Origin of the sequence: Sphingobacterium ginsenosidimutans (assembly GCF_039536865.1) — a bacterium.
Lineage (GTDB): Bacteria > Bacteroidota > Bacteroidia > Sphingobacteriales > Sphingobacteriaceae > Sphingobacterium > Sphingobacterium detergens.
Window position 1 is genome coordinate 1 of sequence record NZ_BAAAZK010000009.1, and the last position, 367,023, is coordinate 367,023.

309 protein-coding genes, 4 tRNA genes and 1 other RNA gene are annotated in these 367,023 nt (G+C 40.1%); 144 read left to right on the forward strand and 170 right to left on the reverse strand.

What is annotated here, in order from left to right:
• The first annotated feature begins 350 nt into the window (after nucleotides 1-350).
• On the forward strand, nucleotides 351-1,292 hold the full coding sequence (gene mnmL / locus ABFX33_RS23385; protein ID WP_346088621.1) for a tRNA modification radical SAM protein MnmL/YtqA: 942 nt from the start codon (nucleotides 351-353) through the stop codon (nucleotides 1,290-1,292).
• A 137-nt stretch (nucleotides 1,293-1,429) separates the two neighbouring features.
• Here the strand turns inward: mnmL and ABFX33_RS23390 are convergent, their stop codons facing one another.
• A complete protein-coding gene (locus tag ABFX33_RS23390; protein ID WP_257087379.1) occupies nucleotides 1,430-1,897 on the reverse strand; it encodes a nucleoside triphosphate pyrophosphohydrolase family protein in 468 nt (155 codons plus the stop codon).
• 105 nt (nucleotides 1,898-2,002) lie between these two features.
• Nucleotides 2,003-3,652 (reverse strand): pseudouridine synthase, encoded by a 1,650-nt coding sequence (locus tag ABFX33_RS23395; protein WP_346088623.1) that lies wholly within the window; start codon nucleotides 3,650-3,652, stop codon nucleotides 2,003-2,005.
• Nucleotides 3,653-3,894: 242 nt separating this feature from the next.
• Between ABFX33_RS23395 and ABFX33_RS23400 the strand changes: the two genes are divergently transcribed.
• A complete protein-coding gene (locus ABFX33_RS23400) occupies nucleotides 3,895-4,707 on the forward strand; it encodes a lytic transglycosylase domain-containing protein (RefSeq protein WP_346088625.1) in 813 nt (270 codons plus the stop codon).
• Nucleotides 4,708-4,807: 100 nt separating this feature from the next.
• Here the strand turns inward: ABFX33_RS23400 and lolA1 are convergent, their stop codons facing one another.
• Nucleotides 4,808-5,458, reverse strand: coding sequence for an outer membrane lipoprotein periplasmic chaperone LolA1 (gene lolA1, locus ABFX33_RS23405; protein WP_346088626.1), 651 nt, complete (start codon nucleotides 5,456-5,458; stop codon nucleotides 4,808-4,810).
• A gap of 1 nt (nucleotide 5,459) precedes the next feature.
• Complete coding sequence (locus ABFX33_RS23410) at nucleotides 5,460-8,198, reverse strand: FtsK/SpoIIIE family DNA translocase (protein ID WP_346088627.1); 2,739 nt, start codon at nucleotides 8,196-8,198, stop codon at nucleotides 5,460-5,462.
• 273 nt (nucleotides 8,199-8,471) lie between these two features.
• Here ABFX33_RS23410 and ABFX33_RS23415 point away from each other — a divergent pair, with 273 nt between their 5' ends.
• Entirely contained in the window at nucleotides 8,472-8,981 is a 510-nt protein-coding gene (locus ABFX33_RS23415; RefSeq protein ID WP_346088629.1) for a GNAT family N-acetyltransferase, read from the forward strand.
• Between the two features lie 131 nt (nucleotides 8,982-9,112).
• On the opposite strand, the gene tyrS is transcribed toward ABFX33_RS23415, so the two are convergent.
• Entirely contained in the window at nucleotides 9,113-10,393 is a 1,281-nt protein-coding gene (gene tyrS / locus ABFX33_RS23420; RefSeq protein ID WP_259184706.1) for a tyrosine--tRNA ligase, read from the reverse strand.
• Nucleotides 10,394-10,496: 103 nt separating this feature from the next.
• On the opposite strand from tyrS, the gene ABFX33_RS23425 reads away from it, so the two are divergent.
• Together ABFX33_RS23425 and ABFX33_RS23430 are read left to right on the forward strand one after the other, a co-directional pair.
• On the forward strand, nucleotides 10,497-11,180 hold the full coding sequence (locus ABFX33_RS23425; RefSeq protein ID WP_257087386.1) for an ACP phosphodiesterase: 684 nt from the start codon (nucleotides 10,497-10,499) through the stop codon (nucleotides 11,178-11,180).
• 79 nt (nucleotides 11,181-11,259) lie between these two features.
• Nucleotides 11,260-12,954, forward strand: a complete 1,695-nt coding sequence (locus ABFX33_RS23430) for an amino acid permease (RefSeq protein ID WP_346088632.1) — start codon at nucleotides 11,260-11,262, stop codon at nucleotides 12,952-12,954.
• A 63-nt stretch (nucleotides 12,955-13,017) separates the two neighbouring features.
• Here the strand turns inward: ABFX33_RS23430 and rlmF are convergent, their stop codons facing one another.
• Together rlmF and ABFX33_RS23440 are read right to left on the reverse strand one after the other, a co-directional pair.
• Nucleotides 13,018-13,929: a 23S rRNA (adenine(1618)-N(6))-methyltransferase RlmF gene (gene rlmF, locus ABFX33_RS23435; protein WP_120262195.1), complete on the reverse strand. Its 912-nt coding sequence runs from the start codon at nucleotides 13,927-13,929 to the stop codon at nucleotides 13,018-13,020.
• Nucleotides 13,930-14,004: 75 nt separating this feature from the next.
• Nucleotides 14,005-15,951: a KUP/HAK/KT family potassium transporter gene (locus tag ABFX33_RS23440; RefSeq protein WP_120262196.1), complete on the reverse strand. Its 1,947-nt coding sequence runs from the start codon at nucleotides 15,949-15,951 to the stop codon at nucleotides 14,005-14,007.
• Between the two features lie 259 nt (nucleotides 15,952-16,210).
• Between ABFX33_RS23440 and ABFX33_RS23445 the strand changes: the two genes are divergently transcribed.
• A complete protein-coding gene (locus ABFX33_RS23445) occupies nucleotides 16,211-16,642 on the forward strand; it encodes a T9SS type A sorting domain-containing protein (RefSeq protein WP_282252354.1) in 432 nt (143 codons plus the stop codon).
• Between the two features lie 94 nt (nucleotides 16,643-16,736).
• Here the strand turns inward: ABFX33_RS23445 and ispG are convergent, their stop codons facing one another.
• The gene (gene ispG / locus ABFX33_RS23450) at nucleotides 16,737-18,743 is read right to left on the reverse strand and encodes a (E)-4-hydroxy-3-methylbut-2-enyl-diphosphate synthase (protein WP_346088634.1); all 2,007 of its coding nucleotides are present in this window, start codon (nucleotides 18,741-18,743) and stop codon (nucleotides 16,737-16,739) included.
• Between the two features lie 45 nt (nucleotides 18,744-18,788).
• Complete coding sequence (locus tag ABFX33_RS23455) at nucleotides 18,789-19,736, reverse strand: LiaI-LiaF-like domain-containing protein (RefSeq protein ID WP_346088636.1); 948 nt, start codon at nucleotides 19,734-19,736, stop codon at nucleotides 18,789-18,791.
• Nucleotides 19,737-19,980: 244 nt separating this feature from the next.
• Between ABFX33_RS23455 and ABFX33_RS23460 the strand changes: the two genes are divergently transcribed.
• The 3 genes from ABFX33_RS23460 to ABFX33_RS23470 all read left to right on the forward strand — a co-directional run bounded on the left by ABFX33_RS23460 (nucleotide 19,981) and on the right by ABFX33_RS23470 (nucleotide 22,573).
• Nucleotides 19,981-20,715: an MlaE family ABC transporter permease gene (locus ABFX33_RS23460; RefSeq protein ID WP_120262200.1), complete on the forward strand. Its 735-nt coding sequence runs from the start codon at nucleotides 19,981-19,983 to the stop codon at nucleotides 20,713-20,715.
• Nucleotides 20,716-20,724: 9 nt separating this feature from the next.
• A complete protein-coding gene (locus tag ABFX33_RS23465) occupies nucleotides 20,725-21,480 on the forward strand; it encodes an ABC transporter ATP-binding protein (protein ID WP_120262201.1) in 756 nt (251 codons plus the stop codon).
• Between the two features lie 187 nt (nucleotides 21,481-21,667).
• Nucleotides 21,668-22,573 (forward strand): class I SAM-dependent methyltransferase, encoded by a 906-nt coding sequence (locus ABFX33_RS23470; protein ID WP_259184635.1) that lies wholly within the window; start codon nucleotides 21,668-21,670, stop codon nucleotides 22,571-22,573.
• A gap of 98 nt (nucleotides 22,574-22,671) precedes the next feature.
• Here ABFX33_RS23470 and ABFX33_RS23475 read toward each other — a convergent pair whose 3' ends face one another.
• The 3 genes from ABFX33_RS23475 to ABFX33_RS23485 form a co-directional block, all read right to left on the reverse strand.
• Nucleotides 22,672-24,450, reverse strand: a complete 1,779-nt coding sequence (locus ABFX33_RS23475; RefSeq protein WP_346088639.1) for a hypothetical protein — start codon at nucleotides 24,448-24,450, stop codon at nucleotides 22,672-22,674.
• 84 nt (nucleotides 24,451-24,534) lie between these two features.
• Nucleotides 24,535-25,377 carry a formyltetrahydrofolate deformylase gene (gene purU, locus ABFX33_RS23480; protein WP_346088640.1) on the reverse strand — a complete coding sequence of 281 codons (843 nt, stop codon included), beginning with the start codon at nucleotides 25,375-25,377 and terminating at the stop codon, nucleotides 24,535-24,537.
• Nucleotides 25,378-25,414: 37 nt separating this feature from the next.
• Entirely contained in the window at nucleotides 25,415-27,268 is a 1,854-nt protein-coding gene (locus ABFX33_RS23485) for a DNA topoisomerase IV subunit B (protein WP_346088642.1), read from the reverse strand.
• 166 nt (nucleotides 27,269-27,434) lie between these two features.
• Between ABFX33_RS23485 and ABFX33_RS23490 the strand changes: the two genes are divergently transcribed.
• On the forward strand, nucleotides 27,435-28,586 hold the full coding sequence (locus tag ABFX33_RS23490; RefSeq protein WP_346088643.1) for an SPFH domain-containing protein: 1,152 nt from the start codon (nucleotides 27,435-27,437) through the stop codon (nucleotides 28,584-28,586).
• 22 nt (nucleotides 28,587-28,608) lie between these two features.
• Nucleotides 28,609-29,718 carry a TFIIB-type zinc ribbon-containing protein gene (locus tag ABFX33_RS23495; protein ID WP_346088644.1) on the forward strand — a complete coding sequence of 370 codons (1,110 nt, stop codon included), beginning with the start codon at nucleotides 28,609-28,611 and terminating at the stop codon, nucleotides 29,716-29,718.
• Nucleotides 29,719-29,791: 73 nt separating this feature from the next.
• Here ABFX33_RS23495 and ABFX33_RS23500 read toward each other — a convergent pair whose 3' ends face one another.
• The 4 genes from ABFX33_RS23500 to ABFX33_RS23515 form a co-directional block, all read right to left on the reverse strand.
• Complete coding sequence (locus ABFX33_RS23500; RefSeq protein WP_257087399.1) at nucleotides 29,792-30,784, reverse strand: hypothetical protein; 993 nt, start codon at nucleotides 30,782-30,784, stop codon at nucleotides 29,792-29,794.
• A gap of 31 nt (nucleotides 30,785-30,815) precedes the next feature.
• A complete protein-coding gene (locus tag ABFX33_RS23505) occupies nucleotides 30,816-31,925 on the reverse strand; it encodes a hypothetical protein (RefSeq protein ID WP_282252369.1) in 1,110 nt (369 codons plus the stop codon).
• Between the two features lie 10 nt (nucleotides 31,926-31,935).
• Nucleotides 31,936-32,679, reverse strand: coding sequence for a hypothetical protein (locus ABFX33_RS23510; RefSeq protein WP_346088647.1), 744 nt, complete (start codon nucleotides 32,677-32,679; stop codon nucleotides 31,936-31,938).
• 500 nt (nucleotides 32,680-33,179) lie between these two features.
• Entirely contained in the window at nucleotides 33,180-33,677 is a 498-nt protein-coding gene (locus tag ABFX33_RS23515) for a cupin domain-containing protein (protein WP_120262211.1), read from the reverse strand.
• A gap of 199 nt (nucleotides 33,678-33,876) precedes the next feature.
• Between ABFX33_RS23515 and ABFX33_RS23520 the strand changes: the two genes are divergently transcribed.
• From ABFX33_RS23520 to atpG, 9 genes are all read left to right on the forward strand, one after another.
• A complete protein-coding gene (locus ABFX33_RS23520; RefSeq protein ID WP_346088649.1) occupies nucleotides 33,877-36,102 on the forward strand; it encodes a helix-turn-helix domain-containing protein in 2,226 nt (741 codons plus the stop codon).
• Nucleotides 36,103-36,151: 49 nt separating this feature from the next.
• Nucleotides 36,152-36,379: an AtpZ/AtpI family protein gene (locus ABFX33_RS23525; RefSeq protein ID WP_223581168.1), complete on the forward strand. Its 228-nt coding sequence runs from the start codon at nucleotides 36,152-36,154 to the stop codon at nucleotides 36,377-36,379.
• A complete protein-coding gene (locus tag ABFX33_RS23530) occupies nucleotides 36,372-36,770 on the forward strand; it encodes a hypothetical protein (RefSeq protein ID WP_120262213.1) in 399 nt (132 codons plus the stop codon). Before ABFX33_RS23525 ends, ABFX33_RS23530 begins: the two co-directional genes overlap by 8 nt.
• 94 nt (nucleotides 36,771-36,864) lie before the next feature.
• Nucleotides 36,865-37,953: a F0F1 ATP synthase subunit A gene (gene atpB / locus ABFX33_RS23535; protein ID WP_346088652.1), complete on the forward strand. Its 1,089-nt coding sequence runs from the start codon at nucleotides 36,865-36,867 to the stop codon at nucleotides 37,951-37,953.
• A gap of 36 nt (nucleotides 37,954-37,989) precedes the next feature.
• Nucleotides 37,990-38,178 carry an ATP synthase F0 subunit C gene (gene atpE / locus ABFX33_RS23540; RefSeq protein ID WP_028070619.1) on the forward strand — a complete coding sequence of 63 codons (189 nt, stop codon included), beginning with the start codon at nucleotides 37,990-37,992 and terminating at the stop codon, nucleotides 38,176-38,178.
• 110 nt (nucleotides 38,179-38,288) lie between these two features.
• A complete protein-coding gene (locus ABFX33_RS23545) occupies nucleotides 38,289-38,789 on the forward strand; it encodes a F0F1 ATP synthase subunit B (protein ID WP_120262215.1) in 501 nt (166 codons plus the stop codon).
• A 29-nt stretch (nucleotides 38,790-38,818) separates the two neighbouring features.
• Nucleotides 38,819-39,361 (forward strand): F0F1 ATP synthase subunit delta, encoded by a 543-nt coding sequence (locus tag ABFX33_RS23550; RefSeq protein ID WP_120262216.1) that lies wholly within the window; start codon nucleotides 38,819-38,821, stop codon nucleotides 39,359-39,361.
• Between the two features lie 54 nt (nucleotides 39,362-39,415).
• Nucleotides 39,416-40,990, forward strand: a complete 1,575-nt coding sequence (gene atpA / locus ABFX33_RS23555) for a F0F1 ATP synthase subunit alpha (RefSeq protein WP_346088654.1) — start codon at nucleotides 39,416-39,418, stop codon at nucleotides 40,988-40,990.
• A 78-nt stretch (nucleotides 40,991-41,068) separates the two neighbouring features.
• Nucleotides 41,069-41,971, forward strand: coding sequence for an ATP synthase F1 subunit gamma (gene atpG / locus ABFX33_RS23560; protein WP_257087408.1), 903 nt, complete (start codon nucleotides 41,069-41,071; stop codon nucleotides 41,969-41,971).
• Nucleotides 41,972-42,043: 72 nt separating this feature from the next.
• Here atpG and ABFX33_RS23565 read toward each other — a convergent pair whose 3' ends face one another.
• Entirely contained in the window at nucleotides 42,044-43,090 is a 1,047-nt protein-coding gene (locus tag ABFX33_RS23565; protein WP_346088656.1) for a 3-oxoacyl-ACP synthase III family protein, read from the reverse strand.
• Nucleotides 43,091-43,168: 78 nt separating this feature from the next.
• Between ABFX33_RS23565 and ABFX33_RS23570 the strand changes: the two genes are divergently transcribed.
• From ABFX33_RS23570 to ABFX33_RS23580, 3 genes are all read left to right on the forward strand, one after another.
• Nucleotides 43,169-43,450 (forward strand): ATP-dependent Clp protease adaptor ClpS, encoded by a 282-nt coding sequence (locus tag ABFX33_RS23570; RefSeq protein ID WP_077437687.1) that lies wholly within the window; start codon nucleotides 43,169-43,171, stop codon nucleotides 43,448-43,450.
• Between the two features lie 103 nt (nucleotides 43,451-43,553).
• On the forward strand, nucleotides 43,554-46,010 hold the full coding sequence (locus ABFX33_RS23575) for a TonB-dependent receptor (RefSeq protein WP_346088658.1): 2,457 nt from the start codon (nucleotides 43,554-43,556) through the stop codon (nucleotides 46,008-46,010).
• Between the two features lie 67 nt (nucleotides 46,011-46,077).
• Nucleotides 46,078-46,887 carry a 3-keto-disaccharide hydrolase gene (locus ABFX33_RS23580; protein ID WP_120262271.1) on the forward strand — a complete coding sequence of 270 codons (810 nt, stop codon included), beginning with the start codon at nucleotides 46,078-46,080 and terminating at the stop codon, nucleotides 46,885-46,887.
• Nucleotides 46,888-46,918: 31 nt separating this feature from the next.
• On the opposite strand, the gene ABFX33_RS23585 is transcribed toward ABFX33_RS23580, so the two are convergent.
• A complete protein-coding gene (locus tag ABFX33_RS23585; protein ID WP_346088965.1) occupies nucleotides 46,919-47,623 on the reverse strand; it encodes a YjjG family noncanonical pyrimidine nucleotidase in 705 nt (234 codons plus the stop codon).
• A gap of 118 nt (nucleotides 47,624-47,741) precedes the next feature.
• On the opposite strand from ABFX33_RS23585, the gene ABFX33_RS23590 reads away from it, so the two are divergent.
• The 13 genes from ABFX33_RS23590 (at nucleotide 47,742) to ABFX33_RS23650 (ending at nucleotide 62,228) form a co-directional block, all read left to right on the forward strand.
• Nucleotides 47,742-48,617, forward strand: coding sequence for a sensor histidine kinase (locus ABFX33_RS23590; RefSeq protein WP_120262223.1), 876 nt, complete (start codon nucleotides 47,742-47,744; stop codon nucleotides 48,615-48,617).
• Complete coding sequence (locus tag ABFX33_RS23595) at nucleotides 48,607-49,314, forward strand: response regulator transcription factor (RefSeq protein WP_120262224.1); 708 nt, start codon at nucleotides 48,607-48,609, stop codon at nucleotides 49,312-49,314. Before ABFX33_RS23590 ends, ABFX33_RS23595 begins: the two co-directional genes overlap by 11 nt.
• A 10-nt stretch (nucleotides 49,315-49,324) precedes the next feature.
• The gene (locus tag ABFX33_RS23600; RefSeq protein ID WP_223581157.1) at nucleotides 49,325-49,843 is read left to right on the forward strand and encodes a hypothetical protein; all 519 of its coding nucleotides are present in this window, start codon (nucleotides 49,325-49,327) and stop codon (nucleotides 49,841-49,843) included.
• Nucleotides 49,843-50,880: a uroporphyrinogen decarboxylase gene (gene hemE / locus ABFX33_RS23605; protein ID WP_257087414.1), complete on the forward strand. Its 1,038-nt coding sequence runs from the start codon at nucleotides 49,843-49,845 to the stop codon at nucleotides 50,878-50,880. The genes ABFX33_RS23600 and hemE overlap by 1 nt, the downstream gene beginning before the upstream one ends.
• A gap of 275 nt (nucleotides 50,881-51,155) precedes the next feature.
• Complete coding sequence (locus tag ABFX33_RS23610) at nucleotides 51,156-51,752, forward strand: RNA polymerase sigma-70 factor (protein WP_257087415.1); 597 nt, start codon at nucleotides 51,156-51,158, stop codon at nucleotides 51,750-51,752.
• A gap of 76 nt (nucleotides 51,753-51,828) precedes the next feature.
• Nucleotides 51,829-52,845: a FecR domain-containing protein gene (locus tag ABFX33_RS23615; protein WP_346088661.1), complete on the forward strand. Its 1,017-nt coding sequence runs from the start codon at nucleotides 51,829-51,831 to the stop codon at nucleotides 52,843-52,845.
• A gap of 48 nt (nucleotides 52,846-52,893) precedes the next feature.
• Entirely contained in the window at nucleotides 52,894-56,256 is a 3,363-nt protein-coding gene (locus ABFX33_RS23620) for a SusC/RagA family TonB-linked outer membrane protein (RefSeq protein ID WP_346088662.1), read from the forward strand.
• 41 nt (nucleotides 56,257-56,297) lie between these two features.
• Nucleotides 56,298-57,821, forward strand: a complete 1,524-nt coding sequence (locus ABFX33_RS23625; protein WP_346088664.1) for a RagB/SusD family nutrient uptake outer membrane protein — start codon at nucleotides 56,298-56,300, stop codon at nucleotides 57,819-57,821.
• A 5-nt stretch (nucleotides 57,822-57,826) separates the two neighbouring features.
• Nucleotides 57,827-58,102: a LysO family transporter gene (locus ABFX33_RS23630; protein ID WP_120262229.1), complete on the forward strand. Its 276-nt coding sequence runs from the start codon at nucleotides 57,827-57,829 to the stop codon at nucleotides 58,100-58,102.
• Entirely contained in the window at nucleotides 58,092-58,694 is a 603-nt protein-coding gene (locus ABFX33_RS23635; RefSeq protein WP_346088666.1) for a LysO family transporter, read from the forward strand. Before ABFX33_RS23630 ends, ABFX33_RS23635 begins: the two co-directional genes overlap by 11 nt.
• A complete protein-coding gene (locus ABFX33_RS23640) occupies nucleotides 58,691-60,601 on the forward strand; it encodes an MGH1-like glycoside hydrolase domain-containing protein (protein WP_346088668.1) in 1,911 nt (636 codons plus the stop codon). The genes ABFX33_RS23635 and ABFX33_RS23640 overlap by 4 nt, the downstream gene beginning before the upstream one ends.
• Before the next feature lie 203 nt (nucleotides 60,602-60,804).
• A complete protein-coding gene (locus ABFX33_RS23645) occupies nucleotides 60,805-61,365 on the forward strand; it encodes a CopD family protein (RefSeq protein WP_120262232.1) in 561 nt (186 codons plus the stop codon).
• Between the two features lie 56 nt (nucleotides 61,366-61,421).
• Nucleotides 61,422-62,228, forward strand: a complete 807-nt coding sequence (locus ABFX33_RS23650; protein WP_346088670.1) for a proline and serine-rich protein 1 family protein — start codon at nucleotides 61,422-61,424, stop codon at nucleotides 62,226-62,228.
• Between the two features lie 154 nt (nucleotides 62,229-62,382).
• On the opposite strand, the gene ABFX33_RS23655 is transcribed toward ABFX33_RS23650, so the two are convergent.
• The 5 genes from ABFX33_RS23655 to ABFX33_RS23670 all read right to left on the reverse strand — a co-directional run bounded on the left by ABFX33_RS23655 (nucleotide 62,383) and on the right by ABFX33_RS23670 (nucleotide 67,882).
• Entirely contained in the window at nucleotides 62,383-63,813 is a 1,431-nt protein-coding gene (locus ABFX33_RS23655; RefSeq protein ID WP_346088672.1) for an NAD-dependent succinate-semialdehyde dehydrogenase, read from the reverse strand.
• A 168-nt stretch (nucleotides 63,814-63,981) separates the two neighbouring features.
• Entirely contained in the window at nucleotides 63,982-64,416 is a 435-nt protein-coding gene (locus tag ABFX33_RS26780) for a thiol-disulfide oxidoreductase DCC family protein (protein WP_428835662.1), read from the reverse strand.
• A 215-nt stretch (nucleotides 64,417-64,631) separates the two neighbouring features.
• Nucleotides 64,632-65,846 (reverse strand): bifunctional 3,4-dihydroxy-2-butanone-4-phosphate synthase/GTP cyclohydrolase II, encoded by a 1,215-nt coding sequence (locus ABFX33_RS23660; RefSeq protein ID WP_346088674.1) that lies wholly within the window; start codon nucleotides 65,844-65,846, stop codon nucleotides 64,632-64,634.
• A 72-nt stretch (nucleotides 65,847-65,918) separates the two neighbouring features.
• Nucleotides 65,919-67,403 (reverse strand): LptF/LptG family permease, encoded by a 1,485-nt coding sequence (locus tag ABFX33_RS23665; protein WP_346088676.1) that lies wholly within the window; start codon nucleotides 67,401-67,403, stop codon nucleotides 65,919-65,921.
• A gap of 101 nt (nucleotides 67,404-67,504) precedes the next feature.
• Nucleotides 67,505-67,882, reverse strand: a complete 378-nt coding sequence (locus ABFX33_RS23670) for an START-like domain-containing protein (RefSeq protein WP_120262237.1) — start codon at nucleotides 67,880-67,882, stop codon at nucleotides 67,505-67,507.
• A 65-nt stretch (nucleotides 67,883-67,947) separates the two neighbouring features.
• Between ABFX33_RS23670 and ABFX33_RS23675 the strand changes: the two genes are divergently transcribed.
• The 3 genes from ABFX33_RS23675 to ABFX33_RS23685 all read left to right on the forward strand — a co-directional run bounded on the left by ABFX33_RS23675 (nucleotide 67,948) and on the right by ABFX33_RS23685 (nucleotide 70,648).
• Nucleotides 67,948-68,021: transfer RNA gene (locus ABFX33_RS23675), tRNA-Met, on the forward strand.
• A 292-nt stretch (nucleotides 68,022-68,313) separates the two neighbouring features.
• A tRNA-Met gene (locus ABFX33_RS23680) sits at nucleotides 68,314-68,387 on the forward strand.
• Between the two features lie 344 nt (nucleotides 68,388-68,731).
• Nucleotides 68,732-70,648: a peptide-N-glycosidase F-related protein gene (locus tag ABFX33_RS23685; RefSeq protein WP_346088678.1), complete on the forward strand. Its 1,917-nt coding sequence runs from the start codon at nucleotides 68,732-68,734 to the stop codon at nucleotides 70,646-70,648.
• A gap of 53 nt (nucleotides 70,649-70,701) precedes the next feature.
• Here the strand turns inward: ABFX33_RS23685 and ABFX33_RS23690 are convergent, their stop codons facing one another.
• The 3 genes from ABFX33_RS23690 to ABFX33_RS23700 form a co-directional block, all read right to left on the reverse strand.
• On the reverse strand, nucleotides 70,702-72,381 hold the full coding sequence (locus ABFX33_RS23690; RefSeq protein ID WP_346088679.1) for a hypothetical protein: 1,680 nt from the start codon (nucleotides 72,379-72,381) through the stop codon (nucleotides 70,702-70,704).
• Between the two features lies 1 nt (nucleotide 72,382).
• Nucleotides 72,383-73,159, reverse strand: coding sequence for an ABC transporter ATP-binding protein (locus ABFX33_RS23695; RefSeq protein WP_257087435.1), 777 nt, complete (start codon nucleotides 73,157-73,159; stop codon nucleotides 72,383-72,385).
• A 112-nt stretch (nucleotides 73,160-73,271) separates the two neighbouring features.
• Nucleotides 73,272-73,661, reverse strand: coding sequence for a hypothetical protein (locus tag ABFX33_RS23700; RefSeq protein WP_346088681.1), 390 nt, complete (start codon nucleotides 73,659-73,661; stop codon nucleotides 73,272-73,274).
• Between the two features lie 206 nt (nucleotides 73,662-73,867).
• Here ABFX33_RS23700 and ABFX33_RS23705 point away from each other — a divergent pair, with 206 nt between their 5' ends.
• Nucleotides 73,868-74,128, forward strand: a complete 261-nt coding sequence (locus tag ABFX33_RS23705) for a hypothetical protein (protein WP_120262242.1) — start codon at nucleotides 73,868-73,870, stop codon at nucleotides 74,126-74,128.
• On the opposite strand, the gene ABFX33_RS23710 is transcribed toward ABFX33_RS23705, so the two are convergent.
• The 6 genes from ABFX33_RS23710 to rplM all read right to left on the reverse strand — a co-directional run bounded on the left by ABFX33_RS23710 (nucleotide 74,125) and on the right by rplM (nucleotide 78,973).
• Nucleotides 74,125-74,949, reverse strand: a complete 825-nt coding sequence (locus ABFX33_RS23710) for a helix-turn-helix domain-containing protein (protein WP_257087437.1) — start codon at nucleotides 74,947-74,949, stop codon at nucleotides 74,125-74,127. The two genes, ABFX33_RS23705 and ABFX33_RS23710, sit on opposite strands and share 4 nt — an antisense overlap.
• 124 nt (nucleotides 74,950-75,073) lie before the next feature.
• The gene (locus tag ABFX33_RS23715; protein ID WP_346088967.1) at nucleotides 75,074-75,937 is read right to left on the reverse strand and encodes an SDR family oxidoreductase; all 864 of its coding nucleotides are present in this window, start codon (nucleotides 75,935-75,937) and stop codon (nucleotides 75,074-75,076) included.
• Nucleotides 75,938-76,281: 344 nt separating this feature from the next.
• Nucleotides 76,282-77,118 carry a translation elongation factor Ts gene (gene tsf / locus ABFX33_RS23720; RefSeq protein WP_120262244.1) on the reverse strand — a complete coding sequence of 279 codons (837 nt, stop codon included), beginning with the start codon at nucleotides 77,116-77,118 and terminating at the stop codon, nucleotides 76,282-76,284.
• A gap of 197 nt (nucleotides 77,119-77,315) precedes the next feature.
• On the reverse strand, nucleotides 77,316-78,113 hold the full coding sequence (rpsB, locus tag ABFX33_RS23725) for a 30S ribosomal protein S2 (RefSeq protein ID WP_104385702.1): 798 nt from the start codon (nucleotides 78,111-78,113) through the stop codon (nucleotides 77,316-77,318).
• 18 nt (nucleotides 78,114-78,131) lie between these two features.
• Entirely contained in the window at nucleotides 78,132-78,518 is a 387-nt protein-coding gene (gene rpsI, locus ABFX33_RS23730) for a 30S ribosomal protein S9 (RefSeq protein WP_077437656.1), read from the reverse strand.
• 11 nt (nucleotides 78,519-78,529) lie between these two features.
• Nucleotides 78,530-78,973 carry a 50S ribosomal protein L13 gene (rplM, locus tag ABFX33_RS23735; RefSeq protein ID WP_120262245.1) on the reverse strand — a complete coding sequence of 148 codons (444 nt, stop codon included), beginning with the start codon at nucleotides 78,971-78,973 and terminating at the stop codon, nucleotides 78,530-78,532.
• Nucleotides 78,974-79,208: 235 nt separating this feature from the next.
• Here rplM and ABFX33_RS23740 point away from each other — a divergent pair, with 235 nt between their 5' ends.
• The 5 genes from ABFX33_RS23740 to ABFX33_RS23760 all read left to right on the forward strand — a co-directional run bounded on the left by ABFX33_RS23740 (nucleotide 79,209) and on the right by ABFX33_RS23760 (nucleotide 85,086).
• On the forward strand, nucleotides 79,209-80,930 hold the full coding sequence (locus tag ABFX33_RS23740; protein WP_346088683.1) for a tetratricopeptide repeat protein: 1,722 nt from the start codon (nucleotides 79,209-79,211) through the stop codon (nucleotides 80,928-80,930).
• A complete protein-coding gene (gene lolB1, locus ABFX33_RS23745) occupies nucleotides 80,920-81,723 on the forward strand; it encodes a lipoprotein insertase outer membrane protein LolB1 (protein WP_346088684.1) in 804 nt (267 codons plus the stop codon). The genes ABFX33_RS23740 and lolB1 overlap by 11 nt, the downstream gene beginning before the upstream one ends.
• Nucleotides 81,724-81,831: 108 nt before the next feature.
• The gene (locus tag ABFX33_RS23750) at nucleotides 81,832-83,145 is read left to right on the forward strand and encodes a murein hydrolase activator EnvC family protein (protein ID WP_346088686.1); all 1,314 of its coding nucleotides are present in this window, start codon (nucleotides 81,832-81,834) and stop codon (nucleotides 83,143-83,145) included.
• A 93-nt stretch (nucleotides 83,146-83,238) separates the two neighbouring features.
• Entirely contained in the window at nucleotides 83,239-83,436 is a 198-nt protein-coding gene (gene tatA / locus ABFX33_RS23755; protein ID WP_208642640.1) for a twin-arginine translocase TatA/TatE family subunit, read from the forward strand.
• Between the two features lie 183 nt (nucleotides 83,437-83,619).
• Nucleotides 83,620-85,086: a LysM peptidoglycan-binding domain-containing protein gene (locus tag ABFX33_RS23760; RefSeq protein WP_346088687.1), complete on the forward strand. Its 1,467-nt coding sequence runs from the start codon at nucleotides 83,620-83,622 to the stop codon at nucleotides 85,084-85,086.
• Nucleotides 85,087-85,094: 8 nt separating this feature from the next.
• Here ABFX33_RS23760 and ABFX33_RS23765 read toward each other — a convergent pair whose 3' ends face one another.
• Nucleotides 85,095-85,607: a phosphoribosyltransferase family protein gene (locus ABFX33_RS23765; RefSeq protein ID WP_120262251.1), complete on the reverse strand. Its 513-nt coding sequence runs from the start codon at nucleotides 85,605-85,607 to the stop codon at nucleotides 85,095-85,097.
• A 105-nt stretch (nucleotides 85,608-85,712) separates the two neighbouring features.
• Entirely contained in the window at nucleotides 85,713-86,294 is a 582-nt protein-coding gene (locus tag ABFX33_RS23770; RefSeq protein WP_120262252.1) for a C40 family peptidase, read from the reverse strand.
• A 529-nt stretch (nucleotides 86,295-86,823) separates the two neighbouring features.
• Here ABFX33_RS23770 and thrA point away from each other — a divergent pair.
• The 5 genes from thrA (at nucleotide 86,824) to ABFX33_RS23795 (ending at nucleotide 94,406) form a co-directional block, all read left to right on the forward strand.
• A complete protein-coding gene (gene thrA / locus ABFX33_RS23775) occupies nucleotides 86,824-89,271 on the forward strand; it encodes a bifunctional aspartate kinase/homoserine dehydrogenase I (RefSeq protein ID WP_346088688.1) in 2,448 nt (815 codons plus the stop codon).
• 88 nt (nucleotides 89,272-89,359) lie between these two features.
• The gene (locus ABFX33_RS23780; protein ID WP_120262276.1) at nucleotides 89,360-90,298 is read left to right on the forward strand and encodes a homoserine kinase; all 939 of its coding nucleotides are present in this window, start codon (nucleotides 89,360-89,362) and stop codon (nucleotides 90,296-90,298) included.
• A gap of 127 nt (nucleotides 90,299-90,425) precedes the next feature.
• Nucleotides 90,426-91,733: a threonine synthase gene (gene thrC, locus ABFX33_RS23785; RefSeq protein ID WP_346088689.1), complete on the forward strand. Its 1,308-nt coding sequence runs from the start codon at nucleotides 90,426-90,428 to the stop codon at nucleotides 91,731-91,733.
• A gap of 228 nt (nucleotides 91,734-91,961) precedes the next feature.
• On the forward strand, nucleotides 91,962-93,149 hold the full coding sequence (locus ABFX33_RS23790; protein WP_223581092.1) for a class I SAM-dependent rRNA methyltransferase: 1,188 nt from the start codon (nucleotides 91,962-91,964) through the stop codon (nucleotides 93,147-93,149).
• Nucleotides 93,150-93,209: 60 nt separating this feature from the next.
• Nucleotides 93,210-94,406, forward strand: a complete 1,197-nt coding sequence (locus ABFX33_RS23795; protein ID WP_120262256.1) for an MFS transporter — start codon at nucleotides 93,210-93,212, stop codon at nucleotides 94,404-94,406.
• Between the two features lie 142 nt (nucleotides 94,407-94,548).
• Here the strand turns inward: ABFX33_RS23795 and ABFX33_RS23800 are convergent, their stop codons facing one another.
• The 7 genes from ABFX33_RS23800 to ABFX33_RS23830 all read right to left on the reverse strand — a co-directional run bounded on the left by ABFX33_RS23800 (nucleotide 94,549) and on the right by ABFX33_RS23830 (nucleotide 100,572).
• Nucleotides 94,549-95,310 carry an SGNH/GDSL hydrolase family protein gene (locus ABFX33_RS23800; protein WP_346088692.1) on the reverse strand — a complete coding sequence of 254 codons (762 nt, stop codon included), beginning with the start codon at nucleotides 95,308-95,310 and terminating at the stop codon, nucleotides 94,549-94,551.
• A gap of 34 nt (nucleotides 95,311-95,344) precedes the next feature.
• Complete coding sequence (locus tag ABFX33_RS23805) at nucleotides 95,345-96,532, reverse strand: aspartate aminotransferase family protein (protein ID WP_346088693.1); 1,188 nt, start codon at nucleotides 96,530-96,532, stop codon at nucleotides 95,345-95,347.
• A 61-nt stretch (nucleotides 96,533-96,593) separates the two neighbouring features.
• A complete protein-coding gene (locus tag ABFX33_RS23810) occupies nucleotides 96,594-97,013 on the reverse strand; it encodes a hypothetical protein (protein WP_223581086.1) in 420 nt (139 codons plus the stop codon).
• A complete protein-coding gene (locus ABFX33_RS23815; protein WP_257087453.1) occupies nucleotides 97,013-98,167 on the reverse strand; it encodes a hypothetical protein in 1,155 nt (384 codons plus the stop codon). The genes ABFX33_RS23810 and ABFX33_RS23815 overlap by 1 nt, the downstream gene beginning before the upstream one ends.
• Before the next feature lie 33 nt (nucleotides 98,168-98,200).
• Nucleotides 98,201-98,746 (reverse strand): RNA polymerase sigma factor, encoded by a 546-nt coding sequence (locus ABFX33_RS23820; RefSeq protein WP_077437639.1) that lies wholly within the window; start codon nucleotides 98,744-98,746, stop codon nucleotides 98,201-98,203.
• 21 nt (nucleotides 98,747-98,767) lie between these two features.
• Nucleotides 98,768-99,721, reverse strand: a complete 954-nt coding sequence (locus ABFX33_RS23825; RefSeq protein ID WP_077437638.1) for a transketolase family protein — start codon at nucleotides 99,719-99,721, stop codon at nucleotides 98,768-98,770.
• 2 nt (nucleotides 99,722-99,723) lie between these two features.
• On the reverse strand, nucleotides 99,724-100,572 hold the full coding sequence (locus tag ABFX33_RS23830; protein WP_077437637.1) for a transketolase: 849 nt from the start codon (nucleotides 100,570-100,572) through the stop codon (nucleotides 99,724-99,726).
• A gap of 223 nt (nucleotides 100,573-100,795) precedes the next feature.
• Between ABFX33_RS23830 and ABFX33_RS23835 the strand changes: the two genes are divergently transcribed.
• Complete coding sequence (locus tag ABFX33_RS23835) at nucleotides 100,796-103,219, forward strand: glycoside hydrolase family 3 N-terminal domain-containing protein (RefSeq protein ID WP_346088695.1); 2,424 nt, start codon at nucleotides 100,796-100,798, stop codon at nucleotides 103,217-103,219.
• A 132-nt stretch (nucleotides 103,220-103,351) separates the two neighbouring features.
• Here ABFX33_RS23835 and ABFX33_RS23840 read toward each other — a convergent pair whose 3' ends face one another.
• From ABFX33_RS23840 to ABFX33_RS23855, 4 genes are all read right to left on the reverse strand, one after another.
• A complete protein-coding gene (locus ABFX33_RS23840; protein ID WP_120262262.1) occupies nucleotides 103,352-103,906 on the reverse strand; it encodes a NifU family protein in 555 nt (184 codons plus the stop codon).
• A gap of 72 nt (nucleotides 103,907-103,978) precedes the next feature.
• A complete protein-coding gene (gene purB, locus ABFX33_RS23845) occupies nucleotides 103,979-105,328 on the reverse strand; it encodes an adenylosuccinate lyase (protein ID WP_346088696.1) in 1,350 nt (449 codons plus the stop codon).
• Nucleotides 105,329-105,456: 128 nt separating this feature from the next.
• Complete coding sequence (locus ABFX33_RS23850) at nucleotides 105,457-105,678, reverse strand: PG1828 family lipoprotein (RefSeq protein ID WP_120262264.1); 222 nt, start codon at nucleotides 105,676-105,678, stop codon at nucleotides 105,457-105,459.
• Between the two features lie 151 nt (nucleotides 105,679-105,829).
• Nucleotides 105,830-106,051 (reverse strand): PG1828 family lipoprotein, encoded by a 222-nt coding sequence (locus ABFX33_RS23855; protein ID WP_120262265.1) that lies wholly within the window; start codon nucleotides 106,049-106,051, stop codon nucleotides 105,830-105,832.
• Between the two features lie 343 nt (nucleotides 106,052-106,394).
• Here ABFX33_RS23855 and ABFX33_RS23860 point away from each other — a divergent pair, with 343 nt between their 5' ends.
• Nucleotides 106,395-107,744: an acyl-CoA dehydrogenase family protein gene (locus ABFX33_RS23860; protein ID WP_208642641.1), complete on the forward strand. Its 1,350-nt coding sequence runs from the start codon at nucleotides 106,395-106,397 to the stop codon at nucleotides 107,742-107,744.
• A gap of 93 nt (nucleotides 107,745-107,837) precedes the next feature.
• Here the strand turns inward: ABFX33_RS23860 and ABFX33_RS23865 are convergent, their stop codons facing one another.
• The 5 genes from ABFX33_RS23865 to rplS form a co-directional block, all read right to left on the reverse strand.
• On the reverse strand, nucleotides 107,838-108,620 hold the full coding sequence (locus ABFX33_RS23865; protein WP_346088698.1) for an META domain-containing protein: 783 nt from the start codon (nucleotides 108,618-108,620) through the stop codon (nucleotides 107,838-107,840).
• 121 nt (nucleotides 108,621-108,741) lie between these two features.
• Nucleotides 108,742-110,565 (reverse strand): membrane protein insertase YidC, encoded by a 1,824-nt coding sequence (yidC, locus tag ABFX33_RS23870; protein ID WP_120262267.1) that lies wholly within the window; start codon nucleotides 110,563-110,565, stop codon nucleotides 108,742-108,744.
• 39 nt (nucleotides 110,566-110,604) lie between these two features.
• Entirely contained in the window at nucleotides 110,605-112,215 is a 1,611-nt protein-coding gene (gene pyrG, locus ABFX33_RS23875) for a CTP synthase (protein WP_259184228.1), read from the reverse strand.
• Between the two features lie 124 nt (nucleotides 112,216-112,339).
• Nucleotides 112,340-113,425, reverse strand: coding sequence for a carbohydrate-binding family 9-like protein (locus ABFX33_RS23880; RefSeq protein ID WP_346088699.1), 1,086 nt, complete (start codon nucleotides 113,423-113,425; stop codon nucleotides 112,340-112,342).
• A gap of 341 nt (nucleotides 113,426-113,766) precedes the next feature.
• Nucleotides 113,767-114,114, reverse strand: coding sequence for a 50S ribosomal protein L19 (gene rplS, locus ABFX33_RS23885; RefSeq protein ID WP_077437627.1), 348 nt, complete (start codon nucleotides 114,112-114,114; stop codon nucleotides 113,767-113,769).
• Between the two features lie 342 nt (nucleotides 114,115-114,456).
• Here rplS and ABFX33_RS23890 point away from each other — a divergent pair.
• Nucleotides 114,457-114,530 (forward strand) — tRNA-Pro (locus ABFX33_RS23890).
• 259 nt (nucleotides 114,531-114,789) lie between these two features.
• On the opposite strand, the gene ABFX33_RS23895 is transcribed toward ABFX33_RS23890, so the two are convergent.
• Nucleotides 114,790-115,800: a GntR family transcriptional regulator gene (locus tag ABFX33_RS23895; protein WP_346088700.1), complete on the reverse strand. Its 1,011-nt coding sequence runs from the start codon at nucleotides 115,798-115,800 to the stop codon at nucleotides 114,790-114,792.
• A gap of 248 nt (nucleotides 115,801-116,048) precedes the next feature.
• On the opposite strand from ABFX33_RS23895, the gene ABFX33_RS23900 reads away from it, so the two are divergent.
• From ABFX33_RS23900 to ABFX33_RS23940, 9 genes are all read left to right on the forward strand, one after another.
• Nucleotides 116,049-119,186, forward strand: coding sequence for a SusC/RagA family TonB-linked outer membrane protein (locus ABFX33_RS23900; RefSeq protein ID WP_346088701.1), 3,138 nt, complete (start codon nucleotides 116,049-116,051; stop codon nucleotides 119,184-119,186).
• A gap of 17 nt (nucleotides 119,187-119,203) precedes the next feature.
• A complete protein-coding gene (locus ABFX33_RS23905; RefSeq protein WP_346088702.1) occupies nucleotides 119,204-120,769 on the forward strand; it encodes a RagB/SusD family nutrient uptake outer membrane protein in 1,566 nt (521 codons plus the stop codon).
• Nucleotides 120,770-120,800: 31 nt separating this feature from the next.
• The gene (locus tag ABFX33_RS23910) at nucleotides 120,801-121,685 is read left to right on the forward strand and encodes a DUF5017 domain-containing protein (RefSeq protein ID WP_257087510.1); all 885 of its coding nucleotides are present in this window, start codon (nucleotides 120,801-120,803) and stop codon (nucleotides 121,683-121,685) included.
• Nucleotides 121,682-124,333 carry a prenyltransferase/squalene oxidase repeat-containing protein gene (locus ABFX33_RS23915; protein WP_346088704.1) on the forward strand — a complete coding sequence of 884 codons (2,652 nt, stop codon included), beginning with the start codon at nucleotides 121,682-121,684 and terminating at the stop codon, nucleotides 124,331-124,333. Before ABFX33_RS23910 ends, ABFX33_RS23915 begins: the two co-directional genes overlap by 4 nt.
• Nucleotides 124,334-124,354: 21 nt before the next feature.
• Nucleotides 124,355-125,800, forward strand: a complete 1,446-nt coding sequence (locus ABFX33_RS23920) for a glycoside hydrolase family protein (protein ID WP_346088705.1) — start codon at nucleotides 124,355-124,357, stop codon at nucleotides 125,798-125,800.
• Between the two features lie 86 nt (nucleotides 125,801-125,886).
• Nucleotides 125,887-127,308, forward strand: a complete 1,422-nt coding sequence (locus tag ABFX33_RS23925) for an SGNH/GDSL hydrolase family protein (protein ID WP_346088707.1) — start codon at nucleotides 125,887-125,889, stop codon at nucleotides 127,306-127,308.
• A gap of 150 nt (nucleotides 127,309-127,458) precedes the next feature.
• A complete protein-coding gene (locus ABFX33_RS23930) occupies nucleotides 127,459-128,136 on the forward strand; it encodes a GDSL-type esterase/lipase family protein (RefSeq protein ID WP_257087521.1) in 678 nt (225 codons plus the stop codon).
• Nucleotides 128,137-128,200: 64 nt separating this feature from the next.
• Nucleotides 128,201-130,483 (forward strand): FAD-dependent oxidoreductase, encoded by a 2,283-nt coding sequence (locus ABFX33_RS23935; protein ID WP_346088709.1) that lies wholly within the window; start codon nucleotides 128,201-128,203, stop codon nucleotides 130,481-130,483.
• Nucleotides 130,484-130,526: 43 nt separating this feature from the next.
• Entirely contained in the window at nucleotides 130,527-132,203 is a 1,677-nt protein-coding gene (locus ABFX33_RS23940; protein ID WP_346088710.1) for a sodium:solute symporter family protein, read from the forward strand.
• A 349-nt stretch (nucleotides 132,204-132,552) separates the two neighbouring features.
• On the opposite strand, the gene ABFX33_RS23945 is transcribed toward ABFX33_RS23940, so the two are convergent.
• Together ABFX33_RS23945 and ABFX33_RS23950 are read right to left on the reverse strand one after the other, a co-directional pair.
• A complete protein-coding gene (locus ABFX33_RS23945) occupies nucleotides 132,553-133,314 on the reverse strand; it encodes a leucine-rich repeat domain-containing protein (protein WP_346088712.1) in 762 nt (253 codons plus the stop codon).
• 10 nt (nucleotides 133,315-133,324) lie between these two features.
• Nucleotides 133,325-133,906, reverse strand: coding sequence for a hypothetical protein (locus ABFX33_RS23950; protein ID WP_257087530.1), 582 nt, complete (start codon nucleotides 133,904-133,906; stop codon nucleotides 133,325-133,327).
• A gap of 310 nt (nucleotides 133,907-134,216) precedes the next feature.
• Between ABFX33_RS23950 and ABFX33_RS23955 the strand changes: the two genes are divergently transcribed.
• From ABFX33_RS23955 to ABFX33_RS23965, 3 genes are all read left to right on the forward strand, one after another.
• Entirely contained in the window at nucleotides 134,217-134,648 is a 432-nt protein-coding gene (locus ABFX33_RS23955) for an MmpS family transport accessory protein (protein WP_346088714.1), read from the forward strand.
• A gap of 430 nt (nucleotides 134,649-135,078) precedes the next feature.
• On the forward strand, nucleotides 135,079-136,245 hold the full coding sequence (locus tag ABFX33_RS23960) for a helix-turn-helix domain-containing protein (protein ID WP_346088716.1): 1,167 nt from the start codon (nucleotides 135,079-135,081) through the stop codon (nucleotides 136,243-136,245).
• Between the two features lie 211 nt (nucleotides 136,246-136,456).
• Nucleotides 136,457-137,437, forward strand: coding sequence for a 3-keto-disaccharide hydrolase (locus tag ABFX33_RS23965; protein ID WP_346088718.1), 981 nt, complete (start codon nucleotides 136,457-136,459; stop codon nucleotides 137,435-137,437).
• Between the two features lie 43 nt (nucleotides 137,438-137,480).
• On the opposite strand, the gene ABFX33_RS23970 is transcribed toward ABFX33_RS23965, so the two are convergent.
• The gene (locus ABFX33_RS23970; protein WP_257087535.1) at nucleotides 137,481-137,774 is read right to left on the reverse strand and encodes a Smr/MutS family protein; all 294 of its coding nucleotides are present in this window, start codon (nucleotides 137,772-137,774) and stop codon (nucleotides 137,481-137,483) included.
• A 47-nt stretch (nucleotides 137,775-137,821) separates the two neighbouring features.
• A complete protein-coding gene (locus ABFX33_RS23975; protein WP_346088719.1) occupies nucleotides 137,822-138,241 on the reverse strand; it encodes a hypothetical protein in 420 nt (139 codons plus the stop codon).
• 296 nt (nucleotides 138,242-138,537) lie between these two features.
• Here ABFX33_RS23975 and ABFX33_RS23980 point away from each other — a divergent pair, with 296 nt between their 5' ends.
• Nucleotides 138,538-139,284 carry a copper homeostasis protein CutC gene (locus ABFX33_RS23980; RefSeq protein ID WP_346088721.1) on the forward strand — a complete coding sequence of 249 codons (747 nt, stop codon included), beginning with the start codon at nucleotides 138,538-138,540 and terminating at the stop codon, nucleotides 139,282-139,284.
• A 34-nt stretch (nucleotides 139,285-139,318) separates the two neighbouring features.
• Here the strand turns inward: ABFX33_RS23980 and ABFX33_RS23985 are convergent, their stop codons facing one another.
• The gene (locus ABFX33_RS23985) at nucleotides 139,319-139,489 is read right to left on the reverse strand and encodes a spore protein (RefSeq protein WP_120262149.1); all 171 of its coding nucleotides are present in this window, start codon (nucleotides 139,487-139,489) and stop codon (nucleotides 139,319-139,321) included.
• A gap of 32 nt (nucleotides 139,490-139,521) precedes the next feature.
• Nucleotides 139,522-139,592 (reverse strand) — tRNA-Cys (locus tag ABFX33_RS23990).
• A gap of 381 nt (nucleotides 139,593-139,973) precedes the next feature.
• On the opposite strand from ABFX33_RS23990, the gene ABFX33_RS23995 reads away from it, so the two are divergent.
• The 4 genes from ABFX33_RS23995 (at nucleotide 139,974) to ABFX33_RS24010 (ending at nucleotide 143,955) form a co-directional block, all read left to right on the forward strand.
• Nucleotides 139,974-140,606, forward strand: coding sequence for a porin family protein (locus ABFX33_RS23995; RefSeq protein ID WP_120262148.1), 633 nt, complete (start codon nucleotides 139,974-139,976; stop codon nucleotides 140,604-140,606).
• A gap of 116 nt (nucleotides 140,607-140,722) precedes the next feature.
• Entirely contained in the window at nucleotides 140,723-141,856 is a 1,134-nt protein-coding gene (locus ABFX33_RS24000) for an AI-2E family transporter (protein ID WP_120262147.1), read from the forward strand.
• A 260-nt stretch (nucleotides 141,857-142,116) separates the two neighbouring features.
• Nucleotides 142,117-143,064 (forward strand): hypothetical protein, encoded by a 948-nt coding sequence (locus ABFX33_RS24005; protein WP_346088723.1) that lies wholly within the window; start codon nucleotides 142,117-142,119, stop codon nucleotides 143,062-143,064.
• A gap of 282 nt (nucleotides 143,065-143,346) precedes the next feature.
• Complete coding sequence (locus ABFX33_RS24010) at nucleotides 143,347-143,955, forward strand: porin family protein (RefSeq protein WP_346088725.1); 609 nt, start codon at nucleotides 143,347-143,349, stop codon at nucleotides 143,953-143,955.
• A gap of 72 nt (nucleotides 143,956-144,027) precedes the next feature.
• On the opposite strand, the gene rpsJ is transcribed toward ABFX33_RS24010, so the two are convergent.
• The 4 genes from rpsJ to rpsL all read right to left on the reverse strand — a co-directional run bounded on the left by rpsJ (nucleotide 144,028) and on the right by rpsL (nucleotide 147,619).
• The gene (gene rpsJ, locus ABFX33_RS24015; RefSeq protein ID WP_028070501.1) at nucleotides 144,028-144,333 is read right to left on the reverse strand and encodes a 30S ribosomal protein S10; all 306 of its coding nucleotides are present in this window, start codon (nucleotides 144,331-144,333) and stop codon (nucleotides 144,028-144,030) included.
• 128 nt (nucleotides 144,334-144,461) lie between these two features.
• Nucleotides 144,462-146,585, reverse strand: a complete 2,124-nt coding sequence (gene fusA / locus ABFX33_RS24020) for an elongation factor G (protein ID WP_346088727.1) — start codon at nucleotides 146,583-146,585, stop codon at nucleotides 144,462-144,464.
• 133 nt (nucleotides 146,586-146,718) lie between these two features.
• Nucleotides 146,719-147,186 carry a 30S ribosomal protein S7 gene (rpsG, locus tag ABFX33_RS24025; protein ID WP_046671863.1) on the reverse strand — a complete coding sequence of 156 codons (468 nt, stop codon included), beginning with the start codon at nucleotides 147,184-147,186 and terminating at the stop codon, nucleotides 146,719-146,721.
• Between the two features lie 19 nt (nucleotides 147,187-147,205).
• A complete protein-coding gene (gene rpsL / locus ABFX33_RS24030; protein ID WP_100340149.1) occupies nucleotides 147,206-147,619 on the reverse strand; it encodes a 30S ribosomal protein S12 in 414 nt (137 codons plus the stop codon).
• A gap of 824 nt (nucleotides 147,620-148,443) precedes the next feature.
• Here rpsL and ABFX33_RS24035 point away from each other — a divergent pair.
• The gene (locus ABFX33_RS24035) at nucleotides 148,444-148,857 is read left to right on the forward strand and encodes a hypothetical protein (protein ID WP_257087544.1); all 414 of its coding nucleotides are present in this window, start codon (nucleotides 148,444-148,446) and stop codon (nucleotides 148,855-148,857) included.
• A 75-nt stretch (nucleotides 148,858-148,932) separates the two neighbouring features.
• On the opposite strand, the gene rnr is transcribed toward ABFX33_RS24035, so the two are convergent.
• A complete protein-coding gene (gene rnr, locus ABFX33_RS24040) occupies nucleotides 148,933-151,065 on the reverse strand; it encodes a ribonuclease R (protein WP_346088729.1) in 2,133 nt (710 codons plus the stop codon).
• A gap of 45 nt (nucleotides 151,066-151,110) precedes the next feature.
• Here rnr and ABFX33_RS24045 point away from each other — a divergent pair, with 45 nt between their 5' ends.
• Nucleotides 151,111-151,284, forward strand: coding sequence for a hypothetical protein (locus tag ABFX33_RS24045; RefSeq protein WP_257087545.1), 174 nt, complete (start codon nucleotides 151,111-151,113; stop codon nucleotides 151,282-151,284).
• 42 nt (nucleotides 151,285-151,326) lie between these two features.
• Here ABFX33_RS24045 and ABFX33_RS24050 read toward each other — a convergent pair whose 3' ends face one another.
• Complete coding sequence (locus ABFX33_RS24050; protein WP_346088731.1) at nucleotides 151,327-151,755, reverse strand: Fur family transcriptional regulator; 429 nt, start codon at nucleotides 151,753-151,755, stop codon at nucleotides 151,327-151,329.
• A 131-nt stretch (nucleotides 151,756-151,886) separates the two neighbouring features.
• Entirely contained in the window at nucleotides 151,887-152,546 is a 660-nt protein-coding gene (fsa, locus tag ABFX33_RS24055) for a fructose-6-phosphate aldolase (RefSeq protein WP_120262140.1), read from the reverse strand.
• Between the two features lie 178 nt (nucleotides 152,547-152,724).
• Here fsa and ABFX33_RS24060 point away from each other — a divergent pair, with 178 nt between their 5' ends.
• A complete protein-coding gene (locus ABFX33_RS24060; RefSeq protein ID WP_346088732.1) occupies nucleotides 152,725-153,945 on the forward strand; it encodes an MFS transporter in 1,221 nt (406 codons plus the stop codon).
• Between the two features lie 83 nt (nucleotides 153,946-154,028).
• Here the strand turns inward: ABFX33_RS24060 and ABFX33_RS24065 are convergent, their stop codons facing one another.
• From ABFX33_RS24065 to ABFX33_RS24095, 7 genes are all read right to left on the reverse strand, one after another.
• Nucleotides 154,029-154,484 (reverse strand): aspartyl protease family protein, encoded by a 456-nt coding sequence (locus tag ABFX33_RS24065; RefSeq protein WP_244211865.1) that lies wholly within the window; start codon nucleotides 154,482-154,484, stop codon nucleotides 154,029-154,031.
• A 129-nt stretch (nucleotides 154,485-154,613) separates the two neighbouring features.
• Nucleotides 154,614-155,552 (reverse strand): malate dehydrogenase, encoded by a 939-nt coding sequence (locus ABFX33_RS24070; protein WP_120262138.1) that lies wholly within the window; start codon nucleotides 155,550-155,552, stop codon nucleotides 154,614-154,616.
• Between the two features lie 397 nt (nucleotides 155,553-155,949).
• Entirely contained in the window at nucleotides 155,950-158,274 is a 2,325-nt protein-coding gene (gene tamL / locus ABFX33_RS24075; RefSeq protein ID WP_346088733.1) for a translocation and assembly module lipoprotein TamL, read from the reverse strand.
• Nucleotides 158,246-163,531 (reverse strand): translocation/assembly module TamB domain-containing protein, encoded by a 5,286-nt coding sequence (locus tag ABFX33_RS24080; RefSeq protein ID WP_346088734.1) that lies wholly within the window; start codon nucleotides 163,529-163,531, stop codon nucleotides 158,246-158,248. The genes tamL and ABFX33_RS24080 overlap by 29 nt, the downstream gene beginning before the upstream one ends.
• Nucleotides 163,532-163,848: 317 nt before the next feature.
• Nucleotides 163,849-164,223: a MauE/DoxX family redox-associated membrane protein gene (locus ABFX33_RS24085; protein ID WP_120262135.1), complete on the reverse strand. Its 375-nt coding sequence runs from the start codon at nucleotides 164,221-164,223 to the stop codon at nucleotides 163,849-163,851.
• 22 nt (nucleotides 164,224-164,245) lie between these two features.
• Nucleotides 164,246-164,587, reverse strand: a complete 342-nt coding sequence (locus ABFX33_RS24090) for a DUF4342 domain-containing protein (RefSeq protein WP_223580976.1) — start codon at nucleotides 164,585-164,587, stop codon at nucleotides 164,246-164,248.
• Nucleotides 164,588-164,828: 241 nt separating this feature from the next.
• A complete protein-coding gene (locus tag ABFX33_RS24095; RefSeq protein ID WP_346088737.1) occupies nucleotides 164,829-167,465 on the reverse strand; it encodes a valine--tRNA ligase in 2,637 nt (878 codons plus the stop codon).
• 348 nt (nucleotides 167,466-167,813) lie between these two features.
• Between ABFX33_RS24095 and ABFX33_RS24100 the strand changes: the two genes are divergently transcribed.
• A complete protein-coding gene (locus ABFX33_RS24100; protein WP_346088739.1) occupies nucleotides 167,814-169,697 on the forward strand; it encodes an LTA synthase family protein in 1,884 nt (627 codons plus the stop codon).
• A gap of 4 nt (nucleotides 169,698-169,701) precedes the next feature.
• Nucleotides 169,702-171,627, forward strand: a complete 1,926-nt coding sequence (locus ABFX33_RS24105; protein WP_346088741.1) for an LTA synthase family protein — start codon at nucleotides 169,702-169,704, stop codon at nucleotides 171,625-171,627.
• 6 nt (nucleotides 171,628-171,633) lie between these two features.
• Here ABFX33_RS24105 and ABFX33_RS24110 read toward each other — a convergent pair whose 3' ends face one another.
• From ABFX33_RS24110 to ABFX33_RS24125, 4 genes are all read right to left on the reverse strand, one after another.
• Nucleotides 171,634-172,710 carry a hypothetical protein gene (locus tag ABFX33_RS24110; RefSeq protein WP_346088742.1) on the reverse strand — a complete coding sequence of 359 codons (1,077 nt, stop codon included), beginning with the start codon at nucleotides 172,708-172,710 and terminating at the stop codon, nucleotides 171,634-171,636.
• A 330-nt stretch (nucleotides 172,711-173,040) separates the two neighbouring features.
• A complete protein-coding gene (gene odhB, locus ABFX33_RS24115; protein ID WP_346088744.1) occupies nucleotides 173,041-174,285 on the reverse strand; it encodes a 2-oxoglutarate dehydrogenase complex dihydrolipoyllysine-residue succinyltransferase in 1,245 nt (414 codons plus the stop codon).
• 63 nt (nucleotides 174,286-174,348) lie between these two features.
• Nucleotides 174,349-177,090 (reverse strand): 2-oxoglutarate dehydrogenase E1 component, encoded by a 2,742-nt coding sequence (locus tag ABFX33_RS24120; RefSeq protein ID WP_346088745.1) that lies wholly within the window; start codon nucleotides 177,088-177,090, stop codon nucleotides 174,349-174,351.
• A 181-nt stretch (nucleotides 177,091-177,271) separates the two neighbouring features.
• Complete coding sequence (locus ABFX33_RS24125; protein WP_346088746.1) at nucleotides 177,272-178,528, reverse strand: deoxyribodipyrimidine photo-lyase; 1,257 nt, start codon at nucleotides 178,526-178,528, stop codon at nucleotides 177,272-177,274.
• Between the two features lie 484 nt (nucleotides 178,529-179,012).
• On the opposite strand from ABFX33_RS24125, the gene ABFX33_RS24130 reads away from it, so the two are divergent.
• From ABFX33_RS24130 to ABFX33_RS24140, 3 genes are all read left to right on the forward strand, one after another.
• A complete protein-coding gene (locus ABFX33_RS24130) occupies nucleotides 179,013-179,882 on the forward strand; it encodes a hypothetical protein (RefSeq protein WP_346088747.1) in 870 nt (289 codons plus the stop codon).
• Between the two features lie 207 nt (nucleotides 179,883-180,089).
• A complete protein-coding gene (locus ABFX33_RS24135) occupies nucleotides 180,090-181,928 on the forward strand; it encodes a UbiD family decarboxylase (protein ID WP_346088749.1) in 1,839 nt (612 codons plus the stop codon).
• Nucleotides 181,929-182,001: 73 nt separating this feature from the next.
• Nucleotides 182,002-182,337 (forward strand): HopJ type III effector protein, encoded by a 336-nt coding sequence (locus ABFX33_RS24140; protein WP_346088751.1) that lies wholly within the window; start codon nucleotides 182,002-182,004, stop codon nucleotides 182,335-182,337.
• Nucleotides 182,338-182,480: 143 nt separating this feature from the next.
• Here the strand turns inward: ABFX33_RS24140 and ABFX33_RS24145 are convergent, their stop codons facing one another.
• Nucleotides 182,481-182,942 (reverse strand): VOC family protein, encoded by a 462-nt coding sequence (locus ABFX33_RS24145; RefSeq protein ID WP_223580950.1) that lies wholly within the window; start codon nucleotides 182,940-182,942, stop codon nucleotides 182,481-182,483.
• A 224-nt stretch (nucleotides 182,943-183,166) separates the two neighbouring features.
• On the reverse strand, nucleotides 183,167-183,742 hold the full coding sequence (locus ABFX33_RS24150) for a Crp/Fnr family transcriptional regulator (RefSeq protein ID WP_120262120.1): 576 nt from the start codon (nucleotides 183,740-183,742) through the stop codon (nucleotides 183,167-183,169).
• Nucleotides 183,743-183,979: 237 nt separating this feature from the next.
• Here ABFX33_RS24150 and asnB point away from each other — a divergent pair, with 237 nt between their 5' ends.
• From asnB to ABFX33_RS24165, 3 genes are all read left to right on the forward strand, one after another.
• Nucleotides 183,980-185,668, forward strand: a complete 1,689-nt coding sequence (asnB, locus tag ABFX33_RS24155; protein WP_346088753.1) for an asparagine synthase B — start codon at nucleotides 183,980-183,982, stop codon at nucleotides 185,666-185,668.
• A gap of 150 nt (nucleotides 185,669-185,818) precedes the next feature.
• On the forward strand, nucleotides 185,819-187,384 hold the full coding sequence (locus tag ABFX33_RS24160) for a M20/M25/M40 family metallo-hydrolase (protein WP_346088755.1): 1,566 nt from the start codon (nucleotides 185,819-185,821) through the stop codon (nucleotides 187,382-187,384).
• On the forward strand, nucleotides 187,384-188,355 hold the full coding sequence (locus ABFX33_RS24165; RefSeq protein ID WP_346088756.1) for a polysaccharide deacetylase family protein: 972 nt from the start codon (nucleotides 187,384-187,386) through the stop codon (nucleotides 188,353-188,355). The genes ABFX33_RS24160 and ABFX33_RS24165 overlap by 1 nt, the downstream gene beginning before the upstream one ends.
• A 109-nt stretch (nucleotides 188,356-188,464) precedes the next feature.
• On the opposite strand, the gene ABFX33_RS24170 is transcribed toward ABFX33_RS24165, so the two are convergent.
• Together ABFX33_RS24170 and ABFX33_RS24175 are read right to left on the reverse strand one after the other, a co-directional pair.
• On the reverse strand, nucleotides 188,465-190,642 hold the full coding sequence (locus ABFX33_RS24170; RefSeq protein ID WP_346088758.1) for a S9 family peptidase: 2,178 nt from the start codon (nucleotides 190,640-190,642) through the stop codon (nucleotides 188,465-188,467).
• A gap of 158 nt (nucleotides 190,643-190,800) precedes the next feature.
• The gene (locus ABFX33_RS24175; RefSeq protein WP_257087578.1) at nucleotides 190,801-191,529 is read right to left on the reverse strand and encodes a 3-keto-disaccharide hydrolase; all 729 of its coding nucleotides are present in this window, start codon (nucleotides 191,527-191,529) and stop codon (nucleotides 190,801-190,803) included.
• Nucleotides 191,530-191,712: 183 nt separating this feature from the next.
• Here ABFX33_RS24175 and ABFX33_RS24180 point away from each other — a divergent pair, with 183 nt between their 5' ends.
• The 3 genes from ABFX33_RS24180 to ABFX33_RS24190 all read left to right on the forward strand — a co-directional run bounded on the left by ABFX33_RS24180 (nucleotide 191,713) and on the right by ABFX33_RS24190 (nucleotide 193,614).
• Nucleotides 191,713-192,081: a dihydroneopterin aldolase gene (locus ABFX33_RS24180; RefSeq protein WP_346088760.1), complete on the forward strand. Its 369-nt coding sequence runs from the start codon at nucleotides 191,713-191,715 to the stop codon at nucleotides 192,079-192,081.
• Nucleotides 192,082-192,161: 80 nt separating this feature from the next.
• On the forward strand, nucleotides 192,162-192,887 hold the full coding sequence (locus ABFX33_RS24185) for an AAA family ATPase (protein ID WP_346088761.1): 726 nt from the start codon (nucleotides 192,162-192,164) through the stop codon (nucleotides 192,885-192,887).
• A 283-nt stretch (nucleotides 192,888-193,170) separates the two neighbouring features.
• Nucleotides 193,171-193,614, forward strand: a complete 444-nt coding sequence (locus ABFX33_RS24190) for an Hsp20/alpha crystallin family protein (protein ID WP_120262112.1) — start codon at nucleotides 193,171-193,173, stop codon at nucleotides 193,612-193,614.
• Between the two features lie 122 nt (nucleotides 193,615-193,736).
• Here the strand turns inward: ABFX33_RS24190 and ABFX33_RS24195 are convergent, their stop codons facing one another.
• A complete protein-coding gene (locus tag ABFX33_RS24195; RefSeq protein WP_259183826.1) occupies nucleotides 193,737-194,174 on the reverse strand; it encodes an acyl-CoA thioesterase in 438 nt (145 codons plus the stop codon).
• A gap of 75 nt (nucleotides 194,175-194,249) precedes the next feature.
• Here ABFX33_RS24195 and ABFX33_RS24200 point away from each other — a divergent pair, with 75 nt between their 5' ends.
• The 4 genes from ABFX33_RS24200 to ABFX33_RS24215 all read left to right on the forward strand — a co-directional run bounded on the left by ABFX33_RS24200 (nucleotide 194,250) and on the right by ABFX33_RS24215 (nucleotide 198,031).
• The gene (locus ABFX33_RS24200) at nucleotides 194,250-194,798 is read left to right on the forward strand and encodes an RNA polymerase sigma factor (RefSeq protein ID WP_346088764.1); all 549 of its coding nucleotides are present in this window, start codon (nucleotides 194,250-194,252) and stop codon (nucleotides 194,796-194,798) included.
• Complete coding sequence (locus ABFX33_RS24205) at nucleotides 194,788-195,429, forward strand: hypothetical protein (RefSeq protein WP_346088765.1); 642 nt, start codon at nucleotides 194,788-194,790, stop codon at nucleotides 195,427-195,429. Before ABFX33_RS24200 ends, ABFX33_RS24205 begins: the two co-directional genes overlap by 11 nt.
• Before the next feature lie 80 nt (nucleotides 195,430-195,509).
• The gene (locus tag ABFX33_RS24210; protein ID WP_346088767.1) at nucleotides 195,510-197,165 is read left to right on the forward strand and encodes an ABC1 kinase family protein; all 1,656 of its coding nucleotides are present in this window, start codon (nucleotides 195,510-195,512) and stop codon (nucleotides 197,163-197,165) included.
• Between the two features lie 80 nt (nucleotides 197,166-197,245).
• Nucleotides 197,246-198,031 (forward strand): SDR family oxidoreductase, encoded by a 786-nt coding sequence (locus tag ABFX33_RS24215; protein WP_346088768.1) that lies wholly within the window; start codon nucleotides 197,246-197,248, stop codon nucleotides 198,029-198,031.
• A 129-nt stretch (nucleotides 198,032-198,160) separates the two neighbouring features.
• Here ABFX33_RS24215 and ABFX33_RS24220 read toward each other — a convergent pair whose 3' ends face one another.
• Together ABFX33_RS24220 and ABFX33_RS24225 are read right to left on the reverse strand one after the other, a co-directional pair.
• Complete coding sequence (locus ABFX33_RS24220; protein WP_120262106.1) at nucleotides 198,161-198,754, reverse strand: YceI family protein; 594 nt, start codon at nucleotides 198,752-198,754, stop codon at nucleotides 198,161-198,163.
• A 107-nt stretch (nucleotides 198,755-198,861) separates the two neighbouring features.
• Entirely contained in the window at nucleotides 198,862-199,449 is a 588-nt protein-coding gene (locus tag ABFX33_RS24225; protein WP_120262105.1) for a Crp/Fnr family transcriptional regulator, read from the reverse strand.
• Nucleotides 199,450-199,804: 355 nt separating this feature from the next.
• On the opposite strand from ABFX33_RS24225, the gene ABFX33_RS24230 reads away from it, so the two are divergent.
• Nucleotides 199,805-200,344 (forward strand): GNAT family N-acetyltransferase, encoded by a 540-nt coding sequence (locus tag ABFX33_RS24230; RefSeq protein ID WP_346088769.1) that lies wholly within the window; start codon nucleotides 199,805-199,807, stop codon nucleotides 200,342-200,344.
• Nucleotides 200,345-200,365: 21 nt separating this feature from the next.
• On the opposite strand, the gene ABFX33_RS24235 is transcribed toward ABFX33_RS24230, so the two are convergent.
• The 7 genes from ABFX33_RS24235 to ABFX33_RS24265 form a co-directional block, all read right to left on the reverse strand.
• A complete protein-coding gene (locus ABFX33_RS24235) occupies nucleotides 200,366-200,767 on the reverse strand; it encodes a DUF1634 domain-containing protein (protein WP_346088771.1) in 402 nt (133 codons plus the stop codon).
• A gap of 143 nt (nucleotides 200,768-200,910) precedes the next feature.
• Nucleotides 200,911-201,744 carry a sulfite exporter TauE/SafE family protein gene (locus ABFX33_RS24240; protein ID WP_120262102.1) on the reverse strand — a complete coding sequence of 278 codons (834 nt, stop codon included), beginning with the start codon at nucleotides 201,742-201,744 and terminating at the stop codon, nucleotides 200,911-200,913.
• Nucleotides 201,745-201,960: 216 nt separating this feature from the next.
• Entirely contained in the window at nucleotides 201,961-205,071 is a 3,111-nt protein-coding gene (locus ABFX33_RS24245; protein ID WP_346088772.1) for an efflux RND transporter permease subunit, read from the reverse strand.
• A gap of 22 nt (nucleotides 205,072-205,093) precedes the next feature.
• A complete protein-coding gene (locus ABFX33_RS24250; protein ID WP_346088774.1) occupies nucleotides 205,094-206,185 on the reverse strand; it encodes an efflux RND transporter periplasmic adaptor subunit in 1,092 nt (363 codons plus the stop codon).
• On the reverse strand, nucleotides 206,175-207,533 hold the full coding sequence (locus tag ABFX33_RS24255; protein WP_346088775.1) for a TolC family protein: 1,359 nt from the start codon (nucleotides 207,531-207,533) through the stop codon (nucleotides 206,175-206,177). Before ABFX33_RS24255 ends, ABFX33_RS24250 begins: the two co-directional genes overlap by 11 nt.
• A gap of 103 nt (nucleotides 207,534-207,636) precedes the next feature.
• Nucleotides 207,637-209,031, reverse strand: coding sequence for a HAMP domain-containing sensor histidine kinase (locus ABFX33_RS24260; RefSeq protein WP_346088777.1), 1,395 nt, complete (start codon nucleotides 209,029-209,031; stop codon nucleotides 207,637-207,639).
• Nucleotides 209,028-209,801, reverse strand: coding sequence for a response regulator transcription factor (locus ABFX33_RS24265; RefSeq protein WP_346088779.1), 774 nt, complete (start codon nucleotides 209,799-209,801; stop codon nucleotides 209,028-209,030). Before ABFX33_RS24265 ends, ABFX33_RS24260 begins: the two co-directional genes overlap by 4 nt.
• 122 nt (nucleotides 209,802-209,923) lie before the next feature.
• Here ABFX33_RS24265 and ABFX33_RS24270 point away from each other — a divergent pair, with 122 nt between their 5' ends.
• Nucleotides 209,924-212,437: a phosphocholine-specific phospholipase C gene (locus ABFX33_RS24270; protein WP_346088781.1), complete on the forward strand. Its 2,514-nt coding sequence runs from the start codon at nucleotides 209,924-209,926 to the stop codon at nucleotides 212,435-212,437.
• A gap of 291 nt (nucleotides 212,438-212,728) precedes the next feature.
• Here ABFX33_RS24270 and bioD read toward each other — a convergent pair whose 3' ends face one another.
• The 6 genes from bioD to bioB form a co-directional block, all read right to left on the reverse strand.
• Nucleotides 212,729-213,361 (reverse strand): dethiobiotin synthase, encoded by a 633-nt coding sequence (gene bioD / locus ABFX33_RS24275; protein WP_257087606.1) that lies wholly within the window; start codon nucleotides 213,359-213,361, stop codon nucleotides 212,729-212,731.
• Nucleotides 213,362-213,521: 160 nt separating this feature from the next.
• A complete protein-coding gene (gene bioC / locus ABFX33_RS24280) occupies nucleotides 213,522-214,286 on the reverse strand; it encodes a malonyl-ACP O-methyltransferase BioC (RefSeq protein WP_346088783.1) in 765 nt (254 codons plus the stop codon).
• 13 nt (nucleotides 214,287-214,299) lie between these two features.
• A complete protein-coding gene (locus ABFX33_RS24285; RefSeq protein ID WP_346088785.1) occupies nucleotides 214,300-215,007 on the reverse strand; it encodes a pimeloyl-ACP methyl esterase BioG family protein in 708 nt (235 codons plus the stop codon).
• A complete protein-coding gene (locus ABFX33_RS24290; RefSeq protein ID WP_346088787.1) occupies nucleotides 215,004-216,161 on the reverse strand; it encodes an 8-amino-7-oxononanoate synthase in 1,158 nt (385 codons plus the stop codon). The genes ABFX33_RS24285 and ABFX33_RS24290 overlap by 4 nt, the downstream gene beginning before the upstream one ends.
• On the reverse strand, nucleotides 216,161-217,447 hold the full coding sequence (bioA, locus tag ABFX33_RS24295) for an adenosylmethionine--8-amino-7-oxononanoate transaminase (RefSeq protein ID WP_346088789.1): 1,287 nt from the start codon (nucleotides 217,445-217,447) through the stop codon (nucleotides 216,161-216,163). The genes ABFX33_RS24290 and bioA overlap by 1 nt, the downstream gene beginning before the upstream one ends.
• A 45-nt stretch (nucleotides 217,448-217,492) precedes the next feature.
• Entirely contained in the window at nucleotides 217,493-218,569 is a 1,077-nt protein-coding gene (gene bioB, locus ABFX33_RS24300) for a biotin synthase BioB (protein ID WP_346088791.1), read from the reverse strand.
• A gap of 144 nt (nucleotides 218,570-218,713) precedes the next feature.
• Between bioB and ABFX33_RS24305 the strand changes: the two genes are divergently transcribed.
• Nucleotides 218,714-220,195 (forward strand): aminotransferase-like domain-containing protein, encoded by a 1,482-nt coding sequence (locus ABFX33_RS24305; RefSeq protein WP_346088792.1) that lies wholly within the window; start codon nucleotides 218,714-218,716, stop codon nucleotides 220,193-220,195.
• Nucleotides 220,196-220,300: 105 nt separating this feature from the next.
• Here the strand turns inward: ABFX33_RS24305 and ABFX33_RS24310 are convergent, their stop codons facing one another.
• The 5 genes from ABFX33_RS24310 to ABFX33_RS24330 all read right to left on the reverse strand — a co-directional run bounded on the left by ABFX33_RS24310 (nucleotide 220,301) and on the right by ABFX33_RS24330 (nucleotide 226,117).
• On the reverse strand, nucleotides 220,301-220,789 hold the full coding sequence (locus tag ABFX33_RS24310; RefSeq protein WP_346088794.1) for a MepB family protein: 489 nt from the start codon (nucleotides 220,787-220,789) through the stop codon (nucleotides 220,301-220,303).
• Nucleotides 220,790-220,889: 100 nt separating this feature from the next.
• Nucleotides 220,890-221,438: a dihydrofolate reductase family protein gene (locus ABFX33_RS24315; protein WP_257087618.1), complete on the reverse strand. Its 549-nt coding sequence runs from the start codon at nucleotides 221,436-221,438 to the stop codon at nucleotides 220,890-220,892.
• Between the two features lie 592 nt (nucleotides 221,439-222,030).
• Nucleotides 222,031-224,001 carry a transglutaminase domain-containing protein gene (locus tag ABFX33_RS24320; RefSeq protein ID WP_346088796.1) on the reverse strand — a complete coding sequence of 657 codons (1,971 nt, stop codon included), beginning with the start codon at nucleotides 223,999-224,001 and terminating at the stop codon, nucleotides 222,031-222,033.
• 282 nt (nucleotides 224,002-224,283) lie between these two features.
• Nucleotides 224,284-225,552, reverse strand: coding sequence for an energy transducer TonB family protein (locus tag ABFX33_RS24325; protein WP_346088798.1), 1,269 nt, complete (start codon nucleotides 225,550-225,552; stop codon nucleotides 224,284-224,286).
• Nucleotides 225,539-226,117, reverse strand: a complete 579-nt coding sequence (locus tag ABFX33_RS24330; protein WP_120262087.1) for an RNA polymerase sigma factor — start codon at nucleotides 226,115-226,117, stop codon at nucleotides 225,539-225,541. Before ABFX33_RS24330 ends, ABFX33_RS24325 begins: the two co-directional genes overlap by 14 nt.
• Before the next feature lie 81 nt (nucleotides 226,118-226,198).
• On the opposite strand from ABFX33_RS24330, the gene ABFX33_RS24335 reads away from it, so the two are divergent.
• Both ABFX33_RS24335 and ABFX33_RS24340 read left to right on the forward strand, forming a co-directional pair.
• Nucleotides 226,199-228,061, forward strand: coding sequence for a vWA domain-containing protein (locus ABFX33_RS24335; RefSeq protein ID WP_346088800.1), 1,863 nt, complete (start codon nucleotides 226,199-226,201; stop codon nucleotides 228,059-228,061).
• A 266-nt stretch (nucleotides 228,062-228,327) separates the two neighbouring features.
• A complete protein-coding gene (locus ABFX33_RS24340) occupies nucleotides 228,328-228,738 on the forward strand; it encodes a hypothetical protein (RefSeq protein WP_346088802.1) in 411 nt (136 codons plus the stop codon).
• A 127-nt stretch (nucleotides 228,739-228,865) separates the two neighbouring features.
• Here the strand turns inward: ABFX33_RS24340 and pstB are convergent, their stop codons facing one another.
• From pstB to ABFX33_RS24360, 4 genes are read right to left on the reverse strand one after another with little or no spacing between them, the layout of a single operon-like run.
• Entirely contained in the window at nucleotides 228,866-229,612 is a 747-nt protein-coding gene (gene pstB / locus ABFX33_RS24345) for a phosphate ABC transporter ATP-binding protein PstB (RefSeq protein WP_346088804.1), read from the reverse strand.
• Nucleotides 229,602-230,459: a phosphate ABC transporter permease PstA gene (pstA, locus tag ABFX33_RS24350; protein ID WP_120262083.1), complete on the reverse strand. Its 858-nt coding sequence runs from the start codon at nucleotides 230,457-230,459 to the stop codon at nucleotides 229,602-229,604. Before pstA ends, pstB begins: the two co-directional genes overlap by 11 nt.
• Nucleotides 230,449-231,339, reverse strand: coding sequence for a phosphate ABC transporter permease subunit PstC (gene pstC / locus ABFX33_RS24355; protein WP_346088806.1), 891 nt, complete (start codon nucleotides 231,337-231,339; stop codon nucleotides 230,449-230,451). The genes pstA and pstC overlap by 11 nt, the downstream gene beginning before the upstream one ends.
• Before the next feature lie 6 nt (nucleotides 231,340-231,345).
• The gene (locus tag ABFX33_RS24360; RefSeq protein ID WP_257087628.1) at nucleotides 231,346-232,206 is read right to left on the reverse strand and encodes a PstS family phosphate ABC transporter substrate-binding protein; all 861 of its coding nucleotides are present in this window, start codon (nucleotides 232,204-232,206) and stop codon (nucleotides 231,346-231,348) included.
• Between the two features lie 365 nt (nucleotides 232,207-232,571).
• Here ABFX33_RS24360 and ABFX33_RS24365 point away from each other — a divergent pair, with 365 nt between their 5' ends.
• Nucleotides 232,572-233,150, forward strand: coding sequence for a hypothetical protein (locus ABFX33_RS24365; protein WP_257087629.1), 579 nt, complete (start codon nucleotides 232,572-232,574; stop codon nucleotides 233,148-233,150).
• 42 nt (nucleotides 233,151-233,192) lie between these two features.
• Here ABFX33_RS24365 and ABFX33_RS24370 read toward each other — a convergent pair whose 3' ends face one another.
• Together ABFX33_RS24370 and ABFX33_RS24375 are read right to left on the reverse strand one after the other, a co-directional pair.
• Complete coding sequence (locus tag ABFX33_RS24370; protein ID WP_257087630.1) at nucleotides 233,193-233,855, reverse strand: DUF6266 family protein; 663 nt, start codon at nucleotides 233,853-233,855, stop codon at nucleotides 233,193-233,195.
• A gap of 330 nt (nucleotides 233,856-234,185) precedes the next feature.
• Complete coding sequence (locus ABFX33_RS24375; RefSeq protein WP_346088809.1) at nucleotides 234,186-234,680, reverse strand: hypothetical protein; 495 nt, start codon at nucleotides 234,678-234,680, stop codon at nucleotides 234,186-234,188.
• Nucleotides 234,681-234,852: 172 nt separating this feature from the next.
• Here ABFX33_RS24375 and ABFX33_RS24380 point away from each other — a divergent pair, with 172 nt between their 5' ends.
• Nucleotides 234,853-235,899: a fatty acid desaturase gene (locus ABFX33_RS24380; protein ID WP_346088811.1), complete on the forward strand. Its 1,047-nt coding sequence runs from the start codon at nucleotides 234,853-234,855 to the stop codon at nucleotides 235,897-235,899.
• Here ABFX33_RS24380 and ABFX33_RS24385 read toward each other — a convergent pair.
• The 3 genes from ABFX33_RS24385 to ABFX33_RS24395 all read right to left on the reverse strand — a co-directional run bounded on the left by ABFX33_RS24385 (nucleotide 235,871) and on the right by ABFX33_RS24395 (nucleotide 238,555).
• Complete coding sequence (locus ABFX33_RS24385) at nucleotides 235,871-236,374, reverse strand: helix-turn-helix domain-containing protein (protein WP_346088813.1); 504 nt, start codon at nucleotides 236,372-236,374, stop codon at nucleotides 235,871-235,873. The two genes, ABFX33_RS24380 and ABFX33_RS24385, sit on opposite strands and share 29 nt — an antisense overlap.
• A gap of 658 nt (nucleotides 236,375-237,032) precedes the next feature.
• A complete protein-coding gene (locus tag ABFX33_RS24390) occupies nucleotides 237,033-237,647 on the reverse strand; it encodes a YkgB family protein (RefSeq protein WP_257087636.1) in 615 nt (204 codons plus the stop codon).
• Nucleotides 237,648-237,715: 68 nt separating this feature from the next.
• A complete protein-coding gene (locus ABFX33_RS24395) occupies nucleotides 237,716-238,555 on the reverse strand; it encodes a helix-turn-helix domain-containing protein (protein WP_346088815.1) in 840 nt (279 codons plus the stop codon).
• Nucleotides 238,556-238,856: 301 nt separating this feature from the next.
• Between ABFX33_RS24395 and ABFX33_RS24400 the strand changes: the two genes are divergently transcribed.
• The 3 genes from ABFX33_RS24400 to ABFX33_RS24410 all read left to right on the forward strand — a co-directional run bounded on the left by ABFX33_RS24400 (nucleotide 238,857) and on the right by ABFX33_RS24410 (nucleotide 243,076).
• Nucleotides 238,857-239,597, forward strand: a complete 741-nt coding sequence (locus tag ABFX33_RS24400; RefSeq protein ID WP_346088817.1) for a hypothetical protein — start codon at nucleotides 238,857-238,859, stop codon at nucleotides 239,595-239,597.
• A gap of 1,554 nt (nucleotides 239,598-241,151) precedes the next feature.
• Nucleotides 241,152-241,964 carry an RNA polymerase sigma factor gene (locus ABFX33_RS24405; RefSeq protein WP_346088819.1) on the forward strand — a complete coding sequence of 271 codons (813 nt, stop codon included), beginning with the start codon at nucleotides 241,152-241,154 and terminating at the stop codon, nucleotides 241,962-241,964.
• A 17-nt stretch (nucleotides 241,965-241,981) separates the two neighbouring features.
• Nucleotides 241,982-243,076: a hypothetical protein gene (locus ABFX33_RS24410; protein WP_346088821.1), complete on the forward strand. Its 1,095-nt coding sequence runs from the start codon at nucleotides 241,982-241,984 to the stop codon at nucleotides 243,074-243,076.
• A 91-nt stretch (nucleotides 243,077-243,167) separates the two neighbouring features.
• Here ABFX33_RS24410 and ABFX33_RS24415 read toward each other — a convergent pair whose 3' ends face one another.
• A complete protein-coding gene (locus ABFX33_RS24415; RefSeq protein WP_147420488.1) occupies nucleotides 243,168-243,350 on the reverse strand; it encodes a hypothetical protein in 183 nt (60 codons plus the stop codon).
• 260 nt (nucleotides 243,351-243,610) lie between these two features.
• On the opposite strand from ABFX33_RS24415, the gene ABFX33_RS24420 reads away from it, so the two are divergent.
• The gene (locus ABFX33_RS24420; protein WP_257087644.1) at nucleotides 243,611-244,498 is read left to right on the forward strand and encodes a sugar phosphate isomerase/epimerase family protein; all 888 of its coding nucleotides are present in this window, start codon (nucleotides 243,611-243,613) and stop codon (nucleotides 244,496-244,498) included.
• Nucleotides 244,499-244,617: 119 nt separating this feature from the next.
• Nucleotides 244,618-245,436 carry a universal stress protein gene (locus tag ABFX33_RS24425; RefSeq protein ID WP_257087645.1) on the forward strand — a complete coding sequence of 273 codons (819 nt, stop codon included), beginning with the start codon at nucleotides 244,618-244,620 and terminating at the stop codon, nucleotides 245,434-245,436.
• A gap of 15 nt (nucleotides 245,437-245,451) precedes the next feature.
• Here the strand turns inward: ABFX33_RS24425 and ABFX33_RS24430 are convergent, their stop codons facing one another.
• The 3 genes from ABFX33_RS24430 to ABFX33_RS24440 form a co-directional block, all read right to left on the reverse strand.
• A complete protein-coding gene (locus ABFX33_RS24430; RefSeq protein WP_346088823.1) occupies nucleotides 245,452-246,933 on the reverse strand; it encodes an FAD-binding oxidoreductase in 1,482 nt (493 codons plus the stop codon).
• A gap of 118 nt (nucleotides 246,934-247,051) precedes the next feature.
• On the reverse strand, nucleotides 247,052-247,489 hold the full coding sequence (locus tag ABFX33_RS24435; RefSeq protein ID WP_257087647.1) for a hypothetical protein: 438 nt from the start codon (nucleotides 247,487-247,489) through the stop codon (nucleotides 247,052-247,054).
• 71 nt (nucleotides 247,490-247,560) lie between these two features.
• The gene (locus ABFX33_RS24440; RefSeq protein WP_257087648.1) at nucleotides 247,561-248,061 is read right to left on the reverse strand and encodes a GNAT family N-acetyltransferase; all 501 of its coding nucleotides are present in this window, start codon (nucleotides 248,059-248,061) and stop codon (nucleotides 247,561-247,563) included.
• Nucleotides 248,062-248,584: 523 nt separating this feature from the next.
• On the opposite strand from ABFX33_RS24440, the gene ABFX33_RS24445 reads away from it, so the two are divergent.
• Nucleotides 248,585-249,778, forward strand: coding sequence for a DUF5009 domain-containing protein (locus ABFX33_RS24445; RefSeq protein ID WP_346088825.1), 1,194 nt, complete (start codon nucleotides 248,585-248,587; stop codon nucleotides 249,776-249,778).
• 95 nt (nucleotides 249,779-249,873) lie between these two features.
• Nucleotides 249,874-250,920 (forward strand): glycoside hydrolase family 18 protein, encoded by a 1,047-nt coding sequence (locus ABFX33_RS24450; protein WP_346088826.1) that lies wholly within the window; start codon nucleotides 249,874-249,876, stop codon nucleotides 250,918-250,920.
• A 140-nt stretch (nucleotides 250,921-251,060) separates the two neighbouring features.
• Here ABFX33_RS24450 and ABFX33_RS24455 read toward each other — a convergent pair whose 3' ends face one another.
• The 4 genes from ABFX33_RS24455 to ABFX33_RS24470 form a co-directional block, all read right to left on the reverse strand.
• Nucleotides 251,061-252,212, reverse strand: coding sequence for a Gfo/Idh/MocA family protein (locus ABFX33_RS24455; RefSeq protein ID WP_346088827.1), 1,152 nt, complete (start codon nucleotides 252,210-252,212; stop codon nucleotides 251,061-251,063).
• A 20-nt stretch (nucleotides 252,213-252,232) separates the two neighbouring features.
• Entirely contained in the window at nucleotides 252,233-253,291 is a 1,059-nt protein-coding gene (locus ABFX33_RS24460) for a sugar phosphate isomerase/epimerase family protein (protein ID WP_346088829.1), read from the reverse strand.
• A 62-nt stretch (nucleotides 253,292-253,353) separates the two neighbouring features.
• A complete protein-coding gene (locus ABFX33_RS24465) occupies nucleotides 253,354-253,926 on the reverse strand; it encodes a gluconate 2-dehydrogenase subunit 3 family protein (protein ID WP_346088831.1) in 573 nt (190 codons plus the stop codon).
• Between the two features lie 4 nt (nucleotides 253,927-253,930).
• Nucleotides 253,931-255,610 carry a GMC oxidoreductase gene (locus tag ABFX33_RS24470; protein ID WP_346088833.1) on the reverse strand — a complete coding sequence of 560 codons (1,680 nt, stop codon included), beginning with the start codon at nucleotides 255,608-255,610 and terminating at the stop codon, nucleotides 253,931-253,933.
• A gap of 229 nt (nucleotides 255,611-255,839) precedes the next feature.
• Between ABFX33_RS24470 and ABFX33_RS24475 the strand changes: the two genes are divergently transcribed.
• Nucleotides 255,840-256,688: an AraC family transcriptional regulator gene (locus tag ABFX33_RS24475; RefSeq protein ID WP_346088835.1), complete on the forward strand. Its 849-nt coding sequence runs from the start codon at nucleotides 255,840-255,842 to the stop codon at nucleotides 256,686-256,688.
• A gap of 45 nt (nucleotides 256,689-256,733) precedes the next feature.
• Here the strand turns inward: ABFX33_RS24475 and ssrA are convergent.
• The 3 genes from ssrA to ABFX33_RS24490 all read right to left on the reverse strand — a co-directional run bounded on the left by ssrA (nucleotide 256,734) and on the right by ABFX33_RS24490 (nucleotide 260,120).
• Nucleotides 256,734-257,101: a transfer-messenger RNA gene (ssrA, locus tag ABFX33_RS24480) on the reverse strand.
• 199 nt (nucleotides 257,102-257,300) lie between these two features.
• Complete coding sequence (locus tag ABFX33_RS24485) at nucleotides 257,301-257,783, reverse strand: hypothetical protein (protein ID WP_257087657.1); 483 nt, start codon at nucleotides 257,781-257,783, stop codon at nucleotides 257,301-257,303.
• Nucleotides 257,784-258,089: 306 nt separating this feature from the next.
• Nucleotides 258,090-260,120 carry a M3 family metallopeptidase gene (locus ABFX33_RS24490; RefSeq protein WP_346088836.1) on the reverse strand — a complete coding sequence of 677 codons (2,031 nt, stop codon included), beginning with the start codon at nucleotides 260,118-260,120 and terminating at the stop codon, nucleotides 258,090-258,092.
• Nucleotides 260,121-260,215: 95 nt separating this feature from the next.
• On the opposite strand from ABFX33_RS24490, the gene ABFX33_RS24495 reads away from it, so the two are divergent.
• Nucleotides 260,216-260,743: a hypothetical protein gene (locus tag ABFX33_RS24495; protein WP_346088837.1), complete on the forward strand. Its 528-nt coding sequence runs from the start codon at nucleotides 260,216-260,218 to the stop codon at nucleotides 260,741-260,743.
• 118 nt (nucleotides 260,744-260,861) lie between these two features.
• On the opposite strand, the gene ABFX33_RS24500 is transcribed toward ABFX33_RS24495, so the two are convergent.
• Nucleotides 260,862-262,067 carry a pyridoxal phosphate-dependent aminotransferase gene (locus ABFX33_RS24500; protein WP_346088838.1) on the reverse strand — a complete coding sequence of 402 codons (1,206 nt, stop codon included), beginning with the start codon at nucleotides 262,065-262,067 and terminating at the stop codon, nucleotides 260,862-260,864.
• A 212-nt stretch (nucleotides 262,068-262,279) separates the two neighbouring features.
• Between ABFX33_RS24500 and ABFX33_RS24505 the strand changes: the two genes are divergently transcribed.
• The 4 genes from ABFX33_RS24505 to ABFX33_RS24520 all read left to right on the forward strand — a co-directional run bounded on the left by ABFX33_RS24505 (nucleotide 262,280) and on the right by ABFX33_RS24520 (nucleotide 266,837).
• A complete protein-coding gene (locus ABFX33_RS24505) occupies nucleotides 262,280-263,269 on the forward strand; it encodes a cation diffusion facilitator family transporter (protein ID WP_346088840.1) in 990 nt (329 codons plus the stop codon).
• A 148-nt stretch (nucleotides 263,270-263,417) separates the two neighbouring features.
• Nucleotides 263,418-265,208: a translation elongation factor 4 gene (gene lepA, locus ABFX33_RS24510; RefSeq protein WP_346088842.1), complete on the forward strand. Its 1,791-nt coding sequence runs from the start codon at nucleotides 263,418-263,420 to the stop codon at nucleotides 265,206-265,208.
• A gap of 69 nt (nucleotides 265,209-265,277) precedes the next feature.
• A complete protein-coding gene (locus tag ABFX33_RS24515) occupies nucleotides 265,278-266,165 on the forward strand; it encodes a bifunctional 5,10-methylenetetrahydrofolate dehydrogenase/5,10-methenyltetrahydrofolate cyclohydrolase (RefSeq protein ID WP_120262020.1) in 888 nt (295 codons plus the stop codon).
• 150 nt (nucleotides 266,166-266,315) lie between these two features.
• On the forward strand, nucleotides 266,316-266,837 hold the full coding sequence (locus ABFX33_RS24520) for a hypothetical protein (RefSeq protein WP_346088844.1): 522 nt from the start codon (nucleotides 266,316-266,318) through the stop codon (nucleotides 266,835-266,837).
• Nucleotides 266,838-267,169: 332 nt separating this feature from the next.
• On the opposite strand, the gene ABFX33_RS24525 is transcribed toward ABFX33_RS24520, so the two are convergent.
• Nucleotides 267,170-268,042, reverse strand: a complete 873-nt coding sequence (locus ABFX33_RS24525) for a serine hydrolase (RefSeq protein WP_257087665.1) — start codon at nucleotides 268,040-268,042, stop codon at nucleotides 267,170-267,172.
• A gap of 155 nt (nucleotides 268,043-268,197) precedes the next feature.
• Between ABFX33_RS24525 and ABFX33_RS24530 the strand changes: the two genes are divergently transcribed.
• On the forward strand, nucleotides 268,198-268,740 hold the full coding sequence (locus tag ABFX33_RS24530) for a DUF1543 domain-containing protein (protein WP_259183692.1): 543 nt from the start codon (nucleotides 268,198-268,200) through the stop codon (nucleotides 268,738-268,740).
• A 108-nt stretch (nucleotides 268,741-268,848) separates the two neighbouring features.
• Here the strand turns inward: ABFX33_RS24530 and ABFX33_RS24535 are convergent, their stop codons facing one another.
• The 6 genes from ABFX33_RS24535 to ABFX33_RS24560 form a co-directional block, all read right to left on the reverse strand.
• On the reverse strand, nucleotides 268,849-270,333 hold the full coding sequence (locus ABFX33_RS24535) for an amino acid permease (RefSeq protein WP_346088846.1): 1,485 nt from the start codon (nucleotides 270,331-270,333) through the stop codon (nucleotides 268,849-268,851).
• 145 nt (nucleotides 270,334-270,478) lie between these two features.
• Nucleotides 270,479-271,126, reverse strand: coding sequence for an NAD(P)-dependent oxidoreductase (locus ABFX33_RS24540; RefSeq protein WP_257087668.1), 648 nt, complete (start codon nucleotides 271,124-271,126; stop codon nucleotides 270,479-270,481).
• Between the two features lie 8 nt (nucleotides 271,127-271,134).
• A complete protein-coding gene (locus tag ABFX33_RS24545) occupies nucleotides 271,135-271,548 on the reverse strand; it encodes an Rrf2 family transcriptional regulator (protein ID WP_120262015.1) in 414 nt (137 codons plus the stop codon).
• Between the two features lie 118 nt (nucleotides 271,549-271,666).
• On the reverse strand, nucleotides 271,667-272,353 hold the full coding sequence (locus ABFX33_RS24550; protein WP_346088848.1) for a hypothetical protein: 687 nt from the start codon (nucleotides 272,351-272,353) through the stop codon (nucleotides 271,667-271,669).
• Nucleotides 272,354-272,506: 153 nt separating this feature from the next.
• Nucleotides 272,507-274,453: a M1 family metallopeptidase gene (locus ABFX33_RS24555; protein WP_346088850.1), complete on the reverse strand. Its 1,947-nt coding sequence runs from the start codon at nucleotides 274,451-274,453 to the stop codon at nucleotides 272,507-272,509.
• Between the two features lie 93 nt (nucleotides 274,454-274,546).
• Nucleotides 274,547-274,894, reverse strand: a complete 348-nt coding sequence (locus ABFX33_RS24560; protein WP_346088852.1) for an ArsC family reductase — start codon at nucleotides 274,892-274,894, stop codon at nucleotides 274,547-274,549.
• 331 nt (nucleotides 274,895-275,225) lie between these two features.
• Between ABFX33_RS24560 and fbaA the strand changes: the two genes are divergently transcribed.
• From fbaA to ABFX33_RS24580, 4 genes are all read left to right on the forward strand, one after another.
• Complete coding sequence (gene fbaA, locus ABFX33_RS24565) at nucleotides 275,226-276,305, forward strand: class II fructose-bisphosphate aldolase (protein ID WP_120262012.1); 1,080 nt, start codon at nucleotides 275,226-275,228, stop codon at nucleotides 276,303-276,305.
• 221 nt (nucleotides 276,306-276,526) lie between these two features.
• Nucleotides 276,527-277,201, forward strand: a complete 675-nt coding sequence (locus tag ABFX33_RS24570) for a head GIN domain-containing protein (protein ID WP_257087672.1) — start codon at nucleotides 276,527-276,529, stop codon at nucleotides 277,199-277,201.
• 233 nt (nucleotides 277,202-277,434) lie between these two features.
• On the forward strand, nucleotides 277,435-278,103 hold the full coding sequence (locus ABFX33_RS24575) for a sterol desaturase family protein (RefSeq protein WP_244211856.1): 669 nt from the start codon (nucleotides 277,435-277,437) through the stop codon (nucleotides 278,101-278,103).
• 363 nt (nucleotides 278,104-278,466) lie between these two features.
• A complete protein-coding gene (locus ABFX33_RS24580; protein ID WP_120262010.1) occupies nucleotides 278,467-279,057 on the forward strand; it encodes a 2,3-bisphosphoglycerate-dependent phosphoglycerate mutase in 591 nt (196 codons plus the stop codon).
• Nucleotides 279,058-279,151: 94 nt separating this feature from the next.
• Here the strand turns inward: ABFX33_RS24580 and feoB are convergent, their stop codons facing one another.
• From feoB to ABFX33_RS24595, 3 genes are all read right to left on the reverse strand, one after another.
• Nucleotides 279,152-281,326 carry a ferrous iron transport protein B gene (gene feoB, locus ABFX33_RS24585; RefSeq protein ID WP_346088856.1) on the reverse strand — a complete coding sequence of 725 codons (2,175 nt, stop codon included), beginning with the start codon at nucleotides 281,324-281,326 and terminating at the stop codon, nucleotides 279,152-279,154.
• A gap of 6 nt (nucleotides 281,327-281,332) precedes the next feature.
• Nucleotides 281,333-281,581 (reverse strand): FeoA family protein, encoded by a 249-nt coding sequence (locus ABFX33_RS24590; protein ID WP_120262009.1) that lies wholly within the window; start codon nucleotides 281,579-281,581, stop codon nucleotides 281,333-281,335.
• Between the two features lie 195 nt (nucleotides 281,582-281,776).
• Nucleotides 281,777-282,436, reverse strand: coding sequence for a metal-dependent transcriptional regulator (locus ABFX33_RS24595; protein ID WP_120262008.1), 660 nt, complete (start codon nucleotides 282,434-282,436; stop codon nucleotides 281,777-281,779).
• A gap of 120 nt (nucleotides 282,437-282,556) precedes the next feature.
• Between ABFX33_RS24595 and ABFX33_RS24600 the strand changes: the two genes are divergently transcribed.
• Both ABFX33_RS24600 and ABFX33_RS24605 read left to right on the forward strand, forming a co-directional pair.
• A complete protein-coding gene (locus ABFX33_RS24600) occupies nucleotides 282,557-284,869 on the forward strand; it encodes a TonB-dependent receptor (protein WP_346088859.1) in 2,313 nt (770 codons plus the stop codon).
• 118 nt (nucleotides 284,870-284,987) lie between these two features.
• Nucleotides 284,988-286,076 (forward strand): S41 family peptidase, encoded by a 1,089-nt coding sequence (locus ABFX33_RS24605; protein WP_346088861.1) that lies wholly within the window; start codon nucleotides 284,988-284,990, stop codon nucleotides 286,074-286,076.
• A gap of 153 nt (nucleotides 286,077-286,229) precedes the next feature.
• On the opposite strand, the gene ABFX33_RS24610 is transcribed toward ABFX33_RS24605, so the two are convergent.
• On the reverse strand, nucleotides 286,230-287,243 hold the full coding sequence (locus ABFX33_RS24610; protein WP_346088863.1) for an alpha/beta hydrolase: 1,014 nt from the start codon (nucleotides 287,241-287,243) through the stop codon (nucleotides 286,230-286,232).
• 100 nt (nucleotides 287,244-287,343) lie between these two features.
• On the opposite strand from ABFX33_RS24610, the gene ABFX33_RS24615 reads away from it, so the two are divergent.
• The gene (locus ABFX33_RS24615; protein ID WP_120262171.1) at nucleotides 287,344-287,709 is read left to right on the forward strand and encodes a winged helix-turn-helix transcriptional regulator; all 366 of its coding nucleotides are present in this window, start codon (nucleotides 287,344-287,346) and stop codon (nucleotides 287,707-287,709) included.
• A 79-nt stretch (nucleotides 287,710-287,788) separates the two neighbouring features.
• On the opposite strand, the gene ABFX33_RS24620 is transcribed toward ABFX33_RS24615, so the two are convergent.
• Entirely contained in the window at nucleotides 287,789-288,313 is a 525-nt protein-coding gene (locus ABFX33_RS24620) for a hypothetical protein (RefSeq protein ID WP_120262004.1), read from the reverse strand.
• 328 nt (nucleotides 288,314-288,641) lie between these two features.
• Between ABFX33_RS24620 and ABFX33_RS24625 the strand changes: the two genes are divergently transcribed.
• Nucleotides 288,642-288,842, forward strand: a complete 201-nt coding sequence (locus ABFX33_RS24625) for a hypothetical protein (protein ID WP_257087687.1) — start codon at nucleotides 288,642-288,644, stop codon at nucleotides 288,840-288,842.
• 106 nt (nucleotides 288,843-288,948) lie between these two features.
• On the opposite strand, the gene ABFX33_RS24630 is transcribed toward ABFX33_RS24625, so the two are convergent.
• Nucleotides 288,949-290,208 (reverse strand): hypothetical protein, encoded by a 1,260-nt coding sequence (locus ABFX33_RS24630; protein WP_346088865.1) that lies wholly within the window; start codon nucleotides 290,206-290,208, stop codon nucleotides 288,949-288,951.
• Nucleotides 290,209-290,302: 94 nt separating this feature from the next.
• On the opposite strand from ABFX33_RS24630, the gene ABFX33_RS24635 reads away from it, so the two are divergent.
• Both ABFX33_RS24635 and ABFX33_RS24640 read left to right on the forward strand, forming a co-directional pair.
• Entirely contained in the window at nucleotides 290,303-290,548 is a 246-nt protein-coding gene (locus ABFX33_RS24635; protein WP_346088867.1) for a hypothetical protein, read from the forward strand.
• A gap of 232 nt (nucleotides 290,549-290,780) precedes the next feature.
• Nucleotides 290,781-292,529: an alkaline phosphatase D family protein gene (locus ABFX33_RS24640; protein ID WP_346088869.1), complete on the forward strand. Its 1,749-nt coding sequence runs from the start codon at nucleotides 290,781-290,783 to the stop codon at nucleotides 292,527-292,529.
• 94 nt (nucleotides 292,530-292,623) lie between these two features.
• Here ABFX33_RS24640 and ABFX33_RS24645 read toward each other — a convergent pair whose 3' ends face one another.
• A complete protein-coding gene (locus tag ABFX33_RS24645) occupies nucleotides 292,624-293,796 on the reverse strand; it encodes a glycoside hydrolase family 27 protein (protein WP_346088870.1) in 1,173 nt (390 codons plus the stop codon).
• A gap of 378 nt (nucleotides 293,797-294,174) precedes the next feature.
• On the opposite strand from ABFX33_RS24645, the gene ABFX33_RS24650 reads away from it, so the two are divergent.
• The gene (locus ABFX33_RS24650) at nucleotides 294,175-294,528 is read left to right on the forward strand and encodes a DoxX family protein (RefSeq protein WP_346088872.1); all 354 of its coding nucleotides are present in this window, start codon (nucleotides 294,175-294,177) and stop codon (nucleotides 294,526-294,528) included.
• A gap of 12 nt (nucleotides 294,529-294,540) precedes the next feature.
• On the opposite strand, the gene ABFX33_RS24655 is transcribed toward ABFX33_RS24650, so the two are convergent.
• Nucleotides 294,541-295,419, reverse strand: coding sequence for an AraC family transcriptional regulator (locus ABFX33_RS24655; RefSeq protein WP_120261997.1), 879 nt, complete (start codon nucleotides 295,417-295,419; stop codon nucleotides 294,541-294,543).
• Between the two features lie 313 nt (nucleotides 295,420-295,732).
• Here ABFX33_RS24655 and ABFX33_RS24660 point away from each other — a divergent pair, with 313 nt between their 5' ends.
• Nucleotides 295,733-296,761: a hypothetical protein gene (locus tag ABFX33_RS24660; RefSeq protein ID WP_208642629.1), complete on the forward strand. Its 1,029-nt coding sequence runs from the start codon at nucleotides 295,733-295,735 to the stop codon at nucleotides 296,759-296,761.
• 19 nt (nucleotides 296,762-296,780) lie between these two features.
• Nucleotides 296,781-297,110: a hypothetical protein gene (locus ABFX33_RS24665; RefSeq protein ID WP_346088875.1), complete on the forward strand. Its 330-nt coding sequence runs from the start codon at nucleotides 296,781-296,783 to the stop codon at nucleotides 297,108-297,110.
• A 377-nt stretch (nucleotides 297,111-297,487) separates the two neighbouring features.
• On the opposite strand, the gene ABFX33_RS24670 is transcribed toward ABFX33_RS24665, so the two are convergent.
• On the reverse strand, nucleotides 297,488-298,729 hold the full coding sequence (locus ABFX33_RS24670) for a RagB/SusD family nutrient uptake outer membrane protein (RefSeq protein ID WP_346088877.1): 1,242 nt from the start codon (nucleotides 298,727-298,729) through the stop codon (nucleotides 297,488-297,490).
• A gap of 11 nt (nucleotides 298,730-298,740) precedes the next feature.
• Nucleotides 298,741-301,587 carry a TonB-dependent receptor domain-containing protein gene (locus ABFX33_RS24675; protein WP_346088878.1) on the reverse strand — a complete coding sequence of 949 codons (2,847 nt, stop codon included), beginning with the start codon at nucleotides 301,585-301,587 and terminating at the stop codon, nucleotides 298,741-298,743.
• Nucleotides 301,588-302,009: 422 nt separating this feature from the next.
• On the opposite strand from ABFX33_RS24675, the gene ABFX33_RS24680 reads away from it, so the two are divergent.
• The 8 genes from ABFX33_RS24680 to ABFX33_RS24715 all read left to right on the forward strand — a co-directional run bounded on the left by ABFX33_RS24680 (nucleotide 302,010) and on the right by ABFX33_RS24715 (nucleotide 313,835).
• Nucleotides 302,010-302,576: an RNA polymerase sigma factor gene (locus tag ABFX33_RS24680; RefSeq protein ID WP_346088879.1), complete on the forward strand. Its 567-nt coding sequence runs from the start codon at nucleotides 302,010-302,012 to the stop codon at nucleotides 302,574-302,576.
• Between the two features lie 69 nt (nucleotides 302,577-302,645).
• Entirely contained in the window at nucleotides 302,646-303,764 is a 1,119-nt protein-coding gene (locus ABFX33_RS24685) for a FecR family protein (protein WP_346088881.1), read from the forward strand.
• Between the two features lie 30 nt (nucleotides 303,765-303,794).
• Nucleotides 303,795-307,202 carry a SusC/RagA family TonB-linked outer membrane protein gene (locus ABFX33_RS24690; RefSeq protein ID WP_346088883.1) on the forward strand — a complete coding sequence of 1,136 codons (3,408 nt, stop codon included), beginning with the start codon at nucleotides 303,795-303,797 and terminating at the stop codon, nucleotides 307,200-307,202.
• Between the two features lie 3 nt (nucleotides 307,203-307,205).
• The gene (locus ABFX33_RS24695) at nucleotides 307,206-308,693 is read left to right on the forward strand and encodes a RagB/SusD family nutrient uptake outer membrane protein (protein WP_346088885.1); all 1,488 of its coding nucleotides are present in this window, start codon (nucleotides 307,206-307,208) and stop codon (nucleotides 308,691-308,693) included.
• 5 nt (nucleotides 308,694-308,698) lie between these two features.
• A complete protein-coding gene (locus ABFX33_RS24700; RefSeq protein ID WP_346088886.1) occupies nucleotides 308,699-309,469 on the forward strand; it encodes a DUF4843 domain-containing protein in 771 nt (256 codons plus the stop codon).
• A gap of 11 nt (nucleotides 309,470-309,480) precedes the next feature.
• A complete protein-coding gene (locus tag ABFX33_RS24705; RefSeq protein ID WP_346088888.1) occupies nucleotides 309,481-310,950 on the forward strand; it encodes a PKD-like family lipoprotein in 1,470 nt (489 codons plus the stop codon).
• A 63-nt stretch (nucleotides 310,951-311,013) separates the two neighbouring features.
• The gene (locus ABFX33_RS24710; protein WP_346088889.1) at nucleotides 311,014-312,486 is read left to right on the forward strand and encodes a redoxin domain-containing protein; all 1,473 of its coding nucleotides are present in this window, start codon (nucleotides 311,014-311,016) and stop codon (nucleotides 312,484-312,486) included.
• Between the two features lie 377 nt (nucleotides 312,487-312,863).
• Complete coding sequence (locus ABFX33_RS24715; RefSeq protein WP_346088891.1) at nucleotides 312,864-313,835, forward strand: EndoS/ChiA family endoglycosidase; 972 nt, start codon at nucleotides 312,864-312,866, stop codon at nucleotides 313,833-313,835.
• A 203-nt stretch (nucleotides 313,836-314,038) separates the two neighbouring features.
• Here the strand turns inward: ABFX33_RS24715 and ABFX33_RS24720 are convergent, their stop codons facing one another.
• On the reverse strand, nucleotides 314,039-314,938 hold the full coding sequence (locus tag ABFX33_RS24720; RefSeq protein WP_257087724.1) for a pirin family protein: 900 nt from the start codon (nucleotides 314,936-314,938) through the stop codon (nucleotides 314,039-314,041).
• Between the two features lie 45 nt (nucleotides 314,939-314,983).
• Here ABFX33_RS24720 and ABFX33_RS24725 point away from each other — a divergent pair, with 45 nt between their 5' ends.
• Nucleotides 314,984-315,583 (forward strand): LytS family sensor histidine kinase, encoded by a 600-nt coding sequence (locus ABFX33_RS24725; RefSeq protein WP_346088893.1) that lies wholly within the window; start codon nucleotides 314,984-314,986, stop codon nucleotides 315,581-315,583.
• Here ABFX33_RS24725 and ABFX33_RS24730 read toward each other — a convergent pair.
• A complete protein-coding gene (locus ABFX33_RS24730) occupies nucleotides 315,580-316,362 on the reverse strand; it encodes a Cof-type HAD-IIB family hydrolase (protein ID WP_346088895.1) in 783 nt (260 codons plus the stop codon). The two genes, ABFX33_RS24725 and ABFX33_RS24730, sit on opposite strands and share 4 nt — an antisense overlap.
• A 187-nt stretch (nucleotides 316,363-316,549) precedes the next feature.
• Here ABFX33_RS24730 and dnaE point away from each other — a divergent pair, with 187 nt between their 5' ends.
• Complete coding sequence (gene dnaE, locus ABFX33_RS24735) at nucleotides 316,550-320,968, forward strand: DNA polymerase III subunit alpha (protein ID WP_346088897.1); 4,419 nt, start codon at nucleotides 316,550-316,552, stop codon at nucleotides 320,966-320,968.
• 124 nt (nucleotides 320,969-321,092) lie between these two features.
• Nucleotides 321,093-321,413 (forward strand): thioredoxin, encoded by a 321-nt coding sequence (trxA, locus tag ABFX33_RS24740; protein ID WP_104385830.1) that lies wholly within the window; start codon nucleotides 321,093-321,095, stop codon nucleotides 321,411-321,413.
• 477 nt (nucleotides 321,414-321,890) lie between these two features.
• Here trxA and rplI read toward each other — a convergent pair whose 3' ends face one another.
• The 7 genes from rplI to ABFX33_RS24775 all read right to left on the reverse strand — a co-directional run bounded on the left by rplI (nucleotide 321,891) and on the right by ABFX33_RS24775 (nucleotide 328,083).
• Entirely contained in the window at nucleotides 321,891-322,334 is a 444-nt protein-coding gene (gene rplI / locus ABFX33_RS24745; protein ID WP_046671751.1) for a 50S ribosomal protein L9, read from the reverse strand.
• A 15-nt stretch (nucleotides 322,335-322,349) separates the two neighbouring features.
• The gene (rpsR, locus tag ABFX33_RS24750) at nucleotides 322,350-322,613 is read right to left on the reverse strand and encodes a 30S ribosomal protein S18 (RefSeq protein WP_028071347.1); all 264 of its coding nucleotides are present in this window, start codon (nucleotides 322,611-322,613) and stop codon (nucleotides 322,350-322,352) included.
• On the reverse strand, nucleotides 322,613-322,981 hold the full coding sequence (gene rpsF / locus ABFX33_RS24755; RefSeq protein WP_104385828.1) for a 30S ribosomal protein S6: 369 nt from the start codon (nucleotides 322,979-322,981) through the stop codon (nucleotides 322,613-322,615). The genes rpsR and rpsF overlap by 1 nt, the downstream gene beginning before the upstream one ends.
• Nucleotides 322,982-323,128: 147 nt before the next feature.
• Nucleotides 323,129-324,007 (reverse strand): 4-hydroxy-tetrahydrodipicolinate synthase, encoded by an 879-nt coding sequence (gene dapA, locus ABFX33_RS24760; protein WP_346088900.1) that lies wholly within the window; start codon nucleotides 324,005-324,007, stop codon nucleotides 323,129-323,131.
• A gap of 37 nt (nucleotides 324,008-324,044) precedes the next feature.
• On the reverse strand, nucleotides 324,045-326,069 hold the full coding sequence (gene ligA, locus ABFX33_RS24765) for an NAD-dependent DNA ligase LigA (RefSeq protein WP_346088901.1): 2,025 nt from the start codon (nucleotides 326,067-326,069) through the stop codon (nucleotides 324,045-324,047).
• A 119-nt stretch (nucleotides 326,070-326,188) separates the two neighbouring features.
• Nucleotides 326,189-327,220, reverse strand: a complete 1,032-nt coding sequence (locus tag ABFX33_RS24770) for a glycosyltransferase family 2 protein (RefSeq protein ID WP_257087726.1) — start codon at nucleotides 327,218-327,220, stop codon at nucleotides 326,189-326,191.
• Nucleotides 327,217-328,083, reverse strand: coding sequence for a lysophospholipid acyltransferase family protein (locus tag ABFX33_RS24775; protein WP_346088903.1), 867 nt, complete (start codon nucleotides 328,081-328,083; stop codon nucleotides 327,217-327,219). The genes ABFX33_RS24770 and ABFX33_RS24775 overlap by 4 nt, the downstream gene beginning before the upstream one ends.
• An 88-nt stretch (nucleotides 328,084-328,171) precedes the next feature.
• Here ABFX33_RS24775 and ABFX33_RS24780 point away from each other — a divergent pair, with 88 nt between their 5' ends.
• Together ABFX33_RS24780 and ABFX33_RS24785 are read left to right on the forward strand one after the other, a co-directional pair.
• The gene (locus ABFX33_RS24780; RefSeq protein WP_257087728.1) at nucleotides 328,172-328,783 is read left to right on the forward strand and encodes a WbqC family protein; all 612 of its coding nucleotides are present in this window, start codon (nucleotides 328,172-328,174) and stop codon (nucleotides 328,781-328,783) included.
• A 66-nt stretch (nucleotides 328,784-328,849) separates the two neighbouring features.
• Entirely contained in the window at nucleotides 328,850-329,536 is a 687-nt protein-coding gene (locus ABFX33_RS24785) for a hypothetical protein (protein ID WP_120261974.1), read from the forward strand.
• Between the two features lie 5 nt (nucleotides 329,537-329,541).
• Here the strand turns inward: ABFX33_RS24785 and ABFX33_RS24790 are convergent, their stop codons facing one another.
• On the reverse strand, nucleotides 329,542-330,543 hold the full coding sequence (locus ABFX33_RS24790) for a YihY/virulence factor BrkB family protein (RefSeq protein WP_120261973.1): 1,002 nt from the start codon (nucleotides 330,541-330,543) through the stop codon (nucleotides 329,542-329,544).
• A 35-nt stretch (nucleotides 330,544-330,578) separates the two neighbouring features.
• Nucleotides 330,579-332,345 carry an AMP-dependent synthetase/ligase gene (locus tag ABFX33_RS24795; RefSeq protein WP_346088905.1) on the reverse strand — a complete coding sequence of 589 codons (1,767 nt, stop codon included), beginning with the start codon at nucleotides 332,343-332,345 and terminating at the stop codon, nucleotides 330,579-330,581.
• A 169-nt stretch (nucleotides 332,346-332,514) separates the two neighbouring features.
• Here ABFX33_RS24795 and ABFX33_RS24800 point away from each other — a divergent pair, with 169 nt between their 5' ends.
• Nucleotides 332,515-333,015, forward strand: coding sequence for a hypothetical protein (locus tag ABFX33_RS24800; protein WP_120261971.1), 501 nt, complete (start codon nucleotides 332,515-332,517; stop codon nucleotides 333,013-333,015).
• A gap of 69 nt (nucleotides 333,016-333,084) precedes the next feature.
• Here the strand turns inward: ABFX33_RS24800 and ABFX33_RS24805 are convergent, their stop codons facing one another.
• Nucleotides 333,085-334,830, reverse strand: coding sequence for a M61 family metallopeptidase (locus ABFX33_RS24805; RefSeq protein ID WP_346088907.1), 1,746 nt, complete (start codon nucleotides 334,828-334,830; stop codon nucleotides 333,085-333,087).
• A gap of 259 nt (nucleotides 334,831-335,089) precedes the next feature.
• Here ABFX33_RS24805 and ABFX33_RS24810 point away from each other — a divergent pair, with 259 nt between their 5' ends.
• Together ABFX33_RS24810 and ABFX33_RS24815 are read left to right on the forward strand one after the other, a co-directional pair.
• Entirely contained in the window at nucleotides 335,090-335,956 is an 867-nt protein-coding gene (locus tag ABFX33_RS24810; RefSeq protein WP_346088908.1) for an N-acetylglucosamine kinase, read from the forward strand.
• An 11-nt stretch (nucleotides 335,957-335,967) separates the two neighbouring features.
• Nucleotides 335,968-336,492, forward strand: a complete 525-nt coding sequence (locus ABFX33_RS24815) for a glutathione peroxidase (protein WP_257087734.1) — start codon at nucleotides 335,968-335,970, stop codon at nucleotides 336,490-336,492.
• Between the two features lie 186 nt (nucleotides 336,493-336,678).
• Here the strand turns inward: ABFX33_RS24815 and ABFX33_RS24820 are convergent, their stop codons facing one another.
• Together ABFX33_RS24820 and ABFX33_RS24825 are read right to left on the reverse strand one after the other, a co-directional pair.
• Nucleotides 336,679-337,815, reverse strand: coding sequence for a serine hydrolase domain-containing protein (locus ABFX33_RS24820; protein ID WP_346088909.1), 1,137 nt, complete (start codon nucleotides 337,813-337,815; stop codon nucleotides 336,679-336,681).
• Between the two features lie 35 nt (nucleotides 337,816-337,850).
• On the reverse strand, nucleotides 337,851-338,732 hold the full coding sequence (locus ABFX33_RS24825) for a LysR family transcriptional regulator (protein ID WP_346088911.1): 882 nt from the start codon (nucleotides 338,730-338,732) through the stop codon (nucleotides 337,851-337,853).
• Between the two features lie 156 nt (nucleotides 338,733-338,888).
• Here ABFX33_RS24825 and ABFX33_RS24830 point away from each other — a divergent pair, with 156 nt between their 5' ends.
• Nucleotides 338,889-339,644, forward strand: coding sequence for a class I SAM-dependent methyltransferase (locus tag ABFX33_RS24830; protein ID WP_346088912.1), 756 nt, complete (start codon nucleotides 338,889-338,891; stop codon nucleotides 339,642-339,644).
• A gap of 354 nt (nucleotides 339,645-339,998) precedes the next feature.
• Here ABFX33_RS24830 and ABFX33_RS24835 read toward each other — a convergent pair whose 3' ends face one another.
• The 3 genes from ABFX33_RS24835 to ABFX33_RS24845 are packed head-to-tail and all read right to left on the reverse strand — an operon-like array spanning nucleotide 339,999 to nucleotide 342,480.
• On the reverse strand, nucleotides 339,999-340,454 hold the full coding sequence (locus ABFX33_RS24835) for an NUDIX domain-containing protein (protein WP_257087738.1): 456 nt from the start codon (nucleotides 340,452-340,454) through the stop codon (nucleotides 339,999-340,001).
• A gap of 36 nt (nucleotides 340,455-340,490) precedes the next feature.
• Nucleotides 340,491-341,237 (reverse strand): hypothetical protein, encoded by a 747-nt coding sequence (locus ABFX33_RS24840; protein ID WP_346088914.1) that lies wholly within the window; start codon nucleotides 341,235-341,237, stop codon nucleotides 340,491-340,493.
• Between the two features lie 52 nt (nucleotides 341,238-341,289).
• Nucleotides 341,290-342,480: a DEAD/DEAH box helicase gene (locus ABFX33_RS24845; protein ID WP_346088916.1), complete on the reverse strand. Its 1,191-nt coding sequence runs from the start codon at nucleotides 342,478-342,480 to the stop codon at nucleotides 341,290-341,292.
• Nucleotides 342,481-342,758: 278 nt separating this feature from the next.
• Between ABFX33_RS24845 and ABFX33_RS24850 the strand changes: the two genes are divergently transcribed.
• The gene (locus ABFX33_RS24850) at nucleotides 342,759-345,176 is read left to right on the forward strand and encodes an alpha-ketoacid dehydrogenase subunit alpha/beta (protein WP_346088918.1); all 2,418 of its coding nucleotides are present in this window, start codon (nucleotides 342,759-342,761) and stop codon (nucleotides 345,174-345,176) included.
• Between the two features lie 120 nt (nucleotides 345,177-345,296).
• Here ABFX33_RS24850 and ABFX33_RS24855 read toward each other — a convergent pair whose 3' ends face one another.
• The 5 genes from ABFX33_RS24855 to ABFX33_RS24875 all read right to left on the reverse strand — a co-directional run bounded on the left by ABFX33_RS24855 (nucleotide 345,297) and on the right by ABFX33_RS24875 (nucleotide 350,762).
• On the reverse strand, nucleotides 345,297-346,151 hold the full coding sequence (locus ABFX33_RS24855; protein WP_257087746.1) for an ROK family protein: 855 nt from the start codon (nucleotides 346,149-346,151) through the stop codon (nucleotides 345,297-345,299).
• Entirely contained in the window at nucleotides 346,138-347,244 is a 1,107-nt protein-coding gene (gene aroC, locus ABFX33_RS24860; protein WP_108636941.1) for a chorismate synthase, read from the reverse strand. Before aroC ends, ABFX33_RS24855 begins: the two co-directional genes overlap by 14 nt.
• Nucleotides 347,245-347,459: 215 nt before the next feature.
• A complete protein-coding gene (gene aroA, locus ABFX33_RS24865) occupies nucleotides 347,460-348,710 on the reverse strand; it encodes a 3-phosphoshikimate 1-carboxyvinyltransferase (RefSeq protein ID WP_346088919.1) in 1,251 nt (416 codons plus the stop codon).
• Complete coding sequence (locus ABFX33_RS24870; RefSeq protein WP_108636939.1) at nucleotides 348,710-349,822, reverse strand: chorismate mutase; 1,113 nt, start codon at nucleotides 349,820-349,822, stop codon at nucleotides 348,710-348,712. Before ABFX33_RS24870 ends, aroA begins: the two co-directional genes overlap by 1 nt.
• Nucleotides 349,823-349,937: 115 nt before the next feature.
• Nucleotides 349,938-350,762 (reverse strand): prephenate dehydratase, encoded by an 825-nt coding sequence (locus ABFX33_RS24875; protein ID WP_077437425.1) that lies wholly within the window; start codon nucleotides 350,760-350,762, stop codon nucleotides 349,938-349,940.
• Nucleotides 350,763-351,303: 541 nt separating this feature from the next.
• On the opposite strand from ABFX33_RS24875, the gene ABFX33_RS24880 reads away from it, so the two are divergent.
• From ABFX33_RS24880 to ABFX33_RS24895, 4 genes are read left to right on the forward strand one after another with little or no spacing between them, the layout of a single operon-like run.
• Nucleotides 351,304-351,780, forward strand: coding sequence for a thermonuclease family protein (locus ABFX33_RS24880; protein ID WP_346088922.1), 477 nt, complete (start codon nucleotides 351,304-351,306; stop codon nucleotides 351,778-351,780).
• Nucleotides 351,781-351,795: 15 nt separating this feature from the next.
• A complete protein-coding gene (locus ABFX33_RS24885; protein WP_346088924.1) occupies nucleotides 351,796-352,668 on the forward strand; it encodes an EamA family transporter in 873 nt (290 codons plus the stop codon).
• Nucleotides 352,665-353,282: an IMPACT family protein gene (locus tag ABFX33_RS24890; RefSeq protein WP_257097400.1), complete on the forward strand. Its 618-nt coding sequence runs from the start codon at nucleotides 352,665-352,667 to the stop codon at nucleotides 353,280-353,282. The genes ABFX33_RS24885 and ABFX33_RS24890 overlap by 4 nt, the downstream gene beginning before the upstream one ends.
• Nucleotides 353,279-354,133: a nucleoside phosphorylase gene (locus tag ABFX33_RS24895; RefSeq protein ID WP_346088925.1), complete on the forward strand. Its 855-nt coding sequence runs from the start codon at nucleotides 353,279-353,281 to the stop codon at nucleotides 354,131-354,133. The genes ABFX33_RS24890 and ABFX33_RS24895 overlap by 4 nt, the downstream gene beginning before the upstream one ends.
• A gap of 28 nt (nucleotides 354,134-354,161) precedes the next feature.
• Here the strand turns inward: ABFX33_RS24895 and rodA are convergent, their stop codons facing one another.
• The 10 genes from rodA to secDF all read right to left on the reverse strand — a co-directional run bounded on the left by rodA (nucleotide 354,162) and on the right by secDF (nucleotide 366,790).
• A complete protein-coding gene (rodA, locus tag ABFX33_RS24900) occupies nucleotides 354,162-355,427 on the reverse strand; it encodes a rod shape-determining protein RodA (protein ID WP_346088927.1) in 1,266 nt (421 codons plus the stop codon).
• The gene (gene mrdA / locus ABFX33_RS24905) at nucleotides 355,420-357,402 is read right to left on the reverse strand and encodes a penicillin-binding protein 2 (RefSeq protein WP_346088929.1); all 1,983 of its coding nucleotides are present in this window, start codon (nucleotides 357,400-357,402) and stop codon (nucleotides 355,420-355,422) included. The genes rodA and mrdA overlap by 8 nt, the downstream gene beginning before the upstream one ends.
• A 27-nt stretch (nucleotides 357,403-357,429) precedes the next feature.
• The gene (locus ABFX33_RS24910; RefSeq protein WP_346088931.1) at nucleotides 357,430-357,948 is read right to left on the reverse strand and encodes a rod shape-determining protein MreD; all 519 of its coding nucleotides are present in this window, start codon (nucleotides 357,946-357,948) and stop codon (nucleotides 357,430-357,432) included.
• A complete protein-coding gene (gene mreC, locus ABFX33_RS24915; RefSeq protein ID WP_120261953.1) occupies nucleotides 357,941-358,783 on the reverse strand; it encodes a rod shape-determining protein MreC in 843 nt (280 codons plus the stop codon). The genes ABFX33_RS24910 and mreC overlap by 8 nt, the downstream gene beginning before the upstream one ends.
• Nucleotides 358,784-358,875: 92 nt before the next feature.
• Nucleotides 358,876-359,898, reverse strand: coding sequence for a rod shape-determining protein (locus ABFX33_RS24920; protein ID WP_028071379.1), 1,023 nt, complete (start codon nucleotides 359,896-359,898; stop codon nucleotides 358,876-358,878).
• A 449-nt stretch (nucleotides 359,899-360,347) separates the two neighbouring features.
• Nucleotides 360,348-361,655: an NAD(P)/FAD-dependent oxidoreductase gene (locus ABFX33_RS24925; protein WP_346088933.1), complete on the reverse strand. Its 1,308-nt coding sequence runs from the start codon at nucleotides 361,653-361,655 to the stop codon at nucleotides 360,348-360,350.
• A 253-nt stretch (nucleotides 361,656-361,908) separates the two neighbouring features.
• A complete protein-coding gene (locus tag ABFX33_RS24930) occupies nucleotides 361,909-362,241 on the reverse strand; it encodes a (2Fe-2S)-binding protein (protein ID WP_257087761.1) in 333 nt (110 codons plus the stop codon).
• A 2-nt stretch (nucleotides 362,242-362,243) separates the two neighbouring features.
• On the reverse strand, nucleotides 362,244-363,248 hold the full coding sequence (locus ABFX33_RS24935) for an NAD(P)/FAD-dependent oxidoreductase (protein WP_346088935.1): 1,005 nt from the start codon (nucleotides 363,246-363,248) through the stop codon (nucleotides 362,244-362,246).
• A 5-nt stretch (nucleotides 363,249-363,253) separates the two neighbouring features.
• Nucleotides 363,254-363,688: a MarR family winged helix-turn-helix transcriptional regulator gene (locus tag ABFX33_RS24940; protein ID WP_346088937.1), complete on the reverse strand. Its 435-nt coding sequence runs from the start codon at nucleotides 363,686-363,688 to the stop codon at nucleotides 363,254-363,256.
• 114 nt (nucleotides 363,689-363,802) lie between these two features.
• Nucleotides 363,803-366,790 carry a protein translocase subunit SecDF gene (secDF, locus tag ABFX33_RS24945; RefSeq protein WP_346088939.1) on the reverse strand — a complete coding sequence of 996 codons (2,988 nt, stop codon included), beginning with the start codon at nucleotides 366,788-366,790 and terminating at the stop codon, nucleotides 363,803-363,805.
• Nucleotides 366,791-367,023: the final 233 nt, after the last annotated feature.

A 367,023-nucleotide genomic window follows, 5' to 3' on the forward strand; every position in this document is an offset into this window, starting at 1 on the left:
AGGCCACACAAAAGACTCCGCTCAGGAATAGCACTGTCAGGTGCAAGCCTGTATGGCACCGCTCTAAGGTGCTGCACTATGACTCTGTTTAGGTACTATCCAAAAAGATTATAGAAGAACGATGCCCCTGCTCCCCAATGTCACAGAAGAATAGGGCTCCGTAACCGTACTATCCGGTAGAAATCTGCATGGCCATGATCGAAGGTGCTGCGCTATATTTTTGGTAATATATTTCCCAGCGATTACTGGTCCCGCCAAGACAAAAATGACAGAAGAATGGACGATGTTATAACGCTTTGTTCCTGAGTAGTAATCTATTTATGGTTTTTATTGAGTAACTTTGCGGCGCAATGGGTACATTATTGGATAACGGAATTAAGCCGTATAATCATTACGGCGCTTATTTAAAGCAGAAATATAACGGACAGAAAGTATTTAAAGTGATTGTCGATGGCAATTTCACTTGTCCCAATAGAGATGGCAGCAAAGGCTATGGTGGGTGTACTTACTGTAATGTGGACTCTTTTACGCCCGATACTGCGCGAAAAATTCCTTCTATACGTGAGCAGGTGGAGTCAGGGATTGAACGCGCACGTAACAGCTATGGTGCAGAAAAATTTATTATTTATTTCCAACCCAATACCAATACATATGCGCCAACACATTTGCTGAAGATGATGTACGACGAAGCGTTAAGCATCGATCCTGAAAATACACTAGGTCTTTCTGTGGGTACACGTCCAGATTGTTTGGACTTTGAAAAAATTGCCCTGTTGGAATCTTATACCGATCGTTATGACGTGGATTTGGAAATGGGAATGGAGTCGATTTATAATGATACCTTGGAAAGGATCAATAGAGGTTGCTCACACGATGAATTCATTAAGGCGATGGATATGTTAAAGGATACACCTTTAGAGCTTTGTGTGCATACTATTTTTGGATTTCCATGGGAGACTGAAGAGATGATGTTAAAATATGCTGACGAGATTAATCGGTTCCCACAGATTAAGTTCGTTAAATTGCACCATTTGCATATTGTAGAAGGCTCTATTATGGGCGTAAAATATAAGCGTGAACCTTTTGACTTATTCTCTATGGAAGGCTATACGGACTTCCTGTCGAAATTTATACCCCGTCTACGCCCAGATTTGATTATCCAACGTATTTTTGGTATCGCAGACAAAGAACTATTGATAGCGCCAAATTGGGGATTGCCTAAGTCAGGGATTCAAACCTATATCGACAAAGGTCTGGAAGCACGGAAAGTCGTGCAAGGTAGTCTCTTTTAATTTTATTATAGACAACCGATTGCAAAAGAGATAATTCATTTCTACGATTCTATAAGACTACTGGAATTGATATAGTATAAATAAATACGGCTTCCCAAAGGAAGCCGTATTTATTTTATGTTGTACTGGAAGTCAAATTATCCTTCGACAATGGATTTCAGATCTGCTGGAGAATAATTGATAGATTTTAGTGTTTTATTGTCGGCCGTTCTAAAAACCAAAAATTTTCCATCAACTTCTTTATAGTAAGATTCCACTCCTTTAAGTTTGTAATGCTCTTGAGTAGCGACTGCCTCTGCTTCGTCATTGCAGGCCTTACTCATATTAGAGCGTTGCACTTCATCAAAAAGTGCTGAGAATTTATCTTTTAAACCAAATTCAAGAACCGCTCCAGCGAGGACGTATTGAATGTCACATAGGGCATCTGCAATTTCCACAAGATCTTTATCTTGGATAGCTTCTTCTAATTCTTTTAATTCCTCAGCTATCAACGAAACCCGTAATGCGCATCTTTGCTCAGAAGGAATTGTGGGTGTATCCAGGATCGGATGCTGGAATGTTTTATGGAATTCCGCTACAGATGAAAGTGTTTTTGGATCAGTCATATTCTTTTATTTTTTATACTCTTCTTATCTCAGGTGCAAATATAAAAAATAAAGGACGGTTAACTGAATGACCGTCCTTTATTTTATTTATCAAATGAGATTTGATTAGATCAAATGTTTCAATTGAACAATTTCTCTTTCTTCTAAATATCTCCAACGTCCACGTGGTAAATCCTTTTTCGTCAAGTTAGCATATACGACACGATCTAACTTTACAACGTCATAACCAAGAGATTCGAAAATACGACGTACGATACGATTTTTGCCAGAGTGGATCTGTATTCCGATCTCTCTTTTAGAACCGCCTTGTACATAGCTTAAATCATCCGGTTTGATTACGCCATCTTCTAGTTCAATACCAAAATTAATCTTGTTGAAATCTCCTTGCGTAAGACTTTTGTTAAGTTCTACATTATATATTTTACTGATGCTATTACGTGGGTGGGAAAGTTTTTCCGCAAGGTTGCCATCGTTTGTCATCAAAAGTAATCCGGTTGTGTTTCTATCAAGACGTCCTACGGGATAGATTCGTTCTTTGGTTGCTTTGGATACAAGTTCCATTACGGTATGACGTTCCTGAGGATCATCTGTCGTTGTAATGTAGTCTTTTGGCTTATTAAGTAAAACATAAACCATCTTCTCACGCTTTAAACGCTCGTTGTTGTAACGGATTTCGTCTGTAGCTGGATCAACTTTGGTACCTAATTCAGTAACAGCCTCACCATTTACCCATATTACACCTGCAGCAATTAATTCGTCTGCTTTACGTCTCGAGCAAATACCTGCATTGGCAATATAACGGTTTAAACGAATTAAGCCGTCATCTTCTGCTGAGGTTTCGGTTTTCTTCTTAGGACGTTTGCTGTATTGTTTATCGTCAAAACTCTTGTTTTCATCAAAGTTTCTGCTTCTATCTCCATCGAATTTTCTATTAGATGGTTTATCAAAGCTTCTACTGCGATTGTTTGAGGAACGGTCATCCTTATCGAAACGCTTGAATGAATCTCTTTTATCAAAAGAACCTTCTTTTCTGTCGAACGATCTTGATGAATCATTTCTGTCAGAGCGTTTGAAGCTATCTCTTTTATCAAAAGAACCTTCTTTTCTGTCGAACGATCTTGATGAATCATTTCTGTCAGGGCGTTTGAAGCTATCTCTTTTATCAAAAGAACCTTCTTTTCTGTCGAATGATCTTGATGAATCATTTCTGTCAGAGCGTTTGAAGCTATCTCTTTTATCAAAAGAACCTTCTTTTCTGTCGAATGATCTTGATGAATCATTTCTATCAGAACGTTTGAAGCTATCTCTTTTATCAAATGAACCTTCTCTTTTGTCGAAAGACCGAGAAGAATCGTTTCTGTCAGAACGTTTGAAATTATCTTTTTTATCAAAAGAACGCTCAGATTTATCAAATTTGTTGAATGAATCTCTTTTGTCAAAAGATCTCGAAGAATCATTTTTATCAAATGAACGGCCACCTCTGTTGAAAGGCTTGTCTGAATTATCTTTTGAACGGAAGGAGTTGCTTTCTCCTCTAAAGGATGGTTTGTCTGCGTATTTATTAGATCCAAATGATCTATTCTCGCGGTTGTCATCTTTTCTGAAAGAACCTCTTTCAGATTGATCCTTTGAACCAAAGGACGATTTTTTACCGAAACTATTATTCTTGTCGCCTCTAGATTTGAAGCTATCTGAGTTGCCCCGTGACTTTCTGGAGTTGTCATCACGACTGTTCCTTTTATTGCTGAATGGCATTGTGTTTTGCTAAAATGTGAACTGCAAAGTTAGGCATAATTTTGGGTTTTGCGAAAAAATCCTTATCTTTTTGTCTTTTCTTGGATTTGCACAATTTGAACGTTAAAAAATGCCCTTTAAAACAGCTGTAACGTAACTATTTGTTTTTTAAATAAATACTGTTTATCTTTGTCCCCTCGAATTTGAACCAAGCTATTTTTTGATCGATTTGACTCGTGGATAGGATAGCATTAAGGGAGTGAATGATAAGAAAAAAAGTATTATGTAGTAGTTTGATTTTGTTTGCTTTATTGCTTTCAAAATTATACTCAACCCCACACAACAACACTTCTGGCAGCGATAAGATCGTAGCAGCGAAGTTAGTCGAAATTCCAACTCATCATGGAGGCGACGAAGAGAAAAAAGAAAAAAGCAATTCTTTTGAATCTTACCTGAGTTCATTGACATTTGCTGAAGATTCATTGCCGATGGATCGTCCATTAGTGGAAAGCAAATTGCGCAAGTTCTTCAGTAGATTTTCATTTAAAAAAACAGGATCGTATGATATGCATAAAAAGGCAGAGACCTATTTGCCTATGATCGCCAAGATCCTGAAATCACATGGTATTCCCGAAGATTTTAAGTACATCCCATTGGTTGAAAGTGGCCTAAGCAAGGCTGTTGTTTCATCAAAAGGGGCGGGAGGTTATTGGCAATTTATGCCAGCAACAGCTCGTTTGTATGGCTTAAGGGTCAATGGCACTGTAGATGATCGAAAAGATCTCGTGAAATCCACTCATGCAGCAGCACGCTATTTAAAATATCTTTATGCTCAATTTGGTAATTGGACTTTAGTGGCGGCGGCATACAATGTCGGCGATGGCAGTTTAAAAGGTTCAATAAGAAGGCAGAAGAAGGATGATTATTTTGCTTTGAAGCTGAACAATGAGACTGGATCTTACGTGTATAAATTAGTTTCAATGAAGGAGATTATCGAACATCCACAGAAGCACGGTTATTCGCGTTATGCGGACAAAGACACTGAGGCGCTGGATAGAGAGCCGAATATGCTCTAGATAGAAAGCAACTACTAACAAAAAAAGGATTTCCCATTGAGAAATCCTTTTTTTGTTAGCCTTATTTGGCCTGGGAGTTGATCCATCCGAACGGTAGATCTTATCTTAAGTCGACAATGTCAAATCCGCTGTAGTTACTTTTATTAAAGGTAAAATAGCTGGATGCAATGGCCTTGTTTCCTTCCTGTGCATTCAAGGTGTAAGTATAGCGATTACCACTCTTATCAAAGATAGTCGTGTCGTAGATCAAATTATTCACTTTGTTGACCCGTAATTTGATTTTAGAATAGTTCTTTTTGCTGTCAACCGGTGTTAATTCCACAACACTCAAACTCATTCCTTTTACTTTTTCTGTACCCACTAGCGCATACTTAAATCCCGAGGTATAGAATGAGAAAATATTTGTCGGGTTGATCTCATTCGTTGAGTTACTCGCCTCGGATATCTCGACTTCTTTTTCTGCTTTCATAATATTCCATTGTGTTTTGGAATCTGAAATTAGAATTTGATTTTTGGTATTGACATGGTATTTATTATTTGCCTTGTCAAGATACAAGGTGCCCGCATCTGAATGTGAACTTCCATTTGCTTGTTTTATGTCCAAGGTAAAACCGGCTTGTATTGTCTTATATCCGTTATATTTTTGACTTACTTTGTTGAGTAACGCTTTTGCGGCGTCATTTTGCGCATAACTGTGTTGACTCATTGTGAGAAGCAACAAGCTTAGCACTAACCATAGTTGTTTTTTCATGTTAATTGTTTCTTAATGTCTCCAAATACTGTTCTAATGAATATTCATCTGGATAAAGAACTTCACGTGCTTTACTTCCTTCAAATGGGCCGACAATTCCGGCGGCTTCCAATTGATCGATGATTCGTCCAGCTCTATTATAACCCAGTTTCAATTTACGTTGGATTAAAGATGTAGAACCTTGTTGATGCATAACAATCAAACGAGCAGCGTCTTCAAACAATTGGTCGCGATCTTTTGGATCAAAATCTACGCTACCTGAACCTTCTCCGTTTTCATCTACGTATTCTGGGAGCATAAATGCCGATGGATAGCCACGTTGTGCTCCGATATAATCAGAGATCTGTTCAACTTCTGGTGTATCGACAAATGCACACTGAATACGTATCAAATCACTTCCGGTTGCCAGCAGCATATCCCCACGACCAATTAACTGATCTGCTCCGCCGGTATCTAAGATAGTTCGCGAGTCTACTTTTGATAACACACGGAAAGCAAGACGTGCTGGGAAGTTGGCTTTGATTGTACCTGTAATGATATTGACTGAAGGACGTTGGGTCGCAATGACCAAGTGAATTCCTACAGCACGGGCCAACTGGGCCAGTCGTGCAATAGGGGTTTCTACTTCTTTTCCGGCAGTCATCATCAAATCGGCAAACTCATCAACAATAAGAACGATATATGGTAAGAATCGATGACCCTCCTCAGGGTTTAATCTGCGATTGATAAATTTTGCATTATATTCCTTTAAATTACGAACCTGTGCATTTTTTAACAGGTCATAACGCTGATCCATCTCGATACAAAGTGAGTTTAAGGTATTGATAACCTTTTTTGTATCGGTAATGATCGCTTCCTCCTCATCGGGTAGTTTGGCCAAGAAATGACGTTCAACTTTTTTGAATAGGGAAAGTTCAACTTTTTTAGGATCGACAAGCACAAATTTGAGCTCAGCAGGATGCTTTTTATACAATAAAGACGTTAAAATCGCATTGATACCAACGGATTTACCCTGACCTGTGGCACCTGCAACCAGAAGGTGGGGCATCTTTGCTAAATCGGCAATATAGACCTCATTAGAAATTGTTTTTCCCAATGCAATTGGTAGATCCATATCTGTTTTTTGGAACTTTTCAGTAGCCAAAACAGATCGCATGGATACCATTTCTGGATTCGAATTTGGAACTTCAATACCGATTGTTCCTTTACCCGGCATTGGTGCAATAATCCGGATTCCAAGTGCCGCAAGGCTTAAGGCAATGTCATCTTCCAGATTTTTGATTTTTGAAATCCGTACACCGGGTTTCGGTATAATCTCATATAAGGTAACTGTAGGGCCGATTGTTGCTTTTATGCTTTCAATCTCAATGCTATAGTTTCTAAGTGTATCAACAATTTTGTTTTTGTTTGCTTCAAGTTCATGCTGATTGATGGTAATTTTACCACTTCCATAATCTCGTAATAGGTCAAGTGTGGGATGTTGATAGCCTGATAAGTCCAATTTGGGGTCATATTGACCAAATTGTGCAACCAGGTCGCTCGCTGTAATTTCTTTTTCTTCTTTGATGTCTTCGACAACCAAACCAGGTACTAGGGTAACGTCAGCAGGGAACTCTGGCTCGGGTTGAGGGGTAATGGTTATAGCTGGACTGTAGTTTTCCTGAATACTTGGGCTATTTAATTCTTCCGTATCTTCTTCCTCTGGCTGATCAATGGTAAAACTAATGGAAGGCGTACTCTCTGTACGTTCCAAAGGACTATCATCAAAGGTAAGCACAACTTTGTCCTTTGGATCTATTTGTACTTCTGGTATTGGATGATGTGTAAATGCAGGACGCTCAAGCTCTTCTTTTAGATCTTTCTCCCGGCTGGATTGAAATCTTTCATTTATTGAAGTTGGTCGTTGGAAAGATTCTCTGACGGATTGTATAGAATCATCCTCTACATGCACTTTGGTTCTTAGGTTATTAGCAGTATAGGAATCTTCGTCGTCTTCATCCTCTAGATCTTCGGATAAAGATTTAGATTTTCGATTGCTGAATAATACAAATTTAAAATCCAAGTTGTACAATAGTATCAAAGTTGTCAGATAAGCAAATGCTAAAATACAACCCACACCGACAATCCCAACTTGTGCTTCCAGTAGCTTATTGGTCCAAAAGCCAAACTTGCCTTCCAACATGTGGGGCGTATTCGCCATAAATCCATGTAAGAATCCCAATGTTACAGAGATAAAGACAATCGCTACAAAGGAATAAACTACAGTACGGTATAATGGAAGCAGGGATTTTTTGAATAATAGACGATAGCCTAAAATGAATAATACCGGAATAAAAAGGAAAGCGGCAACACCAAACCATTCATACATAAATTGGTTGGCCAGTAATGCGCCGAATTTCCCTAATTTATTATCAACGACCGGTAATTCGACAGCCTCATCATGAATTTCTTCGGAAGAACTAAAAAGGGTTCCCCAACCGCCATTTGTTTTGGCGATATAACTTTGGTCATCTTCCCATGTAAAAAGATAAGAGACAAAAGCAGTGGCAAAAGCCAACGAGAGTACAATCAATAAAATCCCTAGAATTTTGACAGTCTTCTGTTGTGCATCTGAATAATCCCTAGGGACACTGGTTGTTTGACTTTTTTCTTTTTTAAATGTTGCCGATTCTTTTGACGGGGCACGCTTGCCAGAAACTGAATTTCCTGCCTGCCTAAATGTATTTCCTTTATTTGACATTGAAAAGCTCACAATTATACTGCTTACAAACTTAGTTATTTTGATAGTATTTTGAAGATCATGAACACTATTATTTTAAGTTTGTAATTTTTTCATAAACGAATAATTTCAGATAGGCTATTAAATGAATAATAGCAATTATAACTAGCAAATACTATGCCCTGAGAATAGATTTTTGGAAAGATTGAGCTAAGCGGATTAGAATATGGTGGTTTTGTCTGTCTTTTACAGTTAAAGTAAATTATGTAGTTTTACTGATCAAATTAAGGCATTATGAATAAGTTTCAGATACGAAAAGCGGAACAGGCAGATAAAGGACGGATTTGGGAAATTATACAACAGGCAATCGCATTACGAAAGGAGCAAGGCAGTCGGCAGTGGCAAGATGGTTATCCAAATGAAGATGTAGTACAGTCAGATATAGACAAAGGCTATGGGCATGTCGTGGAGGTTGATGATAAAATCATCGGTTATGTTGCTATTATTTTTGATATCGAACCTGCTTATAATGATATTGATGGCAAATGGCTTAGTGATGGTGAATATGTGGGCATTCATCGTTTGGCCTCAGCTCAGGATCCACATGTAAAAGGCGTTGGCACAGCCATCATGCAAGGAGTGGAGGAAATAGCGGTAAATAATGGAATATATAGCATCAAAGTGGATACGAATTTTGATAATGGTGGGATGTTACATGTATTTGATAAGCTAGGGTATCAATATTGTGGGGAAGTACATTTTCGAGGCGCTGCCCGTCGCGCTTTTGAAAAACTATTAAAATAAGTGACTATAGCACCAGGATCGAGCGAACAGGAGTTAAAATGAGATTGGTATTGTTACTGACTTTAATGACTATCAATAAAAAATCCCTTTTTACATCGTAAAAAGGGATTTTTTGTTGCCTAAAATGACGTTTATGCAATAATCAAATAGTAGTTTTTCTTACCTCTTTGTGCAATAATATATTTATTGTTTACCAAATTATTTTCGGTGATCACTTGTTCAATATCTGTTGCTTTTTCACGGTTGATAGACACACCACCACCTTGGAGCATTTTACGTGCTTCGCCTTTTGAAGGGAAAACTTGCGTATTGACAGCCAACAGATCGAGGACATTGATTCCTGCTTTTATATCTTCTCTTGTTACCTGAAATTGTGGAATCCCTTCAAATACTTCAAGTACAGCTTCGTGATCTAAATCGTTTAGAAATTCCAATGAGCCGTTGCCAAAAAGAAACTCAGAGGTTTTAATAGCAGTCTCATAAGCTTCTTCAGAATGCGTGCGAATGGTGATGTCTTTTGCTAACGCTTTTTGGACAATGCGCAAATGTGGTGCAGCATCGTGCTCCGCAATGATCGTCTCTATTTCTGCCTGTGGTTTAAGTGTAAAGATCTTAATCCAGCTTTTGGCATCGTCATCCGAGGTGTTTAACCAAAATTGATAATATTTATAGGGCGAAGTTTTCTTTGGATCTAACCAGACCGCTCCAGATTCTGTTTTTCCGAATTTTTGGCCGTCTGCTTTTTTAATCAATTGTGTCGTAATGGCATAAGCTGTTCCCTGATCTTGACGACGGATCATTTCACTTCCTGTGACAATATTACCCCATTGATCAGATCCACCCATTTGTATTTTACAATTGTGGTGTTTCCACAGGTAGTAGAAGTCGTAACCTTGAATCAATTGATAGGTGAATTCTGTAAATGATAGACCATTGTCTCCTTCTAAACGTTTTTTTACAGAATCCTTTGCCATCATATAGTTAACGGTAATCATTTTACCGATATCACGGATAAAGTCCAAAAAACTGAAATCTTTGAACCAATCGTAATTATTAACCATTTGGGCATCATTTTCGCCTTCTCCAAATTCAAGAAATTTGCCTAACTGTTTTTTCAGACATGCAACATTATGTTGTAAGGTTGCTTCGTCAAGTAAGTTACGCTCTGCAGATTTGAAAGAAGGGTCTCCAATCATTCCTGTTGCACCACCTACCAATGCGACTGGTTTATGCCCAGCATTTTGGAAATGGATTAAGGTCATGATTTGAGTTAAGTGTCCTACGTGTAGAGAGTCTCCTGTGGGATCAAAGCCGATATAGCCAGCGACTTTTTCTTTATTCAGTAAGTCTTCAGTTCCAGGCATAATATCTTGCAGCATGCCTCTCCAACGTAATTCTTCTACAAAGCTCATTGTTAAATGGATTTAATTTTTTAATTTACAAGATGCAAAGATAGGAGATTAAGCGTATATTGAGCGAATAATTCCATATAAAAGCACACGCTAATAAGCTAATATGAATTTTTTATCACATTTTTATTTTGAGCGGTTTGCGATCAATCCCGAGCGAATTGTCGGTGGCTTGTTACCCGATCTGTTAAAGAATGCCGATAAAACTTTTGTGCTCAAACCCAGGCAATATGAAGATGAATTGCTGGATAACCCATTGTTGGAGCAACTTTATATCGGTTGGAACCGTCATATAGAGGTTGATCGTCTCTTTCATAATTCAACTTATTTTTTTCATCACACACATCAATTAAAGTTACAGATACAGTCAAGTCTACAGGGACTGCCCATTCGACCTTCCTTTATGGCGCATATTGCTTTAGAACTGCTGCTAGATCATATCCTGACACAGCAAAAAGCGGTATCTATCGATAAGTTCTATTCGGCAATGTCCCAGGTGAACGAAGATGCTGTACGAAAATTTCTGAAAATAAACCAATTAAACGATATTCCAAAATTTGAGAAATTCTACCATCAATTTATTGAATGGAAATATATCTATGATTATGCACATATTGAAAAAATTGCAGATGCCCTTTTTAATATCTGTAAGCGCTTATGGCAATTTGACGTTCAGGAGCATCAGCGTGAATTATTGACCGAACAATTAATTTCTTATTTACAGCATCATATGGCGGATTATCAAGAGATTTATCAATATATTCATTATGAGTTGGTCGACTTTAAATAATTTGTTCAAAAAATACCAATAGTATAAGACCTTGAAAATATTTATTTTCGCATAATTTTACGTATAAAACTAATATTACATGTCACATAGACTTTTTCGGAAGAAAAGTGTTGATCAGATCCTACTGGATACCCAAAAGGAGGGTGGAACTGGCCTCGCGAAGGTTTTGGGGGTAACCGATCTGGTTTCATTGGGTATAGCCGCTATTGTTGGCGCTGGAATCTTTAGCACCATTGGATTAGCGAGTTATGAAGGTGGGCCTGCCGTTTCTCTTCTATTTATTTTTACTGCTTTTGCCTGCGTGTTTACAGCACTGGCATATGCACAGTTTGCCAGTACCGTACCTGTCTCGGGATCAGCTTATACGTATGCCTATGTGGCTTTTGGTGAGCTGTTTGCCTGGATTATCGGCTGGGCGTTGGTATTGGAATATGCGGTTTCAAATACGGTAATAGCTATTTCCTGGTCGCAATATTTTGTTTCTATGTTGGAGGGGTTTGGGCTGCATATACCTGCTTGGCTTTCGATGGCACCTGGGTATGCTTATGACGCTGTGGATAAAATGAATCAACATGGGATGTCAAGTCTTACGGCCATTGATCAGCATGGGCTTGCTGCATTTAACAGTGCGCCACGTATCGGGGGAATGCCTATTATATTTGATTTACCCGCGGGGGTAATTACCTTTTTGGTCACTTGGCTCGTTTATATAGGTATTAAGGAATCCCAAAAAGCAAGTATGATTATGGTTATGATCAAGGTAGGGATAATCCTGGCGGTAATTTTTGGTGGAATCTTTTACGTGAAGCCAGAAAATTGGACTCCTTTTGCACCAAATGGCCTGCAGGGGGTACTTGGAAGTGTGGCGGCTGTATTCTTTGCTTTTATCGGATTTGATTCGATCTCAACAACTGCCGAGGAATGTAAAAACCCACAGCGTGATCTACCTAAAGCAATGATTTATTGTTTATTGATTTGCACAGTACTGTATGTGGCTATTACATTGGTGTTGACAGGGATGGTAAATTATACCGAACTTAATGTAAAAGATCCTTTGGCTTTTGTGTTTAAGTATGTTGGATTTGACCATATGGCTGGGGTGATATCGGTAACATCTGTTATCGCGATTACCAGTGCTCTGCTGGTGTATCAATTGGCTCAACCAAGGATTTGGATGACAATGAGCAGGGACGGATTATTATGGAAGAAATTTGCGACAATTCACCCGAAATATAAAACACCCTCTTTTGCGACAATTGTAACAGGTCTTGTTGTAGCAATTCCTTCTTTATTTTTCAAGATGGACTTCTTTGTTGATTTGACGAGTGTTGGTACGTTCTTCGCCTTTATTTTAGTCTGCGCGGGTGTACTATATATGGATTATTCGGGATTATCGGCCAAATCCAAATTTAAGGTTCCCTATATCAATGGTAAATACCTGGTTGGAGCAGGGCTCATCATCGCGATTGTCTTGATAGGAATCTATGGAAAAGATACATTGAATGAATGGAAGAAGCTTTCCATTTTGGAAATAATAGAACATAAAATGTTAGTGATCATTTTTTGGCTAACATGGTTGGGTTTGGGCATTTATAGCTTTAAAATGAATTTCTCGCTTTTACCTGTTATCGGCATATTGATTAATCTTTATCTGATGACCGAGCTTGGTGCAAGTAACTGGATTATTTTCGTGATTTGGTTGGTTCTTGGTTTAGGAGTGTATTTTATGTACGGCTATAAACATTCTAAATTAAATAAATCAGCAGCTGTTTAGAGATCTGGTATCTATGATATTTAAATAAAAAAGGAGCTATTTTTTCAATAGCTCCTTTTTTATTTAAAATCTCCACAACAGGATTCGGCTTACTTTGTTACCTTGTTCCATGCGGATAACTTCGGACTCTTTTACATTGATTTTCTTTAACTTATGCTGTAGAAAACGAACGTCTTCACGATGAGCAACCAATGAGGAGAACCATTTAACCTGATCTTTATAGAATTGGCTCTCAAATATCATGCGTGTCAAGAAGGCTTTCTCGCCGCCATCACACCAAAGTTCACTTCCTTGTCCCGAGAACGTCTGGACAACGGTATTCTCATCTAATTTCGCATTTTTTATACCTGTAGCTTTACGTACGGATTGTTGTAATGCTTCTGTCTGCGAACTAAAGAAAGGTGGATTGCAGATGATCATGTCGAATTTTTCATCTGGGAGGATGATATCTTTGAAAATCGCTTTTGGATTGTTCTGTAATCGTATTTGGATATTCTTTTTTAAGCTCACATTGGTACGCGTAATTTCAATTGCGTTTTTATATGCTTTTTTTATGATTTCTGAACCAACAAAACTCCATCCATATTCTTGGTGACCTATAATGGGATAGATACAACTGGCACCCACACCAATATCTAGCAGTCGGACCTTTCCTCCTTTTGGAATTTCACCGTTATTATCTCTGGCAAGAACATCCGCAACATAATGAATATAATCTGCTCTACCTGGAATAGGAGGACATAGATTTTCCTTTGGGATATCCCAATGTTGGATGTGGTAGTATTTTTTAAGAAGTGCTTGATTTAAAACCTTAACAGCATCGGGGTTGTTAAAATCAATTGTTTTGAGCTTATAAGCATTTACTGTAACAAAATCTTTTAAGGAAGGTTCGATTTTGCTAAGTTCGTCAAAATTGTAATTATCGAGATGTCTATTTCGAGGGTGTAATTTCTTTGTTGGATTAGCGTCTGCCATGATATAATATTTGCACAAAAGTAATGCAATTCTATTGAATAAAAAAGGCGATGCTTTTGCACCACCTTTTAAGACTTAATCTTTTCGTATGAGATGAACCTCCGATGTCTGTGGGAAATTCAGTGGGACCCGCTCAATCGTGACGAAACTGGAATCTAAACCAAATCCCTTTTCTTCGGATAAACTCATTTTTTTCAAGTACCCATAGATATCCATAATCACTTTTTCGATCCATGACATCTGGTTGGTTTTGGATAATACCTTTTCCAGTACCACAAATTTGAAATCTCCTGGAATATTATGTTTACGCAGTGTGTCGTATTGACTTGTGATATCAATTTCACCTTTTTTCACCATTTCTTCAACAACTTTTCTGAAGAGTAGGCTAATACGCTGTTCTTCTCTAAAGCCCAATTTGAAGTCAATTCGTATAAGTTTTCCAGGGATCAGTTGATCAATGGAGTATTCCCTCGTGTGGGGATGATCCATAACATCCACGTGTACCAGCCAGTAAACGTCAGCGCGTTTAGGTTTTTTATTAATGATGGAGTAAATAATTTTGGCTTCAATTTCAGACTTGAAGTTTGCACTGGTCAAGTATACCAAATGTGACGCAAAGGGTGGAACGGACTTGTCTTCGCTCAATTCCGATATAATCGGATAATATTTATTGATATTGATAAAGTTGACAAAACGATTTTTAATCTTACGTGCAGTATACCAGCAGTACATTGTACCAAACAAGGCAATCGCTAATAAAAGTGTCAACCAACCGCCATGGGCAATTTTTACACCATTACCGATCAGGAATGTCAACTCTATCACAAAATACGCGACTAGGAAAATCCCAATGAGTACACGGTTGACTTTTTTCATGGCTAGGAAATAACCCATTAAAACGGTTGTCATCAGTACCGTTAGGTTGATGGCAAGACCATAGGCCGCATCCATTTTGCTTGATTCTTCGAAAACCCAGATAACAATCATACAACCGATCCAAAGAATAAGGTTGATTGAAGGAACATATAATTGACCTTTATGCTCACTAGGATAGCGGATCGCAACTTTAGGCCAGATGTTTAAACGTACAGCTTCCGAAATTAAGGTATATGAACCAGAGATCATGGCCTGACTGGCAATTACGGCAGCAATAGTTGCGATAGCGATACCATAACCGATAAACCAATCTGGCATGATGGAGTAAAATGGATTTGCTCCGCCTAACACACGACCTTCCTGTGTTAATAACCAAGCTCCTTGACCAAAATAGTTTAATATCAGTGTGATCTTAACATAAATCCAGCTAATGCGAATATTTGCCTTACCACAGTGTCCCATATCTGAATATAGAGCTTCTGCACCTGTTGTACAAAGAAATACAGCACCGATCAAGAGGAGAGAGTGTGGGTAGGTTATTAAGATATGAAAGGCATAATACGGATTAATTGCTTTCATTACTTCTGGAGCCAAATGGATATGGGACAGACCAAGAACTCCAATAATGGTAAACCATATTGTCATTAATGGGCCGAATACTTTTCCGACAACAGAAGTGCCAAATCGTTGAATAATAAAAAGTAAAGAAATAATCGTTACCACAATCGGTACTGTTGGAAGACCTGGAAATTTGATATCCAAACCTTCTATAGCAGAGGATATTGTGATAGCGGGTGTAATCATCCCATCAGCTAGCAATGTGGCTGCACCTATCATTGCTGGGAAAATCAACCACGGTGCCCGTTTGCGAACTAAAGAGTAAAGTGAAAGAATTCCACCTTCGCCTTTATTGTCAGCACGTAAGGTGATCCAGACATATTTGATGGTTGTTTGTAGGGTGAGTGTCCAAAAGACGCAGGAGAGACCTCCCAAAACAAGATCTTTTTGAATGGCACCTTGACCCATGATTGCTTTGAAGACATATAGCGGCGAGGTACCGATATCTCCAAACACGATTCCTAAACTGATCAATAATCCGGCGACACTCACCTTATTGATACTGTTGTGATGACTGTTATCTGTCATTTAATTATTATTTTATTTCAAAATATAATGCAAAAATAGACTTTTTGTCTGTACTTTAAGCAGGTACATTTGCTGCGCCAAATTTTAGCATTTCATTTGACATGCGCAAGAGCTGTTAAAATTTGTTAAAAGAATCTATCGATCCCTACTTTACCTCAAAAAATTTTAAACAAAATACTAACTTTGTTGTTGATAATTCAAATAGTTAGCGTTATATTTGATTAAACCGTAACCAATATTTGAAGTCTAATTTAACACTATGGGGAGAAATCTACTTAAAGCAGCTTATTTAACACTTATTACCACACTGACCTTGTGCAGCGGGGTAGGTCGGGTGTATGCGAAGTCTCCTGATGACCATACTTTTTTGCAAGCTACTTGGAACGGTAATGAGGGATTTGGAGATAACAATATTAAGGATACTGAGAAACTGATCAATAACGTTAAAGTATTTTATAATCCAATTGCCGAACAAGTCAATCTTTCCTTTAAATTGGCAAAGTCATCTAGTGTGTCTATTAAAGTCATGGATGCTTTAGGTAATGAAATTCTACAACTGATGAATGGAAATCTTGACGCTGGTGTTCAGAATCTTTCTTTTGAACATGGTGGCAAATTGACAACTGGATTTTATTTTGTGCGCGTTGTTGCTGGATCGGAGACTGTGGTAAAAAGATTTTCTGTCCGCTAAGGAAGACGAGAATACTCAATTGATAAAATTGAATTTACAATATAATATAATAAGTAAGGGGATCATTTGATCCCCTTACTTATTATATTATCGCTTATTCTTGTACTTCATCAATCCATAGTCCATCATCTTGGATGATCTTGATCAATTCGTCCAATGCCTGGGCTGAACTTACATTCTTTTTGACGACCTCTTGGCCTCTATATAAGGTTACCTTATCAGGACCAGCTCCCACATATCCGTAATCTGCATCAGCCATCTCACCTGGGCCATTCACAATACAACCCATAATGCCAATTTTCAAGCCTTTGAGGTGATTGGTGCGACTCCGAATCATTTGAGTGGTTTCCTGAAGATCAAACAATGTTCTTCCACAGCTTGGGCAAGAGATATATTCTGTTTTTGATATTCTTGAGCGGGTTGCTTGCAGTATTCCGAAGGAAAGAGATGCAATGTTCTCTAACGGGGTCGCCGGAGAATCAATCCATATGCCCGAACCTAAACCATCAATTAACAATGCACCCATGTCTGTGGAAGCATATAGCTGTATTTTCGATATAGGCTCCTCGGGGTTCATAAACTCGCCCATAGGACCTGAAAAATCCTCTTTACGATAGGATCTTTTGATAATGACAGGATTATCAATGCCGATTTCTTGCAGATTTCGGAAAAATTGCCGTTGATCGGCCATTCCATGCGTATGATCGGTTTCTAATATAAATACAACAGTCTTGTCTAACGGCAATGATTCAAATAGCGGACTTGTTAAATCCGTATTACGGATTTTTACCATATTCAACACACTATCCTTACTGTCTGCATGTACAAACTCTTCCAGCGTATAGAGTGGATGGATATTTGTTTTGTCCTTAAGATTGGACCATGTCCCAAAATTATATACCTGTTTTAAATTTGCGGGCATATTAAATGAAGGCAAATGATCCCCTAGATAAACAAAATCTACGGATTGCTCACCCATATGATATTTATCCAAAAGGATATCATAGCGGTAGCCAACTTTTGTAAGAATTTGGGCGTCTTTCAGATTTTCATTCGAGATATCTGTCACAATTCTGGGAACCAGCGAACCACCGATGAAGGTATTGACCTCCTGACTCTGATAGGGAACAACTGGACTATCTGATGCGAGCTGTATGATTTCTTCTTTTGGTTGATTGGCCAAAACCGTTTTTCGCTGACTATATCTATTGACCAACGCAATTGCTACTGGAGCTTCGCGTTCAGGTTCTTCGGTCAGGGAAACCCTTACAGTATCTCCAAGCCCGTCTTCTAGAAGTGTACCTATTCCTACCGCAGATTTCACACGACCATCCTCTCCATCACCGGCCTCCGTCACGCCAAGATGTAGCGGATAATTCATATTTTCAGAAACCATCTTTTCAACCAGCAAACGGTAGGCCTTGACCATTACTTGCGGGTTGGAGGATTTCATTGAAATACATAGATTATAGAAATTTAGATCTTCACACATCCGGATGAACTCCATGGCGGATTCGACCATTCCCTCAGGGGTGTCCCCATAGTGGCTCATGATCCGATCTGAAAGAGAACCATGATTTGTACCAATCCGCATGGCAGTGCCATATTCTTTACAAATGTTTACCAGCGGAGTAAACTTGGTGTAGATACGCTCTAGTTCTAATTTATATTCTGCTTCAGTATATGATAACAGGTCAAATTTCTTCTTATCGGCATAATTACCTGGGTTTACCCGAACTTTCTCGACTATCCGGGCGGCAACTTCAGCGGCATTTGGTGTAAAGTGGATATCTGCTACTAAGGGTACGTTATACCCTCTTTTTCGAAGCTCACTTTTTATATTTGCTAGATTCTGAGCTTCTTTTATACTTGGTGCAGTGATACGAACATATTCACAACCCGCTTCTACCATTCGAATAGTCTGTTCTACCGAGCCCAGTGTATCCATTGTATCCACAGTAGTCATACTTTGAATGCGGATCGGGTTGTCTCCACCCATAGGGATATCTCCAATCTGAATTTCCCTTGTTTTCCATCTCGAATATTCTACCTTGGAATTGCAATAGATTCCTGGTAAAGTCAACATATTACTTGTGTTCATATATAACACAAAGTTAGCTTTTCTTGGCTAAAAAATCGCTGTCAATTAATATCTTCTAATTTTTATTGAAGCAATTCCGCCATTGATGTCAAAATCAAATTTTTCAGTCGCTGCATCATAATTTGTTGATTTTACCATACCATCCATTTTTAGGAAATCGCCTTCATAGGAAGTTGATGACAGGGCATTATCGCTGGTGATACGACATGCTGCATTTTTAGGGATTGCAATTTCGATCGAAGATGCACCAGCGTCCATGGATATCTTTGTTGTTGCTAAAGGTTGTCCAAGTTTTAATTTTAGACTGGTCGCTCCTGCATCAATATCCAATACCTCAATTTTATATGGTGAAAGATCCAATTTGGCATCAATTGCACCGATATCAAAGTTCAGCTTCCATACGATATTTGGATTGAGTGAGATGTAGGTATTGTTATTTTTGCTATTAAAATCCTTGTCTTTGAATTTACCTTTTAAGTTAATATCAATCTTATCTGAAGATTCACCATGTGTAGTCATACCCAAGAGATATTCACTAGAAGTATTATATGCGGTGAAAATTGAAGATGTAGTTGTACTATCGTTTTTTAAGGATGTAGCTCCCAAATCGATGTTTAAATTTGCGCTTTTGATTTTATCGTCTAGAGGGACTTGTAGTTTCTGTGCTGTATAGTTGGTCTTGTCATTTGGATCGTCCATATCGATCTGTACCCCTTTGTTTTTTAATAATTGCGTCAAAAGAGGTTCTTTTGGAGTAGATAATCCGATATATGTAAGAAAACCCAGGATAACTACAGTAGCACCGATAGCAATAAACTGTCCGATTTGTTGATCCTTAGGGACCAGCATACGGATTCCAGCGAGGACAATAAATAATGGCCAATATCTGAAAATTCCTACCCAATTAAAGGAAATACTGTTAAGTTGGGATAATAATAAGACAATCCCTATAAAAAGAATTGTAATTCCAGTTGTTATACGTTGTGTGTTCATGACTAATTCCGTTTGTTATATATCCCAAAAGTAAATCGCTTTGTTAGACACTGTACGAAAGATTAGGCTATTATACATAAAAATTCGGTAAATGTGACTAATTGATCGGTAAGTAATTTTGTTTTTCTCCTACTTTTTAGGTTTTCGCTTGTTTATATATTTGTTGGAATTAAGTACCTTTAATGGATACATGGACCAAACATCGTGCTTGGTTTGTATAATACATAGAATTTAAATTGATAATATGATTTTTCATCACATTGGTGCGTATCTAATACTACTGAAGTCAGTCTTTAAAAGGCCGGAGAAAGGGCGTATCTATTGGAAAGAAACCATGCTGACAATGACCGATATCGGCATAGGATCTTTAGGACTTATTGTGATCATTTCCACGTTTATTGGAGCGGTAATGACCATGCAGATTGCTTTTCAGATGGTCTCTGATCTAATTCCAAATTCGATTATTGGTTCCATCAATAGGGATTCAAATATTTTGGAGCTGGGGCCTACGATTTCGGGATTGGTACTGATGGGGAAAATTGGCTCTTCGATTTCTTCCCAGATTGGGTCAATGCGTGTGACCGAGCAGATTGATGCTTTGGAGATTATGGGGATAAACGCTCCGGGCTATCTCATATTGCCTAAAATATTGGCGGGAGTGACTATGATTCCGATGCTGGTTATTATCGCCATAGTCTGTGCACTAGTAGGTGGTCTATTGGGTGGCTCTCTTTCTGGAGCTGTAACTCCGGCGGATTATATTTTAGGTATTCAAGATAATTTCAATGGATTTACAGTGACCGTAGCACTTGTAAAAGCTGTTGTATTTGGCTTTATTATTACTTCTGTATCTGCATATAAAGGGTATAAAGTGAAGGGAGGGGCCTTAGAAGTAGGACAAGCGAGCACTGAAGCTGTTGTCGTTGGATGTATTACCATTCTGGCAGCAGACTATGTGATTACAGCATTAATGCTTTAAAAAGATCATATGATTCAAATTGAAAATATTAATAAGTCTTTCGGTGATAACCATGTTTTAAAGGGGATCAGTGCAAATTTTGAACCTGGAAAAGTGAGTTTAATTATTGGTGGATCTGGTTCGGGAAAAAGTACCTTACTAAAATGTATTGTCGGATTACATCATCCGGAAAAAGGAAAGGTGTTGTTTGACCAGACGGACTTCACGCGGATGAATTTTGAGGAACGCGTGCCCATCCGGAAAGAAATAGGTATGCTGTTCCAAAATTCAGCCTTATTCGATTCAATGACAGTCGAGCAGAATATTATGTTCTCGCTGGATATGTTCACAGATATGTCTAAATCTGAGAAATTGGACCGTGCGAACCATTGCTTGGAACAGGTTAATTTGGAGGGGCGCAACAAGTTGTTCCCCGCGGAGCTATCCGGTGGGATGAAAAAACGGGTAGGCATTGCACGTGCAATCAGTATGAATCCCAAATATCTTTTTTGTGATGAACCCAACTCAGGTTTGGATCCTGAAACCTCTATTGTAATCGACGAGCTGGTTCTTAAAATTACGCAAGAATTAAAGTGTACAACGGTCGTTGTGACCCATGATATGAATTCGGTTATGGGAATTGGTGAATATATTCTGTTTTTATATAAGGGGCAGAAATTTTGGGAGGGATCCAATAAAGATATGATGCGGTCTGATGTCGAAGAGTTAAATAATTTTGTATTTGCAAGCCCGTTGATGAAAAGTGCAAAGGCCTCTATGGGGTAATAAATGCTGAAAAGGAAGCGTATGATTGAAATCTGTAATCAATAGCTGTTTTTTGAACAGATTGTGTCTTTATTGATTTACATGAAATTTTTATATGTTTTAATCTTACGAATGTTATTTTTAAGTAAGATGGACGAACGCTAAATTTCAATATGAAAGAAATTTAGCTTAGTTTTGTCGGAAAATTTTGATTTTGGCAACAACGAATATACAACTATTGACCCCACAACACTGGAAGGACTATGAGCTCATTGACTGTGGTGATTTTGAAAAATTAGAACGTTTTGGAGATCTTGTATTAATCAGACCCGAACCACAAGCTGTATGGCCTAAGGCTTTGAGCGATGCAGAATGGAACAAACGTTATCATATCAAGTTCAAGGGGCGTTCAGCTACTTCTGGAGAATGGTTGAAAAAAAATCCGAAGATTCAAGATCGTTGGCATATTCAATATAAAAACGATGATGTAGCGATCAAGTTTAGGTTGGGCCTTACCTCGTTTAAACATGTTGGTATATTTCCTGAACAGGCTGTCAATTGGGATTATATTTCGGAATCTGTTCGTTCTTTCAAGACCGAAAAACCTAAAGTTTTAAATCTTTTTGCCTATACAGGAGGTGCTTCATTAATAGCTAAAGCTGCGGGAGCAGATACAACACACGTCGATTCCATTAAGCAGGTTGTTACATGGGCCAATGAAAATATGGAGATTTCCAATCTCGACAATATTCGTTGGATGGTTGAGGACGCATTGAAATTTGTCAAGCGTGAGCTAAAACGCGGAAATACTTACAATGGTATTATATTGGATCCACCAGCATATGGACATGGGCCAAAAGGGGAGAAATGGAAGCTTGAAGATCATATCATGGAGATGATGACTGAGGTTGTTCAATTACTGGATCCTAAGGAGCATTTTTTGATCTTAAATACCTATTCATTAGGTTTCTCTTCGGTTATTGTTGAGAATCTAATAAAAACTGCATTTCCGAAAGTGGAGAATTTAGAAATTGGCGAACTGTTTCTACAGGCTACAGCAGGACCAAAATTGCCATTAGGCGTTTTTGGAAAATTTCGTAAAATTGCAAAGTAGATCTTGCCGTTGAATAAAGGCAAGTATTTAATAACATAAAACGCGGCAGGTCTTGTGGATCTGCCGCGTTTATTTTTAGCATGAAATAGATATCGTACTTAAATATGAACATTATTTAAACGGATCATAGCGAGTTCCAATTGTAATGGTATGGCTGCCTGGGTGCTTTTAGGAATATAAAGGAGTTTATTTTGTAACCGATGATAGTAATCTATCCCTAGCTGTAATTGCGCCTTGAACTTCGTGATATATTTTATTTTTTTGTCATTGAGGATGTCTTTATTGTCCTCGACGTACTTTTGGATATGATCGATGTAAAGGTTTAATTCATTGATTAGCACAAATGGTCTATCTGAATGCTTTAGGATAGAGCCACGGCCATAAATATGATCAACCATCTGTTTTAAAGAATATTGCCTTTTGAACCAGACCAGATTAGGTCCAGGGCAAATAGAAACAGCTGTCTGTTCTTTATTTCGTTGGATGCCATATTTGAGGTAGGCGGGAGCTGCGAGACCTTCACAAAGACAGGTTTTTTCGGTGATGGTATCAAATGACCTGTTATATTCTTCATCGGTAAGTCCTTGCCCCTGTAGTTCCCGGATCTTTTGATGCTGATAAGTGCGTGAAGCGGTGCAAACCGGTTTTTCTCCGAACTCACGATTAGTAACAAGATATTCCTTTTTACAGGGACTACCCGGTCTTCCTTTTTTGATGCGTTCCAATCGTAATTTTTCGGCATTACTTGGTCTAAAATTATTAAATGGTACTCCTAAAGGTGATGCTCCACTGCAATAGAAATCTGTTTTCTCCGCTTCCTCCAGTGCTTTCAATGTTTCATTGTCTACCGTTGTTGCCTCTGGGACCATTAGAAAAGGGGAACCCCAGCCTACAGCGTCAAATTCATAATAATCCAGTAGAAACTGATGCTCCATGGCTGTCCCTACTCCGCCTTGTACAGTGTACTTCATTGGAGGAAAATCCGTTAATCGTACACCTTGGGATGCCCAATAATCCTGATAAATTGTAAAGAGCTCAATTTTTAAATTTTCTTTTTTTTCTTTGAACTCCTCAAGGATGGGTCCCAATAAGAAACCATCTGTAGCGAAAGCGTGCCCACCACAATTCAATCCGGATTCTACCCGGAATTCGGATACCCAAACACCTCTTTTTGCAAGATATTTTGCCTGGATGAGTGATGATCTAAAGTCGCTGACTTTCAAAACTACCTTTTTATCAAATGTGCTGTCAGGTTTTGGAAAGAATGCTGGTAATTCGGCCAGATAGGCGTATAAATGAGGATTCATTCCCGCTGATAGGATAACAGCGGAATGTAAAGTGGAATTGACGAATCCGCGTAGCGCAGCTGAAGCGTCTGAATACTTTTGATCCAAAGCAACATCATTTTTAAAATTCAGTTTATCCACTTTGGACATAATATTGACATCGATTTCGCCAGGTTTTACATAGCCAATCAATAATTCTTGTAACTGCTGCTTGATACTGGTATTGGTCTCAATCTCCATGGCATGATAGATTGGTCTAGCAGGATGAGATTCCGGCAATAACTGAAAATACTTTGTTAGATCAGAATCCGCTGTAAAAGGTTGTTGCTTTAGTGTTTCCATTTGTTGTTCTACTAAAGTCTTGACCAAATCAAGATAAGCGGTGATTCGACTGGCTCTATAATCTTCTTCTTGCTTATGAATGGGGTGAAAGGCCAGCTGGTTAAGTTTGCAGTAATATGCCCGGATACGCTCTATGAGCTCATCGTCTACAATAGACATGACCGTTGAGATGCCATAGCGGGCAACTTTGATTGCTGAGTCTATCGAAAAAGCAAGTCCTAATACAGGGATATGGAAAGTGTGCGTCATTCTTAAATAGTTCTTTTACGAAATAATCAAGAATAACGCGATTAAAAAATAATGACTATACGTTTAAAGTGGTGATTGTGATCACTATTCAAATACAATCGTTTTGTAATCGTTGAGCATTACACGGTCTTCACTCAATAAGCGGATCGCTCTACTTAAAACGGCTTTTTCAATCTCCTTCCCGGCAGTAACCATATCTTTGACGGTGTAGGTATGATTGACATGACGAATATCTTGAACAATGATAGGACCTTCATCGAGCTGGTCGGTAACAAAGTGTGCTGTCGCACCAATGATTTTTACACCTCGGGAATGTGCCTGCTTGTAAGGATTTGCGCCGATAAATGCAGGTAGAAAAGAATGATGAATATTGACCAACCTATTTTCGAATGTTGCAACAAATAGGGGGGAGAGAATCCGCATAAATTTTGCTAGAATAATATAATCAAAATCGTATTGTTTGATTTGGGCAATCAATTGTGTCTCAAAATCTTCTTTCGATATACCTTCATGCGAAATATAATGGAATGGGATCTCAAATTTATCCGTAAACGAGCGTAAAGTATCGTAATTACCAATGACAGCCTGTACTTCTGCACCCCAGGTTTCAAAATGTTGTCGGACAAGAATATCGGCTAAACAATGGTGCTCTTTGGTTACGAGAACAACAATTTTCTTTCGATTACTGGGGTTGACCTGAATCTGAGCGGAGGGAGGAAGCACATTGGCCAGGGAATCGGTGAGCTGTGTCTGATCAGGGAAAAGACCATTGCAGACAACACGGACAAAAAACTTGTTCGCCTCCTCATCAACATATTCCCGCATGGTAATGATGTTAAGCTGATATTGGGCCAGTGTATTGGAAATATTGGCTACTAATCCAACGGCATCTTGACATTGGATCAGAATTAAGGTTTGGTTGTACATGAAATATTGGTCGTAGGTCGCAAAAAAGCGGGTTAATTTAACCCGCTTTTTTTGTTAGTTCTTCTTCAAGGTCTACTTCTACACGTAGATTTTCGACAATATGTTTTTGTCGATCTGGTGTATTTTTGCCCATGTAGTATTCTAATAATTGTTGAATTTTATTGTCTTTTGATAAAATAACAGGATCCAGACGGATATCTTTTCCGATAAAGAGACCAAATTCAGAGGGTGATATTTCACCTAAACCTTTAAATCGTGTGATTTCAGGTTTTGCTCCAAGTTTCGCAATTGCTTTTTGTCTTTCTTCATCCGAATAACAATAGATCGTCTCCTTTTTATTCCGCACCCTGAATAATGGTGTTTGGAGGATAGATACATGTCCTGCTTTGACCAAATCAGGGAAAAACTGTAAGAAAAAGGTCAATAATAGCAGACGGATGTGCATTCCATCAACATCGGCATCGGTAGCGATAACGATATTATTATAACGTAGTCCATCCAATCCATCTTCAATATTGAGGGCGTGCTGCAAGAGATTGAACTCTTCGTTTTCATAAACGATCTTTTTGGACATGCCATAAGAGTTCAGCGGTTTTCCTTTTAAGCTGAAAACGGCTTGAGTCTGTACGTCACGTGATTTGGTGATCGAACCTGATGCGGAGTCACCCTCTGTTATGAAAAGTGTCGTTTCTTGGTTGCGCTCGTTTTTATCGCTGAAATGGACTTTACAGTCACGCAATTTGCGGTTGTGCAAAGAGGCTTTTTTAGCTCTTTCATTCGCTAGTTTTTTGATCCCTGCAATATCCTTCCGTTCTCTTTCAGATTGGAGAATACGTTTTTGAAGCGCATCCGCTGTCGTTGGATTTTTATGCAAGTAATCATCCAATGCTTTTTTGACAAAATCATTAATAAACCCTCTTACAGTAGGGCCTTCTGGGCCTACACTCTGAGAGCCTAATTTTGTTTTTGTTTGGGATTCGAAAACCGGTTCCTGAACTTTTATGGCGATGGCACCAATAATCGAGGATCGAATATCTGACGCATCAAATTCTTTTTTGTAGAACTCGCGAATGGTTTTTACAAGTGCTTCTCGGAATGCCGCCTGATGTGTTCCCCCTTGTGTGGTATGCTGACCATTCACAAAGGAATAATATTCTTCTCCATACTGTTGACCATGGGTCATTGCAATCTCGATATCCTCCCCACGTAGGTGAATGATTGGATAGCGCATGGATTCGGCGTCAATATTCCTTTCTAATAGATCTTTTAATCCATTTTCAGAAATAAATCGCTGTCCATTGAAGTTGATCGTAAGACCTGAATTCAGAAAAACATAATTCCAGATCATATTCTCTACAAATTCTGAACGGTATTTGTAGTTTCTGAAAATAGAATCGTCTGGATAGAATGTTACCGATGTACCATTACGTTGGGTAGTGTCTTTCTGCTCGTCATTTACCAATTCCCCTTTGGAAAACTGCGCAATACGCGTTATATTTTGGCGGTAGGATTGTACTGTAAACTGGCTGGATAATGCATTGACGGCTTTTGTACCTACACCATTTAAGCCAACGGATTTTTGGAAGGCCTTGCTGTCATATTTACCACCTGTATTGATCTTGGAAACTACATCTACGACGGAGCCAATTGGAATTCCACGGCCATAATCGCGTACTGAAACTTTGTTTTCGTTTACAGTGATATCAATGGTTTTACCGGCACCCATTACAAATTCGTCGATCGAGTTGTCGACGACTTCTTTCAATAAAACATAGATGCCATCATCGTAGGCTGAACCGTCCCCCAACTTTCCTATGTACATTCCCGGACGAAGGCGGATATGCTCTTTCCAATCCAGGGACCTAATACTGTCTTCGTTATATGTACTCATAAATTTATGTAGAACTTAGCTAACAAAAGTATAAAAAATAAAAACGATATATGGTATGAAAGACTAAATTTTTTAGATATCTATGGTTTCTGATATGATTGTTAAAATTGGCGGTTTCCCAAGAAATGTTTACATTTAGTGTAAGTAATTGTAAAGAGAAAAATTTATGGGGTTATTTGATAAAATCAGGAATGAATTTATTGATATTATCGAGTGGGTCGATAATAGTACTGATACGATCGTATGGAAATTTCCTAGGTATCAGAATGAAATAAAAATGGGTGCACAACTTACTGTACGTGAGGGGCAGGCAGCGGTGTTCTTAAATGAGGGTGTGGTTGCTGATGTATTTCAACCCGGAAGATATGAATTGACGACACAAAATATGCCGATTATGACAACCATTAGAGGTTGGAAGTATGGCTTTAATAGCCCATTTAAGGCTGATGTCTATTTTATTAACCTGCGTCAGTTTGTTAATCAGCGTTGGGGAACAAAAAATCCGATTATGTTGCGTGATCCGGAATTTGGGCCAATACGTCTTCGTGCCTTTGGAAATTTTTCCTTTCAAGTGAAAGACGTTCCTGTTTTTATGAAACAGTTGGTTGCGACGACCCCGGTATTTACTGTAGATGATATTACTGAGCAATTGCGCAATATTGCTGTGTCAAGAGGTATGGATGCTATTGCGGAGTCTAAAATTCCGGCCTTGGATTTAGCGTCTAACTACGATGAAGTTTCCGCATTGATTCAACAAAAGATAACCGGAGATTTTGAGGAGATCGGATTGAGCTTGACCAAATTTTTGATTGAGAATATCTCATTTCCAGAAGAAGTGGAAAAAGCACTGGATAAAAGAAGTAGTATGGGCGTGGTCGGGAACCTTGGTGCTTATGCGCAATTTCAAGCGGCCAATTCGATGGAGAAAGCAGCGGAAAATCCAAGCAGTGGTGGTATTGTTGGTGCAGGCTTTGGTGCAGGTTTGGGTGCTGGGATGGTTGGACAAATGGGCAATGTATTCCAACAGAATAATTTTGACGGGAATAACCCTAATGGTGTTGCTGGTGCGGGAGCTGTTGCAGCAGGATCAGCTGGGCCACCGCCATTACCCAAGGCCGTTGCTTATTACCTGGCTATAAAAGGCAAGCAGGAGGGACCTTTCGATCAGGAACAGTTGCGTGGATTAGTGGGTGAAGGTACGCTTACCACGTCAACGTTAGTATGGAAGGAAGGGCTCGATAACTGGACTGAGGCTGATAAAGTTGTAGAATTGAAGGATTTGTTTTCACAAACTCCACCGCCAATTCCTGGAGTTTAGAGGTATAAGTGCTATCACGAGTATGAGTTTTGAAGAGAAAACCTCCGAAATAGATCGGGGGTTAAAATGCCAAGGTTGCGGTGCCGTTTTGACTTATCAGCCCGGAACTTCCTATCTGGAATGTTCTTACTGTGGGACTAAAAATGAAATTGCGGATGAAATGCCCGTAAGTGGTGAGATTGAAGCAACGGATTATAAGGTTTTTGGTAAAGCGATGGAGGGTGTGGCAGATGAACGTTATAGTTATCTGGGTGAGATTGTTCATTGCAACAACTGTGGCGCTAATTCAAGGTTGAATCCGCATGTTACTGCGGATGTCTGTGCCTTCTGTGCATCGCCATTGGTTATTGATCATCAGCAAAGACGTATTGTCAGACCTCATGGACTTGTACCTTTCACAGTGGATTACAAACAGGCGTTTGGATTATTGACCCAATGGGCAGGAAAGGTCTGGTTTGCCCCCAATGATTTCAAAAAAATCTTTAATACGCGAAATGATCGTTTGAAGGGTGTATATATACCATTTTGGTCATATGATTCGGATGTGCATTCTTCTTATGAAGGATCCCGTGGGGAATATTATTATGTAACGCGGACACGACGTAATTCAGACGGTGAAACGGAGGAATATGAAGAGCGCCGCACGAACTGGTATCCTGCTTCAGGGAGGATCTATAGTCGATTTAGAGATATTGTTATTTCCGGATCGACTTCACTGCCTGAAAAATTTTCGGACAAAATAGGTCCTTGGAACCTAGATTACCTGAAACCGTTTAATGAACAGTATTTAAGTGGTTTTATCGCGGAGACTTTCAGTGTTGATCATGTGGTGGCTGCCGGAACTGCCCGTGCTATTATGGATCGTGAAATTGTGCGGCAGGTAGAGGATGATATTGGTGGGGATACACAGGACATTGATTCCATCGATAGCGATTTTAAGTCGATCAGATTGAAATATATTTTGTTGCCGATCTGGCTCTCAGCCTATCAGTATAAAGGTAAGAGTTATCAAATTATGGTGAATGCTTTCAATGGCAAGGTTTATGGACAAAGACCGTACAGCGTCTGGAAAATTGTATCCCTGATCCTTTTGATTCTTTTAGTATTATATCTTTTGAGCTTTATGGGCTAAGGCTTGTAATGGTGATACAAAAAGAGCTGTACTTTGAAAAAAGTACAGCTCTTTTTGTTGCTGTAAAATGTAATTATTTATTCAATGAAAGCAAAAAGCCGATCGTGAAGTTTGCGTCCCAGTCAAATACAAAGGTATCGCAATTGGTCGCATCTTTAAGTGCTTTGTAGATGTTTACTCCGCTTTTGGTTTTTATTTTTTCTGCTTTATAAGAGGAAGGGTCATTCAATACTGTAAACCGTTCGTCTCCTTGACGTGTCTGAGATGCTAGTTCAAAGGGAACACCACCAATGATAAAACATACTTCTCTTTTTGCAGCGGGTATTTTCTCACCTAATTTTTTCACTTCCGCATAAACGGCATCGTCTTTTAGATCTTTTTCATAATATTTTGCGCCAGGCGCTTCCTCAGATTTGGTATTACCATCAATCCAGGAGATTTTGGTGTTGCCCGAACCGATATCCACAACAAAAGAATTTTCTTCATAAGCCTTAGGAAGAACAGATTTAAGCGCCAGCTTTCCTTCTTGTTCGGCAGTCACTAAATTAACAACAAAACCCATTTTTCTGAGCTCGGAACTAATCACAGTCGTCTTAGGTTCTTTTTGTGCGCCAGAGCTGATAACAAAGTGGATGTTTTTAGATTTCACACCTTTATCGAGCATCATGCCGATATAGTCTTTTAATCCTTTACGGATATCTTCGGTATTGGCTAAGCCTTCATAAGCAAAGGATTTACCAAAATCTTTGGAAATAATCTCCCAACGATTTTCTTTATCCATATTGACGACAAAGGAATTGAATCCCGAGGCGCCCACTTCTACAACACCCTTATACTCTCCATCGATCGGTTTTTCAGGTTGATAATTGAATGAACGTGTGCTGCCAGAGGTTGGGGTAGCTGCGCCTGGTGTGTTGGAACTGGATGTATCTGCTTTATTAACAGTTGGGATTGTGTCGAATTTGCCTGATTGCATCGCCCAATAGCCAATAGCAAGAATAGGTACCGCGATAATAAGCGCTTTGATAGGCCATCTTAATCTAGCCCATGTCGATTTCTCTTCCATAATTTTGAATAATATGATATTGTTTTGTTAATTAATCTAGTAATGTAAAGCCTTTGTCGATTTTCTCCTCTGGCTTGAGTTCGTAGCTCGCATCGGACATCTGAGTGACATTAAGTACTTTCAAATTACGTTCGTCGACCTTACGTATAAATTCTTCCAGTTCTCCTTGTGAAGGGGCGCCCCCGACTGTGATGTTGTTGTTTTGATCCAAGAAATCCAAGTTGGATCTAATCGAAGCAATGTTTTGGCTGATAGCACCTGTAGCTGCATTCATTGCTTCCTGAAAAGCCCATCCATCTTTGATATTAAATACATCGGCAAGTCCATCCGTTGCATTTTTCATTTTTTGCGTTGCTTCTAACTTCTTGGAAATAATAGAAATACTGCTATCCAATGTACTTACATAGATACGTGCTGCGCTTTCGTTGTCTTTGAGGACCTCCAGTACTTTGGCAAACTGATTGGCGTATTGCACATAGCTACGGGCATTTTGTTCTTCGGATTCCCCTTCTTTACCTAGCAAAAAAGCTTTGGTACGTGTTTCCTTGGCATCTCTTGCATAGGCATTGGCTTTCTCAGCATTATTTTTGCTGGCTTCTTCCTTTGATTTTTCATCAAGATTAGCAGCTTCAGCCGTAAACCTTTTCGCATAAGTGTACTTTTCTTCCGCAGTTTTTTGAGCTGTTTCACCGCTTTGAATCATATCAATGCGAACCCCGTCCACATTACTGATCTTTTCCTTTACACGTTTTAACGTGTCTTTGGCATCACGGGACAGCAATTGTAAAGTCTCGATGGGATTGTTTCTAATAATGGATTTCTCCCCTTTGAACAACAGTACAGTGCCCAAGCGATGCAGTAGGGCGATGATCTTAGGAGCTAAAAGCAATAGAGTGATCAGGATAATACTGAAAATAACAAATAAAATGCTCTTTCCTGCGTATTCAAGCATAATGGGAAGGAATTTGAAAAAAGCAAATGCGCCGCCCAAAAGTAATGCCCAAAAGAAAACAGTCGAAGCAGTTTTTTTTGCTTCTGGAGATTTTAATTGTGCAGGTAAATGATCTCCCAAAACTTGAAATATGGGGAGTTGTGTCTTTATTTCAGCAGGAATATTGATGTATTGATCTTTTTTTTCCATTGATTTATAGTTATGTAATTGATTGATTAATCATATGCAATGCGTTGTTTATTTCGGTAATAACCTCACCAACAGCAGCGTTGCCTATTGCTATTTTTTGTTCGATTTCTTTGATCTTTGGTTCGTACTTTTCATTAATCTGTCCCAGGGCGACCTGCTTTTTCTGTAGGTCATCTTGTAATTTGGTAATATTTTCAGTTAATGCTTTGATTTCACTGTTCAAATTCGCTATCTCCATTGTTCGGTCCTGTTCGGTCCTTTTCTTTTCCTCCTGTTTCTGGTCCGACTCTTTGGCTATGGTTTCTTTAAGCTTATTAGCATAATTTGTGCCAGTTGCCACAAGTTTTTCCTTCGATAGTGAACTATCCACAAACTTAAGTGAGGTATAGGCCGCTTTTAAGGTGTTTTCTTCTACTTTTCCCATTGCTGCAGCGGCATTCCAGACTTCAAAAAAATCGACACCCGGTTCATTAAGTTTTTCAAGGATGGCATAAACCTTTAGTTTCATTTCTTTGAGATCCGTAGATCCATCGTTGGCTGTAATAGGAATAGGCGGCGGAGTCTTGCCAGTTGCTACAGGCTGTGTTACCGACGTATATGTTGGTGTGGGAGTATTTAATTTTTCTTGTGTCGGAGCAGCAGGTGCTGGAGCCGGAGATTGAGGGGCAGAGCTTGTCTGATCATCTTCGAAAATTAACTTTTTAAGACTGTTTAATATCCCAGAACTTCTTTGGTTTTCGTTGTTGCTCATCATGTGACATTTTATTATACGTATACTAAAATAGTAAAAATTAGGATTGTGACAGCTAATTTATTGGAATGAAATCATCATGAGGTTAATTAATGGTCAGAATGAGGCGAATAGACCTAGCTGATCATTTTCATAGGGATAAAATATGGATGCAATAAATGAGACTTCAATATCTGAAAAATAACATTGGAGAAATTTGTCCGGTGATAGGATTGTGATTGGTCTTACGTGTTGAGGGAGCTATGTTAAATGCGCCAAAGCGAATCGGTATGCAAAATATGGAGCGTAATTAATTGCGGGTTAATAGGGTATTTGGTGAAATGAAGAAGTGTCAAATGGTTTGGATAGGTATTGTCTTTTAAAATCAAAGAAGATGTCTGCAAAGTAGTGGTAGGGCTCTAAATATTGACTATTTTAGGAAAGTCTGGCGCGGAATAGTGATGAAAATGAAAAAGGGCTGTCATCTGGACAGCCCTTTTATGAGAAATAAGTATTAAATACTTCTATCTTCCAAAATCGTCTTGAACACGAATAATGTCGTCTTCATCTGAAGGGTTGTTCGCATCAGTATGTTGCCAAATTTCTGCCAAAATACCAAAGCCATCCAAGCCAATTAGACGGTGACGTTGTCCCTGACGTAATCTGATTGTTTCACCTTCTTTCAAAGTAGATACCACTGACTCCTCATCGGTATCCGAAACCATAACACCTACATTGCCTTGAATAACACGCCAGATTTCAGCGCGGCGGTGGTGGTATTGCCAAGAAAGTCTCTTGTCTGGAGCAACGATCAGAATTTTTGGACTTAATTTTCCTGAAATTCTTAACTCCTGAACATCCAATCCACCAAAATACTCATTTGCGAACTCTTGTGCCTGGGATTCGTCGATGACAAAAAAGCCACCCCAAGGGCGTGCTGCATCCGACTTCTCAATGTTGAATCCTTTGGATGTCAACATCTCTTGCACTTTTTCAAATAATGCGGTTTTATCTATAGCCATCTTATAAAATTTCTAAAAATTTATTGATCATTAATTCAGCAGCTAAATATAGAAAAAAATCATTAATATTTTTAGTTAACCGTTTTAGCTTTGCTGAAATCATTAATAAAATGTGGTTTTATATAAAATATACAATCTATCGATAGGATATGTTTTCAAAATGAAATACTTAGTTTTGTGGTCAATCTAATTTCAGGATATGTCAAATTTTCAAGTCGATCGAGAAAACACAGCATTTATGCAGGCTGTTGCATTTGTTAACCAAACCAATCAGAATGTATTTATTACAGGAAAAGCAGGTACGGGAAAGACGACTTTCTTGAAGTATATTCGGGAGCATAGCTATAAGAAAATGGCGATTACTGCGCCAACAGGAGTAGCTGCTATGAATGCTGGTGGGACGACTCTTCACTCCTTATTTTGGCTTCCTTTCGGAACATTTGTTGAAGATTATGAGTTGCGCTGGGATGAGCAGGATAGTCATATTTATAATAAATCCCGTTTGTTCAGTACGATAAAGCTAACGAAACAACGTCGGGCGATTCTACAGGAACTGGAATTATTGATTATCGATGAGGTTTCGATGGTACGGGCAGATACCTTGGATGCGATCAATGTGATATTACAATCTGTTCGTCGCGATATGCGTCCTTTCGGAGGATTACAGGTCTTGTTTATAGGCGATTTATATCAATTGCCCCCTGTGGTCAAAGATGCGGAATGGAATATTCTCCGTGATCATTATTCGTCTGTATTTTTCTTCAATGCGAAGATTCTAAGGGATAGCCCTTTGGTCATGCTGGAGCTTAATAAGATTTATCGTCAGCAGGATGAAGGGTTTATTTCGATCTTGAATGCAATACGGAATAATCAATGTACCAGTGAAATGCTAACTACTCTAAATGGTTATTACCAACAGGATTTTGTGCCAAAAGAGGAGGAGCAATATATTACATTGACATCCCATAATCGGAATGCCGATGAGATCAACAGTGCAAAACTGGCTTCGTTGTCTGGAAAGATGCTTAACTTAAAAGCTGTTGTAAAGGATGACTTTGCACAAGGGTCTTATCCTGCCGAGGAAACGCTGTCCTTAAAAATAGGGGCGCAGGTGATGTTCATCCGGAATGATTCCGGTGATGAGCGGAAGTATTACAATGGTAAGATCGGTACGGTCAAGAATATTGATACAGTACAAGGAACGGTATCAGTCACTTTTCCTGACGGCTCTGAAGAGGTAACAGTCAAAAGAGAGACCTGGGAAAATATCCGTTACAATTATGATAAGGGGCAGGATCAAATCAAAGAGGAGATTCTGGGTACATTTTCTCAATTTCCGTTGCGACTAGCCTGGGCTATTACAATCCATAAGAGTCAGGGTTTGACTTTTCAGAAAGCAATTATTGATGCGGGTACCTCATTTGCGGCCGGACAGGTTTATGTTGCGTTAAGCCGTTTGACGAGTTTGGACGGACTTGTACTTAAATCCATTATTCCATCTTATGCCATCCGTACGGATTATCAGGTGGTCGAGTTCGCACAACGTGCACATTCCCAATCCAGTATTAACGAAATATTGGAACAGTGCCAACGAAATTATCTAGGGCAGATTTTGATGAATGGTTTTCGATGGGATGGTCTCTTGGTGGAAACTTCGGAGCTGCTGAAATCAATGGATGAACGTAATATCGATGGGAAAGAGCAGGCTGTTCAATTTTTTCAGGAGATCGTTAAACAGCTTCAGACACAGGAGAAAGTGGCCCACAAATTTATTGTTGTCCTTTATGATCTCCTTAGGGATAAGGATGCGATTGATTATGACCTGATTTGCGAGCGTTCGACTGCCGCTGTAAATTGGTTTTTGCCAAGGATGGATAAGGATCTTATTGCGGCTCTGACAAAGCATATTGAGGAATATCAGATCCGCAAGCGAACAAAGAAATATGTTGATGAATTGAAAGCAATATTGTTGGATTATAAGAGAAAACGGGAGCAGTTGCAGCATTGTCTAATTATTGCCGAAACGCTATCCAAAAGAGAAGATTTTCAAACAGCCATGCTAGATGTAGCTGCACAGGTTAAGACAAAGGAAAGAGATGAATTGGCGGCACAAAGCGCTGACGAAGAAGGGACAAAAAAACTAGATACAAAGGATATTTCGTTAGAAATGTTTAAAGAGGGGATGACTATCGCGGATATTGCGGGCAAGCGAGGGATGGTCGCCGGTACAATTTATGGGCATTTAATTAATTTTGTGGGCACGGAGGTCGAAGCGACCGAATTAATTGATCAAGCGAAGCTGGATCGTATCCTTGATGTTATTCGTGCGAATCCAGACAAATCATCTTCCGAACTGAAGATGCTTTTGGGGGCGGATATCGATTATCCCGATATTAAAATTGGACAAAAAGTTTTAGGATTGTAGTGGGTAAGGATTTATGATGTATATTTGTCAACCTTTTATTATAAGCTAATTGAAAGAGGAGAAAACCAATAAGAAAATTAACAAGTGGATTGTATTTACTTCCATGCCGATTCAGATGGGTGTGACAATATATTTGTTTTATTGGGTGGGGAGTTGGTTAGATAATAAATATGCCATTGCGGGTGATTGGGGAATGAAAGGGTTGACGTTGTTGGGTGTGGTTGTATCCCTGTATCAGTTCATCAGGCAGGCAAATCAAATTAATAAGAATGAATAGTTATTTGAAAAGCATACTTATACTGCTGATCGTCTTTGTGGCAAGTTTTGCTGCGCATTATTTAGTGATATCCGGAATGAACGTGGAACAATACTGGAGCAAAACCTCCTACAGTCTGGTGGGAATGTATACTTTTGGATTCTGTTCTTCGTTGCTGGTTGCGGTCTTGATATTTTTTGCAAATTGGTCTATGCCGGAGAAACTAGGGGTTATATTTCTGGGGCTGGTGCTCTTGAAAGGTGTTGCAGGATATATTTATATTAAAGACGGGTTAAAGACCTTTGAAAATAACTTTATCGAATATAACTTTTTGGTTGTATTTTTTATCTCTCTGTTTGTGGATGTCTACGTCGCTTTTAGCGCTTTAAATCAAGCAGATAAAAAGGTTTAAACTATTTTTGGAAAAAGTTTAAACAAATGGTGATTTATGCCAAATAAAATTGTATTTTTGCGCAAAATTTTTTATTATTCAATAGTAATCTGAAATGGTGAATCTTAAGAGAGCACTTTTATTATTTGCAGTAATTTTTCTTGCTGTCAATCCTTTTACCTTAAAAGCAGCTGAAGAAGCGCATGGGGATGCGCCTAAAACCCAGGCTGAGGAAATCAAAGAGTATAGTCAACATCACTTACAAGATGATCATTATTTTTCTTTGTTCTCCGATCAAAAAGCAGGAAAACATTATGGTTTTCCATTGCCAGTAATTCTTATTGATAATGGATTGGTTGTTTTTTCTTCTGGCGAGTTTCATCATGGCGAATCCGTTGTAGAGAAAAATGGTCAATACTATACACTTTACCATGGCAAGATCTATAAAACAGATGCTTCAGGTACCTTAAACTTTGATGAAGCACATCACCCTACGAATTCAAAACCTTTAGATTTCTCGATTACAAAGAACGTGGTGGGCCTATTATTGGCAGCATTCTTATTGTTCTGGGGTTTCATATGCCTGGCTAAAACATACAAGAAAGGTGTTAATAACCTTCCTAAAGGTGTTGGTCGCGTTTTAGAACCATTGGTTTTATATGTACGTGATGAGATGGCTGTTCCAAATATTGGTCATCGTTATAAAGAATTTATGCCTTACCTGTTATCTGTGTTTTTCTTGATCTTTGTTTTAAACTTGTTAGGTATGACTCCACTAGGTTTTAACGTAACAGGAAATATTACAGTCACTTTATGTTTGGCTTTATTCACTTTCTTTATTACCAACTTTAAGGCTAATAAAGATTATTGGAAACACATTTTTTGGATGCCAGGTGTTCCAGTTCCTTTCAAATTTATTTTGGCGCCAATTGAGGTGTTGGGTATGTTTACTAAGCCTTTCTCCTTGATGTTGCGTTTGTTTGCGAATATTACTGCTGGTCACTCCGTTGTAATGGGTTTGATCGCAATCGTATATTTATTTCAACAACAGTTGACAGTCGGTGGTAGTATCGGGGTGTCCATGTTGTTAACATTAGTGTTGTTTTTCTTGGAGCTACTGGTTGCGTTTTTGCAGGCCTTTATCTTTACCATGTTGTCATCCTTGTTTATCGGAATGGCTGTTGAAGAACACGCGCATCATTAATCGAATTTTTTTGTTAAATTTTATAAAATAATTATTATGTACAACTTAATTGGAGCAGGTTTAATCGTAATCGGTGCAGGTTTAGGTTTAGGTAAAATCGGTGGTTCAGCTATGGAAGCTATCGCTCGTCAACCAGAAGCAGCATCTAAAATTCAAACTGCGATGATCATCATTGGTGCCTTAGTTGAAGGTTTAGCATTCGGTGCTTTAATCTTAGGTAAATAATCCAAGCTGATTAAAAGTTTACTAAATACAGTTTGCAACGGTTGGTTGCAGACTGTATTTAAACAAAAAAATACAAACAAAAGAAAATTATAATTTACAATTGTATATAAATGGAAGCATTAATTAATCAGTTCTCGTACGGTTTGTTCTTTTGGCAACTAATCATCTTATTGGTTGTGATCTTTTTATTGGGCAAGTTTGCTTGGAAACCTATCGTCAATGCTTTGGATGAACGTGAGCAAGGAATTGCGAATGCATTGGAAGCTGCTGAGAAAGCTAAATTAGAAATGGCTCGTTTGACAAATGAGAACGAACAATTGCTTAAAGAGGCTCGTGCGGAACGTGATGTTATCCTTAAAGAAGCAAAAGAGCTAAAAGAGAAAATCGTTACTGAGGCAAAAACACAGGCACAAACTGAAGGTGCTAAAATGATTGCTCAAGCGAAAGAAGAGATCGAAGAACAAAAGAATAAAGCTTTGGCTGAGGTAAAATCACAAGTTTCTTCTTTGTCTTTGGATATCGCTCGTAAAGTGTTAACAAAAGAATTTGAGGACCAAGGTAAGCAAGAAGCTTTAGTGGCAGATTTGCTGAATGATGTTAAATTGAACTAATCTGGTCACTTAAATTACGAAATAGAATTATGTCAGTATTTAAAGTAGCATCGAGATATGCAAAGTCATTAATTGACTTGGCTAGCGAGCAAGGCTCACTGGAGACCATCAAGACAGATATGGATTCGTTCATTGCTGTTTTAAAATCCAGTTCGGAATTGCAGGCTGTTTTGGCCAATCCTATTGTTCCTTTGGACAAGAAGAAAAACATATTGGATGCTTTATTTAAAGATAAGATCAATCCGAATATCTTGGCATTCTTTAAGATCATGATCAACAAAGGTCGTGGTACAATAGTATATGCTACAGCTCAGGAATTTGTCCGTGAGTATAACGAGGTAAAAGGTATTGTGAAAGCTACAGTTACATCTGCAGCACCACTTTCTGAAGCTAATTTGGCAGCGATGAAAGATGTACTTGCAAAAGAAACCAACGCTCAGGTGATATTGAACAATAAAGTCGATAGCAGTTTGATCGGTGGATTTGTAGTCAATGTTGGTGACCGCCAGATTGATGCAAGTATTGCTGGTAAGTTGAATAAATTAGAAAGATATTTGAATCAGGGTAACTAAGTTATTCTGATACTTGAAGTAAAATAAATCAAAAAACCCCTTATAATAATTAAAATGATAGAGGTAAGACCAGATGAAGTTTCGGCAATTCTAAGAGAACAATTGTCGGGCTTTAAATCAGAAGCCGAACTAGAGGAAGTGGGTACCGTACTTGCTGTAGGTGACGGTATTGCTCGTATTTACGGCTTAACTAAAGTTCAGTCCGGTGAGTTGGTTGAATTTGATAACGGATTACAAGGTATTGTATTAAACTTAGAAGAAGACAACGTCGGTGTTGTACTTTTAGGTCCTTCTGACGAAATTAAAGAAGGAGATACTATTAAACGTACCAACCGTATTGCATCCATCAAAGTTGGAGAAGGTTTGTTGGGACGTGTTGTGAATACATTGGGTCAACCAATTGATGGTAAAGGACTTATCCAAGGTGAATTGTATGAAATGCCTATCGAGCGGAAAGCTCCGGGTGTTATCTACCGTCAACCGGTAACTGAGCCATTACAAACGGGTATCAAAGCGATTGATGCGATGATTCCAGTAGGTCGTGGTCAGCGTGAGTTGGTCATCGGTGACCGTCAAACAGGTAAAACTGCGGTTTGTATCGATACGATCTTAAACCAAAAAGAGTTCTATGATGCAGGTCAACCTGTATTCTGTATCTACGTTGCTGTAGGTCAAAAGAATTCTACAGTAGCGAATATCGTTCGTACCTTGGAGGAAAGAGGTGCAATGGCTTATACAGTTGTTGTCGCTGCTTCTGCGGCGGATCCGGCTCCACTTCAATTCTACGCGCCAATGGCGGGTGCTGCTATCGGTGAGTTCTTCCGTGATACAGGCCGTCCAGCGTTGATCGTTTATGATGATTTGTCTAAACAAGCTGTGGCTTACCGTGAGGTTTCTTTGTTGTTGCGTCGTCCTCCAGGCCGCGAGGCATATCCAGGTGACGTTTTCTACTTACACAGCCGTTTATTGGAGCGTGCAGCGAAAATCAACTCTTCTGATGATATCGCTCGTAACATGAATGACCTTCCTGAGTCTATCAAGCATTTGGTTAAAGGTGGTGGTTCATTGACAGCTCTTCCAATCATCGAAACACAAGCAGGTGACGTTTCGGCATATATCCCTACCAACGTAATCTCTATTACAGATGGTCAGATCTTCTTGGAATCTAACTTATTTAATGCTGGTATTCGTCCGGCGATCAACGTAGGTATTTCGGTATCTCGTGTGGGGGGTAACGCTCAGATCAAACCGATGAAAAAGGTATCAGGTACATTAAAGTTGGATCAAGCGCAGTACCGTGAATTGGAAGCTTTCGCGAAATTCGGTTCTGATCTAGATGCTGCTACTAAGGCTGTATTGGATAAAGGTGTTCGTAACGTTGAGATCTTGAAACAAGGTCAATACTCTCCAGTTTCGGTAGAGAAACAAGTTGCGATCATTTACATTGGAACGAAAGGTTTATTACGTAATGTTCCAGTAAATAAAGTAAGAGCGTTTGAAGACGAATTCTTGACGCAATTGGAACAACGCCATCCAGAAGTTTTGTCAGCGTTCAAAGCTGGTAAATTCTCTGATGAGTTGACTGCAGTATTAGAAACAGTAGCTAAGGATTTAGCATCAAAATATTAATTAGTAATGAGTATTTGGTATTGAGTCCATTGACTAGACTCAATACTCAATACTAGGTACTTGATACTTAAAACAAATATGGCAAATTTAAAAGAAGTAAGAAACCGGATTACCTCGGTATCATCAACACAGCAGATCACTAAAGCCATGAAAATGGTTTCGGCTGCTAAATTGAAGCGCGCTACTAACGCTATCTTACAATTGCGCCCATATGCGAATAAACTAAGAGATATTTTGGCTGATGTTTCTGCAAGTGTGGAGGGAAGTAATTCTCCTTTCACAGTAGATCGTGAGCCAAATAAGGTGTTGATCGTTGTTGTTTCTTCTAATAGAGGTTTGGCTGGGGCATTCAACGCGAATGCTATCAAGATGACTAATAACTTGATCGCTAACAAATATGCCGAGCAGCATGCGAAAGGCAATTTGAGTATCATCGCTATTGGTAAAAAGGGTTACGATTTCTATTCGAAGCGTAATTTCGATGTGATAGCTAATCACTCAGACTTGTTTTCTGATTTAAATTTTGGATCTGTTTCTGTAGTGACAGAATTTATCATGGAACAATTTAAGGAAGGTAATTTTGATCGTGTTGAAGTGGTTTATAACCAATTCAAAAACGCTGCAGTTCAAGAGTTGACAGCAGAGCAAATTTTGCCTTTATTACCACCTGCAGAGCAAAACACACAACATACGCATAAAGCAAAAATTGAAGCTGAAGTGGATTATATCATCGAACCTTCTAAAGAGAAGATTATTGAAGAATTAATTCCTAAAGCCATCAAGATTCAATTATACAAAGCTGTTTTAGATTCCAATGCTTCTGAGCATGGCGCACGTATGACAGCAATGGATAAAGCAACTGAAAATGCTGGTGACTTATTGAAATCACTTAAGTTATCGTATAACCAAGCACGTCAAGCGGCAATTACAACAGAATTGACCGAGATCGTCTCTGGAGCGGCAGCGTTATCAAACGGATAATCCTTAATCAGGACAATATAAAAAAGGCGATAATCTTATGATTATCGCCTTTTTATGTTTAGTAATCCTTTTTTACCACCTGATTAAAGCGGATCCCCAGGTAAAGCCTGCGCCAAAGGCGGCTAAACAAATAAGATCGCCCTCTTTTATTTTTCCGGCTTCCCAAGCCTCACATAACGCGATCGGTATGGACGCTGCTGTGGTATTGCCGTATTTTTGGATATTGTTGAACACCTGATCCTCATTTAATCCCAAGGTTTTCTGAACAAACTGTGAAATACGAAGATTGGCCTGATGGGGAATCAATAAGTCGATGTCAGAAGTTTTCAGGTTGTTCTTTGTCAAAGCCTCATGAATAACTTCGGGGAACTTTACAACGGCCTTTTTGAAAACGGCCTGTCCGTCCATATTTGGGAACGCAGTTCCATCTTCAAGCATTTCTTTGGTCATCAATAATCCCCCCAATTCCTGTTCCGGCCAATCGGGCATTTTGTCCAGCCAGATTCCGCTTGATGCTCCTGGATAATACATCGCGAGCTTTTCTGCTTCCGCGCCATCGGAATGCAAATGCGTGCTCAAAATGCCTTTTCCAGCTTCGGTTGTCGGCTGCACAATTACTGCTCCGGCACCATCACCGAAAATTACAGAAACAGCACGTCCTCTGGTTGAAAAATCGAGTGCAAATGAATGTTTTTCTGAACCCACTACAAGTACATTTTTGTACATCCCCGTTTTGACAAATTGATCTGCTATGGATAGGGCATAGATGAAACCAGAACATTGATTTCTGATATCCAATGCGCCGACCTCGTTCATGCCCATTTCCCGCTGTAGTAAAACAGCGCAGCCTGGGAAATAATAGTCAGGCGACAAGGTTGCAAAGATGATGAAATCGACATCTTCCTTGCTGATATTGGCGCGTTCAATTGCTATTTTCGCGGCTTCAACACCCATTGTGGTTGTCGTTTCTCCAATACGGTCAGCATAGCGACGCTCTTTGATACCTGTTCTTTCTTGAATCCATTCGTCACTGGTATCCATAAAACGTGTTAAGTCATTGTTGGTATATACGTTTTTTGGAACGTAATAGCCAATTCCTGCGATTTTTGACTGAAACATAATAAATTCCTCTAATTGATTGTATTCTTCCCTTTTATATTGTCGTTAATTTAGAAAAAAATATTCTATTTTTGCAGGATGGGTACCCAAACTGCTGAAGAAACCTTTACGTTAGAAGAGATATTAGCGTCTGTTAAGGACTCTAATCGCCTGATTTTATGGAATGACGAAACGAATACGTTCGACCATGTGATTCATTGTCTGATGTATCACCTTCAATATACCGAAAAACAAGCTGAGAAAATTGCATGGAAAGTGCATACTGAAGGAAAGTGCGCCGTTTTGGAGGGTACTTTTACAGAGATGGAAATCTACCGCAAGATTTTGAAAGCGGAGGGATTGACGGTCTCTGTGGAATAAATTTACTATCTTTTTTGTTACCGTAATAATATGGTTACGCTTCAAGTTTGTCTCTAAGTTTTAGTTTTATTTGCACTAAACTATAAACTAAGCTGAAGCTCTCATGTCATTTAACGCTAAATCGTTTAAATTTTTATTATTATTTTTATTTTTTCTACCGGTTATTGTTCTTGCACAAACTGGTCAAATCAAAGCTATCCTGGTCGATGGCAAAACTTCCAAACCTATTTCGTCTGCCAGTGCTGCGCTTTTAGATGCGAGCAATAATAGTTATGTCAAAGGTGCACAGTCAGTAGATCAAGGATTTCTTTTATTCTCAGATATTAAACCTGGTAAATATAAGGTCCGTATCAGTTATGTCGGCTATGAAACACATACCATTGAAGGTGTGGATGTGGCGGCATCGAAAAGCAATGACCTTGGACGGATTGGTTTAAATTCAACAGGTGAGTTATTGGATGAGGTAGTAGTCGAGGGGAGAGTTCCTGCGATGCAGATTGGCATTGACCGCAAAACCTTTAACGTGGGCGAGAGTTTGGTCAGTGCGGGTGGAACAGCAACAGATGTGTTAGCCAATGTCCCCACGCTTCAGGTGGATCAAGACGGATCGGTGAGTCTACGTGGATCCAGTAGTGTCAAGATTCTAATAGACGGCCGCGAGTCAGCACTCGCAGGAAACGATGTCACATCTTTGCTTCAGAGTCTTCCGGCTAATTCCATAGAAAAGGTTGAGGTCATCACCAACCCCTCATCTAAATATGATGCGGAAGGGCAGACGGGGATTATCAATATCGTCTTAAAGAAAAATATTCGAACAGGGCTGAACGGATCGGTAAATACATCCGCTGGTTCCTATGACAATTATATGGCTGGTATAACATTGAATTATCGTGATCGAAAATTCAACTACTTCGGATCCTATAACTTCAATAAACGTAACATGGTGGGAAGTGGAGCCGTAGATAACGTTTTTAAAGATAACAACAGCCAAATTTCCAATAATTCTGAGTCTTCGAGAAAAGGAAATAGTCATACGATGAAGGCCGGCGTAGATTATTATCTCTCTGATCGGAATTCATTGAGTTTTTCCGGAAATTTAAGTGTACGGGATAATAATCGTGTTGAAAACCTGTGGTACCGTTACATTAATCATCCGAAATTATCTGGTGAGAGCACCAGAACCTCTTCGCAACTTGAGGATGATTTGGGCTATGAGTTTAATTTGGACTTTAAACACCAATTTAAAAGATCAGGAGAAGAACTGACGGCAAACGCCAGCTATGGTCGAGATAAAGAAGATGGGACCAATGATTTTATTCAGGAGTTTACATCAAAGGCTCCTAGTTCTGGACGTAAAAATATAACCTCTGAAGATGGGAAGAATATAAATCTACAAGCAGATTATGTACTGCCGTTCTCCGAAGATAGTAAGTTTGAAGCAGGCTATCGTTCACAGATCAGAAAGTCATTTGATACGCAGGATTCCGATACATTGAGTGTCGCAAATCAGGTTTATCTACCAGATTATGGGATAAGTAACGATTTTGATTTTACCTCCACCGTACATGCGCTTTATGCCAATTATCAAGGTAGATTGTCCAATAAAATCGGTTATCAATTGGGGCTTCGTGCTGAGCAGTTTAATTTAAATTCAACTTATCTTTCTAAAGATCCTGACGTAATAGAAAAAGAAACAAAAGCTAAGCAAGATTTTTTTAGATTATATCCAACCTTATTTTTAACCTATAAGGTGGGGGATGACGGTGATAAAATTCAATTTAGTTATTCAAGAAGGGTTCAACGTGCCCGAGGCTGGCAGGTCAATCCATTCTTGAATGTATCAGATGATATGAACAGACGTCAAGGTAACCCAAACTTGAAACCGGAAGATGTACATGGATTTGAGCTGAGCTTTGCTAAGACTTTTGGAAAAGTTAACTTGATTTCCTCGGCGTATTTTAACCACACCAGTGAGGTGATGCAGCCATTCGTTTATTTTGTAGATACAATAAGTAGTGTCACTTACAGTCGCTGGGAGAATTTGACAAGCCGAAACCTTTCTGGATTTGAATTTATTTCTAAGGTCAATGCGACGAAGGATTTTGATTTTACATTTAATCTTAATTTGATCAATATTAATTACAAAGCGAATGAGGCCTATAACGTAAAAGCTTCCAATGGTTTTGCCTACAATTCTAATCTAACTGCAAATTATCGTTTTACCCCTACATTCTCTGGCCAGATTAGAGGCGAATACAATTCTTCCCGGGTCATGGCACAGGGAAAAATGAATGCAATGAAAGGGGTGGATATCGCCCTGAAAAAAGAGGTGTTCAATAAAAAGGCTTCAATCATGTTTAATGTCAGAGATGTCTTTAACAGTAGGAAAATGCAGGGTTTTACAGAAACCCCGCAATTGAATTCTAATTTTGAACACCGTTGGATGAAGAGAATGTTTACTTTATCGCTCTCATACCGCTTTGGCAGTCAGGATCTAAATAAGTTGAAAAAGAAGGAAACAAATACAAATGAAATAAATGGTGGAGGAGAGGAATATTAAAAAATATTCCTCTTTTTAACCCCAAATGCTTAATTTTAATTTTGAAACAAACCTAAAACTATAAAGAATGAAGTTATTAAAAACAGTTCTTGCGGTATCGGTGATGGCATTTTCTGCACATCTTAATACTGCCGTAGCGCAAGCAAAAAAAGAAGTACCGGCTTACAAAATTTTGGATTTGCCACGCGTGGATATCAAAAAATTCAAAAAGAATAAGGCTGGAGCATATGTTATCTTTGATGGTACTTCGATGGAAGGCTGGAGAGGATATGATAAAACTGTAGTTCCCAAAAAATGGGTTATCAATGAAGGCGCAATTAAATTTGATAGTGGAGCGAATGTAGGTAAGGACGAAGGTGGTGATTTGATTTTCGCACATGACTTCAAAAATTTCGAGTTGGAATTGGAATGGAAAGTAGCAAAAGGAGCAAATTCCGGAATTTTCTTTTTGGCCAAAGAAGTCGAAGGTCAGCCAATTTATATCTCATCACCCGAGTGTCAGGTTCTTGACAACGAAAACCATCCAGATGCTAAGATGGGTGTCGATGGGAATCGCAAGTCTACATCATTGTATGATATGATTCCTGCGAAACCACAAAATGGCAAACCTTATGGCGAATGGAACAAAGTGAAGATCCGCGTGAACAATGGTAAAGTTGAACACTTTCAAAATGGTGTGAAGGTCGTTGAATATACCCTATGGGATAAATCTTGGGTTGACCTATTGCAAAAAAGTAAATTCAGTCAAGAAAAATGGCCTCTGGCTTTTGAGTTGCTGAGCCATGTAGGTGGAGAAAGCAAATCAGGCTTGATTGGTCTCCAAGATCATGGAAACGATGTTTGGTTTAAGAACATAACCGTAAAAGTTTTAAAATAACAAAAAAGCAGCTTTTAAAGCTGCTTTTTTGTTATAATATAAATTGTAATTCTTTCAGATCGACAATCATATGTGGTACATCTTCAGGTTGCTCCGTACTGTTCGGATTAAAGAAGATCGCATCCATTCCTACATTCATAGCCCCACGTACATCCGCATCCAGATTATCTCCAATCATCAATGACTGTTGTACGTGTGCTCCTGTGGTTTCCAGTGCAAATTGAAAGATCCTTGGATCAGGTTTGTTCACTCCGACGACCTCAGAAATAAAGATGTTGTTGAAATATTTGTTCAAATTGCTTTTTTCCAATTTGGTCTCACAAGCCTCCTTAAAACCGTTGGAAATCAAATGCAGGTTGTATTTTTCGTCCAGGTAGGCCAAGGTTTCATGTGCATGCGGAAATAAATTCGTCTTTTGAGGACAGATCGCAAGGTATTCCAGTTCAAATTCTTCAGGAAACAATTCGGGGTCTACGCCCAATTCGATAAATGTATCAGCGAACCGAGCCTTTCTTAACTCGGGTTTTGAAATCTTTCCATGATGATATAATCCCCAAAGGCGATGATTGTTGATTGTATAAGTTTCTATGAAACGGGAGGGGGATTCCTTGTTAAACAAGCTGTCAAACTTGTATTTAAAATATAGTTCGTGGAGACTTTCTTCGGCATTTTTGTCAAAATCCCAGATGGTATGATCCAAATCAAAGAAAATATCCTTTTTCTCACGATTAAACATATACAAATATACCACCTCTGGGGAGATTTTATCTTATTGTGAATCGGCTAATTTTCTTCTTTGTGTCATAATCTTTAGGATATTTCCGAATGCCTTGGTGAATAGCTATTTTTGCTACATGAAGAAAGCGCTTTTACTCTTTTATTTCCTTTTGTTTTACGCGATCATGCAGTTGATATGGTGGGGGGTGATGTTCATCCGCTTTGATCCAAGCAAAAAGAACATGATTATAGGTGAAGGTATTTTCTTCTTGATCATTTTTTTATGGGGTGCGTGGCGGTTAAAGCGCTTGGTAGAACGGGAACAGAAATTGTTGCAACAGCAGCAAAATTTCCTTTTGGCTATTACACATGAGTTGAAATCTCCTCTGGCATCCGTCAAGCTGTATATTCAGACCATTTTGCGACGAGATCTGGATAAAGAGCAACAACAGACTTTTTTAAGAAATTCCCTAAAAGATATTGAGCGATTGGATGATTTGGTAGAGAATGTCTTGATGACAACCAAATTAGACAGCCGCAATTACAGTATGCCCAAGGAGGATTTTAACTTTACTTCTTTGGTGGAGCAAATCGTCGATCGACTTCAAAAGAATTCATGCAGCTCACAGGTATTGAAACCTTACCTGGAGTCGGATATTATTATCCATGGTGATAAATTTGCGATAAGTAATGTCGTGACAAATCTCATTGAGAATGCTATTAAATATTCACCGGCCTGCGCCATGGTGGATGTCAAACTATATACGGAGAGCAGTAAAATAATTTTTTCTGTTGCTGACCATGGTATCGGTATCAGTGATGAAGAGAAAAAACTTATCTTTAATAAGTTTTATCGCGTGGGAAGTGAAGCGACACGGAAAACCAAAGGTACTGGTTTGGGGTTATATATCGTGAAAACCGTGTTGCAGAAGCACGATGCGACCATTAAAGTTAAAGATAACACTCCTAAAGGGAGTATTTTTGAAGTAACATTTGAAAGAAATGCAAAGTAAACAAAGAATATTACTTGTCGAAGATGAAGAACACTTGTTAGAAGCAATCAAGTTGAATCTCGAAATGGAAGGTTACCGTGTCACTACGGCTACTGACGGAAAAAAAGCATTGAAAGTTTTTAAAGAGGAACGTTTCAATCTCGTGATATTGGACGTTATGATCCCTGAAATTGATGGATTTCAGGTTGCTGAAACAATCCGACTACAGAATACAGAGGTTCCTATCATGTTTTTGACTGCCAAAAACAGTAGTGAAGACCGTATCACTGGACTAAAAAAAGGTGCCGATGATTATTTGGTAAAGCCTTTCAATTTAGAAGAATTGATTCTCCGTGTAGGAAATTTGGTTCGTCGCGGTATGAAACCAGATGATCTTAAAGAATTGAATTCTTATCAAATCGGTGATAAAACCATCTATTTTAATTCTTACGAATTGCATCATGCAGATGGAACGATTACCTCATTGACGAAAAAAGAAACCATGCTATTGAAGCTGTTGATCGAACGTCGTAATGAAGCCGTTTCCCGTGAGCAGATTTTAGAAACTGTATGGAATTATGACGTCTATCCTTCGACGCGTACCATTGACAATTTCATTTTGACATTCCGGAAATATTTTGAGCCTGATCAAAAGCACCCAATCTATTTCCACTCTATCCGAGGTGTTGGTTATAAATTTACCGACAATAACGCATAGCAAATAAAAGATGATGACAATTAAGGCTAGAATAGCCGTTATTTTTATTGCTGCGTTACTTTTGGGCTATGGTTTATACCAAGGGCATTATCAGACAGCTGTATTGTTGGCTGGTGGAATTGGTTATCTAATTTGGAGCCATTTTCGAGAAGGTTCAGTTTTCTTGGCAACACAAGCTTTTCATCGGCAAGACTATGAAAAGACAAAAAATTTGCTGTCCGAAATAAAAAATCCAGATACACTTCGCAAGGGGCGTCGTAATTTCTATGAATTTATGATGGGAAATATCGCCTTGAAAGAGGATCGTATTGATGAAGCTGAATACCATTTTCAGCTGGCTTCTCGTTTGCCTTGGAAAAAAGATAATGAAAAAGGTATGGTAATGATCAATCTGGCGAATATTGCGCTGCGAAAGACAGATTATGAACGAGCAAGGGCGTATACAGATGTGGCCAACAAATTACATTTAACTGCAAGACAGGCCAGTATTATTACAAAAATAGAAAACGAAATTTCAAAACATTTATAGTGAGTACTACTTTACAAAACGACTTATTGATTAGAGCTGCATTCTCGCAGCAAACGGAGAGACCTCCTGTGTGGATGATGCGTCAGGCTGGACGCTTTATGAAAGAATACTGGGATATCAAAAACAAGTATTCTTTTCTCGAAATGTGCAAAACACCAGAGATTGCAGCAGACGTAACGATGCTGCCCGTGGATTTGTTGGGTATAGATGCGGCGATCTTGTTTTCGGATATTTTGGTTACAGCTGAGGCAATGGGTGGAGACCTGTCATTTGAACAAGGAGTAGGTCCTCGTTTTTCTAATCCAATTCGTTCTGTCAAAGATGCGGAGGCATTATCGGTTGACTGTCTGGATAAATTGCAATATGTTGCGGATGCCATAAAAGTAATCCAACAACGTCTTGATAATCGTATTCCATTGATCGGTTTTGCAGGAGCACCTTTTACCATTTTAAGTTATTTGGTTGAAGGCGGTTCGTCAAAAGATTTCAAGTTGACGAAGTTGATGTTAAACAATCAACCTGAATTGGCGCATACAATCCTTCAAAAGATTGCTGATGTAACTGTAGAATATCTTAATATGCAGATTGCGGCAGGCGTAAATGCGATCCAATTATTTGATAGCTGGGCTTTGGCTTTGTCTTGGAATGATTACCGTGATTTTTCACATTATTATAACAAACAGATCATCTCCAAATTGAACCGCAAGGATATTCCTGTAATATCTTTCTGTAAAGGATCATCTGTCTTTGCTCCAATGATGGTAGAGGCGCAGCCAGATGTGGTTTCGATCGACTGGAATGCAGATCTTAAAAATATGAAGCAATCCTTGCCACAGGGAATAGCTGTTCAAGGGAATTTAGATCCGTTTGTACTATATGCTGAAAAGCCTGTTATCAGAAAGAAAATTATAGAATTATTTGAGCGCATGCGCGGAGAGAATGGTTTTATATTCAATTTAGGACACGGTATTATGCCTGATATTCCTTTTGACAATGTAAAATACGCAATCGAGGTTGTGAAAGAATTTCGCTATTAAACTTTTGATTGGAAAGAGTTCTAAAAAAACGAAACAAGATTTTGCATAAACATCTGATCGAGAAGAAAGAAGACTTGCTATAACCAGCAGGTCTTTTTTTTGAGCAAGAGATGGCAGTTGGAATAGTTAAAAAGTTTTTTTATTGTTTTATAATGTATTAAAATGCGGGTTATCATGGGCATGGTGAAAATTCGTGCAAAATATGTTAAAATGAGCACAGTTACTTTTTTTGTAAATCTTGTTTTATTTTATAGCTTAGTCGCAAAACCTAATAAATGAGTAAAAATACCTTGATGGATGGACTGCTGATTAATGAAGAAGCGCTGGAAGAAGTGTTTCATCATTATTTTGATGAGCTATGCCGTTTCTTAGGGTATTATACGCGCGATGTACAGTTGGTGGAGGACTGTTTGCAGGATGTGTTTGTTAAACTATGGGAAGATCGGGATCAAATCCATATTTTCCATGTCAAGACCTATCTTTATCGGGCAGCCCGTAACCGTGTGCTCAATGCTTTACGCAATGAAAGTACACGTACTGCTCATTTGGAACGTTGGTTTAAGGAGGAAATGACCCGTCAGGAGGCAGAAGAGTGTATCAATATGGAGGAGTTTTCCCTTGTTTATCAGGAAGCTATTGGCAAATTGCCTGAAAAATGTAAAATCGTCTATCAATACTGTAAGGAAGATCAGAAGACCTATCAGCAGGCCGCCCAAGAACTGCAAATATCCATCAAGACAGTCGAAAATCAGATGTCCATTGCAGCTAAAAAAATACGGGCACATATACTTGAACGCTATCAAATACTGTATCCAGATTCGATTTTATTGGTTTTAACGATGTGTGGTGCAGGCCTTTCCACACTCGTTTAAATATTTTTGAAAAAAACACAAAATCTTTTAGGGGTTTTCTCTGCTCTGGGTGTCTATTTGTCGTAAACCCAAAATAATGAATAACAGTTATAAGCCGTCACTGGAGCAATTAGTTCGATATCTAAAAAAAGAGAGTGATGTAAAGGAGAATGAAGCGATTGTAGCTTGGCTCGATTCAAGTGAACAAAATCGTCATTATCTTTTGCAGCTGGAAAACGAATGGATACATCTCAAAGAACCGCCACTGATCATCGATCGGGCAGATCGTCCACGGATATGGGACAAAATCCAAGATCGTATCCAACCTGTCGTAAAAACTATTGTTTTTGACCGTAGCCGTTTTTGGTGGTTGGTCAGTGCTGCTGCGATTCTTATTTTTCTATCAGGGACATTGGGAACGTATTTTATTCAGCGTAATATTTTAATGAACACATCTTCGCAGGAGCAGACAACTGTTTATACGGCTTTAGGGCAGAAGTCACAGGTCATATTACCGGATGGATCAAAAGCTTGGTTAAATGCGGGTACAAAGATGAGCTATTCACATGCATTCAATCAACATGATCGCAAGGTTACACTCGAAGGCGAGGCATTTTTTGATGTTGTGAAAAAAGAAAATATGCCTTTCACCGTGCAGACTTCTCATTTGGATGTTGTGGTGAAAGGGACTGCTTTCGATGTGTCAGCCTATGCGGATGATGCGAAGATAGAGGTATCGCTGCTGCGTGGAAAAGTTGCGATAAAAGATAAAAAAGGACAATTAATCGGAGAATTAAAACCTAATGATTGGATCCAACTGAATAAAAGGACTGGTCGGTATACGCAGATACAGCAATTTGACGCGATACAATATAGCACCTGGAAATCTGAGGAACTTGTTTTTGAGAACGAATCTTTGGAAAGTGTTCTTAAGAAATTGGAACGCTGGTATGGTGTCGATATTGCTTGGAAGGGGGCAGAGTCCGATAGACATTATACATTCAAAGTGAAAACTGAAAGTCTACGAGAAATTTTGGAATTGATCAATGTCATTACACCAATCCAATATACAATAGCCGGCAAATCTGTAGCTATAGTTTCAAAAAAACGATAACCAAAAATTAATGATGTAAACTACTTAAAACAAAATATACCAAAAATTATGAAAAAGAAACCTATTCTGATGAGTCTTTTACTCCTCAGCCAGACCTTCTTTGCTGTAAACGCGCAGCAGGTATCGGGCAAAAAGGAGGCTTCAAATCTTAAGTCACTTATCGAGATTGTTGAAAAAAAGTATGGCTATTCATTTATGTTCAGTAATTCGGATGTAGATGTCAAGACACCACTTTTCTATAATAGTCAGGCAAGCAGCTTGGAAGCACTGTTGAAAGATGCGTTACAAGAGAGCTCGATTACATACGACATTACGGGGAAACGGATTTTATTAAAACGTAAGGTTGCAAATAAACAACAAACGGGGCAAGTAAAAGGAACTGTTGTAAATGAAAAAGGTGAACCACTACCCGGTGTGAGTATACATGCTTCGGGTAGTGGAAAGACCGTCGCTACAGATCTTTCAGGCACTTTTTCTCTAGAAGTGAATGCGAAAGACTTACTTCAGGTTAGCTATGTAGGTTACCAAAACCAACAAATTAATGTACAGGCAGGGAAAGATGTTGATATCACCCTAACTAGCGGAAATAGAGAACTTGACGAAGTCGTTGTGATCGGATATGGTACTTTAAAGAAGTCTGATGTCACGGGTGCAATAGCAAGTATTAGCACAAAAGATCTAGCAAAACGCGCAACAACAAACCCTGCTGAGGCATTACAAGGAGTTGCAGCTGGTGTGAATGTGCAAAAAAATAGTGGTATTGCCGGAGCAGGAGTGCAGGTCAAGATCCGTGGGGTCAATACCTTTGGCAGTAATGAACCCCTGTATATCATAGATGGTTTCCCGGGTACAATCAGTAATGTCAACCCCAATGATATTGAGAGCATGGAGGTACTCAAAGATGGTGCCGCTGCCGCAATATATGGTTCTGTGGCTGCCAATGGTGTTGTTATCGTCACAACGAAAGCTGGTAAAGCCGGAAAAATTCTTGTAGACATTAACAGCTTTACGAATGTAACAGAAACGTCTAATCGACTAAAAGTACTTGACGCCGACGGTTATGTAAAAGTGCACCGCCAAATGTATGACGAATACAATAAGTACGCTACGACGCCAGTCAAACTTCCTGATTATATCAACAAGCCAGGTACCAATAATACCGATTGGCAAGAGGAGGTATTCCGTACAGGGCTTTCCACGGCGAATAGTGTTGCCATCAGGGGTGGACAAGACAATACCCGCTATTCCCTGTCAGCGAACTTAAGTAATGACAAAGGTGTCGTTATCGCGAACGATTTCAAAAAGGAAAATGTCCGTATGAAATTGGGGACCAAGAAGAATATCTTCACCGTGGAAGGGAATATGGCCTATACAAATTCCAAATACCATGGACCCAATTTTAGTCTAAAAGAAGCCTATATGATTTCACCTTTGGTACCGGTATATGACTCCGCGGAAAAAGGTGGTTTTGGTTTGACAAATTGGGGTGGTATTCCCAATAATGTCAATGTGATTGCCGACGAACACTATAAAACAAGCTGGACAAAAAAGCAGGATTTCGCCGGAAATGCTTTTGTTAGCGTAGATATCATGAAAGGCTTAACCTTTAAAACAAGTTATGCCTTTAACGCGATCAATACACAAAATTATTACCATTATCCTCCATTCGCCTCGGATGAAAAGAACCCGTATGAATTTCCTTTTTATTGGGAGGGACGCAGCTATTGGCAGGAACAGGTCTTTGATAATCTCCTGAACTATAAAACAGAATTTGGAAAACATAGTTTAAATGCGCTTTTGGGTAGTTCGTTGAATATGCAGGAATCCAATTGGAATAATGTAGGCGTTGAAGGAAAGAAGATTGTATACTCGGTTGAGAATGGTAAACTGATGAGCAAGGAAAGTGCCGAGGGATTTTTGGATCCCAATTTCATGACGATCAGTTCGGGACAAGGAGGAACATTCTCCGCGGATGGTTCTAAATATGACTATAACCGCATGTCTATCTTTGGTCGTGTCAATTACTCTTATGCCGACCGTTACCTTGTACAGTTAACCTTACGTCGTGATGGTTCATCCAAATTTGGAAAGGATAGCCGATATGGAAGTTTTCCTTCAATAGCATTGGGTTGGAAGATCGATGAGGAATCATTCTTCCCGAAAGAATCCTTCGTATCTAATCTGAAATTAAGGGGAAGCTGGGGAAAACTCGGAAATGAGGTCGCTTTGGGGTACTACGACCACCAGGCACTGATCAGTACCTACAATAATTTGTACATGGGATATGTGCGCGGAAGTGGCAATCCTTGGCCAGGTAGTATTGCAATGGGGCTTGAGAATCGACTGTTGAGCTGGGAGACCACAGAGTCTAAAAACATAGGAGCAGACTTTGGTCTATTCAATAATGTATTAAAAGGTTCGGTAAATTACTTTATCAAGACCACCAATGATCTTTTGATCACTAAGAAAGTTGCTCCATCTGCAGGTTTGGAAGATCCGACATTAAATGTTGGGAAGATCCGAAACTCGGGTTTTGAGCTTGAACTCAAGTATGCAAATCGGAAAAATGAGTTTCAATACGATATTGGATTAAATCTTTCAACCCTCAAAAATAAGGTCGTCAGCCTCGCTAATGAAGACCAGATTCTTTTGGGAAATGGTCTAAAATTCGATACTGAACATTTTCCGAATCAGACTCGTGTAGGATATCCGATTGGAGGATTCTTCCTTTACCAAACCGATGGTATCTTTCAGAGCATGGAGGAGGTGAACAAACATGTCAACAAGGAGGGGAAATTACTACAAGATAATGCCAAGCCGGGCGATATCCGTTTTGTCGATGTCGATGGTAATGGTGTGATTGATGATGAAGACAAGAAATACAGTGGTACGGGGATTCCTAAATTGGAAGTAGGTTTGAATCTCGGTGCTTCTTACAAAGGCTTTGATTTTTCGGCTTTGATCGGAAGTGGCTGGGGACATAAACTCTATAATGGGAATCGCTACTTTTTTGAAGCCATGAGTTCTGGATCCAACTTTTTGAGCAGTACGTTAAATGCATGGACCGAAAACAACCGGAATACCGATGTTCCGCGTGCTGTATTACAAGATCCAAATGGAAACAGCCGTGAGTCCACACGCTTTTTGGAATCGGGTAACTTTATTAGACTACGTCAGCTACAGATCGGTTATACTTTGCCTAAAAATCTATTGCATGCGATCCGTTCAGAAAATCTACGGTTTTATATCAGTGGACAGAATATATATACCTGGACAAAATACAAGGGAATTGATCCTGAGTTTGCACCATCTGGAGTTAACAATAAATCCAGCGTGTTGAATACAGGGGTAGACCGTTATATTTTTCCATTTACCAAGTCCTATTCCTTTGGAGTTCAATTTACATTTTAAGACTTGGGTATTTATTGTATCATAATTAAAGAAACTAGAAGATGAAAAAGAATAGAACAAATTATAAATGGATTCTTTGTATCGCTTGCGCGCTAAGCACGACATTGTCCTGCAGCGATAAATTGGATTTAACATCGCCGGACAAACTTACTTCAGATAACTTCTGGCGTAATGCCGAGGATGCTGAGTCTGGACTTTCTGCTGCCTATTCGCAGTTGGAAGCAGCAACTGATGTATGGGAATTTGCGGAGGTAAAATTTCCGGTCGAGGCTTATCGTGAAGATGCTTGTGAAATCGGTAGCGATGCCTTGAACTATCAAACCTGGGTGGAACTCTATAATTTTACCTATACCAATGGTAATAGTCAATTTACGGCCTATTGGAGTAAAGCATATCGCGGTATTTCTTATGCAAATCAAGTGATAGAGAAGACCGCACCGATTGAAATGGATGCAAATAAGAAAAATCAGATTATTGCCGAAGCAAAGTTCTTACGCGCCTATTACCATTTGAAACTATTGCTTAACTGGGAGAAGATCGTTATACGCGATCAATATATCACCAACGAAGGAAAGATTAACAAGGCCTTATCTACACGTGATGAAGCTTGGGCTTTTATTATCGGGGATCTGGAGGCTGCGGTTGGCAATTTACCTGTGAAACAGGAGGCGGCCAATGTTGGTCGAGCTACAAGAGGGGCGGCGAATGCTTACCTTGGCTACAGCTACTTAACATCAGCATATGAAAATACGGCCAAAAAAGAGGAACTGCTCGGAAAAGCTGAACAGGCCTTTAAAGCCGTATCAGGGTATAATCTGGAAAAAGATTTCCTGTCTATGTTTGACGGAACCAATAAAAATAGCGCAGAATCTATTTTTGAACTTCAATTTACTGATAATACCGCTAATGGTGCGAGTTACCGCACAGCACTGCATAAGTGGATCGCTGTAGGAGAGTTGGGCGGTTGGGATGAAATCTTACCAAGCAAGATGCTCTTAAACGAATTTAAAAAGGAGGGTAAGATCGCTACAACAGGACGTTATGACTCACGTATGTATCAGACCGTATTCTGCAATGATCCTTATTTTAATGATTTGAAGAATGGGGGAGTTTATGGCTTTACCTACGATGAAATATTTGGGGCTGGATCTGACCGGGCAAGTTTCAGAAAGTATTTACCACGAACAGCAGCCGATTTAGATAAGTCCCGCACAGCAGTCAATCTTCCATTGATGCGTTATGCTGATGTGTTGCTGTTATTGGCTGAAACCTTAAATGAACGTAATCGTCCTGCCGATGCCATCCCTTTGATCAATCAGGTACGCCAGCGGGCAGATATGCCGGCACTTCCTTTGAATTTGTCTGTTACCGAAGTCAAAAAACGTATCGAACATGAGCGTATCGTGGAGTTTGCCTTGGAAAATACCCGATTCTACGATATGAGAAGATGGGGGAAAGCGAAAGAAGCATTGCAAGCTATTGGTCGGAATAGTTTTGATCCGGCTAAACACAACTTTTATCCTGTTCCAGTATTGGAGATCAAGTCAAATGATAAAATTAATTAAGGAGCATGTTTACCGTTTTTTTTGTCATGCTTTTAGGTGTAGGAATAGGGATAGGACTTCGGTCCTTTCCTATTCTTAAACATACAGGTATTCTTGTCCGATTGGTCATATTTGCCTTACTGTTTCTTCTGGGACGAGAGGTCGGACAAAATCCAAAAATAGTAGACAATCTTGATACATTGGGGTTGCAAGCTATACTGATCACATTGGCCGGAGTCGCTGGAAGTGTTCTTTGCTCATGGTTCGTTTACCGTTTATTCTTTAGCAAACATGAAAGGTAGTTTGATCATTCTCGCATTTTTTGTCGTGGGTGTTTTTGTCGGTTTCAAGGGAATTATTCCAGCCGAATTGTTGAAAGAAGAATGGAATACTTATGTCCTCTATGCATTGATGTTGTTGGTTGGGGTTACCATTGGTTATGATAGGGAACTCTTGATATCTCTACGAAAAGTTAATTTAAGCATCGTGCTCGTTCCCCTGGCAACTATCGTTGGAACATTGATAGGTACGTTTATCATCAGTTTCTTTATCCGCGACTGGAATGCCGCTGAAAGTATGGCTGTAGGATCTGGATTTGGTTACTACTCTTTATCAAGTATTTTTATTACACAATATAAGGGTGTCACATTGGGAACTATAGCATTGATGTCGAATTTGATACGTGAAATAATGGCGCTATTGATGGCCCCATTAGCTCGAAAATGGTTTGGCCCGCTGGCGCCGATTTCTGTTGCAGGCGCCACAAGTATGGATACTGCATTACCCATTATCACACAATACTCCGGCAAACAATATGTTCTCGTTGCGATCATCCATGGTATATTGATTGACCTCAGTGTACCCTTTTTAGTTACTTTTTTTTGTTATTTATGAGAAATAAGATCGAAACCTTATGGGTTACAATTAGTTTTTGTTTGATTTTGATAGGATGCAATACGGTCAAGTCCCCTAAAATGGATGGCTATGGTGGATTGTTAAGGGTGGAGCAACAACCAGAAGGTTCCACTCGGCGAACAAATCCCTTTTATACCGACCGCGGCGCCTGGGTCGGATTTGGCATTCATGAAAATAAGACAGTAACAGGTTTTTGTGGACCCTATGATCTGGATGGGCGTGCCTGGTTAAGTAGTGCATTGCTGCAGATTGGAACAGCTCCGGCTGGAGAAAAAAATCTATTGAGCCGTGATAGCAGTTGTTATTATCCGGATCGCCTGTGGATGCGTTTGCGAGGGGAGGATATGGAGGTTGAGCAAACTCTTAAACAGGTCTCATCAACAACAGCCATATTACATATTAAAAACAAATCATCAAAAGAACTATGGACCTATGGCAATCTCAATCAAGGGCAATGGACATTGGCAGGTAATACCCTGTGGTCTAAACTTCCAAATGGAGAACTTCTTTTACTATCTTTTGAAGCTGGTGTGAAAGTAACTTTTGATCAGGGGAAATATCAAGCCCATTTAGAAAAAGCTGATACGGAGATTGTGCTGATCCATTATGCCAACCCGATCACCTTAGAAAAGGCACTCGTAACGGCAAAAACAGCTGTTGAGCAAAGCAAGACTTTGAGCATGCAACATACAGCACGGTGGGTGAATTATATCAGCTCAAATACTCGTCCGGAACTCTCCATGGAGGAACATCGCATTATGGTGAAAAGTATGATGACCCTGATGAGCAATTGGCGGAGTGCAAAAAAGGAATTAAAACATGATGGTGTTGTCCCTTCACATGTAGCTGACTATTTTGTTGGATTTTGGGCATGGGATTCATGGAAGCATGCCGTTGCATTGGCGCAGATAGATCCCGCTTTGGCGAAAGATCAGGTTCGCGCTATGTTTGACTTTCAAGATAGCGTCGGGATGATTGCCGATTGTATCTATACGGACCATCGCGAGAATAATTACCGTGATTCCAAACCGCCATTAGCTGCCTGGGCGGTAAATGCGATCTATGAAGCCGATCATGACCTATCGTTTGTACGGGAAATGTACGATAAACTAGTCTTGTACCATGAATGGTGGTTTCGCTACCGGGATCACAATAAAAATGGTATCTGTGAGTATGGTGCTACGGATGGAACATTAGAAGCTGCCAAGTGGGAGAGCGGTATGGACAACGCTATTCGGTACGATAGTACCCAGATGTTATTGAATGAAAAAGGTGCCTGGAGCATGGATCAGGAATCTGTGGAGCTCAGTGCTTATCTTGAGCTGGAACGAAAATATCTGATGCATTTTGCGGAATTGCTCGGAGTACCATTTCGGGGGAAAAAAGAATCGTACCTTGCCATGGATTACTTCTTTGACCAGGAGCGCGGTTATTATTTTGATCGCAAACTGAATGGAGCGCTTATTCCATGTTTTGGTCCTGAAGGCTGGTCGCCATTGTGGACAGGTTTAGCTACTGTGCCACAAGCTGAAGCTGTGGTTCGTGTGATGCAGGATACGGCTAAATTTGCCTCCTTTGTACCTTTTCCTACTGCGGCTCTAGACAACGCCAAATTCATGGATAGAGGATACTGGCGCGGGCCTATTTGGTTGGATCAAGTCTATTTCGCAATTGCTGGTTTAAGGAAATACGGTTATCAAAAGGAAGCCGATATGTATACCAAACAAGTCTTTGAGCGATTGGAGGGCTTATCTGGTAATGGACCAATTCATGAAAACTATGAAGCGCGCACAGGCAAAAGGCTCAAAGCACCACATTTTAGCTGGTCTGCAGCCCATTTATTTCTGTTATATAAGGAACTGAAAACTTCTCCACAGAAGAAATAGATCAGTTGAAATACCAACGCTTCCAATCCGATAAGTTGTACTATCTATATCGGATTGGAAGCGTTGTTTATTTAACATGCATTATTGAAAACTAAAACTAAGTAGTCGGGATGGACTTTCGTCTTTTGTATACTTCATGTAAGATTTTTCTAATTAAAGCCTAGCTTTATTGATTGCCCCTAACTTTTCTTATTTTTGTACCCATGGTCTATTTATACGCAAAAGCAGTTCATATTATCTTTGTGGTTTGTTGGATGGCTGGTTTATTTTATATCGTTCGCTTATTCATTTACCATACAGAAGCTAAATCCAAATCTGCGGAAGAGTATGGGGTTTTGCATAAACAGTTTATACTGATGGAGAGTAAATTGTGGTGGATCATCACAACACCAGCCATGTACCTCACTATTCTGGCAGCTCTCGTCATGTTATATATTAATCCGGGATTGTTGACCATGGGCTGGATGCATGTCAAGCTCACCTTTGTATTGGGACTGATCCTTTATCATTTTGCCTGCCAACGTATTATGTTTCAGTTAAAAGGGGAATCATCGACTTGGTCCTCGACCAAATTGCGTCTTTGGAATGAGCTGGCGACCGTTTTATTATTTGCAATTGTATTTACAGTCGTATTAAAGTCTGCTCTCAATTGGATATTCGGTGTTCTGGGACTTTTAATACTGTCCGTCTCCCTGATGATGGCTGTGAAACTCTACAAAAAAATCAGAAATAAAAACAACGCGGATAAAACGTTAAATTCTTAATTTTCTTAATCCTTTTCTATTCTCGTTAGTCGAACGATTATAAATTGAAAAGGAATATGTACAAGAGACTTTTGACTGTGATCATGTTGCTTGCTATCGCAACTGGAGGATTTGCCCAACGTTATAGAACTTATGGCGGAACATTAAATATCTATTCGGCCGATGTTCCCTTCTTTCTTTATATCAATAATGTTTTGTACAATAATAGACCGTTGATTGACCTTCATGTACCAAATTTGCAAAACCCGAGGTATAATCTCCGTATCGTATTCGCAAATAGGCGGCAGAGAACTTTAAATGGGAGGGGTGTGCAGCTCGTCGACCAAAATGGTCAATATATGAATGTTGTGTTTTCCGTAAGCAGCCGTGGCGGAAATAGAGGTATTGTTCTGGAATCGATGAATCCTGTTGGTCGCTATAATGATAATTATCGCAATGGCGACAACTATAATAATGGTGATTATAATGAAGACAGGTACGATCGGGGTCAACAACAAGACGAGCGATATGGCCGGTCTGAGAATGATAGAAGTAATAATCAACAAAATCAGGACGATCCGATCGACAATACTGGTTATCAGGATAAAAATGAAGCTAACCAATTGAATGATCTGCTCAATCAAAAAGAAAATGATCAGGACCGCTTGCAAGTGGCGGCTCAAGAGCTGAAAAATAGGCGATTGCGCAGTTCCGAAATCATAGATCTCATGGAGCTATTTATCAGGGACGATAATAAATTGGCTTTTGCTAAATATGCCTATCCAAGCTGTATAGACAAAGAGAATTATGATAAAGTAGTCGATGCACTATCTTTTAGTTCCACTCGGGAAAAATTGACAGCATTTATTAAGACGCAGCGTTAGTTACAGTTGAAATTTATCTTTTGGTTTCATTGCCAAGAAAGAGTGATTAAGAATAAGAATTACCTGTATAAATAGGCTATTTGTGTCATACCAACGATGGTTGTATAGTGCAAATAGCCTATTTCAGTAAAATGTAACCTCAGCTATATCGTATCTATTCCGCGAAACAGATATACTTCAATTCCATGTATTCATCGAGTCCATGTTTTGATCCTTCACGACCGACGCCAGATTGTTTTACCCCACCAAAAGGAGCTGTAGCATTCGATATTAATCCTGTGTTAACACCTACCATACCTGCCTCAAGTTGTTCCGCCACACGAAAGCAGCGATTGATATTGGTACTGTAGAAATAGGAGGCAAGGCCAAATTCGGTGTGATTGGCCATGGCTATACCATCTTCTTCTGTTTTGAAACTAAACAATGCGCAAACTGGGCCAAAAGTTTCTTCGTGAAATATCAGTGCCTCTTTAGGGATATTGGTAAGGACTGTAGGTTGGAAAAACAGACCTTTGATCACATGTCCACCAGCGGCCAATTCTGCCCCGTGATTCAAAGCATCTTGAACATGATGCTGTACTTTTTCTAAACCTTTGGCATTGATCAATGGCCCTACCTGAACACCTTTGTCGAGTCCATTGCCCACCTTTAATTGACCCACAGCACGGGCTAATTTTGTAGCGAATTCGTCGTAGACGTCTTCTTGGACTAAGAAGCGGTTGATAGAAACGCAAGTTTGTCCGGAGTTTCGGAACTTACCAGCAATAGCACCTTCCACTGCGGCGTCAATATCTGCGTCACTAAATACAAGGAATGGAGCATTTCCGCCGAGTTCCATGGAGACTTTCTTAATGTTTGAGGCTGATTGTTCGATCAACGTCCTACCGACCTCAGTAGAGCCTGTAAAAGAAATTTTACGGACAAGATCATTTGTGGCAAGTTCCTTTCCGATACCAGCACTATCCTTTCCGGTAATGACATTAAAGACTCCTTTTGGCAGACCTGCTTCTTCGGCGAGTTTGACCAATGCGATTGCGGATAAAGGTGTTTGGGATGCGGGTTTGAGGACTACCGTACAGCCCGCTACAAGCGCCGGAGCGACCTTTCGGGTGATCATGGCCAAAGGGAAATTCCAGGGCGTAATTGCCGCAACGACCCCGACACCTTGTCGGATTGTCATCATTCTTACCCCTTTTTTCTGAGCGGGAATCGTTTCCCCATAGGCTCTCTTACCCTCCTCGGCAAACCATTCAACAAATGAATTCCCGTAATCTACTTCTACTTTCGACTCATTGAGCGGTTTTCCACTCTCAAGTGTCATAATTTCAGCAAGTAGGTCTTTATTTTGTTGAATGAGATTGTACCAATTGCGAACAATAAGACATCGTTCCGAAATTGTTGTATTTTTCCAGCTTTTCCAGGCTTTGTCAGCCGCTTGTATGGCTTTTGTACAATCTGTAACTTTCAGATCGGGTAAAGCTGCAATTGTTTTTCCAGTGGCGGGGTTGACAACATCAAATGTGTTTTTTGATGTGATAAATTTTCCGTTTATATAGGCTCTGTCAATTAAAAGTGGATTTTTCATTGGAATTATTATTTTTTGTTTTTTACAAGCCATTGCTGCTGTTTGTGACCTGTATTTATTTATACTTGCTGATATATTACCTTGGATTATTTGGTACATCAGCTGCTTTTGGAACAATATTCTATCGCCTATTGTTTCGCAAACAAGCAATTTTACGGGAAACTTTGCTTAGACGAATTTTTTCCGTTGCTGTTCGTTGGGAACTGCGCAATACTTATTTGTTCCAAACCATTTGTAGCGATTTTTTGCAAAATAGTCGTAGCCCAAGTCCCGCCACTTTTTTGGTAGTATTTTGAGAAAATAGACGATTGAATAGGGAAGACCCAATGTTTTGCAGATATTCAATATGGCTTCACTCTTTATATAAGTACCGCTAGGAGATATATAAACAATAGAATCTATATTTTTTGGAATAGAGTGTAAATTATTTTTAGCGAAGTCAGACTGTAAGGAACTAAATAGAAGCCTATTATTTGAGTCTATTTTCAATAGGATTTGAACAAAACGATTACAAACTAAGCAATCACCGTCAAAAAAGATGATATGTTTCCCTTGCGTATTCATTAATATAAAGTTACTTCTATTTACTGAAAGAACTGCCATGATAACATCACATCTTTTATAAAACCTTCATGCTTTCACGAGCATCGACAGCAATGAAAATCTATTGAAGTTTTTTTCTGGCCAATAAACCGAGCATAGTGAGTTCATTGATACCCTTAGCGAAAAATACGAATCAATAAAAAATAGAAACTTTCATAAAAAAAGCGGTGTTTCTATGAAAAACACCGCTTCTGAAATATTCTTTTTGATCTTTATTACAAGTTCTTCATAATGGTATGTCCCATACGATCCCTTTTTGTTCGTAAATATTCCTCGTTGTAGGGGTTCGCGGTGATTTCAATAGGAACGTTTTCTACGATTTCCAGCCCATAGCCGACCAATCCTGCACGTTTTGTTGGGTTATTGGACATCAAACGCATTTTTGTTACCCCTAGATTTCTAAGGATTTGTGCACCAACACCATAGTCTCTCAAATCAGCTTTAAATCCAAGTTGGGCATTGGCATCAACGGTATCCAAACCATTCTCTTGTAATTTGTAAGCGTGCAATTTATTGATCAGTCCAATACCACGGCCTTCCTGATTCATATAGACAATCACACCTTTTCCTTCGTTTTGGATCATCTCCATCGCTTTATGAAGCTGAGGTCCACAATCACAACGGCAAGATCCAAAAATATCACCGGTCACACAGGAGCTATGTACACGAACAAGAATAGGTTCATCTTCATTCCACTCACCTTTATAAAGGGCAAGATGTTGTTCACCAGTATCTTTTTGAGTAAAGGCTTTCATTTGAAAATCACCATATTGTGTAGGCATATTGACAGTCACCTCTTCATTAATCAATGAATCGTGTTTTAAACGGTATTCAATAAGGTCCTCAATACTGATGATTTTTAAATCAAATTTTTTGGCTACTTCCATTAATTCTGGTAGTCTAGCCATTTCACCATCTTCTTTTAAGATCTCGACCAATACACCTGCTGGTTCAAAACCTGCCAGACGAGCAAGGTCAACAGTTGCTTCGGTATGTCCTGTACGACGTAGTACACCACCATCTTTAGCAATCAATGGAAAGATATGACCAGGTCTACCCAACTCTTCGTAGTGAATATTTGGGTCTATCATTGCCTTGATCGTCTTTGAACGATCAGAAGCAGAGATCCCTGTTGTACAACCGTATCCTTGTAAGTCAATAGAAACGGTAAAATTAGTTTCATAGACCGCTGTATTTTGCCCCACCATCAGGTCAAGATGCAAAGCATCTGCTCTTTCCTTGGTGATAGGAGCACATACCAAACCCCGGCCATGAGTTGCCATAAAGTTGATAATTTCGGGAGTTGCGTTGCGGGCTGCGGTGATAAAATCACCTTCATTTTCACGATCTTCGTCATCTACGACGATAACTACTTTTCCTGCTTGTATATCAGCGATCGCTTCTTCGATCGTGTTTAATTTGAATTCCATTTAATTGTTATATTGTATTGATACAAAGTTAGTGTAGAATCTAATTTTATTTATAATGGCGTTGTCACAAATCTAATGTGACTCCTTTAATTTATTCTTTTTACCAAATTTCTCTTTGATCCATTTCCAGGCCGCTTCTGCTTTTAATTTGTACTGATCAATATCAAACAAAGCCGAATCTGTAGTCGATTTATAGGTTAAAAATGCAGCAAGGGGAGCTAATATGATAATAGCCATCCACATACCTACAGCCGAAGATATAGCACCATCTTTAGCCGTTTTTTCCGACACTGTAGAGATGATATGATAGATTAAGAAAAAGATAATGGCCATAACGACCGGGAGTCCGAGACCTCCCTTTCTAATAATGGCACCTAAAGGCGCTCCAATGGCAAATAGCAGTAGACAAGATACGGCCAATGTGAACTTTCTATGCCATTCAATGCGATAACGTATATCTTTTGTTTTGTAATCTTTAAATTCAAGGGTGCGGCTGTTGAGATCCTCTTTTAAATAGTTTAGCTGGCTCAGGGCATTCATGGTGATCTGTGTCCGTTGTTCAGGAGGTACAAGATCCGCTACTAAATCTTTATAAGGTTTGATCTTCGCTTCTTTTACCTTTGGCAGGCCAGGTTGATTTGCACTGAAATACTTCGAATAGATATTATAGCGCGTATCAAGAGTTCTTGTAATTGCTTTACCCATACTGTCGATTTTAATATGGTTGGAGTCAATGTACATATCCAGTTGCCTAAGATTTAACATCGCATGATGGCTCTTGAAAAGACTTTCATCTGTTTTACCTTGTTGAAAGCTACCCATGTCGAACTTCTGTTCTGTTTCCTTAAACTTAAATCGTGTAAATTGCTGACGTGGATCGTAAGTTTTCGAGTTCTTTGTGCGCGACTCTTCATAGCGTATACCGTCCTTCAATTTGAGGATCATATAACTATTGTCCGGTGAGTTATAAATGTACCCTTCTTTTGCCATTAGCACATTGTTGGCTGTATTACCACCTCGATGATCATAGATCATTAAGTCATAGAGAATCGTTCCTTCCTTATTTTTGCCTCTTGCACGAATGGAGTATCCTGGAATCGTATTGTTGAAAATGCCGGGTTTGATCAGAAAGTCAGCCTTTTTATTCCGTACATCTGTCAGCAAGGTGCCCATTTTTAGGTTGACCACTGGTAAAATGTAATCGGAAAATAGAAAGGAACTCGTAGCAAAAATTGCCACAAGTATAAATAGAGGAGTCATGGCTTTGCGTAAAGATACGCCTGCTGCTTTGATGGCCACAAGCTCATAGCTTTCCCCCAAGTTTCCAAAGGTCATAATGGAAGACAATAACATGGATAAGGGCATCGCCATTTGAATTTGAACAATGCATTGATACCCAATAAGCTCCATAATGGTGTACCATTCAAATCCTTTTCCGATCAAATCATCGATGTATTTAAATAGGAAAAGCATCAATAACACAAACATCACAATAAAAAATGTGACAATGAATGGTTTAATGAAAGCTTGAAGAATAAGTAAATGAACCTTTTTCATCCGTGACGCTAAGCAAATTGATGCCTTTACATTAAAGCATCTTCCAGCCAAGGAGCTCTTTTAGAGCCCTTGGTGAAAATATATTGCAAAGATAGGTTTTTTTATGCACCTATAACACTTTGAAGATAGACGATTGAATTTTTCCAGATTAATTTTCTGTTTTCCAAGTCCTCTTCTTTAGCAAAATCTATAATTTTAAGTGCGACGTCGTTTGTCAGCTCATCTTGATCGATCTCTAGATCAAAGAAATAAGGATCATCATCGAGCCACTTAAAACGCACTGATTTGTTTTCTTTTGATGCAACGATTTTTGCGCGATGCGGTTCATCGTCCCAAATGAAGGTGTAAACAGTGTCTTTGTAGTTTACATCGTCTGCAAACCATTGTGCCAGTTCGTTTGGTTCTTGCAAATACGGAAATAAAATTCTAGGTGAAGAGTTGATGATATATTCTAGTTGGAATTTTATTTTATCTGCCATAAAAATGTTTTTTTAAATTTTAGTTTGTTTAAATCAAAAATAAGCTATATTTGCATTCCCAAAATGGCGGGGTAGCTCAGATGGTTAGAGCGTTGGATTCATAACCCAAAGGTCGGCAGTTCGATTCTGCTCCCCGCTACAAATCTCTTCCCATTTTGCTTTTTATTGCATAAACTTATTATTTGTAATAATACATATTTATTTTGTTATTGCAAGTTTTTTTGTGAAAAGTTGGAGGCTTTTTCGCAAATATTTGAAATTAAAATCGTCCAAATCTTATCCCGAATTTTTTCTTAACGGAAACGCTATTTTACTTCGTTAAGAATGAGTTTGTTGTGTGTTATAATGATTTTTGAATAGGATAAATCGCTAAAAAAAATAAAAAAATCTTTTGAATTGACAGGCGAAGTGGTATATTTGCATACCGAAACGGCGGGGTGGCTCAGATGGTTAGAGCGCAGGATTCATAACCCTGAGGTCGGCAGTTCGATCCTGCTCCCCGCTACTATAAAAAGGAAAGTCTAATACAGATTTTCCTTTTTTTTGAACCATTTTTGAAATAACCTTAGATTAGCACAGCATTTTTTGGGAATTTTCTTTAAGAGTGTCTCTTGTTTAGGCTCTAACACTTGGGTACTAAAGGATCCGCTGGATTACGTGTTAGTGATCTGATGTTATACAATGCGATTTCACCCTAAAGGTTGCCTAGCAATGACCATATGTTGGCGATCAAGCTTTGTTTTGTAACACAATTCCCACGTATATCACGCCTGATGCATCCTGATGATAGGTTGTGACATTAAATTCATGTATATTTATGCGGTTTCTTACCTATTATTTTTTACTATAATGAATTTCAGACCTATTCTTATTCTAGTGTGGCTTATCATCGGTTATCATGCTATTGCGCAAAAGAAAGCAATAAGCCATGTTGTCACGCACAACCGTACTACTATTATTTGTGATGCTGCTAAGGGTGAAAATCCTTATCCAGCATGGGGGGTATTTCCCAAGGCCGAATACCCCGTAAGAAAAATAACCATGCATGTCACTTTGGGAAGTCCTGATAGCTTAAACACTGCACATTGGGATTATCTGGATCATATCGTGTTGAGACGCAAAGGAGGAGCGAAAGGAAAGGCGCTGAATTATGAATTGGGCCGGATGCTTACCCCTTATGGGAGTATTTACAACAAAGGGTGGAACTGGAAATGGCAGGTGGATGTGACTGACTTTGCTCCTTTTTTGCGAGATAGCGTTGAGATTGTATATGTACACTCGGGTTTTGAGGATAAAACAGTCGGTTGGGCACTTAGCATAGATTTCGAAATTCTATCAGGACCTCCAGTTGTTACACCTCTTGGTATAACACCTTTGTGGAATAAGGGCTATAAATATGGCGATCCCAACGAGAAGATAGAGGAGAATTTATTGCCGGTAACTTACGAATCGCTTGGGCAAGCAGCCTTAAGCCGTATACGTATTCAGCATACAGGACATGGTATGGACAAACCTCGTGGTTGCAGTGAGTTTTGTACACGATGGCGTGAACTCATGCTCGACGGAAAGGTCGTTGACCTGCGGGATATGTGGAAAAAGTGTGGCGATAACCCTTTATACCCGCAAGGCGGGACATGGATCTTTGACCGGGCGTATTGGTGTCCCGGTGATCTGCAGCAACCTGATGTAATCGATATATTCACAAAGCCGGGCCAGCATACTGCAGCACTGCGAATGGAACCCTATACTGCTTCAAGCAATATACAGGCGGTTGAAAATATCTCAGCTTACTTGTTTCATTATTCGAAACCCAAGCAAAAAATAGATGCAGCCGTTGAATCTATTATGGTACCAAACGACGAGCAACGTTTTTCGAGATTAAACCCAGCCAGTTCTGGCCCACGGATATCTTTCAGAAACCTCGGGGCAGATCCGTTGCATTCGCTTACAATTGTGTATGGAACTAAGGGATTTCCTGCTAAAACATTTCATTGGAAGGGAAATCTTTCTTTTAATCAAGTGGCAGATGTATTGCTACCAGGGGAAATTCAGGAAAAAGATGGTGAAAATGTCTTTCATGTGGCGCTTATCAAACCGAATGGTAAGAAAGATGCATGGTCAGAAGACAATGAAATGGACGTTGTTTTTACAGCACCAGAGAAATTTCCCAATGAATTTGTTGTGAAATTTCTTACAAATAAAGCACCTCAAGACAATAGTATTTCTTTAATAAATGCTCAGCAGGATACCGTTTTCCAAAAGAAGGCAGCACAGTTGACTGCGCTCACGCTTTATACTGATACGATACGCCTTGCTGCAGGCAATTACTCCTTTCGCCTAATAGATACCGCTGGAAATGGACTACAGTTTTGGGCACAACCCGAAAACGGAGATGGTTATCTTCGCATCTTCGACCTGAAAGGAAACCTTATTCATGCATTTGAAAGTGATTGTGGAGTGGGTGAAATGTTTAGTTTTAAGGCTGTTCCGGGATTTGAAATGGATACAACAAAGGCTCAATATGCATTCTCCCTGTATCCAAGATCGGTGGTTGACCAAACGCAGTTAAATGTGGTATCCAATAAGCAGAGCGATATGACCGTGCGGATAAAGGTTGACGGTGTGCTATGGCAAAAGCATGAATATAAAGCTGTTAAGAATGCAATATTCAACTATGATCTTAATCATCTTCCTAAAGGAAGGATAATTGTAGAAGCTTTTATGGATGGTATCAGTCAGTTTAAAGGACGGATCAATAAAAAGTAGTCGTGAAATACACAGGCCCCATTTTCTGGAGCCTGTGTATTCATGGTAATTTCTTAATTATCATCAAAGGCCAGGCTTTTCCAATCCTCTTTTTGTAAATATTTGAGCATGATAAAAAACAATATCCAGCCGAGTACTGCCAGCCCCCAAATCAATAGTTCATACTGAAAGATAACTTTATGAAGATAGCCCAAAAGTCCGAGTAAACCTAAGATCAATAAGTTGACCAGTGCTTTGGAACTGGATTGACTCGCTTTGGAAAAAGGGTAGTTTTTTACGAGAAAGAGCATGATCAAGATACTTTCTATTCCGCCAACAGCCGACGAAAGCAATAAGTCATTTATGGAGCTGATACCGAATAGAGGAACACAAATGCAAAGAAATAGAACATTAAATGGTAGTACGTATTTAATAAGACATGCTTTAAGTACACCGGTCATAAATTGTCCCGGACGATCTATTGGCGTGACATAATAGATCCAAGCGGCCTTATATTTATTGCTCTGTGTGATCAGCTGAAATACAGTCAATATGGTTAGTAGTGAGAGGTAAAACATAACAATATATAAGCCAGATTCCCCTAACTTAACCAGTTTTTCTCTTGTCGGCAAGCCTTCACCAGTCCGTAAAAATAGAAATACAAAATAGATGGGTAAATAGGCCAAAGAGGGGTAAAGCTGCTGCTTAAATTCCCTTGTTTTTGAACTTATAAGCCATACAATACTAAACCCAGCCTCTTCAAGAGGAGATGAGCACAGCTTTGTTCCTAATTTTTTATATAAAGGGCGTTTTGTGAGGTTTTGCGAAATCACTTTTGTTGATTCAGGTAAAGGTGCATCTGCACTGGCTAGAGCGGCTATTTTTGCGTTAAAACCCCTAGAAAACAACTGTGTACAAGCATAGATCCCAAAGAGCGGAACAGCTATACCCAAAACAGAAAATAGGATGATCTGTAGACTATGGTCACCCAAAAGCAGAGATTGAAAAGAAGCAATCCAGGTACTGGGAAATAACCAAAGGAATTTGAGCTGTTCAATGGTCAATTGAGACTCAACGATTGTTTGAATCAGATTGGGGCCAAGGTAATAGGCTAAAAAAATGATCATTGAAAGCCCAATTTGTAGATAGGTAATAATGTCTTTAAATTTTTGGATGGGTAGATATTTGATGCTTATTAGATAGAAGCCGTTGACGAATACCAATGCTACAAGTGTGCTTAATAGCAGTTGTACAACCAGTAGAAAAATGGCGATAATATCCCAGTTGAAGAACACATAGATTAAAAGTGGCAAGCATAATGCAATGACCTGATTGAAAAGTTTAATGGCAATAAATGTTATTCGCGATAATGCTATCGTTCGATCGTTGACCGGCTTGGGCATAATGATGTATTGATCCCTGGTATCCAAAAGTATGGGCGAAAAGTCCGACACTAATGTAATGCTCAGCATGCTGATAAAACAAAGTAGCATAATTGAAAGAGCTAAGTAGCGATCCGGAATTAGAATTAGAATAACCATGAACATCAAACCAATGATCATATACAAGATAAACTGTATAATAGAGGACGAAGAGGAAGACTTTCCTGTATTCCGTTTCTTAAATGTGATTGGCTTTCTGTTATCTAGGGTAACTTTAGTCTCTAAAATAATTTTAAACTGTGCAAAGTTTACTCCCAAATTTTCCCATACTCCCCTAAATAGAAGAATAAATCGTAAGATATATCTTTCCATATTATTGAATAGCGGTGATGATGTCAGATGCATCCAATGCATCGTTGTCGGTATTGGTTAATTTTGCAAATATGTGCTCAAGTGATTCGTTGGGATTTGACTTCAATTCGTCAATCGTTCCATCCGCAATAATACTCCCCTGACTGATCAGGAGGATTCGATCGGATACTTTTTCAACGACATCCATCATGTGTGAGCAGTAAAAAATAGTCTTACCTTCTTTGGCGAGTAATGATATGAGTTCCTTCACGAAGATTACCGCATTGGCATCTAGCCCAGACAGGGGCTCATCCAGGATGATGATCTGCGGATTATGGATAATACCGGATATAAGGAGCACCTTCTGACGCATACCTTTGGAAAAGGTATCCATTCTATTATTTGCATTTACGGCTAGACCGAATGCGCTTAATAATTTGAGGGAACGTTCCTGGATCGTATGATCCTCCATACCATATAATTTTCCGACAAAATCGAGATATTCCATTGGGGTCAATACTTCGTAAAGTTCCGCATTTTCAGGAACATACCCGAGTTGAGATTTTATGGAAAGGGGATCCTTTTGAATATCGATACCATTGATCTCAACTTTACCGGTGAAATCTTCAATCAATCCGGTCAATATTTTGACCGTGGTAGACTTTCCTGCACCATTGGGACCTATATAGCCAATGACCTGACCTGGAAATATATCCAGATTGATTCCCTTTAAAATTTCTTTTGTTCCGTATGATTTTCTTAGGTCAATGATACGAATGAGCGGCAACAAACCTTCCATATATTTAAATCTTCTAACGTAAACTTACATAAAAATATAGAGTTGCGGGCTTTATTTATTCAGAAAAAAGGAGTCCTAAGACTCCTTTCAAAACTATTTTATAATTGGAAAACTACCTGTCATTTTTTGGATATCCTTCTTCATCAAGATCATCTCTGAGATCTTCTTCATTTTGGGCCAGCTTTTTATCTAAAGGGGATAGTCGATTGTGCTTGAAACTTTCGATTCGCATATGTGCATCCTCTAACTCATCTTCCTCTAAATTTTCACGATCAGCGTATTCATCTCCGACAAAAGGATTTGAATTATCATAAGTAGAGTCATCATCTATTGCACCTTCGGATAGTGTGTCATAATTTGCCGGATGATCGTAATCGGGATCATTATCGTCCACATCCAGCTCATAACTGTCCATATCTTTGTTATAAGCTAGATTTTGCTCCGAATCAGAGTAGTCAGCTTCGACTTTTCCCTTCGTCTTTTTGTCTTCCGTGCTAGCCATAATCCTATGATTTATCTTCAATAATACAACAGGCAGCAGCGTGAAAAGTTTTAAAAAATATCAGAAGACTCCGGATGTAGTATATTTTTTTTAGCAATTGATAAATTCGCTAAAATAGTGATCATAAAGGCATAAAATTCTATCTGATAATGCAAACAAATTGAAAACATCATTGTTACTAATAGTAACAGTAAATCTTGGCCATTATGATTTTCAAGCGTTTAAATTATCAGACATTACAGAGTTTGCGCCTACAGGGGTATAATATCTTATTGACCATCGGGCGTTCAGAAGATGAGAACCCAATTTATTTCCCTATGAAATTGGAATCATTCAATTCGACACAGACAAATACCAGTAGCGGACAAGAACGTACACTCCAGGGTCAGAAGATATTGATTCTCGACGAAGCGATCCAACGTTCGCTAAATAATGACCTCAATGGTGTCATTCAACTTGACAACTAGCTGACTGTTTTTCTAGATTTTTTATAAGCACTTGGGGTTATATTTCTCTTTTTCTTATAAAAGTTGGTCAGGTGACTTTCATCGTTAAAACCTAGTTCATCCACAATCTGTTTCATGCTGTATTGGCTCGATGCCAACCTTTCTTCGATAAGTTGGGTACGAATATCGTCTATATACAGTTTATAACTTTTCTGGTATTTTTTCTTAAAAAAGGCGCCGAAGTAATTGGCCGAAATCTGAAAATGATCAGCTATATTTTTTATTTGTAGCTTGTCTGGGAAATAGATGTTTTGTTGGATATAAGCTTCTATTTCTTGAGACATGTCACGGGACTCATTGATCGGAAGATCCAGATCTTTTAATATATTTTCAATTAATGCAAAGAGTGACATCACTTGATGAAAGACAAAGGTAGAGGTCGCTGCATTTTCAGATTCTCCCTGTTGATAGATTAAGGAGATTACTTTTTCTATTAATTTTCTATTCTCCTTTTTAAGGGACAGGCTTTTATTGCGTAGTGTTTCTGAATTGAAAATATCCTGAGGATTGTAAGATAAGCAAAAATTTTGTTGTATATGATGCAGATCTTTAAAGTAATGGCTTGAAAAATATAAAATAAATACACTTGAATCTTTCTTACTTTCAAGTATTTCTGAAGCGGTATTCAGGAAGAGCAGATTTTCTTTGAGAAATTTTGCACCATTGTTTTTTGATACCAACGTGCCTTCCGAAATATAAGCCAATGCAAAATCAAAACCTAGTTCGCTTAGATCAATCTTTTGCTTATGTTTGATTTTTTCGGGGAGAAAGGATAAATTCATTGTGTACTTGTAAATTTTGTTTTATCGAATGATAATCGATATGACAGCCAAATATCGTTATTTTGATTATATCTTTTGACTTCTTAAAGAAAACAATGTGCTGTTGTAGGTTCCAGAAATAGGACTAAGTACTTTTTGCACTTCGCGTCATTTTTTCGATATTATCCCATTGTTCTTCAGGAATAATATCCAGACCATTAAATTCTCCTGCGCCTTTTAACCATTCTCCACCATCTATTGTTATGACATCGCCATTAATGTAGCTGGAATAATCCGATACAAGATACGCCGCAAGATCAGCCAGCTCGTCTAATTGACCCAAACGTCCTAAGGGAATCCGTTTCGTAGGAGATAGTAGTTCTCCTAATTCACCTGGTAGTAGGCGTTCCATGGCACCTGAGGTCTGAAACGGACCGGGGGCAATTGCATTTAAACGTATTCCTTTTTTTCCCCATTCAACAGCAAGGGATCTTGTCATAGCCAATACACCAGCCTTGGCTGTCGCGGAAGGAACAACATAACCAGATCCTGTCCATGCGTAAGTCGTTACAATGCTAAGCACCGTTTTATTTTGGTCCTTATTTTCAATCCAACGTTTGCCCAATGCTAATGTGTAATTTATACTACCCTGAAGTACAATTCCGATGACAGACTCAAAAGCACGATGACTAAGCCGCTCGGTAGGGGATATAAAATTTCCTGCAGCATTGTTGATTAGGATGTCGATCCCCCCCAATTGTTCGTAGCCATAAGCTACTACACGCTCGACATCTTCATAATTACGTACATCTCCAGCTATGGCCAGGCATGTGCCTTGGTGTTTTTGGGATAGTTCTTTTGCTGTATGTTGAATCACATCATCCTTTCGGCTGCTGATCAAGCACGAAGCACCCAGCTCTAGGAAATAATCAGTCATCGCTTTTCCTAGCCCAGTACCACCACCTGTAATTAGAATGCGTTTGCCTTTTAGTGCACCTTCTTTTAACATGCCCATATCTTGTTTCGTTTTTATGTATGATTAAGTTACATAAATTTGAATGAAAATAAAAGTGATGGATGAAAGACAGGGGAGGTGATTGTGGTAAATGATAGGAGAGGGCTAATAGGATGATAAGGGAACCTGAGGGTCGTAACAAATGCTAGGCAAACATAAGGAAGATGAAGATAAATTATTGGGAAAGCGGGAATGATGGGGAACGGAGAGATAGTAACAAATAATAGGAGAATGGGACTGTACGAGGTTGACCGCCTATAAAAATAAAAACAGGGACTATTTTGTCAATAGTCCCTGTTTTTATTTTTTTTCGATCTATTGCTAGAAAGGAAATATGCTTATGCGCCTAATTGTACGCGTTTGAAAGCAGTTACTGTCAATCCTTTAGAAACTGAATCTAAGAATTGAGCGATATTTTTAGAAGAATCTTTTACAAATTCTTGGTTCAACAACGTAGTGTCTTTGAAGAATTTGTTCAATTTACCTTGAGCGATTTTCTCAGCCATCTCTGCTGGTTTACCTTCTGCAATGATTTGCTCTTTTGCGATAGCGATTTCACGCTCAATTGTGTTTTGATCAACACCGTCTTTATCGATTGCGATAGGGTTCATCGCTGCGATTTGCATAGCAACATCTTTACCAGCTTCTTCAGCACCAGCTGCGTCAGCAGAAAGACCTACTAATACACCTAAACGGTAGTTACCGTGGATATAAGCGATTACTTTCTCTGCAGTGATAGTTTCGTATTTAGAAACGTCAATTTTCTCACCGATTACACCAGTTTGCTCGATCAAAGCATCAGCGATTTTCTTGCCATCAATTTCCAAACCTTTCAATTCTTCCAAAGAAGCAGGTTTGTTGTTCAACGCTAGGTCTGCGATTTTTTCTGCGAAAGCTACGAAATCTGAGTTTTTAGCTACGAAGTCAGTTTCACAGTTTACTTCAACTACGATACCTGATTTACCATCTGCAGTTGCTTTAGCGATGATAACACCTTCGTTAGAGTCGCGATCTTGACGGCTAGCAGCTACTTTAGCGCCTTTTTTGCGCAAGTAATCTACAGCAGCTTCAAAGTCACCATTAGACTCAACCAAAGCTTTTTTACAATCCATCATACCAGCGCCAGTTTGTTGACGCAATTTGTTTACATCTGATGCAGAAATTTGTACTGACATGTTTATTTCTTTTTATTATTGTTTACTACTGAAAATTTTGTACAATATTAACTTAAAACATGTTAAGCTAATATGAAGTTTAACATTCCTTGATAATCGGGAGCTGTTAAACCAAAAAACCGGACAGATAGGCTAGTTCAAGAAAAGTAATCTTTTCCAGAAACTAACGCTACGCTATCCGGTTTGGAATAAAAATATTATTCTCCGTCTTTCGCTTTGCGAGGACGTTTAGCTTCTGAAGCTTCACTATTGTCAACTTTTGCTTTTGCAGCAGCAGCATCTTTTTCAGCTTCTTCTTCTTTGTCGCGTTTGCGCTCGTCCAAACCTTCTTGGATTGCTTGACCAATGATGCTTGCGATTAAGCTAATAGATTTACTAGCGTCATCATTTGCAGGGATTGGGAAATCAATGTTTGAAGGGTCAGAGTTTGTATCTACCATCGCGAAAGTAGGGATGTTCAATTTCATTGCTTCAGAAACAGCGATGTGTTCTTTTTTCACATCGATGATGAATAAAGCAGCTGGCAAACGATTCAAATCAGCGATACCTCCTAAAAGGTTTTCTAATTTGATACGCTCACGTTGAATCATCAACTTTTCTTTCTTAGACAATACATCATAAGTACCGTCTTTTTGCATTTTGTCGATGTTAGACATTTTTTTGATAGACTTACGAACTGTAGCGAAGTTTGTAAGCATACCACCTAACCAACGCTCAGTCACAAAAGGCATGTTAACCTCTTTAGCTTGTTGTGCGATGATTTCTTTTGCTTGTTTTTTCGTTGCAACGAATAAAACTTTGCGACCTGATTTTACGATTTGTTTGATAGCTGAAGCAGCTTCTTCTAATTTCGTAAGAGTTTTGTTCAAGTCAATGATGTGGATACCGTTGCGCTCCATGAAAATGTACTTAGCCATTTTCGGATCCCATTTACGTGTAAGGTGACCAAAGTGCACACCTGCATCCAATAAATCTTGATAAGTAGTTCTTGCCATTTTTTGATCCTCCTTTGATTAACGTTTACTGAATTGGAATCTTCTACGAGCTTTACGACGTCCTGGTTTCTTACGTTCAACCATACGGTCATCACGTGTTACTAAACCTTTAGCGCGTAATGCAGGTTTAACTTCTGGGTTAAGCTCAACCAAAGCTTTTGCGATCGCTAGGCGAACAGCTTCTGCTTGACCTTTAACACCACCTCCGTTAACGTTTACTTTTACATCAAAGTTTGCTAATTCACCCGCTACGCTCAATGATTGAGTAGCGATGTATTGCAAAGGTAATGTCGGGAAATACTCTTTGTAGTCTTTACCGTTTATGATAATGTTTCCGCTACCAGCAGTTAAGTAAATGCGGGCAACAGCAGTTTTTCTTCTTCCTGAAGTGTTAGTTGTTGACATGTCGATGTTCCTTAAAATTTAACTGGTTTTGGACTTTGTGCTTCATGTTTGTGCTCAGTACCAGCATAAACGTAAAGGTTTTTAAACAATTGACGACCTAAACGGTTTTTAGGAAGCATACCGCGAACAGCTTTCTCAATGATGCGCTCAGGGAATTTTGCCATTAACTCTTTAGGAGAAACGAAACGTTGACCACCTGGGTATCCAGTGTAGCGTACGTAAACTTTGTCGCCTAATTTGTTTCCTGTCAATCTAATTTTGTCTGCATTGATAACAATAACGTTATCTCCACAGTCTACGTGTGGGGTGAATGTAGGCTTGTGCTTACCACGAATTACTTTCGCGATGTTGCTCGCCAAACGCCCCAAAATCTCTCCTTCAGCGTCAACAACGATCCACTCTTTGTTAACGGTGTTCTTGTTGGCAGAGACAGTTTTGTAACTTAACGTATTCACTTGCTTTTGTTTAAATAATTTGTAAATTTTTATTTATCTTCCCCTTATCACAAGGGTCTGCAAAGGTACATCTATTATTCTATATTTTAAAATCTATTTCACTTATTTTATTGAAAACGAGCTAAGTTTCTAACTGGATGGGCCAATCTCAATATTTTTACAACTTCCTCGAAGGAATATTGTTACATTAGTTAGTATATTGCAGGAAGAATTTTTAATTATTTAGTGGAAGTAGATGAGATTGAATTTTTTAGATAAACGAGTTGTTTTGGGTTTTGTCGGATTTCTTTTTGGTACAGTCGGCCTAGTGCAGGCCCAGTCATTGGAGAAGAAGAGCAAACCCTACGATGCGCGGCTCAAAAATGTACAGGAAATATTAAAGCAAGGGAAAATCGGCCCTGGTGTAGATTCTTTAGATGCCATATTAGCGGATTACCCAAAAGCAGATGAAATCTATTTCACAAAGGCTATCCTTTTTGCCCAAATGCGAAATCAAGATGCTGCGATAGATGCCATAAAGGCAGCCCTAGGAATTCAACAGAAACCTGAGTATCTAAGCTTCGCAGTCGATGCCTTTAAAAGCAAAAATGATGCGGATAGCGCGCTGATCTATCTGGATAAATTGATCAACATAGATGAAAATAACACAGCTTCATTGAAGCGTGAACGTATCATGCTCCTTTTTAATGGCGGATATAAAGACGTAGCGCTCGAATATTTTCTTAAAACAAAAGAAATCGAAACCCCTTCCGATACGCTTGATATGGTGGGGAGTGTACTGTTGAATGATGCTGGAGACTACAATGCTGTAATCGGTCTCCTGAAACCTTGGGCTGATAAAGGTACCAAATTAGCTCAGGTATACGGACAATTGGCTCAGGCTTATAATCTTTCTAAAAACTCAAAACTTGCATTGGAATATATCAATAAGGGTATTCAAACTTCGCAGGAGGACTTCCTTTATTTTGATTTGGCCGACCTGTACCGGTTAGATAAGAAAAACAAATTATCATTTGATGCATTAAGAAAAGGATTTCAATCCAAAAAGATTGATTTCGGAGACAAAAATAGAATTATCATGACCTTGATGGGACCTAAGAGTCCCTATTCCAATGCGCAGCTTTTGGAATTAGCCAATATTTTAGTAGAGGTGCACCCGCGGATTGCAGAGAGCCATATGGCCAAAGGGCAGGTGTTGTGGCTGAACGAAGATAAAACAGCTGCACAAAGCTCGTTGGCAGTGGCTGTAAGTATGAATCCTTATCAGATCGATGCGTGGCGGATGTTGATGAGTCTGGATATGGATAAAGGAGAATTTGATCAAGCTATAGCCCATGGGGGGGAAGCCCTACATTATGTGGCCAATAATTCTACCATACTCTATTTCACAAGTATGGCCTACCTGATGAAAAAGGATACAGAGAATAGCCGTAAGTTTATGGAGGCGGCATTGAATAATGCGCAGGATGAAACTCCTTTTTTACAAGCGAATATCTATGGGGGACTGGGTGATATCTACAATACATTAAAGATGTATAAAGAATCGGATGCTGCCTATATGGAGGCGATTCGATTGGACAGCACAAATGTGACTGCCATGAACAATTTAGCGTACTATTTATCGTTAAGAAAAGAGCGACTGGACGAAGCGACAAAATATGCAGCAATGGCTACTAAATTGCAACCCAACAACGGAACATTTGAAGATACCTATGCTTGGGTTTTATTTGCTGACGGTAAATATGAGGATGCACTGGTTTGGATTCAAAAAGCCATGAAAAATACAAATCCACCAACAGCAGTTTTACTTGAGCATTATGGTGATATTTTGGTCAAATTGGGTAAGACCGGCGAAGCGCTCAAACAATGGAATCTAGCACTGGAAAAAGGTCTGGATTCTGATGAAAGTAAACAAAAAGTAAAAAGGAAGATTGAGACAAAAAGCTATGTGGAATAAAATTGTTTGGGTAGGTATTCTGGTGACTTTGCTTTCTTCTTGTAGCTCCAAAAAGAAACTGTTGAAAGGAGCAGATCTCAAATCAGAGAATGAACTGGTTATTAAAGACAATACACGTGAAGCAAAGAAAGCGACACTGCGTAATCTTTTTTTGACCAATTTAAGCTATTCGACGTTTTCCGGAAAGGCAAAAATGCGTCTCGATCTGGGTAAGGATAAGTTTGATGTTACCTCCAATATCCGGATCGAAAAGGATAAAAGGATCTGGATTTCGATTTCAGCAACCCTTGGAATTGAAGTTGCCCGGGTTTTAATTACGCCGGATAGTGTGCAGATTCTGAATAAGTTTCAGAATGAGTATATGGTCAAACCATTCGACTATCTCTATCGTTTCGCAAGCCCTGATCTTACTTTTTCTAACCTACAGGATTTACTTTTGGCGAATATATCCGTTAATCTACTGTCAGATATCGATGCGGTGAATTTTAAACAAGATCCAAATTCTGTGCAGTTGGATGGAAAACTGAATGAACTTGATTTCTTATATAAACTGAACAACAATAATCGCCCCTACCAGTTCAGGCTGTCACAGTTGTCCAAAAAACAACTGTTGGAAGCAAATTATGGGGAATATGCAATGGCTTCCGGTCAGGAATTTCCGATGCTGCTAAAAATGATTATTTCAGATGGACGTCAGGAGATAAAAACAGAGATTAATTTTAACAAAGTGACATTTAATGAACCTGTTGAAATGCCTTTTTCAGTGTCATCGCGATATAAAGTAATCCGATAAGAAGTTATCTATTTCCATTAGATTTATTACTTTCGCATTTAGTTTGCTATTGTAAATGAAAAAAATGGGGTTAGGAAAGGAGCAAACACTAAATAAATAGTACTGTAAATGAACTTTAAAAAGACGATATTTGGTATAGTAGCATTCATTTTGATGATTGGTATTTCTGCTGCTCAGACGAGAGCCGAGCTGGAAAAGCAACGGGAGAAACTTACTCGCGAAATTGCTGAATTGCAGAATACTGTGAAAGAAATAGCCAAGGAAAAATCGTTGACACAGCAACAGGTGACAGCCTTGAGTAAGCAGATCAATTTACGTGAACAAAAGATAAATACAATCACTTCTGAGGTAGCAGTCATCAATAAACATATTAATGCGAATACAGCAGCAGTAAATAAATTGAAGGCCGAACTGGAAAAAATGAAACGTGATTATGAAAAGATGGTCATGTTTGCTTTTCGTAATCGTAACGCCTACAATAAACTGATGTTTATTTTTGCTTCGAAGGATTTTAATCAAGGATTTAGACGCGTAAAATATTTACAGCAATTTAATGATTCAAGAAAATTAAAGGCTGCAGATATCGAGAATACGAAGAAACAGATCGAACAAAAAATTGCACAATTGCAAGCCGACCGAAATAAGCAGGTTGCATTGATGAAAGAGCAGGAAACGGAAAAGAGAACGATCTCTCAACAACGCTCTGTTTACTCTGGGCAATTGAGTGACCTCATTGTTACAGAACGTGGTGTGAAGAAAGATATCACGCAAAAACAAAAAGAAGAACGTCGGATCAATGCTGCTATCAAAGAAATCATTAGAAGAGAGATTGAAGCTGAAAGAAGACGTGCAGAAGCTGCTCGTCGTGCTGCCGAAGCAGCCGCAGAACGTAATCGGAAAGCAAATGAATCTGCAAATGCTTCGAAAGGTAAAAACAGTACGAGTACAAAAAGTAGTAATACCGCACGGAAAACAGATTCTGAGGTCTTACGCAGCACACCGGAAGCGATCAAGCTTTCAAATGATTTTAGATCTAATCGAGGTAGCTTGCCTTGGCCGGTTTCGAATGCGAAAGTTATGCAAGGTTTTGGTGGTGAAAGCGTAGGTAGAAATGTGAACTGGGATCATGAGTCGGTGAAAATACAAACGTCCAGCGGGGCTGCAGTTAAAGCGGTTTTTGCAGGCGAGGTAAGTAGTGTGCTGACGATGTATGGACAACGCATTGTGATGATTAAACACGGTGAGTACTTTACAGTATATAATAACTTAGGTAGTGTCAGTGTTTCTAAGGGACAGAAGGTAAGTACAGGTCAAACAATCGGTACGGCAGATGTGGATTCAGATACAGGTGTACCAATGGTCGACTTCTCTGTTTATCAGGGATCAACACCATTGAATCCGATGTCGTGGTTGGCGAGATAAGAAATAATTACTATATTTAATAATTATCACTACATTTGTAAAGAGGGAGAATAGATTTAGTTTAAAAGAATTGAAAAACAAGAAATTATAGATATGTCAACATCATTTTTAATCATGGGTTTGGGAGCGAATGAGATTATCCTCATTGTAATAGCATTGTTACTGTTATTCGGAGGTAAGAAGATTCCTGAGTTGATGCGCGGATTGGGTAAGGGGGTGAAAGAATTCAAAGAAGGTCAAAAAGAAGATTCTTCGGCTGAAAAGAAATCTGAAGTAGAAGATAACAAGTAAGGGTAATTTTATCCCATATAGCATAAATACGATTTTGTTACTCACAAAATCGTATTTTGTTTTATCCTGGACCTATAGCTGAATAGGCCAGAACCATTTTTATACTAAAATCCGTTTCTAAGCGTTTAGATTATTGTTGATTTTTTAAGAAGAAAAATCAGACCTGGATTTAACAGTAAATTTATGATCGGAAAACAGACGTTAATTTCAATACTAGGAGGGCTGTGCTATGTGCTGCCTATCATGGCTCAAGAAAGCGCTGTAGAAGGCATGAGAGAAGCCACACATCAGGTTATCCAAGGAAGGATTGATAGGGAAAAACAGGAGATTTATCAATACCTGGACAGTGTCAAATCTTCGGGAAATAGTCGACAGGATGATTCCACCATTACCGAAGAAGAAATACAGCTCGTTCGCAAACTCAAAGCAATCGAACGAGAAGTACCCTTAAATTACTCTCCACAGGTGAAAAACCTGATCTCCAAATACACCTCCAACAATTACAATCCTTATATGTGTAGAATGATGGGACTTGGACAGTATTACTTTCCAATGTTTGATCGCATCATGGATGAGGTTGGTGTGCCTAGAGATCTGAAATATCTGAGTGTGGTTGAATCGTCTTTGAATCCACGAGATATTTCAAGTGCTGGCGCTACTGGATTATGGCAGTTGATGTATTATGAGGCAAAGACTTATAACCTGACCGTAGATAGTTATACTGACCAGCGTATGGATCCCATCGCTTCCAGTTACGCGATCGCGAAAATCTTGAAAGAAGCTTATGACGAATATGGTGACTGGCTTTTGGCAATCGCATCATACAATGGTGGAAAAGGTGCTGTTGGACGAGCGATTCAACGTTCGGGTAAAGACAAGCCTACTTTTTGGGACATCGCTCCCTATCTGACACAACAAACACAAAACTATATTCCCAAATTCATTGCTATGACTTATGCGATGAAGTATGCCGAGGAAAACAATATAAATGCAGCTGATACAGAGCTCTCTCTGAGAACCCAAGCATTAGACATCAACAAAAGGATCTCGTTAAATCAGATAGCAGCAGCTTTAGATGTATCCAAAGAAACCCTCCGCGCACTAAATCCTAGCTTTAAGAAGAATATTTTAAACGGTACCGAAGAAGCACCATTAAGATTAGTTTTGCCTGTATTGGATAAGAAAATAGCTACAGAGGAGCTATATGCTGCCCTCAATACACCTATACCCACTTCAGTGATGGCTAGTTCGGGCACTAACGAACCTACGGAACTTTTAAAAGATGGAAAATATAAGGTGAAAGTCGGGGAAACATTTGCTTCAGTAGCTGAAAAATTTGAGGTTACTGTTCAGGATATAAAGTCCTGGAACAACCTACGCGGAAATAAAATCGTACCGGGGCAAAATTTATTGATCAAGAAGGAAGATAATTTTGTTAATGCTAAATTAGCGCATAATGCTGAAAAATCGGTTAAGAAGAGTCAACAACGAGCTGCTAGCCGTACAGCATATTATGTGGTTAAAAAGGGTGATACCTTATCCCAAATTGCTGACAAAAACGGTGTATCTGTTAGCCGGCTAAAAAGCGATAATGATCTGAATGGAAGCCGGATTAAACCGGGAATGAAATTGAAAGTGTCAAAGAAATAGCAACATGGTTATACTAACCATGCTGCATCTTCTTCGTTATCAAATTCCTCTAGGGTAACAGTGACATGTTCTTTTAGGATGGTAGACAATTTGGTGCCATAGTAGTCACTAAAGATTGGGAACTTGTGATGGCTCCGATCGATCAAGACCGCTGTTCTCATCTTCCTTAATGGAACATTGAGAAACACACCCAAACCATAGGCCAGTGCTCTACCACTATTTAATACATCATCAACCAAGATGATTGTTTTGTCTTTTGCAATATCAACAGGTAAGTCTGTACCAGCACTCAAAGAGCGGCTTGTTTTCTTCATGGTAACTTTAATCAAAAGAATTTCCTTGTCTGAGATATCCTTTAATATCGCCTGCAGGCGTTGCGCAAATACATAACCCCGATCGGCAATCCCAACCAAAACAAGTGTTTCGTCTTCAAAATTGTCTTCTAAAATCTGATAGGCAATACGGATAGACTTCTGTTTTATTTGTTCTTTATTTAAGATGAGCGTTTTCTTTGAAGACATAATAGTATTTCAATGATTATAGGGTAAAAATAGGATATTAAATTGTATAAAAAAAGCCCAAAGCCGTTTAAAGCTTTGGACTTTTTTATGTCGATAACTGAACCTCTAGTTCAGTTTATTATCTTTTTCTGCTTTCAATATTTCGGCAGTAAGCGATTTATTGTCTTCTGGTAAACGTCCACCGTTATAATAGTAGCGTCTCCAGTATGGTTCGTCCAAATTGCTGATCATAACACCCTTGCTGGAAGAAGCATGAGCAAATTTATTGTCACCAATATAAACACCCACATGCGTAATGCTTCTACTTCTGATTTTAAAGAATACCAAATCCCCTGCTTTCAACTCATTCTTCTCTACAGTCTTTACTTGCGAATACTGGTTACGACTATTGTAACCCAATGACGTGTTAAATACTTTGTCATATAATTCGTAAGAAAATTTAGAACAATCAATGCCTCGTTTTGAATCTCCGCCCAAACGGTATGGAGTACCTAGCCATTCGTAAACAAATTGATAAAGTTTTGTGTTTGTTGTTGCTGAGACTGCAACACCCATAATTTGTGAGAAGTATTCTTTAGCAAGGTTATCAGGATCTGATTCAGGTTTGGAGTTTCTGTTGGTTTGTGCCTGCGACACTAGACATAAGCCGATAAATAGCATTGACGCTATAAATTTCTTTGTTTTCATTAAATCGCTTTTTTGTACAACATTTAACTTTTAAAATTCAATACTGTCATCTATTTTGGACAGCACTGTTGCGAATATAATACAATATCAGTTTAAGGTCAAATTTTTTTAAAGCTATTTAACGAAATTTTAACAATTTTAACATCTTTCTTAACGCTTTTTGGAGATATTGAAATTTAATCGGTCTGTCGAACTTCTACTACAAGTAGGTGGTGGTTTCAGACTCCCAAGAATAGGGGTGTTCTGCTAGAATACCATTCTTTAAGGCTTGTTTTTGTGAAACTGAAAAAAAATATTAATTTTCTTTAGGAATGTGATAATATTTGTTCTATATTTACAATACATAAGCAAAAACAATGAACACAAACACAATTATTACAACGATTATTATTACCACCGGGATAAAACTCAGGAGGAAGTAGTTTCATTGTATATAATTGTAGACACAATATTTCGAAGCGCTTTCCTCAAAAGGGAAAGCGCTTTTTTTTGTCGCATAAATCAAACTAAACAAACAGTATAGATCAGTATGAAAGTTTTAAAATTTGGAGGAACTTCAGTCGGAACAGTAGAAAGTCTCAAAGCAGTCTTAAGTATTGTCAAGAAATCCTACGATGCTAAGGAAAAGCCCCTTGTGGTATTATCCGCGATGTCGGGTGTAACAAATTTACTAACCCAATTGGCAGAAGACGCAGCTGAAGGGAAGTCCTTTTCGGATGGACTTAAATCTTTGGAAGATAAACATTTTGCAGTTGTGAAAGAACTTCTCGCAGTAAAGTTCCAAAATCCTGTTTTCACGAAACTTAAGTTATTTTTCAATGAGATCGAGGATCTTCTCCAGGGGATTTTTGCACTGAGAGAATTGAGCAATCAAAGTAAAGACTTGATTCTCAGTTATGGCGAGCGCTGTTCCAATTATATGGTTTCTAAAGTCATGGAACAATACATACCGGAGGCTTTATTTATAGATGCCTCACACTATGTAAAGACTGATTCGAATTTCGGGAATGCCCATTTAAATGAGGCATTGACCGAGCAGCTTGTGAAATCGATGTATATCACTCATGGTGACAAGCTGCTGTTTGTGACTGGCTTTATTGGGAGCAACGAGAATGGTCGCATTACCACCTTAGGACGTGGCGGATCGGACTATACAGCCGCTATCTTTGGGTCAATATTGGATGCTACGGCGATCGAAATATGGACTGACGTTAACGGAATGCTGACCGCTGATCCCCGGATCGTGAAAAAAGCCTTCTCACTCCCCGTACTTTCCTATACTGAGGCAATGGAACTATCTTATTTTGGTGCTAAGGTCATCTACCCACCCACCATGATCCCGGCATTTTTGAGAAAAATCCCAATTGTTATTCGCAATACTTTTGAACCTGATTTCTCAGGTACAGTGATCCAATTTGATAGTGGAAAAACGGCACTACCGATCAAAGGGATTTCTTCTATTTCGGATATTTCTGTGATCAATCTAAGTGGATCAGGAATGATCGGCAAGTCAGGGTTTAGCGGACGCCTTTTTACACTGTTGGCTAGGGAACAAATCAATGTTGTATTGATTACACAATCTTCTTCCGAACACAGTATCACCTTTGCGGTCAACCCATCGGATGCAAAGCGTGCGATCCAGTTGATCGAAATAGAATTCGAATTGGAAATTCAGGCGAATAAATTGGTCATCCCCGCTATCGAGGAAAATCTTTCTGTATTGGCCATTGTCGGTGAAAATATGAAACGGACTCCGGGAATGTCTGGTAGGTTATTTTCTGCACTTGGAAGGAACGGTATCAATGTCCGGGCAATAGCACAAGGCTCATCCGAATACAATATTTCGGTCATCATCGGTAAAGAAGATTTGGCCAAAGCGCTCAACGCTGTTCATGATGCTTTTTTTGCGGAACTGAAAAAAACATTGCATGTGTTTAATATCGGTACAGGTAATATCGGTGCGACGCTATTTAAACAATTAGAGGATCAGCACGATTTTCTGCTCGATAAAAATGATATTGAGATCAAAGTTGTTGGAATTTCCAATAGTCGTAAAATGTTGTTCAATACCGAAGGTGTGGAACTAAATAATTGGTCAGCTGAACTCGAGAAAAATGGTTCCGAGGCAGATCTTGCTTTGTTTATCGAGAAAATGAAAGCCCTGAACTTGCCGAACTGTGTTTTCATTGATAATACAGCGAGTAAATTGCCGGCAACATATTATGAAGATATCTTTAAGTCCAATATCTCCATCGTAACCTGTAACAAAATCGCGAATTCTGGAAAATATGCACAATATAAGACGCTTCGCGATACGGCACATAAACATGGCGTGGACTTCTTCTATGAAACCAATGTTGGGGCCGGATTGCCTATTGTAAGGGTTCTTAAAGACTTGATGTTCAGTGGTGACCGTATCTTAAAGATCGAGGCTATTCTTTCAGGTACTATATCTTACATCTTTAACAATTTCAAAGACGATGCTACGTTTTTTAATGTTGTAAAGCAAGCACAAGAATTAGGCTATACCGAACCGGATCCAAGAGATGATCTGGGGGGAATAGACTTTATGCGTAAAATGTTGATTTTAGCTAGGGACGCAGGTTATCCTGTCGAAGCGGAAGACGTAGACCTTGGACCAATTCTTCCCGCAGCTTGCCTGAAAGCTGAGACAGTAGATTCCTTCTATGCGGAATTACAAAATGAGAATGCCTATTTTGAAGATATGAAAGCGCGCGCTGCCCGCGAGAACAAAGTAATCCGTTATATCGGAAAACTGGAGCATGGAAAGGTTTCCATTGCGATCCAATTTGTAGATGAAAATCATCCTTTTTATGCGCTGTCGGGTAGTGATAATATTATTTCATTTACGACAGAACGGTATAAAGAGCGTCCTTTGGTTGTCAAAGGGCCGGGGGCTGGAGCAGAAGTGACTGCTGCGGGTGTCTTTGCAGATTTAGTTAACGTAGGTGCATAAAACTATTTTAGAGGAAATAACGACTGAAGTAATGGCCAATAATTTAAATGTAGAATATCTAAAAGGTAAAGTAATCGATTTAGACAAGATGTTACCCGAAGTTCGGGTATTTGCTCCCGCAACTGTAGCGAATATGATCTGTGGTTTTGATATACTGGGCTTTGCTGTAGAGCAGCCTGGAGATGAGGTGATCATGCGACGTAAGGAGCAACCCGGAGTGACTATCAAGCAAATTACAGGAGATGACGGTAGACTCCCGCTCGACCCGAGCAAAAATACCGTTTCGGCTTGCGTTCAGTACCTGTTGCAGGCGCTAAATATTGCTTCGAAAGTAGGTGTTGAAATTGAGTTGCACAAGCACATGCCAATCGGCTCAGGCTTGGGATCCAGTGCCGCGAGTACGGTGGCTGGGCTCTTTGCGATTAATGTTATGCTTGGCAGTCCATTGACAAAAGAAGAACTTTTACCATTTTGTGTTGAGGGTGAACGGTTGGCCTGTGGCACCGGACATGCTGATAATGTTGCACCGGCGCTTTATGGAGGTATCACGTTGATTAGAGGGAACGAACCTTTAGATGTTATTTCAATTCCTTCACCAAAGGAGTTAGTCGCAGCCGTGGTATTTCCACAAGTAGATGTCCCTACACGTGATGCCCGACAATTAATTAAAGATAAAGTCCTATTAAAAGATGCAGTAACACAATGGGGCAATATTGCCGGCTTGGTTGCGGCTTTATTTATGGAAGATTATGATCTGATTGCACGCAGTATGAAGGATATTCTGATTGAACCCACACGCGCGATTCTGATTCCACAATTTTATGAAATGAAGGAAATCGCTCTACAGCATGGTGCCTTGAGTTTCGGGATATCCGGTTCAGGCCCCTCCGTAGTCGCGATTACACGGGATGAGCAAATCGCAAAAAATATTGCAGACAGAATTCAGGCGCATCTCAAAGAAAATGAAATTGAGAGCTTTGGTTATGTGTCAAAGGTAAATGTCGAAGGACCAAGGGTGTTAAATTAGAAATTTTACTGTACCATGCGCGTAAAAACTAAGCAAGGTGCAAAGTATCTTACTGATTGCATAAAAATCGTATAATGTACTCTTTTTGATTAATCAGAATAGATGTACATCAAATAAGTATTAAAAGATGAAATTTTACAGTACAAATAATAAGACATTAGCTGTTTCTTTTAAAGACGCAGTGTTTAATTCGCTGCCAGCGGATAAAGGCTTGTATATGCCTGAGCAAATTCCGCAATTGGATCCATTGTTTATCAAAAATATACAACAATATTCTTTACAGGAAATTGCTCTGGAGGTTGCTTCAACTCTTTTGGGCAATGATATTCCTAAACCAGATCTAAAGAAGATTGTTGATGATGCGATTAATTTTGAGGCACCCGTAAAATTCCTAAACAACAGTACAGCTGTTTTAGAGCTATTTCACGGGCCTTCTTATGCCTTCAAGGATTTTGGAGCCCGGTTTATGAGCCGTATCATGGCGTATTTTTCTAAATCCGATGATAAGTTGCTGGACGTACTTGTCGCAACTTCTGGAGATACAGGAGGAGCGGTAGCCTTAGGCTTCCTAGGAGTAGAGGGAACCCGTGTTACAATATTATACCCCAAGGGCAAAGTTTCCGAGGTGCAGGAACTCCAGCTGACTACAAATGGACAAAATATACGCGCATTAGAGGTAGATGGCACGTTTGACGACTGTCAGGCACTTGTGAAGCAGGCTTTTAATGATGCCGAACTCAATCAAACTTTGCGGTTGACATCGGCCAATTCAATTAATATTGCCCGATTGATCCCACAGACCTTTTATTACTTTTATGCCTATGCGCAACTAAGATCCCAAGGGATCAATGAAGTGGTATTTACTGTGCCAAGTGGTAATTTTGGGAATATTGGGGCAGGTTTATTAGCTTATAAAATGGGACTTCCTGTCAAACATTTTGTGGCAGCGACAAATGTCAACGATACAGTGTCACGATTCCTTTCTTCGGGACAATATGCGCCTAAACCTTCCATTCAGACATTGAGTAATGCTATGGATGTTGGAGACCCAAGCAATTGGGTGCGTATTCAGGATCTTTTTGCAGGTAATCTGGCGGAGTTAAAAGCTATGCTCTCTTCTTATACCTTTACTGACGAGGAAACAAAAGCTGGGATGGACAGACTTGTTCAAGATGCAAATTATATTGCCTGTCCCCATACCGCTATCGCTTGGTTAGGTGCACAGGCTTATGCGAATGATCATCCAGGTACTTATGCTTCGGTATTCTTATCGACTGCACATCCTTGTAAATTCCCAGATGCAATAGATGCCGATGTGTTCGCAAAAATTGTATTGCCAGCCGGTGCGGAAGCGTTGCAGGGAAAAGAAAAATTAGCGGAACCTTTGGCGGTAAACTTCGAAGCGTTCAAAAGATATCTAATCAACCATAACTAAACGCGAAGGGGGCGATCTTTTTGAGCGTCCCCCTTTTTCTCTATTCGTAGTTTCTCCTATAATCTCTTTTTAAATCTTTAATTCTTGGGAGGCTTTCACTTTTTGGATAGTGTTTTTATAAACTAGCTTTTATCGATTATGGCTTAGGTATTCACTGTTTTTGTTGCTTATGCTATTTATATCGTATGTTTCATTTGGATGTCGAAATAATAAGTTAATTTTGCAGTAATGAAATCAGTTTATTTGAATAAGGGTAAGGATAAAGCTGCCTGGCAATTGCATCCTTGGGTATTTTCCGGAGCAATTAAATCATTGTCCGATAAGATTGAAGATGGCGAAATTGTAGGGGTTTACAATGCCGAGCGTGAGTTTATTGCATACGGATTGTTTCACAATAGTTCGCGGGTGGCTATCCGCTTACTGGAATGGAATCCGCAAGCTCAGATTGATGCGGATTGGTGGCGCACCCGTATTCAAAAGGCGGTGGCAGCTAGACAACATTTGCTGCAGGAAGGCATTACCAATACCGTTCGTTTGATTTTTGCCGAGGCAGACTTTCTTCCGGGATTAATCGTGGATAAGTATGCTGATTTTATTTCTATTCAGGTCCATTCTGTAGGAGTAGAAAAGGTTAAAGATATCATTATTGCAGAGTTAAATACGCTGTTAAATCCTACTGGAATCTATGAACGTAGTGATCTGAAATCTCGTGAGCATGAGGGCCTACCAGACACAAATGGTCTTTTGTCTGGCGAGGTACCACCTGAATTTGTGGACGTCATCGAAAATGGCCTTCATTATAAGGTAAATATCATCGATGGGCAAAAGTCAGGTTTCTATTGTGACCAGCGTGAGAATAGGTTATTGACAGCGCAGTATGTTGCTGATAAAAGGGTATTGGATTGTTTCTGTTATTCTGGTGGATTTACACTGAATAGCTTAAAAGCAGGTGCAAGTGAAGTTGTGTCCGTAGATAGCTCTGCGCTGGCGATTGAAACTCTTGAAAAAAATGTAGCCGAAAACGGGTTTGAGCCAAGTCGGCATAAAGCAATTTTGTCTGACGTCAATAAGCAATTGCGTAAGTTTGTAGATGAGGGTGAAAAATTCGATTTGATCGTCTTAGATCCTCCAAAGTATGCACCTTCCCGTTCAGCTTTGGAAAGAGCGTCGCGGGCTTATAAAGATTTAAATCGTCGGGGTTTAATGCTGTTGAATAGTGGTGGGTTATTGGCGACATTTTCATGCTCCGGAGCAATGGATATGGACACTTTTAAACAGGTGCTTGCCTGGGCCGCATTGGACGCTGGTAAAGAGATACAGTTTATTCGACAATTCCATCAACCCGAAGATCATCCTGTTAGGGCTTCCTTTCCAGAAGGAGAATACCTCAAAGGACTGTTGGTACGTGTATTATAAATAAATGCAGATATATAGGTTGATTTGAATAAATCGACCTTTTTAATTTAAAGCGAAATCATGATCAAAGAAAAAGAAACTAGACCTATTTTTTCTATTTTGTTTGCCGTGAGTATGGTGCACTTGCTGAATGATCTTATTCAGGCTGTAATTCCTGCCACATACCCTTTATTAAAAGAAGAGCATCACCTGAGTTTTTCTCAAGTGGGGATGATTACATTAGTATATCAGATTGCCGCTTCAATTTTTCAACCTGTTGTCGGCTCATTTACGGACAAACATCCTGTTCCGTATTCACAGATTATCGGTATGTCCTTTTCGCTTGTGGGCATGTTGTTGTTTTCCCAGGCACATAGCTATGCATGGATATTGTTCTCCGTTTTTCTCGTTGGGATTGGCTCCTCAATTTTCCATCCGGAGTCTTCACGTGTGGCTTACATGGCTTCAGGTGGTAGAAGGAGTATGGCACAGTCCATTTTTCAGATCGGTGGGAATGCAGGGACAGCTCTAGCACCTATTATAGTTGCTTTTCTGGTCTTACCTCGAGGACAGCAAGCTGTTGCCTGGATGTGCTTATTTACACTTGTTGGCCAGTTTATTTCCTATTATATCGGCACCTGGTATAAGCGTCGACTTGCAAATGTTTCGAGATCAACAAAAAGGAATATTCGTGTTCCAGATCTTCCCAATTCACGTATTGTCGCAACTGTCATTATCCTATTGTTGTTGATCGTTTCCAAATATTTCTATATCGCAAGTATTACTAATTATTTTCAGTTTTACACGATGAAAAAGTTTGGGATCAATGAGGTGGAAGCACAGGTGTACCTGTTTTATTTTCTGATTGCCGTTGCGGTGGGGACCTTGCTAGGTGGAGCATTCGGAGATCGTTTTGGACGGAAATATGTGATTTGGTTTTCCGTTTTAGGGGTGGCCCCCTTTGCATTGGCCTTACCCTATGTTGGCCTCACAATGACGGGGATACTTATTGTGATCATCGGATTAATATTGTCATCTGCGTTTCCTGCAATTATCGTATATGCACAGGAGTTATTGCCTAAGAAGCTGGGTATGGTTTCTGGTTTGTTTTATGGATTTGCATTTGGCATGGGGGGAATCGGGTCTGCGGTACTCGGATGGCAGGCGGATCATACGTCCATCGAATTTATTTACCATCTGTGTTCGTATTTACCCTTAATCGGTGTCGTCGCCTATTTTCTTCCTAATCTACAGAAAACACCCTATAAAGAGATTTAGAATATGATATATTAAAAAGCGGGAGTATCCAATCTTTTTGGACACTCCCGCTTTTCTTTAGTTTTATTTGTATCCCTTTAAAACCTCTTTTGATTAATCAATTCTCAGGGACTTTTACTTTTTGTATAGTTTTCTCTTTATACTATTTGATACAGTCCATCCAGGCTGCTGCCATCAGTTGCGCTCCAGCAAGGGTGGGGTGCACACCATCCGCTGCCCAATAGGCTCCTGGGGCAGTCTTTTGGGCATTGTCAAAGATTTTTTGATAAGGAAGGAGTATCGCGTTGAACTCTTTTGCAACATTACGTGCGGTCTCTTGATAAGCTAAAAATTTGGGGTACCAAGCATCCGTGATATGGCCTACCCCTTTTACAGCAAAAGGTTCTCCAATAATCAGTTTAACATTCGGAAGATTTTGTAATGTCTCCTGCAACAATTGCTGGTACTGCGATTTATATTCTTCAACAGTCGTTTTGGCTCCGCGGTCTATCGTTCGCCAAAAATCATTTACGCCGATCAAGATACTTAATACAGTTGGTTTGAATGCCAATGTATCCTCCGCCCAACGTTTTTGAAGGTCGGGAACACGATTGCCACTAATTCCAGTATTATGAACCTTCAGTTTCTTTGCGGCATATTTATTCAATAATTCGCTTGCAGCCAACAAGGCATAACCTTGACCTAGGGCCTTGGTGTCATTGGGATTTCTGTTATTCCTATCGCGGCCTACATCCGTAATAGAATCCCCCTGAAATAGGATGATATCTTCGTCATTCAAACTTATTTTTGAAGATTTGAAACTATCCTCATAGGCATAAGCTTCGTTGCCCAATAAATTGGCTCCAGTCAAAAGACCAGCTCCAATGATACTTTTTTTGATAAATGATCTGCGGTTTGTGCTCATTATTAGGTTTTTGTTATGCTTAAAGTTACATACTTTAAGCATACTTTTCCAAACCTTTTATAATGATGTTACAGGCTTTTTCAATTTCAGCATCCGTAATGGTCAATGGTGGAGCCACACGAAGTGCTGTTTCACAGTGAAGATACCAGTCAATCATGACACCCTGCTCCGCACAGTATTTACTGACATTATAAACCTGATCAAAGTTGTCCAATTGTAAGCACATCATAAGGCCTTGACCTCGGATTTCTTTAATTGTTGGATGGCTGAGCTTTTCTCTAAATAAGTTGGCCTTATGGGCAACCTGTTCAACCAGTTTTTCCGATTTGATCACTGCGAGTGATGCACGTGCAGCGGCACAGCTCACGGGATGTCCTCCGAATGTGGTGATATGACCCAACATCGGATTGTCTTTAATGACATCCATTACTTCTTTAGCGGCAACGAAGGCGCCCAATGGCATACCGCCACCAATGCCTTTGGCCAACATCAGGATATCAGGTACAATACCGAAATGTTCGAAGGCAAACAATTTTCCTGTACGACCAAAACCGGTCTGGATTTCATCGAAAATCAACAGGGTGCCAGTCTCGTCACAACGTTTTCTTACCGCTTGCATATAGGCCACATCGGGGACTCTGACACCAGCCTCTCCTTGAATAGCCTCTAGGATCACAGCGGCTGTTTCAGTTGTAATTTTCGTTAAGTCTTGCGGATCATTAAACGTAATAAAGTCTATTTCTGGAAGGAGTGGGGCATAAGCCTGACGGTATTCATCGTTCCCGATAAGGCTAAGTGCACCTTGTGTACTTCCATGGTAGGCCTTTTTTGCAGCGATAATCTGTCTCCGCCCAGTATATTTCTTGGCTATTTTCATAGACCCTTCGACAGCTTCTGCACCACTGTTGGTCAGATATACCGATTGAAAATTTGAAGGTAATTCCGCCAGTAATTCTGTCGCAAACTGGACTTGGGGAGCTTGTACAAATTCACCATAAACGGTGACATGCAAATATTGATCGAGCTGAGCCTTTATTGCTTCGAGTACTTTGGGGTGACGATGCCCGATATTACTCACATTAAAACCGGAGACAAGATCCATATATTCTTCCCCATTTGGCCCATAAAGGTAGACACCCTCGGCCTTAACCACTTCAACCAACCTAGGTGAGCTAGAGGTTTGAGCAGTGTTCATCAAAAATAATTCTCTATTGCTTAGCATGATTATACAAATGTCCGAAAATAAAAAAGAAGTCTTGAAGACTTCTTTTTTATTTTTGAGATTATCTCCCTCTATTTTGTAAAGATTTATAGAGATGTTCCCTAAATTCCTGTTCTACTTCAAAGAATTGTGAAGCCCGGGCGTTGCCTATCACCTTGGCAAATTTTGCGCGGTACTCCTTTTTTATTTGTACTTCTTTGGCATCATATTGCAATACATCCCTCGATCCACCTCTAAAACTGTTTTTAGGGGCTCCATTTAGTTTTTCTTTCCGGATATCCCATAATGTTTGGCTATATTCATTATAGAGTGGAAAGAATTGCTGTGCTTCTTTGGGTGTTAAATCTAGTTCCTTAGTAATATAAGCTATCTTTTCATTTTCAATAGCTTGAAATCGATTTTTGTCTTGCGCAAAGCCCAAGGCAATAGAAAATATACTAAAGAACAATGTTATCCATATGTTTTTTTTGTTGAACATCATTATAAGGTATAGTTTAGATAATCTTCTATCTCTTGTTTAGATATGTTAGTGCCAAATCCTTTCGTTGGAAGATTTGTTTCATCCGTATATTGGGACATATATATTATGTCATCACCTGAAGCCGAAGCCGAAAGGTAATTAATAATTTCCTGCTTGGGTATTTCAGATAAATGTTGACTGAGCTGTTCCTCGGCTACATTATCTTGTGCGATCGTATTTTGCTGCTGGAATTGATAACCCCAATACCCACCTAGACCTAACATGGCTGTAAACGAAGCCGCTACAGCATATCGAGTATACCATTTTTTTGGCTTTCCTAAGCGACGGATCGGAGTTGAATCTCTTTCTTCTTTTATATCCTGAATAGCACCGATAATTTTGCCTGAAAGCGTATCAAAATAATGTGGTGGCAGGTCAAAACCTGTAACAGGAACCGTATCTTTTAATTTTTCTTCTGCAACACGAGCGAAAACAGTTTCTTCAAGATCCGCATGATAATCTACAGGAAGGTCGAAACCATCCGTTGAAATAACTTCCTTCAATTCTGCTTCCGCAATACGAGCGAAAATAGTTTCTTCAAGATCCGCATGATAATTTACTGGAAGATCGAAACCATCTGTTGAGATAACTTCCTTCAATTCTGCTTCCGCAACACGAGCGAAAATAGTTTCTTCAAGATCTGAATGATATTCTACAGGAAGGTCGAAACCATCCGTTGAGATAACTTCCTTCAATTCGGCTTCTGCAACACGAGCGAAAATAGTATCTTCAAGATCTGCATGATAATCCACAGGAAGATCGAAACCATCCGATTGGATTTTTTCTTTTAAGTTTTCTTCCGAAATTCGATGAAAGATATTTTCTGTTAGTTTATCTGAATACTGTTCAGGCATAGCGAAGCCATCTCCAGCGACTTGAGCTTTGAGGGAGTCAGCTGCTATTTTGCTCAGCACAACATCAGGGAGCGAATCAAAGTACCCATCAGGAACCTCAAATACAGAATCATCTTTGCATGCTATCCATTTGACTTGCGCTATTATTTTAGATTCTAAATCACTGAAATAATTTTCAGGCACGCCAAAAGGATTTTCACGCAATGATTCTGGAAGATGATTAGATTCCAGCCCATCATGATATGTGCTATTTTCCTTCATAGTATTTGTTAGAACCGAATTTCGCTAAAAGGTTTAATCGTGGTTGTTAAAAAAAGCCTCTATTTTTTTTACTGCCAAATGGTAAGATGCTTTTAATGCACCAACACTTGTACCGAGTACATCAGAAATCTCTTCATATTTCATGTCTTCAAAATATTTCATATTGAAAACTAATTTCTGTTTCTCTGGCAATGTTAATAAAGCTTGTTGCAATTTCATTTGAGCTTTGTCACCATTAAAATAATTGCCATCAGCAAGTGTTTCTGCTAAGTAAGCAGTCGTGTCGTCATCCAACGACACGTTCTGCTTTTGCTTTTTTTTATTTAAGAATGTAATACATTCGTTTGTTGCAATGCGATATAGCCAGGTATACAATTGTGAGTCTTCACGGAAGTTCCCAAGGTTCTTCCATACTTTGACAAAAATATCCTGAACGACATCATCTGCATCATCGTGATCGATTACCATTCTCCGCACATGCCAATAAATCTTTTGCTGATATTTTTTCAACAATAAACGGAAAGCTTCTTCTCGCGTACTTTCTTCGGCGAATTTTGCTATAATTAAAGCGTCATCCATATATTGACCTGTGTAGTTTTGTTATTTTCTTTTAATTACTTTCTGAGCCGCAGCAACGATAGCGTCAGCGTTCAAACCGTATTTTTCCATGAGTTGAGCTGGAGTACCTGATTCACCAAAACTATCGTTGACCGCTACATATTCTTGCGGGCTCGGTAATTCTTTGGCTAGTACTTGCGCAACGCTGTCGCCCAATCCACCAAGACGGTTGTGCTCCTCAGCTGTCACGACACATTTCGTTTTAGCAACTGATTTCAAGATCGCTTCTTCGTCCAACGGTTTGATCGTATGGATATTGATGATTTCGGCGTTGATACCCAATTCTGCCAATTTTTCACCCGCTTGGATGGCTTCCCATACCAAGTGACCTGTAGCGATGATGGTCACATCTGTACCTTCATTCAATAAGATGGCCTTTCCGATGACAAATTCTTGATCAGCCGGAGTAAAGTTAGGAACTACCGGACGACCAAAACGTAAATAAACCGGACCTTCAAATTTCGCTGCCGCAATAGTTGCTGCTTTTGTTTGGTTGAAGTCACAAGGGTTGATTACAGTCATTCCAGGTAACATTTTCATCAATCCAATGTCTTCCAAAATTTGGTGTGTAGCACCATCTTCACCCAAGGTTAATCCTGCATGAGAAGCAGCAATTTTTACATTTTTACCTGAGTATGCGATAGATTGACGGATTTGGTCATAAACACGACCTGTAGAGAAGTTGGCGAAAGTACCTGTGAAAGGAACTTTACCACCAATAGTAAGTCCAGCCGCGATGCCCATCATGTTTGCTTCAGCAATACCGATTTGGAAAAAGCGTTCTGGGAATTCTTTGATAAAATCGTTCATTTTCAATGAACCGATCAAATCAGCACATAATGCTACCACATTTTCATTTTGTTTTCCAGCTTCCAATAAGCCAGCACCAAAACCTGAACGTGTATCTTTTGACTCTGTGTAAGTATATTTTTTCATTTCTAGTAATCTCCTAAAGTTTCAGTAAGTTGATTCAATGCCGACGCCAATTGTTCGTCATTTGGAGCAACACCGTGCCATTTATGAGAACCCATCATGAAATCAACACCTTTTCCCATCTCTGTGTGCAATAAGATAACCACTGGTTTACCTTTTCCGGTACGTGATTTTGCTTCTTCTAAGCCTGCAACTACTGAAGCCATATCATTTCCTTTAGTCACTTCCATCACATCCCAGCCAAAAGCTTCCCATTTTGCGCGAAGATCACCTAATGATAGTACCTGATCTGTCGATCCGTCTATCTGTGCATTATTGTAATCAACAGTCGCAATCAAGTTGTCAATCTTGTTGTGTGGTGCATACATTGCAGCTTCCCAAACCTGGCCTTCCTGCAATTCACCATCACCCATTAATACATAAACTAGATTATTGTCTTTATTCAATCTTTTTGCCTGTGCGGCACCGATAGCAACGGATAATCCCTGACCCAAAGATCCTGACGCAATGCGGATGCCTGGAAGACCTTCGTGTGTCGTTGGGTGCCCCTGTAGTCTGGAGTTGATTTTTCTGAATGTTGCCAATTCGCTTGCTTCAAAATAACCCGCATGTGCCAATGTACTGTAAAATACAGGTGAAATGTGTCCGTTTGACAAGAAGAATAAATCCTCTCCTTTTCCGTCCATATCAAAGGAAGGATTACGTTTCATTGCATTGAAATAAAGCGCCACAAAGTAATCTGTACAACCTAAAGAACCACCTGGGTGTCCTGATTGACAAGCGTGTACCATACGTACGATATCACGTCTTACTTGTGATGCAATTTGTTCTAGTTTGTTAATATCTGCACTCATTTTTTTTGTTGGTTTCACAATTGGTCGTAAAGTTAACTATTTTTAAGCTAGATGCTTGTTAAAAAGTGAATTTCTTTATTTAGTATGGGCTTTATGGTGATACGCATAGCTATTTGGTTAAATAGGTCCTTAGCTTGCGAACGGATACCATTTCAATTTTAGACCTTTTCATGTTAACTTTTTTTGTACCTTGCTTTTAATTATAAAACCCACAATTTTCAAGATGATGCCTAATCAATCTAAACGTTTTCTGTTTGTTGCGACATTTTCCGTACTACACTTCTATTCTTTTGCTCAGGATAAACCCGTTTACCATAAAGATTGGATTGACTTCAACAAAAATGGTAAAAAGGATATCTATGAAGATCCCAAACAATCCGTAGTAAGTCGAGTGGAGGACCTGTTGAGCCAGATGACGACACAGGAAAAGGCCAATCAAACCGTTACACTCTATGGTTATGGAAGAGTATTGAAGGATGAACAACCTACGGCTGCCTGGGACAATGAGATTTGGAAACATGGATTAGCCAACATAGACGAGATGTTAAATAGTCTTGCCTATAATAAGTCGGCAAAAAGCTCTTTTTCTTATCCCTTCAGCCGCCATGCTGTTGCATTGAATAATGTACAAAAGTGGTTTATCGAACATACCCGGCTAGGTATTCCAGTTGATTTTACTAATGAGGGAATACACGGTCTCAACCATGATCGGGCGACGCCACTACCAGCTCCGATTAATATTGGAAGCACCTGGAATACCAAATTGGTGCGGGGTGCAGGTGAAATAGTGGGGCGAGAAGCGAAATATTTAGGATATACCAATGTCTATGCCCCGATTCTAGATGTCTCCCGAGATCCAAGATGGGGGCGTGTTGTGGAAACTTATGGTGAAAATCCTTTTCATATCGCAGAAATGGGTAAACAGGCTGTCTTGGGTATTCAACAAAATGGTGTTGCGTCAACATTGAAACATTATGCCGTCTATTCAGTACCTAAGGGAGGGCGAGATGGAAATGCAAGGACAGATCCACATGTTGGTTTTCGTGAAATGCATGAACTTCATTTATATCCATTTAAACGGGTTGTCAAAGAGGCTAAACCAATGGGTATTATGAGTAGTTACAATGACTATGATGGTGTACCGGTCTCGTCAAGTAAATATTTTCTGCAAGATTTGCTACGGAAGGATTATGGATTTGAAGGATATATCGTTTCGGATAGTGAGGCGCTGGAGTTTATCAGCAGTAAACATCATGTTGCTGTAGATTATAAAGATGCAATACGGCAAGCCTTAGCGGGAGGACTCAATGTCCGGACGAATTTCGATCCACCGAGTACATACCTGACACCATTGATGGAACTTATCAACGAAGGCGGGCTTGATATGAACATATTGGATCAACGTGTTCGGGAAGTATTGACTGTCAAGTTTAAGTTAGGATTATTTGATCATCCGCTTGTCGACAACACAACATTGGCGGACAAGAAAATCCATACACAGGCAGATGAGGATATTTCCCTGCAAGTGAATAGAGAATCCATTGTTTTGCTTAAGAATGAGCAGCAGCTATTACCGATAGATGTCAATAAGTATAAGCGGATTTTGGTGACGGGCCCTATGGCCGAAGCAACAAATTATACAACAAGTCGTTATGGGCCATCCAATAATCCGATTACAACTATTAAAGATGGCATTATCGAATATGCTAAAGGGAAAGCAGTCCAAGTAAACTACTCGAAAGGGGTGGATGTTGTCGATAAGAACTGGCCCGAAAGTGAAATTATCCCAACAGATCTGTCTAAAGAGGAAATCGAAAGCATGTCCGAAGGTGTACGCCTAGGGAAGGAGTCTGATTTGATTATTGCTGTCATGGGAGAATCGGAACGTGAAGTTGGAGAAAGCCGGTCTCGCTCAGATCTCAATCTACCAGGTAAACAACGTGATTACCTAATGAAGTTAAAAGAAACAGGAAAACCTATCGTTCTGGTACTCGTTAATGGACGTCCATTGTCTGTCAATTGGGAAAATAAATACTTGCCTGCTATTGTCGAAACTTGGTTTCTAAGTGGTCAATCTGGACACGTTGTAGCAGATATGTTATTTGGTGAGTATAATCCGAGCGGAAAGCTTCCGATTTCATTTCCTAAATCTGTTGGACAGATCGAAATGAATTTCCCGACCAAGCCTGGGGCACAAGCGGGACAACCCGGTGTTGGTCCCAATGGCTGGGGAAATAGTCGGGTTGTTGGATTTCTTTATCCTTTTGGCTATGGCTTAAGTTATACTGATTTTCAATTTTCAAATTTGCGTCTGAATAAAAAGCAGATTCGACCGACAGACTCGCTGACAGTTACAGTGGATGTACAGAATATCGGAAAAAGAAAAGGAGCAGAGGTCGTTCAACTTTATGTCAAGGATGTTGTTTCTTCTGTAACAACTTACGAGATGGATTTGCGTGGTTTCGAAAAAATCGAATTAAATCCCGGTGAGAAAAAGTCTGTCCAGTTTTCAATTTTACCGGCGCACCTTGAGTTGTTGGATCAATACAATAAATGGACTGTAGAGCCTGGGAAATTTGAAATCTTTATTGGAAATTCATCTGCTAATCTACCATTGAAAGATTCATTCGATGTGACTAAAGAGTGATGTTCACAGCGCCTGTTTGTGCAAAAAATATATCCCTTATTAGGGCATACTAGATACAATTAGATATAAAAAAAGGATTCAGCAAAATTTCATATTGCTGAATCCTTTTAAAAATTCTTATGTTATTTATGATTACATTGCTTCAGCAACAACTTCTGTCACACCTGGGACCATACGCTTCAATAAACCTTCGATACCAGCTTTTAAGGTGATCGTTGATGAAGGGCAGCCACTACAAGAGCCTTTTAGCTCAACAGTTACAATACCTTCGTTGAAAGATTTGTAATGAATAGCACCACCATCTTGTTCAACAGCAGGTCTTACATAATCATGTAATACTTGTTGTATTTTCACTTCTGTTTCTGTTCCTTCAAAGTTTACTTCCGTATCATGATGCACAGCTTTCACCGCAAGCTCAGATTCTACAGCACCTTTTACGAAGTCTTTCAATAAGGCTTCGATATCTTCCCATTCCGCATCTTCTGTTTTGGTAATGGTAACAAAATTGCTTGCAAAAAATACACCGTTTACGAAATTGAATTTGAATAATTCCAGCGCGAAAGGTGAATCTTGTGCAGCTTCTTTATTTGGGAAATCCACACTACCATTGATCAATAACTTATTGACCAAAAACTTCATAGTTGAAGGATTGGGAGTAGATTCTGTATATACGTTGATAGTAGCCATTTAAATTTTATTTTTATTCCAAACAAAGATAGATCAAAACAAGCGTTGTTAAGGTCATCTATAAGTCAAAGCTTATAAAGTGACACCTGTGTAATTAGAAGGGCTGATTGCCTTTAATTCCGCTTTTACCTCTTCAGATACGTTGAGATTATCTACAAACGTTGCAATGGTCTCTTTGGTCACATGCGTATTGGTACGTGTTAGATCTTTTAATGCTTCGTAAGGTTTTGGATAGCCTTCTCTGCGCAAGATCGTTTGTAACGCTTCAGCAACAACTGCCCAGTTATTTTCAAGATCATTCGCAAGCGCCTGTTCATTTAAGATCAACTTACGTAAACCTCGCAATGTCGATTTGAAAGCAATTAGGGTATGTGCAAATGGAACGCCGATATTACGTAATACAGTCGAATCTGTAAGATCCCTTTGAAGACGTGAAATAGGTAATTTAGCGGCTAAATGTTCGAATATCGCATTGGCAATTCCTAAATTTCCTTCTGCGTTTTCAAAATCAATAGGATTGACTTTGTGTGGCATTGCAGAAGATCCGATCTGACCAGCAGTGATTTTCTGCTTAAAGTATTCCATGGAGATGTAAGTCCATACATCACGGCATAAGTCAATGATGATGTTATTGATTCGTTTTAATGCATCACAACTTGCCGCAAAGTTGTCATAATGTTCAATTTGGGTCGTGGTTTGTGAACGATCCAATCCTAGAATATTATTAACGAAATTATTACCGAAGGCAATCCAGTTGGTCTGTGGATACGCCACGTGATGAGCATTGAAATTACCTGTTGCCCCACCAAACTTAGCTGAATAAGGTACGGTATGTAAAAGTTGTAACTGACGTTCGATACGCTCGATAAAGACATAGAGTTCTTTACCTAGACGAGTTGGAGATGCTGGTTGTCCGTGTGTACGGGCAAGCATTGGAATAGCCGACCAAGAGGTTGCCAAAGACTTTAGCTCATGCAGCAATTCTTCAATGATCGGTGTATAACTTTCTTTGATTGCCTCTTTCCATGAAAGAGGGATAGCGGTGTTGTTGATGTCCTGAGAAGTCAGACCAAAGTGAATAAATTCAAGATGATCCTGTAGTCCTAGTTTTTCAAATTGATCTTTTAAAAAATATTCAACGGCTTTAACATCATGATTGGTAACTTTTTCAGTGTTTTTGATCCAGATTGCATCTTCTTCGGAAAAGTTACGGTAGATATCTCGCAATTTTTCGTTCAATGTGTTGTCAAAATGCTGCAATTGAGCGATACCCGATTCACTTAATGCGATAAAATATTCAACTTCAACACGAACTCGATATTTTATTAAAGCAAATTCGGAGAAAAAAGCCGAAAGTTCATTGGTGTTATTGTAATAGCGTCCGTCAATAGGCGTGACTGCTGTTAAGGATGATAAAGCCATAGATTGAATGATTTTTGGCAAAGGTAAAAAAATGCTTGGAGCTTAGCAATTTAATTGGGTGAGATATAAAAAAATGCCTCCCTATTAAGGAGGCATTTCTATACTGGTTGAAATTCTGTTTCGAAGAATTATTTTTTAGCAGCAGTATCAACTTTAGAAGCAGCTGAATCAACTTTTTGAGCAGCTGAATCAATTTTGTTAGCAGCTGAATCCAACGTGTTAGCAGCAGAATCAACTAAAGCAGATGCTGAATCAACTGCATCAGTTGATTTTTTACCAGTTTCACCACATGAAGCGAAGGCTACAGTTAAAGCCAATCCTAAGAAACCTAATTTGAATGCGTTTTTCATTTTATTAAAATTAAAAGTAATTTCTAAATCTTGTTATTTAAGACTTAATACAGGTAAATTGAAAAGGTAACCCTGCTGCCCAATATTTTTTAAAAAAAGAGAGGCTTCTCTTGCGAAAAGCCTCTCCAAATGCGTTATTCAGCTTCTAAAATTATTTTTTAGCAGCAGTATCAACTTTTGAAGCAGCTGAATCAACTTTTTGAGCAGCTGAATCAATTTTATTAGCAGCTGAATCCAAAGTGTTAGCAGCAGAATCAACTAAAGCAGATGCTGAATCAGTAGCACCTTCAGCTTTTTTCTCAGTGTTGTTACAAGATGCGAAAGCTACAGTTAAAGCTAAACCTAAGAAACCGAATTTTAATGCGTTTTTCATTTTCTAATTTTCTAATTTAAATTGAAATATTTTCTTTTTCATCTCTTAATACACGGAACCCAAAAAGGTAACCCAAAAAAAATACATTTTTTTTAATTGTATGTAAGGTGTTTAAAATCAGTTATTTATTTTTTTTATTTGCTTCCATTTTATTGAGGGAGATGGTCCATTTAATAGAAGAAATTAAAAATAGGCACAAACGATTTGATAGATAAAACTGTTTAGATAGCTATAGTAAGGAGGAAACAGGCTTGAATTGATTGGTGTATCGTGGGCTACACAAACAATTTTTAAATATTTTTATTATTTTAAGAGGAAACCCTGTAAAAAAGAAATTGCGATTATGTTTGATAAAGTTAAGAATATAATGGATTTGGCAAAATCAATTGACTTTGGCAAATTAGAGGAAATCTCGAAAAAAGTAGACCTAGGTGCTGTTATGGATGCGGTCTCGAAAATGGATGATAAACAGCTTCATGGTTTAATGAAAATGCTAAATCCCGGGAAAGAAAAAAAGGAATTACCACCTATCAATGGGGATTTCTATGATATGGACAGCAAATTGAATGGGTCAGATCGCGAACTCCAGTTGAAGGTACGTGAGTTTATGGAAGTCGAAGTGAAGCCTATCGTCAATAAATATTGGTTAAGAGATGAATTCCCTTTTGAAATAGTACCCAAGTTAGCCGCTTTAAATATATGTGGATATACTTACGAGGGTTACGGATGTATGGGGGGAAGTTCGTTGATGGAAGGTATCATTGCTGCAGAGATTGCTCGGGTAGATGCATCCGTTGCTACTTTCTTTGGTGTACAGAGTGGTTTAGCCATGGGGTCGATTTATATCTGTGGGTCGGAAGAACAAAAACAGGAATGGTTGCCAAGGATGCAAAAGATGGAGGTGATCGGTGCTTTTGGTCTAACCGAACCGGAAGTTGGTTCGGGAGCAGCAGGCGGATTGACAACCACCTGTAAGAAGACTGCTGAAGGCTGGGTTTTAAATGGTCAGAAGAAATGGATCGGAAACTCCACCTTTTCTGATATTACAATAGTTTGGGCCAGGGATCTTGATGATGGAGAAGTAAAAGGTTTTATTGTGCGTAAAGATAATCCTGGGTTCTCGGTTGAAAAGATCAAAGATAAAATGGCCTTGCGGATTGTGCAAAATGGATTGATTACATTAGACAACTGTATCATCCCCGAAACAGATCGTTTGCAAAATGCGAATTCTTTCAAAGATACAGGTAAAGTCCTTCAAATGACGAGAGCGGGGGTTGCATGGATGGCTGTGGGCTGCGCACGAGGAGCCTATGAAAATGCCTTGGATTATACACGCAAAAGAAAACAGTTCGGCAAGCCTATTGCATCTTTTCAGTTGATTCAAAATCATTTGGTTGAAATGCTATCGAATCTAACGGCAATGCAAACGCTAGTCTTTCGATTATCTGAATTGCAAGATGCTGGACAACTAAGGGATGAACATGCTTCACTGGCAAAAGTGTTTTGTTCTTTACGGACAAGAGATATTGTGTCCAAGGCGAGGGAAGTCATGGGCGGAAATGGTATCTTGCTGGAGTATAATGTTGCCAGATTCCTCGCCGATGCCGAGGCGATTTATTCTTATGAAGGCACCAAGGAAATCAATTCTTTGATTGTTGGAAGAAGTATCACAGGATTTAGTGCTTTTGTCTAAAGCTTGTGCCGTAAATTAATTTAGTACGGACAATAATTGATATAAAAAGGATAGGGTTTTGGTGATCACCAAAACCCTATCCTTTTTTATGTTTTACTTGCGCTGAAATCTCATCATGGCAATATCGCCCATGATAAAGGTCAGTGTATTTTCATTGACATCATAGCTGTTCACTTTTTCTAATGTGGAAAAGAAGGTTGCTTCACCATTGCCTTCGCAAGCCATTTTCGTAGACATGATAGGACCGAAGCTAATTTGGTGATCGTTCGTCTTAAATGTAGCATTGTAATTGTTGCAACTGCTGTTACCATTTATCTTTCCATCCTGTATGTTAAATGTTATCGTTGGTTTGCGATTGGGATACAGGCCCTCAAAAGCGATACGTGGTCCAGAGATGTAATCAAGCTCCCAAGTTCCGCTTAAATTTTGCTTTTCCTCCATTAACTTAAATTTTGCCAAAGGAGCCATCTTTGCTTTATTTAAACTTAGAATACCATTACTTAGGCTATAGTTGTCCGCTGTGATTAATGCCTTAGATAAAGCTTGTTCAATCGACATGTCAGGGCAGGCCATCATCGTTGACATCCCTTGTGCAAACTTAATTTTTCCATTGGTTGAAAAGGTCAGTTCGCCACCTATTCCGTTGCAACCACCATTGGCGCTATAACTTTTTTCTTCCAGTTTGAGAAAAGGAACCCGACCGTTGACCTGTCCGGAAACAGCCTTTCCACCGATTTCAATTAATTGCCATTTTTTTCCAATAATGGTAGCGGATGCATTATCCGAATCCGGTTTGCCTGAATTCTTTTTTAATGCTGAACAGCTCGCCAAAGCAAGAACAGCCATCATCAATACCACAATGTTTCTAAATCTCATCTTTTAAATTTTTATATAAAACATCATTTCTAACGTTTGGTTTTACAAATTGCTACAAAAGGCTATTAACAAAAGAAGGCTTCCTCTTGGGAAGCCTTCTTTATCAGTTATATAAATAATACTATTTATTTTTGTTTTGTTGAGCTTGTTGTTGAGCACGCATCATTTCTTCCATTTTAGACTGGAAGCTTGATTTTTTCTCAACTTTTGGATTCTTTTTATTTTCTTCCAGTTTAGCTAAGATTTTATCATCATTTACCATTGTACGAATAACCAATTGCGTCAAGAATGTAAACAACGCACTTAGGAAATAGTAATAGTTCAGACCTGCAGGGAAACTGTTTAGGACAAAGAAGAAAATCAAAGGCATAATATAACCCATGTATTTCATTTGACCAGTTGCGCCCGAAGTCGCATTGTTGTACCAAGTGGTCAACAATGTTGTCAGGGTCATCAAGATACACATCAAAGAGATGTGGTTGAATGATCCAAAAATAGGTGCAAATGTAAACAAGGTATCATAGGTTGACATATCTTTCATAAACAAGAAGCTCTGTCCTCTCAATTCAAATAAATTTGGAAAGAAATAGAAGAAAGCAATTGTAAATGGCATTTGCAGCACAAGAGGTAGACAGCCTCCGAGTGGATTCACTCCGACCTGTTTATACAGCTTCATCTGCTCCTGTTGCATCAACATCTGATTGTCTTCACCGACTTTCGCTTTGATCTCATCCAACTGCGGTTTCAATACCCGCATTTTAGCCATAGATACATATGACTTGTAAGTCATTGGCGAAAGAACCAGTTTTAACAATAATGTAAGTAACAAGATGACAATACCATAGCTCATATGGAAACCATCCAAGAAGTTAAATGCAGGCACGGTAATCCATTGATTGATCCAGCGCATAGGCCCCCAGCCCATATTGATGATGGATTGGTAATCATTGCCTTCTGCTTTCAATACATTGTATTGGTTTGGCCCGAAAAAGAAATTCAACGAATAATTGTTGTCTTTATGGTTATCAAAAGCCAATTCAGCATTGGTGTTGTAAAATTTCACCACATCACCTTCCGTTGCATGCTTTACATCGATTTTCGCATTAACGAATCCATTTTTAGCATTTAGGATATTTGAAAAATAATGTTGTTTAAAAGCAATCCATTGCACTTTCTTTTCCAGTGCTTCATCATCGTCCTTCGATTCAGATAAATGGTCTACTTTATTATCTTCTTGGTAATATAGGGTAGATTTTTGTCTTTCAGATTCAATATTCTGCTCTTTTTGTCTCAGAACAGTATTCCAGTTCAATGTCAATGTTTTTTGACTCTGTGGGATCAGGTTTTGAATACCTTTTGTATTGACATCCAGGGCTACGTTGTAACCTTTTCCAGCAATAGAATATACATATTCAATATATTGATCAGCACTGTAGTTCAATTTGAATTTTACCGATTGTTTACCTTCACCCGAAACTTGGATATCAGAAGATTCTGTGTTAAAGAATAAATCGTTGGTGGAGATGTTTTGTCCCGCAGCATTGAACTGGAAACCAAACTTATTGTCCTCACCTTCGAAAAGCATCAAAGGTTTTCCATTGAAATTCTTTTCGCCTTTTAATTCGACCGATTTCACTTTACCACCTTTTGTGCTGATTTTGGCAATGATAGCATCATTTTCAAGGGTAATGATTTTTTCAGTTCCAAATTTTGACGCACCAAAAGGTTTTTTCAGTTCAGCTGAATCTGCAATCACTGCTGTTTGCGCTGTTTTTGCTTTCGCGATAGAGTCACTTGTTACAGGCAGTCCTTTTGCAGCCTGAGCTTTCGCCTCTTGTCGCGCTTGTTCTTGTTTGATTTCTGATTCTGAAGGCTTCATCAGGTAAAATGAACCAGTGATGATGGCAAACATCAGGACCAAACCAATTAGGGTATTTCTATCCATCTTTAATAATTAAACTTAATTAATTTTATCCTTCTAATACTACTTTGATTTCTTGTTGGCCAAAGCAGCGGCTACAAAGCTAACAAAAAGTGGGTGAGGATTTGCAACAGTTGACTTTAATTCTGGATGAAATTGTCCGGCAACGAAAAAAGGATGGTTTTTCAATTCGACAATTTCAACTAATCCAGTCTCCGGATTGAATCCCGAAGCGATCATTCCTGCTGCTTCATATTGTTTTAAATAGTCATTGTTAAATTCATAACGGTGACGGTGTCTTTCGGAAATTTTTGTTTTTCCATAAATTGCAAAGGCTTTAGTACCTTTTTTAATTTCACAATCGTAAGCCCCTAAACGCATGGTACCACCCATATTCGTGATATTTTTTTGTTCTTCCATCAGATTGATGACCGGATTGCTGGTGTTCGCATCCATTTCGAAACTATTGGCATCTTTCAATCCCAATACATTTCTTCCGAATTCAATGACGGAGCACTGCATACCCAAACAGATACCAAAGAAAGGAATATTGTTTTCGCGCACATATTTGATTGCATTTAATTTTCCATCCAGACCACGTTCGCCGAATCCAGGGGCAACCAACACACCATCCATGCCTTTTAGTTTTTCAGCAACATTCTCTTTTGTAACACTTTCAGCAGCAATATAGCTTACCTTCACTTTGCATTCGTTTGTTGCTCCAGCATGTATAAAACCTTCGATAATGGACTTATATGCGTCTGGAAGTTCAACATATTTTCCGACTAAAGCGATGCAAACCTCACTTGTTGGGTTTTTGAGCTTGCCGAGGAAGTTTTTCCAGTTTTCTAGATCCGGTTCGTTTTTGTTGGAAAGTTTTAGTTTCGTTAACGCCGTTTTATCCAGATTCTCTTTCAACATAAGTAAAGGAACATCATAGATTGTCGAGGCATCGATAGATTCAACAACAGCATTGATGTTAACGTTACAAAACTGTGCTAATTTTTTACGGATTTCCTGTGATAATTTGTGCTCTGTACGGCATACTAAGATATCCGGCTGTACACCATATTCCAGCAACGTTTTGACAGAGTGCTGTGTAGGTTTGGTTTTAAGTTCACCGGCTGCGGCCAAATAAGGAACTAAAGTTAAGTGGATAACCAATGAGTTATTTGCTCCCAGTTCCCAACGCAATTGCCTTACAGCCTCAACGAATGGAAGGGATTCGATATCGCCTACAGTTCCGCCAAGTTCGGTGATGATAATATCATATTCATTTGATTCACCCAAAAGCTGCATACGGCGTTTGATCTCATCGGTGATATGTGGAATTACCTGAACTGTTTTTCCTAAATATGCACCTTCACGCTCTTGTTGGATAACGTGTTGGTAGATACGACCAGTTGTTACATTATTCGCTTGTGAGGTAGGGACGTTCAAGAAACGCTCGTAGTGGCCCAGATCAAGGTCCGTTTCCGCTCCATCTTCAGTAACATAACATTCACCATGCTCATACGGATTCAATGTTCCTGGGTCAATGTTAATGTAAGGATCGAATTTTTGAATGGTCACTTTGTAGCCACGTGCCTGGAGAAGTTTAGCAAGGGAGGCTGCAATAATACCTTTCCCTAACGACGAAGTAACGCCGCCCGTAACAAAAATATATTTAGTCATAACAATTAAAGGATTTTCAATTTTATGTGGTCAAAACGACCAATAATAGTTGCTCTATGTACGGGATACAAAGATAGCAATTTTTTATTCAATATTATAATTGAAGATCGACTGAATGAATAAATTAAAAATAGATGTTGCCCTGATTATCGATTGTAGCCTTTAAATTGGGCTGCGATTTTGACTTAATCTCAATGCGATAGAACTTATTTGCATTGGAAAAGACAAGTTGATAATGCTTGCTAATAGTAATGATTTCAGGATATAATTTGCTCAATTCATCAAGAGATGTTGCATAGCGCTTATTCGTGTTCCCGTAAATCTGTTGCAGGTAAAAGATATTCCAAGCTGTTTTTTCTAAGGCCAAAAATTGATCATCCATGGAATGTTTACTATCCTGATCTACAAATTTGATATGTCCCCATCGTTCGGGATAATGCATGTTGATCAGACCGATGGGCGACCATACCCAGTTTTCTTCCGCAAGTGGCTTACCTGTATTATCCTTTCTTTTGATATAACCTTTTCCATTGACATCATAGTGCCATTGTACGCGGGAGAAATTTATCTTCCACACTTCATTTGCCTTGATTTGATTTCCTTCACCAAAGTATTTTAGACTTTTGACGGGAATCTTCATTTCGACGGTCCAAAAATTGTCTTTATCGGTTGGATTATTTATTGTTCCAGCATGGTATACAGCACTCTGGATATCCTTGGTATCCCAGTTTAAATTAGCTTTTCCACCAAAACGATAAGGTTTGGTCATCAGAAGGTCCATGATGGTATTCAGTGCATTGACTTCAATTTCAATATATTCCGGAGATTGGAGATTGGGTTTTAAAAATACTTCAAAATCATTGTCATGATAAATAATGGTGTCTTTCTGTCTGAGATAGCCATTGATATGAGGTTCTTCCAATTTAGCAAAGAGGTAGAGGTTTTCATTGTCCCAAAGCATTTTAACACGAGTGTCAAATGATGGGGTAGGTTTACTCGTACCTTCGATATCTTTGAATGCGTTTGTCCATGGTGCTTTTTCCCAGGATATTTCGTCATCTTTACCATCAATTTTGATGGGAGTTTGAGCTTTTTGGACATAGTAAGTCTCGGGCTTAGACTGTAGTTGGAGAAAATCACCTACATTTCGCTGCGCAAAAATGGTTGTCGTCTGTAAAGTAAGAGCAAGTATAAAAAAAACAGTTTTCATCAAAATATTGTATGTCTATTAGCCGCCAAGAGATTTCTATGAGTGCAATGGCAATCCTTGCACTGTTTATATAAAGTTTTAGACTCCCGCTGATCTTTACACAGGAGAGATTGGCAGCGCTAAAAGTAAGTAAAATGTTTTAGCTAGACAAAGAGGTGCGATTCTTTTTGAGAAATGAGGTTCAATTGTCTTAATTTTATTACACGGGTTCTGGTATTCCTATTCAAGTGAAGGGGGCGAGAACGTATTTGTGCTGGGGAAAGGAAGTGGCGGAAGGGATATAAAATAAAAAAAGGCTTTGAATTTCATCAAAGCCTTTTTTTATGCCGAGGTAGTCGTAATTAGATTCTTTTCGATTTAATACGAGCAGCTTTACCAGTAAGGCCACGTAAATAGAATAATTTAGCGCGACGAACTTTACCGTAGCTGTTTACTACAATTTTTTCAATGTTTGGTGAGTTTACAGGGAAAATACGTTCAACACCTACACCGTTAGAGATTTTACGAACGGTAAAAGTAGCGTTAGCACCTTCGCTGTTTAATTGGATTACTACACCTTGGTACACCTGCACACGCTCTTTATTTCCTTCGCGAATTTTATAATGAACGCTGATGGTATCTCCGGCTTTGAAAGCGGGAATTTCATTTCTTACTACCGCTTGTTCTTCTACAAATTTTACTAAATCCATGATTTCGAGTAATTATTAACGATTTATATCCTGTAAAAATCGGAATGCAATATTACGACTTATTTTTTGAATATGAAAATACTTTTTGAAAAAACTATCTACCGACAGTCAAATCGGATGCAAAGATATGAAAATGAAATGGATAATCTAAAGTTATTTTAAATATTCCTATATAGTACCAATTGACCGCGTTTTTGACCCTGATAATGGGGATTTAAAATGTAACTGATAAAAATATTGTACAATTAATCAGTGGTTTAGTGTGAAAAATGAGTTTAGGTCTTGATAAATTGAAAAATTGATTCGATATTTGTGCCACACAAAACAAAGGTGATACCTTTTCGGGGTGTAGCGTAGCCCGGTATCGCGCCACATTTGGGATGTGGAGGTCGTAGGTTCGAATCCTGCCACCCCGACTAAAAAGCTCTAACGAAAGTTAGGGCTTTTTTTGTTTCTAGGCGGGACGAGACCTACGACCTCTTAAGGAGCTGCGATATTCGATCCGGAGGAGGCTCAGGGTCGTGTTTGGGCATTGTGTGGCTGAGCCAATCCTGCCACCCCGACTAAAAAGCTCTAACGAAAGTTAGGGCTTTTTTTTGTTTCTAGGCGGGACGAGACCTACGACCTCTTAAGGAGCTGCGAGGTTCGATCCGGAGGAGGCTCAGCCTCACAATGTTAAAGAGATTTCCGAATGATAACTTGAGTAGGATTGCGTTGGTTTAAAGTTTTCTTTTGAAGTACAGCCTTAGCTGCTGCTTTTCCCATCGCCCGAAAATCAGTAGATATTACCGTAATTCCCCCCTCAAGGATCTCTTTGACGTCAGTATCATTATAGGAAATAAGGCCTATATCCTCGCCCAATGTAAATTCATGTTTTTTTGCCAATTTAATTATGGATACGTCATCCGAATCGTAGCGACTAAAGGTGATAAAGGCTGTATGCTTCTTAAACTTTGTCTCATCTACGTCTGGAATAATGTCATAATTGATGCTTGACTCTTCGCAGTATCGGACGAAACCATTGATGACATGTTCGGCATGTAAAGCTTCAGGATGTGCGATCAATATGATTCTTTGGTACTTTTGAATATTATTCTGCAATAAGGAAAGGCTGTTGTAAATATCGTATTCATAATCCTGATAGATAGCCGTATAATTTCCGGAGAGTCCCAATTGATTGTAGTCGATAATAATCCTTTTGTTCGGAGGTATGAGATTGATGATCGAAGATGGATCATCTTTCAGGAATGTAACAATAACAAAATGCGTATAGTTGTTGATGTTTTCGGTGATAATATTGCGAAAGACATTAAAGTTGTGATGATGAAAATAGACGTCGATCGCTGCGGTCCCCTTGGTCTCAACTAACAAAGATTGATAAATCTGTTCACGCATGGTATTCATTTTATCCAGAAGTAACAGGATGCGATAAGAATGCTCCACCTGTTTTTTCTTTACATAATAACCTTTACGATAGACAGACTCAATTATCCCTTTTTCGAGTAGATAATTAAGACCTTTCAAAACCGTCTCTTTGCTCATGCCGAGTTGGTCCTGCAATTGATTTAAAGAGGGAATACGGTCTCCAATATGTAGGTCGTTCTTTTCGATCAATGCATGAATGTGATCTACTAGTTGAAGATACTTCATGCGAGACCCCTTGCCTGTTTCGTTTGTAGTGGACATGTGATGAATAGTCATTTACGATAATAGAGTCAAACTTAGATAAACTTGTTTTTATATGCAAGTCTTGATATTATTCAGATAACGGAATAAGTTTGATGATTTTCTCCCCCCTTGAAGATATTCTCAAGAAGAAACTACATCTTTTTTTAATTTTTTTTTGCAGGGGCAAATATAATTTATACTTTTATAAAAGCAAACCAGTCTAGACCAGACTAGATTGCAACGAATAACTAATTATAAATACTATTATGACTCTATTTCATCTAAAGGCGGCTCTGCTTTTATTGGGGATTTTTTTTCTAACGTTGTCCTCCTTTGGACAACAGCCCACTTCTGTCAAAGGAAGAGTGATGGATGTCGAAGGGCTTCCTTTGGTCGGAGTTACAGTATCTAATCAGTATAAAACTGTAACAACTTCCACAGACTCATTGGGTAATTTTTCGATATCGCCCATCTCTCAAGGTGAATTATTACTTTTTTCAATGGTTGGCTATGTTACTGTAAAACATGCGGCCAAATTGGATCGTCCTCAGAATATCCAGCTTTCACGAAGCGAACAGATACTCGATGATGTTGTTGTCATCGGCTATGGGACAACAACCAAACGCGATTTGACTGGAGCTGTAGGTCAAGCTAATTTGACAGATATGCGTAAAGCCCCTGTTGCCAATTTCGAGGAAGCCCTAGCCGGTCGGGTGGCTGGGGTTAAGGTAAGTTCAAATGATGGACAGCCGGGGGCGGAACTCAATATCGTTATTCGGGGTAATAACTCGGTGACACAAGATAACTCTCCACTCTATGTCGTTGATGGATTTCCGGTTGAAACATCTGTTGGGAATACCATTAATCCCGAAGAGATTGAATCCTTGGAGGTGTTGAAGGATGCTTCTGCGACAGCGATTTATGGTGCTAGAGGAGCCAACGGGGTGATTCTTATTACTACCAAAAAAGGTAAAGTTGGAACCCCGGTCATTAACTACAACGGTTGGGTAGGACTCAATCAGATCCTAAAAACGCAAGAACTGCTAAATCCATACGAATTTGTGAAATATCAATTGGAACAGAATCCCACCCTGTATACAAATATATACCTAAAGGATGGTAAAACCCTTGAAGATTATCGCAATATGGAGGGAATCAATTGGCAGGACAAAGTTTTTAGAAAAGCTGTTACCCACAACCATTCTATAGCGATACGTGGGGGGGGCGATCGTACACGATATGCAATCTCTGGATCATTATTGGATCAGGATGGGATAATCCTAAACAGTGGATTTAATAAATATCAAGGAAGAGTAGTGTTGGATCAGACTATAAATAACAAATTGAAAGTAGGCTTGAATCTAAACTATACGGCCTTCAAACGATATGGTACCGTGGTGTCAGAATCTCAACCTAGCCCGACTGCGAGCCTGATGTATGGGCTCTGGGGGTTTCGACCGATCACTGGAAATGCGCTGACGGATGCTTCTTTGATAGACGATCTGTTTGATCCGGATATGGACCCAAGCTTAGGTACCGATTTACGGATCAATCCTTATCTCGCTGTGCAGAATGAGTATAATCCCCTGTTCAGTACAAATCTTGTTGCTAATGGTTATCTGGAATATAAATTGGGATCGGAGTTGACGTTTAGGGCTACTGGTGGCTATACGCGTATAAACCAACGACGGGAAGTATTCTTTAACTCAAAATCCAGAGCAGGACATCCCTTTTCAAACAATAAAGTAAATGGTTCTATTTGGAATAACGAAGTCACTAATCTATTAAATGAGAATACCCTGTCTTATGACAAGAAATTTAATGGGGGGCATCGGCTAAAGGCGGTCGTCGGGTTCACTGTGCAAGATGTCCGAAATTATACCAACGGATTTACGTCCATTTTGGTACCCAATGAATCATTAGGTATTAAAGGCCTGGACGAAGGACAGATTACGATGGCGCCAGTGACTGACGCATCCAATGGACTGATATCTTATTTGGGGCGGGTTGATTATAATTATCGATCAAAGTATTTGCTGACACTGTCTTTCAGAAGTGACGGCTCCTCTAAATTTCCGAAATCCAACAGATGGGCTTATTTCCCTTCGGGATCTTTTGCGTGGCGATTGAAAGAGGAAAACTTTTTGAAACCGATCAAGATTATCAGTGATGCAAAATTGCGCGTAGGCATAGGTTCTACCGGAAATAATCGTGTATCAGAGTATGCATCACTAACGGCCTTACAGATGAATCCCGCTTCAGGCTACAGTGTAGGTAACAGTGCCGGTCAGGGAATGGTGCCGACGAATCTTGGAAATCCAAACTTAAAATGGGAGACCACCGTTCAAACCAATGTTGGTCTCGACCTCTCCCTACTCAAGAATAGAGTGTTCCTTACAACAGATTATTATCACAAGGAGACACGTGACCTATTATTGAATGCAACGTTGGCTCCCAGTATGGGATTCCTGACAGGTTTCAAAAATATTGGACGGGTATCTAACAGCGGTATCGAATTTACATTGGAGACCAAAAACATACAGGCTCCAAATTTCTCATGGAGTTCAAGTTTTAATATTGCATTTAATAAAAACAAAGTTCTTGAACTCAATGAAGGAGAGCCGAGTTTGGCAACACGTGTCACTTGGGGAAATTTCAATAATGCATATCCTTATATCGCAATACCAGGACAGCCAATAGCCTTGTTTTATGGGTATCTTTTTGATGGTGTCTATCAGTACGCAGATTTTGACCTCGTCAACGGAAACTATCTACTGAAAGCGGGGCAACCCAATAATGGAGTCCCCAGAGCAAGCATTAAACCAGGTGATATTCGCTTTAAGGATATCAATGGCGATGGACAGGTTGACAATTATGACCTGACAATAATAGGCAATCCAAATCCAAAACATATCGGCGGATTTAACAATAACTTCAATTATAAAAACTTCGATCTGAATGTTTTTTTACAATGGAGCTATGGTGGGGATATCTTAAATGCCAATCGCATTGAGTTTGAAGGCGGAGATCCTGTCGCTCGCGGTTTTCTGAATATGTTTGCTTCTTTTGCTGATCGTTGGACCCCGGAAAACCAGACCAATGCGCTATATCGTGTCGGCGGTCAGGGGCCAGCAGTGTATTCTTCCAGAACGATTGAGGATGGATCCTATTTACGACTCAAGACCCTGTCTTTAGGATATACTTTCAATGCTGATCAGCTCCGAAGATTACGAATGAAATCCATACGACTTTATGTCGCTGCACAAAATCTAGTTACATGGACAAAATATTCAGGGCTCGATCCCGAAGTGAGCACCCGTCCTGGAGCATTGACACCTTCGTTTGATTGGTCCGCTTATCCGCGCCCTCGTACGATGACAGTCGGAATTGACCTTAATTTTTAAACTAACCTTTGATCAAGATGAAACGCATTTTTATTTTTTCTATATGTATCGCTTGTTTAACCAGTTCATGTTCCAAATTGCTGGATAAAGAACCTGACTTTGTGACCACTGAAAAATATTTTCGAAATGAAAGCGAATTGATGAATAGTCTCAATGGAGTCTATAACAGGCTGATTGACACCTATGGGCGGATGTATAGCCGTGGGCTTTTTAGCTATCTTGTCGTTAGTGATGAGGCCTATTTCAAGAATATATCAATCAACAATATTCGAGTGATGGTCATGGACGCAGCTGATTTGGACATTACTAGATTATGGGAAACCTTATACGAAGGGATAAATAGAGCAAATCTATTATTGGAAAATGTTGATCGTGTAGAGATGGATATCACCAAAAGAAACGCCATCAAGGGCGAAGCACTCTTTATGCGCGGATATTACTATTATATCCTAACCGATTTCTTTGGAAAAGTTCCTTTAAAACTATCTTCTACCCAGTCTCCCAACGACCCTTACCCAGCTCAGGCGACCCTGGCGGCTTTGTATACGCAAATTGTAAAAGATATGCAGGAAGCGGAAAACCTGGTTTACGAAAGTGGAGTAGTGGCTAATGAAAGAGTGTGCAAAACGGCTGTTCAGGCCGTACTAGCCCGTGTGTTTCTAAAAATGGCGGGACAGCCCCTCAATGATCACGCTCGCTATCAAAATGTTATCGAATATACGGATAAAGTGATTGCTTCAGGAAAGCATCAGCTCAATCCCAATTATAAGCAAATATTTATCAATCATTCACAAGATATCAATGAGCCGAAAGAATGCCTTTGGGAAGTTGGCATGTTTGGAAATAAGATCGGAAACATCGATCAGGCTGGTATGGTTGGTATTGAGAACGGTATCGAATGTCCCGATGAACGTATTGGGTATTCAGGCGGAGCAATGCGGATTACAGCCAAATTATACGATTTGTTTGGTCAGAAAGATACAATGCGGCGCGATTGGAGTATCAGCCCTTACCGATTTGTGACCACGGCGGGAGTTACGCAAAAACAATATTATAGTGCAGCTCAACTTTATGATCGAAACCCTGGAAAATGGAGACGGGAGTATGAGACTGGTACCAAAGTAAGAAGTGCCAATTCAACCAATTTTCCAATTATAAGGTATAGCGATGTATTACTAATGAAAGCTGAGGCAGAAAATGAGGTCAACGAATCCCCGACTGCAGCCGCCTATGAAGCAATCAATCAAGTGCGTAGGAGAGCTTTTGGTAAGGCGTTAAATGAGGTTAATGGAGATAGTGATGCGCCTAGCGGAATGGATAAAATAGCCTTTCTAGACTATATAAAAGACGAACGCCTGCGTGAATTTTGTTTCGAGGGTATCCGGAGACATGATCTAATTCGTTGGGGAATTTATATGCCCACTATGAATGCCTTGGGACGCGATATTTCAGTCAATGCACCTGCGGCACATCGATATGGTGGTAATGCTGGCCTGAACACGACGGAGAGAAATGTGCTGTTTCCCATACCAAATACAGAGATAACCATTAATAAACAGATTGTCCAAAATCCAGGTTGGTAAATCTGGTGGATCACAAAATAAATAGACACAGATGAAAATATCGATGATGTATCTCATGCTGGCCGTATTGTGTGCCAGTTGTATGAAAGAGGATATCGCTAGTGCCGATATGGAGGTCAGGACGAATGCCTCAAGTTACAAGGTAGGTGATACCGTTGTATTCCGATTTGAGGGAACCCCTGACAATATTGTATTCTATTCTGGAGAGAGCGGACACAACTATGACTTGAAAGATCGCCTTTATGCAGATAACGATTTACAGGTAGATTTCAAAACACTCGTACAATGGGGTGTTATCTATGACAATCTAAAATTATTGGTTTCCAATAATTTCAGCGGAATATACACGAAAGAAGAGGTTGATAAAGCCGCCTGGACAGATATTTCAGACAAAGCCGTTTTCTCCACCGGGCAAGATAATACGCCCTCTGGAACTGTAAGTTTAAAATCGTATCTCAGTCCAGTGGATACAGGATCAATATATCTGGCATTCCGATATACCGACTTTCAAAAGCCGCAACAGAACAGATGGGTCATTCGCAGTTTTAATGCAGTAAAAATATCGCCAGAAGGTGTGCAGACGAATGTTGCTACGATATCCAATGCAGGCTGGAATGCTGTAAGTTTTCTAAATGACAGTAAGGGATGGACAATTTCGACAACACAACTATTGATGTATGGCGGTGTTGCATCCGATACCGATAATGATGATTGGGTGATTAGCAAAGGTTTTAAAGTAAAGGAATCCATCGCGGACAAAGGAATAGCACTTAAAAATATTGGTTCAAATCTGCGGGAATACAGCTATGTGTACAAGACCTCAGGTGTCTATAAAGCTGTGTTTGAAACCTCCTCCGACTGGTATAGTGGTCGCAAAGCAGGGTACGCCGAAGTGACAATAACCATTACACCATGATCGATATGCAACGGTTAAATAGAGGATACAGTCATTGCGCAGGGGTATGGAAGACGATGATGATACTGCCATTTTTATGCTTGGCAAATGTTTTCGCACAAAGTGGGGCTGATGTCCACCTAGAAAATAGTGTGCTGCAATTGATCTGGCGTGGGGGTAAAAATGGCTATCAGCTTCAATCCCTCGCCTTGAAAGATGGAGCGGGAGGAAAAAAACAGCTTACGATGGCGACACAGCAGCGAACGATCCTTTACGCTAAACATAAGCCACTAGATAAATCTGCGACTGTTTATGATTATGATGGGAAGCTCATTCATTTTCCAGACTCTCAATATCGTTATGTAATTCCAATCTGGTCGCAAAGTTTATCACCTGTAAGCCTAAATACAGCTGGTGAAGTATTACACTATCAGCCTACTATAGTGGCTTCAGCTTCACCCTCGGGGTTGAGATTTCAATACGAAAACAAAAAAATTGCCCTGTCAGAAGAATGGAACCTTGATCCAGATCATACGCATGATATCCGTGTACAGATGACTTTAAAAGCGAAACAAAGCGGATATTATTCCCTGTCGTCGCCATCACTAGCGATTGGTGATCGCAAGCAGTTTCAGTGGGCGGTGATTCCGGGATTATTCCAAGGAGCAGCGCTCAATCCTGACTTTGTGGATGCCTATGCTTACGGACATGGTATCCCTGATCGTCCGGTCATTGTCCGTGAACGTACAGCCTCTACATTAGCGGCGCTGTTAACGACACAATCTGGAGTGACCTTAGCGACCGTAGCTGAACCCGGAACTGCAAGGGATCCCTGGTTGCATGATACAAAGACTCATGCGGACTGGAAACTTGGATTGTCATTGATGAATCGAAATAACGAGCTTACACCGACACTCTATCATCCAGTACTGGGTGAGGCTGGGTCCTACTTGAACGAAGGACAAGAGATCACATTTTCTTTTCGATATACAATTCAGCAAACTTCGTGGTACAATGTCCTAGGGCATGTGATAAAAGATGTTTATAAGTTTAGTAATTTTTTAAAATTGAAAGAGACGAATCGTTCCTTAACGGATCGCCTTTACGCGATGTATGATTATGTCTTAGCAGATAGCACTTCCAAATGGCGGACCGTAAATGACAGGAATACGGTGATTGGTGCTCAGGATTATCTGGGTGGCGTGTATGGATCTGCAAAAGATGCCATGAAAAACTCTGATTATGGTGCGATGTGGATGCTGGCTAGACTTACTGGAGATACCACACTCAAACAGCAACGACTCCCTGCAGCCTTAAACTTCAAGTTGCAGCAACAACAGCGAGAGCCCGGGTTCTTTTATGGATCAGCTGCCGGCCAGTATTACCTATATCGCAGTCAACAGTTTACCGAAGAATGGGGTCCGTATAGCGAACCCATTGGTACCAGCTATTACATGTTGATGGATATCGGCAATATATTGCTTTTTGAACCAGATCGATCTGATCTTAAACAAGCCTTGCGTAAAGCCGCAGATTGGCTGTTGTCAACAATGCATCCCGATGGACATTGGGAGGTTGCATATGATAATAAATCAGGCCGTCCCATGTTTGAGGACCTATCTGATCTCCGACCAACATTTTATGGACTCTTGGTTGCGCATCAGTTGCTAAAGGACGAAAAATATAGAGATGGAGCAATTAAGGCCGCAAACTGGTTTGTCGAACATGCAGCAAAAAAAGGATGGTTCCTGGGTGTCTGTGGTGATACGCGATTTGCACCTGATTTTGCAACAGCACAGTCTATACAAGCCCTCCTCGATATGTATACATTGACCAAGGATCCACGCTATCAAGCAGCAGCTTATCAGGTCACCAAATACTATACAACATCGATCTATACGCATCCGATCCCCTCTCGCGAGATCAAACGTGTGAATGGGACCGCTCGTCAAGATTGGGAAATCAGTCAAGCGGGGCTGGGATTTGAACATGGAGGTATTATGGGCTCTGCAAATCATCATGGCCCTATTCTGTTATCGAGTCATGCGGGGCTGTTTGTAAGACTGTATGCAAAGACGAAAGATAGTCTATTGCTGGATATGGCAAGAGCTGCAGCCTGGGGACGGGATGCTTTTGTGGATGCCAATACCGGAGTCGCTTCCTATTACTGGGATGCAATGAATAAAGGAGCTGGGCCATTTCCGCATCATGCCTGGTGGCAATTGGGATGGATTACCGATTATCTGCTCTCCGAAGCAACGGTTCGTTCCAATGGTAAAATCTCCTTTCCGAGTGGATTTATAACACCTAAAGTTGGGCCACACCGCAGTTACGGCTTTGATAAAGGGAGAATATTTGGCAGATCTGTCGATTTGAAAATGAAAAAGGGACTTATCAGCCTCGATAATGCACAGATAGATTATATCCTGGCAACGAACAGTGATGCTAAGGAACTCTATATTGTTTTGCTAAACAATAGTGTGGATCAGCAGGAGATTCGACTCAGGGTGGATAAAGGTCAATCCCGGCGTCTATTTGGATCAGAGCAGCGGGAGGCTTTTCTTATCAATGCCAATGGGGAGAATGAAATCGGAATGTCAGCATCTTCAGGGTGGAAAATCACCCTGCCAGCAACGGGACTAAAAGTAATGAAAATCAACTATCAATAACCATTTAAATCAACTAATAGTATGAATAGCAACATTAAACATTTAAAAAACTGTTGGATTTTACCAGGATTCTTTGGACTAATGTTTACGGTTTTAAGTTGTACAGGGATCGAAAAGAGCTTACAGCAAAATGAACAGCAAAATCAACAACAAGTAGAGCATAAACTTGCACGAATGGCGTCTGTTGCCGGGCAATTGGATTCACCTATGGTGAAAAGTCTGGCTTATCAGGTTATCGTCAACAATGATACCTTGGACGTATGGCAAGAAACCTGTTATGATCTGGCCCAAAATGGCGGACAAACGGATGTACATACCGCATTGTTTAATTATGTGCCCGGTACTCAGGTCAAGATTATTTGTAGCAGTGCATTCTCAAATTTTACGCTTTCGCCTCAAAGATTGAATATACCGGTTGTGAAGAATGGAAATGAATTGACCTTTACCCTCCCGGAATATTACAATTATGCGTTAGCTATCCCTGGTCGAGCACCCTTGCTATTATTTGGATCTCCCGATTACAGTGCTTATAAACCTGGGGCTGTTGTTTTTGCCAAGGGAATACATCATGGCGTAAACGGAGTTTTTAAACTTGAGTCCAATAAAACCTATTATTTAGAAGAGGGAGCGATTTTAAGAGGAAAGGTATTGATAGAAAACGTGTCTAATGTCAAATTGATCGGTCGAGGTTATATTGATGATCGTACCGCTCCTGTCGCTGGAAACTTTGTCAAAGTCTACCGTAGTCAAAATGTGGAACTTAGGGGATTTGGCGTCCGGCATGCCGCTTTAGGTTGGCAAGTGGATATGGTCAATTCGTCGAATGTCAACGTGTCCCATCTTAACCTACTAAGCTTTGGGCAGAACAATGATGGTTTGGATTTAGGTTCAGGATGTCAAGATGTGCATTTCTCCCACTGTTTTATTGGATCGGGGGATGATGGTTTTGGTTGGCACGCAACAAATGCGGCTGCAGATGGTGAAACACCACTTCTAAATTGTAGCGCTCACGACTGTATGATCTGGAAAAACCAGGTGGGTGTAGGTATTCGTATAGGTTCTTCATTGGAAACCAGTAGTGTCGAACAGCTCACATTCAAGGATATTGATATAGCCAAAATGACTTGGGGAGGTCATTCTGTGGCGATACCACATTCGGATTGGGCCGATGTGAGGAATATCACCTTCGAAGGTATCCGTGATGAGACCATTGGAAATACACGATTCGTGTTGATGTATATTAAGCAGAACTCGAATTCAAATCCAGTCTATAGACCCGGAACCATTTCTAATATTCGATTTATTGATTGTGTCAGCAGTGCCACAGCGGCTACTTTCGAGGGCTATGATGCGGAGCATATGATTAAAGACGTGACCTTCAAAAATGTAAAAGTGGGGGGCAGGAATATGTTGCAATCTGATATCGTCGCGAATTCCTTTACTTCGAATATCACGGTTGTAGATTGATGTTAAAAATATTTTACGAGGACTTGTATTCAAATGGTATGCGTAGCTATCAATTAATCATAACGATCCTATTGCTTTTTTTTACAATGACTGATTTGAGTGCGCAGAATACCCGGGAGCTCGATAAGATTGCAGCTTCGCAAGGTGCCGCCTCGCAGCTATTATTTTCTGTGGATCTCCATAAAGAGGAACTTATTCATCCAAGCGATTTTGAGCGAGATGACGAGTGTATAGTGCGCGGTGGTATCCCTAATTTTCTTGCTAAAATTACCGATGGTCAAGATGTAACCGTCGCATTTATTGGTGGAAGTCTGACACAGGCAAATTATTGTTACAGAATGCAGATTTCCACCTATTTGCAGGCACGTTATCCATCCACCAAATTTAAGTGGGTCAATGCCGGCGTATCTGGTACAGGTACAGATCTGGGAGCCTTTAGAATTCAGGAGCAGGTATTGACACAGCATCCCGATCTGGTTATCATAGACTTTGCAGTCAATGGCGCTTATGCCGCGGGCATGGAGGGAATGATCAGACAGATTATCCAGCATGACCATCATACCGATATCTGTTTAATTTATGCCATTTTGGGAGGGCAAACCAAACTATATCGCAACGGAAAAATACCGTTACATATTGAAGCCCTGGAAGCATTAGCCGATCATTACCGTATTCCTACAGTACATCTGGGAATGGAGATTTCCCATCTGGAATTTCAGGATAAGTTGTTATGGAAGGGAGATGCGCAAGCTGCTGGAGAACGCATTTTATTTTCAACTGATGGTATCCATCCGCTTAAAGCCGGAGGCAATCTATATGCAGCGGCCATTGCTCGTGGAATTGACAAAATGAAAGGATTGTCAAGGCCGGCGTCTCATCCATTGCCCAAACCGCTAGTTTCTTCCGAATGGGATATCGCGGGGATGTACAGACCCGATGATATTGCTGATTTTGATGTTAAATGGGGGGCGATTTCAACAAAAGAATCCAAGCTAAAGGCGTTCAATGGATGGTTTGATACGGTGATGGTAGCTGGGGAAGAGGGAGCGCAGTGTTCATTCGCTTTTGAAGGCGATATATTTGGCCTATTTGATATCGGTGGACCTGAGGTGGGACAGCTTGAAGTCTGGGTAGATGGCCATCGAGTAAACCTACATAAATTGCAATCAGATAGTTTTCAGCCCTATGAAATAATAACAGGGGATAACGGTAATACCCCATTGAATCGTTTTAATGCCTACTGTAATAATCGATATAGAGGTCAATATGATTTGATCAAATTGCCACAAGGGAAGCATGAAATCAGTTTTCGTATATCATCATTGAAAGCAGATAAGCGGCTGATTTTGGGGCCATCTCAACAAGAGGATATTGTTCAACATCCTGCAAAATATGACTCCTCTGTAATTTATTTAGGACGGATACTCCTACGTGGGAAACCAATTTTAAAGACGACTAGAAAACAAGAAATAGGAGACATGAGACCACAGATATATCGCCAAGGGTAGTGTGAACCGGGCGAACCGAACGATTGAGCCTACGAATACCTTAGAATACCAATATAATGAGTAAACGAGCTCATGAATAGCATTGGAAATAAATACTTATGAATAATGTCTTAAAGGGGGAAATCGATTAATGAATAAAAAAATAATTAGATGAAAGCAACTCAATTAATAAAGCTATTTAGCTGTCTGTCCCTCTGTTTGGGCATATCGTTTACCAATGCCCAAACTGTATTGACACAGCAGCAGAAATGGGAGGAGAAGATACAGCGCTATGAACGTCTGGATAAGCAAAATCCACCACCCGACAATGTCATCTTATTTGTAGGTAGTTCGACCATTGAAAATTGGAAAACACTAAAGGACGATTTCGTCGGTCGGGCTGTGCTGAATAGAGGGGTCTCTGGAACCAAGACAATCGATCTGTATACCTATAGAGACCGATTGATTACACCATACAATGCAAAGCAAATTTTTATTTATGAAGGCGACAACGACATTGGGCTGCATTGGCCTACAGATCGTATTGTAGCGCAGTTTGCTGCCCTGTTTAGTGAAATACGAAAAACCAAACCGCATGCTGAAATAATTTATATCTCCATCAAACCTTCACCGCGCCGATTGAAAGATAAAATACAGATCGAAGAGGTTAATGTGCGCATTAAACAGTTTTTAGAACAACAGTCTGGAACTGCCTACGCGGATGTATATTCTAAAATGCTGGATGTCAATGGTGATTTAGTATCAACATACTATCGGGAAGATGGTCTCCATCTGACAGCTGAAGGATACACTATCTGGAAAGATGTGATTTCCAAATTTATAAAATAGACGAATTTGCCCCAGTATAAGGGGTATTGAATAAGGTGATAACGAGATAAAAAAGAAAGTATATATGATTTATAGCAAGGGGGGAATCTCCAGAACATTAAAGAATGAAGTTGTTACCGCCGATTTAGCGGTTGTGGGTGGTGGTATGTCTGGCGTGTGCGCTGCGATTACAGCAGCTAGGCAAGGTTTGCGTGTCGTGTTGGTACAGGATCGGTCTGTACTTGGAGGGAATGCCTCCAGTGAGGTTAGATTGTGGATACTGGGGGCCACTTCCCATATGGGTAACAACAATCGTTGGAGTCGAGAAGGTGGAGTTATTGACGAAATATTGGTTGAAAATGTGTATCGCAATCCGGAGGGTAATGCCGTGATATTGGATATGATTTTACTTGACAAGGTAAAACAAGAACCCAACATCCGATTGTTGCTTAATACCAGTGTCTATGAAGTCCATAAAGAAGCTGACGAACGGATCAAGTCATTAACTGCTTTTTGCAGCCAGAACTCCACGCAATATACCCTTGAATCATCTTTATTTTGCGACGCTTCTGGAGATGGTATAATTGGTTTTCTCTCCGGAGCTGCTTTTCGCATGGGGGCTGAAACACGAGAAGAATTTGATGAGGCTATGGCACCAGATACTTCCTATGGTGAGCTTTTGGGCCATACTCTTTATTTCTATACCAAAGATGTCGGAAAATCTGTGTCTTATACTGCCCCAGCTTTTGCCATGGATGTTACCAAAGAAATACCACGGTTCAAAAATTTCAATGCCAAAGAACATGGCTGCAAGTTGTGGTGGGTGGAATATGGGGGGCGTCTAGATACTGTACATGATACCGAAGAGATCAAATGGGAACTTTGGAAAATCATCTATGGTGTGTGGGATTATATCAAAAATTCAGGACAATTTCCTGAAGCCGACACGCTGACATTGGAGTGGGTTGGAATGGTTCCCGGAAAACGAGAAAGTCGTCGGTTTGAAGGCGATTATATCCTGACACAAAAGGATGTGGTCGAGCAGCGTCAACATCCAGATGCCGTAGCCTATGGAGGCTGGTCCATCGATCTGCATCCTGCGGATGGTGTCTTTAGCGACCGTCAGCCCTGCAACCAATGGCATAGTAAAGGTATTTTCCATATCCCTTATCGTTGTTTATATAGTCGTAATATTCAAAACCTCTTTTTGGCGGGGCGTCTGATCAGTGTATCCCATGTCGCATTTGGTGCGACTCGGGTAATGGCGACATGTGCTTATGTTGCGCAGGCTGTGGCGGTAGCGGCAAAACTATGTATTCAGCACCAACTTGCACCACGAGAAGTTGGACAATCCTATTATATGACGGAATTGCAAAAAGAGCTGCAACGAGTCGGTCAGTATATCCCTGGTTTTCATTTGTCCGATAACAGCGATCTTGTACAGCAGGCAGAACTCACTTCTTCGAGCAATTTGGACTTTAAAGGATTCTTCAAAGAAAATATTTTGTGGAAAAATCTGGACATTTCCGCAGCACAACTTCTTCCTGTAGTTGCAGGCGCGTTGCCTATCTTTCTTTTGGAGATTGAAGCGATGCAGCCAACAATATTGGAAGTCGAGTTGAGAAGTAGTGAAAGGAAAGGTGGTTTTACGCCAGATCAGGAGCTAGGGAAAATTAAAATTAGTTTAAAACGTGGTATTCAGACAGTAACATTAGATTTTGGATTGAAGATATATGAGGATCAATATGTTTTCCTTACGTTTCTCCAAAACAAACATGTGCGATTGGCCTATACTCCGCAGCGAATATCTGGATTGCTTTCTGTTTTTAATGGAGTGAATAAAGCCGTTTCAAATAATGGTAAACAAGTAGCCCTGTCGGGATCTGGAGTAGATTCATTTGAATTTTGGACCCCACAACGTCGGCCCGAAGGACATAATCTCGCCATTCAACTATCATCAGGACTGTCCGTCTTTGGGATCGAAAATGTGCGGAATGGTATTGATCGGCCGGCAATCCGTCCGAATGCCTGGGTCGCAGCAACGGACGATCAGCAGCCAATAATTTCGATTAAATGGAAGCAGAAGCAGTGCATAAGAAGGATCGAAATTAGTTTTGATACCGATTGGGATCACGCGATGGAATCGGTATTAATGACTCATCCTGAGACCGTGATGCCATTTTGTATTCGGAATTATAGCATTGAAGATGGAAATGGAAAGATTATTTACACGCAGCGGGCAAATTTTCAGACTAGAAATGTGATAGAACTTCCGGAACCTTGTGTTACAGATGAGCTGACTATATCTCTTGAGCACCCTTCTCCAGATGTACCAGCAGCCGTTTTCGCTATCCGGTGTTATGCATAGTTTATGAAATGATAATATTCAGTAATTTAATAGTCGATACAAGATGATAGATACAGTAGTCATAATCGTTTTTTCAGTATTCATCATGCTGGTTGGGATAAGCTTTTCACGAACTGGAAGAAATTTGAAGTCCTTTTTTGCTGGAGGTGAATCCGTGCCTTGGTTTATAGGCGGAATGTCCCTATTTATGAGTTTTTTTTCAGCAGGTACCTTTGTCGCTTGGGGTTCAATAGCGTATAGTCATGGTTGGGTAGCGATTACCATTCAGTGGACCATGTGTATAGGTGGGCTGATTACAGGTCTCTATCTTGCACCCAAATGGAAGGCCACAGGAAATCTTACTGCGGCTGAGTTTATTAAGGAGCGCCTAGGAAGCGCTGTACAGAAGTGTTACATCTATGTCTTCATGATCGTTTCGGTATTTCTCAAGGGCTCCGTATTATATTCTGTGGCCAAACTTGTTTCCGAATCGCTGGACTATCCCCTGATCCCAGTTACCATTGTGCTGGGCATCTTAATGATCGCCTATACCGCCATCGGCGGTTTGTGGGCCGTAATGGTGACGGATATTCTACAGTTTGTCGTCCTGACAGCAGCTATTGTGATTGTCATTCCATTGGTTTTTCGGGAAGTGGGTGGTGTAGAGTCCTTCTTGGACAAAGTGCCAGATGATTTCTTCAATGTTGTAAACGGTGAATATACCTGGGGTTTTATTTTAGCTTTTGCGTTGTATCATATTTTTTATATTGGGGGCAACTGGACATTTGTACAGCGGTATACCAGTGTTGATACGCCACGATCAGCTTCCAAGGTCGCTTATTTATTTGCTGCATTGTATATTGCTAGCCCGATTTTGTGGATGATTCCGCCAATGGTTTACAAAGCCATCAATCCGGATTTGACCGGCTTGGCGACAGAAACGGCTTACATCATGGTTTGTAAGCAGGTGCTCCCAGCAGGATTACTTGGATTGATGCTGACGGGAATGTATTTCTCGACTTCGGCATCCGCAAATACGGCCTTAAATGTTGTATCGGCTGTTTTTACAAACGATATCTATAAAGGAACTTTAAATCCACAAGCCTCAGAAAAAAAGCTGATGTTTATTGCTCGCGCATCATCTTGGTTTTTTGGGTTTTTTATGATTATTGTTGCGCTGATCGTGCCATTGATTGGCGGAATAGTCGAGTTCACCCTAAGTATAGGTGCCATTACTGGTGGACCATTATTGGCACCACCGATATGGGCGTTGTTTTCAAAGCGATTGACAGGAAAGGCTACTGTGTATATAACCGCTGTTAGCTTAAGCGTCAATCTGCTGTTTAAGATTATTTTTCCTTTGTTGATAAACTCTAAACTTAGCCGAGCAAACGAGATGCTGCTTGGAGTTGTACTGCCCTTCGTTTTGTTGGTTTGTGTCGAACTGTATGCGAAATCACGTGGGAAGATAAGTGCAGAGTACCTCGCGCTCAAACAAACTAAAGCGGCACGCAAGGAAGCTGTACAGCAGATTGATATAGAAGAACAGATGGCACTGAAAAATCAGAATAAATTTGGATTGAAGATGATTGCATTTTCGCTCACCTTTATTGCGTTGTTGCTTTATGTACTGTGCTTTTTCTTTGCCGACCGTTCTCCATTAGTTGGTGGAATTGCCACAGTAATACTTATCAGTTCATTGATTCCATGGCGAGCATCTAATCGTGTTATTATCCATTAGGTTTAGCGGTACTGATGGTATATATATTCGTCCTGAAATGGTAACTTGAGAATCAGTTATTGAAAAATGACTAGATTTTTGGTTTTTTTTTAAGGACAAGTGAGGATTTTAATCGCTGTTTTAATGATTTTAATTATTTTGGCTAGGGTTTTATGTCTAATTTGGGATTAATATATCGATGCTTGGATTAAAGTTAAATTCCTAATTTTTTACTTTTAGATTCAAGTGCATAAATGCAAGCGCGTTGTTTAAAGCCAGCTATTATGAAATAGCTGGCTTTATGTTTTAATCTGAAAATGGTGAATCTATTTAATCTTAGAAATAAAAATAGATAAAGAAGATCCATCTCTTAATACCAACTTATCTCTTTTAACCGCTTTGTGCCGCTTAAATTAAGGGTGTTGATATGAGAGCCATGACAGCTGAAATCTTCTAGAAATTCCAGACCAACGATATTTACTGACTGAATAGGGTTTTTAAACGCTATAAAAAACTTGAGATTTGGGAATTTTGTTAAATCCAGGTGGTGACTGATCCTGTTTTCATTGATCCATATTTCCTCTAATTGCGGACTACTGTCAAATTTGAATTCCTGAATTTGATTTAGATAAGCATGTACTTTTTTTAAGTCTTTAAGACCACTGATATCGAGACGTGTCAGTTGGTTGAATCCAAGACTGAGTTCAATTAGCTTTTTCTGGTCTGAAACATCAAGTTCTCGTAAATTATTTTTATGGCAGCTAATGTTAAGTACATTGATACAACCTTTAATATTCATGGATTCCATATGAGTGTCAAATCCATAAATAAATTTTAGGTTTGTCATCCCCGAAAGATCTACATCTTTGATATCGTTTTCATAGAAGCCAAGGTCTTCCACATTGCTGAAACTTTTGATCCCCTCCAACGAAGTGATACCGGCTTTATTTACATATAGTACTTTTACATTTTTTGCTTCCGAAAGCTGGATTTTTCCGTCGCCATTGGTGTCAATTCCTTGAGCGATAAGACTTTTTTTGAAATTGGCATCGGGGATCCTGACCTCTTGGGCAATTGCCGCTGAAAATACGTTAATCAATAAAAGGCAACTGACAAATAATTTGAGAGACATGGCAATGATTTTAAAGTGATACATTAAGAATCTGACCTTCCGCCGAGATTTCGATAAAGGACTCCAGTCGTTCTACCGTATTATATAAGTACTGGTATTTTTCCATGATAGGCCTGTCATAAGAAGATAATTGATGTCCATAAACATTAAAACTTCTAATGGTTTCAGTTCCGACCTGTCGCTCCGCTATTCCAGATTTTGTTTCATAGACCAACGTATTGATATAATATTTTCCCGGATTTAGGCCTGTGAACCCAAATGAACCATCCGTGTCAATCCGCGTTAGTATTCGATAGCTATAGGCCTCATCTGACATATAGATCTGCTTTTTACCCTTTTTATCTTTTTTCTTCAGTTCATACCATTCATAAAAATAGTTGGTGCAAGGATAAAGTTCTACGACATTGCTCAGGTACTTGGTCTTTCCGGCAATCATACCTTTTAGTGTAGCAGTTCCATTACTTCCGATCATACGCTTGGCCAGTTCCACGTCAAAAGAAGACTTCGGGAAAACCACTTTCGGATCTTTCTGCGCCATGAGATAACCCGGCAAAGAAAGTAATACGAGTAGAATAATTAAGGGAGTTTTCATATGCATTAATGCTGATTGTCGTGTAATAATTTGTTTGAAATTACATTTTCTTTTTGTGCCAAACGTTCCATCTTATAAGGTGGTCCTTTTTTGTTGGATGAAATTCTTTGTGGTAAACCAGTTGATAATCATTGTTTTTAGTAGGTCTGGATAGGATGTCAGCTGATATAGCTAAGAAGAATCCGATTTATCTGGATTAGATGATGGAATAAAAAGTACCGTCTTATAAGACGGGGCGACCTAAGTAAAAGGTTTACGCAGTTTTGTCTATAGCAAAGCGCTACTATAAAATCACATAAATCAAAATAGAATGAAAATAGCAAATTTGAAAACTACATTTCTAGGTCTGTTAATGATCCTTTTTACATCTACCCTTTTTACCGGTTGTGGTAAAGATGATAATGGGGGCGGAGATGATCCGCGTAAAGGCTTTCCCAAAAATGTAACGATCAGGTATGAAGTGAGCTCCACAACAAACAATAAAGCTCGTGTGAGCTACACGAATGAAACCGGTGAAGATACAAGTTTAGAAAATGCGGCACTACCCTTTTCCAAAGAGGTGAAGAAAAAAGTAGAGTTCGCAGAAATTGTTGCTCTGGTAGGTTCAATTTCCGTTGTGAATAATCAGAATACAAATGTGACAACAAAGATCTTTATTGATAATAAGCTAGTTGAAGATAAGACTTCAAGCTCCAATAGTGTGAGTGTTATCGGGCAAGCGAGATATCAATTCCTTAAATAGCATAAAGTATTTTCTAATAAACATTGACTTAAAGCGAAATCATCCGCAATGAAAATTGGGGATGATTGGCTTTAATTTATTTTTGTCGTCTTGATGTGGATCATAGCGACTAAATTTTTTTGAGAATCTTCCGAACCAGAATATTGACACTTTCTCTCTAATGGGTATCTGGTCAGGTCGAATTTTTTACAATGTAAAAATCAGAAGGTTCCAATTAGAAAAGGCGTATTTCAGACCCGTAAAATAAGAATACCCTTTACGCTAAATCCGCTATTGGTTCGATGCGCCTGAAGGTCTATTTCAATTTGGTAAACAATAGAAAAGAAAGTATATTGCTTATCGCTAATATTTGTCAAACAATAATATCTACGAATGTAGCTGTAGAGCAAAAACAGCTGCATCATCTTAATTTTATCCTAACTAGCTTGCTATGACCTCGATTTGGCATATTATTTATATCGGCGGAATTTTTATGACGGCCTTTCTTTTTATTCTGCTGATCAGTAAATCAAAAAAAAATACTGCGGATAAAATTTTAAGCGTTTGGCTTTTCTTTGCTTTTTTTGACTTGATTTTAATTGGTTTGTATGGTTCGCGGCAAATCCAAAAAATGCCCGCATTGTTTGGATGGGAGATGCCATTTCCCTTTTTGCACGGCCCTTTTTTGTATTTGTATATTTTGTTTGTAAGTGGTCAACAGCGGCATAAATGGCTTTATCTTTTGCATTTTGTTCCAGCTGTGACCGTCACAATGATATTGGCTTTTGTATTGCCTGTTGCGATTGTGGAATATAAAGAAAAATATTACTTCGCCCGTGAATATGATACTTTAATCATGGTTCTTGTCGCAGGTTTTATGATTTCAGGAGTGACCTATATCATCTTATCCTTTCTTCTTTTGCGCAAGCATAGACAAAATATTATAGGTCAGTTTTCCAATACTGAGAAAATTACCCTGAACTGGATGCGTTATCTGATTTCCGGTATGGGAGCGATCTGGATTGTCGTTATATTTGACCCTAACCCAGCTGTATTTTTTGTGGTGATCACATTATTTATTTTCTTCTTCGGGTATTTTGGCATTCAGCAAGTCGGTATTTTTTCTCATACACGACCAACGCATGAGGTACTCCCTTTGAATGAATTGGAAACTGCCGGAAAAATACTGCAGGGCGATGTTACTCCAGAACTTGTCGAAAAGGTGAAATACGAAAAAACGAGACTGGAAGAATCCGAGGCTTCACACATCCATACGAAACTGAATACCATCATGAATGAACAGAAATGTTATCAGGATCCTCAACTAACTTTGGGAGATTTAGCCAAAATACTGGATGTACACCCTGTTATCCTGTCACAGGTTATCAATTCTAAAGAGGAAAAATCGTTTTATGACTTTGTCAATAACTATCGGGTGGAAGCCTTCAAGGAGCTATTGGTCCGACCCGAGAGTAGGCAGTACACGATCCTATCGTTGGCCTTTGAGTGCGGTTTCAACTCGAAAACAAGTTTTAACCGGAATTTTAAGAAAATTACACAAATGTCCCCAAGTGCCTATGCAAAAAAACAACAGATTACTTTAAAGGCTGAGGGATAAGTTTGAAACTTAATGGTAACCTGGACCGGTCTGTATCAATTGGAAGATGATTGTTGCTCGTAATAATTCAAATCGTACATATTTTGTCATTGATATGGTCAAATGGACGCGAACTCTTAGCGTTTTTTAACACGATATCCCTTGGATACCAGAGCCGAAACAGTTAAATTGCTGGAAATTTATTGTCAATTAGAATATAAACATAAACAATATGAAAAGAAAAGCGGCATTTCTTTTAGGGCTTTTGGCATCCGCTGCGCTACCGCAAGCAACTTTCGCTAAAGATTCTATAAAGGAGTCAATTGTTCAAGACCAAGAAGTTGAAGGAAAAGAGCTGATCGGGCGATGGGATATCGAGGTTGATGTCAATGGCACCCCTGCGCCTTCCTGGCTTGAAGTGAAATTGTCAGGTTACAAGACGTTAGTAGGCCACTATGTGAGTACTTCGGGGAGTGCAAGACCTGTTTCACAGGTTTTTTATGAAAATGGAAAATTTAAATTTGCGATACCACCACAATGGGAGGGCGGAAAGATGAATTTGAGTGTAGAGGGAGAGATCCAAAATGGAACATTGCAGGGCACGATAACAGAGCCTGATGGAAAAACACATCGCTTTAAAGGTGTACGTGCGCCTGAGTTAAAAAGAACGGCTGTCGTTAAATGGGGGAAACCAATTCAGCTTTTTAATGGAAAGGATCTTTCGGGTTGGAAAGCTACGGGTAAAACAAACCAATGGGTTGTGAAAAATGGGATCCTGACGAGTCCGCAATCGGGTTCTAATCTTGTTTCGGAACAAAAATTTGAAGATTTTAAATTGCATGTTGAGTTTAAGATCCCTGCGGGAAGCAATAGCGGGGTCTATCTGAGAGGACGCTATGAGGTACAGATTGAGGATAGCCCGAAAGATGCGCATCCGAATGCCGTGCTTTTTGCTGGTGTATACGGTTTCCTCGCAGCAAATGAGATGATGAATAAAGGGGCAGGCGAATGGCAGACATTTGATATCACACTAGTCGGACGTCTGGTGACGGTTGTAGCCAATGGCAAAACAGTGATCAGCAACCAAGAGATTCCGGGGATTACCGGTGGTGCGTTGGATAGTAGGGAAGCCGAACCAGGACCTTTGTATTTCCAAGGAGACCACGGACCTGTTGAGTTCCGTAAGGTCGTGGTTACACCCGCAATTAAGTAATCATAAGATTTATTAAAGAGACTGCCGTTGAGGTGGTCTCTTTTTAAACTCCAATGATGACAACGACAATGTCCTCATTCTGGTAAGAAGTATAATACCGGTCTATTGAACCACTTTCTTTATATTCCTGCAATTCCTTAAAGATCATTTTCTTTAAGGTGCCTTTTCCCTTTCCGTGGATAAACTTGATTTCGTTCATTTCCCAATAAATGGCTGCGTCTAAGTTGGATCTTAAGAAATCAATGGATTCTATCATAAGTTCGTCAGCTGAATAGTCTTCCCAATCTTCAAGGAAAGCATCGGCATGTAGATCAACTATAGCGGGTGGTTTGCGCATGATTCAATATATTTTACAGTGCCGCAAATGTAAAACAAAACAATGACTTAATAGCTGAAGTCAGGGGTGAAATAGACGGCATGTGCAAATTTTTCATGCCATTTTTTTATAATGGCCGCAATTTCATATTCTTCCTCTTCGGCGTGATTAAGCATCAATAGTTCGATGCTGTGAAGTAACTGTTGGTGATCCAGAAAGAGCCCATCATAATCGCGGTAGGCTGAGACAGTTTCCTGGATAAGTTGCAGGCTGTCGTGTCGGATCATAATCATTGCATGACGGGAGGAAATACGATCCAATAACCATTCTTTTTTGAAATCAGATGCGATATGCCGATTACATGCTTGGTTAAACAACATTTCGAATTCAACAATCTGGCTTTTTAGACCATCTATAGCGGGCTGGAGCTCCTCAAAAGTACTGATGATCCGTTCCTGTGTCTCCATATTTCTTGATATAATAGCCATGATATTTTACTTAAAGTTTATATAGTGCTGGTTATTAATGTTTTAAATAAAAGCATGTAAGGTATATACAAATAGTTTGGAGAAATGTTTTCCTAATGATGAATAATAATGCGCTGGCGATCTGTGGAATGCTTCACAATCTAAGTTAGAGGACAACTGTTTTTGTGAAAATTTGATGCCATTTAAAGCTTATTCAAGAAAGAATAGCTTTACTTTCTCAATGGTGGAAAAATAGGTAATTTGCTTTTTTTTTGCGTTATTCGCAAAGGATAAAAACAGATTAAAAATTGAATTGAATGAAGGAGAAAGCAATCGGAAATTATCAATTAGAAATATGTTCCAATTCAGTCGCTTCGGCGATTGAAGCTGAAAAAGGAGGAGCAACACGTATTGAATTTTGTCAAAACTTGGAGAATGGGGGAACTACACCTTCATATGGTCAATTGAAGTTGGTGCGTGAACTTGTGCATATTGGTATTCACGTACTGATTCGGCCACGTGGAGGAGACTTTCTATATACAGAAGAAGAAGTCTTGGAAATGATCGCCGATATCGAACTGTGTAAGGAACTGGGCATGGATGGCGTTGTCATAGGTGTATTGAATGCAGATGGTACCGTGGATAAGATCAATACGAAGCGTTTGGTTGATGCTGCGCGTCCGATGCATGTGACATTTCACCGTGCTTTTGATCGTGTGGAAGATCCTTTTGTTGCATTGGAAGATGTTATTGCTTTGGGTATCGATCGTATACTGACTTCGGGTTTGAGAGATTCAGCTTTATCGGGAGCGCCTTTACTACAACAATTGATCGAGCAGGCAAATGGGCGTATTGTCATTATGCCAGGCGCTGGGGTGGATGCTTCGAATATTCGGACGATATTGGCGGAGACTGGGGCTGTTGCTATACACAGTTCAGCAAAAGAAAGCCAACCTTCAAAGATGCAGTTTTCGCAGGATCAGGTCAAGGGAATGGATGAGGCGCAGTGGATGAGCTCAAAAGAAAAAGTCCACCAAATGGTAGACTTATTAAAAAGCCTTTAAAGTATAACTTTAAAGGCTGCTAATTTCTTTTTGCTTACTTAGCTAATTGATTTAAGATAGCATCGTTTTTAACGATTTGGTTGTCAGCTTTCATTTTTGATCTAGAACCTAACTCAACGTTAGTTCCTAATTTCAAGAACTGAACTTCAACACGTGAAACAGTTTTATTTCTTCTATCTTTTCTTTTTAAACGTGTAACTCCCATTTTGATAATATTTTTATTGTTTAAATAAAACGAGGTCGGAAGCGGATTCGAACCGCTGTAGGAGGTTTTGCAGACCTCAGCCTAGCCACTCGGCCATCCGACCCTATTTTTTTTCCTTTGAAGGTCTGCAAAAATAAAACTTATAATTGGAATTAAGAAATCTTTGTGATAAAACTTTTCTGTTTTTGAGCATTATTCTGAAAACCAAGCTGGTAGTTTTTAATACAGGTGTCATTTTAGATTTATGATCAACTTGTCTATCGTAAGTGGGGAAGTTGAAAAAGTTGAAGTTTATTCGACCTACTGTATCTTTTAGAGGACATTCAAAAAAAATCTGGCGTGAGTTTTTTCTTTTGTTTTGAAGTGGATATGAATAGTTTATGGATTTTGGAATAGATATTGCAAATGAGACTGTCAGAAATCTCATACAAGAAATATATGGGAGGAAATGATAAAAAGAACAAAGTAAATTAAATTAGGAAACATGAAAAAACTATTATTATCTGCGGCAATTTTATTTGGTTCATTAGGAGCTTTTGCACAAGGTGGATTGGGATACGGACTACGTGCGGGTGTAAATATTCCTAAATATTCAATGGAAAATGGAAGTTCTGAATCGAATACAGGTTTTTTTGTAACAGGTTATTTAGACGCACCTGTGTCACCATATTTCTCTATTCAACCGGGATTGTCTTTGCAAAATAAAGGAGGTAAATGGTCTGAAACTAACAATAACAATAGTATTGCTGTAAAACAGAGTATTATGTCTTTGGATATTCCCGTGAATTTAGTTGCTAAGTTGCCTACAGGCGGCTCAGGTAATTTCTTTATTGGTGCAGGTCCTTATGTAGGGTTCGCTCTTAGTGGAAAAAACAAGTTTGAAGGTAATTTAGGTGATTCTGGTCTTAAGACTGAGGAAGATGTAAAATTTGGTAGCGGAGATGGAGATGAATTAAAACGTACTGATTTTGGTGTAAACTTCCTGGCAGGTTATCAATTAACCAATGGTTTTCAGATTAATGCTGGTTATGGTTTAGGATTGACAAATCTTGCTCCGAATTCTAATTTTACAACCAAAAACCGAGTTTGGTCGATCGGTATCGGTTTCGGACTATAAGAAATATAAGTACTTAAACTTATTATGAGGAGAAAGTCCCTGCATTTGTAGGGACTTTTTTATTGGGTTAAAATTATGTGCGCCAAATTTGTTATTTTTATTCAAAAGTATACTGCATGAAAAGATTTCTCTCTTTACCATTCTATGTTAAATTAGCCTGCGTATTAATTAGTATCCTTCTTTTAGGCTATTTGGCGAAGATCGGTGATACGATACTTATCCCTATGATCTTAGGGCTCCTATTTGCTTTGCTATTGATTCCGTTGAGCAATTTTATGGAGAAGAAGTTGCGTTTTCCCCGAACATTGGCCGGAATACTGAGCGTGATTCTGTTTTTTGGTGTTCTGGGTTATGGCCTGTTTTTGCTGGCCTCGCAGCTGACGCTGCTCAAAGAGGACTTTCCTGCTTTTAAACATCAGATTATGGATGGCGTGGATAAGTTGCAGACTTGGGTTAGCCAGCAGTTTGGTATACAGCACAAAGATCAGATCGACTTTATCAATAAAACAGCTTCCAAATCTGTTGATTCAGGAACACTGTTTCTCGGTACATTTATCATGTCCTTGTCTTCTATTTTTATCCTGTTTGTCTTCACATTCCTGTATACATTCTTTTTGTTGATCTATAGAGGGCATATTGTTAAATTCCTGCTGTTTGCCAACCGTGTCGACGATCGTCCGATTGTGTTGGATGTGGTTAATCAGATTCAATATGTAGTCAAAAAATACCTAATTGGCCTGTTAATCCAGATGAGTTTGGTTTCCCTTTTGGTCTTTGTTACATTATCCCTGATCGGTGTCAAGTATAGCCTCTTGCTGGCTTTAATTACGGGGGTGTTCAACGTACTACCTTATGTGGGTATTTTCTCGTCAATGCTTATTATCGCTATTCTTACCTTCGCTACATCATCATTTACCCATGTTGTACTGGTGATCTTAGCTTTGATTATTGTACATATGATTGATAGTAACTTTATCGTCCCCAAAATTGTGGGATCAAAGGTCAAGGTCAATTCACTATTTGCCATGCTATCTATTATTATCGGTGAGATGGTTTGGGGTATTTCGGGTATGTTTTTAGCTATTCCTATTTTGGCAATTGTTAAGATCGTCATGGACCGTATCAAAGAGCTTAAGCCTTGGGGATTTTTATTAGGGGAGGAGAACAGTAAAGATGAGGTCTACAAAGATCTATTCGATTCTTTAAATCCTATCGAGAAGAAGTTTATTGAAAATGAAGCGAAGGAATGATCTTCCAAGATAGTATTTCTATTTGAAAGAGAGAGCGCTATGATTATGTTCAGGTGTGAGGTGTTTTGTATTTAAGTTCCCCCTTAAATTTTTGCCAAAGGGATCATATGCGAGTCCCATCGTGATGATGAATTCATTAAAGGCCCATTATCTATTCGAATGTTAAATTTTTGTTTACAATGTATTGATTTTTTGTTATTTTACAAGAATTAATGTATTTTGTGTGAATAATTAATTCTTTTTGTGAAAATTATGATGATATGATGAATAGATCTCTACTTGTATTTTCTGTTTTTTTCTTGTTTCTTGTCGCTGGTTGTAAAAAGTCGGAAGAAAGTGGTGCTGATTCCAAAGCGAGTATTTTGTTTTCGGACAACAATCATGCTGTTAGAGGAAAGGTGACTTACGATTACAATTTGGATAATTGTGGACAGATTAATCTAATTACCGCAGTAAAGGAAGACAACGGTGATTACGCTGAGTTGAGGTTGACTTTACTTCAGAATGGTGCACTGGCCAAGGTGCAGTATTTGAAACAAAACTCGCCGGATGATGGTAATTATTTTGCGCCGCATCTCCAAACGGAGAAATCTTTTAAGATCTCAGATTTTAAATATGATAAAAAGGGAGGCCGTTTGTCCTTTTCCTTTGATGGGAAAGTTTTCAAAAATAATAAACCCGATAGTGAACGTATATTGGCTGGTAAAGTAGAACTTAACTCAATTCAATACGTCCCATGTGAGGCATTGATATTTGATGTGATGACAGTTAACCCGGCTTTCAACTTTTTCGCTATTCCCGGAACGTCCAATAATTCTGTGAATACTACTGGGGGACCAGATAAGTATAAAGAGTTTGCATACAATGTTTATTCCAACGCTGGTCAGTTTCTGAGCTTGAGACTAGATCGCGATATATCAAAATTGGTGGGCCAAGAGATTGCATTTGATGAAGAAAATAAAATGTTTAATGTACGATATTGGGAATATATTGGACCTTATATGCTCTCAGAATCCTATGGGCCGATTGACAGAAATTGGAAGCGTTTTCAGACAAGAGGAAAGTTAGTTAATATCCAAAAAATGTCTGATAATCGGTATGGTAAGCCTTATTATAGTGGGTTGATCATCATGGATATATTCGATGAGGACCGCATGGTAAAACAGGCTGTTGAATTACCTTTCCATTTATCATCTTGGGTTGATTAATAACAAGAAGGGTACTGTATGGATGACAGGTAATGGATTTTGTTGACGATTTATTGCAATTAGATCGATATCAAAAAATATTAATTATAAAAGCCACAAGATAAGATGTGGCTTTTACTGTTTTAGTGATCAGTTATACGAATTGAACAACTTCCTTATGTTGAATTATAGATACATCAATTTTTGTAATTCTAAAAAAATGTTATAGAAATATATCAGCTTTTTTAGTTGTATTTCAGTAAATTATATGCTATTTTCGTTCTATATTTAATTTGTTTTTTTATGAAAAGAAAATTACTATCAATCGCTGCAGCATTGTGTTTTATTGCTGGAGCCAAAGCACAGACTTCTTATGGTTTAAAAGCTGGGGCTAACTTCGCTAAATTTCAAGTAAGCGGAGGGAATACAAGTTATACGTCAGATGCTGCAACTTTTTTTTATGTGACAGGATATGCAGATGTTCCCGTAGCAATGAACTTTAGTGTACAACCCGGTATTTCCTTACAGGGAAAAGGGGGAAAAGCACCTGCAGGTGATTTTACAGAGGTGAGTACAAAAGATAATTTGATGTATATTGAAGTTCCTGTAAATTTTGTTTATTATGTTCCTACGGGAGAGGCTGGGAAGGTATTCTTCGGAGCAGGTCCATATGCAGCAATAGGTATTCATGCTAAATCTACTCAGGGAAATTTAAGTGAAAGCGGCAGTTTTAGCGACGCGGGTTTGAAGGCTTTTGATGCTGGACTGAATTTTCTTGCGGGATTTAAGTTGACAAATGGATTTCTGATCAATGGTGGTTATGGATTAGGTTTAACAAATATGCTGAAAGATATTGATGGAGTAACTTCAAAAAACCGCGTATTCTCAGTAGGTGTTGGTTACCAGTTCTAAGCAAAGGTATAATAAACGAAAAAAGGGCTTTTCTTACGAAAGGCCCTTTTTGTTTTCAGTGACTGAAATCTATCACACTTTGATTTCTACTTCAACACCTGAAGGTAATTCAAGTTTCATCAATGCGTCAACAGTTTTAGCGTTTGATGAATAGATATCCAACAATCTTTTGTAAGCACACAATTGGAATTGCTCACGTGCTTTTTTGTTAACGTGTGGTGAACGTAATACCGTGTAGATTTTTTTCTCAGTAGGCAATGGAATAGGACCACTAACAACTGCACCTGTAGGTTTTACTGTTTTTACGATTTTTTCAGCTGACTTGTCAACCAAATTGTAATCGTAAGATTTCAATTTAATTCTGATTCTTTGGCTCATTTTTATTTATTTAAAATGATTGCTAATTAGAGCTATTCACAACTAGCAATCGGTGTGTATTTTTGATTTAAGGAACAAAGATAAAAGATAATATCCTTCAACCTTTGTTCCTTTATTTTTGGGTTCTATTATTCAACAGAACCTTTGATTTTACCTTTTGATTTTGCGATTACTTCTTCAGCAACGTTACGAGGAGCTTCTTCGAAGTGATCAAATTCCATTGTAGATGTTGCACGACCTGAAGTGATTGTACGTAATTGAGTTACGTAACCGAACATTTCAGAAAGTGGAACCAATGCTTTGATTACTTGTGCACCGTTACGTGAATCCAAACCTTGCATTTGACCACGACGACGGTTTAAGTCACCCATTACATCACCCATGTTTTCTTCTGGTGTTAAAACCTCTATTTTCATAATTGGTTCCATTAACACTGGAGAACATTTAGGCAATCCTTCACGGTATGCTTGACGAGCAGCTAATTCGAAAGACAATGAATCTGAATCGACAGCGTGGAATGAACCATCAATCAAACGAACTTTCATTCCTGATAATGGGAATCCTGCTAATACACCATTTTTCATTGAAGTTTCAAATCCTTTTTGAACAGAAGGGATAAATTCTTTAGGGATTTTACCACCAACGATTTCATTTACGAATTGAAGAGGTGATTTAGTTAAATCGAAATCTTCGTCCGCTGGAGAGATAACAACTTTGATATCCGCGAATTTACCACGACCACCTGATTGTTTTTTGAATACCTCACGGTGCTCAGTAGTACCGTTGATAGACTCTTTGTATGATACTTGAGGAGCACCTTGGTTAACCTCAACTTTGAATTCACGTTTCAAACGGTCGATCAAGATCTCTAAGTGAAGCTCACCCATACCAGAGATAACTGTTTGACCAGTTTCTTCATCAGTTTTAACAACGAATGTAGGATCTTCTTCAGCTAATTTACCAAGACCAATACCTAATCTATCTACGTCAGCTTGAGTTTTAGGCTCAATCGCTAAACCGATTACCGGTTCAGGGAAAGTCATAGACTCTAATACGATAGGGGCTTTTTCGTCACAAAGTGTATCACCAGTTTTGATGTCTTTGAAACCTACCACCGCACCGATATCACCAGCTTCGATGAAAGGGATAGGGTTTTGTTTGTTCGCGTGCATTTGGAAGATACGAGAGATACGCTCTTTGTTACCTGAACGCGTGTTCAATACATAAGAACCAGCATCTAACTTACCAGAGTAAGCACGGATGAAACACAAACGACCTACGAATGGGTCAGTCGCAATTTTGAAACCTAAAGCTGCGAAAGGCTCGTTAACAGATGGTTTACGCTCGATTTCTTCGCCAGTGTCAGGGTTAGTACCTTTTACAGCCTCTACATCAAGAGGTGAAGGCAATAATTCCATTACTAGATCCAACATGGTTTGAACACCTTTGTTTTTGAAAGATGAACCACATACCATAGGAACGATCGCATTATCTAATACTGCTTTACGTAAAGCATCTAAGATTTCGCGCTCAGTCAATGAATTTGGATCTTCGAAGAATTTCTCCATCAAAGTCTCATCATAACCAGCTACTGCTTCTAATAATTTCTCACGGTATTCAGCAACCTCGTCCAACATATCGTCAGGAATAGGAACTTCTGTAAAAGTCATCCCTTTATCATGCTCATTCCATACGATACCACGGTTGTTAATTAAATCAACAACACCTTTGAAAGTATCTTCAGCGCCGATAGGTAATTGTAAAGCGACAGCGTCAGAACCTAACATTGATTTTACTTGACCAACAACTTTCAAGAAGTCAGCTCCTGAACGGTCCATTTTATTAACGAAACCGATACGTGGAACTTTATAGTTATCTGCCAATCTCCAGTTCGTCTCAGATTGAGGCTCAACACCATCAACCGCAGAGAATAAGAATACTAATCCGTCTAATACACGTAATGAACGGTTTACCTCAACCGTGAAATCCACGTGTCCAGGAGTATCGATTACGTTTACTTGGTATTTACTACCACGGTATTGCCAGAAAACTGTAGTAGCAGCAGAAGTAATTGTAATACCACGCTCAGCCTCTTGCTCCATCCAGTCCATTGTTGAAGCACCTTCGTGAACTTCACCAATTTTATGGTTTACACCTGAGTAGTAAAGGATACGCTCAGTTGTTGTAGTTTTACCAGCATCGATGTGAGCAGCGATACCGATATTTCTAGTGAATTTTAAATCTCTTGCCATAATATTTTTAAGCAGCTGGCCTTATCGGCCTTATGTGTTTAAATGTAATGTTAAATAAGTACACCGACCTTGATAAAAGATTGTTCGTTTATCGGAGGTCGGTGTAATCATATTTTTTTGAATGTCTTCAAAATTAGAATCTGAAGTGTGAGAACGCTTTGTTAGCTTCCGCCATTTTGTGCGTATCTTCTTTCTTCTTAACAGCAGCACCTTCACCTTTAGAAGCTGAAATGATTTCTCCTGCTAATTTTTCAAACATTGTTTTTTCACCACGTTTGCGAGCGTATGAAATTAACCATTTCATACCCAAAGCGATTTTACGGTCTGGACGAACTTCCATAGGAACTTGGAAGTTAGCACCACCTACACGACGTGATTTAACTTCAACAGCAGGCATAACGTTGTTCAAAGCTTTTTTCCAAGCTTCTAAACCGCTTTCTTGTGTTTTTTGTTCTACTAATTCTACTGCATCGTAAAAAATAGAATAAGCGATAGATTTTTTACCATCTACCATCATATTGTTTACGAAACGTGTTACCTGAACGTCGTTAAACTTTGGATCAGGTAAAATGATTCTCTTTTTCGGTTTTGATTTTCTCATTTTTCTTTCCTCCGTTTAATTATTTCTTTTTACCTTTTGTTGGAGCTGCAGCTGCTTGTCCTGGTTTAGGACGCTTAGTTCCGTATTTAGAACGACGTTGGTTACGACCTGCTACACCTGAAGTATCTAATGCACCACGGATGATGTGGTAACGCACACCTGGTAAATCCTTAACACGACCACCACGGATCAATACGATCGAGTGCTCTTGTAAGTTGTGACCTTCTCCAGGGATGTAAGCGTTGACCTCTTTACCGTTTGTTAAACGTACACGAGCTACTTTACGCATTGCTGAGTTTGGTTTTTTAGGGGTAGTAGTATATACACGTGTACATACACCTCTTCGCTGTGGACATGAGTCCAACGCTGGTGACTTACTCTTATCAACCAGAGCTACTCTACCTTTTCTAACTAATTGTTGAATAGTAGGCATTTACCTGTTTTTGTTTATAAATTTGATACCTAAATTATTTTAAGTTCGCAAAGATACTGATTTCGTTTTGAATATTAAATAGTTAGTATATAAAATTTAGATTATTTTTTTGAAATAGAAGCTCTCTTTTCCCTGAAGCGAAGCCATGTCGTCGCGTGGGTTGACAAGTTCGCGCTCCTGCTGCTGTATATTCTCCTTGGTCTAGTTGATTTAGTCGGGTGGAATGTTCATGTACCCACCTGTCATAATTGAATCGACCCCCGTCTTAGTTCTTTTCAGCAACAACTGGATGAACTTGTCGGCTGTCGGAAGGATTTAGTCACCTGTTTATCTGTTTTGTCCAGGGTTTAGATGACATAGCCGGGTGTGTTTTTCATTTACTCACCTGTCGAACGCGCTTCGCCACCCCACTAAGCCTCTTAGGCAGGTGAGAGAAGCGATATTTTGCTCCGGTAATTGACTGACACAGCGGGAGCGCTGACCACATCGACCTGCTGATCTCCCAATAGGGGCTTTGTTGCTATTCTGTATGAAGATTAATTCAACAGCAAGCTTATTTATTTTTTTTGCTTCGTCCTTAACCAGATTTGCCCGCGGATTTTTTTTAATTGGTGCGCAATAAAAAAGGAACATAACGAGAAATTCAGTTAAGTCGCTCTATTATTGTTCGGTAGCTATGGGTAGGATGCGAATTCTTGAAATGGACTATCTACTGGTTTCTGAGTATATTGTCTATTCTGCATGTTGTTGCGTTCTTTTGGCAAGACATTTGTTAAAAACGAAGAGATAATTTTTTAGTAAAAACAAATTAAAGTATTCAAATTATGAAAATGAAATTAATGTATGCAGTGGTATTGGCGCTGGTAGCGTTCGCTTTCGTGGGATGTTCAAAGGATAAAGATGAGCCTATCCAAACAGGTGGAAGCATTGATGCAGCTGTAGGAACTTATAAGGGTAGTATAGATCTATCAAATACCAATGGACCAATGTTTGATAAAACTTTGACTGTTACAAAAGTATCTGACAATACATTGAAAGTTGAGATTGGGGACAAAGCACTTAAAATACCTACAAAAGAGTTCAAGGTTATCAATAATATGGACGTATCAATTCAGACATCTGGTGTTTCTCCAGAAGGATCATTTTTATTTGATGTGAAAAATAAAACACTTCTTTGTCAGGGGAAAGAAACAAAAGTCGGTGATGTATTTTTTACTTTCGAAGGAACCAAACAATAAGTTTCTTCAGTACAACACATAAAAAAACCGTATCAGTAACGCTAATACGGTTTTTTTATGTCTAACTAGATTGTATTACGACAACAACGTAAAATCAATCTGCCGTTTATCTAGATCTACTTTCTTCACACGGATCTGAACCTCATCACCCAGTTGGAATTTCTTTTTCTTCCGTTGGCCAATAATCGCATAGTTCTTCTCATCCAGTACGTAGAAATCATCCGTGATATCACGTAAGCGTACCATACCCTCACACTTGTTCTCCTCAATCTCCACATACATACCCCATTCGGTCACACCCGATACGATACCCGTATATTCTGTACCGATCTGATCTTGCAGGTATTCCGCTTGTTTGTATTTGATGGATGCGCGTTCCGCTTCAGCTGCCTTTTTCTCCATTTGTGAAGAGTGCTCCGACATTTTCTCGTAGTGCTCGGCATTGACCTTTGTACCACCATCCAGGTAGAACTGCAAAAGACGGTGCACCATCACATCCGGATATCGACGGATAGGGGAGGTGAAATGGGTATAATAGTCAAATGCCAATCCATAATGGCTTGTTTTCTTCGTTGTATAGATTGCCTTGGCCATTGAACGCACCGCCAGGGAGGTCAGCATATTTTGTTCCTTGCTACCTTCGATCTTCGTCATTATCGCATTGAGGGATTTCGCTGTTTCCTTGTCTGTTTTAATGGTTAACTTGTGGCCAAAACGTGCCGCAAATTGCGAAAATGTAGTCAACGTCTCTGGGTTCGGAACATCGTGGTATCGGTATACAAACGTTAATTTGTTTTTACCACGGCCTTGTTTACCGATATACTCAGCCACTTTACGGTTGGCCAACAACATAAAGTCTTCGATCAATTTGTGGGCATCTTTACGTACTTTGGTATATACACCTGTAGGTTTGCCATTCTCATCCAAAGTGAATTTAACCTCCTCACTTTCAAAGGAAATTGCTCCATTTTTAAACTTACGTTCACGAAGGATATAAGCGAGCTCGTTCAATTTTAAGATCTCATGGCTGAAATCACCGGATTTCGTCTCGATAACTTCCTGTGCCTCCTCATAACTAAACCGCCTGTCCGAATGGATAATCGTGCGGCCAAACCATTGCTCATGAATAGTAGCTTTTTCGTCCATTTCGAATACTGCCGAAAAACAAAGTTTGTCTTCATGTGGGCGTAATGAACATACGCCATTGGACAAACGTTCCGGAAGCATTGGAATAACACGGTCAACCAAGTAGACCGATGTCGCACGGTTAAAAGCTTCTTTATCCAACTCGGTATCCGGAATCACAAAATGCGATACATCGGCAATATGTACACCGATCTCGTAATTGCCATTCTCCAGCTTTTGGAAAGATATGGCATCGTCAAAATCTTTGGCATCTGCAGGGTCAATTGTAAATGTGGTGACCCCTCTGAAATCACGTCTTTTGGCAATCTCTTCCTTGCTGATCTTATCCGTGATTTTATTGGCTTCGTCTTCTACCTTCTTCGGGAATTCCAATGGGAAGCCGTAGTCTGCCAAGATCGCATTCATCTCGGTGTTGTTTTCGCCTTTGACACCCAGAACATGTTTGACCGTTCCTACCGGATTCTTACTGCCACTTGGCCAGTCAATAATCGAAACCACAACTTTCTCTTTGTCCTTGGCACCATTCAAGTTGTCCAAAGGAATAAAGATATCGTGCAACATCTTGCGATCATCGGCGATAAAAAATGCGAAATTGTTTGAAATGCTGATTGTTCCCGTAAAGTCGGTTTTGGCCCGCTGTAGGATTTCAATAACTTCACCTTCTTTTTTGCGGCCACCTTTTCTTTTCTCAAAAGTGTGTACTTTGACAATGTCGCCATGCAGGGCTTGTCTTAGTTTACGCGGCGCAATATAAATATCGTTTTCAAATTCATCCTCAGGGATAATATAGGCGGAACCATCGGCTGTCATATCCACTTTCCCGGTGACATATACTTTAATTTGTTTCAGGTTAAATTTTCCGCGCTCTACTTCCACAAAAAGTCCGCTTCGTACATTTTCCTGCAAAATATCAGCAATAGCAACTTTGGAATCGTTGTCCGTCAGATTCAATTTGGAAGAAACTTGCTTATAGTTGAGGGGCTTGTTTCCTGATTTTTCGAAAATATCGATGATCAGTTGGGTTAATACCTCTTTATAGGGATTATCTTTTCTTGTCTTCATTCGTTTTATTATTTACTCATTTGTATTAGCAACCAAGTCATTTGTATGATCGCTAGTGTGTCGAATAGCGGTTATTATCCCGTAGGTACAATAAACCAACGCTATGCGCAATCATTCATCTGTATGATGATTACGGTGTTGATACAAGGTACAAAAAAATCAGCATTCACCCGTACAATAGCCGAGCCAATCGGAGTGAATCCGATTTCCAAATTATAGACAGATCAAGCGGAAAATTGTTTTGAAGCTGTAGGTTGTGATTTATTTTTTACAATGATTACATACGCCAAGCGCGTTAATGGCAATCGCCTCCAAGCTAAATCCATCGGGGATAGACACTTTTGGCAATGTAATTTCGTCCAGACAATAGACCGAGTTGCATACCCGACAGATGAAATGCACATGTTGGTCATGATGGTCATGTTCGGAACAGTTGGTGGAACACATGGCATAGGTAGCGGTTCCGTGTAGATCAAAGATCTTATGGATAATACCCTTTTCCTCAAAACTGGCCAATACACGATACAATGTCACACGGTCGATATCCTTACCCAACAATTTCTCCAGTTCCGGTTGCGAAATAGCCGAATCTTTCGTTGAAATAATTTCAAGAACCTTTAACCTGGGTTGGGTGATTTTTAAACTATTTCGTTTCAGAATTTCTGGATATACAGTGTTGGATTGTTCCATGGATTTATTCGTTATAACCTTAGATCAATTACAAAAATACGGAATTTATCCACATAAGAAAACCGATAAGGTTAAGATTATTGTCATCTTCCCCTTATCGGTTCAAAACCTATACCGAGGTATAGGCTATTTTATTTACCCGCAGCTTTAGCGTGGTCAGCCAAGAATGTTGCTAAACCGCTATCTGTCAATGGGTGTTTCAACAATGCTAACATTGCTGATAATGGGCCTGTCATTACATCTGCACCGATTTTAGCACAACCTAAGATGTGTGCGCTATGGCGTACAGAAGCTGCTAAGATCTGTGTTGGGTATTGGTAGTTGTCGTAGATCAAACGGATATCTTCGATCAATGCCAATCCGTCTGTAGAGATATCATCCAAACGGCCAATAAAAGGAGATACATATGTAGCGCCTGCTTTTGCAGCCAATAAAGCTTGACCAGCAGTGAATACTAATGTACAGTTTGTTTTAATACCTTTTTTGCTGAAATATTTGATTGCTTTCACGCCATCTTTGATCATAGGAACTTTTACAACGATCTTGCTGTCAAGAGCTGCTAATGCTTCGCCTTCTTTGATCATTTCTTCGTAAGTTGTAGAAATAACCTCAGCACTCACGTCGCCGTCAACAATTGCACAGATTGCTTTGTAGTGGTTGATTACGTTCTCATCACCGCTGATACCTTCTTTAGCCATTAAACTTGGATTGGTCGTTACACCGTCTAATACGCCTAAGTCTTGGGCTTCCTTGATTTGCTCTAGGTTCGCTGTGTCAATAAAAAATTTCATTGTGTATGTTATTGAATGATAATTATTTGATTATTTTAATGTTCAAAATAATAGGTGCAAAGTTATTGATTATATTCCAGTATTACACATCTATTTCGATGAATTACATCATTATTTTTGCAAAATAGAATCTCTTCCCGTTCTTTTTTGTTATACTTTTATAGTATTATCTTTATATATGCAGATTTTTAGATCGCTCCATTATAGAAACTTCCGTTTACATGTAATAGGACAAGCAATTTCCCTCATGGGGACTTGGATGCAGCGAATAGCAATCAGCTGGCTGGTCTATGAACTGACCAGTTCGGTCTTCTGGTTGGGTTTCGTTCAGTTTATTTCCTTATTACCCTCCTTGGTCTTGTCCCCTTTTATCGGAAGTTTTGTTGATAAACATAAGAAATATAAACTGGTGTTATTGACGCAGATCGGCCTGATGATACAAGCAGGTATGCTGACATTGCTGGTTTACCTTAAATTGGAGACTGTGTTGTGGCTCTCGGTTCTTGGGCTGATACAAGGGGTCATCAACTCCTTTGACGTGCTCGGTCGACAATCTTTGATGATGTATCTGGTCGGTGACCGCAAGGATCTGCCCAACGCCATTGCGCTCAATTCAACCATCTTTAACGCTGCCCGGATGCTGGGACCCGCCATCGGTGGAATCTTACTCAGTACCTATGGTGAATTGGTCTGTTTTGCATTGAATTTTATCAGCTTTGTACCCGTTATCATTACATTGTTGATGATGAAGGTGGATGAAACCAAGGTGCAACTAAGTAAAGGTAGCAACTGGGAGGGACTGGTCGAGGGATTTCGCTACCTCAAACGTTCACCGCATATTTCCTCCTTGATTATTATCATGACTTTTTCCAGTTTGATCGTCATTCCTTATACCTCACTTTTGCCCGCGATAGCGAAAGAGATGTTTCATGGGGATGAGCGTATATTTTCCTGGTTTGAAAGTGCTGCCGGATTGGGGGCCATGATCGGTGCATTTAACATGGCCCGACTAAAATCGGGAACGAATCTCCGCTATCAGGTGATGGGAGCGGCTGCACTGATGGGGCTAGCATTACTGTTCCTAGCGCATTCCACTATGTTACAGATGGCTTTAGTCTATGTGATGCTGGTTTCCTTTGCTATGATGATGCAGAATTCCAGTATCAATACCTATATTCAGACACATGCCATACCGATCTACCGGGCGCGGGCTATTTCGTATTATGTCATGGCCTTTCAAGGGATATTTCCAATAGGTACACTTATGATCGGTTCCCTGGCGAGTTATTATGGTTTACGAACGACCTTATACCTGATGGGTGGACTGGGGATCGTTATTGCGCTACTGTATTATACTTACCTGCGGATGCATATCCATAAGCGGCTTTTTAAACTGTAGTATTGAGTAGTTGGTATTGCGTATTGAGATTCTGGTATAGCAAGCCGGAGGCTTACCAGTCTAGTACGGGATATTTTACGGGCTTACTTACTCTTGATTTTTCGGTCCCGCAAGCGTAATGTCTTTTTCGCATAATCAATAACGGCACCATAATCAGCGAAAATATCACCACCTAGTACCCCGATCACAGGCTCCAGATCCATTTGCTGATAGGCATAATTGATCGAACTTAGGTCCAGTACGGCGGTCTTCAATTTGTTGATGTGCCAGGTGCCGATTGCCAAACTGGGAATTTCCATGTTGAAGCTTTCCATCGAGTTGGTGCCCAAACCTGTTGATAAGGTTTCCGATGGTTCCAACAGCAATTGATCCTCCAAAAGATGTCCCATTTGGGTTTTATCAAATACGGTTTTAGATGCTCCCGTATCGATGACCATTTTAAAACTGCGTTCATAAAGCGTTACATCAACAAGAATATGTGTTCCTTGTCCCTGAAGATCTAAGATTTGAAAAGGTACTGTTGTCATATTCCCAAACATAGCTAAAAATTTAATTAAAAAAAAAGTTTGAAGCGCACCGATGTTCCTATGAAAGTAAAATCTTTTTTGCAACATGAAAAAAGGCCGTTATTTAGAATAACAGCCTTTTTTCTCACTAATTTATGTTGATTACAATACCTTTATCTCTTTCAATACATTATTCATGGTGCGTACGGCGTCAGCACTTTTGCTGAATTTTTCCTTATCTTCCTCATCCAGTTGTAATGGAATAATGCGATCCCAGCCTTTTTTGTTAATAACAACCGGAACACCAAGATTAATATCCTCCTGGCCAAATTCACCTTCGAGGTAAACAGAAGCGGTAAATAATTTACCTTGGTCACGTACAATGCTTTCGACCACTGCAGCAGTAGCAGCACCTGGAGCATACCAGGCTGACGTACCAATCAGGCTCGTTAAAGTTGCTCCGCCCACCATGGTCTTATGGACAATCTCCGCCTGTTCTTCAGCAGTAAGAAAGTTACTGACCGGAATGCTGTTCCACGTGGAGTGCTTTATCAGAGGAATCATGGTCGTATCACCGTGGCCACCAATGACAATGGCATTGAGGTCTGCGGCCGACGCATTTAATTTTTCACTCAATTGATATTTGAAGCGAGCTGAATCCAAAGTACCCCCCATTCCGATAATCCTATTTTTAGGCAAACCGCTTGACTTGAGCGCGAGGTAGGTCATCGTATCCATTGGATTGGAGACAATGACAATAATGATATCCGGAGAGTGTTTTACCAAATTCTCTACAACTGATTTGACAATATTTGCATTTGTCCCGATCAATTCCTCACGGGTCATTCCCGGTTTACGGGGAATACCTGAGGTGATGACAGCAACAGTAGAACCCGCAGTAGACAGATAGTCATTGGTAACTCCTTTGATTTTGGATTCAAAACCCAGTAGGGCAGCCGTTTGGGCCATATCTTGCGCTTTTCCCTCTGCAAATCCTTCCTTGATATCCAATAACACAATCTCCTCGGCGACATTTCGACGGATTAAATTGTCCGCTGTAGTTGCTCCTACAGCTCCAGCACCAACAATAGTTACTTTCATATGTAAATTATTTGTTTTTTAATGGCCATATGGAATATCCAGTCTATTTTCGCGAATGCTTGTACTGTTTTTTGACATGGATATTTCATGAGCATTTATGTGGATTAGTAAATAATGCTTGAATTTAACGAATTATTGTCAGTAAATCAATCAATTTCACCGGAATAACTTGTTTTTAAAAAGATAATAGAAGCGCTCATCCGGATTATGCTAATCGTGATACCCTTGTGGCACTATCATGGTATAATCTCTTATTTGCTTACGAATGGATGCGGATGCTTATAGAACCAAAAGACAAAAAAAGACTGTCCTAAAAGACAGTCTTTTTTTGTTTGAGGTGAATTTTCGAATGAGAATTTACTGATTTCAAATTTCATCCAAATCGTATGACTCAGTTCTAGAACGGATAGCCAATGGCCAGATTGAACATCAGGTTATCTTTGCGCCATTGCGAACTGCCAAAATCTATATCCTTAAATACCCAACGTTCCCCTTTAGGTAAGTAGGGGATACGGAATGGAATGGAAAAATCTGTTCGGATAATTAGGAAGGTAAAGTCGAAACGCAAGCCGGCTCCGCCACCTACAGCAAGTTCATTTAAAAAGTTTTTGCTAAACTTAGCTCCTGGTTTGTTCACATCTTCTCGTTGTAACCAGACGTTACCTGCATCAATAAACGCCGCCCAATGGACAAAACCAGCCAGTTTAGAACGATATTCAGTATTCATTTCCAATTTGATATCGCCGGTTTGATCAGCATAAAATAACCCATTGCTCAATTTCTCTGGAGCAACGGTTCCCGGACCTATCGCACGGGCACCAAAGGCACGGATACTGTTTGGCCCACCGACATAATATTGTTTTAAATAGGGAAGGGATCGCGAGTTTCCATAGGAATAACTCAAGCCGAGACTCACCCGGGAAGCTAATTGGGAATTCTCAGACAGTTTCATATAATGCCTTCCGTCGCCGCTTAATTTAATATACTGGGAGAAGTAGGCATCGAATAGTTTGAATGTCTTGCCCTTATTGAAGTCTGCCCCTTTGATTAAACCAAGGATATTACCCGAAAGATCCAAATTTCCTTTGAAATAGAACGTATTCTTCAAGTGCTGCTTCATCGTATTCTGGAACGTGAAGTTGTAGTTTGGTCCGATCGTAAACTGTGGATCAATGGCATGTCGCAGAGCGGGAATGGTATCCATCTGCCTTTGGTAATTCTCCGAAATACCTTTAGGCTGTACATAGGTAATTTCCATCAAGGCAAGGTCATGCTGCTTTTCCTCCGATTCTTGCCAGATATAACCATAATCTAGGGCGATTGAATTGAGTGTATAAGCCTTACGGCGATTTAAGAATTCATAACGTCCTTTGACATAGGTTTTGGGGATAAATCGACGTGAGGGGTTAATACTGCCAAAAGGAGACAGGATCCGAGGAAATGTCAGGGTAGCTTCCATTCCGTAACGGTAATAGCTGGAATTCAGATCGGCATTTCCTCCGGTTTGGGTTTCATATCCTCCAAAGACATTAAAGCTCAATTGCTCGGCACCCTTAAATGCATTGCGCAGGGTCCAATTGACGTTGACTTCAGTACCATTATAGACCGATGCCATTTTGCCAAGTAGTTCTACCCGCAAGGATTTTTTTGGTAGTGGTGTGAGATAGTAATAGACATCTAGTGCATTGGGTACCTCCTTACTATCCACAAAGTTGTTCTTAACAAATTTCCAGCTGTTCAGGTTGACCAAATGGCTGATCGTCTGGTTGTGCGCCGTACGGTTGTATGTATCTCCAGGATGGAAGAAGATATGTTTTGCGATAACGGGTTTGCGAAAGGTATTTCTCCGGTCTATAAAATAGTAACTACTGTCAAACAACTCGGCATTTCGGGTCGACCGTTGGTAGCCTGAACTGGTCTCCGTGTAATTCGGAAAAATATAGATCTTATTGATTTTCGAAGGAACCTTTGCTTGTGCTGGTGTTTCCTTTTTTACCGTTACATACATGTCAACCCTGTTGTTCCGATGCGAACTGTCGACTTCAACCAAAATATAATCTGGGCTAAAATAGTAATAACCTTTGTTTTTAAGGTCATTGTCAATGCGGTCACGTTCATTCAGCACGACATCAAGACTGTAATGTTTACCCACCTGCAAAAGGCTCTTGTCCGAAGATGATCGGATATCCCGACCCAATTGGCTGTTGCTATCGATATCAAATTTGACCGACTGGATTTTGTAGATGATATTTGGCTTGGCTGTATAATTTACGGTGGCTTTTTTTTCCTCTACCAGTGTGTCGGATTTTACCTCAGCATTGAAAAAACCAATATTCTCCATACGGTTCCGCAGCAGGTTCTCATTGTATTCACGGTTGACATCACTCAACAAAACAGGTTCTTCACCAATTTTCTTGAAGAATCTCTTGATCATGTTTTTATTGGCTGAATCACCAGCCATATTATTAAAATAAAGCTTAAACGGAACACCTGCCAGACGTTTATTGGGTTTGGGCATCAATGCCGACTGAAGATAGGTTGCAAGCTTTTCCTTATTCTCCTTTGAAATGGTATCCGAATCTATAATCACATTGCCTTTGACATACAGGCTTTCTCCTTCTTTCAAGTTCTTGGTGGAAGAACAGGAGGCTATTATTGTGCCCAGTGTCAATATTCCGATAGCAAATTTCAGTTTAGCTCGCATGATAACTCCTTTCCTCATCTTCATTTTTAATCGCTGTCGTTCTGATCGTATCTAAATTTGTTTTTGGACTTGGATTTTTTGGCGCATTTTTACTTGAGTCCAATTGTTGTTTACGTTTTTCTTTTTCACGCTCTTCAATACGTTTTCTATACTCCGGACTATGGAGCATCAAACTGTCTCTAATGACTGTACGGACGCTGTCCCGATAGACGGAATCCGTTTCCATCCGTTCCACATTAAAGCGTTTTCTAAACCCTTTGCTGTCGGTATCATAGTATTCCTTAAGTTTTTTGGAACTCATCCAGATCTCTTTAAACTTATTATAGTCCATATTGATAATAAACCCGATACCTGTTTCAACATATTGCCCCTGAAGTGTCACTTGATATTGGTTTTTGCGATAAACACGTGCAAAATAGCGACCGTCTTGAGACAGTTGATAATCCAATTGGATATCACCCGCAATATTATTGGCGGTTTCACCGGGTCTTGTATTGCCTTCGACCTCAAAATTGGAGCCTACAGTAATTTTCAGGCGGTCATTCAGGAGCATTTTTGATACACCGATATTTAAGTCGGTTCGAGTTTGTCCAGCTCCGGTTGCATAGTCCTGCTCGGAGGTTAAGTTGAAATCCAGTTCTACACCGGTGATCAACTCTGAAGCCAAACGGTTTAACTGTCCGCTCAGGAACGAACTGATACTATTCCGAACGATAGCTTCTGTACCACCGCCACCGGATAAACTTTCAAACGGATTGGTCGACATAAATCGCCCCAATACAATGAGGGAGAACACCTGCTTGTTGAGTTCAGACGGATTTTCACGGAGTGTAGTCAAGGCATTGTTTACCTTACTGACGACATCCTGGGATACGATGGAGTTATTCTCGTCCAGATCAATATCAAAACCCAACTGTGGCTGGAAGAGCTTGTCTGTAATTTTTAGTAAAACATTGAACGGAACACGTTGTTTGTACAGATTGGCATTTTCTGATCCCAGTTGCGTTGCCACCAGTTCTAAGGTAGGCGCCTTGATCATATATGCAGCCGTGATATTAAGACGTGCGTCCAACGGGTCCCCATTCCAGGTGATGGTACTTCCTTTTTGGAAGGTAAAATCTTTTTTCACTGGGCCAAAACTAAAGGAATAACTTCCTTTGTCCACGGTAAATGTCCCAGACAGGGTAACCTTACTGCTGGCGTCTATACCTGCATTTAATTCCGCCTGCCCCTGGATATTTAGGGCATCCTGTGAACCAGCATCCAAAAGAATCTTAAATTTAGCCTCTTTATCGGTTTGTAGATTCAGATCCACATCTATTCCGGTCAATTTGGTAACAGTCATGGAATCCAGCTTGGCAAATACGTTCGTATGGGTTGTATCGCTCTTATCAACAAACTCTACCACACCTTTACGGTCAGCCATTCCCGGATTCTCATTTGGCATAACGAAAGTAAAATCGGTGTCGTCAAGAACTTTGATGGTTCCATCGACAACAGGTTTGTCCAGATTTCCTCTGATCCTTAGGTTGGATGTCAGGTACATCTTACCATAGAACATGTCGTTGTCCGTCTGGGTTGAATTTAGCACCTCAAAATTGTCCGTATTCACGTTCAGATTAAAATCAAAATCAGTATAGGTTTTTGTATCGATCGAACCTGTAACTTTGGCAATATTTCCTTTTTTGTCTTCCAGTGCAAATTTTGGAAAGCTGATGCCACTATTGTCAAAATGCACAGTTTCATCTTTTGCTTTAAAGAGGGCATTTAACATGGCGATATTGAATTGAGCGTCTTTAAATTTGACGTCGCCATCTATACGAGGTTTCGAAGGGGAACCGGTTATTTTCAATTGACCTTCAAGGTTTCCTTTTGAATCTTTCAGGTAGCCTAAACTAAATGCTTGTACAGTTTGCATGCTCAACGGTTGGATATCCAATGTGAAATCCAGACTGGATTCTCCTTTCGGTGGGCTAATAAAATCACCGTTTAATACAACATTATTGCCGTTTTCACTGATACTGACATTTGCACTGTAGGTATTTTCTTTTTCGTTGTTGACTTTGATATTCACATTTCCGACAGTATCTTTTCCGACATAGAATTTGTCGATGAGCAAATCCGAAACAAATACAGGGTTGCTTTCCAAACGTGATATTGTTGCCTGGCCATTGATGCCACCACCTAGATCCATAATATCGCTCTCCAGCATTTTACTTATGGTTTCGATGCGGAAATTCTTAAAGGAAATATTTACGGGTGAATTTAATACGCTGTCTTGTGACGATATACTCAATTCTTGCCCCTTACTACTCAGAACAAAATCTTTTGCCTGAATACCTGTGTTACCAAATTTAAGTACGTTGGCCGGATTTACGTTCCATTTGTCGTAGTTCAGCATTAAGCCGTCCTGATGTAGGCTGAAAACAAATGCTCCGTTGTCCACGCGCATATCCCCACCTAAATGATACTGTTCTTTCTCTTTTTTATCTTTTATCCATAGTCCAAAATCCAGGTTATTCTGAATGACGGAACCACTAAATACCGTATTGATAAGCTCGATATTGTTGACCTTGATCTTATTGATCAAAGCCGAATAGTAAAGGGTGCTGTCCAGGGTGTTTATATCCAGGGTAACGTTGTTTATTTCCGTTCCGTTGTAGACTATTTTCGGAGCATCTAATTTGGCCAATATTGTTTTCGTGGCACTGTTGAACATTCCATCCAGCGTGATATCTTTCATTTGGGTTAATTCTGGAACAAAATCCTGCACAAATTTGGTACGGGTCAACTGTGCCGAAAATTCGATATTCTGCGGTTCATAGGGAGGAACCTTAACAGGCTTTCCGGGCTGGTAATAAACCTGCAAAATATCCCGAACGGCATTCTGTAGTTCTAGTATCTTATATTTTCCGACTAGGTGGGCATTGAAAAAAGCCGATTTTAGAAGTAGCAAATTTCTCGATGTATCTGATTTTGCAATCAACGAGATGCTATCCAGGGAATAATAAGCATCATTGTAGGCGATGGACGAGCCGGTGATATGTGCCTCCCCATTCAGAAAGTTTGGATCAGCTGAAGTAAAATGCCCGACCATCTTACCGTGGTATTTGAAATCATCCGCCATCAGCTTCAGATTTTTGAGGTTGATGGTGTCCACCATCAGTTCAAAATCCACTTGCGGATATTTAGATTTCATATTGGCTGTGGCATCCAGCTTTAATTTAATATTGGGGTCAGGACTCACTACGGAAGCTTTAATATCTCCTTTGTCTGCAGTGAGGTTCATATCGATATTCTGATAACGATAACCCATGGCATCCATACGGTTTACTTTACCGTCGAAATTGGCGACAAGTTTCTTGGGATCTGTTCCATGTCCTTTTATTTTTCCTTCAAAGGAAAGAATGCCCAGGGTGCTATCCATTTTCATGATCTGGCCAATATCAAAATCACGGATGCTAACAAAAGCATCGTAGGTCGTATCTCTGCCCGCCATGCTCACTTTCCCATCAACTTTGGCCGTTCCCTTTTCAGTAACCAACGAAAGATTGGTGTCAAAAGCGGTCATCCCGCCTTTAAATGTCCCCGTGAGTCCGATCGTATTGGGCAGTTGAAGACCTGTTGGCAACATGGTTTTGGCGACAAGTTTTTCAATATCCGAGCGACCAGTTGTTAATTTTTTCAGATTAAGGTCCATGGACATCTTATCTACATCCGGCAGCCCCTTTAGGCGCAGACTTGCAATAACCCGTGTATTGGAGAGCGTCTGAAAATCAATACTTGGAATATTCAGATCATTAAGTTTGCCCACTACGCGACCGTCGATATTGAATTTTTTGTCCATCAACGGTTTCATGACCTGCATTGTGTCAAGGAACGGTGCAAAGAAATAAATGTCGCGCATATCGACATGGCTCTTTTTGACTGTTGCATTCACGTAGATCAATTCCGGCTTTTTGGTAATGATATCCAGTGAAGGGTAGCTTACTTTGAGGTAGTCCCGAATGAGCGTACGTGGCGTTTCCGCATAGAGGTTCTTAATCTCTGCTCCTGTATTGGTATATTTAAAGTCCCCTTTAAGCTGTTTGATAACAAGGCCTGAGTGATCTGATGCGGTCAGTTCATTTAATGATCCACTGATCGAATCCGCGCTATAATATAAATCCGTCAGATTTGTTTTTATTCCCGGAATCTTGATGTTGAAATAATCGAAGCCTTTCATACGGGCTTGATTGTCATCCCGGTAAGCTAGACTTGTATTGTTGATATTGATGTCTTTGGCTGAGACAACCCATTTGATTTTTGTGGTATCAGCGGTGGCATTGCCTGTAGGCTGCGTTTTCTTGGCTACTTTTCCAAAGAGTACTTCATTGTCGGAGCCATCCAAGTGGATGGTTTGGATATCAACAAGCTCCTTGTTTAAATCAATCTTGTTGATATCTGCACGGAGATTTTTAATGTTGAACTTTGTTTTAAGCGAGCTGGATTGATCTTCATAGCGGATAAGGATATTGGCCAAGTCGGCAATCTGTATCCCCACATCCGGAAGTAGGGTTGTGGTTTGTGCGGTTTTGTCTGTGATACCAAAGTCTTTGACGGATGGAGCTGTGCCATCTACGACAGGTTTCCATTGTTTGACCGTTGCGCTTAAGCCGTCTATTTTTACCTTTGGCAGATTGAAGGCCATGTTTTTGGTCAGGTCAAATTTCTTGATATTGGTGTTTAGTGTACCTAAATAGACGTCAGCACTTGTTCCGATAACGTCATCAGCGTAAACAATATGAAATTTATCAAGCTTTATTTTATCGAGATTGAACAGCAGGGCAGAAGTGGTATCGGCTGTAGGTTTGCTTTCCTTTTCGGATGCAAATGCTTTGACGATATAATCAAAATTAAAGGAACTGTCCGGTAGTGTTCTGCGAATTTTTGCTGTGATCCCTTCCGCTTCGATACTTTGGATCTCGACCGTGTTTTTCAATAGTTTGAGCATATTGATGTCCACAGCGATGCTTTTTCCCGCAACAAGGGTGTCCTTACTCTGATCTTCCAGATAGATGTCCTGTAACACTAGTTTTTTGGGAAAATCAATATTAATATAACCGATTTTTACCGGTGTACCTATTTTTCCTTCGACATAATGAGTTACTTTTCCTGCAATATAGTTCTGAACCGAGGGTATTCGGATTAAAAATACAACTAGAATAACCAGCGCAATTATTACTCCAATAATCCACAATATTGTTTTGAAAGCAATTCGGGTAAATCTGTTCAACGTATAATTTGATTTAAGTATCTACTAATAAAAATTAAAACGGAAAAAAGTTTGCAAAGTTTTTCAGATATTAACTTATATCACCGCCATTTAAGCAAACTAAGATAAATTTGCTTGTATATGCAAGTTTAATTTGTGCAACATATGTATGCAAATTTTAGACAATTCCCCATTTATCCCTAAAAGCTTTGTGATTGAAGGGATAGCATATAAAACACATCAAATAATTGACCAAACCATTTTTGGAGTATAAAGTTTTTTATTTTTTAATTTTATGCTAACAAAAGCACGTAATATCGATCAATTTGTCAAGGAAATTACTCCATTAGCTTTTTATATTTACCCCAATTTTCAAAAATCACCCATAACCAAATGATAAAAAGTACAGCCCAGATAATTAATCCCATTTGGCTATAAAAAATCATGTTATGTGTGAAAATGCCGATGAGTATGGGAAAGATAACCAATGCGCCTAAGGTTCTCGTCTTTGGGAGGAGAAATAATAAGCCGCCCAGGATTTCGATGATTGCAACGAGCGGCATTAGCCATTTTATCGTGATGAATGCCTGAAATACCTTTTGCATATCCATGTCCATAGGTGGAACAGGCATATAATGAAAGATTTTATCTAAGCCCGCATTGACAAAAAGAAGGCCAAACAAAACACAAAGGATATTCTTTATGATGTTCATGATCGTAAAATTTAAGGGTCAATTATTTAACGGTGATTGTTGTTGGAGGCTCAGCAGAATCGTCCGGCTTTTCCTCTTCTTTCTTTTCGCTGTTTCGCTCCACAGTAATTGTACACTCGGTGAGCAGGGCCGCTACTGCACCAATAGCCGCAAATACAGGTGCTAAAATCAACCCTATTGCGCCAACAGTAATTGGAAAACTCATGATTTCTTTGCCATGTTTGTCCGAAATGCTGATTTTATTTACATTGCCCTCTGCAATGATTTCTTTGATCTTTTGTAAAAGGTTTTCACCGTTGATTTGAAATGTTTCCTTGAATCCCATAATGCTATAATTTAAGTTCGCTCTTATAAAGTTATTCATTTTTTTACAGGAATTCTTATAAAGTTAAAAATCAACAGATAGACAATAGCGTAAAGTTTTTATCGTCCGATCGCATCAGATGTGGGTATGAAAGTGAAAAAGGAGAAGCCCCCAAAGTAAAAACGAACTCTGAGCTGTTTGGATAGGAATAGGATGAGAAATACGATTAGGCGTAAAGAAAATAGGGGCCATCCGATTTTCTTTTTGGACGGCCCCTATAGGGAAATATTGTCTATATGTTTTAAGCTAAAGTGGCCAAGCTATCTTGAAGAATCTTGATTTTAGCTTCTGCATCAGCTTTCTTGCTTTTTTCGTTTTCAACGATTTCCGGTTTTGCATTTTGTACAAAACGTTCGTTCGAAAGTTTTTTGTCTACAGACACCAAGAATCCTTTCAGGTAGTCCAGTTCTTTTTCAATACGTTCGCGTTCTGCATCTACATCAATATTGTTTTCCAAGAGTACATAACATTCATCCTTACCCGCCAAGAAACTTGTTGCACCAGCTACTTTTTCTGTCACAAATGTCACGGCTTCTAGGTTGGCAATTTTCGTGATGATCGCAATATACTGTGCCAGATCAATGTCAGACTGTTGGTTGATTGCCAAAGGTAATGCTACTTTTGGTGAGATACCTTTCGAATTGCGGATATTACGAACTTCGGAAATGATCTGTTGTGCTACAGCAAAATCTTTGATAATATGCTCATCAAATGCACTAACTTTTGGAAATTCAGCGACAATGATACAGTCTTTTTCCTCTTTTGTGCCGAACAACTCATCATGCCACAGTTCTTCCGTTAGGAAAGGCATAAAAGGGTGTACCAAAGTCAATATACGTTGGAAGAAGGATTTTACCATTTCCAAAGTTTCCGAAGCAATAGGTGAGCCATAAGCTGGTTTCACCAGTTCAAGGTACCAGGCACAGAAGTCATCCCATACCAATTTATAAGTTGTCATCAAGGCATCTGATAAACGGTAATGCTTGAAGTTTTCTTCAATTTCAGTTAATGCTTGATTGAATCGAGAATCAAACCATGCAGCGGAGATTTTGTCTGCTGCTGAAGCTGGAGCATCGATAACCTCTAAGCCTTTTACCAGACGGAAGGCATTCCAGATTTTATTGGCAAAATTACGGCCCTGTACACAAAGCTCAACGTCAAAAGGTAAGTCATTTCCTGCAGGAGCTGTCAATAACATGCCCATGCGCGTTGCATCAGCACCATATTCGTTCATCAAATCAATAGGATCAGGTGAATTACCCAGAGATTTTGACATCTTGCGCCCTAATTTATCGCGTACAATACCTGTAAAATAAACATTTTCAAAAGGTAGCTGTCCACGGAATTCATAACCCGATACAATCATGCGTGCTACCCAGAAGAAAATAATATCGGGTGCAGTGACTAGATCCTGCGTTGGGTAATAATACTTGATCTCTTCATTTTCAGGCTCATTGATACCGTTGAATACAGAAATTGGCCATAACCAAGCTGAAAACCAAGTGTCAAGCACATCTTCGTCCTGACGCAAATCCGCAAGCGTTAGACCCGCATTGCCCGATTTTTGCTGTGCCAGTGAAAGTGCTTCTTCGGCAGTCTGTGCAACGACAAAATCATCGTTACCATCACCATAGAAGTAAGCAGGTATTTGATGCCCCCACCACAATTGTCTTGAAATGTTCCAATCTGTTACATTTTCCATCCAGTTGCGGTAGATATTTTTGAACTTTGTCGGATGGAATTTAATGGTGTCATCCATGACATTATCCAGTGCAGGTTTTCCGAGGTCTTCCATTTTCAGGAACCATTGGTTAGAGATCTTAGGCTCAATAACAGCACCAGTTCTTTCAGATGTTCCGACATTATTGGTGTAGTTTTCTACTTTTTCCAATAATCCTTTTTCTTCCAGTTCTTTTTCGATCTCTTTACGTACTTTGAAGCGATCCATACCAGCATAATGTAAGCCGTTGTCGTTTAATTTCGCTTCATCGGTAAAGATGTCCACAAACTCCAGATCATGCTTTTTACCTAGTTCGTAGTCATTGATATCGTGCGCTGGAGTTACTTTAAGACAGCCGGTACCAAACTCAAGATCCACATATTCATCTTCAATGATATTCACTTTACGTCCGACGATTGGTACAATCACTTGTTTTCCTTTTAACCAGGTGTAGCGTTCGTCGTTTGGATTGATACATACTGCTGTATCACCAAAGATCGTTTCAGGACGGGTTGTGGCAACGACAATATATTTGTCCGTTCCTTCAACCTGATATTTCAGATGGTATAATTTACCGTTCTTTTCCTTGTAGACCACTTCTTCGTCAGAGATATTGGTTTTGGCTTCTGGATCCCAGTTAACCATGCGGTAACCACGATAGATTAACCCTTTATTGTAAAGGTCAACAAATACGCGAATCACCGATTGATACAATTCAGGATCCATGGTAAAACGGGTACGATCCCAATCACAGGAAGCGCCTAGTTTTTCCAGTTGCTTTAAGATAATACCACCGTACTTTTCTTTCCATTCCCAAGCATGCTTTAAAAAATCCTCACGGGATAAGGATCTTTTGTCAATGCCTTGCTCCTTTAACATAGCGACGACCTTAGCTTCAGTGGCAATGGAGGCGTGATCTGTCCCCGGTACCCAACAAGCGTTTTTACCTTGCATACGTGCGCGGCGAATCAAAACGTCTTGAATCGTATTGTTCAGCATATGACCCATGTGCAATACGCCAGTGACATTCGGTGGCGGCATTACAATCGTATAAGGTTCACGTTCGTCAGGAGTAGACCGGAAAAATCCGTTCGCTTTCCAATAGCTGTACCATTTTTCTTCAGCTTCTTTTGGATTGTAAGTTTTCGCTATGCTCATTTTAAATTCTATATTCAATTTTTTAAGGAATACAAAAGTAAGGAATTCTATGTTATTTTCCTTGTTATCATTGATCTTGTTATTGATTGTAGATCAAGGACGAGGAACTAAAGATGAAAAGGGCAAGCATTAGAGATGAAAGATCGAAGACAATGTCTAAAGAGGCAAAAATTAAAAAGTCGGAACCATCCGAATAAGCCGAAGGCTTGTACAAGCAGAATCTCACTACTCACTACTCAATACTCAACCCTTAACACTTTTTTAATCTTTTCTTCATATTACTAGTCGATTAGCCTAGTTTTAATGTAAATTAATGTAAATTTGCCTGTTTTATTTTTACACGAAGGGATGCAACGATTTGCGAACGAACTTAGAGCGTTAACACAATATTTTTTGTTTTGGCTAATTATCTGTTTTATAGATAGATTTATTTTTATTTCAGCTTTTTTTGAGAAAATAGGAACAGCCAATTTTACGGAGATTTTTAGAATCTATTTTCATGGATTAAGCCTCGATTTTTCAGCCGTATCCTATATATGTGCTATTCCATTTGTTGTTTATTGCATACTAAGCTTTTTCCCAAAGGTTCAGCCAAAACGCATCATCCTTGATATTTACACAATTGTTGTACTGGTTTTATTTTTTGTGACGAGTTTTATCAATGTTAATATCTATCGAGAATGGGGGGATAAAATATCAAAACGAGCTATAGATGCTTTCCTGGCATCACCATCCGGTGCGGTAGCTTCTGCAGAGTCTACACCTGTTTTTCTTCCGATCCTCGGGATGTTGGTGGGGATATTTTGTGGGTATTTTCTCTACCGTTGGATGTTCAAAAAAGTGTATTTTTTTAATGTTAAATCACCGATTGGCAACTTTTTAAAATTGGCCGTCGGCGTTTTTGTTCTCTTTACCTTTATCCGTGGGGGCTATGGCCGCGCAACACTAAACCCTAGTAAAGCTTATTATTCTGAGGTTACCTTTTATAATCATGCGGCTGTGAATACACAATGGTCGCTTTTGCGCGACTTTTTTACCAAGAGCACAAAACTGAAAAGCCCTTATGATTTCTACGGCTCAGACCAACAAGTTATTCAGGAGCAGTTGAAGCCTGCCTTCCAAAGTCAACCTGATTCTGCGGTCGAAGTTTTATCTACGACACGCCCCAATGTCGTTATCATCATGCTGGAAAGTTTTGTCGGTGACCTCATCCAGTCTTTGGGAGGAGAGAAGGGCATAACGCCACATATGGAAGAATTGATCAAAGGTGGAATTTTATTTGATCACATCTATTCTGCCGCCGATCGTTCGGATAAGGGGATGGTTGCTATACTCAGTGGATTTCCGGCACAGGGACCAGAAAGTATTATTAAATATATCGACAAGCACGAAAATATGCCTGCTATTGGGCAGGAATTTGACCATGCAGGTTATGAAACTTCTTTTTATCATGGTGGACAAAGTGAGTTTTATAATTTCAAGTCCTATATGTTGACACATGGTATTTCCAGAGTGGTTGATAACGCTAATTTTGGTTTGGATGCCGAGCGGGCTTCCTGGGGAGTCTACGATCATGTGGTGTTCAACCAGATGATTCATGATTTTAACAAGGAGAAACAGCCTTTTTTCTCAACGATATTTACATTGATCAATCACGAACCATTTGAATTAAAGCACGGTTATAAATTTGGTAGTACCAACAATGCCGATAAGTTCAGAAGCACAGCGAATTATACGGACTCGGCTGTTTTCGATTTTATTGGTAAAGCCAAGAAAGAAGCCTGGTACAAAAATACCCTTTTTGTGATAGTTGCGGATCATGGCCATCGCTTGCCATCGGAAAAATGGGAGCTTTTCCATCCAAATAGATTCCATATCCCATTGATCTTTTTCGGTGATGTTATCAAACCGGAATACCGGGGTAAGATCTTCAATCGGATCGGAAACCAAACGGATTTAGCCACGACGCTGTTGACGCAGTTGAAACTTCCGACCAATAGATATCACTGGAGTCGGGATTTATTTAATCCGACGACACCACAGATCGCTTTCTATAATTCCAAAGATGCCTTTGGAGCAGTTACACCTGAACAGTCGGTATCTTTTGATAATGTTGGCCGTATCATCAATTATAGATCCAATAAAGAATATCCTGCTGCCAAAACCGATAGTATATTGAATATTGCCAAAGCGTATTATCAGCAGGTTTATCGTGAATTTCTAAAATATTAACCGGATGAAGTTAAGAGGAATATTAGCACCCTATTTTGCAGTCGCCATTCGCTTTGCCTTTCTTTTAATCGTTTACGCCCTGCTTAGATGGGGGTTTTACCTACTTAATGCCTCATTATTTCCTAATGTAAATGCAGGGAAACTGTTTGTGATGTTTGGTGGAGGTGTGCGTTTTGATACTGTTGCTTTGCTCTATCTAAATATTCTTTACATTGTTATGCAGACGGTCCCCGGATCATTCATAACTAATCCAATCTATCAACGGATTTCCAAATGGATCTTTGTCGTAGTCAATTCACTAGGGATCGCCTTGAATCTGATTGACTATGCCTATTACCCGTTTACACTAAAACGGACCACCGGTACGGTATTGAGCCAGTTTTCAAATGAGTCCAACTTGTTTAAATTGGCATTTGACTTTTGTCTTGATTACTGGTATCTCCTGCTGGTATTTGCACTGCTCGTTTATGGCTTATCGAAATCGTATCAATTGATCCAACTGGAAAGACCAAAACGTTATTCCTGGAAATCTTTCCTTGTTCAGGTTCCTTTCTTTTTATTGACGGCTTTTCTTTTTATAGGTGGCGTTCGTGGCGGCTGGGCACACAGTACCCGTCCGATTACATTGAGCAATGCCGGTGACTATGTGGACACCCCCGAAGAAATGAATATTGTACTGAATACGCCATTTAGTATATTGAAAACCTTAAAAGCTGTTAGTCTCAAGCCGGTGAACTATTATCCAGAGCAAGAGTTGAGCAAGTTGTATGATCCAATCCATTTTCCACAAACGGACAAACCCTTCAATAAAAAGAATGTTGTTGTCTTGATTTTGGAAAGCTTCGCGAAGGAACATTTTGGTGAACTGAATAAAGATATTCAAGGTGGGAAATATAAAGGTTATACTCCTTTTTTAGATTCTTTGATTCGCAACGGCTATACCTTTACAGATACCTATGCGAATGGTCGCAAATCCATCGACGCTTTGCCTTCGGTGATTACAGGTATCCCTTCCATTGGCGAACCCTTTGTGCTTTCGGTGTATTCGGGTAATGAAACCACTAGCTTGGCTAAACTCCTGGGGAAAAAAGGGTATGAAACAGCATTTTTCCACGGAGCGCCGAATGGAAGTATGGGTTTTTCCGCCTATATGAAGTTAGCCGGAATTCAACATTATTTTGGTAAAAACGAATATAACAATGATCGGGATTTTGATGGTATCTGGGGGATCTGGGATGAACCTTTTCTACAGTTTACTGCGAATAAAATCAATACGTTAAAACAACCGTTTTTTGCGAGCTTCTTTTCGCTGTCCTCACACCATCCCTTTAAGGTGCCAGAGAAGTATCAAGGAAAATTTCCGAAAGGACCGCTACCGGTACAGGAACCTATTGGTTATACTGACAATGCACTTCGCGAGTTTTTTGCCACAGCATCTAAAATGCCCTGGTTCAACAATACCTTATTTGTGATCTGTGCTGATCATGCAACTGTAAGTTACCTTCCCGAGTACCAGACCACAGCCGGGGGCTTCCAGATCCCGATTATATTTTATGCGCCGGGCGATGGCTTGGTCGGCAAGGCCGATAAACTGGTCCAACAGATCGATATTATGCCAACGGTATTAAATTACCTTCATTATGACGAACCTTATTTTGCCTTTGGATCGGATGCATTTAAGCCGGGAAGGGACAATTTTGTGCTGAACAATAATGCAGGAAGCTATAATTTTTACTACAAAGACTATATGATGTCTTACGATGGTCTTAAACCATTATCTCTTTATAATATGAAGCAAGATCGCTTGATGAAACAGGACTTGATAAAACAACATCCAGCTGTCCTGGATACGATGGAAACCAAGATGAAAGCTTTTATTCAACAATATAACAATCGGATGATTGAAAATAAGCTGACCTATAAAAAATAGGTCAGCTTATTTCGGTTGCTGTTTTTGAAATTTGATCCGGATGCTTCTATCGATGACAAAAAGAACCAGATCATAAATGATATAGATAAATGGCAAGGTAACAATGACCAATAGAATAAACCCCCGACTGTTATCTGCAAAAATACCATTGACCAGGTAATTTGCCAAACTGCTCCAAAACCAGCAAAAACTATAGAATGAAGCCGGTACGATCAGATTTCCAATGAGCAATGCATAACGGTACCGGCCGATTTTGTACTTTTTATAGATATACCTGATGTGTAAATAAAATAGCACTAGGGAGCTGATGAATGCGAGGAGCCCCGGACTGATCCAGAGGATGGTACTTGCTAAAAATGAGGTCTTTTCCCCAACTTCGATTTTGAAACTGTCCTGTTTTCCGACGGATTCAATGACCCAATGTACGAGTGTGTCCGTTTGCTGTTTAGGAACGCCCAAATTCTGTGCGTAAGCCTTCATCTTATCTCCCGTATGCAGGTACAGATCAATTGGGCCAAAGGAAGACCAATACTTGGAGGGGAATAAAAGGTATTCAATTTCATATTTTGTGAGGATATCCCGCCGGTCATACTTCATTAAAGCACGGTACTGAACTTTGATGCTGTTTTCACCCTTGTGAAGTTTGGCGGTAAAATAAAATCCATCATTCAGGTTAATTCGTTCCCATTCCGCTTTTCCATAGCTGATCTCATAATAACCATCTTTGAGCCGTAGGAAAGGGAATTTTGTGTTTGATGGATCCAAGGGGAGGGATTTAATCTCATTTTGGTTAACAGTCACCTTTTCTAATCCATCTAAATTGAAGGCAAGGAATACCAAAGGGAAGTCCATATTTTCCTCCGCATGGATAATATACTCGATATTGAATTGGCTCTGATAATCATAATCCAGTGTGTCTTGCACAAGCTGGATATCTATTCGCTCGCGAAGTACTTTCGCTTTACCCGAAGGAACCAGTTGTGCTGTGATGCTATGAGGACCAAAAGGATTGGCCATATTGGCTGAGAGTGCCAATGCAGCGAGCAAAAGAATAATCGTCAGACCTATTATCTTACTGTTCATAATTGTTTATTTAATGCATCTTCCATTCCGCTGGTCAAAAAAATGAACCTCGTTAGCTTATTTAATTCGCTGATAATCTATTAGCGAACAAATAACTGTAAGTGAAAGTATAAAATAAAAAGATGAAAAAAAATCTGGATTTATATTCGCAGGCAGAAATCTCACAAAAGCCATAGGAAATGGGGTAGCGGGAGGATAGCGGTTATGTCCAATTCATATTCGTCAAATTCCGAAGGAAAGGAAGTTTGGAGAAGGGGAGATAAGGTACAATAAAAAAGACCTGTACGGCAATCGTACAGGTCTTTTTTAATATTATAATTTTGGTAACAATTATACGCCCAACAATAAACGAGCTGGATCTTCTAATAATTGTTTTACACGAACCAAGAAGCTTACTGACTCACGACCGTCAATAATACGGTGATCGTAAGAAAGTGCAATGTACATCATTGGACGGATCACAACCTGACCATTCTCAGCGATAGGACGTTGGATGATGTTGTGCATACCCAAGATTGCTGATTGCGGTGCATTGATGATAGGCGTTGACATCATTGATCCAAATACACCACCGTTAGTGATTGTAAATGTACCACCTGTCATCTCGTCGATCGTTAATTTGTTATCACGAGCTTTACCCGCCAATGTAGCAATCGCTTTCTCGATTTGCTCCAATGACATCGCATCTGCGTTACGGATAATAGGAACAACCAGCCCTTTAGGTGCAGAAACTGCAATTGAAATATCTGCAAAATCAGAATACACGATTTCATTTTCTTCGATACGAGCATTCACTGCTGGCCATTCTGCCAATGCTGTAGTTACTGCTTTTGTAAAGAAAGACATGAAACCAAGACCGATACCAAATTTCTCTTTGAACGTATCTTTATATTTAGCACGTAGATCCATGATCGGCTGCATATTGACTTCGTTGAAAGTTGTCAACATGGCTGTTTCGTTTTTAACAGCTACCAAACGTTTTGCGATAGTTTTACGTAAAGAAGATAATTTCTCACGACGCTCATTTCTGGAACCAGCAACTGGTGCAGCTGTAGTTGTAGCGGCAGGAGCAGCAGGTTTCGCAGCCGGAGCTGCAGCTTTTGCAACAGGTTGAGCTTTGTCAGCATCTTCTTTTGTGATGCGGCCATCTTTACCTGTTCCTTTTATAGTTGAAGGATCAATTCCTTTTTCTCTCAAAATTTTTGCGGCAGCAGGAGAAGCTGTACCAGCAGCGTAGCTATCTGGATCTTCGTCTTTTGCAGCAGCAGCAACTGGAGCTGCATTAGATGATGCCTCAGCCGCAGGTGCAGCAGCCGGAGCTGAACCACCAGCAGGAGCTTGACCTTCTTCAATTGTACAAACGACAGCACCGATTTCTAAAGTATCACCTTCTTGTGCAATGATTCTTAAGATACCTGCTTTTTCAGCTGGTAATTCAAACGTCGCTTTGTCTGACTCCAGTTCGGCGATGTTTTCATCCATCTCCACATAATCGCCATCTTGTTTCAACCATTGTGATAAGGTTACCTCCGTGATAGATTCACCTACGGTTGGTACTTTAATTTCTAAGCTCATATATAATGTTCTTTATTGACAATTGCGTCCTATACATAAGACGCAATTGATTTTAAATTGTTTTTATTCGAATGATTTATTTAAGATCTCTGCTTGTTGAGCAACGTGTTGTTTCATATAACCTGTTGCTGTACTTCCGCTTTCTTTACGTGCTACGAAACCTGTAAATGCAATTTCAGTGCCCATCAGTTTGCGGCAGTAGTAAGACCATGCACCCATGTTCTCATTTTCCTCTTGCACCCATACAAACTCTTTGGCTTTGTTGTATTTTTTACGGATCGCTTTCAACTGCTCAGCCGGGATTGGGAACAACTGCTCGATGCGAACGATTGCTACATCCTTACGCTTGTCCGTTTCTTGTTTTTCCAATAAGTCATAATAAACTTTACCCGAACAGAACAATACACGTTTTACATCTTTTGCAGCTACATTTGCATCATCAATGACCTCTTGGAATACACCTTCTGTGAAGTCTTTCAATGGAGAAACAACTTTCGGGTGACGCAACAATGATTTCGGTGTAAAGATCACCAATGGTTTACGGAATTCGCGTACCAATTGACGACGTAACAAGTGGAAATAGTTGGCTGGTAAGGTACAGTTTGCCAAGATCATGTTCTCATCTGCACATAATTCCAAGAATCTTTCGATACGTGCCGAAGAGTGCTCAGGACCTTGCCCTTCCATACCATGTGGCAACATCATCACTAAGCCGTTTGAACGTCTCCATTTTGTTTCCGCACTCGATAGATATTGATCTACGATGATTTGAGCACCATTGTAGAAATCACCGAATTGTGCTTCCCAAATTGTTAACGAGTTTGGATTTGAAGAGGCATAACCATATTCAAAACCTAAAACAGCATATTCTGAAAGTAAGGAGTTGTAGATCGAGAATTTGTCGCCACCTTTGATATTTGCCAATGGAATATATTTCTCTTCAGAATCTTCCAATGTTAATACCGCATGACGGTGTGAGAATGTACCACGTTGTACATCTTGACCTGAGATACGAACACGGTTGCCTTGATCCAATAACGTCGCATAAGCCATTAACTCACCCATTGCCCAATCGTATGCATCATTGCTGATCATTTTTGCACGATCTTCAAACAGACGAGTAATCTTACGGAAGAATTTTTTGTCCGAAGGTAAAGTTGTGATCTCTTTCGCCAATTTCAAGAAAAGATCTTTTGCAACTTTAGTTTTATCCGTAGTTGTCGATACTTCTCCTTTTTTCGCCGGACGTAATCCTTCCCAGGCACCTTTAAACATCGGAAGATCTTCAGTCAATACTTCAATAGTTTTCGCTTCTTCAAGTTTCGTCTGCAATTCCGCCTTAAATTCTTTTTCTATATTTTTTGAATAGGCTTCATCAATACTTCCTTCGGAGATTAATTTTTTAGCGTATACTTCTTTTGGATTCGGATGTTTTTCAATGATTTTGTACAACAAAGGTTGTGTGAACTTAGGTTCATCAGCCTCATTGTGACCAAATCTTCTGTAACATAATAAGTCGATAAATACGTCTGTTTTGTATTTTTGACGGTATTCAACAGCCAAATTAATCGCATAAACTACTGCTTCTGCATCATCTCCATTGACATGGAATACAGGTGAAGAAGTAATTTTTGCAACATCTGTACAATATGTTCCAGAACGTGCATCTTTATAGTTTGTTGTAAATCCGATTTGGTTATTGATAACGATATGTACTGTACCGCCAGTTTTGTAACCATCTAGTTTGGACATTTGAGTTACCTCGTATACCACGCCCTGACCAGCAATTGCAGCATCACCATGGATAATGATCGGTGCAATTTTCGATGAATCACCATCGTATTTGAAGTCGATTTTAGAACGTACCATACCTTCTACAATTGGATCTACTGTTTCCAAATGGGAAGGGTTTGGCGCTAAACTCAAGTGAACCGATTTGCCATCGTTAGTTTTTACTTCTGAAGAGAAACCCAAATGGTATTTTACGTCACCACCGAAGTTTACCTCAGGATCGTCTGCATAGGTTTTACCCTCAAATTCCGAGAAGATGGATTTGTAAGATTTACCCATGATATTGGTCAATACGTTCAAACGACCACGGTGAGCCATACCGATTACAAACTCTTGGATGCCAATTTCTGAACCTTTTTCGATAACCGAGTCCAATGCAGGGATTAAGCTTTCTGCACCTTCCAAAGAGAAACGTTTTTGACCTAAAAATTTAGTGCCCAAAAAGTTTTCAAATACAACAGCATCGTTCAGTTTGTTCAGGATTCTCTTTTTTGTATCCAAAGAGAATTTTGGCATATTGCGGTCCGCTTCCATGCGGTCCTGCAACCACTTTATCTTTTCTGGATTACGGATATATTTGAATTCTGCACCAATAGAACGGCAATAGGTATCTTCAACCAGTTGACGGATATCTTTTAATGTTGCTGGACCTAAGCCAACTTCAACACCAGCATTGAAAACGGTGTTCATGTCTGCCTCAGCAAGACCAAACGTTTCCAATTCCTTTCCAGGGTAGTACTTACGTCTTTCGCGAACAGGGTTAGTGTGCGTGAAGAGGTGGCCACGGTCACGGTAACCGTTGATCATGTTCAGCACATTGATTTCTTTCAATACGTGCTCAGGAGTTGCCTCGCCTACTGAACTTGTTGTTCCACCAGCATTTTGACCGAAATCAAAACCTTCAAAGAATTTTTGCCATCCGAAATCTACCGATTGGGGATCTTGCTTGTACGATTGATATAAGCCATCGACATAAGCCGAATCAGCATTACTCAAATATGTCAGATTGTCCATTTACAATTAAAACTATGAAATTTGTCAAAGTTATGAATAAAAAAAGAGTTTCTAATACTGAAATTGAATAATTTAATCAATAAATCTATCCAATTCTTAACATTTTTAGCATGATTTAAAAGTGCCCCACAGGGCCCTACAAATTTCTTTTGTTTTGAAATTATCTATTTCTGCCGAAGATTTATTTAGCAAATAATTCATCCAATTTTGGAAGACCGTTTGGGAAGTTGGTTTTGATCAATTTCTGCCAATCCAAAGCCTTGTTATCTTTTTCACTCGTGCCTACACCAGCGACATGGGACCATTGTCCGTATACGGTGGCTGGAGAATAATCCAAAAGCTGTTCTTCAAACCAAGATGCTCCCTTTAACCAATTGACCTGATATTCATGGACCAAGTAACTGGCGGCGATCAATCCCGCCTGATAGGGGATATAACCCGTCTTTTTCAATTGTATCATGGTACTATTGATAAAATCATGCGCTGTCTGACCGGATTTCCATTTTTCGAATAGCTCCTCATTCATCGTTAACGCCGGAATATCTGCTGTAGTACTGTTTTTTGTACCCAGCGATTTGAAAAATACATTAGGATATTTTTTGAGCATAAAACGGAAATAATCCCGCCAAAGTAAGATATCTATTATTTTTTCAAATCGTTTGTCTTTTTTTCCTTCCCCTAATTTTTTTATGTTGTTGTAAAGAAGGATCGGGGATAAAGCTCCAGCAGCGATAAAAGGACCCAATATGACAGGATCCTGCTCCGTTTCCGGATAAGTGGACAAGACCGAATGCATAATACTCAATGCCGTATCCTCTCCGCCCAATATATAGATGTCATCAACAGATTTTATCTCCTCGTCTGAATAACCTAAGTCCTTCAATGTGGGGATCTTGGTGTCCTCAAGATGTGGGGGAGTCAGGAAATTTGAGGGAAAAGGAATCGGTTGGCGCACTGAACTCTCACGTTCTACCTTTTTCTTGAAAACGGAAAATCCATTTGGAATATCTTTGATCGGAAAAGGGAGATCTTCTTTATGGTAAAGTGTATGTCCAATAAAATGACGGAGGTTGATTTTGCTGTTCCAGAGTTCACTCTCTACTTTTTCGGAAATAGAGGTCTCGCGCAGTGCAACTTCCCGATGATGATAGACTTCATTAACCTGATATTTTTGGGCAATACGCGGGATAATATCCTCAGGCTTGCCAATATAGGTCAGTAGGTCACTTCCATGGCTTTTTAATTTTTCTTTTAAGGCAGTGACAGCTTCGATCACAAATGCTGCGCGCAGCACACCTGTATTTAAATTGCCAAACTGATTGCGGTCAAAATAACGGGGATCAAAACAATAGACAGGAATGATGAAGGAACTCTTCTCAGAGGCTTGATAAAATACCTCATTGTCATGAAGTCTTAAATCATTTCTAAACCAGATCATTGTAGCCCTTTTGTCCATAGAGGTGAAGATAAATACTTTTTAGTGCAGCCTATTTTCAGAAGATTTACAAATATATAAGGATATTGTGTTTGTGAAAATATTTAGGCGTGAATTGACATAAAAAGGACAAAGAATAGGTTTTAGACCACCCCCTATCTTATGCTCCAACATATAGACCACTGTCTTGTTGATCGACTTGACGGCAGGTGCTCAAATAGAAAAATAAAAATAGTGTTAAACTTATTTGATGTTTCTCTGTTCTAAAATTAGAGAATTATGATATTAGTTAGTCAACGTATTTGAGGAGAAAAACTAGCATGGGCTTTTGCAATCTATAGGACAGTTAAAATGAGATCCAGCCGATCGTTTGGTTACTCATTAAAACCAAAGGTAGTCTCATGCTTACCATAAAAATAATAATAAAAAAGGCTGCAACTAGCACATTTATACCATTGAAAGCGAGTGCTCAGAAATAATTATAAGAATGAAAAAGGTGTTAATTAGTGGGCTAAATACCTATTTGGGACGACGGGCGTCATGCTATTTACAAACGAAGGATTTTGATGTTACAGGTTTGGTGCGCAACTTGTCCATTTTTAATAAAATTGTGAAGGAGAAAGTAACCGCAAGACTTTTTGAACTTGATTTGTTGCGGAAGGGACCAGCTTATGATAATTTTCAGATCAGTAACGTGAACTTCGGAATTTATTTTACGCAGGTTCCGACCTTGGATAACGATATACAGCTTCAGCTGGAACTGCTAGGTCTTCGTAATTTTGTTGAAATCTGTAGGCGGGCGGGCAATAACCGGGTGATCTATGTGGCCCGGCTGATGGATGAGCATTTTTTAGAACCTGTTCGGAATCTATTGGAAGCTTTGCGCGTACAGTACACCATTGTGGTTAAAAGTAGCGTTATCGGTAAGGAAAGTGTGCTGAACCGAATTTTTAGCAAACTTGCTAAACGGCAGACGATATTCTATTGGAACTGGGTCGCTTCACTGAAATTTCATCCCTTGCCCTTATTGGATGTCTACCGTTGGCTTCGGGAAATGCCCTGGGAAGGTAACTTTATATCTGAGGTGATTTACCTTGGCGGACATGAAGAGGTGACCTTTAGGAATTTATTTTATCAATTTCTCAATTATACTTCCGATACACAAAAGCGCGAGATCGGCGTGAATAAATTTTTTGCGAAACTATTGCTGAGCAGGTTCAACGATATCAATAAGGAAGATATCGATGAATTTAGACGAGTGCTCTATTATGAAAAAAATGTGGACAATTCAACTTGGCAGAAGGTCCAGTCCTTTGAATTCACGCCACTGAAAGCCTATGTCAGTATGGATACCTGAGTTTTTCTGAATGGTCTAACGACGAACGAAAACCTGCTGCATGCTTGCTTTTGATGCTTGTCGCTATAAGGTTTTTTGGTTTGTGAGTTTATGCTTTTTATATAAAGCATTTGTAGTTCCCATGGAGATAAACAGGGGTGAATAATTATTTACTTCTAAATTATTCTGTTAAATTTGTGGATTAACGCGTTGATACAGATTTAATATATGGGATACAACAGTCTAGCAGCATGTGTTGCGGATCTTGAAAAACATGGTCATTTAATCCGGATTAAAGAGGAAGTCGATCCTTACCTCGAAATGGCTGCAATTCATATGCGGGTATTTGATGTTGAGGGACCAGCATTGTATTTTGAAAATATCAAAGGTTCGGAATTTCCGGCTGTATCCAATCTCTTTGGTACATTGGACCGTTCGAAGTTTATGTTTCGTGATTCGTTGGATCATCTTAAAAAGTTGGTGGATGTCAAGATGAACCCGGGTGCTGTGTTAAAAAATCCATTTCAATATATAGGCTCATCCATGACTGCGCTAGGCGCCTTGCCTTGGAAAAAGAAGTCGGGCGCTCCAATCCTGCACGGTAAAACAAGCATCAGTAAGCTTCCTCAAATTGTTAACTGGCCAATGGATGGCGGTGCTTTTGTCACCATGCCGCAGGTCTATACGGAAGATGTAAATAAGCCGGGGATCATGCATGCCAACCTGGGGATGTATCGGATTCAGCTTTCAGGCAACGATTATATTCCGGACCGGGAAATAGGATTGCACTACCAACTGCACCGCGGAATCGGTATTCATCAGACAAAGGCCAATGAACTTGGTGTGCCGCTTAAGGTAAGTATTTTTGTGGGTGGCCCACCGGCGCATCCTCTGTCTGCAGTCATGCCGCTGCCAGAAGGTCTTTCTGAAATGATCTTCGCTGGTGCTTTAGGCAATAGACGGTTCCGTTATTTTTACGACGACGAAGGTTTTTGTATTTCAGCGGATGCGGATTTTGTGATTACAGGTACCGTTTATCCCAATGAGAATAAATCGGAGGGGCCTTTTGGGGATCATATAGGCTATTATAGTCTTACCCATCCTTTCCCCTTGATGAAGGTGCATAATGTATACCATAAGAAGGATCCGATCTGGTCATTTACAGTGGTAGGGCGACCACCGCAGGAAGATACTAGCTTTGGAGCGCTTATTCACGAAATCACAGGGGCAGCAATTCCTCAGGAAATCTCCGGCCTGCATGCCGTCAATGCGGTGGACGCGGCAGGAGTGCATCCCTTATTGTTTGCGATAGGATCAGAGCGTTATACTCCTTATCAACGTGTGGACCGTCCACAGGAGATTTTAACCATTGCCAATCAGATTCTTGGAAAAAACCAACTGAGCTTGGCCAAATATCTTTTTATTTCGGCATATGAGGATAATCCCAAATTGGATATCTATGATATTCCAGCTTTTTTTGGACATATTCTGGAACGGATTGATCCTGCGCGGGATCTTCATTTTCAAACAAATACGACCATAGATACCTTGGATTATTCGGGCGATGGATTAAATGCGGGTTCGAAGGTCGTATTTGCAGCTGCGGGAACAAAGAAAAGGGAACTTGCACGGGAGCTACCTGCAAATTTTGATCTGCCAAGGCCTTTCAACCAAGCGAAGCTGGTGATGCCGGGTGTATTGGCAATTGATGGACAAGCCTTCACAACCTATGCAGATGGGGCTGCGGTGATTCAGGAATGGTGCCGCACAGCCGAAGGATTGGCATGGGAAGGTTTTCCGCTGCTGGTATTGTGCGACGATGCCAGTTTTACAGCAGAGACAGTGAATAACTTTGTCTGGACAACCTTTACACGGAGTAACCCAGCATTTGATATCTATGGAATCAAGAGCTTTACTGCCTTCAAACATTGGGGCTGTGAAGGACCCATTATTATTGATGCCCGAACGAAGCCGCATCATGCACCGGCATTGATTAAAGATGAAGCGGTTGAAAAACGGGTTGATCTACTGGGGGCAAAAGGTGGCTCCCTCCATGGAATTATTTAGAAATTCGACAGGAAGGGCTATATACAAAGAACTTTAATAAACAACTAGCATAAAGCATATACAATTTAATCTGATGAAAACAGAAGAATTATTAGCGAAGTCAAAGGGAAGCCAGCTTCAGTTTCAGGAAGTTTTGGATCATATCGCAGAACAGTATACCTATAGTCCGGCGTCATTTCAAAATGGAAACCTTAAAAACTCCACAACGGAAAATCAGGGAAGTGCGAAAGTATTGTATTTCGCTAAACTGAATAATCTTTCAGCGGCAGATACCCTGCTTTTGTTTGCTGAGCATTATCAGAATGTATTGGATAACCCCGCAGGTGAGGGGCATCAAAATATCCGCCAGTTTATGGCAAATGGCTGGGATGGGGTTGTTTTTGAGGCGGATGTACTGACTGACAAATAAGTCGGGGATGTGATCTTTCATTTGAGTCAAATATAAGCCAACTGCCATTGCAGGATCTGTACACGATCCGATCAATATATAGGGGCCTCGAAAGAAGCCCCTATTTTTGTAAACTAATTTATAGTACAGCGCACCTGTCTATATTAACCTTTGCTTTCGCAATCTTCGTCTTTACTGCCACCAAAATAGACCATCCAGCAGATGCCAAACTGATCCTGGAATGAGCTGTAGAGTTCGGCAAAAAATGTTTCTCCCAAGGGCATTTCCACTACTTTTGCATTGGCACTTAACGCCGTATGTAAGGTTTTTGCTTCCTCAGCATTGTCACACATTAACATCACATAAGTATTATTGCCCTGTACGTACTGCTGACCGAAAGCTGGGACGACATCTGCGCCCATAAGCATGCTCTCGCCATTGATGGAAATGGCTGTATGACAGATTTTGTTTTTGGCCTCATCTGGAATTGCTGGCATTTGTGGATCTGCGGGGATGTCACCATAACGCATGTATCCCGGATTTTTGGTTTGAAAAACCTTCTCATAAAATGTGAAAGCCTCTTCACAGTTACCATCGAAATTTAAATAAGCGTGTAATTTTGCCATGATTTCTAATTTTTGAATATATTGATTATCTCTTGATGCGTATCTTTTTGCGTTGATACTGCTAAAGATCCGCGTTATACCTTATCTTCTCAAATTTTCTTCCAATGAGCAGTAACCAGGAGGACTGTCTTTGGACCTGAAGATAAAATTAGGCTGAAGTTTTGATAAAAATCTTGCCCTAAGGCAAGATTTGAAAAATGGACCTTCGCTGACAAGAAAAATCTTTAATTGCCGTGAACAATTTCCTTTCGGATACGGCTCAGTGAGGTATCTGTGATGCCGAGATAAGAGGCGATATGTTTTAAAGGAGCCTGCTGGATCAGGATTGGTTTTTCTTTGATCAGACGCAGGTATCGGCTGGTCGCGGGTTCGGTGATCATGGCAATAGCTCTGTTTTTGCTGTGTACCAGTTCTGCTGCCATCCATGAACGTCCCCATTCCCGAAATTCAGGAATACGATGGAATAGTTCCTGATGATCTTCAAATCGTATTTTCCAAAGCTTGGTATCTGTAAGCGCCTGAATATTTTCCACTGTGGGCGTACGCTGGAAAAAAGATGCAACTTCGATAACCACATCGTTGTCACTGCAAAAGCCGATCGTGACCTCGTTGCCTTCGTAGTCGTGCAAAAAAGATCGTGTAAGGCCATATTCTATTAAATAGTAGGCATTTGAAACCTGTCCCTTGTGTAGTATAAAATCACCTTTTTTTATCGTAATGGCTTGGTGTTTCTCTTTTATGGAATTCAGCTCATCAGGCGTAATTGCGAGATCACTGTAAAAAGTTCCTATTAGATCCATGTCTTTGGTTTATTTGATTACTAAGTGAATTTAATGATAAATCTTGAAAGCTGTTGTTAATCTATTGTGTGATTATTGTAAATAAATAGTTGTTTTGTTGCTAATTTTATTTGTTTAAAAGGTGTTTTTTAGTAAAAGTGTAATAAAAATTAAAAATTATTATGAATTTAGTTTTTAATTGTTTTACTTTGTGTCAAGAACATAATGTAAAAACGAAATATTTAAAATTTTCATAATATGTGTGGAATTATTGGCGCTTTTGAATTGAAGCAACCTGCAGACTCATTGAGATCCCAAGTATTGGAAATGTCAAAACGTATTCGTCACCGTGGTCCAGATTGGTCTGGCATATTTACGGGCGAGAAAGCTTTATTGGCTCATGAGCGATTAGCTATTGTTGACCCGAAATCAGGTAGTCAACCTTTGTACAGTCCGGATGGCAAAGTTGTATTGGCTGTAAATGGCGAGATCTATAACCACCATGAATTAAGGAATAGCCTTCCGGATTATGCGTTCGCAACACAGAGTGATTCGGAGGTAATATTGGCATTGTATTTAGCCAAGGGACCATCGTTTGTCGATGAGTTGAACGGTATCTTTGGTTTCGCATTATATGATTCGCGTGATGACTCATTTTTTGTTGCCCGTGACCATATGGGGATTATCCCATTGTATTACGGAAAGGATGCGCAAGGACAACTGTTTGTCGCTTCTGAATTAAAGTCTTTGGAAGGTTTCTGCGAGACGATCGAGCAATTTCCTCCGGGACATTATTTATATAGTAAAGAAGGTACAACACCGCAACGTTGGTACCAACGCGATTGGGAAAGCTATGACACGGTGAAAGATAAAGAGACTGATATCGCCGTATTGCGTAAAGCATTGGAAGATGCAGTACATCGCCAATTAATGTCTGATGTTCCTTATGGTGTATTGCTTTCGGGAGGTCTTGACTCTTCTGTGATTGCTGCGGTTACAAAAAAATTTGCATCTAAACGTATTGAAACTGACGATAAAGAGGACGCCTGGTATCCTCAATTGCATTCTTTTGCTGTTGGCTTGAAAGGTGCACCAGATTTAATTGCAGCACAAAAGGCTGCTGATCATATTGGAACAATCCACCATGAAATCAACTTCACCATTCAGGAAGGTTTGGATGCCATCCGCGATGTGATCTATCACCTGGAGACTTACGATGTGACGACTATCCGCGCTTCGACTCCGATGTACTTACTGGCACGTGTGATCAAATCCATGGGCATCAAAATGGTGTTGTCTGGTGAGGGGTCAGATGAGCTTTTTGGCGGCTACTTATATTTTCACAAGGCGCCTAATGCGCAGGAGTTTCACGAGGAAACTGTTCGTAAACTGAAAAAACTGTACCTCTATGACTGTCTACGTGCAAATAAATCGCTGGCAGCCTGGGGTGTCGAAGGACGTGTACCTTTCCTGGATAAAGAATTTATGGATATTGCCATGCGTATCAATCCATTCGATAAAATGATCCGTGATGGTAAAATGGAGAAATGGGTCGTGCGTAAAGCTTTTGAGGATTATCTTCCGGAAAGCATCGCCTGGCGTCAAAAAGAACAGTTCTCGGATGGTGTCGGTTATAGCTGGATAGATACCTTAAAAGAGCAGGCAGAAAGCAAGGTTTCTGATCAGGAATTTGCAGCAGCAGCCGAACGTTTCCCAATCAATACACCAAAGAACAAGGAAGAGTTTTTGTATAGAACAATCTTCGAATCGCATTTTCCTTCCGCAGCTGCTGCACAGACTGTTCCTTCAGTAAAATCTGTTGCTTGTAGCACACCGGAAGCCCTTGCTTGGGATGCTTCTTTCCAAAATCTAAATGATCCATCTGGAAGAGCAGTAGCCTCTGTGCATCAGGAGAGCTACGAAAAATCCAAAGTAGAAGCTGTTTAGATAATCAACCAACCATATACTAATGTTGTAATAGGGGTGTCCAAAGGCATCCCTATTTTTTTGGAATATGTTTTTTGAATTATCTTTAGTAATTTTCGGAAAAAACCAATTCAACAGAACCTACGGAGTGGTGAACTAATTAAATTACAAATGAAACTATATACTAAACAGAGAAATTTGAAGTCTTTTGGGTTGGCATTTATGCTATTGAGTAGCTCAGCGATTTTTGCACAAAATAAAGATGCTGTTGTTGCGGCTATTGTTCAGGAAGCTCAGGCAAATTCCCAGCTCGAAAACTATGCTTTTGAACTTGTTGATATGATCGGTCCACGTTTGGTGGGGAGTCCACAGATGCAGCAGGCACACGACTGGGTGGTCAAAAAATACACCGCACTTGGTGCGGATGCACGAAATGAACCTTATGGAGAATGGCGTTCCTGGGAAAGAGGGACCTCAGCGGTAACGATGACCTATCCACGGATCAAATCACTCGAAGGGACGCAATTAGCCTTTAGTCCGATGACGAAGGAAAAAGGTGTAGAAGCAGAAGTGGTGGCGATGCCTTTGTTTAGTTCTCAGGCTGATTTCCAATCTTGGTTAAAGACGGTAAAAGGTAAAATTGTCCTGATTGGCATGAACCCGATCTCGGGTCGTTCGGATGCCAACTGGAAGGAATCTGCCTCTGCCCAGGGTTATGAAAAATATCAGGCCTTAAAGAGTGGACAGCTCAAGCAATGGGAGCTCAGTATGACCTATACTGGGAGTACACGACGTACACTACCATTGGCATTGGAAACCGCTGGTGCTGTAGGTGTGATCGATTCTTACTGGACAGAACTGCCGGGGCTTACACGGATTTTTGATGCGAAATCGAAGCAGATTCCTGTTTTTAATATTGCTTTGGAGGATTATAGCCTCCTTCATCGTATGGCTGTGCGTGGCGTCAAACCGCGTATACTCTTGCAGGGTAAATCCAAGGAACTCGGTACAGCAAAAACTTATAATAGCATTGCCGAGATCAAAGGAAAAGAGAAGCCCAATGAGTATGTAGTTTTGTCTGCACATTTAGATTCATGGGATGGTGCTTCGGGTGCGACAGATAATGCAACGGGGGTGATTACAATGATGGAAGCAGTTCGTATCCTGCGGAAAGTATATCCCGAAAATAAAAGAACGATCTTGGTCGGTAATTGGGGGAGCGAGGAACAGGGCTTGAATGGCTCGTCGGCTTTTGTGGAGGATCATCCCGATATCGCAAAAAATATTCAGGTGGTATGGAACCAGGATAATGGAACGGGACGTATTGTGCGTATCGGCGGCAGTGGTTTTGAAAAGGCATATGAATATATCGGCCGTTGGTTACAATATCTACCCGAAGAATTTCGCAACGAGATCCAGACCAGCTTTCCGGGAATGCCGGGTACAGGCGGAAGTGACCACTCTTCTTTTGTACAAAAAGGGATTCCGGCCTTTGGTCTTTCTTCCATTTCTTGGGATTATGGAAAAGTAACCTGGCACACGAATCGGGATACCTACGATAAAATTGTCTTCGACGAAGTCAAGCAGAATGCGATTATTGTTGCGGTATTAACTTACCTTGCTTGTGAGGAGCCTGCATTGGTGTCAAGAGAGAAAATCGTATTACCTGTGGATAAAACTGGTAAACAAATGGCTTGGCCAACAAATTTACAGCCCAAAAGGACAAGCGGTAATTAATGATGAAACAGCTTGTATTTACGATCGTATTCCTTTTCTTCTTCAGTTTCGCTTTTGCCCAGATTCCCCATGGGGATCTGGATAATTATAAAAGAGAATGGATTGCCGTACAGGAAAACGCCCGACCGCTGATCGGGATACGAAGTTTTACGGTCATGGGAAGTAAATATTATCTCATAGTAGATCCAATGACACTAGAGACCCGTATTGTGGATAGTAAGTTGCTTAAAGTCCGTAGTAGAGATTCTGTACAGGTCAACAAAAGCTTAATTGGAACAGTGTATGCAAGTTGTTTTTCCATCGCGAGGAAAACCGAAAATAATCTGCAGGATGCGGGACTGAATTTTAGACTGCCCAAAGAATCTGGAATAAACTTAACGATTGATTTGTGTCCTTCCCATAAACCTTTGGACAAGGATATTTTTGAGGATGTACTATCTGCATTTAAGGGGCTGGACAGTACACTGCCATTGGCGGTGTCTGTGTCAGGGAAATGGCTGTTAAATCATCCAAGCGACTTGGCCTGGTTGAAATCTTTGGAGAAAAAGGGGATCGAGATCACTTGGATTAATCATACCTATGATCATGTTTTTAACAATAAGCCATTGAGTTCTAATTTTCTCTTGTCGCAGGGTACCAACTTAAGTTATGAAATACTGGCCAATGAAAAATTGATGCTGAAAAATGGACTTATGCCTTCTGTCTTTTTCCGCTGCCCAGGTTTGGTTTCGGATCGTGCGATTATCGAAAAGCTGCTATCTTTTGGTCTAATTGCCGTTGGCTCTGATGCTTGGCTGGCTAAAGGGCAACCGGTGCATAATGGTAGCATTGTTTTGATTCATGGGAATGGTAATGAAGAGCTGGGGGTGCGGGATTTTATCAGGTTGCTCCAGACAGAATCCGACGCTATTAAAGCAAAACATTGGACACTGTATAGTCTTTCTGAAGGATTGGAACAATATTCAAATTAGCCGTTGAATCGCCTATTTTACGAATAGGCTTTCCGTTGCGTAACCCGAAAAAATACAAAGGCGCCAATCCGAAAAGAAAGGCGCCTTTGTATGATAAGCTGTTAACTATTTATTTTTTTAGATGCTGATTAAAATAATCCGCAATTTTCTCGTACATATGGATACGATCTTTGCCCATCACATTATGTTCGTGGGTAGGGTATAAGAAATAATCGACCTGTTTCCCGGCCTTAATACAGGCTTCCAAAAACTCCATGCTGTTTTGTTGTACAACCACAGGGTCTTGCGCGCCATGGATGATCAATAAGCGCCCTTTTAACTGATCCGCTTTGTTCAACAGGGATGTCAGTTTATATCCTTCAGGGTTTTCCTGAGGTGTGTCCATATAACGCTCGCCATACATTACTTCATAAAACTTCCAGTCAATAACTGGACCTCCAGCGACTGCGGCTTTAAAAATGTCGTTATGATGTAACATAAATGAAGTCGTCATAAATCCACCGAAGCTCCAGCCGAAGATCCCCATACGTTGTTGATCGACAAAGGATTTTGATTTTAGGAATTCAATTCCTTTGAGCTGATCGGCCATTTCATTTTGGCCAAGGTTACGGTGAGTAGCCGTATAAAAATCACGGCCTCGGTAATTGGTGCCGCGATTGTCCATTGTAAAAACAATATATCCCTGTTGGGCCATATAGAGATCAAAGTAACCTGCTCCACCTAGCCATTTGTTGGAAACCAATTGCGAATGAGAACCACCATACAGATAATACATGACTGGATATTTCTTGGCAGGGTCAAAATCATTTGGATAGATAATACGGCCGGTCAGTGGATATTTGCCATCAGCCGAAGTCAGTTGGACAAATTCTATTTTTGGATTATTAATTTTTCCGCTGAATGGATTGTCAGCTTTGACCAGAACAGTTCCCTTACCCGATTTGACCTCTTTGATCTGGATCATGTTTGGGGTTTTCAGGTCACTATATTGGTCATAGATATATTTGCCATCACCACTCAACGATGCCTGGTGTATACCCGATTCATTTGTTAGCTGTACTGTTTTTCCGGATTTGAGGTCTACCTCAAATAATTGACGGTCCATCCCATTGTTGGTGACACCGATATAACTTATTTTGTTTCCATCAGCTGAGAAGTCCAAGAGATTTTCTAGCACTATGTCCTTAAAGCCTAATTTTCTGATCAGTTTTCCCTCCGTATTGTAGAGATAAAGCTGGTTGTAGCCATCTTTGTCGGATTGGTAAAGAAATTGATCCGCTGTGTTTGGCAAGAAGGTAAGTGGATTTTCTGGCTCTACCCAAGTTGTTGCGGTTTCCTCAAACAATGTTTTAACCAGCGCTCCGGTTTCAGCATTGTATTTATTGAACTTGAGGTCATTTTGACCGCGGTTGAGAACGCCTACATAAATGAATTTGCCTGAAGGATCCCAGGTTACACTGGTCAGGTATTGTTCGCTATGATCTCCGGTCTGTAAGGTTACTTTTTGTCCTGTAACACTGTTGTAGACAATCAGTGTTACCTCCTCCGATTTTTGCCCTGTCATGGGGTATTTTATCCATTTGATTTCGGCAACTTTCGGACTCCATTGGGGGAGTGGATAGTTGGCGACCATGGTTTCATTCTTGCGGTAGTAGAGTAATTTGTCATTTTGAGCATTCCACCACATGCCTTTTTTTATACCGAATTCCTGCCGGTGGGTATAATCACTTCCATTGACAATACCTTTGTCGCTGTCGTCGGTTACCGCAGATACTTTCCCATTTTTGTCAACAATGGCGATATTATTGTCCACCAGATAAGCGATTTTAGAAAGGTCTGTGCTCAATTCGCGGTTAGCACCTTGGCTATCGTTGCCGATAAAACTTTCGATACTTTTGGATTTGACATTATAGACCACCGTATATACTTTGTCCTTCCCATCTACCTGGAGTAGGAGTGAATTGCTATCACGCCATTTGTAGTCGTAAGGAAACATGCGTAAGCTGAATGTTTCGTTTGGAATTGCAGCTTTCAAAGCTGTTTCGAGCTCAGTTTTAGATAACAAGCTCGTCTCTGTCCAATTGTTTGCTGCACTTTTGGAGAGCAGATTTTGATACGATTTATCGAGGTAAGAGAGGCTGTTTGATTTTGGTATCCAGGAAGCAGCAGTAATCGATGTTGGCGCATAGGTGCGCGGTCCGAATACCGTTTCTTCCAAATTAAGGTTTCGTTGGGCATGGCTGGTTAAGGCACTTGCCAACAAGAAGAATAGCGCAATTCTTTTCATTAGAATAATTTATTTTTAATGATGCTGAGCCGACCATAAGTGTTTTTTGCTCTTATGATGGAGTTTGCTTTTAAATTTTATAGGGCTAAATTAGGGAAATAGCCCTATAAAACCTAGTACAGAATTGTTGCTTGTGTAACTGAAATTGTTGTGTCGATCTATAGTTTGCGGAGCCAGATATTTCTAAACTGGACCAGATCACCATGATCTTGCAGGATAATGGGGCCGGGACCATGGCTCACCTGTTTCGGAAGTCCAATGTACTCTGTTGTGCCATCAATCTGGGTGTTATTCTGGACAAGTACGCCATTGTGGAGCACAGTCACTGTGCCTTTGCTGATCAATAGGCTGTCTTTGTTAAACTGGGGAGCCTTGTAAATGATATCGTATACATGCCATTTGTCCGTTACAATGACTTGAGCCAACGGCGGACGTTGCTTGTAAAGGCTTCCTGCACCACCATTGACATAGGTCGGATTGTTATTGTTGTCCAATACCTGAATTTCATAGAGCCCCTGCAGGAAAATGCCGCTATTCCCTCTGCCTTGTCCTTCGCCCTTGATGAGCTCAGGACTCTTCCATTCAATATGGAGCTGAAAGTCGCCGAAATGCTCGGTTGTCTCGATATTTCCAGTTCCGGGTTTTACTTCAAGCGTATTATTGGCAATTGTCCAGTTTGCATTCCCCTTTTCGCTCTTCCATTTGCTCAGGTCCTTGCCATCAAAAAGAACAATGGCATCACTTGGGATTCCCTTGTTGAGTGTTACCGTTGGCGGAACAGGTTTGTAATATTCTGTATCGCTGGGTTTCATATTTGTTTGGGCATAGATTGCGCTGGAACCGCATAAGATCGCCAGGGTTAGTGCCGAAGATAAAGAAAAGTTCATCTGTTGGGTTTTTGGTGTATTTAAACTTAGGAAAATTTGCCTTTATATACAATTATAATTTTAGAATAGGATCTATTTAAGTGCATGAATGTATATGGATGAGATTTTTCTCTTGTCTGATGCTATTGAAATCGTCGAAACTGTCGATTTTTTGATTTCGGAACAATTTGCTTAGGTTTGTGCATGGCAACCATTTTACAGACAGTCTCATTGAAAGAAGCGCGGTTTTATGCGCCAATTGGCTATTACGAGGAGGAGCAGATTCTCGGGAATGAATTTTTTGTGTCTATTGATGTCTCTTTCCCTTTTCATAATACAGAAACCGAAGATTTGCGTAATACGCTAAATTATGAAGAACTGTATCAGATCACTGCTCGTGTGATGCAACCCAAACGGAAACTGTTGGAATCTGCAGCGGCAGAAATATTGGAACAGATTCGGCTAGGGGTACCTCATGCCGTAATGATTGAGGTTGTTATTCGCAAATCGAATCCACCTTTTGGCGGCGACTTATCCTATTCGCATGTCGGTTTGAAATACCTGAATGATTAATTTTCAAACTGGACCAGCAAAAGTTTGAAATACCTGCTTAAATTTGCGGATCCATTGTATAAAAGTGTCAAATTGTTAAGATGAATATTTACGATCTTGTTATAGCCGATAAGGAAAAGATAGCATTAGAAGATGTTTTTTTAGCGGAAGATAGCCGGCAGAAACTGCAGCAGCTGATTAAGGAGCATCGCTATATTCGAGAGCTCTCGCAATATGGTCTGCCTGTAAGCAACAAGATTCTATTACACGGTTATTCGGGTTGCGGAAAAACAACGACGGCAAAAGCGTTGGCGACGGCACTCGACAAACCGATCTATATCTTGAATCTGAGTAACTTGATCTCATCCCGCATTGGTGAGACTTCACAGCATATCAAGCAGGTCTTTGACAAGGCAGGACGTGAAAAGGCTGTACTGTTTCTCGATGAATTTGACCAGATCGGAAAAGCACGGATCAGTGAAGAGAAAGATGTAGGGGAGATGCGCCGCCTGGTAAATACGATTATCCAACTGATCGATTATTTTCCGGCGGAAGCTGTATTGATCGCGGCAACCAACCATCCCGAGATATTGGATACAGCAATTATCCGGCGATTTCAGCTTCGGCTGGCTTTTGAATTACCCACTCATGCACAGCTAGATGCCTATTACGCTAAATTATTTTCTCCCTTTCCGCAATATGATGCATTGGTATCACGGATTTATGATGTTTCCTATGCAGAGGCAAAAGATTATATCTACGATGCTGTTAAATTTTTGCTGATTAAGGCACTGGAACAACAAGAAAGACCAGAACCAGAAGGGTAAAGCGCTAAGGTTAATGTTTTGTAAAATTAAATCCGCCCGAAAACAGTTTGCCTACTGCTACGTTAATGCTATACCGAGTAGTGGGATCATGTCTTCCAAGCAATGACAATATCGCGCCCTTTTATGGAAGGTTTTTAAGTGTTTTGTGTCAAAATGTCGCTTTAAATTATTTGAAAATGACATTTTGTCTTTGTTTTGCAACTGGTACGTGAATTGAATATCCCCTAGAAAAGAGTTAGAAAATAAAGCTTAACAAAAAATAAAAAAATTAGGAGGACAAAAAATGGCATTAATTAAATTCCCTACAAAAAGTTTAAATACCGACGCAGTAAATCCATTTGTAAATACTGTATTTGACAATCTATTCAATGATAATTTTATTTCAGATCGTTTGGTTTCACGTGTTCCAGCGGTGAATATTTCGGAGTCCGAAAAATCATTTAAGATCGAAATGGCAGCTCCGGGATTGGATAAGTCAGATTTTAAAATCAATGTGGATAAAAATCTGATCACTATTTCTGCAGAGAAAAAAGAAGAGCAAGTAAGTGAAGAAAAACTATATAGCAAGAAGGAATTCAATTATAGTTCATTTTCAAGATCATTTACCTTGCCTGAAACGGTTGACTATAGCAATATTGAAGCAGCCTATGAAGGTGGAATATTGATTTTAACTGTTGGCAAGAAAGAAGACGCTATTATCGCAAAGCGTTTGATCGAAGTAAAATAGTTCGTACGCCCATATGATAGGCGCATCCTGACCGACGGTCAGTTGATACTCAAATAAGATAGTTTTTTAGGTTAGTTTATGTTTTGATCCCTCGGAATACAAAAATATTCCGAGGGATTTTTTTATCCAATCTCTTCATATCCTACCGCACGTGGTACTTTGGCAAGATAGGGCTCCATTTCTTCCGGTAACTTGGTTAGTTTTCGCAGCTTTAAGTCAAGCCAAGCGCCATCAACGTTTACTGTACAACATAATGTGCCATCCTGGCGATAAACCTGATGAATAAAAGAAAAACGACTATTGATTTTATTGTATTTAGTCAATTCCACTTTTACCTGAACGTATTCATCCAGATGTACCTCCTTAGCGTAGATCAATTCTTCCCGAAATAGAATCGGTCCGATCTGAAACTGGGCGAACTTGTCCAAAGAAAAACCCATTTTGTTCAACATGTTGCTTCGTGCCTGTGCACAGATATCGGCATAGGCAGAATGACGCATGTGCCGATTGGCATCTATTTGTGCCCAGATGACCTGTCCCTCATAAAATATATTTTCCATAATTATTATCGTGATTTGCCTCCTTTTTATGAACAATTTACATATTTTTAAATTAAGCTGTAACACTTTGTTTGTTTGCTATACTTATTACCTGAAAAGATCTTAAAAGAAAATTTACCATTGGCTCATTCGGAAACAGAATTTCTTCAGTTGATTGACGAAAATAAAGGAATTATCGTCAAGGTGAGCCGTATGTATATGGATGACCAGGATGGACGGCAAGATCTTTATCAGGAAATTGTGTATCAGCTCTGGAAGTCTTACGCAACGTTTAAGCAGCAAAGTAAATTTTCAACATGGATGTATCGTGTTGCATTGAATACCGCGATGGTATTTTTAAAGAAAGAAAAAAAACACCAGATTTACGATAGCCTGGAAGAACGGCATGATTTTCCGGACGAATCTTATAATCCGGATAAAGATGAACAGCTCAAAATATTCTATCAGGCGGTGCATGAATTGAATGCCGTAGAGAAAGCGTTGATCTTTTTGTTTTTGGAAGGCCAGAGCCATCGCGAAATCGCTGCGCATCTTGGTATATCCGAAGTCAATGCACGGGTAAAATTAAATCGTACAAAAGAACGGATTCAACAAATCATTAAAAAATACAATTATGAATTTTGATGAATTAAAAAAATCTTGGCAGGAACAGCCTACAGATGAGGATTTACAAAATCCAAATCTCAAACATTATAAGGAGGTCGGCAATATCATGGCCAAGCTGAGACGCAATATCAAGCGGGAATTTGTGTCCTGGGTGGTATGCATGTTTTTCCTGATTGCTGTGCCTATGTTGCCGGTTTATAAAATCTCAGGGTATGCAGCTTTTGCGTATTACTTTTTTATTGTGCAGATCTCGCTGTCGAGCCTGTTGTATTACCGCAGGTTCTATTACCTGATCAAAAGTGCCAAGCAGATTGATCTTTTGGCATCACGTGAACATCTTCTCAAGCTGTATTACGATCTCAAATATGCCGTGGAGACCTATCGTATCGTTGCCTATGTGATGATTCCGCAAGCCTTGTTTCTTTATCTCATTATGATTGGTCAAAATAGGGCGGTCGCTTGGTTTGAGAAATTATATAACTTCAGACAAACCCTTCAGCTGGATCCCAATTTTATATTATGGATGATCCTTTCGGCACTTATTTCGATCGTTATTATCGTGTTGATTACCGAGTTTATGATCCGTGCCTATTATGGGGATTATGTCAAACAGATCAAAGAAAACCTGGATCAGATGGAAGCGGAATAAGGGAATGATGCGAAAAAGGTAAGGTATTTGTGTTTTTCGGACTTGGATATTTCGTATCTTGTTATCGAAAATCCTTGTCCATGATGTACAATCCGACCAAGAAGTTACAGCGTAGTTCCCAAATCTTAAGCATATTAGCAAAATATGGTTTCAAAGATGCCATTGCCCGATTGCCATGGAAAGGGCCAAGAGCGAGTTTAGAGCGTAATATAGATGTTGATAAAATCAGTGTATATACGCGTATTCGCATGGCTTTGGAAGAGCTCGGACCAGCCTTTATCAAGTTGGGACAATCGGCTTCCACCCGTGAAGGTTTGCTCCCAAAAGATCTTGTCGAGGAACTCAAAAAGCTCGAAGATAACGTCCCGCCCTTTGAAGTCGATATTCAGGAATACCTCGCTGAAGAACTTGGATTGGACATCACCGAACAATTTGAGACCATCGCGTCGGAGCCCTTTGCTGCTGCATCTATTGCGCAGGTCTATCGGGCGACGTTGAAAGATGGCACAAATGTCGTCTTAAAAGTGCGTCGACCAGGAATAGATGAGGTCATGCGTGTTGATCTTGCGCTCATGCGTGATATCGCCAAGATTCTGACCATGTACAATGACGCACTGGAAAATCTCAACCTTTCCCTGATCGTAGAATCTTTCGCCATGACCCTGCAAGAGGAAATGTCTCTGGTCATCGAACGCCATAACATTGAGCGCTTTGCTAAAAATTTTAAAGGCAATAAACTGATCAAGGTGCCCAACGTGTACCCTGATATGTCCTCCGACCGCGTGCTCTGTATGGAGTATCTCGATGGTTTCAAAGTGACAGATGCCGTGGAAATTAAACGACGGGGAATGGATGTGGAAACCTTGGTGAAAAATGGGATCAACCTATATCTGGAACAGGTGATTATCCACGGTTTTTTTCACGGTGATCCGCACCCCGGTAATATGATGGTAATGCCCGATGGGCGTATTGCCTTTCTGGACTTTGGCAACATGGGCAAATTGCTCGGAATTGACCGACGACAGCTTGAGGAGTTTATCCAATCAGCGATTTCCGAGGATGCGGTCCGACTGGCGGATGTTATTGAGGACGTGGCTGTAGTGAGTCATATCCCTGACCGAAATCAGTTTGAACGCTCCCTATATGAAATATTTGACATGATTGATAATGTTTCCTTAGGTGATCTCAGTCTTGATCTGCTGTTCAATAAACTCTGGAAGATCATTGGTGATAATCGCTTGTATTTTCCGGAATATATCTATCAGCTCATGCGGGGTATCTCTTTGATGGAGGGAATCGGCCGCCAGCTTTATCCTGATCTCAATATCATGGAGAGCATTAAGCCTTTTGCCCGACGGATCATGATGGAACGGCTGTCGCCAGAAGCGATTTTCAAGAAGGGAAAACATAAGATAGAGTCTTTCGCACGTGATGTCGAAAAACTTCCAGAGGATATGCGGGCTTTGGTACGCTTATTCCGTACGGGAAATTTCACCTTGAATCATCGTCTGATCAGTGCCCGGTCCTTCAATGCCATACTTCGTAAAGGGGTCAACCGCATTGTGATCGGTATCATGTTTATGTCCCTCAACTTACTGGGAGGAATGGTGATTGTGGCGCGTATTGAACCGCAATGGTGGGGCATTCCCGTTTTTGCCTGGATATGTCTGGGCTCGGCCTGGGTCTTTGCGGTCTATTTATTTATTGCCATGATCCGGGCAAAAGATAATGATTAAATGACCGTCCCCAGTTCATCTATATTTTTTGAATAATACACACAACAAATTAGCTGAAGCTAATAACATACGAAATAGTTATGGAAATCAATCTAATTGGAAAAAAAGCCCTCATTGGCGCAAGTTCTGCCGGCATCGGTGCCGGGATTGCCAAAGTTTTGGCATCCTGTGGTGCCTCGGTTACCCTAGCATCACGTAGTGAGGAGAAATTGAAGCATACTTTGGAAAGCCTGGACAGCTCGAAAGGGCAGGCACACCAATATATTCTGGTCGATTACAATGACCATGAAGACTATAAAGTACAAATAGATCGTTATTTTGAATCAAACAAGGTGGATATCCTGGTCAATAACTCCAACGGACCACAAGCGGGAACGATTGATCAGAAAAATCTGGCGGACTATCAGCATGCCTTTGAACTTTTATTTCAAAATCACTGTTATACGACTTCTTGTGCCTTACCTTACATGTTGGCAAATGGTTACGGACGCATTATCAATGTATCGTCTTCCACTGTAAAAGAGCCCGTATCTAATCTGGTTTTATCAAATACCATCCGTACCGCCCTGATAAGCTGGAGCAAATCGCTTTCAGAAGATGTTGCAAAGGATGGCGTGACAGTCAATAGTATATTAACAGGGCTATTTGATACCGAAAGAATTCAGTCTTTGACCAATATGGATGCACAGCGCTTGGGTATATCCTATGAAGAAGCCTTGCAATTGCGGTTAAAACAGGTGCCGGCTGCTCGTTTGGGGGAGCCTGAAGAATATGGCTACCTGGTCGCCTTTATCTGCTCGACCTACGCCAACTACCTCACTGGAGCCAATATTCCGCTGGATGGTGGTATGTTGAAAGGTTTGTAAAGTAAAAAAGAAATTCGCCCGAGAATGAGAACGGCGAGCTTATGACTGAGTAGTCGTAAACCCTAAAAAAAAGTGGCTATCCTAAATCTTGGGTAGCCACTTTTTTTAGGGTGATTTAAAGAACTTTGCTTAGTTTAAAACCAATTCAGTATTAACAATAATGTCCACATCAGAGGCCACTGCTTCTACACCTGAAGGTAATTTATCATTGTATTTGATCCCAAAATCCTGACGGTTAATTTTTGTTTTTGCTGTAAAGCCTGCACGTGTTTTTCCCCAAGGATCGGTAATAACACCACCGTTTTGAGTAACATCAAAAGTTACTTTTTTAGTTACGTCGCGGATGGTCAGATCTGCTACCATAATATATTTACCTTTCACTTTCGCATTTTTGAAGGTGACGGATTTTAAAGTCATCTTTGGAAATTTGTCTGCAGCGAAGAAATCATCTGTTTTTAAGTGATTGTCACGTGCTTCAATACGCGTGTCAACACTATTGACATCAATGGAAAAGTTTACTTTTGCATTGTTGAAACTTGTAGCGGTTGCAGTTTCCACTGTTCCCTCCACTTTGGTAAACTGACCATCGACAAAACTGATACCAAGGTGTTTTACATCAAATCTTGCATTGGTATGTCCCGGATCAGCAGACCATTTTACCTGCGCTACAGCAACATTAACCATTAACGCTGCCACTGCCAAAAATTGGAAAAATCTATTCATGTTGTTTTCTATTTGTTTATTTATCAAACGTTTAATTGTTCAAAATGTTTGTTTGAACAAGCTTCTGCAAAGTTGGGATAAACTTGAATAGAAAAAATTGATGTAGGTCAAGAATTTCGATTAGGCTTTAAAATTTGTCTTTTTAAGCGGCTCAAAAACTCTTGTGTCACCCCAAGATAGGAGGCCAGTTGCATATTGGAGATCCTGGGATATATTTTAGGATAGCGCTTGATAAAATCCAGATAGCGTTCCTGAGCCGTAAAACCTATGCTGGAGATAATACGGTGCTGGGATGCAATCTGTGCACGTTGGGCCATAATTCTGGAAAGTTTTTCATAAATCGGATGGTCTTCGTAGAGTTTGTCTTTATCCGTTTTTGATAAGGTGAGTACAACTGAATCTTCGAGTGCCTGAATATTTTGTAAAGCCGGTTCCTGATAGTTGAAACTGGCAATATCACCCACCCACCAGTCTTCTATGGCAAATTGAAGGATATGTTCTATTCCATCAGCCGTGACATAGAATGACTTAAATAGACCACTGACTACATAAGCTTCATAATGACAGACTTCACCGGCCCTTAAAAAGTATTCCTTCTTCTTTATTTTTCTGACATGATAACGCGATACAATATCATTTAATTCTTCTTCGCTGACATTGATCCGTTGTTTTACAAATTCCTTGAACTGTTCCATTAGGGTGTAAAATACGAAAATTTGCGCTTTATAAAGTACAATCAGCAGCTAGAATGATAGAATTTTATGAAACGTATGCCTCAGGCGAATTTTTGTTTTCAGTGGTGACACAATTGCAAAACGATGAAAATCAAAAAACCAGACATCTTTTATCCATTGTATCGTTCGTTGTTCTTTGTCGGTAAATTTATTATTGAGGGTAATAGTAAAGATATGTTGTCCTAATCTGTCAATTGGACATTTTGGTGTAATATTTGAATAACAGGAAACGTAATTCAACTTAGTTTCATCAATAATTGGTATCTTTTAATGAAATTTAAAATTTTGGTAGAAGTCCAACGTTAAACATGTTCTAATGAAGTTTGTAGCACCGAATAAACTTGAAAATGATAAGGTCGTATTAAAGTTGATTGACCCAAGTGATTTTGATACGCTTTATCAAGTAGCTAAAGATCCGTTGATATGGGAGCAGCATCCCAACAAAGACCGCTGGAAAGAGGAGGTTTTTCGGTCTTTTTTTGATGCTGCATTGGAAAGCAAAGCAGCTTATCTTATTTTGGATAAAGCGACTGGGGAATGTATCGGAAGCACCCGGTATTATGGTCTGAATGAGGCCGAAAAATCTATTTTTGTTGGCTTTACCTTCTATGCAAGGGCTTATTGGGGGGCGGGTATCAATCCTTTGGTCAAAGAAATGATGTTTGACTTTGCCTTTAATTTTGTGGATAAGATCTATTTACACGTAGGTGCTGAAAATTTCCGTTCACAAAAAGCTGTCGAACGTTTGGGGGCAAGCAAAGTCGCCGAAAAAATGGTGTCTTATGTCAACGAACCCGAACGGAAGAATTTTGAATATGCACTGGAGAAATCGACCTGGCTTAGAGCCAAGAGATAAGGGACTGATCTCTTTACAGGATTATCCCTTGACTCCGCTCAATATACTGCCGATAATCACAGCCAGCACAATCAATGTGATGACGATATAGAGCTTATCTTTTTCGATAACGAAACCAAAAAGAGAGCCGACCACCCGTACAATCGGTGTACAGATCAAAAGTAAAACCCCCAGTTGTATGATCTGGGGAATATTTTTGTTGAATGCTCCTACGATAATACCGCTGATGGTCGTATTGGATTTGCCCTCACCGACGAAATCTTTATAGTTGGGTACCGTATCCTGTCCGTGGACGATCAAATACCAGATCCCACCGATCACTAACACGGAGGAGGCCAAGATAACACCTGTCCGTAAAATCTGTCCCACCAAAAGTGAGATGTCCTTATCGCTCCAATAGTTTTTTGAAAATACTTGTTTCATCTGCAAATAATTTTTTATTAAATGTCTATGGCCAAGGGCATAAACGAGCGTATTAATTTTTTATGTAATTGAACTTACACTGTTCAAAACTGATATTCGACTGTGTGATACTGGTGAATATCAAATGTGTAAAGCTTATTCGCCTAAAATTTATGTTGAAATCCATTAAAAATCATTTCCAGTGCGACCAATGTGATGGCAACGGCAAAAATAATACGCAGGGTCTTGGGATTCATTCTTTTCAAAAGCTTTGAACCGGTAATGGCACCACAAAGTACACCCAGAATGACTGGAAAGGCAATCCCTGGATCCATATAGCCCCGTTGTAGATAGACCACCGCTGAGGCAGCTGCCGTCACACCGATCATAAAATTGCTCGTGGTCGTACTGACTTTAAAGGGGATTTTCATCATGCTATCCATGGCGAGTACTTTAAGAGAACCCGAACCGATACCCAGCAAACCAGATAGAATACCTGCGACACCCATCAATGAAAAACCACCGACCACATTGGTCAGTTTGTAGGGGACAAGTTTGCCATCCAATGGATAAGTACTGTTCAATTTTAGCTTTTCGGCTAAAGCTGAACCGCCGGAAAAGGCATGCTCATTTTTCTTGCGCACCGTCATTGCGGCTGAAAAGATCAGTACCACACCAAAGATAATGGCGATCGTATTGGTCGGCATATAAATTGCAATAACAGCACCGATGACAGCACCGATTGTGGTTGCAATTTCCAAAAACATGCCGAGCCGAATATTGGTAATCCCTTCTTTGACATAGGCTGTAGCAGCCCCGGAAGAGGTGGCAATGGAAGCCAGCAGTGCGGCCCCAATAGCATAACGAATATCAACATGAAATAGAAGGGTCAGCAATGGAATGACGACGACCCCTCCCCCCAAGCCTGTCAGCGATCCTAAGAGTCCCGCAACAAAAGCACCCAAAAGGAGGATGAGTGTAAAGGTGAGAATAGTCATATATTTTGTTTATTGATCCAGCATGGAATAATACCAGCTGAACGATAATTTGTTGTAAACTTAAGGGCTTTTTGTTGTTTTTGAAACTTTATGCCCTGAATAGATACAAATGTTACACCAACATGTATCTCGAAAAGAAATACTGCCTTACACCTCACGGCGTAGGCAGTACCGATGACCATGAATGGTCTAAGTATATAGTATATAAAATGGACTTTATTGATCTGCGACTCTCCGTTGTACTTTTTCAGTCCGGTTGAAGATGTCATAGATAATCGGGAACACGAGCAAAGTCAAGATGGTGGCGGATATCAGTCCACCGATAATGACGATCGCGAGCGGTTTTTGCGATTCCGAACCTATACCTGTAGAGAGTGCGGCTGGCAACAATCCAATTGAAGCCATTAATGCCGTCATGACCACAGGCCGGGTACGTGATTTGACCCCTTTGTAAATAGACTGATCGTTGGGCAGGCCATCTTTTTTGTTCTGATGGAATTCGGAAATCAGGATAACACCATTTTGGATACATATCCCAAATAAGGCAATCATGCCCACACCCGCGGAGATTCCGAAATTCATGCCAGTCACATGCAGTGCAATAATTCCGCCGATCAATGCAAAAGGGACGTTGGCTAAAACGAGCAAAGAGTCTTTGATATTGCCGAATAAGATAAACAATAAGAAGAAGATCAACACCAAGCTGATTGGCACGACCTGCGCCAGGCGATGTGTCGCCCGTTGCTGATTCTCAAACTGACCGGTCCAGCCAATGGAATAACCATCGGGCAATTTGATCTTGCTGACTTTCTGCTGTGCTTCGGCAATGGTACTCCCTAGGTCACGATCACGGATGGAAAATTTGATACCAATATAGCGTTTGATATTATCCCGATAAATAAAGGCAGCGCCATTGTCCTTTTCTATTGTTGCGATACTTTTTAGAGGGATCAAGGTGCCATCACCACAGGGAACCATCAGCTGCGCAATATCTTTTTCTGTCTTCCGGTATTCTGGCGCATAACGCAGACGTATGTTAAACTTGCGCTCCCCATCGTATAATACGGAAGCTGTCTTTCCGCCGAAAGCCATTTCCAATACCGCCTGGGCATCAGCCGGTAACACATTAAATGCCGCCATGCGTGTTCTGTCCAGGATAACACTGACCTCCGGCTGACCGATATTCAGGATAATACCGGGCTCCTTGATCCCCTGTATATCCTTGATCTGTGCAAAGACCTCTTTCGATAGGCGGTCCAGCGTAGCGAGGTTGTCACCAAAGATCTTAATCCCGTTCTCGGCCTTAAATCCCGCGACAGCTTCCGCGACATTGTCAGAAATGGGCTGAGAATAGTTGTAGGTGATCCCCTGATACTGCTTGAGCTTATGATCCATCTCTTCGATCAGCTGATCCATGTTAATCTTTCGTGTCCATTCCTCCTTAGGTTTCAGTGCTACAGCAAATTGCACAAAACCGAAACCATTTGGATCTGTTCCGTCGTTGCTCCGTCCGGTTTGCGATAATACACCAGTCACCTCCGGAAAGGATTCCAATGTCGTTTTTAATACTTTGGTTGTTTTGATGGATTCCTTTAAGGAAGTACTCATCGGCATTTCGGCGGTTACCCAAAGTGAACCCTCATTTAATGTAGGTAGGAACTCAGTTCCTAGAAATTTAGCGGAAAATAATACCGCGCCCAGTATGACCAGTGATACAATTAAACTGAGACGTTTATTTCTAAAGGTAAATCCAAAACTTTTGGCTACGATTCTGTTCCAAAACTCCACAAAGGGATTATGCCGTTCTTTGACATTTTTGTTTAACAGAATATGGGATAGTGCCGGTACCAGGGTCAGTGTAAATAACAATGCACCCAATAGCGCAAAACCGAGGGTAAAAGCCAGCGGCGAGAACATTTTTCCTTCCACCTTTTGGAAGGAAAATATAGGGATCAATGAGGTGATGATAATCAGTTTGGAGAAGAAAATGGCTTTCCCCAATCCGGTACCGGTCTGTTTGATCCATCCTGCCTTAGCCATTTTGTTGAATTTTTCCATCCCCAGTTTATGGGCCTTATGATCCAGCATGACAAATATACCCTCGACCATGACTACAGCACCATCGATAATAATTCCGAAATCCACCGCACCCAAAGAGAGCAGATTGGCGCTCATACCTGCCAGTTTAAGACATAGAAATGCGAATAACAGAGCAAGGGGAATGACGATGGAAACGATTACTGTCGTGCGCCAGTCGGCCATGAAAAGCAATACCATCAGGGTGACCAGTACAATACCCTCGATCAAATTGTGCATGACCGTGTGGGTCGTGAAATCCATCAGGTTGTCGCGGTCATAGAAGGTTTGCATTTTGACATCCTTGGGCAATATCTTGTCGTTGAGTTCCGCAATTTTTGCTTTTACGGCAGTCAGTACCTCCCTGGGGTTTTCTCCTTTACGCATCACCACCGTACCGGCAACAACATCATCGCTTTTGCCAAAACCGGCTTGCCCTACCCGGGGCATGGAACTTTCTTTGACCTCCGCTACATTTTTGACGAATACAGGGTTTCCACGTTCGTTGATCACCGTAATGTTTTCGATATCATTGATGGAGTTGACCAAACCGATACCACGGACGACATAGGACTGTCCACTTTTTTCGATCACATCGCCCCCAACATTGAGGTTACTTTTGCTGACGGCATCGTAAACCTGTAAGGGGGTAAGATTGTATTTGTCCAATTTGATGGGATCGGTACTGATCTCATAAACGAGATCCTGCCCACCGAACACATTAATGTCAGCAACGCCCGGAACACCTCTCAATGCCCGGTCAATAACCCAGGTCTGTAAGGTCAATAGATCCCTGGAATTTCGTTGGTCGCTATGTAGGGTATACCTGAATATTTCTCCTGTCGGACCGTATGGCGGTTGCACCTCAGGGTCTATATCCTCCGGGAGACTGACCGAACGCAGCAAGTTGTTGACCTGATTGCGCGCAAAAGTATCATCCACTCCATCATCAAAGATAATTTTAACAATGGAAAGCCCAAACATGGTCGTACTGCGGATACTGGTTTTCTTCTGAACAGGACTCATGCCCAGTTCAATAGGAGTGGTCACAAAGCGTTCTACCTCTTCGGCACTACGGCCGTTCCATTGGGTGATGATGGTAATCTGTGTATTGGTGACATCTGGAAATGCCTCAATAGGCATACTTTTGAAACTTATAAAGCCAGCAATAGCCAAAATACCAACCCAAATAAAGGTGAACGCTTTATTTTTTATGGAAAAGGCAATGATATTTTTAATGAATTTGTTCATTCTCGTAAAAAGCTAACACGGGTTAATTATTCAATGCTCTATAGATCAAAAGCTTGTTGTTGACAATTACTTGCTCTCCCTCCTGCAACCCGGCACTGACGTAGGTGGTTTCTACATTCTGTTTCATGGGTTGGATCTCCTGGATCTTGATGTCGTTTTGTGATTTGTAGATTAACACAAAATACTTGTTCTGATCAAAAATGACCGCATCTGAAGGGATGGCCAGCGCCTGAGTATTGGAGTGATGAAGCAGCTTGATCGTGGCTTTACTATCCGGAATAAGAAGGCCATCTTTGTTGTCCAAAACAACGCGTGCCTGCATGGCATTGGTTTGTGGATCAATGATTTTAAAGATTTTGTCGATACTGCCCTCGAATTTTTTGTCGGGATAGCTCAATGTAGAGACAACGGCGGGCATGCCCATGCTGATCTTTTCGATATCCGTTTCATTGACATTGAGTATCGCCCAGACGTCTTTGGTGTTGGCAACATCAAAGATGTTGTCGCTGCGGTCACTACGCAATTGCATATCTTTATTGATGTTTTTTTGAACGATATACCCATCAATAGGAGATACCACGGAGTAAATATTGCCCGTACGAACATTGTAAATCTGACTGACGGCCTCTGAACGGCGCAGCTGCTCCTTGGCTTTGGTCAATTGCCCTTTAGCCTCAAGCATATCTTTATCGGTACTCAATTTACCGTTATACATATCCTCTGCGACACGGTAATTCTTTTCGGCAAGCAGCACATCCGTTTTCGCATCGGATAGATCTTTTTGTATACCCGCAACCTCTGTACTTCTGATCGTTGCGAGTACCTGACCTTTATGCACATAATCACCCAAGGATACATTGACGGATACAACATTTCCACCAACGAGTGGAAAGATGTCAATGTAATTGTTCTGATCGGCCGATATCTTACCGAAGAAATTTAGCTCCTCCGTTACATTTTCTTTTTTTACAGTCGCAAAACTTGTCGATTTGAGCATCGTTTCGCTGATTTCAAAACCTTTGACAATCGCTGAATTGTCGGTTTCTTTATGATTCTGGCAGGCGTATAAGAATACGATGGCCACAGTGCTTAGGAGAAGTTGTTTAATTGACATGGCTTGAATTGAATATAGGGGTTTGCGCCAAGTAGTTAAGCTGCTCGGCATTGAGGATAATTTCTTTTTTCATATCATAAAGTTTGAGGATGGATATCCGATAACTATCCATAAAATCGGTGAACTCAACAAGGGAGATATTTCCTTTTCTGAAATTGCTGAACACACCATCGTAGACAACAGCAATATTGTGCAGGTCGTCAGCCGTAATAGTGAAATATTGATTGTATTGATTTTCCCAAGACTGATAGTTGGAACGGATCTGCGATTCCAATAGCTGTCGTTGTACTTCGATATTCTTTTTGGCTTCTTCTTCGGCATATTTGGCCTTGATGATATTTCCCTTATTTTGTTTCCATAGTGGAAGTGGAATCGCTGCTTTGAGATTCAGTTCATTGTGAAATGTTCCTCCGTTTTGGCTGTATTCTAATCCGAGATTGATATCGGGTGTATTCAATGATTTTTGCCATTTGGTAAAAAGCTGTGAGCTTTCGGCAGTTTTTAACGCAAATTGATAGTCGGCATTATTTTCAAGTGCGAGGTCGAACATCTTGTCCAAGCTCATTGTGGGCCTGACTGCCAGTTCCCGATCTGCCTCCGTATCCGATAGATTGGGGAGTACATCTTCCTGATTGGAGAGCAGCACCCTTAATTGTTGTTGCATACCGATAATGGTATTGGTGGCACTCGTTTTTTCATTGGTGAGATCGATAGCCATGGTTTGCAGACGAACTTGGTCCCGAAGTGAAACGTTTCCCTTTTTGCCCTCTTCCTTATAGGCGGTCAATAGGCTGTTGAGGTAATCCAATTGCACATTGATGTCTGCCAGTTTATGCTGCTCGAAATAAAGAGAATAGAATGTTGTCCTTAGTTGTGCGCGTAGACTGGCCAACAACTGGCTGAATTGCAGTTTTGAAAGCTCAACATTTGATTTGGCAAACTCAACCTCATTTTTCTTTTTTCCACCCAGATAAAGCAATTGGGATACGCTGGCATCTTTTGATCCTCCCACATGGAATGCCTTTTTATTTTGTGGGTCATAAGCATTGACAGCGACTTCCAATTGCGGAAGCTCCCAGATTTTGGCCTGAATGACATCCGCTTCGGCTTGACTGATATCATATTGTTGCGCCAATAGGGAGAGGTTGTTTTTTCGGAAGGCTTCTTCGCATTCAGGAAGCGTCATTTTTCTGGCAGAAGACTGCTGTATTGTTTTGCCAGTTGTATTTTCAGAACGAGCAGTTATATTTTTCGAATGCATAGCATCGAAGGTAATTGTGGGGTTCTGTTGTGCAAATGCAACGGAATTTAAATACAGCAAAAATAGCAAGGATTTCTTTGTCATCATGATCGAATCTTATGCAACAAAGAACGCGGGCGCAGATTAAAAGCCCCTTAATAAATACTTAAAAAAAGCTTAAAATTTGATCATTCTTTACCTCAGCTGCCTATTAGAGAGGTAGGGGATCGCTGTTTTCGATGGTCGACTTGGGGAATCTAAGTGTAAATGTATGGGCCGAATGCTGTGTATTGGCTTTGTATTCGACGCTGGCCTGATGTGAATCCATAATGCGTTTGACGATCCGCAGCCCTAAACCCGATCCGGTGGTTTCTGAGGCATTCTCGCCGCGACTGAACGCATCGAAAATACGCTTTTGATCAGTAGTGCTGAGCGCAGCTCCATGATTGGTTACCCGTACTTTCAGCTGTGTCGGAGATTCATGGATAACAACGCTTACTTCAGGGTGATAAGAGTACAGCGCAGCATTTTTGAATAGATTGACAAAGGCGATTTCAATCAACTGCGCCGAACAAACGAGGGTCAATTTAGGATCTGGAATGCCTTTAATAGAAAAATCAAGCTGCAGATCAGAGAAGGCTTTTGTGACCTTTTCATATGCCGTGAAAATGATTTCGTCAATCCGTTCTTCCTGATAAGTGGTTTGGAGTGTTGCCGAATCAAATTTTGAAAGGAGCATTAGCGAGTTTGTGACTTCGGAAAGATGCTGTGTTTCTTTTGCGATATTGTCAAGTACATGACTGACATTTTCATCAAGCTGTTGTTGATGCCGGAGGTTCTCCAATTGGAATGACATTCTGGCCAGTGGTGTGCGCAGCTCATGGGAAGCACTCGCGTTAAATTCTTTTTGGGATTCAAAAGCACTGGACAGCCGTTTCAGCATGGTATTGAATGCTTGGGTTAATACCGCGATCTCATCCGTATTTCCGGTATATTTAACTGGGTTGGTCAACTTACTGGCATTGATTTGTGTAATGTCCTTTTTGAGTCTGTCCAAAGGATGTAATAAGCGGAGAATAAGATTGTAGCTAAAGATCCAGATTAGCAAGGTGCTCAGTAAGAATAGGATAGTTAATACGATCGCCAGGTGATCTAATTTCTCATTGCCAGAATAATCCTGGGCTTTGACCAAAAGGTAGTAAGTCTGTTTGTTGATTAGATAATATTTGCCCAATATTTCATATTGGTCCTGTTTGTAGAAGATTCGTTTTTCATTGTCCAGACGGTTGATAATCGCCTGATTCCAGGTAATTGTTTTGTCTTTTACCGTGCTGAAAATAAGTTTTTTATGCTTGTCCAGAATAATGACATCCTCATAAAAGAGCCCATCTTCAATATCTTGAAAATAAGTTTTATAAGATTCGCGGTCAAAAGAAGGCGTATTGGCAATATAATGTGAAATATAATCCAGTTTATCAACTAGACGCTGACGAAATTGATCATTTCTGAAATCAACGCTGGCATAATAGATGATGAGCATCGCGATTCCGAATAGGATGGAGAACGCAATACTAAAACTGATCGCTATTTTCTTTTTTAAAGTCATTTATCCGCAGCGAGGTAATAGCCAAATCCAGGTCTGGTGTGGATAAGCTTATTTTCAAAATTCTTATCAATTTTTTTACGTAAAAAATTGATGTAGACTTCGATGGTATTTTGTGTTGTCTGAAATTGATTTTGCCATACTTCTTCGGAAATATGTTGTTTGGATAAGGTGCGTCCATTGGCCTGTGCCAATAGCAACAGCAACTGAAATTCCTTCTGTGTCAGGTTGATTTCTTCATTTGACCGCAGCACCCTGGCCTCTTCAGGATAAATGATCAGATCATCGATGACCAACGTTTTGGCGCTATTGCTTTCGTTGTGTTGCTGCCGGCGAAGAAGTGAATTGATGCGCATCAACAATTCATCCAGCACAAAAGGCTTGACTAAATAATCATCTGCGGCACGGAGAAATGCTTCCTTTTTGTCGTCGATATCATCATAGGCGGAGAGAATGATAATCGGGGTCAGTGCATCATGACTGCGTATTTTCTTGCAGATTTCTAGACCGTTTATCTTGGGAACATTGATGTCCAGCAGGTAAAAGCCGTATTTTTTTTGATGCGTCTGCGCCAAAAATTCAATGCCATCAAAGGCCTGGTCGCAAGAGAAACCCTGACTTAGTAAAAAGGATTTAATTTCAGTAGAAAGAACCCTGTCATCTTCGAGTAGCAAAATGTCCACCATAAATGTATGCATTGTCGTTTTGTAAAAGTAAGCAAATTTTGCAAACCCTATCCATCGCATCCATTTACGATATTCTTCTCTTGACAAATTCTCCACCCTTTTGACATATTCTTCTCCTGTAAATAATTTAGTAACACAAGATTTACACGAAGAAATATGAAACAAAAAGAAATCTAAGTAGATTCAAATCGAAATTATAGATAAACATTATGGAAAGCAGAAGAGAATTTCTTCGAAAGACCTTGTTATTTTCCGGAGCTGCTGGTATCGCTAGTTTTATGCCGGCCTCCATTCAGAAAGCCTTTGCGATAGATCCGGTGCCGGGAAGTAGTTTTCTGGATGCGGAACATATTGTGATCCTGATGCAGGAAAACCGTTCCTTTGATCATACGTTGGGGAGTCTCTCCGGCGTACGGGGTTTCAATGATCCACGTGCAGTACGGTTACCCAACGACCTCCCGGTATGGTATCAGACAGATAAGGCTGGGAAAATATTTGCTCCTTTTCGGCTAAATCTCAAAGAGAGCAAGGTGACTTGGATGGGCTCGCTTCCCCATAGCAGGGCGAGTCAGGTGGACGCCTATAACCAGGGGAAATACGACCAATGGTTGACTGCGAAGCAATCGGGTAACAAGCAATATGCAGCAATGCCGTTGACGTTGGGTTATTTCACACGTGAAGATTTGCCTTTCCACTATGCGCTGGCGGATGCTTTTACCGTATGTGATCAGAATTTCTGTTCAGGCATGACCAGTACAACCCCCAATCGTTCTTTCTTTTGGACAGGTAAGATCACCGAAATAAAAGATGGATTGCAGAAGGTCAATATTCGTAATGATGATTTCGGCTATGGCAAAATGACCTGGGAGACCTTTCCGGAGTTGTTGGAAAAGAACAATATAGATTGGCGTTTTTATCAAAATGAAACAAGCTGTGGTGGCGGACTATCGGGTGAAGAGCGGGCCTGGTTGTCCAATTTTGGCTGTAATCTATTGGAATTTTTTCAGGCCTATCAGGTCAAATTCAAAGATACTTATGTCAGCAACCTTGCAACACAGGTACGTGATCTGCCAGGGCAAATCTCTAAGCTCGAAGAGCGGTCGCCGGAATCCGAAGAGCAGACCGAAAAAATCCGTGTTGATATCCGTAAGAAAAGTGAAGCGTTGGAGCGGGCCGAAGCCGAACTGAAAGAGTTCAATGGCGACAATTATAATAAGCTGTCTGATCTTACGAAATCTTTACATCAAAGAGCCTTTACGATCAATAAAGGGGATAATAATTACCGTAATCTGGAGACATTGCAGTTTAAGGAACAGGGTAAAAAGCGGACTTTGGAAGTGCCCAAAGGGGATGTGCTGGATCAGTTCCGAAAAGATGTCGACGGCGGTAAATTACCTGCGGTATCCTGGCTGGCTGGTCCCAAAAATTTCTCGGATCATCCCAGTGCTCCTTGGTATGGTGCCTGGTACGTGTCGGAAGTATTGGATATCCTGACCAAAAATCCGGAGGTCTGGAAAAAGACTATTTTTATCATCACTTACGATGAGAATGATGGCTATTACGACCATGTGAAACCTTTCCTCATACCGGATCTAAAGAGGAAAGATACAGGAGCCTGTTCGACGGGAATTGATAGCGAAGTGGAAATGGTACGTTTGGACAATGAGCTCAAACAGGGTATTCCAAAAAAACAGGCCCGTGAGGGAGCGGTTGGGTTGGGATTCCGTGTGCCGATGTATATCGCATCGCCTTGGTCACGGGGAGGAAAAGTCTGCTCTCAAGTGTTTGACCATACCTCGACTTTACAGTTCTTGGAATACTTCTTTAACCATAAATACAACAAAAATATTCATCTGGATCATATCAGCGCCTGGCGGCGGACGATCTGTGGTAATCTGACAGCAGCTTTCACCCCCTTTGTCCAAACGCAAGAGCAGCTCCCTTTTCTACAACGAAACCAGTATATCGAAACCATATACAACGCCCAGTTCAAGGATAATCCGGGCGGGTTTATTGAAATTACGGACCTGAATCAGGCTAAACAACAGGTTTGGACTTCGAAATTCAATCGCGTACAGGAAAAAGGAACCCGTAAATCAGCGGCCTTACCCTATGGACATGATGCTGTTGGTTATGTGCAGAACGGTCAATTTAACCTGAAGATGCAGGTGGATAAAACCATATTTGGTGAAAAAACGACTGGAGTGCCTTTCAACGTCTATAGTCCACTTGCCTATACAGACGAAGAGGGCCAAATCGAAACCTATCGAAACTGGAATTTTGCGGTCAGGGCCGGAGATAGCCTCGACTATCAATGGGATCTGCGGAAATTTGAAGGACAGCAATATGCCTTTGAGCTACATGGACCAAATGGTTTTTACCGAAAGTTTGCCGGACAAAAAGAGGCGCCAACATTGTCGGCTGCGGTGTCTCCAGAACTTAAATCACTGACCAAAGCACCGACAGGCAAACTGCAACTAACACTCAAAAATCTGGATGCAAAGCCTGTTCAGGTGGAGGTGAAAAGTTTGAATTATCAGCATTATACAGCGACAAAGGAAATCGGAGCCGGTAAAGAACTTATCCTGACCTTGGATATTGCCGCACAGGGCAATTGGTACGATCTTGCCATCAAGGGGCTGGGCAATGCTGGTTTTGAACTACAGCTTGCGGGACGATTGGAAACTGGAGTGGAAACCACGACTGATCCCTTATTGGCCTAGTGTTTTACACGCAAAGCTGTTTTCATGAGCAGTCCCGCCGTGACAGTCGGTTGGACCTTTCGTTGCAGGATTTAGGTAATACAGCAATTTGACTGGAGCAGCTTGACTAAGGTCATTTAAAACTGCGGTTAGACGTTCTTCTCATCGTAAGCGAAATAGCTGCAATGAGAAGAACGTACTAATGGACCTATTGTGACTTGAAATAAGATTGGAGATTCGATTACTGAACTTGATTTAGTGATCTACACGCAATGATTGTCGTCCTAAACAGCATTATTTGCCTAAATGCGTTTATAAGGTGATAAATTTGGTTTCGGGAAAATGCTTTTGAATGTAATTGCGGAGATAACGCTGTGTTTCTGTGCTGATGGTGCTGTCTTCAAGTACGGGAAAAGTGTTGTAGATGACGGTATGCAGATTAATCCCACGTGTGGCAACGGCTTCCAGACTTAATAAGGTATGATTGATACTGCCCAATTTGCCGGAGGTTACAAAAAGCAAAGGATAATTCATTTCCTTGATATAATCGATGATCAGGTAATCCTCGGTGAGTGGTACCATGAGGCCACCGGCACCTTCCACCAGTACAGCATCATAGCGCTGGCTTAACTGCGCTGTCGCTTGCCTGATTTTTTCGAAGTCTATTTCGCGTTTATCTATTTGCGCCGCCAGGTGCGGTGATGCGGGGTAGCTGAAAATTTCAGGCATGGTTATTTTCTCCTGGTCATCTTCGGTAAAGGCGAGGCCCATCAGTTGGCGGTGTAAGGTAATATCTTCAGAAATTGTTGTGTTTCCGGTCTGTACCATTTTTTGAGTTATTGTACGCAGACCCTCTGCATTCCATTGCTTTGCAATAAGACCAGTTGCGTAACTTTTGCCTATTCCGGTATCTATGCCAGATACAAAATAAATGTTGTTTTTCATTTCTATGTTTTTTTGCTGCTTATTCGATTGCCAATTCAGTGGGATGTGCTGTTGAGATTTCGCAAGGATCTGTCATCTGCCAGCGCATTCAGGAGCAGATTTACTACGCATCAGTTCGCTCTTTTAGGTTTGCTTTCCATACACTCCTTTGTTTAATTGTTCATTTTTTCTTTGCGATGATATAGATGGGGTGATAAGTCAGTGGAACTCGCGTGCCCACAGCATAACGATCTATATATTCGGTACAATAGGCCTGAAGCTTGCTTTTTGTCCAACGATGATTTTTTATGCCTGTCACTCCGGTTTCTTTCAGGTGGCTGAGTACTTGCAAAGGGCTTTCAAAACTGAGGTTCAGGAGTTCTTCTTCTACCAGGAGAATTTCATAGCCCAATGCCAACAATTTCGCTACCAGTGCCGATTGGGTATGGTAGGTTAAACCGACTCCTGTTGTGCTGCTGATCTCGCGCATATTTTCTTCGCCAAATGTGCTGAATGCTAGGATACCATGCGCATGAAGTGCGGTATGGCAGCGCGCAAAGAAGGCGCTAGGGTCTTCAAACCATTGAATAGTGGAACAGGAGGTAATGAGATCCAGTCCGTCGGGTAGGCTGAAGGTTTCGGCATCGGCACAGATAAAGCTGTAATGTTGCGAACTATGCTGCGACAAGACGATATTCATTACGCTTTTGATCATTTCTGGACAGATATCGTTGAAGATTGTATGCTTCGGAGAAAGGTACTGGAGCAATAGGCGGGAAAAGAGTCCGGTTCCACAGCCTATTTCGAGCACTCTGTCTGGGCTGATGAGAAAAAGGTTCCGGAGCAAGTTGATCATTTTTTCGGCAATTTGACCTTGCACAACCGCGGCCGAGTGGTAACTCTGTGCGGCTTTCGAAAAGCGGGATCTGATCCGTTGTTTGTCCATGATGTTAAGCATTTTAGATCTCCTGCAAAAGCTGTTTAAATAATTTTTCGGGATAGTGGGCCATGTCGACACATTTATGAGGAGTGTGGGCCCATGCCCGTTGTTGGTTTTCCGAACTGAAAATGCGGTCATCATTTCCGATATAGGCCTCATCCCATCGAAAAGCTGTTGCTGATGGTACTGTCGCCTGCTCTTCAATTGCGATCAGTTCTGTTCGAAGACTCGCCATGTCCCGCCTGGGGGCTTTAGCAAGAAAATGGTTTAATATCCCCCTTGAACCGCACATCCGTAGTCTGAATTTATCAAGCGTTTTTTCGCTTAACGTGTTCAAGGTGGCCCTGAATACCTGGACTGGAATTCCTCTGCTGTCATCAATCGGAAATGGCGTGCCATTGATTGCTGTGCAGGTACTGATCGGATAATGCTGCATCTGCAGTTTCGGTAATACCTGTGAAGCTGCCCATACGCCCATAGACCAAGCGAAAACCTGGATTTCTTCGTAGCCCTTTAGGAGGTTTTCGTCCAGTGTTAGGGAAGAATAGTCGTAGGCGATCATCAGATCCTGTCCAGATCGGGCGTAACCAGAAAACAGATGTTCATCCATTCCCCATCCCGCAAAGAATAAGACAAGCTTTTTGTTGGATGATAGTGGATTATTCAGTGATACCAAATTATCTGGGTTGACCGGGTGAAGTGCATGGGTAATTTTTTTGAAAATCATAGGCTTGCTGCAAGTTGATGAATCAGCGATGCCGGCATCCCTGCTGTTAATGAAATACGTATTCTTGAAGATCCTTCCGGAACGGTAGGTGGACGGATCGGAAGGACATAAAATCCTTTTCGCTGCAGTTCTTTTGCTTTCAGGACAGCCGCATTGCTATCGCCTATTATAAGAGGCAGAATATGGCTTTGTGAACCACATTCGTACCCCTTTGCGATCATCTGTTGTTTGAGCAACGCGCTGTTTTTACACAATTGCTGACGTCGATCTGAAAAACTGTCCAAGCGTTCCAGAATAAATAAACTCCAGTGGAGATTGATCGGCGGGAGGGCAGTTGTGAATAGCAATGTCCGCATTTTATTGATCAGATAATCCCGAATCGGCTGCCGACAGACGAGGTAGCCGCCTAGCGAGGCCAGTGCTTTTCCAAAGGTACCTGTCAGGAAATCAATAGCAGCAATGCATCCCTGCTCTTCAGCGCAGCCAAGTCCTCTTTCGCCACGTACGCCCACCGCATGAGCCTCATCCACATACAACATGACATTCGAATAACGGTGTTTGAGGCGAACCAGATAACCGAGGTCTGTACAATCCCCGTCCATACTGAAAATGCTTTCCGTGACGATAATGACGCGTTCGAAGCGGTAAGCATGTTTTGCTAGTAATTCTTCCAGATGGGCATAGTCGGCATGGCGATACCGGAAATGCTGTGCTGCTGAAAGCCGGATCCCATCAATGATACTGGCGTGCACCCATTTGTCTACTAGCATTAGGGTACGCCCATGACAGATGGCTGGAAGTATACCTGTATTCATGTGATAACCACTGTTAAATACCAGGGCACTTTCGGTACCGAACATAGCGCTCAACCGCTCCTCCAGTTGGGTATACAGCACATGATTTCCAGTTAATAGGCGTGAAGATGAAGCGCTGAAAAGCGCATTGTCGCTGTTGACCGATTGTAAAAATTCTTCGCGCAATGTCAGGTCCTTAGCCAGATCCAGATAATCATTTGAGGAGAGGTTATAACCGTTTTTCTCTTCGTATTGGATACGGTTTTCCTGCTGGGTAATCAGGGGGAGTGTTCGCCTATTTCCTTGTTTTTCGAGTTTGTGAAGTTCATCCACAAAACTATCGAGTAGATTGTTTTCCATTAGTCGATTTCTTTGACGACCTTGAGCAAAGCCTGTGTCAGTTTGTTTAACTCTTCAGTACCAATGATAAAAGGCGGCATGATATAAACCAATTTGCCAAAAGGTCTGATCCAGACACCTTCTTCAACAAATCGTTTTTGTATACTGGCCATGGCTACCGGATGCTTCATTTCGATAACAGCAATGGCCCCCAAAATCCGGACATCTTCTACCTGGGGAAAGTCTTTTGCTGGTGCAAGTGCTTGTGTCAGTTGTTCTTCAATAGATTTCACCTTTGCTTTCCAGTCCGTTGACAATAATAATTTGATCGACGCAAGGGCTACGGCACAGGCCAGCGGGTTTGCCATAAAAGTCGGGCCATGCATAAACATACCTGGGCTGCCATTGGAAATTGTATCTGCAACAGCCGTAGAAGTGATTACTGCGGATAGGGTCATGTATCCACCTGTCAAGGCCTTGCCAAGGCATAGAATATCTGGCGCTACAGCTGCATGTTCACAGGCAAAGAGCTTACCGGTGCGACCGAATCCGGTGGCGATTTCGTCAAAAATCAGTAAGATATTATTCTCCTTACAGAGTTGTGCTGCCTGACGGAGGTATTCGGGATGGTAGAAGCGCATTCCACCGGCACCCTGGACGATCGGTTCAAGGATCAGACCCGCCAGTTCGTCCTGATGTGTTCTGATAAGTTCGGCCAGTGGAGCAATGTCGCTGGCATCCCATGCTGCATCAAACCCAATTTGAGGGGCCGCGGCGAAGTAACGAAGGGGGAGGGTATTGCCGAAAATACGGTGCATACCGGTCACAGGGTCGCATACAGACATGGCATTCCAGGTGTCACCATGGTATCCCGAACGAACAGTAACAAATTTTGTCTTGTTGATCTTCTTTTGTGCCACCCAGTACTGTACAGCCATTTTGAGTGCCACTTCTACTGCAACGGAACCTGAATCGGCATAAAATATTTTGTTGAGTGAAGGCGGTGTGATTTCAAGGAGTATTTTGCCAAGAGCAATTGCCGGTTCATGTGTCAAACCACCAAACATCACATGCGACATCTTGTTAAGCTGGGCTGTTACCGCGGCATTTAATACGGGATGGTTATACCCATGGATGGTACACCACCAGGATGACATGCCGTCGATCAGCTGCTGCCCATTTTCCAGTTCAATCTTACAGCCATCCGCCCGCTTTACCTTGTAGGCTGGCAGTGGGTCTGTGATACTGGTATAGGGGTGCCATAGGTGCTGTCTGTCGAAATCGTCGGTCGTATGCTGCGCTGTCATGATGTTATTTTTTTCAATTCCTGATTTACTGTCCTTGATCTATTTTTACTGATGCTGTTTGTCCAGATTGCGTTGAATTTTGTGGTCAGGTCGCGACCATTGTGGTTTTTCACCCAGTGCCTGGTATTGGCTATCCTCCATCGCGATGGTTTCGGGTTGGCTTTTTTTCTCAAAAGGCTGTTGGGGAATCAGCCCTAACGTTTTGAATAGCTCCATATCCTCGTTTATAGCAGGGTTGGGGGTTGTGAGTAGCTTATCACCTGCAAAAATGGAATTTGCGCCAGCAAAAAAACATAAAGCTTGTCCCTCGCGACTCATATTGCTGCGACCCGCTGATAAACGAACCTGCGTTTGCGGTAATAAAATCCGGGCGGTGGCAACCATGCGCACCATTTCCCATATGGATACCGTTTCCATCTCTTCCATCGGTGTGCCAGCGACCGGAACCAGCGCATTGATTGGTACCGACTCAGGTTGTGGAATGAGCGAAGCGAGTGTAATCAGCATATCCGCCCGGTTGGCTATGCTTTCCCCCATACCAATAATACCGCCACTGCATACCGTGATATTTGTCTTACGTACATTTTCGATGGTCTGCAAGCGGTCATCGTAACTTCGGGTCGAGATAATTTCTTCATAGTATTCCGCTGAGGAGTCCAGGTTGTGATTATAGGCGTAGAGTCCTGCCTCCGATAACCGCAGTGCTTGATTTTCGGTCAGCATACCCAAGGTACAGCAGACTTCCATATCGAGTCTGTTCAGTGTACGGACCATATCCAATACTTGATCAAACTCTGGCCCGTCTTTGACATTGCGCCAAGCGGCACCCATGCATATCCGTGAACTGCCGCCAGCCTTGGCTGCCAAAGCCTGCGCTTTTACCTGTTCTACACTCATCAGCCGCTCGGCCTTAACATCAGTATGATAGCGTGCTGCTTGCGGGCAGTAAGCGCAATCTTCAGGACATCCACCAGTTTTTATGGAAATCAAGGTAGATACCTGTACCTTATTTGGATCATGATAGGTACGGTGAACTGTAGCAGCTTCGTACAGCAGTTCCATGATCGGTTTGTTATATAAGGCAACAACTTCGGCCTGTGTCCATTTCTTTTCTGTGCTCATATTTGTTGTGTTTGATCGTTTGGAAATCAGGTTTCTATCACAGAAAAATGCGGTAGATATCAAATTTCCATACGCCTGTTTTTTTCAGTTGAATTGCAAAGATTACAGTTTAAATCTTAACTTTGGTAGTCCGAAATAAACATAATGAGTAGTCCGGTTAGTATAGGTTTTCATTCGATTATCAAGATAGATCGCCGCAAGGAGGATGCTGTTTATATACAGATCGTCTATCAATTTATCAATGCTGTCAAGCGCAACCTGCTGGAGGATGGGGATCTTCTCCCGGGAAGCCGAAAGATAGCGACGGAATTGAAGGTGCACCGAAAAACGGTGGTCGCCGCACTAGCGGAACTACAAGAGCAAGGCTGGGTGGAAATTCTGCCAAACAGGGGGACCTTTGTGAAAAATCCCGAACGTGTGATTACTGCTGCTTCGGCAATCGAAGCTTTTCGGCAACCACCGGATCGGGCTCCGTATCATTTTAGAAAAGAATTGATCCTGGATACACCGGTATTTGAAGTTCCTGAAAAATATTACTTCACGGACGGTACTCCAGACTACCGTATTATCGAGACTGAGGAGCTGGTGCGTTTTTACGCCTCCATGGTAAAACGGAAAAAGAAGAGTGATGAATTTCCGGCTACGACTGATGGGAATCTATTTTTTAGGGATCAATTGAGCTATTATCTCAATTTGACACGTGGTTTCCATCTCTCGCGGAACTTTCTACTGCCCATTGCCAGCCGTGAGCAGATCTTTTCTATTTTATCACGCTTATTGATTCAACAGGGGGATATTGTACTGGTCGAAAATCCAAGCTATTTTTTGCCGAACATGATCTTTAGCCAAGCCGGAGCCAAACTGAAAACGGTTCCTGTAGATGCGATGGGAATGGATATTGATTATATCGCAGATCATTTTGCACCCGGTGAGATCAGGTGTGTTTACATCAATACAAAATGCCAATACCCTACTACAGTAAGTCTTTCTGAAAAAAGGAAAATACAGCTGTTACAACTGGCCGAACAATATAATTTTATTGTGATCGAAGATGATGTTGATTTTGAGTCTTCGCTGGTCAAAGACAAGGGAGAATCTCTTTTTCGCAAAAATGCAGGGAATAGGGTGATCTATACGGGAACATTTGGTCGTTTTTTGGATCCCGGTTTTCAGATGAATTTTTTGATTGCTCCTCAAGATCTCCTGGAGGAGGGAAAAAAATACCTAAATCTTTTTGGTAAGCCCAATTTTATGATCGAAAAAACATTGGGTGAAATTATCCATCAGGGCGATATCTTTCGGTATCAGCGAAAGTTTCAAAAAATAGTTGCTGAACGGAAAGACCTATTTGCGCAATTACTACAAGGTAATTTTGAAAACAAAGTTACATTTGAAGTTCCGGTTTCAGGGCTAGCGTTTTGGACCAGATTCAATGTCAGCTTTTCACTGACCTCCTTACAAGAAAAAGCAAAGGGAAAAGGACTACTGTTACCGAGTAACTGCCTGTACCAGAATAGAACTGTGACAGCCTTGCGCTTAGGTTTCGCTCATCTCGATGAGAAAGACATGTGTGATGCGGTCAGTTTGTTGCATGAAGCCTATCAAGAGACTGTCGGGGCTAGGTAGGATTTTGACAGCCTTGCCGCTTAGGTTTCGCTCATCTCGATGAGAAAGATAGCTATGATCCGTCTGCAACCTGAAAGCTATATGAAGATAGGGTCGGAATTGTAGTCAACTAATCTGGAGGATAGCTGTCAATTTTTTCTTTATTTCCTGAGCAGGAATATTAAGATCAATAAAGTATTGTCCCTGCCAATTTTTACTGTGTGTCGCCTGCTTGTTTTGGGTGATACTCCAGGCTGGATATACACGAAATCCACGTTTGCCCTCCTTTCGCGCTGTTGTTAGGATTTGTCTGTCGATCAGAACCTGTTTTGGGAAAACAAAGAAACCCGCATGTGGTTCCTGTTCTGTAGCAATAATGTAATAGTCAATAGCATCATCGGCAGTAAATGCTGTCGTTTGACCCTGTGGGGCACGTTTCCAGAGGGTGACGAATTGTCCCACCTTTGTCGGCGTTATTTTGGCTTTTCGAAACTTGATATTTCGCTCATCAAGTTGAAAATTAAAGCCGAAATAACCAGCACATTCCAGATCCTCGGTTAGATTAGTTATACTTTTGGATAGGATCTCTCCCAGTTGTTTTAATTCTTTGATCATGTATGCTGATACTACCTTCTCTTTTTTTGAATTTATGGTTGTCAAGAAATGCCTAACAAGACCATATCCTAGTTGCTATTTTGGCACTGGCGAGTAGCCTTTATTTTGTGTCAGCGTTGTAGATTAACTGTACGACACCCGATTTGAATGCCCTGCTTTCTACAAGTTTTAAATACAATCGTTCAGATAGATCTTCGAATAATGGTTTTCCTTTACCCAAAACAATTGGATGAACGGAGATACGGTATATGTCAACAAGATTCGACTGGATAAATGTTTTGATTAAACTTGCTCCGCCATAAAGCCAAATATCTTTTCCCTCTTGCTGCTTTATCGCGGAAACTCTTTGCTGAATGTCCTCACTGATAAAGATAGCACCTGGGTCTTGTCTTGGCTGATGGGAAAAAACATATTTTTTCTTTGCGTGAACATTTTTCCAAAGATTAGTTTCAGTTTCGTTGGCACTGCTGTCCGGCTGAAAATTTCCCCAGGTATCATAACTGACACGCCCATAAAAGATGGTATCGATGCCTGCTAAAAAACCATCGAAGTCCATATCATCGTCCATGATGCACCAATCTATTTCGCCGTTTGAACCTTCAATAAATCCATCTAGCGTCATGGCTAGATCCAATATGATTTTTCTCATATAGCTATTGCTTGAATATGTTTGTTCATGAATAAACCCTATCATAATCTGTCGTGCGGATGTTGGGCAGGAGTATTGAATTATGAGGGGATCCCTGTGTTTTTAAGGATGCCTAAATATAGTTAGATTAAAAAATGTAGGCAAATGCTGCCCGCATTTGAACTGAAAATTGGCGTTAAACTTGCGCTCGTATTTGTACTAAACTTTAGCTTCAGGCTGTTGCCATGCGGTAGATCTTGGCGGAAAGGCGAAAGCGCCATAAGTAGACTCCTGAGGAACGGAGCTGCTGCCGATGCGTAGATGATGACAGAATGGTGAAAATTCAAATCAAAAGAAAAAGCCCGGAGAGGAATCAACCGGGCTTAGAGATTATATAAGGGGAATAATACTTGCTTAAAAAAGTGAAGACCTAGTCTTCATCGGTGATAATGTCATCACCATCTAACTCGAAACCTTCACCAAGAAAGGTATACTCTAGTTCGAATAATTCTGAATCTTTAATCATTTTATTTCTTATTTTTTGATATTCAAATTTATCACCCTTATTTAAGTTTATCGTCAATATAACATGAAGTTTTTGTTAAGGCGACGATTATATCTTTTTGAGCGCAATATCTAGTTTTTGCGCCTGGATAATCCGGCTAAAAAACTCTTTTAGATCAAAATATTCTTCGGGCAGAAATAGCGGTTTGTTAAATTGTGTTGCGCTCTCAATAAGTAAGGTATTCGGATCCGAATTGCTGACTTTAAAAATATAACGGGCTGCCCGTTCGGGGAGTGCCATACTGATGTTTTTTAATTTTGTCTCGGGGGCGTATGTATACCCTTTGGGTAATTTGATCTCCATATAGCTTTCTTCTTGGATCATGGATCCAAAATCAATTGGGTAATTCCGTTCGGTCAGATTAAAAGGATTTTTGGTGGTTTTGCTTTCAATGTAAGGATTGAAAGCAAGCTGTTCATTTTGCAGGCTAGCAAAATTTTCAATCTCGATTTCAAACTCTTCGGCGAGTGGTTTGTCTAAGGAGTCCCTGTTGGAAACCTTAAAGCTATTGATTTTGATACGGTTGTTTTCCTCATCCCATTTTTCGTAATATTCCTCTTCTGAATTACTACCCTGTAGGCGTTCACGCATTCTTGATGCCAGGTAGCCATTGCGGGAGGTTACCCATTTTCCTTTTAACGTGCCATTTTCCATAAGTTCACCAAAGAAGAAATTACTCTGTGAAGAGGGGAGTTTTGACTCGAGTTTCACCCAGTCAGACTCACCAGTCAAGGGAATAGAACGACCTTGATAGTTGACGCATTTTAAAGGAATATTGCCGAAGGGTTCATAAGGAGAGGTTGCATCCAATAAATAGTATTCCTCACCGAGTTTTACCTGGGCGATAACATGGTTGAATTCCGATATTGCAGGTGAATACAATCCGGCATAACCATTGTCGCGGGTGGATAAAATAACGGGAATAGCCTCTAACTGAGCATAACGCAGTGCATTGACCAATCCGAGATTAATGTCGGCACTATTGCCTGTTCTTTTTTCAAGCGCTTCTTTGATATTTTTCGCGTAGATCGAGTGCTTATTGTTCCATTTGATCCGTTTCTGAAAATAAGCATAGAGGCGGGAGGCTTTTGTGATATCATTATTTGCCCCTTGTAGCACGGGTTCGATAAATTCTTTTAAGGCTCCTTTTCGTTTGACCTGACCACCGAAACTTTCATCAGCGATTAATTTTTCCCGTACGTTCTCCCAGGTTAGGGAGAAGTCTTTTGTGGGTCCCATAGGGACGCTATAACGTCCAAGTTCAAAAAATAGAATAGACCGGAAGTTTTTAGAAGAAGTCATATAGTCTTCACTATGGAAGGCCGGGATATTCTCCATGATATAGGTCGTTTTGGTGCCCAGAATATCACCGATTTCACTACGCAGACTGGTATTGTAATTTTCTGTTTTACGGTCTTTGATGGGAAACCCTCCTTTTAAATTGGATTTGTAATGACAGATTTCTGGTATACGTGTGACATACTCACTATAGATTTTGGGAATCTCCTCCTGAAACTCCCAGGTATTGAGGTTAAAAATAAAAGGCGATTCCGTTTTGTAGCGATATTCAATAATTGTTCCTTCTTGAACCTGTGGAATGGCAGCCTTGGTCAAGGAGATGTTTTCTGAAGAATTTTCGTTAAAAATATTTGCCTTTGTCATTTCAGTTTCGACGACCTTATCGCCTTGGAGGTGATAGGAAGCTCCTTTGATGTCAGTGACGACCTCACGTTCATTTCCGCTTTTGTAAAGTGGGATGGTGAAGTTTGCATGGTTGTACCCTTCCTTGTTCAATATTTTGATCCGAACATGTTTGACGAATTCGACAACCAGACCTGTGTGCGAAGTGTAGTTGACCTGTGCGGAACCATACTCCCGAATGACAAATGCATTGGCGGCAGTGTCCAATTTACCAATATCGATTGCGAAATCCTCTTTTTTTACTTTACCGAATGAAAAATCTTGGGCATGAGCCCAAAAACTGCCGAAAAGAAGCAGGCTGGTGAAAAAACCTTTCATAAAAAGTCACTATATGGTTAAGAATTATAGCACTAATGTATGAAATAATCTTAAATTTTATAAGTAAAAATTTTCTGTTTAAGTTGTTGGTGAATAGTTGCTATGGCGGTGTTTACGAAATGTAATCCCTCAGGACTATCAACGATAGAAATTGAAATTCAGGGACAGATCCTACAGGGAACTGTCCCTGCTGTTTTTGATACCAATGCCGATTTTCGGGTATACTTATTTCGCTCAAAAAGAAAGTTATTGTAGCACATTAATATCCTGTTCTGACGGATTTTAATACGTGAAATCAAAGGTCAGCGTTACATATCGGTTGTCCTCACCCTTCCATTTTGGTCCGGAAAGTAAAATCTCCTTGGCCTTGTTGTCCAGATAATCATTGGCACTTTGTAAGATATTGATATTGGAAGGGAAACCATCTTTATCGATATAGAAATTCAAGCGCACGGTACCTTCGTATCGACTGTTAGCTGTTTTCTTTCTAACGTAATTATTAAATGACTTCCATCCCCAAACAGGTTCTGCACTTTTTGTTTTCCGAGAGGACATGGTTGTAACTACTACCTCGTCAAGTGTCGCACTGGAAGGTTGCAATTTTATATTCAGGTTTTTGTTGCGACGCATATTTAATGCAACTGTGTTATAACCTACAGCCATGATATCAACCAGTGAATCTACTGTGCTCGGTTGGATGGTAGCCTTGCCCTGAGAATCTGTATTTGTTGCCAGTTTGCTATTGGGCTGCATGATGGTAACACCTGATATCGGCAAGCCAGTTTCTTTGTCACGTACAGTGACTTGTAAAGGACTACCAAAGGTTTGTGGGGTCACATTGACACCTGCTATCCTGCCAGCGAGCGCATTGCTTTGATTGACTTGTTGGCCTCGGACTACAACTGAACTTCCCGTGATACTCTTTTTCGCTTGGGGGGTATAACCAAATACCTCCACACTGTCTAACATTTTTGAATCAGCTATGGCTCGGTCTCTATGGATGCCACTATTCATTTTTTCAACTGGAGCTATGCGTACCGATGGCTCCTGATGTACTGGCACGGTCTCCTCCTTATATTGACCTAGATCGGAAGATTTACGGTTGTCCGCCAAGTGAGGACTGTCCTTCTCTTTTATACTGGGTTCAATGGCAGATGAGGCCGTTGTGTCATTCTGAGGGATCGATTTTGACAAGGGTACATCAGCCGGTACAGCAACATCTGCAGTCCGCTTAGTCTCGGTGGGATTTTTTTGCTGCTGGAAATAGAGTATACCCGCACTTAGGATAGCTACTACTGTCGCAGCGATGGCCAGTCTTTTCCAATCGAAGACTTTTATTTTAGTTTCTTTTTTATGCTCAATGCGTTGGGCAATACGCGCGTTGAGTTCGGAAGGAACAGCACTGTTTTGATCCATTTCTATACCCACAAGAATATCTGCCAACATGGGATCACGTTGGGCCTCACGTTCAATGGCGTACATCTCTTTGGGAGAAAGTTGGCCGTTGACGTATTTCTTTAAGTACGTTATGTCATAATTACTGTCGCTCATTCCAAGCCTCCATGCAATTTTTTAAATTCCGCTTCCCATTCTGGATGTAACTTTTAACTTCATTTAAGCTATATCCTGTCGAGTCGCTGATCTCTTTGTAACATTTTTCCTCCAGGAAAAAGAGTCTGACGGACTGTTGCTGTTTGTCCGGTAGTTTTTCCAGACAGCCTTCCATTGCAGTCAATTGCTCCTCCTTTTCATCCTGTTGTTCATACTGATGCAGATCTTCGGGATATTTCACAAATTCATCCAAAGAAATTTGTGATTTGTTCTTTTGCGACCTTAAATACATCAGGCAATGGTTTTTGCTCAATACATAGAGCCATCTCGGAAAGTCTTTGATTTCTTGCTTATTAACTTTGTAGATGAGCTCTTCAAAAATATTCATTACGGCATCTTTACTCAATTCTGGATCTTGGAGATACCGTAGGCAGACATAATAAACCATTTCGGTATGTCGCTGATAAAGGTTGCCCAATACCTTGAGATCAGATGCCTCCTGGTATTGTTGCAAGAGCTCCTGGTCTTGCGTTGAATCCTTTTTTGACGACTTGAATGCGAACATTTTATTTGCTAAAAATATTTTTTTTTTCTGGTTTATGGAAATTTAATATTTGCTGCATCCCTTGACAAAAAATTGAACGATATGAGAACGATACTTTTTTTAATGAGCATGCTGCTATCCATTGGTGGATATGCCGGCCAACAATACGAAGTGAAAGGGAAGGTGACGGATGCAACGAGCAAATTAGCGTTAAGCGGAGTGGTGGTAACAAATGTGCAGACCAACGAACGCAAATCCACTGACCGTGATGGAAATTACCAGATTCAGGTCACTACTGGTAAGACGACTTTGGAATTCAGCTACCTCGGTTATATTACACAGCGTGTCGAAGTAAAAGGAAAGGGTAAAGTCGACATTGCAATGGTACAGGATAACCGTACACTGGATGAGGTTGTCGTTATGAGCTATGGTAAAGTTGCGAAACGAAATACAGCAAATATGATGACTGCTTCTACGGCCTTAGCAGGCCAGACTCAGGGACTCTATATTCGAGGCGGGTATATACCGGATCAAAATCAGGAATCGTATCAAAAAATCAAGGAAAACAAGTTTATCAATCCAATGAAGGAGCCGCTGTCAACATTTGCTGCAGATGTGGATGCTGCTTCATACAGTAATGTCCGTCGGTTTATCAATGCGGGTAATTTACCCGATAAGGATGCCGTACGTGTTGAGGAGATGATCAACTATTTTCAGTATCAGGTGGAAGGCCCAAAGAATGGCGAACCGGTGAATATAGTGACCGAATTGACCAAAGCACCGTGGAACAATGCACATCAGTTGATGCGGGTGACGTTAAAAGCCAAAGATATCCCGACGGACAAACTCAAAGCCTCGAACTTGGTTTTTTTGATCGATGTATCGGGGTCGATGATGGGGCCGGGACGATTACCTTTGGTAAAATCTTCCTTGAAAATGTTGGTGGATCAGCTGCGTGATATCGACCGTGTTGCTATTGTAACCTATGCAGGTTCGGCCGGAGTGAAATTAGAGAGTACCAGCGGTAGTCAGAAAATGAAAATCAAAACGGCCATAGATGAACTTGAGGCTGGAGGAAGTACTGCCGGAGCTGCAGGGATCAAAAAAGCCTATGAGATTGCCCGCCAAAATTTGGTCAAGGGTGGAAACAATCGAATTATCCTGGCTTCCGATGGTGATTTCAATGTGGGCGAGAGTAGTGATGAATCTATGGAGGAACTGATCAGTAAAGAGAGTAAATCTGGTGTTTTTCTGACCGTGCTTGGCTATGGTATGGGAAATTTGAAAGATAGTAAGATGGAGATCTTAGCAGATAAAGGGCATGGTAATTATGCTTATATAGACAATATTTCCGAAGCTCGGAAAGCCATGGTCACCGAATTTGGAGGGACATTGTTTACGGTGGCTAAAGATGTGAAGATTCAGGTAGAGTTCAATCCGAATTATGTACAGGCTTATCGACTGGTTGGCTATGAAAACCGTTTGCTTGAAGCGGAAGATTTCAACAACGATCAAAAGATGGGCGGTGATATGGGTGTAGGTCATGTGGTTACCGCCCTGTATGAGATCGTTCCAGTCGGTGTCAACTCGACAATGGTCGGGAAAGTTGATCCGTTGAAATACCAGCAGAACTCAACCAAAAATATCGCTGTCAAGGGAAATGGGGAATTGGCAACCGTCAAATTCCGTTACAAAGAACCTGATGGTGATAAAAGCAAATTGCAACAACAGGTGGTACAGGCTAAGGTGACCGAGTTGAATAAGGCCAGTGAAGATTTACGTTTTGCAACTGCTGTGGCCGAACTGGGGATGTTACTTCGTGATTCGGACTTTAAACAACAGGCTAATTTTGATAGTTTGATCGCACGTGCGAAGACCGCAAAGGGAGCAGATGATGAGGGTTATCGTGCCGAATTTATCCGAATGGCAGAAAATGCACGTGACTTATCGAAAACGAAAATGTAGGCGGCTTAAAATACAAGCTAAGTCGCATTATTATTCGATAGAAAACTGTGTCTGACCAGTAATAGAGTTACCGGTCAGACACAATTGAATAATAAACACTCCTTTTACTTCCTGTGGCTGATTTCCGGACTTTCCTTAAAACTGGTTAATTGTTTTTTTATCGAATTTTCAAACAGCGTACCTTCTTCAAGTTTTTTTGTTTTAGCGAATAAATAAATTTGAGATAATAAAGTCGGGAAAGTGGAGTTTATTAATAAATTTGATGCATGAAGAACTTCCTATTAATATGTTTTCTTTTTTTTGGAGTGCATAGCGGGTTGGAAGCCCAAAATACAGCGCTCAACAAACAGCAGACCATAGCTTACATCAATAAGCTGTACAAGATTGCCTATCGCTATAAAGAAACCAAAATTGACACGGTTACGGTGGACGGAAAAGTCCTGACCGTTTTTCTGTCCACTGGTCAGCACTATAGAAGCGATCTGTCAAAATCCGAACCGCTTGTCATTGCACGCGTAAAATCAGGATACCAAATCCGTTATAAATCCGCTGCAAATACCGAGGAGATCTTGTGGGCCATTCAAACCGAAGATGATGCCAAACGTCTGCAGAAAGCTGTACAGCATTTGATCGGGATACTAAAGATTGAAAAGAAGACTGATCCTTTTGGAAGCTAAAGTCGCGTTGTCGTACTGTAGCTAAACTTTTTTCTTCTAGTATGTTCGGCAAGACACGAACTCGCCGAACATAAGAGAAAGTCTGGGGGCATGCACATAGAAGCTGTGTTTCGGATTGCTGAAGGGGTTAACCAAAATGCCCGCTGATATAATTACGAGTGGTTTCGTGTTGTGGATTGTTAAAAATCTGATGCGTGTCTCCCTGTTCAATAATTTCCCCAAGATACATAAAGACGGTTTTGTCGGCGACACGTTGCGCTTGCTGCATATTGTGCGTGACAATGACAATGGTGTATTTTTTTTTCAAATGGTGAATAAGTTCCTCGATCTTTAAGGTACTCACGGGGTCCAATGCCGAGCAAGGTTCATCCATTAAAATAATTTCGGGACGCAGGGCTACCGCACGGGCGATACAGAGTCTTTGTTGTTGCCCTCCGGAAAGCCGGGTAGCTGGTTTTTTCAGATCATCTTTTACCTCCTCCCAGATATACGCTTCTTCCAATGCCTTTTGTACGGTTGTCTTATCAACAATCAGATTGTTGATTTTGAGACCATAGGTGATGTTTTCGTATATACTTTTGGGAAAGGGGTTGGCTTTTTGGAATACCATACCCACACGCTTGCGTAGATCCGTCACCTCTATATCCTTTTGATAGATCTCGCGGCCATCTAATTTGATATGGCCCTCTATTTTGGCTTCCGGATAGAGATCATGCATACGGTTAAAACTCCGCAAAAGGGTACTCTTGCCACATCCTGATGGTCCGATCAGCGCCGTAACTTTATTTTCCTCAAATTCGATATTGATATTTTTCAACACCTGTTTGCTCCCAAACCATAGATTGAGATTTTCAGTGACCAATTTACTTTTCATTATTTCTAAACTTATATCGAATATAGAAAGCTGTTAAATTCATGAGGAAGACCACAATGATAAGCACCAATGCTGTTCCGTATGCAATAGGTCTGACCTCCTCAATCGACTGATGCTGCGTGGACAACATATACAGGTGATAGGGCAGGGCCATAAACTCCTGATTGAGGTTGCCAAAGGAATTGGTGATATAGAATGCGGCTCCTGTAAATAGTATCGGTGCTGTTTCACCAGCTGCGCGAGAAAGTGTCAGGACGATACCTGTGAGTATCCCCGGTAGAGAGGCGGGAAGGACCACATCTTTAATTGATTCAAATTTGGTGGCTCCTACAGCCAATGCGGCCTCCCGCATGCTTCGTGGAATACGGAGCAGGGCCTCCTCCGTTGTGGTAATGATATAGGGAAGGGACAGTAAGCCCAAGGTCAATCCGGCAGACAAAATTGAAGTACCGAAATTCAGGGCCTGAACAAAGAGTGCCAGACCAAACAGACCATAGATAATCGATGGAACACCGGATAAATTACGGATGGAAGCCCGGATCGTGCGGGTCAGCCAGGTATTCTCTGCATATTCGTTGAGGTAAATGGCACAACAGATTCCAAAGGGAATGGAAAATAATGCCGTTATCAGGGTCAGAAATACCGTACCTATAATCGGAGTAAGAATACCTCCACGTGTCATACCATCGGATGGTAGCTTGGAGACAAAATCCCAGGATAGCACATGGGAGCCTTTCGTGAAAATATCGTATAGGATCACGCACAAAAAGAAGCATACAAGTCCTGTGGACAGGAGAAGTGTACCCCATTCGACGATCGGTGCCAGTTTTTTAAATTTATGCAGCATGGTATTTTCTAAAGCGGTTGATAAAATATTCACCAATCAGATTGGCTACCAAGGTCATAAAGAACAAGACAATCGCTATGGCAAACAAGGCATAGTAATGTGTGGTCTGATAGGGGACTTCACCCATTTCGATCGCAATTGTTGCGGTAATGGTTTTGACCGAGTCAAAAAATCCTTTGGGAAATATTGCAGCATTCCCCGTGGCCATCAATACAGTCATGGTTTCACCGATGGCTCTTCCCAGTCCCAGCATGACGGCGGCAATGATTCCCGGTGCTGCTGCCGGGATCGTAATCTTGCGCAGTGTCTGCCAGCGAGATGCTCCGAGACCATAGCTCGCTTCGCGGTAAGTCTGCGGTACAGCATGGATGGCATCTTCGGAAATGGTAATGATTGTTGGGAGGGCCATAATGGCCAGTAAGATTGCTCCATTTAAAGCATTTAGCCCATTGGGTAGATTGTTTAGATCCGCTATTCCGGGACCAACCAATACGATCCCCAAAAAACCGATCACGACCGAAGGAATTGCTGCAAGCATCTCTATGGCGGGTTTTAAGATCGTCTTGAGTTTGGGGCTTGCGTATTCGGAAATAAAAGCTGCGGTACCCACACCCAGTGGAATGGCAATCAACATCGCACCCAAAGAAACAATCGAGGTACTTACGATTAATGGCAGAATGCCATAGGCTGGTTCTGCTGCCGTGGGATTCCATTGGCTTCCGGTGATAAAATCCAATGGCGAAACTTCCAGAAAGAAGGCAATTGCATTGTAAAGCAACATGAAGAAAATACCACCCAAAAGTGCAAGCACCATATACCCGGTGGACTTGAATATGATTTTGGCGATCTTATCGATGGCGACGCGTTTTTTGTACTGCATGTTATTTTATTGAATAAGGTAATAACCTGAGTTTTCGATGATCTTGGTCCCTTCTCCTTTGGTTTCAAATTGGATAAATGACAGCACTTTGGCCCATGATTTTTCGGGAATAAACTGATAGAGGGGACGTTGAAAAAAATATAATCTATTTTTTATTGCTGTAGGATCTAAGGGCGATATGGCATTGGAATCTGCATCATTTTTAATTTTCAATACTTTGATCCCCTTGTTGTCTTGAATCTTTTTGGAAATATAACCGGCACCGACATAACCGATGCCAGACTTGTCGATTTTGATGGCTTCCAGAATTTGTGCATTTCCGGTCATTTCTTTGGCCTTTTGGCTATAAGCTATTTTTAGCTTCTTGCGAATAAATGAATAGGTTCCCGAACTGCTTTGTCTACCATAGATATTGATCGGAACATCCTGTCCAGAAACAGATTTCCAGTTTTCGACCTGACCGCTCATGATTTTTGAAAGCGTTTTCACATCGATTTCTGTGATCGGATTGTCGCTGTGAACAACAAAAGCGGTGGCATCTTCGGCAAAGACTACGGTTTTGAGGAGCATGTTCTTCTTTTTGAAGAGTGCCAGTTCTTCTTCAGTCAAAGGACGCGATGAGTTGGCGATATCTGCCTGCCCATTCAATAGGGAAGTAATACCAAGTCCGGACCCACCACCGGAGATAGCCATACTGAATGTCGGATCTGTCTTATTGTACGCCTCGGCTAGATTAACAGCAAGATTCACTTCGGTATCCGAACCTTTCATTTTGATGGTATGATCGGTATTACCGCAGGACCATAACAGGATACTGAAACCAAGAAGGACAGTAGAAATAAGACGATTGAGAGCCATATCATTCATTCTTACTAAGTTAAACACAAGAGGAATGATTTTGTGTTAGGTTTGTGTTATCTTATTGTGAATTAATATTTTGTAAACACATTACCTCGTGTCGGCTTTAATCTATTTGGATAATACATTCAGCAAACAGCTAAATAGTGTTAAAGCGTTTTTATAAACTGAAATGATTTGATAGATTGTGGTAATTTTTCAGCTTCGATAATAGTCTTGTTATGAGCGTCTCCGGTAAGTTTTTATTGTTGTTATTCATTATTAGTTTATCTAGCTATTTATGGCCAGTTTATGGCCAAAAGAGAAATGAATACCGGGGGACAATTTTGTCGGCTGATACAACCTTGCTACTCCGGGGGATTAACCTTTTAAATTTGAGTTCAAAAAAACATACTGTTTCAGATGAGTATGGAAATTTTGTCTTTGACTATAAATTAGGTGATACCATTGAATTTAGACATGATCACTGGGAAACAAAGCTAGTTTATGGAGACAAGCTAAAGGATTCTGTCTTTCTAAAGAAACGCCCTATCGTCCTTGATGAAATTGTGATCACAAGGAACCGACATAACAAAGAGATCGATGATTTAAAAGAAATAGAAAAGGAGAAGAACAAGAAAGCTGGCATCTATTACGGCGGAAAGCCACCTATCGCACTACTGAATCCCTTTGGCGGAAAACCGATCACTTTCTTCTACGAACTTTTTAGCAAGAATGGAAAACGAGCGAGAGCAATGGAGAAGAATATTCAACATGTGATTAAGGAAAGCAAAATAGACAGTGTCTTTAATAGAAATGCTGTTAAAATGAGTACTTCCATAAAAGACGAGGATATTACGCCTTTTATGGAAGCCTACAGGCCATCTTTTGAGCAGGTACAATCCTGGAATACGTATGATCTGTACCTTTATATACAGAAAAGCTATGAGTCATTTACGACGAAACGAGAATAGTAATTCTGTTTATCGTCATAGGGTATTTGGCATAAAGTTCCATCATTCTTTCTCTACTGTTACGATACCCAGATAAACGCTGTTCATGCTACGATTGCTGCCATCTGCTGCAGCAAAACCCAGATAGAGATGAAAAATTGAGCTTTCACTGACCTTCGGTAGATCAATCAATTGGGATCGATATTCGATAGAGTTGCCCAATGATACTCCAGTGGCATGGTTTTTCGGATCCTCAGGCAATAGGAGTACCATGCTTCTAAAGTCACTAAGCTCATGGTGCAGCAATTCCTTGGTCAGTTTGAGCTCCCATTTGATTTCGAGCTTGCCGCTTAGTATCTCGGTAGATGTGGAAACGATAATATCTTCCAGTCCTCTACTGATCGCAAATTTTTCATAATTGATCGCAGGTCCCTGTGCAGCCATGAGGATAGCATGTTCAAGATGATAGGACATCGCCGCATTAAATGCGGTCATATTATCTTTATATCGCTGAAAACCTAAACGGAAAAATTTTGTGAACTGACCCAGAAAAGTTTGTGTAAAAGCAAATTTACCCCTGTTTTCGTTCTCTCTATCAGATAGTTTCCTTCTTTTCTTGACTTTAGGAAGCGAACGTACATAGTTGATATCCTTCCATTTGCAAAATACGACAGCGCCAACCTTTCCGGATGGAGCGCCGTTTGCTCCGTTATTTACTCGTGCCATAAATTCTTTTATAATTGGTTTGATTCTTTTAACAAACAAGTAGTGGTAAAGTTTGCCTCAAATAGTACATTTGTTGTAAATTAATAGATATAAAACAGGTATATAACAGGGAGATTATACGTTTTCATCCGAATGAGGTCCGAGTGAAGTCCGAATGAGGTCCGTATGAAGTCCCTATTAAATGAAAGTTAGATCCCTAGTTGAACCCTAGTTGAAGACCAGTTTTAGTATTGAATGGGGGAGGCCTTCGGCCTGTGATTAGTACAAAAAAAACAGGCATTTCGCCTGTTTTATGAGATATGAAATCGTAATGAATATCGTTGAGATGGATTAAAATAGGAGTAGCGCGAAGATGGGAATAAGTGCAACCATTGAATACATCACCGCGACTCTTTTTTGAAGATAAAGACTGATCGATAGTAATAGCTCACTGTTTTCAATGCTTTCTATTGTTCCGCCAGTACCCATGACAGAAGGACTTACTTCGACAATTTGTCCTTGTTCATCTTCGATTTTCCAGGCCAACATCCACATATTCAGTTTACTCCATTTGTATTTTTTGTCAATTAGACTAATGGTTGCCCCTCCTGTCCAATTGTTGTATTCGATATCACCGATCAGTTCACCCTGCTTATTGCGTATTTCAGTATATGGGTTGAAAAGACCTTTATTTTTAAAACTATATTGATCTGAGCGGATAGAGACATTGGCATCTAGTGTCCAGTCATTGGATTCCAATGAGCCGATCAGGGTAGCATTGTTATATAATTTTGATTTATTTCCCAATAAATTGTTTTTCCAATTGTAAATAGATCGCTTTTCCATAATGGTCTAGTTTAATATGTTTATTTTTCAAATTAGTATTGGCGTTGGAAATTATGTTACAGATTTTTTTAAAAATGTGATAAATATCTTGCAGTCATCCACATTCTAACGGAAAGAGCTGCAGTGATGTCCGGTAAAAAAACTGTATTTTTGTATTTAAAATCACATTACATTGACACATCAACAAAAGTCGAGTCAGATCAGAAAGGAGATAAATTTATCCTATCAACAGCTTAAAGGGGCTTATCCCATATTAAAACTTCAAAATAGTATCGGATTGGTTATATTTTTAATTGCTATTGTCGCTATCCTTGCCGTATCGATAGGCTGGTACAAAACGCTTGTTCCGACCTGGCTTATGATTGTTGCGAACGCTTTTTTTATGGGGATTCTTCATGAAATCGAGCATGATCTTATTCATTGGCTTTATTTTAAGAAGCAGAAGACTGTACACCATTTTATGCTTTTCACGGTTTGGATCTTACGTCCGCTGACAGTCAACCCTTGGATCCGACGGACCTTACACCATCATCATCACAAATTTTCGGGGACATTACACGATGTGGAGGAGCGCAGTGTGACCAATGGTGAACCTTGGACCATAAAACGGCTGTTGACAACGCCCGATGTTGTTTTGGGTGGACTGCTACGTTTACATCGTATGTTTAGTGATATGGATCGGGAAGTCAAGAATGGAAACCTGAAAGTGGAGACATCATCAAAATTGAAACAGATCATGTTTCTGAGTATTGTACCTGTGACAATTTTTGCACATGTTATCTTATATTTTTTCTTTGCGGACGCGCTATTGGATTGGTTGAATGGACGTTCTGTGGTGGATTTGAGTTTTCCACACTATGTGGATAACATGTTGATAAGTCTAAATGTGATTATTTATACGATCCTCTTACCTAATTTGCTGCGGCAGTTTTGTTTGCATTTTATCACTTCCAATATGCATTATTTCGGTGATGTGGAGGAGGGGAATGTGATTGAGCAGACACAGGTTCTCAATATCTGGTGGACATACCCGATGCAATTATTCTGTTTCTTTTTTGGCTGGACACATAGTATTCATCACTTTGTCGTCAATGAAACCTTTTATGTACGTCATATTGGTCGTAAGAAAGCACAGGAAGTCCTGAAAAAGTACGGCGTTCGATTCAATGATCTGGGCACATTCAAAAGGGCTAATCGTTTTCGGGAATTTTCGAAGTAGTATCACTTTTCTTCCAGTATTCTTTATAGTTGCCTTGTTGTTCAAATTCAAGTGCACCTTCTTCGCAATAAGCGGAAAGATATACAGAGAACTTGTTGCTTTGACTTTTGTCAATTTCCAATTCATTTAGAACCTCCGCGACGCGTTTGGGACGATGAAAGAAATTGGAGTGATAAACCAGTTGATCTAGTTTCTTATTGATCGATATTCTTTCTTGTACGTCGGGGGAGAGTGAATAAGGTGGATTAAAGGTAATATCATCCTGAAAGAAAACTTTGGGTTGGATTTCAAGGCTATGACAGAGTAGGAGAAAGTTGGTCATAGTGAGATCTCGCCCCTTCTCGATACCATTTAAGGTTCCTGTGGAAATGCCTGTCAGGTTTGATACATCTCTCAAAGAATAATAGAGTTCATTACGCTTTGTACGAAAGCGTAAACCAATCCGTTCCAGTCTGTGTTTGTTATCGTCCGTCATGTAACGAATTGAATAACAATTTGTGCAAAAAATGGATTATTATTTTGTTTAAAAATTTGCAATTATATTTTTTTTCTCTATATTCGTTATAACATGTCATTAAAAGAATATTTGATGTTGCAATTGATTTTTATGTATATTATTTAATCTTTTAGTTCTTAATATGTATTTTTATTAAATATTTATTCCTTTATTGATACTTTATTGAGGTTGTGTTTTCTTTTTATCAATGTGTTTAAAAAATTGCAAAATAGCCCTATATCCATGTTCTAGAGATAATCTAGCGCATACCAATGAAAAATAAATAAAGTAAAAGTCGACTTACCCAGCTTCGGTTTTCAAAAGAATCCGTCAAGTTCCGCCGAGGCTGCGGTAAGTTGCGTAAAGAAAAGTAAAAATTGTACTGCTTGATTGCATACGGGCTTACCAGGTCTCAAAACACAAATATCCCGTCAAATTTTTATCGGAGCCGAGGTAAGTAGCTTGAAAAAGTAAAAAAAGTAGCACGCGCAGCCGACTTACCCAGCCTTGGACCCCCATAAGAATCTGTCGAAGTTCTTCCAAGGCTGAGGTAAGTTACTTTTTTCTACTTTTGGTAATTTTTATAATCTCTCTATTTTTCGTATCCAAGTGTTCCTTTTGCGCAAGAACCATCAAGTTAGACAGTGGATTTATTGGCCAGTATGCGCTTGGCGCTATCGGAAGCAATGAGCAGCCCTGTTGCTAGCATAATAACATCTTTTAATACCAAACGGCCTGCTGCGGATAGGTAAGGGAAGCCAACGTTTGGCGAAGGTAAATCGCCATCTAGTTTTGGTACAAAGGTCTCAGGTGTGGTTATGAGAAATGTTAGTGTCACGATGGACATCCCTATCGTAAAAATGGCGCCCCATAAACCTATTTTTGGAAACCAGATTCCCAATAAAGTCATCGAACCGATGACAACAATCACAAAACCCAACAGATAAGCAAAGGTATATGTCCCATTTTGCTGATGCCAGATCATATTTTTCTTCACCATCAGACCTTCTGGATTTTTGAATAGCTGATATTCGGGAACCAGTTTTCCATTTTTATCCTCGGCATATTTTCCGGTGTTGTGGTAAAAGAAATTCATAAAGGGGCTATTGATGACAAATGGTACGATACCATCCGCTTCATATTGATACACTTTTAAACAACCTATCCAGGCCATAACGATAAATATCGCGATGCGGGCAAAATTGATAAAGCTGTTTTGGCTTGTGGCGAGCATGTTTACTATTTTTTCCATCTTACTTTGTTTGAAAGGATACAGCAAAATTAGATAGGATGAGGTAGTCAAAACATGGACAAATGAGGTTATAACATAGACTTTTTAGCAACAATGGAGAGTCCAACCTCTTCGCGAAAGACCTTAGGGGATACACCAGTCATCTTTTTGAAAAACCTACTGAAATAAAATTCATCCAGGTACTGTAGTTCGGCTGAAATTTCTTTGATGCTCTTTGGGGTCAAGTGGAGAAGCCTTTTGCTTTCGAGCACAATACGTTCTTGAATAAGTGTGGAGGGGGATTTGCCCCATTTCTGTTTCACTTTTTTTGTGAAAGCGGTTGAACTCAGATTGTAATATGCTGCATAAAAAGATACACTTTTATGTGTTTTGTACTCATTCTCCAAAAGTTGTTCAAAACCATCGATAGGGTCTTTGCGTGATGTGGTTGGCAAGGATAGTTTATTGGTCAATATTTTCTGCTTGCTTGCAATGGCAAGGATGAGCTGCAGATAAGTCTTTGTAATAGCTTGGTCAAAGGAAGCGTGTGAATATTTTAAATGATCTATTTTGTCTATGACCGCCGTAATCTCCTGGAAAGCCTCTGGTGTCAATGCGACATGTGGTTGCTGGTAGATGTTGTTGAATAATAAACCATTACAAGCTACCTCGTCCTTATGATACTCAATGCAATAGAAATCGCCATGAAATTTTAAAACCTTCGTATGGTCAGGTAATTTTTCTTGAACTGAAAACAGTTGAAAAGGAGATAGAAATAAAATGCTTTTCGCAGCAGATCGATAAGGCACCAGGTCTATCGAAAAATGAAGTTCTTGTTCCATCAAAATAATGAAGTAGAATGGTTCTGTCAATTCCAACTGTGTGGACAGTATTTCCGGGATTCCAACTTGAATAAGTGAAGACGTCATAGGAGTAAAATACAAAATTTTTAGTTATGGGCTTCATGTTATATAGTCGTCATAATATCATATCCATAAATGCAATGCCTTCATTTGTTTATAAATAGGAGACATGTTAAGGGTATCTTAGCATATCGAATGAATATTCTTTTAAAACGAATTATAAATAGGGGCTGTCGAATATAAAAATGGGGTTTATTGATACTAGGAAAAGAACTAGATTTAAAACAGATTTATGCTTTGAATACAAAAAATAAGAAATATTGATGAGTTGATATACGATTTAATAAACTATCCAATAGAAGAAAGAATGAAAAATATATGCCTATTGCTGTTCCTGGTTTTTATTGTACAGTCCTGTGAAAACAGCGTGCAAAAAATAACCGCGAACGGAGCGCAAAAAACGCTGGAAGCCGGAAACAGACAAGTTCAAAAGGATAGCGGTAATGTAAAAATAGAAACGGATGAAGAAAGAATAAAGGATGAGGAAATCGCAGGCAGCTTATCATCGAAGTTTGATGATGATACTATTCCTGATCATTTCAAAATCGTAAAAAATGAAGATGAAATCGTACAATCTTTTCTTTTAGCTAATTTATCCGCGATAAAAAGAGAAGTCAATATAAATATTCTGAATAATAGTGTTTTATATAATAGGAAGGGTGTCGATTATTGGACGTTTTTTAAATTCATAAACAATAAGATTCTTGAAATAAGAGTTGAATATCCGGATCAGAAGTCCGTCCCGAATATATCCGGAGAGAGGAAAGATTTGGTTGAAAGAATAAAATATCGATTTAATGTCGAAAACCGCAGGATTCAAATCATAGGCTATGATCTGAGTTATCGGAAAGACGCCTTCTTTATTACAAAATCTATCAATTTCATTACCGGAAAATATATCGTTATCCGGAAAGAAAAAGGGTACAAAGATGTTGTTACTGATGGCTGGTCTGCAGAATTTGAAAATACGATCTATAGCGAAGACTGGAATTTGCCATTTTTGCGGGATAAGATCTTTTGGGTAGGGAACGACATGGAACCGAGTTAAAACCAATTTATTGAATAGTAATAGGTCTCAATTTTATAGGTTCTGAAAACTATTCTCTTGTATTTTCAAAACTTGATTGGCGGTAATTTGGCTGTCTGGGATCTGTTTTTGGATAGGATCTAGACCTATTTGTATCATATTATAAATATTTATGATAATATATTTGCGCAAAAAATGTATTTAATTTAATAAATATATTTGTGTATATAATTTTAAAAAATTATATTTGTATTAACGATAGCCGATAACTAAATATGAATAACAGCGATGTTCCATTAAATAGGGACAATTGTTGTTGAGTGATTAAAATCTAATAAATGAGAAAACTAAAGCATAAAAATATCGTAAAGTCTCCAGAATAAAATTGAATTCGATTTTATAGACCTATAGCTTGTATCCTATATTGATAAATTCTATTATTGACTTGTAACTGCCGCTCAGAGCATAGGATGAATAAAAAAAGTAAATTATTTGAAAGATTGAAATGGACTCTGTTTTTGAGTTTGTTTATATTTTATTTTGCGCAAAAATAATGTATTATTTTACGGTATGGGTTTGTGTAAATAATGTGAACGTTCTTTGACTTATTGGTATTGAAATAAGGAGGATTAAAAATATAGACTGATCAGATTCTTGATGATCGGTTCGATTATGAGATGAGGCTTCTTGTTAAGCCGTAGGGTGAGCGCAAAAGGCGACTCACTAAATACCCTTTTTTAATAAAGATATTATGTATCCTAACAACTGGATTATTTGTAGTTTGGTTTATATAGTGAGATAGGGTTTGGTAGATTGTTAAGTGCTATGAAATGTAGGGTATCTACAACCGTGTAGCTCTGGCGATGCCATTTCGAAAGTTGTTAGATGCTATGAATTTGGGGTATCTGCAACCAATTAGCTCTCTACAATAACTTTGAACTTGTTGTTAGTTGCTATGAAATGTAAGGTATCTACAACGCCTTGATTAACGATGTATCTCTACTTATAGTTCATTTACAATCACCCAGAGCCGAGTGGCTAAATATCATAGTTGTAAAAGACGATAAAATTAGGGTGTAAACGACTAAAGGCACTTTTTCGTTTCTTTTGATCTGGTTGTTAAAGTTAATAAGTCTACTACGATTTGACCTGATGTATAACAACGATATTTTCCAAAATCAATGATAAAATTATATTGAGGCATCTTGTTATGCCGTAGGGGTGAACTAAGTATGACTCACTAAATATCCTTATTTAAAAAAGATATTATGTATCCTAACAACTGATTTTTTGAATAGAAGCTGATTTATATCTTGTTTTACAGAGAGATAGGGTTGGGTAGGTTGTTGGAAGCTATGAAATGTAGGGTATGAATAACGAGCTTAGAAGTTCGTCTGGCCCCTTCGTTATATCGAAGCAGAAATAAAAGACATTTTCTTCGCAATCTTCCCATTCTCAATACCAATAAGCTTTTACCATACCATGCGATAAACTTACCTCGCTCCAGTCCCCACAAAATCCGCCAGAATTACTGGGGCGTTGGTAAGTGATTTTTACTAACTATATAAACTAATTATGAAACTTCTTGTACGTAATGAGGACGCAAAAAATGCGCTCCAATGCCTTCATAATGGCAATGAAAATGGGCTGAAATTCTTCTATCAAAGATTCTACGACTACTTCCGCTTTCGTGCCCACCGTGCAACAGATGACGAATGTACCGGAGAAAGTATTGCTCAGGAAGCCTTTCTCAGACTCTGGCTATTCCGTGAAAATGTGAATTCCGAAACCGAACTGTTCGAATTCCTAAAATCTCAGGTTAAATCCGCCATAAACGCCTTCTTCCAAAAATCACGCAATAGGTTCCACCGTAGCCTCCTTCGATTGGATGGTATCGAAGATTATCAGGAGTTTCTGCTGGGCTATGAACTCGAAGAGGAGCCCGAAGTGGATATCCTCTACCTCGAACAACTGGAACTGGAGAAAAAAGAGCAACTAAAACAGCTCAACCAAATCCTGCCCAACCTCAACAACGATCAACAGCTCTTCATTCGACTCTGTCTTAAATATAGTTTTAACTATGAACGTATCGCTTACCACATGGGGGGAATATCGGATTATGAAGTCAGCCTCCGTGTAGAGAAAACCATAGAACTCCTTCGCTCCATCTTTAATAACCAAGAGAAAATGCAGTTGATAGCCAAACCCGCTGAATTTAAATTAAACAACGAAATGACAGCCGAAGAAGCGGAGATATTCCGCATGCGTTACGAACTGCAGTATTCATTTGATCAGATTTCCGAAGCGCTGCAATTGGATGGTGGACAGGTGCGGAAATTATTTATCAATGCACATGCAAAAATTAAGGTTCCAAAGAAAACAGCATAACCAAATAAACAAAAGATATGGCTACCGATACAATGGTATTGACCCGCAAAATTCAGGTATTCGTGGACTGCGATGACAAGGAAAAACGATCTGAATATTTTAAACAACTCTTTGAATGGCAGGATGTCGTTTTCCGTGGTGCCAATATGGTCATCTCGCATCAATATGTGCAGGAAAATCTGAAAGATCTGATTTACCTGAAAGAGGATGTCAAATTGAAATTGGCAGATCATGCCAAAGATGAGGCGGGGATACTCAATACTTCCCGCATGAATACCACCTATCGCCTGCTATCCGCTTACTTCAAAGGACGGATTCCAACGGATATCTTGTCGCATATAAATACGGCCTTAATAAAATATTTTCAGGCAGATCGCCTGGCTTATTGGAAGGGGGAGAAGTCTCTCCGTAACTATAAAAAAGATATGCCGATCCCTTTTTCTGGTAAACAGGTTAATTTCAGCAAAGATGAGAATAATAGAGATTTTAGATTCACACTATTCAAAATACCATTTCGGACCTACCTCGGCAAAGACCGATCGGACAAAAGGGTGCTACTGCAACGGGCACTGGTGGGCCAGATTAAAGTCTGTAGCAGCGCAATTAATATTGTCAAAGGCAAAATATTCCTGCTGCTGGCGCTCGAACTTCCAAAGAAAATCCAAGAACTGAAAGAACATGTAATTGCAGAAGCTTCACTGGCAATTGAACACCCCATCTCGGTTATCGTAGGTAAAGAGTCCTTTCAGATCGGTAACAAAGAGGAGTTCCTCTACCGACGGATGGCTATTCAGGCCGCCCGCCATAGATTGCAAAAGGCCTCAGCTTTCAATAAAGGTGGACGCGGAAGAAAACGGAAAATGAAAAGCCTGGAACATTATAACGATAAAGAGAAAAATTATGTGGACAGTAAACTCCACTTATATAGCCGGCGATTGATTGAACTATGTGTCAAAACGCAAGCCGGAACACTTTTATTAGTCAATCAATCGAATAAAGAGGAACTGGCCAAAGATGATGAATTTTTATTGCGCAACTGGAGCTATTATGGCCTCATCGAAAAGATTAAATACAAAGCTAAAATGGTGGGAATTAACGTTATTGTTGAATAATTGTTTCAGTTTTATCAGACTCCGGGCTGATAAAACTGAAATATTCTGATTGGATAGCTCTTTATTTCATGACCAATGGACTGCTCCATATTTAATGTGAACTCATAAAATAATAGATCAAATAAAATACAATCAGCACACAAACGGCAATAATTATCGTTCGTTTGATATTGCGACCAGCAGGTGCATCATCTTTTTCTTCAACGGCTATCGGAGGTAATTTTTCCTCCTGCTTCTCATTGCTATGTTCTGGGGTGTTGAATTGATTTTCCATCTTTTTAATTATTGTCTCTGCCAATAGAACAAGTTTGAGCTGCAAATCGTTTAAAATGTTCGATTTTTGAGTTGAAAGAAGCCTGCTGCTAACCTTCAAAAACCTGAGGATGTGAATAAATAAAAAACCAAAACGTTGTGTTTTTTAATGGATTTGCATACATTGCAGCTGCACTTAACACGAATAAACCTAAACAACCCGTAAACTGATGTTTACAATAGTCTTTCGTGTTGGATAGGTCTATAGAATAAATAAAACTCATGAAAAGAAGAACACTCATCGGATCTTTAATGGCTGGCTGTATGCTATTGGCCATCAATCCGACTTTTGCGCAACAAAAAGCCGCAAAAAAAGAAATTGGTCTACAGTTATACTCTGTACGTGAAGAAATCAGCAAGAACCCGAATTTCGATCAAATTCTACAAAAGATCGCGGCGCTTGGTTATACTGGAGTGGAAGCTGCTGGTTATAAAGAGGGTAAACTGTACAACCTGAGCCCACAGGAATTTAAAGCCAAAGTGGAAAAAACAGGAATGAAGGTATTGTCTTCCCATGCGACAAAAACATTGTCTGCACAGGAACTTGCATCTGGAGATTTCTCCGAATCCCTAAAATGGTGGGACGAATGTATCGCTGCCCACAAAGCTGCCGGTATGAAATACATTGTAACACCTTGGATGGATGTGCCTAAGACGCTCAAAGATCTTGAAACGCAATGCCGCTATTTGGATGCTGTGGGTGCAAAATGCCGCCAACAGGGAATATTGTATGGATACCACAACCATGCACACGAATTTAAAAAGGTAGAGGATAAAGTGATGTTCGATTACATGTTGGAGCATACCAATCCTGAAAATGTGTTTTTTGAAATGGATGTTTACTGGGCAGTAATCGGAGATGTAAGCCCTGTGGATTATTTCAACAAGTACGCAGGCAGATTTAAAGCTTTACATATCAAAGACCACCGTGAAATCGGTCAAAGTGGAATGGTTGGATTTGATGCGATCTTTAACAATGCTAAAACAGGTGGACTGAAATATCTGTTCGTTGAACTGGAAGATACACGCAATGATATTTACACAGGCCTTGAGCAAAGTATCGACTACCTGAAAAAGGCTTCTTTTGTAAAAGATAGCTATTCAAAATAGCTGGAAAATCGGGAGAAAATTGACGATGCTGAGACAATTGTCCGGTTGATAGATTTATTATTTTTCGGTAACTTGATCGTATTAATAAGGAATTGTTTAATCGTATTAAATCGGATCATATGAAACGGATTATTGTTGCTACAGACTATGCTGAAGAGGCAGAACATGCCTTGAATTTTATACTGGAAGTTTTTGCAGGTAAAGAATATGAGATTGTCTTATTTTCTCTCCAGAACCCTTCCATCCATGCGATGAATGCACGTCTTTCTCCCGATTCTATGTTCAAAATTTTTGAACATCAAAACAAGATTTTAAAACATAAAGCGGAGGCTATTACCCAGAAGAGTGGGGTGCCCGCCGTCCCTTATCTGGCTACTGGTTTGTTCTATGATCAGATTACAAAATGTATTCAGGAAACCGGTGCCGATCTACTGGTCATGGGAATGGCCAAACGGTCGTTTGACCAGGACATGTTGGGCAATACAACGACCGCAGCCATCAGTAGGCTAAAAATTCCTATTCTCTCTGTACCCTTGGGAGCACAATTCACCGGACTAAAACATATTCTCTTTGCCTGCGACATCGTTCGTGGTGTCCAAAAAGAGATCCTAGAAAAAGTTAAAGATTTTGCAACTGACTTTAATGCTGTCCTAGAGGTGCTCAATATCCGTAAAACCGTCGAACAACTAAACGAGGAAAAAGGTAGTGCTACCCGCGAAGCCATCAACGATGTGATGGGGATCGTCAGCTATTACTATAAAAATGTAACTTCAAATGAAGTGGTGAAAGCTATTCGTGATGAGGTCAAAGAAAGCCATACGGACCTATTGGTCATGATTCCTTATAAATATGGTTTCTGGAGCTCGTTGACACATCGCAGCAAAACACGGATGATGGCCTCTGGCCTCGATGTTCCATTGCTGACAATATCAATATAGCTCAATACCCGGCGGTTATTTATAGTGCCTATAAAATTTGTTGTTGAAGAGTTCCGACGGGTCGTATTTTGTTTTGGTCCTGAAAAAACTGTCTGCTTGTGGATAGACTTTCCTCATTTTGTCTTTTGTGATGTGTAAACGATAAGGAAGATAATAGGTTCCTTCATTTTTAATGGTTGCATCAACCAAAAGATCTGTGAGTGTCTGCATCTCGGCTTCTTGCTGTGCTGTTTTTTTCTGATTAAACAGCAGTACGAAACCGAAAACATCTTCCTGTGCATAATTTAGGTAAGCATCATCGTCCCGATTGACCGCACGGATCGTAATATTTAGTAGATCTAGCTTTGATTTTAATAAAATAGGTTTTATATCCTGAATGAATTTCATGAAATTTCGTTCAGGAATAAAATATTCGTGGAGCAGATCTGTCGATGCGGTATCTTTATTTTCAATCAAAGAGACTTGGCTATCCATGATCTCATTTCTGGTGAAGGTAAGATGCCTTGCCGGAATAGCGGAGGATGTCTCAAGGTCCCAGCGGAGCCGCTTTCCATATTCGTTATTGACGCTGCCCCGAAATATGAGTCTCTTGGTTTCTTCCATTTTCTTGCTCTGTTGAGCCAGCTGTATCGGTTGTTCTGCCGTCTGCTCAAAATAGTTGAGCGTAGCCTCCGCTAGAAAATTCTTGTTAGAGACGCGTAACCGACCAAAAACTAGATCGACCTTCGGATTGTCAAGAATATATTTTTTATAGTATTTCGTGTAATTTTCGGGTGCTAAATTGATGTAATGAAATTTTAGAGATTGATTATTGACGACTTTAAGTTTCACGTCGAGTATAATACCAAATAAGCCATATCCACCAATCACATGATGGAAAAGTTCGCTATTTTCTTTCCTACTGCAAAGGAGCACCTGACCTTTGGCATTCATTAATGTAAAGGAAAGTACACTGGATGCTAAAGGTGGCGAATTTTTTTGCCATCCATGTCCATTTACACTGAGCGAGCCTCCAATAGAAAAAGAACTAAATGCTTGCATCACCGCAATTGATTTGCCATAATGATCTAAATAGTGAATAGCATCTGACCAAAGTGCTCCCGAACCGACTGTCAGTACATTGTTTACCGTATCCAGCTCCATGTGGTTGTATGGGAGCATATTGAGTACAACTCCATCGGGATACATCGTATGACCACCCATACTGTGACGCGCCCCTGCGACGGAGATTTTTAAGCCCTTGGCATTTGCATACTGCAGAATTTGCCGCAATTGATTTTCGATTGCTGACCTGTCTTTTGGAATGGCAATGATGGTGTCGACTTTGGTTGGGTTTAAGGTACTGGCATCATCCACATAATGAGGCGGAAGTGTCCTGTGGATGTCTGTTTCGCCCCATTTTGTTCTAAGAATATGGAAAATTGGAAATGCAATAATGCCAAGAACAATAACTATAATAACGAATGAAAAAAGTTTGTTTTTTTTAGTTACACGCATTGGCTTTGATCAATTAGATATCGCGCAATATTGCAAAAAATATTTCACCACCAAAATAATACAAATTTATTGTCTTTTAGTTCTATTTTTATTCTAGGTGCATGCAATACATGCTTTATTACAGCTGTGGCAAAATTTTATCCCAGATCTGCTGATAGATTTTATCATCCTGGACAAGGCCCTTGTCATCGTAGTAATAATTTCCGGAATTACCGCTTCCGGCTTGAAGGCGTTCGAACAGAAAGATATTGAGAATGATTTTGGACCTTCGATCTGGAAGCGGGACGACTAGAAAATTGAAGATTCTTTTATCACCATCACGACCAAATATTGATTTGCTTTTAAGCGATACACTGGTTTGAATAAAACCTGAAGAACGGTCTAATTGAGCAATATAGTAGCCACTTTCTTGAAGTGCTTGTACGACTTTTGTATAGGTGGAATCTGCGGAAATTGTGATGGTCTTTATCCGTTCTGGATCTTGTGCAGTGGCAATATTGATCCAAAACAACATAGAAAGGGTGAATATTAACATTAATTGTAGTCGTTGAGTCATAATTGTAAATTAAGAGTGTAAAATAATTACTTAAAGCTAATGACTTTTTCCTTGGAAGCCAGTTGTGTTACTTAACTTAGCCTTTTTCCCAATATCTTTAAACTTCGTTCTACCCCATCTAGCGTAGCAATATTGGGCAGGTTGGCCCATTCCTGGAATCCCATTTTTTCAAATAAGGTGATGCTAGGTACATTATGCGCAAAGATGAAACCCAATAAGGTATGTACACCAAGGCTGGGGGCTTTGTCTATGCAGTATTGGAGAATTTGCTTGCCCAGTCCCCGGCCTCGCTGTTGTTCATCCAGGTAGATGCTGATCTCTACTGTGGCATCGTATGCTGGGCGACCATAAAAAGACTGGAAGCTGACCCAGCCGAGGATATTATTTTGTTCCTCTACCAACCATAATGGTCTCGTTGACGGGCTGTGTTCATCAAACCATTTCTGTCTGCTTTCTACGGTTACAGGACTGGTGTCTGCTGTGACCATTCTCGAAGCAATGGTGGTATTGTATATGGCTACGATACGAGGTAAATCTTCTTGTCTGGCGTCACGAAATACTAACTGGCTCATGTTATATGTTGTTTTAGAACTAACGTCAAAAATATTAGTTTTACACTATAGTTGATGCTTTTTGATCAATTTTTTCCTCTGTTTATTTGGTTGCAGCTTTTTGTGATGAGGTGATTGTTTTTATATAACAGCATATATTTAACACCGGATTCCACGCCATTTCTTATCCGCTGGTAAAAAGAGGCTACACGAAACGTAACGTGGGCAATGCGCTTTTCAAAATGTTGTGAGATGAAGGCATAATTCCAGGAAACTTGTATGATAAAAGCAAAAATTACACTAATTTGAACAATTATTTCTCTTGAATATGATATAATATGCTCATCTTAGGGTAAGCAAATAGTTGTTCTGTTTGCTAAAAATTATAAACCTGAATGCGAACGGAATCGCGTAGGCGTATTTTAAGCGACCGAGTCCTGCATTTTACAATTCCTTAAAGTAGCTGAGTCGTCTGTGGCAGAATTGGGTAAACGGGACGTTTTGGGCTATGACAGCTGATTTGCTTTGGATTTATCGTATCATTATGGATCAACAACAACCTAAACAATTAATTCGAATTCGCTCAATGGATGTCATGCGGGGTATGACTCTATTTCTCATGTTATTTGTCAACGATTTATTTGCGCCCGGTGTCCCAGAATGGCTGCTGCATACCAAAGCGGATGTCGACGGTATGGGGCTGGCAGATTGGGTTTTTCCGGGATTTCTTTTTATGGTGGGCATGGCTGTACCATATGCTGTCGCTGCCCGGGAGAAGCTGGGAGAATCTCCTCGTCTGATTTTTGCGCATATTGTCACCCGTACCGCGAGTTTAATCCTGATTGGTGTCTTGATTCTGAACGGTGGACGTGTGGATGCTTCATTGACGGGTATGTCTGGTTTTTGGTGGCTAGGATTGTTGTATCTCTGCGTATTTCTGATCTGGAATAGGTATCCTACTACTGCCGGCAGTCAGACCTTATTTAAAGGGATGCGCCTGGTCGGGGTATTGGGGATCTGTTATTTGGTTTACTGTTTTAAAGCTGCAGAGGGTAAAGGCTTGGAGATCGGTTGGTGGGGAATCTTGGGCTTAATCGGCTGGGGTTATTTTGCTGCTGCTACTACTTTTGTGTTAAGTCGGGGAAGGCTCTCCATTGTAGTATGCTTTTGGCTGCTGTTTCTTGTCCTAAATATTCTGTCTCAAACAGCATTCAAATTGCATATTCCGATCATCGGGAACTACCTGAATGTGCTGTTATCGGGTAATGTACCTTGCATTGTATTGGCCGGAACAATCATTGGCATCTTGATAAAACGGTATGCTGCTACACCTAAGCTACTTTTACGTTGGATGCTGATTATTGGAATACTTTGGTTACTGGGTGGGTTTGCGCTGCGCCCCTGGTTTATATTATCCAAAATTCACGGTACGCCAAGCTGGGCATTGCTCTGTTGTGGCATCAGCCTGCTCTTACTGCTTGTTATCTACTATGTAATAGATATCCGGAAATACCATAAAGGAATATTCGTTTTCGAGGAAGCCGGAAAGAATTCTTTGACAACCTATCTTGCGCCAGATTTAATTTATTTCATCTGTTGGGGATTGCAGATTCCTTTGTTTTTCTATAAGCAATCGGATAACATGCTTCTTGCTGTTGGTGGTTCGCTGCTATGGGCTTTCGCCATGTTGTGGTATGCTATTTTACTGAAAAAGATAAATATCTATTTAAAACTTTAATAGAAGACGGATCGTTGTCCGCTTATTCTTTTGTTAAATGGATAGCGGAATTTGGCTCAATATCGGTGCTATTTATATTGAATATTATGATGTGTATGAAATCTAAAAATGTTATAAACCCCCTCAAGTTAATAACCCTTAGCTTTACAGCAATAGCCTTATTGTTAATGACGCTTAGTCCACAAGGGAGTTGTGCACATGGGAAAAATAAAAAAGTGGTGATTGCCTACGTTACATCCTGGTCAACAGTGATGCCGGATCCGACTTACCTGACCCATATCAATTATGCATTTGGGCATGTCAATGACAGTTTTGACGGAGTGCGTATCGACAATGAAGCCAGATTAAAAAGTATTATAGCGCTGAAGAAAAAGCATCCACACTTGAAAGTATTGTTATCCATTGGTGGCTGGGGAAGTGGTCGCTTTAGTGAGATGGCTGCTGATGCCGTTAATCGGGGGAAATTTGCCAAGGATTGTGAACGGCTTGTAAAAGAGTTTAAACTCGACGGCATTGATATTGATTGGGAATATCCAACGAATTCTTCCGCCGGTATTTCTGCGACGAAATCAGATACCGAGAATTTTACCTTATTGATGCGGGATATCCGGAAGGCTATCGGTAAGAAAAAACTATTGACACTCGCTTCGGTATCAAGTGGTCAATATATTGCTTTTGATCGGATAAAAAACGATGTAGATTTTGTGAACATCATGACTTACGACTCAGGGAATCCACCGTATCATCATGCGAGCTTGCATCGTTCTCCCTTATCGGGGCGCACGACCTGCGCTGAAGCCGTCAAGGCACATATTGCCGCTGGAATGCCTGCCGAAAAATTGGTGCTTGGTATTCCGTTTTACGGACGGGGAAATAAAACGGATATCAAGGGGTTTATAGACTATAAGGATCTCCTGAATTTACAGGGCTTTGAACAGAAATGGGATGATGAAGCGAAGGCCCACTATCTGGTCAATGCACAGGGAGAATTGGTACTGACTTTTGAAACTCCAGAATCCATTGCCTTGAAATGTGATTATGTGCATGGACAGGGCTTACTGGGGGCGATGTATTGGGAATATGCCGGTGATACCGAAGGCGGGGTGTTACGGGATGCGGTGTACAAGGGGATTATACGTTGACATAGGGCATTCCAATATTAAAGCCTTTCAAAAAGAACCTGGAAAACCGAAATTACTGACCTGTTGCAAGACTCCTTACTTGATGACGCAGTAATTTCGGTATTGAATCGACTTTCATGTCGATGTCCCTATGGACTTGATCATAGGGGAGTCCATTTTTGACTGGACTGTCCAGAAGCTATTACCGTTTCGATAAATTTCATGCCCCTTGTTCCATCTGCGACGGTAGGGAAATCCAGCATGGCCTCCGAGGGACGGGTGCCGTTTATTTTTGCAAGAATTGTAGCTGAAAAATTCCGATAGATATTGGCAAATGCTTCGATGTAACCTTCCGGATGTCCAGCGGGTAAGCGGCTGTTGTGCTGAGCTAGAGGACTGAGATATTGTTGTCCTGCACGAAACAGTTGTGCCGGTTCGTTAAGCGGTTTCAATAGGAGGCTATTGGGCTCTTGCTGGTTCCATTCCAAACCGGCTTTTTCTCCATATATCCTTATTTTTAAAGCATTCTCTTCGCCTGCCGCTACCTGTGAGGCAGAGAGTACGCCGGTTGCATCATTTTCAAATCCCAGCAGGACATTACCGTCATCTTCCAGTCGTCTTCCTGCTACGACTGTACGAAGATCAGCACAGACCTTGGTTATTTTTAAATCGGAAATATATTCAGCGAGATGAGCGGCATGTGTTCCGATATCTCCCATACAGCTGCTTAGTCCCCCTTTTTCAGGGTCTGTTCGCCAGGCGGCAAGCGGGGATTCGTTTTCGATCAATGTGCTGAGCCAGCCCTGTGGATATTCGACCATGATTTTACGGATAGTTCCAAGCTTGCCTTCGCGGACCAACTGACGTGCCTGTTTGACCATCGGATAGGCCGAATAGGTATAGGTGACGCAAAGTAGTAATCCCGATTCATTGACTTTCTGCTGTAATAATTGGGCTTCCTGCAGGGAGAAGGTCATGGGTTTTTCCAGGAGCACATGAAATCCATGTTCAAGAGCAAGCATGGCGGGTTCAAAATGGGCAACATTGGGGGTGACAATACTTACAAAATGCATCCGTTCGTCAGGGGGCAACTGACTTTCGCGCAGGATCATTTCCCTAAAATTTGTATAGATTCGATCCGTCGGGAGCGAAAGCAGCTCTCCGGACTCCTGCGCTTTAACGGGGTCAGAACTTAATGCGCCGCAGCATAGTTCGACCTGTCCATCTATCCCTGCAGCCATACGGTGCACAGCGCCAATAAAAGCATTCTTGCCACCGCCTATCATGCCCATCCTGATTTTTCTGATTTCCATAGTAACTGTATTTTAGGCTATTATTCTGATAAACCGATCAATTTTCTATTCAAGTCATCATCGCTACCAGCAGCAGCAAAATTGTCGAATGCGCGATCGCCTACCCGGATAATGTACTCTTTGATATGCTGTGCACCCTCGCGAGCGCCGTCTTCTGAATTTTTAAATGCACATTCCCATTCCAGGACTGCCCAGCCCTGAAAATCATATTGTGTCAACTTGGTGAAAATTGCTTTGAAATTGACCTGTCCATCCCCAATAGAGCGAAAACGGCCAGCCCTTGCTTGCCAATCTTGATATCCACCATAAACACCTTGACGACCAGAAGGGTTGAATTCAGCATCTTTTACATGGAACATTTTAATCCGCTCGTGGTAGATGTCGATGAATTGCAGGTAGTCGAGGCATTGCAGGACAAAGTGCGATGGATCGTATAGAATATTTGCTCGTTTGTGGTAATTTACTTTTTCTAAAAACAGATCAAAGGTAACGCCGTCGTGCAGATCTTCACCCGGATGAAGCTCATAACAAAGATCGACATCGTACTGTTCACAGATATCCAATATGGGAAGCCATATTTTGGCGAGTTCAGTGAACCCTGTCTCGATCAGATTGGCGGGACGTTGCGGCCAGGGGTAAACATAAGGCCATAGAAATGCACCGCTAAAGGTTGCGAGGGCTTTCAAACCGAGATTATGGGAGGCTTTAATCGCATAATGGAGCTGCTGTACAGCCCATTGTTGTCGCTCTTTGGGATTATTATGCAGCTCTTGTGGCGCAAATGCATCGAATAATGGATCAAAAGACGGATGCACAGCGATCAGTTGCCCTTGGAGATGTGTTGATAGTTCGGTGATCTCCAGTCCATAGGATTGTACGGTAGACTGGAGCTGCAGTGTATAGTCTTTGTCTTCAGCAGCTCTTTGAAGATCTATTAAGCGCGCATCCCAAGTAGGTATCTGGATACCTTTGTAGCCGAGGGAAGCTGCCCATTGGCAAATACCTTCCAAGGTATTGTAGGGTGCATTGTCACCGGCAAATTGTGCCAAAAAAATTGCAGGTCCTTTAATTGTTGTCATAAATCTCTTTTTTAGGTGAAAAGGTTCCTTTTGTGGAACCTTATATCCGTAAGTTCGTTATTTTAAGCCCAGGAACGATCCCCTTTTTTATAAGGCACATCCCCTTCGTATCGACCTGGCGCCTGATTGTATCGCAGCGCCTGTTTATGGCCTATTTCCGAAGAGAAATAGCCTAGTAGTGTTAATTGCTTAAACATGGTATAGTAGTGATTGGGTAAATCTCCTTTTTGGGACATATACTCTTTTGCCTCTTTATCGATTGCTGTGAGAAGGCTAAGCCTTTGCTCAGCCGTGGCTTCCACGAATCCCAGCTTATGCATTTTATTACAGGCCGCATCCAAGTTGTCCATTCCTTCAAGAAAGACCCGTTGATCCGGAGCTTCATAACAATCGTTCACCATGACCTTCATAAATGAGCCGACTTTGGCTGCTTTGGCACCCGGGCTTTTGGGGGTAGTTGGAAGTATGGTGTCTGCTACTTCGTCCAGGAATGCGATTTGCTGGGGAGTTAAATTGAGGCGTTCCTTAAGGTCGCTTTCTTTGTTGGAACTGCAGCCAGTCAAAAAAGCATTGCCACCAATCACGGCTCCGCCTGTAAGCAGGGCAATCATCTTTAAAAGTGTTCTTCTTTCCATGGGCTTAGCTATTATTTTTCTTGAGCTCATTGACGGCATGGTCTACGGCCCGTGCAGTCAATGCCATATAGGTCAATGATGGATTTTGGCATCCCGATGAAGTCATGCAGGCGCCATCGGTAACATATACGTTGGGACAATCCCAAACCTGATTCCACTTGTTGAGTACCGAGGTTTTGGGGTCGTGTCCCATTCTCGCGGTTCCCATTTCATGGATACCGTGTCCCATGGCATGACCACTGTCCCAGGTGTTTACATTTTTTACACCTGCGATAGTAAGCATCGCTTTCATCTCTTCCTGCATATCCTTTCGCATCTTCAACTCATTGTCTTTCAGTTCAGCGTCCATCGCCAAAACAGGCAATCCCCATTTGTCCTTGCGATCTTTATCCAGTGAGATTTTATTTTCGTGATAGGGGAGTATCTCTCCAAAACCTGTTGCGCCGATAGTCCACTGACCGGGTTCAGTAAGTGCGTCTTTAAAGTTGCCACCTATATTGAGTTCGGCAACCTCCTTGCCCCAACCTTCACGGCTGGCACCGCCTTGGTAACCGAAGCCACGTAGGTAATCTCTTTTGTCACTGCCAATATTGACAAATCGGGGAATATAAAACCCATTGGCTCTTTTGCCGAATATATAGCGATCTTCATAGCCTTCCACTATTCCGGAAGCACCGATGTTGTAATGATGGTCCATCACATTATGACCCAACTCGCCGCTGCTGCTCCCCAAACCTTCGGGCCAAATGTCCGTTGCGGAGTTAAATAAGACCCAGGTGCTGTTGAGGGTCGAAGCACATAGAAAGACCACTTTACTCTTGAATTCATAGGTTTGGTTGGTCTCGGTATCTAAGACCTCAACACCAGTGGCCTTTTTGGTATTTTTGTCATAAAGTATCTGCCGAACCAGCGAATAAGGCCGGACGGTCAAATTACCTGTTTTCATTGCGGCAGGTAAGGTAGAGGACTGGGTGCTGAAATAGCCTCCAAAGGGGCATCCTTCCCAGCAACGGTTCCGAAATTGACATTTTGATCTCCCAGGGATCAGGGCTGTAAGGTTTGCAACCCGCCCAATGATCAGGTGCCGCTTGTCCCCATATTCTTGTTTAATTCGTTTGGCCACATCTTTTTCTACGCAGTTCAACTCCATGGGGGGTAGGAACTGTCCATCCGGAAGGTGTGCAATATTTTCTAGGGATCCGCTGATTCCGGCAAATTTTTCGACATGGTCATACCAAGGAGCGATATCATTGTAGCCTATGGGCCATGGCACGGCAATCCCATCCCGCTCATTGGCTTCGAAGTCCATTTGGCTCAGCCTATAGGATTGTCTACCCCATAAGGTTGATCGTCCTCCCATGCGGTAGCTGCGCCACCATGTAAAGGGTTTCAATTCGGTATAGGGACAATCTTCTTCATTTACCCAACCATCCATGACCGCTTCTGAGGCTGCCCAGCCACGGTGGATAACAGGATATTTTTTTTTCTGTTCTACGGTTGTGCGTCCGCGGTGTGGGAGATCCCAGGGTTCCCGTAGTGCAGATTTATAATCTTTGACATGCTCGTAAGGGCTGCCGCGTTCGAGCATCAGAACTTTTAATCCCTTTTCACAAAGCTCTTTTGCGGCCCATCCGCCACTGATGCCAGAGCCAACGACGATGGCATCATAGGTATTATTTTCCATACTTGGTTATCGTTGAAATTGAGTTCATAATTTTATTTCGGTTTATTCTTATGCGATAGCCGCATACGCTTACATGTGGTTCCCTTGTCGTAAGATAAATTTACAGCATCAGCTGAGCATCTTTCAACCGCTATTTGGGTGAAAAAATATGCTATCTTGCTATTTGTTGTGTTTATAATCGTATATTATGTGTTCAGATAGCAGATGTATTCGTTAGCAATAATTTATCATGAAAACACTGATCCAGAAAATACATGTCGAAGAACAGTATTCTTTCGCTTGTCGAACGTACAGGACGCCCACTTTTGAAACAGCTTGGCATAGGCATCCTGAGTGCGAGCTGATTGTGATCACAGAAGGTAATGGAACAGCACTTATTGGTGATTATATCGGCGATTATAAGCAGGGAGATGTATTCTTCCTCGGTTCGGATCTGCCGCATTGGTTCCGTAAATCCAGGCAGGATGCGGTTGGTAGTGCAATTGTTGTTCATTTCCTCAAGGACTTTTGGGGGACGGGATTTTTGGCGCTGCCCGAGATGCATGTGATCGCTGGATTGTTGAAAAATGACAGCACGGGAATCCAGCTTATTGGAAATCTTGCAGCGGAAATTGATCTCATGATCCGCAAAATAGAAAATACAGAGGGGCTTGAACGTATTCAGTTATTATTGAACTGTATGGAACAGATTGGATCGTCCGAAGAGCATAAGGTGATTACGATGGCTTTTGATACGATTGCCGGTAGAGAAGGAAACATCGTTATAGAAGCGATAATAGACTATTCTTTTAAGAATTTTTTAAATCCTATTTCACTCGAAGAGGTTGCTTCCAGCACCAATATGTCTGTTTCGGCATTTTGCCGTTTTTTCAAAAAGAACATAAAAAAGAGTTATTTTGATTTTATCAAAGAACTCCGGATCGGTCATGCCTGCAAACTATTACGCGATACAGATCGGCCTATTTTGGACATCTGCTATAATAGCGGCTATAACAGCTGGGCACATTTTAGCAAACAATTTAAGGTGGTGACAAAGGCATCTCCGCTAAAATATAGAAAACAGTTTCGTACGGGATAGTGTTTTAAAAAGAAAAGCCATACTCAATGTTGAATATGGCTTTTCTAGTGGAGCTGGAGAGATTCGAACTCTCGTCCAGTCATGGTACTGTATACGCTTTCTACATGTTTAGCTTCTCTTTGATTGTCGAGCGAGGGAAGGTGAGTCGCTTACCTATACCGTACGCCGTAGTTGCTGTTTCTCACAAGTGCTTAGCAACATCACACTTGCCAGTTCTATCGTTCGATGCCCCGAATGTTAAACCAAAGAACAGGATCTAACGGGACAAATAGCTATGTTAAGTCTAACTTAAGCAGCTAAGGCGTAGTTTTCTTCGCCAGTTATAATTCTGAAAGTTCAGATTAAAGTGCTCTACTAACAACGCACTACATGCTTACATAACCGTCTCCATCCTGTCAATTCCGGTCAACCCCAATTATGTTTTACAAAGATACAGCTTTTTTGATGATAAATCAACACAGACAGCTTTTATTTGGGGAAGACCCTGATAAAAATAGCCGCAAGGTGTCATGTGCTCAAACTGTAGCCCGAATAACGAACGGGGCTTGGGCTTCAAACTTAATTGTTGTTTAATGATAAATTTCGATGTTATGGGGCCTGCTGCCGCAAAATTTAAAATGAAATATTGATCTTATTTTCACCCTGAACTGGATCGTCTTCTTTCGTTGTGAATTTGCTTAAGGTTATTTTCTTTCCACCAATATCACAGACAAATGTATCTGTCCCATCATCGACTATCTTTCCTTTTTCCTGATAGAATGCTTTCACCTTTTCAAAGGAATCGGCTGTAAACAGAAATAGGTCTCCAGCTGGATTATCCGTTTGATCGGTGGAAAAGTTGTAATAGGTGATTTTACCATTGGGATACATGGGAATCAGTTTGCAAAGTACATCCGGAGCGGTTTCGGTAACGGCATCCCTAAAATAATAGTCCATCCCACCTTTGTCGTTCGGAGTACCTTTGGCAGCTGAACTATCTTCCATATAATTGATCAATAATGCCAGGCTAATCAATACAGGGAGGCCAATTAAAATGCATTTGAAGAAAAATTTGCGCCGGTTTTTATCACGTAATAAAAAGTTGATTTCACTCATGGTGTTGGGCTGTTTGGATTGATCCTAATTTCTATCTTTTTGAAGAATTAATAAATGGTGAATATAACAAATTCTTTATGATTTGTTGTAGTCAGTTGCGTCAATCGTATTATGGAGGTGAAAAGGGATCTTTTAGGAACAAACTAGGGGTAGTGGAGCAAATTGTAAGGTAGTTGATATTCCTTGTAATTAGAAAAGAATAAGATCCAAATTCGGAATCGAACTTGGACCTTATTTAATCATTGGATGGATTTTCAAAAAATATCATTGCCGTCAATCACAAAGATTGACTTTTGATACCGCCTTTTATTTAAGTAATCCTGCTCGTTTGAGTAGGGGCTCGACAGACGGTTCCTGTCCTCTAAATCGCTTATAGAGCACCATTGGATGTTCTGTTCCCCCTTTGGATAAGATGTTGTCCTGAAATTTATGGGCAATATCAGCGTTGAAAATGCCATTTTGTTTGAAATAATCAAACGTATCTGCATCCAGTACTTCGGCCCATTTGTAGCTGTAGTAGCCTGATGAGTAGCCGCCATTAAAAATATGGGAAAAGGCTGTGCTCATCGCATTCTCTTTCACATCGGGGTACAACTTGGTGGATGCGAATTGTCCATCTTCGAATGCTTTCAGATCAGCAATGGCACTTGGGTCTTGTCCATGCCAGCCCATATCCAACAGGCCAAAGCTTAATTGGCGCATTGTGGCCATTCCTTCCAGAAAAGATGCACTCTCACGGATTTTTTCCACCAGTTCCATTGGGATCACTTCTCCGGTTTCATAATGTTTGGCAAACAATTCCAAGGCTTCTTTTTCATAGCACCAGTTTTCCATTACCTGACTTGGTAACTCAACAAAATCCCAATAGACCGATGTGCCGGATAGGGTCGGATAGATGGTATCTGCAAGCATGCCATGGAGGGCGTGACCGAATTCGTGAAATAGGGTTGTTACTTCCTGAAAGGTCAATAAAGAAGGCTTAGTCGCTGTCGGACGGGTGAAATTGCATACGATAGATACATGCGGACGTTGTTGTTTACCATTTTGCACATACTGAGGTTTGAAGGATGTCATCCAAGCACCATTTCGTTTCCCTTTACGTGGAAAGAAATCGGCGTAGAAGATCGCTACTAATTCACCATTATCTTTGGTGACCTCAAAAGTCTGAACTTCTTCGTGATAGGTTTCAATGTCGTTGACTTCTTTGAAATTGATACCAAATAGTCGGTGGGCAACCTCAAATGCACCATGCAACACATTTTCGAGCTTAAAATAGGGCTTCAGCTTTTCGTCATCCAGATTAAAACGTTCTTGTTTTAGTTTCTCCGCATAGTAAGCGCCATCCCATTTTTCAAGCTGCTCGATACCATCCAGTTTCTTGGCGAAAGCACCTAATTCAGCAAACTCATGCTGTGCTGCCGGTTTTGCCTTTCCAAGCAGATCGTTCAGAAACTCGGTTACTTTTGTTGGATTTTGTGCCATACGCTCGGCTAACACAAAATCTGCATGGGTTGCATAACCTAATAATTTAGCGCGTTCAAAACGTAGTTTTACGATTTTCAATACATTTTGAACGTTGTTGTACTCATTGTCCTGAAAGGCCTTGCGCCCCGCAGCCAGGGTGATCTCCCGACGCAATTCGCGGTTATCGGCATAAGTGACGAAGGGCAGATAACTTGGGAAATCCAACGTAAATAACCAGCCCTCTTTTTCGTTGGCCTTAGCTAATGCCTGGGCTGCTTCAATGGCTCCCTCTGGAAGTCCCGCCAGATCTTTTTCTTCGCTAACCAGCAGCTGATAGGCGTTAGTCTCAGCAAGAACATTCTCCCCGAATTTTAATTTTAAAAGCGATAGTTCGGCATCAATCGCACGCAACTGTTCTTTCTGCTCATCATTCAACAACGCTCCATTGCGAACAAAATCTTTGTAGGATTTTTCCAATAATGTGGTTTGTTCTGTGGTAAGTGACAGTTGATCTTTCTGATCGTAAACCGCTTTTACGCGTTTGAACAAGTCGAAGTTTAGCGTAATGTCATTGCCTAAAGCGGATAATTTAGGGGCAACATCCTGTGCTATCTTTTCGAGTTCATCATTGGTCTCCGCAGAATGGAGATTGAAAAAGATACTGGACAACCTGTCTAAGGTCTGTCCGGAATAGGACATCGCTGCAATGGTATTGTCAAATGTAGCTGCGTCAGGATTGTTGACAATGGCGTCAACTTCATCTTTTGTTTTTTGAATTGCTGCATCAAATGCAGGGATATAATCTTCGTTTTTTATCTGTGAAAACGGAGCCGTATCGTGCTTCGTTTTGAATTTTTCTGTTAAAATACTCATAAAGGTAAATGTAATAAATATTTGGCTGAAGCGCCAAAATCATTGTGAATTATGTGCTATGGATGATATTTCCCAAAAATGGGTATCTTCGAAGCATGAAATTGAAATCTATTTATCTGCGGATGTTAGCAATCGGACTAGTCCTGATCATGACAATGGAACTGCATGCGCAGCAGAACTGTGATTCCCTGAAAAAGGAGGTACCAGCGTTCTGTAAGCTTTTGGATGACGATGCACGGGGGGAGTTCCCAAAAGATTATGCGAAGATCGCGACCTGTATCGAGATTGATTCTGTCACGGAGATGCTGCTGGGTTATGATATGGTCAAGATGAAAGCCTTACAATTGCAAAAGGTAAAAAATAGGCTTTTCACTTATGGTGACTGGATGGATATGGTGGGGGAATTGAAAACAAGTATGGAATACCGCAATGCGGTCCAGATGATGGCCTTGATTCAGCACAAGATCAATCGTGCGGACTGGGATCAATTGTTGAAGTTGATGAAAGAGAGTGTGTTACCTAGTCATCTCGAGGCTCTTGAGCTAGATAAGGTAGAAAAAATGCTTTTTGATCCGAAAAATAAGGGTAAGAAATTCATTGAGGTGATGGAGCATATCAAATAAAAGAACGTATTTGAATATACCGTTGTGGAAAATACAGCGAGATTGATACAACTGGGATTGATAAAAAAATGGGCTATCCAATTTTCTTGGATAGCCCATTCAGTATAGGGTGTATTGATTATGCTAATTTGCCTAATGCTCCTTTGATTCGCTTTAATGCTTCGATCAGACTTTCGTCAGAAGCAGCATAAGATAAACGAATGTAGTTGTCATTACCAAAAGAGTCACCGCCTACGGTTGCAACGTGACCAACATTCAATAAATATAAAGCGAGATCAGATGAATTTTTAATGATATTGCCATCTTGGTCTTTTTTGCCGAAGAAGGATGAAATTTCAGGGAAGAAATAGAAAGCACCTTCTGGAAGATTGGTGCGTACCCCTGGGATATCACTCAAAAGATCGTAGACCAATTGACGACGACGTGCAAAGGCTTCTTTCATCTTGTTGACTGACTCTAATCCTTGTTCGTATGCAACAATACCTGCACGTTGTGAAATCGAGCAAGTACCTGAAGTTGTCTGGCCCTGCAATTTATCATTTGCCGCCGCGATAGTTTTGTTGGCCGCAATATAACCCAAACGCCAGCCTGTCATCGCAAAGGCTTTTGAGAAACCATTGATGATAATAACACGGTCTTTGATGCTGTCAAACTGTGCAATGGATTCGTGTTTGTCCACAAAGTTGATGTGCTCATAGATCTCATCAGATAGAATGAATATCTGTGGATGTTTCTCAAAAACTTTAGCCAATGCAGCTAGTTCATCTTTACTATAAACTGTTCCAGTTGGATTGTTTGGTGAAGAGAACATAAACAGTTTGGTTTTTGGCGTAATGGCCGCTTCCAGTTGCTCAGGTGTAATCTTAAAGTTATTGTCGATCTCTGTATTGATAAATACTGATTTTCCCTCTGCTAAAACAACCATCTCCGAGTAGGATACCCAGTATGGTGTAGGAATAATCACCTCATCACCTGGATTGATCAACGTTAGGATCACATTAGATAGGGATTGTTTTGCTCCTGTTGAAACAACGATCTGCGAAATATCATAGTCCAGATTATTCTCTGTCTTCAATTTATTCACAATCGCCTGACGCAATTCAGGATATCCGGGTACTGGCGAATAACGTGTCCAGTTTTCATCCAGGGCCTTCTTTGCTGCATCTTTTACATGTTCAGGCGTGTTAAAATCAGGTTCACCTACGCTAAGGCTAATTACATTAACGCCTTTTGCTGCTAATTCGCGGCCCAACTTGGTCATTTTAAGTGTAGCCGATTCGGACAAATTATTTATCCTGTCTGATAAGTATGATGATGTGCTCATGGTAAGACAAAGATATTATATACGTCGCAAATAATTGTCTTTATTTTTGAAAATTTACAAAGAAAAGGACTGTTTTTATTGGCGCTTTGGTAACAAAAAGCGCTTGAAGCGATTTAGCCAACAAATATTGACATCTTTGTGCTATTGATGTGTAAAACTAATCAATTTGATTTGGCGTTATATCTTTACCTTTGCCCTACAAAATACAGGTCATGTCGAGACAAACAAGATTGGTTTTATTATCCCTGTTTACGGGAATAGGCTTAATGATCATTAAGTTTGTTGCCTATTTTTTAACAGATTCCAGCGCCATCTTTACAGATGCTGCCGAGAGTATCGTCAATGTTGTGGCCTCAGGTTTCGCATTTTATAGCATTTACCTTGCTGCACAACCTAAAGATGAAAACCATCCTTATGGACATGGTAAAGTTGAGTTTTTCTCTGTTTTCCTTGAGGGCGGACTGATCTTTATCGCTGGTGCGATTATTTTGGCAAAAGCCTGTTACAATATCTTTTTCCCGGCAGAAATTACGCATCTCGAACAAGGGATCTATTTGATCGGAATTACTTCGCTAATCAATTTTGCTGTTGGGTTTTATATCATGAAAAGGGGGCGTGCCCTAGGATCCATTACTTTGGTGGCCGATGGTAAGCATCTGCAGGTGGATGCCTATAGTACAATCGGCTTGATATTGGGTTTACTTCTGATGAAGCTAACGGGATTCCAATGGATCGACGTGGTGATTTCCATTATATTGGGCCTTTTTATCTTATTCAACGGTTACAAATTGCTTCGGCAGTCTATCGGTGGTCTGATGGATGAATCGGATACCGAGCTTGTGCAGGATGTGGTGGCTATTTTGGAACGTAATCGTAAGGCGGAGTGGATTGATGTGCATAATCTTCGGGTGCAGCGTTATGGCAACGAACTGCATGTGGATTGCCATCTGACCTTACCCCGTTACCTTGATTTAGTGAAGGTACACGATGAAATTTCGGCAGTCGATAAGATTGTCAATAAGGAAATGTCTGTTCGCACCGAGTTTTTTGTACATGCAGATCCTTGTCTCCCACAATGTTGCCGTTATTGCCAGGTGACGGACTGTCCGATACGTTCGGAACAATTTAAAAATAAGATCACCTGGGATATGGATAAGGTGACACGCAACCAGAAGCATTTTTCCTACGCGGTAGCCGAATGAAAATAAAAAAGCTTTCTGGTTGTGGCTCATGGCTATTGCGAATCTTTTCGTCCTACCTTATTCCACAAACGAAAAATATACTTGATTCTATAAATATGTATAAAAAAAGGTATCTTTGCCTTTTAGCAAAAGAGTTTAAAAATCCTATATGAAGCACATTCGTAATTTCTGTATTATTGCGCATATTGACCATGGCAAAAGTACTTTGGCAGATCGCCTTTTAGAGTATACCAATACCATCAGTCAGCGCGAAGCACAGGCACAATTACTTGATAATATGGATTTGGAACGTGAACGTGGTATTACGATCAAGAGTCACGCCATCCAAATGAATTATAAAAAAGATGGTCAGGAATATATCTTGAACCTGATTGATACTCCTGGACACGTTGACTTTTCATATGAAGTATCCCGTTCTATCGCTGCCTGTGAAGGGGCGTTGTTAATTGTGGATGCATCACAAGGGATTCAGGCACAAACAATTTCAAACTTATATTTGGCTTTAGAGCATGACTTGGAAATTATCCCGATCTTAAATAAGATGGATCTTCCGGGGGCGATGCCTGAAGAGGTGAAAGATCAGATCGTGGATTTGATCGGTGGTGAACGTGATGCAATTATTCCTGCTTCTGGAAAGACAGGTCTTGGCGTTCCAGATATCCTGGAAGCCATTGTTGAACGTATCCCACATCCTGTAGGTGATGCTGATGCACCGCTACAGGCCTTGATTTTTGACTCTGTATTCAACTCATTCCGTGGTATCATGGCTTACTTCAAAGTTGAAAATGGCGAGATCCGTAAAGGGGATAGAGTAAAATTCGTTGCGACTGGCAAAGAGTATTTTGCGGATGAGATCGGTACCTTGAAGCTCAATCAAGTGCCAAAAGAAGTCATCAAGACAGGGGATGTAGGTTATATTATTTCTGGTATCAAGGAAGCACGTGAAGTGAAAGTAGGGGATACCATTACCCATAAAGACCGCCCTTGCGGTGCGGCAATCCAAGGATTTGAAGAGGTGAAACCAATGGTCTTTGCCGGTATCTATCCTGTGGATACCGAAGACTACGAGGAATTGCGTGAATCAATGCACCGTCTGCAATTGAATGATGCTTCTTTGGTGTTCGAACCGGAGTCTTCAGCAGCTTTAGGTTTTGGTTTCCGTTGTGGTTTCTTGGGTATGCTCCATATGGAGATTATTCAGGAACGCTTGGAAAGAGAGTTTGATATGACGGTAATTACTACCGTGCCCAACGTATCTTATAAAGCCTACATGACAAAGGATAAGGAAGAAGTGATTGTACATAATCCTTCAGACTTGCCCGATCCAAGTAAATTGGATTCGATTGAAGAACCATATATCAAAGCTAATATTATCACGAAATCGGATTTCGTGGGACCGATCATGTCTTTGTGTATTCAAAAACGCGGTACAATCATGAATCAGCATTACCTAACTTCGGATCGTGTGGAGTTGGTTTTTGAGATGCCAATGGGTGAGATTGTATTTGACTTCTATGACAAGTTGAAAACTATTTCCAAAGGTTACGCTTCATTTGACTATCATCAGATCGGTTACCGTACTTCGGATTTGGTTAAATTGGATATCCGATTGAACGATGAACCTGTGGATGCCTTGTCTTCTTTGATTCACCGAAGCAATGCCTATGATTTTGGTAAGAAAATCTGTGAGAAACTGAAAGAACTTCTCCCTCGCCAGCAATTTGAGATCCGTATTCAGGCTTCTATCGGGGCGAAGATCATCGCACGTGAAACGATCTCCGCTTTGCGTAAAGATGTAACCGCAAAATGTTATGGTGGTGATATCTCGCGTAAACGTAAATTGTTGGAAAAACAGAAAAAAGGTAAAAAACGCATGCGTCAGGTTGGGAACGTAGAAATTCCGCAATCTGCATTTATGGCTGTATTGAAATTGGATTAATAACATTTTAAATTATATAAAATAAAGGAGCTCTTGGGCTCCTTTTAAATACAATCAAATCTCCTAAACATGAATCTATTAGATGGTAAACTAGTTTCCGAAAAAATCAAAGAACAAATTGCGTTGGACGCGGCTGAATTTACAACGCAAACTGGCCGTAAACCGCATTTGGTGGCTATCCTTGTTGGTAATGATGGTGGTAGTGAGACCTATGTAGCCAGCAAAATGCGCAATTGTCAATTGGTCGGCTTTGAATCTACAAATATCCGTTACGATGAAAGTATCAGCGAAGAGGAATTGATCGCTAAGGTCAAAGAAATCAACAAAGATGATACGATCGACGGTCTGATCGTTCAATTGCCTTTACCAAAACATATCGATCCGGACAAAGTTACCGAAGCAATTGATTATCGCAAAGATGTGGATGGATTTCACCCGATCAACTTGGGGCGTATGCAACGTAATCTTCCTTGTTTTATCCCAGCGACACCTTATGGGATTATGTTGATGCTTGATTATTACAAGATCGAGACAGCGGGTAAACATGCAGTGGTGGTAGGCCGAAGCAATATTGTTGGTTCGCCGATGAGCATCTTATTGGCTCGCAATGCCAATCCCGGAAACTGTACTGTTACGTTAACACATAGTCGTACGAAAGATCTTAAAACTGAGGTTTTGCGTGGTGATATTGTCGTGGCTGCTATCGGTAGAAAGAATTTTGTTACTGCAGATATGGTCAAAGAGGGAGCTGTGGTAATTGATGTAGGTATCAATAGAGAAACATCTACTGAAACAAAATCTGGGTTTAAATTATATGGTGACGTGGACTTTGAGCATGTGGCACCTAAAGCTTCCTGGATTACTCCGGTACCGGGCGGTGTGGGTTTAATGACCATCGTTGGATTATTGAAAAATACATTGGAAGCGGCGAAGGGAACAATTTACCCAAAACAATAAGTTTTTCTATTTGGCATAGAAGTTGTAAATTGAAGACTAGTTAATCATATAATTACAAACTTACATGAAACCATCATGCAGTGAATAGACTCCAAAAAGGATAGATATAAGCTCTTGATGACTTCTTGCCATTAAAAAACAAATATTCTAATGAAAAAAATTGCACTTTTAGCAGTAGTAGCGGGAGCATTGGTAATGTCTTCTTGCAATAATTCGGAGAAGAAAGCGTCAGACGCTACAGATACTGCACAAACAGTAGGTGAGCATGTAGATGCAGCAATAGCAGATTTAAAGAACGCTGAGGAAACTGCGCGTTTGAAAGCTGAGGAAGCTAAGAAGGCCTTAGATGAAGCAATCGCCAAAGGTGATAAGGCTGCAGAAGAGAAGGCCCGTGCGGCTTCGGAAGAGGCTAACACAGCTTGGGAGAAAACTAAAACTGCATTGCGTGATGCTGGTCAGGACGTAAAAGAAGGTTTGAAAGATGCGAAAGATGCTACGGTAGATGCAGCGAATAAAGCCGCCGATAAAACTAAGGATGTGGCAAAAGATGTAGCGGATGGTACTAAAAAAGTGGCTGGTGACGTTGCTGATGGTACTAAAAAGGTAGCTAAGGATGTTGCATCCGGTACAAAAGAAGCTGCAAAAGATGTGAAGGATGCTTTTAAAAAGTAAATGACAATAATGGCCGCAAAGCCAGAAATGGTAGTGATTTGTTGAAAAACTAATTCGCTTATTTAAGAACATAAAAAACGGAGACTGTTTCAGCCTCCGTTTTTTATGTTCTTTTATTTGTATTGACGGTCATTAATGATCAGCTTTTGGAGCGGATATCACCGCGACGTGCCGACGTTGGAGGGACGCTAATCGTCATTACAGCAGCATATCCAATATTATTATCAGCCTACAACTATATGCTGTCATTTGAATCAAATTTAGCGCTACCAAAGGATCATATCATCGTTGTGCTGCGGTGCAGGCAGGCTTAATCAATCGGAGCACACAAATTATTTGCCGTAGTAATCCCACAGTAATTTGGAGAGATTGCGTGTCAACACTTCTGCAGCATTGGTTTTACCCCAGCTCTTATCCTGATTGTTTTTGGTGAATATGCTGAATACATAGTCGCCCTTAGGTGCGTTGACCAAAATCACTTCGTTACGTACATCATCCAAGGAACCAGTTTTAGAGGCTGCCTTGACTGTCGCAGGAATCTGGGAAAGCGCTCTTTCATCATAGAACATATTGCCCAGAAAACGATACATCCGATCCGAAGATTTTACTGAGACTACTTTTCCCTGACGGATCAAAGTTAGGAGATCTGCCATCTCCTTGGCTGTCGTCTGCCCCCAACCGTATTTTTCCCAATCAGCTTTTCTTCCTTCGGTTTGTGAATTGACACGTGTATGCTGTAATTGAAGATCGCTCATCAACTTGTTGATCGCTATGCCACCACCAGCGAGCTTTTGATTCCAGATGCTTGTTACATTGTCGCTATAAGAGAGCATGAGGGCGACCAGTGTTTTGAGATCAACCTTGCTGCTGTCCTTAAAAAATTGCATCAGACCCGAGCCACCATACTTTTGACTTTCACGATAGACATACTCTTGGTCTAACTGTAACTGTCCTTTTTCAATTTTATCAAAGATACCCACTAAAATCGGGATCTTGACAACGCTTGCGGTAGGAAAGATGCTATCGGCTCCGATGTTGACTTCCTTGTGTTTCTTTAGGTCATGCACATAGATACCTACTTCTCCCTGAAAACCCTGAATAAGCTGTTTTATCTGTTTTTCAAGTTTTTTATCTGTACTTCGTTTTTGCCCGAAAGAATACAAAGACAGGAATAGTAACGTAAATGATAGGAAAATTTTACTCATAGTCAGGTCTTTATCTGTATTAAATGTGGTGGATAATCGTTATTTTTATTGTTTAATGGGCTTAAGTTATGAAATATCCATGATTGGAAAGCACAAACACTGATGAAAATAACCTGGATATTCCATATAGCCATTCAAAGACAGATTATTTGCATATGAAATTATTTATGATTTTGATCGGTTGTAAACCGAAAAATAGACGTACAGAACAGCATGATATCTTTTTTGGAATCGGTAATGAACTGAAGGATTTTATAGACCCAATTAAAGATTTCTGGCCTGATGCCGATGGTAAAATTCATATTGATGCTTACCGTGTGGTTAATAAAATCGGAGAGTATGAAATTAAGGTGGTAGAAAAAAATAATTCTACAGTGTCGGATACAGAGTTGAAATTATTTTTTGTCAACCTGGGGGGCTATAAGCCAAATGAGTTTGATGAATTTCATTACAAGGAACTGATTGTTGCCCCCAATTTGGCTAAAGCAACAGAGAAGGCGAAACGCACCGTTTTTTGGAAGCACCATAGTACAGCTCATATTGATGATAAATATGGGTTGGATGTAGATGATATTTATGAAATAGAAGATCTGTTGCTTGATGCAGATAAAGTAAAATATCATATTCAGATTGTTCCCAAAACCGGGTTGAAAGAAGATGTAATTGCAAATGGCTATTTTAAGTTGAGCGCATTATAGCTTATTTGGCATGCGAATTCAAAAACAAATAAACAAATCGGGCTTCTTTTTTAAGAAGCCCGATTTGTTTATTTGGAGACAAGTATCAATAGATCGTGTTTGTCTCTATTATTCTATACCTTGTTGATCTCGGTGTTGTTTGCGGATAACACTATGCTTTTTACCGTAGACGAAGTAAATCAATAGGCCTAGAGCCAGCCAGATTGCCAGACGTTCCCAACTTTCGATAGGTAGTGAGGCCATCATCAGTACACAGACAATGATACCCATAACTGGAACAAAAGGAACTAGAGGTGTTTTGAATGGACGTTCTAGATTGGGATCGGTTTTGCGGAGTACCAATATACCTACACAAACCAATGTAAAGGCAAATAAGGTGCCTATACTCACCATGTGGCCAAGGTCGGAAACAGGAACAAATCCAGCGAAGATACTTACGAATACCATAAAGATTGCATTTGTTTTCCAAGGAGTCTGTCTTTTGGAAAGATCAGAAAATATTTTTGGAAGCAAGCCATCTTTACTCATGGAATAGAATACCCGGCTTTGTCCGAGTAACATGACAAGAATAACAGATGTATAACCTGCAATAATCGTAATAATTAATGCTGTATTCAGAAAATGATATCCTGTTTTCGCAAATGCTGTGGCTACTGGTTTGGCATCGCCTTTAAACATGGTATAATTTTCAATACCTGTCATTACGTAAGAGAACAATACATAAAGAAGGGTACAGATAACCAATGATCCGATGATACCAATTGGCATTCCTTTTTTCGGATTTTTCGCCTCTTGGGCAGCCGTACTTACAGCATCAAAACCAATGAAAGCAAAGAATACGACACCTGCTGCACGCAATACACCGCTGATTCCAAAATGACCGAAGTCATCGCTCTTTAGAAAAGCCCAAAAGCCTAGCTGTCCATTTTTGACCATCTCCTCACCAGCATTTACTGGGATAAAAGGATCGTGGTTTGCGGGGTTGATAAAGCTCCATCCCAACGCAATAAAAATCAATACAACGCCTACCTTTAAGATCACTAGGATATTGTTTACGCGTGATGATTCCTGTGTTCCACGCATTAATAGCAGAGAAAGCAAACATACGATAATGATGGCTGGTAAATTAACCATACCTCCTTCCCAGGGGCCTTTCAGCAGTGCGTCGGGTAGATGGATGTGAAAAATCATCAGGAGCTGATTAAAGTATTGCGACCAACTGACGGCTACGGTGGCACCCGCTAGTGCGTACTCCAATACAAGATCCCATCCGATGATCCAGGCAACGAATTCACCCATAGTTGCGTAAGAATAGGTGTAGGCGCTCCCAGCGACCGGAATCATGGATGCAAATTCGGCGTAACAGAGACCTGCAAAGGCACAACCAACGGCAGCGATAATAAAAGATAAGATAACAGCGGGACCAGCATTCTCTGCAGCTGCAATTCCGGTTAGGGAAAATAGTCCTGCTCCAATGATAGCTCCAACGCCTAGCGCAATTAATCCGCCACTTGTTAATGTTCGTTTCAGTGTATGTTCACCATTTTCATTTGCCTCAGCAATCAGTTTAGGAATCGATTTTTTAAATAGCATAGGATTAATTCTTTTTCGATTATTTAGCTTTTTAATTGTTTAATTAATGTCAAATATAAATGATATCAACGACAAAAGGGAAGATTGCGCTTCCCTTTTGTAATAAAAATTTGTATAAAATCTAAATCAAACGATTGTAGCACGATTAGTAGGCAGCTGTAAAACGTTTGTTTGTAAACTGTTTGTTCTCGATCTCGTCCACAATGGCAACGGCAAGATCTTCAACCGATAGTCTCGAACGCCCTTCTTTATCAAATACCGGCGTATCCAAGCCTGTGCGATAATTGCCAGTGCGTGTACCGCCAGCATGCGGATTCATCTCTATGGCTGGGCTGATCATCGTCCAGTTCAGCTGTTCTTCCTTGCGAATGGTATCAAGATAATCTGCTGCTGCCAAAGCTCCGGGTTTGATTTCCTGAGGGAAATCTGGTGAATCGACCAGACGATTGCCATCAATTAATAAGCTTCCAGCTCCACCAACAACAATAAATCGTTTAACGCCCGCATCTTTAACGGCTTGTTGAATTGCTAAAGCACCTTGGGTAAAATCTTCGTAAAGGTTAGGGTTAGTCCAGCCTGCATTAAATGCCGAAATAACTACATCAACGCCTGTTAAGGCGTTTACCAACTGTTCATGATTGTTGATGTCAACCTGTACTTTCGTTATCTTGTCGTTCGATGTAATGCTATCTGTATGACGAGCTAGTGCTACGACCTGGTAGTTGCGGTCAACCAATTCTTTGACAAGATGTGTTCCTACGTATCCTGTGGATCCAATTACTGCTACTTTCATGTGTGTTTTTAATTAAATGTTTTACTGAAATCAACCAGCGTCATTTTTCCCAAACGCGCTACAATATCAGTGTCGACTTCCTGATAAAGATCCTGCAATTTGGCATTGATGTTTTTACCTACAATACAAGCTGGATTGGGATTGTTGAATTTACCCGATAGCTCATTTTGTTTTGTACTTTGATAGATGTCTGCAAGACTGATGCGCTCTTTTTCTTTGTTGATGCGAATCCCTCCACCTTTGCCCTCCTTACTCACTAATAAAGCCGCTGCTTTTAGCGAAGCGATCTCCTTGCGGACTACAACAGCATTTACCTGGATGCTTGACGCGATATATTCGGAAGAGAGCCACTGTTCGGACTCCTCCAATTGTGCTAGGACCATAATATGTAAAGCTGTTGCAAATCTCAAGTTGTGTAACATCCTGTTGCTGATTTTTTAATTTTGATAACACAAAGGTAATGCAAAAGGTTTTAAACTGAAATAAAAAATATTACAGTTTAAAACATTCTGACAATCACATGATAAAAAGTATCGTTTTTTATTTTTTCTCGTTAAATTTCTTGTAACTATCCATGATATAGACCCGCAGTGTTTCTATGCTGCTGTTTTGGATAAACTGATATGAAGGTCTAAATCTTTCTTTAAATAATGCCAGTTCGGAAGCGTTGAGAGGCGTCAGCTCTTTGATGAGATTATCAGTAAACTTCCGGTCAACGGCTCTTTTTTCCATTTCCGCTACGAGAAGTTTGTAGTTTGAGCGTGCCTGTTTACCCTCCTTGCCAAATATGCGACTGGGAGAGATACGGATCCCGCCGCGGTTTTTGCTAGCATCCGAATATTTTCCGGCTTCTTTTTCCCGTTGAATTTCAGCTGCAAGTCTACTGTCAGTCATCCGTTCGACGACAACTTGGCTCAATTCAATAGGGGTATTTATTCTGTTCAAATAGATTCTCCGTAGACTTGTATCATAAATAAATACAGTATCTTGTTCATATCCGTTGGCTTTGATCAATAAGAGATCATTGAGATTGGCATCGATGGCAAATGATCCATCCCTGTTGGTCTGAACTTCTACTTTGCTCCGTAAATTCTGGATCTGCGCAGCTTCTATCTTTTCTCCGCTGACAAGCTCCATAATAATACCTTTGGTTTTTTCCTGTGCAAATAGTTGTCCGGAGACCAACGTAATCAATAAGCAGCTTAGAATCGTTTGTATTACTTTCATGGGGATATATATATTATACATAAATGAGCTTGTTACCTTCCGTTTTTATTCGTTTATTGCAATGAAACCATGATGAATAATTTTTTGATCATAATGGTTTCATTGCAGAGAATTTCCTTATCAAAAATAACGAATAGATTTTGAATTATCGCGCTAATTTGCCTTCCATGTATTATTGTCCGGATTCTTGTCTGGCATCACGTCATCGGGATCTAGCTGAACAGACTGTAAAGCTTCGTTTGTCGCAATTTTAAATTGCCATACATTGTTTCTTTCCCAGATTTCCACGGGTAGTTTTTTTCTTATTTTTTTGCCCGATACGGTGGTTGCTTCCACGATAATAGGCATTGGCAATTTTTCCAGATTTTCAACAGTTACCAGTGCGCCGAGCATAGGCTGATTGTTGACATAGGAAACAGCCTTGATCGCCTGATCCATTTGCCAGTTGTTGACAAACCATCCCCGCCAAAACCAATTGAGGTTTTCACCGGTTCCGTTTTCGATCGCTTTAAAGAAATCTTCTGGTGTCGGGTGTTTAAAAGCCCACTCCTGGATGTATTTTTTAAAGGCGTAATCGAAGCGCTCTTTGCCGATAATCTCATTGCGCAATAATTTTAGTCCATAGGCTGGTTTGTAATATACAAGGGCACCGATATTACGCTCTTTCATATTTTGCGGTGTACTCATAATCGGCTCGAGATTCTGTGACGTGAAAATATACGAGCGGCTAGCCTGAGGACGATGATATTCACCTTTATTAAATTCTTGTGTCGCTAGCTCATTGATAAAAGTATTGAAGCCTTCATCCATCCAGCCATGTTCACGTTCGTTGGACGCGACAATCATTGGGAACCAGTTGTGGCCAAACTCGTGATTGGTCACCCCCCAGAGTGAGCCTGCCTTGGCTTGATTGCCACAGAATGACAGGGCAGGATATTCCATACCACCTACGTTGGAGGCAACATTTACGGCTACCGGGTAGGGGTATTCAAACCAGTTTTTGGAATAAATTTCGATGGCAGCTTTGGTGTATTCTGTTGAACGCTCCCAAGCATTGTTGCTGTTACTTTCTACAGGATAAGCTGACAGCGCAAGAGCTTTTTTGCCACTTGGCAGATTGATCTTAGCGCCATCTAATATAAAGGAAGTAGAGGATGCCCATGCGATATCCTGTGCATTGTTGAGCTGATATTTCCAGGTCAACGCTTTTTTGCTTGGTCTGGAACTTTTTGCGGTCACTTCTTCCGCAGAGCGAATCAATACCGTCTCATCACTTCGTAATGCCAGTTGATATCTTTTGAATTGGTCTGCTGTAAATACCTCCTGTGGATTTAAGAGCTCACCTCCTAGAACAACGATATGATTAGCAGGTGCTGTGATTTCTACCTGATAATTGCCAAATTCGCGATAAAATTCTCCGGGTCCTGTATAAGGCAATGTATTCCATCCTCTAATGTCATCATAGACACAAAGCCGGGGAAACCATTGCGCAATAGCATAGATTTTTCCATTTTTGGTGTCAAGGATACCCGTACGGTCAGCACCATATTGTGGCACGGTATATTGGTAAGTAATCTTGAATGTAATTTTTCCACCCTTACTTTTCAGCGCGGCCGGTAGCCGCAGCTGCATACGTGTATCATCAATAATATGCTCTATGGTTTTTCCATTGACATCGGTGACAGATTGGATCTGGTAACCGCCATCAAATTTTGAGTTTCCATCACCATATCGGCTATTGGTCAAGGGAGAAATCAACTGACCACGGCCATGTTGTGAAAACATATTTTGGTCTAATTGAAGCCAAAGGTAATCCATATTGTCAGGACTGTTGTTACTATAGGTAATCTCCACTGCACCAGTTACCTGATCATTTTGGTCGTTTAGTGATGCCTGTATCTTGTAGTCCGCAGCATTTTGCCAATATCCGGGTCCGGGCTTACCGGCCGCAGAACGATAATCATTTCCATTGTTCTTGAAAAATAATGGTGCAAAAGCTTCTGTATAACTATAGTTGGATGTTTTTTCCTGGGAAAAGGACGGAAAAGCATAGCTCAAAGCAACAAGGCTCAAAGAAGCCAATGCAAGTCTTTTCATCATATCTGTTCGTATTAAATTATGTTTATTGGTCACAATATACAATGAAAAGTACATAAGGCAAAAAAAAGCTCCTTTTTAAGGAGCTTGTAACAATTATTTTAAGTTGCTGTTATAGTCGTCTTCACTGAATCCGAGTAGGATACCCTTATCGTGTTCGATCACAGGGCGTTTGATCATACTGGTGTGTACCTTTAATACGTTATTGGCACTGTTTGCGTCAACGACCCCCGCTTGTTCCTCTGCGGTCAGTTTCTTCCAGGTAGTACCCTTTTTATTGACCAGTGATTGCCAGTCAACCTTTTTCTCCCATTCTTGTAGTTTTTCATCACTGACACCTTCCTTTTTGAAGTCATGAAATTGATAGGCAATCTGATTGTCTTCTAACCATGTCAAGGCTTTTTTTACTGTGTTACAATTTTTGATACCGTATATCTGTAGCATAATGATTACAATATTAGTGAGCTCAAATTTAAATAATCCATGATGCATTTCATGCCTTATCAGTCCTGTTTTTTGTTGAATAGTTAGACAGTGTCGGGAGTTTGTGAGCCTTTGCATGTCAATCTATCTGATGTGGCTTGAATTGGCCTGGCTGGATAAACTACATTTTGGATGACGAACAACTGCCTGCTTTATCAGTGTACAAGGATTATGGTAACAAATATTTGATAGTGTATTTAGTACACTTTAAAAATTAGGAAGTGATAATTATTTTTAATAATTTAGTAGCTTTAAGAGTTAATAAAGATTAAAATAAATCAATAACAGTAATATGAGCCTAAAAGATTTTAAAGGTGTATTGACGGGAGATCAAGTACAAGAGTTGTTTGAAGTTGCAAAGAAACACAAATTTGCTTTGCCTGCGGTAAACATTATCGGAACAAATTCTATCAATGCGGTAATGGAAACTGCTAAAGCAGTAAACTCTCCTGTAATTATTCAATTGTCAAATGGTGGTGCACAATTCTATGCGGGTAAAACATTAAATAATGACAACCTGCAAGCTTGTGTATTGGGTGCGGTATCTGCAGCACAACACGTGCATTTGCTGGCAGAGCACTACGGTGTTGCGGTAATTTTGCACACCGATCACGCTGCTAAAAAACTTTTACCTTGGATCGACGGTTTGTTGGACGCTGGTGAGAAATTCTTTGCACAACACGGTAAACCATTGTTCTCTTCACATATGTTGGATCTATCTGAAGAACCAATCGAAGAGAATATCGAAATTTCTGCAAAATACTTAGCGCGCATGAAACCACTAGGTATGACTGTAGAGATCGAATTAGGTGTTACAGGTGGAGAAGAAGATGGTGTTGACAACTCAGATGTGGACAGCTCTAAATTATATACACAGCCAGAAGAGGTTGCTTACGCATACGAAGAATTGTCTAAAGTATCTGACAAATTTACAGTTGCGGCAGCATTCGGTAACGTACATGGTGTCTACAAACCAGGTAATGTAAAATTACAACCTGTGATCTTACACAATTCTCAAGAATATATCCGCGAAAAATACAAGCTTGCTGCTGAAAAACCAGTGAACTTTGTATTCCACGGTGGATCTGGCTCTTCTCCAGAGGAAATTGCTGAAGCGATCTCTTATGGTGCGATCAAAATGAACATCGATACAGATATGCAATGGGCATTTTGGGATGGCGTGAGAGGTTACGAAGCTAAAAACCACGATTATTTGCAAGGACAGATCGGAAACCCTGAAGGTGCAGATTCTCCAAACAAGAAATATTACGATCCACGTGTATGGTTACGTAAAGGTGAAGAAACATTTGTTGCTCGCTTGAAAGAAGCATTTGCTGATTTGAATGCAGTAGACGTAAACAGCAAATTGTAAGCTGAACAAAACATAACATAATATGAGGTGTCCTGGATTACAGGACACCTTTTTTTTGTCAAAATAGGTTAAAAAAAGGGCTTAATAGTGATGATTGGCGTGTTTTTTGACATTAAGAAATTCGAATAAGTCAGAATGAATATGCAATCCCGTTGGACAATATTAAGTAACGATACGGCGGAGAAGTATATCAAAAAGGTGGAAATATAGATAAAACAGTTATGAAATTTTTAGGAATCAGTGCATTTCTTTTATTAATGACCCAAGTCGGTTTCGGACAGGCGAAACAAAATGTAGGCGATTTTAGTTCAGTTGTCGCTACAGATAAAATACAGGTGGAACTGATCAAATCCAATGAATCCCTGGTGACCTTTGAAGGGCAGAACTACGAGAATGTAAAGGTAGTCAATACAAATGGTGCTCTGGCTCTAAAAATGAATACCCTAAATATGTTGCAGGGAGGGAATATCTCTGTAAAAGTATATTATAAAAGTTTGAAAAATATAGAGGCTAAGAAAGGGGCTAAAGTATTTGCTACATCAAATAATGTCGTGTCATCTGACCAGCTAAAACTCTATGCATCGGAGGGCGGGTTGGTGGACCTCTATGCTGATGCGAAAAATGCTGAGGTGAAAGTGACCTCCGGAGCGACGATAGCACTCTATGGTAAAGCGGATAGACAGGAGATTATCTCAAATTTTGGTGGTAAATATGAGGGGAAAGATTTTAAAACGAAAACCACGATCGTCACAGTGAACGGCGGTGGAAAAGCGGAAGTCAATGCGGTTGATTCTATTGAAACGAAAACGCGTGGTGGCGGCACAATCGATGTGTATGGCAAGCCAGAACAGCGCGTAGAAAAGAAAATGGCGGGTGGAACAGTCAACTTTAAATAAGAAACTGTCTTGATTTTGTCAATTTTGATCGTGCGTATTTTTGATCAAAATTGACAAAATTTGAAGAAAATTTAAGTTAAAAGATCAAATAAAAGGTTTTAGACTAAGATTTTCCTAACTATGTGTTTAACCTTTTTGTTGAAAAGGTCAAATATTTTGTTTTTCTAGTCTTGAACCTTCTTCATTTGTGCTTAAAATACGTATTTTTGTGAGGGAATAATAAAAATAGTATTATGGCAAAGCGTAATTATGTTTCAAATTCTACGGAATCTACGCGCATGTTCAAAAATGACTTTTTGGAGTCTTTGACGAAAGTGCACTGGAGTGTACCTTTGATTTTCTATGTACCCGTAGTTGTTTTCTTTTCGTATAAAGCTCTGGTTTGGGGAGAAGTTTCCCTAATGACATATCTTGGGTACTTTGTTTTTGGTTTGGCATTTTGGACAGCATTTGAATATGCACTCCACCGCTGGGTATTCCACTTTCATCCGACCTCAGAGTGGGGGAAACGGATTGCTTTCATTTTTCACGGTGTACATCATGACTATCCCAGAGACCGGATGCGCTTGGTGATGCCTTTATCGGCAAGTATCCCTTTGGCAGCGCTGGTATATTTTGGATTCACATTGTTCTTTTCAAATGAGTTTATCCTGGCTTGCTTTTTCTCCGGATTTATGATTGGATACTTGATCTATGATGAATGTCACTATGCCATGCACCATGCAAACTTTAAGAGTGGGATTTTCAAACGCATTAAACAGCATCATATGTTACATCACTATTCGGATCCTGAAAAAGGATTCGGTGTGAGCTCGTCATTATGGGATGAAATATTACGTTCAGGTTTCGAAGAAAAAGAGCCCAAAAAAGAAACATCGACACTAAAAGAAGAAAAAGCATAATGCTTTTCTATTCTTAATAAGAAAGCCTTTGGAGTAATTCCAGAGGCTTTTTTTTGTGGGCAATATTTATAGTAGACGAATTTGAATTTTAAAATGCGAACTAAAAGAATGTGCTTTTTTGGATTTATTCAAGGTACAATTATTTGAACGCGAATAATAAATAAAATTTAGGCGATATGAAGAGGATTAGCTATACTTTAAAACAAAAGACCGCAAAGTATTATTTTGTCTATAGATAGCTACAAATAGAAATGATCTGATAGGGGATTATCTATGCAATACCCCTTCAATAAATCTCATTGCTGTGCTGGTTATAAGTTTGCTTCGGGTAGCTATCCGCTAAGACAATAAATAATAGGAGTAATGGTAAAATTATTTTTAGTCCGTCACGGACAATCGCAATGGAATCTTGAGAACCGTTTTACCGGTTGGCAAAATATTGATATCACAGTCTTGGGACAACAGGAAGCGCGACAAGCTGGGAAAGCGTTAATGAATGAATCAATCGATATCGCATTTACTTCTACACTAATTCGTGCCCAGCATACTTTGCAAATTATTCTTGAGGAAATCGGAAAGCCCAATATTCCGATTATCGTTGATGCTGCACTGAACGAGCGGAGCTACGGAAACTTAGAAGGACTAAATAAGGATGAAACCGCTGAAAAATATGGTGTGGAACAAGTCCATATCTGGCGAAGATCTTTTGATGTAGCTCCTCCGGGCGGTGAAAGCTTAAAAGATACCTACGATCGAGTGATACCGTATTTTGAGAATTTCATACAGCCAGAGTTGGACGCAGGTAAAAATGTTCTTATTGTCGCACATGGTAACAGTTTAAGAGCGCTCATTATGTATCTGGAACATCTCACCCCAGCGCAGATCCTTGAGCGAGAAATAGCGACTGGAGATCCCATCACTTATCAATGGGATCACAATAATAAAATCATATAATAGTCGGATTTTGTCGCTAAGGTTTAGTTCGAATAGACTGAACTGTTTGCAAACAATCAGCACGGTATATGGACAGGCATCATAGGTCAAAAGATTAGGCAAAAAAGTGCCAAACTTTTGTTACCAGGAAGCATACAATCAGGCCATAAAATACGGGTAGCAATGTCGCTACTGCGGTCCATTTGCGACTTCCTGTTTCCTTATAAATAGTGTATATTGTCGTGCTGCAGGGATTGTGTAGGAGACTGAACAGCATCAAATTAATGGCGGTCAATGTTGTCCACCCACCCGCATGTAATAGGGTAGAGACCTCATTTGCTGAGCCTTCAAACAATACACCCGTACCAGCTCCGGTACTCCCTACCGTGAGCGCAGTTAACATGAGTATGGTCGGGATAACAATTTCATTCGCTGGAATGGCAACGATATAAGCCAATAAAATAACACCATTTAGACCTATAAATAAGCCCATCGGGTCGAGGCCATGAATGAGCCAGAGCGCGATATTTTGATCAGCGATATGAATGTTGCAGATCAACCAAATAATTGCACCAGCGGGTGCAGCAAAAATGATAGCCCGCCATAAGACGATCAATGTGCGGTCTATGAATGAGCTGTATAATGTCTGAAAGAATCTCGGCGGGCGATAAGGAGGGAGTTCCAGCGTAAAGAAGGAGGATTCTCCCTTGAGCAATGTTTTTGACAATAGCCAGGAGGTGAAAAATGTAAATGCAATACCAAGTATCGCAATGAAAATTACAGCAAACATGGCCACTGAACCAGACCATTTGGAGGGGACTAAAACACCTAAAAAAAGACTGGCGATCAAAATCTGTGTGGGCCATCTTCCATTGCACAGCGAGAAGTTATTGGTGATGATAGCAATTAATTTTTCACGTGGACTGTTGATGATTCTTGTCGCAACAACGCCGGCAGCATTACAGCCAAAGCCCATACTCATGGTTAGTGCTTGTTTGCCATGAGCACCCGCCTTTTTGAATATCCGGTCTAGATTGAATGCAACCCTAGGGAGGTACCCAAAATCTTCCAACAATGTAAATAATGGAAAGAAGATCGCCATCGGTGGCAGCATGACCGATACGACCCAGGCTGTAGCCAGATAGATCCCGTCAATCAGAAACCCACCTAGCCAAGCAGGAATACCCATGTCTGTTGACGTATCTTTTAAAAACGTATAAACATGATCGAGCAATAGTGTTGACAGCATTTGTGAAGGATAATTTGCCCCTGTGATGGTGAGCCAAAGGATTAATCCGAGCAGCATAAACATAATCGGAAATCCCCAGATGCGGTGGGTGACGATATGATCGATACTGCGGTCTACTCGAAATGAATAGCTTTCCGAATCTGTAGAAACATGTTCTTTTACCAGTTTGCTCGCTTTTGCATAGATCGCTTCAACCAGCTCATTTCGATAATTATCTCCTAGTTTAAACCGATATGCTGTGGCGTGATGTAATATGGGGGCTAAGTTTTCACTGCCTATGGAATTGGATAGTTGCCCTTTTTGTAAGGCATCAATAATGCTTTTATCATCTTCGATCAGACGCATGGCCAGCCAATTCGTGTTGGTTAGCGTGCTGTCCAGCGTGTGGAGATGGTTGGCTATTGTCGCAACAGCGGTGCCGGTTTGCTTTGTCAACTGAAAAGAGGTTGTTTTTGTGGGGAGAAAATTACCGTCGGCCACTTGATGAATGGCCGCCAGGAGGTCTGAAAGGCCTTCTTTAGTGCGGGCGCTGGTGGAAATAACGGGGATGCCGAGATCCTTTGATAGGGTTCGTACATCAATCTCTATCCGATGACGTCGTGCCTCATCCATCAAGTTGAGGCATAAGACCGCTTTGTTGCTAATTTCGAGGATTTGAAGAACTAGACAGAAATTGCGTTGCAACCTGCTGGCGTCGACAACAATGACGGTGACATCGGGTTGGCCAAATAGGATAAAATCTCGGGCGACTTCTTCATCTTCGGATGTAGAAAGTAAGGAGTAGGTACCGGGAAGATCAATGATTTTAAATTTATCACCTTTATGTGAATAACTTCCTTCAGCTCGCGTAACAGTTTTGCCTGGCCAGTTTCCCGTATGTTGTTTTAATCCCGTTAGCGCGTTAAAAATTGAACTTTTGCCTGTATTGGGATTTCCCGCTAAAGCAATAGTGTAGGTGGAATTTCCCGAATTTGCTCCCCATTGCTTTAGATCCGAAGTGGGATTCAGCTGGCAGGTTTCGCATGCAGTATGTTTTTTCATCGTCATCTATTTATGGGTAATCAATACCTGTAACGAATCCTCTTTGCGAAGTGAAATCAGGGTGCCGTGTATATTATAGGCGATCGGATCACCTAGGGGACTTATATTCTGGATGCTTATTTCAGCGCCCCTGACAAAACCTAGATCAAGCAAGCGCTGTCGGATTTCCTGGCGACAATCTGTCGCTATTCCCGCGATGCTTGCAAGCTCTCCTTTTTTTAATAACCCCAATGTGATTACCTGATTGTTTATCATTACATATTTTGTTTTTAGTTTTACTAAATTATAAAATTAGATTAGACTAACAAAATGTAGCGTTATATTTTAGTCAAAAGATGCAAATGGGTAATGTGCCGAAGAGGTTTTAGGGCTATTAGAAAAAAATGGGAGTCCTATGTTCAGACTCCTGGGAAGTATGGATGGGTGACCCGAAAATACAGAGAGTTATTATTAAGAAATGGGGCGTACAAGTAGTGTAGCGGTTACTTTACTACTGAGTACTGCTGAAGTTCGATCGCCATAACTGACTGTTATACTGTTGTCGAAGGGTTCAATGGAAAGGATGGTTAATGTTGTGCCCAATTCGAGATCTTTGGCGCTCAGGTATTGTAACAATTCTTTGGAAGAGGGTTGTACAGCCATTAACGTCACTACATCTCCAGTTTTGCATGTATCGAGAAAGATATAGCTTTCCGAACGCATGACTCCATTATGGTCAGGAATCGGCGAGCCATGGGGGTCTACTGTCGGATAACCCAATAATTGATCCATCTTGGTGAAAAATTCAGGTGAATGGATGTGCTCAATCTGTTCCGCGATTTGGTGAACCTCGTCCCATGCAAAACCCATTTTTTCAACGAGATACATTTCGGTAAGTCGATGTTTGCGAATGATAAGTGCAGCTTCTTTTTTTCCTTCTTCTGTAAGTTTGAGGGGTTTGTAGCTTTCGTAATGGACCAAACCTTTTTCGGATAGTTTTTTCATCATGCTATTTACCGTTGGCATTTTGATTTCCAGTCGTTTACTGATCTCGTTGACGCTGGCCTCGCCTTTTAGGTAAGTCAGATTGTATAATGCCTTTAAGTAGTTCTCTTCAGTCTGTGATATCATAGCCCAAATTTAATAAATATTAGTCTCGTCTAATAGTAATGTTAGAAAATATTTTGTTAGTATAATCTAACTTATTAGATTTGTAATTCTAAATTTATAATTAATCAAAACAAAACAATGATGACGGGATCCAGAGTTCTCTTGACAACAGTATTCATGCTGATCGGATTTATTTCCTTTGGGCAGACAGGTAAGGTAGTAGGTAAAATTTATGATAGCAATGGACTTCCGCTGAAGTCGGTATCTGTGGCTATCCCTCTTCTTAAGATGAGCACCAAATCCAATGAGCTTGGAAAATTCGCATTGGAAAAGATTCCCTATGGTACTTGGGAAGTAGAAGTGAAGCATATTGGTTTTAATGCTTATCGCGATTCGATCAGGATCGAACATGTATCTGAGACCAGGGATATCCGTTTAGATGGTTCCATCTTTTTATTGGATGAAATTGTGGTCACTGGAACGAAGACATTTAAACGAAAAACTGAAAGTCCGGTGATCGTCAATATTTTGGATAGTAAAACCCTGGACAACCTACAGGTATGTAATCTTTCGGAGGGACTGAAATTTCAACCGGGCTTGCGGGTGGAAACAGACTGTCAGACCTGTAACTACACCCAATTGCGGATGAATGGACTCCAGGGGGGATATTCGCAGATACTGATTAATGGGCGGCCTATTTTCAGTCCTTTGATGGGGCTTTATGGGATGGAGCAACTGCCGGTCAATATGATCGAAAAGATTGAGGTGGTCCGAGGTGGAGGTTCTTCGTTATATGGTTCAAGTGCCATAGGGGGCACTGTCAATGTGATCACCAAATTGCCGAAGCAGAGTGGTTATGAAGTCAATTCTTTTTACCAAAGCATTGATGGAAAAACAAGCGATTTTAATCTTGGCGGAAATGCCACCTTGGTCAATGAAAAGGGGAACGCAGGAACATCCTTTTTCTTCAATAAGCGCGATCGCGGTTTTTACGATGCAAATGGTGATAATTTTTCGGAAATACCTAAAATTGAAAATACCTCCTTCGGTATCAACTCATTCTATCAATTTTCTGAAAATCAAAAATTGGAAGTCTCCTTGAGCAATCTGAACGAATATAGATTTGGGGGTGAGATGACGAAAAAACCGGCCTACCTTACACTTCAGTCTGAGGAACGTACCCATAAAATATGGATGGGAAGTGCGGATTATCAGATTAATTTTAATCAGGATAAATCTTCATTGATCTTCTATACAGCTTTTCAAAATACCAATAGAAAGCATTATACCGGAATATTCCCAGATAGTCCGGAAGAGATCGAAAATCACCTCAAAAATCCGCCTTATGGCGATTCAAAGACAACAACATTACAGGGCGGTTTTCAATTGAACCATGAGATTAGCAATTTTTTGAACCATCGGAATGTGCTGACGATTGGATCGGAATATGTGTCCGATAAGGTTTACGATGAAATTCCGAGTTATAACTATTTGGTCGATCAGCATACGAAAGATTGGGGGAGTTTTTTTCAGAGTGACTGGGACTTTGCGGACAAGTTTAACTTGCTCTCTGGTGTTCGTGTGGACAAACATAATCTATTGGACAAAGTGATTGTCAGCCCACGTGTAGCACTGTTATATAAGCATGCGGCCAATACGCAGTTTCGCCTTAGCTATGGAACGGGTTTTCGGGCACCACAGGCTTTTGATACAGACCTTCATATTGCCTTTGCGGGAGGTGGTGTTTCACGTGTTCAATTAGCTCCAGATCTTCGGGAGGAGCGATCAAAGAGTTTCAGCGGCTCGGTAAACTATGATAAAGCCACGGAGAAATGGATTGCGGGTTTTACATTGGAGGGATTCTATACACAACTGAAAAATGCCTTTGTACTTGAGGAAATCGGTACGGACGACTTTGGTAAGGTGTTTGAAAAACGTAATGGGAATAATGCGAAGGTAGCGGGGACTACACTTGAATTGCGTGCCAATTATAATAAAAAGGTGCAACTGGAGACCGGCTTTACCTTGCAACAGAGCAAATATGAAAATCCTGTATCTTACCTGGAGGGTATAGAAGCTACTAGATCATTCTTGAGAACACCAGATGAATATGGTTTTGCAAACCTCAATATTACACCGAATAAACGCTGGACAATCAATTTGAACTATGTGTACACGGGTAAGATGAAGATCGCTCATGCTGGTGGTGCGGACAATTTTCCGGAAGATCAAATGGTTCATACAAAGGCATTCTCAGAGGTAAATAGTAAAGTGTCACATACTTTTAATCTGTCAAAATTTAAAAATGTGATCGAAGTTTATGCTGGGGTGAAGAATATTTTTAACGCTTACCAGCATGATTTTGATATAGGTAAAAATCGGGATAGCAATTACATTTACGGTCCTAATATGCCCCGAACTTTCTTTGTTGGGTTAAAGATAAAGACACCCTAGGTAAATTGACAGGGGCATTATACCGGATCTGTGTAAAACATTTCAATCTTGTTACGCTTAGAGAAATATTTTTAAACTAATTTAGTGCTATCTCATTGGAGGGATAATTATTAACCAGATGCAAAAGAAAATAGTCCTTTTTTTACTGATTTTAACCGGTTTTTTTGTCCGGTCCTATGCCCAGGTCTCATCGGTGAACCAGCTTGCCAATGCATTTTTAGATACTGTCCAACGGTATGCTTATCGTGGATCGTTGATCAAATGGGATTCTATCCGGCCAGTTTTTATTGAACAGACAAGGACCATATCGGATATTAATGCCTTGGAACCCCATTTTAAAAAAATCTTAAGTCAATTAAAGGATGGTCATTCCAGACTTTTTTTTGAGAAAGCTGATCAAAATAAGGAGGCTGAACAGGAGTTGTTTGTAAGAATGGCCGGTATGACCGATCAGGAGGCCGGTTTTCCACCCAAAGTTTTTAATCATTTTATGACGAAAGACCGTTATGCCTATATTCGGATCCCAGCGGTAGTTTATGAGCAACGACGATATGTGGACACTATAGGAGCACAGCTAAAAATATTGGACGCACAGCAGCCAAAAGGCTGGATCATCGATCTGAGAGAAAACGATGGCGGGAGCATTTTTCCGATGATCTGGCACTTTGCGGATTTGATCGATGTCGACAGCACTTATTCGGTTGTGGATAGAGCGGGTGTTGAATCCAAACAAAATGTACGAATGAATAATCTGAATGATCAGGATCAAAAATGGGCTAAGTTATTTGACCTGGAATACGATAAAGTGCCACCTATTGCTTTAAAAAATAAAAATGTGCCTATTGTGTTATTGGTCAGTCGGTTTACATCAAGCTCAGGCGAGTTTTTTGCGGCTCATTTTAAAGGGCAGAAAAATGCAACCGTCATCGGGCAGACAACAAGTGGTCATACTTCCGCGAACGAGCAATTCGCAGTTGGAAATAATTACATGATCAATTTGACAACCAGCGTCATTAAAGATCGTACAGGAAAGCTTTACGGAATAGGAGAAGGTATCAAACCCGATGTTCCTTTGGTAATTGATTTTGCCAAAGTCTTGGGGATCCCCGAGATCATTACTTTCGACCAGCTTAGTCAAGCTGTAAAAGAGGCTACTCCGGTATATATCCAACTGGCTACTGATTATATGAAAAAGCAGGGAATGTAAATCTCCCTTTATACTAAAAACATGGGTTATCCAATTATTTTGAATAGCCCATGTTTTTTAGCTCTGCTTATATACCCGGAGGATTGTATTCATCAACTATTCGGCTTTCGGTCATCGTGTTTTCTTTTACGAAACAGCGTCCACACCCAGCAATTAGTCCATTAAAATCCGATCCGTCAGAAACCTGGTGAATTTATCCGTAAGTGCAGACGGGAATAAATCAAACACATGTAATGCTCCAGGGACAACCCATAGTTCTGTTGTTACTCCTGCCTGGTATAATTTCTGGGCATAGTCGATACCCTCATCGCGCAGTGGATCCAATTCGCAGGCTACAATTGTGGTTCGTGGCAGATATGTAAACTTATCAAAGTGTGTTAGATCTGCATATCGAATGCTTTTCTTTACATTGTTTTTACCGAGAAAATGAGCCCATGCAATCTCAGCATATTTTTTGTTCCAGAGTGGGGCATCGGTAAATTCCTCCATAGAGTGTGTATTAAGTTTGTTATGGATGACAGGGTACAGCAAAAATTGATGTTTTATGTTCTTTATATTGTTATCTACAGCCATTTGGGTGACGGCAGCGGCTAGATGGCCACCGGCACTGGCGCCGTATACCGTGATCGCATCTGGATGGATATTCAAAATCTTTTTTCCATCTCTAATTATCCATTGTAGTGCGTCAAAACCATCTGTGACAGGTACGGGAAAGGGATATTGAGGGGATAAACGGTAATCTACGGATATAATGGTGGCTTTGGCTGCCGTTGCAAGCTGAAACATCTGCCCGTCAACTTGTTCTGGTTGACCAAAAATATATCCGCCGCCATGGAAATAAAGAATGACCCGTTCAGCGCTATAGTCTTTGGGCTGATAGCAGTGTAGCCTAATATTGTATTTATCTATTGTACTTTCGATAAAAATATCGCGAACCTGAATATGAACTGGTTTTTGAATAGGATTGTTTCTTATAAATTCGGCTCTTTCCTGCTGTATCGCTGCCGGATTATTCAGGAACAGGGAGCTATCAAGCTCAAGGGATTGCGCGGTGCCTTCAATACTTGCCTTTAGTTCGCTATTGATTCTATTTAGATCGAGTTTATTTTGTGCTGTTGCCATAAGAAAATGGGATAGAATGATCGTCAAAAAAATAAGTTCCTTCATTTACAGAATAAATTTTTGTGGTGTTTTTTGTAAATTTAGATACCTCAGCAACTGTTTGCAAATAAACAGCCTGTTGTATGAAACATACAAAAATGTAAGTATGACTAAAATTAAAAAGACGTCAACAAATTTTGAGAATAAAAAAACGTTGGAAAAAGATTGTGCTGAAATCTATGCGATTAACTTGATCAGCGGTCAATGGATTCTGTGTATTTGCTACCACCTAAAGAAAGGTCGGCTGCGATTTTCTGAACTGAAAAATAGCATTCCCAATATTACAGAGCGTATGTTGACACTCCAATTAAAGAAGATGGAGGGTAGCCGATTAATCCGAAGAGAAGTATATGCACAGGTGCCGCTAAGAGTTGAATATGAATTGACCTTATTAGGCAAAGGGCTTCTGCCCATATTGAGCCAATTGGAGGGCTGGGGGAAGGAGCATATGAAAGCAGTGCAAGAAGATTGAAGCGTTTAAAGATTCAGAAACAAAAAATCCTGCGTGAACATAAAGTTAGCAGGATTTTGTTGTTTCTGAATATCAGTTTTTATTTCAAAACGAATTTGAATCCCAATGAGAAACGCGAGGCCTCGAAATTCGAACCATGCGATAAGTTCCACCAAGGTTTCCAGTCAAAATGCATTGCCAATGGCGCTGAAGGAATTCTAAACTCTAAACCCAAAGCTGGACGGATTGCAAAATGCGTGTGTGTGTTTCCGTCTTTCCAATGGTAGTCATCATCCCAGTCGCCATGCCATTTGCCATAGTCGATAAACGAAGCCTGAGGACCTACGCCAACATACCAAGATAGGCCACGGGTTCCCCGTATACGTTCGTTGTACGAATAGTCTACACCAACAACTGTAATGTTATCTCCGAACAATACTTGTGCATTTACGGCATCATTTCTGCCAAAACTGTGTTTTATCTGTGGACCGAATAGTGTTTGGCCATCGCCAAGGTCGATACCTAGACCAAGGGCTGTACGATAAGGTGTTTGTGCATTTGCCTCTCTATTGATGACAAATAAGAATGTAAAAAGTGTCAGAATAGGTAGAAGTACTTTTTTCATGATATTTTAAAAAATGTTAGTGTTAAGTTTTCGAATTGAAAACTTTCGCTGTTGTAACAAATACTTTGCCAAGCCTTGGTTTTTCATTCGTTTAAAATGTTTTGTCTCGTTAACTGTTTTATTATAAGTGTATTATTTTTTTTTATTCCACTCTTGATCATTTATGCTAATTTTTTAGCCTTTTATTTCTATTGAAATTGAAAACTGAGGAATTCAACTCACCTTGCTGAAACGATATCCGCTTGAACATTGTTCATTTAATAAGTAAAAGGATAGAAGAACTTATTGGACACACAAGCACGGGTAGCACAAGCTTAAATAATTTACTATGGAACATACTCAAATCAATAGAAAGAAAATAGAACAATGGTTGGCAGAAGGTTATGACGTCTTACAGGGTGGGAAGCTGTTAAAAGTCGAAGGAGATTTGCCGGAGTTTTTGGAGCAATTTGCTGATGAGGCCAAGCCAAAGACCTATCTGCTAAAGGAATTAATTACTTGGCCGGAAGCGGAACTTAAAAAATTATAGGAAATGCGACAGCTAAGAATAGCTGAGAAAAAGATTGTTTTCCACAGTTTTGAGAGGCAGAAGAATCTGATTTCTGTGGTTTCTAATCGTAATATAGGATAGAAACTTAACAGTTATAATACGCTTCAGGTATCGAGACTTTTTTATGCGTCCAATTTTCCAATGTGATTGCATAAGGATCCAGTTCGTAGGTATCGGCGTCAAAAATATAGTTATAACTGCCATTGATTAAGTTCGCACGAAGTATGGCATAGCCGGGGCCTTTTGCAGGTAGGACATTCTCAATTTCGAAGAAATCAATGTCCTCGATATCGTAAATTAGACTTGTTTTCCTTCCAGCAAAGCCAATTTTATTATTTTTCTTGTCCAACCAGATACCGCTTGACTTTCCCAGTTGTTGTTGTATGCTTGTGGGAATATTTTTTACAGCAGCATTTTTGCGGAAATCCTCCTTAATGTCCCACTTGTTTTTCAATTTGACAAGTTCGGTCACTTCGATGAGCTGATCGTATGCAGGATTTTCCAAAAGAGCGGGGTAATCACGCTGGTTGTAAAAATGGAGGGAGGTACCGCCATCGTCGTAGTTGCTCTCATCATCGTAGGTATAACAGATGGAGGAGGAGATGTGATCACCAAAATCAAAAGATAAATAGCATTGGTCTTCTCTTTCATAACCATAATCCTCCGCGTCATAGTCTTCGCCATCTAACCAAAGATCGCGGAGGTCTTTGTAACTTTTATCTGTATTGGACTCGTCATAAATAGTGATAAAATACTCTTGAATTGGTACATGCGGTGGAATATCATCACAGTAAATTTCCAGTTCTTTCAACCATAGATTGCCGATACGAACCGGGTAATCTATTTTGAAATAGAGTGTCCCATATTCGCTTGCATATTGGTGTCCAATACCGAGTTTTTCGATGTCGGCATAGCTGATATCCCAAGAAATAAATTGCGTTGGTTCGGCATAAACCTCAAAACCTATATGGTCATCTTCAAAGTCCCCGGGTAGAATATTATAGTTGCGAGTTTGTTGCTGGATCCAGATTTTGGCCTTGCAGTCCTGTTTTTGCTTAATGGTATGAAAGAATAATGCATCATCAAATCCAAATTGCTCGGACAACTTGGGATAGACCTTCGAAAAACCTTGTGAACGAGCGGGAATATAATGCTGATGATCGTCAAATAGAAATAAGTAGGGATCTCCAGCTAATAATTGAACGTATGCATAGCGCAATTGAGATAAGTTGACCTCTTCTTCGTTACCATGATCGAGGTAATGTAAGCGATCGCCATCCAGCCAGATGCGGTTTTTATCATTTTCTTTTGGGAAATTGGAGCTATTCTTGAAAAAATTAAGCATGTTCAATTATCGTTTTCGATACGCTAATTTAAGATTTTAAATTCAGCTAAAATAGAACCTGTATCATGAATCTGTTGATCAATATCAGTAAAAAATGCTACCTGAATCAGTAGAGGCTGGTAAAGCTGCCGGTATAACAGATATTGATGTATTGGAGGCAACAGATCATTGTACAATATCACAGGGACAAATTGTGGGCGGTGCCACAAGTGTTGTATACTCCCGTTTAAGTATTGGAATGGGCTGGGATGGCTTTTATCTCGCCGGAATATTGTTGACACGACCGATTTTGGTGGTGATCGGTGATAAGTCGGGCGGTTTTGGTGCATTTGGTTTTTAATTTACTTGTTCTTGTTAAGAGCATTGACACCAGGATAATTTCAACTATTATTACACTAAAGCTATCTAATCGGAGAAAATAAGAATAAAGTATCCCATCAACAAGTTTGACAAATTAAAAAAATGAGTAGGTCATCGTATAGTTTATATATAATTGGAAAGATAAAGAATAAATAAAATTGGCTTAACATGTAGTTTCCGGTGGCGCCGTATTTTCACCTAAAAAAGTAGAGATGAAAAATAACGAGCAAATTAACCGGAGGAGATTTCTTAAAAATTCATTAATTGCAGCAGGAGGGGTTTTTATAGCACCGCTTATTGAAAGCTGTTCGGATGACCCTACAGATATTGATAGCGCACCAGACAACCTTAAAAATGGTGGCTTTGAATCTGGAGTTGCGAGCTTTGACCCCTCGGCAACCGGGATAATCATCTGGACGAGATATTCTGTAGAGACAGATGCTGAAATTACCTGGGAAATAAGTAAAGAGAATAGCTTTTCGGAGATCCTTCGAAGGGGACAGGTGAAGGCCGATGTTGCCAATGATTTTACATTGGCCATTGATGTTCAGAATATCGCATCCAATACAAAATATTATTATAGATTTTATAATGCCAAGACTAAAGAAGCAAGTGTTGTTGGTGAAACATTAACGCTTCCTGCTAAAACAGATAATGTCAATGAAGTAAAAATGGCTGTGGTATCTTGTTCTAATTTTCCAGCTGGACTTTTCAACGTATATGGGGCGATTGCAAAATCGGAGGCTGATGTTGTTGTACACCTCGGGGACTACATTTATGAGTATGCTCCTGGTCAATATGGCACCAATCCCTATACCAATGAACTCGGCAGAGCCCATAAACCGGCTAAAGAGATTGTAAATCTCGCAGATTACAGAGAAAGATATAGACAATATAGAAGTGATAAAAATTTGCAGCTTCTTCATCAGAAAAAACCATTTATTTGTGTATGGGATGATCACGAACTTGCCGATAATGCATACCGATCCGGCGCTGAAAATCATCAGCCAGAGGAGGGAAGCTTTGACACCCGTAAAATGGCTGCTTTTCAAGCTTATAGTGAATATATTCCCCTGAAGACAGGCAAGGACCAACGTATTTATAGGAGTTTTACCTTTGGTAATTTGCTCTCACTCTATATGCTGGATACCCGGATAATCGCACGGGATAAACAATTGGATTACACAAACTATATAGATGGAAGCGGAAACTTTAAACAGACACAATTTCAGACTGATCTGCTCAGTAACAATAGAAAGTTGATAGGTGACGAACAAATGACTTGGTTAGGAGCTCAGATTAACGCTGATACGACAACATGGAAAGTGTTGGGGCAACAGATCCTTATGACTAAGATGCTGATTCCTGCGGAACTCTTGATGTTGCTGAACCAAGTGATGACTGAAATAGCACATTTTGGAAATGCTCAGCCATCTACAATGGCTGCACTTTCAGCTGCAATAGGGCAGTTGGTCATCCTAAAAACGAGATACCTGCAAAAAGATCCTACACTGACACAGCAGGACATCGCAAGAATTACAACGGTACTGCCCTATAATCTCGATGCATGGGATGGCTATTTTATGGAAAGAGAGCGTTTATATTCGATTTTAGCAGGTAAGAAGGTCGTCGTATTGGCTGGCGATACACACAATGCATGGCTAGGAAAATTGGCAGATGCTCAGGGTAAATTTATAGGAACAGAATTGGCCTGCAGTTCGGTCTCTTCACCTGGATTAGAGAGTTACTTGGGAATTACCACAGATACTAAAAAAGCAATGGAACTTGCTCAGGCTTTTTCTGTATTAATTGATGAACTAGAATATGCCAATCTTTATAAGAGAGGGTATCTACAAGTGAAATTTACGGCCGCCACGTCGCTTGCAGAATGGAGATTTGTGGATAACGTCATTTCAGATAGTTATACTGTTACGACGGAAAAGACGTATACTATTTCCTAGTAAGAGCCTCAATAATAACCAGTCTCCAAGCAAAGTAGCTCAATCTCTCAACGAAATGGGCTAAGTGTTTGGAGACTGTCTATATACATGATGTTTATTTCGTTTTTAGCACCACAATACCATGTGGCGGAATGTGTAATGTTTTGATGTTGCTCAGTCTTCCCAAATCCTTCTTTATCCAAAGATCACGTACTTTGGTATTCGGAGAAATTTGAAGCTTTTTACTGTCCAGATGATAATCCACAGCCTTATCCGATCTGTTCAGCATAGCGATAGCGGTATTGTTTTTACCCTTTAGTTGCTTCATCCAAAGATCAACCGTACCGTCATTTCCTATAAATACAGCTTGTTTAAAGGCTGTGTCCTGATTTAAGGCAATCAGTTCTCGGTTCGTTAATATGGCAATGGTTTCCTTCGACATTTTGGTGAGGTCGTTCCCAGCTAGAAGTGGCGAATTCAGCATACACCACATGGAAAAATGTGTTTTATCTTCTTCGTAAGTCATTCCTCGGCCTACCTGCAACATATCCATATCATTATAATGGCCGGGGCTGCTGTATTGATTCAAATTTTTGTTGAGATCAATAATAGCTAAAACAGAACCGAAATTGTTTCGAATATCCTCGGATATCCGCCAGGAGTCCACTAGTTTAATAGCCCATTCGCCGGGAAATTGCCAGCGGCAGATATTGATCCGCGCATTGGGCTTAACCCCGCGTATGGCGGAAATAATCTTACTGTATTGTTCCTGATCATTTAGTTTCATTTCCAGTCCGCCACACCAATCTATCTTAATAAAATCAAAGTTCCATTCTTTGAAGAATAGTTCAGCATCCTGCTGCTCATGTCCATACATTCCTGCTCCAATACCTTTTTTATCGTTATCCCAAATCGATCCGCAGGTATTTCGCCCTCCTTCGGAATATAAACCGGCTTTTAATCCTTTCTGATGGAGATATGCTGCGATGGAATCCATGCCATTCGGGAATTTAGTACTGTCCACGTAAAGTTTTCCATGACTGTCCCGGCCTCCAAAATAACCGTCATCAACATTGATATAGCGATAGCCCGCCTGATATAGGCCTGTTGAGATCAAGGCGTCCGCCTGTTGTTTAATCAGGTTTTCATTAATGTGAATACGAAAGTTGTTCCAGCTACTCCAGCCCATAATAGGCGCTTTATTTTCTTGTCCGACTACATTAAGAACAAGTAATTGCACGAATAAAACACAGGATAATCTCAATGTTCTGATGTTGGATAAATACATGTTTTTTTGTTCTAAGATAACACTAAATAAGTTCAAATGCACAATGAAGCACACATTGGGTGTGTATGCTGAGAAAAAAAAGCGATGCTCCTTATCTAATAAATTGAACGTACAAACCAATAAAATGCAAAATATCGGATGTCAATCTGCATCGTTTTGTATAACGATATCCCCCTATCTGTAGGTCTCATTTTTTTATTTCCAGGGACAAATCGAGTTCTCAATCGTCTTATATAGATACGTCTGACACAAAATAGATGTAGGTCAAATTTTTTAATTATAAACGATAAATCATGAGAAACAACGATGTAAAAGGAAAGGTCGTTCTGCTCCAAACAATAGTCATAGTACTGTTGTTTGGATCTTTAAAGATGTAAAATGATGGTATTGAAAATTATAAATGTGATATTGGTACTCATCGCAGTTGCCATGGGTTTCAAACAGGGGTATGCCATGGTTTCTGGCAAACAGGAAATGTTGCAGCTGTTTGGTAATTGGGGATTCAGTAAGACTGCAGTATGTATCAATGGTCTTGTCACAATTCTTGCAGCTATTCTGATTCTGTTTCCTAAGACATTTGTCTGGGGCAACTTTTTAATGGCTGCAACAATTCTGATGATTATTTGTTTCCATTTGGTAAATAAAGACCTAAAGGGCGTGGTCATTGAGTTACCGTTCCTAATGCTCAATTTAGTTATTATTTATTTGCAATATCCGTTTAAGTCTAGCTGATGAAAGATGGAGCTATACCTCTTTTTGAAATTGCTGCGGAGTAAGTCCGGTATTTCGTTTAAAAAAACGATTGAAGTTCGATGGGTCCGAAAAACCAAAAGCATAGGTAATCTCTTTGGCTGATTTTTTTAAAATTAGTTCTTTTTTTATTTCCGATATCAATTTCTGATGGATCATTTGTTGAGCCGATAAACCACTATATTGTTTGCATAGCCTGTTAAGTGTTTTCGGGCTGATATTGAGCAGCTTCGTGTAACTGCTTATATTATGGTTCATGGTATATTCTTTTTCCAATAGAAGCTTGAACTTTTGGAAATCTGAATGAATGACACCATTGTCTTGAAGGTTATATGTTTTTGAATAAAGGCGATTTATTGTTATGAGTAGCTGATATAAAAGAGCTCTTATTAAATGATCGCTATCATGCAAGAGACAGGAAAATTCTCGCGTTATTGTTTGAATCAGGTGGAGACATTGATTGAAAAAATATTCGTCCGGTTTTAGAGCAGGAGGTTGGATATATTGATGGAAGAATTGAAACCTATAGAGGAACAGATTATCGAAAAAAAATAGATCAAGAAAGTCTTTTTCAAAAAATAGGACATAACCAGTTATATCCTTTTCAATTGCCCATCTTCGCGTCTGTCCAGGACTGGTAAAGACAATGCTTTCCTTGGAAAGTGAGATTGTTTTATCACCAATTGATAATGTCCCAGTTCCTTCTTCTATAAAAATAATCTCATAGAAACTGAGTTGATGCAATGAGTCATCTAAAACATAATTTTCTAAGGTTTCAATGCGACCTATATCGAATAACAAATGTCGATTATATTTATATGGGAGAAAATGATATGTTTTAATTTTCTTGCTATTGTTGGTCCTTTTATCCATTGATAATCAGTTTTTCGTTGATCACTGATACAATATAGCATTTATGTTCCTTTGATAACAGCTGAAAGTACATAATTGTTAAGGTATTAATATTTGGTATTTAAAAACAAATGTTTTTTCTATGGAGGAATTAGTGTAAAATCTAGAAAAAAGCCGTTTCAGCATCAAATGGGATACCCCCAAAAAACATGGATTATAAATGACCATATTTGCCATAAAATGACCATTTAGACGAATAGATATCCTGTAATTTTGATGATAATCAAATTCAAATTCAAGACTTATGAAGTTGAGGTATCTAATCATCCTTTTCATGCTTACAATAGCAGCGTCGGATATACTGGCGGAGCAGTTGTATGTTAATCCCAAGACTGGAAATGATCTGAATTCGGGAGAAAAATCAGATCCCCTAAAAACTATTTTAGCAGCGGCAAAGCGTATAAATTCAAATCAAGAAAAGGGAGCCTCCACGGTCGTACTTTCCGCTGGTATACACCTGTTAACCGAAACGGTTTTATTTTCCAATAATAAATATACAGCTAAAAATCGTCTAACAATTCGCGCCGAACTTATGCCTGATGATGAAGGTTGGACTCCACAGCAGATGCCTGTGATCATGACAGCTGTGCCATTAGTTCCCGGATTTGGTGGAATGGAGGGTAGGGGGATTCAACCCGAGGTAAACCATGTGACCATTGAGGGCATACGATTTACGGGGAGTCCGGATTATTCCTATATGGATGAGGATAACTCACGCCGCTCGTACCCGATATGGCGTGATGGTAAACAATTGGACGACTTGCTTGTCACACAATGTCTTTTTGTGGGTGATATTGATGTGTTACCATTACATGTGGGTGTTATTGCTAATGGATACGGATTAATTATTGACCACTGTGTATTTTCCAATTGTAAAAATCCAGTTGTCTTTTGGAAATCTGAGGGACAGGCAGGAAGCGGTAATGCCATGCGGTATTGTCTGGTATATGGTAGCTACTTTAGTGGAGTCTGGACAACAAATGGAACCAATGGGGATACTTTTGAATTCCATCACAATATTATTGCAAATAGTAGTACGGTATGGGTCAGGGAGAAGGGGAGTACAAAGCAATACAAAGCCTTCGATTGTATTTTTTCTGACTATACCAATCTTGCTGGATATGGAAGTGGACCTTTGAGAGGTGACAATCCCACTTCGTCGGACTTTTTAACAATGGAAAGAGTGACTCTTTCCGGAGACATACAGATTGAAAGAGATCAAAGTAAAGCAAATTATCTTCAATTGAAGATGGGATCTTTTGGTTCGGATCTAGGTGCTGGACTCTTTAAAAAAAATAAGTAACAGAAAATATATATATGTTATGTTAAAGTTCCAAATTTTGTGTACCCTACTTTCATCATTTCTTCTAGATGCTTACGTTGTAACAGGTAGATTGGTGGATCATCAATATAATCCCGTTAGCTATTTTGTAGTTCATGTATATAAGTCTAATCAACAGAAAGAGAAGCTAGACAGATTGCGGGTAGACACCGTACATCATCAGAATGGAGAATTTAAAATCGGCGAATTAAACAGTGGACATTATCTTTTGGAGATTGACGTGCCCGATTATACAGGATATACTGTTGCTATTGATATTAAAGACCGGAATCGCTCCTTACCAGAAATTCAGCTACAGCCGACAAGATAAATAGGTGATGTTGCTTTATTTAGCACAAGTATGCTTATTATGGGGGGACTTGTATGACATCTGTTCTAAAGTTAAGTGTTTATTCAAAACCTAGATTACCTTTTATCAATAACTTACACACTTATCGGGATACTGCCATACGATCGTTACTATCATTTTGTATGATAGTAACGATCGCAGAAATAAGGGGGATTGTTGAATTATATGAGGAAAATCTTGAAAAATGTAGTACCCTCTAGATTTATTCATAATGTTAAGGCCGTGTAGAATATCTCATTCTCACGGCCTTATTTAATCTTTTCAAGCTATACCCGTCGAATCAACGATGGCACAGATTTACGTGCAATTCGGATATGATCTACCTGGGTAGGATGAACTTAAAACTGTGTTTCAATTTCGGGTATACCGATCCATTGCCATTTGCGCTGGGTGAAACCTGGATTGACATCACCGTCAATTTTAAACCTTCTCAGATCGATGATACGTGTACCACGCCAGGATAAAAATATCCGGCGGACAACAACGATGTCATTCAGCGTTAGGGTTGTGGATGGTGTATAATTGGATGCTCCGGAGGTATCATATTTTGAAATAACCGAATTAACAAGTTCCACGGCATTACCCGTAATCAGTCCGCGTACAATCAATTCGGCACGGATCAATTGCATTTCATCGAAATCGCTGACAAGCAAGGGATCTCTTTCCTTAAACAAGGTCAGTGACCAATGTCCTTTGGCTGCTTTTACAACCGGAACACGGGCTTTGTCAGCTATGGTTTTTGATGCGGCAACCAAACTTGGATCAACGGCCGCATCTCTTGAGTTGATATTTAATGCATTAAAGAAACCGTTGCTGACAGTACCTACGGTATTCAGAAAGCTGAAGTTTTCCGTTGCAGTAAACGACTGGTTGATATGCTGCACAGCCAGGGGATAATTGCCAGTATGGATTCCCAGCTTTGTCAGTAGGGCATGAAGCAATCGTTTCTCGGTATCGCTGGCAGCAGGAAGTGCCTGTTGCCAGTAAGTCTGTGCTTTGGTATAGGCTTCCTGATGACTAACCTCTTTGTGGTCAGCATAGACAGAGTGGCTGCTATTGCTGACACTGAAATAATCCGCCATTAGCAACCAGGCATAACCGGCATGTAACCTTGCATTGACCAAAGCCGCTTGTTTGATCTTGATGCCATCTTCATCCGTTGGATTTAAAGATTCTGCATTGGCAATAGCATCTTCGGCACGGGCACGGTAGTTTTGCACATTGGACCATACACTAAAGAGTGAAGTGTTGTCCGGAGTTAATTTATCTTCATCCAATTCCTTGTAAAAAGGAGAGTTTGGAACTGCGGTAGGGACAATTTCATCCACAATAGCACCGGAAGCGACCAACAGGTCTGACGCGGATGTTGCTCCCGCGCGCCATACACCGGCGATGACAGGACCATAGACATAAGCACCTTTTTCGATACGACCGAGCATAGCGATGTTGTTTAGCTGTGATTCATCAATGGTGTTGTCCGGCAACTTGGTGTCGTTCACCCACTTGTCACAGGAGGAAAAGGAAAGTACTGCCATACAGACGAATCCTGCTTTCCAAATATCTTTTATTTTGATAGACATAATTATCATTTTTAAAAACCAATATTTACACTCATAGCGTAGCTGCGTGGAGCCGGTACCGCAGTCCAGTCGGATGATAGATAGCTGATACCACGGGTACGTTTACTACCGCCCTGTGAATCTATTTGTGGTTCGATACCGCCGTAGTTGGTCGTCAGCCACAGGTTGTTTCCTGTTAATGATAGCACGCAGCTTTTGAATAGACCATTGGTTTGTTTCTTGGCCCAAACACCTAAATCATAGGAGATGGTGACATTGCTCAAACGGATGAAATCGGCTTTCTCAATAAAATTACCACGGGGGCCAGCATATTGGGCAAGTTCATTTGCTGTTGCAATATACTCCGGCGTGCCTGGTGTCTGCGTGGCAAGCTGTGCTTTGAGATCCTCGCTTGCCTTGAAGTTATTCCCTTGGCTGGCTACATTTCGATTGGAGATATTATAGACTTTAGCGCCTTTTGAATAGTTGAACAAAGATTGGATACGGAGGTTATTGACTAACTGAAGATTGAACCCAAATGATCCATTATAGGTAGGGAAAGGTTTGCCCAAAACCTGCGGTGCGCTTTCTTTAGCACCTGTATATACGCCGTTGCTATTGAAATTGGCACCTTCGGATACACCTGTATAGAACGAGAATGCTGGAAGTCCCGGACGGATCAGATTGACCGTGTTGATAATGTCATTTCCACCTGAGCTGATGACTTTATTGGACTGGTGATTGAAAATAAAGAAGAGATCCAAACTATTTTTCTGATTACTGCTGGTAAATACGCGGCTGTTATAAGTCAGTTCAATCCCTTTACCACGAATTTTACCCACATTTTCGGGATAGTCCCCACTCAAGCTTGAAGGCCAACCCAAAGAAGGCAATAATGTGGTATATACTATTGCATCGCGTGTGTTTTGCAAATAGTAGGTAAAGCCCAAACGTTGTTTGAAAAAGCTGAGATCCGTACCGATCTCAAACTCACCGGTGCGCTCTGGTTTGATATCAGGATTACCTTTGCGCAATGGTCTAACCAAGGTACCAAACGAAGAGTTTTCAATAAGATAGGCTGTCTGCGCATCATTTGGATACGGTAAACGACCAGATTCACCATAAGCGGCTCTTATCTTCCATTCATCGATCTTACCTCGCATAAATTCAAACGGTTTCACATTGTAGGCAACACTCACGGTGGGGTACCAGATACTGGCTACATTCCGACCAATCATATTGGATACGTCTCTTCTAACACCGGTATTGATAAATAACTGATTGTTGTAGCTTAAAAATGCCTCACCATAGATACCATGGGTACGTTTTTCGAAATAAGTATCTGTTGTACCTAAGATCTCAGCTGCTGAGGAGATGTTACTGATGCCTGGTACTGCAAAATTACGTACGCTGATACCACTGACAGTTTCGGTAGATTTAGTCAACTGAGATAATAAGGCTAGATTCAGTTGCCATTTATCCGCTAGGGCAAAGTTGCGCGACAACTTGACATCCCAGTTGATATTCTGGTTTTTACGGTCACTGACCTGTTTGGCACCCGTGCTGTTTGTACCCTGTAGGTAGCCGTAAGGAAGATAGTTCAACCCATCGATCCGATTTAGGTCAAGCCCCACAAGACTTTCCAGCTTGATATTAAAAGGAAGCGTATAGTTTAATTTGACATTTCCTGTAAAGCGGTCATTGGAATAGCTTTTCTCAATGGCACGCCAGGTTTCTTCGGAAATAAAAGGCCAGGGCGTCTGATCGCGCATTAGATTCCAGATGGCATCATCACGTCCCGAAGCTGACTGTGGGATGCTCAGTTTACCTTTGACATAGCCAGCGGTGAAGCCCAGTTTGAAATTGTCTTTAGTAAAATCATATCCTGCACGAAAGGTCTGTCTATTGTCTTTGTTTCCCGGAACAATACCTGAGGTAATATTAGAATTGGCCGAAAAGAATAGACTGTTTGCCTGATCAAACTGTGCCGATAAATTGGCGTAATACTGATTTTGATGACCGCGGTCAAAAAAGTTATTCAGCGCATCGTTGTTGACATATTTTGTGTATTTATTGGCGAGTTCGCTGAAACCGCCGGTATATTTTACATTGACAGCCACGCCTTTTTTGCCGCTCAGGCCACGTTTGGTCTGGATAATAACAACACCGTTAGCTGCCTCTGCACCATAGGAAGCTGCTGCCGCCGGTCCTTTGATCACATCGATAGAAGCAATATCGTTCATCGGTAAGTCATTCAGCGCACTCATCGCTTCTTGTGAGGAATTTACATCAGCAGTATTACTGCTACCGTAGCGTACCCCATCGATAAAGATCAGGGGATCCCGTTCCATACTGAAGGTTGCTGCCGAACGAATATCAAAACGGATGGGCATACCTACTTTTCCGTTGGTATTGTATACTTGGGCGCCGCTAATTCTTCCGTTTACCAGTTCCGCTAGAGAAGAGGGATTACTTTTTGCGACAATATCTGCGGCATCAATATGATCAACATTGGTACCAATTGCGCGTTTGCTCCGTGAATTGGCCAAACTTGCTGTGACCAATACTTCGTCCAGTGCAACACCGGATTCAAGACTGATCTCGACTTGTTGTCCTTCCTGTACCTTGGCAAAATAACGCTCGTAGCTTTTATAGCCAACCATTTTAACCAGTAGGGTCTCCCCATTGTGAAGTACAAGACTAAATTTTCCGTTGCCATCGGCGACAGTTCCGCCTTGAGGGCGCTCTTTGATGATAATACTCGCTCCCGGTACGATCACACCCGTGCTCTTGTCATGCACGATACCTTGAATATTTTGCGCTTGAAGGGCAAAAGAGGAAAGCAAAGTGATGCTCAAAAAAGTAAAAATTCGATACATATGATTTTTATAGACTGTTTTTCTTTATTTAGTTTTGATCTAAATAAGGTAAAATTTGCGCAAAGGTAATCATATACTCAGAATTGACAAATTGGTTTTTAACTTTTTTTAACGAAACGTACCAATCTAACTGTTTAATTGGAAATAGTTTAGTCGAATTACAATAAATAATATGCCGGCTTCGAAAACCTCACTCTCCGTATTTCCTGGGTCGTTTAAATAAAGTCTATTTGTTTAGTAGTTTTTAATTATGGTTTTGCTATTTTTGTAGCACTGTTATCCTAGATGGCATGTATATGTGCTGTCTAATATTATATAATGCAGGTAAGAAATGAATGCATAGTGAAATTTAGCTGTTCAGGTTTTATGATCTTCTTGTATAAAAAAAATCTAAAAACTATATTTGTTCAAATCAATACATCATGCCTAAGTTGGAAAGTCTAAGCGATGAGGAGCTATTTCTTTTGGTTTCCAAGAACCAAGATGGGGCATTTCATATGTTGTATGAAAGGTACAAGGCAGCTTTACTGGTCTATGCGATCAAGCGGGTCGGCCAAGATGCTGGGGAAGATCTGGTGCAGGATGTTTTTATTCGTACTTGGAACAATAGGTACTCAATTGATTATCAGGAAGACTTTAAGGCCTATCTTTTTACAGCGCTAAGACGTCGTATCATGGATTATTTCGCCAAAGAAAACAATGCGCAAGGCTATCTGGAGGATCTCAAATCCTATGCCAGTGAATTTGCATTTGACGAAGCTGATGAACACGTCCGCGCACAGTCTTTTCGTGATTCCATCTTCGCTGTACTCCATCGCTACGGTCCGCAATATCAAGCGGTTCTAAAATTGCGTTTGCAGGGATATTCCAATCCCGAAATAGCAGTTATGTTGGGCCTTTCTGAAAAGACGGTACGCAATCAATATTCATCTACTTTAAAAATCATACGCTCTAATTTTTCGTCTTTTTTACTTTTTTTATTTTTTTGAGGGACAATCGTCTGGCAGCGCCGTTTACCTTAGTATAGCAACATTAGAGCTAAACTAACAATTATTACTATGAAGATTGACGATTCACTTTTCGCAAAGTATCAAGCTGGGGAATGTTCCGCGGAGGAAATAGCTTTGGTTGAGCGTTGGTTGGATCAGTTGGACCGGTTTCCCGAACCCATAGATAGGCAGATGCTGATCTTATTGGAGAATCTCGACAACGAAATGCCTTTTATCAAAAAACGTAAAAGACAGTTTGGATGGAAGTGGATGGCTGCGGCGAGCATTATCGTTATGCTGACAACGACTGTTTACATCTATTGGAGCCAACGAGCTGAACATGTTCGATATGCAAGTATTGACGCGATACAGGCGCCCATAAAATCCAATGCTATTGTCGTGTTGGAAAATAATACGGAATATGATCTTGACAAATTAAAACCTAATGATACCTTAAATGCCGGAAGTTATCGAATTGTGCGAACTCATGACGATCAAATCATCTATTTAATTGATCCTGCACAAAAATCGAAAGTTGTCTACAATACAATTCGCACAAAGACAGGGGGGACAGCACATGTACAGCTCGCTGATGGTACTAAGGTCTGGCTGAATACCAATAGTGAATTGCGTTATCCGATTTCTTTTAGAGGTGATATCCGCGAGGTTGCCTTAGATGGTGAAGGCTATTTTGAAGTTGCCAAACAAGAACGAAACCATAAAAGAGTACCATTTTTTGTACGTGGCGATAGACAAACAATTCAGGTATTGGGAACGAAATTCAATGCTGATTTTACGGCTAACAATGAAACAGCTTTATTGGAAGGTTCGGTCGCTTTCTCCGATCGGGGATCAAGCTTGGAGCAGAGTAGAAAGGACCAGTTTTCCGTGCGAATCAGGCCTAATCAAGTATATGATGGAAAGAAGATTATCGAGGCCAAAGATATTGCCCGTTACATCGATTGGAAAGAAGGCTATTTTGATCTGAACGATTTGAATGTGGGGCAATTGTCCCGAAAATTAAGTGCTTGGTACGGCGTGGAGATCAAGGTAGATAATAGTTTGGCGCAAGTCCAGCTATTTGGTCGCGTAAGACGCGATAAAAGCCTCAAAGAGGTACTGGACCTGATAGCGCAGGTACATCCTATGAACTATACTATGGAAAATAATTACATATATATCAAATAGAGGAACGACAAACTAACAAAAACTAACCTTATGAAATTGAAAGTTTACCATTTTGAAAAAAGAATGGCAGCTACCGGTTTGCCCAAAGATGTCGGTAAATGCCTGTCGAGGTTGATGCTTAGCGGACTGCTTTTATCGGGCTTTTTCGGGACAGCAGTGGCGCAACGTATCACACTTAAAGAAAGCCAAAGTTCCATGTATTCGGTCCTGGAGAAGATCCGAAAACAAGCAAATGTAGATCTGATTGGTGACTTAGCCTTACTTAAAAATAGTAAGCCGATCAGTATTCAGGTGAAAGACAAAGATATCGAGCAGGTGTTACGGGAAATTGCTGCTGGACAGGATGTCGATTTGATTTTTCGCAATAATACCATTTTGGTACGTCGAAAAGAATCATTGCCAAATAGAACAAACAATGACCAGCCTAGTAAACACAAACATCAAGCACCAGAACAGCGCCAGATACGGGTAGAAGGGCGTGTAAGGGATGCGGGGGGAAAGCCTTTGGCCGGGGTCTCCATTAAAATTTTGGGAGGTACGCGTAATGGCGTTTTATCTGGAGAAAATGGCCAGTTTTATGTTTTTGTTAATGAACCGTTGGAACTAATATTTTCGATGATAGGCTATGAAACTCAGCAGGTCAAAGTAGCATCGGGGGAGCCGCTACAAGTGATTATGCGTCAGGTCGAGAATAAAATTGATGAAACGGTAGTGACGGGCTATACGCGGGTACGCCGCGATAATTTTACAGGAGCGGCGACCATGGTGACCCGACAGGAGCTGGAAAAGTTCAATTCCACAAACATCTTTACGGTACTGCAGGCTTTGGATCCTTCTTTTAAGGTAGACGAACGGGTAAATGCGGGGTCCAATCCCAACGTAATGCCACAGATCAATATTCGAGGGGTCTCTAGTGTAGGAGAGTATGCCGTCAATGCCCCGTTGATTATTATGGATGGTTTCGAAGTACCGATCACTACTTTATACGACATTGATGTTAACCGCATTGAAACAATTTCTATTTTAAAAGATGCGAGTTCTACGAGTTTGTATGGTTCCCGTGGTGGAAATGGTGTGGTTGTTATCGAAACCAGATTGCCCAAAGATGGTAAGTTTACGGTAACCTATGACATGAAGCCATCGGTGTCCATGGTCGACCTATCGGATTATAACCTGATGAATGCCACTGAGAAATTGCAATATGAAAAACTGGCTGATTTATACACATCAAAAAGCGGCGATGCTGCCTGGGATCTGATTCAGCAGGAGCAGTATAATAATTTACTGACCAAACGTGAACAAGATGTGTTGAGCGGAGTAGACACCTATTGGTTGAAACAGCCTGTTCGAAATACAGTTTCCATCAATCATAGCCTGCGGATGGAAGGCGGGGGGAATGGAGTACGTTATAGTCTTGAAGGTGGTTATTTTGATAACAAAGGCGTCATGAAGGAGTCGGGTAGAACACGCGGAAATGCAGGTTTTACACTGATCTATCGGATACCTAATGTTATTACCTTCCGCAATGTGGCCACCTATCTTTATACGAAAGCATACGATAGTCCGTTCGGGAGTTTCGATACCTATACCAAACTCAATCCCTATGAAAAAATTTATGATGAGCAAGGAAAGTATAACATCCGTTTTGGGGAACTCGGACAGTGGTATAGTTGGGGATCAACGATGTTTAACCCACTCTATAACGCAGGACTTGGTTTCCGTAGTGATCAGGTAAGCCAAACCTTGCAGAACAATATGTCCATCGAATGGTTTGCGTTGCCCAAATTAATAGTGAGGGCTTCTGGAACTATCGTAAGGACAAGCACAGATATAGACAAGTATAAATCACCATTTCATACGGATTATACCAATATTACGGATGCTAATCTGAAAGGTTCTTATGTTTTTGGAAATCAGAATTTTACCAAATATGAAGGAAAAGTAGATATGCAATATTCCAACAAATTTGGCAAACATCAATTGGTGGCCAATGCCGTTGCTGAGATCCGAAAGCAGAATACCGTCGGAAATCGGAATACAGTGACAGGGTATGTGGATGATCGTTTTATGACGCCACAAATGGCTTTGCAATATGCGGCTGGGTCACTGCCTGAGTCAACGTCATTGCCGGTGCGGTCTGTCGGCTTTTTGGGTTCCTTGTTCTATACATACGATAATAAATATAATGTCAGTGGCACGCTGCGCTCGGATGGTGCCTCCATCTATGGAAGTCAAAATCGTTTTGGAACTTTTTGGAGCGCTGGATTTTCCTATAACATGCATAACGAAGAATGGTTTAAAAATGATTTCCTTACAAGATTACGCTGGTATCTGAATGCGGGTACCTCAAGTACGGTCAGTGAATTTAATGTGGGTATGGTGAGCACATCGTACAACTTTCTTTCGGGACGTAATTATTACAATCAATATGCCGCCATCTACAGTGGGCAGGGAAATCCAGCGGTGCGCTGGCCTGAGCAGCAGCAAAGGAGTATAGGTGCTGAATTTGGCATCATGGGTGATTTTCTGAAAGTTGATGTTTCCTTTTATGACCGGGTTACCAACCGCATGATTTCCACCGTCAATGTTGCCCCATCCTTTGGTTTTTATGATAATAAATTTTTTCAAAATCTAGGAAAGGTACAGAACAAAGGATTTGAGGCGATGGCCAACATGCGGATTCTCAATAATTCCGCAAAGGATTTTAGCTGGTACCTTTCGCTCGGCGCCGTGCAGAACAGGAGCAAATTGAAGGAAATATCTAATGAACTGCGCACATTAAATGAGTCGCTGGTAAAGAAAGATGATAAAGGCAATGTCATACAGCCATCCCAGTATTATCAACAGGGGCAGTCCCTCGGCGTTATCCGTGCGGTACCTTCTCTAGGGATAGATCCGGCCAATGGACGTGAATTGTACCGGGATCGGAATGGTGATGTTACCTATGTTTGGGACGCCAATAATCAACAGGTTGTAGGCAATACCGAGGCAACCCTATACGGTAATGTCGGCACCTCGGTCAACTTTAAAGGACTATCTGTGCAAATTATTGGTAACTATTCCTTGGGCGGGGATATTTACAATCAGACCCTTGTGGATAAGATCGAAAATAATATCGCTTATCAAAATGCGGATCGCCGTGTATTGGAAGAACGATGGAAGCAGCCTGGGGATCAGACAAATTACAAGGCTATTGGTGATCAGTCTTTTACGCAGCCCTCGAGCCGTTTTATACAGACCGAATCTTACCTCCGGCTTTCCACGATCAATATCAATTATTCATTCAATAATGAAATCCTCAAGCGGTATAAGTTGGAAAGGCTACGGCTTAACTTCTCCATGAATGATATGTTCCGCTGGAGCACGGTACGCATGGAGCGGGGATTAAGCTATCCCTATGCCCGAGAATTTAATTTTGGTGTAATGGTTCAATTTTAAAGCATGAAAAAGTTACTAATTGCCATCGTGATGCTCGGTGTATTGTCGAGCTGCGAAAAGTTCTTAAATGTAAACCCAACGGATAAGGCCTATGAAGAAGATCTGCTCACCGATCGTTCAGGTTTCAACGCGGCACTTGCGGGGGTATACGAAACATTAAATACAGATACGCTGTATGGCCGGGAGATGAAATATGGTTTTATGGAAAGTCTGGTGGGGTCATATAATGTGACTAATTCAGCCCATAAATATTATCGTTCCTTTCGTTATGAGTATAATTATGACGAGCCGAAGAAAATGATCGATAACATCTGGGCGAGGTTTTACCAGTGTATCAATCAGACAAATATTATACTGGGAAATGTAGGCCGTATTGAAAATGATCCCTACTATAATCTGGTGCGTGGCGAAGCAATCGGGCTAAGGGCCTTCTGTCATTTTCAGCTGTTAAAATTGTTTGGACCATCCATTTCGAGCGAAGGGATTGAGGCGAAAGCGATCCCTTACCGGACTGCGGTTGTGTATTCAGCCACTAAATTTTCTTCCGCAGCGGAGGCGATCGCTTTGCTGGAAAAAGACCTGTCCGAGGCCCGGGATTTACTGGAAAAAGATCCAATACGGTCCAATGCCCGTAATGCCAATTTAAATCAATTTGCCTATGAGCCATACAATAGCTTGATTGATTACCGGGGGATCCGAATGAATTATTACGCTATTGTCGCGTTACAGTCCATGGTCGCACAGTGGAAAGGTGATCTGGTCAACGCCGGGAAATATGCAGAGGAGCTCATTACCGAATTGAAGACAACGCAAAGTATTCGGATGGCACTTTCCAGTGAAATTGGATCTGTGGGAAATACCCGCATGCCCATGGAAAATATCTTTGCTTTGTTCTCCAGTAGGTTAGGGGCAAAGGTAAGCACTGTTTTCGCACAGGCGGATGCGACAACAACAGGCTCGACTTCACCGTTTTTATTTCCCAACTATAACTGGTTGCGAACGAATCTTTACAATAGCGCGGTCCATGGCTCCCTCAATGATGCACGTCTCGCGAGTTGGTTTGTACAGCCCAATACCTCTTATCCCTGGAAACTGTCCAAATACCTGTTTGATCAGACTCGTCTGCCTTCAGACGTGAATTACAGGCCTTTGTATGAAAGCAAAGTGATCGGCTTACATACAATCTATATGATTGCGGCCGAAAACTATGCGTCAAGTAGCCCAGCCAAGGCAATGGAATATCTAAACCTTGTCCGTAATACTAGAAATATTACCACGGATCTTGCGCTGAGCTCGGATATGACCACACAAAAGATCAAGGATTTGATATTTGACGAAATGCGTAAGGAAAATATTGGTGAGGGGTATTTATTCACAGAATATAAGCGCCTCTTTCGGCCGATAGATCGAGCCACATTAGTGCAGGCTAAAAATGAAATTTTCAGGCTACCGATCCCAGCGGATGAATTATTGTATAATCCTCAAAATTAATCAAGATGAAACGATATATTTTGCTTTTTTGTGCTACTGTGATATTGAGTGCATGTAACAAAAATGACAACATGCTTCAGTTTGATACGGGGCAGAGCTACATTTATTTTGCCTATCCAAATGCTAATACCCGGGCGGCAGAAAAATACATTGATAGCGTTTATTATGGTTTTGCTCTCGATGCCGACCTGCGACGCCAAGAAAAAACAATCGCAGTGCCTATTCGTGTGGGTGGGGAGTCAAGATCTAATAACCGTACCTATGCTTACATCGTCGAAGATTCTTCTCGATATGAACCCAATACGGTGAAATTCTCTTCCCCGGTGATGGGGGCAAATAACTTTGTGGATACGCTGTTTATTACATTCCAGCGCTCCATCAAGATGAAGACCGAACCGACAGTACTCTATTTGCGCTTGGAAGGAAATAGTGAATTTGTTCCGGGGAACGTGTACAATCAGAAAATAAAAATTGTTGTTGATGATATTCTGAACGAACCTACATGGTGGAATACCTGGAAGAACTATTTCGGCCCGTATCAAAAAGAAATATTTCAGCAATGGATGCAGATCTACTACCTCGGGGCAGATCCATCGCCTGAGCTAACCACAGGAGCACCAGGACCGGTTTATTACTGGAATAATATGCCTACCTCAACGATTGTCAGCTGGTATCCTGTGACATTTAACTATATCCAGGTGCTCAAGCAGTATTTTATCGACCATCAGGTGTATCCGGACGGCGATAGTACGAAAGAACGAATTCAATTACCTTAACGCTCAAGCAGATGAACTTAAAAAATCTAACCTATATCCTGTTCTTGGCAATTTTTCTATGTGAAGGCTGCTCCAAGGATTTGGGCAATTATGATTACAGAGATGTGAACTCCATTTCAATCGGCGGTTTATTGGACAATAGTCATCCCACAGGTCGGATCTATGAAATTCCTTTTCATGATACCGTCCGATTGAACCCTACGGTCACGGGCTCACTATCAGGCAGTGATACCAGTGCGCTGACTTTTGAATGGAAGGTGGATTCCGTAACAGTAAGTAAAACGAAAAACCTTTTCTATATAGCGAATAAACGCTATGGGAAGATTTCCGCGGAGTTTCATGTCACAGACAAATCAACGGGTACGACAACAAGCTATAATTGCTTTTTGAATATTGTGAATCCCTATAAATGGGGCTACTATGTTTTGACCCAGAATAAAGCGAAAGATGCTTCACTCTATTGCTTATCCAGTATTTCCAAAAAATCCTCGTTTGACCAGGTCCTGCTATCCAGCTTGGATAAGTTGGGGAAAAACCCACTGTCCATCAGCGGAACAAAAAAATACGGCGCCTCGTCTTCGGACTTTTATAATGTTTTGACCATTGGTGTTCAGGATGCTGTAAATCCCGTGGTAGTTATTGATTCCCGTGAGTTTGTTCCTACTTTATTGTACAATTCGTCAAGTTACGTGGGGGGGGGAGATTTTGTGTTCCGCCCGACCCAGGTACAGGCGGATCTCTATAATGAGGTGATCTATGCGGTCAATAAAGGTAAATTCCATGTATTAAGGAAAGGTACAATTGCACTTCCAGCATTTATCAATGATCCTTCGGACTATAAAATAGCTCCAAATGGGGTTGCCACACCACTTGGAAACGGGCGGTATTTTATGAGTATATACGACGAAAACAACAAAAGAGTGCGTGTCTGGGATAATGGGGTGACCAGTAACGAATATAATTATGTAAATGACTATAAGGAAATTGCGGGGCAGGAATTGATGAACGGAAAAACATTCCTGGCCTGTAGCTATGCTAACATCCCATCGATCAACCATATTTATCTCTTCAGGCAAGATAATCAACTGTATTCCTATCGTTTGGATTATGGTGCCGATTATAAACCCAAAGCTTTCAGTCAGTTGGGGACCGCTGCAGTGCCCACATCCAATCAAATCGGTTATGTTTATTTTGACGGGCGCACAAGCAGATGGTATATGGCTGCAGGCAAGACAATTTATATGGCCTCTTATCTGGGGGTAGAATTCCAAAAATATGTGCAGCTGCCATCGGATGCCACTGGTGATATTGTTAAGTTTAAGATCCTGGATGGAAAATTAATGATTGCCACAAATGATCCGACTGCTGATAAACCGGGCTCGATCTATATCTATAATGCCAATACAATGCTGTTGGAACAGGCCTACAATCATGTTGTTGATGATATTGTTGATGTGCATTTAGGCATACTGGTAGAATAATGAGATTAAGGGCAAAATATAAGTCCTTGTATAATGGATAAAAAACGAATAAATCTAAAAAATATGAACTTAAAAACAATAACATTGGCGATTCCCCTATTGCTTTTGGGGAGTCAAGCCTCTTTCGGACAGCTGGCCGCGAAGAAAGGAATTACACAAGAAGAACTTTATAAACATCTCAATGGATTGTTCCAACAAGGAACAGCTGCGTCCAAAGCGGAGGTTTTGAAAGAAGCTGATTATTTAGCAAAATCGAAAAAAGAAGAAGACCAGTTGCTCGCCGGGCGAATCTATACTGGCCTGGAAAAAAACGATAAGGCAGAAGCCATAAAAAAGAGCATCAGTAAAAAATTTCCTAAAGGAATAACAGCCCGAAACGAAGCCTTTGGTAACCTGTTTGAAAAAAATGAACTAACAGCTGCGCAAGCAGAGGCGGAGTATATTCGTTTAAGTAAGCAATTTCCAGAAAGCAGTTACGATGAAAAAAACAGGGGGATATACGGATTTGCCCTTGGAGTCGTCGCCCAGCAGTTTGCAAAAGAGAAAAACCTTGAGAAGGTAAACAGCTACTTAGATCAGTTGAAATCCACGGCAAATTATACGAATGCTATTTTCGCTATTGGCCGGGAATTAAACCAGCAGAAAGAGTATGCCTTTGCGCAAAAAATACTGGAACCGGTTTATCTCAATCTAAGCCAGCAAAAATCGGAAGGTCAAAAAGGAAATACGGGGCGGCAATATCAGGGGGGAATCAGCTTACAATATGCGGAGGCCTTGTTGGGTAATCAACAAGTGGACAAAGCGCTGGAGATATTAGCAAAAGTGCAGCAGGAATCACCTTCAGAAACGGCGACCATAGCCTATGCTAAAGCCCTGGAAGCAAAAGGAAAGAGCTTAGATGCTTTTCAGCTTCTGGAGTCTGAGGTAATCAAAAATGGAAAAGAACCTAAAATAATGGCAGAATTGCTGCCCCTGTATAGAAAATTGAATAATAGCCTGTCGGATACGACTAATTATCTAAAAGGCCTCAATTCGCGTATTGATGAAATGCTGGTATCGAAATTGCAAGGCGAAATGGTCAAAAAGGAGGCCGCACAATTTTCACTTGTCGATCGTTCGGGTAAAGAAGTCTCCCTGGCAAGTATGAAAGGTAAGGTTGTAGTACTTGATTTTTGGGCGACCTGGTGTGGTCCTTGCAAAATGTCTTTTCCTGGAATGCAGGCTGCGGTAAACAAATATGCAAATGATCCTGATGTAGCCTTTTTATTTATTAACACATGGCAGAAAGAAGAGAATTATAAAGAGCTCGTCAATAATTTTATCAACGAAAATAAATATAGTTTCCATGTTTTATTTGATGAAATGAAAGATCGGGATAAGTCGGTTGTTACAGCATATGGCGTCAAAGGTATACCTACTAAAGTCATTATTGATAAAGAGGGTTTTATTCGTTTCCAATCTTCGGGTGGTGGCGCCGACGTGGAAAAAATTGTCCATGAAATCTCAACCAAGATTGAACTCGCAAAAAAGGGCTAACCGTCCTAGAACAAGAACATAAGTCTACGATAATAACTTAAGCCTACTGAAATGCGTAGCTTTCTTTTTAGATAGCTACGGATTTTTTATTAAACATGCTGCAGATCATGAAAGACTTTGGTCTGCCGGAGATTGGCTTCATCTGTATTGGCAGAGGCCCCGCAGCTTATTGGGAGGGATTTCCCTTTTCCATAAATGAGCATTTCACCGCGTGTAAGGATATTGTTTGGAAGTGTTTTGTTTTCTGTAAAGTAAATTTGTTTTGCTGTATCTGAATGATTTCTTTATTTAAAAGTGATTTTTTTAAAATAATTAGGCGAGATAATCGTATATTATAGTGTATAGATACTTTAGTCAATAAAAGATTAAAATAAATTATGAGAACAGAAAGAAAAACACTACTTAACTTTTGTGCTGGTTTATTTGTATTGATCAGCATGGTATCTTCATGTCAGAAAAGTAATGCTCCGAATTTAGAATTGGAACCTGTTTCTGATTCGATAGCTTATTTTGAAAAATTAAAGGCGTATAAAAAAAGCCCGCACCAGATTATGGCCGGCTATTATCGGACCTGGGGTGATTCATTGGTTGAATCAAACTCAGGACAAAAAACGATGCTTGCTATTCCTGATAGTGTGGATATTGTCAATGTTTTTACGGATTACACACCTGCTACGAGCCCTTTTTGGACCGCACTCCGCGACCAGTACATCCCTTATCTTCATCGCAGAGGTACACGTGTTGTCTACACTAGGGGGATGCCATGGACAATGTCGGTAGCAGATCGCAATACTTGGGTTCAAAACATTAATGACGATACCCAGAACTACAACTATGATGGGATAGATCTTGATTTTGAAAGCGGTGGAGGGACGACATCGACTGGCTTATTTGGTGGTTTTTTTAGTGGTAGCCAGCTGGATTTGGATCAGATTGCGTTGAATATAAAAGCTTTAGGTGCTCATTTTGGACCTTCGTCTGGAACAGGGAAATTGTTTATCCTGGATCTGAATTATGTCAATTTACCGCCTAAATTCTTAAAAGATATCGAACCTTATATTGACTATTTCTTTATGCAGCGCTATTTTGGTGGCCAGCTTGACAAACTTTACAATGAGGCGTATAAAGGAAATATTCCTCCAGGAAAATACGTTCTCGGAGCGAGTTTTGAAGATGGTTCGGCAAGAAATGGGACGCCAGCACTCTTTTATCAATATGCAGCATGGCAACCTAGTGATGGCAAAAAAGGTGGCATCTTTAGCTATGGACTTGATGCCGATGGCACGTATAGTACACCCTCTTATATCTTTACGAAAAAGGCGATTCAGCTAATGAACCCCGCGAATTAGTAATTATTTAAAAGTATCTGTACAAAAATAAAGTGTTGTCCACTTTATTGAAATGTCCCCAAAGTTATTGTTTAACTTTTGGGGGCATTTCAATACCGAACTCTCGCACAAAAAACTTAAAAATGTTAATTTGTCCAACTTTTTTTGCATTTCAAAGATTGGATACCTGATTTTGTATCATTCAACCAAGGTTTGTACTGTTTTTAAGCTTTCTTTTGTCCTAATGTCGGATTTACTGGCGGAATGGGAATATAGCCATCATCTCCGGGAACTTCAGGGAATTGGTGTTGCTCCCATTTAGCTCTGGCGATTTTGAGGGTCTCAATGTCCGAAGCAACAAAATTCCAGTCGATATAGCGTTGTTCGGGGAAAGGTTCGCCACCAAAGATGTACACTGATGTGCCTGCTTTGATTTCGAATTCACATAATTTGGCATCCTTTGCAACCAGAATTTGTTTGGGGCCAAATTCCTGGCCTTCGGCATGCACTGAGCCATGAAGAATATACAATCCACTTTCTCCATAGAGATGTTCACCTAATTTAATAAGGGAGTCTTTGTCAGCTTTAATTTCAATAAGATATAAGGGGCTGTATACAGGTACTTCGGAACGATGATTGTTAATCTCGCCCGCAATCAGGCGATAGTTTACACCGTCTTCGCTCCAATGGGGAAGTTGAGGTTCTTCAATGTGAACAAAATTTGGTTCCATCTGTTCCAGATCCTTTGGTAATGCTACCCAAATCTGTAAACCATGTAGTTCATGAGTGATAGATCTTAGATAGTCCGGAGTTCGTTCGGAATGTGTTACCCCCTTTCCAGCTGTCATCCAGTTTACCGCACCCGGTTTTATTTCGACCTCATTTCCTAGACTGTCGCGGTGCATAATACTTCCTTCAAACAGGTACGTTAATGTTGATAATCCAATATGAGGATGTGGAGCAATATCCATGAACTGAGGATCGGAGATCGTTTCAGGTCCCATATGATCAATAAATATAAACGGACCGACCATCCTTTTCTGTCTGAAAGGAAGTAGTCTTCCTACCAAGAAATTACCTATGTCTGCGGCTCTTTCTTCAATAACTATTGCAATATTTGACATAATGTTTCCTTATTTTTGTGTATCTAATCTAGAGCAATTTAAGAAATGTCAGGTATAATCGATCGCATTCTGCGTAAAAAGTCTGTAAGAAATGAAGAGGCATTAGCACTGTCCGATAGATTGTCATTTGGTAACAGTCAAATAGATCATTTTCTAATGGAAGGGATTTTAGCGGAAGAGGCTGTGTTGGAATCGGAATATCGGATATTTCAAAAAAAAATGTTGCTATTGGAGCCAGGGACCTACCAGGAAATAAAGGTTGAGCTGGATCTGTTAAACCAATATTTCGAAATGGTCAATAGATTGATGCCTGCCGGTTTCTCCTTGAAATGGGAAAACCGTTTTCAGTCGGAAAATGAGCTGATGATACCGCCACTTCTATTATTTCCGATGGTGCAAAATGCAGTTGCAAACGGATATAATAGCATGTCTTCACATCCTATCCGAATCCGTCTCTCGGGATCTCCAAAAGTAATGCTATTTGAGGTAAGTCATCGTATGAATCATTACCTTGACGGTCAATTTAAGAATACCCTAATGACAGATTTCCAGAACAGATTGGAATATCTTTTTCCAGAACGACATAGTTTGCTATTGAACAGCAATAGCAATACCTGTCGCGCTACACTCACCATTCACTTCTAAATTACACCAAAATGTTTTAAGGCATTCCAGATGCCGTTGTTATCCACATCATCGGTAATATAATCTGCGATTTCTTTTACTTCAGGATTCGCATTTCCCATGGCGATACCAACCTGTGTATGGGCGAGCATGGTAATATCATTTCCCCCGTCACCAAAAGACATGGTCTCCGAAAGTTCGATGCCAAAATGTTCTAAAAAAACATCTATACCGACTTTTTTACTTTGGCCCATTGGGTTGACATCTGCAAAAACGGATGTCCATCGTGATGCAACCGAGTTGGGCATAATGTTTTCCATAAACTCAGCCTCTTCTTCCGGGTTGATAAAAACATTGATCTGCATGACAGATTCCAGATCAAAGTTGTCTTCATAATTGCGTATAGGCGGCGTCTTTACGTTGACTTGTTGATACATTTGTAGCACTTCGGGCGTGACCTGATTTAAGGAGATTTCTTTTTCGGACATAAATGAAAAGGTAAGCTCGGGATGATGCTTCGCATAATCAATTAATGAACGAATGTCTTTTTGGGCAATGTTATTTTTATAAATAACCTGTTCATCTTTGGTGACACAATAACCACCATTAAATGTGATAAAGCCATCGAAATCAAGGTAGCGGATATGTCCCAATTGGTTAAAGGACCGACCGGTTGAAACGAAAACTTTTATGTTTTTTTCTTTTAGTAACTGAAATGCCTGTTGCGTAGAGTCTGGGACCTGATGTGTTTTGAAACTTAACAACGTCCCATCTATATCAAAAAAAATCGCTTTAATCATAGAAATTGGAGTCAAGTTCAAATATAGCAAATAAAGAAATAGTGTAACAGGTACAATATTAAATAGCTGTTAATACTTTTCGCAAAAATCTGACATAATCTTCCCTAAGAATTTCGTAAATTTCAAGTTCAAATAAATGTAAATATGCTTACATTTAATGTGTTGTATTAAAGAGGTTTAGAAATTTATGTATATTATTTTCGATACAGAGACGACGGGTTTGCCGAAGCGTTGGGACGCGCCAATTACGGATACGGATAATTGGCCACGTTGTATACAGCTGGCATGGCAAATTCATGATGAGATGGGGAATTTGGTCGAACATCAGGATTTTTTGATTAAACCAGATGGATTTGATATACCTTATGACTCCGAAAAAATACATGGTATATCCACGGCATTGGCGGAAGAGAAGGGGGTTCCCTTGCAGGTTGCTTTGGAGAAATTTAACATCGCATTAAATAGTGCAAAATTTGTAGTCGGACAGAACATTGGTTTTGACCTCAATATCATGGGCTGCGAGTTTTATCGTTATGGTGTAGAATCTAAAATGGCGAGCATGCCGGTTTTGGATACCTGTACCGAGGTAACGGCAGATTTATTGAAAATTCCCGGTGGTCGTGGTGGTCGATACAAGCTCCCGAATCTGACTGAATTACACTCCTATTTATTTGGCGTGCCATTTGCTGAGGCCCATAATGCCACTGCCGACGTTGAAGCGACAACGCGTTGTTTTCTTGAACTGGTCAGAAGAGAGGTGTTTACGGTGGAGGAACTCCAGGTTGATACCGGTTACTTCGTTGATTTCAAAAGGAACAATCCTGGTCCCGTTCCTACGACAGGACTTAAACATGTTAATTTAAAAGCCGCTTCTGATGAGATCAGAAAACGGGCTGAACCGGATGATGTTCGTGTTGTCGTAGATGCAGATACATTATCAGCACTTAAAGAAGCGAAATTCGCACATTTACATAACCATTCGCAATTTTCTATTTTACAGTCGACAATGTCCTATGACAAGTTAGTTTCGGCTGCCGTAAAGGATAATATGCCAGCTGTTGCGCTTACCGATCATGGTAATATGATGGGGGCATTTGAATTTGTTTCCAGGGTCATTAGTCATAATAAAGAAGTAGAAGCACAGAATGCGGAAGCGCTGGAAAAAGGGGAGGAACCTACCGGTCAGCTCCTAAAACCAATAGTAGGTTGTGAATTCTTTGTTTGCGAAGATCATAAAGATAAATCCAGAAAGGATAATGGTTATCAGGTTGTTTTGTTGGCAAAAAATAAACGCGGTTATCATAATTTAGCTAAGTTGGCTTCTTTCGCCTATACCGCAGGATTCTATTATGTGCCCCGTATAGATAAAAATCTTATTCTACAGTATAAAGAAGATATCATTGTGCTTTCGGGAAACCTTCAAGGAGAAGTGCCCAGCAAAGTGCTTAATATCGGTGAAAACCAGGCGGAGGAAGCTTTGCAATGGTGGAAGGAACATTTTGGGGAAGATTTTTATCTGGAGCTCATGCGACATGGACAGGAAGATGAAGATCGGGTAAACCAGACTTTACTTAAGTTTGCCCGTAAATACGATGTTAAAGTTGTAGCAACCAATAATACCTATTACGAAAAGAAAGGGGATGCACATGCCCATGATATCCTTTTATGTGTAAAGGATGGCGAGAAGCTTTCTACACCAAAAGGTAGGGGGCGCGGGTTCCGTTTCGGATTGCCAAATCAGGAGTATTATTTTAAATCTTCTGACGAAATGAAGACCCTATTCAAAGATTTACCCGAAGCGATTCTGAATATACAGGAGATCGTAGATAAGGTGGAGATCTTCAAATTGAATCGAGATGTCCTGCTTCCAAAATTTGATATACCAGAAGAATTTCAGGTTGCCGAGGACAATGAAGATGGTGGAAAAAGAGGGGAGAATAAATATCTTGCTCACTTATGTTATGTTGGTGCAGAGAAACGTTATGAAGAGATAACAGCTGACATTCGGGAACGTCTGGATTTTGAATTAGCGACGATTGAAAAAACAGGATATCCCGGGTATTTTTTGATTGTACAGGATTTTATTGCTGCAGCACGTGACATGGGTGTTTCGGTTGGGCCGGGCCGGGGATCTGCGGCTGGGTCAGCTGTTGCGTATTGCCTTGGTATCACGAATATTGATCCCATAAAATACGATTTGCTATTTGAGCGTTTTCTAAATCCCGATCGTGTTTCCATGCCCGATATTGATATTGACTTTGATGATGAGGGACGTGGACGGGTCATGCAGTATGTAATCGATAAATACGGCGCCAGTCAGGTAGCTCAGATCATTACTTATGGTACAATGGCTGCCAAGTCTTCGATTAAAGATACTGCTCGTGTGCTGGATCTGCCTTTGGGAGATGCAAATGAAATCGCCAAATTGATTCCAAATCTGAAGTTATCCAAAATATTTACTTTGGATGATGCTGGTCTAAAGGAGAAGTTAAGAACAGAAGAGATTGAGGCCGTCAATCGCTTAAAGTCGATCGCTGATGGCGCCGGACTCGAAGCCGAAACGATTCGTCAGGCACGGGTATTGGAAGGCTCTGTCCGGAATACAGGTATTCATGCCTGTGGTGTGATTATCACGCCGGATGATATTACCAATTTCGTCCCTGTTTCTCTGGCAAAGGATTCCGATCTGTATGTAACCCAGTTTGATAACCACGTCGTTGAAAGTGCTGGCCTATTGAAAATGGACTTTTTGGGGTTGAAGACCCTTACGCTTATCAAGGATACTGTTGAGAATGTTAAATTAAGCCATGGTATCGTTTTAGATCCCGACAAATTTCCGATAGATGATGTATTGACCTACGAGCTTTTCCAGCGTGGTGAAACAATCGGTGTATTCCAGTATGAATCACCGGGGATGCAAAAGTACATGCGCGATCTGAAGCCTACGGTATTTGCCGATTTAATTGCGATGAATGCCCTATACCGTCCAGGGCCAATCGAGTATATCCCGAGTTTTATTAAACGTAAACATGGGATTGATCCTATTGTCTATGATTTGGATGCTTGTGAAGAGTATTTGAAGGAAACCTACGGGATTACGGTATATCAGGAACAGGTAATGCTTTTATCCCAAAAGCTGGCAGGTTTTTCCAAAGGTGATGCTGACGTCTTGCGTAAGGCGATGGGTAAGAAACAAAAGGCTGTACTTGATAAGATGAAGCCTAAGTTTGTTGCACAGGCAGAGGAAAAAGGGCATAATGCAAAAGTGCTGGAGAAAATCTGGACGGACTGGGAAGCTTTTGCGAGTTATGCGTTCAATAAATCACATTCCACCTGTTATGCTTGGGTAGCTTATCAGACAGCTTATCTAAAGGCGCATTTCCCTGCAGAGTATATGGCGGCGGTGCTTTCCAATAACATGAATGATATCAAACAGGTGACATTCTTTATGGAGGAATGTAAGCGTATGGGCTTGGAGGTACTCGGTCCGGATGTGAATGAGTCTTACTATAAATTTACGGTAAATGAACGTGGAGCAATTCGATTTGGTATCGGTGCTGTCAAAGGCGTGGGGGCGGGTGCTGTAGATGCCATTGTGCAAACGAGACAATCTGGATTGTATAAGTCTGTTTTTGATATGGCCAAACGTATAGATTTACGTGCGGTCAATAAAAAAGCTTTTGAGAGTTTGGCTTACGCCGGTGGTTTTGATAGTTTCGAAAGTACCCATCGCGCGCAGTATTTCCATACCGAGGATAATTCAACAGGTATGGAGAAAGCAATCCGATTTGCACAACGCTATAAAGAAAATGAAAACTCTGCACAGGCCAGCTTATTTGGTGCCGGTGAAGCTGCCGAGCTGCCTGAACCTGTATTGACACCTTGTCCACAATGGGGATTGATCGAGAAGCTTAAATACGAAAAAGATGTCATTGGTATATACCTGACAAGTCATCCATTAGATACTTATCGGTTTGAGATCGAACATTTTTGTCATAATCCGGTGTCAGACCTCTCCTTGATTAACAAAGCGAAAGCTGCAGAAGTAGATGAGGAGACATTACTCGAGTTTAATCGTATCAAAAACAAAGAATTAGTTATTGGCGGGATTATAGCTTCGGCAAATCATCGCCTGACTAAAAACGGTAAACCGTTTGCCTCCTTTATCATTGAGGACTACAGTGACTCTTATGATATGGCTGTGTTTGGGGAAGAGTATGTGAAGCTAAAGGGGTATTTACAGGAGGGGTATTTTGTTCAATTGCGCGGATTGGTTCAGGAGCGTTTTAGACAGGTCGGAAACTGGGGCTTTGAATTAAGAAGTGTGCAGCTGCTTTCTGAACTCCGCGAAAAGATGGCGAAGAGTTTTACAATTAATATTCCTCTGCCAAAGCTGAACGAAGAATTCTTAGATGGTATTAAAAATGTCTTAGCGCAGAACGAGATTGAAGGCGTTGTGCCAAATTGTCAATTGAAATTTAAAATCTGGGATCCTCAGGATGAAATCTCTGTCGAAATGCCAGCTAAAAGTCTGAAAATAAACCTTACAAATGAGTTTTTGGACTGTATAGACAAGTTTGAGGGGATTAATTACCGTTTGAACTAATTTGGATTAGATTTTGTGTAATTAAGATTACAATTACATTGACAGTTGTTACTATCTTTGTTTATTGATTTTAGCAATTAAGTAGTATCGTAAATATAACTTCGGTTTATAAAATTAAAAGATTATGGCATTAGAAATTACAGATAGCAACTTTGAAGAAGTTGTTTTGAAAGCGGACAAACCCGTATTAATTGATTTTTGGGCAGAATGGTGTGGTCCTTGTCGTATGGTTGGTCCTGTTGTTGAAGAATTAGCTAAAGATTACGAAGGTAAGGCTGTGATAGGGAAAGTAAACGTAGATGAAAATCCAGAAATTTCAGTTCGTTATGGTATCCGCAATATCCCTGCTTTATTGTTCTTCAAAAATGGAGAAATTGTAGATAAGCAAATTGGAGCAGTTCCAAAATCAGTTTTAAATGAGAAATTAGAGAAGCAATTAGCATAGTAGTTGTTGTTTCGATAAAAAAGACCTGAAATATTTTTATTTCAGGTCTTTTTTTTTGATAATTCTTTTTGTTTTATCTGATTTAAATGAATTTTTTACATAAAAAATGTATTTTTAAGTTTTTTATGTGTTTTTCATTTAAATTTAGTGTTAATATTTGTGTTTTTATGTTGTTTATGCTTATTTATCAAAATAAAATCAATTTTATTTTGATAAATGGATAATTTTTACTTCTTTTGAATATTAAAACGAGATAAAACTGTATATTTTTCTGATTTATTTGTTTTATTTATGTTTTTTTATTGATATTTTGATATAAATAAAGATTTTCCCTTTCAAATACCCTAGATTATGCCTCGCGTTGTTCTCAGCAGCGCGAGTTTTTTTGTTTTAAGCAGGTGTAAGGAAGGTAAGCGACAAAAAAAGCGGCTATCCATTGGATAGCCGCTTTTGTATATTGTACTAAATAATATAAAATTATTCAGCGATTACTTCGAAAGGAACTTGAACTTTAACTTCTTTGTGTAAGTTTAAGTTAGCGATATATTCACCTAGTTCCTTAGGCTCAACTTCGAATGTAATACGACGACGATCTACATCAAAACCTTTTGCTTTCAATGCATCAGCAATTTGGATGCTATTTACTTTACCGAAGATTTTACCAGATTCACCTGCTTTAGCGCCAATTGAAAGTTTAATAGCTTCCAATTTACCAGCTAATTCAGTAGCGTCTTTTTTGATTTTCTCTTGTTTGAACTGAGCTTGTTTGATGTTCTCAGCTAAAACTTTCTTTGCAGATTCAGTCGCTTGGATAGCAAATCCTTGAGGGATTAAGTAGTTACGACCGAAACCTGGTTTTACATTAACGATATCGTTTTGCTCACCTAAGCCTTTGATATCTTGTTTTAAAATTACTTCCATTTTCTATCGTCCTCCTTATTTAATTGCATCAGCTAAGTAAGGTAACAAACCGATGTGACGAGCACGTTTAACAGCTTGAGCTACTTTACGTTGAAATTTCAAAGATGTACCAGTTAAACGACGAGGTAAGATTTTACCTTGATCATTTACAAATTTCATCAAGAAGTTAGCATCTTTATAATCGATATATTTGATACCATTCTTTTTGAAACGACAGTATTTTTTACGGTTGTCCTCTACTTTAGGAGCAGTTACGTATTGGATATTTTCGTTAGCCATTAGTTTGCGCCCTCCTCAGTTTTAGTTTCAGCTTTTTTGTTGAATGCACCGCTACGTTTTTTCTCGTTGTAAGCTCTAGCATGTTTGTCTAAACTTACAGTCAAGAAACGCATAATGCGCTCATCACGTTTGTATTCAACCTCTAATTTGTTGATTAATTCACCTGGAGCCTTGAATTCAGTTAAGTGATAAAATCCAGTAGATTTTTTCTGGATTGGATACGCTAATTTTTTCAAACCCCAATTGTCTTCAGCGACAATCTCGGCTCCGCCTTCTGTTAAGATGTTTTTGAATTTTGCGATTACTTCTTTCGCAGCATCTTCAGAAAGCAACGGGGTAAGAACGATTACAGATTCGTACTGTTGCATTTTGTTAATTAATTTTGTTATTTAAAATTCCACATTTGTGGAAGTGCAAAGGTAGGTATTATATTGTTATATTGCAACGCCTTGAAGCAAAAAAGTTTAGACCTCAAGCGAGATCTAAACTTTTTCAACAACAAACAAATTGATTGCTTAGTTCAATTTGCCCATTTCTTCAGCTATCGCTACTTGTGTTTTTTCACTGATACCTACCAATGGAAGGCGTAAAGTATCATGACCGATGCCTAATTTTTTAAGAATATATTTGACGCCAGCAGGATTTCCTTCGACAAAACAAAGATCTGTTAGCTGGAGTAGATCGTTATGGATTGCTCTTGCTTCATGATAATTCCCTTCTGCACATAATTTTGCCAGCTTGGCAACGCGTTTTGGAAATGCATTTCCAACGACAGAGATAATGCCAGCAGCACCGAGTGCCATCATGGGTAAAGTCACTGGATCATCTCCAGAGATCAATAGAAAATCTGCAGGTTTGTCCCGTAAGATTTCGCTGAATTGAGCAAAATTGCCGGAAGCTTCTTTTATTGCAACAATATTTGAAAAATCATTAGCCAAACGTAGTGTCGTTTGTGCTGTCATATTACTACCCGTACGGCCCGGTACATTATATAATATAATAGGTAAAGGGGAAACTTGCGCAATAGCTTTATAGTGCTGATAAATTCCTTCCTGTGTCGGTTTGTTATAATAAGGTGACACAGATAAGATGGCACAAAAACCAGTCGGATCAAAAGCTTTGATCTGTTCTACAATCTCTGCTGTATTGTTGCCACCGATACCAGCAACCAAAGGAAGTCTACCGTTCACGCGCTTGACAGTGAAATCCCAGATACGCTTTCGTTCTTCTTTAGTCAGTGTGGCAACTTCTCCAGTTGTACCTAAAGAAACCAAATAATCCATACCCTCGTTGATTTGCAAGTCAATAAGTTGACCTAATGCCTCGAAATCAACAGATTCATCTGAGTTAAAAGGAGTGACCAATGCTACTCCTGCGCCGTGAAGCTCGTTCATCTTGTTTTTGTATTTATATAAATTTAATTAAAAAATCCTATTTGGCATGAATAAGGTCTAAGAGATCCTTTTCATTAATCATCGGGACACCTAATTTTTCCGCCTTCGCTAATTTAGATGGTCCCATTTTATCTCCTGCAACCAGATAATTCAACTTTGCAGAAATCGAAGAAAGCATCTTGCCGCCATTGCTCTCAATCAGCTCTGCGAGCTGCTCCCTGGAATAATCAGCAAATACACCTGAAATCAAAAAAGTCTTTCCGCTGAGATTTTCGCTTGCCAGAATGATTTCCTTTTCCTCAATTTCCAAATTTAAGCCATACTGTCTTAGGCTAATGAGTTGTTGCTGATGAATAGGGTTGTCTAAGTATTCTTTGACACTCTCCGCGATACGGCGTCCGATATCTTGTACCCCTTCAATTTCTTCCGTTGAAGCCTGAGCAAGAGCATCGATGTTCTTGAAATGCTGTGCTAGTTTTTTTGCGATTGTTTCGCCAACATGACGTATGCCCAAAGAAAACAACACTTTCTCAAAAGGTTTCTCTTTTGATTTCTCAATGCCCGCAAGCATATTGTCTATGGATTTTTGGCCAAAGCGTTCGAGTTGCTGTAAGTCTTCCTGATGATCTTTTAGACCGTAGATATCGACGATATTATGCAATAGTCCTTTTTTGAAAAAGGTCTCTACTGTTTCATCGCCCATCCCCTCGATATCCATCATTTTACGCCCAATAAAATGCTGCATTTTACCGACGATCTGTGGAGGGCATCCTGTTTCATTGGGACAGTAGTGGACTGCTTCACCTTCCTGTCTAATTAATGCGGTGCCACATTCTGGACAGCTGTCTGGATAGACAAAGGCTGTTGCATCTGCTAATCTCTTTTCAAGGTTTACAGCAATGATTTTTGGAATGATTTCTCCACCTTTTTCTACATAGACGGTATCACCTTGATGTAAATCTAGCCGTGCAATTTCGTTGGCATTGTGCAGTGATGCACGTTTGACCGTTGTACCCGCCAACACTACAGGTTGAAGGTTAGCTACTGGAGTCACCGCTCCAGTACGCCCCACTTGGTAGCTAATGGTCTTGAGTGTTGTCTCAACACGTTCAGCTTTGAATTTATAGGATATCGCCCATCTTGGGTTCTTGGCCGTAAAACCGAGATCTTCTTGTTGGGCATAATCATTTACTTTGATAACGATCCCGTCGATTTCGTATCCAAGGTTATGTCGTTCGGTATCCCAATAGTCAATGAATTCAAAGACATCTGTCAGTGTATTACATTTTCTTGTGTGTTCACAAACAGGAAAGCCCCAGTTTTTCACACGTTCCAGGCTGTTCCAGTGATCGTGAAATAAATTGGTCCTATTGTCACAATACAGGAAATATAGAAAACAATCCAAGGGTCTTTTGGCAACCTCTGCCGAATCCTGAAGTTTTATTGTGCCCGAAGCAAAATTACGCGGATTGGCATAAGTCTGTTCTTCATTCTCTTCGCGTTCCTTATTCAGACGTAAAAACGCGGATTTATGCATAAATATCTCTCCCCGAATTTCAAACTGTTCAGGGTAGTCACCTTCTTTGAGTCTGATCGGAATGGAGCGAATCGTTTTGACATTGCTTGTCACGACATCACCCTGTGTTCCATCTCCGCGGGTAACCGCTTTGCTCAGTATCCCATTTTCATAGGTGAGGCTAATGGAAAGGCCATCAAATTTTAATTCACAGACATACTCAAACTGATCGCCAATGATCTTGCGGATTCGCTGATCAAAGTCAAACAATTCTTCTTGGCTGTAGGTATTGCCCAAAGAAAGCATGGGCCAACGATGTTTTTCCGTTTTAAATTTAGATGTGATATCGCCACCGACACGTTGTGTAGGTGAGTTTGGATCAGCAAATTCTGGATATTGACGTTCCAGTGCTTCGAGTTCCTTTAACTTGAGATCGAAGTCATAATCTGAAATAAGACTATTCGCCAATACATAGTATTGATAGTTGTAATGATTAAGTTCTGCTGTTAAGTCTTTTATCTTTTTTTCAATATCCATCGCCAACATGTTGCAAAATTACAAATAAAAAGTACGTTTAAATAAAATAAATAAAGAATCTTGTTGTAAAGAGTGCCTTATTTCTAAAATGCGTTTTTGTGCATTTTACGATCCGAACTTCAAATGCCTTATTTGAAATCCTTTGGATTCAATTGCGAAAATTTATGTTTATTATTCGTGTAAAAATCAATAATAATTGAATTATTGTATTGTCCTGTCTGGTTTTCTATCGCCGTATATTTCTTTCGTTTTCTAGCATTTTTAAAAATATTTAGGAAGAAATACTGATGCGCGCGACTGATCGCCCATGCATCTTTCGGCTTTCGGTCAATTAGAAACTTCATCAATGCGGCCAAATCGAACCAAAGCCGTAGGAAAATTATCCAAATTGCCTTACCCAAAGGTAGGTTCTTTTGCAACATAACGAGATTATTCCTGAAATTTAGGTAGGTCTTCTTGGGGTTGCTGGCATTTAATGTTCCGCCACCTACATGATAGACAACAGACGTTGGACAGTAACCTATACCATAACCCATTTTTTTCAATCGCCAACATAGGTCAATTTCCTCCATATGGGCAAAGAAATCTTCATCCAGGCCATTTGCTTCTTTCCAGGCTTTCTCGCGGATAAAAAGTGCGGCTCCTGATGCCCAGAAAATCTCGGATTCCTGATTGTACTGCTCATGGTCTTCCTCTACCTCATGTAAAATTCTTCCTCTGCAAAAAGGAAAACCAAAATAGTCCAGGTAGCCTCCGGCAGCACCGGCATGCTCAAATTTCTCCTTATTATGAAAGGATAGGATCTTGGGTTGTGCGGCAGCAATACCCGGATTACGCTCCATATATGTAATAACAGGCTCTATCCAGTTTTGGCTAACTTCTACATCTGAATTTAACAAGACATAATAATCCGCATCTACACGGTCCAGGATTTTGTTGTAACCACCGGCAAAACCATAATTCTTGTCGTTTTCAAGAATGGTAATGGTGGGATAGTACTGCTTAACAAACAGAATAGAATCATCATCCGATGCATTGTCTCCAATGACGAACTCAATATTTGGATAAGAACTGTTGTAAACAGAAGGTAAGAATTTCTCCAGGAAGAAACGACCATTCCAGTTCAGTATGACAACAGCTACTTTTGGTAATTTACTCATTTTCTACGTTTCCTTTTCCAGCGATTATGTGACCAAAGCCAATATTCGGGATTTTCACGAATTATTTGCTCCGCAAAGCGATTGTGCAAATCGGTTATTTCATGTTCGGCAAATTCAGAAGGGTCCTCTACCAAAGTCACAAACTTGCAGAAGTATTGTCCTCTTTTTGCCTTTCGGCCAATATAACAAAATACAACAGGGGCTTTGCTTATTCTTGATAGCCGCTCAGCTCCTGTATAGACCAATGTTTCTTGATTCAACCAATTGATAAAATAATCAGAGTCTGAATATAATGGGGTCTGATCAGCTACTAGCATACTAACATTGGGTTGCCCCTTCAATTTTACAATATGCCGGAGAATTTGTTTCATTGGAACCATTTCTGCACCAAAACGACCACGCATCGTATTGTAGACTGTATCAATATCCTTGTTGTTTAACGGTTTGTAAACAATCAATGTTGGAAAATCAGTGATCAAACTCAGACGGTGTATCCCGAGTTCCCAGTTGGCATAATGCGAGGTTACCCCAATCACATTTTTCCCGGCAGCAAGATGGCGCGTCAGTTCCTCTTCATTTTCTAATGTCATTTTCCGCTTGACTTCTTTGGCTGAAATCGTTTTTAGCTTAATGGATTCCACAAGTAAATCCGGAAAAAAGCGGTAGAATTTTTTTGCTATTACCAATCTTTCAGCCTCGGTTTTTTCGGGAAAAGCGTTTTCTAAATTTTGGAATACGATACCCTTTCTATACCCTATCATATAATAGAGGATATAATAAAGCCCATCGGAAATCAAATATAGAAACCAATAGGGGAGAAGAGAGATGACATAGATTAATGCGTTTAACGCTTTTTGTTTCATGCTATAGCTAAAATTCCCAGTTGTATTTTACAAATATCCTTAAATTAAGTTATTTTTGCGTCACTTATAACAAAAATCATCAGTTTTTATGGAATCGCAGTTAATACTTCCAGCATGTTATCTTCCGCCGATATCTTATTTTCATACCATTCAGGAAAATAATCTCCCTATTGTAATCGAAAAATATGAACATTTTCAAAAACAAAGCTATCGTACGCGGGCGCGCATTGCTTCTGCCAATGGAGTACAGGATTTAATCGTTCCAATACAACATGGTAATAAGGAACGCGTCCCAATGAAAGATATCCGGATAAGTTATGAATTTGACTGGCAGCGCTTACATTGGTTAAGTATTCAGACCGCCTATCGAAGTTCTGCGTATTTTGAATATTATGAAGATGATTTTAATCGTTTTTATCAAGAAAAGTTCGATTATCTCTTGGACTTCAACGTTGCACAGTTGGAATTGATACTAAAATCAACTAAGCTAAAAAGAACAGTTTCTTTTACCGAGGAATATACGGTCAATGATGCGGACACGATCGATTATCGGGAAATCATACATCCGAAAAAGGAAAGTATATTGGTTGCACCCAAAGAGTACTATCAGGTTTTCTTGGATAAAAATGGTTTCTATCCAGATTTGAGTATTATCGATCTGTTATTTAATCAAGGTCCACAGTCCAAAAGCTATCTTTAAATTATTTTAGATACCTTGAACATTCTGCGTTTAATATTGTTCTTATTCAATATTAAACGCTTTTAAATGAATAGACTTCTTCTTGTTTTCGTTCTTCTTCCTTTGTTTAGCATTGCTACTTATGCCCAGAACGGTGTTGATACAATACATTATCGGAAAGTTTACTATTGGGGAACCACCGGAATGGGATTTCCTATAGGCAAAACGAAAGATATACTCTCTCCAAAATTTTCTGGTAGTATTGGTCTGGATATCTCCCTTAAAAATTCGATGTTTTTTGTGTCGCCAACATTGTATACCCTGTCATTCAAATATAAACAGCGCTTACCTGATCCGAATTTTGCTTATCGTATTGAGGATGCAAATACGAATTTTTATACTTTCGCATTTTCGGGCGGTGTGCGAAAACAGATGCGTCGATTGAATGTTTACGGTTTTCTTGGGCCTGGAATAGGCTTGACAAGTGAACCCCGTGCGAATGTAATGGCTGATCAGAAGCTGGTTAAGATGGAAAATATAAATCGTTTTAACCTGTCCAGCAAACTAGGGGCTGGAGCTGACTATAAATTCAATGGCTTTTTCCTTGGATTGGAATTAGGTTACTTGCACAATTTCAGAAAGATACAGGATACACCGGTCAATATTTTTACGGTGATGATCGGACTGAAATCAGATATCACACAAATTGGTGACAGGGTTATTGATGTGATCGGAATAGATGGCTCTATCAGTGGGAAAAAAGAAAAAAAATAGTGTGACTACTTTAAGACTTGAATCGTATCTCCGATATGGGCTTCTGCATCGGAGCCCATTTTCTTGACTTTTTCTGTTTGTTCAACAGCAACGGCAAATGCGGATGGAACAATACCCGCTCCAAATTTGATCGCATAAAACTTGGTAAACTCAGCTCCAAAGTAGAGTATTGCTGCGGAATAATAGATCCACAATAACATAATGATGATAGAGCCTGCGGCACCGTAAAAACTCGCCGTGGAGGAGAGGTTGAGATAAATCGAGATACCATAGCGACCCAGCATAAAAAGAAGGCCAGTGAAAATAGCTCCACCGAGCATATCGCGGAATTTCACCTTGGCATCCGGTAAGAATGAGAAGATAAATCCAAATAGTATCACAATGACAGAAAACGTAATGCCGGTATTTACCCAAGATATCAGGGCAATCGGAATAATGGGGAAATAGGTCATAACCAGGTTGGTGACCGCGACAATAACTCCGTTTATCATCAATGAAGCAATTAATAAGAAGCCTAAAGCAATCACGATGGAAAAGGAGATGAGTCTATTGATGATCAATTTTAACCATCCTTTCTTGGGTTTAGGCTTCACTTTCCAGATATTGTTTATTGAATCCTGGATATCGACAAATAAAGTCGTGGAGGAAAGGACCAAAGTAACAATACCGACTGTAATGCCTATATTGGATTTGTTTTCAAAAGTAATTTTCTGAAGATAGGATTGAATCTGCGTGGTCACACCCTGTCCAAAAAGTATCGTAACTTCGTCCAGCACTTCATCTTGTGCAGAAGAACCACTTTGAAGATGTTCACCATAAAAGAAACCGATACACCAAATGACGATCATTAGCAACGGACCGATCGAAAAGATCGTATAATAGGCTAGCGACGCACTTTTTTTCATGCACTTGTCATCATTGAATCCGTTGAAGGCATCAATCATGACCTGCCAAATATTTTTCCAGTACCCGAATGTAAATAAATCTTTTAGTGTAACGTGCTTCATAATAAGATTATCCGCTCCAATAATCGTGCAAATTGTTATTCTTGATTCTGTTCCACATACAATTTGTCGATCGCAGTTTCATTCTCTTTTAAAATAACTTTTCGTTTCAAACTCAATTTTGGGGTCAATTGACCTTCATTTATTGACCATTCTTTTGGTAAAAGAATAAATTTCTTGACAATCTCCCAATGGCCAAAGTTACCTGATAATCGGTTTATTTCCTCTTGGTATTTTTGAACAACGTCGGAATTTTTGATAAGTTCTTCATTTGAACTACTGGATATCCCTTTTTGGGCAGCCCATTTTGAAAGGACATCAAAAGCAGGTACGATTAATGCACTCGGAAATTTGCGATTCTCGCCGATTACCATTACCTGGCCGATCAAGGTTGATTCCATTAATTTGTTTTCAATAGACTGCGGTGCAATGTATTTTCCGCCAGCTGTTTTAAACATCTCTTTCTTTCGATCAGTAATCTTTAAGAAACCATCTGTCGTAATTTCGCCAATATCTCCGGTTTTGAAGAAACCATTTTCATCGAAAGCTTCCTTAGTGGCTTCCTCGTTTTGATAATAGCCTGTAGTTATACTAGGGCCTTTCACTAGGATCTCACCATCTGATGCGATTTTTACTTCAAGGTTTTTAAGCGGTTTTCCAACTGTTCCAAATTTTAGTCCATTCGGTAGATACGAGTTTACGGCTATAACAGGAGATGTTTCCGTCAATCCATATCCTTCAAGCACCTTGAGGTCAGCAGCCCAAAATATACGCGCTAAGCGCTCTTGAAGGGCGGCACCGCCTGAGACAATAATCTTAATATTACCTCCCAATGCTTCCTGCCATTTAGAAAAGATCAGCTTACGGGCAATGCCCAGTTTAATCGAATAGAGCATGCCATTTTTGCCTGGCTCCTGGAATTTTAACCCTAAGTCTACTGCCCAGAAGAATAGTTTCTTTTTAATACCGGTCAGTGCTTTACCTTTTTCAATGATCTTGTCGTAGACTTTTTCCAGTACACGTGGTACCGTTGTAAAGACATCTGGTTTTACATCGTTAATATCAGCAACGACATTATCCAGGGTTTCTGAGAAGTAAATTTGAATCCCCTTTGAATAGTACATATACACAACCATACGTTCGAAAATATGGCATAACGGAAGAAAACTAAGTGCAGTTTTGAAATCCTCCCGTATCAGGTAATTGCAGGCGGTGACATTGCTATAGACATTTTTATGAGATAGGTAAACACCTTTGGGACGCCCTGTGGTGCCAGAGGTATAAATCAAGGTCAATAGATCATCTTCGGTAACACTATCTCGATGAGTGGACAGATCAGTCGTATCTCCTTTTGCGCTTGCAATTAACTCAGTTAGAGGAGTATGATTTTCAATCTGGTCAAAGGTATATACCTGCGGTTGTATGCCATGTTCCTTGATCGCCTGCTCAATACGGGCAGTCAAGTCTTTATTGCTTACAAATAACACCTTAACATCGGAATCGTTCACAATAAATGAAAGATCTTGTGTAGATAATGTCGGGTAGAGCGGGACTGTTGCAAGCCCGATTTGATTGCAGGCAAAATCAACCAAGTTCCATTCCGGTCTATTACCGGACATTATTCCGACACGATCCCCTTTCTTAAGCTCCAATTTCAATAGAGCCCTACTCAAGGAATCAATTGCCTCCGTATATTCTTTGGTGGAGTAAGTTTTCCAGTTGCCACTGGAATCTCTGCCCGCCACCATAATGTCCTTTGCGTATTTTTCTTTATATAAGGTTATAAAGTCAAAAATTCTGCCCATATCACTTGAGTTTATTTGGTTATCACTATTGACTTAAATATAAAAAAAATATCAGAAATAAAGTTGGAGATATTGGGATTAATGTCATAACAAATTAAACATTGTGTCGTTATAGCTGTAATTGTTACTTTTGAAAGATATAAAGTAGAGTATAAAGCGTTCAATTTTTATGAGAAAAATATTTTTGGCTGTCGGTGGAATGCTGATGTTTGGTGCGTTATCCAATAAAGCTGTAGCTCAGCTGGATAATAAAGGCGCTATTGGTGGGCGGTTTGGTTCTGCTCAAGGGATTACTTATCGTCATACACTTAATTCAAATCATGCGTTAGAAGGTATTATGAGTATTCAAAGCAATTCTGATTTCCGCCGATTTCGTGTAGTTGGATTGTATGAAATTTACAAACCTTTAGCGACAGGTTTAAATTGGTACTATGGTTTTGGTGGAAGTATCGGATCGTACAAAGAAAAAGACAAAATTATAAATGGTCAACGTCAATCCTTTGATTCACATCTTAATTTAAGTATAGATGGTATTGTCGGGATAGAGTATAATATTCCCCAAGCCCCATTTCAGATTTCATTGGATGTAAAACCTTATTTTGATTTTTTGAATGAATCCAGCCTCAAGATATTTGATCCTATTGGATTCTCGGTAAGATATAAGTTTTAAAATTAACAGAAAGAGCAGAAATATATTTCTGCTCTTTCTGTTAAATGGTACAGTTGACTAACGTTCACATTAAGCCATCCAGATTTTTCCCAACAGTTCCTGCAGAAAGGTTTGGTCTTTAAGCGGACGGATTTCATGAATCTTCTTGTTATTTTTTCTGATTTGAACGGGTATCTCTCGAATTAAGCCGTCTCTTGCAATAAGGAAATTCAATATTTCACCATCAGTAGCATGTTGGATGATAAAATCAATTTCCTTGTCTTTTAAATCAAGTCTGATATTATTGATTGCAATTAATTCATCTCTGACATTTAAACCAGCATCGTAGGCACCTGTTCCTTTTTCAACAGTCGCAACACTGATTACACCATCTGCTTTGTTGGTCGTGATACCCAAGGTTAATGTGTCATTATCTTCGTTGGTATCCACAATTTCATATCCTACCAAATTAAAATAAGCGTTGTAATCGAGTTCGCCATCCTGATGTGCTGCCTGGAATATATCATCCAGCGAGGTGCCAGCAATACGCTCCGCGAGGCTCTGAAACTCTTTTTCTTCAAAGCCACGGTCAAGTTTTAAGAAGAATTCTTCATAAGCAGCACGGAGGATGTCGTCTAATTTTATTTTTCCATCTGTGGCTGCTATTACTTTGATATCAAGCAGGGCGGTAAGCATAGCCCCTTTGTTATAATAAGAAATAGCCGAATTAATGGCATTTTCATCTGGTCTATAATATTTGATCCAAGTATCAAAGCTTGATGCAGCCGCAGACTGTATCTCATGTCCTGGACGGTTCAATATAATATTAAAATCATTGACCAATAATGAAAGGTATTCCTTTTCATCATAGAACCCACAGCGTTTGATGATTAAATTATCATAATAGGAGGTCACCCCTTCCATGATCCATAATCCTGTGGTATAGTTCTCCCCATCATAGTCAAATGGGCCCAATGCCTTGGGGCGAAGACGCTTTACATTCCATAGGTGGAAATATTCATGGGCTACGAGGCTCAGATATGTTTTGTAGCTGTGTTCATTGCGATATGCATTTCTCGAAGCCCCCAGTACGGTAGAGTTGAGGTGCTCAAGACCGCCACCACCAGATTGATAGTTGTGTGTGATAATGACATAACGTTTGTTGGGGTTTGATCCCCAAATGCGGGTTTCTTCTTCCACAATACGTGTAATGTCTGTGGTAAGACGTTCTTTGTCATAGGAGCCACCACCCACCATTGCGCACTCATGTTCTACGCCTGCAGCATGAAACTTCCAAATATCCTGGTTGCCTACTTCAATCGGACTGTCATATAAAACGTCAAAGTTGGGCGCATGGAAAGTATGCTGCGTCAACCGTTCAAGTCCTGTTGATATACTTTTCCAGGTTTCTTTTGGCACAATAACGATCGTCGAAGGGACGTTAAGATAGCCTTCAATATGTAGAAATGTTGCTGTTGGGACGATAAATGCGTGGTCGCTGTCGAAAAAATTTGTACGGACAGAGACCTCAAAGCCATATACCGAATAGTGGACATCTATCTGATCCAGTGCATCTATTGTAACACGCCAAGTATTTTTTGATATTTTGCTGAAAGGAATGGGATTTCCATTGGCATCGACAGGTTTAAATCGCTCTACATTTTTTGCGTATTCACGAATTAAGTAGGAACCTGGTGACCAGACTGGCATTTTTAGATCAACATAGGGTTGATTGAGTTTTTTGATGCTCATCTTTACGTCAATGTAATGAGCTTGTACTTCTGGAAATGATACCTCAAAGTTTATTGTAGGTACATTTAAATGGTCACTATCCATGAAAAATAATTTTAGTATGCGCTTACAAAATTAAAAGTATCTTATGCTTAAATCAAACAAAAAAATGTTTTGTTGGTTCTTCAATAGCTTATTAGATCCGTCTTACTTTGATTGATTCAAAAAGTCTCATTGGATTGTAAAGATGTCACATAAGAATTCCAAGATACGTATTTTCTTTAAGAATCGTCGTTTCAGTTTGGAGGTAATTTTTGTATATTTGATACACTAGTTTATAAGGGGAAAATAATCAAGAATTTGTATGATCTTAGTTGTTGATAGTGGCTCGTCAAAGTCAGATTGGAAATTGGAATTGCCTGATAGTGATCCTATTTCGTTCAGTACAAATGGACTCAATCCTTTTTTCGTTAATGAAAAAGAAATCACACGGGTTATTAAAGAAATACCTGAAATAATACCCTATGCTGACGAGGTTACAGAGCTTTATTTTTTTGGGGCGGGCTGTATTACCCCTGACCGTCGTGAAATGGTTTCAAATGCATTGACCCCTTTATTTGAAAATGCTTATATCGCAGTTGAGAACGACCTTTTTGGTAGTGCTTTAGCAACCTGTGGCAATAAAAAAGGTTATGTAGCTACACTTGGTACTGGATCGGATCTTAGCTTTTTTGATGGTGAGGAGCTCATGGCCTCCCACAATGGTAATGGTTATGTGCTGGGAGACGAAGGTTCGGGCGCTTACTTCGGTAAAAAGCTCCTACGCTTATTTTTATATGGGCGTATGCCAAAAGATTTGAATGAGAAATTCGCCGTTAAATACCGTATAAATAAAGAGGTTGTTATCAAAAATGTGTACCAAAAAGAACGGCCGAATGCTTTTTTAGCCTCCTTTGCACCATTTATGTCTGATAATATTACCCATCCATTTATTATTGATCTGGTAAAAGGTGGTTTTGAAGAGTTTGTTCAGGCCTCTATTTTGACTTATGCGGATTATACACAGTATGAGTGCCACTTTGTTGGCTCAATTGCTTATAGCTTTGATCTGTTATTGCGTGAAGTGTGTGAAACACATCAGATCAAGGTCGGAACAATACTAAAGTCACCTATTAACGAATTGTTCAATGCGGTGCTGGAAAGAGAGAGTAACTCATTGTTGAGTCTTTAAATTAAATAAATATGATCGTAGCAACTATTATGGTGTACATGTCAATGTTATTTGGCAATCCCGAAATTTATAATTTCACTTTTAAGACGCTAGAAGGGCAGGAGGTGAAAATGTCCGATTTCAAAGGAAAGAAGATATTGATTGTCAATACGGCTTCTAAATGCGGTTTTACGAAACAGTATAAGGACCTGGAAGAACTACACAAAACATTTGGCGACAAATTGGTTATCATTGGTTTTCCGGCGAATAACTTTGGACAGCAAGAACCTGGCTCCAATTCAGAGATTCAGGAATTCTGTGAACAAAACTATGGTGTAGACTTTTTAATGGCTGAAAAAGTGGAAGTTAAAGGGGATCAGATTTCACCTTTATTTAAATATCTGGTCACACAGGAAAATCCCGATTTTACAGGAGAGATTAAATGGAACTTTGAAAAATTCCTGATCGACGAAAATGGTAAATTAGTACATCGCTTTCGATCAGCTACCAATCCACTGGATCCAGCGATTGTAAATTGGGTAGGAAATAAGAAATAAGTAAAAAGCAAGAAATACAGCTATACCCCCAAATAGTGTTCAACTATTTGGGGGTATTTTTATGGCTGAAAGACAGCGGGATGATTCTGAAAGTGCTCCAACTCTTCTGCTTATCAAGCCTTTTTTTCGCAGTTAAAATAAACGATTGAAAATAAAAATTGTGGAACTTTTTTACTGAATATTAGCCTATTTTATATACGTGTCATATAAGGCGCGGATGCAGTCTTTGAGCAGTGGATTAAAATTTTCGCTATCAGGTATGTTGCAACCATTGGTGATCACTACAAATCCATATTTTTTTACAGGATTGAAAAACATTGCGCTATATAAGCCGTAAGCAGATCCCGTATGTCCCGTTAATGTAACACCTGGAATTACCGTATTTTCGTTCATAATGGCGAGGCCATATCCTGCATCGCTATTAACAGCTGTTTGCATGATCTTTGCATATTTTTTATCCATTATTTTCTTCCCGCTAGCCACCCCATAGTTCATATGCATCAGCATATATTTTGCGAGATCGAGTGTCGAGATCTTCATTCCACCAGTCGGGGAGAGGACAGGAGTCGTATAGCCTAATTGATAAGCTGCAAGTTCGTCACGCCTTGGTGCATATGCATTCGGTTCTTCGATAATATTAGCGTTGTTATCGAATGAATATAAAGGGACTAATCTCGAATGATCTAGCGAGTCAACACAATATCCACCATAAAGATGCAATGGCTTAAGAATGTTTTTGGAGATGTAGTTATCAAAACGCATCTGCGTCAATTTTTCCAATACGGCGCCAGCCATATTAAAATTTAGATTACAATACTGATATTGACTGCCTGGTGTATAATTATTATAAGAACTTTTCCAATTCGGATTTTTGGTTGGATTGATCACATCCAGATTAAAATAACCGTTTTGATCATTAATGCTCGAGGTGTGAGAAAGTATCATTCGAAGGGTAATTTTTTCCTCGGGATAATTTGGATTTCTAATCGGAAAACCGATAAGATCTCCGAAATCATCATCTAAAGAACATCGCCCCTGCTTCAAAAGTTGCATAAAAGATGTCGCGGTAAATGACTTTGATATGGAAGCGATCCGAAAGATATCATTGTCATCGAGCAAAGTCTTGTCCTCGATACTTTTGTTACCATAACTCTTATGAAAATAAATCTGGTTGTTTTTTACCAGCACTACACTAAGTCCTATTGCTTGATATCGTTGCATAATAGTTTGCAATCGTTGGTCAATTTCTGAAGTCTCTTGTCCGAACAATAATACGGGGAGTAACAGCGCTAAGTGAAAGATGATAATGATAGTCTTTTTCATAATGTCTACGGGAATAAAATAATCAGGGTTGGTTACTAACCTTTATTGAATTTAAGATATTCTTTTTGAATACATTGAATAAATTCAGCAAGAGCACTATTCTTACTTTTTATATTCGAAACCAAAATTACCTCTGTTTTACTATCTACGTCATCAAGTTTCAGGATTTTCAATTTTAAATGTGGATACTGTTTTATCGTGGATGCCGGGACCACGGCCAAACCTAATCCCTGTGAAACGAGTTCAAGGATAGAAGACATAGAATTGCTTTGGTGCACAATTTTGGGCTCAAACCCCATGCGATTACAGGTATTGATTGTTAGGCGATGATATTCAGAAGCATATTTTTGATTGAAAGAGATAAAATTTTCATTGAAAAAATTGATGTTCTTAAAGTCTACTTCCGTGGATCCAGCAATAACCATGGGATCTTCAAATAGGGGAGTGACGAGCAGTTCGCTCGCGTAAATAGGCGCACGCATAATGCCGAGATCCAGTTTTCCATTTTCCAGGGCTGTTTTCTGTTTTTGTGTTGATGTCTCAAACAAGCTGACCCGTAGATAGGGGAATTTTTGTTGAATCTGTTTCAAGACGGTTGCCAACATCTGCTTTGGTGTGGAACTGATATAGCCCAATTTAAATTCGCCTGAAATATTGTTATGGATCTGTTTTGTGATCGTTTTGCTATGCGCTAAGTTTTGAAGTATCTCAACAACCTCTTCCAAAAAGTATTTACCGGCTTCGGTCAGTTCTACCCTTTTGTTCGTTCTGAAAAAGAGTATAACACCCAGCTCATCTTCAAGATCTTTGATTTGTCGACTTAACGGTGGTTGGGACATAAATAACCGCTCAGCAGCCCTTCCGAAGTGGAGTTCCTCGGCTACTGTTTTGAAATAAATAAGATGTCGGATTTCCATTGATACTTTTTTGGTATGAATCGATGACAAAATAAATATTTTTAATGAATTTGAGTTAATCCTACCTTTAAATAATTAAAATTTATAGGTGATATCAATGCATAGAATGCAAAAAGCGCTTATGAAAATAACTTGGATATTCGATATTTCCATGGAATGACAAACCGGGCATTTGAGCTCACAAATATTTATTTAGCTATGAGTAAGGCAACATTACAAGAAATTGAAACGCGATTTGACAAAGATGTCGAACGGTTCTCTAATTTAGAAACAGGTCAGGCGACTACATTGGATGCGGTCTGGAATATGGAACTTATAACAGACGCAATTTCATCGCTCTACCCGAATCTTGAGCAGGTGTTGGATATCGGCTGCGGTGCAGGTAATTATGATGTGAAACTGCTTCAGAAAGTCAGGTCCAATCCGGATGTTACCTTGGTCGATCTGAGTTTGCCAATGTTGGAGCGAGCCAAAGAACGTGTTGGCGTACTTACAACTGGCGCAGTTCATTTGATTAAAGGCGATTTTCGACAAGCCGATCTGTCTGAGGAGAAATTTGATGTGATTATTGCGACAGCAGTTTTGCATCATTTGAGAGACGATCAAGATTGGGAGACAGCATTTCGCAAACTTTTTAAACTTCTCAAAAGCGGGGGAAGTGTATGGATTTTCGATTTAATCGAACAAAATAGTGTCCCTCTTCAACAGCTGATCTATCGTGAGAAATATGGTGCGTACTTGACTAAATTGCAAAACGAAGCATATTGTGACCATGTTTTTGCCTATGTAGAACATGAAGATACGCCGCGGTCCTTGGTCTATCAGCTTGAGCTATTGGCTAAGGTGGGATTTAAAGATATAGATATACTACACAAAAATTTGTGTTTTGCTTCTTTCGTCGCATTCAAATAGTAATCTTGCTTGATAATAATACGACAAAGCAGACAAAATGCAAGGATAAATGCTGAGTATGGAAACAGGCAATAAAATGAAAAAAATAAGGCGATACGGGGAGTATCGCCATAAAATCACACTAACTATTAAAAAACCTATAGGACTAGGAATTTACAAATTCAATAAACCAATGTCTGTTTGATATCACTTCCCCCTGCACCCATCTCGTCTTAGCGAGATATCAAAAAAATAATAAAATGTAGCTATTAAGGTCAATACTTTAAAAAAACAAAGTATTTCCATTGGTTTACGTAAAGATATATGTTTATTTTTTAAATACAAATAAAATCGACGAAAATTAGAAATTTATTATCATTTGATTGTTTTCAAAAATTCCAACCAAGCGATTTGATCGGTTTTGAATGTCAGATCTTCTATGGAAAGTGTATGTAACGGAACCCAACGGAAGGATTGACGCTTATTATCTTCAACTTTCTGATCCAGATCAAAATCAAATGCTTTAGTCGTCGTTCTGATCTGAATGGTCGAAGTATTTTTGACCTGATAATAAATTGATATGATCTGACTATCGTTGAAGCTTGATTTTTCGTAAAAATCAGTGGTATAGATATGCTTAACGACGTCAATGTCAAATGCACACTCTTCTTGATATTCTCTGATTAAAGCCTCCAATAGACCTTCGCCGTACTCTAACCCTCCACCGGGGAATTTGGTAAATGAAACATTTTCCGTTCTTTCATCACTGATCAGCACTTCCTCTTTCTCGTTGATCAATATCCCGTATACTCTTACGTTAAATGGAAACATTATTTATTCTCTATTTATATAATCAAATTTTTTCTTCTATAATGGCATGAAACCATTTTCAACCGCAAATTCATCCAACCCGATATAGGAGTAATGTCTTGGTAAAAACCAGCCAATTGCTTCCATGATATTCGTAAATTCTTTCTCTGTTCTAAACTGATTGGCTACGATATTAAATACCAGATCTTGAGAGGCCTTTTCTTCGTCTTTATAATTACGTGCGATAAGCATAATTTTGGCATTCTTGACACCATAATAATCCAGAAACTCACGAAGCTGTGTACGAACATGATAAGGTAGGATCGTTTCGGCGGGTTGGCCAACTAAAATTTCTTCATCTTTACCGATTGTGGTTTGCTCGTTTTTTTGCGAAAAAATACTCTCGTCTGTATAAAACTCTTCATTCAGGAAATAATTGACCAGATCGCCATAGGTAAATATCCAGTCTGGATTTTCATTTTGTGTATTAATGGCAATACCAAAGCCTTTTGGTAGTACAAAATCCTTTAAACGGTTTTTGATCACAAAGGCCTGAAAATTCTGATCTTTGGGGACACTTTCCAACTGGAAATAAGGAAATCCGTCCGGACCAACGACTACTTCGGTTTCGGCGAGTTTTAATGTACACTCGGCGATGTTATTTAAGAAGGTATCACGCCATAATTCATCCCGCTCTGCAAAAGGAACCTCCATCAGATTATTAATGATGATGGTTTTTTCCAGATCCCCTAAGCGATTGTCGTTCGCATTGTTACTATCGTCAAATAAATGTATTGTACTCATCTTGGACTGTGATTTTGTTAATTGCAGGTAAAAGTAAAAGAATAATTATAATTTAACGACGTTTTCTTGATTTTGATTGTCCTTTTCGGCCATTGTTTTGGCTACTGGATAGCATTTTCTCCCAGCTCAATAAAAATGGATGTTGATCGTCAATCTGTATCTGTTTATTTAGTGACAACTGTAGTTTGATCCACTTTTGGTTGTCTTCGGCGTCGCAGAGTGTGATGGCCGTACCGTCAGCCTGAGAGCGGCCTGTTCTTCCGATACGATGCGTATATACCTCCGGAGAGTCCGGTACTTCATAGTTTATGATAGCTTCCAAATCGGGGAAATCTATGCCCCTTGCTAGCAAATCTGTGGCAATCAAAACCCTGTTTTCTTTATTTCTAAATTTAGCGACAATGTCCTCGCGCTGCTGTTGCGTCTTATCACCGTATAGTGCTAGTGCCGAAATACCATTTCGATGAAGATCTGCTTCAATCCGTTCGACAGCATGTACCGTCCGCGTGAAAATAAGGGCTTGTGATTTAATTTTGTTTTCAAGAAGGTAACGGACTAGATTTTTCTTGTCATTTTTATCAACATATAATACATACTCGCTTATTTTTCCTTTTTTTAGATGATCTTCTACTCTGACTTCTATTGGATTTTTGAGCCTTTTTTGAATGATCTTATCCATTTCTGCTGTGCGTGTCGCCGAAACAAAAATAGACTGTCTTTCGGTTGGAAGTGCCTGTATAATTTTATTGATTTCTAATGCAAAACCAAGATCGAGCAATTGATCGAATTCATCAATGACTAGGGTGTTTATCGCTTTTAGATCAACAAGCTGTTGTTCCAAAAAGTCAAGTAATCTGCCTGGAGTAGCTAGGATCAGCTGAGCTTTAGGATAGGCCGCAAGCTGGCTTTCGTAAGTTCCGCCACCATAAAAACTGGCAATATTGAGACCTGTACCCTCAATCAGTTTAGCAATTCGATCTTTCGTTTGGATACAGAGTTCGCGTGTTGGAAGTAGAATAAGAACGGAGGCAGATTCTCTTTGTTCTTTTTCTAATAAATGTTGTACGATCGGGATGGCAAAAGCCTCGGTTTTTCCGGTTCCCGTAGGGGCAATCGCCAGACAATCTTCGCCAGCTAATATAGCAGGGATAGCCTGTTCCTGGACAGTTGTTAATACCGAAAGCTTTTGTTTCTCAATGTTGGAAAAAAGGAGCTTATTGAGTTGTAGTGTCGAAAAATTCACAGTAAAAAGTTAAAATTTAAAAAAAGAACTATCTCAATCTCGAGTCTTTGTCTTAGGAGATCATGAAGCTATGAATTTCTGATCCCTTGCCGCTAGCGTTCAATCCCTATCTATAATAATTAAAAATCTGCAAAAATTAGGAATTTTTCTCAAAAAGTACTAATTTGAGAAATTAGAATATTCTATTTCAAATACGAACTATTGATTGTCAAATTATTTGACAAACACCAATTATATAGAATAATATTTTTGTTAAATTTGTTGAAACAAAAAAGAATATGTTTGATACTGCATTTGACCAAAACAATGAATCTATTTCCACTTTGAGCTTTGACGAGTTCAGAAAGATTATTGTGAATGATTATCGGACCGCCTTGGAAAGTCGTTACGTAAGTTTATTGGGACGTAAGGAAGTGCTTACTGGTAAGGCGAAGTTTGGTATTTTTGGCGATGGAAAAGAATTGGCACAAATTGCGATGGCTAAGGTCTTCAGAAATGGCGATTGGCGATCGGGATATTACCGTGACCAAACATTTATATTTGCTTCAGGCATCAGTGATGTCTATCGTTTTTTTTCTCAATTATATGCACATCCAGATGTTGAAGCTGATCCATCCTCTGCCGGTCGACAAATGAACTGTCATTTTTCTACACGGGTGCTGGATGATCAGGGGAATTGGCTTGATCAAACGGTGCAGAAGAATTCCTTTTCGGATATATCTACCACAGGTGGGCAGATGGCAAGAATATTGGGGCTAGGATTAGCATCTAAATTATATAAACAAAATAGAAACTTGGATTATTTGTCCTATTTCTCGAATAGGGGAAATGAAGTTACCTTCTGTACAATAGGTAATGCTGCAACTTCAGAAGGTGTATTTTTTGAAGTCGTCAATGCTGCCGGAGTACATCAGATTCCAGCGATTATTTCTATTTGGGATGATGGTTACGGAATCTCGGTATCGAATGAGACCCAGACCACAAAAGGTGATATTTCTGAAATACTGAAGGGTTTTCAAAAAGAGGAACTGACAAACGGAATTGAAATTTTTAAAGTCAGAGGTTGGGATTATGCGGGCTTGTGTGAAACATACGAACAGGCCGCAAATATTGCAAGAGAAAAGCATATCCCATGTCTGATCCATGTGACTGAATTGACACAACCGCAAGGGCACTCGTCTTCAGGATCCCACGAGCGTTATAAATCTCAGGAACGCTTGCAGTGGGAAACGGACTTCGATTGTATTGCGAAAATGAAAGAGTGGATACAAAGTTCGGGTATCGCTACAGACGAAGAATTGGATCAACTGGATCGTGAGGCTAAGGATTTTGTTCGCCAGGAACAAAAAAGAGCTTGGACTGATTATATCAGAACTTTGGCGTTTGAAGCAAAAGAAGCTATTGATCTATTGTCACGAATTCCAAATGAAAAAGCGGACTTCGCAGCAAAAAAACTGCAATCGATGGTTGAACCCTCTCTGAAAGAGGTGTATGGTCAGGTTCGGAAGATCCTACATGAGCTAAAGGGAAAAGACACAGAAGGCCGTCAGGAATTGTTGAATTGGTATAAGGTTAAACAGGAGATTAACGAAAAACGGTATAACTCCAAATTATTTACGGATGGCGTTGATTCTCCCTTCAATGTGCCTACAGTGGAAGCGATTTATAGTGAGGATTCTAAAATTGTAGATGGTCGGGAAGTCTTGAATCTTTGTTTTGAAGAAAATTTTCAACGTGATGAACGTTTATTGGCATTCGGGGAAGATGTAGGGAAAATAGGAGATGTTAACCAAGGATTTGCAGGTCTACAGGATAAGCTCGGTGCACATCGCGTATTTGATACCGGGATCCGCGAAAATTCAATTATCGGTAAAGGGATCGGATTGGCAATTCGTGGGTTAAAACCAATTGCTGAAATTCAATACTTAGATTATTTGATTTACGGTATCACTGTTGCCAGTGACGATTTAGCCAGCTTAAGTTACCGTACTTTCGGAGGGCAAAAAGCACCGGTCATTATCCGTACCCGCGGACACCGATTGGAGGGAGTATGGCATTCGGGATCACCGATGTCTGTGATACTGGGCTCTTTAAGAGGATTGCATGTCTGCGTACCTCGTAATATGACACAAGCTGCTGGAATGTATAATACGCTTTTCCGCTCAGATGAACCAGCTATTGTTGTTGAATGTCTGAATGGATATCGCCTTAAAGAGCGTTTGCCGGAGAATGTTGGTGAATTTACAGTGCCAATAGGTTATGCTGAGCGCATTAAAGAAGGACAGGATATCACTGTTGTTTCTTACGGCTCAACTTTGCGTGTTGTCGAAGAAGCAGCCGTAGAATTAGAACGTTTGGGAATATTTATCGAGATTATTGATGCGCAGACCTTGTTGCCATTTGATAAAGGACAATTATGTGCGGAGTCTCTGAAAAAAACAAATAAGTTGTTAGTGGTAGATGAGGATGTGCCTGGGGGCGCTGCCGCATTTATACTGCAGGAAATACTTGAAAATCAAAATGGTTATTATTTACTTGATAGCCAACCTCGGACATTGACTGCAAAAGCGCATCGCCCTCCTTATGGTTCGGATGGTGATTATTTCTCAAAACCATCTTCGGATGATGTTGTAGAGACGGTATATGCAATCATGCATGAGGCCAACCCAGAAAAATATCCATCTATGTTTGAATAAATGGATATTTCTTTGGATTTGTTATTTTAGTAATACTATTCAAAGAGCTGCTTGCAAGAAGCTCTTTGAATAGTATTCTTTTTTAGGGAGAACGCTATTTTGTGTTTTTAAGTCCCTAAACTAACTAAAAATACTTGCGGCACCGATCATGGCTGCTTTTTCACCCAATATAGCTGTATAGATAGTGAATCTATTGAATTCTTTCCGATCCGCGATAAAGATAGGAAGTGCTTTCGCAATATTGCCACCAATAATAAAGAGATTAGTCTGATATTTTTCTTCAAAAAATTGCATAAAATCGAATAGATGTGTTGCGTATTCATCTTTGATTGTTGCGAATGCAGCTGTTTCTCTATGATTGTCCAAAATTTCTTTTAAACCAGTGACATCTTTCCCAGTGAGCTCTTTAAACCGTTTGACAAACCATCTTGTCACAAGATATTCTTCAAAGATACTTTCCTGATAAGGTGTATTCCAAAGGTCTGCATCGAAGGCCTTCTCGCCCTTATTCCATACCGAAGATCCTAAGCCAGTCCCTAATGTAATCCCGAGTATTCTCGGATTGGTCTGAAGGTTCTGTACAAATATTTCACCTTGTAGGAAAGCCGCTGCATCATTGATAAAGTGAATAGCAGTAGAAGGTAAACCCAACTCAGCGGATAAAAGGCTTTTAATGTCCTGATCGTACAAGTTGTCGTACTTGCTTTGCCCTAACATTTTAGAGATGCCATTTTCATAGTCAAAAGGCCCCGGCATTGCTATGCCAATGAATTGAATAGCAGTGGGTGAGGTGGTAATACTATCCTGTATTGTGGAAGCCCAGGTGTGTAAAATCGTTTTAGCATCTCCTTGAGAAAAAACGTGGTTTCTGACCACGTTCTCTAAATGTATATTCCATTGTTTGGTATCAATGATACAGGCAGAAATATGAGTGCCTCCAATATCAACACCTACGACATAATTATCTTGCAGCATGTTTGTAACTTTGATGTTTAAGTAGATGATCCGCAATCACAAGTGCCGCCATGGCTTCTACAATAATTACCGCTCTCGAAACAACACAAGGATCATGTCTTCCCTTACCACTTGCGATGGCTGGGTTGCCATGGATGTCGACTGTTTCTTGATCTCTCATGATGGTTGCAACAGGCTTAAATGCTACTTTAAAAGTAATATCCATACCGTTTGATATGCCGCCCTGTATTCCCCCAGAGAAATTGGTATGTGTATGCACTTGATTTAAATCATGGTCATCTGCTACAAATATATCATTATGTTCGGAACCTCGCAACTCTGAACCTGCAAAACCTGATCCATATTCAAATCCATGTACAGCATTGATGCTCATCATCGCTTTCGCGAGGTCAGCATGGAGTTTGTCAAATACAGGTTCTCCAAGTCCAACGGGTACATGTCTTACCACGGCCGAAATGCGTCCCCCTACTGTATCACCTGCTTTTCTTACTGAATCTATAAATTCGACCATTTCATTGGCTGTAGCTGGATCAGCACAGCGTGCGATATTAGATTCCCGAAGCTCAAGCAGGGCTTTAAGATCTTTGGTGTCCAAATTGGGAGCTTCGATCGTACCTACACCCGAAACATGCGCGAAGATTTCGATGCCAAATTGTTGTAAAAAGCTCTTTGCAACAGCACCTGCAGCAACGCGGGCGGCTGTTTCCCGGGCTGAGGAACGGCCACCACCACGGTAGTCACGGATACCATATTTCATCTGATAGGTGAAGTCCGCGTGGGAAGGCCTGAAGATATCTTTAATGTGGGTATAGTCCTTGGAACGTTGATCTTCATTTGGTATAACAATGGCAATCGGAGTTCCGGTCGACTTCCCTTCGAATACGCCCGATAATATCTGAGCGGTATCACTTTCTTTTCGTTGTGTGGTAATTCTGGACTGTCCGGGTTTCCGTTTATCTAGTTCAGACTGTATAAACTCTTCGTCTATCGTTATATTTGAGGGGCAACCATCAATAATTACACCGATCGCTTTTCCGTGTGATTCGCCAAAAGTGCTGATTCTGAATAAATCGCCAAATGAGTTTCCTGCCATAAGAATTAAATTTCAATAAACTTAGATAAATTTGCCTTTAAATGCAATGAAAACACTACTGTAAAACCTGACTTTATCAATTTTGATTATTTTCAATCATGACTGCGTCTGTCCGTGGGTAGTATTTCTTTTGTTGCCATTAAAGCCATTAATAGCGTGTATATAGGTTATAAAACCTGGAAGTATATAACTGTATTCTCCCAGGTTTTTAAATATTAGTCAATGATAAAAGATTGGTCCTGTAGATGTTTCCAGAAATCAGGATACGATTTTTCTACAACCATTGGCTCCGCAATCTTGATCTGGTCAAAAACCAATGCAAGGGGGGCAAACGCCATTGCCATACGGTGGTCCTCATAGGTGTCAAAGGTCACCTCTTTTGGCTGGAATACCTCTGCTGTTTTAAGATGATAGGTTTCGTTATCTGCTATCAATTCAGCGCCAAATTTTGCTATTTCAGTCTGGAGAGCCGCGATACGGTCCGTTTCTTTGATCTTTAATGTCTCAAGACCTGTAAAAGAAACGTCACGACCTAAAGCTGCAGCGACAACGACGACAGTCTGTGCGAGATCGGGGCATTCTTTGAAATCAAATAACGTTTTTTCCGAATCTATTGCTGTTTTATGAAGATGCAAGCCATCGGCTTCAAAACTGGATTGCACGCCAAAATGGGGCATGATATCGACAATTGCAATATCTCCTTGCAGACTGTCTTTTTTTAGCCCAGGTAAGACGATAGATGCTCCGTCTTCTGCCAGCGCTACAATAGCATACCAGTAAGAAGCTGCACTCCAATCTGGCTCCACATAAATTGTGCTTTTTGAAAAAGTCTGCGGGGCAATATGTATTTCATTCGCTGTCCACTCATGCTGTATGCCTACGCTTTTTAGCATATCGAGGGTCATGGATACATAGGGTCTGGAAGTCAGTTCGCCCTCGATTTCCAATGTAAGCCCTTTTTTCAATGCGGGAGCAATTAATAGCAGCGCAGAGATGTATTGGCTACTGATATTTCCTTTTATCCGGACACGGTCCTTTCCTTGAAATATGCCGCCTTCTATTTTTAGGGGCGGATAGCCGGCTTTTTTTTCATAATGAATGTCGGCGCCGATTTCCTTCATGGCGTCAACCAATATACCTATTGGCCGTTGTTGCATGCGTTCGGTCCCTGTAAGAATAAAGTTTCCTTGAACAAGGTTCAGGTAGGCCGTTAAAAAGCGCATTGCTGTACCCGCCGGACCGATGTCAATCGTGTTGTAGCCGGGTTGAGGAGCTGATGCAATCTGCAATACACGGTTTAACGTCACCGTATCGGCAGCCTCGGAAAGGTTTGCTATATCAACTTGCCCCTTGCTCAACGAGTGAATAATAAGAGCACGGTTGCTCTCGGATTTTGATCCTGTCAGTTGAACCGTGCCTTTTATTTTTTTTGATGGGTGCGTCAGCTTGATGACTTGTTGATTCATTATGCTTCTGCTGTTGGTTGTTCCTGTGAATTCATTACCGCGTTTTGTTTACGGATAGATTCGTTGTGAATTAATTCTAGGAATTTTGTTGCAAATTCACTGCCCAAAGAAAGTGCTTCAGCAAGTTTTGTGCGTTTTTGAACAATCTCATCCCAACGGTTTACCTGTAAGATCGTCACATTGTTATCGCGTTTGTATTCACCGATTTTCTCTGCAATTTTCATACGCTCGCCGATTTTTTGGATAATTAGATCGTCCAATTTGTCAATGTTGCTACGCAATTCGGCTAATTTATCCTCGAATGAAGGGTTGTCAGAATCAGCTTTACGTAATGTTAAATGATTGATCAACTCTGCTAGGGCTGCTGGCGTAACTTGTTGTTTAGCATCAGTCCATGCAACAGAAGGATCAATATGTGATTCGATGATCAAACCTTGCATATCCATATCCATTGCTTTTTGTGCGATGTACGGTAACAATTCGCGGTTACCACAAATGTGGCTAGGGTCATTGATGATCGGCAAATTAGGGCAAGCAGTTTTTAACTGGATGGCTAAATCCCACATCGGCTCATTGCGGAATGCTGTTTTCTCGTAAGAAGAGAATCCTCTGTGAATAGCACCTAATTTTTTGATGCCAGCGCGGTTGATACGTTCCAAAGCACCGATCCACAGTGATAAATCTGGGTTAACCGGATTTTTTACGAAGACTGGTACGTCTACTCCCTGTAGTGCATCGGCGATTTCTTGCACCGTGAATGGGTTTGCAGTGGAACGTGCACCTACCCAAAGTACATCAACACCAGCTGCCAAAGCTTCTTCAACGTGTTTTGCTGTCGCAACTTCTGTAGCTGTCAATAAACCTGTCTCTTCTTTCGCTCTCTTCAACCACTCCAAACCAATGGAACCGATACCTTCAAATTCACCTGGACGAGTACGTGGTTTCCAGATTCCTGCACGTAAAATATTTACTTTTCCAGTGTTTGCCAATAGATGAGCTGTAGATACCAGTTGTTCTTCTGTTTCTGCACTACAAGGGCCTGCGATAATTAAAGGTTTGTCTCCAGTATCCAACCATGATTTCAAAGGAGTGATTTCTAATGTATTTTTCATCGGAATAAATTTTTAAAGGTATTTGAGTCTGCTAAGCTGTTATGCTTGTTTTGTAAGTCTTTATAGCTCCGACAGATTCAGGGTAAGTTGATTTTTTTAATTATTAAATTGTTGATTATAGTTTCTCGTTTTTGATGTATTCGCCCATAATATTGAAATTGATACTATGTTTGAGTACTTTTCGGATCGCAGCCTCATAGTCTGATTGTTTTTTCCATTCAACATCAACGAAAAAGTCATATTCGTTGCGTTTTCCGATAACAGGCATAGACTGAATCTTGCTCAAGTTGATATTTTGCTCAGCAAAACACTGTAAAATTGTCGCTAAGGAACCAACCGTATTCCCTGTTTGGAACGATAAGGATGCTTTATTGGCATTTTTATGTTCGACCACCTCATTCGATAGAACAAGAAAACGTGTTGCATTCTTTTTATTGGTTTCGATTCTTTTTTCTAGAATCTCAAGCCCATAAATTTCAGCAGCCAAAGTGCCCGCAATAGCAGCTGTATCAGTCAATTTCCGTTCTGCAATCATCTTTGCTGTGGCCGCTGTGTCTGACCCTTCGGTAATACGTACACCCTCCAACTCCGAAAGAAATTCTTCGCATTGACGGATCGCGATCGGATGTGATTCGATATGTTTGATGTCTTTCAATTTAACACCCGGTAATACCATCAGATTCTGTTGAATGTTGAGATAGACTTCTCCTGTGATATGAAATTTATAATCCCGAAGCAGATTGTAGTTTGGTAACAGACTACCCGCAATCGAATTTTCAATCGCCATAACAATGTAATCTACTTTTCTTTGCTTAAGCAATTCACAGGTTTTTTTGAATGAATCGCATTCAACAATTTCGACTTCGCGTCCAAAATATTTAAATGCTGCCTCCTCGTGAAATGAAGCTTTTGCTCCTTGTATCGCAATTTTTAAACTCATTTTTTTGTTGCTATTTTGCCCTTAAACAAGAAAGAGTCCCGATGATCTAAACCGGGACTCTTTCTTGTTATATTTTAATGTATACACAATCTAATCCCGGCTCTTATTTTTAAAATAAAAGAAGTTAAAATAGAAATATGTATATGATCTGTTCATCCTTGTGTTGTTTGACATTTCAAATGTACGAATGTTTTTGAAATATCAAAGAAAAAATAATTTTTTTTATAAAAAATACATCATTTATCGGTGTGTTTTTGATTGCTTTTTATTACTTTTTTTATATTGAAAAGACGTGTTTTTTATAGCTTTTTTGAGATGGCTTATTTTTGTAATTTTCTTTTATATAGTGTTTTATGATTTTTAATGTCTTTTTTATGTCTGTTTTTTTAATAATTTTTTAACATAAAAAATTATTAAAAAGTGCTGTTTTTTTTGGTGTTTTTTTGATTAAAAATGCTAGTTTTTTTTGTTGAAATATGCTGTGTTTTATCCGTTGTTTGCTGAAAAAGTATTTTATTACCTTTGCCCAAATGTAATTTTTATGCTAAAGCGATTTAATTTTTTAGTGAGTGCCACTATCATCTGTTTCTTGTTTTTAGGTTTTTCTTATAAAGGGGAGGAACGGTATGTGAAGGTGCGACGGGTAATTGATGGCGATACCTTTGTGATTGAAAATGGTAGTAAAAAAGGCGAACGGGTACGCTTGATTGGGATTGATGCTCCCGAAACAAGGAGAACAGCACGAAAGGAGGTTGGTTACTATGGCGTGGAGGCAAAAGAATATCTAAAAGCTTTGTTGACTGGAAAGAATGTGAAGCTGGTATTTGATGTCGGTAAAAAGGATCGTTATGGAAGACTTCTCGCTTATGTGTATCTTAGGGAGAAATTTGTTAACGCGGAGTTAGTAGAGCAGGGCTATGCTGTGACTTACACCCTGACACCGAATGTTCAGTATGCTGATTTTTTTGTAAAATTAGAACGACAGGCCCGTCAGGCTAAGCGTGGACTTTGGAAATAATTTAGTAATAGAACAATGATTTTTGTCCTCATCAGTGTTATTTGTAGCGTCACTGTAGCCGTATTATTAAAATTGGCAAAACAGTATGGCGTAGAAACAAAACAAGTGATTGTCTGGAATTATCCTATGGCGGTTGCTTTGACCTACTTTATATTACGGCCCGAAATAAAAGAAATTAGCTGGGATGCCTTACCATTTCCGCTATATATAGCACTGGCTTTACTTTTACCGGGGATGTTTGTATTAATTGCGCTATCTATCCGTTACAGTGGTTTGGTAAAAACGGAGGTAGCCCAACGACTGTCTTTATTTATTCCCTTACTAGCAGCGTTTTTTTTGTTCCACGAAAAGCTACAGGGAAATAAACTATTGGGAATAGGGGTAGGTCTATTGGCGATAATATGTTCCATCGGTTGGCGAAAATCTCTCCCTACAGTAACCCTGTCAAATACAGGATATAAAAATAGTCTCTACCCATTGCTTGTTTTTATTGGTATGGGGATTATTGATATCCTTTTTAAACAGGTGGCATTGCATGTGACGATACCTTATGTCAGTTCGATGTTTATTATCTTTGTCATGGCCATGCTGATTGCATTTGGTTTACTAGGCTATTTTATCTTTGTTGAAAAGCAGATCTTTTCAGGTAAAGCTGTCGTCTATGGCCTGATTTTGGGCGCTTTCAATTTTTGTAATATATTATTTTATATGAAAGCTCATCGGGCATTACCCGAGAACCCTTCCATCGTATTTACTGGAATGAATATTGGTGTTATCTCGTTGGGTGCTTTGGTGGGTGTATTATTTTTTAAAGAAAGACTCTCATGGTTGAATTACCTGGGGATAGTTCTTTCCATTATTTCAGTTTTAATTATCGCATATCAGTGAGTTTATTTGAAGATACTTATCGAACGATCGATGCAAACTATGAGGGAATTTTTAGAGATAAAGGAAGCAAATTTATTGCCTATGCATTTCCTTTTAAATCTGAGGAGAAATTAAAAGATCTGCTACAGGAGGTGAAATCCCTGCATCCAAAAGCAAGACACCACTGCTGGGCCTATCGGCTGACTCCAGATCGTAATGTATTTCGCATAAATGATGATGGTGAACCTTCTGGTACCGCGGGGCGTCCTATTTTAAATGCTTTGCTCTCGGCAGATGTTACAAATATAATCGTCGTTGTGGTTCGTTATTTCGGTGGAACCCTTTTGGGCGTACCAGGCTTGATTAATGCTTATAAATCGGCCACACAGGATGCCTTGGATCAAGCTCAGGTAATTGAACGAACAGTTAATGATAGTTATGGGTTGACCTTTGATTATCTAAATATGAATGATGTTATGCGCATTATTAAGGAAGAAGGACTGGAAATCGAAAAGCAGGAATTTGACAATAATTGCTATCTGGAATTTGAGGTGCGTAAAATGCAGGTGAACCGGGTCGTAGATCGTTTTTCGAAAATTGAAGGTTGTCAATTGAATTATTTAAGAACGATATGATAAACAATTCAGAACTCATTTTAAATTCAGATGGAAGTATTTACCATTTGAATTTATTGCCCGAGGATTTAGCCAATACGATCATTACGGTAGGAGATCCGGACCGTGTCGCCAAGGTGTCGAAATATTTTGATCGTATCGAACTCAAAAAGGGGAAGCGTGAGTTTATCACCCACACAGGATATATTGGTACTAAACGGCTGAGCGTGATCTCTACAGGGATAGGTACAGATAATATTGATATTGTATTGAATGAGCTGGATGCATTGGTAAACATCGATTTTCAGCATAAGGTTGTGAAAAGCGAGCTGACCTCTTTGGATATCGTGCGTATCGGTACTTCTGGTGCTGTACAGACGGATGTTGAAATGGGAAGCATATTGGCTTCGGAATATGGGGTTGGCTTTGATGCATTGATGCAGTTCTATCAAAAGCCTTACGATGAGATTGAATTGAATATCCAGCAGGCTCTAATTCGGTATTTCCCACAATTGAGTTTAAAACCTTATGTAGCAGGAGCCGGAGAGCGTCTATTAGACCGAATTGCTTTTGATCTGCCCAAGGGGATGACATTGACGGCGCCGGGATTCTATGCGCCACAAGGACGTTGTCTGCGCTCAGATAATACGATTCCAGATCTGATTCCTTTGGTAAATTCATTTAAGCATAACAATTTCCGTTTGACCAATCTAGAAATGGAAACCGCGGGTATCTATGCTTTGGCGAAAATGTTTGGCCATCAGGCCTTATCCGTAAATGCCATTTTAGCAAGTCGGGTAGCGGGAGAATTTTCGCCGAATCCTGAAGCAGTCGTGGAAAAAGCCATTCAACTGGTACTGGAAAGAATTTAGAAAAATCTCTCCAAGTACCACATGTGCATTAAACAACTCCTTTCCTGTTGGAGTCAAATTTGAGCATAATAAAGAGTAGTATCGTGAAACTCCAGAGTGAAGACCCACCATAGCTGACAAATGGCAATGGAATCCCAATGACAGGAATAATTCCTATGGTCATTCCGATATTGATAAACAAGTGAAAAAATAGGATAGAAGCCACGCCGTAGGCATAGATTCGGGCGAAAGCCGAACGCTGTCGTTCTGCAATATGGATGATACGCAAGAGCAGCGTGAGATAGATGGCAATTAATGTTACTGAACCTACAAAGCCCCATTCTTCCCCCACTGTGCAAAAGATAAAGTCAGTACTTTGCTCGGGAACAAAGTTATATTTGGTCTGCGTTCCCTGCAAATAGCCTTTTCCCCAGAACTGACCCGATCCAATGGCGATTTTGGACTGGTTCAGATTATAACCCTTTCCTTTGAGGTCTTCTGTTTTGCCCAAAATGATGTCGATTCGGTCGCGCTGATGCGGTTGTAATACATGGTCGTAAACCAGATCCACACATAATATAAATGCAGTACAGGCTGCAAAAAGGATACTTAGATTAATAATATATTTTCTCTTTTTTCGGAAGCTCCACATAAAAAATCCAATGATAGCAGCCAAGACTAAAATAAGAATCCATGGATTGAATAACAGCGCTAAAACGAAAAGTAAGATACAGAGACCTCCGAATATCAATAGTTCATTGTTTACATAACCTTCACGATAAAAAACAAAAATCAGGGAAAAGAATGCCAATGCAGAACCGGTGTCGGGCTGTAGCATAACTAAAAATACAGGAAATAGTACAATTCCGGCTCCCATGGCCAATGTTTGCATGGTGGGGGCTTTATTGCTCTGCGCACTTAGGAAGTTGGCCAGCAACAGACAGGTGGAGAGCTTGGCAAACTCGGAGGGTTGTAACCTGAAAAATCCTAAATCAATCCAGGCCTGATTTCCGCCGACATTTCGCCCGACAACCAAAACAATGACAAGGAGTATAGCTGTTATACCATAAAATATGGGTGAGGCCGAGCTGAAAAATTTGGCATCGATAATCAAGATGGATATACCGAGAATAATCGCTGAGACCAGATAGAGTGACTGCTTTCCATAGTTGGTACCCAAGGTGAAAAAACCAGGCATTTCTGGATTAAATACAGCAGCACGGATATTGAATAGACCGATCAGACAAAGTGAGAGCCAGAGTATGATTGTTAACCAATCTATTTTTCCAAAGAAACTATTTTTTTGATTATTCATGTCTTCTTTTTACCTCACTATGGTGAACAATTGTTTCTTTTGGTTTTACCAATGCCGCTAATTGTCGTTTTGATTTAACAGTATCTGTTTTTGATTTGATCGAATCCGCTTTCTTGACATCTTTACTTTTCGGATCTATTACTTTCTTTGGTGCAGGAAGAAAATTTGCTTTATAAATCCGATCCTGAATATATTTTGGTGTCGTAATGGTATCCTTCAGGTATTTTTCGACCATCATACTGGCGATTGGGCCAGCCCAAGTTCCACCATAGCCAGCATTTTCAACAAATACCGCGATGGCAATTTTAGGATTTTCCCGTGGTGCAAATGCAAAAAATACGGCGTGATTTTCTCCATGTGGATTTTGTGCCGTCCCTGTTTTTCCACACATTTCAATACCCGGGATACGATTGGACCAAGCTGTTCCTTCAGGCGTGTTGACAGCGTCGCTCATCCCCTGGATGACTACAGGATAATATTTTTCATCTACCCCAGCGCTGATCTTTTCTGTAAATTCCTTTTTGGCGATTTTTTGTGCGCCGATACCCTTGATGAGATGCGGTCTATAGTAAAAACCTTTGTTGGCTACAATAGCCATAATATTGGCCATTTGTAGGGGTGTTATACCCATCTCTCCCTGGCCAATGGAGAGGGAGATGTTGAAACTTGAACGCCATTTGTCATTGCCATATCGTTTTGTATAAAACTCCGATGTAGGCAATAATCCCGGTTTTTCCCCCGGTAAATCTATCCCCAATTTGTGCCCGATTCCAAACTGCGTAGTTGCATTGCGCCATAGGTCGTAAGCTTTTGGCCCCGAAAGCCCCCGCCCGTCGATCATTTTGGCGTAGGTGAACCCATAATAGGTATTACAGGATACGGCTACAGAACGTTGTAAAGTGGTTGAACCGTGGTAGTGGGTACAGCCCATCCAGCCGCGTCCGCCACCATAGCTATAACCATGAGGACAGAAAAATACAGTGTTTCGGTCAATGACGCCAGCTTGCTGTGCAGTCAGGGCTGAAACAACCTTAAAAACGGATCCCGGAGGATATGAGGCTTGAATAGGACGATTAAAAAGGGGCTTGGTATCGTCATTCAATAATTTCATGTAATTATTGCCGACTTGTCGACCTACCATCAGATTGGGGTTGTAACTCGGGCTACTTATATAGGCCAAGATTTCCCCCGTTGCGGGCTCAATGGCGACAATAGAACCGAGCTTATTTTTCATTAAGTTTTCACCTAATATTTGAAGATCCTTGTCTAACGAGGAAACTAATCCTTCACCAGCAACGGCCAAGGTATCGTATTTCCCTTCCATAAATATCCCTTTGGGACGATTTAGCGCATCCACCATCAAATTGTTGACGCCTCTTTTACCGCGAATCAGATCTTCGTAGGAACGTTCGACACCACTTCTTCCGATATAGTCACCACTTCGGTAAAATCCGTTGGATCGTTCAATATCTTTATCGTTTACTTCACTCACATAACCCAAAAACTGAGCGGCAATACTATCGGGATAACTTCTGATGGTTCTCTTTTGAACATAAAATCCACGAAACTGATATTGATATTCTTGATATTGCGCCCAAGTCCGGACGGATAGCTGTTTTTCAAAAATTGATGCCCTGTATGGAGAATGGGCACGAGCCTTATCCATCCGTTTAATAAAGCCTTCTTTGTCAATATCAATTAATTTACAAAACAAAGCCGTGTCAATCTCCTTGACTTCGCGAGGGGTAACCATTAGGTCGTAAACAGGTTCATTTTGTACCAATACTTTTCCTTTGCGGTCTAAAATAACACCCCTTGCAGGATAGACAATGACCTTTCGCATGACATTACTATTGGCTGAATGTATATAGGAATCGTCGATGATCTGTAAATAAAATAAACGGGCAATCAAAGTCAGCGCGATGGCAACAAAGATTCCGGAAACGACGTACTTGCGAGCAAAAAAACTATTCATAGAAATAAATTTCTATTCACTGATCTACTACAATCGATCTTTCTTTTTGTAGAATAATATGCTAAATAACAGCATGATAATTACCGTAAATATACAACTTAAAACAATACTGAGCAGTGTGTATTGAATATGTTGGAAGGAGAAAGATTCCAGTAGATACAGGAATGTATGATGAATCAATGTACCAAAAAAGATATAGGAGAAAAACCATCTCACATTCATCAACCCCAACATTGGTGTAAGAAATGAGTCCCGTTCCTCTACTTCAAGGGTGATCTTCATAAAGAAAATTCGGAATGCAGCCAAAGCCACGCATGCGGCGGTGTTGACCCCCAATGTGTCATAAAAGGAATCAACTGTCAAACCTGTTAGAAAAGCAATCAGGTAAACCAGAAAATTGGGTGTTCCGGTCGGTAGCAAAAAGATAAATAAAACATAGGGAAATGCCGCAACCAAGTTATAATAGCCAATATTTTGGAACAAAAATACCTGCATTCCAATTAAGACGATAAATCGAATAAAATTAAATATTAAAATCCTAGCCATTGTCTTTAGTCGATTCCTCCAATGTTTTTAATTCATTACTTAATAAATCCTTTACTACATATACATGTTGTAGATTGGAGAAATTGGTGCTTAAAAGAATGCGAAGATCCAGGAATGCATCTCCAGAAGAAATGCCGGTTTGAATAACTGTGCCCACAAAAATACCTTTTGGAAAATGTCCTGAATATCCCGAGGTATAAACTTTGTCGCCTTTGTTTACTTTGATATGATTCGGAATCTCCTTAACCGTAGCTGCGCGATAATCGATGTTGTTACCCCAAACTAAAGAGCCAAAGGTCTCACTACGGCCCAAAGTGACTGATATACGGGTGTCAGGATGTAATAATGATTGCACAGTGGAAAAATTAGGCGAAACATTTAATACGATACCAACGACGCCATTTGGAGCAATCACACCCATGCCCTTTTCAATACCATCTTTACTACCTCTATCCAACGTGATTGTATTCGCTTTTTGATGAATACTGTTGTTGATTACATTTGCAATAATAAATTGGTAACGCCCAAATTCACTGCTATCGATGAGTGGTACTGGTCCGATCTTAATACTATCCGTTGATTTATAGGCTTGAAGGTCTTTCCGTAACTGCGCGTTTTCTTTAGCTAAGGCATCATTTGTCTCGCCTAGATGTAAATAGCTTTTCCACGAGTTTACCTTTGCATAGAGGTTGCCGATTACACTGTTGGACGAATTTAACACCGAGTTGCGTTGAAACGAATTGTTGGTAATAATCAAAAATAATGAGAATCCAAAAAATAGGATAAACCAAAAGAATGCATTATATCGTCTCAGGAATAACCAAAGGTTTCTCATTTTTTATCGTGGGTATTTAATAAGCAAGCGATATAATAATTTTGCATATTATATCGCTCTTTAATAAAATCTTGTTAATTATCGAACGCTAATTATTGCATCAAGAATTTGAATCGACCAATATTTTTAAGCGCAATACCGGTACCTCTTACAACAGCACGAAGAGGATCTTCGGCAATGTGTACAGGAAGTTTTGTTTTCGCTTGAATACGACGGTCTAAACCACGTAATAACGCGCCTCCACCAGTCAGATAGATACCTGTTTGATAGATATCGGCAGACAACTCTGGAGGTGTAATTTCAAGTGCTTTTAAGATGGCTTCTTCGATTTTCGAAATTGATTTATCCAAACAATGGGCAATTTCAGTGTACGAAACGGTAATCTGTTTGGGGACACCAGTCATGAGGTCGCGACCTTGAACTGCAAAATCTGCAGGTGGTTCCTGTAATTCAGGAAGTGCCGCACCAACTTCAATTTTAATCTTCTCCGCAGTACGTTCGCCGATCATGATATTATGTTGTCTACGGATGTATTGAACAATATCCGAATCAAAGTTGTCACCCGCTACACGGATGGACTGATCACATACGATACCCGATAATGCGATGACGGCAATTTCTGTCGTACCACCACCAATATCTATAATCATGTTACCCATTGGTTCTTCCACATCGATACCGATACCTACGGCAGCTGCCATTGGCTCGTGGATCAGATAAACTTCTTTGGCACCTGCAATTTCTGCAGAATCGCGTACCGCTCTCTTCTCTACCTCGGTGATACCTGATGGAATACAGACAACCATACGCAAGGATGGAAAAAACCAACTCTTACCGTTGTTAACCAATTTTACCATCCCTCTGATCAGGTGTTCAGCGGCTGTAAAATCAGCAATTACTCCATCACGTAAAGGTCGTACCGTTTTTATATTATCGTGTGTTTTACCTTCCATTTGCATGGCCTGTCGACCGATGGCAATCACTTTGTTTGTGGTGCGGTCAAATGCAACAATAGAAGGCTCATCCACTACTACTTTGTCATTATGAATTATAAGGGTGTTTGCAGTACCCAAGTCAATCGCAACTTCTTGCGTAAACCAATTAAATAAGCCCATTTGCTAATCCTTAAGCTATTTTAAAATAATATGCAAACCTACACAAAAAAAATTAATCTTTTTGAGGTTCTACATCAAAAAAAAACTATATTCTGCAAGTAAATTCTATCTGGAAAAAACTGTCTTTAAATTTAACGAATATAATCTACAATTGTTACGTCTAATAGTAACTTATTTTTTATTGGAAGCAATAGCAAGCAGGAATTAAAAATATGTTTTTGAATTCTTTGCTATCCGTATGAGCACTGGGGTTTTCAGGACCGTAGCTTTGACAACGATATGGGAGTGGGCGACAAGTTTTAAGATCAACTATTTTTTTTGATCAACTTTCGGTTGTTTTTTAGTGGTGCTGAAAAAAAAAGAGTGCCATTATTTTTATTGAATAATAGCACTCTTTTTTGTGTAAAAAGCAGTGTTAATCTGTCTTTTACAATTTTATTTATCGACTTTTATTGTATCGTTTTCGCTTGTTCTTCAGGCGTTGGCTCGTCATACTTATGGAAGATTAAGCGGACACCACTGTTTTTCGTGAAAAACTTCACGGTCCAGTTTACAAATGTGATCAACTTATTTCTAAAACCATAAATGGACATCAAGTGGACAAACATCCAAGTCATCCATCCGAAGAAACCACTGAAGTGAATTTTGCCCATATCAACGACAGCTTTATTACGCCCTACTGTAGCCATTGAACCCTTGTCAAAATAGCTGAATTTTTCGGTAGGTTGATTAGACATCGTCTGAAGGATGTGTTTAGCGACATATCCACCCTGTTGCTGTGCTACTGGAGCAACGCCCGGTAAACCGCGAGGTAGATCGTCTGTAATAAATGCAGATACGTCACCAATGGCATAAACACCTGGCATGTCAATGACACGGCATTGATCGTCTGTCTGTATACGGTTACCACGTTGGATAACCTCTTTTTTGAATCCATCTGGATATTGACCCGCAACACCCGCACCCCAGATGACTGTTTTTGTTTCGATGCTTCTACCATCGGCGAAGGTAATGGAGTTACCATCGTATCCAGTTACCTGTACATTCAATAGTACTTCAACACCTAAATCCTTTAAATATTTTTCAGAATTTTTTGATGCTTTCTCCGATAGATTAGCCAACACTTTTGGTAGGCCTTCCACCAGGTAAACAGACATCTCTGATTTCTTTAATTCAGGATAGTCTTTTTCCAGCACATTATTCTTGATTTCTGCAATAGCTCCAGAAAGCTCTACTCCAGTAGGACCACCACCAACGATCACAAAGTTCAAATTAGGCTTACGATCTTCAGGATTAGGGATCATTACTGCTTCTTCAAGATTTTGAAGAACGTAACTACGTATATTAAGTGCCTCCTGGATGTTTTTCATTGGCAAGGCATATTTTGTAATTTGCTGATTGCCGAAAAAATTTGTCGTTGCACCAGTGGCAACAACCAAATAGTCGTAGTCAAAATCTCCGATATCAGTTTTAACAATTTTAGCCTCGTTATCGATGCTTTTTACGTCGGCAAGTCTAAAATGGAAGTTCTCCTGATTTTTGAACATTTTACGGACAGGGAAGGAAATGGAGTCCGCAGAAAGTGTACCAGTAGCAACTTGATACATTAATGGTTGAAAGGTATGAAAGTTGTTTCTATCTAATAAGAGAACTTCAACTTCCTTATTTTTAAGCTTTTTAGCAACTTCAATTCCTCCAAATCCAGCACCAATAATGATTACTCTTGGGAATTTTCTATTTGAACTATTGCTTGGCATATTTTTAATAGTTTGTTGTAAAAATTCGTACAATCGAATTAAGCTGCAAATATCTTAAATTTTGAACCAAAAAACTAAAAAATATTTATTTATTATGGCAATACATTGTGAAATTTATCGTTATAAGGCCAATTCTTTTAATAAAATATTTTGTAGTGTTTTGGTTTTAAGTCTTTTATGACTCAGAGAGGCGCTAAAAAAAAAACTTGCATAGATAACAAAGTCATTGTGTATAAAATACACAATGACTTTGTTATTGCAATGCGCCTTTCAGCTTGATTTTCATGCCATTGTTATTATTATGAAGATGAAGTTGACAGGCGAGTCGACTTTGCCCATCTGCATCTGGTAAGGTGTCTAACATATCTAACTCCTGGTCGCTAGCTTCTGGAAGATTATCCAGGCCTTCAAGGACTTCAACATGGCATGTAGCACATAGCGCCATACCTCCGCAGGTAGCCAATATATCGTATGCTGAGGCCTTTAAAATTTCCATCAACGAAAGATTGATATCTGTAGGTACCTCGATTGTGTTTTCCGAACCATCTCGATCGACGACAGTTACTTGTATCAAATTGTCTTCCATGGCTAAAAAGTATTGATACCGTTTACGGTTGTATATTTAAATGTTAACTTTTGATCCGGGTAAACAAATTTGAAAGCACTTTGACACATCAGAGCAGCTTCATGGTAACCGCAGAGGATCAGCTTTAGTTTGCCGGGATAGGTATTAATATCGCCAATGGCATAAATGCGTTCGACATTGGTCGAATAATCGAAGGTATTGACCTCAATTGCATTTTTATCAATATTTAACCCCCAGTCAGCGATTGGCCCCAGCTTAGGTGTCAAACCATATAGTGGGATGAAATAATCCGCTTCGACCGCAATCGTTTCTTTATCCTTATTTATCGTTTCAACTGCTGTAAGCGTACCATTTCCATGTATATTACTCAGGTTATGGGATAAAAGTAAATTAATTTTGCCCTGTTGGGCCAATTTAAAGACTTTTTCCGCCGAATCGGGCGCTCCCCGAAAAGAATCACTGCGATGAATGAGCGTAACGTGTTGTGCAATATCAGCTAAATGGTAAGTCCAATCCAGCGCAGAGTCCCCTCCACCAGCAATCACAATCCGTTTGTCCGCATATTTGGCGGGATCTTTTACCATATAATCCACCCCTTTACCTTCAAAGAGATGCAGATTTTGAATCTCAGGTTTTCGGGGTTCGAAGCAGCCGAGTCCACCGGCAATGACAATAACCTGGGCATGCACTTTTGTGTCATCACTCGTGGCGATGATAAAAGAACCATCATCCTGTTTTTCGATCTGTTCTACACGTTCACCCAGTGTAAAAGTAGGCGCAAAAGGTTTTATCTGCTCAAGTTGATTATCAATAAGCTCCTGAGCGGTGATGCTCGGGTAGCCCGGTATATCATAAATGGGTTTGTGTGGATATATTTCGGATAACTGTCCGCCAACCTGAGGTAAAACATCGATCAAATGGCACCTCATTTTTAGAAGTCCAGCTTCAAAAACAGCAAACAATCCTACTGGTCCAGCACCGATGATACAAATATCAGTATTTATCATAGCTATTATACATTTAAATTGTTGTAAATGGTGTTTAATATTCTTGTAAAATCCGCGAAATCTTTTTCTGTTAATTTCTCCCAGGCTTTCATGCGGATCGCTGCGACGATAGGGGATAAGGATGCCACCTTAAGTTTCCCTTCTTCCGTCAAATGGAGATAGAGACTTCGGCGGTCTGTCTCGTCAATAACACGTTCAGCCAAACCTTTTTTCAGTAGGATATCCACGATACGGGTCAACGTGGGTTGATCTTTGCCGCATCGTTTAGCTAATTCTTTTTGGGATAGCTGGTCAGTTTCATATAGCGCCTTTAAGACGGCCCATTGATCCACCGTAATGTCAAATCCCTTTTCTGTAAAGGACGATTGCGCAAATTGTTTTACCTTCTTGGCCGTTTGATCCAAGATGAAAGAATAACGGTCGAATTTTTCGTTTAGCATACAAATATTTAGTACAACAAATATCTAAAATTATTTAGTGCAACAAGTAATTTGAATGCAATAAAAAAAGGCGTTCAAATTTTTGAACGCCTTTTTATGTTATTTTAAAGTTTATTATGGTCTTACTACTTCAGCTTTTTTTGCAGTATTACCTTCAGCCAAATGCTTTCCTTTACGTAAATCGTATACAGAAGGCGCAGCCAGGATAATTGAAGAATAGGTACCCACAATAACACCGATTAGGATCGCGAAAGAGAATCCACGGATAACCTCACCACCAAAGATGAACAAGACTGCAAGAACGAAAACGATCGTCAATGAAGTAATGATTGTTCTACTCAATGTTGAGTTGATCGCATGATTTACAACCTCACCAAGATCTTCGTTATGCGCATTAGGTTTTGATACGAATTCTCTCAAGCGGTCAAATACAACCACAGTATCATTCACCGAGTATGCGATTACCGTTAAGATGGCCGCCACAAAGTGTTGGTCAATATCCAATGAGAATGGCACAATACCATCCAATATGGAGAATAAACCTAATAGAATAATTGCATCGTGGATGGTTGCAATCGCTGCACCCACTGAGTACTCCCATTTGCGGAAACGGATTAGGATATAAGCCGCCACGATAATAATGGAGAATATTGCCGAGCTAGTTGCTCTTGACTTGATGTCTGATGCAATACTAGGTCCTACTTTTTGTGAGGACAGAATCTCATGTTTGTTGGAAGCATCTACCTTGGATAGTCCTTGGTTTAATTTATCCAATACTTCCTTATCGGCAGCATCAGAAGTTTCTTCAATATGATACGTTGTTGTCACACGAAGTTGGTTTGATGCACCAAATACTTTTACTTCAGTTGTTTTTTGGAAAATATCGTCCAAACTGGTACGAACAGCTTCCGGATCAACTGGTTTATCGTAACGAACAGTATAAGTACGTCCACCTTGGAAATCTACACCTAAACTGAAACCTTTTGTGAAAATTGAAGCTGCAGAAATTAAGACTGCTACAACGGAGATTGCGTAGAATACTTTACGTTTTTGAACGAATTTGAAGTTTGCATTATGCAAGGTGTTTGCAGACCAAGGGAAAGATACTTTAATTTTAATATCTTTTTCCAACATCCATTCAAAAATAACACGTGTTACAAGTATTGCTGTAAACAATGATGTGATAATACCAACCATCAATGTTGTTGCGAAACCTAAAATTGGACCACTACCAAATAAGAATAAGATGATACCAATTAAGAATGTGGTAATCTGTGAATCTAAGATAGATGGTAAAGCATGTTTATAACCATCAGCAACCGCCTGACGAATTGATTTTCCTAAGCCCAATTCCTCACGGATACGTTCATAGATCAATACGTTAGCATCGACAGCTGTACCCATTGTCAATACGATACCGGCAATACCAGGTAAGGTCAGTACGGCATTGAGCGATGCTAATACACCCATGATAATGAATACGTTCAACAATACAGCAATGTTAGCCACGATACCTGCAGTGTTGTAGTATGCAATCATGAAGATCATCACAACGACAATACCGATTACCGCTGAATTGATACCCGCATCAATAGCCGCTTGTCCCAATGTCGGACCAACAACTGCTTCTTCAACGATTTTAGCTGTGGTCGGAAGACGACCAGCTTTCAATACGTTTGCTAAATCTTTTGTATCCTCTACAGTAAACGAACCTGAAATTGATGAACTACCATTTGGAATTTCACCATTAACAGAAGGAGCTGAATAAACTACATTATCTAAGACGATAGCGATAGCATCTCTATTTTGAGCCGCTTTTGCTGTGATTTTCTTCCATTCACGTGCACCTTCATTATTCATTTGCATACCAACGACAGGTTGGTTTTTCTCATCAAAGTTGGCATTTGCATCAGTGATCACGTCACCAGTCAATACAGCACCATTATCTGCTCCTACTGCTTTGATAGCATATAGGGAAAGTTGCTCTGGTGTTTTTTGCTCTGGTTTTACCGCCCATAAAAGCTTTAAGTTACCTGGAAGAATTGATTTTACTTCTGGGCGTTGCAAAAAAGCGTTTACTTTAGCTGTATCTTTCAATGAAGCAATACCAACCATAGCGCCAGGCATAAGTGCCATTTGTTGGTTTTCACCCATATAAACTGCTGGACGTAACACTTCAAATAATGGGTTTTTCTGACCTAGATTAAGCGCTGCACTATCCTTTTTAGCTTTGCTGTCTTTTTGACCACCGGTTAAGTTGGACAATAAATCGTCTGACTTTTTCGTTGTGTCAGCAACAGTTTTAGTTGTCGCAGCTGGTGCAGCTTTTAAAGTAGTTGCTAATGTTCTGTCAATATTTTCTAATACAGGGTAAACTTCTTGATTGGTGTAAGTCTCATAAAACTCCAATTTAGCCGAACCTTGAAGTAGATTACGAACACGACTTTCGTCCTTTACACCTGGTAATTCCACTAAGATACGGTTTGTACCTTGTTGAATCTGGATGTTTGGTGAAGCAACACCGAACTTATCAATACGTGTACGGAGTACTTTGTACGAATTTTGAATGGCGTTGTCAGCTTCTTTTTGAAGGAATGATTCAACTTTTGAATCAGAATCACCTGGTTTAATTAAAGAAGCGTTGTCTTTTGTCGAAAAGAATGTCGAAAGTGGGGTAGAAGCTCCAATGGATTTATATTCTTCCATAAATAAAGCGACAACCGTTTTTTGACTGGTTTTGCTTTTTGCTACCGCTTGTTCCAACGCTTTGTTGAATTTCTCATCTTTTGGATTGTTGGCCAGATTACGGATCAACTCATCCAATGAGATCTCCATGGTAACGTTCATACCACCTTTTAAATCCAATCCTAAAGCCAGTTCATTCGCTTTTGCTTCCCTATAGGTGTATTTCGCAAAACCTAAATTGTACACTACTTCACCTGCCATAGAGTCTAGATAGCTCTTTTCTTTTGCCAAATCTCCTTTGGCAAAATTCTCAGCATCTTGCTCCACTTTGCGGGTCACCCAAGTAAATGATAGGGAGTATAGACACGCTAATGACACCACTATCACTAAAAGTTTAATCAGCCCTTTACCTTGCATCGTCTGTTATTAATTGTATTAATTTTAATGTTAAATACTGTTTATGTAATTGATAATTAGTTCTTGTTTAATCACACTTTACCAAGAATGGCAAAGGTATAAAATTTTTGTAGAATGAAAAGCTTTATTTATGCCATTTAGGTCAAAGGCATAAAATTAGAAGAAATGCTGAAAAAAAGAAATATTTAATGGATTTATTTTATAAAAAAAGGCCCTGCTCAAACTTGAGCAGG

Excerpts from the sequence above, each read along its gene's own strand:
- rpsG (WP_046671863.1), bottom strand. The coding sequence starts at position 147,186 with ATGAGAAAATCAAAACCGAAAAAGAGAATCATTTTACCTGATCCAAAG.
- ABFX33_RS24790 (WP_120261973.1), bottom strand. The coding sequence starts at position 330,543 with ATGAAGCACGTTACACTAAAAGATTTATTTACATTCGGGTACTGGAAA.
- ABFX33_RS24430 (WP_346088823.1), bottom strand. The coding sequence starts at position 246,933 with ATGCGTGTAACTAAAAAAAACAAACTTTTTTCATTCGTTATTATAGTT.
- ABFX33_RS23995 (WP_120262148.1), top strand. The coding sequence starts at position 139,974 with ATGAAAAAACTATTATTATCTGCGGCAATTTTATTTGGTTCATTAGGA.
- ABFX33_RS24085 (WP_120262135.1), bottom strand. The coding sequence starts at position 164,223 with ATGAACATCATAAAGAATATCCTTTGTGTTTTGTTTGGCCTTCTTTTT.
- ABFX33_RS23550 (WP_120262216.1), top strand. The coding sequence starts at position 38,819 with ATGTCAGTATTTAAAGTAGCATCGAGATATGCAAAGTCATTAATTGAC.
- ABFX33_RS24050 (WP_346088731.1), bottom strand. The coding sequence starts at position 151,755 with ATGGAACAATCCAACACTGTATATCCAGAAATTCTGAAACGAAATAGT.
- ABFX33_RS24160 (WP_346088755.1), top strand. The coding sequence starts at position 185,819 with ATGAAACTATATACTAAACAGAGAAATTTGAAGTCTTTTGGGTTGGCA.
- ABFX33_RS23585 (WP_346088965.1), bottom strand. The coding sequence starts at position 47,623 with ATGTTTAATCGTGAGAAAAAGGATATTTTCTTTGATTTGGATCATACC.
- ABFX33_RS23445 (WP_282252354.1), top strand. The coding sequence starts at position 16,211 with ATGGGGAGAAATCTACTTAAAGCAGCTTATTTAACACTTATTACCACA.
- ABFX33_RS23955 (WP_346088714.1), top strand. The coding sequence starts at position 134,217 with ATGAAAATAGCAAATTTGAAAACTACATTTCTAGGTCTGTTAATGATC.
- ABFX33_RS24045 (WP_257087545.1), top strand. The coding sequence starts at position 151,111 with ATGATCGCTAGTGTGTCGAATAGCGGTTATTATCCCGTAGGTACAATA.
- ABFX33_RS24520 (WP_346088844.1), top strand. The coding sequence starts at position 266,316 with ATGAAAAAAATTGCACTTTTAGCAGTAGTAGCGGGAGCATTGGTAATG.
- ABFX33_RS23505 (WP_282252369.1), bottom strand. The coding sequence starts at position 31,925 with ATGGAAAAAAAAGATCAATACATCAATATTCCTGCTGAAATAAAGACA.
- ABFX33_RS24855 (WP_257087746.1), bottom strand. The coding sequence starts at position 346,151 with ATGCTGCAAGATAATTATGTCGTAGGTGTTGATATTGGAGGCACTCAT.
- ABFX33_RS23630 (WP_120262229.1), top strand. The coding sequence starts at position 57,827 with ATGTTTACCGTTTTTTTTGTCATGCTTTTAGGTGTAGGAATAGGGATA.
- fsa (WP_120262140.1), bottom strand. The coding sequence starts at position 152,546 with ATGAAATTTTTTATTGACACAGCGAACCTAGAGCAAATCAAGGAAGCC.
- ABFX33_RS24000 (WP_120262147.1), top strand. The coding sequence starts at position 140,723 with ATGAAAAGATTTCTCTCTTTACCATTCTATGTTAAATTAGCCTGCGTA.
- ABFX33_RS24060 (WP_346088732.1), top strand. The coding sequence starts at position 152,725 with ATGCAGATTTTTAGATCGCTCCATTATAGAAACTTCCGTTTACATGTA.
- ABFX33_RS23805 (WP_346088693.1), bottom strand. The coding sequence starts at position 96,532 with ATGCTAAGCAATAGAGAATTATTTTTGATGAACACTGCTCAAACCTCT.
- ABFX33_RS23565 (WP_346088656.1), bottom strand. The coding sequence starts at position 43,090 with ATGTTTCAGTCAAAAATCGCAGGAATTGGCTATTACGTTCCAAAAAAC.
- ABFX33_RS23400 (WP_346088625.1), top strand. The coding sequence starts at position 3,895 with ATGATAAGAAAAAAAGTATTATGTAGTAGTTTGATTTTGTTTGCTTTA.
- ABFX33_RS24125 (WP_346088746.1), bottom strand. The coding sequence starts at position 178,528 with ATGATCTGGTTTAGAAATGATTTAAGACTTCATGACAATGAGGTATTT.
- ABFX33_RS24870 (WP_108636939.1), bottom strand. The coding sequence starts at position 349,822 with ATGAAAAATACATTAGAAATCACTCCTTTGAAATCATGGTTGGATACT.
- ABFX33_RS24375 (WP_346088809.1), bottom strand. The coding sequence starts at position 234,680 with ATGGAAAAGCGATCTATTTACAATTGGAAAAACAATTTATTGGGAAAT.
- ABFX33_RS24780 (WP_257087728.1), top strand. The coding sequence starts at position 328,172 with ATGGAATCGCAGTTAATACTTCCAGCATGTTATCTTCCGCCGATATCT.
- ABFX33_RS24005 (WP_346088723.1), top strand. The coding sequence starts at position 142,117 with ATGATGAATAGATCTCTACTTGTATTTTCTGTTTTTTTCTTGTTTCTT.
- bioC (WP_346088783.1), bottom strand. The coding sequence starts at position 214,286 with ATGGACAAACAACGGATCAGATCCCGCTTTTCGAAAGCCGCACAGAGT.
- ABFX33_RS23810 (WP_223581086.1), bottom strand. The coding sequence starts at position 97,013 with ATGATGTTCAACAAAAAAAACATATGGATAACATTGTTCTTTAGTATA.
- ABFX33_RS24315 (WP_257087618.1), bottom strand. The coding sequence starts at position 221,438 with ATGAGAAAAATCATATTGGATCTAGCCATGACGCTAGATGGATTTATT.
- ABFX33_RS23670 (WP_120262237.1), bottom strand. The coding sequence starts at position 67,882 with ATGGCAGATAAAATAAAATTCCAACTAGAATATATCATCAACTCTTCA.
- ABFX33_RS24835 (WP_257087738.1), bottom strand. The coding sequence starts at position 340,454 with ATGTTTCCATTTAACGTAAGAGTATACGGGATATTGATCAACGAGAAA.
- ABFX33_RS24840 (WP_346088914.1), bottom strand. The coding sequence starts at position 341,237 with ATGAGTACAATACATTTATTTGACGATAGTAACAATGCGAACGACAAT.
- ABFX33_RS24410 (WP_346088821.1), top strand. The coding sequence starts at position 241,982 with ATGGCTACCGATACAATGGTATTGACCCGCAAAATTCAGGTATTCGTG.
- ABFX33_RS24065 (WP_244211865.1), bottom strand. The coding sequence starts at position 154,484 with ATGTTTGGGAATATGACAACAGTACCTTTTCAAATCTTAGATCTTCAG.
- ABFX33_RS24335 (WP_346088800.1), top strand. The coding sequence starts at position 226,199 with ATGAGAACGATACTTTTTTTAATGAGCATGCTGCTATCCATTGGTGGA.
- ABFX33_RS24225 (WP_120262105.1), bottom strand. The coding sequence starts at position 199,449 with ATGGAACAGTTCAAGGAATTTGTAAAACAACGGATCAATGTCAGCGAA.
- ABFX33_RS24485 (WP_257087657.1), bottom strand. The coding sequence starts at position 257,783 with ATGAGTGAAATCAACTTTTTATTACGTGATAAAAACCGGCGCAAATTT.
- ABFX33_RS24770 (WP_257087726.1), bottom strand. The coding sequence starts at position 327,220 with ATGAGTAAATTACCAAAAGTAGCTGTTGTCATACTGAACTGGAATGGT.
- ABFX33_RS24445 (WP_346088825.1), top strand. The coding sequence starts at position 248,585 with ATGGATCAACAACAACCTAAACAATTAATTCGAATTCGCTCAATGGAT.
- pstB (WP_346088804.1), bottom strand. The coding sequence starts at position 229,612 with ATGAAAAGTAAATTGGTCACTGAAAATCTCAATCTATGGTTTGGGAGC.
- ABFX33_RS23500 (WP_257087399.1), bottom strand. The coding sequence starts at position 30,784 with ATGGAAGAGAAATCGACATGGGCTAGATTAAGATGGCCTATCAAAGCG.
- ABFX33_RS23410 (WP_346088627.1), bottom strand. The coding sequence starts at position 8,198 with ATGTCAAATAAAGGAAATACATTTAGGCAGGCAGGAAATTCAGTTTCT.
- ABFX33_RS24170 (WP_346088758.1), bottom strand. The coding sequence starts at position 190,642 with ATGAAAAGAATTGCGCTATTCTTCTTGTTGGCAAGTGCCTTAACCAGC.
- ABFX33_RS23520 (WP_346088649.1), top strand. The coding sequence starts at position 33,877 with ATGTCAAATTTTCAAGTCGATCGAGAAAACACAGCATTTATGCAGGCT.
- ABFX33_RS23830 (WP_077437637.1), bottom strand. The coding sequence starts at position 100,572 with ATGAGTGCAGATATTAACAAACTAGAACAAATTGCATCACAAGTAAGA.
- ABFX33_RS24600 (WP_346088859.1), top strand. The coding sequence starts at position 282,557 with ATGACGGGATCCAGAGTTCTCTTGACAACAGTATTCATGCTGATCGGA.
- ABFX33_RS24910 (WP_346088931.1), bottom strand. The coding sequence starts at position 357,948 with ATGGCTAGGATTTTAATATTTAATTTTATTCGATTTATCGTCTTAATT.
- ABFX33_RS23820 (WP_077437639.1), bottom strand. The coding sequence starts at position 98,746 with ATGGATGACGCTTTAATTATAGCAAAATTCGCCGAAGAAAGTACGCGA.
- ABFX33_RS24100 (WP_346088739.1), top strand. The coding sequence starts at position 167,814 with ATGCAACGATTTGCGAACGAACTTAGAGCGTTAACACAATATTTTTTG.
- ABFX33_RS23790 (WP_223581092.1), top strand. The coding sequence starts at position 91,962 with ATGAAATCAGTTTATTTGAATAAGGGTAAGGATAAAGCTGCCTGGCAA.
- ABFX33_RS24340 (WP_346088802.1), top strand. The coding sequence starts at position 228,328 with ATGAAGAACTTCCTATTAATATGTTTTCTTTTTTTTGGAGTGCATAGC.
- ABFX33_RS24800 (WP_120261971.1), top strand. The coding sequence starts at position 332,515 with ATGAGAAAAATATTTTTGGCTGTCGGTGGAATGCTGATGTTTGGTGCG.
- rlmF (WP_120262195.1), bottom strand. The coding sequence starts at position 13,929 with ATGGCAGACGCTAATCCAACAAAGAAATTACACCCTCGAAATAGACAT.
- ABFX33_RS23980 (WP_346088721.1), top strand. The coding sequence starts at position 138,538 with ATGAAGGAGAAAGCAATCGGAAATTATCAATTAGAAATATGTTCCAAT.
- lolA1 (WP_346088626.1), bottom strand. The coding sequence starts at position 5,458 with ATGAAAAAACAACTATGGTTAGTGCTAAGCTTGTTGCTTCTCACAATG.
- ABFX33_RS23950 (WP_257087530.1), bottom strand. The coding sequence starts at position 133,906 with ATGAAAACTCCCTTAATTATTCTACTCGTATTACTTTCTTTGCCGGGT.
- ABFX33_RS23795 (WP_120262256.1), top strand. The coding sequence starts at position 93,210 with ATGATCAAAGAAAAAGAAACTAGACCTATTTTTTCTATTTTGTTTGCC.
- atpB (WP_346088652.1), top strand. The coding sequence starts at position 36,865 with ATGGTGAATCTTAAGAGAGCACTTTTATTATTTGCAGTAATTTTTCTT.
- ABFX33_RS24150 (WP_120262120.1), bottom strand. The coding sequence starts at position 183,742 with ATGGATCTAATAGGAACTTTTTACAGTGATCTCGCAATTACGCCTGAT.
- ABFX33_RS23800 (WP_346088692.1), bottom strand. The coding sequence starts at position 95,310 with ATGAGCACAAACCGCAGATCATTTATCAAAAAAAGTATCATTGGAGCT.
- rodA (WP_346088927.1), bottom strand. The coding sequence starts at position 355,427 with ATGAATAATCAAAAAAATAGTTTCTTTGGAAAAATAGATTGGTTAACA.
- ABFX33_RS24595 (WP_120262008.1), bottom strand. The coding sequence starts at position 282,436 with ATGATATCACAGACTGAAGAGAACTACTTAAAGGCATTATACAATCTG.
- rnr (WP_346088729.1), bottom strand. The coding sequence starts at position 151,065 with ATGAAGACAAGAAAAGATAATCCCTATAAAGAGGTATTAACCCAACTG.
- ABFX33_RS24470 (WP_346088833.1), bottom strand. The coding sequence starts at position 255,610 with ATGGAAAATAATACCTATGATGCCATCGTCGTTGGCTCTGGCATCAGT.
- lolB1 (WP_346088684.1), top strand. The coding sequence starts at position 80,920 with ATGTGGAATAAAATTGTTTGGGTAGGTATTCTGGTGACTTTGCTTTCT.
- ABFX33_RS24580 (WP_120262010.1), top strand. The coding sequence starts at position 278,467 with ATGGTAAAATTATTTTTAGTCCGTCACGGACAATCGCAATGGAATCTT.
- ABFX33_RS24135 (WP_346088749.1), top strand. The coding sequence starts at position 180,090 with ATGGGATACAACAGTCTAGCAGCATGTGTTGCGGATCTTGAAAAACAT.
- ABFX33_RS24645 (WP_346088870.1), bottom strand. The coding sequence starts at position 293,796 with ATGTATTTATCCAACATCAGAACATTGAGATTATCCTGTGTTTTATTC.
- aroC (WP_108636941.1), bottom strand. The coding sequence starts at position 347,244 with ATGGCAGGAAACTCATTTGGCGATTTATTCAGAATCAGCACTTTTGGC.
- mrdA (WP_346088929.1), bottom strand. The coding sequence starts at position 357,402 with ATGAATAGTTTTTTTGCTCGCAAGTACGTCGTTTCCGGAATCTTTGTT.
- ABFX33_RS24235 (WP_346088771.1), bottom strand. The coding sequence starts at position 200,767 with ATGAAACAAGTATTTTCAAAAAACTATTGGAGCGATAAGGACATCTCA.
- ABFX33_RS23460 (WP_120262200.1), top strand. The coding sequence starts at position 19,981 with ATGATTTTTCATCACATTGGTGCGTATCTAATACTACTGAAGTCAGTC.
- ABFX33_RS24360 (WP_257087628.1), bottom strand. The coding sequence starts at position 232,206 with ATGAATGATATGGCTCTCAATCGTCTTATTTCTACTGTCCTTCTTGGT.
- ABFX33_RS23915 (WP_346088704.1), top strand. The coding sequence starts at position 121,682 with ATGATCGATATGCAACGGTTAAATAGAGGATACAGTCATTGCGCAGGG.
- ABFX33_RS24035 (WP_257087544.1), top strand. The coding sequence starts at position 148,444 with ATGAAAATGAAATTAATGTATGCAGTGGTATTGGCGCTGGTAGCGTTC.
- ABFX33_RS24230 (WP_346088769.1), top strand. The coding sequence starts at position 199,805 with ATGAAGTTTGTAGCACCGAATAAACTTGAAAATGATAAGGTCGTATTA.
- ABFX33_RS24720 (WP_257087724.1), bottom strand. The coding sequence starts at position 314,938 with ATGTCAAATATTGCAATAGTTATTGAAGAAAGAGCCGCAGACATAGGT.
- ABFX33_RS23940 (WP_346088710.1), top strand. The coding sequence starts at position 130,527 with ATGATAGATACAGTAGTCATAATCGTTTTTTCAGTATTCATCATGCTG.
- ABFX33_RS23645 (WP_120262232.1), top strand. The coding sequence starts at position 60,805 with ATGGTCTATTTATACGCAAAAGCAGTTCATATTATCTTTGTGGTTTGT.
- ABFX33_RS24505 (WP_346088840.1), top strand. The coding sequence starts at position 262,280 with ATGTCGAGACAAACAAGATTGGTTTTATTATCCCTGTTTACGGGAATA.
- ABFX33_RS23860 (WP_208642641.1), top strand. The coding sequence starts at position 106,395 with ATGTTTGATAAAGTTAAGAATATAATGGATTTGGCAAAATCAATTGAC.
- ABFX33_RS24940 (WP_346088937.1), bottom strand. The coding sequence starts at position 363,688 with ATGCTAAACGAAAAATTCGACCGTTATTCTTTCATCTTGGATCAAACG.
- ABFX33_RS24650 (WP_346088872.1), top strand. The coding sequence starts at position 294,175 with ATGATGGTATTGAAAATTATAAATGTGATATTGGTACTCATCGCAGTT.
- ABFX33_RS24175 (WP_257087578.1), bottom strand. The coding sequence starts at position 191,529 with ATGAACTTTTCTTTATCTTCGGCACTAACCCTGGCGATCTTATGCGGT.
- atpG (WP_257087408.1), top strand. The coding sequence starts at position 41,069 with ATGGCAAATTTAAAAGAAGTAAGAAACCGGATTACCTCGGTATCATCA.
- ABFX33_RS24630 (WP_346088865.1), bottom strand. The coding sequence starts at position 290,208 with ATGCTTAATTTTTTCAAGAATAGCTCCAATTTCCCAAAAGAAAATGAT.
- ABFX33_RS23425 (WP_257087386.1), top strand. The coding sequence starts at position 10,497 with ATGAATTTTTTATCACATTTTTATTTTGAGCGGTTTGCGATCAATCCC.
- ABFX33_RS24590 (WP_120262009.1), bottom strand. The coding sequence starts at position 281,581 with ATGATAAACAATCAGGTAATCACATTGGGGTTATTAAAAAAAGGAGAG.
- ABFX33_RS24725 (WP_346088893.1), top strand. The coding sequence starts at position 314,984 with ATGTCAGGTATAATCGATCGCATTCTGCGTAAAAAGTCTGTAAGAAAT.
- ABFX33_RS24815 (WP_257087734.1), top strand. The coding sequence starts at position 335,968 with ATGATCGTAGCAACTATTATGGTGTACATGTCAATGTTATTTGGCAAT.
- ABFX33_RS23570 (WP_077437687.1), top strand. The coding sequence starts at position 43,169 with ATGGGTACCCAAACTGCTGAAGAAACCTTTACGTTAGAAGAGATATTA.
- ABFX33_RS24450 (WP_346088826.1), top strand. The coding sequence starts at position 249,874 with ATGAAATCTAAAAATGTTATAAACCCCCTCAAGTTAATAACCCTTAGC.
- ABFX33_RS23620 (WP_346088662.1), top strand. The coding sequence starts at position 52,894 with ATGAAAAAGAAACCTATTCTGATGAGTCTTTTACTCCTCAGCCAGACC.
- ABFX33_RS23615 (WP_346088661.1), top strand. The coding sequence starts at position 51,829 with ATGAATAACAGTTATAAGCCGTCACTGGAGCAATTAGTTCGATATCTA.
- odhB (WP_346088744.1), bottom strand. The coding sequence starts at position 174,285 with ATGAGCTTAGAAATTAAAGTACCAACCGTAGGTGAATCTATCACGGAG.
- ABFX33_RS23440 (WP_120262196.1), bottom strand. The coding sequence starts at position 15,951 with ATGACAGATAACAGTCATCACAACAGTATCAATAAGGTGAGTGTCGCC.
- ABFX33_RS24690 (WP_346088883.1), top strand. The coding sequence starts at position 303,795 with ATGAAATTGAAAGTTTACCATTTTGAAAAAAGAATGGCAGCTACCGGT.
- ABFX33_RS23705 (WP_120262242.1), top strand. The coding sequence starts at position 73,868 with ATGATTTTCAAGCGTTTAAATTATCAGACATTACAGAGTTTGCGCCTA.
- thrA (WP_346088688.1), top strand. The coding sequence starts at position 86,824 with ATGAAAGTTTTAAAATTTGGAGGAACTTCAGTCGGAACAGTAGAAAGT.
- ABFX33_RS24685 (WP_346088881.1), top strand. The coding sequence starts at position 302,646 with ATGAAGATTGACGATTCACTTTTCGCAAAGTATCAAGCTGGGGAATGT.
- ispG (WP_346088634.1), bottom strand. The coding sequence starts at position 18,743 with ATGAACACAAGTAATATGTTGACTTTACCAGGAATCTATTGCAATTCC.
- ABFX33_RS23640 (WP_346088668.1), top strand. The coding sequence starts at position 58,691 with ATGAGAAATAAGATCGAAACCTTATGGGTTACAATTAGTTTTTGTTTG.
- ABFX33_RS23650 (WP_346088670.1), top strand. The coding sequence starts at position 61,422 with ATGTACAAGAGACTTTTGACTGTGATCATGTTGCTTGCTATCGCAACT.
- ABFX33_RS24640 (WP_346088869.1), top strand. The coding sequence starts at position 290,781 with ATGAAAAATAACGAGCAAATTAACCGGAGGAGATTTCTTAAAAATTCA.
- ABFX33_RS24660 (WP_208642629.1), top strand. The coding sequence starts at position 295,733 with ATGCTTACAATAGCAGCGTCGGATATACTGGCGGAGCAGTTGTATGTT.
- ABFX33_RS23415 (WP_346088629.1), top strand. The coding sequence starts at position 8,472 with ATGAATAAGTTTCAGATACGAAAAGCGGAACAGGCAGATAAAGGACGG.
- ABFX33_RS24920 (WP_028071379.1), bottom strand. The coding sequence starts at position 359,898 with ATGGGCTTATTTAATTGGTTTACGCAAGAAGTTGCGATTGACTTGGGT.
- aroA (WP_346088919.1), bottom strand. The coding sequence starts at position 348,710 with ATGAATCAACAAGTCATCAAGCTGACGCACCCATCAAAAAAAATAAAA.
- ABFX33_RS24255 (WP_346088775.1), bottom strand. The coding sequence starts at position 207,533 with ATGATGACAAAGAAATCCTTGCTATTTTTGCTGTATTTAAATTCCGTT.
- pstA (WP_120262083.1), bottom strand. The coding sequence starts at position 230,459 with ATGCTGCATAAATTTAAAAAACTGGCACCGATCGTCGAATGGGGTACA.
- ABFX33_RS24260 (WP_346088777.1), bottom strand. The coding sequence starts at position 209,031 with ATGACTTTAAAAAAGAAAATAGCGATCAGTTTTAGTATTGCGTTCTCC.
- ABFX33_RS24305 (WP_346088792.1), top strand. The coding sequence starts at position 218,714 with ATGAGTAGTCCGGTTAGTATAGGTTTTCATTCGATTATCAAGATAGAT.
- fusA (WP_346088727.1), bottom strand. The coding sequence starts at position 146,585 with ATGGCAAGAGATTTAAAATTCACTAGAAATATCGGTATCGCTGCTCAC.
- rplI (WP_046671751.1), bottom strand. The coding sequence starts at position 322,334 with ATGGAAGTAATTTTAAAACAAGATATCAAAGGCTTAGGTGAGCAAAAC.
- ABFX33_RS24500 (WP_346088838.1), bottom strand. The coding sequence starts at position 262,067 with ATGAGCACATCATCATACTTATCAGACAGGATAAATAATTTGTCCGAA.
- ABFX33_RS24475 (WP_346088835.1), top strand. The coding sequence starts at position 255,840 with ATGAAAACACTGATCCAGAAAATACATGTCGAAGAACAGTATTCTTTC.
- dnaE (WP_346088897.1), top strand. The coding sequence starts at position 316,550 with ATGTATATTATTTTCGATACAGAGACGACGGGTTTGCCGAAGCGTTGG.
- ABFX33_RS24270 (WP_346088781.1), top strand. The coding sequence starts at position 209,924 with ATGGAAAGCAGAAGAGAATTTCTTCGAAAGACCTTGTTATTTTCCGGA.
- purU (WP_346088640.1), bottom strand. The coding sequence starts at position 25,377 with ATGTACAACCAAACCTTAATTCTGATCCAATGTCAAGATGCCGTTGGA.
- ABFX33_RS24010 (WP_346088725.1), top strand. The coding sequence starts at position 143,347 with ATGAAAAGAAAATTACTATCAATCGCTGCAGCATTGTGTTTTATTGCT.
- ABFX33_RS24110 (WP_346088742.1), bottom strand. The coding sequence starts at position 172,710 with ATGAACAGTAAGATAATAGGTCTGACGATTATTCTTTTGCTCGCTGCA.
- ABFX33_RS23780 (WP_120262276.1), top strand. The coding sequence starts at position 89,360 with ATGTTACCCGAAGTTCGGGTATTTGCTCCCGCAACTGTAGCGAATATG.
- ABFX33_RS24405 (WP_346088819.1), top strand. The coding sequence starts at position 241,152 with ATGAAACTTCTTGTACGTAATGAGGACGCAAAAAATGCGCTCCAATGC.
- pyrG (WP_259184228.1), bottom strand. The coding sequence starts at position 112,215 with ATGACTAAATATATTTTTGTTACGGGCGGCGTTACTTCGTCGTTAGGG.
- ABFX33_RS24105 (WP_346088741.1), top strand. The coding sequence starts at position 169,702 with ATGAAGTTAAGAGGAATATTAGCACCCTATTTTGCAGTCGCCATTCGC.
- ABFX33_RS23710 (WP_257087437.1), bottom strand. The coding sequence starts at position 74,949 with ATGAATTTATCCTTTCTCCCCGAAAAAATCAAACATAAGCAAAAGATT.
- rpsR (WP_028071347.1), bottom strand. The coding sequence starts at position 322,613 with ATGGCTAACGAAAATATCCAATACGTAACTGCTCCTAAAGTAGAGGAC.
- ABFX33_RS24530 (WP_259183692.1), top strand. The coding sequence starts at position 268,198 with ATGAAATTATTTATGATTTTGATCGGTTGTAAACCGAAAAATAGACGT.
- ABFX33_RS24875 (WP_077437425.1), bottom strand. The coding sequence starts at position 350,762 with ATGAGTTTAAAAATTGCGATACAAGGAGCAAAAGCTTCATTTCACGAG.
- ligA (WP_346088901.1), bottom strand. The coding sequence starts at position 326,069 with ATGTTGGCGATGGATATTGAAAAAAAGATAAAAGACTTAACAGCAGAA.
- ABFX33_RS23765 (WP_120262251.1), bottom strand. The coding sequence starts at position 85,607 with ATGTCTTCAAAGAAAACGCTCATCTTAAATAAAGAACAAATAAAACAG.
- ABFX33_RS24205 (WP_346088765.1), top strand. The coding sequence starts at position 194,788 with ATGAATTTTGATGAATTAAAAAAATCTTGGCAGGAACAGCCTACAGAT.
- ABFX33_RS24700 (WP_346088886.1), top strand. The coding sequence starts at position 308,699 with ATGAAACGATATATTTTGCTTTTTTGTGCTACTGTGATATTGAGTGCA.
- ABFX33_RS23935 (WP_346088709.1), top strand. The coding sequence starts at position 128,201 with ATGATTTATAGCAAGGGGGGAATCTCCAGAACATTAAAGAATGAAGTT.
- ABFX33_RS24195 (WP_259183826.1), bottom strand. The coding sequence starts at position 194,174 with ATGGAAAATATATTTTATGAGGGACAGGTCATCTGGGCACAAATAGAT.
- ABFX33_RS24680 (WP_346088879.1), top strand. The coding sequence starts at position 302,010 with ATGCCTAAGTTGGAAAGTCTAAGCGATGAGGAGCTATTTCTTTTGGTT.
- atpA (WP_346088654.1), top strand. The coding sequence starts at position 39,416 with ATGATAGAGGTAAGACCAGATGAAGTTTCGGCAATTCTAAGAGAACAA.
- ABFX33_RS23685 (WP_346088678.1), top strand. The coding sequence starts at position 68,732 with ATGAATTTCAGACCTATTCTTATTCTAGTGTGGCTTATCATCGGTTAT.
- bioD (WP_257087606.1), bottom strand. The coding sequence starts at position 213,361 with ATGAAAAACAACATTTATTTTGTATCTGGCATAGATACCGGAATAGGC.
- ABFX33_RS23945 (WP_346088712.1), bottom strand. The coding sequence starts at position 133,314 with ATGTCTCTCAAATTATTTGTCAGTTGCCTTTTATTGATTAACGTATTT.
- ABFX33_RS24785 (WP_120261974.1), top strand. The coding sequence starts at position 328,850 with ATGAATAGACTTCTTCTTGTTTTCGTTCTTCTTCCTTTGTTTAGCATT.
- ABFX33_RS24895 (WP_346088925.1), top strand. The coding sequence starts at position 353,279 with ATGATAAACAATTCAGAACTCATTTTAAATTCAGATGGAAGTATTTAC.
- ABFX33_RS23825 (WP_077437638.1), bottom strand. The coding sequence starts at position 99,721 with ATGAAAAAATATACTTACACAGAGTCAAAAGATACACGTTCAGGTTTT.
- ABFX33_RS24370 (WP_257087630.1), bottom strand. The coding sequence starts at position 233,855 with ATGGCACGAGTAAATAACGGAGCAAACGGCGCTCCATCCGGAAAGGTT.
- ABFX33_RS23485 (WP_346088642.1), bottom strand. The coding sequence starts at position 27,268 with ATGAGTACATATAACGAAGACAGTATTAGGTCCCTGGATTGGAAAGAG.
- ABFX33_RS23475 (WP_346088639.1), bottom strand. The coding sequence starts at position 24,450 with ATGACGCACACTTTCCATATCCCTGTATTAGGACTTGCTTTTTCGATA.
- pstC (WP_346088806.1), bottom strand. The coding sequence starts at position 231,339 with ATGCAGTACAAAAAACGCGTCGCCATCGATAAGATCGCCAAAATCATA.
- ABFX33_RS24710 (WP_346088889.1), top strand. The coding sequence starts at position 311,014 with ATGAACTTAAAAACAATAACATTGGCGATTCCCCTATTGCTTTTGGGG.
- ABFX33_RS23770 (WP_120262252.1), bottom strand. The coding sequence starts at position 86,294 with ATGAAAACAAAGAAATTTATAGCGTCAATGCTATTTATCGGCTTATGT.
- ABFX33_RS23900 (WP_346088701.1), top strand. The coding sequence starts at position 116,049 with ATGACTCTATTTCATCTAAAGGCGGCTCTGCTTTTATTGGGGATTTTT.
- thrC (WP_346088689.1), top strand. The coding sequence starts at position 90,426 with ATGAAATTTTACAGTACAAATAATAAGACATTAGCTGTTTCTTTTAAA.
- ABFX33_RS24240 (WP_120262102.1), bottom strand. The coding sequence starts at position 201,744 with ATGACTATTCTCACCTTTACACTCATCCTCCTTTTGGGTGCTTTTGTT.
- ABFX33_RS24930 (WP_257087761.1), bottom strand. The coding sequence starts at position 362,241 with ATGGAAGACAATTTGATACAAGTAACTGTCGTCGATCGAGATGGTTCG.
- ABFX33_RS24145 (WP_223580950.1), bottom strand. The coding sequence starts at position 182,942 with ATGGCAAAATTACACGCTTATTTAAATTTCGATGGTAACTGTGAAGAG.
- ABFX33_RS24215 (WP_346088768.1), top strand. The coding sequence starts at position 197,246 with ATGGAAATCAATCTAATTGGAAAAAAAGCCCTCATTGGCGCAAGTTCT.
- ABFX33_RS24440 (WP_257087648.1), bottom strand. The coding sequence starts at position 248,061 with ATGAGCCAGTTAGTATTTCGTGACGCCAGACAAGAAGATTTACCTCGT.
- ABFX33_RS24935 (WP_346088935.1), bottom strand. The coding sequence starts at position 363,248 with ATGATAAATACTGATATTTGTATCATCGGTGCTGGACCAGTAGGATTG.
- ABFX33_RS24810 (WP_346088908.1), top strand. The coding sequence starts at position 335,090 with ATGATCTTAGTTGTTGATAGTGGCTCGTCAAAGTCAGATTGGAAATTG.
- ABFX33_RS24425 (WP_257087645.1), top strand. The coding sequence starts at position 244,618 with ATGAAACGGATTATTGTTGCTACAGACTATGCTGAAGAGGCAGAACAT.
- ABFX33_RS24665 (WP_346088875.1), top strand. The coding sequence starts at position 296,781 with ATGTTAAAGTTCCAAATTTTGTGTACCCTACTTTCATCATTTCTTCTA.
- rpsI (WP_077437656.1), bottom strand. The coding sequence starts at position 78,518 with ATGTCAACAACTAACACTTCAGGAAGAAGAAAAACTGCTGTTGCCCGC.
- trxA (WP_104385830.1), top strand. The coding sequence starts at position 321,093 with ATGGCATTAGAAATTACAGATAGCAACTTTGAAGAAGTTGTTTTGAAA.
- mreC (WP_120261953.1), bottom strand. The coding sequence starts at position 358,783 with ATGAGAAACCTTTGGTTATTCCTGAGACGATATAATGCATTCTTTTGG.
- ABFX33_RS24535 (WP_346088846.1), bottom strand. The coding sequence starts at position 270,333 with ATGCTATTTAAAAAATCGATTCCTAAACTGATTGCTGAGGCAAATGAA.
- ABFX33_RS24220 (WP_120262106.1), bottom strand. The coding sequence starts at position 198,754 with ATGAATAGATTTTTCCAATTTTTGGCAGTGGCAGCGTTAATGGTTAAT.
- ABFX33_RS23430 (WP_346088632.1), top strand. The coding sequence starts at position 11,260 with ATGTCACATAGACTTTTTCGGAAGAAAAGTGTTGATCAGATCCTACTG.
- ABFX33_RS24560 (WP_346088852.1), bottom strand. The coding sequence starts at position 274,894 with ATGCTACAGATATACGGTATCAAAAATTGTAACACAGTAAAAAAAGCC.
- ABFX33_RS24165 (WP_346088756.1), top strand. The coding sequence starts at position 187,384 with ATGATGAAACAGCTTGTATTTACGATCGTATTCCTTTTCTTCTTCAGT.
- ABFX33_RS23905 (WP_346088702.1), top strand. The coding sequence starts at position 119,204 with ATGAAACGCATTTTTATTTTTTCTATATGTATCGCTTGTTTAACCAGT.
- ABFX33_RS24615 (WP_120262171.1), top strand. The coding sequence starts at position 287,344 with ATGACTAAAATTAAAAAGACGTCAACAAATTTTGAGAATAAAAAAACG.
- ABFX33_RS23925 (WP_346088707.1), top strand. The coding sequence starts at position 125,887 with ATGACTGATTTGAGTGCGCAGAATACCCGGGAGCTCGATAAGATTGCA.
- ABFX33_RS23390 (WP_257087379.1), bottom strand. The coding sequence starts at position 1,897 with ATGACTGATCCAAAAACACTTTCATCTGTAGCGGAATTCCATAAAACA.
- ABFX33_RS24140 (WP_346088751.1), top strand. The coding sequence starts at position 182,002 with ATGAAAACAGAAGAATTATTAGCGAAGTCAAAGGGAAGCCAGCTTCAG.
- ABFX33_RS24495 (WP_346088837.1), top strand. The coding sequence starts at position 260,216 with ATGAAATTGAAATCTATTTATCTGCGGATGTTAGCAATCGGACTAGTC.
- ABFX33_RS24625 (WP_257087687.1), top strand. The coding sequence starts at position 288,642 with ATGGAACATACTCAAATCAATAGAAAGAAAATAGAACAATGGTTGGCA.
- ABFX33_RS24460 (WP_346088829.1), bottom strand. The coding sequence starts at position 253,291 with ATGACAACAATTAAAGGACCTGCAATTTTTTTGGCACAATTTGCCGGT.
- ABFX33_RS24465 (WP_346088831.1), bottom strand. The coding sequence starts at position 253,926 with ATGGAAAGAAGAACACTTTTAAAGATGATTGCCCTGCTTACAGGCGGA.
- ABFX33_RS23610 (WP_257087415.1), top strand. The coding sequence starts at position 51,156 with ATGAGTAAAAATACCTTGATGGATGGACTGCTGATTAATGAAGAAGCG.
- ABFX33_RS24330 (WP_120262087.1), bottom strand. The coding sequence starts at position 226,117 with ATGTTCGCATTCAAGTCGTCAAAAAAGGATTCAACGCAAGACCAGGAG.
- ABFX33_RS24395 (WP_346088815.1), bottom strand. The coding sequence starts at position 238,555 with ATGACGTCTTCACTTATTCAAGTTGGAATCCCGGAAATACTGTCCACA.
- ABFX33_RS24925 (WP_346088933.1), bottom strand. The coding sequence starts at position 361,655 with ATGCCAAGCAATAGTTCAAATAGAAAATTCCCAAGAGTAATCATTATT.
- yidC (WP_120262267.1), bottom strand. The coding sequence starts at position 110,565 with ATGGATAGAAATACCCTAATTGGTTTGGTCCTGATGTTTGCCATCATC.
- ABFX33_RS24880 (WP_346088922.1), top strand. The coding sequence starts at position 351,304 with ATGCTAAAGCGATTTAATTTTTTAGTGAGTGCCACTATCATCTGTTTC.
- ABFX33_RS23960 (WP_346088716.1), top strand. The coding sequence starts at position 135,079 with ATGACCTCGATTTGGCATATTATTTATATCGGCGGAATTTTTATGACG.
- lepA (WP_346088842.1), top strand. The coding sequence starts at position 263,418 with ATGAAGCACATTCGTAATTTCTGTATTATTGCGCATATTGACCATGGC.
- ABFX33_RS23975 (WP_346088719.1), bottom strand. The coding sequence starts at position 138,241 with ATGGCTATTATATCAAGAAATATGGAGACACAGGAACGGATCATCAGT.
- ABFX33_RS24540 (WP_257087668.1), bottom strand. The coding sequence starts at position 271,126 with ATGAAAGTAGCAGTAATTGGATCCACAGGATACGTAGGAACACATCTT.
- ABFX33_RS23880 (WP_346088699.1), bottom strand. The coding sequence starts at position 113,425 with ATGAAAACTGTTTTTTTTATACTTGCTCTTACTTTACAGACGACAACC.
- ABFX33_RS24705 (WP_346088888.1), top strand. The coding sequence starts at position 309,481 with ATGAACTTAAAAAATCTAACCTATATCCTGTTCTTGGCAATTTTTCTA.
- ABFX33_RS24090 (WP_223580976.1), bottom strand. The coding sequence starts at position 164,587 with ATGAATAACTTTATAAGAGCGAACTTAAATTATAGCATTATGGGATTC.
- rplS (WP_077437627.1), bottom strand. The coding sequence starts at position 114,114 with ATGGATTTAGTAAAATTTGTAGAAGAACAAGCGGTAGTAAGAAATGAA.
- ABFX33_RS24400 (WP_346088817.1), top strand. The coding sequence starts at position 238,857 with ATGAAAAATATATGCCTATTGCTGTTCCTGGTTTTTATTGTACAGTCC.
- rpsL (WP_100340149.1), bottom strand. The coding sequence starts at position 147,619 with ATGCCTACTATTCAACAATTAGTTAGAAAAGGTAGAGTAGCTCTGGTT.
- ABFX33_RS24390 (WP_257087636.1), bottom strand. The coding sequence starts at position 237,647 with ATGGAAAAAATAGTAAACATGCTCGCCACAAGCCAAAACAGCTTTATC.
- ABFX33_RS24820 (WP_346088909.1), bottom strand. The coding sequence starts at position 337,815 with ATGAAAAAGACTATCATTATCATCTTTCACTTAGCGCTGTTACTCCCC.
- ABFX33_RS24320 (WP_346088796.1), bottom strand. The coding sequence starts at position 224,001 with ATGAAAGGTTTTTTCACCAGCCTGCTTCTTTTCGGCAGTTTTTGGGCT.
- ABFX33_RS23895 (WP_346088700.1), bottom strand. The coding sequence starts at position 115,800 with ATGTCCACTACAAACGAAACAGGCAAGGGGTCTCGCATGAAGTATCTT.
- ABFX33_RS24525 (WP_257087665.1), bottom strand. The coding sequence starts at position 268,042 with ATGAGTAAAATTTTCCTATCATTTACGTTACTATTCCTGTCTTTGTAT.
- ABFX33_RS24610 (WP_346088863.1), bottom strand. The coding sequence starts at position 287,243 with ATGAAGGAACTTATTTTTTTGACGATCATTCTATCCCATTTTCTTATG.
- ABFX33_RS24185 (WP_346088761.1), top strand. The coding sequence starts at position 192,162 with ATGAATATTTACGATCTTGTTATAGCCGATAAGGAAAAGATAGCATTA.
- tatA (WP_208642640.1), top strand. The coding sequence starts at position 83,239 with ATGTCAACATCATTTTTAATCATGGGTTTGGGAGCGAATGAGATTATC.
- ABFX33_RS23760 (WP_346088687.1), top strand. The coding sequence starts at position 83,620 with ATGATCGGAAAACAGACGTTAATTTCAATACTAGGAGGGCTGTGCTAT.
- ABFX33_RS24130 (WP_346088747.1), top strand. The coding sequence starts at position 179,013 with ATGAAAAAGGTGTTAATTAGTGGGCTAAATACCTATTTGGGACGACGG.
- ABFX33_RS24120 (WP_346088745.1), bottom strand. The coding sequence starts at position 177,090 with ATGGACAATCTGACATATTTGAGTAATGCTGATTCGGCTTATGTCGAT.
- rpsJ (WP_028070501.1), bottom strand. The coding sequence starts at position 144,333 with ATGAGCCAAAGAATCAGAATTAAATTGAAATCTTACGATTACAATTTG.
- ABFX33_RS24070 (WP_120262138.1), bottom strand. The coding sequence starts at position 155,552 with ATGAAAGTAACTATTGTTGGTGCTGGAGCTGTAGGAGCAACTACAGCG.
- tyrS (WP_259184706.1), bottom strand. The coding sequence starts at position 10,393 with ATGAGCTTTGTAGAAGAATTACGTTGGAGAGGCATGCTGCAAGATATT.
- ABFX33_RS23700 (WP_346088681.1), bottom strand. The coding sequence starts at position 73,661 with ATGGCTAGCACGGAAGACAAAAAGACGAAGGGAAAAGTCGAAGCTGAC.
- ABFX33_RS23740 (WP_346088683.1), top strand. The coding sequence starts at position 79,209 with ATGAGATTGAATTTTTTAGATAAACGAGTTGTTTTGGGTTTTGTCGGA.
- asnB (WP_346088753.1), top strand. The coding sequence starts at position 183,980 with ATGTGTGGAATTATTGGCGCTTTTGAATTGAAGCAACCTGCAGACTCA.
- ABFX33_RS23545 (WP_120262215.1), top strand. The coding sequence starts at position 38,289 with ATGGAAGCATTAATTAATCAGTTCTCGTACGGTTTGTTCTTTTGGCAA.
- ABFX33_RS23395 (WP_346088623.1), bottom strand. The coding sequence starts at position 3,652 with ATGCCATTCAGCAATAAAAGGAACAGTCGTGATGACAACTCCAGAAAG.
- ABFX33_RS24695 (WP_346088885.1), top strand. The coding sequence starts at position 307,206 with ATGAAAAAGTTACTAATTGCCATCGTGATGCTCGGTGTATTGTCGAGC.
- ABFX33_RS24435 (WP_257087647.1), bottom strand. The coding sequence starts at position 247,489 with ATGACTCAACGACTACAATTAATGTTAATATTCACCCTTTCTATGTTG.
- ABFX33_RS24385 (WP_346088813.1), bottom strand. The coding sequence starts at position 236,374 with ATGACGGACGATAACAAACACAGACTGGAACGGATTGGTTTACGCTTT.
- ABFX33_RS24490 (WP_346088836.1), bottom strand. The coding sequence starts at position 260,120 with ATGAGTATTTTAACAGAAAAATTCAAAACGAAGCACGATACGGCTCCG.
- ABFX33_RS23850 (WP_120262264.1), bottom strand. The coding sequence starts at position 105,678 with ATGAAAAACGCATTCAAATTAGGTTTCTTAGGATTGGCTTTAACTGTA.
- ABFX33_RS23660 (WP_346088674.1), bottom strand. The coding sequence starts at position 65,846 with ATGGAATTCAAATTAAACACGATCGAAGAAGCGATCGCTGATATACAA.
- ABFX33_RS24635 (WP_346088867.1), top strand. The coding sequence starts at position 290,303 with ATGCTACCTGAATCAGTAGAGGCTGGTAAAGCTGCCGGTATAACAGAT.
- ABFX33_RS24245 (WP_346088772.1), bottom strand. The coding sequence starts at position 205,071 with ATGAACAAATTCATTAAAAATATCATTGCCTTTTCCATAAAAAATAAA.
- ABFX33_RS23595 (WP_120262224.1), top strand. The coding sequence starts at position 48,607 with ATGCAAAGTAAACAAAGAATATTACTTGTCGAAGATGAAGAACACTTG.
- ABFX33_RS24285 (WP_346088785.1), bottom strand. The coding sequence starts at position 215,007 with ATGATTTTCAAAAAAATTACCCATGCACTTCACCCGGTCAACCCAGAT.
- ABFX33_RS24250 (WP_346088774.1), bottom strand. The coding sequence starts at position 206,185 with ATGTCAATTAAACAACTTCTCCTAAGCACTGTGGCCATCGTATTCTTA.
- ABFX33_RS24310 (WP_346088794.1), bottom strand. The coding sequence starts at position 220,789 with ATGATCAAAGAATTAAAACAACTGGGAGAGATCCTATCCAAAAGTATA.
- ABFX33_RS24190 (WP_120262112.1), top strand. The coding sequence starts at position 193,171 with ATGGCATTAATTAAATTCCCTACAAAAAGTTTAAATACCGACGCAGTA.
- ABFX33_RS23490 (WP_346088643.1), top strand. The coding sequence starts at position 27,435 with ATGGGGTTATTTGATAAAATCAGGAATGAATTTATTGATATTATCGAG.
- ABFX33_RS24550 (WP_346088848.1), bottom strand. The coding sequence starts at position 272,353 with ATGAAAGTAATACAAACGATTCTAAGCTGCTTATTGATTACGTTGGTC.
- ABFX33_RS24180 (WP_346088760.1), top strand. The coding sequence starts at position 191,713 with ATGGCAACCATTTTACAGACAGTCTCATTGAAAGAAGCGCGGTTTTAT.
- ABFX33_RS24670 (WP_346088877.1), bottom strand. The coding sequence starts at position 298,729 with ATGTCTATCAAAATAAAAGATATTTGGAAAGCAGGATTCGTCTGTATG.
- ABFX33_RS24325 (WP_346088798.1), bottom strand. The coding sequence starts at position 225,552 with ATGAGCGACAGTAATTATGACATAACGTACTTAAAGAAATACGTCAAC.
- ABFX33_RS24805 (WP_346088907.1), bottom strand. The coding sequence starts at position 334,830 with ATGGATAGTGACCATTTAAATGTACCTACAATAAACTTTGAGGTATCA.
- ABFX33_RS23855 (WP_120262265.1), bottom strand. The coding sequence starts at position 106,051 with ATGAAAAACGCATTAAAATTCGGTTTCTTAGGTTTAGCTTTAACTGTA.
- ABFX33_RS23985 (WP_120262149.1), bottom strand. The coding sequence starts at position 139,489 with ATGGGAGTTACACGTTTAAAAAGAAAAGATAGAAGAAATAAAACTGTT.
- purB (WP_346088696.1), bottom strand. The coding sequence starts at position 105,328 with ATGGCTTTATCATCCTTAACAGCAGTCACGCCTATTGACGGACGCTAT.
- ABFX33_RS24675 (WP_346088878.1), bottom strand. The coding sequence starts at position 301,587 with ATGTATCGAATTTTTACTTTTTTGAGCATCACTTTGCTTTCCTCTTTT.
- ABFX33_RS24420 (WP_257087644.1), top strand. The coding sequence starts at position 243,611 with ATGAAAAGAAGAACACTCATCGGATCTTTAATGGCTGGCTGTATGCTA.
- ABFX33_RS23530 (WP_120262213.1), top strand. The coding sequence starts at position 36,372 with ATGAATAGTTATTTGAAAAGCATACTTATACTGCTGATCGTCTTTGTG.
- ABFX33_RS23515 (WP_120262211.1), bottom strand. The coding sequence starts at position 33,677 with ATGGCTATAGATAAAACCGCATTATTTGAAAAAGTGCAAGAGATGTTG.
- bioB (WP_346088791.1), bottom strand. The coding sequence starts at position 218,569 with ATGAGCACAGAAAAGAAATGGACACAGGCCGAAGTTGTTGCCTTATAT.
- ABFX33_RS24620 (WP_120262004.1), bottom strand. The coding sequence starts at position 288,313 with ATGAAAAAAGTACTTCTACCTATTCTGACACTTTTTACATTCTTATTT.
- ABFX33_RS23690 (WP_346088679.1), bottom strand. The coding sequence starts at position 72,381 with ATGGAAAGATATATCTTACGATTTATTCTTCTATTTAGGGGAGTATGG.
- ABFX33_RS23840 (WP_120262262.1), bottom strand. The coding sequence starts at position 103,906 with ATGGCTACTATCAACGTATATACAGAATCTACTCCCAATCCTTCAACT.
- ABFX33_RS24730 (WP_346088895.1), bottom strand. The coding sequence starts at position 316,362 with ATGATTAAAGCGATTTTTTTTGATATAGATGGGACGTTGTTAAGTTTC.
- ABFX33_RS24830 (WP_346088912.1), top strand. The coding sequence starts at position 338,889 with ATGACAAACCGGGCATTTGAGCTCACAAATATTTATTTAGCTATGAGT.
- ABFX33_RS24570 (WP_257087672.1), top strand. The coding sequence starts at position 276,527 with ATGAAATTTTTAGGAATCAGTGCATTTCTTTTATTAATGACCCAAGTC.
- ABFX33_RS23580 (WP_120262271.1), top strand. The coding sequence starts at position 46,078 with ATGAAGTTATTAAAAACAGTTCTTGCGGTATCGGTGATGGCATTTTCT.
- ABFX33_RS24605 (WP_346088861.1), top strand. The coding sequence starts at position 284,988 with ATGCAAAAGAAAATAGTCCTTTTTTTACTGATTTTAACCGGTTTTTTT.
- ABFX33_RS24555 (WP_346088850.1), bottom strand. The coding sequence starts at position 274,453 with ATGATGAAAAGACTTGCATTGGCTTCTTTGAGCCTTGTTGCTTTGAGC.
- ABFX33_RS24210 (WP_346088767.1), top strand. The coding sequence starts at position 195,510 with ATGATGTACAATCCGACCAAGAAGTTACAGCGTAGTTCCCAAATCTTA.
- ABFX33_RS23455 (WP_346088636.1), bottom strand. The coding sequence starts at position 19,736 with ATGAACACACAACGTATAACAACTGGAATTACAATTCTTTTTATAGGG.
- ABFX33_RS23465 (WP_120262201.1), top strand. The coding sequence starts at position 20,725 with ATGATTCAAATTGAAAATATTAATAAGTCTTTCGGTGATAACCATGTT.
- ABFX33_RS24825 (WP_346088911.1), bottom strand. The coding sequence starts at position 338,732 with ATGGAAATCCGACATCTTATTTATTTCAAAACAGTAGCCGAGGAACTC.
- ABFX33_RS23750 (WP_346088686.1), top strand. The coding sequence starts at position 81,832 with ATGAACTTTAAAAAGACGATATTTGGTATAGTAGCATTCATTTTGATG.
- tsf (WP_120262244.1), bottom strand. The coding sequence starts at position 77,118 with ATGTCAGTACAAATTTCTGCATCAGATGTAAACAAATTGCGTCAACAA.
- ABFX33_RS24775 (WP_346088903.1), bottom strand. The coding sequence starts at position 328,083 with ATGAAACAAAAAGCGTTAAACGCATTAATCTATGTCATCTCTCTTCTC.
- ABFX33_RS23930 (WP_257087521.1), top strand. The coding sequence starts at position 127,459 with ATGAAAGCAACTCAATTAATAAAGCTATTTAGCTGTCTGTCCCTCTGT.
- ABFX33_RS23835 (WP_346088695.1), top strand. The coding sequence starts at position 100,796 with ATGATGCCTAATCAATCTAAACGTTTTCTGTTTGTTGCGACATTTTCC.
- ABFX33_RS24850 (WP_346088918.1), top strand. The coding sequence starts at position 342,759 with ATGTTTGATACTGCATTTGACCAAAACAATGAATCTATTTCCACTTTG.
- ABFX33_RS23625 (WP_346088664.1), top strand. The coding sequence starts at position 56,298 with ATGAAAAAGAATAGAACAAATTATAAATGGATTCTTTGTATCGCTTGC.
- ABFX33_RS23715 (WP_346088967.1), bottom strand. The coding sequence starts at position 75,937 with ATGTTAAAAGAAGGTGCACTAAAAGGCAAACGCATTCTAATTACAGGT.
- ABFX33_RS24655 (WP_120261997.1), bottom strand. The coding sequence starts at position 295,419 with ATGGATAAAAGGACCAACAATAGCAAGAAAATTAAAACATATCATTTT.
- ABFX33_RS24455 (WP_346088827.1), bottom strand. The coding sequence starts at position 252,212 with ATGGAAATCAGAAAAATCAGGATGGGCATGATAGGCGGTGGCAAGAAT.
- dapA (WP_346088900.1), bottom strand. The coding sequence starts at position 324,007 with ATGAACGAGCTTCACGGCGCAGGAGTAGCATTGGTCACTCCTTTTAAC.
- ABFX33_RS23635 (WP_346088666.1), top strand. The coding sequence starts at position 58,092 with ATGAAAGGTAGTTTGATCATTCTCGCATTTTTTGTCGTGGGTGTTTTT.
- tamL (WP_346088733.1), bottom strand. The coding sequence starts at position 158,274 with ATGAGGAAAGGAGTTATCATGCGAGCTAAACTGAAATTTGCTATCGGA.
- ABFX33_RS23695 (WP_257087435.1), bottom strand. The coding sequence starts at position 73,159 with ATGGAAGGTTTGTTGCCGCTCATTCGTATCATTGACCTAAGAAAATCA.
- ABFX33_RS24290 (WP_346088787.1), bottom strand. The coding sequence starts at position 216,161 with ATGGAAAACAATCTACTCGATAGTTTTGTGGATGAACTTCACAAACTC.
- ABFX33_RS23590 (WP_120262223.1), top strand. The coding sequence starts at position 47,742 with ATGAAGAAAGCGCTTTTACTCTTTTATTTCCTTTTGTTTTACGCGATC.
- ABFX33_RS24885 (WP_346088924.1), top strand. The coding sequence starts at position 351,796 with ATGATTTTTGTCCTCATCAGTGTTATTTGTAGCGTCACTGTAGCCGTA.
- ABFX33_RS24415 (WP_147420488.1), bottom strand. The coding sequence starts at position 243,350 with ATGGAAAATCAATTCAACACCCCAGAACATAGCAATGAGAAGCAGGAG.
- atpE (WP_028070619.1), top strand. The coding sequence starts at position 37,990 with ATGTACAACTTAATTGGAGCAGGTTTAATCGTAATCGGTGCAGGTTTA.
- bioA (WP_346088789.1), bottom strand. The coding sequence starts at position 217,447 with ATGACAGCGCAGCATACGACCGACGATTTCGACAGACAGCACCTATGG.
- ABFX33_RS23965 (WP_346088718.1), top strand. The coding sequence starts at position 136,457 with ATGAAAAGAAAAGCGGCATTTCTTTTAGGGCTTTTGGCATCCGCTGCG.
- mnmL (WP_346088621.1), top strand. The coding sequence starts at position 351 with ATGGGTACATTATTGGATAACGGAATTAAGCCGTATAATCATTACGGC.
- ABFX33_RS23510 (WP_346088647.1), bottom strand. The coding sequence starts at position 32,679 with ATGATGAGCAACAACGAAAACCAAAGAAGTTCTGGGATATTAAACAGT.
- ABFX33_RS23865 (WP_346088698.1), bottom strand. The coding sequence starts at position 108,620 with ATGAGATTTAGAAACATTGTGGTATTGATGATGGCTGTTCTTGCTTTG.
- feoB (WP_346088856.1), bottom strand. The coding sequence starts at position 281,326 with ATGAAAAAACATACTGCATGCGAAACCTGCCAGCTGAATCCCACTTCG.
- ABFX33_RS23910 (WP_257087510.1), top strand. The coding sequence starts at position 120,801 with ATGAAAATATCGATGATGTATCTCATGCTGGCCGTATTGTGTGCCAGT.
- ABFX33_RS23575 (WP_346088658.1), top strand. The coding sequence starts at position 43,554 with ATGTCATTTAACGCTAAATCGTTTAAATTTTTATTATTATTTTTATTT.
- ABFX33_RS23600 (WP_223581157.1), top strand. The coding sequence starts at position 49,325 with ATGATGACAATTAAGGCTAGAATAGCCGTTATTTTTATTGCTGCGTTA.
- secDF (WP_346088939.1), bottom strand. The coding sequence starts at position 366,790 with ATGCAAGGTAAAGGGCTGATTAAACTTTTAGTGATAGTGGTGTCATTA.
- fbaA (WP_120262012.1), top strand. The coding sequence starts at position 275,226 with ATGAGCCTAAAAGATTTTAAAGGTGTATTGACGGGAGATCAAGTACAA.
- ABFX33_RS24715 (WP_346088891.1), top strand. The coding sequence starts at position 312,864 with ATGAGAACAGAAAGAAAAACACTACTTAACTTTTGTGCTGGTTTATTT.
- ABFX33_RS23920 (WP_346088705.1), top strand. The coding sequence starts at position 124,355 with ATGAATAGCAACATTAAACATTTAAAAAACTGTTGGATTTTACCAGGA.
- ABFX33_RS23495 (WP_346088644.1), top strand. The coding sequence starts at position 28,609 with ATGAGTTTTGAAGAGAAAACCTCCGAAATAGATCGGGGGTTAAAATGC.
- rpsF (WP_104385828.1), bottom strand. The coding sequence starts at position 322,981 with ATGCAACAGTACGAATCTGTAATCGTTCTTACCCCGTTGCTTTCTGAA.
- ABFX33_RS24515 (WP_120262020.1), top strand. The coding sequence starts at position 265,278 with ATGAATCTATTAGATGGTAAACTAGTTTCCGAAAAAATCAAAGAACAA.
- ABFX33_RS23970 (WP_257087535.1), bottom strand. The coding sequence starts at position 137,774 with ATGCGCAAACCACCCGCTATAGTTGATCTACATGCCGATGCTTTCCTT.
- ABFX33_RS23815 (WP_257087453.1), bottom strand. The coding sequence starts at position 98,167 with ATGAAGGAAAATAGCACATATCATGATGGGCTGGAATCTAATCATCTT.
- ABFX33_RS24545 (WP_120262015.1), bottom strand. The coding sequence starts at position 271,548 with ATGTTACACAACTTGAGATTTGCAACAGCTTTACATATTATGGTCCTA.
- ABFX33_RS23655 (WP_346088672.1), bottom strand. The coding sequence starts at position 63,813 with ATGAAAAATCCACTTTTAATTGACAGAGCCTATATAAACGGAAAATTT.
- ABFX33_RS24575 (WP_244211856.1), top strand. The coding sequence starts at position 277,435 with ATGGCAAAGCGTAATTATGTTTCAAATTCTACGGAATCTACGCGCATG.
- ABFX33_RS24095 (WP_346088737.1), bottom strand. The coding sequence starts at position 167,465 with ATGAGCATAGCGAAAACTTACAATCCAAAAGAAGCTGAAGAAAAATGG.
- ABFX33_RS26780 (WP_428835662.1), bottom strand. The coding sequence starts at position 64,416 with ATGGCAGTTCTTTCAGTAAATAGAAGTAACTTTATATTAATGAATACG.
- ABFX33_RS24795 (WP_346088905.1), bottom strand. The coding sequence starts at position 332,345 with ATGGGCAGAATTTTTGACTTTATAACCTTATATAAAGAAAAATACGCA.
- rpsB (WP_104385702.1), bottom strand. The coding sequence starts at position 78,113 with ATGGCAAGAACTACTTATCAAGATTTATTGGATGCAGGTGTGCACTTT.
- ABFX33_RS23665 (WP_346088676.1), bottom strand. The coding sequence starts at position 67,403 with ATGAAAAAGGTTCATTTACTTATTCTTCAAGCTTTCATTAAACCATTC.